We start from the raw sequence: 461,373 nt of genomic DNA on the forward strand, positions 1-461,373 counted from the left end.
AGAGCAATCAAAACCGCTTTTACTAGTTCCGCCCGCTTTGTATTTAACACCGATATTATCTGTTGCAGTTTCAATTAAATTTTTTACAATAGATCTGTTTTCTTTTTTCGATTCACTTTTGCTCACAGCAGTCGAAGTCGATTTACAAGAAACCAATACGATTGATAAAAGAAAGAAAATGAGTATTTTTTTCAAAACAGAAAAGTTTAAGATTTTAAATCGGCAGCAATAAGTTTGGCTGTTTTTTTGCTTGCGCCAACGCCGCCTAGCTTTTGCTCTAAAATATCATAATTTTTCAGCAGTTTTTCGCGGTGAGAAGGTTCAAGTAATTTATTCAATTCTTCTTTGATTCTTTTGGTATTACATTCATTTTGAATCAATTCAGTTACAACTTCCTGATCCATAATTAAATTGACAAGCGAAATATATTTTAAAGTAATAATTCGTTTGGCAATTTGATAAGAGATTGCACTTCCTTTATAACAAACCACTTCGGGAACTTTAAAAAGAGCCGTTTCTAAAGTTGCTGTTCCGGATGTAACCAATGCCGCAGTCGAAGAACGCAATAAATCATAGGTTTTATTCGAAACAAATGCGATGTTTTTGTTTTTAATAAACTGCTGGTAAAACTCATAATCCTGACTTGGCGCACCCGCAATAACAAATTCATAATCCTGAAAATCATCAACAACGCTCAGCATAACACTCAGCATTTTGGTAATTTCCTGTTTACGGCTTCCCGGTAAAACAGCAATAATTGGTTTTTCTCCTAACTTGTTTTCTTCTCTAAAAGCGGTTTCATTAAAAACAGGCTGATTTTGAATAGCATCAATCAAAGGATGCCCAACAAAATCCACAGGAAAATGATGTTTGTCTTCATAAAAGCTTTTTTCAAAAGGCAAAATCACAAACATTCTGTCAACGTCTTGTTTAATAGCATTGATACGATTTTCCTTCCAGGCCCAAATTTGCGGAGAAATATAATAATGTGTTTTGTAGTTCAGTTCTTTAGCCCATTTTGCAATACGCATATTAAAACCCGGATAATCAATAAAAATTAAAACATCTGGTTTAAATTCAGAGATATCTTTTTTACAGAATTTGATATTGTTTAAAATAGTTTTTAAGTTAAAAACCACTTCAACAAATCCCATAAAAGCCAATTCGCGATAATGTTTTACCAATGTTCCGCCGGCTTTTTGCATTAAATCACCGCCCCAAAATCTAATATCGGCCTGAGGGTCTTCCTCGTATAAGGCTTTCATTAAATTAGAACCGTGTAAATCTCCGGAAGCTTCGCCAGCTATTATGTAATATTTCATATCAACGAATTTTTATTGCAGCACAAAGATAGGATTTAAATAATTATGGTCGAAATTGCTAAAACAATCACGGCAAAAATCACGCCTCTGGCTGTCATTTCTTTGTTTCTCTTTAAAAGAATTAAAAAAACAGGAAGATCTAAAACAGCCCCAATTGTAATAACTTTTCCTAAATATCCCATTTCTCTAATGGTTTGAATTCCGGCTGGAAGATCAAATTTTGTAAAAAATTTGATAAACAAATAACTTCCAAGAAGCGAAGTAAAAATTCCAACAATAAATCCGATTACGAGTTCTTTTTTATCCATTTAATTTCCAAGTGTTAAGTTGCTGCATTGTATGATGTGCCGTTAAGTCGAACTGAACAGGAACTACCGAAATATATCCGTTTTCAAGCGCCCATTCATCAGTATCTTCGCCATTGTCTTCATTGGTAAATTTGCCCGTTAACCAGTAATAATCTTTCCCAAAAGGAGTTTGTCTTTTGTCAAATTTCTGGGCATAATAAGCTTTCGCCTGACGACAGATTTTTATTCCTTTGATTTCTTTTTCGCTCAATTTTGGAAAATTAACATTTAAAACCACTCCGGCCGGAAGTTTATTTTTTAATGTTTCTAAAGCTATCTTTTTAACGAAAGATTTAATCGGTTCAAAATCGGCATTCCAGTCAAAATCCAAAAGAGAAAAGCCAATCGCCTGAATACCTTCAATTCCGGCCTCGACAGCGGCACTCATTGTTCCCGAATAAATCACATTTATAGAAGAGTTTGATCCGTGATTAATTCCCGAAACACACAAATCTGGTTTTCGTTTTAAAATTTCATTTACAGCTAGTTTTACGCAGTCTACAGGCGTTCCGGAACAGCTGTATTCCGTAATTATGTCGTCATCTTTAGAAATTTTATCAAGAAATAAAGTATTGTTTATTGTAATTGCGTGTCCCATTGCACTCTGAGGCTTGTCCGGAGCGACCACAACTACATCGCCAATAGTTTCCATAACGCTTATTAAAGCTCTGATTCCGGGAGCCAGAATTCCATCGTCATTCGTTACTAATATTAGAGGTTTTTCTTCTTTCATACTGCGTTTTTGATTTTTGATTTGTCAAAATAAAAGCTTGTTAGGGCAAATGTAGTAACAGATTTTGGTAGAATACTAACAAATAAATAAAAATTGTAAACTAAATTCCAGAAGACTTTTAAGCATCAAACATTTTTATATCTTTAACAAAAAATTATACTGATCTTGGCATGTTGGCATAGTTTTTACCGTAACTTAGATTAAAAAATTTGATGAATGCTATTATTAAGTTTATGAAAAGAAATTATAAAATACTTATAGCCGTATTATGCTTGTCTTTAACCCTGTTTGCTTTTAAAATAAATGCTGATAAGAATGATGATCCGGATCCAAATAAAGACAAGACACTTTTAGAATTACTGGCTTTTGTTATTGAAAAAGGACACTACAGCCCGGCTGAAATTAATGACGAATTTTCAAAAGGTATTTTTAAAGATTATATCGAGGCATTAGACCCTTCGAAGAGATTTTTCCTGCAGTCTGATATTGATGAATTTAAACAATATGAGTTAATGCTGGACGATCAGTTTTTGAATAAAGATTTAACATTCTTTAATTTGACTTATACGAGGTTAATGAAGAGAATGGAAGAAAGCAAAAAACGTTACAAAACGATTTTAGCACAGCCTTTTAACTATACTACAGATGAGACTTTTAATGCAGATTATGAGAAGCTTCCGTATGCAAAAAACTTAACTGAGATCAATGAAAGATGGAGAAAACAAATTAAATTGTCTACACTTTCATCGCTTGTAACAAAGCAAAAAATTGAAGAAGAGAAAAAGAAAAAAGATCCTGCTTATAAGGAAAAATCTTTTGATGCTTTAGAAAAAGAAACACGCGAAAGTTCATTAAAATCTTTAGATGATAATTTTAGTGTAATTAAAGATTTGAATAAAGATTACTGGTTTTCAGTGTATTTGAATTCAATTATGGCTCGTTTTGATCCGCATACAAGTTATTTTGCTCCAGAAGAAAAAGATCGTTTTGATGTAAATATCAGCGGAAAATTAGAAGGAATTGGTGCAAGATTAACGAAGAAAAATGATTTCACTCAAATTGATGAGTTAATTTCCGGCGGGCCGGCGTGGAAAGGAAAACAACTTGAAGCCGGAGATTTAATCTTGAAAGTGGCTCAGGGAAATGAAGAACCAGTTGATGTGGTTGGAATGCGTCTTGATGATGTTGTAAAAAAGATCAAAGGTCATAAAGGAACAGAAGTTAAGCTTACCGTTAAAAAAGTTGACGGAAGTATTAAAGTAATTTCAATTATCAGAGATGTTGTTGAAATTGAAGAAACGTATGCAAAATCTAGTATTGTTGAGAAAAACGGATTGAAATACGGCGTTATTTACCTGCCTAAATTTTACATTGACTTTGAAAACAAAGACGGTCGTGATGCCGGAAAAGATATTGCTCTTGAGGTAGAAAGACTGAAAAAAGAAAACATAAACGGTATCGTTCTTGACGTTCGTGATGATGGTGGAGGATCTCTTTCTACAGTTGTTGATATTGCAGGTTTATTTATTGAAGAAGGACCAATTGTTCAGGTAAAATCTGCAGGTAAAAAGAAAGAAGTTTTATACGATAAAGATAAAAAAATAGAGTGGGACGGACCATTAGTAATTATGGTTAACAGTTTCTCTGCTTCGGCTTCTGAGATTTTAGCTGCTGCAATTCAGGATTACAAACGTGGAGTTATTATCGGAAGTAAACAAACTTACGGTAAAGGAACAGTACAAAACGTACTTGATTTGAACCAATTTGTTCGTAATGCAAATTATGGAGATTTGGGAGCTTTGAAAATTACGGGTCAAAAATTCTATAGAATTAACGGTGGCTCAACCCAATTAGAAGGTGTTCATAGTGATGTGGTTATGCCAGATCGTTATGCTTATCTAAAAATGGGAGAACGTGATATTGACAATGCAATGCCATGGGATAAAATCGACCCGGCAGATTACAACATCTGGACTTCTAATGAAAACTTTACAAAAGCAATCGAAAAAAGTAAAAACAGAATTTTACAAAATCCTCAATTTAAATTAATTGAAGATAATGCAAAATGGATTGATATTAAGAATAAAGAAAACATATACAGCCTGAATATTAATAGTTTTAAACAAACTCAGGAACAAGTTGAAAATGAAGGAAAAAAATATAAACCAATCTCTGAATATAAAAACAGTTTAGTTTTTAGATCATTGCCTTATGAAGAGGTTGAAATGAATAACGATGTAACATTAAAAGAGAAAAGAGAAGCTTGGCACCAGGCATTATCTAAAGATGTTTATGTTGAAGAGGCTTTAAATGTTTTAGATGATTTACAATCTAAATCTTTAGTAAAAGCTGGCGTTTCTCCTAAAATGAAAAAAGATAAATTGGTAAAATCTTAAAGATTTTAAGCATTTAATTTGTTATTAAAAACGCTTCTTAAAGTAATATTTATGAAGCGTTTTTTTTAAGTTTAAAAATAAAAGTAATTTATGAAGAATATTTTAGTTTGCGGGCTGATTGGTTTAGTACTGCTTTCTTGTAAAAAGGAAAATAAAGCTGTTGCTGAAGCAGTAAAAGCAGAAAATTCATTTGTTTCAGACCAAAGCAGTACCGGTTCACTGTACCCGACTGCCTATCGGCCAACTTCGACCACAAATCAAATTGTAGAACATAAATATTATACACTTTCTTATAATGAAAAGTTTGAGCAGGCTGAATGGGTCGCTTATGAATTGAAGAAAGAATACTTAAAAAATGGAAATTACAAACGTCCGTATTTTATTGAAGATCCCAAAGTTTCTACTGGTTCTGCAGATTGGAGAAATTATAAAAAATCAGGTTATGATAAAGGGCATCTTTGTCCTGCCGGCGATATGGAATTTAGTGAAGATGCTTATAATGATACTTTCTATACCTCTAATATTTCGCCTCAAAGGCATGATTTTAACAGCGGAATCTGGAATAGAATTGAACAAAAAACACGTTATTGGGCTGGAAAATATAATGATATTTATGTAGTTACTGGCGGAATCATGAAAGAGTCAGATAAAAAAATAGGAACAGAAAAAGTTTCTGTTCCTAAATATTTTTATAAAATTGTTTTGGCTAAATCAGGAAAGGAACATAAAGCAATTGCTTTTTTGGTTCCGAATGAAGACAGCGACAAACCAATTTATGATTTCGTAGTTCCTATTGAAACTTTAGAAAAAATGACAGGAATCGACTTTTTTCCAAATCTGAAAAATCTAAAAAGCAGTAAAGACTTTTAAATCTGCAATTGTTTCAATTGGATTTTCGGCTTTAAAAACAAAGCTTCCGGCAACTAAAACATCGGCTCCGGCTTCTACTAATTGTTTTGCGTTTTTATTGGTTACACCGCCGTCAATTTCGATAAGAGTTGATGCGTTTTTGCGTGTAATTAAAGCTTTTAGTTTTTTTACTTTATCGTAAGTGTTTTCAATAAACGACTGCCCGCCAAAACCTGGATTGACACTCATAATACAAACCAGGTCAATATCGTTTATTACATCTTCTAATAAATCAATATTTGTGTGAGGATTAATCGCAACTCCGGCTTTCATTCCTTCGGCTTTAATAGCCTGAAGTGTTCTGTGTAAATGTGTACAGGCTTCGTAATGTACAGTTAAACCATTAACGCCTAAATCAGCGAAGGTTTTAATATAACGATCCGGGTCAATAATCATTAAATGTACATCGATATATTTTTTTGCATGCTTTGAAATAGCTTCTAAAACCGGCATTCCGAAAGAAATATTCGGAACAAAAACTCCATCCATAATATCGATATGAAACCAATCGGCCTGGCTGTTATTAATCATTTCGATATCGCGCTGTAAATTGGCAAAATCTGCCGCAAGAACTGAAGGAGCAATAAGTGTATTTTTCATTATGTAGTTGTGTGTTTTTATTTGCAAAGATAAATTTTTTATGCTGTACATTGTAATTTAACCGCAAAGGAGTGCGCTAAGATTTACGCAAAGTTCACAAAGTTTTATTTAGAAAATTAATTATAAGAATACGAAGTTCGCAAAGCTTTGAGTACTTAGTGATTTTATTATAAGATCAATATAAAAAATCTTTGTGAACTTTGCGGTAAAAAAACGTCCAATAAAATAAAAAACTCCGGTAATCAGCCGGAGTTTCAATCATCAATCAAAAAACGAACAGTCAATCAAACTGTTGTTTACTGTTTAGCCGAAAGTCAAATGTCTTAAAGTCAAAAGAGACTTTTGGACTTTATAACTTTCAGACTTTAAGACTAAATATTAGCCTAAATAAGTTTTAAGGATTTTACTTCTTGAAGTGTGTTTTAATCTACGGATTGCTTTTTCTTTAATCTGACGAACACGCTCACGGGTTAAGTCGAAAGTTTCTCCAATTTCTTCCAGAGTCATTGGGTGCTGATCGCCAAGGCCAAAATACAAACGAACAACATCTGCCTCTCTTGGAGTTAATGTTTCTAACGAACGTTCGATTTCAGTACGTAATGATTCGTGAATTAACTCTCTGTCCGGGTTTGGAGATTCTCCAGAACGTAAAACGTCGTAAAGGTTAGAATCTTCTCCTTCAACAAGAGGTGCATCCATTGATAAGTGACGACCAGAGTTTTTCATAGACTCTTTTACGTCATTTACTGTCATGTCAAGTTCTTTTGCAATTTCTTCAGCAGAAGGCGGACGCTCGTTAGACTGCTCTAATAACGCATACATTTTGTTGATTTTATTGATAGAACCAATTTTGTTTAATGGTAAACGTACAATACGTGATTGTTCTGCAAGGGCCTGAAGGATCGATTGACGAATCCACCATACAGCATAAGAAATGAATTTGAAACCACGAGTTTCATCAAAACGCTGCGCAGCTTTTATAAGACCTAAGTTTCCTTCATTAATTAAATCAGGAAGAGTTAATCCTTGATTTTGATATTGTTTAGCAACCGATACAACGAAACGTAGGTTGGCTTTTGTTAATTTTTCTAAAGCTCTTTGATCACCAGCCTTTATTCTTTGTGCTAATTCTACCTCTTCATCAGCGGTAATTAGGTCAACTTTTCCGATTTCTTGTAGATATTTATCTAACGATGCAGTTTCACGATTGGTTACCTGCTTGGTGATTTTAAGTTGTCTCATGTTATTTGTCTCCTCAATTTTTAAGTGTACAAGTGGTTATACGTATGAAGTTCCAAAAAAGTTACAAATTGTATCAAAAATAATTTGTTTTTTAAAAAAAATAAAAAACCTGTTAGCAAACAGACAGGTTTTGAGTGAGTTATGAATATTTCTAAGAAATATTTTTATTTCAATTAATTTGAAACTGTATTTTGAACTTCAATATTTTCTTTGATAGAAACCGGAATTCCGCTTTTAGTAAAACCTTCAAGTCTTATTTCAAAAGTACCGGAAAGATCAGAAGTATAGAATGAAGTTTCAGAATCTTGGTTTAACTGAACATCAGGATTCCAGAATAATTGATTTCTAAAATCAGGAATTCTTTGATTGTCAGCAGTATTTTCGTATTTTACTTTGTTGTATATTTTTTTTGGCTGCGGTCTTAAAATAATTGGTTTTGAGATTGAAGATCCTGTTTGAGTGCTTTTAAAATCTCTATCAAAAGTTGTAAAACTAATTAAACCATTAAATGACTTTGCCCCAACATAATATCTTCCAACGATAACTTCAATCTTATATACATTTTTCATGTTGTAGGTAATAAGATCGTTTTGGTTCTCTAAATATAATCCGTCAACAAGAACAAGTGCAGATTCTGGAAGCTGTGGAAATATACTTGGATCATTTACGTGTAGATAAAATTTTTCCTCTTTTTGTTTTGAATAAACTTCTACGACAACCTCAGTTATTGTTTCTTTTAGAGTTTTAAAGCGTGTATAATCATCTAAAACATATTCTTTTGCAATTGGATAATAAAAAGATTCAGATGTTGGAGCTTTTTCAATATTATCAACTTTTTTATGATAATAAGCATTTTCAACCTGACTTGAAATTGATCTTTCTAAAAGGCTCTCTTTAAAAGTGTAGGATAATTTAGAGTCTTTCTCGAATGATATTTGACTGTAATCTATCTCTGGCGCATTGTTTATTACAAGATCATAATTTTTTGCTTTTTCATCTATAATCTGAATAACGATATTAGACGTGTAAAATGTTTTGTTTATATTAAAAATAAAGTTTCCGTTACTATCAGTTTTTACAACTTCAAAAGCAAATGATTTTCCGGGAATAGATAATCCTACTGAAATATTTTCAATTTGATCACTACTATTTTTTGCAGATATTTTTCCCGAAATAATTTCGCCTCTAAGTTCTGGCAGGATTATTTTTTGATCTTGCTTTTGCAAGTCTAATACAATAGGATAAGAAGTATTTGAAGCAAATTTTACAGCAGAAATTTGATTTTGGGTTGGAATGTTGTCTAATTTTCGAACAGAAAGTGAATAAATTCCGTCTACGAAATTATTGTTTAAGGACTGAATTTTTAAGTCAACAAATTCGCGGTTTGTAAATGTTTTTTTATTCAGTTTAATTGAAACATTTTCGGTTGTTAAATTTTCATCAGACGTATTTGATCCGTTTGCTAAAATGTTTGCAGTAACAGTTTTTTCATCAACTTTATAAGGATTCACAATATTAATGTTTAACTGAAATAACTCAGAAAGCGGTTTGTTCAGCATCCAGTTTGTGTAGCCAATTAGTTTGTAGCTTCCTGTTTTTAAAGTTGTAGGAATGAAATAATCGCCCTGACCGCTTGCATTTTCTAAAGAAATTTTTGTTTTAAAAACTGATTTTTTACTATCATCAACCAATTCTACATAAGCAGTTTTGCTAATATTACTTGGCGTTTTATCAGAAGATTTTAAACAATAGATTTTGTACAGCAAAGTTTCACCAGAAACAAGTGTTGCTGCATTTGTATGAATGAAAACAGTTTCATCTACTGCGATTGTTTGTTGTGCGCTGCTTAATTGTGTATTAATTAATACAAACAATAAAAATATGTGTTTTAGTCTATCCAAAATGAAGGTTTTACGTTAGATGAAAATGATGTACAGTCTCCGCATACGACATCTACTAAAATGTAATTTATGCCGGCATTTGAGGAATATGTCATTAAATTTTGTTCAACATTATAAATCATAGATTCTCCGCTGCAATCTTCTCCGGCGAAACAAAACAGGAAAGGAATGTCTTCGCAGGTATTAAAATACGGAGCCGGTTTGCCCGGAAATAAATCATTATAATTAAAAAAGATTCTTTGTTCTGAAACTGATGTTACATCAAAAAAGCCAATAACTTTTGTGTCAGAATCGCTGATGCATTTTATATTTCCAGAAAGAACTCCAGGTTGTTTTGGAGATAAAATACTACCTGAACCAGCTATATCCCTCATTGTTTTATGAAAAGTATAAGCAGCTAAGTTTTCAACATATTGTTTGACTAAAATACTATATCGATGACCGATGATGTAATTATCTTCTTCAATAAATCGTATTGGTAAGTTTACACGATCCTCGCTCAGATCATTTGTATTTAATAAAATAATATCTGTTGAATTTTTTTCGGCGTAACAAGTTCTGGTATTTGATGAGTTAGGCACAAGCTGTACAGATTGAGGTCCGGTTACTTCTAATTTAGATAAGGACCATCTTGGTGCTATAATTTTATAGCTTTCCTCATATTCAAAACGATAATATTTTGAAGTTCTGGCAGGATCATAACTGTTAACATTGATTTGAACTCCGGTTTGATTGTCTTTGTTTGTTACAACCGTTGGAACTATGCTTTGAATTGGATTTACCGCAGGAAGTGTTTCCGGACTTGATTCGTATACTTTTCCGTCTTTGGTTTTAATTTCTAAAGTATATTGTCTGTTTGGTAAAATCTGAAATGCTGTTTGTGAAACATATACTCCCGAGTTTTCTTCAAATAGATATTGATTATTTTGATTGTCTTTAACCGTTACCTGAGCACCGCTTTCTGCCGGAATCGATTTATCTTCAAATCTGGCAGTTTTTGTTATCTTAATTTGTTGAATTTTAAGTTCATTTGTCAAATTGGCTTCAACAACTATTGCTTCTTCATAAGTATTTGTAAGCAAAGGATATGTTTCTGTACAACCATTTACAAAAAAACAGATCATTAGAATTAATACTATTTTATTGAGGGACATATTCATGATTTTATTCGTAACAATTTTTTCGTGCCCTAAAGCTGGAAAGTTTGTTTTTTTATTTTTGAAATTTATATTTTTTAATCTACCCAAAACGTTGGTTTTACATTTGATGCAATTGTGGTACAATCTCCGCATGGTGTATTTACCCAATAATAGAATCTCCCATTTAAATAATAGCTGATTTTATCCATCATTAAGTCGTCATAAAAACCGCCGGAATGTGTACATGGATCAGGACTGAAAGGATAGTCAGCATAGCAAAATTCCTGACAATCCGTATAAAAAGGAGGGGGAGCTTCACCAAGAAATAAATCTGCATAATTAAAATAAATTCTTTCAATTGATACAGATGCTACATCAAAATATCCAATAATTTTATCGTTTGTATTTTTTATAGATTTTAAATTACCCAACACAATTCCGGGTTGTGTTGGAGATAAAATACTTGTACTTCCAGATGTTTTTTTTAGGGTGCTGTAATAATTAAATGCTGCTAAACTTTCGACATATTGTTTTACCAATATACTGTATCTGGTTGTGATTATATAATCCTGATCGCTTATAAACCGAACCAGATAATCAACACGATCTTCTTTTAAATCAGTGGTACTTAATAAAAGCAGGTTTGTGTTTTTTTTATTTCCATAACAAATTCTTGTATTAGGATCATTTTCAATAAAAGTCAGCGCTCCATTTGCATTGATAACTGCTTTAGTACGAACCCACTTTGGGGCTATAACTTTGTATGTCTCTTCATATTCATATCTGTAATAATGCGATTTATTGCCGGAATCAAAGCTGTTTACTCTAATGCCGACTCCTCTTTTATCGTCTTTATCTTTTTCTATAGCTGCTTTAACGCTTTGCATTGGGGTCACGGTCGAAAGTATTTCCGGAGATGACTCAAAAGATCTGCCGTCTTTCGTGTTAATATGTAATTGATACTGCGTTCCGGGTACGGCCTGAAACGCTGCGGTCGATACATATTTATCAGACTGATCTTCAAAATCATATCTGTTTCCTGAATTGTCGGTTATGTAAACTTCAGCTCCGCTTTCGGGAAGATACTTTTCATCTTCAAATCTTGCAGATTTAGTAAGTTTTATTTCCTGAATTTTAAGCTCATTTGTTATTGTAGTTTCTACAACTAATGCTTCCTCATAGGTATTCGTTAATAACGGATAAGCTTCTGTACAGCTATTCAAAATAAAAGCTGAAAAGAGAAAAAGAATACTATATAGTTTATAATTTTTCATTTATTAAAATTTAAAATTATAAGTAATACTTGGAACAGGAATTGAGAAAATAGATGTTTTATATCCTTTTACTTTTCCATTTTGATCAGTTACAAAATAAATTGAATATGGATTATTTCTTCCTAAAACATTATAGATTGAAATGTTCCAGAAACTATGTGCTAACTTTTTAATTTTATGATTTCCTTCGATGTTAAGACCAATGTCTAAACGAATATAATCCGGAATTCTATAAGCATTTCTGTCGCTGTATAATGTATATTCTGAATTTCCATATTGAAACGTTCCAATTGGATACGTAATTGGTCTTCCTGTTTGGTATAAGAAGTTTGAAGATAAACTATAACGTTTTGTAAATTTATAATTTAAAATTGCACTTAAATCGTGAGGTTTGTCAAAATTTGCCGGGAAAAAGTTACCATTGTTTACAATTTCAGAACTAAACTGACTATCAAGTTTTATTAAAGTACGAGAATAAGTATAACCAATCCATCCGTTTAACCTTCCTGTTGTTTTCTTTAATAATAACTCAACTCCATACGCTTTTCCTTCACCTTGCAGTAATTCTGTTTCGACATTTTGATTTAACAGAAGCTGTGCCCCAACTTTATAATCAAGAATATTTTTAGATTTTTTGTAATATCCTTCTAAGCTAACTTCATATTCTTCATCTTTTAATGTTTTAAAAAGACCTAAAGAAACTTGCTGTGCAGTTTGTGGTTTTACGTTAGAATCAGATAATTTCCAGGTGTCTGTTGGAGATTGTGTTACATTGCTTGATAAAAGATGAATATATTGACGTGTTACATCATAACCCGCTTTTATAGAAAAATCTTCTGTAATAAAATAACGAGCAGCCAAACGAGGTTCAAGTCCGCCATATGTTTTTATTACTTCGTTTTTTCCGTAATGTGTTGTTCCGGTTACGGTTTCGTCGCTTAAAGGCAGACCGGCCTGATAAGAATTTACATCTGCTTCTCCTAAAGAGGCATAATAGGAATATCTTAATCCTAAATCAATTAATAGTTTATCACTAAATTTATAACTATCGGCTAAATAAATGGCTGATTCGAGTGCTCTTTCTTTTTCAATATCCGTTGAAATTAAAGTTGCTTCAGGTTTTTTTGGATGCTGATAACCTGGCGAAATGTTATATAATTTACTTGCAATACCATAAGACAAAGTATGTTTTGGATTAAGCTGATAATTCAGTTTTAACTGCAATTGAGATTCGTTTACTTTATATCCAAAGTCAAATGAATTGATGTCGTTTGAATCATAATCGATGTTAAACTTGTATTCACTGTTTGTAAAAATTAAAGCTGCTTTGCTTTTTTTGCTAAAAGTATGATCCCATTTTAAAGAAGCAAGTCTGTTGCTGTATTTATAAATTGAATCTGAACTTAAACTAAAGCGATCGTGGCTGTAATAAGCAGTTGCTTCAAGATTATTGCTGGCATTGATTTGATTGTTATATTTAAGAATTCCGTCATAAAATCCTGCCTGACTGTTTTTAAGATTTTCATCGTCAAGAGATTTTAAAATCCAGTCCGAATACGTTGCACGACCTCCAAAAATAATACTTGATTTATTTTTCTGGATTGGTGTACTAAGCGTTAAATTTGATGTTATAGGTCCAATTGCTCCTTCTCCTGAGAATTTTTCCGGATTTCCGTTTTTGGTTGTAATGTCAAATACAGAGGATAACCTTCCTCCAAAATCTGCCGGAATACTTCCTTTATAAATATCTGCTTTTTTTGCTGTATAAGGGTTTATAGCCGAGAAAAACCCTAAAAAGTGCTGCGGATTGTATAAAACAGCATTGTCTAAAAGAATAAGGTTTTGATCGTCTTTTCCGCCTCTTACGTTAAATCCTGCAGATCCTTCTCCGGTAGTTTTAATACCAGGAAATGTTGTAGCAACTTTTAAAATATCTCTTTCTCCAAGAATTAAAGGAACATTTTTAATTCCTTCAATATCAATAGAAACTAACCCTGAAACTGTAGTTTCAGTTGTTTTTTGTCCTTTCTTTTTAATTACAACTTCATCTAATTGATTTGATCTCTCATTGATACCAATATCAAATTTACCATCATCATAAACCATTAAAGTTCTCACAACTTCTTTATGGCTTAATGATTTTACTTCAATAACATTTATTCCTCGCGGAAGCTGTAAAGTATAATTTCCATCAAGATCACTAGATGTATTGATGCTTTTTCCTCGTACTTTAATATAAATGTTTTGTTCTGCTTTTCCTGTTTCTTCATTTCTTACAGTACCAGAAACAGTATAATTTTTCTTAACAGAATCTTTGTTTTCTTTTCCGATAAATATGATCGAAGCTTTTTTTGTTACGCTATAGCTGTTTAAAGAATCATACTGCTGATAAAAAACCGGATTGTCTGAGTGATCATTTCCATTATTTTGATTCGTCGTTTCGACAGGAGCATCGGTAAAATAATTCGATGGTAAAGTATCATGAATTGTACTGTTAAGCGTTAAAATCACTTTGTTCTTCAGTACAATATAATTCAAATCAGTTTTGCTTAAAATTGAATTTAGGACATCATCAATTTTTGCATCAGTATAAACTCCGGAAATCAATTCTTTGTTTGAATTAACCCAGGTTGGATCAAAGTAAAATTTGTACGATGTCGCTGTCTCAATACGTTTTATTGCATTTTCTAAAGTTTCATCTTTAAATGTAATTGATAATTTCTCACTCGAGTTCTGCGCTATAGACAATTGAAATGAGAATAAAATAACAAAGGCGAGTAAAATTTTTTTCATTTGTCTTATTTAGTTTGAATTGAAAGAGAATTAGAAATGTATTTCATCAAATTTTTCATAAATTGATTTAAGTCAGATTTTTGCAGTTCTCTATTCATTAAATAAAACCCATTGATTTGTTTTTTTTGTTCAGGGAATAGTTTGATAATATCATTTTTGCCCTTGATTACAGAAATATTGTTTTTTAGATCAATAAAAAATGAATTACTTTCTTTGAAAGTATAGAATACGCCGTTTTCTAATACTGTTTTTTGAAGGTCTTTATGATGCTTGATGTAAAATGTAAAACCCGGTGCAATTTTACTTTCTTCATAATAACCAGAGGTAAGTTCTGGAACTGTTTCAATTTTTTTGTCGATTTTGACAAAATTTTTATCCTGGACAGTAAAAGATTCAACTTTGTTTTGAATAAGATTTATTCCAATATTTTCAGATTCTCCGTATGGATTTAAAACTAAAATATCTCTGTAGATGTCATATTTAAGTTTTACTTCATAATATTTTTGCCCCTCGTAATTGATTTTTCCAATTTCATATTTGTTTATTAAATACAAATGGCTGTCTCCAATTGTTCTGTACGGATTAATGTGTGGTGTTCCGTTATTAAGATCAAGATTATCTTTTCCAACAGTTTTGTCAAACCAATTGTAAATATTTACATCATTATTTGTTTGACTATGAATAATATGAATGTTTAATAATAACCCAAATAAAATAAGGAAAACGGATTTTTTTTGATAATTTTTCAAAGGATTTGATGGTTTTAGTGATTTGCTTTGGGGGGTTTTCAAATTTATTAAAAAAAGGTTATAAACAAAACACATATCTGTTAAAATGTGATAATTTCTTATTTTATTAATAACAAAAACCCTAAATCATCATTGTGATTTAGGGTTTTTAACGAATAATTTGATTGGAGTTAGAATTGTATATTTAAGTTTCAATCGTAGAAATCATCAGTCTTATCAAGGATTTCGTCGAATATTTTTTTTAGCGATCTTATATAAATTGGAAATGCAACGGCCAGTAAGATATATTCTAATCTTAAAACTGTAACATCGTCTAAAATTTTATATAAACAAGGAATAATAATAGCCAAAGAAACAACAACTCCAACCCACGGATTGTTTTTAATTTTCTTTATAGTTGGTAAAAGTTTCATTTCAGGGTTTCTCGTTAACGCTATCTTCATCTATTTTTATTTTGATTTAGGAGAGATAAAAGTAATTTTGATCTCATTCTATAAGTGTGAAAATGTCACGAAACCCTTTTTCTGTGTCATGAATCCCATAAATTGCTTGCTGCCTTAAAGTTTTTTCTTTCAAATAAGCATAAAAAAATCCTCCTGAAAAGAGGATATAATTTTGAGGTGAAATATAATTAAGATAAAATATTCATCTTTTTTATAAAATCTTTGTAGGTATCACTCAAATTTATTTTATGATTTCCTTTGAGGATAATAAGGTTATCTGCAAGAATAATTTCTTCTATCTTATCCGTATTTACGATCGTATTGCGATGCGTTTTTATAAATTTATTTTTGTCTAATAAATCGCTGATTTTAGTCAATGAAATTAGGATTACAAATTTTTCTTTTTCGGTTATAATATTGCAGTAACGTTCTTCAACTTCAATATACAGAATGTCTTCAAGTGCAACTTTTTTCAATGAGTTTTTCTTTTTAATAAATAAAGAATCATTACTGATAACTGTATTTTGTTCTTCACTCAAAAAGACATTGGTCTGCTCATAAAACTTTTCGACGGCCATTTCTAAGGCATACAAAATTTCAAGTTCATTAAAAGGTTTCATTAAAAAGCTGAAAGGTCTGGTAAGTTTTGCCCTTTCAAAAATCTGGCGATCCTGAGAACTTGTTAAAAAAACAAATGGTTTAGATGCATGAGGAATTATATTAATAGACTCTGCAAAAGTTATTCCGTCAGGTTTTCCATCCAGGAAAACATCAATTATAATTATATCAACAGGCTTTTCATAAAAAAGTTTTAATGCATCTGTATAGTTTGCGGCAACTCCGGCAACATTATAATTGTTGTCCAGCAATACTTTTACAAGTTCATCACTCTGCTCTAAAGTATCTTCTATAATTAAAACATTAATATTATCCATTTCATTTAGTTTTTGGGAACGTTAATATCATTTTAGTCCCTTTATTGAGTTCGCTTTCGATATTAAACGTTCCAGAGTTTTTCTTTATCATTTGTTTACATAATTGTAAACCCAAACCAGTACCTATAATTTCTGAATTGCCTTTTTTGGCCAGTAATTCGCCTTCATAAAGCAATTCCTTAATAGTGTTTTCATTCATTCCAATTCCGGTATCCTGAATTATAACCTGACAAAAATCAGAGTCTGTTTCATTTGCCGAAAAGGTAATTTGTCCATTTTCATTAGAAAATTTAATGGCATTGTCCAGTAAATTTCTAAATACAATTTTTAAAGAATCAAGATCAACAAACAGAAAGATATTTTTTGAAACTGAATTTTCGAATGTAATAGATTTATCCAGCAATAAAGGCTTATAATTATATTCAATTTGTTGTACAACAGAATATAAGTGAACAGATTCCTTGTGAAAATATAATTGTTTTGTCTGCAGTAATGCCCAGTGTAATAAATTATCTAATAAACTATAAGTGCCGTTTGCAATACTGCTATTCTGAATAATTAAATGATTTAACTCGTCGTAGTTTTTATTTTCAAGTGTAGCAGATAATTTAGAATTACTGTTTTTTAATGCATTTACAGACGAACGTAAATCATGACTTACAATAGAAAACAGCTGGTCTTTTGTTGCATTGAGTTCGTCGAGTTTGTTTTTTTGGCGTAAGATGGTTTTTCCATTTTTTACTTTTTGTGCATATAAATAAACTCCGCCGGTTAAAATTAATAAAAGACCAATAGCCGAGAAAAATAATGTATTACGCTGTGCATTTTTTAGCTCATTTTCTACTTCGAGTACTTTAATTTGTTTTTGTTTTTGTGCTACAGCGAATTTTTTTTCGTAATCTGCCAGAGCCCAAATTTTGCTTTGATTGTTTAAGGAATCTTTCCATTGAGCAGATTCTTTTCTGTAAAACAATGCCTTCTTAAAATTGCCTTTATTTTCTTCAACAACAGACATGTTTAATGAAGCTTTTCTCTTTATGTCAAAATCAACTGTTTTTTTTGATAAATCATATGCTTTTTCAAAATAAGGAATTGCTTGTTGGTCTTTATATTGAATATAGTATAAGTTCGCAATATCATTATAAATGCAAAATAAATTTATAATGTCTTTTTCTATTTCCAGAATTTCTAAACTTTTAAAAAGATACTCTTCCGCTTTAATAAAATCATTTAGGTGTAAATGACAAATTCCTAAATTTTGATAAATAAGACTAATTTTTAAGCCTTGTTGATTTAAGGATTTAAGTTTTTCTATTTTTTTGAAATATATAATTGCTTTTTCAAATTCTTTTAACTCTATTGAAGCATCACCTAAGTTTTTGTTGACTAAAGAATAGAACGTGAATTTTTTAGAAATTAAGTTTAATTCAAATTTTGCTTCTTTAAATAATTTTTTTTCAATAAAGCTATATCCCCTAAAAAAGTGACAATAATCTGCGAGTTCTTTATTTTTATTAATATTTAATTGTTTCATAGAACTGACCAAAGTCGAGTCCCAATTTTTTTTAATAAAAAAGTTAGAAGCTTTGCTAAAATTCAATTCATTTTTGAATTCAATCTCTTTTTTCTTTAGCACTTCGTTTAACTGTTTGTTTGACGATTGAGAAAACAACAAGAAAGGAGAGCAAACAATCAATAAATTTAAAAAAAATCTAATAATAAGCATTACTCATTTTTTGTTTAGAATTTAACAAGAAAATATTATATAATGAGGAAACATCGTTTAATGGATAATTTATAATCTCAATAAACGATGTTAGTAAAATATCTATTGTGAGGGTTTAACGACCTACAGATGTCTCTGTTCCTCTAGATGTTTCAGGATCAATATTTCTTAAATATGACATTACAGTAGTAATATTTTCAACACTTTCAGAAGCATAATCTATTTCAATATACCATACATCGTAAGTATCCGGTGTTTCTTCATCCCAGTCATAGTCAAAATAAATTTCGACAGTGTTAAGATGTTCTGTTAGTGTTCCAACTACCGGATTTTGCGAATCTTTAGAGTTAATGTATACAGTAGCACAAATTTTTAATGTTTTTGATCCTTCATTTTCGTAAATTTTAGCTGAAGCCAAAGGCGGAACCGGAAAAGTAATATTCACTTTGTCTGTAAAAGAAAAAGGTTCTGAGTTAATTCTTGTGATTTGAATGACATTAAAGTCCATAATAAGGTTTTTAGGGTTAATAATTTTATTTTTGGTGGGTTAAAGATATTTTATTTCTTTAAGAAAATATAAGGATTGTCGTGTTTTTTTTGTTAAATCATTCATTTATTGCTGTTCATAGATATAAAATTATAATTTGCTTTAAAAAAAATGAAAAAACCAGGAAATAAATTGTTGTAGATACGGCTTAAAACATTAAAATAATAAATCGACTTGCGAATTAATCTTTTCGAGATAATAATCTATTTTTCGAATGGCACGATTAAAGAAAAGATTTTGTTCTTTAATTCCTGATTGCCCTAAGGCTATTGAGTTGATAATTTGCTGTTTAAAAAACTGGTGTACATTTTTACAGCTGTCTTCATTGTCTGTAATAAAATAACCCAAGAGAGTATAAGGAACAAACATAGTTAGTTTTTCTTCCGTTTCTATGAGCATGTTATTGTTCAATAATATTAGTTCGTTATAATAAAGAGCAAAGTTATTATTAGGATCATTGCATTTTGCTTGTATTAAAATTATAATTCTCTTTAAGTCTTTACAAAGTGCATTGGCATTTTTTAAATTTAATAAGCCGGCTTCATAAAAATAGAGAATCTGCTGTAAGCTGCTATTTATGGTTGTGTCGTTCCAGATTTCATTTACAGCAGCGTTTTCGTATGTTTTTTTTAAGGTTTGCATATACTCGGTAAAAGATTCTTCAATTACAAAATTCTCGAATGATACTTTTTTCTGGTTAGTATTTAAAAGATTCAGCCACACAAAAGCTTTAAATTTTGACAAAATTGTTCCATCCATAAAATAAAACAACGGAATATCCTTGGCCGAATAATAAAGTTTTGTTTTGGGGTTCTTTGTCAATATTTCAACTTGCTGTGCTGATGCTTTAAAATATTGAAGCATATCTTTTAATGATTCAATCTCAATTGTTTTTTCTACAATGACTTTTTCTTTTTGAGAAAATAAATTATCCAGTGAAATATTAAAATGATTAGCCAGTTTGATGGTTTCATCAATAGAAAATTTACTCTTTTGTGATATCCTTCGATGCGATGCATCATAACTGATTTCCAGAATAGAAGCAATCTCATCTATCAAAGAATTTGATTTAGAAATTTTACTTCTAATAGCTTTTAAAAATGATTCCTGATGTTTCATAATTTGCGATAATCACAAATATAATAAAATGTTTTATTGTTTTGCGCAAATTGATATGTGATAAATGCAATAGGTTTGTCTTGTAATTTTAAAAAGAAACAGTATGAAAATGATAAATCAAGTTAGGATTGCCAATTCTTTTGGCAGTTTTCACAGAGTACAATTTATAAGTCTTCTCTTGTTTGCCACCTTTTGCTTTGGACAGGATGGTTCATCAAAAAGCATAGATACTTTGGCTAGTAATATTTCGGCAGGCCCTTCTGTAGAATTTGATGGAAAAGATATTGATCTGCACTATTTCAGATGGAAATCTAATAATAGCTTAAGGAATGACAGCATAAAGATTTTTAGCCTGTCTCCAATATCCAGAAGAGTAAATAAAGTAAATGGTTTTGCTTTGGGAGTAGGGCATTATGAGAATGAAAAAATTAAACTTCAAACAATTAATGGATTAAATGTTGAGGCGAGTCCTTTGTCAGTAGCTTTATTTACAATTTCGATTAATGTTCCATTTGAATCTTTTTTAGTTGGAATTAATGATAATGTTATTAGTAGCGTAGCTTTTTTTGATGACCGAACCGATACTTATATTAAGATAAATGGTTTAAACATCAGTTCAGGAGGATTTATGGGTGGTGCAGAATTAAGAGGGATAAATATTTCGATAATTTCAGGAATGAATAAAATGAATGGATTTTCTGTTGGAGGGATATTGAATACGAAGAGCTTTTCTGGGGTGAGTATTTCGGGTTTAGCAAATATATCTGATTCGGGAAATGGAATTCAAATTGGGTCATCAAACGTTTCCAGACGACATAACGGAATTCAGATCGGATTGTTTAATAATTCTAAAGAATTACGAGGAATGCAATTTGGTCTTTGGAATACAAACGGAAAACGTAAGCTTCCTTTTTTTAACTGGCAGTTTAAGAAATAAAAATAAAACAAATGAAAAATATACCAATCCTGCTTATCGCTTTCAGGCTTTTATTAGGGCCAATTTTAATAATGCTGACTTATAATTTTGGAGCCGAAATTAGAAAAGAACTTGTTGTTTTAATCTTTTTGGGATTATTGGTCATATAGATGTTTTACTTATCATCTTAATTCTTCCAAAATGGACATTTGATGTTCCCAGTTGTTATCATGCCTATTTGATTCGTAATAAAATTCCTTTCAAGAAGAATAAGCTGTTTAATTAAATTTAAAAACCCCAACTCAAATAAATGAGCTGGGGTTTTCTATGAATAAACCTTTAGTAAACTAAGATCTGATTACTCTTTTTTGTCCTCGCGCGGAGGTCTTGGAACAAGTGCTTTTTTAGACACTTTTTCTTTTTTGGTTTTAGGGTCAACTCCTAAGTATTTCACTTGGAAAACATCTCCCATTTTAACTACATCGGCAACATTTTCAGTACGTTCCCAAGCAAGTTCAGATACGTGAAGCAATACTTCATTTCCTGGTGCAGCAGTATATTCTACAACAGCTCCAAAATCAAGCATTTTGATTACTTTAACTTCGTAAGTTTCTCCTAATTGTGGTTTGAAAGTAATAGAAGCAATTTTTGCTAATACTGCTTCAATTCCAGCGGGATCTGTACCTAAGATTTCGATAACTCCTTGCTCATCAACTTCATTAATTACAATAGTTGTTCCAGTAGCTTTTTGTAATTCCTGAATTACTTTTCCGCCAGGGCCAATTAATGCTCCAATAAAGTTTCCAGGAATAGTTCTGGTGATGATTTTTGGTGCGTGTGCCTTTACATCTGCTCTTGGAGCTGCAATAGTTTCAGTTAATTTACCTAAAATATGCATACGTCCGTCACGAGCCTGATTAAGCGCCTGCTCCATAATATCATAACGTAACCCGTCAATTTTGATATCCATTTGACAAGCTGTGATACCGTCAGCAGTTCCGGTTACTTTAAAGTCCATATCTCCTAAGTGATCTTCATCACCTAAAATGTCTGACAATACAGCAAATTTCTCTCCGTCAGTAATCAATCCCATAGCAATTCCAGAAACTGGTTTTACCATTTGAACACCAGCATCCATTAAAGCCATTGTTCCAGCACAAACTGTTGCCATAGAAGAAGAACCGTTAGATTCTAAAACCTCAGAGACAACACGAATTGTATAAGGACAATCAGCAGGAATCATATTTTTTAATGCTCTTTGAGCTAAGTTACCGTGACCAACCTCTCTTCTTGAAGTTCCTCTTAATGGTTTTGCTTCACCAGTAGAGAAAGGAGGGAAGTTATAGTGTAAGTAGAATTTTTCTTCACCTTGTTCAGATGGAGAATCGATTTGGTTTGCTTCTCTGGAAGTTCCTAAAGTTACAGTTGCCAAAGCCTGAGTTTCTCCACGTGTAAATAAAGAAGAACCGTGTACAGATGGTAAATAATCAGTTTCACACCAAATTGGTCTGATTTCTGTAGTTTTTCTTCCATCTAAACGAATTCCTTTTTCAAGAATTACGTTACGAACAGCTTCTTTGTTTGTTTTGTAGAAATATTTTCCAACTAAACCAGCTAAATCTGCGTTTTCAGCATATTCTTCTTCAGTAAATAAAGCTTTAGCTTCTTCTTTTACAGCTGCAAATTTTTCGCCTCTTTCACTTTTTCCAGAAGCTTCTTGTGCAATTGCATAACATTTATCGTAAGCGGCAGCTTTTACTTTAGCGTAAACAGCTTCGTCTTCAACTTCGCCTTCGTAAGTTCTGTATTCCTGAGAGCTAAGTTTTGCTCTTAAACGCTGCTGCGCTTCAATTTGAACTTTAATTGCTTCGTGAGCAAATTTAATTGCTTCAACCATTTCAGCTTCAGAGATTTCTTTCATCTCACCTTCAACCATTGCAACAGAATCTAAAGAAGCACCGATCATCATATCGATATCAGATTTTTCTAATTCAGCTCTGCTTGGGTTGATTACTAATTTTCCGTCGATACGTGCAACACGAACCTCTGAAATTAAGTTGTAAAATGGAATATCTGAAACTGCTAATGCTGCAGATGCTGCTAAACCAGCTAATGCATCTGGCATAACATCGTCGTCATGAGACATTAATTGAATCATAACCTGAGTTTCAGCATGGTAATCGTCTGGGAAAAGCGGACGCAATACACGGTCTACTAATCTCATTGTTAATACTTCGCTGTCACTTGGTCTGGCTTCTCTTTTGAAAAAACCACCTGGGAAACGTCCCGCAGCAGCAAATTTTTCACGGTAATCTACCGTTAATGGTAAAAAATCAACACCTGGGTTAGATGTTCTTGCAGATACTGCAGTTGCTAAAAGCATACAGTTTCCTAAACGTACAACAACTGAACCATCGGCTTGTTTTGCTAATTTACCAGTTTCGATTGAGATGCTTCTTCCATCTCCTAAATCGATAATTTCTTTTGAAACTTGTGGAATCATAAATTTTTCCTTTTTGATTATACAATGGGTTTTAGTTGTGTTGTAGTTGTTGTTGTGTGTAGTTGTTGTTATCTAAAACCCAATGAAAAACCAAACTTTTTTTCTTGTAAATGCTTGTAATGTAAAAACAAAAAGAGGCACTCTCGCACCTCTTTTCTATATTGATTATTTTCTGATATTCAATACTTTGATAATCTCACGATATCTGTTGATCTCTTTCTTTTTCAAGTAATCCAACAAAGCTCTTCTTTTACCTACTAATAGTACAAGAGAACGCTCAGTGTTGTAATCGTGACGATTTTTTTTCAAGTGTTCAGTTAAGTGAGTAATTCTGTAAGTGAACAATGCAATTTGACCTTCTGCGCTTCCAGTGTTTGTTGCACCACCGTGTTGTGCGAAAATCTCTTCTTTCTTTTCTTTAGTTAAATACATTCCAATATTATTTAATGATTTTTATGTATGTCATACATCCTTTGTAAGACGGGTGCAAAATTACATCTTTTTTCCGAAAAAATAAATTTAAACTTTGAAAATTTTAATAATTAGTCAATTTCAGGTAAAAATAATCCTTTTTTGCTGATTTTAAGGTAGTTTGATTTTAAATACAGCTATTTGTGATTGGTTTGAAGATTGATTTTAAACAAAAATCTATTTTGATTTCTGAATTTTTTTGCCTGTTTCCTTTTCATTTAAGGAAGAGTAAGAAAGTTTTATATTGTTTTCGTCTATACTCATTCCTGAAATTAGAATTCCCTGGTCATAATTATCTGTAAATGAAACTTTACGTAAAGCATCATTTCCTGTCCAGACACCTTGTTTTAAACCATTTTTGATCATTCCTTTTTGGGCAACAAACTTATCATTTTCTTCATATTCCCCATTTCCATCAACTACGGTTTGATTTTTATTTTCATCCCAAAAATTAAGGATTAAAGTTTGAGCTGTTTTGGTTTTAGGATTCCACGAATTCTGTTTCTCAGACTTTTTACTTTGGTTTTCATACCAATTAATCTCTTTACCCACTTTATGATCGTCAGAATAATTTACTACTGATTCTTTCGATCCATTTTTGAAATAATAAATAAACTCTCCATCCTTTTTTAAAATGTCTTTATCTAAAGTGCAGCCCGTCATTTTTTTTCTTCCGTTTTTGTAAAAATCAGTTACAACGTAGCGCGCGCTTTTTTGAGAATAATTAGTAATTACTCTGGTATAGACATAGTTTTCGGGAGTAGCTTCACGATTTAATGAGTCAAGGAAAATTTTCTTTGAAACAACATTAATCTGTCCAAATAGATTGACTGAACTTATAAGAAGAAATATGATGAATACATTTTTTTTCATTCAGATCTATTTTTGATACATTAAAAATAGGTCTTCTAGAATAACTTCGCAACTTCTTGGTTAACAAACTCCAAAAATCTTTCATCAGCTTCTGTAAACGGATCAATTACGTGGCTGTCAATATCGATTTGGCCAATATTTACTCCATTTACAAAAAGCGGAACAACGATTTCAGATTTTACTGTTAAACTGCAGGCAATATAATTGTCTTGTGCTTTTACATCTGGCACAACAAAATTAGCATTGCTTTCAGCAACTTGTCCGCAGATTCCTTTCCCAAAAGGAATAACAGTATGATCTGTTTCAGCCCCTACATAAGGGCCTAAATGAAGTGTTTTATTTTCGTGATTTGCAAAATAAAAACCAACCCAATTGTAATATTCTACATTTTCGTTTAATAATTGGCAGACAGCTAGTATTTTTTCGTCTCTAACTTTTTTATTATCAGATACTATAGCACTTATTTTTGGTTGTAATTCTTGAAATGTCATGATTTGAAAATTTTATACAAAAGTATTTAAAGCTGAACTCAAAAAATACATAAATTTGAAAAAAAAATCTGTTGAAAAAATATCTAGCCCAATTCAAGCCGTTTTTAATTTTTATAGGTACTTTTTTTGCAGCTTACATTGCATTAACGCTATTATATAAATTTTATTTGAACAGCTTTAAAGCTGATGAAGTCGACGGAATTACAAATTTGGTTGGCCGTAATGTCGAGCAGCTGCTTCATGCTTTTAATTTTGATATAAAAGTTCAAAAAAGCTTTTCCAGTTCCTGGTTAGAAGTTCTATATAGCAATCATTACATTGTTAGAATTATAGAAGGCTGCAATGCTGTAAGCGTTATTATCTTATTTATTTCTTTTGTGCTTGCATTTTCGGGTAAGTTTAAAGTTACCTTATATTATATCCTGTTTGGAATCGTGTTTATTTATATTTTAAATATTGCCCGAATCGCTTTATTGACAATTTTGTTATTTCATTTTCCTGAAAAAAGTCATTTTTTGCACGGCGTCCTTTTTCCGTTAATTATTTACGGAACTGTTTTTATTTTATGGATTATCTGGGTTAATAAATTTTCGAAATATGCTAAATAAAATAAGAGAAGAAAAAAATAAAGTTTTCATTTCGATACTTGTTATTTGCTGTTTCGGGTTGATAAGAGCCTTTGAACGTTCTATCTTTTATGACCCGTTTTTAGATTATTTTGAATCGGATTTTAATAATATCAAATTACCAGAAGTTGATTCGTTAAAACTTTTCCTGAATCTTTTACTTCGGTTTGTTTTAAATACTGCTTTATCTCTTATTCTGATTTATACGCTTTTTAAGGATAAAGGAATTTTAATTTTTAGTTCCTTTTTATACACTTTTTTTTCAGTAGTTCTTTTCGCAATGTTTTTTATAATTGTTGAATATTTTCCAGAGAAAAGCTGGCTGTTGTTTTATGTTCGAAGATTTATTATTCAGCCCATATTTGTACTTTTGTTTATTCCGGCATTTTACTACCAGCTTCAGAATTTAAAAAAATAACATTTTATTATATTTTTATCCAAGTCTTTTTGAATACTTTTGCAGTATGAGTTTAAAAAAGTGCACAATATTATTTTTAGCGTTCCTATTGTTGGTTTCCAACACGGGGTTTGCTTTTGATGTGCATTATTGCGGAGGAAAAATAGCTTCTGTGTCTTTAAATACTTCAGCTTCTGTATCACCTGAAAAAAAATGCTGTGGGGCAAAAGAAGAGAAATCATCTTGCTGTAAAGACAAAGTTGTAAAATTTGAAAAAAAATCAAGCGATGCAACTTTTAAGGTTTTCTTTTTTCAGCTTGCATTTCCAGCTGTAATTCAGGAATACAAACCTATTGCGTTTTTGTCAATTCCAAACTTCAAAAACAATCAGGTTATTTCGTATTATTCTGATGCAAATTCGCCCCCCTTATTTAAGCTATATAATCAATACATTTTTTATTCCTGATTTTAATGTTTAGAATCAAGCCTTCTTTATAAGGTTTGTAATAGACTGTTGAACGTTTCTTCTTCGTGAGAAACTTAAAAACAGAATTTCTAAATAACATTAAAATCTTTTTTATGTCAAATAATATCGTGCTTTTTGTGATGTTTTTGCTTTCGGTTTCTGTGTTTTCACAAGAAAATCTAGAGGAAGTAAAAATTACAAAAAAGCAAAAAGGAATTACAAAATCCTATACCGTTACCGCAAATACGTCTTTAATTACTAGTAAAGAACTCTTAAAAGCAGCATGTTGTAATCTTGCCGAAAGCTTTGAGACAAATCCATCAATTGATGTCAATTTTTCTGATGCTTTAACAGGAACGAAACAAATCAAAATGCTGGGCTTAACAAGTCCGTATTTAATGATAACAGAAGAAAATATTCCTTCAGTTCGCGGAGCGTCACAAGCTTATGGCTTGTCTTTTACACCTGGAACCTGGATCGAAAGTGTTCAGATTACCAAAGGTGCCGGAAGTGTTATTAATGGTTACGAAAGTATTTCGGGACAAATAAATACCGAACTTTTAAAACCATTAAGTGATATTCCATTTTTTCTGAACGCTTATGGGTCTACCGATTCCAGATTTGAATTGAATACGCATTTCAATAAAAAATTATCTGATAAATGGGCAACAAGTTTATTTGTTCATGGAAATGCGCGTGTTGCTAAGAACGACATGAACGATGACGGTTTTTTAGACAATCCGTTAGGAAAACAAATAAATGTTTTAAACCGTTATCAATATTATGATCCCGAAAGTGGTTTGGTAAGTTTTATCAATTTCAGATACATGAATGATAAAAAACAGACCGGAGAAGTTGATTTTGATAAAGACCGTGATCGAGGAACTACCAATCATTGGGGTTCAGAAATCAATACAGAACGTTTTGATGTGTCTACGAAAATAGGATATGTTTTTAAAGATATGCCCTATCAAAGCATCGGATTTCAAAATGCTTTCAATAGTCATAAACAAGATTCATATTTTGGTTTAAATCAATATGATATTAAGCAGAATAGTTTTTATTCGAATTTAATTTTTAATTCGATTATCAATAATTCGATGCATAAATTTACGACTGGTTTAAATTTTTCATACGATCAATATCAGGAGTTTGTAAATGTTACGGATTACAGTAGAATCGATAATTCGGTTGGAGCATTTTTTGAATATACTTATGACAATACAGATAACTTCAGCATAATTTTAGGAGGAAGAGTAGACAATCATAACCGTTTAGGTTTTTTTGCTACACCGAGACTTCATGTGAGATACAATCCCTGGAAAAATGGAGTAATTCGTTTCTCTGCCGGAAGAGGAAAACGTTCGGCTAATATTTTTGCCGAGAATCAGCAGCTTTTTGCAAGTTCGAGAACATTTTCAATTTTAGATAATAGTGGAAAAATCTATGGTTTAAATCCGGAAATTGCATGGAATTATGGGGTGAGTTTTTCGCAGAAATTTAAACTTTTTGGTAAAAATGCCGATGCCGGATTTGATATCTACAGAACCGATTTTCAAAACCAGGCCGTTGTAGATTTAATGCAGAGTCCGCAGGAAGTTTTGTTTTATAATCTAAAAGGAAGTTCTTTTGCTAATAGTATTCAGGTTGAATTTAATTATGAGCTAATTCACAACTTAAATTTAAGAACGGCTTATAAATATTATGACATACAAACAGATTATTTAAGAGGAACTTTTCAGCGCCCGCTTCAGGCAAAACATCGTTTTCTGGGGAATTTAGAATACGAAACAAATTTAAGTAATGGCAGGCAATGGAAGTTCGATTATACCTTTAACTGGTCTGGAAAACAACAGCTTCCGTACACAGCTTCAAATCCTGCTGAAGATCAATTTCCTGATTTCTCACCCTCGTATGTCGTTATGAATGCTCAGGTTACAAGGATTTTCTCGCCAGTTTTTGAGGTATATATTGGAGGAGAGAATATTGGAAATTACAAACAGCAAAAAGCAATTTTAGGAGCAAATGATCCTTTTGGACCAAACTTTGATGCTTCTGTTGCTTATGCACCAATTTTTGGACAGATGTATTATGCAGGATTACGTTTTAAAATAAAATAGGTATTTAATATCAATATCAATATCAATATCAATATCAATAATAAATTTATAACACTAAATAACAGACAATGAAAAATTTGATTTTAATAGCAATGATAACTTTTTTAGGGTTTTCGGCTCAGGCTCAAACTAAAAAAAATAAGAATTTAAAATATACTGTAGAAGTTAACGGAAACTGTGAACAGTGTAAAAAGCGAATTGAAAAAGCTGCATTTGGAGTTCCGGGTGTAAAAACTGCTTCTTGGGATATTAGCACACATCAGCTTACTGTGATTTTAAATGAAGAGAAATCTTCTCCACAAGATTTGAATGCTGCAATTGCAAAAGTTGGACATGATACAAAAGAAGCAAAGGCCGCAGATGCTGATTATGAAAATCTTCATTCTTGCTGTAAGTATGAGAGAGAAAAATAATTTTAAAAGCCCGAGTATAATCTTCGGGCTTTTTTAATAGTTAATTTATCTTTAAAATATGGCTTTTAATTGTGGTTAAGGTAAATTATTGTTAATTTCACAAACTTATAAGTATAATCAAATTCGTTTATGAATAATTTTGAGTGGACCCAGTTACTAAACCCTGAATTCTATATAACTTTAAGTATCGGAGGTTTTGAGATTGGGTTATTTATTGTTCTGTTTATAGTTTTTGCCGAAACAGGACTTTTTGCAGGTTTTTTTCTACCAGGAGATAGTCTGCTTTTTTTGGCAGGTATTTACAGCCGTGACTTAATTCAAAATGTTGTTTATATTCCGGGAGATTTTATCAATGTATTTTTGCTTTCTACTGCTGTTGCATTTATGGGAGTTTTAGGAAACATGACAGGTTATTGGTTTGGAGCAAAAAGCGGTTATTATTTGTTTAAAAAAGAAGATACATTTTGGTTCAAGAAAAAATACCTTTTGCAATCAAAAGATTTCTTTGAAAAATATGGCGGAAAAGCAATTATTTATGCACGTTTCCTGCCAATCTTTAGAACTTTTGCACCAATCATTGCGGGAATAGTTTCTATGGATAAAAAGAAATTTATGTTTTATAATATCTTGAGTTCTTTCTTATGGTCATTTATTTTAATCTTTGCCGGACATTACTTATACGGTGTATTTTTGAAAAAAGGAATTGATTTAAAAGAACATATTGAATACATCATTATAATAATCATTATCATTTCGACATTTCCGGTTCTTTTAAAACTCTTAAAAAAGAGACCAAGCGAAGAAATATAATATCAAAGAATAAAATAAAAAAGTCCAAAGTTTTTAAACTTTGGACTTTTTTTGTTTTCTGTTATTTAGATGAATCTATTCAAATAGTAAATTGAATTATACCGCATTTTAAATATAGCCCATAGTTGAAACCGTGGGACTCAATATATGTAATCGTATGTTATGTTGTATTCCATTCTCTATTTCATTCGTTTCCCACGGTTGAAACCGTGGGCTATGTTTTATAGAAAGAACTTATAAGAATGATTTTTTATTTTGTTATCCAATGGAAAGAGAAGTTTCTATAATTAAAATTTAAAATATTGAGTTTTTAAATTTAAATCCTACCATTCATTCACTTTATTAGCATCCATTTTTAAGAAGATGAACAATAAAATAGTGAAGCCCCAAAGTCCGGAACCTCCATAAGAAAAGAAGGGCAGCGGAACTCCAATTGTTGGAAAAACACCAATAACCATTGCAATGTTTACAAAGAAATGTATAAATAAAATTCCTGCGACACAATAGCCATAAACCCGGCTGAATTTAGTTTTTTGCCTTTCGGCTAAATAAATTACTCTTAGGAATAAACCGGTAAAAAGTAAAATAACAATCAAAGAACCAATAAATCCCCATTCTTCGCCAACTGTTGTGAAAATGTAATCGGTATGCTGTTCAGGAACAAATCCTCCTTTAGTTTGTGTACCTTCTAAGAAACCTTTTCCAAGCCATCCTCCGGACCCAATAGCAATTTCAGATTGGTTAGTATTATAACCGATACCTTTCATATCTACTGTTTTTCCTAAAAGAATATTGAAACGATCTCTATGATGCTGTTTAAATACATTGTCGAATACATAATCAACAGAAAAGACAAATCCAGAGATAAGGGCCAGTAAAATTGCGCTTAAAAGGATATTCCTGTCAACTGCCCTTCCTTTAAAATGTATAATAATTAGAACACCCAGTGAAATTAAAATAACGACATACGGTTCTAAGATAAGCGTTAAAACAAATAATAGGATGGTAATAAAACCTGTCCAAACGTACCAGGCCGGCAGTCCTTCTCTAAATAAAACAAGAATAAAAACGCTATAGATTAACGCACTTCCCGGATCGGGCTGTGGCAGAATAAGCAATACAGGCAGAAATACAATCGCTAAAGCCTGTAACTGCCTGTTAGTTTCTTTTAGGTTAATTTGCGTATCACTTAAATATTTGGCTAATGCCAATGATGTAGCGGCTTTTGCAAACTCTGACGGCTGAAGCGTGAAACTTCCTATGGCATACCAGCATCGCTGACCGGCAATAGTTTTTCCAAAGAGAAACAATCCCGCCAAAGACAATAATGCAACACCAAATATGATACTAGCGTATTTTTCGTAAAATTTTCCATCAACAAAAAGCACAACAAAAATTAGTGGAATTGTACATCCAATAAAAATTAATTGTTTTTGGTACGTTCCATCGGTTGATAATAATGAGGAGGAATAAATATTCAGCCACCCCAATGTTACCAGCGCAATGTAGATAAAGACACTTATCCAGTCAATGTTATTTTTTACACTTTGATTTTTCATCTGAAATAATCTTAATTATTTTTAGTAGTGTCTATTATTGTTTTTTTAACTTCTGTTTTTGGAGCAGTTACTGCTTTAGGAACTACAATCTTAGCTTTTAAAACAGAATCTTTTGGTGTCGACTCAATTGCGCTTGCCTCGTTCATTCCGCCTAATTTGGCATATTCGCTTGCCAAACTTTTATTTAAAACGCGAATCTCCAAATCAGTTCTTGTGATTTTCTTTCTTAAATATTTTTCGATCATTAAACTGGCAATTGGCCCCGCAACAGTTGCTCCAAAACCTCCATTTTCAATCATAACTGCAATTGCAATTTTCGGATTGTCTTTTGGTGCAAAAGCAACAAAAATAGAGTGGTCTTTAAGCTTTTCTCTTTTACCGTTTATTTTGGCATAATTCTCAGCTGTTCCCGTTTTTCCGCAAATATCAATTCCGTTTACTCTAAGGGCATAAGCAGTACCTTTGTTGTAAACATCAAATAATCCGCTGATAACCGGCGGGAAATATTTTTGATCAATAGTTGTGGTATGCTTTTCTGTAAACTTAGGATCAATTTTTTTGCCTTCAATTTTTTTAATGATATGAGGCGTATAATAATATCCTTGGTTCGCTACTGTTGCCATCATATTTGCTAATTGAATAGGGGTCATTAAAACCTCTCCCTGCCCAATAGCATTTGATACAATAGTTGAGCTTCGCCATCCTCCGTTAGGATAGATTTTTTTGTATGTTTTTGATGTTGGAATATTACCTTTTTTACCCGTTGGTAAATCATATCCCATAAACTGACCTAAACCAAAACTTTTTACGTGACCGCTCCAAACATCTACAGCTTTACCCGGATCTGAATATTTGTTAATCGTTAACATATAAGCCTGACCAAAGTAAGTGTTACAGGAATTATAAATTCCATTATGTAATTGATGAGGTCCAAAGCCGTGGCATTTCATAAAACGACCACCGCCGTAACTAAATCCATGATGACACATAAAAGTAGTCTGCTCGTTGACAACACCTTCCTGCAGCGCGACTAAACCAGTTAGGATTTTAAATGGAGAACCTGGAGGATACTCAGCCAAAAGCCCACGGTCATACAAAGGTTTTGCAATAGAATCATGATATAACAGTGTGTAGTTTTTAGATCTTTGTCTTCCAACCAGAATCCCCGGATCGTAAGAAGGAGCAGTAACCAATGCCAATATTTCACCAGATTTTGGTTCAATAGCAACAATTCCACCGCGTTTGTTAATCATTAATTCTTCACCATACTTTTGAAGCTCGGCATCAATAGTTAAATTGATATCTTCTCCGGCAACGGCGATTGTATCATATTTTCCTTCTTTGTAGGCGCCAATTTCCCGGTTATATTTATCCTTTTGAATATATTTTACACCTTTTATACCGCGTAAAATTTCTTCATAGCTTTGTTCTACACCTTGTTTTCCAATTAAATCACCGCTGTTGTAGTACGGATTCTCTTCGATTTGTTTTTCGTTTACCTGAGTAATGAAACCAAAAATATTAGCACCGTAGTCTACTTCGTAATCACGAAGAGAACGTTTTTGAAAATAGAAACCTTCATACTTTCTGATTTTTTCCTGAAAAGCAGCAAATTCGGTTTTATTTAACTGAGATAAAAATACAGATGGGAGCCTAGGGCTGTAAACTCTTGCCTTTGCAATTCTTTTCTCATAATCTTCCCGTGTAATATTTAAAAGGGCACAAAATTCAGGGATATTAAGATTTTCTTTAATATCTCTTGGGATTACCATGATATCATAAGAAGCCTGATTGGCAACTAATAACTTACCATTTCTGTCATAAATATAGCCGCGTTCAGGATAGTCATAGACTTTTTTAATTGCATTGTTTTCTGATTTCAATTTGAATGAATCGTCAATAATCTGCAGATAAAAGATCCTAATCACTAGCAAAGATGCTGCAATAATAATTAAAGAGGGCAGCAGAACTTTTCTCATCGTTTATTGGGCTTAATAATATAAATTATTATAATTGAAGTGATTATTGTAAAAATGCTGCTAAATAATGTTCGCAGTAAGATGTCTAATATGAATTTAAACTGAAAAGCTTCTAAAGTAAATAATACAATATGATGTAATAAAACAGAGACTAATATAAATGAAAAGCGTTCAGGCGTTAAAGATTCGTTTAGTTTAATGGTTTGATATTCGTAACTTAAACCAAATGAAAACTTAAAAATATACGGCCGGTAATAAGAAAGAAGCACACATGCTGTAGCATGGATTCCGCCAGAATTACAAAACATATCCATTACTAATCCCAGTGAAAAACTTGAAATAATTAATCCTGCTCTGTTACTGTTTACCGGATATAAAATAATGTACAAGATATATGGAAAAGGACTTATGTATCCTAAAAAATTCATGTTGTTAAAAATAACAATCTGAATTGCCAGCAACATAATAAATCGAAAAATATTTACCAACAAAGCGCTACTCATCTTTTTCTTTGCTTTTGTTTTCTAAATTAATAAGTTCTTCCCTGTCCTTACTCTTGATAATATAAACATGTCCTAAGTTTGTCATATCGTTAAACAACTTAACTTTTATAACATAAAAACTTGTATTTTCTTTTTTGTATACAACATCTACGGTTCCAATATTAATTCCCTCTGGGAAAATTACTGATTGTCCTCCGGTAACAATCGTGTCACCTTTTCTGATGGATGCTAATCTGGGAACATCTTCTAACTGAACAAATCCAGTACTTTTTCCGTCCCATGTTAATGAACCAAAATGATTTGACTTTTTAATTTTTGCATTAATGTGCGATTTCATATTCAAAATGCTGACCACAGTTGAGTAATTTGGCGAAGTATTGTCGATAACACCAATAATTCCTAAGCTGTTAATAACACCCATATCTTGTTTAACCCCTTCTTTGCTTCCTGAGTTAAGAGTGATATAGTTTTCGTGTGTATTATAAGAATTATGAATTACTTTTGAAACAATAATATCGGCAGGTTTAATACCTTTTATGCTGTCTGCCAGTGGTGCTTTGGTAGTGTCTTTTTTATTAAATAAAAGACTTTTTAACCTTGCATTTTCAAGTACAAGTTCGTCATTTTCGGCTCTTAAATTCAAATATTCGTTTACACGATTGATTCTTTCATAAACACCTCCGCTCAAAAAATTTGCGGAACTGATTACTCTGCTTCTGTGATAGGAATGCGATTGAATTGTGAGAGTCAACGAAATACCTAAAAGCAGCAAAAACAGCAATCGATTACTGTTTCTTATAATGAAATTAAAAATTTGCTGCATTTCGTGTCTGGTTATTTTGTTTCAGGATATGCTTTAAGGTTTCAAATTTTATTAGGGTCAAATATTAGAAATTTGACCCTAATAAAAGTATATTGATTGTTATTTCTGAATCTTATTTGATTAAGATACTTTTAAATTTTGCGATGTTTTTAAGCGCCATTCCTGTACCGCGAACAACTGCTCTTAACGGATCTTCAGCAATGTAAACAGGTAAATCTGTTTTTTGAGAAATACGTTTGTCAAGACCTCTTAACATAGATCCCCCGCCAGCTAAATAAATACCAGTGTTGTAAATATCGGCAGCTAACTCAGGAGGAGTTTGAGATAATGTTTCCATTACTGCATCCTCAATACGCTGAATCGATTTGTCTAATGCTTTTGCAATTTCACGGTAAGAAACATCAACTTGTTTTGGTTTTCCTGTAAGTAAGTCTCTACCTTGAACAGACATATCTTCTGGCGGTCCGTCTAAATCTTCGATAGCCGCTCCAATTTGAATTTTAATTTTCTCAGCAGTACTTTCCCCTACGAAAAGGTTATGCTGTGTACGCATGTAATAAACAATATCGTTTGTAAAAACGTCACCCGCAATTTTTACAGATTTGTCGCATACAATTCCGCCTAATGCGATAACGGCAATTTCAGTTGTACCACCTCCAATATCGACAATCATGTTTCCTTTTGGCTGCATGATATCGATACCAATACCTATTGCGGCTGCCATAGGCTCATGAATTAAGTAAACTTCTTTTCCGTTTACTCTTTCACAAGATTCCTTTACCGCTCTCATCTCCACCTCAGTAATACCAGAAGGAATACAAACTACCATGCGTAATGCAGGAGTAAACATTCTTTTTTTCAATGCTGGAATGCTTTTAATGAACATGTTGATCATTTTTTCCGAAGCATCAAAATCGGCAATTACACCATCTTTTAAAGGCCTTATGGTCTTGATGTTTTCATGCGTTTTACCTTGCATCATGTTGGCTTCCTTACCAACAGCAATGATTTTGCCTGACACTCTATCACGTGCAACGATTGACGGACTATCAATAACGACTTTATCATTATGTATGATTAAAGTGTTTGCGGTACCAAGGTCTATCGCAATATCCTCGGTCATGAAATCAAAAAATCCCATAAGTTTTTTAGGGGTTTAAAATGTTATAAAATTATTTATCGAACAAAGTTAAACAAATTAATGTTTAAAATGACGTGTTCCTGTAAATACCATTGCAAGATTATTTTCATTGCAATAATTTATGCTTAATTCATCTTTTATCGAACCTCCCGGCTGAATTACTGCGGTTATTCCTGCTTTTTTGGCTAATTCTACACAATCCGGAAAAGGGAAAAATGCATCACTTGCCATCGAAGCTCCATTTAAATCAAATCCAAAAGCTCTTGCTTTGTCAACAGCCTGTACTAAAGCGTCGACTCTTGAAGTCTGACCTGTACCGGATGAAATCAGTGTTCCGTTTTTTGCAAATACGATTGTGTTTGATTTTGTATTCTTGCAAATTTTTGAAGCAAAGATCAAATCTTCGATCTCCTGAGTGGTAGGTTCAGTAATAGTAACGGTTTTTAAATGCTCTTTATTATCTGTAATATTATTTCTGTCCTGAATTAACAAACCATTAAGACATGTTCTAACTTGTTTTAAAGGTAATTCGACTTCATTTTGAACTAATATAATTCTGTTTTTCTTTTCTTGTAAAACTGTAATCGCCTCATCATCATAAGCTGGAGCAATAACAACTTCACAGAATAGTTTGTTGATTTCCTGCGCTGCAGCCAAATCAATTTTAGTATTTGCAATTAAAACGCCGCCAAATGCAGATGTAGGATCACAAGCCAAAGCTGCTAAATAAGCCTCGCTTATGGTTTTTCTTGAAGCCAAACCGCAGGCATTGTTATGTTTTAAAATAGCAAATGTAGGTCCGTCAGTTTTAAATTCAGCAATTAAATTAACTGCAGCATCAACATCTAATAAGTTATTGTAAGATAATTCTTTTCCGTGAACTTTTTTGAACATAGCATCAAAATCTCCAAAGAAAAATCCTTTTTGATGCGGGTTTTCTCCATATCTTAAAACTTGTCCGTTATCAATACTTTCTTTGTAAATTGTTTCGTCAGTATTGAAGTAGTTAAAAATTGCACCATCATAATGAGATGAAACGTGGAAAGCTTTAGTAGCAAACAATCTTCTGTTTTCTAGAGTTGTAGCTCCATTTTGTTCCGTTATCAAATCTAAAAGAAGGCTGTATTCGTTAACAGAAGCAACAATTACAGTGTCTTTGAAGTTTTTTGCACCGGCACGGATTAATGAAATTCCGCCAATGTCAATTTTTTCAATAATATCTTGTTCACTTGCACCAGAAGCAACAGTTTTTTCAAAAGGATACAAATCAACAATTACTAAATCAATTTGAGGAATGTCAAATTCTTTCATTTGCTGAACATCACTTTCATTATCCTGACGATTTAAAATTCCGCCAAAAATTTTCGGATGTAAAGTTTTTACCCTTCCTCCAAGAATTTCAGGAAAAGAAGTTATATCTTCAACAGGAACTACCGGAATTCCAAGGTTTTTAATGAAATCTTCTGTTCCTCCAGTTGAGTAAAGTGTTACGTTTTGTTCGTGTAATTTTCTAACAATTGGTTCTAATCCATCTTTCGAAAAAACAGATATTAATGCTGATTGTATTTTTTTAGTTGTGCTCATTGTGTAGTTATGATTTTCAGACTGCAAAAGTAGTTTTTTTATATATTATTTTAAAAGATTTAGTGTAACAATCTCTTAAAAAAATCTACTGATGAGTAAGTTAACTTTTATTAGGTTTTTGTTTTTAAATTATTGAATTTTACTTTATTGAAAAATACTACTATATGTTTCTTTATCTAAGATTATTAAAAGAAAGTCTCAGCTTTGCGATAAACGCTTTACGAAATAATAAACTGCGTACTTTATTATCATTGCTGGGTGTTACAATTGGTATATTTTCGATAATTGCCGTCCTGGCTGCCGTTGATTCATTAGACAAAAAAATCACTAAAGATTTGAGCAGTTTAGATAAAAATACGATTTATTTAATGAAATTTAACTTTGGGCCGTCTGAAATTCCGCAATGGAAGAGGGAACAGTTTCCAAATGTAAAATATGATGAATATGTTGGTTTAAAAAATTCGATGAATAATACCGATCAGGTAGGTTATCAGCTTTTTGTAAATAGAGAAACCTTGAAGTATGATTCGAAAACGGCTGCTGATGTAAACATCGTTCCATCTTCATTTGAAATGGTAGATATCGATGGATTAAGTTTTGATAAAGGAAGATTTTACAACGAATCTGAATCGAATTCAGGAACGGCAGTTATTGTTTTAGGATATGAAATTGCAGAAGGACTTTTTGGTTCAAGTGATCCGATTGGAAAAAATATTCGTCTTTACGGACAGCGTTTTACCGTTATTGGTGTAATTGCCAAACAAGGTGCCGGGTTTTTTGGAGACAGTAATGATACATCGGTTTATCTGCCGGCCAATTTTTTACGTCGAATGTATGGTGACAGCGATGCGATGACTCCAGTTATTGTTTTAAAACCCACGAAAGGAGTCGATATGGATGCTTACAAAGCTGAAGTTGCTCAAAAACTTAGAATAATCCGTGGAATGAAAGCTGGGGAAATGGATAATTTCTTTATCAATGTACTTTCCGGGTTTACTGATTTTATCGATGGAATTTTAGGACAGATGAATGTAGTGGGGTGGATTATAAGCGGATTTTCTCTTTTAGTCGGCGGATTCGGGATTGCAAATATTATGTTTGTTTCGGTTAAAGAAAGAACCCATTTAATTGGAATTCAAAAGTCATTAGGAGCAAAAAATCGTTTTATATTATTTCAGTTTTTATTTGAAGCCATAATTCTTTCCGTAATTGGTGGAATTATAGGTTTATTGATGGTTTGGGGAATTGCCATTATTCTAACAAAAGCACTGGACTTTGAGTTTGTTTTAAGTTTAGGAAATATACTTCTGGGAACTGGTCTGGCGGCATTTATCGGATTGATTTCGGGAATTCTACCAGCAATTTCTGCTGCAAATTTAGATCCAGTTGAGGCTATACGGACTGGGATGTAGTATTTTTTTGTAATATTTTACTTAAAATTTTGAAGGCGGGGATTATTTAAATATTTTTGGCAACATAGAATTTAAATGATAAAAAAATGAGCTTTATACTAAAACCCGTTGATGCTGTTGAGTCTATTTCGAGAGAAGATTTTAAAAAGAATTATTTAGATAAAAGGAAACCTCTTATTATAAAAGGATTGACAAAAGATTGGCCTGCAAAAGAAAAATGGTCTACAGATTATTTTAAGGAAATTGCAGGAGATATTGAAGTAAAACTAGTAGATAATTCTAAAGCAGATCCAACCAAAGTAATTAATGCCTCAATTGCCAGTATGAAATTTGGGGAGTATCTTGATTTAATAAAAAGAGAACCAACAGATTTGCGTATTTTTTTCTTCAATCTCTTTAAACATAAACCTGAATTAGTTGATGATGTAAAAGTTCCAAAAGAATTAATGGGCGGTTTTATAGAAAGTATGCCTGCCATGTTTTTTGGAGGTTCAGATGCCGTTACTTTTTTGCATTATGATATTGATCTGCCACATCTTTTTCACACTCATTTTGGAGGCAGAAAACATATTAGGTTGTTTGACTATAAATGGAAAAAGAGGCTTTATTGTGTGCCTAATACAACTTATGCTCTGGAAGATTATGATGTTGCAAATCCTGATTTTGAAAAATTTCCCGCTTTAAAAGGTGTTGAAGGTTATGAAGTTTTTCTGGAACACGGAGATACGTTATTTATGCCAACCGGAATGTGGCACTGGATGCGTTATTTAGATGGCTCTTTTTCTCTAACACTTCGTGCCTGGGATTCATCTATAACCCGAAAAATGGCCAGCGTTTGGAGTTTATTCATGCATGGAGCAGTAGACAGCGGTATAAAAGTAGTTTTTAGACAACGTTATGCTAAATGGCGTGAGAAATTAGCTTTTAAAATTGCTGAAAAGGAATTAAGAAATGACAGACCAAAAAAATAACAGAGTTTAGAATTGTCGTTTTTAAGCAAAAAGTTTCATAGGAACGAAACATCGGCAGCAACGGAATTTATTCCGTTGGAAGATTAAATCCCGCGTTCAGAAGTTCCGTAGGAACGACATATATTCGTTATTTAAGATATAAAAAATCCCAAGAAATACTTCTTGGGATTTTATATGTTTTAGAAGTTTAAAAAACTATCTAATATCATTATTTTGGATCAAATCGATATATAAGTTGATTTTATCTTTTAATTCTTTTCTAGGCGTGATAAAGTCTAAGAAACCGTGTTCTAAAAGAAACTCAGCTGTTTGAAAACCTTCTGGTAAATCTTTTCCTGTAGTATCGCGTACAACACGCGGACCAGCAAAACCAATCAAAGCGCCCGGCTCAGAGATGTTGATGTCTCCTAACATTGCGTAAGATGCAGTTGTTCCACCCGTTGTAGGGTCTGTACAAAGAGAGATATAAGGTAATTTAGCTTCTGCTAATTGAGCTAGTTTTACAGAAGTTTTTGCTAATTGCATTAAAGAATAAGCCGCTTCCATCATACGAGCCCCGCCGGATTTAGAAATCATTACAAAAGGCAGTTTGTTTTTGATGGCGTGATCAATACCTCTTGCAATTTTTTCACCTACAACTGCTCCCATAGACCCGCCAATAAAAGCAAAATCCATACAGCAGATTACAAGTTCTCTTCCTTTAGATTTTCCTACTCCCGTACGTACAGCGTCTTTAAGATGAGTTTTTTCCATTACATCTTTCAATCTTTCTGCATATTTTTTTGTATCTACAAAATGCAGAGGATCTTTTGATGTCATGTTTTTATCTAACTCAACAAATTCGTTGTTGTCGAATAAAATTTCAAAATAGGTTGCGCTTCCAATTCGAACGTGAAAATCATCTTCAGGACTAACGAATAAGTTTCTTGCTAATTCGTCAGCATCAATAATTTTTCCAGTAGGAGATTTGTACCACAATCCTTTCGGAACGTCCATCTTATCTTCTGTCGCGGTCGTAATCCCTTTTTCCTGTCTTTTAAACCAAGCCATTTTTTAAAATTTAAGATTTAAGATTTAAGACTTTAGATTTTAGATTCCAAAAAAGAAATCTAAAATCTAAAATCAGATATCTAAAATTATAGTGTATTCACATTGTTTAAATCTGCAAAAGCTTGTTCAAGTCTTGCGTTGAATGTTACTTCGCTTTCACGAACCCATCTTCTTGGATCGTAATATTTTTTGTTTGGAGCATCAGCACCTTCTGGGTTACCAATTTGTGATTTTAAATAGTCAAGGTTTTTAACCATATAATCACGGATTCCTTCAGTGTATGCAAACTGTAAATCAGTATCGATGTTCATTTTGATAACTCCGTAGCTAATTCCTTCTCTGATTTCTTCAAGTGTAGAACCTGAACCTCCGTGGAAAACAAAATCTACCGGGTTATGACCAGTGTTGAATTTGTTTTGAACGAAATCCTGAGAATTTTTTAAGATTTTTGGAGTTAATTTTACGTTTCCTGGTTTGTAAACACCGTGAACGTTTCCAAAAGCAGCAGCAATTGTAAACTTAGGACTTACTTTAGATAACTCTTCGTAAGCATAAGCAACTTCTTCTGGCTGAGTGTATAATTTTGAGCTGTCTACATCTGAGTTGTCAACACCATCTTCTTCACCACCTGTAATACCAAGCTCGATTTCTAATGTCATTCCCATTTTACTCATTCTAGCCAAATATTCTTTACAGATTTCAATGTTCTCTTCGATTGGCTCCTCAGACAAATCGATCATATGTGAACTAAATAATGGTTTTCCTGTTTCTGCAAAATGTTTTTCAGAAGCATCTAATAAGCCATCAATCCAAGGCAATAATTTTTTTGCACAGTGGTCAGTATGTAAAATTACAGTTGCTCCGTAAGCTTCTGCCAAAGTGTGAATATGTTTTGCTCCGGCGATACCACCAGCGATAGCTGCTTTTTCACCTGCGTTAGATAAACCTTTTCCAGCGTTAAATTGTGCTCCTCCGTTTGAAAATTGAATAATAACTGGCGCATTTAGTTTTGCTGCAGTTTCAAGAACTCCATTGATTGTGCTTGATCCAGTAACGTTAACTGCTGGTAAAGCAAAACCTTTTTCTTTTGCATAATTAAAAATCTCCTGAACCTGATCTCCTGTAGCTACTCCTGGTTTAATGTTGTGTGCCATTGTAAATTTTTTTATAGTTGTTTTTAGTTTTTAGGTTGCAAAAATAAGAATTAATTAGCATTAGAATGGATAATTTATTCCAAAATTTAAAACCGAGTGCCCAAAATTGTATTCTTTAAACCATCTGTTGCCTTCGTCATGCGCCGGATTATAGGTCTTGAAGCCTAAATCTAAACGAATAACAAAAAAGCTTAAATCGTATCGTAAACCAAATCCAGAACCCAAAGCAATTTCATCTAAATCGTTTAAGCTGTTAAATCTTGCCTTGTCATCAATCACATTATCGAACACATTCCAGATATTTCCGGCGTCTGCAAAGAGCGCTCCTTTAACATCGCCAAAGATTTTAAAACGAAATTCGGCACTTAAGGCAATTTTCATATTCGCCTCGTTAAAATCGTTTAGGGCATTTGTGCTTCCGGGACCAAGAGAGTAGGGCTGCCATGCGCGATTATCATTTGATCCTCCAGAATAATAACTTCGTGAGAACGGAATATAATCTGAGTTTCCAAACGGAACTGCAATTCCAAAAAAGCTTCTAACCGCCAGTACTTTTTCTTTTCCAAAATCCCAGTGTTTAATATAATCGAATTCGGTTTTTAAATATTCAGAATATTCTAAATTAAAAATCGAATAATTTCCATTTGCATTTTTTTCCAATTTTGCAATGCTTGAAATCGCTGATAATAAAGTTCCAGCAGATTCTATTTTTGTTTTAAACTGATAAAAAGTATTATCGGCAAGATCTTTTTTTGTTGTTTTCGTAAATGTATAACTTGTGGCAAGAATAAAGTCATTCTCGGTCAAACGAATTCTTCTTTCTTCAATACTTTCTACATCTTTATATTCAGCATCTCCAGGTTTTAATGCGGTTTGGCCTGTTAATACCTCATTCGTAAAATTTGTAGTTCCGGTTGGGATCGTTAGGTTTTTTTGGGCTTGTTGTTCTGCGTCCTCTCCCCAGTTAGAAGCAACAGTGTTGTAATCCTTACCAATACCATTCAATTCATCATAAGATGAAGTATAAACATTAAAGTAATTGTTTGGATTTAAATTTCGAACATACTGAGCGTTCAACAATTCCAGTTTAGCAGTATTGTATCTTTTAGGCGACCAGTTGTACGAGATTCCTCCGGTAAAATTTTCTTTATCTAAACCAATATTTTGCTGTTTCGAAAAACCTGATGTAATTGAAGTATAAGGAATCATCCTCTTCGGAATAATTTTTTCTGTTCCAAAAGGCAGTAAAATCCTTGGAAAATTAAGCTTTAAGTCAAGTCCATATTCCGAAACATTAAAAAAGTTATTGTTTGGATTCGCCATGTCTTTTGATGAACCAATATTAGCACGTGCCGAAATTTCTAATGTTTCGGCTCTGTTGAATACGTTTCGAATAGTTTGAGAAATACTGGCCCCAATACCAAAATCCTGAATATTAGAGTGTGTTACGTCTAAAGTTGCACCAAAACTGTATTTTTTTCTCGGTGTTAAATACACATTTGCTATTAAAGATTGTGCAGTCGAATCACGTTTGTCTACTTCATATTGTATCGAAGGATAATTGAAAATTTTAAGATTGTTCAAATATCTGGAAGAAAGCGTTGTTCTTGTGTCAGAATAAGTGCTTCCTTTATTAATAAAAATTGCATCTGTAATTGCACGAGGTTTATACTTTAATTTTTTATAACTATACAAATTAAAGTTGTTGTACGTTGTACTGTCGTTAATTTTACTTTTTGCGTTAGCAGGCGAGTAATCCGTATAAATATTTACATCGCTTATTTTGTATAATTTAAACGGTTCCGTTCTGCTTGAATCCCTTTCCTGAATATTGTTGTTATTGATTATTAAAGTTACATCAGCCTTATGTTTTTTGCCAATAGTATCAATGTCAAAAGTTACGTAAGTTGGTTGAAAAAAGTAAGCACCATGATTTCTATAATAAGTGGTAATACGGTTTTTTTCTTCCTCAAAATCAGTAGTTTTATATTGATTCCCTGATTTTAAAAACGAAGGATCAGTATTTATTTTGTATAATGAATCGAGTGCAGGAGTCAATATTTTAGTTTTAATCGTATCAAGAGTATAACCTGGTCCTGTTGTAATATTATAATTTATCTGTGCTTTTTTTCGGGCAATACTATCGATTGTATAATCTGTTGACACATTAAAATAACCATTGTTGAAATAGTAAAATTTTAGACGCTGCAAAGATTTTTTAGTTCTTACAGTGTCAATAATTACCGGCGGTTCTCCAGTATTTTTTAAAAATTCGTGAATTCCTTTGTATAAAAAAGACTGACCAAGCCTGTCTACTTGTTTGGCAGATAATAGTTTCGCCTGGCGTTCGTATAAACCCGGGTGGTTTTTAAATTTCGCCTGATAGGTCGAATCCGGATTTAAATTGGCCAGATTGTATAAGTTTAAACGCAGTTTGTATCCTAATAAAGTACCGTTTGGTTTTTGGTACAATTGATTGGATGCGTTTTCATCGTTTGTAGATTTTCCATTTACAACAATATTATTTTTTACAAGAAGGTTTTTTCCATCCGGAACTCTTTTTACAGCATTACAAGCGCAAATAAGTATTGCTATTAGAATAAATGCTGTTATTTTTGTGGAATTATTTTTCAAGTGTTTTTTAATATTTAATTCAAAAGTACATTTATTTTATGGTTAGTAAAAACCAAATAAAGCTTATATCAGGCCTGCATCAAAAAAAACAGCGTTTTGCAAATCAATTGTTTTTTGCCGAAGGAGTAAAGGTAATTCAGGAATTGTTGCAATCCAATTTTGAATTAGAGCATTTATACACCACGTTAAATGATTTTGAAGAAGTTCAAACTGCAAAACGAACTCTTATTAATGAACAAGAACTGAAAAAAATAAGTGCTTTAACAACTCCAAATTCTTGTTTGGCAGTTTTTAAAATGCCTGTAGAAAATCAAATCATGAATTCTGGTTTAATTCTGGCCTTAGACGATATTCGTGATCCGGGAAATTTAGGAACGATAATGCGTCTTTGCGACTGGTTTGGAATCAAACAAATTGTCTGCTCAAAAGAAACAGTCGATATTTATAATCCAAAAGTGGTTCAGGCCACAATGGGATCAATTGCCAGAGTAAACGTAAATTATGTTGATCTAAAAACTTTTATAAGTCAAACAAAACTTCCTGTTTTTGGAACTTTTATGGATGGCAATAACATTTATCAATCTGATTTACCACAAAACGGAATCATTATTATGGGTAATGAAGCCAATGGTATTTCGGCAGAAATTGAAAAAATAGTCACGAGCCGACTTACAATTCCAAGATTTGGAGAGCTGCAAAAAACCGAAAGTTTAAATGTAGCTACAGCAACAGCAATTATTCTTAGTGAATTTAAACGAAATAGTTAAGATTTTGTTTTAATGAAATGTGAAATTTATTAAAATAGCTCTCGATTTCATTGAATCTATATTATCAGTATACGGACTTACCGGATGTTCTGGAGTTACATTATCACGAATTAACTCATCAGTAATACCAAACATGCCTCTAATAGAAGGAGAGAAGATAAAATATTCTGTAAAGAAATCGATTCCAAAACCTAATTCGTAAGCAGCTGTCCATTGTTTAGCCCTGAATTTACCTTCAAAGTTATCATCTATAGAGCTTGAGTTGCTTGATAGGTTTAAAGTGGTTGACATTCCGCCCACTAAATAAGGACGAATATTTCCGGTTCTTAAAGATGAAAACTTTAATAATAAAGGAAAGTGAATGTAAGTACTGTTTACTTCTCGCAAATAATCTTTTTCTAAGTTTCCAACTCCCGGGAAATATAAATCTCTTTTTGTGTAGTATAAACCTGGTTCAAAACGTAAATTAATATACTCCTGCAGTCTTAAATCAGCAACAACCCCCACATTAAAACCGGTTGTTTTTTTTACCTGAATATCTTTCTGAACAACATCTTTGTAATCAAATTTAAAGTCAAAACTATTGAAGCCTAAATAATAACCAAAATAGACACGTTGTTTCTGCCAGTTTTCAAGGTTAATAATAGGATCTTTACTAAACATATTTTTAGCAAATTGAGAATATCCTTTTGTCGTTAAGACTAATAAAAATACAATTACAATTTTTTTCATACTATTTTTTAGATGCTGAATAAATGGTTGCTACACCAAAAGTTTGCGGCATTGCTACAACATCTATAAACCCAGTTTTTCTCAAAATATTGTTTAGTGCTTCTCCATAAGGAAAAGCTGCGGCAGATTCAGATAAATAACCATAAGCTGAATTGTCTTTTGAAAACAATTTTCCAATAAGTGGAAGTATATTTTTGCTGTAAAATTTATATCCTTGTTTGTATGGTGTTTTATCTGGAACAGAAGTTTCCAGAATTACAAAAATGCCGTTTGGTTTTAAAACTCGTAAAATTTCGGCAAAACCTTTTTCTAAATGTTCAAAATTACGTACGCCAAAACCTACCGTAATCGCATCAAAATAATTATCCTCAAAAGGAATATTTTCTGAGTCGCCTAAAACTAAATCTATAACATTAGAAAGCTTTTTTTCTTCGACTTTCTTTTTTCCAACTTCAAGCATTCCGGCCGAAATATCAAGGCCAATGATTTTTTCTGCATTAGTTCTGGCCATCAAAATAGCCAGGTCACCAGTTCCGGTAGCGATATCAAGGATAACTTTTGGTTTAGAATCAGAAACTATTTTCAATACTTTTTTTCTCCATTTAGTGTCAATGCCAAATGAAATTACACGGTTCAAATTATCGTAGTTGCCTGAGATGTTATCAAACATTTGGGCAACCTGCTCTTTCTTACCTAAAGAAGAGTCTTTATATGGAGTTATTTTTTCAGACATTACTATAATTTACGCAAATATAAACAATCTAGTTTAACTGTAATTGAGTTTTTTAAATTGTCAATTAAATGTTCTGGAAGACAGACTAAACCAATTTTTTGGTACTTACTTAAACATCACCAAAAGTGGGTATTTTTAAAAAATCACCAAAAGTGGGTATTGTGTCCGGCTGATTTTATACCCAACTTTGTCAAAGTAAAAATGATGAAATTTTAATGATTGATAGTTTCACATTGACTTAATCAAATGGTTGCATTTTTTTGCACTGGCAGTCATTTGTTCAAGTGGTAGTTTTTAAAGTGTTGTTCTTGGGGGAATACTATTTTAAAAAGTGCGAAGTACGTTCTTAGGATTAAATTTGTTTTTGGAAATTTTAATTTTCTTGCCTTTAATATCTTAGTGGTATTTGTTATTAAAGGCGCTTTTGAGACTCGTTCTCAATTAACATTAAATGTTATTCATTTATTTCAAGTGTTTTTTTTTCATTTGAGATTTTTACAAAAACTATTTCTTGAGCGAGTCAAGACTAAAAGTCAATCGTTTTTAAAAAACATCCTCCAAAAGAGGGTGTTTTTTTATTTATTTTCGAATGTAAGTTTCATAAGTATAATCATAAAGATGTTTTTCATCTTTAAAATTTTCTTCAGATTCTACTAACTGCCATTCACTCTTACTGATTTTAGGAAAAAAAGTATCAGCATCAAAAGTATGATGTACTTTGGTAATTTCAATTATATCAGTAAAAGGCAAACCCAGATTATAGATTTCTCCACCGCCAATAATATACGAATCTTCATTTTCGGGACATAATGCAATAGCTTTTTCAATACTGTCTACAACAATGCATCCTTCCGGATTATAATCTGTTTGACGGGTTATAACAATATGGGTGCGGTCTGGCAAAGGTTTAGGGAAGCTTTCAAAAGTTTTTCTCCCCATAATAATATGATGATTTGTCGTAAGGGATTTAAATCTTTTAAAGTCATTTGGCAAATGCCAGACTAAATCATTGTTTTTTCCCAGAGCATTATTTTCGGCAACAGCCGCTATCATTATAATCATGTTGTGTTTAACTAAATTTTATTCTCTGTGTCTTCGTTTATTTTCGATTCTAATTGACTGATTCTCTTTTGCTGTAAGGCAACAAGCCGGTCAATTTGTTCTCTTTCCCATTTTTTATTCATAAAACGATCTGTAATATAGACTTTTATGAAATGTAAAATAAAGATAAAGAGCCAGATAGTAATGCCCCAAATACACCAGTTTTGAGTAGTTCCTTCTCCAAAACCAAAAAATTTATTGGCAATAAATAAAAATAAACTCCCCAGCAGGAAAAGAACAAAATGAAAATATAAGACCTTTTTTTGTCTTAATCGTTTTCTGGCATATTCATATTGTTCGTGCACTTCTTTTTCCATAAGATAAAAATGAGATTATAAAGTTAAAATTTATTTTCAAAACTTCATATTTTGACTGTATAATATTTGTTTCAAAATGTTCTTAGAATTTGAAAAGCATAAAAAAAACCTCATTAAATTATAAATCTAATTAAAATAATATACAGTTTTTACTATAATCATAAATCGTTATGGCGCTGTCGAATGTTCATCTGAATTTGTGTAATTTTATTGTAGAAATCTAAAAACTAAATAGTTATGTCTTTGAAAAAACAATTTATCAAAACGAAACCAGTAGTTAAAGTTACATTTTCAATAGATGCAAAAGATGCTGATTCGGCAGCAGTTGTTGGAGATTTTAATAACTGGAATGTTGAAGAAGGAACTTTAAGCAAGTTGAAAAACGGAACTTTTAAAGCTACTTATGATTTGGTTAAAGACGCGATTTACGAATTTAAATACGTAATCGACGGTACTTATGTTAATGATCCTGAAGCAGATTTTTACAAATGGAATGATTATGCCGGAAGTGAAAATAGTGTTTTAGTTGTATAAAAAAATCCGCTTGAAAATTTTCAGCGGATTTTTTTATAATTATACTGCAACACTTCCTTTTATTGCAGGATGCGGATCATAATCTAAAAGTGTAAAATCACTGAAATCAAAATCAAAAATGTTTTTAATCTCCGGATTTAAAATCATTTTTGGTAATGGTTTTGGTTCACGGGATAATTGCAATTCTAATTGCTCAAAATGATTACTGTAAATATGTGCGTCACCAAATGTATGAATAAATTCACCTGGCTCTAAATCGCAAACCTGCGCAATCATCATCGTGAACAATGCATAAGAAGCAATATTAAAAGGAACTCCTAAAAAGATATCGGCACTTCGCTGGTATAATTGACAAGACAGTTTTCCTTTAGTTTCTCCTTTTTCTAAATCTGGAGCTGCAACGTAAAATTGAAAAAAAGCATGACAAGGAGGCAAAGCCGCTTTGTTGTTGGCTACATTTTCCTCAAAAGATTTTTTTGTATCTGGCAGAACCGAAGGATTCCATGCTGAAACCAACATTCTTCGGCTGTTTGGATTTGTTTTTAATTCGGTAATTAATTCAGAAATCTGATCAATTTCTTCGCTATTCCAGTTTCTCCATTGATGTCCGTAAACAGGTCCTAAATCACCATTAGAATCTGCCCATTCATCCCATATTTTTACTCCGTTTTCCTGAAGATATTTTATGTTTGTATCGCCTTTTAAAAACCAAAGCAATTCGTAAATAATCGATTTTAAATGTAATTTTTTGGTCGTAACCATTGGGAAACCTTCACTTAAATCAAAACGCATTTGGTAACCAAAAACACTTTTTGTTCCGGTTCCGGTACGATCTCCTTTTTGATTGCCGTTTTCTAAAACGTGCTTTACTAAATCTAAGTATTGTTTCATTGTTGCTTTAGGCTTTAAGCTTTAGGCTTTAGGCTTTTTCCTAATGCTTCAGCTTGTTTTTTTATGTTTTGCGCTTTAAGCTTATTGCCTAAAGCTTAAGGCTTATAGCCTTAAAATTATCTTTTCGAAATTTCGTCCCTGATTTTGGCTGCTTTTTCGTAATCTTCCTGAGAAACGGCCTGATCTAACAATTCGTTCAGCTCTTGCAAAGTATGTTTTGCGTAAACATCTCCAGATTGATTCGTTTCTTCTTCATGCCCAAAAGTTTCAGGGTTAGAAAGTACATCATCAATTTCCTGAGAGCCTTGGTCTGATTCTGAAGTGTTTGATTTCAAATAAATTCCGGCTTTGTCCAAAATGTTTTTATAAGTAAAAATCGGAGCGTTGAAACGCAAAGCCAAAGCGATTGCGTCAGAAGTTCTGGCATCGATAATTTCTTCGATTTTATCTCTTTCGCAGATTAAACTCGAGTAAAAAACGCCGTCTACTAATTTGTGAATGATAACTTGTTTTACAACTATGTCAAATCTTTCAGCAAAATTTTTAAATAAATCGTGAGTTAACGGGCGTGGTGGTTTTATTTCTTTTTCTAAGGCAATAGCGATCGATTGGGCTTCAAAAGCACCAATAACGATAGGTAATTTTCTTTCACCGTCAACTTCATTCAAAATTAAGGCATAAGCGCCATTTTGAGTTTGACTGTATGAAATTCCTTTTATGGATAATTTAACTAGACTCATATATGTTTGTAAAAAAGGCACTTAGCGCCTCATTTTAATGATTTTTTGATTGGAAAATAAAAGTGCAATTTTAATCAAAAAATATGGAACAAAAAAGCTGCCTATAAACAAAGATACGATATCTTGTTTTTAGGCAGCTATATTTTTGAAGAGAATTTTGAATTAAGAATGCTGAGCTTTGAAAGCTTTTAATTTCTCTGTTAATTTAGGAACAATTTCAAAAGCATCGCCAACAACACCATAATCAGCAACTTTAAAGAAAGGAGCTTCAGGATCATTATTGATTACTACTTTTACTTTTGAAGAGTTAATACCCGCAATATGCTGAATAGCTCCAGAAATTCCTATTGCAATATATAAATTAGTTGCAACTGGTTTTCCTGTTTGTCCAACGTGCTCGCTGTGAGGTCTCCATCCTAAATCTGAAACGGGTTTAGAACAAGCAGTTGCAGCACCAAGAACAGCAGCAAGATCTTCGATTAATCCCCAGTTTTCAGGACCTTTTAATCCGCGTCCGCCAGAAACTACGATATCAGCATCAGCGATAGAAACCTTTCCGGTAACTTTTTCTACAGATTCTACTTTTACTCCAAAGTCATTGTCGCCAATTGTTGGATTAAAATCTTCTTCAGATGCAGATCCTGCACTTTCGAAAATTCCGTAAGAGTTTTTAGCTAAACCAAGAACTTTTACATCTGTAGAAATTTCTGTGATATTGAAAGCTTTGTTTGAAAAAGCATTTCTTTTTACCTGAAAAGGTGAAGTGCTAACTGGTAATCCAACAACATTTGATGCAAAACCGGCATTTAAAGCTACAGCAACTAATGATGAAAGATAAATACTGTCTGTTGTAGAAGAAAGTAAAACTACTTTTGTCCCTTCTTTTTCAGCAGCCTGTTTGATTACATCGGCATAAGCTTTAGCTGTAAAACCGGCTAATTTATCATTGTTTACTTTTAAAACTTTATCAACTCCGTATTTACCTAATTCACTTGCGTCGCTGATGTTTACAGTTAAAGCTGTAACAGTTGTTCCTAAAGATTCAGCTACTTTTTTTGCGTAAGAAGCTAATTCGAAAGCTACTTTTTTAAATTTTCCTTCTGCAGATTCTGCATATATTAATATTGACATAACAATTTTAGATTTTAGATTTTAGATTTCAGATTTTTGAAAATGAAATCTAAAAAGATTATTGATTTTAGATTTTGAAGTGAATCAAAATGTAGATTTAGTATTGCAATCTGCAATCTAAAATCTACAATCTTAAATAACCTTCGCTTCGTTGTGTAATAAATTGATTAACTCATCTAAATTATCTGCAGAAACTAATTTCACTGCTGATTTTGGGGCTGGTTTTTCAAATTTTACCGCTTTTGTATTTATAGGAGCGTCAACTGGCTCAAGAATAGTTAAAGCTTTAGTTCTTGCTGTCATGATTCCTCTCATGTTCGGGATACGTAAATCTTTTTCTTCAACAAGACCTTTTTGACCGCCAATAATTAAAGGCAGCGTAGTGCTTACAGTTTCTTTTCCACCGTCGATTTCACGAACAGCTTTTACATTGTTTCCATCAACAGTTAAAGAAGTGCAAGAATTTAAAAAATTAGAACCTAAAATTCCGGCAATCATTCCAGGAACCATTCCACCATTATAATCAAGAGATTCTTTTCCTGCAATTACAAGATCGTATCCGCCATTTTTAATTACTTCAGCTAATTGTTTTGCAACAAAAAATCCGTCAGTTGGGTTTGCGTTTACACGAATTGCTTCGTTTGCACCAATTGCCAATGCTTTACGCAATGTTGGTTCAGTATCAGGACCTCCAACATTTACAACTGTTACATTTGCACCTTGCTGTTCTTGGAACCAGATAGCACGTGTAAGTCCAAACTCATCATTAGGATTAATTACATATTGTACACCATTGGTATCGAATTCTGAATCACCATTGGAGAAGTTAATTTTTGAAGTAGTATCAGGCACATGGCTGATGCAAACTAATATTTTCATAAAGTATATATTTTGAATTTGTAATATGCTTTTACAAATTTAGAATTTAATTTGGAATAATTATACTATGCGTGCATAATATTTTTTAAAACTATTACGATTTCGAAGATTATGTGTTTTGAGGTGGTTTTCATCGGAATCTTAAAATAAAGAAGCATTCATTTTGTCTGATTGTTAGGAATTTTGCAATTTTTGAAGATTAAACAATGGTTAAAGTTTAGGCTGATAAATACTAATTTTTGGTTTTAGCCGTTCTTAATCAAAGAATTTATGAGGAAGAGGAATTAAACAAATAGAGTAAAGTTTGTCAAAAAAAAAGATTTGGCAAATTAAGTGTGAGTTATACGTCTATTATATCGATTTCGTAAATATCACAATAATATTTTAAAAGTTAAAAGCTAAAGAGAGAAAGAACTTCATGCGATTTTAAATTCAATTTATGCTTTTAAGTTATTTAAAATATTTATTTTTGCTCTTCAGAAAATTCAACATACAAATAAAATATGAGAACAATACAATTTAGAGAGGCCATTTGTGAAGCGATGAGCGAAGAAATGCGTCACGATGAATCCATATATTTAATGGGCGAAGAAGTTGCAGAATACAACGGAGCATACAAAGCTTCAAAAGGAATGCTTGCTGAGTTTGGTGAAAAAAGAGTAATCGATACTCCAATTGCTGAGCTTGGTTTTACAGGAATTGCAGTAGGTTCTGCAATGAACGGTAACCGACCAATTGTAGAATATATGACATTCAACTTCTGTTTAGTTGGTATTGATCAAATTATAAATAATGCTGCTAAAATGCGTCAAATGACAGGTGGACAATTTAATGTGCCAATCGTTTTCCGCGGACCAACTGCTTCTGCAGGTCAATTAGGAGCAACTCACTCACAAGCTTTAGAAAACTGGTTTGCAAACACTCCGGGTCTTAAAGTTGTTGTGCCTTCAACTCCTTATGATGCAAAAGGACTTTTAAAATCTGCAATTCGCGATAATGACCCAGTTATTTTCATGGAATCTGAGCAAATGTATGGTGACAAAGGTGAAGTGCCAGACGGAGAATACACAATTCCACTAGGAGTTGCTGATATTAAACGTGAAGGAAAAGATGTGACTATTGTTTCTTTTGGAAAAATCATCAAAGAAGCTTTTATTGCTGCTGATGAATTAGCTAAAGAAGGGATTTCTTGTGAGATTATCGACTTAAGAACAGTTCGTCCTATGGATAAAGATGCGATTCTTAAATCTGTTAAAAAAACAAACCGTTTAGTAATTCTTGAAGAAGCCTGGCCATTTGCCAGTATTTCATCAGAGATCACTTATATCGTTCAGGAACAAGCATTTGATTTCCTTGATGCGCCAATTCAACGTATAACAACTGCAGATACTCCTGCACCTTACTCTCCAGTATTATTAAAAGACTGGTTACCAAATGCAGGTGATGTAGTAAAAGCAGTTAAAAAAGTGTTATACAAATAATACACATTTAAAATACTCATAAAACTTCATCATTCATTTATTAATTGATGAAGTTTTTTTTTGCCCAGACAATGAAAAGAATAATTTTACTCAGCCTATTTTTTGTATTCGCATTTGCGGCTATTGCTACTGCACAAACGAAAGTGAGCGGAATTGTTTTGGACAAGTCTAATCAGCCGATACCTTTTGCAAATGTTGTTTTTAAAGGTTCGAACACCGGAATCGTTTCTAACGAAGATGGTCGTTTTTATCTCGAATCCCCAAATACGTATACCGCTTTATTAGTTAGTTCTGCTGGATTTTCAGACAAAGAAGTTCCTTTAGAAAAAACAGTAAATTATGATTTTAAAATCATTTTAAGTGAGCCGGAAGCTCTTAATGAAGTTGTAATTTATACCGGAAAAACATCAAAAAAGAACAATCCGGCGCTTGATATTTTGAGGAAAATATGGGAAAGAAAGCGTAAAAACGGACTTTACCAATTCAATCAGTATCAAATGCAGAAGTATGAGAAAGTCGAGTTTGACATGAACACGATTGACAGTGCTTTTATGAAAAATAAACTCTTTAAAGGAATGGAGTTTGTTTTTAATCACGTAGATACATCTGATGTTACCGGAAAAACGTATCTTCCAATATTCATTAACGAATCTGTTTATGATGTTTACGGCGATAATAAATTAAAGAAAGTAAAAGAAAATATTACAGGAAATAAAATGTCTGGTTTCAACGGAAATCAGCAGATTTTAGCTTTTGTAAAAGACCTTTATTCAGATTATAATATTTACGACAACCACCTTAAATTTTTTGATAAAAGTTTTACAAGTCCGCTTTCAAGAACCGGAATCGATGTTTATAATTACGTATTGAAAGACAGCGCTTTTATAGACAAAAAATGGTGTTTTAATATTGTTTTTTATCCGAGACGTAAAAACGAATTAACCTTTAAAGGAGATTTTTGGGTAAATGATTCTACTTTTGCGATTAAGAAAATTAATATGGGCGTTACTAAAAGTGCCAATATTAACTGGGTAAAAGACATTTATATCGAACAGGAATTTGAGGTGCAGAATGACTCTGTTTTTCTATTGACTAGAGATTATATGATGTCTGATTTTGCTTTGAATAAAAAAGAAAAATCAAAAGGGGTTTATGGAAAACGAACGACATTATATCGTAACCATAAATTCAACATTCAAAAACCCGAGAAATTCTACAAAGAAGAAGTCAATTTCATAGACAACGCGGTCTATGAGCGACCGCCGGAATTTTGGGAAGAAAATCGTTTTGAGCAATTAAATAAAGACGAAGCGGGGATTTATAAAATGCTCGATACGCTGCAGACCGTCAAGCGATTTAAGCAGTTGTATAATCTCGTCTCCATCCTGGGAAGTGGTTATATCGAATTTAAAAACTTCGATTACGGACCAATTTTCTCCACATTTGGTTATAACGAAGTTGAAGGTTTAAGAATAAGAGTAGGAGGGCGAACTTATTTTGGGTCAAATGACCCTTGGCGTATACAAGCTTATACAGCTTACGGATTTGACGACAGTAAATTCAAATACGGGGTTTCTGGAAAATGGATGGTCGATAAGAAAAAACGAGTTATTATTTCCGGAGGAAACAGACGCGACATCGAACAAATTGGTGCAAGTTTAACCACAACAAATGATATTTTAGGACGAAGTTTTGCATCTTCTGCCTTGTTTACAACCGGAAGTAACGGAAAATTGACCAATATAAATTTAAGTAACATTTCTGTAGAAATGGAGCCTAAAAAGAATTTTATAGTTCAGGCTGGGTTTTCGTATCGAACATTAGAATCGGCATCTAAAACATTTAGTTTAGATTACTATACAACTTTGCCAAGTGCAGCAAATCCTGCCGGTGTGATAAAAAGCGATGTAAAACAATCAGAAGCCAATATTCAGTTTGAATATATGCCAAACCGTAAAACTATTGGTTACGGAGTTGAAAGAGATTTGGTTGACAGCCCTTTCAGTCATTTCTTTGTTAACTTTAGTTACGGTTTAAAAGGAGTTATGGACAGTGATTTTGCTTACGAAAAAATTCAGATTTTTTATAAGCAGCCAATTATGATTGGGCCTTTAGGAAGATCTAATATTATTTTAGAAACTGGGAAAACATTTGGTACAATTCCGTTAGGATTAATGAGTGTAATTCCAGGTAACCAAACTTATTTTACGATTGAAAATACGTTTAGTAACCTGAATTTCTACGAATTCGTAACCGATCAATATACAACTTTGCAATGGAATCATGATTTTGGAGGAAGATTGTTTGCCAGAATTCCATTTATGCGAAAGTTGAACTGGAGAGAATTTGTTGGAGTTAAAGCTGTTCACGGAACAATTTCTGATGCGAATCGTGCTATTAATGCTTCGGGATTACCATACAATGCACCAGAAAATGTGTATTGGGAATACAACGCCGGAATTGGAAATATCTTCAAAGTTTTCCGCCTTGATTTTTCCTGGAGAGGAAGTTATTTAAACATGCCTGATGCTGCCAAATTTGCTATAAAAGGATCTTTCGGATTCTATTTCTAATTTATATAAGGTACAAAGGATCAAAGTTACAAAGTCGCAAAGGTTTAAAATCTTTGCGGCTTTTTTATGTTTAAATATTTTTGGTTCACGCAGATTTTGCAGATTTGAGCTGATAAGCGCAGAGTAAATAGTTTCAGGTTGAAAAAATTGCTTAAATCTGCAGAATCTGTGTGCAAAAAACCTTCGCGTCTTTACGAGATTTTTTATTTAATTTTGAAATAAACTTAAAAATATCTTATGCAGGAAGCCATCGATTTTCTGACCAATAAAAATCCAGTATTTCGTGAAATAATCGAAAAATACGGACTTCCGCCAATTCCAAAGCGTCCGCAGGGTTTTGAAACTTTAGTTTTATTAATTCTCGAACAGCAGGTTTCTATTGATTCGGCGAAAGCCACATTCTTAAAAATAAAATCCTATACAACCTGCAATCCTGAAACAATGGTCATTTTGCCGGATGAAGAATATAGAAGTCTTGGAGTTAGCCGCCAAAAAACAAAATACATCAAGATTTTAGCCGAAGCAATTTTAAATAAAGAACTGGATGTCGAAAGTCTGGCTTCAAAATCGGCAAAACAAGTTCGCGAAGAATTAATTAAATTAAAAGGAATTGGAAACTGGACAATTGATATCTATTTAATGTTCTGTCTTCAGGAGCCGGATTTGATTCCGTTAGGCGATATTGCAGTCATAAATACGATCAAAGAATTGCTTGATATTCACGACAAACAAGAAATGGAAATCCATGCAGAACAATGGAGTCCGTACCGATCTTATGCGACATATTTACTATGGCATTATTACTTAAATAAGCGAAATAGGAAAGTTACATATTAACTGTCTGTTATATAAAAAGAAAAGTATATTAATTAATGTATAAATACACAGATTAATATACTTTTTTCATTGTAAAAAAGGATTGTTTAGTTACTTTTGCAGTCGAAATTATAGATATAATAAAAAACGAAAATGACCGCAGACAAACTAACAACTTTCGATGTATTAATCGAAATACCAAGAGGAAGCAGAAATAAATATGAGTACGATTTTGAAATCAAAAGAATGCGTTTCGACAGAATGTTATTCTCTTCAATGATGTACCCTGCAGATTATGGATTTATTCCTGAAACTTTAGCGCTTGACGGCGACCCTCTTGATGTATTGGTTTTAGTAAACGAACCAACTTTTCCTGGATGTGTTATGGAAGTAAAACCAATTGGTGTTTTCCACATGGCAGATGATAAAGGACCAGACGAGAAAATTATTTGTGTACCAGTTTCAGATCCAATCTGGAATTCATTAAACGATCTTTCTGATATTAACCCTCACTTAGTAAAAGAAATCGAGCATTTCTTCCAGGTGTATAAAGATCTTGAGCACAAAAAAGTTGATGTAGAAGGATGGGGAGACGTAAAAGAAGCTTACGCAATTATTGCTGAGTGTACAAAGCGTTTTGATGATATTGAAAATAAACCGGCTGGATTATTTAGTATTAAATAATTTTAACCTTATTCTATTATAAAAAAAGCAATACTGCCGTCAGGAGTATTGCTTTTTTGTTTAAATTCGTTTTTGTTAGATTGTTGACTATTAACCAAAACCATTAATATATTATGAATGCATTTATGATTTACCTGCCAATTGTCATGGCAGTTTTAGGATTACTTTTCATGGGAATAAAAAGGACTTGGGTTTTAAAACAAGACGCCGGAGACGGTAAAATGAAAGAGATTTCAGATTACATCTACGAAGGAGCCTTAGCCTTCTTAAAAGCCGAATATAAACTATTAACGATTTTCGTTATTATTGCAAGTTTAGCTTTGGCAGGAATTACCTTTATTCCGGGTGTAAAAACACATTTATTAATCGTAATTGCATTTATTTTTGGCGCATTATTTTCGGCTTACGCAGGTAATATAGGTATGAAAATCGCAACCAAAACAAACGTTAGAACAACACAGGCGGCGCGTACAAGTTTACCGCAGGCATTAAAAGTATCTTTTGGCGGCGGAACCGTAATGGGGCTGGGCGTTGCAGGTCTTGCAGTTCTGGGTTTAACTACTTTTTTTATAATTTTCTTTAATTTATTTTCTGGCGGGGTTTGGAAAGATACAGAAACAATGACCGTTGTTTTAGAAACCTTAGCAGGATTTTCTCTTGGGGCAGAATCAATTGCACTTTTTGCCAGAGTTGGAGGTGGAATCTATACAAAAGCAGCAGACGTTGGTGCCGATTTAGTGGGTAAAGTAGAAGCTGGAATTCCGGAAGATGATCCGCGTAACCCTGCTACAATTGCCGATAACGTAGGTGATAATGTGGGAGACGTTGCAGGTATGGGAGCTGATTTATTTGGGTCTTACGTTGCAACAGTCCTTGCAGCAATGGTTCTAGGGAACTATGTTATAAAAGATATGGGAGGAAACATCAATGACGCTTTTGGCGGAATTGGTCCTATTTTGCTTCCAATGGCGATTGCCGGTTTCGGAATTTTATTTTCTATTATAGGAACAACTTTAGTAAAAATTTCTGATGATAATGCAAAAGAAGCACAAGTGCAGAAAGCATTAAATATAGGAAACTGGGTTTCGATTGTTTTAACTGCCGTGGCTTGCTTCTTCCTAGTAAAACACATGCTTCCTGAAACCATGCAGATGACTTTCTTTGGAGAAGGATCAAAAGCCATTTCATCATTGCGTGTTTTCTATGCAACATTAGTCGGATTAGTTGTGGGGGGCGCTATTTCATCCGTAACAGAATATTATACAGGATTAGGGACAAAACCAGTTTTGGCGATTGTTCAAAAATCATCTACAGGAGCAGGAACAAACGTAATCGCAGGTCTGGCAACGGGAATGATTTCTACTTTTCCAACCGTATTATTGTTTGCAGTGGCAATTTGGATCTCGTATGCTTTAGCAGGATTTTATGGAGTAGCTTTAGCAGCTTCGGCAATGATGGCAACAACAGCAATGCAGTTAGCAATTGATGCTTTTGGGCCAATTTCTGATAACGCCGGAGGAATCGCCGAAATGAGCGAATTACCAAAAGAAGTTCGCACAAGAACCGATATTTTAGATTCTGTTGGAAACACAACTGCAGCTACCGGAAAAGGATTTGCGATTGCATCTGCAGCCTTGACTTCATTAGCATTATTTGCAGCATACGTAACGTTTACAGGAATTGATGGAATCAATATCTTCAAAGCGCCAGTTTTAGCGATGTTATTTGTCGGTGGAATGATTCCGGTGGTTTTCTCTGCTTTAGCAATGAATTCTGTTGGAAAAGCAGCGATGGACATGGTTTATGAAGTGCGTCGCCAGTTTAAGGAAATTCCGGGAATTATGGAAGGAACCGGAAAACCGGAATATGGAAAATGTGTTGAAATTTCTACAAAAGCAGCTTTACGCGAAATGATGCTTCCTGGAATTTTAACGATTGGTTTTCCAATTGCAATTGTACTTTTAGGAAAATTAGTGTACTTAGACAACAATCAGTTAATTGCCGAAATGTTAGGAGGATATATGGCCGGAGTTACCGTTTCCGGAGTTCTTTGGGCAGTTTTCCAAAATAATGCTGGAGGTGCCTGGGACAATGCTAAAAAATCTTTCGAAGCCGGAGTTATGATCAACGGCGAAATGACTTATAAAGGTTCTGATGCGCACAAAGCTGCCGTAACCGGAGATACAGTTGGAGATCCGTTTAAAGATACATCTGGACCATCAATGAACATCTTAATTAAATTAACTTGTTTGATTGGATTAGTTGTTGCACCAATTTTAGGAGAAGGACATTCTTCATCTGATATTGCAGGAAAAGCTTCTTGTTGTGCAAAAACCGAAATGCATGCCGGAGGAGTTTCTAAATGTGGAGATTTATCAAGAATGACAAAAGAAGAATGTATTAAAATGTGTAAAGAAAAAGGCTGTACTGAAGAAGAAACAGCAAAATGTTTAGCACATTTTGATGCAAGCGGAAAATATCAAAAAACAGATTGTTTTGACACAAATAAATATGAGAAAAAATCTGTTCGTGTTGATTTAAGAAATGACAACGGTAAAACTACCGGAACTGTAACTAAAACTGAAAATGGTAAAACAACCAGAGAAGTTTACGAAGGAACAGAAGAAGAAGTTGAAGCAAAAATCAGCGCAGCTACTGCAAAATAAAATGACTTAGTCAAAGTTTTATAAAACATAAAAAATGCCTCTAAAATTATTTAGTGGCATTTTTTTATTTCGTGCAAATCTGTGAAATTCGTGTTTTAAAATAACCCGTTAAGTTCAGCATCAATTCTATTAATGATGTTTCCTAAATCCTCAGGATTATCAACAAAATTAATATTATCAACATCAATAATCAATAACTTTCCTTTAGTGTACGTTTGAATCCATGCTTCATATCTTTCGTTCAAACGGCTTAAATAATCAATAGAAATTGAGTTTTCGTATTCGCGTCCGCGTTTATGGATTTGTCCGACAAGATTAGGAATAGAACTTCTTAAATAAATCAATAAATCCGGTGCTTTTACCAAAGATTCCATTAATTCAAACAAAGACGTGTAATTTTCAAAATCACGGCTTGTCATCAATCCCATGGCATATAAATTGGGAGCAAAAATATAAGCATCTTCATAAATTGTTCTGTCCTGAATGATTTTTTTTCCGCTTTCACGAATTTGCTGCACCTGACGAAAACGGCTGTTTAGGAAATAAATTTGTAAATTAAATGACCAGCGTTCCATTTGATGGTAAAAATCATCTAAGTACGGATTATCAACAACATCTTCATAATGAGGCTCCCATTTAAAATGTTTGGCTAATAATTTAGTTAATGTAGTTTTTCCTGCGCCTATATTTCCTGCTATTGCTATGTGCATTACGGTATTACGATTTTATAATTTACAATTTCTTTAGTTGTAAAAATAGATAAAATTTGGTCTTTGTAATAGAATTTGTCAAACGATTTTTCTAAAACTTCAATTTCAGAAAATGTGTTGGTATTTTCTCTCAAATACAAAGAGTTAGCTTTGCTGAAAATGAATTTTTGAGGAGAAATTATTTCTATTTTATCAAAATCAGCAACATTGCCCAAACTTGAAATTTTTCCAAAAATATCACATGAAAACCAATTGTTTTTTTTATCAATCCAATAAAAAGTATTAAAGTCGGTTTGGTAATATTTTATACCTTCAGTTAACGGAATTGAAACCGTTTTATATTCATTTTTCAAATAATCAAAAAGCCCGATCTGTTGATTTAAAGTATTAAAAATCCAAAGCTGGTTTTGGGTCGACATTCCAATGGCGCTGACAACGATTGGAATTGTATTTTGCGAAAAATTAATTTCTGTCATTTTATTCAATTGATTATCCAATAAAACAACGCTGTTAAAATCTTCGTAGAATAAAACGATTTTAAGCGGATTCTGAATATCTACTTTTGTAATATTTCCTAAAGAAACATTCTTGTATTCAAAAATTTCACTCCCTTTTATTTTGCTAAAAACATTGTTTTTTATCTGATAAGAATATCCAAAAGAATCATAACCAATAAATTCATCAGTATCAATCTTGAATTTCGAAATTACAGAAGCATTTATTTTTTGGTTTTGTCCAAAAAAAGGTGAAAACGAACACACAATAAACAGCAGTAATAAAATTTGGCGTATCGTTTTACTCATAATAGTATAATTTCATAAGCCAAAGTACAAAAACTACGCTAAAGAATATCTTAAAATTAGAGTTTTGGCAGTTTTTTGAGTTTAAACCTTTATAAAATAGAATAGTCTTACAAATAAGCAATTTTGTCGATACCATTTTGGCATTGATATATTTAATTTTCAGTATCTTAAAATTAGTAATAAATTTGAATGTAAGTTTTACTTGACTTCACAACCTTTTAAATATAACTATATGAAAAAACTATCATATTTACTTTTAGTATTTGCTTTTACACAAGTACACGCACAAAAAGATTTTCAGGGAATGGCCGTTTATGAATCTAAAACCCAGGCGCCTAAATTTGAAGGAATGCGGGCTGGAAACCGGGATATAACGCCAGAAATGCAGAAAAACATGGAAGAGCGCATGAAACAAATGCTTGAGAAAACTTTCATATTGAATTTTGACAAAACTGCTTCAATTTATAAAGAAGAAGAAAAACTCGAAGCTCCGGGACAGCAAGGCGGTTTTCGAGTTATGATGAGTTCGATGATGGGCGGCGGCGGAACTTTTTATAAAGATGTCAAAACAAAATCGTATACCGTTGATAAAGAATTTATGGGGAAAGAATTTCTGGTTGTTGATTCTCTGCCAAAATTAAACTGGAAACTGGAACAGGAAACCAAACAAATTGGAGGTTACAATTGTTTTAAAGCAACAGCAGTTAAAGAAGCCAGTAAAACCGATTTTAGAAACTTCAGACCTAAAAATAATGATAAAAAAGATGAGGTCAAAAAGACATCGGGAGAAACAAAAACAAATTTTGAAGACAATTTTGAGATACCAAAAGAAATTACAGTTACCGCTTGGTATACGCCGGAAATTCCGATTAATCAGGGACCAGAAAATTATTGGGGATTACCAGGGTTAATTTTAGAAGTAAATGATGGAAAAACAGTCATTTTATGTTCTAAAATTGTTTTGAATGCTAAAGATAAAGTCGAGATAAAACCATCAAAAAAAGGAAAAGTAATTTCTCAAAAAGATTACGACGAAACGGTGATTAAAAAAATGGAAGAATTTAGAGAAATGAACCGCGGACGTGCCGGCGGGCCTCCGCCAATGGGAAGATAAAATCTATAAAATTCCAAAAAAATCCCGAAGCTTCGGATTTAAATTCCAATATTCTGATAATGAATAAGATAGTTTTTTTATTTGCCTTACTTTTTACTTCTATATCCTTTTCGCAAAGTGTTCGTTTCGATGGATTTATTCAGGACGAACAAAAAAATCCGTTAGAGATGGCCAATATTATGGCTGTTAACAATGCTACAAAAGCAATGGATTCGTACGGAATTACAAATGATAAAGGAAAATTTCAACTGACTTTAAAACCAAATGCTTCTTATACGGTTAAAGTAAGTTATCTGGGAATGAAATCGAAAGAAATTGCGGTTTCAACCAAAGCCGAAAACATGGTTCAGAATATTGTTTTGGACGGCACAGGAATAGAACTCGAAAGTGTCGAAATCGTTCGTGAAATGCCTGTTTCTATAAAAGGGGATACCATAGTTTATAATGCGGATTCTTTTAAATCCGGAACCGAAAAAAAGCTTGAAGATGTCCTGAAAAAACTGCCCGGCGTTGAGGTAAATGCCGACGGGGAAATTGAGGTTGAAGGAAAAAAAGTAAGCAAATTAATGGTGGAAGGAAAAGATTTTTTTGACGGAGATACCAAACTAGGCGTTAAAAATATTCCTGCAGATGCTATTGACAAAGTTCAGGTTTTAAGAAATTACAACGAAGTAAGTGCTTTAAAAGGTCTTGAAAACGATCAGGAAAATGTGGCGATGAACATTAAACTGAAAGAAGGTAAAAAGAACTTTTGGTTTGGAGATGTTACGGCCGGAATTGGTGTTGCAGAACTCGACAGCCGTTATATTATTAATCCAAAATTATTTTATTACAGTCCCAAATACAGTATCAATTTAATTACCAATTTTAATAATATTGGAGAACTGCCCCTTACGGCGCAGGATTATTTTAAATTTACGGGCGGATTTAAAAATATGATGAAAAAAGGCGGGAGCTCTTTTAATGTTTCATCAAATGATTTAGGGATTTCGGTTTTAAGAAACAATCGCGCAAAAGAAATTGAAACCAAATTTGGTGCGACAAATTTCTCTTATTCGCCATCAAAAACATGGAATTTAAGCGGTTTTGGAATTCTTTCTTCTTCAAAAACAGATTTAGAAACCAAATCGCAGACAACAATTTTAGATTCTGGAGATCAGCAGAAGAGAGATGAATTAACGCATCAAAAAAACAATTTGGGATTGTTTAACCTGAGTTCAAGCTATAAACCAAATACGAAATTTCAGTTTGATTATGACATTTTAACCAAGATATCAAAACAGGATGAAGATACAAATTTACTTCGTGAATCTGTTGTAAATAATGTTTCAGCAGTCGAAACTATTTTAACGGGCAAAAAGCAAGATCCAACATCAGTAAATCAAAACCTGAGTTTGTATTACACACAAAGTGAAAAGAATGTTTTTGCTTTTGAAATGCAGCATTTATATCAGGACGAAAATCCGTTTTATAATGCGAACCTGCAATCGCAGCCGTTCGACTTTTCGGGATATATTCCGGGTCAGAATAGAAATGATTTAAATCAAAATCGTTTTGTAAAAACCAATAAACTTGATGCAAAATTAGATTACTATTATATGGTTACGCCAAAAAGTAACTTCAATATTACTTTAGGAAATACATATTCGTACCAAAATTTCAATTCTCATATTTTTCAAATGTTAGATAATGGAGACAGAAATGATTTGAATACACCGGAAAATAATAATGATGTAGACTACAGGTTTGATGACGCTTTTGTGGGATTCCACTATAAAATTCTAACGGGAAAATTTACGTTGACGCCTGGCGTGAGTTTACATTCTTACCAAATGACAAACAGACAAGAGGGAACAGATTACTCTCAAAGCTTTACTAAAATACTACCGGATTTCTTTGCTTTATATCAAATCAAAAAATCAGAAACACTGACGTATAATTTCTCTTTAACAAACGATTTTACAGATATTAATCAGCTGGCGGCGGGTTACGTTTTATCAGATTACAGTAGTTTATTTCGTGGAAATCGTCTCTTAGAAAATGCAACATCGCAAGTGCATTCGCTTCGCTATTTTAAATATAATATGTTTAATTTCGAGAACATTTTTGCCAATGCAACGTACACTAAAAAAGTGGATGCTATTAAAACAAAGGCTGAGTTTACAGGAATTAACCAGTCGTCATCGCCATATAATTCAAATTTAGCCGATGAAACTTTTAGTGGAATGGGAAATTACGGACGTTCATTTTTAAAGAATTACAAGGCGTCTGTAAATGCAAGTTTGAACTGGTCAAAATTCAATAATATTCAAAATAATGAATTAGCGACTACAGAAAGTTTTGTGCAGAGTTATACCGTTAGAGCCTCGACAAATTACAAAAACCTGCCGAATATCGAGTTTGGTTATAATCTTTTAGTTAATAAATACAGTGGCTCAACTTATTATACAGACAAACCTTTTGCAAGATTAGATTATTACTTTTTGGATAGTTTTTCTTTTGTATCAGAATATGAATTCTACCATTATTATAATGGAAATAAAACGGTTGATAACGAATATGATTTTTTAAGTGCCAGTTTAATTTATCAAAAGAAAAACAGCAAATGGGAGTATAAAGTTTCGGCCACTAATTTATTGAATACAACTTATCTAAACGACGACAGTTTTTCGCAATTCTCAACAAGAGTCTCACAATATACTGTACAGCCGCGATACATCATATTTTCGATGAAATATAATTTATAGTATTTTAATTACAATCATTTATCATTTTCCTGTATAGTTTTAGTAAGAATCAAATATCTTTGTGTTCAATATTAACAACCAAAATTTAAATTATGCGAAATTTTATTTGGAGTTTATTACTATTTACTTCTGGAATTTTGATGTCTTTTTCTCAAACTAAGAATATAGAAAAAGGCACTTATTTATCTACAAACAAAGGTCAGAAAATCAAACTAAATTTATTAGACGATAATAAATATGAACTGGTTTTCTATACTGGAGGTTACGAAATTAAAGGTGATTCGTTAGTTTTTATTAAAAATGCAAATTCAGAAAACAGATTTGATCTGTCATTTGTTAATGATAAAAGAGCAAAAAATATTAAGATTAAATTTTTAGATCCGTCCTATTATTCTTTTTATATAGGAACTCAGAAAGGTACAGAGGATATTCAATATCAAAAACTTTCGGATATTAAAACTAAATTGGATCCTGAATGGACAAAAACTGATTTGGAATTTGAAATCGACAAAGCAGATTTTTTATACTTAGTTTATGAAGAATATGACGGAAAAAGCAATGTGGTTAAATATGCTTTGCCAAAAGATGCTGCCGAAATAACGATTAATTATGAGCTTGAGGTTTTAGGTGATTTAAAAATTGCCGGTTTTTATGACAGGAAAACTAATGAGTTGAAAATCTCTGAAAAAGGAGGAAAAAATCCGTTGGTATTTCAAAATGAAAAAGACGTTCAGCCTGTAAAAACTTCAAAAGTTACGCCTCTTGAAAATAAAATCGTTTCAAACTGGACTTATCCCGGCAAAGCTGATTATTTAAACGAAGATTATGGAACCGGAGCTGCTGCTGTTGATTCAGTTGCTTCTGCGGCTGTGGTTGATTATGCAGTTGATCCAAATTATACAAAATTTGATTTCAAACTGAAAATTGAAAATAACCTTAAAAAAGCAATTGAATCGACCAAAGAAGCGAATAACAATAAATTTCTGGTTGTTTTAGCCAATAACAAAAATAAGTCGGCAAAAGAAAGTTTTGATGCTTTTGTAAAAGAGCAGGAAACGCAGGCTGGATATAATATGTACGATGCATATAATCCTCAATATGATGTTTTTAATTATTATTTGGCCGGAGACGATGATAAAAAATGGCTGAAAAGCAATAAAATTACAAACGATCCGAGTGTGTTTGTTTTAAACGGAAATGGAGATGTATTAGCTCTTGCAAAATCTGATTTGTCTGACAAATCATATCAGCTTAATTATTATGGCGATTTTTACAGAAAACTTTTGCGTGCAGATGCTTTTGTTTCGATTGATAAAATCTTCAAAAACAAAAAAGCTGCTGATGCCGAGTTAATAAAAGCTTTTAATAAAGCAGCTGTATTAGAAACATCATACGATTATGATTCAGATTATACTTTAGATGATCCTAATTCTACCGAATTTGTAATTACAAAAGCTGCAGTAGATAAAAAAGAGATCGCTCAAACCTGGAAAAAACTGATCGAGGCGCATCAAAAAGATGCAAAACCAAACCTGTATTTGGCAGAAACAATTGTAAAAGAAATCAAAAACCAAGGGTTTACAAAACAGCTTTTTAACGAAGACAGAATCTTAAACGATACTGATTACCTGGCTATTGATTATCTTTTAAAGCATTCTGATGCAATTGAAGAAAACCGCGAGGCCTTCAATAATAAAGAAGGAGAAACACATACTTTAGGAAATGTAGTCTCTGAAATTTCTTCTGCATTACAGCAAAACATTTATATTTCTCAAGAAGGAGCTTCTGGCGAAGTAAATAAAGAGAAGAATATTTCGATTTATAAAAAGATCATCGCTTTAGGAAAAGGAAATTTTGAATCGTATAGAAACTATTTTGATTATTTAAGCCAGATAGAAGATAAAGACGGATCGAACACAAATTTCCTAAAAGAATTCAGTACTTATTTTGATTCAAACTTAGCTTCAGAAAAAGGAAGTCCGGTTGAAAAATTAGACGCCATTTATTCTTCATTAGATCCAACTTCAAGTTATTCTTATGACGGATGGAATGCTTTTAAGGATTATCATTCAAACCTTTGTAATTCTACGGCATGGACTGTGGTTTTAAAACCTCAAAATGCAGCTTTTCTAAAAAGTGCTATTGTTTGGTCAGAATACAGTTTGGTAGTAACAAAAAACAATCCGTATTATTTAGATACATTGGCACAGTTGTATTATAAAGACGGTCAAAAAGAAAAAGCAATTACAACTCAGGCTCTAGCAGTAAAATATTTAAATAAAGATGTTGAAGAAGTTACGGCTAGTGAAATAAGAGAAACATTATCAAAAATGCAAAACGGAACGTATTGATAAATAATCTTTAGTATGAAATAAAAAATCCGATTTCTAAATTCTAGAAATCGGATTTTTTTATGTTCAGCTAACTAAGATGTTTAACAATCTAAGTTAGTCTAAATAATCTAATTTTATAATCCAAAAGCAGTTTTTACCTGATCAACAAAATCAAGTTTCTCCCATGTAAACAATTCAACAGTAACTGTTTTTTCGTTTCCTCCAGGAGCAGAAAAAGTTTTAGTCACAGTTTCTGGTTTACGTCCCATATGTCCGTAAGCAGCAGTTTCACTGTAAATAGGATTTCTTAATTTTAAACGCTGCTCGATAAAGTAAGGACGCATATCAAAGATAGCTTCTACTTTTTTAGCAATTTCACCGTTAGTTAAGTTTACTTTAGAAGTTCCGTAAGTTTCAATGAAAATTCCCATTGGTTCAGCAACACCAATAGCATAAGAAACCTGAACTAAGATTTCGTCAGCAACACCAGCAGCAACTAAGTTTTTAGCGATATGACGAGTTGCATAAGCAGCACTTCTATCCACTTTACTTGGGTCTTTTCCAGAGAATGCACCACCACCGTGAGCACCTTTTCCACCGTAAGTATCAACGATGATTTTTCTTCCTGTTAAACCAGTATCTCCGTGAGGTCCTCCAATAACGAATTTTCCTGTTGGGTTAATATGGTAGTTGATTTTATCGTTGAATAAATGCGCGTGAGTTGGGTTTTTAGCGATAATTCTTGGAATAAGAATTTCGATAATATCTTTTTTGATTTTAGCAAGCATTGCAGCTTCTTCATCAAAATCATCATGCTGTGTTGAAATAACAATCGCGTCAATACGAGTTGGTTTGTTATCGTCGCTGTATTCTAAAGTTACCTGAGATTTAGCATCTGGACGTAAATACGTGATTTCTTTGTTTTCACGTCTTAAAATAGCTAACTCTTGTAATAATTTATGAGATAAATCAAGAGCCAGAGGCATATAGTTTTCAGTTTCGTTTGTAGCGTAACCAAACATCATTCCCTGATCTCCTGCACCTTGCTCTTCTGGCTTAGCTCTGTCAACACCTTGGTTAATGTCTGCAGACTGCTCGTGAATTGCTGAAAGAATTCCACAAGAATTTGCTTCAAACATATATTCACTTTTAGTATATCCAATTTTACGGATTACCTCACGTGCAATTTGCTGTACATCAAGATAAGTATTCGATTTTACTTCACCTGCTAAAATAACCTGACCAGTAGTAACTAAAGTTTCACAAGCTACTTTTGAGTCAGCATCAAATGCCAGAAAGTTATCAATTAAAGCATCCGAAATTTGATCTGCAACTTTGTCTGGATGCCCTTCACTAACAGATTCTGACGTAAATAAATAAGCCATAATAATTTATTAAATTAACATTAAGCGAGGAAAAGTAATTGCTGAAAGTGCTAAAGGAGAATTCCTGCTTTAGCATTTTTTACTACCGAAATCTTGGTTTCGGCATTCATAATGAACCATTTCATTATGAAGAGGTTGCAATCAGTTCAAATTTTTCCTCTGTATTCGCGTGCAAAGGTATAAAACCATTTTGATTTGCAAATTAAAGTTCAACTTTTTTTATTTTTTATAGCAGAAATTTAACAGTAATATACTAATTCGATAGGGTAATAGAAAATATTTTTGTTTTTGTTTGGTCAGTTAAAAAATAGTTCGCACATTTGCCTTGTTAAAATAACAGAACAAAATGAAATTTACAATTTGCAATATGATGTCTTGTAAGATGCCGGAACTTTCCGCAGAGACTCTATTGTAGTTTATTTTCAACAACATATATAGAACCTCTGCCATTCGCAGAGGTTTTTTTTGTTTAAAACCGAAAATAAATTGTAAATCCTTTTAAGCCAAAAACAAATTAATCAGCAAAAGAAATGAAAAAAAATGTACTAATCGTTTTAGGTCTTTTGACATTTTCAGGCCTGTATGCTCAGGATAATAAGACTGAGCAGGATACTTTAAAGAATAATGAACTATCAGAAGTTACCGTAATTGGAACCCGAAATAAAAATAGAGTAAAAACAGATGTACCAGTTCCGGTTGATGTTTTTAATATTTCTGAAATAACAAAAGGAGCGCCGCAAACCAGCGTAACGCAGATTTTAAATTATGTTGCGCCATCCTTTACCAGTAACGCAACATCAACTGCCGATGCAACGGACCACGTTGATCCGGCACAATTAAGAGGTTTAGGCCCAGATCAGGTTTTAATTTTAGTAAACGGAAAACGAAGACACACCAGCGCTTTAGTAAACATAAACGGATCGCCGGGAAGAGGATCTGTAGGAACAGATTTAAATGCAATTCCGTCTTTTGCTATTGAAAGAATCGAAGTTTTAAGAGATGGTGCCGCTGCACAATACGGTTCTGATGCCATTGCCGGAGTAATTAACATTGTATTGAAAAAGAATGCTAAATATCTTTCGGGAGGAATTCAATACGGAACCAATTTATCATCTGGATCTAATAACTTTAAAGGCGGAGCCGATGGACAAACGGTACAAGTCGATTTAAATTACGGAACTTCATTAGGTAAACCGGGAAGTTTTTTAAATGTTACCGGAACAGCCGTAACAAGACAAGCAACAAGCCGTGCAGGAATTAGAAATAACGGAATTTTTAATGCCTACAATGCCGTAGAAAACAGAGCAGCACAAAATGGTGTTCAGATCAATTCGCTATTCAGTAATATTAATAACACACCAAATTCGGCACAAATTATAAGTACCATACAGCAATATGCGCCGCAAGTGAGTTATTTTACTACAGCACAGCAAAATGCTATTTCATCTGCAACTACAATTACACAATTACAGACAGCACTTAATTTTGATGTAACTAATAATGAGTTAGCCTACAGAGGACAAGAAAGAGCCGATTATAATATGAGTGTTGGTCAGTCAGAACTGGCTTCGGGACAGGCGTATTATAATGCAAAATATCCGTTAACCGAAACGACTTCATTATATTCATTTGGTGGAGTTTCTTATAGAGACGGTAAATCGTATGCTTTTAACAGACTTCCAAATGGTTCAGGAACTTTCACGCAAGTGTATGAAAACGGATTTTTACCGGAAATTGAATCAGGAATTTTAGATGCTTCTGCAGCTCTTGGAGTAAATACACAATTATTTGGATTTGATACAGATTTGAGTTCAAACCTGGGAACAAACTCTTTTAAATATGATGTAAACAATACTATCAATGCAACTTTGGGCGTAAATTCTCCTTCTAGTTTTGATGCCGGAAAAGTTTCATTTTTACAAAGCACAACCAATTTAGATTTCAGCAGAAAATTTGATTTTCTTGCAGGTTTAAACGTTGCATTTGGCGGCGAATTCAGATATGAAAACTACCAGATAAAACAAGGAGAAGAAGCTTCATACGGATTATATGATGTAAACGGAGCTTTAGTTTCGGGAGTTTTACCCACTACTTCACCTTTAATTGTAACTGATTTCTTTGGAAACAAACGTGGAGCAGGAGCGCAGGGATTTTCAGGGTTTCAACCTTCAGATGCTAAAGAAAGAGACAGACGAAGCGGCGCAGCTTATATAGATTTAGAATTAAATGCAACCGAAAACTGGCTTTTAAACGGAGCTGCACGTTATGAAAACTATTCAGATTTTGGAAGTACCGTTACTTTTAAATTAGCTTCTCTTTTAAAACTAAACGATAATATCAACTGGAGAATTTCTGGACAAACAGGTTTTAGGGCGCCTTCATTGCAGCAAAAATACTTTGAAGCAAGTTCAACTCAGTTCATTAACGGTTCACCATATCAGGTTGGTTATTTTACAAATGATTCTCAGGCGGCAAAAAGTATTGGTGTAGAAAATTTAAAACCAGAGAAATCAAAAAGTATCAGTACAGGATTTACATTTAAAATCCCGGAAGCAAATATCACAATCGCAACCGATGCTTATTTTACAAGAATCAACGACAGAATTGTTTTATCTGGACAATACGCAAGACCTACAGATGCGCAGATAAATGCCGCTGCATCGCAAACACAAAAAGATGCCTTGACATTGTTTCAACAAGCATTTGATTTGAAAGGTGTAGAAAGAGCTTCGTTCTGGACAAACGGAATCGACTCTGAAACGAAAGGAATTGATGTGGTAATTTCTCAAAAATATGATGTTATTCAGGATTTTGTAATCAGAAATGATTTTGCTTTAAGTTATAATGAAACAAAAAGAGTAGGAGATTTACATATTCCGCAATCTATTGTGAATGCAGGAGGAGATTCTTATATATATTCATTTTTTCCTGAGTCAAGCCGAGTTTATTTAGAAGAAGCAATTCCGAAATTGAAGGCGAACTTAACAACAACTTTCAGTATTAAAAAGCTGGATATTTATTTAAGAAACAGTTATTTCGGAAAAGTAACAGATCCGGGAGCGACAGATGTTAATTTAGACGGATTTGCTTCTGTTTACGAACATCCAGAATACAGCGCAAAATTAGTTACCGATTTATCTTTCGGATATCAAATCAACGAACATTTTAGAGCAACTGTTGGTTTCAATAATATAGGAGATGTTTATCCGGACAGAAATAATCCGTCAACTCCAGCTTTTACAAATACAACTCCAACTTTATCTCCGGCACCAAGTACAGACTTGACAAATGCAAATCAGTTTGCATATTCAAGAGCCGTATCGCAATTTGGATTAAACGGAAGATTTGGATTTGCTCGTTTGAGTTTTAAATTTTAAAGTAAAGAGAAATAGGCCACAGATTATGCGGATTAAACGGATTGGCACTGATTTTTTAAATTAATATTTCTAAAAAGAATAGGCCACAGATTTTACGGATTAAACGAATTAGCACTGATTTTTAAAATCAATGTAATCTTTTTAATCTGTGGCTAACCTTTTTCAATCCATGTAAATGGTTTTTATATTACATTAAATAAAAAAGAAACCCGTGTCAATCCGTTTAATCCGTAAAATCTGTGGTCAATTTTCCAGTATTTACGTGACCTATAAAAATTTTAACGTTAAATATCAAAATTTTATTTGGCAGTTAAATAAATAAATATTACATTTACTCTATCGAATTAGTCGAATTTAAAAAAGAATTAAATTTTAAATTAAAATGAAAACAATAGCAAGAAGAAATATGATGTGTTGTAGTATGATGCAAATGTGCATCCAACGTTGCTGTTGCCAAAAGTGAAAAGATAAAATCTTTGTTATAGTTCAACTATAAGCCCTTTTGGTCGCCATCCGAAAGGGCTTTTTTCATTTCCACACTTTTAAATTACAAATTATGAAAACATTAAATTCAATTGCAATAGAATACTTATTGAGAAACGATTCTCAAAAAAACAATAATAGATCAGAAGAGATAACTAGAGAAGTTGTCAGAATAAAAACGGAGCAAGATAGAAAAAGTCAAAAATCATTACTGTTTCAAATGTATGCTCTTGAAGAGGAAGCTGAAGAATATTTTGTTTAAATCAATTCACAATTTCAATATATATCGTATTAACAATATTTAAAAAACTAAGAAATCATGAGTACACAAAAATTTGCAACAAACGCATTACACGCAGGACATGATGTTACTAAAAATTTAGGAACAAGAGCAGTGCCAATTTACCAGACATCATCATATGTATTTAATAATGCCGACCATGCCGCCAATTTATTTGGCCTTGCCGAAGCCGGATTTATTTATACCCGATTAAATAACCCAACAAATGATGTTTTAGAGCAGCGATTAGCAGCTCTCGAAGGCGGAATTGGAGCTGTAGTTACTGCATCTGGAGCATCGGCAATTTCAACAACATTTTTGACTTTGCTTAGAACCGGCGATCATATCGTAGCATCAAACAGTTTATACGGCGGAACGTACAACTTATTAAGTGTAACATTACCGCGATTAGGAATTACAACCACTTTTGTAGATCCTTCAAAGCCTGAAAACTTTACAAAAGCAGCAAAAGAAAATACAAGGGCATTCTTTGTAGAATCACTGGGTAATCCAAAATTAGATGTATTAGACTTAAAAGGAATTTCGGCAGAAGCCAAAGCATTCAAAGTGCCATTTATAGTAGATAATACAGTTGCGACACCTTATTTATTAAACCCAATTAAATATGGTGCCGATATTGTAATTCACTCCTTAACAAAATATATTGCCGGAAACGGAACATCATTAGGAGGTGCAATTATCGACGCCGGAACTTTTGACTGGTCTAACGGAAAATTCCCTGAATTTACAGAACCATCTGCAGGATATCACGGATTAGTATATCACGAAGCTTTAGGAAATGCGGCCTTTATTGCAAAAGCAAGAATCGAAGGATTACGTGATTTTGGAGCAGCTTTAAGTCCATTTAATGCTTTTCAGATTATTCAGGGATTAGAAACACTTCCTATCCGAATTAAAAAACACAGCGAAAATGCTTTGGTTCTGGCCGAATGGTTAGAGAAACAAGATGAGGTGGTTTGGGTAAATTATCCAGGTTTGAAGTCAAATAAATATTATGATTTAGCACAACAATATCTTCCGGAAGGACAAAGCGGCATTATCACTTTTGGATTAAAAGGAGGTTTTGATGCCGCTAAAAAAGTGGTAGACGAAACAAAATTGTTTTCTCTGCTGGCCAATATTGGCGATACAAAATCGCTGATTATTCACCCGGCAAGTACCACGCACCAACAATTGTCTGAAGAAGAGCAATTGGCTGCAGGAGTTACAAAAGATTTAGTCCGACTTTCTGTTGGAATAGAAGATGTCGAAGATTTAATTGCTGACTTGCAAACGGTTTTTGAAAGTGTAACCCTGTCACAGTACAGTATTAATAAAAATTAGGTTTTTTTGTTTTTTGTTTGAAAAATTGCCTTTAGCAGCGTGAGTTCTGCTAGAGGTGATTTTTTATGAAAAAAGAAATCAAGATAAAAGTTTCACCATATAAGTTATATAAGTTCATTGTAGAGACGCACTGTTGTGCGTCTAAAATTATAAACGTTGATAAATTAAATGAACTTATATAACTTATATGGTTTACTAAATATAGATATGTTTTAAAAAATTAAAATTATGTCAAAGCTTAAAATAAATATTATCCTTTTTGGGATTGGAAATATAGGAAGTACATTAATCAATCAGATTATCGAAAGTCAGGATTTTTTTGTGCAAAGTAAAAATGTCGATTTTCACTTTCCGATAATTACCAATTCTACAGTAGCCTTTTTCGAGAAAGAAGGCGTGGGATATGCGTGGGAAACCAATTTTAGAGAATTGGCCGTTCCTTTTAGAGTGCAGGATATTATCGAATTTGCAAAAGAAAACGAATTCGAAAATCTAATCGCTGTTGATGCAACCGCAAGTGATGAACTTATTGGTCATTATAATACGTTGATCGAAAACGGATTTAATATTGTTGCCGTCAATAAAAAGGCAAATACACTGCCCATTGACCTTTATAAACAATTAAGAGAAAACCTTAAAAAATACGATAAAGAGTTTTTGTATGAAACCTCAATTGATACCGGTTTTCCTGTTTTGCAGACTTTGAGAGATTTATATTTCTCCGGAGAAAAAATTACAAAAATAAGAGGTGTATTTTCAGATAATCTGAGTTATGTTTTTAATCGTTTTTCTGCCGAAGAAAATTCTTTTTCATCCATTTTAAAAGATGCCAGCCTTCTCGGATTAATGCGTTCTACTTTTAAAGAAGACTTATCAGGAAACGACACCGCAAGAAAACTGTTGATATTAACCCGCGAAATAGGCAAAGAATTCGAACTTTCTGATATTAAAATCAATCCTCTTATTGGAGAAGAACATTTAGAGAAAAACGGAATCCTTAATAAAGAAGCGATAGATCGATCGTTTAAAATTGCCAAAATAACCCAGAAAGACAATCATGTTTTAAGATATATTGGAGAATTTGATGTTGAGAACAATACATTAGAAGTCAAATTAGTATCAGAACCTGTTACATCAGCCATTGGACAATTAAAAGGTTCCGATTCTATTTTTGAAATTTATACCCAATCTTATGCCAGTACGCCAATTGTACTTCAAAGTGCGTCGCCATGTAAACAGGCCATTTCAAGAGGTTTAATAACAGACATTTTAAAAGTAGCTGAAAAAATTAAAAATAAGGAAGCTGTCTGGTTATAAGCGGCTGTAAATATTAGTAGTTCTTTGACAGATTGAAACTAAAAGCAAGGTTATTTTTATGTAGGATTATACTTCTTTTTGTTCAAATTGTAATTTTGTAGGATGTTTTTTAACGATAAAAAGCTGTTTTTTAACGTTTTTTAAGAAAAAATGGGCTTTTATAACTTGGAATATTGAAAAAATATTCGCACATTTGTAAGGCAAGTAAGATTTGTTAAAAACAGGTCATTAATTGTTAAAATAAATGTATGCTTTTGAGATACTAATCACATCTAAAAAAAGCTTTTAAAGAAAAGTAAATGCAAAATTTTTTTAAAATAACAGTCAAATCGCAGATGAATAAGTCCCTACAGATGAACAAGATGTTTAATGTCGCACGTATTTGTGTACGCGTCTGTTGATACTAAAAGTATATATAAGTTCTATAAAAACTTAAACCCTTTTGGTATTAAAATCCAAAAGGGTTTTTTTATTCCATTTGGTTACATAACAAAAAATTAAAGAAGAGATAAAGATTATAAAATAACTAACATAAACTTAATAATATGAGCGCAATAACTTACTTAAGAAAAAAACTTTCAGGATTCAGAAGTGCAAAAGCTGAAAGAAACAATCCACCGCCTGTAAACGAATTAATCCACCCAAGTTTCGGTGTAACTGAAACAGATAAAAAAGCGGAGAAAAAAGCACCAAATTCATTATTGTTTTTGATGTACTCAAAAGAAAATGAAACCCTTTTCATCTAACTTGAAAAGCAGCCATAAAATAGGTTAAAACCTGCATGACTTTACTGAGCATAACGTTCGGTAATTTTGTGCGTACAAAAGTTTCTGATTGAATTATGTTTAAAAAATTGAGCAATCAGTTTCATTAAAATTTGTTAGTTTAAGAAATTAGTAGTTAATTTGCACCGTTAAGTTCAAAAATGTATTGAAATGTTATAAAGAAAGGAGGAGGGATTAGACCCGATGAATCCTTAGCAACCCTTCGTTAATTCGAAGAAGGTGCTGCATTCTACCACGCCTAAACGTGGAAAGATAACAACAAGAATTTTTCTAGTTTCAACTCTAGACTTTCTTTCTAATATTTCCACATACAAATCAATAATAAATAGATTTGAAATTGGAAAATATACCAAGTCCCATTATAATTCAAGATTTCATCACCGAAAGTGGTGCGCTGTATTCGTCGTTACCGTTAAGTTTTACACTTTCCGGTAAACCGCTGCATACTGCTCCAATTGTTTTGGTAAATCATGCTTTAACCGGAAATGCTCAGGTTACAGGTGAAAATGGCTGGTGGAATGATTTAATAGGCGAAGCAAAAACAATCGATACCAATCAATATACCATTCTGGCATTTAATGTTCCCGGAAACGGAAACGATTCGTTTATAATCGAAAACTATCAGGATTTTACAACCAGAGATATTGCCAGAATCTTTATCAAAGGATTAAAAGCTTTAAGTATTGAGCAGGTATTTGCCATTATCGGCGGTTCTGTTGGCGGTGGAATTGCCTGGGAAATACTTGCTTTGGAACCAAATATTACAAAACATTTAATTCCTATTGCAACCGACTGGAAATCGACCGACTGGATGATTGCAAACTGTTTTCTGCAAGAACAAATTTTGAACAATTCATCAAAACCAATTGAAGATGCCAGAATTCACGCCATGTTGTGTTACCGATCTCCGGAATCATTCAAAGAAAAATTTCAGCGCACCATCAATCAGGATCTTTTGATTTTTAATATCGAAAGCTGGCTGGTACATCACGGAAAAAAATTGCAGCAGCGCTATCAATTAGCATCATACAAATTGATGAACCAGCTGCTTAAAACCATAGATATTACCAGAAACAGTGAAGGTTTCGAAACGTTAATATCCAAATCAAACGCAGCGATACATATCGTGGCCATTAATTCAGATTTGTTTTTTACACCAAAAGAAAATCTGGAAACCTACAATGAATTAAAGAAATTTAAAAACAATGTTTTTTACAGCGAGATTGATTCCGTTCACGGACATGATGCTTTTTTAATCGAGTACAAACAATTAGATCATTTACTTGCCGATATTTTTAAGGCAGAAACAATAGCAAAATAAAATGAAAATATTAAAATTTGGAGGTAAATCATTATCAAACGGAGAAGGACTTAACAAAGTAGTTTCAATCATTTCTGATAAAGTAAATCAAGGCGAACAAATTGCCGTAGTTGTTTCTGCCCGAGGAAATGCGACAGATGAATTAGAAGATATTTTAAGAATTGCTGCTAAAAACGGAAATTACAAACCGCTTTTAGAAAGCTTTAAAGCTTATCAGATTTCAGATTATCCTAAAGTTGATTTATCTGAAGAGTTTAATATTTTGGATAAATTATTCGAAGGAGTAAGCCTTATTGGTGATTACAGCAACAAGATCAAAGATCAGATTTTGTCTAAAGGCGAATTGCTTTCAGCTAAATTATTGACTTCGATTTTAATTGAAAAAGGAATTCCTGCCAATTTTGTGGATACAAGAGAATTATTAAAAACCGATTCTAAATTTGGTGACGCTCAGCCTTTGGAGCAACTGTCAAAGAAAAACGTTATCAACTATTTCAAATTACATAACGGTGAAACTGTAAACATTGTTACAGGTTTCATAGGTTCAAACAACAATAACGATACTACAACTTTAGGAAGAAACGGAAGTAATTATACCGCTTCGTTAATTGCTAATTATCTGGATGCCGAAGAACTTCAAAACTTTACGCACGTTGACGGAATCTACACTGCAAATCCTGATTTAGTTGCCGATGCTAAAAAAATAGAATTTTTATCGTTTAATGAAGCAAACGAATTGGCCAATTTTGGAGCAACAATTCTGCATGCCAAAACGATAATTCCATTATTGGAAAAAAACATTCCGCTTCGTATTTTAAACACATTCAATCACGAAAATCACGGAACTTTAATTACTTCAAATTCTCAAAAAGAGGGAATCAAAACACTTTCTGTTTTAGAAAATGTATCGCTTGTAAATCTTGAAGGACGCGGATTACTTGGGAAATCTGGCGTTGATGCCCGAATTTTTAAAGTAATGGGCGATCACAACATCAGCGTAAGCATCATTTCGCAAGGTTCTTCAGAACGAGGAATTGGATTGGTTGTGGCAAAAGAAAAAGCAACGCTTGCAATGGTTGAATTAGAAAAAGAGTTCGAAAACGACTTTTATTCTAAAGATGTAAACCAGATTACAGTAACAGATAATGTATCGGTAATTTCGATTATCGGGCAGGATTTAAGTACGTTCCATAAACCATACACAGCTTTAATCAAAAATAAAATAGTTCCCATTTTATTCAACAACACCGTTACAGGTAAAAACGTGAGTTTAGTTGTAAAGAAAGAAGAATTAAACAAAGCCTTAAACGTAATTCACGGAGAGATTTTTGGAGTTTCTAAAAAAATCAACATCGCTATTTTTGGTCACGGATTAGTGGGAGGAACTTTGATTAATCAAATATTAGAATCGGCGTCTTCAATTGAAAAACGTAAAGATGTTAAGCTGAATGTTTTTGCAATTGCCAATTCTAAAAAGCTTCTTTTAAATAAAAATGGCGTAACTTCAAACTGGAAAAACGATATTGAAACAAAAGGGGAACCGTATACAATCAAAGATATTATTGCTTATGCAAACGAATATCATTTAGAAAACTTAATTGCAATTGATAATACGGCAAGTGCATCATTTGTAGAAAATTATGTTCCGCTTGTAGAAAACAGTTTCGATTTGATTTCTTCAAATAAAGTAGCCAATACTTTGACATATGGTTTTTATAAAGAATTGAGAAAAGCTTTGGCAGAAAACCAAAAGAATTATTTGTACGAAACCAATGTTGGTGCAGGTTTACCTTTAATTGATACGATTAAATTACTGCATCTTTCTGGTGAAAACATCACAAAAATTAAAGGTGTTTTCTCTGGAACATTGAGTTATTTATTCAATAATTTCTCTGCAAAAGATGTTCCGTTTAGTGAAATTCTGAAAGAAGCAATTGATAACGGATATACAGAACCGGACCCGCGTGAAGATTTATGCGGAAATGATGTGGGAAGAAAATTATTGATTTTGGCAAGAGAATTAGATTTACAAAATGAGTTTGAAGAAATCTCCATTCAAAACCTAATTCCGGAACATTTAAGAGAAGGAAACGTTGCTGATTTCTTAACAAAATTAAAAGAATTCGACCCAATTTACGAGAAAATAAAAGCTGACCAAAAACCAAATCATGTATTAAGATACATTGGTGAATTGTCTGGAGATTTACAAAATGATAAAGGAAATCTAGAAGTAAAATTAGTTTCTGTTCCTTCAGATACTGCTCTTGGCGGTTTAAAAGGTTCTGATTCATTCTTCGAAATTTACACAGAATCTTACGGAGATCGTCCAATCGTTATTCAGGGAGCAGGTGCAGGCTCTGCGGTAACAGCAAGAGGAGTTTTTGGGGATATTTTGAGATTATCTGATAAAGGATAATTGATTTTAGAATTTAGATTGCAGATTTTAGAGTTTAGATTGCTGAACTCTGACAAATAAAAAAAAGAAAAATAACATGAAAGTAACTTTGAACAGAGTAAATGACGCATTTCATTTTAAAGTAAAAAATGAACGCGGACATGTAGTTGATGTTGACAGCAGAGCTGAATTTGGAGGAAGCGATTTAGGCGCCAGTCCGATGGAGCTGGTATTAATGGGCGTTGCCGGATGCAGTGCAATTGATATGATTTCGATTTTGAAAAAGCAGCGTCAGGAAATCACTTCTTTTAACGCTGAGGTTGAAGGAACGCGTGTACAGATTGAAGAAGCAAAACCTTTTAAAGAAATTGATGTGGTTTTTTATTTAGAAGGCGATATCAATCCAGAAAAAGCAAAAAAAGCGGCACAGCTTTCTTTCGAGAAATACTGTTCAGTTGCCAAAACGGTAGAGCCAACTGCAACCATCAAATATAAAGTTGTCCTGAACAACGAAGCTTTGTAAAATTAGAAAATGAGTTAATTAGAGAATTAGATAATTTCTCTAAACAGTTTGAATTTTGAGTTCAGTAATAACCTGAGACTTTAAACTTGAATCAAAAAAACAAAAAACAACACAATGAATATAGAAGAATTTGGTTTTGAAACACAAGCCATTAGAACACAATTAGAAAGATCTCAGTATCTGGAACATTCGGTGCCTTTGTACCTGTCGTCAAGCTTTGTTTTTGAAGATGCCGAGGATATGAGAGCTTCTTTTACAGAAGAAAAAGAAAGAAATATTTATAGCCGTTTCAGCAATCCAAACACAACTGAATTTGTGGAGAAGATCTGTAAAATGGAAGGAGCTGAAGCAGGTTACGCATTCGCAACCGGAATGGCAGCGGTTTATTCGACTTTTGCAGCATTATTAAATGCCGGAGATCATATCGTTTCTGCAAGCAGTGTTTTTGGTTCTACTCATGCTTTGTTTATGACTTATTTTCCAAAATGGAACATCGAAACTTCTTATTTTGAAATTAATAAGCCGGAAACGATTGAAGCTTTAATCAAACCAAATACAAAAATATTATACGCAGAATCACCAACAAATCCTGGAGTAGATGTAATTGATTTGCAATTGTTGGGAGATATCGCGAAAAAACACAACCTGATTTTAATAATCGATAACTGTTTTGCAACACCGTATTTACAGCAGCCAATTAAATTTGGAGCACATTTAGTAGTGCATTCGGCAACAAAATTAATAGACGGACAAGGACGTGTTTTAGGAGGAGTTACGGTTGGAAGCGAAGATTTAATCAGACAGATTTATTTATTTTCAAGAAATACAGGTCCGGCTTTATCGCCGTTTAATGCCTGGGTTTTATCTAAGAGTTTAGAAACTTTGGCAATTCGCGTTGAAAGACACTGCGAAAATGCATTAAAAGTCGCTGAGTTTTTAGAAAGTCATCCAAATGTAAACAGCGTAAAATATCCGTTTTTGAAATCACATCCGCAATATGAAATTGCTAAAAAACAAATGAAATTAGGCGGAAATATTATTGCATTTGAAATAAAAGGCGGAATTGAAGCCGGAAGAAAATTCCTGAATGCGATTAAACTTTGTTCTTTATCAGCCAATATTGGAGATACAAGATCAATTGTAACGCATCCGGCATCTACAACGCACAGTAAATTATCTGAAGCAGATCAGTTAGCGGTTGGAATCACACAAGGATTGGTTCGTGTTTCTGTTGGTTTAGAAACCGTAGAAGATGTAATTGCTGATTTAAAACAAGCGCTGGATTAAATAATTTTAGATTTTAGACTTCAGATTTTAGATTATATAATGACGATTTTTGACTGTAAATTTATTACTGTTAAAAATCGTCATTCTTTTTTGATGGTTATTTGAACAAAAAATATATTTTTGTTTTCATTATACGTTTAAATCTATTATAATCAATTTAATAAACCGATTAAACCATGAGTAACTCTACTTATATTCTTGATGAAAAATTATTGGCATCCAACGGAAGCCGATTCATAAACTATGTTATAGACATTGTTGCCATACTTTTTTCAATTTTTGTTTTCGGTATTGTTATGGCCCTTCTGGCTAATCTTTTTGGTCTAAACGGATTGATGTACTGGCTGGGAAATATCAGTGATTTTGAAGGACAGATTCTGTTTTTTGCTATTTCAATTTTTTATTACACTTTTACTGAAGCATTGTTTGGAAGAACGCTGGGTAAATTTATCACAGGAACTATTGTCGTAGATGAAAATGGAGAAAGACCTTCTTTCGGCACTATTTTTAAAAGAACACTATGCCGATTAATTCCGTTTGATGCACTTTCTTTTCTTGGAAACAGAGGCTGGCATGATTCTATTTCGGATACTTATGTAGCAAATAAAAAAGATCTCGATAAAGAAGTAAAACTATTCCACGAATTCAATTTAATTGGAAATAGCGAACTAAATTGATAGAATAAGTAGAATATAATTTCGTTCTGTTATTTTTCTCATTTAAAAAGCCTATTTTTGTTGCAGAATAATATGAAGCTTGTTTATTTTAGAAAAAATCTAAAATCTACAGTCTGAAATCTAAAATTTAAAGATGCTTTCAAAGAAAACAAAATACGGAATTAAAGCTTTAACCTATTTAGCCAGACGAGAGAATAACGAGCCTGTACAAATAGCTGAAATCGCGAAAAGCGAACATATTTCGATAAAATTTCTGGAAAGTATTTTGTTATTATTGAGAAACTCCGGATTTCTTGGAGCTAAAAAGGGAAAAGGCGGCGGATATTACTTGATAAAAGATCCAAAAGATATCAGTATGGCCAAAGTATACAGGATTCTTGAAGGGCCAATTGCATTGCTTCCGTGCGCAAGTCATAATTTTTATGAAAAATGCGATGACTGCGATGACGAATCTACCTGCGCTGCACGACGTTTAATGACAGAAGTTAGAGATAATACACTTAAAATATTAGAAAGTAATTCACTTGCAGATATTGCTTTTTAAATTTAAACGATGATAAATTAAATGAACTTATATAACTTATTATATGGTGAAAAAAAATCTTTTAAAAAATCAATTTATATCCTGCCAGAAAAAGCATTACGGCGATAGCATTTCTCAAAAATAAATCCGGTACTTTTCCACTTAAACTGCTTCCTATATAAATCCCGGGAAGAGATCCCAGTAATAATTGTCCCAATAACGCTAAATCTAAATTTCCCATAGAAGCGTGTCCAATTCCTGCAACTAAAGTCAAAGGAACAGCATGGGCAATTTCAGTTCCTACCAAACGAGGCGTTGGTAAAAGCGGATAAAGGAAAAATAAAGTTACAGTTCCTAACGCTCCTGCTCCAATAGAAGTTAAAGTTACGGTTGCCCCCAATAATATTCCAATTCCTATAGTCAGCATATTTTGAGTAGTACTTTCGCTATGAAATTTATCTCCTGCATGTTTTTGAGAAAAAACAAGAAGTTGCTTTTTGAATATAATAGCAACAGATGTAAACAACAATGCCCAGCCTAAACTGTACTTAATTACACGATTTATAGTTTCAATATCGGTTTTGATACTATTTAAGATCCATAAAGTTAATAAAGAGGCAGGAACGCTGCCAAGTGTTAGCCAGGCTGTAATTTTCCAGTTGATGTTACCTTTTTTATGATGTACAAAAACGCCTCCCATTTTGGTAAAAGCAGCATAAAGTAGATCAGTACCTACTGCTGTTGTTGGAGAAATACGGAAATATAATAAAATTGGCGTCATTAAAGAACCGCCTCCAACACCAGTTAACCCTACAATAAAGCCTACAGCTAATCCTGCAATTACAAGACCGATTTGAAAATCCATATAAAAAAATTTGCCGCTAAAATAATGACATTTTTATAATTATCCTATGGAAATTGTAGAGATTAAGATTTATTTAGATAACCAAACATTTTGGAGAATTTTATTGTTTAAATATGATGTTATGTGATATTATTTGTGAAATTAATTTAATTATTTGTTTCAATATGATCCAGAGGAAGTTAAAGGTTTAAAAAAACGATACTATTTGTTTTGATTTTTAGAAATAAATAGTATTTTTGCAAAGTAATCTATTAACCCGATAGGGTAATAGGTTTTGAAAACGAATTCAATCATTTTTAATATGGAGAAAGAACTGAAAATAAATACTGTAGATTCTTTTAAAGAAAAACTCTGGATTGGAATTCCTGTTGTTTTACTAGTAAGTTTATTAACTGTATTAATATATAATCATCACGCTGAGTTTTCGTGGAATGGATTTATAGATGGATTTAATGAAGAATTTTTAGTGTTTTTTGCTATTGGTGTTTTTGCCCAATTGGTTGACGGAACATTAGGAATGGGGTACGGAGCTACTTCAACTTCATTTTTATTGGCTTATGGAGTTCCGCCGGTTGTGAGCAGTACTGCGGTTCACGTATCTGAAATGTTTACAACGGGAGCGTCGGCGCTTTCACATCACCGATTTGGGAACATTAATAAAAAGCTGGTAAAACATTTATTGATACCAGGCGTTTTAGGATCAATCGTGGGAGCTTACTTATTGTCTGATGTTATTAATGGAGATATTATCAAGCCATTTATTGCGGTTTATATGATTGTTTTGGCAGTTATCATTATCAAAAAAGCACTGAAAAAAAGCATAATAAAAAAGAAAACCAAAAAATTAGGTGTCTTGGCAGTTTTTGGAGGTTTTATGGATTCTGTTGGCGGAGGAGGCTGGGGGCCAATTGTAACTTCTACATTATTAGGAAGAGGAAGAAATCCGAGATATACGATTGGGTCTGTAAACGCAGCCGAGTTTGCAATTTCATTTGCAAGTGGTATTACTTTTATGCTTTTTGGCGGGATTCACGGCTGGCAGGTAATTATTGGATTAATTTTAGGAGGAGTTATTTCAGCGCCATTAGCAGCGTATTTGGTAAATAAAATCAAAAGAAAACCAATGATGGTTGCGGTTGGAGTTTTAATTATATTATTGAGTTTAAAAACATTATCTAAATTATTATAATTCTTTAGATAGAGAGAAAGATATTATGAGTGCGATTATTGTACAAGAATTATTAGAGAAAACAAAAGATCTTTCGCTGGATGAAACCTTAGTTTATTTAGCAGAAAAATTTCCGGGAAAAGTAATTTTTTCTACTTCTTTTGGTCAGGAAGATCAGGTAATTACTGATTTCATTTCAAAAAGCAACACAGATATTACGGTGTTTACTTTAGATACAGGGAGATTGTTTCAGGAAACTTACGATGTTTTTCATAAAACATTAAAAAAATATAAAAGACCTATAGAAGTTTATTTTCCAGAAGCTGCGGCGGTCGAAAATCTTCTGAAGACAAAAGGACCAAACAGTTTTTATGATTCGGTAGAAAACAGAAAAGAGTGTTGTTTTATTCGAAAAGTAGTTCCGTTGAGAAAAGCTTTGGCAGGAAACTCAGTTTGGATTACGGGTTTGAGAGCAGAGCAATCAGAAAACAGACAAGATTTAAGTTTGTTTGAATACGACGGAAACTTCGAAATCATCAAATTCAATCCGTTACTAAAATGGACTTTAGAAGAAGTTGAAACGTATTTGTCAGAAAATAATGTTCCACAAAATGCATTGCACAAACAAGGTTTCGTAAGTATTGGCTGTGCGCCTTGTACGAGAGCAATTTTCCCAGGTGAAGATATCAGAGCCGGAAGATGGTGGTGGGAATCAAGCCATAAAGAGTGTGGTTTGCATAGCGCTAAAAAAGAGTAAAGAAGCAAGAGACAAGACTTTAGAGAATAGAATAAAGAATATAGATCAAGTTCCGAAGGAACGATTCATATTGTAGCGCCGGATTTTAATCCGGGGGAGAGATGGAAAAAAACAATAGATTTTTATCCGTTGAAGAGAGAATAAAGAGAATAGAATAAAGAGTGGAGATTTTAGATCAGGCGAAAAACATGAAACTTTAAACCTGAAACAAAATTTTTCACAAACAAAATATCAAACAAAAAAACAATGAGTTCAGTATTAAAAACAAACGCTTTAGAGAGTGAAGCGATATACATTTTCAGAGAAGTAATTTCACAGTTTGACAAACCGGTTTTACTTTTCTCAGGCGGAAAAGATTCTATTACATTAGTGCGTTTGGCGCAAAAAGCATTTTTCCCTGCTAAGATTCCCTTTCCTCTTTTGCACGTTGATACGGGACACAATTTCCCTGAAACTATTGCTTTCAGAGATAAATTAGTAGAAGAATTAGGTTTAGAGTTAATCGTTCGTAATGTTCAGGATGCTATTGATGAAGGAAAAGTAGTTGAAGAAACTGGAAAATATTCTAGTAGAAACAGCTTACAGACAACAACACTTTTGGATGCAATTGAAGAATTCAAATTTGATGCTTGTATTGGAGGTGCTCGTCGTGATGAAGAAAAAGCAAGAGCGAAAGAACGTATTTTTTCTGTTCGTGATGATTTCGGACAATGGGACGAAAAAAATCAGAGACCTGAATTGTTTGATATCTTAAATGGAAAAATTGAAAATGGACAAAATGTTCGTGTTTTCCCAATTTCAAACTGGACAGAATTAGATGTTTGGAGTTATATCGAGAAAGAAAAAATCGAGATTCCGTCAATCTATTTCTCACATAAAAGAAAAGTTTTTTTGAGAGACGGTTTAATCTGGTCGCATTCTCCTTTTGTGTACCAAGAAGAAGACGAACAAATCGAAGAAAGAATTGTTCGCTTCAGAACCGTTGGAGATATGAGCTGTACAGCAGCTGTTGAATCTTACGCAGCAACAATCGAAGAAGTAGTGGGAGAAATCAGATCATCAACTATTTCTGAAAGAGGAGCCAGAATTGATGACAAACGTTCTGAGGCTGCAATGGAAAAGAGAAAACAACAAGGTTATTTTTAAGTTGTTGGTTGATAGTTTTTAGTTGATAGCTGAAAACTTCAATAATTACAACAATAAGATAAAAAAGCAGATTAAATATTTTGATGGTTTTAGTTGATGTTTTAGAAAAACCAACAACCATAAACCAACAACCAACAACAAAAAAAGAATGGACGTTTTAAAAATAGCAACAGCAGGAAGTGTAGATGACGGAAAAAGTACTTTGATCGGAAGATTATTGTACGATACAAAATCGTTGACAACTGATAAAATAGAAGCAATCGAAAAAAGCAGTAAACAAAAAGGTTATGATTATCTTGATTTTTCTTTGGCAACTGACGGATTGGTAGCAGAAAGAGAGCAAGGAATCACAATTGATGTTGCGCATATTTATTTTTCGACTGCAAAGAAAAGTTACATTATTGCCGATACTCCGGGTCACGTAGAATATACAAGAAACATGGTTACAGGAGCTTCGACTTCTCAGGTTTCTATCATTTTGATTGATGCAAGAAAAGGCGTTATTGAGCAGACTTACCGTCACTTTTTCATCAATAATTTATTGAGAGTAAAAGAAGTAATTGTTGCGATTAACAAAATGGATTTAGTTGATTATTCTGAAGAAGTTTTCAATAAAATCAAAGCCGATTTTCAGGCATTAAATGCAAAAAGTACTTTCAAAGAGCAAAACGTAAGTTACATTCCGTTAAGCGCGATCAACGGCGGAAACGTGGTTGATAAATCAGAGAATATGCCTTGGTACGATGGACAAACTGTATTGGAACATTTAGAAGGATTACATGCTTCGGATGTTTTTGAAGCCGGAAAAGCACGTTTCCCAGTTCAGACTGTGATTCGTCCAAAAACAGAAGAATACCACGATTTTAGAGGTTACGCAGGAAAATTATACGGAAACTCAATTAAAGTTGGAGATGCCGTAACGGTTCTTCCTTCTTTAACAGAATCAAAAGTTTCAAAAATTCACTTTTTCGATAAAACATTTGACGAAGCCGTTGCAGGTTCTTCAATTACAATCGAATTAGAAAATGATATCAATGTTACGAGAGGCGATATGATTGTAAAATCAAGCGAGCTTCCAAAAATTGAAAAAGACATTACCACAACAGTTTGCTGGATGGACAGTAAAAAACTGGTTCCAGGAACTAAATATTTGGTACAGCACAATACAAACAGAGTTTTAGCAAAAGTAGAAAGCATCAAAAATACAATTGCTACAGATTACTCAGGTACGACAGAAGCTTCACAATTAGCAATCAACGAAATTGGAGAAGTAACGATCAAATTAAGCAAGCCGTTATATTTTGATTCATACAATGAAAACAAATCAAACGGAGCTTTTATCTTAATTGATACAGCAACAAACACAACAGCAGGAGTAGGATTTATTAGGTAAACCTGCTGTAAGCTTTAAGCTTTAGGCTTTAAGCTTTTTGCAAAAACGTATAAAAAGGCACGCAAGAAAGCTTAAAGCTTATTGTCTAAAGCCAAAAGCAAGAAAAACATAAAGTTTAAAAAGCTTATAGCCTAAAGCTTAAAGCCTAAAGCGAAAAAGAAAAATGGAAAGTTTTAGAACAGAAATAGAAAATCCGGTAGTTCAGAAGGAGATTATCGAATTAGAAAAAAAGATTCACTTATTCCGTGGAGGAAAAATTGATGATGAGCGTTTTCGTAGTCTTCGTTTAGCGCGTGGAATCTACGGTCAGCGTCAGGAAGGCGTTCAAATGATTCGTATCAAATTGCCTTATGGTAAAGTGACCAGCGAGCAATTAGTGCGTATCACACAAGTTTCTGATGAATATTCTACAGGGCGTTTGCATATTACAACGCGTCAGGATATCCAGATTCACTACGTGAGTTTAGACAGAACACCAGAACTTTGGGCAGATTTGGCTAAAGACGATATTACGCTTCGTGAAGCTTGTGGAAACACCGTTAGAAATATTACAGGAAGCGAATTGGCTGGAGTTGACGTAAACGAACCATTTGATGTTTCGCCTTATGCACACGGACTTTTTCAATATCTGTTAAGAAACCCAATTTGTCAGGAAATGGGACGTAAATTCAAAATTTCGTTCTCATCTTCAGACGAAGATACGGCTTTGAGTTATTTGCACGATTTAGGATTTATTCCGAAAATTAAAGACGGGCAAAAAGGTTTCAAAATCATGTTTGGAGGAGGTTTAGGATCTCAGCCAGCACATGCGGAATTGCTTTCAGAATTCGTTCCAGTTAACGAAATCATCCCAACAGCAGAAGGAATCATTCGTATTTTTGATAGATACGGAGAACGTGCTAAAAGAATGAAAGCACGTATGAAGTTCTTAATCAAAGAAATGGGGAAAGACGCTTTCCTTGATTTGGTTGAAAAAGAGAAAAAAGCCATCGCTTTTGAAACCTACGAAATTGATACAACCGCTTTTGACGGCCCAATTGCAGAACCGTTATTAGAAGTTCCACAAGTTACAATCGAAGATACAAAAGCGTATGAAGCGTGGAAAAATTCGAATGTAATCAAGCAGAAACAAGACGGTTATTATGCTATCGGGATCAAAGTTTTATTAGGAGATTTTTATACTGATAAAGCACGATTATTAGCCGCTTTAATTAAGAATTACGCAGCAAATGAATTACGTTTTTCATTGCGTCAAAATATTGTAATACGTCACGTAAAAGAAGAAAATTTACCATTCTTTTACCAAGAATTAGCCAAATTGGATTTTGTTCAGTTAGGATATAATTCGGTTGGAGATATTACGGCATGTCCGGGTACTGATACTTGCAACTTGGGGATTGCAAGTAGTACCGGTATTGCAGAAGAATTAGAAAGAGTTTTAAGTGCAGAATATCCTCAGTATTTAAACAACCGCGAAATCGAAATTAAAATTTCAGGCTGTATGAATGCATGCGGACAGCACAATATGTCTGCAATTGGATTCCAGGGAATGTCTATCAACTCAGGAAAACTAGTAGCTCCAGCTTTACAGGTTTTATTGGGTGGAGGAAGATTAGGAAACGGAGCAGGACGTTTTGCTGATAAAGTAATTAAAGTGCCTAGTCGTAGAGGTCCAGATGCGTTGCGTACCATTTTAAATGATTTTGATGCCAACGGAAGCGGACAAAAATTCCTTGATTATTATGATACAAAAGGTGAAAAATATTTCTACGAAATCTTAAAACCTTACGCAGATGTAACCAATTTAACAGAAGCTGATTTTGTAGATTGGGGTAATGCAGACAATTACGTAAAAGCAGTTGGAGTTGGAGAATGTGCTGGAGTAGTGATCGATTTAGTAGCGACATTGTTGTTTGAAGCTAAAGAGAAATTGATTTTGGCTCAGGAATCTTTCGACGAGAAAAAATGGTCAGATGCAATTTACCATGCATATGCAGGATTTGTAAACGGTGCAAAAGCATTGTTATTGGCAGAAAACCAAAAAACAAATCACCACGCTGGAATTGTAGACTTGTTTGATACTGTTTTCATTGACACAAATAAAATTGAATTAAACTCAACTTTTAAAGACTTGGTTTACCAAATCAATAAAAATGAACCATCAGAAGCTTTCGCTAAAGATTACATTGCACAAGCTACTGTTTTCTTTGATAAAATCGAAACTTTCAGAGCACAGGAATTAGCAAATGCATAATATAAAACCCAAAATAACTTTAGTCGGTGCAGGCCCGGGCGATCCCGATTTACTGACGCTAAAAGCTGTAAAAGCATTGGCTGAAGCAAATGTGGTTTTATACGACGCTTTGGCCAACGAAGAAATTCTGGATTATGCACCTAAAACTGCCATTCGGATTTTTGTTGGAAAAAGAATCGGAAATCATGCTTACACGCAGGATCAAATCAATCAGCTGATTGTAGATAATGCACTGACATACGGAAAAGTAGTTCGATTAAAAGGCGGAGATTCTTTTATTTTTGGAAGAGGCGGAGAAGAAATTGATTTTGCAGAAAGCTTCGGAATTGAAACAATCGTAGTTCCGGGAATTTCATCAGTAGTTGCAGTTCCGGCAAGTCAGGGAATTTCGATCACAAAAAGAGGAGTTTCAGAAAGCTTTTGGGCAATTACGGGAACAACATCAGATAGAAAATTATCTTCAGATGTAGCTTTGGCAGCACAATCATCAGCAACAGTTGTAATTTTGATGGGGATGCATAAATTGGCTCAAATCATCGATTTGTTTCAAAAAGAAGATAAAGGAAATTTACCCGTTGCAATCATTCAAAACGGAACAACAGCAGAAGAAAAAGTAGGCGTAGGAACCGTAGATTCGATTTTAGAAGTTGTAAAACAAAAAGAATTAGGTTCACCAGCAATTATTGTTTTAGGCGAAGTTGTCCGCGAAAGCAGCAAATTAAAAGGATTTTACGAAGAATTTCTATCAAAAGAAATCGCAAGATAAAATAAAAATCATCGAATTCTATTCGTTATAATTTTACCATTAAGGGCATGAAGTTAATAAAGCGATGCTTAATCTTCCTTAATAACTTAATGGTAAGAAGAAAATTAAGAAAAGCTCTTAATTTTTAAAAGGTAGATTTAAGAGCAAAAAGGTATAATTTTGTTTAGATGAAATTAAATTAAAATGGAACAAAACGAATTATATCCAATATTTCTAAAGCTTCACAATTTAAATGTTTTGATTGTAGGCGGAGGAAATGTAGGTCTGGAAAAGCTTTCTTTCTTGCTCAAGTCAAGTCCGAATGCAAATGTTGAGGTAGTGGCAAAAGAATTTCATTTAGAAATAAAAGTTCTGGCCGAAAAACATCCTTCGATTAAATTGACAGAATCGAAGTTTAAAAAGAAAATGCTCAAAAAGCGTCACATGGTAATTGCCTGTACAGACGATTTGAAAGTAAATAAAAAGGTTTACGATTTAGCGAGAAAACGTTATTTGATTTGCAATATAGCCGACACACCAGATTTATGCGATTATTATTTAGGTGGAATTGTAACAAAAGGGAATGTCAAAATAGCCATTTCGACTAACGGGAAATCGCCTACAACAGCTAAAAGGCTTCGGGAATTTTTTGAAGAAATAATTCCGGATGATATAAATCAAATGGTCGAAAACCTCAATGAATATCGCAAAACCTTAAAAGGTAATTTTGAAGAAAAAGTGAAGAGAATGAACGAAATCACTTCTTCGCTTAAAAATAAAGAGTAACAATATCAGAGGATGAATAATGATAAAAATCATTGTCAGGAGAATAAATTATTCGTTCCTTTGTTCTATTAAGAATGATTATAAACAACAAAATAATGATTAAAACAGATATACTTATAATTGGAGCAGGCCCAACAGGTTTATTTGCCGTTTTCGAGGCAGGATTGTTAAAATTAAAATGCCACATTTTAGATGCTTTGCCTCAGCCAGGAGGACAACTTTCAGAATTATATCCTAAGAAACCTATTTATGATATTCCAGGTTTTCCAGAAGTTTTAGCCGGAGATTTAGTTGACGGCTTAATGGAACAAATCAAACAGTTTGAGCCAGGTTTTACTTTAGGGGAACGTGCTGAAACAGTTGAAAAGCAAGAAGACGGAACCTTCATTGTAACATCAAACAAAGGAACTAAATTTCACGCGCCAGTTATTGCAATCGCTGGAGGTTTAGGAAGTTTCGAGCCTCGTAAACCACTTATCGAAGATATCGAGTTTTATGAAGATAAAGGAGTAAAATACTTCATCAAAAATCCTGAAAAATTCAGAGATAAAAGAGTTGTAATTGCAGGAGGAGGAGATTCAGCGTTAGACTGGTCAATTTTCTTAGCAAACGTAGCTTCAGAAGTAACTTTAATTCACAGAAGAAACGAATTCAGAGGAGCTTTAGATTCAGTAGAAAAAGTACAGGAATTAAAATCAGCTGGAAAAATCAAATTAATCACTCCAGCAGAAGTTATCGGAATCAATGGTGCTGAACACGTTGAATCATTAGATATCGAAGAAAACGGAGCGCACCGTAAAATCGAATGTGATTATTTTATTCCGCTTTTTGGATTAACACCAAAATTAGGTCCAATTGGAGACTGGGGATTAGAAATCGAGAAAAATGCCATTAAAGTAAACAATGCATTAGATTACCAAACTAACATTCCGGGAATCTTTGCTATTGGAGACGTTAATACATACCCAGGAAAATTAAAGTTAATTCTTTGTGGTTTCCACGAAGCAACTTTAATGTGCCAAGCTGCTTATTCAATCATCAACCCAGGTAAAAAATATGTATTGAAATATACAACAGTTTCTGGCGTAGACGGTTTCGACGGAACTCGTAAAGAAGCTCCAAAAGCAGTTGTCAAAGCGATAGTTTAATCTGAGGTGCTGAGGTTCTAAGGGACTAAGGTGCTAAGGTTTTTATATAGAAAGCTCAAACTTTTGGTTTGGGCTTTTTTAATTTGTAATTTTCAGACATATTAATTTCAATACTTATGAATTCAAAGAAAGAGAGTAATAGTTCTATTTTAAATCAGAAAGATTGGTCCGATAATTTGTCAGAAGAAGAATTAAAGGAAATAGAAATAGGAATTGAGCAAGCAGAAAATAATCAGGTTATTGATCATGAAGAGGTAATGAAAGTATTCTTAAAATATAAGATCAATAGTCAAAGGATATTCTAAACTTAGTACCTTCAAAAAAACCTTAGAACCTTAGCACCTTAGTCCCTCAGAACCTTAGAAAAAAAACATTTGCAAATCGAAAGCCTATTTCATACCTTTGCACTGTTCTTAAAATTATTGTCAGTTATCACGAAAGGCGGAGGGATAGACCCGATGAAACCTTAGCAACCCTTTATCATAAAGAAGGTGCTAAATTCTACTTTATACGACATTTTCCAGTATTAAAGATAGATAACACAAATACATACTCGTATTTCTCAAAACTTTTCTCGATAACATATAATATTTACTGAAACAGATTCTGTATCAGGAGCGAATCATTGGCGCATTTTTGCAGTCAACAGTTCCCGCTGTACACAAATATCTTTTATTCTGAACCCCAGAATAAAAGGATATTTGCTTCCATCGGGGCTAATGAGCAAGCAATAGTGCACTTTTGGAATTAATGTGAAAAAAAATATAGAAGGTTAAACCCGACAGGTTTGAAAAACCTGTCGGGTTTAAATAGAGCCTTCAAAAATTATAATTAAAAAAGCTTTGTGCCTTAGTGCCTTAGCGGCAAAAGAATATGGCAATTACGATAAAAGAAGCAATAAAAAAAAATATCCTAATCCTTGACGGAGCAATGGGAACAATGTTGCAACGCTATAATTTCTCAGAAGAAGATTTCAGAGGAGAGCGTTTCAAAGATTTTCCGCATCCGTTAAAAGGAAACAACGATTTACTATCCCTAACACAACCACAAGCGATCCGCGATGTACATGCCGCTTATTACGAAGCAGGTGCTGACATCGTAGAAACCAATACCTTCTCAGGAACGACAATCGGTATGGCTGATTATCACATGGAAGATTTGGTTTACGAGTTAAACTACGAATCGGCAAAAATCGCAAGACAAGTAGCCGATGAGTTTACCGCAAAAAATCCGGAAAAACCACGTTTCGTAGCCGGTTCAATTGGGCCGACAAACCGTACAGCAAGTATGTCACCAGACGTAAACGATCCAGGTTACAGAGCCGTAACGTTCGATGATTTACGAATTGCGTACAAACAACAAGCAGAAGCTTTAATGGACGGTGGCTGTGATTTACTTTTAGTAGAAACAATCTTTGATACACTAAACGCAAAAGCAGCACTTTTTGCAATCGAAGAAGTAAAAGAAGAACGCAATATTGATATTCCAATCATGGTGTCAGGAACAATTACAGATGCTTCAGGAAGAACGCTTTCAGGACAGACAGTCGAAGCATTTTTGATTTCCGTTTCGCATATTCCGTTATTAAGTGTAGGATTCAATTGCGCTCTTGGGGCCGATTTGTTGAAACCGTATTTAAAAACATTAGCGCATAACACAAGCTTTAATGTTTCAGCACATCCAAACGCAGGATTACCAAATGCTTTCGGACAATACGATGAAACACCAGAACAAACTCAAGCTTTCATCAAAGAATATTTAGAGGATAATTTAATCAATATCATTGGAGGTTGTTGCGGAACAACTCCAGATCATATTCGATTAATGGCTGAGGTTGCGAAAGATTATAAGCCGAGAGTTGCACCGGCTGTTTAGTGAAAAGATCATTGTGTAATTAATAATAAAAAACTATGATAAGTATTTTTATAGATGCTGTAACAGAACAAAAAATAAATATTTCTTGGGAAACGGTAATAGCAGTAATTGGTGCTTTAGCTTGGCTTCCTTGGATATTTGACAAATGTAGTTCTTCAAGAATTTATGGAAATGTTATTAGCTATGTTTTAAATGGAGGGACATTCAATAACAAAGAAGGACTTCTTTATTTTTTTAAGTTATCAATATCATGCATTAACAAAAATGTGAATATTAAATCAATTGATATTTATGTAAAATATCCTAATACATCTGAATGGAAGAGAGGTTCAATTTTTTGGGCAAGGACATCGACTTGGACTATTAACAATGATGAACCTCAAAAAAAACTTACATTACCAAATGATAATTTTTTAGGTTTTATTAATGTTTTGGAAAAAGACAAATCAAATTTTTATTATTTGACTTTTTTAGTTGAAAATACTGAATTACAGGAATTTGAAAAAATTAAATTTGAATTTGTCAATCATAAAAACAGTAAAAAATCAGTTGAAATATCGAGAGAAGAAATTGATGAAGATAGAATGTTGTTTGATGATAGTATTTGGAGTTCTTAGAGCAAACAGAATAAGAATATAGATAAAATCGGAAAACATAAAAATATCTTATGAAACCGATTTTGCGTGGAAAAGCCCACAGCCTGACGAAGGAAGAGCGAGGACTTGTAACGGATAGCCGGTTCGCCGCGGCGAAACACGCCCAAAATATTAAACATAAATACCTACAAGGTTTTAAAAACCTTGCAGGAAAGAAATAGAATAAAAAAACTCAGAATCTAAGCATCTTAGAATCTCAGTAACTTAAAAAGAAATGACAGAAAAAAGAAGAGACCTTGTATTATCAGGATTAGAACCGTTGATTATTACGCCGGAAAGTGTTTTCGTGAATGTTGGTGAGCGTACGAATGTAACGGGTTCAAGAAAATTCTTGAGATTAATCAAGGAAGAGAAATATGACGAGGCGCTTGATATTGCAAGACAACAAGTTGATGGTGGAGCACAAATCATCGATATTAATATGGATGAAGGAATGCTTGACGGCGTTACTGCAATGACTAAATTTTTGAATTTAATTGCTGCAGAACCAGACATTTCGAGAGTGCCGATTATGATCGACAGTTCGAAATGGGAAATCATCGAAGCAGGTCTAAAAGTAGTACAAGGAAAAAGCGTTGTCAACTCGATTTCGTTAAAAGAAGGAGAAGAAGCCTTTATTCATCACGCCAAATTAATCAAACGTTACGGAGCAGCTGCTATTGTAATGGCTTTTGACGAAGTAGGTCAGGCCGATAATTACGATCGTAGAGTTGAAATCTGTCAGCGTTCGTATGATATTTTGGTGAACAAAGTAGGATTCCCTCCACAGGATATTATTTTCGATTTAAATATTTTCCCAGTTGCAACGGGAATGGAAGAGCATCGCTTAAATGCTTTGGACTTCTTTAGAGGAACAAAATGGGTTCGCGAGAATCTTCCGCACGCACATATTAGCGGTGGAGTGAGTAACGTTTCGTTCTCTTTTAGAGGAAATGATACGGTTCGTGAAGCAATGCACTCGGTGTTTTTATACCACGCCATTAAAAATGGAATGACGATGGGAATCGTTAATCCGGAAATGCTTACGATTTACGATGATATTCCGAAAGACTTATTAGAACACGTTGAAGACGTAATTCTTGACAGACGCGACGATGCGACAGAACGACTTTTAGATTTTGCAGAAAATGTAAAAGGCGAAGCAAAGAGCGATGAAAAAGTAGTTCAGGAATGGCGTTTAGGAACGGTTCAAGAACGTATTACGCATTCGTTGGTAAAAGGAATTGACGCTTTTATTGAAGAAGATGTAGAAGAAGCACGTTTGGCAGCGACAAAGCCAATCGAAGTTATCGAAATCAACTTAATGGCCGGAATGAATGTTGTTGGAGATTTATTCGGAAGCGGAAAAATGTTCCTTCCTCAGGTGGTAAAATCTGCTCGTGTAATGAAAAAAGCCGTGGCTTATTTATTGCCTTTTATCGAAGCAAGCAAACAAGCTGGAGACAAACAAGGAAACGGAAAAATCCTGATGGCAACTGTAAAAGGTGACGTTCACGATATTGGTAAAAACATCGTTTCAGTGGTTTTGGCTTGTAACAATTATGAGATTGTAGATCTTGGTGTTATGGTTCCTCCAGAGAAAATCATTGCAGCGGCGATTGAACATGAAGTAGACATTATAGGATTAAGCGGACTAATCACACCTTCGCTTGACGAAATGGTGTATTTGGCCAAAGAATTAGACAAACAAAATATTAAAATCCCGATTATGATTGGCGGGGCAACAACTTCGCGCGCGCATACAGCCGTGAAAATTGCACCTCAATACAGAGAAACTGTAATTCACGTAAACGATGCTTCAAGAGCCGTTACGGTTGCAGGAAATCTGTTGGATCATAATAGAAAAATATATGCGGCAGATATTCGTGCAGAATACGATTCGTTTAGAGAAACATTTTTAAATCGTTCAAGAGACAAGAATTTCTTAACGATTGAAGATGCCCGCAAAAACAAATTGCCATTGGATTGGTCGGAATATACTCCGACTAAACCAAAAGTAATTGGTGCACAAACCATTGAGATAGAATTGGATATTTTGGTTCCGTATATTGACTGGACGCCATTTTTCCAGACTTGGGAATTGTACGGAAAGTATCCTGCGATTTTAACGGATGAGGTTGTGGGTGAACAAGCGACATCTGTTTTTAACGATGCTCAGGCAATGCTAAAAGTAATTTTGGCTGAGAAAAAACTAAAAGCAAAAGGTATTTACGGAATTTTCCCTGCGAATCAGGTAAATGACGACGATATCGAATTGCGTGATGAAAACGGAAAAGTATTAGAGAAATTCTTAACGCTTCGTCAGCAATCACAAAAAACAAAAGGCGCGCCGAATATCGCTTTAGCCGATTTTATTCTGCCAAAAGAAAGTGGAATAGAAGATTATATGGGAGCTTTCTGTGTAACCACAGGTTTTGGTGTAGATGAATGGGCAGCGGAATATGAAAAGAATTTAGACGATTATAATTCGATTATGGTTAAAGCATTAGCAGATCGTTTTGCTGAGGCTTTCGCCGAATATCTTCACGAAAGAGTTCGTAAAGATTTCTGGGGTTACGATAGCGAAGAATCTTTAACCAATGAAGAATTGATTAAGGAAAGTTATAAAGGAATCCGTCCTGCGCCAGGTTATCCAGCTTGTCCAGATCACTTAGAGAAACCTACAATCTGGAAACTTTTGGATGTTGAAAAACAAATAGGAGTGAAGCTAACAGAAAGTATGGCGATGTGGCCGGCTTCATCGGTTTCGGGATATTATTTCGGAAATCCAAAAAGCCGCTATTTCGGACTCGGAAAAATAAAAGAAGATCAGGTTACAGATTATGCCAAACGCCGAAATGTACCGCTGGATTACGCAATGAAATGGTTAAACCCTAATATAGCAGACTAGAATAGTTGATGGTTGATGGTTTTTGGTTGATAGATTACTATAGAAGAACCAACAACTGTCAACCATCAACAAACAACTAATAAAAATGGAATACAGTAAATTGGAAGTTTGGATGGAAGCGCGGAAGTTGGTGAATTTGTTGTATGATTCTTCCAAATTATTTCCAAAAGAAGAATTGTTTGGATTAACAAATCAAATGAGGAGAGCTGCTGTTTCAATACCTTCAAATATTGCTGAAGGTTGTGGACGACAAACATCAAAAGAAACAATACATTTTCTGCATATTTCAAGAGGATCATTGTATGAATTAGAAACTCAGTATTATTTGGCATTGGATCAAAAATATATTGATGAGAATACATTTGATATTGTGTTGGCACAGATTCAAACTTGTAAAAAGTTATTAAACGGTTTTATTAACTATTATAAAAAATTAATATAGTTGATGGTCGTCAGTTGTTGGTTGATGGTTTTGGCATCAACAATGCTCGAATTTAAAACTAACAACAATCAACCATAAACTATCAACTAAAAAAGAATGAAAGTAACAGAACATATAGAAAACGCCAAAGGAAAAACATTATTCTCATTTGAAATTATTCCGCCTCAAAAGGGGAAAAGCATTCAGGAATTATACGATAATATCGATCCGTTGATGGAGTTTAAACCGCCGTTTATTGACGTAACAACGTCTCGCGAAGAATATATTTATATTGATCGCGGTAACGGGCTTTTGGACAAAAAACTAACTCGTATGCGTCCGGGAACACTTGGAATATGTGCTTCTATTAAACATAAATACAATGTAGATACTGTTCCGCATTTGCTTTGCGGCGGATTTACACAAGAAGAAACAGAATATATGCTGGTTGATTGTCAATATTTGGGAATCAACAACGTAATGGCGCTTCGAGGCGATGCAATGAAAGACGAACAGTCTTTTGTGCCTAAAGCGGGCGGGAATCATTATGCTATTGATTTAGTGCGACAAATCAACGATCTAAACTGCGGAAAATATCTGCATGAAGTTATGGATATCGACAACAAAGCTGATTTTTGTATTGGTGTTGCGGGTTATCCTGAAAAACATTTAGAATCACCATCTTTACAATCAGATTTAAAAAGATTAAAAGAAAAGGTTGATGCCGGAGCCGATTATGTGGTAACGCAGATGTTTTTTGACAATGCTAAATATTTTAACTTTGTAGCTAAAGCCAGAGAAATGGGGATCACAATTCCTATTATTCCAGGAATTAAGCCAATTGCCGTTCAAAGACATTTACAAGTTCTGCCGCAGATTTTTAGAATTGATCTGCCTGAAGATTTAATCGATGCGGTTGACAAATGCAAAAACAACGCTGAGATAAAACAAGTAGGAATTGAATGGGCGATACAGCAGTCATTAGAATTAAAAGCAGCCGGAGTTCCATTTTTGCACTATTATTCGATGGGAAAATCTGAGAATATCCGCCAGATTGCAAGTCAGGTTTTTTAATCTGCATGTGGTTTGTCATTCTGAGGAACTAAGAATCACACTAGAAATTCCGCAAAGAATGTCGTCCAATCTTTGTAGACATGCGAGTGTGATTCTTCGTTCCTCAGAATGACAAAAAAATACTCTTCGAATTTGGATTTTGTTTAATTTAGAAGTTTAAATTTTCGTATCATGAAACAAGAAGAATTACAAGCCATAGCCTCTCAATTAAAACATCCAACGGGAGAAAAAGGAATTGAAATGGGAAATATGATGAACGAAACGAACATTAATATGACGCGTCATTCGATTCAAAATCTTAATATATCCAAAGAAAATAAAATTCTGGAACTGGGTCATGGAAATGCGGGACATGTAGAATTTCTATTCGAACAAGCAGAAAATCTGAAATATTACGGACTTGAAATGTCGGAATTGATGTTTCAGGAAGCGCGCCAGATCAACCGAAATTTTGTTTCTCAAAAACAGACTTTCTTTTCACTTTATGACGGAAATAAAATTCCGTTTGAAGATGAAACTTTTGATAAAATATTCACAGTAAATACGATTTATTTCTGGCAGAAGCCTGAAGAATTACTTTCAGAAATATATAGGGTTTTAAAGCCAAATGGAAATTTCTGCTTAACATTTGCCGAAGAGGATTTCATGAAAAAACTGCCTTTTACACAATTTGAATTTGAGCTTTACAGTACCGAAAAAGCACAAAAGTTAATTGGTAAAACAGCTTTTAAAATTGTTTATATCGAAAGTCAGACAGAACAAGTAAAAAGCAAAACAGGCGAACTTGCTGACAGGGTTTTTACTACGATTGTTCTGGAAAAATAGTTTTTTTGCCACAGATTATTAGGATTAACACAGATTAAAAATCCTTTCTAATCCTTTAATCTGTGGCAAAAAAAATATCAGTTTTTTGAGTACTTTCATTCTTTATTATTAACCCTTCTGAATTATAATTCTTTACATTATGGAAGTTAAGAAAATCAATTTTTTGCAGAGTTACAGCAGTATTTTATGGCTTCTTGGCGGTATTATAATCGGAAGCATTTTCGGGTTAGTATTTGGGGAAAATGTTTTGATTATAAAACCACTTGGCGATATATTTCTGAATTTACTTTTTACAGCCATTATTCCGCTTATCTTTTTTACGATTGGTTCTTCGGTAGCGAATCTGGAAAGAACAGAAAAGCTAGGAAAACTGTTTGTTGTAATGTTATTGGTTTTTCTCGCGACAATTCTGATTTCTGCGATTGTAATGATTTGTGCTGTTTACCTTTTTCCGATTCATGAAGATATCGCAATTGCCAAAGTTCCGTTTGAAGATGTAGCATCAGGATCAGCAGGAGATCAAATTGCAAAACTGCTTACAGCCAATGATTTCTTCGAATTATTGTCTCGAAAAAGTATGCTTGCGTTGATTATTTTTTCTTTTTTAGTTGGTTTCGCCACATTACAATCAAGGGAAAAGGGAAATGCTTTCAAGAGTTTTCTAGATTCAGGAAACGAGGTAATGAAACAGCTTTTGAACATCATTATGAAATTTGCGCCAATTGGTTTAGGGGCTTATTTTGCTTATCAAGTTGGAGTTTTCGGACCACAATTGCTAGGAGTTTATGCAAAACCAATGGCAGTTTATTACGCAGCTTGCGTTTTTTATTTCTTTGTGTTCTTTAGTTTATACGCTTTTGTTGCTGGCGGGAAAAGAGCTTTTAAAGTTTTTTGGAGCAATAATATAATGCCTTCTTTAACAGCAGTTGGAACCTGCAGCAGTATTGCAACCATTCCTGCAAATTTGGATGCTGCACAAAAAATGGGAATTCCGGCACATGTACGAAACTTGGTTATCCCTCTTGGAGCACCTTTGCATAAAGATGGTTCGAGTATGTCGTCTATCTTAAAAATAACCTTTTTGTTTGCTATGTTTGGTAAAGATTTTACAGATCCTATGACTATTCTTTTAGCTTTAGGGATTACTGTTATTGTCTCCGTTGTAGAAGGCGGAATCCCCAACGGAGGTTATATTGGCGAAATCCTGGCTATTACGGTTTATGGTTTCCCGATGGAACAAGCGCTGCCAGTTGCAATGATTTTAGGAACTTTGGTTGATCCAATTGCAACTTTATTAAATGCAAACGGTGACATAATATGCTCAATGATGGTTTCGCGGTTTTCTGAAAAAACAAAATGGTAATCAAATTTTGGTTAGTAATAAATCATTGGTAGATAGTACTTTTCGATACATCGAGACTTTACGCTCATTAGTCTAAAAGTTTAACAATTCATTTTATTATAAAGTAGTTTTACTAAAATAAAACTCTTTGTTTTGAATCGTAAAGCACTCATATTATTTAGTTTATTTCTTTTTGTTGCAAAACTGAACGCACAATTATGTACAGGAAGTTTGGGCGATGCAGTTGTTAAAATTGACTTTGGGTCAGGGACAGCTTCACACGGAACAGCTCTTGGAACTGGTATTACAAGTTACACTTGGACAACAGCAGATTTCCCCGGCGATGGTTCCTATACTATTGAAAAGACAACAAATACTCCCCGTACTTGGTGGACAACAACCGATCATACCGGCGGAGGATATATGATGGTGGTAAACGCCAGTCTATCTACAACGGATTATTTTTATAAAAATACCGTTACTGGTCTTTGCCCGGATACTACTTATGAGTTTGCAGCTTGGATTATGAATCTCTTACGATCAAATGATACTAGTCCGCCTAATATAACTTTTACAATTGAATCTACTGCAGGAACAATATTAGGAACTTATAATACTGGAGATATTGCGCTGAATTCGAGCGCAGTTTGGAAACAATACGGTTTGTTTTTTACGACACCTGCCGGAGTTTCGACAGTTGTTATCAGAATGCGAAATAATAAAGCCGGTGCAGCTCCGGGAAATGACATTGCATTAGACGATATTACTTTTAGAGCATGCGGGCCGACGGTTTCTTCCGCTGTTCAAAACAACACAAATACTAGTTTAGAAATCTGCCAAAGTGATGTTAAAAGTTACACGCTAACTGGAACTGTTTCTTCTGGATATTCTAATCCTGCCTATCAATGGCAGTCAAGTTCAGATAATGGAGTGACATGGGTAGATATTGCAGGAGCAAATACTATAAATTATACTTTTACTTCGAGCTCAACGGCAGGAACTTTTTTATACCGAATGGCGGTGGCTCAAAATGCTAATATTTCGTCATCTTTCTGTAGGGTAGTTTCTAATGTTATTACTTTTAAGGTCAATCAAAGTACCGTTTCTCCAACTTTCACAACTGTGCAGCCAACATGTGATGTGCCAACAGGAACAATAAATATTTCTGCAGAGGCAAATACTTCGTATAGTATTGATGGAACAAATTATCAGGCATCTGGAACTTTTTCTGACTTAGCAGGAGGAGATTATAATGTTACAGCAAAATTAAATACCGGTTGTGCGTCAAGTCCAATTGTTGTGCATATAAATTCTGTTGCATCTTCAGGCGCTGTTCCTTCTTATTCTGTCGTTCAGCCTGTTATTTGCTCCAATCCATTCGGAACAATTACAATTACAAGTTCAGACTATGAATATAGTTTTGACAATGGTGTAACGTGGTCAGCTAATAATTCTAAATCAGGATTAAGCGCAGGAGATTATTTAATAAAAACCCGAAATAGCTCCAATTGCGAAACAACAGCTGTGTTAGTGTCCATTTTAGTGCCGCCGGGTTATCCGCCAACTCCAACCGTTTTGGTTGTTCAGCCAGATTGTATGTCAGCAGCCGGAACAATAACCATTTCTGATGCTGCATCGTCTTATAGTTTTGATAATGGATTGACATGGGAGACTTCAAATTCAAAAAATAATTTGACTCCAGGAACATATCAAATTCTTATAAAAAACAATTTAGGATGTGTTTCTTTAGTGCCAAACGAAGTTGAAATAAAAACTTATGTAAATCAAGAACCTCTTGCTGTAGCTGTAAGTCCGCAGATTTTTTGTGTACAACAAAATGCGGTATTAAATGATATTAGTATAACTGGACAAAATATTAAATGGTACGACGCTCCAACAAATGGAAATTTACTTGCAAGTACAACAATTCTTGAAAGCAAAACCTATTATGCGGCCCAAACAATTTCTATTTGTGAAAGCGAAAGAATTCCCGTTGTTATAAACATTCAAAATACAACTGCGCCTACAGGAGATCAGCTGCAAGATTTTTGTACAACTCAAAAACCTGCAATTGCAAATTTAGCGGCAACGGGAACAAATGTTGTTTGGTACGATAATGCATCAAATGGCACAATTTTATCATCTGAGACAAGTTTGATAAATGGGGCTTCTTATTTTGCTTCTCAGACTATAAATGGTTGTGAAAGTGCAAATCGTCTGGCAGTTTTGGTTACTATAGCCGCCCCAGCTTTATCATTTAATAATGTTTCGGCTAATGTTTGTGATGATTTAAATGATGGATCTGAAATAATAAATCTTGCCAGTTATAATGCACAAATAGCAGCTTGTAATTCTTGTGCTTTTAGTTACTACACCACATTATCCGGCGCAGAAAATTTATTTGCTGTAAATAACATCAGTAACTTATCCAATTACAATTTGTCGGCTGGGACAACTTTAATTTATGTAAGAATTGATTCTAATGATAAATGCTATCAAATTGCCGAGTTGAGTTTGACATTAGTAAATGCCCCTGTCATTTCAATTTCTGATATTGTTTCATTGTGCCAAAATCAAAATGTTGAAGTTCATGCGGGTTCAGGTTTTGATAGTTATTTATGGTCAACAGGAGCTTCGACCGAATCAGTTATTTTTACAGAAGCCGGATCATATTCCGTTACCGTTACTCAAAATCATGGTGATATTATTTGTTCATCAACAAAAGATTTTCAGGTGAAACTTTCAAACAGTGCTGCTATTCAAAACCTTACCGTTCAGGATTGGACAGATTCTGAAAACATAATTGTAGTAGAATTGGCAGATACTAGTCTCGGAGATTATGAATATTCTATTGATGGATTTGTATATCAGGATAGTAATACTTTTTATGGATTAGCAACAGGAGATTATGTAGTGTATGTTCGTGACAAAAATGGCTGCGGTATCAAAAAACAGGAAGTATTTCTGTTGAATTATCCAAAGTTTTTTACTCCAAATGGTGATAGTTACAATGATACATGGTCGATAAAGTTCTCAGAGACAGAACCGGATTTAAACATTAAAATATTTGATCGTTATGGAAAATTTATCAAAGATTTAGATGCTTTTTCTGCATGGGATGGAACTTATAACAGCAGAGAATTACCAGCAACTGATTATTGGTTTGTTGTAAAAAGAGCAAATGGCAAAATCTATAAAGGCCATTTTACACTAAAAAGATAAAGAGAAATCTTCTCAGATTGTTTTCTAGTAGAATCGTTTTTATTCTTTAAATTCGATGAAAAAAATATTTTAAATAAAGAAAAATGAATTCAGTACTACAAAATGATTTAAACGATATTGCTCTTATTCTCGATCATGCAAAACAACAAGGTATTGATTTTCTTAATAATTTGGAAAATATTCCAACTTCAAGTAAAAATACAATTAACCCAAAACGCGATTTAAACGAATTAGGGTTAGGTTCTGAAAAAGCTTTACAAGAATTTAATGAGAGATTAGCGCCTTTATTGGTTTCGTCCCCGGGACCGCGTTATTGGGGATTTGTAACAGGTGGTTCAACCCCAGCTTCTATTGTTGGAGATTGGCTGGCATCGGTTTACGATCAAAACACACAATCTGTAACATCGCAGGGTGGAAATTCGGCTTTAATAGAATTTGAAACCATTAATTTGTTGTTACAATTATTAGAACTGCCAGATTCCTTTTTGGGCGGATTTGTTACGGGCGCAACGATGTCAAATTTTACCTGTTTAGGAGTTGCCAGACAATGGTTTGGAAAACAGTTTGGAAAAGATTTTGCTAAAAACGGAATTTCAGAAACCATCAATATTTTGACGGCGACACCGCATTCTTCTTCGATAAAATCATTATCAATGTTAGGGATTGGAAGTCAGAATTATAGCGTTGTAAAAACAATAGAAGGAAATCGTGAGGCATTGGATATTGTAGATTTAGAAGAAAAAATTAAAGCATTAAACGGAATACCATTTGTTTTAATTTCAAGCGCAGGAACAGTTAATACAGCTGATTTTGATGATTTTGAAGCTATCTCAAAACTTAAAGAAAAACACAATTTCTGGTGGCACATTGATGGTGCTTTTGGTGGATTTGCTGCGGTTTCGGAGAAATACAAACACTTTGTAAAAGGCTGGGAAGGCGCAGACAGTATTACAATTGATTGTCATAAATGGCTGAATGTGCCTTATGAAAGTGCCTTTTATTTAATTAAAAAAGAACATGTAAACCTGCAGATTGAAACGTTTCAGAATTCGAACGCGCCATATTTAGGAAATCCGCTGGAGAATTTTAATTATTTAAATGTCCTTCCTGAAAATTCACGTCGTTTAAGAGCTCTGCCGGCTTGGTTTTCTTTAGTGGCTTACGGGAAAGAAGGTTTTTGTGACATTATCGAAAAGAGTACTTTGCTGGCACTTCATTTTGGAAATGCTCTTATTGAAGATGGCTGTTTTGAACTTCTGGCTCCAATTCGATTAAATAATGTTTGCTTTACTTTAAAAGGAGAGGAGAATCAAGATAAAGTTGGAGAGTTTTTGACAAAACTAAATGATACGGGAAAAGTATTTATGACACCGACTGTTTATCAAAACAGAAAAGGAATTCGGGCTTCATTTGTAAATTGGAGAACAACAGAGGAAGATATTAAAATTGCTTTAGAGGAAATGAAAGCAGTGTTTGAAGATTTAGATTTGTAAACAAAAATAAAAAGAGCCTGTCTAAAAAAATAGCAGGCTCTTTTCTTTCAAAAAAAATAAAAAACAAAAAAACAAGTTCAAGGGGATTTAAATTCTATATGTAAAGACATAATACATTCATTGTGGTTAAAATGTTCTTCATTTCGTTTTTTGGGCTTTTAATGTTTAAATAGGCTTAATTTTTTATTGTAAAACGATTTGTTCAATTTTATCAGAAAGTTTTATCAAAAAGCTTTCAGTCTGACTTAAAATCGAATTGAAGAACATTTTTATATAATTGAATAAAGGCGACATTTTAGTATTATTGAATTTGTATTGGCAAATATAATATTATTTATAACAAGTCTAAATAAAAATAATAAAAATTTGAATAATAAAATATCAATTCTTTGATAATGAGAAGATAAAATGTAAAAGAAGAAAATGATTTACTTTGAAGCGTAAGAAATTTTCTAAAAAAAGAAAACCTGTCTGTTCTTAACAAAAGAACAAACAGGTTTAATCTGTAAACCGAGACTGCAGGTTGAAAACCTTACTTAGTAATTTCTCTAAATACGGCCTCCAGGTTTTTATTTTTTTGATTCAGTTGTAAAGTTTTCAAACCGTTTTCGGTGGCAAAATCAAAAATTGCCGGACGCATATCTTTATCAGTAACAAAAGTCAGCTCCCAAGTCATGTCATGTGTATTTTTGTATGAAGAAATATTTTCTAATTTGGCTAAAAGCTGTTCTTCTACCTTATAATCAAACTCTACCTCAATGACTTGCTCTTTGTTTGCAGCAACTAAATGATCTAATTTATTGTCGGCTACAATTTGTCCTTTGTCAATAATTATGACACGATCGCAAATTGCTTCGACTTCCTGCATAATATGTGTCGATAAAAAAATTGTTTTATCCTTGCCGATATTTTTAATGACATTTCTAATTTCCATTAACTGATTAGGGTCCAGACCTGTAGTTGGCTCATCTAAAATTAAAACATCAGGATTGTGTAATAAGGCATTTGCAAGTCCAACACGCTGACGGTATCCTTTAGAAAGCTGACTTATCTTTTTATGGCTTTCCGGTGTCAGCCCTGTCAGTTGAATTACCTCTTCAATTCTTGACTTTGGCACTTTGTAAACATCAGCATTAAAAGCCAAATACTCACGAACATACAAGTCTAAATATAGTGGATTATGCTCTGGTAAATATCCTATCGATTGCTGTACTGCCTTTGCGTTTGACATGACATCGTGGCTGTTTACAAGGGCTGAGCCGCTGTCGGCAAGTAAATATGTGGTCAAAATTTTCATTAAAGTAGATTTTCCAGCTCCGTTTGGACCAAGAAATCCCACGATTTCTCCTTTCTCAATTTTAAAAGAAATTTCGTTTAAAGCTTTTTGCTCTCCGTAACTTTTTGATATACTGTTTACTTCTATTGACATGACTTTTTATTTGCTACAAAAGTAAACAGAAATAGTCTCGATTGCTAAAATTTATTTTTTAAAGTAATTATAAAAAAAATAAAAAAGTCCAGGATTCACGGCATTGTTATTGTTAAAGGAATGCTAAATTTAATAAAATCCAAATTATGAAAAAAATTCTAGTGATGGCTGCATTAGCTGTCTGCAGTTTTGCAAACGCTCAAAAAGGAACAATCTTAGTAGGTGGAAACATCGGATATTCTTCTGAAACGGTTGATTATACAAATTCTGAAACAAAAAGCAATCAATTCAGTTTTTCTCCTAAAGTTGGTTACCAATTTCACGATAACTGGACTGTTGGAGGTGAATTTACTGTAGCTTCTTCAAAAAATGATCAGGGAGTAAACGAATACAAAACAAATGATTTCAAACTTGGAGCATTTGTACGTTATTCAGTGCCATTAAACCAAACTTTTTCTGTATTTGCTGATTTAGGAGCTGGTATCCAAAACAGAACAGAAAAAGATTATGTTGGACCAAACTACACAAAATATAAAGCAGACGGAATGTATGTTGGTGTTACTCCGGCTCTTTTCATTAATATGCAAAAAGGATTTGGTTTAAACTTCAGCATTGGTGGTTTAGGATATGATACATTAAGTTATGATAACAATGGTCCAGATGTTAATAATTTCTATTTCAACTTTGGACAAACATTTAACATTGGAATTTCTAAAAACTTCTAATCTTAAATTATATATTCAATTTCAGAAAGCACTCCGATTGGGGTGCTTTTTTTATAAAAAAACAATGCCGGCAAAAGTGAAGTCGAAACTAAATCATAACTAATTCTTGCCCCAGCTCTTCGAAGAGTTCAATAAGCTGTTTTGAGCGCTGTGCGAAGTCTCCCGACTTCGTACCCGCAAGGACTCGACAAAGAATAGAAAGATTAAACCGCTCAGAGATGAGCGGTTTTTTTATGTTTTGAGCGCTGTGCGAAGTCTCCCGACTTCGTACCTGCAAAGAGACTCGACAAAGAATAAAAAAGAAAACCGCACATTACTGAACGTTTTTTTTATGATTTAGAAACTCCGAAAGCATCCATTACAGGTTTTATTTTCTCAAAAACGGTGTCAGGATCATAAACCGCAGACCCGTTAAAAAACTTTAAAATCTCGGTGACCAAACCGTGGGGAACAGTATCCTTTTCAAATGGGAGCATCAGGGTCATGGGTTTGTTTTCAAAGCGATTGGTAAAATCTTTATTTTGGGTAAGAGCAATAATATTGTCTATAATAGAACGCTCGGTGAGATCAGTTTCAGTGCCCAAAAGGAAAATAAAATCTGAAAAATCATCAAGAGCAATAAAAGTATAAACAATTCCGTCCTCAGCAGTTTGGGTAGAAAACGTGAAAAAATAAACAAGTTCTAAAGGTCTGTTGGTTTTCATAAACAAGTAAGATTTATAATATCTGATCAAATGTAATACATAAAAACAATAAAAGAAAAAACTTACAATAATCTGCATTTTTTCTGAAAGAATGCCCGCTCTTCGAAGAGTTCGATAAACCGTTTTAAGCGCTGTACGAAGTCTCCCGACTTCGCACCCGCAAAGAGGCTCAATAAAGAATAGAAAAAACCTCGCAGCAATGCGAGGTTTTTGTCTGATATAACATACTTGAGATTTTCTGAAAGAGAATAACAATAAATGCCGGCAAAAGTGAAGTCGAAACTAAATCATAACTAATTCTCGACTCCACTAAGCTGACACTAAAAAACAAAAATATATCTAAAAGAACTATTAATTTACAGGACTTTCAACAGCTGCGCGCATTTCCTGAGCTGCTGCAACCATTTCGATTAGTGCTTTTTTAGTTTCATCCCAGTGACGGGTTTTTAAACCACAATCAGGATTTACCCAAAGCTGGTCAACAGGAATTACAGATGAAGCTTTTTCTAATAAACGAACCATTTCAGCACTCGACGGTACACGCGGCGAGTGAATATCATAAACTCCAGGCCCAATTTCATTTGGATATTTAAAATTAGCAAAAGCATCTAAAAGCTCCATTTGCGAACGAGAACACTCAATTGTAATAACATCCGCATCCATGTCGGCAATGTTTTGAATAATATCGTTGAATTCGCTATAACACATGTGAGTGTGAATTTGCGTATCATCGTTTACACCGCTGGCAGAAATTCTAAAAGCTTTTACCGCCCAGTCTAGATAATTTGCCCATTCTTCTTTTCGTAATGGCAAACCTTCTCGAATTGCAGGCTCATCAATTTGAATAATTTTGATTCCCGCTTTTTCAAGATCAACAACTTCATCACGAATAGCCAGAGCGATTTGCGTACAAGTTTCAGAACGAGGCTGATCGTTACGTACAAATGACCATTGCAAAATAGTTACCGGACCAGTAAGCATTCCTTTTACCCATTTTGGAGTTAAAGATTGTGCATATTTCGACCATTTTACCGTCATTGGATTTGGTCTGGAAACGTCACCATAAATAACCGGAGGTTTCACACATCGGCTTCCATAACTTTGAACCCAGCCATTTTTTGTAAAAGTAAATCCGGCCAATTGTTCTCCAAAATATTCCACCATATCGTTACGTTCAAATTCTCCGTGAACCAGAACATCAATTCCAGTTTCTTCCTGAAAACGAATCGTAGCTTCGGTTTCTTTTTCGATTAAATCATTGTATTGCTCCGTAGTTAATTCCCCTTTTTTAAATTTCGCTCTCCAGCTTCTCACTTCGGCCGTTTGAGGGAAAGATCCAATTGTTGTTGTTGGGAATAACGGAAGATTCAACGCTTCAATCTGACTTTTTCTTCTTGTTGCAAAGGCGCTTTTACGTTTGTCATAAGAAGCGGTTATTCCGGCAACACGCGCCTTAACTTCATTATTATGAATTAATTTTGAAGTTTTACGATTGTCATTTGCGATTACGTTTCTTTCATAATCAACCGAATTTTTAACATCAACTTCGCCAGAAGCAAATTGTTTTAAAAGTACAATTTCGTTGATTTTCTGTTTCGCAAAAGCAAGCCATTGTTTAATTTCAGGTGTAAGAGTCTGATCGTTTGTTTCTAAATCTAAATCGCACGGACTGTGGATTAATGAGCAAGAAGGTCCAACTAAAATTCTGTCTTTACCTAAAGCATCAGTTGCTTTTTTGATTAATTCTAAAGATTTTTTGAAATCATTTTTCCAGATATTTCTACCGTCAACAACTCCTAAAGAAAGGTTCACGTTTGAAGCTAATTTTCCGGATTCTAAAATATCATTTAATTGAAGCGGACAGCGAACTAAATCTAAATGCAGCGTATCAACAGGCAAAGCCAAAGCTGTAGCCAGATTTTCGCCAAAACAGTCAAAATAATTGGCTAAAATAATTTTAAGTTTAGGGAAACGAATATTGATTTCATTATAAACCTGCGTAAATGTATTTCTTTCTTTATCAGTTAAATTTAAAGCTAAGAAAGGTTCATCAAGCTGAATATATTCTGCGTTTTCGGCTTGTAATTTTTCGAAAATTTCGAAGTAAACAGGCAATAAAGCGTCAATAAGATCAATTCGGTTAAAACCTTCTTCCTTTTCTTTTCCTAAAAGTAAATACGAAATTGGTCCAATTAAAACCGGTTTTGTCGCAATTCCTAAAGCATTTGCTTCTTTAAACTCATCGATTACTTTTTCTGAAAACAATTCAAATTTTTGGTTCTTTGTAAATTCAGGAACAATGTAATGATAGTTGGTGTCAAACCATTTTGTCATTTCCATCGCTACAACATCCTGACCATCTTTTTGTGCGCCTCTTGCCATCGCAAAATACAAATCAAGAGATGAATTTGTTTTTGCCAGTTCATGATAACGCTGCGGAATTGCACCAACAGTCAAAGTCAAATCCAAGACCTGATCATAAAAAGAAAAATCATTTGACGGAATCAAATCTACTCCGGCTTGTGATTGTAAATGCCAGTTTTTGATACGAATTTCTTTTCCGGTATCGATAAGTTCATCTGCCGAAATTTTTCCTGACCAATACAATTCACTGGATTTTTTTAATTCTCTGTTGCTTCCAATTCTGGGATAACCTAAATTATTTGTTTTCATTTTTATTTCAGTATTTTTTACTGAACAAATTTATTGTATTAGATTTTATAACTTATATTTGGGGTTTATTTCAGTAAAATGTGTTTTAAAATTAAAATTTAAAAGATTTAATTACTGTAAATATCTTTTAAACGAACCTTTAGCCGTAAAAAAAACTATGGAAAACCTCGATAAAACCGATTTACTGATCCTGAAACACCTTCAGGAAAACTCAAATATTAACACAAAAGACCTTGCCAGTAAATTATTTCTTACTGTAACTCCAGTTTATGAGCGTATAAAAAGGTTAGAAAGGGACGGATTTATAACAAAGTATGTAGCATTGCTTGACAGAAAAAAAATGAACCGCGGCATGACGGTTTTTTGCAACGTTCGTTTAAAAGAACACGCCAAAAATGTGGGAAGTAATTTTGTAAAAGATATTGTAGCGCTTCCCGAAATTATAGAATGCTATAATATTGCCGGCGATTATGATTTTATGCTAAAAATCTTGGTACAGGATATGGCTAGTTATCAGGATTTTGTAATGAATAAATTATCAACCATTGAAAACATCGGAAATACGAACAGTATTTTTGTGATGGGAGAAATAAAACACAGCACCGCATTAGAATTCTAATATTATTCTGCCACAGATTAAAAAGATTATAATGATTTTTTTAGGATTGACGGTTAGGTTTTTTGCCACGAATTTCACGAATTTTCATAAATCATTGTGTATAAATTAATTCGTGAAAATTCGTGAAATTCGCGGCAAACAAAACATTTAATTATCCTAAAATAAAATGTATTTTTGAAATCTTAAATCACCAAATTTAGATCAAAAATCTAAAATCGTTAATCTGCAATCTAAAATCAAATGAACTGGGAACAACTTTTATCATTAAAACGTCAGGGCGATACAAGCAAAAGATTACGTGTAGAACAAGATGATACACGATTAGGTTTTGAAGTCGATTATGACCGAATTATTTTTTCGGCGGCGTTTCGTTCCCTGCAGGATAAAACCCAGGTAATTCCGCTTTCTAAAACAGATTTCGTGCATACAAGATTAACACACAGTTTAGAAGTTTCTGTTGTGGGAAGATCTTTGGGGCGTTTGGTAGGTAAAAAAATCATCGAAAAATATCCTTATTTAAAAGAAATTCACGGTTATCATATGAATGATTTTGGAGCAATTGTAGCCGCAGCTTCATTAGCGCATGATATTGGGAATCCACCTTTTGGACATTCGGGAGAAAAAGCAATTGGGGAATACTTTTCTACCGGAAAGGGATTAAAATTCAAAGATAAATTAACCGCTAAACAATGGCAGGATTTAATTGATTTTGAAGGAAATGCCAATGGATTTTCGGTATTAACCGCAAGCCGTCCGGGAATTGAAGGCGGACTTAGAATTTCATACGCAACATTAGGTGCTTTTATGAAATATCCGAAAGAAAGTCTTCCGAAAAAACCAACGAGTAATATTGCTGATAAAAAATACGGTTTCTTCCAGTCAGATAAAGCTTTTTTTGAGGAAGTGGCTGACGATATGGGATTAATTGCCAATAAAGAGGATGGAGATATTGGTTTTGAAAGACATCCTTTGGCGTATTTAGTTGAAGCTGCAGATGATATTTGCTACACGATTATCGATTTTGAAGACGGGATAAATCTTGGTTTAGTTTCTGAGGATTATGCTTTAGAATACTTAATCAAATTAGTAAAAGACAATATTGGAGTTGCCAAATATAAATTGTTAGAAACAAAAGAAGACAGAATAAGTTATTTACGTGCCTTAGCAATTAACGCTTTAATTAATGATGCCGTAGATGTTTTTGTAGAAAATGAAGAAGCAATTCTGGCCGGAAATTTCCCTTTTGCCTTAACAGACAAAAGTAAATACAAAGCGCAGATGAATGATATCATCAAGTTAAGTGTTGAAAAAATCTATCAAAGCCGCGAAGTTATTGAAAAAGAGATTGTGGGTTATCAAATCATTCAGACTCTGCTGGATAAATTTATTACAGCATTCAATAACAAGTATGAAGGAACGGCATCAAACTACGATAAACTGATCCTTAAAATGCTGCCGGAAAAGCACCATTTGGAGAAAGGCAATTTATATGAGCGTCTGCTTCATATCTGCCATTATGTTTCTCTTTTAACAGATGGAAACGCGCTGGAATTATATGAAATGATTCAGGGACGAAAAAAGAATTAACGTTTGCTGCTATATTATAAAAAAAGTGCCTGTAAAATTGCAGACACTTTTTTTATAGAATGACAAGTGTTTTATTTTATTGAAAAGCATAAACTAAACCAACGCCAAGAACTTGGCGCAGCTGGGCTCTTGGGCCATCGTTAACCTGTGTAGTGCTTCCGGTTGTAGGATCGACAACATCTTTTTTAGTTTTAATATCATCGTCGTATACTAAATGAACACCAATATTTGCTTTTACATAAGCATTTACTACAAGATCCAGGCGGGTATCATAATCGACATCGACATTTCCAAATCTGTTTAAATAATCAGTATACAAGCTTAATCTGTTTTCATAAAAAACATTTTTAAAGATTTCGCTTTTCATATATGCCGTAAAAAGAATACCAAACTCCGCCTTTACTTTTTGCCCTTCCTCAACTAAAATTTGGTTATTAGGATCTAAAGGATCAGTCATGTAAACTGCTTTTTTAACACCAAAAGAACCTTGATTTGCCAAGTATTGATCTAATACCAAAGTAGTTTTTAACGTAATAGGAGAGAAGTAAAAAGTTCTGTTTTTCTTTTTGTTTGAATTCTCAGCCCCCGCTCCCAGGAATATATAAGCTGGAGCAAAAGGTTTAGAGATTGCAATGTCCCGGTTTGGATAATTGTAACCGTTTGTAAATTGCGTATTAAAGTTAAATTTAGCAGAATAATACCAGTTTGAAACCGTATCTTTTCTAAATCCGTATGTTGAGTTTAATAAAACAGCATCATCTGTTTTTCTCAGTTCAGTCCCATCTTGTTTATTTAAACCATATTTTACAATAAGTTCGTTAACCCATTTATGATTTCCTTTTACAAAAGTTCTTCCAAATTCTCCCTTAAATAAACCTGAAATAGAACTTGTTCCCCCCGGACTCCAGTTCACAAATGCGATCTCTGAAATATCAAAACCTAACTGATTTTTTTTAGTCCAATTTGAAGGAGGTTTAGGTATCTGATTTGGATCTAAAGTTGTTTGTATAAGCTGAGCAAAATTCTTAGAAGTACATAAAAACAACAAAAGTAAAAGAGTAGAACGCAATAATTTCATTAGGTTGAATTTTATTTTTTGGAGTTGCAAAATAATTATTTTACGCCGTTTGAAAAAAGATTTACCAAACTTTTAACGTCAATTTTACACAATTGTTGCTGCTGAAGTACGCTTCCATGCTCAATAAACTGGTCGGGAATACCTAAAACTTCGACATTATTTTTGAAATTATTTAATGCGGCAAACTCCAAAACTGCACTTCCAAAACCGCCTTTTTTTACTCCGTCTTCAATGGTAATTATACTTTCGAAAGTTGAAAATATATTGTTTAACATATTGATATCTAATGGTTTGATGAATGGAAAGTCGTAATGTGCCAGATCATCTGAATTAGCACATTCATTTAAAGCCTCAATTACATTATTTCCAATTGCTCCCGTAGATAAAACGGCTGTTTTTGTGCCGTTTTTTAAGCAGTTTCCTTCGCCGATATTAATTTTTTCGTAATGTCCGAAATTTTCTACTTCCCAGTTTTGTAAGACTCCGCGTCCTCTTGGATATCGAATGGCAATAGGGTGATTTAAGCCTAATTGAGCCGTATATAAAATGTTTTGAAGCGCAATTTCATTAATTGGCGCATATATAATCATGTTAGGGATAGAACGCAGATAAGCAATGTCAAAAACACCATGATGCGTTGCACCATCTTCACCAACCAAACCGGCTCTGTCCAAACAAAAAATAACAGGTAAATTTTGCAGCGCAACGTCATGAATAACCTGATCGTAAGCGCGCTGTAAAAAAGTTGAATAAATATTGCAGTATACGATCATTCCCTGAGTTGCCATTCCGGCAGCAAGAGTTACGGCATGCTGTTCTGCAATTCCCACATCAAAAGCACGTTCCGGCAATTCATCCATCATAAATTTTAAAGAACTTCCCGAAGGCATTGCAGGTGTGATTCCTATTATTTTTTCGTTCTTTTTAGCTAGATCTAAAATTGTTAAGCCAAAAACATCCTGATATTTTGGCGGAAGATTTTCTTCTGATTTTAAATGAATTTCTCCAGTCGAAGCATCAAATTTTCCGGGCGCATGATATCTTACCTGATTTTCCTCTGCTTGCTGTAAACCTTTTCCTTTAGTGGTTACAATATGAAGAAACTTTGGTCCTTTTATCTTTTTTAATCGGTTTAATTCTTTGATTAAAGTTGGAAAATCATGTCCATCGATTGGACCGGAATAATCAAAATTCAACGATTTTATAATGTTATTCTGTTTCGGATTTTTTCCGTTTTTAACAGCAGTCAGATATTTTTTTAAAGCACCAACACTCGGATCAATTCCAATGGCGTTATCGTTTAAAATTACAAGAATATTAGCATCGGTAACTCCGGCATGGTTTAAACCTTCAAAAGCCATTCCGCTAGCGATAGAAGCGTCGCCGATAACTGCAATATGCTGTTTATCTAAATCGCCTTTTAGTTTAGAAGCAATTGCCATTCCGAGCGCTGCAGAAATAGAAGTAGAAGAATGCCCAACGCCAAAAGTATCATAAATGCTTTCTGTTCTTTTTGGAAAACCTGAAACGCCTCCAATTTGCCTGTTAGTGTGGAAAATTTCTCTTCTTTCGGTTAAAATTTTATGTCCGTAAGCCTGATGTCCAACATCCCAAACCAATAAATCTTCGGGCGTATTAAAAACATAATGTAAAGCAATTGTAAGTTCTACAACGCCTAAACTGGCACCCAAATGGCCTTCTTTTACAGAAACAACATCAATAATAAACTGACGTAATTCCTGAGCAACCTCAGTAAGCTGCTCTTCTTTTAAAAGACGTAAATCGGCAGGATTGTATATGTTCGAAAGTAAATTGCTTTTCATTGTAAGGTAAAAAGCAAATTTACGGTTTTAAATTTAATTTTTTCGCTGAGTGCTATTTCAATAAAATTGGTACAGAATATTGCATCCTGATTTTTTTTCCGTTCGATTCACCGGGCTGCCATTTCGGACATAAACTTAAAACTCTTATAATTTCTTTTTGCAAAGGTTCTTCAACTGCTGGTGAGCATTCAAGAAATGAAATTGTACCATTTTTTTCTACTGCAAATGCAAGTGTGAAATTTAGTTTCCAATAACTTACGTTTTCAGGTTTTTTATATTCTTTCATAAAAAAGCTGTGAAATTGTTCTATTCCACCTGGAAATTCTGCGTTAGAATTCAAAGGAGCTTTTGTAGCTAATGAAGAATCATCTTTTTTTACTTTATCAGATTTTGAAGGTTTGTTTTCATCAATTTCTCCAGATACAATTGCTGTATTTTTTTTAAATTTAATTTGCTCGACATTTGGTAAATCTGGCAAGGTTTGATCTAATTTTTTCTTACTTATCGTAGTGGTATCTAAAGCAGTAGATTTTGTTACCGAAGAAGTATCTTTGTTAACTTCAATATTCTCAATTTTTTGTTTTTGATCTTCTTTGTTTTGACAACCGAATAAAGTTGTTGCTATAGCTGCATACAATGCTAAAAGCAATTTGTATTGCTTTGTCTGAGCAGTTATTTTATGGTTTATTTTCATCCTTTATTACTTATACAAAAAGTGTAAGTTGAGCGAACAACTCGGTTTTTTAGTTTGCCAGGAATCCAATTTGGAGCTTTCTCTAAAACTTTAGCGATATCTTTTTCACTTGCTGAAGTTGTATTTTTAAGGATATTAAAATTACTCAGACTTCCGTCGCCTTCTATTACAAATAAAACAGATATTTCTCCTTTATCTAAACCAGTGCAATTTTTATTAAAATAAGAATGAAATTTCTTCATTCCAGTTTTCGGAACAGGCAGAATATCCAAATCATTTGAATTATAAATAACTCCATAATGTCCAGTTTGAGAATATTCTTCCGTGTTTAGTTTTTCTACAGGCATCACCACAATTCCTGTAAGAGCTTGTGGTTCTGGTTTAGAATCTTCTACAATTTCAACTTTATCAATTTTGTGCTTATTTCCCTCCTTATCCTGACAGCTAAATAATGTAGTTCCCATAGCTACAAAAAGCGCTAATAAAAATATTTTACGATAATGGGTTTGGTTATATAATATTTGATAAGGAATCTGAATATTTATCTCACTTAATTGTTCGCTTTTAAATCTTCCACAAATATTTTTATTTGAAATAAAATACTGCTGAATTTCATCAGGAAGCATAGATGTAAAATCAACAACAGTTTTAGTACAGCTTAAACAAAATCTTCCATTGTCTTTTGGCGTCATTTTGTCCCAGTTTTCATGGCAAGGCTCAGGAATCGTTATTTTAAGATTTTTTTCCATATTCAAATTTCAAAATTTAAATGTAATAAAAATAATGACTAAAGTTTTACTTTTGCATCTATGGAAAATCCTTTCACTGACGAATATTTTATGAAAAAAGCCTTGCAGGAAGCGGAAGAAGCTTTTGCTAAAGGCGAAATTCCTGTTGGAGCCATTATTGTTGTGGCTGACAAAGTAATTGCAAGAAGCCATAATTTGACTGAATTACTGAATGACGTTACTGCTCATGCCGAAATGCAGTCGATAACCGCCGCGGCGAATTTTCTCGGCGGAAAATATTTGAAAGACTGCACACTTTACGTCACTCTTGAACCATGCCAAATGTGTGCAGGTGCTTTGTACTGGAGCCAGATTTCAAAAATTGTTTTTGGCGCACGCGACGAACAGCGAGGATTTCTTAATATGGGAACAAAACTGCACCCAAAAACAACTGTGGTTTCTGGTGTAATGGCTAATGAAGCTGCGGATTTAATGAAACGTTTTTTTCTGGAAAGAAGAAAATGATCTTTTAAAAAAGATGTAGCAGATAGCTGGAAATAGTCTCTAACCAATGCTGCAATAACTAGCAAACTTCAACAAAAGTTAAATAATTATTGCTAAAGAATTTTCTTCATAAAGAAACAAAAAATACGCTACTTTTATTGTAATTTAATTTGCGTTTTGCTGTTACGACTTTAAACAGCAGATCATCTTAAATTACTAACTTGTTAACCATTAACTCTAAATAAAAGTGAAAGCAAAAGGTTTAGTTCTCGTATTTTTTGTGTTTTTTATTTTTCAATCCTGCGGCAGAAAATCGGCTGCGGATTTCAATTCAGATTTTTCATTATTTAAAGAGTACATAACCAGCTTTACCAGCGGAATCGTTTCCTCCGATTCTGATATTCGGGTTGTTTTGGCTTTCGATAAAAACGATTGGAAACCCAATCAGGAATTAGACGACGACTTATTTGATATTTCACCAAACGTTCACGGAAAAGTGGTAGCACTTTCTACCAATACAATTGCTTTTATTTCAGAGAAAAAATTAAATCCGGGAACAGAATATCAGGTTACTTTAAACTTAGACAAGCTGACAGCAATTCCGAAAGAGAAAGAAAAGGACCTTTCTAAATTCAACTTTACAGTTAAAACAGTTAAGCAGGATTTTACCATAAATACCGGCGATATACAATCGTACAGTAAAGAATATCAATATTTAAACTGCGTTTTAAAAACAGCAGATAATATTGATCTTGAAACGGCTCAAAAACTGGTCGAAGCCAAACAAAAAGGAAATAATCTTAAAATTAAGTTTGAGAAAACGACAGGTTCTGCAAAAGAATTTCGTTTTATAATTGACAGTATTCAGCGTTTTTCTGAAGCTTCAAACTTGGAGATTATATACGACGGAAATGATTTTGATATCGATCAAAAAGGACAAATCGATTTTCCGATTACAAGCATTAATGAATTTAAAATTATAAAAGTTGAAGTTCCGGATGGAAGTAACCAATCGGTTTCAATTAATTTTTCTGAACCTTTAGAAAAAGGACAAGATTTTAAAGGATTAGTTTCGATTCAAAACACTAATAACTTAAAATTTTCTACACAAGGGAATTTATTAAAAGTATATTTTACAAACGAAAATGCTTCTAAAAAAGAAGAACCAGCCCCGGTTGTTGTTCAGGAAGAAACGGCTGAAGTTACCGTTGATTCTGCTGCAGTTGTTGTCGATTCCGCCGCCGCTGTTGTTGACGCTTCGGCAGAAGATATTGTTGAAGTTGTTCCCGATGAAGAGCCTGAACAAGTGATTACGGGAGAATTACTTTTGGAAGTTTTTCAGGGAATTGAAAGCCAGTACGGCAAAAAAATGGAGGCGAACTATTCTGAAAAAATTTCTTTTGATCAGATAAAACCAAATGTTCGTTTTATTAAAAACGGTACAATTCTGCCAAGTTCAAACAATTTAAAACTGAATTTTGAAGCAGTAAATTTAAGTGCCGTTGATGTAAAAGTTTATAAAATTTACAAAAATAATATTCTGCAGTTTCTTCAATACAACGAATTAAACGGAGCGCAAAACCTCAAAAAAGTGGCGCAGCCTATTGCAAAAACAACGCTTAATTTAAGAGAAAGCACGCTCGTAAATCTAACGAAATGGAATACATATGCTTTAGATTTATCTAAAATTATAAAACCTGAACCAGGTGCGATCTATAGAGTTGAGTTTGAATATAAAAAGAAATATTCGCTGTATAAATGTGAAACCTCAGAGGATGATTCAAATAATGAAGAGGAAGAAGAAGTCGATGAAAATGATGTAAACTACAGTGGAAACTCATACGACGATTATTATTACGATGATTACGAATGGAGAGAAAGCCAAGATCCTTGCTCTGGATCGTATTATTATAATGCGAAAATTGCAACCAATATTCTGGCTTCAGATTTAGGGGTTATTGCCAAAAGAGGTGAAAACAAATCGTATCTATTTGCCGTAAATAATATTGTGACGACTGAACCTGTTTCGAACGCAAGAGTTGATTTGTACAATTTTCAACAGCAAAAAATTGCAACACAAGCAACAAGCAGCGAAGGAATTGCTTCTTTCCAACTGGATAAATTCGCCTATTTTGCAATTGTAACATTAGGCGATCAATCGACATATGTGAAGTTAGACGACGGACTTTCGTTATCGGTAAGTAATTTTGATGTTGCCGGAGAGACTTTACAAAAAGGTTTAAAAGGATTTATTTACGGAGAAAGAGGCGTGTGGCGTCCGGGAGATAATTTGTATTTGTCTTTTATTTTGAATGATGCTACAAATAAACTTCCGAAATCACATCCGATAAAATTCAGACTAAACGATCCGAATGGGAAAACCGTTTATCAAACCGTTCAAAAAACGAATGATTTAAATCATTATGCCTTTATAGTTCCAACAAATCAGGATGTACCAACAGGAAATTGGGAAGCAATGGTAAGCGTTGGCGGCGCTAAATTCTATAAGAGTATTAAAATAGAAACGATTAAACCAAATCGTTTAAAAATTAAAAATACTTTTAGCAGAAAAACACTTTCATCGTCTTATCCAAATACAGATAATCTGGAAGTAACATGGCTTCATGGTGCAATTGCGAAAAATTTAAATGTAGAAATGCAGGCAAAATTCTCGCAGCAAACCACCACTTTTAAAGGTTTTGAAAAATATAGTTTTGATGATTTAGTCCGTCAGTTTAGTACAGAAGAAATCAATGTTTTCTCAGGAAAATTAAACGAAAGTGGAAAAGCTTCTGTAAATATTCAGCCTAGATTGCAAGGTCAGGCGCCGGGAATGCTTCGCGCTTCGTTCATTACAAAAGTGTATGAAGAAGGCGGGGATTTTAGTACAGACGTTATTTCGACAACCTATTCTCCATACAAGACTTACGTTGGAATAAAATCGCCTGAACTTAACAAATACAATATGCTTGAAACCAGAACGAATAATCGTTTTGAAGTAGTTACGGTTGATGAAAACGGAAGGCCAAAAGCAGTTCGAAATCTTGAAGTAAGAATTTACAAAGTAGACTGGAGATGGTGGTGGGATTCTTCAAACGATAACTTATCGAATTATAATTCATCAAATTCCACGACATCTTATAAATCTACGGTAATTAATACCGATTCAAGCGGAAGAGGAAGTTTTCAATTTGCTTTAACCGATGAAGAATGGGGACGTTATTTAATTCGTGTTGAAGATCCAAACGATGGACATGCCACAGCTTTAACCGTAAATATCGACTGGCCAATCTGGTCTGGAAAAACTAGAAACAGAGATGCTTCTACAGCTAATATGTTAGTTTTTTCTACCGATAAAAAGAATTATGCTGTTGGAGAAAAAGCACAAATATCTTTCCCTTCAAGTGAAGGCGGACGTGCATTAATTTCTATAGAAAATGGTTCACGAGTGGTACAAACACTTTGGGCAGAAACCAAAAATGGAGAAACAAAAGTTGAAGTTCCAATTACGGGAGCAATGGCGCCAAATGTGTATTTCAATATCACGTTATTACAGCCGCACGCATCAACTAAAAACGATTCGCCAATTCGTATGTACGGAATCGTTCCGATTGAGGTTGTAGATAAAAACACGATTTTAGCACCAACAATTAATATGCCTGATGTCCTGAAACCAGAGCAGCCATTTACAGTAAAAGTGGGTGAAAAATCAGGAAAAGAAATGACGTATACAATTGCTGTTGTTGATGAAGGATTGTTGGATTTAACTCGTTTTAAAACGCCAAATGCATGGGATAGTTTCTATGTTCGTGAAGCTTTAGGAGTGAAAACATGGGACGTTTACGATGATGTAATTGGTGCTTACGGCGGAAAAATAAACCAAATTTTCAGTATTGGAGGGGATCAGGATTTAGGAGGCGGAAAAGCTAAAAAAGCAAACCGTTTTAAACCAGTTGTATTGTATTATGGCCCGTTTAAATTAGAAAAAGGAGAAACAAAATCACATCAATTAAAACTTCCAAAATACATTGGTTCAGTTAGAACAATGGTTGTTGCGGGAGACGCTGCGACAAGTGCTTACGGAAGTGTAGAAAAAGCAACTCCGGTTAGAAGTCCGTTGATGGTTTTAGCTTCATTGCCGAGAAAAATTTCACCTTCAGAAAAAGTGACGATTCCGGTTACCGTTTTTGCAACTGAAAATAAAATCAAAAATGTTTCTGTTCAGATCAAAACAAGCAACGGATTAAAAGTTGTGGGAAGCACTGTTCAAAAGCTAAGTTTTGCACAGCCAGACGAAAAAATGGCGTATTTCAATTTGGTTGTAGGTTCTGCAACCGGAATTGCAAAAGTTCAGGTTATTGCAACATCAGGAAATGAGAAATCATCTTACGATGTTGAAATTGATATGACGAACCCGAATCCGGTAACAAGTACTTTTACAGATGTTATTTTGACTCCAAACAGTACAAAAACACTTTCGTGGAAAACATTTGGTGTTGCCGGAAGTAATAAAGCAAGATTAGAAGTTTCGTCTATGCCTTCGATGAATTTAAATGGCAGAATGCAATATTTAATCCAATATCCGCATGGCTGCGTAGAACAGACAACATCGTCGGTTTTTCCGCAATTATTCTTAAGTGATGTTGCCGATATTGATGCGAAACGTAAAGAAATTATTCAAAAAAATATCGCAGCCGGAATTCAGAGATTAGGAAACTTCCAGTTATCAAACGGTGGATTGCCTTACTGGCAAGGAGGTACAATTGCAGACGATTGGGGAACTTCATACGCTGGACATTTCTTGATTGAAGCAGAGAAAAAAGGATATGTACTGCCAATTAATTTCAAATCAAAGTGGCTTTCGTATCAGCAGAAAGAAGCAAAACAATGGCGTTTTGAACCGAAATACGGAAACGATCTGGCTCAGTCTTATAGACTATATACTTTGGCTTTAGCCGGAAATGCCGATTTATCGTCAATGAACAGATTGCGCGAAACAAAATCAATTTCGAATGAAAGTAAACTTCGTTTGGCTGCTGCGTATGTTTTAGCCGGACAAAAATCGGCAGGACAGAATTTACTGCTTCAAACGAGTATTGATGGATCGGATGGTTATAATTATTACTATTATGGTTCTGACGAAAGAAATAGAGCAATGGCTTTAGAAACGCTGCTTCTTTTAGATCAAAAACAAAAAGCATTTGCAACGGCAACAAAATTAGCCAAAGAAATGTCAGCAAATCAATGGATGAGTACGCAGACAACGGCTTACTGTTTGTATTCAATGTCGAAATTTGCGATAAGTAATGGTCCAAAAGGAATCAATATCCAGTTTAGCAAAAATGGTAAAGGAGAAACTATAAATACGCAAAAAACAATCGCAGATCGAAGTTTATCTGCTGCCAGCGGAACAAATAGTATCACCTTAAAAAACCTTAAAAATAATACGGTTTATGTTCGCGTATTGAATACCGGAATTTTACCAATTGGACATGAAAATGCTGTTCAAAGTGATGTTTCGGCAAGTATTGTTTTCAAAAACAGAAAAGGAAGTACGATAGATGTTTCAAGAATTAGTCAGGGAACAGAATTTATTGCGGAGGTTACGATTAAAAACCAAAGAAATGAAAGTATCCAAAATGTGGCATTATCACAAATTCTGCCTTCTGGATTCGAAATTGTAAACACGCGTTTCACCGATTACGGAGACGCAGTAAATAATATTGCCGATTATATTGATATCCGTGACGACAGAACTAATTTCTACTTCGGAATGAAATCGAGAGAAACGAAAGTTTTCAGAATTCTGCTAAACGCATCGTATCTAGGAAATTATTATTTACCTGGTTTACAATGCGAAGCCATGTACGACAATACATTCCTGGCAAGAACAAAAGGATTCTGGGTTGAGGTTGTGAAGTAGAATGAAAAAATAGCCCACGGATTTTACGGATGAAACGGATTCGAACAGATGTTATTAAATTACTCTGCGAAAACTCGTGTCATCCGTAAAATCAGTGGGCAAAAAACTTTGCAGTAAAATAAAGTTTCACGCAGATTTAGCAGATCTAAGCAGATCAAAAAAGAAAATCTGCCAAATCTGCTAAATCTGCGTGCAAAAAAACTTTGCGGTTAAATAAAATCAGTCTTGAAAAATAAACTTATAGCGTTTTTCCAACGCATTATAAACTGGATTAAAAGAAACAAAATAAAATCAGCAATTGCATTTGTGTTTTTGTTGATTTACTATTTTTCCCTTCCCCGAACTTTATTCAAAGAACCGTATTCAACCGTTATTGAAAGTAAAGAAGGAGAATTGCTCGGTGCCAAAATTGCCCGCGACGGACAATGGCGTTTTCCGGCGCAGGACAGCGTGCCAGATAAATTCAAAAAATGTATTGTTTATTTTGAAGACGAGTATTTCTATAAACATCCGGGATTTAATCCGGGAGCGATGGTAAATGCCTTTAAACAAAACCGAAAAGCGGGTAAAGTAGTAAGAGGAGGAAGTACTTTAACACAGCAGGTTATCCGATTATCCCGAAAAGGGAAAAACAGAACCTATTTTGAAAAACTTGTCGAAATTATTCTCGCAACAAGATTAGAATTAGGTTATTCTAAAAATGAAATTCTCGAAATGTACGCTGCTCATGCGCCATTTGGAGGAAATGTCGTTGGACTCGAAATGGCTTCGTGGCGTTATTTTGGCGTACAGTCCAATCAATTATCGTGGGCAGAAAATGCTGTTTTGGCGGTTTTACCAAATGCGCCTAGTTTAATTTATCCCGGAAAAAATCAGATAAAATTACTAAACAAACGAAACCGACTTTTACTGAAACTGCATCAGGAAGGAATAATTGACAAACAGACGTACGAACTTTCGATAGAAGAACCATTACCTCAAAAACCTTATGATCTGCCTCAAATTGCACCGCATTTATTACAGAGAGTGGCAAAAAGTGAAGAAGGAACACGGGTAAAAACTACAATCGATCATGCCTTGCAAAATCGTGTAAATCAAATCGCAAGATATTATTACAATCAATACAAGCAGAATGAAGTTCATAATCTGGCAATTTTAGTAATTGATGTTCAGAACAGAAATGTAATGAGTTATGTTGGAAATTCCCCAACAGATAAAGATCATCAAAAAGATGTTGATATTATTGATGCTCCGCGAAGTACAGGAAGTATTTTGAAACCGCTTTTATACGGCGCAATGCTTGACGACGGCGAATTATTACCGAATACTTTGGTGGCTGATATTCCAACGCAGATTTCAGGTTATACACCGCAGAATTTTAACCTTACTTTTGATGGAGCAGTTCCGGCGCATCGAGCTTTGTCGCGTTCATTAAATATTCCGGCAGTATTAATGCTTCAGGAATTTACAGTCAATAAATTTTATGAAGAACTTCAAAAATTCAAATTAAAAGACATAAATAAAACCCCTGATCATTATGGTTTATCGCTTATTTTAGGCGGTGCCGAAAGTAATTTGTGGGATTTATGCCGAACGTATGCAAATCTTTCTTCCACGGTTAATTATTACACTAAAAACAACGGAAAATACCGAACAAACGAATTCACAGAGCTAAATTATAAAAACGATTTTAAGCCTGATTTTGGATCTGAAACGAATCAGAAGAATATTTTGGGTGCGGGATCAATTTGGTTAACGTATAATGCAATGGAAGAAGTAAATAGACCAGAAGGAGATGAAGCCTGGAAATTTTATGACAGCTCATTAAAAATTGCCTGGAAAACAGGAACAAGTTTCGGAAATCGTGATGCGTGGGCCATTGGAACAAATTCAAGATATGTAGTGGGAATTTGGGTTGGAAATGCAACCGGAGAAGGAAGGCCGACTTTAACCGGAGTTACGAGTGCCGCGCCAATTTTATTTGACGTTTTTAATTTACTTCCAAGACAAAGATGGTTTGATATTCCGTATAAAGATTTAGAAGAAGTTGAGGTTTGTCGCTTAAGCGGTTATTTGGCAAAAGAAAATTGCCCAAAAATTAAACAATGGGTTTCTAAAAAAGGAAAATCTACAGCAGTTTGTCCGTATCATAAAACCATTCATTTAGATAAAACAGAACAATTTCAGGTAAACAGCAGCTGCGAAAGCATTGAAAATATTGTAACTAAAAACTGGTTTGTACTGCCTCCTGTAATGGCTTGGTATTACAAAAGCCAGCATATAGAATATTTACCTCTGCCGCCATTTAAAGAAGGATGCGAAGGAACACAAACTAAAACAATGGATTTTATTTATCCGAAAGCCAACAGCAAAATTTATTTGACTAAAGATTTCAATAGTAAAGTACAGCCCGTAATTTTAAAAGTAGCTTATTCTGAAAGGGATAAAGAGCTTTTTTGGTATGTTGATGATGTTTATAAAGCCACCACAAAAACTTTTCATGAACTGCCAATTATGCCAGCAACAGGAATACATTATATTACGGTTGTAGATGCTTCTGGAAATGAAATTAGACGAAAAATAGAAATTGTGAGGGAATAAATTCCAAATTTAAAAAAGAAGTTACTGTATGTCAGGCTGAGCGAAGTCGAAGCCCGCGTGCCAATTGGAGCGCCCTTCGACTTCGCTCAGGGTGACACTTTTGTATTCAAAATGACTTTTTAAATATAGTTTTAAGCCTAAATTTCCGCCACGAATTACACCAATTGACACAAATTAATTCGTGCAAATTCGTGTAATTCGTGGCAAAAAAAAGAGCATAAAAAAACCGCCCCGATGCATCGGGGCGGTTTTGATTTTTATTCTGAAATAACATTTCCTTTTTTATCATAGAAATGGTATTCTAAGTACGTGTAAGCGTCACGAGGTATGATTTTCACCCATTTCTTATGTTCAAAAAACCATTTTGAACGTAATGATGGAAAACCTTTGCTGAGGTATGCAGCCACAAACGGATGTGTGTTAAGCACAACTTTATTGTGGGTTTTTAAAAGTCTTTCTAAATCAGAGGTGATCTTGTCTATTATTAATATTGGTGCTTCAATTTCACCATTGACTTTATTAGGATCTTCTTCTCTGGTTTTAATGTTAACTTCTGGTCTTACGCGCTGTCTTGTAATCTGGACTAAACCAAATTTACTCGGCGGTAATATTTTATGCTTTGCTTTATCGTCGCTCATTTCTTCTCGCAAGAAGTCGAACAAAACTTTCCTGTTTTCTGGATTAGACATATCGATAAAATCAACTACGATAATTCCGCCCATATCTCTCAGACGAAGTTGTCTGGCGATTTCTGCTGCGGCAATCATATTCACTTCCATGGCGGTGTCTTCCTGGTTGGTAGCTTTATTCGAACGGTTTCCGCTGTTTACGTCTATAACGTGAAGAGCTTCAGTATGTTCGATGATAAGGTAAGCCCCTTTACTCATAGAAACGGTTCTGCCAAAAGAAGTTTTGATTTGTCTCTCTATATTGTATTTCTCAAAAATTGGAGTGTCATTTGATTGATAAAACTTAACAATCGATTGTTTTGAAGGTGCAATTTCTTGCAGATATTCCTTCGTTTGATGGTACAACTCTTCATCATCTATTTGGATACCACTAAAGGTATCATTGAATACATCTCTTAATATCGAAGAAGCCCTGTTAAGCTCTCCTAATACTTTTGATGGATGATGAGCAGTTGGTAATTTTTTACACATTGCAGACCATCTGCCAAGCAGGTTCTGCAAATCTTTTTCTAATTCGGCTACGTTTTTGCCTTCGGCTACTGTACGAACAATAACACCAAATCCTTTAGGTTTGATCGATAGAACAAGTTTTTTTAGACGATCCTTTTCTTTTTTGTCTTCTATTTTTTGAGAAATAGAAACACGATCAGAAAAAGGAACTAGAACGATAAATCTTCCGGCAAGAGAAAGCTCAGCACTTATTCTTGGGCCTTTGGTCGATATAGGTTCTTTAACTACTTGAACTAAAACAGATTGATTGGCACTTAAAATATCAGTAATGATGCCATCTTTGTCAATCTCTTTTTCAAACTGAAAGGTTTTTAGGGAGAAATCTTTTATTTTACCTGCGCTTACAAGTTTTATGAATTTCAGCTGAGAAGCTAAGTTTGGGCCTAAATCGTGATAATGTAAAAAGGCATCTTTTTCGAAGCCTACATTTACAAAAGCAGCATTAAGTCCGGCAACTGGTTTTCTGATTTTGGCAATAAAAATATCACCAACCTGAAAGTTGCTTTTCTCTTCTTCTTTGTGTAATTCAATTAGTTTTCCATCTTTTAATAAGGCAAAATCTACGGCTTCAGAACTAGATCTAATGATTAATTCTTTATTCACACTGTAAATTTTTATCCGTGAATTGGTTGTCGGTTGTTTGTTGATAGTTGTTGGTAAAAATAACCAAAAACCAAAAACCAAGAACCATCAACTTCTACAAGGATGGATTAAACAATATTTTAACAGGTATTGAACCCGGGGAAAACTAGCTGGCAGTTTCCAGTTCCAAGTAATCAGTAAACTGAATACTAAAATCTGATGACTGAACACTAATTCTCAATTTCAATGAACGTTTAAAAAGAAAAAAGTAGTTTAAAACTACTTTTTCTTTTTGTGACGGTTAGCTCTCGCTCTTTTCTTACGTTTGTGAGTAGCTACCTTATGTCTCTTTCTTTTTTTACCACTTGGCATATCGTGTCAGATTTATGTTAATTAATATTATTTTGCTTCGTTGTTAGTTTTAACTCCTTCTACAAATACTTTTGCAGGTTTAAACGCAGGGATGTTGTGTGCCGGGATTTTGATTGTAGTGTTTTTTGAGATGTTTCTACCAGTTTTTTCAGCTCTGGTTTTTACAATAAAACTACCAAAACCTCTTAGGTAAACATTGTCTCCTGTTTCTAAAGAAGTTTTTACTTCTTCCATAAAAGTTTCTACTGTTGCTTGAACATCTCCTTTTTCAAGACCTAATTTCTCTGAAATTTTCGCTACGATATCTGCTTTCGTCATTTTCTTTCCTATTTTATTTATAAATGGTGTACTATTTTTTTGAGTTTGCAAATATAGGAATTAAAAAAATAATTAATCAAGCTAATTCGTTAAATTTTAATTACATAAACATTTACTTTTGTATTCTAAGTATTTTGCAATGAATTTTTCTAACATATTGATAAAATGGTATTTACAAAACAAACGTGATTTACCGTGGCGAAAAACGGCCGATCCGTACCAAATTTGGCTCTCAGAAATTATGCTGCAGCAAACAAGAGTTGCGCAAGGAATGCCTTACTTTTTTGCTTTTACGGAGGAATTTCCTACTGTTTTTGATCTTGCAAATGCATCTGAAGAACAAGTTTTAAAACTTTGGCAGGGACTTGGCTATTATTCACGAGCTCGAAATCTTCACAAAACGGCAAAATATGTCGCCGATGATTTAAACGGAAGTTTTCCTCCTTCTTATAAAGAACTTTTAAATTTAAAGGGTGTAGGCGAATATACAGCCGCTGCAATTGCTTCTTTCTCTTATAATGAAGCCGTTCCTGTTGTAGACGGAAATGTATTTCGTGTACTTTCCCGCTATTTTGATATAGAATCAGATATTGCACAGCCCACAGCAAAAAAAGAATTTACAAAACTGGCTTATGAATTAATGCCAAAAGATAACCCGGCGATATTCAATCAGGCGATAATGGAGTTTGGCGCACTGCAATGTGTTCCTAAAAGTCCCAATTGTTCTGTCTGTGTTTTTAATGACAGCTGTTTAGCGCTGCAGAAAAATAAAGTTGATTCTTTACCGGTAAAATCAAAAAAAGTAAAAATTACAAATAGGTTTTTTAATTATCTGGTTTTAGAAGATATTTTAGGAAACACTATTGTTCAAAAAAGAACTGCAAAAGGAATCTGGCATAATTTGTATGAGTTTCCTCTTTTTGAAAGCAGTGAAATTGTAGATTTTAATACTGTTGCCGGTATAGTAAAAAATGATATGTTTTCTTTCCATACTATAGTAGGTATCGAAGAATGCAGTGAAGCGGCCATAATTCATAAGCTTTCGCATCAGCATCTTCACATTCAGTTTTGGAAAATAAAAATTAATGAAGCACTTGAAAAAGGAATTGATTTGAAAACTTTAAAAAGCTTTCCTTTTCCAATTGTAATATATAATTTTATTGAGAAATTATAATAATAAAAAACGACTTTTATGAGAAGTCGTTTTTTATTCATTTCTATACTCCGGCGGCGGCGTACTGAATTATTCTAACCACAATTCCAACTGCAAAACCAATTAAGGCCATATTACATGCTGATTTTGCTGCTACGGGCTCATCATTCTTTTTTACAAAGTAAATAATTGCTCCGGCTAACGGAATACAAAAAGATAAAACTTTTAGCGGCGTGCTTAAATCTTGTTCCGATTTATCATTTTTTTCGAATTCATTAAAATTAGAATTTTCTTCAGACATAATTGTTTGTTTTACGTGGTTAATTAATAAAAATGTATTTAAAAAAATATACTGTCCAGTATGCGATAAAATCAGATAATCCGGCAAGTCCGTATCCAGCAATAATTCCTGAGAAAAAGCGCAAAAAATTATTACTTTCTCTATTAAAATAGGCTTGCGTGAGACCGTCAATCATTGTTGGAAGAATTGCTAGTAATGCCAGATAAATGTCTATTTTAATAAACCATAAAAGAGGTATAAAAATAAAATAGCCAACATAAATGCCGGTACAACGGGCACAAAAAGGAAATTGTTTCCCTTTATAAAAAAAAGACCTTTCAGGTAGTTTGTGGCAGCTGACAAATTCGATTTTTCTCATGAATCAAAAATACAATAATTTTTTATTTAACATAATTTTTCTTAGTGTCAATATTTTATATTCCTTCGTTTAATTAGAATTGGAAATATTTAGTACAGAATGAAATGCTGTTTTAAGTAAAAATACTTTTCTAAATACAATCTACAATTTTTATAAAAGCAGGAATTAATTTGCTAAAAAAATGTATCTTTGGTAGAAATACCACTATTAATTATGAATGGAACATTAAATAAGGTTATGCTTATTGGTCATTTAGGCGATGATGTAAAAATGCATTATTTTGATGGAGGAAACTGTATTGGTCGCTTTCAACTGGCTACAAATGAAGTTTACATAAATAAAACGACCAATGAAAAAATAACGTCTACAGAATGGCATAATTTGGTTGTGCGTAATAAAGCTGCCGAAATTTGTGAAAAATACCTTTCTAAAGGTGATAAAATATATGTTGAAGGACGTATTAAGTCAAGACAGTGGCAGGCTGAAGACGGCACAACAAAATATACAACCGAAATTCAGGTTACAGAATTTACTTTTCTGACTACCAAAAAAGAAACTGCAAATCAGCGGTCAGGCCACGATCAGGAACCAGCAAAAAATGCTAACTTTGATGCGCCAAACGAAGGTTTGCCAATTAATGATCTGCCTTTTTGATTGTTTAACTAATCCTATGTAATTTGGACCCGGAGCCCAGTTTATTATTTACTACAACTTTAGACACCAATTTAATAATTGGTTTTGTCGGAATATTTATTTTGCTGTTTTTATCAGCAATTGTTTCAGGTGCCGAAGTTGCACTTTTTTCTTTGTCCCAAAAAGATATTGATGACACTCTTCAGGAAAACCTTTCAAAAGGAAAAATTATTTCTGATCTTTTAGACAAACCCAAAAAACTTTTAGCAACCTTATTAGTCGCCAATAATTTTTTAAATATTGGAGTCGTTATTTTGTTCTCTTTTATTGGCAGAAACATTTTTTCAGGTGTTGATTCTCCTGTTTTAAAATTTATTTTAGAAGTAATTCTGGTTACTTTCCTGATTTTATTATTTGCAGAAGTTTTGCCAAAAGTTTACGCAAGCCGTAACAATGTAAAATTTGCCAAACGTTTCGCCTATTCCATTTCTATTTTAGATAAATTACTGTCGCCAATAAGCTTGCCTATGCGCAGTGTTACTTTATATTTGCATAATAAATTAGGGAAACAAAAAAACAGCTTTTCTATAAATCAGCTTTCTCAGGCTTTAGAATTAACAGATTCTGAAGGAACATCAACAGAAGAGCAAAAAATATTAGAAGGAATTGTTTCTTTTGGAAATACAGATACAAAGCAGGTTATGAGTCCGAGGATTGATATATTTGCATTGGAAATTACAGAATCATTTTCGGCAATTTATCCTAAAATAATCGAAAAAGGATTTTCAAGAATTCCGGTTTATCGAGATAATATTGACCAGATTGAAGGTGTTTTGTTTGTTAAGGATTTATTGCCGCATATTGATAAAGACAATTTTGACTGGACATCTTTAATAAGAGAAGCATTTTTCGTTCCTGAGAATAAAAAATTGGATAATCTATTAAAAGATTTTCAAAGCCTTAAAAGTCATTTGGCAATTGTTGTTGACGAATATGGCGGAACTTCCGGATTAGTTTCTTTAGAAGACATAATTGAAGAAATAGTAGGGGATATCAGCGATGAATTTGATGATGAAAATTTAAATTTCTCTCAAATAGACGAAAAGAATTTTCTTTTTGAAGGAAAAATAAACCTTAAAGATTTCTATAGAATTGTCGATGTCGACGAAGATATATTTGAATCTCATAAAGGTGAAGCCGAAACGCTTGCCGGATTTATTTTAGAAATCCTGGGGAATTTCCCTAAAAAAGATCAAAAAATAGCTTTTGAAAATTGTCTTTTTACAATAGAAACAGTTGATAAGAAGCGTGTAAAACAAATAAAAGTAACAATAGAATAAATGTTTAAAAGAATAATTTCGGTCGCGGTAATTTTGCTCACATTAACAGTTGTAAGCTGTAAAGACGACGTTTTGCCCAAACCTGCAAGTTTCCTTAGATTAGATTATCCAGAAGCCAAATATGTCAATTTTGAAAACAATTGCCCGTTTGCTTTTGAAATGAATGAAGATGCGGTTATTAAAGGTGAAAAAGACTGCGGATTTGCGATTACATATCCAAAAATGAAAGCGACGATTTACTTAACCTATAAGCCTGTTCACGGCGATATCGAAAAGCTTTTAAAAGATGCTCAAAAACTGACTTACGAACACGTTATTAAAGCCGATGATATTTTAGAACAACCGTATTTAAACGCAGAAAAGAAAGTTTACGGTATGTTTTATCAAGTGGATGGAAATGCGGCTACAAACTCTCAATTTTACGTTACAGACAGTACAAAACATTTTATAACAGGATCAGTTTATTTTTATGCAAAACCAAATTTTGATTCTGTAATGCCGGCTGCAAGTTATATCAAAAATGATATGCAGCGATTGATGGAAACGTTAAAATGGAAATAAAAGAATACAAAAAAGAGGCTGTCTCAAAAGGACAGCTTCTTTTTTTTGGTAAAAACAAGATTGTCCACTAAAAACATTAATTCAGGTTTTTCGGATTCCACTTTCAAGATAATTTTTTATTTCTTGCTGATTTTAGGTAAAAACGAGCTGTTTTTATCCTGTAAAGGCCATTTTTTGTAAATTATGGGCAATAGAAATCAATCCGATTTCTACCTCGGCCTTGTTTTGTCCTCGAAGCATAAATCGTTTAAATCCTTTATTGTGCTTGATCTGGGCAAATACGGGTTCTACATCATGACACCTTTGCTTTCTGAGCTGTTCTCCCCGTTTTGTTTTAAGTAAATCAAATGCCTTTTACCTTATTTGAGCAATTCAGGATTGTTTTGCGAGGCGGTCACCTGTTTGGTTTTGCAGTCTCTGTCAAAATAATTGTACTTAACAAAGGCTTTTATTTTTCTGGCTTTTAATAAGTTGTAGTTTTCCTGCGAACCATAGCCAGCATCGGCAACTAACTCTTTGGGAACTTTTTTGTATGATTTTTCAAAACTATCAATATGCGGGCTAAGCGTTTTTGTGTCAGTAGGATTCGGATGCAGGCTGTAGTGCAGAATGAACTGCTTATTGGTACTGATCTGCAGATTGTAAGCCGGTTTTAACTGGCCGTTTAGCATATGGTCCTCTTTCATGCGCATAAAAGTGGCATCGGTATCGGTCTTGGAGAACGAGTTTCTGTTTTGAAGAATTTCTTCTTGCTGTTTGTACTTTTCAAGGTTCTTTGGCCAGTTCTTTTTGGCATAATTGAGCTTCTGGCGTACTTTCGAAGGAACTTTTTTCTCTTTCAAAACTGCATTGATCGTGTTGATTGCAGCTTCTACTTTTTCTTTATCAATAGCCCTAAAATCAACAGATTCTGTATTTTTGAGTTCTTCTTTGGCTACACTCTGTGCATAATTCCAAAGTTCTTCCAGCTGTTGTTCAATACGTTCTTTACTCTTTTTAATAGCCTTCCCCCATACAAAAGTGTAGCGGTTGGCATTGGCTTCAATCTTTGTGCCGTCAACAAAGGCAGTCTTAAGGCTTACGATGCCCTCCCTTTCTAGCAAAAGAACAATTTGGGTAAAAATTTCTTTAATCTGCCCATTTAGACGTTGACTTCTAAAACGATTGATCGTATTGTGATCCGGCTGGCTCATACCGCTGAGCCACATAAAATGGATATTTTCTTTAAGGGCCTGTTCAAGTTTTCGGCTTGAATAAATATTGCACAAATAACCATAGACCAACACTTTCAAAAGCATTTTAGGATGGTAGCTTGAAGTGCCTCCTGGTTTGTAATTGCGCATTAAACTTGTTAAATCTAAACCATCAACGATGCCAGAGACTACTCTTACAGGGTGCTTACTATCAATCAGCTCCGATAAATTCGGAGGAAAAAGCACATTTTGGTTGGGAATGTAATCTTTAAAGACTACTTTTGAAGCTATACACACACCGCAATTTAATCAAATTGCAAGAATTAGGAAAGCGAAAGCTTTCCTTTTTTTATGCCACAAAAAAAGCTGCCTCACTTTTGAGACAGCCTCTTTTTGTTTTTTAAATATAAGAACAGAAAAAACAGATAAGGGTTACTTTTCTTTGATTTGATTGTGTCGTGTTATGGTTGTATGCCACACGAAATGATTCGTGCGGGAGCGGAGTTTATTTTTCATCCCATAATGAGAATAATTTTGTCCTATTGGTCAGGAAACCGATATCATCGCGTTGATATATCCGAGCCATCTGGCTCATTGTAATCAGGTAATCGGGAAAAAATGTCAACACCGCCATCCCCCATAATTAGAAAATAATTTTCTGACTTTGAGAACCCTAAATATTTATTTCCCTCATAACTATTTTGTTGCAACTCTAAAAAATATTTTTTTTCAGTCTTATAATTTAAGAGTCTGGGTGCCTTGATATTCCAAGCAATATCAACAACTTCTATCTTCCATGTATTATCCTTTGTTAATAAATTTCCACCTCCACCTCTTAATCCAAAAATAAATACAGTTTCAGACTTACTTTCAACAAAAAAAGTCAAATTATCATCAGATATGCTTTTTATAAATGAATTCTCATAATCACTAAATATGGTATTCTTTTTAAGAATATCATAAATAAAAATTCCATCGACATTAATTAGTAAAATATTTTCATCTGAAAACCATCCAATTGCTATTATTCCGTTTAGGCCAATAGCCGAATAGTACTCCCATTCGCCTGCTTTCGCGACTAAATTTTCGTCTGATAACTCATCAAACATGTTGACATCATATTTGTTTTTTAACTCTTTTAATCTCATAATTACGGCTTTATAATTTTATCACTACCAAATTTAAAGGCTTTTAACTTCCATAACTAAAAAAGAGGCTGTCTCAAAAGTAAAATCAAGCTGTTGAGAATCGCGTAAATGGAAAATTTCTCCGATAGGTATCCGAATAAAAAAGAGGTTGTCTCTAAAAGTCGAGACAACCTCTTTTTTATGGAGAAACTTTAAACTTTAGATTTAAAGTTCGAAACTTTATATGTTTTTCCGTCTCCGGTTTCCTGAACAACTTTAGTCAGTGATTCAGGAGTTTGAACAGTTTTGTCGAAAGTAACAGTTGCTAATTTTTTATCAAAATCAACAGTTGCTTTTTCTACACCTTCTAAATTAGATAATTCCGTTTCGATAGTTTTGGCACATCCAACTGCACAAGTCATACCTTCAATGTTGAAACTTGCCGTTTGTACATTTTCTGCAGCAATTGGTTTGTGTTCTTTTGGAGCAGCTTTTTCAGCATTAATTACTGCCAAACTTTTATCTTCTTCTTTTTTACAACTTACGAATACTAAACCAGCAATTGCTAATGAAGCTATGATCTTTGTGAATTTCATATTATAAGAATTTAATTTACTAATAATTTTCTTTGCAAAATTAGTAAAAAGGAAGAGGCTAATTCGTAAAAATAGTACAAATTTGCAGTAAAATACTTTTTATGGATGCAAAACAGTTAAAGTGGGCTTACTTGTTAGTATTGTCACTAATTTGGGGAAGTTCTTTTATTTTAATCAAAAGAGGATTAGTAGGTTTAACCGCAGTTCAGGTTGGATCTTTCCGAATTATTTTTGCTGCCCTTTTTTTATTGATTGTTGGTTTTAAAAGTTTAAAAAAGATTTCTCGCCGCCAATGGAAATTTGTTGCGATAACTTCTTTTTTTGGGACTTTTACGCCAGCTTTTCTTTTTGCGATTGCAGAAACAGAAGTTGACAGCTCAATTGTAGCCATTTTAAATTCGCTTACGCCTTTAAATACGTTGGTTTTAGGAATATTGATTTTTGGGATTCAATTTCAAAAACGACAGGTTTTAGGTGTTTTTGTTGGTTTAATTGGATGTTTGTTACTGGTTTTAAGCGGCGCAGCATCGCATCCGGGGCAGAATTACTATTATGTTATTTTGGTAGTTATTGCAACACTTAGTTATGCAATAAATGTCAATTTAATCAAGAAATATTTATCTGATTTAAACTCGCTTAGCATCACAACAGGGAATTTTGCCATATTGCTTATTCCGGCGTTGCTGATTTTAAGTACAACCGATATTCCTCAAAGAATAAGTATGGAAGTTACACATCATTCTATTTTCTTCGTAATGATTTTAGGAATTTTAGGAACCGGAATTGCAAATGTTTTGTTCTTTAAATTAATTCAGATTTCGTCTCCGGTTTTTGCAACTTCTGTAACTTATTTAATACCAATTGTTGCTTTTTTCTGGGGATTATTAGATAACGAAATGCTTACGCCAATTCAGTTTTTTGGTGCTTTTATTATTTTGATTGGAGTTTATTTATCGGCTAAGAAATAAGATAGTGATCAAGGTTTTGTTTGTCATCCTGCGTAAAATTAAAGGGCGTGCCAATTGGAACGGGGGCTTCGACTTCGCTAAGCCTGACAAAAAAGAGGATAAAAAGTTTTCTGGCAGAAGTTTGTCATTTCGACTGAAGGGAGAAATCGCACTAGAAACTCCGCATAGAATGTCGTCAATCTTTGTCGAATCCCGAGTGCGATTTCTCCCTTCAGTCGAAATGACAAACTAAATAAAAAAGCTTTGTCAAAATTTTGAACTTTGACAAAGCCTATGAGAAAAAAAACTTAGAATCTTAGCATCTCAGAACTTTAGCCTCTCTAAAGAAAATCTGCCTCAGAAACCCCTTCATTAATCTTGATATCTGTCATTTTGATATCTAATTCAAAACCTACATTTTGAACTAAGTTAAAAGGAACTTTAACACCTTTTACTTCTCTGTAATCGTTGAAGTTTGTGATTTGCGTAACCGATTTTCCGTCTTGTTCACGAAGTTTCGATTTTGCTACTTTCAACCCAGATTTTACATCATAATAATGAGTTGTATTGCCATCTTTTATGGCATAAGCATCGCTTCCGTTAATTGGTTCAATGCTGTTTACTTTTAAGTCTGTTCTTTTTACTAATTGTAACTCTTCAAAAGGAGCAGCATTTGCTTTCATTTCTTTAAGGTCATCGCCTTCAAGGTTTTTACGTTTTCCTTGCTGTTCAATATAAGCGCCTTTATCATTTACAACCTGTTTCATTAAATTCATAGTTCCCATAGAAAGTGAAACCATCATTTTTCCTTTAGAATCAAGTTTTGAAGTAAAAGTCAGCAGGGCGGGAGCTTGCGGAACTTTTGTTGTTCCATCCATATAAAGTGTTTTTACGGCAGTTACTGCTTTTTCTCCGCCAATAGCTTTGATGTAATTTTCGAAAACAGTTTTTGCAGTAATATCTGCGGGAGCTTCTTTTTTAACAGCCGGTTTTTCAATTGGGTTTCCGTATTTATCAAAATAATAAATCGGAATTTGAAGTTTTTCTAAGCCAGAAATTACATCAGAACCTTTTCCAACAACAACAATTCGCATATTGTCAAGTAAAAAATATTTGTTTGCCACACGATAAATATCGTCGGCAGTTACATTGGTAATTGTTTGAATGTATTTTTCGTAGAAATCAGCCGGAAGTTTTTCTGTTTCAATGTTTAAAGCATAACGTGCCACAGCCTGAGGTTTTTCTACCTGCATAACAAAACGCCCAATATATCCTGCTTTTACATTTCTTAAAACTTCTGGATCAACTCTTTCGGTACGAACTCTTTTAATTTCTTTTATAAACTGAACAACGGCGCTGTCTGTTACCGCATTACGAACCGCAGACGAAGCCTTGAATTTGGTTACATATTTTCCGCTTCCAATACTTGAATTTGCGCCATAAGTCCACGCGTGCTGTTCGCGTAAATTCATGTTTAAATAACTGTTGAAATCACCCCCTAAAATTTGATTTGCAATTACAGCAGGGAAAAAATCAGGATCGCTCATTTTTAAATTTATAGTATTTACCAACGAAATCTCTGATTGAACCGCATTTGGAACATCTACAAAATCAATTTGAAGTTTAGATGCATTTTCAGGATTTGGATAGGTATTTTTTGGAGCGGCTTGTTTTTTCCATCCGCCGAAAAGTTTCTCTACAGCTGTTTTGGTTTCTTTGAACTTAACATCTCCAATAATAACTAAATAAGCATTTTCGGGTACAAAATAAGTGGCGTAATTTTTTTGAACATCTTCAAGCGTTACATTCTTCACAGTTTCTTCAGAAAGGTATTCACCGTTAGGATGATTTTTTCCAAAAGCTAAAACATCAACAACGCGATTGGCAATTGCCGGAACGCTTTTTTCATCGGCTTTAAGTCCTTCTAATAATTTTGCTTTTTCTTTATCAAATTCAGTTTGCGTGAAATTTGGCTGTAAAGCACCTTCGGCTAAAAGCTCTAAAACACGTCCTGAATATTTGGATAAAGAACTTGCAAAAGCGCCTTGCGATGTAAAATTGATGTTTGCACCATAAAAATCAATTTCTTCATTAAAAGCTTCTTTCGCAGTTTTTTTGGTTCCGTTACCAATTAAACTGCTTGTTAATTCGTCAACACCTTTTTTGTTTCCTTCTGTAAATGGGGCATTGTCCAGTGTAAGGTTAAAACTTACTCTTGGTAATTTATGGTTTTCGACAACCAGAACTTTCATACCATTTGCCAAAACAAAGGTTTGAGGTTTTTTAATGTTAACTACAGGCGGGTTTCCTGGTTTTGGTTGTGGACGATCTTGTGCTTGCATAATTCCAGTTAGGAATAAAATGATTAAAAATGTATATAGATTTTTCATGATTCGATATTCTTAGTTTTGCGATTTTGGGGTAGGAATATAATCTAAAATTAAGCGCTGATTTGGATTTAAATACTTCTTGGCAACTTCTCTAATTTCTTCTCTCGTAATAGAATGGTAAATATCAATTTCGGTGTTAATTAAATTTACATCTCCATAAAGTAAATAATACGAAGCCAGGTTTTCTGCAATTCCTTCTACGCTAGAATTAGCGTTCACAAAATTGTTATCGAATTTGTTTTGTAATTTTTCGTAATCTTTCTCAGAAATTAAATCGGTTTGAAGCTTTACGATTTCTTCATCCATTTCTTTTAAAATATCGGCTGTAGTATTTGGCGCCATTGGCAATCCATATAATATATAAGTTCCGTAATCTTCCTGACTAAAACCAACAGCACCTATTTGAAGCGCCATTTTTTTATCATCGACAATTTTTTTATACAATTTTGAACTTTTACCATCGCTTAAGTAAGATGAAATTAAATCTAATACTCTTGCGTCCCTTGTTTTCATAGACGGTGTTCTATATGAAGCAACAATCATCGGAATCTGAATATTCGGATCTTCGTATGTTGCTTTTATAGTCTGTGTAATTGGCTCTTCGGTAAAAGTTTGTTTTTTAACCTCTTCACCTTTCGGAATTGGTCCAAAATATTTCTGAACCCATTCTTTGGCTTTTGTTTTATCAAAATCTCCAGCAACGACTAAAACTGCATTATTTGGAGTGTAGAATTTTTTATTAAAAGCCTGAAATTCTTCAAGCGTTGCTGCATCTAAATCTTTCATAGAGCCAATTGTGGTCCAGCGATACGGATGGTTTTTAAACATGTTCTTTTTAACCTCCGGAAGAATATTTCCGTAAGGCTGATTGTCGTAACGCATTCTTTTTTCTTCTTTAACCACTTCATTTTGCGTGTCAACACCAATTTTATTAATAATTGGGTGCATTAATCTTTCAGATTCCATCCATAAACCCAGTTCTAAATTGTTTGATGGAAAAACTTCATAGTAATACGTTCTGTCGTCAGAAGTATTAGCGTTGTTCACGCCGCCATTTGCGGTAACGATTTTCATCCATTCGCCGCGTTTTATATTTTGAGTTCCTTCAAATAATAAATGTTCGAAGAAATGTGCAAAACCAGTACGATCCGGTCTTTCGTCTTTTGAACCTACGTGATACATTACAGAGGTAATAACTACCGGTGCCGAAGGATCATTATGCAGAATAATATGCATGCCGTTATCTAAATTGTATTCTTCAAAAGCCACCTTTTGAGCATGAGCTACTCCGCCAAGCATTAGTGCTGCACTTAACATCATTATTGAATTTTTCATAAAGATTAATAAATTTAAAATACCTAATAAAATAGTAGGTAGCCAAGAGTTGATTATAGTTACATCAAAAATAACTTTTTTTAATTATCATTTAGAGGTTTATCTTTGTTTTGATTGCAATTTAACAATCTTTTACCTCTAATTTAAGATAAAAATCCTTTGAAATGCCTTGAAAAACAACAGTTAAACTACTTAAAATATTTTTGGTATAAGAGATTGCACAGTAAATTATTAGTTGTATATTTGCAACCTTAAAAATCAATAAATCAATTTGGTATGTATGCAATCGTAGAGATAGCAGGGCAACAATTTAAAGTAAGCAAAGACTTAAAGGTTTATGTTCACCGTTTAGCTAATGAAGAAGGTTCAAAAGTTTCTTTTGACAAAGTTCTTTTATTAGATGATAATGGAAATGTAACTTTAGGCGCCCCAGCTATAGAAGGTGCTTCAGTAGAAGCTAAAGTGTTACAACACTTAAAAGGTGATAAAGTTATCGTTTTCAAAAAGAAAAGAAGAAAAGGATACAAAAAAAGAAATGGTCACAGACAATATCTTACACAAATTGTAATTGAAGGTATTACTGCAGCAGGAGGAACTAAAAAAGCAGCAGCTAAAAAAGCGGTTGTAGCAGAAGAAGCAGCTACTGAAGAAGTAGAAGCTCCAAAGGCTAAAAAAGCGGCTCCAAAAGCAAAGAAAGAAGCTACTAAAGAATAATAACAATATTTAAACTCATACGTCATGGCTCACAAGAAAGGTGTCGGTAGTTCGAAGAATGGTAGAGAATCAGAATCAAAACGTTTAGGCGTTAAGATTTATGGTGGTCAAGCTGCTATTGCTGGAAACATCATCGTTAGACAAAGAGGTTCAAAACACAATCCAGGTGAAAACGTTTACATTAGTAAAGATCACACTTTGCATGCAAAAGTTGATGGAGTTGTTAAGTTCCAAAAGAAAAGAGATAACAAATCTTATGTTTCTATTATTCCTTTTGAGGCATAATTAACAAGATTTACTTTTTATAAAAAACCCGTTCTGAAAAGATCGGGTTTTTTGTTTTTTATTACTTTAAGATTTTAAGATAAAGGAACCACAATCTTGTCATCCCGAGGAACGAGGGATCTTCGCGAGTAGCTCCGCAAAGATTGGTCTTTGCGAGAAACGAAGCAATCTCACGTGCTAAATCAATTGTGGGTCATTGTTAGTGCGGTTGCTTCGTTCCTCGCAATGGCAAATCGCAAAAAAAAACCTTTGTAAAAGTTTTAAACTTTGACAAAGTTTAAGATGAGATAAATGATGTTTATTGAAAAGATTGAGATTTTGAAGTGTACTTTCTTAATTCTTTTTAAGATGTTTGTAGATGTATTTTTCTAATTCTTTTCCTTCGAAAGTATGATTTTCAAATTCAAAATATACTCCGTTTTCATTGTTTTGTTTTAAGGTAAGTGTTATATCGGCACCATTTTTTTCAATGATATAAATTTCAACCCATTTACTTGGTCGATTGTTTTCGATATATTTTGCATTTGCTGTATTTACAATTTTACAAAATTCAGGAGTTTCATTTTTGTTTAATGAAAATGAATATTCTTTATAGAAATCAAATTGGTTTTCATTCCATATCCATCCTCCATTTCCATTATGAATTTTGGATATATTACTACTAATAATAGTTGCTTTTTTAGAAGTATCAAAAGAAGCTTTTTTGTAATAAAATATATTAAAAATAGACCAAACAAATCCTAGGTTCGCAATTACAATAATGAAAATTAAGAGTTTTCTTTTGTTCATTTCAATTTATGAAAATATAGAATTACATTTTGGAATTTGGAATTTCTAAATTTGTAATTTAAACTTACCTATTCAGTATCCTTAGTTTCTTCCAAATCCTCAGTTTTACGTCCTACTTTTACTTTAGGATTGTCCTGAGTTCCTGTCACGGTTAGCGGGATTCCAAATATTCCCAATGGCGGCAGACCTAAACGCATTTTTAAATTCAGTTTTCCGTCTAAACTTGTTGTTCCTTCAATTCTTGGTCTAAAGCCTGCAAATTTAAATTTGAAGCGCTCTACCGTCATAATGTTATTCTTGATCGTACTTTTGATGTCTACTTTTGAAACATCCGGATTTTTCATCGATTCGGAACTTGTTTGTTTGCTTACCGCATTGAACATCTTTAATCCACGTACTTTTACATCTTTTACAGAGAGTGTTCCGCCACCAACAAGTGAAGGGTAAACAGGTTCCATATTCCCATTTAATCGCCCTTTTAATTGATAATCTAACGAAACAATTCCTTGTGCTTTTTCGGCAGCGCTTGCCATTTTTCTAAAAACTTCAATTTCGTTGTATGCTCTTTTAATATCAAAATCCGATGCTTTTATAGCATAATCAAAGTTTGCTTTTTGCGGTGTTACAGCCTGATAGTTGGCATTCATTGCAACCTTACAGCCTATTAAATCAAATCCTGTGTTCTGCATGGTCAATTTACCTTTATTCATGGTTAAATGTCCGGTTGCATTTTGAAGGTTTAACTTGTCGAAATTTACTTTTTGGGCATTGGCTAATAATTGTAAATTCAGGTTTGTTGGAATAATGATAACGCCGGTTTGTGCAGTAGTTTGAGTTTTTGTTTCTGGTTTTGGTGCTGAATTTTTTGTTACCGAAGCATCTGCAGACGTATTCGACATAAATTCATCTACATTAATATATCGTGCCGAAATTTTAAACGAACCTTTTAAAACTCCTGTATTTGTTGTTACGTAGTTGAAAACATTTTGCAGATAGCCATTCATTTTAAAATCAGATTGTCCATAGGCGGCCAGGAAATTATTAAATGACATTTTATCCTGATTGATTTTGAAAATTCCTTCTTTAATAATGAATTTTTTAGGAAGATATTCTGATGAAATCCCTATGTTTCTTAATTCCAGCGTTCCTTTATTATGCAGTTTGCTGTAGTTTCCTTTTTCGGCATCGCTTTGTTTTCCTTTTAACACTAAATCAGCTTTTACAAAACCGTCTAAATCTAATCCTTTTTGAGAGAAAACTTTATAGATTTTATTTACATCCAATTCGCCTTTTGCTTTAATGTCGTATGTTAAATCATTAAAGTCGCTTAAATCAGCTTCTACAAAAACAGGTTTTCCTTCAAAAGTAAACTGAGCAGGTTTTAGCTTTATTGTTAAATCTTCAAAAGTTCCTTTTTGATTGTCGATTTTTGATTTTATAATAATATTGGTAATTGGGTTAGGATAATATTTTGTTTTCACATATCCATTTTCTAAGTCAAAAACACCTTTTGTAACAGGGAAAAGTTTATTTTTTTGATCGAATTTTCCGTTCGCCTGGATATCTCCGGCTAAAGATCCTTTTAGTTCTATATCAGGAATTCCGAGTGCTTTTGTTAATTTGCCAAGGTCAATCTTAGCTTTAAGATCCGCATTAATTTCTGGTGTGTTTGCACCTTTTACAAAGAATTTAGATTTTATATAATCCTTATTAATGTTTAAGGATAGGTTTTTTGCATCAACAGTTAAAAGATCCGGGTTTAAAGACGGAACTTTTGTTTGAACTTCTAAATTTAAATTAGAAACAGGAAAAGCACTTTTGTTATAATTCACAAATCCGTTGTCAATTTTTACGTCAAGATTTAAGTCGGGAGCAATATTTTGCGAAGTAATATAATCTCCTTTTAGAGTAAAAAGTAAAGTGGTATTTCCTTTTAATTCTGTTTTAGAAAGCCATGTAATATATTTTGGCGGAAAAGCTGTAAATACATCATATAAATCACTGTTGTCAGATTTAATTACAAAATCCATATTGTAACCATCTTTTAAAATATCGAATTTTCCTTTAAAATCGACCATAAGCTGATTGATTTTTAAGTTATTCTGCTGGAAGAAAAAAGATAAGGAGTTGATGTTTACTTTAGTAATTAAATCAGCATCAACTTTTTTATTCATTAAATAAGGTTCATCTTCATAAATAATATTTAATTTTTCAATTTTTGCTTTTGAGTATAAATCGAAAACAGCCTTGTTTAAATCGCCTTTTCCTAAATAATTAAAACCTAAAGCATCAAAATGGACTTTTGTTGATTTGTCATCATAGATAATTTTACTGTTTAAAATCTCAATTCGTTCCAGTTTTAAAGCAGTATCAGTACTGTCTTTTTTTTCTGCGGTTTTGGCTTGTGATTTGTAAATATTGTAATTCGCTTCTCCGTTTGGATTGACTTTTACATTGATAAAGGAGTCTGATAGATAAATCTGGTCAATTTTTACCGATTTGCTAAAAATCAAACTGGCTACATTTATCCCAAAAGAAACCTCTTTTGCAGTAATGAATTTTTCATTTTTGTACGGTGCAGAACCGTTAAGACTTAAATTATCTAAGGTTAAGGTTAGAGATGGAAAATGACGAAAAAAAGAAACCGAAACATCAGAATAATTAAGTTCTGCGCTTAGTCTTTCGTTTGCTGTTTTTTTGATCTGTTCTTTAATTTGATCTTCAAAAACGATAGGCGTTAAAAATAATAGTGCTAAAATAACGGCGAAAGTTATCCCTAAATACTTCGCAATTTTGAATACGATTGATCTGGATTTACTTTTTTGCATAGCAATTTGTGGTGTTTAAATAAAAAAATAGAGTAAAAAAAGAGCGTAATTTATCCGTGAACAGTTTCTTTTTTACCATAATTGGTAATAATAGAACCTTCATATTCAATCCATTCTTTCCATCGTTTATCGATGTCGATATTGTCCTGATATTTTCTGGCAAATCCTAAAAAAGTGGTATAATGTCCGGCTTCAGAAATCATTAAATCGCGATAGAATTTAGCTAATTCTTCGTCTTTTATGTTTTCTGAAAGCACTTTAAAACGCTCACAGCTTCGGGCTTCGATCATGGCCGAAAATAATAAACGGTCGCAAAGCGCATCACGTCGGCTGCCGTCTTTTTTCATGAATTTAAAAAGCTCATTTACGTAATGGTCTTTTCGTTCGCGTCCTAAAGTAAGGCCGCGTTTTTTTATAACATCATGAACCATTTGTAAATGCTCCAGCTCTTCGCGTGCAATTACAAGCATTTCGGTCACTAGTTCTTCTAATTCAGAGTTATAAGTCACAATACTGATTGCATTTGAGGCTGCTTTTTGTTCGCACCATGCATGATCAGTTAAAATTTCTTCAATATTCGACTCGACGATATTGACCCAGCGAGGGTCTGTAGCTAATTTTAATCCCAACATAATTTCCCGACATTTTAGTTCTTGCAAAATTAGTGTTTTTTATTACTAAAATCAGGAAATATCGTGCAATTACGCTCAAAAAAGCATTATTTTGTAAGTTGAAATATATTACAATGAATCAGCTAAAAAAACTTCTTATAATTGGGTTTGTCTGGCCTGAGCCAAATTCTTCTGCGGCAGGCGGAAGGATGATGCAGTTAATTTCTATTTTCGCAGCAAATGGATTTGAAATCACTTTTGCCAGTGCGGCTTTAGACAGCGATTTTATGGTTAATTTGTCTGAATTTGGAGTTGCCAAAAAAAGTATCGAACTCAATTCTGCCAGCTTTGATGATTTTATAATCGAATTAAATCCCAATGTTGTTTTGTTTGATCGTTTTATGATCGAGGAACAATTCGGCTGGCGGGTAGCTGAAAACTGCCCAAATGCAATCAGAATTTTAGATACTGAAGATTTGCATTGTCTGCGAACGGCACGACAAAAAGCTTTTAAAGAAAATCGAGATTTTGAAATAGTAGATTTGTTTTCTGAAGAAGTGGCAAAACGAGAAATTGCCAGTATTTTAAGATGTGATTTATCTTTGATTATTTCTGAATTTGAAATGAATATCCTTCAAGATGCTTTCAGAATAAATAAAGTTTTACTTTTCTATCTTCCTTTTTTAGTAGATAAAATGTCTGAGAATGATCTTTTGAAATTGCCTTCATTTGAAGACCGTAAGAATTTTGTTTTTATTGGAAATTTTCTTCATGAGCCCAATTGGAATACAGTTCAATACTTAAAAGAAGCGATTTGGCCTTCGATAAAAGAGGAATTTCCCGAAGCTGTTTTAGAAGTTTATGGCGCTTATCCGTCACAAAAAGTATTGCAGCTGCATCAGCCTAAAAATGGTTTTTTTATTATGGGAAGAGCAGAGGATGCAAACGAAGTGGTGAAGAAAGCACGAGTTGTTTTGGCACCAATTCGTTTTGGGGCTGGTTTAAAAGGGAAATTATTAGAAGCCATGCAATGCGGAACGCCAAGTATAACTACTTCAATTGGTTCAGAAGCGATGCATGCAAATTTGTCTTGGAGCGGATTTATAGAAGATGATGTGCTTGAATTTGCTAAAAAAGCAATTGTACTTTATCAGGATGAAAATCTTTGGAAACAAACTCAAAAAAACGGTGTTGCCATTATTAATGAATGTTATCAGAAAGATAAATATTCAAATGAGTTAGCGGCTTTGGTAAATTCATTATTAATGGATTCGAAAAGCCATCGTCTTCATAATTTTATGGGTAATTTATTGCAGTTTCATGCTTATAAAAGCACAATGTATATGTCAAAATGGATTGAAGCGAAGAATAAAATTTAGTTTTCAGTCTCAGTTTTCAGTCACGGTCTCGGCTTTTGGTCTTAGTATACAGTTTTGTTTTGTAAATTCCCTAAAAATATAATCAGGATTTAAATAATTATAATTTATCCCAGAGGGATTTCATATCGGTAGAAAGAAAAATTACGATCGTTTTTATTGTCCCGTCAGGAACTAGACCAATTCGACATAACGTATAGTCCCTGACGGGCAATGTCATTAAGTTAAGAGGAAATCTATAAAATTACTTAACTGTTTAATTAAGAAAGTCATTAGAAAAATCAGTTTTTATCAGCGTTTTCGCTTTAGCGAATCAGTAAAATCAGCGTCTAATTGTGACGCGGATAAAACAGATTTACTTCGTAAAAACGCTGATAAACACGGATTTGATTTGCAATAATTTTATTTTCTAAAAGTTTAACTTAATGACATTGTCCGTAGGGACAAATAATTTTAATGCGTTATATTTTTTTCTACCGATATGAAATCCCTCTGGGATATGAAATACAAATTGAAATGCTGCTATAAAACGAAGTTATTCGTAATTATCTTTTATTTCAAAATACCTTCAACAGCCTGAATAGTTGTTGCATGATAACCAGATTTTGCTTTTTCGAAAATTTGATTTGCCCAAACTTTTCCTTCTGGTGTTTTAACCATTTCTTTATAAAGCATCATCACAGATCCTGTTCTGCTGATTCCAATTAAAAATTGTTCAATTGCAGGATAAGCAGGTTTATATTGGTGAATTAGTGCCTGAACAAACCATTGGCGCTTGATGATGAAATTTCCGCCTTTTGTAAAGTTGAATTCATTGTCAATTGCTTCCATTTCTTTTGCTGTGATATCAGCAGGAAGATGATCTATAAAGTGCTGTTTTTCTGCTGTAGTTGTAATTTTTTTGCTTAAACCTGCAACACCAGTCTCTCTCCAGCTTTTTTGAATTTTGTCGATAGCATCAAAATCCACTGAACTTACCGGAAGAATATTTGATGGAATTCCCGGTTTGTAAATCCAGTCTTCTAATTTGATTTTATCAGCTAATGTTTTGTCGCCTTTGATAAGATTTTCGTTTAAATATTTTACGAAATCTTCTGTAGTAATTGATTTGAAAGCATGTGAATCAAAATAATTCTTAATGAACGGATCGAATTTGTCACGTCCAACAGCGTTTTCGATAACTCTTAAAAATGCATATCCTTTTACGTAAGGAATTTGGCTGATTCCATCGTCAGGGTTTCTTCCTGTCAGCGAAACTTTAAGTCTTGTATCAGGACTTGTTTCTCCATATTCTGCTACGTTATCAACTAATTCTTTGTTTGTGATAACATTTTGCATTTCAAATTCTTTCTTTCCGAAAATAGCTTCTCCAATGCGATGTTCTACATAAGTTGTAAAACCTTCGTTTAACCAAATATCATCCCACGTTGCATTTGTAACTAAATTTCCGCTCCAGCTGTGGCCTAATTCGTGCGCTAATAAGCTAGTTAAGGAGCGATCGCCTGCAATAACGCCCGGAGTTAAGAATGTTAAGTTTGGATTTTCCATTCCTCCGTAAGGGAAACTTGGAGGTAAAACCAAAACATCGTAACGTCCCCAACGGTATGGACCGTAAAGTTTTTCGGCAGCGACAACCATTTTTCCAAGTTCTGCAAATTCCCAAGCCGATTTTTTCAGCATTGATGGTTCAGCATAAACTCCGGTTCTGTTGTCGATAGATTGAAATTCAATATCTCCAACTGCAATCGCCATTAAATAAGACGGAATTGCTTTGTCTTGTTTAAAAGTATAAACTCCGGTATCATTTTTCTTCTGCGGATTTACAGCGCTCATTACGGCTAATAAATCTTTAGGAACGGTAACTTTTGCATTATAGGTAAAACGAATTCCCGGTGAATCCTGACATGGAATCCATGTTCTTGACCAAACGCTTTCTCCTTGAGAGAAAAGGAAAGGTTTCTTTTTGTCTGCAGTTTGTGCCGGTAAAAGCCATTGTAATGCAACAGCATCTTTAGTTGTGCTGTAATAGATGTTTACTTTGGTTGTATTTGGTTCAATGGTAATGTGAAGAGGTTTTCCGTGAAATTCGACGTCTTTCCCAAGTTCAAATTTGGTTTCTTTTTCATCGTCGCCTAAAGTTACTTTTGTAATGTTTAAAGTGTTTTCGTCAAAAATAATTTCATTTCCTTTGCTGATGTTGTCAATTGTCCACGAAGCTTTTCCTGAAATTGTCTGTGTGTCAAAATCAACTTTGATGTCAAGATCAAGGTGTTTAACTACAGCAAGTTCTGGTTTAGAATAACTGTGCTCATCAACAACGCTGGTTGGTTTTTCTGTTTGTTCTTTTTTCTGGCAGGCTATTGCTGTAAGAAACAAGATTAGAAAGGCTAGTTTTTTCATATTATGAAGTATTGAATTTTGAGGATGAAAATTAAACAAAAAATCCCGTTTTGAATAAACAAAACGGGATTTAATTAAATATTACCTTCGACTTCGCTCAGGCTGACATAGGAAATTACGCCAACATTGTAACTGGGCTTTCGATGTATTGTTTTAATGTTTGTAAGAACTGAGCTCCAGTTGCACCGTCAATTGTTCTGTGGTCACAAGCTAATGATAACATCATTGTGTTTCCAACTACGATTTGACCGTTTTTAACTACTGGTTTCTCAACAATTGCACCTACAGAAAGGATTGCAGAGTTTGGCTGGTTGATAATTGAATTGAATTCAGTAATACCAAACATTCCAAGGTTAGATACTGTAAAAGTACTTCCTTCCATTTCTTGTGGCCCAAGTTTTTTGTTTTTAGCTCTTCCCGCAAGATCTCTTACAGCGGAACCAATTTGAGATAAACTCATGGCGTCTGTAAATTTCAATACAGGAACTACTAATCCGTCTTCAACTGCTACAGCTACACCAATATTTACGTGGTGGTTGATGATGATTGCATCTTCTTTCCACTGAGAATTGATTTTTGGGTGTTTTTTCAATGCTAAAGCACAAGCTTTAATTACCATATCGTTGAAAGATACTTTTGTATCCGGAACAGTATTGATTGTTGCTCTTGCGCCCATCGCTTCGTCCATGCTTACTTCGATCACTAAGTTGTAGTGAGGAGCAGTAAATAATGATTCAGCAAGACGTTTTGCGATGATTTTACGCATTTGAGAGTTTTTGATCTCTTCTGTGTAAACTTCTCCGGCAGGAACAAATATTTTTGCAGCAGCAGGAGCAGAAGCTTCTTCTTTAGCAGCTGGGGCTGAAGCAGTAGCTTGTGCTTGTGCAGATGGAGTAAAGTTCTCGATATCGCTTTTTACGATACGTCCGTTTTCTCCAGAACCTTTAACTTGGTTCAATTGGATTCCTTTGTCAGAAGCGATTTTCTTAGCTAAAGGAGAAGCTAAAATTCTTCCTCCGTTAGAGTTGTCAGCTACAGCAGTTTCTGGTGCTTTTTCGGCAGCAGGAGCAGCTTTTGTTTCTTCTGCGGCAGGAGCACTTGCAGCGCCTCCGGCAGTATAGTTGTCAGCAATTCCAGAAATATCAGTTCCAGCTGGTCCAATAATAGCTAATAAGCTGTCAACAGGGGCAGTGTTTCCTTCTTGAATTCCGATGTATAATAATGTTCCAGCATTGAAAGACTCAAACTCCATAGTAGCTTTGTCTGTTTCAATTTCTGCTAAAATATCACCTTCAGCTACAGCATCACCCACTTTTTTCAACCAAGTTGCTACTGTACCTTCAGTCATAGTGTCGCTCAAACGCGGCATAGTTACTACTACAACACCTTTTGGCAATTCAGCTGCAGCTTTTGCAGGAGCAGCAGTTTCTGTTTTTGCTTCTGCAGCAGGAGCGTCCGTTTTTGGAGCTTCAGCAGCAGCAGGAGCATCACCACCAGCTAAAAGAGCAGAAATATCTTCTCCTTCTTTACCAATGATTGCTAATAATGAATCAACCGGAGCAGTTTCTCCAGCCTGAATTCCAATATGTAAAAGAGTTCCTTCGTTAAAAGATTCGAACTCCATTGTTGCTTTGTCTGTTTCAATTTCAGCTAAGATATCTCCTTCGCTAATTTTGTCGCCTACTTTTTTTAACCAAGTCGCTACCGTTCCTTCCGTCATAGTATCGCTCAAACGAGGCATTGTTACTTTAATCGCCATGATGTTATAGTTTATGAGGTGTAAATGGATAGTCTTCTTGTGCGTATACTACATCGTATAATTGTTGTAAGTCTGGATATGGAGATTCTTCAGCGAATTTCGCACATTCTTCAACTAAGTCTTTAACTCTTTGGTCAATTACTTCAATTTCTTCTTCTGTAGCATATTTTTGATCCAAAATTACATCAAGAACCTGAGTGATTGGGTCAATTTTTTTGTACTCTTCAACCTCTTCTTTAGAACGGTATAATTGAGCATCAGACATTGAGTGTCCTCTGTAACGGTAGGTTTTCATTTCAAGGAAAGTTGGCCCGTCTCCACGACGCGCTCTTTCGATAGCTTCGTGCATTGCTTCTGCAACTTTTACTGGGTTCATTCCGTCAACAGGTCCGCAAGGCATTTCATAACCTAAACCTAATTTCCAGATATCAGTGTGGTTTGCAGTTCTTTCTACAGAAGTTCCCATTGCATAACCGTTGTTTTCAACGATAAATACGACTGGTAATTTCCATAACATAGCCATGTTAAAAGCTTCGTGTAAAGAACCTTGTCTCGCAGCTCCGTCACCAAAATATGTCATTGTAACTCCGCCGGTGTTGAAATATTTATCAGCAAAAGCCAATCCTGCACCAACAGGAATTTGACCACCTACGATTCCGTGGCCTCCGTAAAAACGGTGTTCTTTAGAAAAGATGTGCATTGAACCTCCCATGCCTTTAGAAGTTCCTGTTACTTTTCCTAAAAGTTCTGCCATTACGTTTCTAGGATCAACTCCCATACCAATTGGCTGAACGTGATTTCTGTATGCAGTAATCATTTTGTCTTTAGTCAGGTCCATAGCGTGCAGAGCGCCTGCTAATACAGCTTCCTGACCATTATATAGGTGTAAAAAACCTCTAACTTTTTGTTGAATGTATAATGCTGCAAGTTTGTCTTCAAACTTTCTCCAAAGCAGCATGTCTTCGTACCACTTTAAATATACCTCTTTTGTAACTTCTTTCATCTGAATTCTTTCTTTTGCTAAAGTTGTTTGTGTTATCAATTGTTGCCTGTAACGCAAAATAGTTTCCTCCCACAAATTTGCGCCCGAAAGGTCGGGATGCAAAAATAAGACATTCCATTTAAGAACTAAAATTTAAAAGGTCTTTTTTGGCTTTTTTTTACAAGAACTTTTTATCAAACATAAAAGGGAGCAGATTTTTTAGGGATGCAGATTTGTAAACTTCACCAATTTCGCCCATAAAATAAATTTCTATAGGGGTGTCCTGCCTGATTTCATATTCTGCAATCGACTGACGGCAAGAACCGCATGGTGGAATTGGAGCCTGGGTTTGATTTGTATCTGAAGCGGCTGTAATTGCCATTTTTAAAATTTTGGCTTCGGGATAAGCGCTTCCTGCATAAAAAATAGCCGTTCTTTCTGCGCATAATCCTGACGGATATGCGGCGTTTTCCTGATTAGATCCTAAAATTATTTTTCCATTATCGAGAAGCAGGGCAGCTCCAACTCTAAATTGTGAATAAGGGGCATAAGCTTTTTTACGAATTTCGATAGCCTGATTCATTAAATCTTGTATGTCCTGCGAAAGCTCATTGATGTTATCGTAAATAGTAAATGACGATGTAATGCTAATTTCTTTCATTGTTTTTTATGGGAAAAAAAATCCAAATTCCTAAAAATTTAGAAATTTGGATTGTAATTGTTTTTTATATTATTTGTTTAATAAACTTCGTATTTGTCGCCAAAGTTAAAAGTTAAAGAGAAACGAAGTGTATTTTCTAAAGGATTTTTAACTTTTGATGCAGAGAATAAGTATGAAACATCAACTTTTATCATACTGTATTTAAATCCTGCTCCGAGAGAGAAAAATTGTCTGGCACCTTTTTCAGGGCTTTCATGAAAATATCCTACTCTCATTGCAAAGGAATCCTGATACATATATTCTGCTGCTGCGCTATACGTTATTTCTTTAATTTCTTCACTAAAACCTCCCGGAGCATCTCCAAATGATTTGAAAATTCCTTCTACCCAGCCGGTGTCTTTGTATTTGTTATAGCTGATTGCGTTTGCTTCAGCCTGCGAAATGTCACCCGGATCTGTAAAATCACCGTCTCCGTCTGCATCGTAAGGGGTTCCTGGTCCCGGTGGAGTTGGAACTAATAGTTTAGTAAATTCAGCACTAACACTAACTTTATTATAATCATCTAAAATAAAATCAAAACCTCCTCCTAATCTTAAATTGGCTGGTAAAAAGTTTGAGCTTAAATCATCATTATCGTAGCTGATTTTTGGACCTAAATTTTGAATATTGAAACCTGCTCTCCATCTTCCGTTGAAATCGCTGTATGCAATTTCTTCTGATTGATAAAAACCGGCAACATCTACAGCAAATGAACTTGCAGCCGAAGCATCAACTTCGCCAGAAGGAATTTTTAAATTTGAACTGATAAATCTACCGGCAACTGCCATCGAGAAGGTTTCACTTAATTTAAGAGAGTAGGAACCGTCTAATGCAAATTCATTAGGACTTACTTCTCTTGTTGCTTCGTTTGGGTCTCCGGTTTCTCTTAGTTCAATTCCTCCAAAACCAAAATAACGAAAACTTGCTCCAAAGGCACTTTTTTCATTGATTTTGTTGTAATACGTCAATTGTCCAAGCGAAATATCGTTGGCAAGATCAGTTAAATACGGAGTATAACTTATTGAAAGCCCCTGTGCATCTTCTGCGAAAGCATATTTTGCAGGATTCCATTGTTGGGAAAAAGCATCTGAAGAAGTGGCAACTCCCTGATCTGCTAAACCGGCTGCTCTTGCATCGGCTGCGACTAATAAAAAGGGAACACCGGTTGTAATGGGTTCAATGTTTTGGGCTTTGGCGAAAGAAATTACTAATAAACAAATTAATAAAAGTGATATTTTTCTCATTTTTGGGACTAATGGTATTTATGTTACAAATATATATAATATTATAGAATGACAAGTTTTTCGTATTTTTCTGCTTTTTTGTTTGTTAAGTTCGATTTTACAGTCAGTTTGTAAATGTAAACTCCTTTTCCAATTCGGTCGCCAAAATCGTCTTTTCCATCCCATGTTATTTCCCTTGATAAAAAGCCTTCGGTTGTAATGATCTGGTTTTTTGTCCAAACCACTTTGCCTGTAATTGTCATAACCTGAACCTGAACATCTAAAGGTTCATATGGTCTATTGTGTGAAAACCAAAATTGTGTGTATGTTGAAAAAGGATTAGGATAATTGAGCACGTGTGTCAATTTTAATTCTTCATCACCAACCACGACAAATTGTATTTCGCTTGTTACGGGATTGTTATAAACATCCCATGCCGTAAAACTAATTGTATGCAATCCGGCAGATAAATTTCGTAACGGAAAACGTAAATTTCCATTCGTATAATCATCTAATTTTGTTTGATAATAATCGTTCAAAATATACGGGTTACTTACGTCTCCATCCAGAACTGCTATGATGTCATGACCAATTCCGCTGGCTGTATTTATACCATTTTCATCTTCTAAAAACGCTAACAGAAAAGGCGATGCATTTGTAATTCCGCCAGATACAAAAGTTTCATCGTTCATATATAACTTAACTTTTGGACTTATATTGTCCTGGGGTGCATTTTCATTTATTCCCCCAATTTTTATCACATTATTGTAGCCTGATTGATTCTCAAGTATTTGATTTCTTTTGGAATAAAAACTAATTCGGCCGTTATCAACAGGAATACGGATATCCCTAGGTACAACAAAGCTAAACTCAAACTGGCCGTTGGTTACAGAGGCATTTCCTCTAAATATAGTTTCTCCAAGGGTTTTAAATGACATTGCAGGACTATATCCATCATTATTTAAAGTCGTAGAGGTAATCATTTTGTCGAAAATAGCCGTAGCAAGTTCCCCATTATAATTGCTTAAAAGAACATTGTTTTCGTCTGTAATTTCACCCGAAATTTTAATTTTTGATAAGGATTTGAAGTCAGGAATAGGCTGCGAAATCACAATATCGTTTACTTTCGTTAAATTAATTCGCGGTTTCGGAATGGCTAACATCAAAGCCGGATCTCCTATATATACAACAACATTACTCGAAGAACTTGGGTTTTCATTTTTTGAAATTCGAAGTGATTCTGCAATACTGTTATATTGATTTGAGCCGTATGAAAGCAGGTTTTTGCTTAAGCTGTCATTGAAATTTTCGGCATTAAATTGCCCAATAGTTCTAATTGTTGTCAGCATTGAAATTGCACCGCCCTTTGGGTTCCAAAAAGTATATTCGCCGGCAGTTGGCCGGGTAGGGTCATCAAATCTTGAAAATTCGCAGGTAATTGTTATAAATAATGGATACTTATATTGGTTGTTCAGGTTTTGCCCGTCTGATTTTTCCCAGATTCTTTCACCTGCTAATCCATCTTCACCTCCGTGGCCTAAATAATTAAAAACCAAAGCGCCTTTTTCAAAAGCATTAAAAATATCAGTTCTCGCCTTTGGATATCTTGATCCGCCGGCAGAAGCTTCTTGTGTATAAGAATCTAGAAGTACCTTGTCGATGTTTAAAAATGGTTTTTCAACAGCTATTACATCGGCTAAACTATTTTGACGGGATTGTAATGAAGCATCAGAGCTTTGGTCAGAATCATCACTGATTAAAACAAAATTATTTCTCCAGTTTCCGTATGATTTTGTGTCGTGATATTCCAGAACTTTATTAACCATTTCCTGAGCCTGCGCATTGTCTGACACTAACATTCGGCCAACAGCAATGTCAATTCCGCCAAAAGGATATGCAACAATTCCTTCATTAGAATCCATAAGTCCGTAAAAATCGTCAGAAGCAAATGCGGCTTCACCTGTAGAATTACTTACCACAGATTGATATATAGGTACAACGTTAGTGTTGTTCGAAATACGATCTTTATAATCATAAGATGCATCACCAAATAAGTTTACATATTTTATTCTTTTATCTGAAGAAGAAGCATTGTTGTAAATATATCGTACACAATTTCTAATTGCAGCAATATCTTGTTTGCCTGATGAAAACTCCTGATAGATATCTTCTAATGAAATTACTTTTACAATTAAATTTGAATTGTTTCGATGAAAATTAGCCAGTCTCTCGGCTTGTGAGGCTAAAGATTTTGGAGTTATAATGGCGTAATCAATATCCTGAAAACTGTTTTGATTGTTTTTTAAGAGTGTTCCTTTTAAATTTTGATTTGCGATTTTTGACTGGCCTTCTTTTAATGGAGTATAATAATCGGCAGGATCAATAGCGATGTAGTTTCTAATTTCACCCAGATTAGCTTTAAAGCTAAAAGAGGCTTGATTTGCATTTTCAACTTTTGATACATTATATAGGTCTGTAATATCCCAAATTTGAGAAATTCCCGATGCATTCCCAATAGTATAATTTACAATTCCTGCTGTTGAACCGGCTAAATTGTATTGAAATTTAAATTGTTTGCCTATTCCTAAAAGTCTTCTTTTTGCAATTAGATTAATATAATCTAAATATCCTTTTGAGCCGGGCACACCATTATTATTATAGGTAAGTCTTATTTTTACACTTTCGGCACCTGTAAATGTAGTGTTTGCGGGAAGTTTGTTGGTCAGATATTTAATTTCTGAACTTGCTGTTAAACTTGCAAAATTTAATGTTGCGATATTTTGTCCGTTTGCAGTAACAATAAATGAAGTTGGTGTAAAAGCGGCCGAAGCTGCGTTTAATTCAATTTTTACAGGTATGGTGGTGTCAAGATTTGGAAAATTAAAACTAAATTCCTGTTCCTGATTAATGTCAAATGATTCTCCCAGCCATTGACGCCCCAGATGAACAATATTGGTCTGATCGATTTCATGATATTGATAGTCATCAAACGTGTTTAGTTCTAAAGTGCTGTTGGGTGTTGGCTGAGTCAGGTTCGCAATTCTTTTTCCATCATTTCCCGATGCAGTAACATAATAATAAGACCTATTACTATATAGGTTTAAATTAGTCTGGCTTTCATCGTTCCAGTTTTCTACACCTTCTGCATAAAATAGAATATAATCTTCGTTATTAAAAGTACCGTCGTCTTCACCAATAATTTGAATGGCATTTTCGGTTAAATCCTCCGGATAATAAGAGCTGTTAGTCAAAGGGACCATTCTTCCTCCATTTCCATAAATTTTAATTCTTCTGGGGTCAGTTGTACTTGGATCAAAACCCAGGCTTTGCAGAAATGTTCGTGTGATTTTATAAACTCCGGATTTTTCTACATAAAATCGATACCAGTCTCCAGAAGCTAAAACAGAATTTGAAATAATCGCAGCTTTTTGAAATGCTGAAGAATTGCTGCTTTTTGCTGAAACATTACTAATTTTGTAAGAAAAAGACCTTATTCTTTTAAAGCTGTTTCCGTCTTTTATAATAGGATAAAGAGACAGAAAAGCTTGTTTTGTATCTCTTGAATTAGTGATTTTTATCGTTTCAGTTGTCTTATTTGGAATATTTTCTATGGCTAAATCTCCTAAATCAGTTCTCGAAACCAATTCGAAATTTATATTTGTAATTTCTACAGAACTATTGTCTGCGACGGTTGACTGATGCAGATTAAGCAGCAGTGTTATGCTTTTTTTTGTAAAGTCGAAGCGAAAAGCGCTTCCGGAAAAGTAGGGAATAATGATTTTGCTGTCGCCGTAATTCATCTCTTTTTTACTCTGCCAATCGAGTGTTAAGCTCCCATTTATCTGGGAAAATGATAAGATTGGAAGTAGAAAAATGTATAAGATTATGGCTTGTTTCATTAGCTTAAAAACCGAAATTTAATTAAAATAAAATTAGTAAGTAAAAATATAGTATTTAATGTTATAGTAATAATAAAAAGTATATTTTTGCGTTCGTAACTATAGGTTATTTTCTGGTAAAAAACAGCTAAATAAAATTATTAGAACAGATGTTGCTAATTAAATGTTAATTATTATATTGCAGCACCTAAATTTATCACCTAAGAATGAGTATGAAAGTAAACAAAATTGTAGTCTTGCAATTAATGATGTCAATGGTATTGATGTTGGGCACGGCTAGTTGTAGCAAAAAATCGAGTTCGAGTCACGCTTCTAGAGCAACTGGCTGGGATGTAGATAGTCAGAATGGAACAGCTGCTAGAAATGCTGGGAAAAAACAACAGGCTGGTCCTGGTTTAGTTTTTGTTGAAGGAGGTACGTTTACTATGGGTAAAGTACAGGATGATGTTATGCACGATTGGAATAACACACCAACTCAACAACACGTTCAATCATTCTACATGGATGAAACTGAAGTTACGAATGGTATGTACTTAGAATACCTTGAGTGGTTGAAGAAAGTTTTTCCTCCAACAGAAGAAAATTACAAAAATATTTACGAAGGGGCATCGCCAGATACTTTAGTTTGGAGAAATCGTTTAGGATACAACGAAACGATGACTAATAACTATTTAAGACATCCTTCTTATGCTAACTATCCTGTAGTTGGTGTTAACTGGATTCAGGCTGTTGAATTTAGTAAATGGAGAACAGACCGTGTAAACGAAGCTGTTTTAGAAAAAAACGGGTATCTTAAAAAAGGAGCTAAAACACAAGATGTTAGTGCTGAAAGCTTATTTAATACAGAAACTTACTTAGCTTCTCCAACTACTACTTATGGTGGAAACGAAGAGTTGGTTTTAAAGAAAAACCCAGCTGGAAAAAGACCAAAAGCAGGAAAAGATGGTACTGTTCCTGAAGAGCATAATGTTTATGCACAACGTTCTTCTGGTGTAATTTTACCAGAATACAGACTTCCTACTGAGGCAGAATGGGAATATGCTGCTGCTGCTGATGTTGGACAAAGAGAATATAATATTTATAAAGGACAAAAGAAATATCCTTGGTCTGGAGATTATACACGTTCAGCAAAACGTAAAAACAAAGGGGATCAATTGGCTAACTTTAAACAAGGAAACGGTGATTACGGTGGAATTGCTGGTTGGTCTGATGATGGTGCAGATATTACAAATGCTGTAAAAAGCTATAGTGCAAATGACTTTGGATTATACGATATGGCAGGAAACGTAGCAGAATGGGTTGCCGATGTTTACAGACCTATTATTGATAATGAAGCAAATGATTTTAACTACTACAGAGGAAATCAATACGCTAAAAACAAAATTGGTAAAGATGGTAAAATTGAAATCGTTTCGACTACTTCAATTAAATACGATACTTTAAGTAATGGTAAAGTAATTGCAAGAAACCTTCCTGGAGAAATTGCTCAGGTTCCGGTTGATGAGCAGGAAACTTACTTAAGACAAAATTTCAGTACAAGCGATAACATCAACTATAGAGACGGAGATAAACAATCTTCAAGATTCTTTGACTTTGGAGATTCTGAGTCTGGACCTAAAGCTGATCAGGCAATGTACAACTCTCCTAAACATAACGTTACAGTTGACAGTTTAGGTAAAATGATTAGAAAATATGATAACTCTAGTAAACGTACTACTTTAATCGATGATAAGGTAAGAGTTTACAAAGGAGGATCTTGGAGAGATAGAGCTTATTGGTTAGATCCGGCTCAAAGAAGATATTTCCCTCAGGATATGGCAACTGATTATATTGGATTTAGATGTGCAATGTCTAGAGTTGGTGCTAAAACTGAAAGAAGAAAATCACCAAGAAACTAAAAGTTAAAAAAACTCAATAAAAAAATTCCAAATTCCATACTGAATATTCAGATTTTGGAATTTGGAATTTTTTTATTTTTATAATTTTAAAGTGTTATAAATGAATATTCAGGAAATTCATAACTTATTTTTAAAATGCAGATCACTTTCAATTGATACTAGAAAAATTGAAAAAGAGTCTATGTTTTTTGCTATAAAAGGCGAAAATTTTGATGCAAATACTTTTGCTAAAGAAGCGCTTGATTTAGGTGCTTTATATGTTGTTATTGATAACGAATCTTATTTTATTGATGAGAGAACGATCTTGGTAAACAACAGCTTAGAAACGCTTCAGGAACTTGCAAAGTTTCATCGTGCCTATTTAAAACTGCCTATTATTGCGCTTACAGGAAGTAATGGAAAAACTACGACAAAAGAATTGATAAATGCTGTTTTATCTCAAAAATTTAAAACTAAAGCTACTATTGGGAATTTAAATAATCATATTGGAGTTCCTTTAACATTGCTTTCTTTTACAAAAGAAACAGAGATAGGAATTGTAGAAATGGGGGCAAATCACAAAAAAGAAATCGAATTTTTGTGTGAAATCGCCCAGCCTGATTTTGGTTATATTACCAATTTTGGAAAAGCGCATTTAGAAGGTTTTGGCGGCGTTCAGGGGGTTATTGAAGGAAAAAGCGAAATGTATCAGTACTTATCAAAAAACAATAAATTTGCTTTTGTTAATCTTGAAGATGCTATTCAAATTGAAAAATCAAATAGCATAAAATCCTTCACTTTTGGAATAAATAAAGAAAACGCTGATCTAAAAATTAAAGATATAAAGGCAAATCCTTTTGTGGTTATTGACTATAATGACTTTACGGTTGAATCGCATTTAATTGGACTTTACAATGCTAATAACATTAATGCCGCTGCCGCAATTGGAAAATACTTTAAAGTAGATGATGCTGCGATAAAACATGCCATTGAAAATTATATTCCGGAAAATAACAGATCTCAATTGCTGAATAAAGGCTCTAATCAAATTATTTTGGATGCCTACAATGCAAACCCAAGCAGTATGGCAGTTGCAATTGCGAATTTTCTTCAGTTAGATAATAATAATAAAATTATGATTCTGGGTGATATGTTTGAGTTAGGCGATGAGAGCCCGCAGGAACATAAACTGATTGTAGATTCTGTATTAAATCAAAAAGAATCATTTTGTTATTTGATTGGAAAAGCATTCTATGAAGATAAAATTTTGAATGATACTATTAAGTTTTTCGAAACTTTTGATGCTTTTGCAGATTATCTAAAAACTATTCAATTTAAGGACAATACTATTCTGATAAAAGGATCGAGAGGAATGGCTCTCGAGAGAACTTTACAATATATTTCTTAAACAGAAAGGCCTTCTTGTAACAGAAGGCCTTTTATTTAAATACTCATTAAAAAACCAATCAGGTTTTCCTTTTTATTTAATCCGAGTTTTTTTCTCAAACGATAACGGGCTAATTCTACTCCGCCGGTTGAAATATTCATAATTTCGGCAATTTCTTTGGTAGACATATTCATTAATAAATAAGTCGATAAATCGAGCTCACGGGGAGAAATTGTTGGGTATTTTTCTTTTAAGCGCTTTAAAAACTCAAAATGAACATTCTTGATATGTTTTTCTAAATCTTTCCAGCTTTTATCTGTATTTACCTCTTTTACAATACTCTTGTTTAATTTGCTGACCTGGAACTTAGTTGAATCGTCCAGCGCCTCGACATCAATCTCTTTCAGTTTATGAATAATTCCGTTTAGGATTTTATTCTTTTTTACTACTTGCAAAGAATTGTTAACCAGTTCTTTGTCTTTTGCTAAAATCTTTATTTGCAGTTTATCGTTTTTCAGTTTTTCGATTTCTTTTTCAAGATCATATTGTTCCTGTCTAATTCTTGATTCTTTTTCAAGATAAAGCCTTCGCTGTTCGATAGTTTCATAATATTTATTCTTTCTAATTTTCATTTTAATTCGATTAGAAATTACATAAATGGCAATTATTAATAGAACAAAATATAGCATAAAAGCCAGAAAGTGCCTGTACCAAGGCGGAGAAACAGTAAAAGAAATTGTTGATGGTTCAGACTGGACCCCATAACTATTTCGCACTTTTACTTTCATCACATAATCGCCTTCGCGAAGGTTTGTATACTCTTTAATTGAAATGGTTGACCAATTACTCCATTTTTCATCAAAAGGTTCCAATTGGTAAGAAAACTGAACATTTTCAAGGTTCTCATAAGTTGGCGATGAAAAAGTAAAACGAACATGATTTGATGAATAAGGAATTCGTATGTTTTCATTCTTGTTTTGATTATTTCCTAGGATTATAGTATCGCCCGGAAATGAAAAACTGCGAATAAAAGCTTTTGGTTTTGTTACAAAATTGTTTAAAAGTTCAGAGTCATAATGAGCTAAACCGTCTGTTAATCCTATGAAGATATTTTTAGAATCAATCGTATTTACTGAAAGATAACTATTGACCAGGTTACCGGTTAAATTAGAAAATGGTGCAACGATATTTCTATAACTATTATTCTGTTTCATTAATACACCCAAAGATTCATCATAAGCGTACCATAAATTTGACTGTGAATCTTCGCTTAGTGCTTTTATGACCGGGATATTTTTAAAAAGACCGGTTAGTTTTTTGTCTTCGTAGAATATTTCCTGTTCTGAGGAATATTTATAAAAATGATTATTTGTTTGAAAGTATACTTTGCCGTCAATTTTTTGAAGACTTCCTATATTCTTAAACTGGGTTGTTAAGCGGTCAATTTTTTTTATGCTTGAAAACCTTGTCAGATCATCGCTTAAAGACATTTTATATATAGATTCGTCTTTTTTAAGCCATAAATAAGATTGATCCAGTTCAAAACTATTTGATGATTTGTCAAATCCCGCGACTTGATTTTTAAATACAAACCCATTTGGAGTTTTCTGAAAAACAGCAAATCCGTCATAATTTGAGCCAATAAAAAAACCAGGATGATTTGGAATTTTCTTAAATCCGAAATACCCTTTCGAATCTATAACATTAGTTACTTTTCCTCCTTTAATTATTAGTGCCCCTCTGTTATTGGCACAAATTAATTCATTGTCTATAACCTGTACATTCCATGATTGAGCAGTTGTTCCTTCAACAAGCTTAAAAACATCTTCCTTAAAGCTATTATTCCAGGCATGATAAAAAACACCCTGATTGGTTGCAACATACAAATTTCCCTGATGAATAACAGAAGCATAAACGGTGCTGATGTCATAACTAAATCCAAAATAAGTAAAGGGGGAGCTTTCGTTAACGTAAGTGATACCATTATCCAGCCCAAGCCAAAGATTGTTTTTATTATCAATAAATGAAGTTAAAACCGTGTTGTTTTGCAGTCCTTTTTTTCGATTTATATGTTGAATGATTTTACCCTCAAAATCGCAGATAGCAATTCCATCCAAAACCGAATTTAAAACAATAAATCTATTGTTTATGATAACACCTCCGAGCGAATTGTTTCTTTTTACAAAATTATTGGCTTCCGTATTCCATTGGGTTAAGGCGTTATTCTCGTAGATAAACAATCCCTTTTCTAATGTAATAATTAAGATTTTGTTTTTGCCAAGAGAATACATTGCCCAGATTTCAGTATTATTTAGGTTTGTTGTATTTGGAAGAGCATATAGTTTACCGTTTTTATATTCTAAAATTCCTTTTTCAACATCTTGAAAATAAAGTTTATTGTTTACTACAAATGAGAACTGAAAACGTTTTGGGGCTTTTAATATGGTTAGTTTTCCTTTTTTAAAGATATAAGCCCTGGCAAAAGACTGAAAAACGGTTTGATTATCTATGGAATGAATTTTCCATATAAAGTCAATGATTTTGATTTTATTCTTATCAACTTTTTTAGAAAGTGATGTGTATTGAAGTTTTCCTTTATTATTGGGCTGAAAATATCCAAATTCATTATAACCTCCCACAAATATCTTTCCTGAGTTATCAATCTTTAAACATCGTACAGAAGTTAAATTTGGCAGTGGATATTTTCTCCAGGAAGAACCGTCAAACTGCAAAAGACCATTATTGTTGGCAAAATATAAATTTCCATTCTTATCCTGATCGATATTCCAGTTTTGGGTTCCACCTTTATATTCATTACGCTTGTAATTTCTTACATCCGGCAATCCGATGTTTTTAACCTGTCCAAAAACGGTAATTGTGAATAATGTAAAAAAAGTAATATAAAAATAGGATATCGTTAATTTCATTAATTATTCGGTTTAATTTGTTTTTTAGTGACTAAGTTGTTTGTTTATAGATATTTACAAGGGATTTTTCTTTACTATCACGTTGTAGAAAAGTATTTCGTTCATAAAAATAAGCAATCTTATATAATTGTAGTGTTTATTTTTTCAATTAACATTTCCATAACATCTTATTTTTTGTTTTTAAATATTTGTGAATCAGTTTTTTATAAAAAAAATGATGTGTTTTTGTAATGTGTAAAATTTTAGTTTGATGTGTTTTTGTAATGAATTTTAAATGTTGATAGTAAAAAAATAACATTATTATTGCATCAAATTACTAATTAATTAACCAAAATTTTTAGAAAAATGAAATTAACAAAATTACTTATTTTTTGTGTTTCGTCTTTATTATTCTCGGTTATAGCTGCGGCTCAGGATGTCACGGTAAATGGAATGATAAACGATGAAAGTGGAATGCCGATTCCGGGCGCAACTGTTGTCTTAAAAGGTACAACAAAGTCGACCGCATCAGATTTTGATGGGAAATTCCAGCTGCAGGTGCCTTCAAACGGAGTTTTGACAGTTACTTTTATAGGATATGCTACAGTTACTGAGGCTGTAAACGGAAGAACAAAAATTACAATTCAATTAAAACCAGAATCACAATCATTAAATGAGGTTGTTGTAGTTGGTTACGGTACTCAAAAGAAAGCAGTAGTTACAGGTGCAATTTCAAGTGTAAAAGCTGCTGATTTAGAGAAAGTACCAAACGGCAGAGTTGAGCAGGCGTTACAAGGTCGTGTTGCCGGTGTAACAATTGCCTCAAGTTCAGGTCAGCCTGGTGCGGGATCCACAATCCGTGTACGTGGTATTACAACTTTTGGCGACGGTGGAAATAACCCACTTTGGGTTGTTGACGGTAACGTTGTTGATGCTGGAGGAATTGGTTTCTTAAATCAGTCAGATATCGAATCTATTGAGGTGCTTAAAGATGCAGCTTCTGCGGCAATTTATGGTACTCGTGCTGCAACTGGGGTAATCTTGGTTACTACAAAAAAAGGTAAAGCAGGTAAAATTACAGTAAACTACAGTGGTTTTGCAGGGGTATCTTCTCCAGCAAAAAAATTAGATTTATTGAATGCTGCCGAATATGCAACTATTATGAATGAAAAATCAGTTGCTGATGGAGGTTCAATCTTATACTCTAATCCTTCTGCTTTAGGAAAAGGAACAAACTGGCAGGATGCTATTTTTAATGACAGTGCTTTCAGATACACTCATGAATTAAGTATTAGCGGCGGTGGGGAATTCTCTACTTTTTATGCATCATTTGGTATTCAGGACCAGGAAGGTATTGTTGCTACAGAAATTTCTAATTATACTAAAAAGAATTTCCGTTTAAACTCTACTCATAAAATATCTAAGTATTTTACATTCGGACAAACTTTTGGTTATACAAGACAAAAAACGGTTGGAATTGGAAATACAAACAGTGAGTTTGGCGGACCTTTAAGTTCAGCCATAAACCTTGATCCATTAACTCCATTAGTAGTTACAGATCCTGCTGTTGCAAATGCGGCACCTTATTCTACAAATCCTGTAGTTCGTGATGCAAACGGAAATCCTTATGGAATTTCAAGCGTTGTGGGTCAGGAGATGACAAACCCATTAGGGTATATCCAGACAAGATTAGGAAGATATGGATGGTCTGATGATTTCGTTGGGAATGCTTATTTAGAAGCTAATATTACTCCACATTTAAAAGTAAGATCTACACTGGGAGGCAAACTTTCTTACTGGGGAGATCAAGGTTTTACACCGGTATATTTCTTAAGCGCAAATGTGAATGTTCTTAAAAATAGTTATTATCAAAATAACAATAAATCATTCAATTGGAATATTGAAAACGTTCTTACTTATTCTAACAAATTTGGAGATCATAATGTAAATGTTTTAGCTGGTCAAGGATCTTATGTTGATAACATCGGAGGTTATGTTGGAGCTACAATGTTTGGTTTGCCTATTACTGACTATCGTGACGCATCTTTCAAGTTTGATATTCCACAAGCAGACAGAAATAGCGCTACAGATGATTTCGTTCAACATAAAGTAACATCTTTATTCGGTCGTTTAAACTACGATTATATGGAGAAATATCTTGTAACCGGAGTTATTCGTCGTGATGGATCTACTCGTTTTGGAGAGAATCATAAATTTGGAGTTTTCCCGTCATTCTCTTTAGGATGGGTAGTTTCAAAAGAAGGTTTCTGGAAAGAGAATAACGTAGTAAACCTTTTAAAAATTAGAGGAGGTTATGGAGTTGTAGGTAATGACCAGGTTGCTGATTTCAGATATATATCATTAGTATCAGGAGGTTATAACTATTCTTTTGGAAATACAGGTGCTATCACAACAGGTTATGCTAACGTAACTCTTGATAATCCAGATTTGAAATGGGAAGAAACTTCTCAGGCAAGTATTGGTATCGATGCAAGATTATTTAACGATTTTAATATAACATTAGATTACTACAAAAAGAAAACAACAGGAATCTTGAGACCGGTTGTAATTCCTGGATATGTTGGAGTTGCTGAACAGCCATGGGCTAACGTTGCGGATATGAACAACAGCGGTGTGGAGTTTGAGTTAGGTTACAAGAAAAGACTTGGTGATTTTAATTTAGGAGTTAACGGAAACATTGCTTACCTGAAAAACGAAATTACTTACGTTGGTGCATCTAATAACTTTATCATTGGAGATGCTTCTTTCCAATCTATGGGACCTGTTACAAGAACTCAGGTTGGTCATTCATACAATGAATTCTACGGATACAAAACAGCTGGAATTTTCCAGAATCAAGCTGAAATCAATGCTTACACAAATGCTGCAGGAGGTTTAATCCAGCCAAATGCAAAACCAGGAGATTTCCGCTGGGTTGATAACAACGGAGATGGATCTATCTCTGATGACGACAAACAATACTTAGGAAACAGTATCCCTAAATATACTTTCGGTTTAACAGTAAACTTAGATTACAAAGGATTTGATTTTATGGCATTTGCTCAAGGTGCTGCCGGAAGCAAAATTTTCCAGGGATTACGCAGATTAGATATCCTAAATGCAAATTACCAAACAGAAGCTTTAGGTCGCTGGACAGGAGAAGGAACTTCAAATGATTACCCAAGACTTGCTAATAATGACGGAAATGGTAACTTCAGCAAAATGTCTGATTTCTACCTGGAGAGCGGTGATTATGTTCGTTTGAAAATTGTTCAGTTAGGTTATACTCTTCCAGTTGATCTTTCTTCTAAAATTGGAGCAGACAGAATCCGCTTCTATCTAACAGGTGAAAATTTATTCACTATCACAAAATACACAGGATATGATCCGGAAATTGGAGGTCAGGTATTTGGTGTAGACAGAGGTGTTTATCCACAAGCAAGAACTTTCATGCTTGGAGCGAACGTACAATTTTAATAATTAAAGAATCATGAAAAATAAATTTAAATACATATACGCTGTCATTGCTTTGGCTGCTTTAGGAGGATCTTGTTCTGAAGATTTCGTGAGCATTGACCCAAAAGGATCTTTCTTATCAACTAGTTACTATAAAGATGAACAACAGGCTACAGCTGCTCTTGTTGGTGTTTATGATCCATTAAGAAAAAATACAGGTGGTTTTGAAAATCTTGTAGCAATGCTAAATGCTGGTTCAGATGATTTCTACGCTGGTGGTGGTGGAGCTTCAGATGGTCAGGGAATTCAAAATTTCTCTACTCACTCATTAACTTCATTAATTATTCCCGGAAGTTTCTGGAATGATCATTACCAAGGTATTTACAGAGCAAACGTTTTGTTATCAAAAATGTCTGGAGTTAATATGTCAGATGCATTAAAAGTTAGATTCACTGGAGAGTCTAAAGCATTAAGAGCATTGTACTATTTCAACTTAGTAAGAATGTTTAAGAACATTCCATTGATTTTGGAACCTCTTACAACATCAACAATGTTAAATGTTGAGCAATCAGCTCCGGAAGCAGTTTATGCTCAAATCGAAAAAGACTTATTAGAGGCTATTCCGGCTTTACCAACTACTGTTGATGCAGCTACAGGATCTGGTCGTTTAACAAGAGGAGCTGCTCAGGCATTACTTGGAAAAGTTTATTTATATGACGGAAAAAATGCAGAGGCTGCAGCTATTCTTGCTCAGGTAAACGGTACGCCTGGTCAGCCAAATCAATATGGAAACAAATTACTGGCTAATTTCAGTGATCTATGGGTGGTAGCTAATAAATTCAATTCAGAATCACTTCTTGAAGTGTCTCACACTAGTGCAGGAAATTCTGATTGGGGATTCTGGGGTTCTGGAAGGGATGAAGGAAACTCATTAAATGTAATGGTAGGTCCTAGAGGTTATTCCAGACCTGCAAATTCTACAGCTGCTGATCTTCCTTCAGGATGGAGTTTTAGTATACCAACACAAAAATTGTATGATGCAATGAAGAATGATCCAAGATTTGGTGCAACTATTTTCGACCTAAAAGCTTTAAAAGCTGCGGGAAGTGCTGATTATATTCCTGGTTACCAAGACACAGGTTATTTCCTGAATAAATTTTTACCAAGAAAATCAGATGTTCGTACAGGTGGTGGAGCGGCTGAGCTGAACTACAAACAAAACTCTTATGTTATCAGATTAGCAGATACTTATTTATTAGAAGCAGAAGCATTAGGTTCAGGTACAAGAGCTCAGGCATTATTAGATGCTGTTAGAGCCAGAGTTGGACTTGCTTCAGTTCCTGTAACATTAGCGGCTATTAAAAATGAAAGAAGAATGGAACTTGCTGGTGAAGGACACAGGTTCTTTGACTTAGTAAGATGGGGCGATGCAGCAGCAGCTTTAGCAGATAGAGGTTTTAACGCTGGAACTGATGAAATTTTCCCAATTCCTTATGTAGAATTGACAGGGACTAAATTGAAACAAAACCCTAACTATCAATAATTAAAATAACTATCTAACCAAAAACCAATAAGAAAATGAGCCTAAATATAATTTTAAAAAGAGGTGCTTACCTAATGCTTGCAATAGTATTAGGTTCGCTTACCAGCTGTGAGGATGATCCTGCAAATAACGGTTTAACAGCTGCAAGTGTTGATGCTTCATTTACTGTAACACCAGTTGCAGGAGCTGTAAATACATATCTTTTAACTGCACAGCCAAAAGGTGTTATTTTATCAAAATGGAATACCGGCGACGGTGCTTATCAAGGTAAAATGACTGAAACAATTTCATTGCCTGATGCGGGAACTTATACAATTACACATACAGCAATTGGAGCAGGTGGAGCGTCAGGAACTGCAACAGCTCAAATTGTTGTGGCAACAACAGATCCAGCTAAAGGGAATTTAGTTCAGGGAGGATTTTTTGAAACTCCTGCAGATCAGGCAAAATGGACTGTTTTAAACTTAAGTGCAACTGGGGCAGCTTTTTGGTCTTATGCTAACAAAAGTGCAACTATTCACTCACCAGGAGGATGGGCACAAGAAGGAATTTATCAGGCAATTGATGTAGTAAAAGACAAAGAATACACAATTGATATGTTAGTTTCTTCTCCAAGTGGTTCTGATGAAACCTGGTTTGAAGTTTACGCCGGTAAATCAGTTCCTAAATCGGGAGTTGAGTATAAAGATAATAAAGTAATGGGATTAAGTACTTGGGACGGTTGTGCTAAAGCAGCATTTTCAGGTAAATTATCTACAGTAGGCTGTGTTAAAAATGATGCAACTGGTACAGTTTCTAATACTGTTAAATTCTCTGAAACCGGAAAAATATATCTTTTAATCAGATCAGGAGGCAACACATTTACAAAAGATGGTATTACCATTACTAAGGTCGAATTAAGAGGAAAATAAAAGTTTAAGTTAAGTTTAAGTTTGGTTGTAAATAGCCCATAATCATTATGAGTATGGGCTATTTTTAAATCCTAAGCAATCAGAGAACGAGTTTCTGAAAACTTCTTTTAGAATTAAAAAATCAAAGAAAAGAATGAAAAAAAATACTTTAAAATTTCTGTGCTTTTTGTTTACAGTCACCGCTCTTGCGCAGCAGACAAAAGCAAAGAAAGAATTTACAACCAACGGGAAAAAGATAACGGTTTATACAACTGCCGAAAATTCAAAACTGAGATTAACATCAACAGATAATTTGACTTTTTCAGCATCAAAACAGCCTCTTGAAACGGAGATTTCTGTTTTTGTAGAACCGTCTAAAAAGTTTCAAACCTTTATGGGAATTGGAGGTGCCATTACTGATGCGAGTGCAGAAATTTTTGCTAAACTTTCAAAAGAAAAACAAATAGAATTCTTAAATGCCTATTACGATAAACAAAAAGGAATTGGCTATTCTTTGCTAAGAACCACGATCCAAAGTTCTGATTTTAGCAGTGGAAGCTATTCTTATATCGCAGAAGGAGATAAAGATTTAAAAACGTTTTCTATTGATCACGACAGGCAATTTCGTATTCCGTTAATCAAACAGGCAATCCAGACTGCAGGAGGAAAATTATTGACATATGCGGCACCGTGGTCTCCAAATGCTTTCATGAAAAGTAACGGAAACGTATTAAAAGGAGGAACATTATTGCCAGAATATTATCAAACCTGGGCAAATTTCTATGTCAGGTTTATAAAAGAATATGAGAAAGAAGGGATTCCAATTTGGGGAACATCAACTCAAAATGAGCCAATGGCGGTTCAAACATGGGAATCTTGCATTTACACCGCCGAAGCTGAAAGAGATTTTATTAAAAATTTCTTAGGTCCAACTTTGAAAAGAGAAAAACTTGGAGATAAAAAAATTATCGCCTGGGATCACAATCGTGACTTAATGAATCACAGGGCAAGTGTAATTTATTCTGATCCCGAAGCTGCAAAATATGTTTGGGGAATGGGTTTTCATTGGTACGAAAACTGGTCTGGAGGAGATTCAATGTTTGACAACGTTGCAAAAGTAAATGAAGCATATCCGGACAAAAAGCTATTGTTTACAGAAGGATGTGTTGAAAAATTTGATACCGCAAAATATCAGCTTTGGGGTAACGGAGAACGTTACGGGATTTCTATGATTAACGATTTCAATAATGGAACCGCTGGATGGACAGACTGGAATATTCTTTTAGATCAAAATGGAGGACCTAATCACGTTGGAAATTTCTGTTTTGCACCAATCCATGCCGATACAACAACAGGAGAATTAATTTACACGCCATCTTATTATTACATAGGACATTTTTCAAAATTCATTCGATTAAATGCAAAAAGAGTCAGCTCTGCAGTAAGCAGAAGCGGTTTATTAAGTACATCATTTTTAAATACTGATGGTACAATGGCAACCATCGTAATGAACAAAACAGATAAAGAAATTACATATAATTTGATAATAGCAGCAGAAAAAACAGTAGTCAAAATTCCTGCACACGCTATACAAACGCTTGTTTATTAATATTTTTTGAGTTAACAGAAGAGGGCTGATTTGAATCATCTAACTCAGCCCTCAATTTTTAATTTGAAATAAAATGTTTTTTGAAGCAACAATGAAAACCATCAATAGAATCTTATTAGTTTTAATAATAATCTTGCAAGTAAGTTGTTCAACATCAAAAACTGCAAATGGCTCTGCTGTTTCTGCATCCAAAACAAATAAAAAAATCACGGTTTATACTACAGCCGAAAATACCAATTTGAGATTATCATTATCAGATAATTTAATTTCAAATTCTGCTGCACAACAAACAAAATCAACGGTTTCTATTACTTTAGATGCCGATAAAACAGATCAGGTTTTCTTAGGAATTGGCGGTGCCATTACAGACGCAAGCGCTGAAGTATTTGCAAAACTATCACCAAAAAAGCAACAAGAATTCCTAACCGCTTATTACGATAAAAATAAAGGAATAGGATATACTTTAGCCAGAACGAATATCCATAGCTGCGATTTTAGCAGTGACAGTTATACCTATGTTGCAGAAGGTGATAAAGATTTAAAAACCTTCAACATTGATCACGATCGAAAATATCGAATTCCATTAATAAAAAACGCAATTGAAACTGCCGGCGGGAAATTAACCTTATTTGTTAGTCCGTGGAGTCCCCCAGCTTTCATGAAAGACAATAATGATATTTTACACGGCGGCGTTTTGTTGCCAGAGTTTGCACAATCATGGGCAGATTATTATGTTAAATTTATAAGAGCTTATGAAAAAGAAGGAATCCCTGTTTGGGGATTAACCATTCAAAATGAGCCAATGGCAAAACAACGTTGGGAATCTTGTATTTATACCCCAGAAGCAGAAAGAGATTTTCTTAAAAACTTTCTTGAGCCAACTCTAGAAAAAGAAGGACTTAGCTCTAAAAATGTTATAATCTGGGATCACAATCGCGGAGATATGTTAACCAAAAGAGCCAATCTTGTTTTTTCAGATCCTGCAGTTTCAAAATATGCATGGGGAATTGGATTCCACTGGTATGAAACATGGAACGGCGGAACACCAAAATTCGAATCAGTAGGTGAAGTACACCAGGCTTTTCCAAATAAAAATTTACTTTTTACAGAAGGATGTATCGAAAAATTTGATGCTTCGAGATTTCAGTTTTGGGGAAATGCAGAACGATACGGACTTAACATGATCAACGATTTCAATAACGGAACCGTTGGCTGGACAGACTGGAATATTCTTCTGGATCAAAACGGAGGCCCAAATCATGTTGGAAATTTTTGTTTTTCACCAATTCACGCCGACACCACAAAAGATGAATTAATCTACACACCGATGTACTATTACATTGGACATTTCTCGAAATTTATTCAGCCAAAAGCTAAAAGAATAATGGAGACAATCAGCGACAAAAAATTAATAAGCACATCTTTTAAAAATTCTAATGACAAAATAATAACCATTGTCATGAACCAATCAGATAATGAGATTGTTTACACCTTAATAAACCACAATTCACAAAATACTATAACTATCCCGGCACACGCAATACAAACTATTGTATACTAAATTGGGAAACTAAAAACTATTAAAAATGAAACTAAATTTTAAAAACACTATAAAAATACTGTTCTTCTCAATAGCAGTATTTTCTCAGATAAAATGCTCATCATCAAACGATGCTGTCGATCCTGTGGTAAACCCGCCTGTAGTAAACCCTCCGGTTGTGGTAACAAACGATGTTGATTTCTGGTTAACAAAAGGAGACCAAAGCGTATTATTAGCAAAACAAACCGGAACACTGGGATTTGGAACAGTTGTCAATACTTATACAAATATTGAAGTTAATGCTTCTCAAAAATATCAGACTGTTGATGGTTTCGGGTATACATTAACCGGCGGAAGTGCAGATGTAATCAATCAATTAACTGCAGCTAAGAAAAGTGCACTTTTACAAGAATTATTTGGTTCCGGAGCTAATTCAATTGGAGTTAGTTATCTTAGAATCAGTATTGGTGCATCTGACTTAAACGCCGCGCCATTTACTTATGATGATCTTGCAGCAGGTGAAATTGATTTGACTTTAGCAAAATTTAGTTTAAACAAAGACAAAGCTGGGGTAATTGCACTTTTAAAAGAAATTCTGGCGATTAACCCAAAAATTTTAATTTTAGCAACACCTTGGTCAGCACCGCTTTGGATGAAAGACAAAGACAGTTTTATTGGAGGAAAACTGCAGACTCAATATTATGATGTTTATGCTAAATATTTTGTAAAGTACATTCAGCAGATGAAAGCCGAAGGAATTACAATTGATGCAATAACACCGCAAAATGAGCCTTTGCATGACGGAAATAACCCAAGTATGTATATGTCTGCAGCAGAGCAGGCTAACTTTATTAAAAACAATTTAGGGCCGGCTTTTAAAGCAGCAAACCTTAGTGTAAAAATTATTGCTTACGATCACAATTGCGATAACCCAAATTATCCAAAAGCTATTTTGGCTGATGCCGATGCATTTCCATTCGTAGACGGATCAGCATTCCATTTATATGCCGGAGATATCAGCGCACTTACAAATGTTTACAATTCTTATCCAACTAAAAATGTGTATTTTACAGAACAATGGACTTCTTCGGCGGGTGATTTTGCAGGAGATTTAAAATGGCACGTTCGAAATGTAATTGTTGGTTCGATGAGAAATTACAGCAAAAACGCATTAGAATGGAATTTAGCTAACGACGGATCTTTTCAGCCTCATACAAATGGCGGCTGTTCGATGTGTAAAGGAGCATTGACAGTAACTTCAACAGAAAATTTTCAGCGTAATGTTGCCTATTATATTATTGCACATGCATCAAAATTTGTTCCTGCAGGATCTATTAGAATTGCAAGTACTTCAAGCGGAAGTTTACAAAACGTCGCCTTTATAACGCCATCTGGATCAAAAGTTTTAGTAGTTGTAAATGACTCGTCAGGAAGTGAGATTTTCAATATCAAATTCAATGATAAATGGATCACAACTTCTCTTGAGGCCGGATCTGTTGGAACTTACACCTGGAAATAAATTAAAGACAACGTAAAATTGATTTTCAAATGAAAAAAAATAAAAATATAATGGACAAAGCAGGTATTCTAACATTTATTTTACTGCTGATATTTCAGTCTTGCAGCAGTAGTAACGATAGTTCAGATGGAGGTTTGGATAATCCTGCCCCTTCAAACCTTACTGTTCAGGTTGAAGTTGTGGGTAAAACCGCAGCAAATCCTGACGGGGACGGAAGCGGTAAAGTGAACTTAAAGATTAATGCTGCGAATGCAATTTCGTATAAAGTTTTAATAGACAATCAGCTTAAAGAAATTACAAGCGGGGATCTTACATATACATTTACGACTGCAGGAACAAAAACATATTCTATAATTGTTTCAGCTTATAATGCTTCAGGACAGTTTATCAGCTCAACTTCTTCAGTAAATATATACGTTGCCAGAAAATTACTTTGGTCAGATGAATTTGATGTTGACGGTGCTCCAAATACATCAAAATGGGGTTATAACACAGGAACTGGAGACGGCTGGGGAAATAATGAATTAGAATATTACACAAGCCGCCCTGAAAATGTAATTATTTCAAATGGTACCCTAAAAATTAAAGCAATTAAAGAAGAGTATATGGGAAGCCATTATACATCGACAAGAATGCTTACAAAAGGAAAATTTTCGTTTAAATATGGCAGGGCCGAAGTTCGGGCAAAATTACCTGTTGGCGGCGGAACCTGGCCGGCATTCTGGATGCTGGGTGACAATATTGATACGGCAGGATGGCCATTATGCGGTGAAGTAGATATTTTAGAATCAGTTGGAAATAATCCAAACGTGAACCACTCTTCATTACATTCGCCTGGACGCTCAGGAAATACACCTGATACAGCTACAATAACAGTAGCAAATTCAACAACAGAATTTCATGTTTATGCAGCAGATTGGTCTGCAGAAAGCATTAAGTTCTATGTAGATGATAAGTTGTTTTACACCTATGCTAATTCAGGTTCAACTCCATTTAACCAAAACTTTTTCCTGATTTTAAATTTAGCAATGGGAGGAAATTTTGGAGGAACAGTTGATCCAAATTTCACTAATGCAACTTTCGAAGTTGACTACGTGAGAGTGTATAATTAACATAAGTTTTAACTAAGTTTTTTCCTTTAAGGCTAGAGAAACGCTAGTTTTACGAATTAAAACTTTTAAAATTATGAAAAAGACAAATAAAATTATCTTAGTAGTATTCTTACTTTTTGTGAGTGTTTCATTTTATGGTCAAAATTTAAAAATTATGACCTACAATATTCGTTTAGATGTAGCATCAGACGGAGAAAATGCGTGGCCAAAACGAAAAGATTATTTTACATCTCAAATACAATTTTATGGTCCGGAAATTTTTGGGGTTCAGGAAGCAACCCCAAATCAGGTGATAGATATCGCATCGGCTTTTCCAAATTATAACAGATTTGGAATAGGAAGAGAAGAAAACGGAACGGGAGAAGCCTGTACTATTTATTACAAAAAAGACCGTTTTAAAGTGCAGAATTCCAATACATTTTGGCTTTCAGAAACCCCAAACGTAGTTTCAAGAGGCTGGGATGCAGCTTGCAACAGAGTTTGTACGTATGCACTTTTTACAGATTTAAAAACAAAAAAAACGTTCTGGGTTTTTAACCTGCACCTTGACCATATGGGCGAAGAAGCAAGAGTAAAAGGAGTACAGCTTGTTTTAAAAAAAATAAGCGAAGTAAACACAAAGAAATACCCGGCGTTTTTAATGGGAGATTTCAATTCAGAACCAAACACGCCGCAAATTGCAGAAATAAAAAAAGTAATGGATGATACTAGAGATGTTTCAATTGAAAAACCTTTTGGACCGTCAGGAACGTTTAATGATTTCAAACATAATGAGCCAGTTACATTATTGATAGACTATATTTTTATTTCAAAAAATAGCGGATTAAAAATTCAAAAACATGCAGTTTTAAGTGATTCTAAAGATTTAAAATATCCGTCAGATCATTTACCTGTTCTAATAGAAATAGATTAAAAATGAAAAATAGCAGCAAAAAACTTCAAATCTTACTTTTACTGCCGCTTATTGCGATGCAGATAAAATGCGGATCTTCAAAAAATGCAGCTGCCAATCCTGGAAAAGCAGAATCATGGATTACTACTGCAGATGAATCTTCAAAACTTAAAAAACAGGATGATTTAGTTTTTGGTACAGAAACTAATTCAAACCAAACCATTGAAGTAAATCCTTCTGAAAAATTTCAAACCATCGAAGGTTTCGGATTTTCGTTAACCGGAGGAAGCGCTCAAACAATTTTAAAACTGGATAAAGCAAAAAGAGAAGCCTTGCTTCAGGAATTATTTTCCAGAAAAAATGATGCCATTGGTTTAAGTTACCTGCGTATTAGTATTGGAGCTTCAGATTTGAATGAAAAAGTTTTTTCGTATGATGATATGCCCGAAGGACAAACAGATTTAAAACTGGAACACTTTAATCTTGGTCCGGATTTAAATGATGTAGTGCCTTTGTTAAAAGAGATTTTAGCAATAAACCCGCAAATAAAAATTATGGGTTCACCGTGGTCTCCGCCAGTTTGGATGAAAGACAACGGAAGCTCAAAAGGAGGAAGCCTGCAGCCCAAATATTATGAGGTTTATGCTCAGTATTTTGTAAAATACATTCAGGCAATGAAATCTCACGGAATTGTTATTGATGCCATTACACCGCAAAATGAGCCGCTGCATCCTGGAAATAATCCAAGTTTATTAATGCTGGCAGAACAACAGGCAGATTTTATTGGGAATCATTTAGGTCCCGCTTTCGCGAAAGCCAAAATCAAAACCAAAATTATAGTTTATGATCACAACTGTAATAAACCAGAATATCCTTTAACTATTTTAAAAGATGTAAAAGCTAACCCTTTTGTTGCAGGTTCAGCATTTCACTTATACGAAGGAGATATCAGCGCATTGTCAACAGTTCACGATGCATTTCCAAACAAAGATTTATACTTTACAGAACAATACACAGGATCAGGAAGCAGTTTTGAAAATGATTTAAAATGGAGTGTAAAAAATGTTGTCATTGGTTCAATGCGTAACTGGAGTAAAAATGCACTTTCATGGGGATTGGCAAACGATGAATATTACAAACCATTTACACCAGGCGGATGTTCAACTTGTAAAGGTGCTTTAATGATCGATCAAAATCAAAATATTAAGCGTGAAGTTGGTTATTATATTATTGGACATGCTTCTAAATTTGTTCCCGAAGGTTCAGTAAGAATTGGAAGTAATATTGCTGGAAACTTATACAACGCAGCTTTCAAAACGCCATCTGGACAAACCGTTTTAATTGTAGAAAACGACGGGACTTCGGCAGAAACATTCAATATCAAATACAATCAAAAACAAATTTCAACTACTTTAAACGCTGGTGCAGTTGCAACTTACGTTTGGTAACCAAAATTAAATTCATGAAAAAAATAACCACATTTGCCTTGTTGATGGTCTCGTTTTTTGCGGCGGCCCAGCAGCAAACAATAGATCAAAAAGTAAATGATCTGTTGAAGAAAATGACAATTGAAGAAAAAATTGGTCAGCTTAATCAATACACGGGAGACAATCAGGCAACGGGGCCAATTACAATAAACCCTAACAAACAAGCCGAAATCAAACAAGGTTTAATAGGTTCGATGCTAAACATCATCGGAACAAAATATACCAGACAATATCAGGAATTGGCCATGCAGTCAAGACTTAAAATTCCGTTGTTGTTTGGTCAGGACGTTATTCACGGATACAAAACAACATTCCCGCTTCCGTTAGCCGAAGCAGCAAGCTGGGATTTACAAGCCATTGAATTAGCAGCCAGAGTAGCTGCAGAAGAAGCTGCTGCAAGCGGAGTTCACTGGACATTTGCACCAATGGTAGACATTAGCCGTGACCCGCGCTGGGGACGTGTAATGGAAGGTGCTGGAGAAGATACTTACTTGGGATCTAAAATTGCTTATGCAAGAGTAAAAGGTTTTCAGGGAAATAAATTAGGAGATTTAAACTCTGTTATGGCCTGTGTAAAACACTTCGCTGCTTATGGAGCCGGAGTTGGAGGCAGGGATTATAACTCAGTTGATATGAGCGAAAGAATGCTTCTTGAAACCTATTTACCCCCTTTTAAAGCCGCTTTAGATGCCGGAGCAGCAACATTTATGAATTCATTTAATGACTTAAACGGAATTCCTGCAACTGGAAATGCACATTTACAAAGAGATATCTTAAAAGGAAAATGGAACTTTCAGGGATTCGTAGTTTCTGACTGGGGATCAATTGGAGAAATGGTCGCTCACGGTTATTCAAAAGATCTTAAAGAAGCTGCATATTCTGCAATTACTGCCGGAAGTGACATGGATATGGAAAGTAATGCATACCGATATAATTTAGCACAGTTAGTAAAAGAAGGCAGGGTTTCTATCGATTTGGTTGACGATGCAGTAAAACGTATTCTTCGCAAAAAATTCGAATTAGGTTTATTTGATAATCCTTACAGATATTCTGATGATAAAAGAGCAGAGAAAGTTTTAGCAAATCCGGCAAACAGAAAAGCGGCACTTGAAGTTGCTGAAAAAAGTATCGTTTTATTGAAAAATGAAAACCAGACTTTACCAATTTCTAAAAGTGTAAAAACAATTGCATTCATTGGCCCAATGGTAAAAGAATACAAAGCCAATATGGGATTCTGGTCTGTTGAACTTCCAGATGTAAATTACGATAAATGGGTAGTTTCGCAATGGGATGGTTTACAAAATAAAGTAGGTAAAAACACAAAATTACTTTACGCAAAAGGCTGTGAAGTTGATGGAGATAATAAAGATGGTTTTGCCGAAGCAGTTGAAACCGCTAAGCAGGCAGATGTAGTAATCTTGAGTATTGGTGAAAGACGCGATATGAGCGGTGAAGCAAAAAGCCGAAGCGATTTACATTTACCGGGTGTTCAGGAAGATTTAGTAAAAGCAATTCAGGCAATAGGAAAACCAGTTGTAGTTTTAATAAATGCAGGAAGACCACTAGTTTTCAATTGGACAGCAGATAATGTTCCTGCAATTATATATACTTGGTGGTTAGGAACTGAAGCTGGAAATGCAATCGCAAATGTTTTATTTGGAGATTACAACCCGTCAGGAAAACTGCCAATGACTTTCCCAAGAGAAGTAGGGCAGATTCCAATTTATTACAATCATTTTAGCACAGGAAGACCAGCTAAAAATGAAAATGCAACAAACTATGTTTCAGCTTATATCGATTTAAAAAACTCTCCTAAATTTCCTTTCGGATACGGTTTGAGTTATACAAAATTTGATTATTCTGGTTTGAAATTATCTTCGACAAAAATCAAAAGCAGCGAAACAATTAAAGTTTCATTTCAATTATCAAATGTTGGAAAAGCTGTCGGAGAAGAAGTGGTTCAGCTATATTTAAAAGACAAATTCGGATCAGTAGTTCGTCCAGTTTTAGAATTAAGAGATTTCCAAAAAGTGAAATTGAATGCGGGAGAAACTAAAACAATCGAATTTACAATCGATAAAGAAAAACTTTCTTTCTACAATGATAAACTGGAATGGACGGCAGAGCCAGGAGATTTTGAAGTACTGATTGGAGCTTCATCAGCAGATATTAAACTAAAATCAGATTTTGAATTAGTACAATAATATAGAATGTCAATTAAAATTGGCGTTATGGATTTTATAAAGGTTTTGAATTATTTTAAAACGGTATTTATAAAATCCATAGCGCCAATTCCTTTATAGGATTCAAGCAATGCTTTATCAAGAGCTTCGCGTTTTGTTTTTTTATTTTTTACTTCTCTTTCAATTACCTGATTAAAAATTCTTTCCTGCTCTTCACTATATTTTAATGAGGCTTCAAGAAGATAAGTTTTAGATACAAATCCGAAAGAAGACCAGATTTTTGTTCTAATTTTTTTGTTGATATTTTTTAGCGGGTTGATGCTCATAATCTCGTTCATTAAATTTCAATTCTATTTTATTGAAGGATTTCAAAATTAAAAACTTGTAATCTTTTTCTTTCTTAAAATTTAAATTTCAACAATTTGTCAGTCAAATGTGTTATTATGACGCAATGTACTTATTTTTTCAATTCATTTCGTAATTTTAACTAAAATTGTGATTTTTACACTTTTGACTTTTCAATGCATAATTGTTTAAAAAAGACTTACTTGCTATAAAAATGCTGCAGTCTTTGAAAAATAAAGTAAATTGCAAGTTTAAATAAAAAACGGAAAGAGGTATTAATTAAAAACTCAAATGCTGAAATTTATTATAGAAAATAACGAAAATTATCAGCCGGGACTTTCCATAGACTGCGTCATTTTTGGGTTTCATGATAATCAATTAAAAGTCTTGCTGATTAAAGTTCCGCATAGTGAAAAATGGTCTTTGCCGGGCGGGTTTATTCCGATAGATCAGGATATTGATACAGCAGCAGTCACCGTTTTAAATGAAAGAACCGGAGTCGAAGGTATTTTTTTAAGACAGTTTGCAGCATTTGGAAAAATTAAACGGAATGATGATCATTTTGGGAAAGAGGTTTTAAAATATTTAAATATCGATCCCGAAAAAGGCAAATGGCTGACACGTCGTTTCGTAACAATTGGCTATTATGCTTTGGTAGATTTTTTAAAAATTGTCCCAAACCGAATAAATTCTAATGAAATAATTGAATGGATCGATCATAAAGAGGTTCCCGAACTCATTTTAGACCACAAAGAAATTCTTAATAAAGCTCTGGATACGCTTAGAATTGAACTGAATTTAATGCCAATAGGTTACAATTTACTTCCGGAAAAATTTTCAATGCCGGAACTGCAAAAATTGTATGAAACAATTCTGGATAAAAAACTTGACAGAAGAAATTTTATGCGAAAAATAACCAATATCGGAATTCTGACAAAATTGGATGAAAAGAAAAATAATGTGGCACACAAAGCCCCAAACTTATATTCTTTTGATAAAGAAAAATACGATGAAGTTTTAAAAAATGGTTTGAATCAAGGTTGGTAAATCAAGGTCTAACTTTAAAATTTACAATTATGGTTTCTTTTGAAGATTTTAGAAAAGCGGCTTTATCCTTTGAAAATGCAGTTGAAGAACCGCATTTTGAAAAAACATCTTTTAGGGTAAACAAAAAGATATTCGCCACTTTTGATGAAAAAAATAATCGGGCAGTTTTAAAATTAAACGAAATCGATCAATCTGTTTTTTGCGCCTCAAGCGAAATGATTTTTTATCCAATTCCAAACAAATGGGGAAAACAAGGCTGGACAATTGTAGAACTTTCTAAAGTCAGACCAGAAATGTTTGAAGATGCTTTAAAGCTTTCTTACCAAAACGTTGCCCCAAAAAAGAAGAAATAAATCTACCTTACAATAGTTCTAAAAGTTAAATTTACTCTAGGCTTTGAAGTTGTTTTTGTTGGCGGCAGTCGATGCAGCCAATGCGTCTGTGTTTCATCTTTCATAACCAATAAACTTCCATGTTGTAAAATCAAAGAAACTGTTTCTTTAGATTCTTTATGTTTGAAAGCAAATTTCCTTTCGGCACCAAAACTTACAGAACCAATAGCACCATTCTTTTTCAAATCTTTTTCGGCATCGCTGTGCCAGGCCATTCCTTCATCGCCGGAATGATATAAATTTAATAGGCAGGAATTGAAAGTCCCGCCAGTTTCAGCCTCAATTATTTTCTTTAATTCCAATAATTCCTTTGTCCACGGAAGTGCCTTTTTTGTGGTATTCGAATAGGTATATTCAAACTCCTGATCGCCGTACCAAGCTACTTTTCTTTTAGTCAAAATTAATTTTCCAAAGATTATGGCTTCATCATTTCTCCATTCAATTGTGTTCAATAAAACATCTAAATAGCGATTAGAATCTTCTCTCGAAAACAATTTTCCGTAATAATTTACAGTTCCATCTTTGGGAAGTAAGTTCGTTGTTTTGTTTATTTCAGGATTAAATAAGTCCATTTTTCCAATTTAAATATTCAGGTTTCATACAATGTCCGCAAGGTCTGAAACCATTTTGTTTTGCTTCATTTTCAGTTGAAAAGAAAACCCTATTTTCTCGTTTCATTCTTTTTCCCGAAGAACATTTTAAAGTTCCGTAGATTTTTAGTTTTCGGTTGCCGCCGAAACAAATCTCCGCATTTTTAATTTTATTCCGAAGATCTGAATCTGAAATTTTATTGTGTTCAATCATAATTTTAGCACATTTTATTCTGTAGAGACGCACAGCAGTGCGTCTACGCAAAGGTTGTCGACATAGATTAATTACGTAACGTTAGATTTTTTGCCACAGATTTAAAGGATTATAATGATTAAAAAATCTGTTTAAATCTACATGAGAAATTGCCTTTCTTTTTTAATTCACGTTGCGTAGACGCACTGTTGTGCGTCTCTACGGATATTGCATGTCTATATATTTTAGGATAATGCGTCGTGAAAAATAATTCCCAGCGTATATCTTTCGCCTGAATGAACTTCACTAACCCCATGTTTCATATTCACCCGATAATAACCTTTTGTACCTTTTACAGGTCTGAAATTTGTTGTAAAAACCAGAATATCACCCTTTTTAGGTTTTAAAACAATTGCTTTTGACTGCGCTCTTGGCGTTTGCTGTGTCAATACAAATTCGCCTCCGGTAAAATCTTCATCAGGTTCAGAGAGGAAAAGCACAATTTGAATAGGAAAATAAATATCGCCGTATAAATCCTTATGTAAAGTATTGAATCCGCTTTCTCCATATTTTAAAATTAAAACCGTCGCTTTCAATTGATTATTATCGTGACATTGCTGTAATAATGCTGAATGTTTATCAGGGAAAATAGTATTGATGTTCAAAGCTTTCATCCAGGAATTTGCAATTGGTGCCAATTTAGGATAAATCGAAGTTCTAATATTTTGAATTAAATCGGGCAGGGGATAATTGAAATATTTGTATTCGCCCAAACCAAATCGATAACGTTCCATAACAACCGTTTTTCGATATAAATTTGGATTATCATAATCGAATTTTAAATCTTCACATTGTTCGTTGTTTAGAATATTTGGAAGAATAGCAAAGCCATTTTCGTGTATAGATTCGGTAATGCTTTCCCAATTTTGAGAAACAATTTTTGACTGTATATTTTGCATAAATAATTTAAATAGGATTAATTTTTACATGAAGAATAATTTACACAAAGCATATCCGTAGAGACGCACAGCAGTGCGTCTACGCAAAGATTGTCGACATAGATTAATTAGACGGACCGAGGTGCGTCTCTACGGATATACTTTGCGTTGAAAATATTATATCAATAGAATTGATAATAATTTTATAATTGAGGATTTACCTGCGCACCTTCCCAGCCAATTATGGCCGTTTTTCGCGTATTTCCCCACATATAACCGCCGAAAACTCCTGAAGATTGAATTACACGGTGACATGGAATTAAAAATGCGACAGGATTATTTCCAATTGCAGTCCCAACGGCGCGGGAAGCATTTGGTTTTTGAATTTTCTGCGCAATAGTTCCATAAGTAGAAAGCTGCCCCATCGGAATTTTTAATAAAGTTTCCCAAACCTTCAGTTGAAAATCGGTCCCTTTTAAATGCAGTTTTATTTCAGACAATTTACTCCAGTCATTTTGGAAAATGAAAAGTGCATTTTGCTGTGCTAAATCAAGTTTTCGAGAAAAAGCAGCATTCGGAAATTTGTGTTTTAAATCATTAAACCCGATAGTTTCATCTTCGGCGAAAGCCATAAAACAAACGCCTTTTTGAGTTGAAGCGACAATAATATTCCCAAACGGACTTTCAGCAAAACTATAATTTATTTCCAGATTTTTCCCTCCATTTTTATATTCGGCTGGTGTCATTCCTTCAATGTTTACAAATAAATCATGAAGTCGGCTGGTTCCTGAAAGCCCCGTTTCGTATGCCGTTTCAGAAATAGTTGCCTGATTTTCTTTGAGTAGTTTTTTGGCGTGTTCCAAACTGGTATACTGTAAAAATTTCTTCGGACTTGTTCCTGCCCAATCACTGAAAAGCCTCTGAAAGTGAAACGGACTTAGATGCACTTTCTCTGCAACCTCATCAAGATTGGGCTGCTCCTTAAAATTTGCTTTGATATAATCGATAGCATCTGCAATACGATTATAATTGATGGTTTCCTGTGTGTTCATTTTCATTCAATTTTATAAGGCAAAGATCGATTGGTTTTTGCAGGTATAAAATCCGAAACTTGCTGAGTTTTTTTGCTGCAAAGGCACAAAGGCGCGAAGTTTTTTTGAAGTATTGTTACTCTAAAAAGAATTACGAGATTAAAAACTTTGTGTCTTAGCGACTTCGTGGCATTATATGTCAATGCGCCGTAGTTTTTGAAAAAACATTAATGACAACCACGCCAATTATAATTAAACTCAACCCAATTATCGCAGGTAAATCTGGAATTTCCTTAAAGAAAATGGCACCAATGATTGTAATTAAAACAATTCCAACTCCAGACCAAATTGCATAAGCAAAACCAACCGGAATTGTTCTGATGGCAAAACTTAAAAAATAAAACGCAGCAAAATAACCAACAACGGTTATAATACTTGGTAAAAGTTGTGTAAACTGTTCAGACTTTTTTAATGCCGATGTTGCAATGATTTCGAAGATAATGGCAATAAATAAAAATAAAAAATTCTTCATGATTTCACGTTTTACACAAAGTTAAGCTTTGTATGAAACGAGAAAGAATTATTTAAGATTATCTTTTCTTGAAGAAACACTTATCAATTTATATCCGTTTTCAGTTCTTAAAAATTCAAAATGATCTTGTCCGTGTTCAAGTTTATTTTTTGGATTGATCACAATGTTTTTAACTGGATATATCCAATCTTTAGATTCATTACAATTGTTGAAATATATTTCGTATTCGCTTGATTCAAAAATAAACTGATTTAATCCGTCAGAAGAGACAAAGTAATCCGTTTTTGGATTTTTGAGTTCCTGCAGTTTTAATTTTAAATAGGTATAATTCTGATTGATAAATTTAGTTTTAGATTCACTTACCCAGCCCATTGGTTCTTTCCAATAGATAATTTTGTCAAAAGAATGTTTTTCTAAATTGGTTTTAGACATATCTTTAAGCAAAGTGTTTTTTAGCCAGGATTTAAATTCCTTATCATAACTTATAAAGGAATAATATTGTCCGTCGATACCAAGAAAATTTTCTCTTATTTCATCTTTATTTGGTTCTTTTGATTTCTCTAATGAATAAAAATTGAGATCATCATTATAAGGGAAATTTTCAACCAGGATTTTGTTATTAGTATCAATTAAGAATTCTTTTCCTCCTTTCCAGAAAAAATGTTCTCCATCTATTTCTTTTTTGGCATCTTTTAATCCTATGAACATTCCGTTTTTGACTTTAGTTAAATTGCTGTATTCTGCAGGAATTGCAATTTTTCCTTCTCCATTAAACATTCCCATTTTATCAGTCTTACGATCTGTAAATCTTATAAAGCCTTCGTTTTCACAATCAGGGCCATTGTCAAAAACGTATAAACTGTCTCGTCCAATTATTTTTCCTGATTTCGTTAAATAATAGCTTTTCCATTTTCCATTTTCTTCTTCTGTTACGGCAATAATATTTTCAAATTTGTGAGCGATTGTAAAGCCTGTGAATTTTGGTTCAATTTTAATAACGCCATTTTTATCTTTAAATCCGATCTGAGTTGTGTCTTTGTTGGGAAATGAAACCCAGATGTCATTATTTTGTGCAAATACAGAACAATTCAAAAAGGCTAATAAATAGAGTAAAAGATAATTTTTCATAATAAAATATTTACAATAAATATAATACAACGTTTTTGAAAACGAAATATTCTAATAGATTTATTACTTTCTTGAAATAGTTTAAAAAACAAAACCCAATAGTTTTTTACTGTTGGGTTTTGAAATGGTATTGAGTTGCCATTCTCCTAAATTGATTTTGGATATTAAAAAAGCATGTTTGATTTATTTCCCTTTCTTTTCCTGCTTTTCCTTTTCTTTTTTAGCTTTTTCTTCTTCTTTTAATTTTTTCTCTTCTTTTTGTTTTTTCTGTAATTCTTCTTTTTCGGTTTTGTATTTTTCTACTTCTTTTTTTAAGCTCTCAACCTTTTTTGAACTAGATTCTATTTTTGTTTTGCTTTTATTTAATTTTTCCTCAGATTTGTTTACTTTTTCTTCAGATTTTTCAATCTCTTTTTGAAGGTCAGCATTGTTTTCTGAATTATTTTTAAGATTAGCTAATTGATCTTGATTTGTTTTTAAATCCGCTTCTAGTTTTTCTTTCTTCTTTTCTAATTTTTGTTTGTTTTTTTCTTCCTTAGCTAGTTTATGTTCAGCGGCTTCAATTTTAGAAACTTTCTGCGACATCATATTTCTCATTTGCCATTGTTGATTTGCTGCTGCCCGTTCGCTTGCCCATTTTTGATTTTGCATATTCATTTGTGTATGCATACTTCTTGCTTGCGACTGCATATTGCTAAATTGTGCAGAAACAAAAAATGGAAGTAGTAATAATAGTAATAGAATAAAACGTGTTTTCATTATTTAGATTAGGATTTGTTTTTGGTAGATCAAATGTATATTTATATTTAAAAGAAACACGAGAAATCGTCTAATTAATTTAAATTAAAAAGAAAACCCGACAGCTTTTAAAACCTGTCGGGTTTGAAATATTTTTAAGAACCGTATTTCGTAAGTCTAGCGTCTTTTAAAGCTACTTCATAATCATTCAGTGTTTTAGCGCTTAATTCTACTTCAATTTTGGCCTTATTTAATTTTTCCTGTGATTTGGCTATCCGTATTTTTGCTTTTTCAATATTTTTTTGATGATCAGGGTCATTGCTCTTTTCTGAAGAATTTTCAAGCTGCTTTAAATTTTCAAGCTGCGCTTTTAAATCCAATTCTATTTTCCATTCTTCTTGCCCAAGCTTTATTAGTTTTTGTTCTTCTCGCGCAATTCTGTTTTTTGCTCTTTGTACTTTACCTTTAGAAAGGTTTTTTGTACTTTCCATTTTGGAAAGCTTTGGCTCCATCCATGGGTACATTGTATGCTGCAATTCAGGTTTTGAGGGATCAGAATTTTGTGCAGATATAAAAAGGGGTAATATTATGATTATTAATACAATCAGGCGTGTTTTCATAATTTGGTTTTGGTTTTCAAAAATATACTTATATTTTGAAACCGCAGTATACTAAAATATAAATTTTAGATTGTAGATTTCTGATCATAGATTAAAAAACAAAACCCGACAGATTTTTAAAATCTGCCGGGTTTGAATATGTATTTAGATAATCTAAAATCTAAGATCAGAAATCTAAAATTTCTTAGTATCTGTAGTATTCTGGTTTGAAAGGACCTTCAACAGGAACACCAATATAAGCAGCCTGATCGTCACGTAAAACTTCAAGTTCAACGCCTAATTTAGCTAAGTGTAAAGCAGCAACTTTTTCATCTAAATGTTTTGGTAACATATAAACTTCATTTTTGTAAGCTGCGCTGTTGTTCCATAATTCGATTTGAGCCAAAGTCTGGTTTGTAAATGAATTACTCATTACAAAACTTGGGTGACCTGTCGCACAACCAAGGTTTACTAAACGACCTTCAGCAAGAATGATGATATCTTTTCCAGCGATGTTGTATTTATCAACCTGAGGTTTGATTTCGATTTTTGATGCACCGTGGTTTTTGTTTAACCAAGCCATATCAATTTCGTTATCGAAGTGACCAATGTTACAAACAACAGTTTTATCTTTCATTTGCTCGAAGTGCTCTCCAAGAACGATATCTTTATTTCCTGTAGTTGTAATGATGATATCAGCATTAGCAATTACAGTATTTAATTTTTTAACTTCATAACCGTCCATTGCAGCTTGTAAAGCACAAATTGGATCGATTTCAGTAACTGTTACAATAGATCCGGCACCTCTAAAAGAAGCAGCAGTTCCTTTTCCAACGTCACCGTATCCGCAAACGATTACTCTTTTTCCAGCTAACATTAAGTCAGTTGCACGACGTACAGCATCTACAGCAGATTCTTTACAACCGTATTTGTTATCAAATTTAGATTTAGTAACAGAGTCGTTAATGTTGATTGCAGGCATTGGCAACGTTCCGGCTTTTACTCTTTCGTAAAGTCTGTGAACACCAGTTGTAGTTTCTTCAGAAAGACCTTTAATTCCAGGAACTAATTCTGGGAAACGATCAATAACCATATTAGTTAAATCTCCACCGTCATCAAGAATCATGTTCAATGGTTTTCTGTCTTCGCCAAAGAATAAAGTCTGCTCAATACACCAGTCAAATGATTGTTCATCAAGACCTTTCCAGGCATAAACCTGAATTCCGGCAGCAGCAATAGCAGCAGCAGCCTGATCCTGAGTAGAGAAAATGTTACAAGAAGACCAGGTAACTTCAGCACCAAGAGCGATTAAAGTTTCGATTAAAACAGCAGTTTGAATCGTCATGTGCAAACATCCGGCAATACGAGCACCTTTAAGAGGTTGTTCGTCTTTATACTCAGCACGAAGAGCCATTAAACCTGGCATTTCAGCTTCAGCTAGTTCAATTTCTTTTCTTCCCCAAGCAGCCAGAGAAATGTCTTTTACTTTGTAAGCCACAAAAGGCGTAGTTGTAGTACTCATTTATAGTATATTTGTATAATTGTAAAATTTTTGCAAATTTACATAATACCTTTTGAATTTTACTACTTTCTGTAAGATTTGTGAAATCTTTAATTTCTTAATCTTTAGAAAGTTACTTTGAGAATTATTTTTCACCATATAAGTGATATAAGTTCATTTAACAACAATCTTAAATACACATTGTCTCGAAGAGCTAAATTTGAAAGAATATAATTTACAATTAACCATTCATAATTTATAATTAAAAAGAAATGCCTTTATTTCAGACCATACAGTTTAATGAAACGACTAAAATCTTAATTTGGGAAATAACAGAATCCTTAGAGGAGTTATTGAGCAAAGTTGTGTTGAAAGAAAAAACGCAAAAGAGACTGGACGGAATGAAATCACAAATGCATCAACGTGCTTTTTTAAGTGTTCGCATGCTGATTCAGGAAATGGGCTTTACAGATAAAGATTTGCATTATGACGAATTTGGAAAACCTTATTTTGATTGTCATAATTATATTTCAATAACACATTCGTATCATTTTGCGGCCATAATTATAAGCCATGAAACCGTAGGAATCGATATGGAATTGCAGCGCGAAAAAATCCTTCGCATTGCTGATAAATTTGTTGATACTGAATTCGAATATTTAAACTCAAATGTTTTAGGAGAATATGTTAAAAAACTCACTGTAATCTGGGGTGCAAAAGAAGCGATCTTTAAAATTAGAAATGAAAAAGGAATCAGTTTTAAAGATCATATCAAAGTTGATGACTTCTCTTTAAATGAATCTCAAGTGCAGGCAAGCCTTCATTTTGATGATTTAATAAAAGATTTTAATGTGCATTATGAAGAAATCAAATCAGATAATTTTGAAGGGAATTTTACTTTGGTTTATGCTTTTGAGAAATAATCACAAAGTTTGGTCATTGCTAGGAACGAAGCAATCGCACTAACAAGAACGTTAATTAATTTAGCAAATGAGATTGCTTCGTTCTTCGCAATGACATTAAACTTCACTTTCTTTTTTTCGATGTTCAAACATACTCACGTACAAAAAAGTACTCATTTTACGGGCGCGTCTTTTTAATGTTTCCACATTTTCGCCTTCAAAATGCTCGTCTAATGTCTGAGCCCAATGATTAAGCCAGATTCCGAATTCATTAGCCGTAATTTTTCCATCAAAATGCGTATCAACTTCATTGTGAACAGTATGCGGATTTCCTTTGTATTTTTTTACGGCAAACAAATTAGTTTCCCAAAAATCAGTCAGTTTTTCCAAATGTGCGTCCCAATCTTTTATAATCCTATTAAAATAAAATCCAATTTCCTTATCGGCCCTTATTTTTGCATAGAACTGATGTACTAAGAAAGAAACATCAGCTCTATTCTCTATTTGTTTTTTCACAGAACAGTAGTGTTTAATAGGATAAATAAAACACTTAAAATTGAACTCAGAATTAAAAGGTTAAAAACTACTTTATGTTTCATTTGTGCCAAAATTGAAGTGTTTACAAAGATACAAGCCAATACAATAATTGTAAGCTGAATCATTTGAGGAATTGAGGTTCCGTTTGCTAAAACATACATTGCAGCAGCACCGCCTAAACAGCTTTGGCCAATTACTGCCATCGCAGCAGAACCCATATAATTTCTATTAAAAATGTCGAATGTTGTTTGATATAGTGTCATGATATTGAGATTTTTACACTACAAAGGTACACGCACTTTACTGCTGCGTTTTATGATTTTAATCATAAAACAGAAACTATTTTATCTATATACTTTTCGGTTAATAATCTTCAATTCGCCCTTTTTCTCCAGAGCTTTAATAGCTCTAATAATGGTTTCTACACGTAAACCTGTTAAGTCTCCAATTTGCTGTCGGGTAAAATTGATTAAATATCCATTTTTATCTTTTTTAAAATTAAAATATGCAATTCCGTGATCGATTAGTTTTAATACTCTGTGCTCAGGCTCGTGTGTAGAAATTTCGGCAGCCATAATAGATTTATAATACAAACGCTGCGCAAGATTTTCGATTATTTTAATGCTTACTGCAGGGTTTTCTTCCAGCAGTTTCAAGAAACTTGATTTTGGGAGCAGCAAAATTTCGCTGCCTTCAACCGCAATAGAATTAGCGGGATATTTTTGGTTTAAAAATAAAGGAGGCTCGCCAAAAGACTGATCTTTATAAAAGATACCCTGAATAAATTCGCGTCCGTCATCATTGTAATTGCTCATTTTAATTTCACCCGAAATTATCTGATAATAATGCGTTGGCAGGTTTCCTTCTTCAAAAATGATTTCATTTTTTTCGAAAGACTTTTTTAAGGCGCCATATTCTTCTAATAATCCGGTTGCGATCATATTTGTTTTCTTTGGATATTAACAGAGACTTTACAAATATAATTCATTCAAAATAGTTCTTCTACGTTAAAAACTTTTTACTTTTACTGCCGTTATGGAGCAAAAAACACTCACGATTCACCAACAAATTTTAGGAGCTAAGAAAAACGGGCAAAAACTATTGGCTATTCTTCTGGATCCTGACAAAATTGTTTGGGAAAATTTAGACTATTTATTACTTAAAATAAACCAATCTCCTGCAACACATATTTTTGTAGGCGGAAGCATTGTTCAAAGTACCATTTTAGAAGATTTAATTACGCAGTTAAAACAAAAAACAAATCTGCCGGTTATAATTTTCCCGGGTGATCCATCGCAGATTTCTCCGCAGGCCGATGCTATTTTGTTTCTTTCTCTATTATCTGGCCGAAATCCGGATTATTTAATAGAATATCAGGTTCAGGCAGCGCCAATTCTTAAAAAAACAAAGCTTGAAGTTATTTCAACAGGATATATTTTAATCGAAAGCGGCAATGAAACTGCAGTTGCACGCGTTAGTAAAACAGAACCGCTTAACCGCGAAAATTTTGATTTGGCTTTAGCAACAGCTCAGGCAGGCGAAATGCTCGGAAACAAATTAATTTATTTAGAAGCAGGAAGCGGAGCAAAAAAAGCGGTGCCGCTGGAAATGATCTCATTAATTGCTCAAAACATAGAAATTCCTGTAATTGTTGGAGGAGGAATTGTAGATTTGCACGGAATTAAAAAGGCATATAAAGCCGGTGCAGATTTAGTAGTTATTGGAACTGCTTTTGAAAACGACAGTCATTTTTTTGATTCATAAATAAAATTTAACAGCCAGAAATACCGCAAAAATGATTGACTTTTTTCTTGATAGTTATAAAAATACTCCGTTATGGCATATTGCTTTGGAGTTTTTAGTCTTTGTTTTTGGGATTTTAAGTGTTTGGTTTGCTAAAAAAGAAAACATCTGGGTTTATCCAACAGGTTTAATTGCCACCGTAATTTCAGTATATCTTTTATATGTTGCCGGTTATATTGGTGACATGATTATCAATGCCTATTTCTCGATTATGAGTATTTATGGCTGGTATGTTTGGGCAAAAGGAGGAACGGTTGAAGATAACCTTCCTATTACAAGAACAAATTTTAATGAAAAAATAATCGGGGTTTTATTGTTTTTCGTGACCATTTTCGTAGTTTTCGGGATTTATAAATATTTCGATTACGAAATACACAATGACAATTATGTCGATATGATATCGTCTGGGATATTTTTTGCAGGAATGTGGTATATGGCAAGGAAAAAAATAGAAAACTGGACATTGTGGATTATCGGTGATATTATTGTAGTGCCTCTTTATGCTTATCGCGGCTTAGGGATGCTGTCACTTCAGTATTTAATTTTTACAATTTTGGCTATTTCAGCTTATTTAGAATGGAAAAAGATCTTAGACAGCAAAAAACAACAATAATAAAAATTGCTTTATTTGGACCTGAAAGTACAGGTAAAACAACTTTAGCAAAACAGCTTGCAGATTATTATGAAACTGAATGGGTTCCAGAATTTGCACGCGATTACCTGCAGGAAAAATGGGAAGAAAATCAGCATATTTGTACTGCTGATGATATGATGCCTATTGCTTATGGGCAAGCAACATTAGAAAACCAAAAACTTTTATTAGCTAAAAAATACTTGTTTTGTGATACTAATTTAATGGTTACCAAAGTTTTTTCTGAGGTATATTATGGTTTTTGCGACCCTATTTTAAATAAAGCCGCATTAGAACATGATTATGATTTGTTTTTCCTGACAGATATAGACGTTCCTTGGGAAAAAGACGATATTAGAGATACTCCAGAAGGAAGAGAAACGGTATTTTCTGTTTTCAAACAAACTTTAATAGATACAAACAAACCATTTATAACGCTTTCGGGCGATAAAAAAAGCCGTTTAGCAAAAGCTACAATGATTATTAACGCTTTAAGTGCTTTTAAAGAAAAAGGACTTTCATCTGAAGATTTTGTTGAAATTTACAACCACGGAATCCCTTTCGAGAATATTTTAAAGCAATTAAAAATATTTAAAAAAGGAATAGCAAAAAGTAACTTAATTAGTCCGGCAACAGTAAACAATGGAATCTTAAGTTTGTCTGAAACTGATTTTGCAGAAAAAGCTTCTTTTTTTGATCAACAGAAAGAAAAATTAAAAATTAAAAAATTTGTTCCTGCATCTGGTGCCGCAACAAGAATGTTCAAGTTTTTAAGTGCTTTTTTGAACGATTTTGATATCGAAAAAGAAACTATAAACGCTTATATTAACAGAAAAAAAGATAAAGAACTTGCTATTTTTATTATCGGGATGGATAAGTTCCCTTTTTTTGAAGCAGTTCATGAAAAGCTAAAAGAAATTTATCCTGATTTTGAAAATTTAGAAAGAGACTATAAAAATTACTATTTTATTAAATTATTATTGTCTCAGGACTACTTTAACTTCGCAAACAAGCCAAAAGCAGTTTTGCCTTTCCATTTATATAAAACGCATATTGCAAATCCTATTGAAGAACATTTAAATGAATGTGTGCATTATGCTACATCAAAAAGTGTTTCAAATTTACATTTTACAGTTTCAGAAATTCATCAGGATTTGTTTGAAAAAGCGGTGGATGAGGTTAGAGAGAAAATAGAAAAACCTTCTGGAACAAAAATTAATATTGGATATTCTTACCAAAATAAAAGCACAGATTCTATTAATGTTGATGCTAAAAACAAAATTGTCAGAAATGCAGATGGCAATCTAATTTTTAGACCAGGCGGACACGGTGCTCTGATTGAAAATCTAAATAATCTTGATTCAGATATCATTTTCATTAAAAACATTGATAATGTAATTCAAAATCATATTGAGCAAATTACACTGTACAAAAAAGCTTTAGGAGGTATTTTAATTGCCGTACAGCAAAAAGTATTTGGTTATTTGGATGCAATAGAAAAGAATCAAATAAATGAAAATAATATCCCGGTAATTGTAGATTTTTTAGTGCAAAAGCTAAACATTAAAATGACTAAAGATTTTAATAAATTTACTTTTGAGAATAAAATTGCTAAAATTAAAGATTTATTAGACAGGCCAATTCGAGTTTGTGGAATGGTTAAAAATGAAGGAGAACCAGGCGGCGGGCCGTTTTGGGTGATGAATGAAAAAGGCGAAACTTCTCTGCAAATTGTAGAAACTTCTCAAGTTGATCTAGCGAATAAAAAACAACTTGAAATTTTAGAAGACGCAACACATTTTAACCCTGTTGATTTAGTTTGCGGAATTAAGAACTATAAAGGTGAAAAATTTGACCTGAAACAATTTGTAGATCAAAAATCTGGCTTTATTGTAGAAAAAAGTGTTGAAGGAAAACCAGTAAAAAGTTACGAACTTCCGGGATTATGGAATGGTTCAATGGCAAATTGGTTAACCGTTTTTGTGGCAGTTCCGTTAATTACTTTTAATCCGGTGAAAACTGTAAACGATTTATTAAAACCGGCACATCAGCCACAATAATGGATAGCGATAAAATTATATCAGAATTAAATTTCAAAGCCGTTAGAAGCAGTGGAGCGGGCGGACAAAATGTAAATAAAGTTTCATCAAAAGTGGTTTTGTCTTTTGATTTAAATGCATCACAAGCTTTATCGGAAGAAGAAAAACTGCTTTTGCAAACTAATATTGCAGCTCGTTTAACAATAGAAAATATCTTAATTTTAAATTGCGACGAAGACAGAAGTCAGCTTAAAAATAAAGAAATAGTTATAAAACGTTTTTTAGAAATTGTCAAAAAAGGGTTGTTTGTGCCCAAAGTTAGAAAAGCTACAAAGATTCCAAAATCGGTAATCAAGAAAAGAATCAAAGACAAAAAGAATATTTCTGACCTTAAACAATCGAGGAGAAAACCTGATTTTTAGTATTAAGACTATAGAATGAAGTATTAAGAAGCCAAAAACTAAAAATCTTAATACTTAATACATTTTTCTCAATACTTTTCTATATTTGCATTGTCTCAAAGGGGTGCTCTAAATAACGAGCTGAGATCATACCCAAAGAACCTGAGCGAGTAATGTTGCTAAGGGAAAAAACGACAATTTCGAGTGTAAATAATTTGTCTTGTCGGGAAACACATTTATTAATTTAACAAAAGAATAATTCCCCCTTTTATTCGTAATTCTTTACGAATGAAAACTTTTTTTTTAGGTGCTAAGGCACAGAAGTACAAAGGTTCTAAGGTTCAAAATGAAATCAGAACCAAATCTATTTTCTTTATTCTATTCTCTATTTTCTTTACTCTATTCTCTTACGGACAGGAACAAGATTCAACTCAAGTAAATCAGCTTGATAATGTTTTGGTTTCAGCAGTTCGTGTTACGACTAAAACTCCGGTTACGTTTAGTAATATGGATAAAAAGGAAATTAAATTTAGAAATCTTGGGCAGGATATTCCAGTCTTAATGAATTATCTGCCGTCTGTAGTTACAACTTCTGATGCAGGAGGAGGAATTGGTTATACCGGAATCAGAGTCCGCGGAAGCGATGCTACAAGAGTAAACGTTACCATAAACGGAATTCCGTATAATGATGCCGAAAGTCAGGGAACTTTCTGGGTAAATATGCCCGATTTTGCTTCTTCTGTAGAAAGTTTACAGTTGCAACGCGGAGTAGGAACTTCTACAAACGGATCTTCTGCTTTTGGAGCAAGTTTAAATATGCTGACCGATAGTTATGCATCTAAACCAACTGGAGAAGTCTCAGGCTCGTTTGGAAGTTTTAATTCTCAAAAAGAAACAGTAAAATTCAGCACTGGTCTGCTAAATGATCATTTTGAATTGGCAGGACGTTTGTCCAGAATTAAATCTGATGGTTATGTTGACAGAGCGAGTTCTGACTTGAAATCCTATTTCCTGCAGGGAACTTATGTTGGAAAAACAACTTTAATTAAAGCTTTGGTTTTTGGCGGAACGGAGAAAACATATCAATCCTGGAACGGAATTGATGCTGCGACATTAAATTCAGATCGTACTTTTAATTCTGCCGGAATGTACACTGATGAAGCCGGAAATGTTCGTTTTTATGACAATGAAACAGATAATTACAAACAAAATCATTATCAGCTGCACTGGAGTGAATCTTTTTCGGATAAATGGAGTACTAATTTAGCTTTACATTATACAAAAGGGCAGGGTTATTATGAAAATTATAAAGAAGATGCCCCTATGGCTGATTATAATTTAAATCCTGTTGGAGCAATTATAACAACAGATTTAGTACGTCAGAAATGGTTAGATAATGATTTTTACGGAACTACATTTTCAGCAAAATACAAAGATGAAAAACTAGATGTTATTCTTGGCGGCGGCTGGAATAAATATGAAGGAGATCATTATGGAAAAGTAATTTGGGCAAGATACGCTTCGCAGTCAGAATTGGGAGATCATTATTATGATGATTTTTCTACAAAAACTGATGGAAATATCTTCGCAAAAGCTAATTATCAGTTTACAGAAAAATTAAGCTTTTATGGTGATTTACAATATAGAAGAGTAGAATATAAAGCAGATAGTCCTGAAACTGGTTTAGTGGATGATACCTTCAATTTCTTTAATCCGAAAGCGGGTTTGAATTACGAAATCAATCAAAAAAATACCCTGTATTTTTCATACGCTCGTGCGAATCGTGAACCAAACAGAACCGATTATGAAGGCGGTAATGTAAAACCGGAAAAACTAAACGATTTTGAATTAGGCTGGAGATTTAATTCAGAAAAATTCCAGTTGAATTCTAATTTCTATTATATGGGTTATAAAGATCAGTTGATTTTAACCGGAAGATTAGATGATGTTGGATCGCCAATTCGTGCAAATACTGAAAAAAGTTATAGATTAGGTTTTGAATTTGATGCAACGATTTCGCTTTCAGACAAATTTATCCTTAGACCAAATTTTACGCTTAGCAGTAATAAAAATGTTGATTTGGCTGTTGAAGGACAATATTACGGAACCACTAAAATTGCTTATTCTCCAGAAGTTATCGCCGGAAATATAATTGTATACAGTCCAATCGAGAATTTGCACATTTCGCTATTGCAAAAATATGTTGGCGAACAATACATGAATAATATCGAATTGCCAGAAGCAAAACTTGCTGATTATTTTGTAAATGATTTGAATGTTTCTTATGAAATAAAACCGAAAGCAATCTTTAAATCAATTACAATAACAGGTTTGGTAAATAATATTTTAGACAAAAAATATGTTTCAAATGGAGCAATGTGGGATATTTATCCATACTACTACCCGCAGGCAGGAATTAATTTCTTAGCTGGATTAACATTGAAATTCTAAAAAATAAAAGCCTGAAAATTTAAACTTTCAGGCTTTTTTATTTTTAGTTGTAAACGTGAATCACAGTTCCGGTTACCTGAACTTTATATTGTTTTAGCGGATATTCTTTTCCTCCAAGTCCGGTAAACAAACTATAAGAAGTTTTATCACACGAACATACGGCATTTATACCATCAATGGTCATTGCAACACAAGAAGTTAATTCTTGATTAGGGCATGCTGCATCAAATGCATTATAACCACTTCCTGCATTAAAAATAATAATTCCTTTTGCTCCGTAATTAGGAACAATAACACCGTTACTTACAAATTTAAGATTTGAATAAGCAGGCAGGTTCATGTCTACAGACAAATTAACGGTGTAATTAGGTATATAAGGGTTTTTATTACTGCGTTCGCTGTCGCTGCATGCAACAAGAGCAGAAACGAAAAGAATTAAGAGCCAGATTTTTTTCATTATTTTAATAAGAATTAGTTAAACAAAAATAATTTATTTAGATTTGATTTTTATATGATTAACATATAATTATGTACTATTAAAAATAATAGTATATTTGTAATACAAAATCCCGTCCCGATGGGATTTTTTCTATTTATGTAAACGATGAAGTTATGAGTAAAGTATCTTATTATACCGCAGAGGGATTAAAAAAATTGAAAGATGAGTTGGAGCATTTAAAAAGCGTAATGCGCCCTAAGGCATCTCAAGATATAGCAGAGGCAAGAGACAAAGGCGATTTATCTGAAAATGCCGAATATGATGCTGCAAAAGAAGCGCAGGGTTTATTAGAAATGAGAATTGCTAAGTTAGAAGAAGTATATTCTAACGCAAGATTAATTGACGAATCACAATTAGATGTTTCGAAAGTTTTGGTGCTTTCTAATGTAAAAATTAAAAACCAAGGCAACGGAATGGAAATGAAATATACACTTGTTGCAGAAAGTGAAGCAGATTTAAAAACAGGAAAAATTTCTGTAACTTCTCCTATTGGAAAAGGTTTATTAGGGAAATCTGTTGGTGAAGTAGCAGAAATTACAGTACCAAACGGTGTTTTGAAATTTGAAATTCTGGAAATCTCAAGAGACTAAGTCATTGCGAGGAACGAAGCAATCACACTATTAAGATTTTAAAAAGTTTAACCGTTTATTTGTTTAATCGGTTAAACGGATAAACAGTTAAACGATTAACCGATTAAACAATGAGCAGCATATTCACTAAAATAGTAAACGGAGAGATTCCTGCATATAAAATTGCTGAAGATGATAATTTTTTAGCTTTTTTAGATGTTAACCCAAATGCTAAAGGACACACACTTTGTATTCCGAAACAAGAAATAGACAAAATTTTTGATATGGATGACGAATTGTATTTAGGTTTGATGAAATTTTCTAAAAAAGTTGCGGCTGCACTTGAAAAAACGGTTCCCTGCAAAAGAATCGGAATTGCAGTTGTAGGTTTAGAAGTTCCTCATGCACACGTACATTTGATTCCGTTAAACCATATGGATGAAATGCGTTTTCAAAATAAAGTTTCTCTTTCAAAAGAAGAATTTGAAGATTTAGCAAAAGACATTCAGGCAAATCTTTAAAAATAACTGTCAGACTGAACGAAGTCGGAGTCTTGTCAATGCAAAAAAAACACCAATTCAGAATTATGAGCTGGTGTTTTTTATTTCTGTTTTTAAAGAGGATCAACTATTTTATAACTGATTTGAAAAGTAGTTCCTTTTCCAATTTCAGAATGTAAAACCTTAATATTTCCATTATGATATTCTTCGACAATTCTTTTAGTCAAAGAAAGCCCTAATCCCCAGCCGCGTTTTTTTGTCGTGAAGCCAGGTTCAAAAATAGTTTTGAATTGTTTTTTTGAAATCCCGCTTCCGGAATCTTTCACGTTTATTTTTACATGGTGAGAATCCTGTTCGATCGCAAGCTCCAGACTTCCTTTTCCTTTCATTGCATCAATCGCATTTTTGACTAAGTTTTCAATCGTCCAGCTGTGAAGCGTTGGGTTAATTAAAGTAAAAATAAGTTTTTCGGGAACTTGATAGGAGAATGAAACCTGCTTAGAAAAACGAGATTGTAAATATTCATATGTGTTTAAAGTTTCGCTGACAATATCGTGCGGCTCCAAAACAGGAACAGAGCCAATTTTAGAAAAACGATCTGTTATAGTTTGCAAACGTTCAACATCTTTTTGAATCTCTATGGTTATCGATTGGTCAATTTCTTCGGTTTTTAAAATCTCAACCCATCCAATTAAAGAAGATAAAGGTGTACCAATTTGATGTGCCGTTTCCTTTGCCATTCCCGCCCATAATTTATTCTGCGTTGCCATTTTAGTGCTTTTATAAAAATTGTAAATTAGAGCACCGCACAAAAAAATGATTAATAACAGAGCGACAGGATAATATTTAAGTTTGTTGAGCAAAGCAGAGTTTCCATAATACATTTGTTGAAACTTTCCCGGTGCATACTCAATTATAATGGGGTCATTTTCACTTTTCAGCGTATTTAAAAATGATATCGATTCTTTTTTGTCGTTTATAATATGTTCAGGAACATTTACAGAATTGATAATTTTATCATACATCACCAGCATTACAGGAACCGAAGTGTTGTTATTTATGATTTCAAGCGGCAAATCAAGATCAGTATCTTCATCTGAGTTGATAATTTTTTTTTGCGCATTAGCCCAAAGATTCATTTTTAATCGCTGCTCATTTTTAAAAATTTGGAAAAATGTATAGGTATTCCAAAGAATCAAAGTAATGATTGAAAAGGAAATAAGAATTATGACCCAGCGAGTTGTATTTCTACTTTCAGAAAAACGCATAAATTAATTTTTGAGGTATAAATATAACGAAATTAACACATTTTATATTTTGCAGGGCTTTAAAAGATTTTTTGTTTTTATCTTCTAAAACTATTTCTTTGAATTGAACGATTTCTCTACTTTTGTATGACCGAAATGAGGTTCGGTTAAACTAGAAAATTATGATTAGCATCAATCCAAAAGAAATATCAACGCCCCAGCTGCACGCTTATTTGCAAAGTTCGGTAGGGCCGCGGCCAATTGCTTTTGCAAGTACAATAAGCAAGAAGGGAATCCCAAATTTGTCGCCATTTAGTTTCTTTAACGTCTTTAGTGCTAATCCGCCAATTCTGGTTTTTTCACCTTCAAGACGTGTGCGTGACAATACCGTAAAACATACTTTAATTAATGCAGAGGCAACTCGTGAAGTTGTAATAAATGTAGTAAATTATGATTTGGTACAGCAGACTTCGTTAGCAAGTACAGAGTATGGAGAAGGTGTAAATGAATTTATAAAAGCAGGTTTAACGCAGGTTCCGTCAGATTTAGTAAAACCCTATCGCGTAAAAGAATCTCCAGTTCAGTTTGAATGCAAGATAACGCAGATTATTCCGTTAGGAACAGAAGGAGGAGCAGGAAATTTGATTTTGTGTGAAGTAGTAAAAATTCATATTCATGAATCAATTTTAGATGAAAACGGAGCAATCGATCAGCATAAAATAGATTTGGTTTCAAGACTCGGGGCAAATTGGTATTCAAGATCGAATGAGGGGCTTTTTGAAGTGCCAAAACCGCTGACAACTTTAGGTGTTGGGGTTGATATAATTCCTGATTTTATTAAACAAAGCCCTGTGTTTAATGGGAATGACCTTGGAAAATTAGGAAATATAGAAGCCTTGCCTACAAAAGAAGAAGTTAGTATATTTGTGAAAGAAAATTTTTCTGTAAAAGGAGTTTTAAGCTCAGATGATCAGGAAAAAATACACTTAGAAGCCAAAAAATATCTGAATAATGATGATATAGAATCGGCATGGAAAGTGCTTTTAGCTAAAAAATAAGAATAGAAACAATTTAATTATAGACGAAGATGGAAGTTATAGGAAAAGTAAAAGTGGTTAATCCTGAGCAGCAAGTTAGTGCTTCATTCAAAAAAAGAGAATTAGTAGTTACTACAGATGAGCAATATCCACAGCACATTTTAATCGAATTTACACAAGATAAATGCGATTTATTAAGCAGCTATAAACTAGGAGAGGCAGTAAAAGTTTCTATCAATTTAAGAGGAAGAGAATGGGTTAATCCGCAAGGAGAAACCAGATATTTCAATAGTATTCAAGGCTGGAGAATCGAAAGAATGGCACCAGAAGGTCCTGCACAAACTCCGTCAGTTCCTGCTGCAGAAGCTTTTGCCCCAGCTGCAAATTTAAACGAAGAAGAACCAGACGATTTACCGTTCTAAGAAAGTTTAAATTTCAAAACATAAATTCCAAATTCCAATTCATTCGCGTGAATTTGGGATTTGGAATTTTTTATATAAAGTTTAAGCACAAAGTCTGTCATTTCGACCTTAGGGAGAAATCGCACACGAAACTCGTCAAAGATTGCCGATTCACGTTGTAGAATTGCTTGTGCGATTTCTCCTTACGGTCGAAATGACAAGACTGCAGAATTTTGGAATTTGGAATTTCAGTATTGAAATTTCAATTTATATTGGAATTTAAAAATTGATTATTTAAAAAAAATGTATTTTCTATTTGATAATTTATATTTTCCACCCGTTTCAGAAGCCGATGAAGAAGGTATTCTGGCCGTTGGCGGTGATTTGAGCCCGGAACGATTAAAATTGGCGTATAACAACGGAATTTTTCCGTGGTTTAACGAGGGTGAATCGATTCTTTGGTGGGCTCCGGATCCGCGTATGGTTTTGTTTTTAGATGAATTAATTGTTTCTAAAAGCATGCGTAACATTTTGAACAGGAATATTTTTACTGTTACTTTTAATACCTCTTTTAAAGATGTAATTTTAAACTGCCAAAAGATATTGCGCGACGGTCAGGACGGAACCTGGATTTCTGATGAAATGATCGAAGCTTATTGCGAACTCCATAAAGAGGGAATTGCAAAATCTGTTGAGGTTTGGCAGGATGAAGTTTTAGTAGGCGGCTTGTACGGAATAGATTTAGGCCATGTTTTTTGTGGTGAAAGTATGTTTTCTAAAGTATCAAATGCTTCAAAAGTAGGATTTATATATTTGGTAAATCATTTAAAAAAAGAGAATTATAAATTATTAGACTGCCAGGTTTATAACCCGCATTTAGATAGTTTAGGATGTCGCGAAATTGATCGTGACGAATTTATGTCCATTTTAAAAAAGTAAATAAAAATGAGTGCAGTTCATGTTGTAAAAGAAATTTATATTTATCCGATAAAAAGCCTGGCGGGAATTAGTGTTCAATCTGCTCTGGCCGAAGAAATGGGATTCGAAAACGATCGTAGATGGATGTTAATTGATGCTGATAATCAAATGATAACGCAAAGAGAACATCGGATTATGAGCCAGTTTTATCCGCAGATTTCAGATGGAAAAATCAGTATTACTTTTCAGGATCAAAAGCATGAATTTTCTATAAACGAACATTTGGGAAACGTCATAAAAGTTAATGTTTGGGATGATAAAAGTGAAGTTGTTGAGGTAAATCATGCTGCATCAAAATGGTTTAGCCAGCATCTGGGTTTTGAATGTAAACTAGTCAAAATCATAAAAATTGGAAGCCGCAAACATGAAAGTTCGAGATTAAAAGAAACTTTTAATGTGAGTTTGGCTGACGGTTATCCTTATTTATTAATTGGATCAAAAAGCCTGGATTTTTTGAATGATAAACTCGATGAAAAAATCACCATAAAAAGATTTCGTCCAAATATTGTAATCAGCAGTCAAAATGAACATGAGGAAGATGACTTTAATACTTTCAAGATTGGAGAAGTTCAATTTAAAAACATAAAACCTTGCGGAAGATGCATTATGGTTAATAATGATCCAGAAAATGGACGTTTAAAAAAAGAACCTTTAAAAACCTTAAGTAAGTATAGAAATGTAGATAATTCCGTTTTATTTGGGACTAATCTCGTGAGTTTGAATGCAGGAAATATTAAGGTTGGAGACGCACTTGTTTTCTAGAAATTCAGTTTCGTAAAATTCCAGTTTAGGGTATTAAAAATTATAATTTCATTTTTTAAAGAAGGTAATTCTAAAATTAATTTGAGCGTTTCGTGCGCCATCATATTTCCAATAATTCCGGGTAAAGTTCCCAAAACACCATTCAAATTACAATTCGGAACATCTTTTGGGTCGGGCATTTCTGGAAATAAATCCCGCAGGTTTTTACTTCCGTTATGATTAAAAACAGCAATTTGCCCTTCAAATTTTAAAATACTTCCATAAACTAAAGGTTTGTTTAGCTCAACACAAGTATCATTCACCAAATACCTTGTTGCAAAATTATCTGAGCCATCAACAATAACATCATATTGCTGCATAATTTTTGATGCATTTTGAGAAGTTAATTTTTCCTGAATTGCTTCGACTTCAATTAACGGGTTCAGCTTTGAAACAACATCTTTAGCCACAATTGCTTTAAATTGTCCAATTTCATTTTCAGTATATAAAATCTGCCTGTGGAGATTATGAATTTCGATCGTATCAAAATCCATGATTCCTATAAAGCCAACTCCGGCAGTTGCAATATATTGTAAAATTGGGCATCCCAAACCACCCGCACCAATTACTAAAACTCGTGCTTTTTTTAATTTTTCCTGACCTTCATCGCCAATTTCAGGAAGAATAGTTTGTCTGTTGTAACGGAGGAATTCTTTAATAATGCTCACTTTTGATTTTAGATTTTAGATTGTTGATTTTAGATTGGAATTTAAACCAAAACTTTTATCCCAGTCCTTCCAAACGGGTTCATAACCTGCATTTTTTATAATTTTTGAAATCTCTTCTGCAGAACGTTCATCACTGATTTCGAATTGTTCCAAAGATTGCGGATCAACGACATAACCGCCCGGATTTGTTCTTGATCCTGCACTCATACTCGTAACACCAATTGGAATTATATTGTTTCTGAATTTTTCGTTTTCACGTGTCGAAATCGAAATTTCAAGATCTTCATTCCACAAACGATAAGCGCAGATTAATTGTGTCAAATCTTTATCATCCATAATAAAATTTGGTTCGATAATTCCTTCAGCGGGGCGGAGGCGCGGAAAAGAAACGGAATATTTAGTCTGCCAATATTTTTTTTGAAGATAATCTAAATGCAGCGCATTGAAAAAACTATCGGTTCGCCAGTCTTCTAAACCTAATAAAACGCCTAAACCAATTTTATGAATTCCTGCCGTTCCAATTCTATCAGGAGTTTCAAGCCTATAATCGAAATTTGATTTCTTGCCTTTTGTATGATACTTTTTGTAAACTTCCTGATGATATGTTTCCTGATAAACTAAAACCGAATATACTCCGGCATTATGTAAACGTTCATAATCTTCGGTAGAAAGCGGTTGTACTTCAACAGAAATAATCGAAAACTCTTCGCGAATTAAAGCAATTGCGTTGAGGAAATAATTAATATTAACTGTATAATTCGCTTCACCTGTTACCAATAAAACGTGGTCAAAGCCTGTTTTTTTTAAAGCTTCGACTTCGAGTTTTATTTCTGCATCAGAGAGTGTTTTTCGTTTGATTTTATTGTCTAAACTAAAACCGCAATAAGTACAAATGTTTTGACATTCGTTGCTCAAATATAACGGCGCATACATTTGGATCGTTTTACCGAAACGTTTTTTGGTGATTTCATGGCATTTCTGCGCCATTTCTTCTAAATAATTTTGAGCAATAGGGGAGATTAAAATCAAAAAATCATCGAGATTGAGTTTGGTTTTTGCCAAAGTTCGCTCGACATCTTTTGATGTGGTTTGGTATATTTTAGATTGAATAATATCCCAATTATATTGCTCAAAAATTGATTTGAATGTGTTCATTTGGATTGTTTTTATTTCACGCAGATTTTGCAGATTTAAGCAGATTAAAATTGATTTTTATTCTTTTTTTATATTTTATTGGCAACTCTTTTTATATCATTTAAGATGTTAAGAGTATTAAAGTTTACAAGTAATCCTAATTTTATATTAGTTAGTCGGAGATAGGTTGCAATTTGTTTGTAATGTATTGGTGCTAATTCTTCGACAGATTTTAATTCAATTATTACTTTATTTTCAACTAGCAAATCGAGTCTAAAAGCAGCGTCTAATATTATTTCTTCATAATTAATAATAATTTCTACTTGCTTTTTAACCTTTAGTTCTAATTTTTCTAGCTCATAAAACAAGGCACTTTCATAAACAGATTCAAATAATCCAGGTCCTAAATTATTATATACTTTAAAAATTGCTCCTCGTATGAGATATGATATTTCATTTTCAGCCATTAATTCTTAATTTTAATTAGAATTCAAAATTAAAGAATTTTCTTTCTTTTTATATGAATCGTTTTCATGAAAATTTTTCAGATAAGCAATAAATAAAAATCAATTTTAATCTGCTTAAATCTGCAAAATCTGCGTGAAATAAAACTTTATTCATAAAGAAATGAAGTCAAAGGACTTGAAGCCACAGCATAATTTTGTTGATTGGCTACTTTTGCTTCAAAGGCTTTTCTTCCTGCTATTACCGCTTCTTTAAAAGCTTCGGCCATTAATTTTGGATTTCCGGCAACGGCAATTGCAGTATTAACCAAAACAGCATCGGCGCCAATTTCCATTGCTTTCGCAGCGTCAGATGGAGCGCCAATTCCGGCATCTACAATAACAGGAACGTTGCTTTGTTCAATTATAATTTCTAGAAAATCAATAGTTTTTAAACCTTTATTGCTTCCAATTGGTGATCCCAAAGGCATCACGGCAGTTGTTCCCGCACTTTCTAAGTGTTTGCATAAAACAGGATCAGCGTGAATATAAGGCAGAACAAAAAAACCAAGTTTAGCTAGTTCTTCAGTAGCCTTTAAAGTTTCAATTGGGTCAGGCATTAAATACTTTGGATCTGGATGAATTTCCAGCTTTACCCAATTTGTTTCAAGTGCTTCACGAGCTAATTGAGCAGCAAAAACAGCTTCTTTTGCATTTCTTGCTCCGGAAGTATTCGGCAGTAAATTAATATTCGGATGTTGCAAATGCGAAAGAATAGCATCTGTTTCAGTTTCTAAATCGATGCGTTTTAAGGCAACGGTAACCAATTCACTTTCTGAAGCTAAAATCGCTTCTTCCATTTCTTTGTTTGATCCAAATTTTCCAGTTCCTAAAAACAAACGGGATTTAAAGTTTTTATCTCCTATATTAAACAATGATGTCTGCATATAATTTTTCGTTTAGTTGTTGAATTAATTTTTCCTTTTCATCACTTTCTGTAATGATTCCAGAAACGGCAATACCATGGATTCCGATATCTATTAATGGATTTACATCTTTTAATGTAATACCGCCAATGGCATAAACAGGGACTTCAATTTTATTTTTTTTCATTTTTTGAAGAATCTCGGAATACCCTGATAATCCTAAAATAGGACTTAGTTTTTCTTTTGTAACAGTAAACCGAAAAGGGCCTAAACCAATATAATCACAGCCATTTTTGACATGATTTTGAATGTCTTCAAAAGTATTGGCCGTCCCTCCAATAATTTTGGCTGAACCCAGAATTGCGCGTGCTTCATCGATTTTCATGTCGGTTAATCCTAAATGAACTCCATCTGCAGCAATCTGTTCAGCGAGATGCAGATCATCATTTATAATAAAATTAGCAAGATACTCTTCGCATAAAGGCTTTACCTTTTCTGCTAAAGCAAATGTTTTTTTAGTCGTTTGATTTTTAAAACGCATTTGAACCCATTTACAACCGGCATCCAGAGCCTGATGAATATTGTACAATTGTTCTTTGCTGGTTTCGCCTTGTGAAATGTATTGTAGCTTGTTATACATAATGATATCCAATTAATGTTGAACTTGAACTCAGGTATTTTTCGATATATATTTTAGCATTTTTGCAGGCTTCTGTTATATTTTGGTTTAAGGCTAAGTTGGAAGCAATCGCAGAAGAAAGTACACAGCCGGAACCATGTTTTTCAAAGCATTTTTTTTCTGATGGAAATAAATTGTAAACTTCATTTTTCAGAAATAATGTATCGGTTCCAATTGAGTTTTCGTTATGTCCGCCTTTTAATAAAATATGTGTTGGAATCTCATTTTGCGGTCGAAGATTCTTTGAAATAAACCCCGGAAATAAAATCTCAATTTCATTGTAATTCGGTGTAATCAAATCAATCTTAGACAATATTTTATGCAAATCTGAATAATCTTTAATTGTCATAAATTCAAATTTTGTTGTCGATCTAAGAACAGGGTCCCAAACAATTTTAGTTGAAGGAGACAGCATTTTTATTGTCGAAACAATTCGGTTTAAATCATATAAAGTAGAGACAATCCCAATTTTAACTGCACTGATTTTATAATTTAAAAAGAACGTTTCGATAGAACGGATAAGAAAACTCAAATCAGTCCATTGAATTTCAAAAAATGTATTTTCGGTCTGGATCGTATTTGCTGTTGAAATTGCAAAACCAGTTACTTTATGCTGTTCGAAGGTTTTGATATCTGCCAAAAGACCAGCGCCCGCAGACGGATCTAAACCTGCGATTGTAAGTAAGAAAGGGCGATTTGCTGACATAATTTAAATTGTTTTACCGGGTTTTCGTTATTCCAGATACTTCCTAAAAGTGCGGTATCATCAAATCCATTTTCCATTGTTTTTTGAATGTTTTCAGAATCGATTCCGCCTAAAGCGATCACTTTTGTTTTATAATTTGTTCTTGATTTTAATGCTTCAAAAAGATCTGTTTTCGGCTTATAATTTTCCTTTGAAATACTTTGAAATACCGGACTTAGAAATGCGTAATTAAAATCATTTTCCAGAGAATTAAAATCTTTTATCGAATGTGTTGATGTTGAAATTGATTTGCATTTATACCTACAAGGTTTTGAAAACCTTGCAGGAAAATCATGAATGCGGTTTCTTTCTTTTTCAGAAAAATGAATTCTGTTAATTCCAAAATCTTCTGCCAATAAATGATGACTGTGCAAAGCAATTCGATCTCTAAATTCAAACTCAATTTGATGAATAAACTGCGCCATTTCCAACTCAGAAAAATCAGGTTTCCGAATATGAAGTAAAGACAATCCTTCTTCAAATAAAGAATGAATTATTTTGATTTCATCTGCAGCAGCAAATGGATTAGAAATCACAACCATATCTTTTTCTCTTTCTTCTATTTTCTTTTCTCTATTTTAAAACTCTAAATGTAAATCTCTTTCCCCTGCTCAATAAATTCTTCTGATTTCTCCTGCATTCCTTTTTCTGCGGCAGCGACATCCCTAATTTCCTGAGATATTTTCATAGAGCAGAATTTAGGGCCGCACATAGAACAGAAATGAGCCACTTTTGCGCCATCTGCGGGAAGTGTTTCATCATGGAATTCTCTTGCTGTATCTGGATCTAAAGCTAGATTAAACTGATCTTCCCAACGGAATTCAAAACGAGCCTTGCTCAAAGCGTTATCTCGATATTGCGCTCCCGGATGACCTTTTGCCAAATCTGCTGCATGAGCCGAAATTTTATAAGTGATCACACCATCTTTTACGTCTTTTTTGTTTGGTAAACCAAGATGTTCTTTTGGTGTTACATAACACAACATCGCACAGCCGTACCATCCAATCATTGCAGCTCCAATTGCCGATGTAATATGATCGTAACCCGGTGCGATATCAGTCGTTAAAGGACCTAAAGTATAAAATGGAGCTTCATGGCAATGTTCTAATTGTTTGTCCATGTTTTCTTTAATCATGTGCATTGGTACATGTCCCGGGCCTTCAATAAAAACCTGAACATCATGTTTCCAGGCAATTTTTGTCAATTCGCCTAAAGTTTCTAATTCTGCAAATTGAGCTGCATCGTTAGCATCGGCAATTGAGCCCGGACGTAAACCATCTCCCAAAGAAAAAGCAACATCATATTGTTTCATGATTTCGCAGATTTCTTCAAAATGTGTGTACAAAAAGTTTTCTTTATGATGAAATAAACACCATTTTGCCATAATTGAACCACCGCGCGAAACGATTCCCGTTACACGATTTGCAGTTAAATGAATGTATCGAAGCAAAACCCCGGCATGAATTGTGAAATAAGAAACACCTTGTTCTGCCTGTTCGATTAAAGTATCACGGAAAATTTCCCAAGTCAAATCCTCGGCAATTCCTTTTACTTTTTCTAGTGCCTGATAAATTGGAACGGTACCAATTGGAACTGGAGAATTTCGAATAATCCATTCTCTGGTTTCATGAATATTTTTTCCGGTAGATAAATCCATAATGGTGTCAGCGCCCCAGCGGCAGGCCCAAACAGCTTTTTCAACTTCTTCTTCGATGCTGGAAGTCACAGCGCTGTTCCCGATATTTGCGTTGATTTTTACAAGGAAATTACGCCCCACAATCATAGGCTCGCTTTCAGGATGATTGATATTGTTTGGGATTATGGCTCTTCCGCAGGCAACTTCTGCACGAACAAATTCTGGAGTGATTTTGCTTTTTGGTGTATTAGCTCCAAAACTATGACCGCCGTGCTGGCATTGCATGGCTTTGGTCTGCTCGTTTAAAAGCTCAATGCGTTGGTTTTCTCGGATTGCGATATATTCCATTTCTGGAGTAATAATTCCTTGTTTGGCGTAATACAACTGCGTTACGTTTGCGCCTTTTTTAGCACGTTTTGGCTGATGTAAATATTCAAATCGCAAATGATTCAGGCTTTCATCACGTAAACGGCTTTGTCCATAATCTGATGTGATTTCGCTTAAAATTTCAACATCATTTCGATCCAGAATCCAGCTTTCGCGTAAGCGTGGTAATCCTTTTCTAATATCAATTTCAATATTTGGATCTGTGTAAGCACCTGATGTGTCATAAACTGTTACGGGTGGATTTTTTTCAATTCCGCCATTTGAAAGTTTAGTATCACTCAAAGTAATTTCGCGCATGGCTACTTTTATTGGATGAATTTCTCCGTCGATATAAACCTTTTTAGAATTGGGAAATGGAGTTCTGGATATTTGTTCTTCGTTTGTCATAGTGTTTTTGTTTCAGGTTTGAAGTTTTCGTAGAGGCGCACTGCAGTGTGTCTACGTCCAGTATTTAATTGGAATTTGGAATTTCTTTTTTGGAATTTATTAACCTCCCTGCGTGGCAGAAATGATTAAAATTTCGTCAGTTTCTTGTACGAGGACTTCGTTCCATTTGGTTTTTGGAACAACAGTATTGTTGACAGCAACGGCGATTCCGTTTTGTTTATGCGGAATTTCGAGATCGAGCAATGATTGAACGCTTAGCGATTCAGCATTGAAATGTTTGGTTTGTTGATTGATTTTTAGTTCCATTCCTTTGTTTTTTGGTTTATCTAAGATTCACTTTGGTGAACCTTAACCTTAGGAATGGCTACAAGAACGCATAAAAATGCGTGCAGAAGTCATCTTACTTTTCCCTACGCTAGTATGAACTAGATCAGGTTCAGAGGGTAAAATCTCAGCCTACAAGTTGTAGACACCCCTAAAGTGTGAAGCAAATATATGTAATTTTTGTTTGGCAGTTAAAAAAAGTTTCAAGTTTCAGGTTTCAAGTTGCGTTTGAGTAGAATTTTTTGTTTCTATCTACGATAACACGGCAGCCTGAAACTTGAAACCTGAAACAAAAACTTTTACTTTGTTCTCGTCCAGCAGTCTTCGATATGATCATTGACCATTCCGGTGGCCTGCATGTGAGCATAAATAACGGTTGAACCTACGAATTTGAATCCGCGTTTTTTTAAATCTTTGCTGATTGCATCTGAAAGTGGAGTCGTAGCGGGAACATCTTTTAACGTTTTTGGGTTATTGTTGATAGGTTTTCCGTCAGTGAATTTCCAAATATAATCTGAAAAGCTTCCAAATTCTTCCTGGACTTTCATAAAAGCCTGTGCGTTTGAAACGGCAGAGTTAATTTTAAGTTTATTGCGAATGATTCCTGTATTCTGCATTAATTCTTCGATTTTATCTTTAGAATAATTGGCAATTTTTTTATAATCAAAATTGTCAAAAGCAGTTTTGAAGTTTTCTCTTTTATTTAAAATAGTAATCCAGCTTAGACCTGCTTGAAAAGTTTCTAGAATTAAAAACTCAAAAATAGTAGGGTCGTCATAAACAGGAGTTCCCCATTCTTCGTCGTGATATTTTTTATATAAATCGCTGGCGGAGCACCAGCCGCATCTTATTGGTTCCATTTTTATTTTAAATGTATAAAAAAACCTCAAACGAAAGAAGTTTGAGGTTTTAAAAAAGTTTTGAAGAAATTATATACGTTTGAATTCAACTACATATATTTCAGTTGTTTCGCTTTGATTAGTGTAAGTATATTTAAGCTTTAAAGTTGTTTCATTTAATACTAAGATTTCTGCATCATTTACAGAACTCTCACCGTCATATTTAATAGTTATTGTATTGTCTTTTCTAGTCCAAGTTCCATTTTCAGAATAATCATTACATTTTGAATTGCTATATTGAGAATAATGGTCGATGAATGTTCCTCCTGCTTGAATTTCAAAAACATCTTTGTTGCAACCTCCTTCAGAAACTACTGGAGTTAATTTTTCTTTTCCGTCAACAATGGTTCCGTTTTGGTATACTTCCCATTTACCTTCTAAAGACGCTTTATCATCGTCATTACTGCTACAAGATACTGATAATCCTAGTGCCAATACAGACACAAAAAAAATACTTAGTTTTTTCATTTTTGGTAGATTTGTTTTTGTTAAATTTTTAGCAAAAATAAAATCTTTCTACAGAAAACCTAGGTTTTATAATCAGTTTTCCCTCATTATTTTAACATTTTATTTGTAATGCGCTGGCTTTCAGGTTAATCTAATGTTCTTTGGATGTGGTAAAATTTCTCTTTCTTTATCTTCCAATCTGCCAGCTATATCCTTTTACACTCGGAATATAGGCAGAACGTCCAACGATGATTAAATTAGTATAGATTTTTCTATTGTATTTAATGCCAATAGCATTGCCGGAAGTGTACATTTTATTAGCTTTAAAGACTACTTTCATTTTGCCGTCTTCAAGTTCTGCATCAGAAACTTTTTCAACAAACTACGTAGACTGCTATTTTACAGACAATTCATTTTCTGCGGTTTTGGTTACGCTTTTTACTAGTTTAACGGCTTCTTCCTGAATTTCAAAATGTTCTGTTAGCTGCTTTTGAGTCATAGTCTGACCCATTTTGCATTTTTCTAATATTGACAAAATTCAATAATTCTTCGTTGGCTTGCTTTTTTATTGAGGTGGTTGAAGGCGCTTGAGGGTTTAGAGTATTTATTTCTATTGGGGTTTTAACCGAAAATGGTTTTTTTGGAGCAACAGTTTTTTCGAGTCAAACTCTTTTTGGGGCAGTTATACTTTTTGATGAAACTTTGTGGGGTATTTTCATAGCAGCTGGTGTCAGCTTATTGACAGGTTGAATGACTTTTCTAGGCTTTTTTTTTGTCATTGCCACAACTGAAAAAGAAATAGGTTATAGAGAATAAAATAAGCAAGCAATTTTTTTCATGACCTAAATGTGTTTTTTTTATCCTTTGTTTGCAGGATCTTCGTCTAAATATTTTCTGATCAAATAATGACCTAAATAAATTGCTGGAGTTAATAATATAGCTATTGCTAGTTTAAAAGTATATCCAATTAATCCAGACGAAATAAAAGTGTCAAAATCGATTTTACCCGGAAGCCAAAAAGCGATTCCAAGAACAATGAAAGAATCAAACAATTGTGAAATAACCGTAGAGCCAGTTGCTCTTAACCATATTTTCTTTTCACCGGTTCTATTTTTAAAAAACCAAAAAATCCACACATCAATTAATTGTGATGCCATAAAAGCAATTATACTTCCAAAAATAATCCACATACTCTGTCCAAAAACGGCTTCAAATTGTTCATCATTTACGGGGCTGATTCCTTTTGCTGCCGGAATTACAATTGCCATAAATAAAATGAGAAAAGCATAAGCAATTAAACAAGCTGTTATAAAAGAGAGCTTTTTTACTCCTTTTTCGCCAAAGTATTCATTAATTAAATCGGTTGTTAGAAAAACAATCGGCCAGGGTAAAATCCCTATACTCATTACAAAAGGGCCAATCTGAATTAATTTTCCTCCAATAAGTTCGGCCACAACGGCATTAGTTATAAATATTCCTGCTAGAATTACAAAAACAATTTCTTTTCGGTTTTTAAACATGTTATTTTGGTTATGATGTTCCAAAATTAAACTATTTCTTCAAATGTTCGAAATGGGTTAATTAGTTCGTTTGAAGTTTGCTTTTGATTGGTTAATTTTGGGATTCTGTCGGTATTTCTTTTTTGGAAAATAAACCTGATAGAAATTTATTAATGCATTTTATTATGAAAAAACAAATTGATTTAGATAATCCGTTACTTCAGGAATGGGAAGGACCTTATGGAGGTGTTCCTGATTTTACAAAATATAAAATTTCAGATTTTAAACCTGCCATTGAGTTTGCTATTCAGGAGAAATTAGATGAAATTGATGCAATTGCAAATAATTCAGAAGAACCTGGTTTCGATAATACGATTGCAGCTTTAGAACTTTCAGGTGAGAAACTGGATAGAATTCATGCTGTTTACGGAATTTACAGGTCTAATTTAAGTAGTCCTGAATTTAATTCGGTTGATACTGAAATGTCTCCAAAACTGGCAGAGATTAACGATAAACTATATCAAAACGAGAAGTTGTTTTCAAGAATTGAAAAACTGTATAAATCTGAAAACAGTAAAAAATTAAACGATGAACAACAGCGTTTGCTATGGCTTTATTATACCGATTTTGTTCGAGAAGGAGCTGAATTAAATGTAGAAGATAAAGAGGAAGTAGCCAGAATTAATCAGGAACTAGCTGGGCTTTTTACGCTTTTTAGTCAAAAATTATTGGCAGAAGAGAATGATCAGTTTTTAGAATTGAAATCTGCAGCTGATTTAGACGGGTTGCCAGAAGAGTTTAAAAATGCAGCAATTGCAGAAGCTAAAGAAAGAAATTTAGATGTTTTAGGATGTATTGGTAATACAAGATCTTCTATTGAACCGTTTTTAACTTTCTCAGACCGAAGAGATTTAAGAGAAAAAGCATTTGAAATTTTTGTAAAACGAGGTGATAACGAGAATGCAAATAACACAAATGCAGTACTTGTTTCGATTTTGCAATTACGGGCAAAGAAGGCTCTAATATTAGGGTTTAAGAATTTTGCCGAATGGAGTTTGTCTAATAAAATGGCCAAAGATCCGCAGAAAACTTTAGATTTAATGGAGTCTGTCTGGACGCCGGCTGTTGAAAAGGTAAAAAATGATGTTTCGGCTATGCAGAAAATGGTTGATGAAGAAGGCGGAAATTTTAAAATTCAGCCTTGGGATTACCGTTATTATGCTGAAAAGGTTCGAAAAGCAAAATACGATTTAGATCAAAATGAAATAAAACAATATCTGCAGTTAGAGAATTTACGTGAAGGAATGTTTTGGACTGCTGGTGAGTTGTTTGATTTAGGCTTTAAACAATTATTTGATGTTCCTGTTTATCATTCTGATGTTCGTGTTTGGGAAGTGAACAATAAAAATACCGGAGAACCAATCGGGCTTTGGTATTTTGATCCATACGCGCGCGCAGGAAAGCGTTCAGGTGCATGGATGAATTCGCATAGAGATCAACAAAAAATAGAAGGTAAAACACTTCCGATTGTGTCTAACAACTGTAATTTTATAAAAGGAAATGCTGATGAACCGGTTTTAATTTCGTGGGATGATGCAACAACTTTATTTCACGAATTTGGACATGCTCTGCATGGTTTGTGTTCAAATGTTACTTATCCGAGTTTATCAGGAACTTCGGTTGCGAGAGATTATGTAGAGTTTCCTTCTCAACTACTTGAGCATTGGCTGGCGACTCCAGAAGTGTTGAATAAGTTTGCGCTTCATTATAAGACCAATGAGCCTTTGTCGCAATCATTGGTAGAAAGAATAGGAAAAGCGGCCAATTTTAATGAAGGTTTTGCAACGGTTGAAACGATTTCAAGTTCATTTGTTGATATGAAGTTGCATTTAACAACCGATACGATTGATCCGCATGCATTTGAAGAGAAAGTTTTAAGTGAAATTAATATGCCTGATGAAATTGTAATGAGACACAGAATTCCGCAGTTTGCACATATTTTTTCAAGCGACGGATATGCGGCTGGTTATTACAGTTATTTGTGGGCAGATGTTATTAATGCTGATGCTTATGAAGCATTTCTAGAAGCAGATGGACCGTTTGATAAGAAAGTTTCTGAACGTTTTTATAAAACAGTTTTAAGTGTTGGAAATACGATTGATAACGAGGAAATGTATGAGAATTTCAGAGGACACGCTCCAAAATCTGATGCATTGATGCGAGCAAGAAATTTTTCAGTTGAAAGTTAGTTTTATATGAAAATAAAAAAGCCCGAATAACTAAATATTCGGGCTTTTTAATATTGAAAAAATAATATATTAACCTAAAGTAACTCTTTTGAAACCTGTAATTTCAACATTGAATCCTTTTACGTAATCACCAACTTTTTTACTGTCATCTTTGATGAAGTTTTGATCTAGTAAAGCTTTTTCTTGATCTAAAGTAGTGTTGTCAGAAATGAAACGTTGTACTTTTCCTGGAAGAATTTTGTCCCAGATTTGTTCTGGTTTACCTTCAGCTTTTAATTCAGCTTTAGCATCTTCTTCAGCTTGTTTGATAACTTCAGGAGTTAATTGAGAGAAAGAGATGTATTTAGGAACATTTTTTAAAGTTTTTCCTAAACGTTTTGCTTCTTCATTGTCTTTTTCGATTACAGCAATACGAGCAGCAAGTTCAGATTCAACGAAAGCAGGATCAAAATCTTTGTAAGATAATGTATCAGCCCCCATAGAAGCAACTTGCATAGAGATGTCTTTTGTTATAGTTTCAGCGTTTGCAACTGGAGCAGAAATTGCAGTTAAAGCAGCAATTTTATTAACGTGAACATAAGATCCAACGTAAGCACCTTCTAAAATTTCGAAACCACCGATTTCGATTTTCTCGCCGATAACTCCAGTTTGCTCGATTAATTTCTCAGCAACTGTAATTCCGTTGAAATCAGAAGCTAATAATTCTTCTTTAGAAGAGAAGTTGATAGCTCTTTCTACTAAATCTTTAGCTAAAGCAACGAAAGCTTCATTTTTACCTACGAAGTCAGTTTCGCAGTTTAAAGTGATGATAGCTCCTTTAGTGTTGTCAGCATTGATAAAAGAAACAGCAGCTCCTTCAGCAGACTCACGGTCAGAACGGTTAGCAGCCACTTTTTGTCCTTTTTCTCTAAGGATTTGTATAGCTTTATCGAAATCTCCTTCAGCTTCAACCAAAGCTTTTTTACAGTCCATCATTCCGGCACCTGTAGATTGTCTTAATTTATTTACGTCTGCAGCAGTAATTGTTGACATAATATTTTGAATTTTTAATGTTAAAAGTAAAAAATTCCAGCTTTTAAATCCCAAACTCCAATTTTAATAAATTATCAACATAACGTTTTTAATTTTGTATTTGGATTTTGGAATTTAAAATTTGGAATTTAAAATTTGATTTATTCTTCAGTTTCAGTTGCAGGAGCAGCTTCAGCCTCAATAGCAGGAGCTTCTTCAGCAGCTTCAACTTCTTTTTCAGAACCTCTGTCAGAAAGACCTTCGATTACTGCAGTAGTCACTAAAGATAAAATTTTGTCAATTGATTTAGAAGCATCATCATTTGCAGGAATAACGTAATCAACCTCTCTTGGGTCAGAATTCGTATCAACCATTGCGAAAACTGGAATGTTTAATTTTTGAGCTTCTTTTATTGCGATGTGTTCAGCTTTGATATCTACTACGAACAATGCTGCAGGCAGTCTAGACATATCAGCGATTGAACCTAAGTTTTTCTCTAATTTAGCACGTAGACGATCAACTTGCAAACGCTCTTTTTTAGATAGAGTGTTGAAAGTACCATCTTTCTTCATTTTATCGATTGAAGACATTTTTTTAACAGCCTTTCTGATAGTTACGAAGTTAGTTAGCATTCCGCCTGGCCATCTTTCAGTGATGTAAGGCATGTTTGCAGCCTTTGCTTTATCAGCAACGATGTCTTTTGCTTGTTTTTTGGTAGCTACGAATAAGATTTTTCTACCTGATGCAGCGATTTTTTTCAAAGCTTCGTTAGCTTCTTCAATTTTAGCTGCAGTTTTATATAGATTGATAATGTGAATACCATTACGCTCCATATAAATGTAAGGAGCCATGTTTGGATCCCATTTTCTAGTCATGTGTCCGAAGTGAACACCTGCTTCTAGTAATTCTTTTACTTCTATTTTGTTTGCCATTTTTGTACTAGTTTACGTTCTGTTGATTAGCAATGTGTTTTGAACTTTGGCTTTAGGCAATATGCTTTAGGCTTTAAGCTTTATGACTTTAAGACTTTCGACTTTAAGACTCAACCCATTTAGATGCTAAACTATATCCTACCTCGATAGGAGAGCAACAATAACTGTGTTTTTTAATTTCAATAAATAATTGATAATGTCTTGTCCCATCTGAACAAGACAGGTAATATTAACGTTTAGAGAACTGGAATCTCTTACGAGCTTTCTTCTGACCGAATTTCTTACGTTCAACCATTCTTGGGTCTCTTGTTAATAAACCTTCTGGTTTAAGGATTCCTCTGTTTTCAGCGTTAACTTCACACATTACGCGTGCTAATGCCATTCTTACAGCTTCTGCCTGACCAGTTGTACCACCTCCGTAAACGTTTACTTTTACGTCAAAGTTGTTTACGTTTTCTGTCATAGACAATGGTTGTAAAACTTTGTATTGTAAAGTTGCAGTTGGAAAGTAAGTTGCGAATTCTTTTTTGTTTACAGTGATATTTCCTGTTCCTTCAGAAACGTATACACGTGCAACAGCGGTTTTTCTTCTACCGATTTTGTGAATAACTCCCATTACTTAAGATCATTTAGGTTAACAGTTCTAGGTTTTTGAGCTCCGTGAGTATGCTCGGCACCTACAACAACATTTAGATTTCTAAAAAGTTCAGCCCCTAATTTGTTTTTAGGTAACATTCCTTTTACAGCTTTTTCTACTAATAATGCAGGGTTTTTAGCTTGCAATACTTTAGCAGTTAAAGTTCTTTGTCCTCCTGGGTAACCTGTATGACGCATGTAAATTTTGTCATTCAATTTTGTACCTGTAAGGTTAATTTTTTCTGAGTTGATAACAATTACGTTATCTCCACAGTCAACGTGCGGTGTGTAACTTGGCTTGTACTTACCTCTTAAGATCATAGCAACCTTTGAAGCAAGACGTCCTAAGTTATGACCTTCAGCGTCAACAACAATCCACTCTTTAGTTACAGTGGCTTTGCTAGCTGAAATTGTCTTGTAGCTTAATGCGTCCATAATATTATTTTAATTAAACATTCCATCCCCAATAAAGGGGATGCAAAAGTACAATTAATTATTTTAAAACCAAATACCTGAAAAGAATATTTTATATCCTGAAAATCAGGCTCTCAGTTTTTATTTTTAAAACTATAAAAAAACCTTACTTCACAATAACACGAGGGCGGTTCAAAATTAAGCTTATTTTTTACTAAATAATAAATATATTGGCTATATCGACCACTTACAGTGTTTTAATGGTTTATTGCAAGCTTCAGATTGCTGTGATACTAAATGCGGCAGTTGTATTAAATCCTGCAGCAACTGGTAGGATTTTTGACGGATTTTTTGCGATATTCAATCCAGTTGGAGTACTCACTATAGTAACTCCTGCAAAATCTTTTGAATTTGGGTTGACTTTCTGAATTTTAACTTCGTTTTTCATAATAGGTTTTTTATTAAGGTTGTTAATGAAATTTTGAGAGATGCAGTTTCAGAAAAATCTTCTTTCCCTGATTTATTTTGAATAGATCTTATAATTTCAAATAGTGGTAGGTGTTTTTTGTTTTATTTTCGGTAATTCTACTATATTTGTATTAATTACATAAACTTTTATTAGATGAAAGCTAAAGCAACTCTAAAACAAATTGCGAAGGAACTGGGTGTTTCTGTGTCTACTGTGTCTAAAGCATTGAATGACAGCCCGGAAATTAGTGAGCAGACGAAGGTGAAGATTAAGGAGTATGCCAAACTCAAAAATTATAAACCGAATGTTATTGGTCTGAATTTAAAGAACCGTAAAACGAAAACAATTGGTGTAATTATACCTAATATATTAAACTCTTTTTTTGCTAAAGTTTTTAGCGGAATTGAAAAAGTAGCTGATAAAAAAGGATATAATGTAATTACGTGTATTTCTAACGAATCTTTAGAGAAAGAAGTTCATACGCTTGAAATGTTAAGCAACGGAACTATTGACGGATTTATTCTTTCTGTTTCTGAGGAAGCACAAAAACTGCAAGATTACAATCATTTTTCGGCTATTATTAATGACGGAACGCCGATTGTAATGTTTGATAGGATTGCTGATGAAGTAGAATGTGATAAAGTTGTAGTAGATGATTTTGATTCTGCTTTAAACTCAACTCAGCATTTAATTAATTTAGGCTGTAAAAACATTGCTTTAATTTCTTCTGTAGATAATTTAAGTGTTGGAAAATTAAGAGCCGATGGATATTTAAAAGCTTTAAAAGACAATAATATTCTGGTTAACGAAAAAATTATTCTTCGTACCGATTCTGAAGATGATATGAAAGCTAAAATTGATTCGGTTTTTGATCATAAAATTGATGCGATTTTTGCTTTAGATGAAAATGACTCAGTTGCAGCTTTAAGAGTAAGTTTGAAAAAAGGATATAAAGTACCGGAAGATATTTCGATAATTGGTTTTGCAGATGGGATTTTAGCTTCAAGACGTTTGTCGCCAAGTTTAACAACAGTAAGCCAGCACGGAATTGAAATTGGCGAAGTTGCTGCCAAAAAATTAATCGAAAGACTGGAAGAGCCAGAAGGCGAAACTTCTGATTACGAAACAATCGTTATCAAAACAAAGTTGAAAGAACGAGAATCAACAAGAAAAGCTTAAATAAAAAATATAATCAACAAAAAGGACTGTTCGAAAGAACAGTCCTTTTTTTATCTATTATTTGTGTGTCATTGCGAGGAATGAAGCAGCCTTACTACAATAAGACACAAAACTTGATCTAGCCAATGAGATTGCTTCGTTCCTCGCAAAGACAAGATTGTGCAGGTTTTTGATTCATAAATCTAAAATCTAAGATTATAATTAATGCGCTTCCAGCCAATCTTTACCCAATCCAAGTTCAACTTCTAACGGAACTGTCATTTTAAAAGCATTTTCCATTTCGTGTTTAATCATAGGCTGGATTTTTTCTAATTCATCGTTGTGTACATCAAACACAAGCTCATCATGAACCTGGAGTAGCATTTTGGATTTCCAGTTTTCGTCTTGTAATTTTTTGTGAATGTTGATCATTGCAATCTTAATTACATCGGCAGCGCTTCCCTGAATTGGTGCATTTACAGCATTTCGTTCTGCAGCGCTTCTAACAACAGCATTGGCAGAATTGATGTCTTTTAAATAACGACGGCGACCAGAAATGGTTTGTACGTATCCTTTTTCTCGGGCAAATTCAACTTGCTCCTGAATAAAAGACTTTAATCTTGGATATGTTTTATAATAAGCATCAATTAATGCAGCGCTTTCGCTTCTTGATAGAGAAGTCTGGTTACTTAATCCAAAAGCAGAAACACCATATATGATTCCGAAGTTTACCGTTTTGGCATTACTTCTTTGTTCGCGGGAAACTTCTTCTAGCGCCACATCAAAAACTTTTGCTGCGGTAGCTCTGTGAATATCTTCTCCATTTTGAAACGCCTTAATCATGTTTTCTTCACCGCTTAAAGCTGCAATAATCCGCAATTCTATTTGAGAATAATCGGCAGAAACTAAAGTGTAATTTTCATCACGCGCCACAAAAGCTTTACGAATTTGTCGGCCTCTTTCAGTACGAATTGGAATGTTTTGCAAGTTCGGATTATTAGAACTCAAACGTCCTGTTGCGGCAACAGTCTGCATATAATCGGTATGAACACGCAATGTTGTTTTATCAACTTGTTCTGGCAAAGCCAAAATATAGGTACTTTGTAACTTTACCATTTGGCGCCAGTCCAAAATTTGTTTTACAATAGGATTATCGTTTGCTAAATAAGTCAAAACTTCTTCTCCGGTTGCATATTGGCCCGTTTTGGTTTTCTTTTGCTTTGCTCCGCCAATTTTAAGTTTGTCAAATAAAATATCTCCTAATTGTTTTGGGGAGGCAAGATTAAATTTCTCGCCTGCTGTTTCGTAAATTTGTTCTTCTAAAGATTTGATTTCAACTTCCATTTCTTTAGACATTTCTTTTAAGAAATCAACATCCAGACGAATTCCTTCTGTTTCCATTGCGGCCAAAACGCTTACTAACGGAATTTCGATTTCATCAAATAACTTTTTAGTTTCGGTTTTGTCTAATTCTGTTGTAAAGATTTCTTTTAATTGTAAAGTAACATCAGCATCTTCAGCAGCATATTCTTTAATATCTTCTAAAGGAACATCGCGCATCGAAAGCTGATTTTTTCCTTTTTTACCAATTAAAGTTTCAATTGATTTTGGAGAATATTTTAAATATGTTTCGGCTAAAATATCCATATTATGACGCATATCCGGATTAATCAGATAATGCGCAATCATCGTGTCAAAAAGTTTTCCTTTTACTGTAACACCATAATTAGAAAGAATTTTTAAATCGTATTTTAAATTCTGTCCAATTTTTTCGATGTTTTCATTTTCAAAAAACGGAACAAACTTGTCTACTAAAACTTTTGCTTCTTCCTGATTTTCCGGAAACGGAACATAAAAAGCTTTTCCTTTTTCGTAAGAGAAAGACATACCCACAAGTTCTGCATGCAGGGCATCGATTCCAGTTGTTTCAGTATCAAAACAAACCGAAGTCTGCTTTTGTAAATTTTGTAAAAGCAATTTAATTCCTAAATCGCCCTGTACGGTTTGATAAGAATGTTCAGTATTTTCTAAAGTATTATAAAACGAATTTCTTGCAGCTTCGGCACTTTCATCAAGAGTAGTTCCACCTCCGCCAAAAAGATCAAATTGGTCTTCGTTCTTTGGCTGTGGCTTTTTGTATAATTTAGCTTCGGCAGCCGGATTATTGTTTGCTAATTCATTTCCGCCGCCAACTTTAAACAAGTTGTCAAACTGCTCAGCCATTCTTCTAAATTCCAATTCCTGAAAAATAGCATCTGTTTTTTCAATATCAGGGCGAGAAAGCTCATAGTCATCTTCATTAAAAATAACATCACAGTCGCAGATAATCGTTGCCAGTTTTTTAGACAAAAGACCTTTGTCTTTATTGGCTTCGATATTCTCCTTCATTTTTCCTTTTAGTAAATGAGTGTTTTCTAAAAGATTCTCCATTGTACCAAATTCTTTCAGGAACTTCTTAGCGGTCACTTCACCAACTCCCGGTAATCCTGGAATATTATCTACAGCGTCGCCCATCATTCCAAGAAAATCAATTACTTGGACTGGTCTTTCGATTTCGAATTTTGCCAAAACTTCAGGAATTCCCCAAATTTCGATTCCATTACCCATACGGGCAGGTTTGTACATGAAAATATTTTCAGAAACCAATTGCGCAAAATCCTTATCCGGTGTTACCATAAAAACCTTATAATTTTGTTTTTCGGCTTGTTTGGCAATGGTTCCAATTAAATCATCGGCTTCACAGCCTTCGACTTCAATTATCGGAATATGCATTGCTCTTAACAATTCCTGAATATACGGAACAGCAATTTTAATTGCCTCAGGCGTTGCGTCACGATTAGCTTTATATTCTACGAACATTTCTGTTCTTACATGACTTCCGCCTTTGTCAAAAGCAACGGCCAAATGATCTGGTTTTTCTCTTTTAATAACATCCAAAAGTGAGTTCATGAAACCCATAATTGCAGATGTGTCCATTCCTTTTGAGTTGATTCTCGGGTTTTTTATAAAAGCATAATAACCGCGAAAAATTAATGCATAAGCATCTAGAAGAAAAAGGCGTTTTTGAGTTGACATATAAAAAATATTAGTCTGTAAAAATAAACAATTGAGTCCTCAAAAATTAGACTAAGAAGATTTTTTTTCCACCATAGATTTTTTCCACCATATAAGTTATATAAGTTCATTTTAGTAGAGGCGCACTGCAGTGCGTCTCCGCATTTTAATACATAACGATTAGTTGTGTCCTATGTATTAAATGAACTTATATAACTTATATGGTTCAAAAACTAGCAAAGCGTTAATGTCAAGTTAATTTTTTTTATACAGGGATTTCTTCATTTTGTCTTCATGTTATGGGGGTAATTTTGATCTGTAAAATAAAAGGTAATTAATTTAAATTTTAGAAATCATGAGAAATTTATTGATGTTATTAGTAGCAGTTTTAGGAACAGGTGCAATGGTTCATGCGTTTCCTGCAAAAGATGGCAAAACAGTTTCTGCAAAAGAAGTTAAAGCAACAAAACACCCAAAAAGCAAAACGGATAAAAAAACAAAATCAGTAAAAAGTGAAGCTCCAAAAGCAGAAGCAGTAAAAGTGACAAAATAAGAAAAAAAATAATTTAGAATAAAAGGTTGGTTAATTTAAAAATTTAAAATCATGAAAAAAATAATTTTATTAGCAGTGGCAGTTTTAGGAACAACTGTAATGGTAAATGCTCAAACAACTCCAGCTCAGGCAGCGCCTGCAAAAGAGGTTAAAGCAACAAAACACCATCATAAAGGAAACAAAAAGGCAAAAGCTGAAGCTCCAAAAGACGAAGCTGCAACCGTGAAAAAATAAGAATTACTCTCGTTTTGTTTTCGAAGTATTGTAACGGAGGCAAAACAGGAATAATGATTATGATGAATGCGATTGAAGAAAGCTGATGAAGAAATTTGTCGGCTTTTTTTATTCGTTAATTTTTTAATAACACGTAACTGGATTTTTGATAATTGATTTAATTTTAGTTGCGTTTAAACGCCCTATTTATGAATGTTTTGATTGTTGAAGATAATAAAGAACTTGCTGTAGAGGTTTACGACTTTCTGTGCAGCACAGGTTATATTTGTAAAATTGCAAATAACTGCGCCGATGCTCTTGAAGAGTTTGCCAGTAATGATTATGATGCTATGCTGCTTGATTTGGGATTGCCTGATGGAGATGGTTTTGAAGTTTTACAGACTATTCGAAAAACAAAATCAAAAATTGCGGTAATTGTGCTAACGGCCCGCGGAGAATTAGATGACAGGATTAACGGGCTTCATCTAGGTGCGGATGATTATTTGACGAAGCCTTTTGCATTGACAGAATTGGCTGCGAGATTATTTGCTGTAATTCGCAGGATTCATGGTTTTACTTTAAACAATTTAAGTATTCACGGATTTTTACTGCAGCTTCAGGATTATAAAGTGAGTTTTGATGAAGTGCCTTTAAGTTTAACTAAAAAAGAATTTGATATTTTTCAATATTTAGTCTTGAATAAAAACAGGGTAATTACGAGATTACAATTAACAGAACATATTTGGGGCGATATTCTGGAGGTAAACTCCGATTCTAATTTTATAGACGTACACGTTCGTAACCTTCGAAAAAAATTAGACAAACATACTTCGATTGATTGGTTTGAAACCGTTCGAAATGTGGGTTACCGTATTAATGAATAAATAGATTTTTTGTGAAGATAAAACATCAATTGGCCATATTTAATGCACTAACAAGATTGTTGGTGATTTTGGTTTTATGGCTCATGCTTCCTATTTTGGTTGAAAATGTGGTTTACAGACACATTAATAACGGATTAATCGAAAAGAAAAAGAAATTTATCGATCATTTAAATCAGCAGGAAATTAATGATTTTATCGAAAATGCAGATGATTCGACTGAAACCTATTCGCAGTTTTCTACACTTCACAGCGAATTTTTGGTTCTTTCCAGAGTTCCCATAAAGACACATCAAAAGCGAACAACTTTTAGTAATGAATATCGAATTATTGAAGGTGAAGAAAATGAATACCGAATTCTGCAGCATCACTTTAGTTATCAAAATGAAGATTACCAACTCGAAATAGGGAGCAGTTTAAGCGAAGTAAAAGACTTAACGTTTATTATCAAATTGTTTATCATAATCGTTTTAGTTATTATTCTTTTGGTCACTTTTTTGGCAGATACTTTTTATATCGAATATTTATTGAAACCGTTTTATAAAATTATTGATACTAAAATAAGGCGGGTCAACGAACCAGAGGTTTTTGATCATACTCCGATAAAAGCAAAATCAAGAGATTTTAGAGAATTAGATTTGGTTTTAAACCAAATGATGAATCGTATTGCAGAGCTTTTTAAAAAAGAAAAACAGTTTATTTCTAATGTTTCTCACGAACTTTTGACCCCGATTGCTTTATTGAAAAACAAACTGGAGAATTTACTGCAAAATGATTCTTTAGATGATAATGCGGTGGATAAAATCGCGGGTTCATTGAAAACGCTTGATATGCTGAAAAAAATCATCAATAATTTACTGCTGATTTCACGGATTGAAAACAATCAATATGAAGCCAGCGAAAATATCAGTTTTCAGGAAATTATAAAGGATCTTCAGGAAGATCTTCAGGATCGTATTGACGATAAAGGCATTGAGTTCGTTAATAAAATGGAATATGATTTTGCTTTTAAGGGAAACAAAACCTTAATTCATATTTTGATCTATAATTTAGTTACAAATGCCATAAAGTATAATAAGCAGGACGGAAGTATTATTGTTTCTGATGGCTTTTTGCAAAATCAATATATTATTTCAATTACAGATTTTGGCATTGGTTTAAACGAATCGCAAATTGAAAATATCTTCAACCGATTTGCCAGAGTAAGTTCTGATCAGGAAGGGCAGGGGTTAGGTCTTGCAATTGCTAAGAGTATAGCTGTTTTTCATCATATTGAGATTAAAGTTACCTCTATTATAAACGAAGGAACAACTTTTACTTTATTGTTTCCGGAAATGCAAAAACACAATTAAAAGTTAATTTTTTCTGATTGGTTCAATCTTCATTTTGTCTTCATTTACTGATTCTATCTTTGAGGTATAAATAAAGAAATAGTAATCACAAAATCTATAATCATGAAAAAAATAGTTTTATTAGCAGCAGCAGTTTTAGGAACAACTGTAATGGTAAATGCTCAGACAACTCCAGTAAAAGAGACTCCGGCTAAAGAAGCAAAAACGGCTAAAAAAGATAAAAAAGCCGATAAAAAAACTAAAAAAGCAGAAGCTAAGCCAGAGGCAGCAAAAGCACAAAAATAACACAATATAAGTTTATTAAATGAACTTTGTTGTAGACTAAAGGTTTTAAATAATTTGGCTGTAAAAGCTGATAGAGAAATCTATCGGCTTTTGCTATTATTTGAGTTAAATTTTTGATAATAAAAAGCGATTAAATTTTCATTCTTTGTTACTTTGCTTAAAACTGTAAATAAATGATCCTTCGTTTTGTAATTCTATGTGCTCTCTTTCTGTTTATTGAGTTCTATTCGTATCAAGCCTTTCGTACTTTAATCAAATTAAGATGGGTTTTGATCAGCTATCAAATTATAAGTGTACTGCTTTTAGTTTTCATTATATATTCCTTTACGCAATTTGACCGTTCTGTTGGGCAGACCAGACAAACCATGTTTACTATGGGATTAATGTTATTGGTTTATGTTCCCAAAATTTTGCTTACGCTGATAATGTTTGGAGAAGATATTTTTAGGATTGGGACCAGTATATTAAATTACTGCATGTACAATACGCCTCGAAAAGAAATGATGCCGGACAGACGAAAATTTGTCAGCCAGTTAGCTTTAGGTTTAGCAGCGGTTCCATTTTTGTCTTTGATTTATGGGATTTTTGAGGGAAAATATAATTTTAAAGTATTTAAGCAGACTATATTCTTTCCGGATCTTCCAGATGAATTTGATGGTTTTAAAATAACCCAGATTTCAGATGTACACAGCGGAAGTTTTGATAATCCTGATAAAATTAAATATGCAGTTGATTTGATTAATGAACAGGAATCAGACATAATTTTGTTTACCGGAGATATTGTAAATACGCATGCCAAAGAAATGCACCCGTGGCTGGAAACTTTTAGCAGAATTAAAGATTACAAGTACGGAAAATATGCTGTTTTAGGAAATCATGATTACGGAGAGTATGTGACCTGGCCATCTGAAAAAGAAAAAGATGAAAACTTCGCAGAAATCAAGAATCTTTATGGTAAAATAGGATTTAATCTTTTATTAAACGAAAATAAATATATTCAAAAAGGAGCTGATAAAATTGCTTTGGTTGGGGTTGAAAACTGGGGAAAGAATTTTAAAAAGGCAGGAGATCTTAATAAGGCTTCAGAAAATCTTCACCATGATGATTTTAAGGTGTTGATGAGCCATGATCCAAGTCATTGGGAATATGAAATTAAAAAACACCCTAAAAACTTTCATTTAACGTTATCAGGACATACACACGGAATGCAGTTTGGAATTGAAATTCCGGGATATTTTAAATGGAGTCTGGCGCAATACATTTATAAACAATGGGCCGGGCTTTATGAAGAAGCAGGAAGATATGTTTATGTAAACCGCGGATTTGGTTTTCATGCTTATCCGGGACGAGTTGGAATTATGCCTGAAATCACGGTGATTGAACTAAAAAAAGGTAAGAATGTGGCTTAATTCGTTAAAAATGCTACATTTGTATTAATTATATCTTTTTAATAGATTAAAAGAATTAAATTTTTGGTTTTATGTCAAAATTTGGAGAACTAATAAATGCTCAGGTTCCAGTGCTAATTGACTTCTACACAGATTGGAACGAATCATCAGTATTGATGCATCCGGTAATAAAGGATGTTGCGGCTGCGCTTGGAGATAAAGCGAAGGTAATTAAAATTGATGTCGATAAAAATCAGGAACTGGCCGAAGCATTACGAATTAAAGGACTTCCGACTTTAATGATTTATAAAGAAGGGCAAATGATCTGGAGACAATCCGGAGAACTTGACGCTAACACACTTATCGGGATTGTTCAGGATCAATTCGACGTATAAAAAACTTCAGAAATAAGATATTGTTCTGATTTTCTAATGAATAATATCAAACTTATATCCATTCTCTTTTAAAAAATGCAGCGTTTTTGGTAAGGCAAATTTTAAATTTGGCGACGCTTTTATGCTGTCATGAAATACAATTACACTTCCTGATTTTACATTTTTAGTAACATTTTCAAGGCATTTTTCAGGAGTTATACTTTGGTCGAAATCGGCGCTTAAAACATCCCACATAATTATTTTATAGCCTAGTTTTCGTAAAATCTTAGATTGTGCTTTTTTAATTTTCCCATAAGGAGGGCGAAATATTAAATTGTTTGGTTTTATTTCTTCTTCTAAAATCTTGGCGCAGTTATTTACATTTTCGATATAATCGTTTGTGTGAATTTTCCAGCCATTTACATGATTCATAGTGTGATTTCCAATAGAATGCCCATCTCGGATTAGTCTTTCAAATAAAGATAAATTTGCTTTAATGTTTTTTCCAATACAAAAGAAAGTCGCTTTTGCATCAAACTTTTTTAGTTCAGATAAAACCCAGTCTGTAATCTCTGGGGTTGGGCCGTCATCAAACGTTAAGTATATTTTCTTTTCGTTGTTTGGAATATCCCAACAATATTTAGAAAACACCTTTTTAATAAATGAATTAGTTTTTACCCAATAAAAGCTCATTTTGATTTTATTTACATACGTAAAAATAAAAAATGCAGCGCTTTTTATCAAGAAGCACTGCATTTTTTTAATCAATATATTTTTCGTATATTATTATTCTTTTTCACGTCCAAAACGTTCAAAAACATTTACATAAGTATTAAATACTGTTTTATGTTTTTCGTAGAAAGCTTTGTCTTTGTTTTCTCTCATAACATGAAGTAAACTTCTGTAACGTTCAATGTCAGTAATAATATCCATTGCCAAATCTGTCTGGTCAGAAGGAGGCAGCGTACCATAATAATTTAGGTTTTCTTTGTATTTATTAACCAGTTTATCTAATAAATCATGTGCTTTAGCTGTTTCTCCCACTTTATAATATCCGCCGGCAAATGGTTCAACTAAAGAATAATAACCAAATTTATCCAATGGCAGTTTTGTCATTGCTAAATTGATCACGTTTTTAGCTTTGTCGATTTTACCTTCGGCAATAAGTTCGTCCATTAAACGAGATAAATTGGTACGGTACGTAATACTGTTTCTTCTGGTTTCAGGATCGTGATAGATTTTTTCGCTTTCGCTGTTACCCCAATCCCATTTCATCACGATATCATACATTTTATCGGCATCAATCTGTCCCATATCCATTGGTCCGCCATCCTTAGAAGGTACGTTTCTAACAGGGACTAATTTATAAACCATTCCGTCTAATTGCAGATAATCTTTTAACCATAAATAATCTTCATCGTCAAAAGCTCCTCCGCTAAAATAAATTGGACGTTTCCAGTTGTTATTAGCCAGGATATCGAGCATCATTAACCTGTTTTTATAAAGTGCACTTCCTTTAATGTCAATATCCATGTAAGGAACAATTGAATCATTATATTTAGGGTTTACAACCTTATTTTTAAGAATGATGTTTTTGTCAACGCTGACTCTGATTTTGTTTGTTGGATAAAAATGAATCGTTTGTCCGTTTTGTAAACCTACAGTTGACTTTGGATTTTTAATAAAATCAAGGAAATCTTTGATGTTCCAGCGTGTTTCTATCTTCGGTATATGAGCTACATAATCTAAGTTATCCCCAACATATTGATCGTGTGTAAATGATATCGGTAAGGGATTAGATTCATATGATTTTGCCTTCATTTGGTCAATATACCAATCCGTCATAAAAAGACTTGTATTTACGATCTTAACATCGGTTCTAAAATGCTCGATTTCCTGCGCATACCAAAGCGGGAATGTATCGTTGTCTCCAATGGTAAACAAAATAGCATCTTTGTCACACGAACTCAAATAAGCTTTTGCCATTGCAACTGCAGTGTATCTGTTTGATCTGTCATGATCATCCCAGTTTTGAGAAGCCATTAAAACTGGCGCTGCCAATAAACTTCCTGCAATAATAATTGGCCCGGCAATTTTTGGGGCAATATATTTCTGAATACTTTCGTATAAAGAATAAACCCCGAAGCCAATCCAGATTGCAAAGACATAGAAAGATCCAACTAGTGCATAATCTCTTTCACGAGGTTCAAAAGGTCTTTCGTTCAAATAGATTTTTAATGCGATTCCGGTAAATAAAAATAGTGCCAGAAGAACATAAAAGCTTTTAAGATCTTTATTAGCATGATACATTATTCCGATTAAGCCTAAAATGAAAGGAATGAAATAATAAACATTACGCCCTTTGTTGTTTAAAACATCAGCGGGTAATTTGTCCTGAGAACCTAAATGAACAGAGTCAAGAGCTTTGATTCCGCTAATCCAGTTTCCATCTAAATTGTCGTATTTTCCCTGAACATCACTTTGACGTCCAACAAAATTCCACATTAAATATCTCCAATACATATATCCAAATTGATATTCGAACATAAAACTGAAATTATCTACAGTAGAAGGTTTTTCTATAATTAAATAATCTTTATAGCTATTTAGGAACTTAACATAGCCTTCATTGTCAATTTGTTTTTGGGCATAGGCGTTTCTAAATTCACCAATTGTTTTTTCAACCTCATTACGAAGCTGCCCTATTGCCTTATTATATTCTTCTTCTGTTAATTGGCTTGGATCAATTCCGTATTTACCTAAATCATCCTCATAATTATAGTTTGGATTGATTCGAAATTTAGGAGGATTTGTAAAATTGATATAGTTTTGAATGTGTCCGGTTTCTGTACTCCACATTCTTGGCAGAACCGTTTTTTGATTATCGTCGCTGTTTTGTTCTGCGTTTTTATAATTGTTGGTAATAATATATTTACCCGTTTTATAATCTCTTTCGTAGTTAGGTTTTTTGTCTAAATATGGAACATTAGCGTCAAGACCGGAAAAAACTTCAGTATACTGCGGGCCATAAAATAATGGGTTTACACCGTATTGCTCACGATTATAATAGGCTAAAACCTCGGCAGCATCAGATGGTTTGTTTTCGTTGATTACTGTATTGGCATTTGCACGAACAGGTAACATGATCCAGGTAGAAAAACCAATTAATATAAATAAGATACAAAGGATAATGGTGTTATAAAAAATCAATCCTTTTTGTCTGGTAAATTTTAATCCAAAATAGAAGAAAGCAATTAAAAGTAAAACCACGAAAATAGTTCCGGAATTAAAAGGAAGTCCTAAACTGTTTACCATAAAAATTTCGGTTTTACCAAAGAATGCCATCGTTAAAGGCAGAAGTAATTTGAATATAAACAACAAAATTCCTATTACAGCCACATTGGCAATAAGAAAGTTTTTAATTGTAACTTTTTCGTAATGTTTAAAGTAGTAAAGAAATCCAATTGACGGAATCGTTAATAACGCCATAAAGTGAACTCCAAATGAAAGACCAATAACCAAAGAGATGATTAATAACCATTTGTTTCCTTTTGGTTTGTCCATATCTTGTTCCCAGCGTAATCCAAGCCAAAAAAGTAATGCTATTAGCAAGGAAGCCATTGCATAAACTTCTGCTTCGACAGCATTAAACCAAAAACTGTCAGAGAAAGTATAGGCTAGTGCTCCTACAAAAGAACTTCCTAAAATTACAATAGAATTATTTTGATTAATTTCGGTAAAACGTGCTATGATTTTCTTTAAAATCATAGACGAAGACCAAAACATGAATAAAATTGTAAATGCGCTAGAAAAAACAGACATCATATTTACCATTAAGGCCACATGCTGAGCATCTGTTGCAAACATGGCAAAGAATGCGCCCATCATTTGGAATAAAGGTGCTCCCGGGGGGTGGCCAACTTCTAGTTTAGCTGCTGTGGCAATATATTCGCCGCAATCCCAAAAGCTCATTGTAGGTTCGACAGTTAATGTGTAGGTAATTAAAGCGATTGCAAATGCAAACCAACCAATAATAGTATTCCATTTATTGAAATTGAATTGTGCCATATTTAGGAGTTAAAATTTTGTGTGTTTTTCTAGTCTACAAAGAAAATGTTTTTTTGCGTAAAGAAACGAGCATTAACAAAAAATTCTATAAAACTATCTGTAAAGATTAATGTGTTGTGTATAAGGTGCTTTGAAGAAAGTACGCGGCTTTAAAATGAAAAAAAATGAAAAAAAGCATTTTTTTTGACTAAAAAGTTTGTGCAAACTAAATAAAACCTTAAATTTGCACTCGCTTAACAGCATTGCTGGTCTATGGTGTAATGGTAACACAACTGTTTTTGGTGCAGTCTTTCTAGGTTCGAGTCCTAGTAGACCAACATTAAAAGAGGCTGTCTCAAAAGGACAGCTTCTTTTTTTTGGTAAAAACAAGATTGTCCACTAAAAACATTAATTCAGGTTTTTCGGATTCCACTTTCAAGATAATTTTTTATTTCTTGCTGATTTTAGGTAAAAACGAGCTGTTTTTATCCTGTAAAGGCCATTTTTTGTAAATTATGGGCAATAGAAATCAATCCGATTTCTACCTCGGCCTTGTTTTGTCCTCGAAGCATAAATCGTTTAAATCCTTTATTGTGCTTGATCTGGGCAAATACGGGTTCTACATCATGACACCTTTGCTTTCTGAGCTGTTCTCCCCGTTTTGTTTTAAGTAAATCAAATGCCTTTTGCCTTATTTGAGCCAATTCAGGATTGTTTTGCGAGGCGGTCACCTGTTTGGTTTTGCAGTCTCTGTCAAAATAATTGTACTTAACAAAGGCTTTTATTTTTCTGGCTTTTAACAAGTTGTAGTTTTCCTGCGAACCATAGCCAGCATCGGCAACTAACTCTTTGGGAACTTTTTTGTATGATTTTTCAAAACTATCAATATGCGGGCTAAGCGTTTTTGTGTCAGTAGGATTCGGATGCAGGCTGTAGTGCAGAATGAACTGCTTATTGGTACTGATCTGCAGATTGTAAGCCGGTTTTAACTGGCCGTTTAGCATATGGTCCTCTTTCATGCGCATAAAAGTGGCATCGGTATCGGTCTTGGAGAACGAGTTTCTGTTTTGAAGAATTTCTTCTTGCTGTTTGTACTTTTCAAGGTTCTTTGGCCAGTTCTTTTTGGCATAATTGAGCTTCTGGCGTACTTTCGAAGGAACTTTTTTCTCTTTCAAAACTGCATTGATCGTGTTGATTGCAGCTTCTACTTTTTCTTTATCAATAGCCCTAAAATCAACAGATTCTGTATTTTTGAGTTCTTCTTTGGCTACACTCTGTGCATAATTCCAAAGTTCTTCCAGCTGTTGTTCAATACGTTCTTTACTCTTTTTAATAGCCTTCCCCCATACAAAAGTGTAGCGGTTGGCATTGGCTTCAATCTTTGTGCCGTCAACAAAGGCAGTCTTAAGATTTACGATGCCTTCCCTTTCTAGCAAAAGAACAATTTGGGTAAAAATTTCTTTGATTTGCCCATTTAACCGTTGGCTTCTAAAGCGATTAATAGTATTGTGGTCGGGTTGGCTCATCCCACTAAGCCACATAAAATTGATGTTTTCTTTAAGGGCTTGTTCAAACTTGCGGCTAGAATAAATATTGCATAAATAGCCGTAAACCAAAACTTTTAGAAGCATTTTTGGATGGTAACTTGATGTGCCACCAGGCTTGTATCTATGGATTAGACTTTTTAGATCAAGACCATCAACGATATTGGAAACTATTCTTACAGGGTGCTTAATGTCAATCAGCTCCGATAAATTCGGAGGAAAAAGCACATTTTGGTTGGGAATGTAATCTTTAAAGACTACTTTTGAAGCTACACACACACCGCAATTTAATCAAATTGCAAGAATTAGGAAAGCGAAAGCTTTCCTTTTTTTATGCCACAAAAAAAGCTGCCTCACTTTTGAGACAGCCTCTTTTTTTTATGCAAAAAAGTTGACTTAAAAATTTGCATAAGTTAAATAAAGGTTTAATTTTGCACCCGCTTAACAGCATTGCTGGTCTATGGTGTAATGGTAACACAACTGTTTTTGGTGCAGTCTTTCTAGGTTCGAGTCCTAGTAGACCAACATAAAAGCCTCTCAATCGAGAGGCTTTTTTTTATGGAATAAATTAAAAAAAACAAGTATTATTTCTTCATTAGGATTTTGGTTTAAATTTTAAGGGTAATAACGGGTTTTACCGCGTGATTTACTAATCCTTCACTTATGCTTCCATTAAAGAAGTGTGCAAAACCAGTTCTTCCGTGAGTACACATTCCAATAACATCGGCATTTATACTGTTAGAGAAATTGATAATTCCTTTTTCAATATTGGTGTCATTGTAAATATGTGTATCGTAATTTGTAAGATTGAAATGATTGGTAAAATTATTAATTGCTTTTTCGATTACATGTGTAGGTTTAAAGCTGTTTGGTGTGCAGATTGTAACCAGATGAATTTTTGCATCAAATGATTTTGAAAAGTTTAAAAGTTTTTCAAATGGTTTTTTAGTTTCTTCTGTAAAATCAGAGGCGAAAACAATATTCTGGACGTTAAAATCTGAAATGTCTTTTTTGATAACTAAAACAGGAATTTCAGAATTTCTTACGACTTTTTCAGTATTTGAACCAATTAGTAATTCTTCAACTCCGGCAGAGCCGTGTGAACCCATAATGATTAAATCAATGTTATAATCTTTGCCTACTTGTGTGATGCCGTGAATTGGCCTGTCCATTTTTACAATTTCTGTAACCTGAATCCCATCCAGGAAAGAACTTTGTGAGATTGTGTCAAGAGTTTCGTTTGCTTTTTGCATAAAAAGCATGGTTTCGGGAATGCCTACACCTCCAAATATTGCATCATTGGTTTGATGCGGGAATTCGAGCATATGTAAAATAATGATTTCAGAATCGTTTTTTTTGGCGATTTGAGCTGCAATTTTTAAGGCGTGTTCTGCATGTTCTGAAAAATCAGTAGGTACTAAAATTCGTTTCATAATTTTCGGGTTAAATTATTTGAATAATATGTTTTGAATGCTTCTATAAAGATAAGAAATATTTTTAGAGCAATCTATTTATTTGATTTATAAAAAAATCACTATATTTGCACCGTTATTTATTAAAATCTAAATAATGAGGGGACTAAATGTCCCCTCTTTTTATAAAATTATGACATTTAAGGAAAAAGTAAACGAATTAATTACAGAAGCTCTTCTGGAAAAGCCATCAATCTTTTTGATTGATCTTGCGGTTTCAGATTCTTTTAAAATTAGTGTTGGTTTAGACGGAGATAATGGAGTTGCACTTCAGGATTGTATCGATATTAGTCGTGCAATCGAGAATAATCTGGATCGTGAAGAACAGGATTTTTCGCTTGAAGTAGCATCAGTTGGAGTTGGTTCTCCTTTGAAATTGATAAGACAATACAAAAAAAATATTGGTAGAACGTTGATTGTTACTACAAATAATGAAAAAATTGAAGCAGAATTGATAGAAGCTAACGATGTTTTTATAATTTTGTCTTGGGAGGCAAGAGAACCGAAAAAAGTAGGAAAAGGAAAGGAAACAGTTCAAAAAGAACAACAGATACCTTATACAGAAATTAAAGAGGCAGTTGTTACAGTAACATTTTAATTAAAGAATTCGCATGGAAAATTTAGCATTAATCGATTCATTCTCAGAGTTTAAAGATAATAAACTTATTGATCGTGTAACGCTTATGGCAATTTTAGAGGACGTGTTTAGAAATGCATTGAAGAAAAAATACGGTTCTGATGATAATTTCGATATCATTATAAATCCTGATAAAGGAGATATGGAGATTTGGAGAAGAAGAGTTATCGTTGCTGACGAAGATTTGGATTTTGAAAACGAAGAAATTACTTTGACTGAGGCTAGAATGATCGAGGCGGATTTTGAAATTGGTGAAGAGGTTTCTGAAGAGGTTAAATTGATTGATTTAGGAAGAAGAGCTATTTTGGCTTTGCGTCAAAACTTAATATCTAAAATTCACGAACACGATAATACAAATCTTTACAAGCAGTTTAAAGATATTATTGGAGATATTTATACTGCCGAAGTACACCACGTGCGTCCAAGAGTTGTTATTTTAGTTGACGATGAAGGAAACGAAATTGTACTTCCAAAAGAAAAACAAATTCCATCTGACTTTTTCCGTAAAGGAGATAATGTTCGTGGAATCATTGAAAGCGTTGAGTTAAAAGGAAATAAACCACAAATTATTATGTCCAGAACTTCTGAGAAGTTTTTGGAAAAATTATTTGAACAAGAAATTCCTGAAGTATTTGACGGTTTAATTACAGTTAAAAATGTAGTTCGTATTCCGGGAGAAAAAGCAAAAGTTGCTGTAGATTCTTATGATGACAGAATTGATCCTGTTGGAGCGTGTGTTGGTATGAAAGGATCCCGTATTCATGGTATCGTTCGCGAATTAGGAAACGAAAATATCGATGTAATCAACTATACAAACAATATTCAATTGTTTATTACAAGAGCATTGAGCCCTGCAAAAGTTTCTTCAATCAAAATTGATGAAGAAAACAAAAGAGCAGAAGTTTTCTTGAAATTAGAAGAAGTTTCTAAAGCAATTGGTAGAGGAGGTCATAATATTAAATTAGCAGGTCAGCTAACGGGTTATGAGTTAGATGTAATCAGAGAAGGTGATACTGCAAATGGCGAAGACGATGACGATGTTGAATTAACAGAGTTTTCAGATGAAATCGAAGACTGGGTTATCGAAGAATTCGCAAAAATTGGTTTAGATACAGCTAGAAGTATCTTAAAACAAGAAGTAGAAGATTTAGTAAGAAGAACAGACTTAGAAGAGGAAACAATTCTTGATGTTATGAAAATACTAAAAGAAGAGTTTGATAGCTAGTTATCCTAAACTCTAACAACACAACGAAAAAGGTAATAATAAAAAGGTTATATGTCTGAAGAGAGAGTAATAAGAATAAACAAGGTTTTAAGGGAATTAAATATCTCGTTAGAAAGAGCTGTTGATTATCTAAAAGATAAGGGAATTGCTATTGATGCAAATCCAAATGCTAAAATTTCTGACAGTGAATTTAATATCCTGCAAAGCCAATTTGCGGGCGATAAGGGGAATAAGGAAGCTTCTAAAGAAGTAGGAGAAGAGAAAAGAAAAGAAAAAGAAGCATTGCGTGTTGAACGTGAGAAAGAAATCGAGGACAAACGCAGACAAGACGAAGAACGTCAGAAACAACAAGAAATCATTAAAGCGAGAGCTGTTGTAACCGGACCTGTTCAAGTTGGTAAAATTGATTTAAATCCAAAAAAACCTGCAGTTTCTCCAGAAGAACCAGTTAAAGCTGAAGAGCCTAAAGCTGTTGCTCCATCTCAAACAGAAAAGCCTGTTCAAAAAGAAGCTACACCATCTGAGCCTGCAGCTCCTGTAGTATCTGAAGAGAAAAAGGTGGAAAAACCAATTATTATAGAGAAAAAAGAAGTAAAAGCTGAGAATTCTAAAACAGCTCAGGAGCCAATTGTTTCAACTGATCCTGCAACTGCTGAAGAAACGATCACTACCCAATATCAAAAATTATCAGGAACTACTCTTACTGGGCAGACAATTGACTTATCTCAATTTAACAAGCCTAAGAAAAAGAAGGAAGAACCGAAAATTACTCCAAATAAACCTGGAGTTCCGGGAGCAGGAAACAATAATAACGCTAATAAAAATAAGCGTAAAAGAATCGCTCCTAAACCTGGTACGCCGGGTGCGCCAAAACCTGCGACAGGAAATGCGCCGGGAACACCAAATCCTAATAAAATTACTCCAAATACAGGAGGCGGAGGCTTTAATGCTAACAGAAGTGCAAGACCAGGTTTTGTAAAAGGAAACCGTCCGGCAATTGTTGCAAAAGTTGAACCTACTGAGGAAGAGGTAAAAAACCAAATTAGAGAAACTCTTGAAAAACTTCAGGGTAAAGGAGGTAAATCTAAAGCTGCTAAATACAGAAGAGATAAGAGAGAAACACACCGTCAGAAATCTGATGACGAGCAAAGAGCTCTTGACGAAGGAAGTAAAACAATTAAAGTTACAGAATTCGTTACAGTTGGTGAAATTGCAATCATGATGGATGTGCCGATTACTAAAGTAATTGGAACTTGTATGTCTCTTGGAATCATGGTAACGATGAATCAGCGTTTAGATGCTGAAACATTAACTATTGTTGCTGATGAATTTGGTTACGAAGTTGAGTTTATTACTGTTGATATCGAAGAAGCAATCGAGGTTGTTGAAGATAAAGAAGAAGATTTAGTAACCAGAGCGCCTATCGTTACTGTAATGGGTCACGTCGATCACGGTAAAACATCTTTACTGGATTATATCCGTAAAGAAAATGTTATTGCTGGTGAGTCTGGAGGTATTACGCAACACATTGGGGCTTACGGAGTAACTCTTGATAATGGTCAAAAAATTGCATTCTTAGATACACCAGGTCACGAGGCGTTTACCGCGATGCGTGCACGTGGAGCTCAGGTTACCGATATTGCTATTATTGTAGTAGCGGCGGATGATGATATCATGCCGCAAACAAAAGAAGCTATTTCTCATGCACAAGCTGCGGGAGTGCCAATTATATTTGCAATCAATAAAATTGATAAACCAAATGCTAATGTTGAGAAAATCAAAGAGCGTCTGGCTAGTATGAATTTACTTGTTGAAGATTGGGGTGGAAAAATTCAGTCACATGATATTTCTGCAAAAGTTGGAACAGGAGTAAAAGAATTATTAGAAAAAGTTTTATTAGAAGCTGAAATTTTAGATTTAAAATCTAATCCAAATAAAGCGGCTCAAGGAACAGTTGTTGAAGCTTTCTTAGATAAAGGAAAAGGATATGTATCAACAATTTTAGTTCAGCACGGAACTCTTAAAGTTGGAGACTACATGCTGGCAGGAAAACATCATGGAAAAGTTAAGGCGATGCATGATGAAAGAGGACATATTGTTTTAGAAGCTGGTCCTTCGACTCCGGTATCTGTTTTAGGTTTAGATGGAGCTGCAACAGCGGGTGATAAGTTTAATGTATTTGAAGACGAAAAAGAAGCAAAACAAATTGCATCTAAACGTTCTCAATTAATGCGTGAACAATCTGTACGTACGCAGCGTCATATTACACTTGACGAAATTGGACGTCGTATCGCTCTTGGTCAGTTTAAGGAATTGAACGTAATACTTAAAGGAGACGTTGATGGATCTGTTGAAGCATTGTCAGATTCGTTCTCTAAACTTTCTACTGAAGAAATTCAAATTAATATTATACATAAAGGAGTTGGTGCAATTACAGAAACAGACGTTATGCTGGCTTCTGCATCAGACGCGATTATTATTGGATTTAATGTTCGTCCTGCCGGAAATGCAAGACAGCTTGCCGATAAAGAGGAAATCGATATCCGTTACTATTCTATCATCTACGCAGCAATCGATGACTTGAAAGATGCGATGGAAGGAATGTTAGCTCCTGAAATGAAAGAAGAAGTTTTAGGAACTGCTGAAATCCGTGAGATTTTCAAAATTTCTAAAGTAGGTTCAATCGCTGGTTGTATGGTGACAGATGGTAAAATCTTAAGAACTTCTAAAATTAGAGTTATTAGAGATGGAGTTGTAGTTCATACAGGTGACTTGGTTGCTTTAAAACGATTCAAAGATGATGTTAAGGAAGTAAGTAAAGGTTACGATTGTGGTATCCAAATTAAAGGATTTAATGATATCGAAATGAATGATGTTATTGAAGCTTACCATGAAGTAGCCATTAAAAAGAAATTGAAATAATTTAGTATATTTTAATCTGTAAAAAATCCCGAGCAATCGGGATTTTTTTGTTTAGTATATTTTGGAATTTGATAATAAAATATGTTGCATCTTATAATATGAAACATAATATTGAAAAACAGGAGTGTTGTGATTCCTGAATTATTTATTTCTTTGTTTTAAGGTTTTAGATATTAATAGGTTTGTTGATGTTTAGGTTTGATTGTAATTAAAATTAAGAGAAAACAGGTATATGTAGAAGTTTAGATGAATGTTGGATATGGGATTAAAAATAATTCATATTATTAGTAAGCTTGTTCGTAAAAGTTTTAAGCGTAATAATGTTATTTCTAAATTTACGACCGTTGAACAGCTAAGGGCAATTATGCCTGGTTTGTTGTATGGATATTTATCTGAAGAAGAAATGCCGAATAGTTTGGAGCTGCTGTCGCCGCCGCCGGAGATTGCCTCTCGAGCTTATGAAATTGATTTAGAATATGCAAAAAAGGCAGTTGAATCTAATGATAAGGTTCGTTTTTTGAAAGCTGCCAGCGATGCAGATCTGTCATTCCCTATTGCGGCTAAATGTTTTGGGGCTGTTTTGGAAATTGAGATTGATGAGCAAAATACGCCTAAACTTTATACACTTATGCGCAGGGTAATGACAGATGCCGGGTTGTCAACGTATGCAGCAAAGAATTATTATAATCGTGTACGTCCATTTGTTGTTAATAGTTCAAAAACCTGTACACCGGATCAGGAAGAAATATTGAGAAAAGTTGGTTCATTCCCATCTGGTCATGCAGCTGTTGGCTGTGCCTGGTCGTTGATTTTAATTGAAATTTTTCCACATAATAAAGAGGCAATACTAAAACGAGGATATGATTTTGGAGAAAGCCGTGTTGTTTGTAATGCACATTGGCATAGTGATGTAGAGATGGGGAGAATTATGGGAAAAGCAACTGTTGAATGTCTTTTTGCCAACCAGAGTTTTCGGGAAGATTTAGTGGGGGTGAAAGAAGAAATGTTTGAAGTGCTGGCTGCAGTTAGAAATAAGAAGGACGTTAATTAAAATTGATAAAAATTAAGTTAAAAATATTTCCAGAAATAATTTGGTAGTGTAATAGTGCTGCCTTATATAGAGTTGTATTAAAACAATAAAGGTAACTCAGTTAGAGTTACCTTTATTTGTTATTTAAGTGTTTGTAATTTTTACTTTCCTGGTTTAAGTAAAAATACACTTTTGTACTTTTTTCTGATGTCAGCTAAATTTCGTTCTGCTTCTATTCTTGATTTAAAATTCCCTACAATAACCTTGTAATTTGGAGTGTTAAAAATTATGGTGCCATCAATATTTGTGTATTCTCTTTTAAAGTCAGACAAGGTCTTTTTTGCGTCTTCACTTTTACCGCTAAAAATTTGAATTCGATAAGAATCGTTTGTACTTATTGATGTGTTAAATTTACGTTTGTCGTTCAGTAATTGTTCAAACTTTGGGTCTTGATTTAGTGTTAAATTTTGGCTTTGAGCATGAATATTATATGCCAATGTCAGCATTGTGAATGTTAAGAAAACGTTTTTTGAAGAGGTTAAAATTCTCATAATGTGATGGTTTTTATGCAAAAATACTATTTAAAGTTTGTATGCGAAATTTTAATATTATTTAGAATTGATATAAATTGATATTTAAGACTATTTTAAGGTTTTGAGAATAGTTCATAAGTCGTATTTTTGTGCAAGTTTTAAAAGAAGGTATTAGTTTTTGTCTGATTTATTACAGAAAAAATCATACCAAAAATTAGTAGATAATTATTATACTATATGAAAAAGGTGGGTAACCATAATTCGATCTCAAGAAAATTATTACTTAGTTTGTCGCTAACGTTGATTTTCTCCCTAACTTCATTTGCTCAAGATCCTGCTGCTGCTCCTGCGGCGACTGAAGCTGCTGCGGCTCCTGCTGCGGCATCTGCTGGTGGTGATCCGGTAAAAGGGAAAGAACTTTTTAATGCAAATTGCGCTGCATGTCACAAATTAGATGCTAAATCAACTGGTCCTGCTTTAAGAGGTGTTGCTTCTAAGCACGATATGGCATGGATTTACAAGTGGGTACACAACAGTTCTGATATGATTAAATCAGGAGATCCTGTTGCTGTTAAGCTTTTTGAGGAAAACAACAAGTCAGTAATGACTTCTTTTCCACAGTTATCTGAAGGTGATATTGATAATATTATCGCTTATACTTCTGAAGTAAAAGCTGAGCCGGCTGCAGCTGCAGGCGGTGCAGCTACTCCTCCGGGAACTAATGTTGAGGGAGGTGGAATTTCTAATAATATTATTTTAGGAGCTCTTGCTTTAGTGATGGCTATTTTGGTTGTTATGTTGTTTATGGTGAACAAAGTATTAACTAAAGTTGCTAGTAATAATGGAATTGAAGTGGCTCCAAAAGAGGGCAGAATTCCAATTTGGAAAGCGTTTGCTAAAAACCAATTTTTAGTATTAGTTACTTCTATATTTTTGCTTTTAGCTAGTGGTTATTTTGTATATGGATACTTGATGCAGGTTGGTGTTGATCAAAATTATGAACCAATTCAGCCAATTCACTATTCGCATAAAATTCACGCAGGAGATAACGAGATCAATTGTAAATATTGTCACTCAGCTGCACGTGTAAGTAAAACTGCTGGTATTCCTTCTTTAAATGTTTGTATGAACTGTCATAAAAATATTTCTGAAGTTGCAGAAACAACTGCTACTGCTGAGTACAGCAAAGCATTTTATGATGCTCAGATTCAAAAATTATACGATGCTGTTGGATGGGATAAAACTAAACAAGTTTATACCGGAAAAACACAGCCTGTAAAATGGGTTCGTATTCACAATCTTCCTGATTTTGTTTATTTCAACCACTCACAACACGTTTCTGTTGCTGGAGTTGAATGTCAAACTTGTCACGGTCCAGTGCAGGAATTTGAAATCATGAAGCAATACTCTAAATTAACAATGGGATGGTGTATTGACTGCCATAGAAAAACTGATGTTAAGATGGAAGGAAATGCATATTATGATAAAATTCATGCTGAACTTTCTAAAAAATACGGTGTAGAGAAATTAACTGCAGCGCAAATGGGAGGTTTAGAATGCGGTAAATGCCACTATTAATCGAATTATTAAGATTTTAATATTTATATACAATGTCATCAAACAAAAAATACTGGAAAAGTGTTGAAGAACTAGAAAATAGTTCTATTGTTGAGGCGCTTAGAAATAACGAATTTGTTGAAGAAATTCCTACAGATGAATTCTTAGGAAATGCAGATGCTTTAGCTTCATCTGGGACTTCACGTCGTGACTTTTTAAAGTACGTAGGATTTAGTACTGCGGCAGTTACACTTGCTGCTTGTGAAGGTCCTGTGCACAAGTCTATCCCTTATGTATTACAACCAGAGCAAATCATTCCTGGGGTTGCAGATTATTATGCAACTACTGTTTTTGATGGTTTTGATTTTGCTAACCTTTTGGTAAAAACTCGTGAGGGTCGTCCAATTAAAATTGAAAACAATACTATCTCCGGAGCTAAGTTTTCAGCCAATGCAAGAATTCATGCGTCTATCTTAGGATTATATGACAGCATGCGTTTGAAAGCACCTAAATTGGATGGAAAAGCTAGCAGCTGGTCAGCTGTTGATTTAAAAATTAAATCAAGTTTGGCTGATGCAAAAGCAAAAGGAGGTCAAGTAGTATTATTAACTAATACTTTAGCAAGTCCATCTACTGAGAAATTAATAGGTGAGTTTATTGCTAAAAACCCAAATGCAAAACATGTTGTTTATGATGCGGTTTCTTCTTCTGATGCATTAGATGCATTCGAAACTGTATATGGAGAGAGAGCTTTGGTTGATTATGACTTTTCAAAAGCTTCATTAATTGTATCTGTTGGTGCTGATTTCTTAGGAGACTGGCAAGGTGGCGGATATGATGCTGGATATGCAAAAGGACGTATTCCTCAAAACGGAAAAATGTCTCGTCACTTTCAGTTCGAATCAAATATGACATTATCTGGAGCTGCTGCTGATAAGCGTGTACCTATGAGTACAGCTGATCAAAAACAAGCTTTAGTTCAAATTTATAATATCGTTGTTGGTGCTTCTGTTCCGGTTGCTTTAGATGCTAAATTTAAAGCAGAAGTTGTAAAAGCAGCACAGCAATTAAAAGCTTCTGGTACAAAAGGAATTTTGGTATCAGGAATCGAAGATAAAAATGCACAATTATTAGTTTTAGCTATCAATCAGGCATTGGCTAGTGAAGCTTTTAGTACTGCAGGAACCAGACAAATTAGAAAAGGTTCTAATGCTGTTGTGTCACAATTATTAAAAGATATGAATGCAGGAAGTGTTCATACTTTAATTATGAGTGGCGTTAATCCTGCTTATACTTTAGCTGATTCTGCTTCTTTTGTTTCTGGATTGAAAAAAGTTAAAACATCAGTTGCTTTTTCTTTAAAAGAAGATGAAACTGCTGCTATAACTACAATTGCTGCTCCAGCGCCTCATTATTTAGAGTCTTGGGGTGATGTGGTAATAACAAAAGGAACTTACAGTTTAACTCAGCCTACAATTCGTCCAATCTTTGATACAAAACAATTTCAAGATGTTTTATTGTCATTGAACGGAACACCGGGTAATTTCTATGATTATTTAAAGGTTAATTCTGGAGCAATCATTGCTGGTTCTTCTTGGAATAAAGTTTTACATGATGGTGTTTTTGTAATTGGTTCTACTGCTTTAGCTGGTGGTTCGTTTGATTTCGCTGGTGCTGCAAGTGCACTTACAAAATCAAAATCTACGGGAGACTTTGAATTGGTATTGTATACTAAAACAGGAATGGGTGATGGACAACATGCAAACAACCCTTGGCTGCAAGAGTTTCCGGATCCTATTACAAGAGTTTCTTGGGATAACTATGTTACAGTTTCAAATGCAGATGCTAAAAAATTAGGGTTATCAAATGAAATTGTTGCTAACGGAGGTTTAAATGGTAGTTATGCTACTATTACCACAGCTGATGGTTCTAAATTAGAAAACGTTCCGGTAATTGTTCAGCCAGGTCAAGCTGTTGGAACAGTTGGTTTAGCTGTAGGTTACGGTCGTAAAGCGGCTTTAAAAGAAGAAATGCAAGTAGGTTTAAATGCTTACGCTTTATATAAAAATTTCAATAGTGTTCAATCTGTTTCTATTGCTAAAGCAAATGGAGAGCATGAGTTTGCTTGTGTTCAAGGGCAGAAAACATTAATGGGTAGAGGAGATATCATTAAAGAGACTACTCTGGACGTATTTAATAAAGAAAATGCTGAACATTGGAACCCACAACCAATGGTATCTTTAGATCACCAGGAAGTTAAAGCAACTACTGTTGATTTATGGGAATCATTTGATCGTACTACTGGTCATCATTTTAATCTTTCGATTGACTTAAATGCTTGTACAGGATGTGGAGCATGTGTTATTGCTTGTCACGCTGAAAACAACGTACCAGTTGTTGGTAAAGCAGAGGTAAGAAGAAGCCGAGATATGCACTGGCTGCGTATTGACAGATACTATTCTTCTGAAAGTACTTTTGAAGGTGATAACGAAAGAAAAGAAAAAATTGCTGGTTTATCTAGTTCATTATCTACATTTAATGAAATGGAAAAAGCTGGAGAAAATCCACAAGTAGCATTCCAGCCAGTAATGTGTCAACATTGTAACCACGCACCTTGTGAAACAGTTTGTCCGGTTGCAGCTACTTCTCACGGTCGTCAAGGCCAAAACCACATGGCATACAACAGATGTGTTGGTACTCGTTACTGTGCTAACAACTGTCCATATAAAGTTCGTCGTTTCAACTGGTTCTTGTATAACAAAAACAGTGAATTCGATTATCACATGAATGATGATTTAGGTCGTATGGTATTAAACCCAGACGTAAACGTACGTTCTCGCGGAGTTATGGAAAAATGTTCTATGTGTATTCAAATGACACAAGCTACTATATTAAATGCGAAAAAAGAAGGGCGTCCAATTGTTGATGGAGAATTCCAAACAGCTTGTTCAAGTGCTTGTTCTTCTGGAGCAATGATATTTGGTGATGTTAATGATGCTGAAAGTAAAGTGGCTAAATTAGCTGCTGATGATAGATCATATCACTTGTTAGAGCATGTAGGAACAAAACCTAATGTGGTTTACCATGTTAAAGTTAGAAACACTTAGAAAAATTATTAATTAAGAAACAATATAAAGGATTATGTCGTCTCATTACGAAGCACCCATTAGAAAACCTTTAGTTATAGGTGATAAATCATATCACGATGTAACCGTAGATGTGGCAGCCCCTGTTGAAGGGCCTGCAAATAAACAATGGTGGATTGTATTTTCAATCGCATTAATAGCCTTCCTTTGGGGGTTAGGCTGTATAATTTACACCATATCTACCGGAATTGGAACATGGGGATTAAATAAAACAGTTGGTTGGGCTTGGGATATTACTAACTTCGTTTGGTGGGTTGGTATTGGTCACGCTGGAACTTTGATTTCTGCAGTACTATTACTTTTCCGTCAGCGTTGGAGAATGGCTATTAACCGTTCTGCAGAAGCAATGACTATTTTCTCAGTAGTTCAGGCAGGATTATTTCCAATTATTCACATGGGACGCCCATGGTTAGCATACTGGGTTTTACCTATTCCAAATCAATTTGGATCTTTATGGGTAAACTTTAACTCACCATTGCTTTGGGACGTATTCGCAATCTCAACGTATCTTTCGGTATCATTAGTTTTCTGGTGGACTGGTTTATTACCTGACTTTGCAATGCTTCGTGATAGAGCTATAACTCCATTTAATAAAAGAGTTTATTCTATCCTAAGTTTCGGATGGAGCGGAAGAGCTAAAGACTGGCAGCGTTTTGAAGAAGTATCTTTAGTATTAGCCGGTTTAGCTACACCTCTTGTACTTTCTGTACACACGATCGTATCTATGGACTTTGCTACTTCTGTAATTCCAGGATGGCATACAACAATTTTCCCTCCTTACTTTGTTGCTGGAGCGGTATTCTCTGGATTTGCGATGGTAAACACATTGTTGATCGTTATGAGAAAAGTTTCTAACCTTGAAGCATATATCACATTACAGCATATCGAATTAATGAACATCATTATCATGATTACAGGTTCGATTGTAGGTGTGGCTTACATTACTGAGCTATTCGTAGCTTGGTACTCAGGTGTAGAGTATGAACAATATGCATTCTTAAACAGAGCTACCGGACCTTACTGGTGGGCATATTGGTCAATGATGACTTGTAACGTTTTCTCTCCGCAATTTATGTGGTTTAAAAAATTAAGAACAAGTATCATGTTTTCATTTATTATTTCGATCGTTGTAAACATCGGAATGTGGTTTGAAAGATTCGTAATTATTGTTACTTCTTTACATAGAGATTACCTTCCATCTTCTTGGACAATGTTCTCACCAACATTTGTTGATATTGGAATTTTTATTGGAACAATTGGTTTCTTCTTTGTATTGTTTTTATTATACTCTAGAACATTCCCTGTAATTGCTCAGGCAGAGGTAAAAACAATTTTGAAAGGAACAGGAGATAATTACATTAGAGAAAGAGCAAATAAAGATTCACATCATGAGTAATAAAGTAATATACGCCATTTATAATGACGATGATATTTTGATGAATGCAGTAAAGAAAACCAGAGCTGCTCATCATCATATTGAAGAGGTTTTTACTCCATTCCCAGTTCACGGATTGGATAAAGCCATGGGTTTAGCACCAACAAGATTAGCAATTTGTGCTTTCCTATATGGATGTGTTGGTATTTCTGTTGCAACATTTATGATGAGTTATATTATGATTCATGACTGGCCGCAGGATATTGGTGGTAAACCAAGTTTTAGTTTCATTCAGAATATGCCTTCTTTTGTGCCAATTATGTTTGAGATGACTGTGTTCTTCGCTGCGCACTTAATGGTAATTACTTTTTATATGAGAAGTAGATTATGGCCATTTAAGCAAGCTGAGAATCCTGATGTAAGAACAACAGATGACCATTTCTTAATGGAAGTTGCTGTAAACGATAATGAAGCAGAACTTGTTTCTTTTTTCGAAGGTACAGGAGCTGTTGAAGTTAAAGTAATTGAAAAGAATTAATTGTAGCTATGAAAAGGATATATAAAATAACACTTTTAGTTGGTATAACTATTTTAGTTTCATCTTGCCACAATAATTCGGCACCAAACTATCAGTATTTCCCGAATATGTATGAGTCTGTAGCCTATGAGCCGTATTCAGAAGCAAAAATATTTAAAGGAGACAAAGAAGGACAGCTTCCTGTAGAAGGAACTATTAATAGAGGTTTTGAACCTTATGAGTATGAAAATTCGACTGCAGGTTATGAATTAGCAAAAGCTAATTTAAAATCTCCTTTGACTGAAGAAGAAAAAAATTCTGGAAAAGGTAAAGAGCTTTTCGAAATTTATTGTATCAGCTGCCATGGTGCGACTGGTAATGGTAAAGGTAAATTGGTTGAAAGAGAAAAATTTCTTGGAGTACCTAGCTATAAAGACAGAAATATTACTGAAGGAAGTATATTTCATGTTGAAACTTATGGTTTAAATGCAATGGGTTCACACGCAAATCAATTAAGTGCCCACGAACGTTGGTTAGTTGCTGACTATGTTCTAAAACTAAAAAGCCAATTATAATTGTTGAACAAACTGATCGTAATAGATATGTATACATTTTCAAGTAAATTAAAAACTTTTTCTATCATCTTAATGGTTCTTGGACTATTAGGAATTGGGTATGGTTTTTTAAGTGCACCTAAAGATATTCAAGAAGTTGAAAAAATACTAGCTGCTGAGGCTCATGGAGAACATGGTGCTGCGCATGCGGAATCTGCAGAGGTTTCTCATAAAGAAGCAGGACATCATGAAGCTGCAGCCGAAGGTTCACATGAAGAACACAAAGGAGGAGAGCATGCAAAAGTTGGTGCTGCTGATGAACACACAGAACATTTGACTCACGTATTGCACCAATTGCAAAATAAGCCTTGGTCTGCATTATATGTAGCTTGTATTTTCTTTTTACTGCTTTCTATGGGGGTTTTAGCTTTTTATGCTATTCAACAAGTTGCTCAGGCAGGTTGGTCTCCGGTTTTATTTAGAGTTATGCAGGGTATTACAGCTTATTTACCTGCTGGTTCTATCATCTTTTTCATAATCTTAGTTTTATGCGGATTACACTTCAATCATATTTTTGTATGGTTAGGTGAGCATGTTACAGATCCTACTCATGCTGATTATGATGAAATAATTGCAGGAAAATCAGGATATTTAAATTTTCCATTTTGGATTGGTAGAGCTTTTATCTTTTTATTAGGATGGAACTTATACCGTCATTTTTCAAGAAAAAACTGTTTAGCTCAAGACGAAGCTAATGATGATCTTAACTACAAAAAGAACTTTAAGTTATCCGCTGGATTCTTAGTTTTCTTTATTGTTTCTGAGTCAATTATGTCTTGGGACTGGATTATGTCATTTGATCCTCATTGGTTCAGTACTTTATTTGGATGGTATGTTTTTGCTTCTTTCTTTGTAAGTGGAATTACTACGATTGCTTTAGTTACAATATATTTAAAATCTAAAGGGTATTTAGAGTATGTAAATACAAGCCATATTCACGATTTAGCAAAATTCATGTTTGGTATTAGTGTTTTCTGGACTTACTTATGGTTCTCACAATTCATGTTGATATGGTATGCTAATATTCCAGAAGAGGTAACTTATTTTGTAACAAGAATTCAATTATATAACCTGCCTTTCTTTGGTGCAGTTGTTATGAACTTTGTTTTCCCATTATTAATATTAATCAATACTGACTTTAAACGTCTTAGCTGGGTTATTGTTATGGCGGGTGTTGTAATATTATTAGGTCATTATGTTGATTTCTTTAATATGATTATGCCTGGTACAGTTGGAGACAAATGGTTTATCGGAGTTCCTGAAATTGCGTCAATTCTTTTCTTCTTAGGATTATTTATATTTGTTGTATTTACTGCATTAACTAAATCACCTTTGCTTGCAAAAAGAAATCCTTTCATCGAAGAAAGTAAACATTTTCATTATTAATATTTAAAGAAGTAAACAGATGACAAGTTTGTTGATAATTATAGTTTTAGTTTTATTAGCAGTTGCATTATGGCAATTGACCAAGATATTTGATCTTACTCAAGTAGGATCTTCTTCGGACGATTCTCAAGTTGCATCAGATAATGACAATAACATTCAGGGATATATTATGTTTGGCTTTTTGGCATTCATTTATATATTTACTATTTATGGCTTACTAAAATGGGGTAATTTGGCGCTTCATACTCCTGCTTCTGAGCATGGACTTTTAGTAGATAATTTAATGAATATTACTTGGGTTTTAATCTTTACTGTACAGGTTATTACACAAGGGTTGTTATATTGGTTCTCTTTTAAAAATAGAGGACATAAAGATAAAAAAGCATTATTCTTTGCAGATAGCAATAAATTAGAAGCAATCTGGAGTATTATTCCATCTGTAGTTTTAGCTTGTTTAATCCTTTATGGATTATATGCTTGGAATAACATTATGTTTGTTGACAAAGATGAAGATGTAGTCGAGATTGAATTATATGCGCAGCAATTTAAATGGACAGCTAGATACGCAGGAAATGATAATGTTTTAGGAAAAGCTAACGTACGTTTAATTGAAGGTGTAAATACATTAGGTGTTGATATGTCTGATAAAAACTCTCAAGATGATATTGTAGTTACTGAGTTACATATTCCTAAAGGTAAAAAAGTACATTTCAAAATGCGTTCTCAAGACGTTTTACACTCAGCTTACATGCCTCACTTTAGAGCGCAGATGAACTGTGTGCCTGGAATGGTTACAGAATTTGCTTTTGTTCCAACTTATACTACTGCAGAGTACAGAGAGCTGCCATTTATGATTGAAAAGGTGGCAAATATCAATAAACTTAGAGCTGAAAAAAGTGTAGAGTTAGTTGCAAAAGGCGGAACAGCTTTAGATCCTTATACATTTGATTATTTATTATTATGTAATAAAATCTGTGGAGCTTCACATTATAACATGCAAATGAAAGTTGTTGTAGATACTCCGGAAGATTATAAAAAATGGTTAAGCGAAAAAACAACTTTAGCTCAGGATATTAAAGCAGCTGCGGCTGCTGAAAAACCGGCTGAAGGAGTTGAAGGTGCCGCTGCAGATACTGCTGCTAAAGTAAAAGATACTGTAAAAGCAGTTATCGATACTGTTAAGGCTGCGGTAGCTAAAGTAGCTATGAAATAATATTATTAAGAAAATTTAAAGTACACATATATGTCAGCAGAAGCGCACGGTCACGATCACGGACACGATCACGAGCACGAACATCATCATAAAGACACGTTCATTACTAAATATATTTTTAGTATTGATCACAAAATGATTGCTAAACAATACTTGATTACTGGTATTGTTATGGGAGTAATTGGTATTGCAATGTCCTTGCTTTTCAGAATGCAATTAGCGTGGCCTGAAGAGTCTTTTAAAATATTTAATGTTTTATTAGGAGATAAATTTGCACCTGATGGTGTTATGGCAAATGATATTTATCTGGCTTTAGTTACAATTCATGGTACCATCATGGTATTCTTTGTACTAACAGCTGGTTTAAGTGGAACTTTTAGTAACTTACTTATTCCACTTCAAATTGGAGCGCGAGATATGGCTTCTGGATTTATGAATATGATTTCATACTGGTTGTTTTTTATATCTGCTGTAGTAATGTTATGTTCTTTATTTGTTGAAGCTGGACCAGCTTCTGCAGGTTGGACAATTTATCCTCCATTAAGTGCTTTACCTCAAGCGATCCCAGGATCAGGAGCAGGTATGACTTTATGGTTAGTTTCAATGGCTATCTTTATTGCATCTTCATTAATGGGGTCATTAAACTACATTGTAACAGTTATTAACTTGAGAACTAAAGGAATGTCTATGACTAGGCTTCCACTTACAATCTGGACTTTTTTCGTAACAGCTATTATTGGTGTTATTTCATTCCCGGTATTATTGTCAGCTGCTTTATTATTGATTTTTGATAGAAGTTTTGGTACTTCATTCTTCTTATCTGATATCTACATTGCAGGAGAGGTTTTACATTACCAAGGAGGTTCTCCAGTATTATTCGAACACTTATTCTGGTTCTTAGGTCACCCTGAGGTTTATATCGTAATCTTACCAGCGATGGGTCTTGTTTCTGAAATTATGGCTACGAACTCTCGTAAACCAATCTTCGGATACAGAGCGATGATTATGTCAGTTCTTGCAATTGCATTCTTATCAACTATTGTATGGGGCCACCACATGTTTATCTCTGGTATGAATCCTTTCTTAGGATCTGTATTTACTTTTACTACTTTATTGATTGCAATTCCATCTGCTGTAAAAGCTTTCAACTGGATTACAACTTTATGGAAAGGTAACTTACAATTTAACCCTGCAATGCTATTCTCTATCGGAATGGTTTCTACTTTCATCACTGGAGGTTTAACTGGAATTATTTTAGGAGATAGTACTTTAGATATTAACGTACACGATACTTACTTCGTAATTGCTCACTTTCACTTAGTAATGGGTATCTCTGCACTTTACGGAATGTTTGCTGGTATTTACCACTGGTTCCCTAAAATGTATGGAAGAATGTTAAACAAAAACTTAGGTTATATTCACTTCTGGGTTACAGCGGTTTGTGCTTATGGAGTTTTCTTCCCAATGCACTTTATCGGATTAGCTGGTTTACCAAGACGTTACTATACAAATACTAACTTCCCATTATTTGATGATTTACAAAATGTGAATGTTTTAATTACAACATTTGCTCTTGTAGGTGGGGCGTTCCAATTAGTATTCTTATACAACTTTTTTAGTAGTATTTTCTACGGCAAGAAAGCAGTTCAAAATCCATGGAAATCTACAACTTTAGAGTGGACAACTCCAGTTGAGCATATTCACGGAAACTGGCCAGGAAAAATTCCTCATGTATACCGTTGGCCATATGACTATAGTAACCCAAATCATGATGTAGATTTTGTTCCTCAAAATGTACCAATGAAAGAAGGTGAAGAAGTTTTACACCACTAGAAATATCAAAAGACCGTCAGAAATGACGGTCTTTTTTGTTTAGTTAAAGTTTTAATCGTTCAGATTTACTGTTTTACAAACTGATTAGTTTCTATATCTTTGTAGAATGAATGAGAACCTAGATCCTACTACAAAAGGATATAACCCAGAAGAATTAGATCTTGAAAAAAGATTGCGTCCACTGTCATTTGATGATTTTGCCGGGCAGGACCAAGTTTTAGAGAACTTAAAAGTTTTTGTCGCAGCTGCAAATCAGCGTGGTGAGGCACTTGATCATGCTTTGTTTCATGGACCTCCTGGGCTTGGTAAAACGACTTTGGCTAATATTCTTGCAAATGAGCTGGAAGTAGGTATCAAAATTACTTCGGGACCTGTTCTGGATAAACCGGGAGACTTAGCCGGTTTATTAACTAATCTTGATGAAAGAGATGTTTTATTTATAGACGAGATCCATCGTTTGAGTCCTATTGTGGAAGAATACTTATATTCTGCAATGGAAGATTTCAAAATTGATATCATGATTGAATCTGGTCCAAATGCAAGAACAGTTCAGATCAATTTAAATCCGTTTACATTAATTGGAGCAACTACTCGTTCTGGATTATTAACAGCTCCTATGAGAGCTCGTTTTGGGATTTCATCTCGTTTACAATATTATTCTACAGAGCTTTTAACCACTATTGTGGAGAGAAGTGCCGGTATATTAAAAATGCCAATTGATCTCGAAGCAGCAATTGAAATAGCAGGAAGAAGCCGTGGAACTCCTCGTATTGCAAATGCATTATTACGAAGAGTTCGTGATTTTGCACAGATAAAAGGTAATGGTACTATTGATCTTGAAATTGCCAGATATGCACTAAAAGCATTGAATGTGGATGCTCATGGACTTGACGAAATGGACAATAAGATATTATTAACCATTATCAATAAGTTCAAGGGAGGTCCGGTTGGACTTTCGACTTTGGCTACAGCCGTATCTGAAAGCAGTGAAACTATAGAAGAAGTTTACGAACCTTTTTTAATTCAGGAAGGGTTTATTATGCGTACACCTCGTGGACGTGAAGTTACAGAGAAAGCTTATAAACATTTAGGAAAGATAAACACAAATATTCAAGGAGGTTTATTCTAATTGTTATGTCTAATAATATAAAATATACTTACCCTAATAAATTATCAATAGTAAGATTTTTTAAAGATGCCGAAGGTGTTCGTAAAAACCCGATTCCTTTCCACAAAAGGTATTTTGAGAAATTCGGGGACTCTTTTTCTATTAGAATTGGCTCTTCAAAGTATATAATCTTGTCAAGAGATAATGAAATTGCACAGTATATTTTAGTTAAAAACCAAAAGAACTATCATAAGTCTAAATTTCAATCCGTATACCTTTCTAAATATTTAGGAAAAGGGCTTTTAACCAGCGATGGTGATTTTTGGTTGAAGCAAAGACGTCTTATTCAACCGGCTTTTCACAAGCAAAAGATGAATCAGCTGGTGGTTAATATGAATAAAACGATTAGCTCAGAATTAGATAATTTAACGGATAATAAACCTATTGATCTTTTCCCTGTAATGAGCCAGCTGGCATTTAATGTAGTGGCTAAATCTTTATTTCAGCTTTCAACTGCCGAAAATAAATTTCATCGAATCAAATTTATCATTGAGGAAGTTCAGAATTTTTTAATTAAAGAAATTAGGCTTCCGCATAAAGCATGGTGGTTTTCATTAAGTGGTCAGGTAAAGAAACATCTCATGCTGGCTGAAGAGAATAATAGAATTATTCAGGAAATCATTGAAGAAAGAAAAGCTTCAAAAGAAGAAGTTAATGATTTATTGAACATGCTTTTAGAAACCAGATATGAAGATACTGGTGAAAGTATGTCTACTGAACAATTGATCGATGAAATTAAAGTTTTGTTTATCGCAGGGCATGAAACAAGCGCAAATGCATTAACGTTTACACTTTATCTTTTAGGCAGAAATCTGGAAGTGCAGCAAAAAGTATTTGATGAAATCATAGAGATTGAGTCGCAAACTGAGAACATTATAGAACAACTTCAAAAAATGACATATACTAATGCCGTTTTGAATGAATCTATGCGTTTATATCCGCCAGCCTGGATTACCGACAGACAAAATCTTGAAGATGACTCTTTGGCTCAATTCAAAATTAAAAAAGGTACATTAATTGGAGTTTCTTTTTATGAATTGCACCGAAATCCTAAATATTGGAATAATCCGGATGAATTTATTCCGGAAAGATTTCTTGGTGAGCAAAAAAAGGAGTCGATGCAATATTTTTATCCATTTGGTGCCGGACCAAGAATGTGTATTGGAACCGGATTTGCCATTTATGAAATGTGTTTAACGATATCTCAAATTGTAAAAAAATACGTCATTCGATCTAATAATGATGTCATTCAATTTAATCCGCTGATTACTCTAAAACCTGTTGACGTTCAAGTTTCATTTTTTAAACGATGAGTATCAATTCAAAAGAAACATATTCAAAATTTATAAAAGCAGAAGCCAAAAGATTGGGTTTTATTTCTTGCGGCATATCTAAAGCAGGCTTTTTGGAACAAGAAGCGCCCCGGCTTGAGAAATGGTTAAATAATAATCATAATGGCCAAATGGCTTATATGGAAAACCATTTTGATAAACGTTTAGATCCAACTTTATTGGTTGATGATGCTAAAAGTGTGGTTTCTCTTTTGCTGAATTATTATCCTTCTGAATCTCAAAATGACGAAGCTTATAAGATTTCGAAATATGCCTACGGACAGGATTATCATTTTGTTATAAAAGAAAAATTAAAAGAATTTCTTTATTCAATCCAAGAGAATATCGGTGAAGTTTCAGGTCGTGCTTTTGTTGATTCTGCTCCGGTTTTAGACAAAGCCTGGGCTGCAAAAAGCGGTTTGGGATGGATAGGAAAAAACAGCAATCTAATAACCCAAAAAGTGGGTTCTTTTTATTTTATTGCAGAACTTATTCTCGATTTAGATCTGGAATACGATCATGCGGTAACAGATCATTGCGGTTCATGTACTGCGTGTATCGACGCTTGTCCCACTCAGGCAATTCTTGCGCCCTATATTGTAGATGGAAGCAAATGTATTTCTTATTATACAATTGAACTAAAAGAAAATATCCCAAATGAAATGCAGGGAAAATTCGATAACTGGATGTTTGGCTGCGATACCTGCCAGGATGTATGCCCATGGAATCGATTTTCTAAACCGCATTCTGAGCCCCTTTTTAACCCAAATCCGGATTTAATTTCTTTTTCTAAAAAAGACTGGACAGAGATTACTGAAGAAACTTTCCAAAAAGTTTTTAAAAATTCACCGATTAAAAGAACAAAATTTGATGGGCTCAAGAGAAATATTAAATTTCTTGATAGAGTCTAAATAGGAATATTTTATTACAATTTTTTTACATTCCCTATTTTTTGACACAAATATTAATTACTTGATAATAAGCATTTTATGTGTTTTGTGATTAATTAGATTTTTCTGTATTTGTAAGATAATGTTGCGTATTTGTTGCTTAAATTACTGAATATTAATTTTTTATTAAAAAATTAAGAATTTTCTGTTGTTTCATTGTTAAATTATCATGTTTATTTACCTGTCAAGGTTAACTTACTTCGATAAAATGTGTATTTCAACGTTTTTCTGGGTAGTTTGTCGAGTAATGTAGCTAGTATTGAGGTGTTTATATATTTTCGCGGCACCAAAACTACTAATTTAATCCAAAGACGACTATGTGTCTTGAACCTAAAATAATTATGGTCCAAACGCTTTCCAAATATTTTTATGATGTTGAAAAAAATCCTTTCAATAATCTAAGAATCAATCCTTTCAATTTTTCGTATCTGCTAAATAATCTGAGAATCAATTTTTGGTATTCAGGTTTTAGAATATCTATTACACAAATTAACACCAAGTTTGTCTATGCGTAACTTTACTCTTAATTGGTTTAAGTTCTTCAAACCAAATTTTCTTGTTTTACTTTTTTTACTGCTCAGCTATAGTGCTTCAGCTCAGTTTTACACGAAACATTATATCGCGCCGGCTCCCTGGCAATATTTTAGTAAAGCAAATGAAATTGTTATTGCAACAAATTCTACAAGTATTGTAAATATTACGTTAACAAAGAGCGATGGTACTTTAGTAACAACTTTAACCGCTATAAAAGGAACTCCGGCGGTCTACAGATTTAATCTACTTGCGAAAGATCTTCCTATGAATGCTTTAAATACGGTAATCTCGGGGGCAGGGTTAATAGTGACAAGTGATGGGCCAACATCTGTAAACATGCGAAATGTTGCTTCTGATGACTATACTAACGGAGAGAATGTTGATGCGAATCTGAAGGGAAATGCAGCATTGACCAGTTTTGGTGATGCAGGAATAGGCGTACGTTTTAGAATAGGATATTATAGAGACGGCAGCTTAGGAAATTTTAGCAGCTTAGGAGATCAACGTCCAATTTATAGTATTATGGCTACTGCTAATAATACAACAGTAAAAATTAACAATGCCATTGCAGCTACATTAAATGCAGGACAAAGTTATTTGTTTAAAGCTGCAATAGGAACATTGGTAGAGTCCTCAAATCCTTCTGTAATGAACACTTCTGCGGCGATAGATATGCCGGGCGGCTGTGGGGATGGGGCTTTTAATCAGGTTCCGCCTGAATCAGTTTTGGGTACGGAGTACTTTATTGAAAGAGGAAAAGGAAATGATACTGCAGAGCAAACAACTGTAGTTGCAACAAAAGACAATACAGTTTTAACAATAGATACTTATTCAACAACAGGTGCATTAGTAGCTACGAACAGTGTTACTTTGGCAACAGCGGGGAGTTTTCATACTTTTCAAAATGGTGTGTCGAATACAAGCTTTTCGGCATCACGTGTTTCTGCAGATAAGAAAGTTGTTGTATATTCAGGTACGGCACAATCTTGTGAGGTTGATATTTCGACAATTGCCCCGGTATCTGAATGTGGAGGATCTAATTTTATAGAAACAGCAAAGTTTAGAAATTATGGTACGGGAACGTTACCGTATTTTGGATATATACTTTTGAGAAGTGCTGCAGATGTTGTAACAGTAAATGGAACTAATATTGAGACTATAAGCGGTATTACAGCCCGTCATCAATTAGGAACAACAGGCTGGTATTTGATAAACTTTGAAGATACTCAAATAGGCAGTCCAAATGTTCTTTCTATTTCAAGCGCAGCAAAATTAACGGTTTCAATTGTACAGCAGGGAGGGGGATTCTCAATGGCAGGCTTTTTCTCTAATTTTGCAGCTCAGCCGGAAGACCCAACTTTGACTTATATTTCAGGTGGCGGATGTACTAATAATAAAGCAGAATTAACAACACCAGCTGGTTTTGCGCCCTATCAATGGTATTTTAACGGGACTGCTATAGCTGGTGCTAATTCGTCAATTTATACGGCTGTAAAAACAGGGTCATATTCCGTAGCTTCAACTTTAACTTGTGGAGCTCAAACTCAGTCAAAACCTGTCAGCGTTACTCTGTGTACAGATTTAGGAATTACAAAAACAGTTGATAATGCAGCACCATGTATAGGGTCTGCAGTTGAATTTACTGTTACGGTGAGTAATTTAGGAGGTAATAATGTTTCTGGAGTTTCAGTAAATGATTTACTTCCTTCGGGTTATACTTATGTTAGTTCAACACCATCAGTAGGTGTTTATGATTCGGCGACAGGTATTTGGAGTATTGGCGATGTAGAGGCGCAAACATCTGTGACATTAAAAATTACTGCAACAGTAAATGCATCAGGTAACTATACAAATACTGCCTCATTACCAGCTTCAATAGACACTAATACTGCTAACAATTCAGCTAGTGCAGCGGTAACACCAAAGACATCAACTCTTGTTGTTACGAATCCTGCTGCAATTTGTGCACCTGCTGCAGTAGATTTAACTGCACCGGCTGTTACAGCTGGAAGTACTTCAAATATGACACTTTCGTATTGGACAGATGCAAATGCATCGATTGCTTATGCAGCACCAAGTGCTGTTACTGCTTCAGGAACATATTATATAAAGGCAGTTTCTACTGACGGATGTCAGTTTATAAAACCGGTAGTGGTAACAATTAACCCACAGCCAGCTGCACCTACAATTAGCGTTAATTCAGGTTCAGCTACCTGTACAACTGCCGGAAATACAGTTTTAAGATCAAGTAGTGCAAGCGGTGGCAGTTATTTATGGTCAACAGGAGAAACTACAAGAAATATTACAATTAACAGCGAAGGAAGTTATAGCGTTAAAATAATAAATAGTTCTGGCTGTGCAAGTAATAGTTCTGCAGTAACAGTAGTAACTTTTACACCAGCTGCACCTACGGCTTCTGCTCAGACATTTTGTTCTTCTGAAAATAAAAAAGTTAGTGATTTAGTTGCCTCAGGGACTAATTTAAAATGGTATAGCGGAGCAAATGGAGGAACAGCTCTTTCATCAACTTTAGCTTTGGCAACAGGGAATTATTATGGAAGCCAAACTGTAAATGGATGTGAAAGTTCAAGAACTCAGGTATCAGTAACTATTAATACGACTTCCTCAGCCCCGGTTGCTTCCTCTCAGACTTTTTGTGCTTCTGATAATAAAAAGGTAAGTGATTTAGTGGCTGTTGGGACTAATTTAAAGTGGTATAGTGCTGCTTCAGGTGGTACAGCCCTTCTGTCAACCCAGACTTTATCTACAGGAAATTATTATGTAAGCCAAACTGCGAATAGTTGTGGAGAAAGTGCCAGAACGTTAGTAGCGGTAACAATAGGTACTGTGCCATCTGCGCCATCGGCATCTTCACAGACATTTTGTGCTTCTGATGCTAAAAAAGTTAGTGATTTAGTGGCAGTAGGAACAAACTTAAAATGGTACAGCGCAAGCAGCGGAGGAACACTTTATACAGGAACAGAAACACTAACGTCAGGAAATTACTATGTAAGCCAAACTACTAATAGTTGTGGAGAGAGTACCAGGACGTTAGTAGCAGTTACAGTAAATAATACAACTGCGCCAACAGCATCTTCACAAACATTTTGTGCAATTGATGCTAAAAAAGTTAGTGATTTAACTGCTTCCGGAACTAACTTGAAATGGTATAGTACAAGCAGCGGAGGAACACTTTACACAGGCACAGAAACATTAACATCAGGAAATTATTATGTAAGCCAGACTCTAAACAGCTGTGAAAGTACAAGAACTTTAGTGGCAGTTACAGTAAATAATACAGCTGTACCAACGGCTTCTTCACAAACATTTTGTACCTCTGAGAATAAAAAAGTTAGTGATTTAGTGGCAGCAGGTACCAATTTGAAATGGTATAATGCAAATACTGGCGGGACACTTTATTCGGGAACAGAAGTATTGGCATCAGGCAACTATTATGTAAGCCAGACCGTAAGCGGATGCGAAAGTGTGAGAATCTTAGTATCAATAACAGTAAACCCAACACCAGCAGCACCAACTATTACAGCAGATGGTTCAACGACATTCTGTTCTGGTGGAACGGTAACTTTGACTTCTACCGGAGGGAACAGTTATTTATGGTCAACTGGAGCTGTTACTCAGTCAATTACTGTATCTGTTTCAGGGACTTATAGTGTAAGAATAGCAAATGCTTCAGGATGTCAAAGTGCCTCTTCAACTGCTGCGATAGTAACAGTAAATCCTATACCTTCAGCCCCAACAGCTACAGCACAGAATTTCTGTTCAGTTGATGCTAAAAACGTAAGTGATCTTACTGCGACAGGAACAAACTTAAAATGGTACAGCGCTTCAACAGGAGGAACATTATATACAGGAACAGAAACTTTAGTAACAGGAACTTACTATGTAAGTCAGACTGTAACTGGGTGTGAAAGTGCAAGAACTTCGGTAAGTGTCACAGTGAATGCTACCCCGGCAGTTCCGTTATTAAGCGCTGTGATCCAGCCTACATGCTTAACGGCATCTGGAAGTTTTACAATTACAAACTATGATGCTTCAAATACTTATGCGATAAACCCTTCGGCAGGTGTTTCCCAGTCAGGGGATACTGTAACGGCACCGGCAGGAAGCTACACGGTAACGGCTTCAGCGAACGGCTGCACTTCGGGAGCATCCTCTGCTGCGGTTATAAACGCGCAGCCGGCTACCCCGGCCGTTCCGTTATTAAGCGCTGTGATCCAGCCTACATGCTTAACGGCATCTGGAAGTTTTACAATTACAAACTATGATGCTTCGAATACCTATACGATAAGCCCTTCGGCAGGTGTTTCCCAGTCAGGGGATACTGTAACGGCACCGGCAGGAAGCTACACGGTAACGGCTTCAGCGAACGGCTGCACTTCGGGAGCATCCTCTGCTGCGGTTATAAACGCGCAGCCGGCTACCCCGGCAGTTCCGTCATTAAGCGCTGTGACCCAGCCTACATGCTTAACGGCATCTGGAAGTTTTACAATTACAAACTATGATGCTTCGAATACCTATACGGTAAGCCCGTCGGCAGGTGTTTCCCAGTCAGGGGATACTGTAACGGCACCGGCAGGAAGCTATACGGTAACGGCTTCAGCGAACGGCTGTACTTCGGGAGCATCCTCTGCTGCGGTTATAAACGCGCAGCCGGCTACCCCGGCAGTTCCGTTATTAAGCGCTGTGATCCAGCCTGCATGCTTAACGGCATCTGGAAGTTTTACAATCACAAACTATGATGCTTCGAATACCTATACGGTAAGCCCGTCGGCAGGTGTTTCCCAGTCGGGGGATACTGTAACGGCACCGGCAGGAAGCTATACGGTAACGGCTTCAGCGAACGGCTGTACTTCGGGAGCATCCTCTGCTGCGGTTATAAACGCGCAGCCGGCTACCCCGGCAGTTCCGTTATTAAGCGCTGTGATCCAGCCTGCATGCTTAACGGCATCTGGAAGTTTTACAATCACAAACTATGATGCTTCGAATACCTATACGGTAAGCCCGTCGGCAGGTGTTTCCCAGTCGGGGGATACTGTAACGGCACCGGCAGGAAGCTATACGGTAACGGCTTCAGCGAACGGCTGTACTTCGGGAGCATCCTCTGCTGCGGTTATAAACGCGCAGCCGGCTACCCCGGCAGTTCCGTCATTAAGCGCTGTGATCCAGCCTGCATGCTTAACGGCATCTGGAAGTTTTACAATCACAAACTATGATGCTTCGAATACCTATACGATAAGCCCTTCGGCAGGTGTTTCCCAGTCGGGGGATACTGTAACGGCACCGGCAGGAAGCTATACGGTAACGGCTTCAGCAAACGGCTGTACTTCGGGAGCATCCTCTGCTGCGGTTATAAACGCGCAGCCGGCTACCCCGGCAGTTCCGTCATTAAGCGCTGTGATCCAGCCTGCATGCTTAACGGCATCTGGAAGTTTTACAATCACAAACTATGATGCTTCGAATACCTATACGATAAGCCCGTCGGCAGGTGTTTCCCAGTCGGGGGATACTGTAACGGCACCGGCAGGAAGCTATACGGTAACGGCTTCAGCAAACGGCTGTACTTCGGGTGCATCCTCTGCTGCGGTTATCAATGCGCAGCCGGCTACCCCGGCAGTTCCGTTATTAAGCACTGTGATCCAGCCTACATGCTTAACGGCATCTGGAAGTTTTACAATTACAAACTATGATGCTTCGAATACCTATACGATAAGCCCTTCGGCAGGTGTTTCCCAGTCAGGGGATACTGTAACGGCACCGGCAGGAAGCTATACGGTAACGGCTTCAGCAAACGGCTGTACTTCGGATGCATCCTCTGCTGCGGTTATCAATGCGCAGCCGGCTACCCCGGCAGTTCCGTCATTAAGCGCTGTGACCCAGCCTGCATGCTTAACGGCATCTGGAAGTTTTACAATTACAAACTATGATGCTTCAAATACCTATACGGTAAGCCCGTCGGCAGGTGTTTCTCAGTCAGGGGACACCGTGACGGCACCGGCAGGAAGCTATACGGTAACGGCTTCAGCAAACGGCTGTACTTCGGATGCATCCTCTGCTGCGGTTATCAATGCGCAGCCGGCTACCCCGGCAGTTCCGTTATTAAGCGCTGTGATCCAGCCTACATGCTTAACGGCATCTGGAAGTTTTACAATTACAAACTATGATGCTTCGAATACCTATACGGTAAGCCCGTCGGCAGGTGTTTCCCAGTCGGGGGATACTGTAACGGCACCGGCAGGAAGCTATACGGTAACGGCTTCAGCAAACGGCTGTACTTCGGGTGCATCCTCTGCTGCGGTTATCAATGCGCAGCCGGCTACCCCGGCAGTTCCGTCATTAAGCGCTGTGATCCAGCCTGCATGCTTAACGGCATCTGGAAGTTTTACAATCACAAACTATGATGCTTCGAATACCTATACGATAAGCCCGTCGGCAGGTGTTTCCCAGTCGGGGGATACTGTAACGGCACCGGCAGGAAGCTATACGGTAACGGCTTCAGCAAACGGCTGTACTTCGGGTGCATCCTCTGCTGCGGTTATCAATGCGCAGCCGGCTACCCCGGCAGTTCCGTTATTAAGCACTGTGATCCAGCCTACATGCTTAACGGCATCTGGAAGTTTTACAATTACAAACTATGATGCTTCGAATACCTATACGATAAGCCCTTCGGCAGGTGTTTCCCAGTCAGGGGATACTGTAACGGCACCGGCAGGAAGCTACACGGTAACGGCTTCAGCGAACGGCTGCACTTCGGGAGCATCCTCTGCTGCGGTTATAAACGCGCAGCCGGCTACCCCGGCCGTTCCGTTATTAAGCGCTGTGATCCAGCCTACATGCTTAACGGCATCTGGAAGTTTTACAATTACAAACTATGATGCTTCGAATACCTATACGATAAGCCCTTCGGCAGGTGTTTCCCAGTCAGGGGATACTGTAACGGCACCGGCAGGAAGCTACACGGTAACGGCTTCAGCGAACGGCTGCACTTCGGGAGCATCCTCTGCTGCGGTTATAAACGCGCAGCCGGCTACCCCGGCAGTTCCGTCATTAAGCGCTGTGACCCAGCCTACATGCTTAACGGCATCTGGAAGTTTTACAATTACAAACTATGATGCTTCGAATACCTATACGGTAAGCCCGTCGGCAGGTGTTTCCCAGTCAGGGGATACTGTAACGGCACCGGCAGGAAGCTATACGGTAACGGCTTCAGCGAACGGCTGTACTTCGGGAGCATCCTCTGCTGCGGTTATAAACGCGCAGCCGGCTACCCCGGCAGTTCCGTTATTAAGCGCTGTGATCCAGCCTGCATGCTTAACGGCATCTGGAAGTTTTACAATCACAAACTATGATGCTTCGAATACCTATACGGTAAGCCCGTCGGCAGGTGTTTCCCAGTCGGGGGATACTGTAACGGCACCGGCAGGAAGCTATACGGTAACGGCTTCAGCGAACGGCTGTACTTCGGGAGCATCCTCTGCTGCGGTTATAAACGCGCAGCCGGCTACCCCGGCAGTTCCGTCATTAAGCGCTGTGATCCAGCCTGCATGCTTAACGGCATCTGGAAGTTTTACAATTACAAACTATGATGCTTCAAATACCTATACGGTAAGCCCTTCGGCAGGTGTTTCCCAGTCGGGGGATACTGTAACGGCACCGGCAGGAAGCTATACGGTAACGGCTTCAGCGAACGGCTGTACTTCGGGAGCATCCTCTGCTGCGGTTATAAACGCGCAGCCGGCTACCCCGGCAGTTCCGTTATTAAGCGCTGTGATCCAGCCTGCATGCTTAACGGCATCTGGAAGTTTTACAATCACAAACTATGATGCTTCGAATACCTATACGGTAAGCCCGTCGGCAGGTGTTTCCCAGTCGGGGGATACTGTAACGGCACCGGCAGGAAGCTATACGGTAACGGCTTCAGCGAACGGCTGTACTTCGGGAGCATCCTCTGCTGCGGTTATAAACGCGCAGCCGGCTACCCCGGCAGTTCCGTTATTAAGCGCTGTGATCCAGCCTGCATGCTTAACGGCATCTGGAAGTTTTACAATCACAAACTATGATGCTTCGAATACCTATACGGTAAGCCCGTCGGCAGGTGTTTCCCAGTCGGGGGATACTGTAACGGCACCGGCAGGAAGCTATACGGTAACGGCTTCAGCGAACGGCTGTACTTCGGGAGCATCCTCTGCTGCGGTTATAAACGCGCAGCCGGCTACCCCGGCAGTTCCGTCATTAAGCGCTGTGATCCAGCCTGCATGCTTAACGGCATCTGGAAGTTTTACAATCACAAACTATGATGCTTCGAATACCTATACGATAAGCCCTTCGGCAGGTGTTTCCCAGTCGGGGGATACTGTAACGGCACCGGCAGGAAGCTATACGGTAACGGCTTCAGCAAACGGCTGTACTTCGGGTGCATCCTCTGCTGCGGTTATCAATGCGCAGCCGGCTACCCCGGCAGTTCCGTCATTAAGCGCTGTGATCCAGCCTGCATGCTTAACGGCATCTGGAAGTTTTACAATCACAAACTATGATGCTTCGAATACCTATACGATAAGCCCGTCGGCAGGTGTTTCCCAGTCGGGGGATACTGTAACGGCACCGGCAGGAAGCTATACGGTAACGGCTTCAGCAAACGGCTGTACTTCGGGTGCATCCTCTGCTGCGGTTATCAATGCGCAGCCGGCTACCCCGGCAGTTCCGTCATTAAGCGCTGTGATCCAGCCTGCATGCTTAACGGCATCTGGAAGTTTTACAATCACAAACTATGATGCTTCGAATACCTATACGATAAGCCCGTCGGCAGGTGTTTCCCAGTCGGGGGATACTGTAACGGCACCGGCAGGAAGCTATACGGTAACGGCTTCAGCAAACGGCTGTACTTCGGGTGCATCCTCTGCTGCGGTTATCAATGCGCAGCCGGCTACCCCGACAGTTCCGTCATTAAGCGCTGTGACCCAGCCTGCATGCTTAACGGCATCTGGAAGTTTTACAATTACAAACTATGATGCTTCAAATACCTATACGGTAAGCCCTTCGGCAGGTGTTTCCCAGTCGGGGGATACTGTAACGGCACCGGCAGGAAGCTATACGGTAACGGCTTCAGCAAACGGCTGCACTTCGGGTGCATCTCCGGCAGCGGTAATTTCAGAATATATTTGTGCTGAAGATGATACACCTTTATCAGTTAATGGTTTAGTTGGAGGATCAATTTCAACTATTTTTGCCAATGATAAAATTAATGGAGTATCTTTTCTTCCAGCAGATGTTGTTTTGACAATAGGTACTCTTCCAACAGGAATTACTTTTAATTCTAATGGAACGATAGATGTAGCTCCAAATACAGCTGTAGGAACACATGTAATTATTTATACGATTTGTAAGTCAACGAATACTAGCATTTGTGATTCAGCTACAGTAACGGTTATAATAACAGTCCCGGTTATCAATGCAGTAACAGAAACTGCAGCTGCAATCAACGGAAACACAGGAGGTACGACAGCAGCTTTAACGGCTAATGATACTTTAAACGGAAACCCGGTTGTCATTGGTACGGCACAAGGAAACGTAACATTAACAGCAGTAAATGTTCCATCAGGGTTAACCTTAAATGCAGATGGAACAGTAACAGTTGCACCAAGCACAGCAGCAGGAACTTATGATGTTGAATACCGCATTTGTGAGGTTACGAACCCATCAAATTGCGATGCAGTAATCTCTAAAGTTGTGGTAAGTGCAGGAACACTTGCTGCTAACCCAGATACTATAGGATCAGTTACAGCAGGAAATACAGCTCAGACATTACCGATAAATGTATTTGATAACGATACTAAAAACGGAACAGCATTAGTTCCGTCAGATGTAAATCTGACTACGGCTACTGCAGACCCGACAGGATATTTAGTTTTAAACCCAGACGGAAGCTTAACCCTAGGCGCTAATGTTCCGGCAGGCACTTATCAATTGACTTATACAATCTGTGAGAAACTAAACCCATCAAACTGCAGTTCAAATACAGTAAGTGTAACAGTAGGGACACCGGTTATCGATGCAGTTACAGAAACAACAACATCTATCAACGGAAACACAGGAGGAACAACAGTTTCATTAACAGCCAATGATACTTTAAACGGAAACCCGGTTGTCATTGGTACAGCGCAAGGAAACGTAAGATTAACAGCAGTAAATGTTCCATCAGGCTTAACCTTAAATGCAGACGGAACAGTAACAGTTGCACCAAACACAGCAGCAGGAACCTACGATGTAGAATACAGCATCTGTGAGGTTACAAACCCATCAAATTGCGATGCAGTAATCTCTAAAGTTGTGGTAAGTGCAGGAACACTTGCTGCAAACCCTGATACTATTGGATCAGTTACAGCAGGAAACACACCTCAGACATTACCATTAAATGTATTTGATAACGATACTAAAAATGGAACAGCACTTATTTCATCAGATGTAAATCTGACTACAACTATTGCAGATCCAACAGGATATTTAATTTTAAACCCAGACGGAAGCTTAACCCTAGGCGCTAATGCTCCGGCAGGCACTTATCAATTGACTTATACAATCTGTGAGAAACTAAACCCATCAAACTGCAGTTCAAATACAGTAAGTGTAACAGTAGGGACACCGGTTATCGATGCAGTTACAGAAACAACAACATCTATCAACGGAAACACAGGAGGAACAACAGTTTCATTAACAGCCAATGATACTTTAAACGGAAACCCGGTTGTCATTGGTACAGCGCAAGGAAACGTAAGATTAACAGCAGTAAATGTTCCATTAGGCTTAACATTAAACGCAGACGGAACAGTAACAGTTGCAGCAAACACAGCAGCAGGAACTTATGATGTTGAATACCGCATTTGTGAGGTTACAAACCCATCAAATTGCGATGCAGTAATCTCTAAAGTTGTGGTAAGTGCAGGAACACTTGCTGCAAACCCTGATATTATTGGATCGGTTACAGCAGGAAACACACCTCAGACATTACCATTAAATGTATTTGATAACGATACTAAAAATGGAACAGCACTAGTTCCATCAGATGTAAATCTGACTACAACTATTGCAGATCCAACAGGATATTTAGTTTTAAATCCAGACGGAAGCTTAACACTAGGGGCTAATGCTCCGGCAGGCACTTATCAATTGACTTATACAATCTGTGAGAAACTAAACCCATCAAACTGCAGTTCAAATACAGTAAGTGTAACAGTAGGGACACCGGTTATCGATGCAGTTACCGAAACTACGGCATCTATAAACGGAAACACAGGAGGTACGACAGCAGCTTTAACGGCTAATGATACTTTAAACGGAAACCCGGTTGTCATTGGTACGGCACAAGGAAACGTAACATTAACAGCAGTAAATGTTCCATCAGGGTTAACCTTAAATGCAGACGGAACTGTTACTGTTGCAGCAAACACACCGGCAGGAACTTATGATGTTGAATACAGCATTTGTGAGGTTACAAACCCATCAAATTGCGATGCAGTAATCTCTAAAGTTGGGGTAATTAGCGGGGTGCAATTACAAGCGATTGATGATATAGTTGGATCAGTAGTTGGAATAAATCAGCCTCAAACCATTATAAATGTTTTTGATAATGATACTAACAACGGATTACCAGTTGTAGTAAATGATATAAATCTTTCTATAGTAACTCCAGATCCAACAGGATTCTTAACATTAAATCCTGACGGGACAGTTACATTGGGAGCAAATGCACCAAGAGGAACTTATGAATTGACTTATCAGATTTGTGAAAAGTTGAACCCAACAAACTGTAGTTCAGCTTCGATTAAAGTAACTGTTGATGAACCAACAATGACTGTAACAGCAAGCAGCTACTGTTCTAATAACGTTCCTTATGTGTCATACAATATTGTTGCAGATAATTTTACACCTACTAATTTATTAACAATTCAATGGGTTGATAGTGCAAATAATGTAGTTGCGACTCAAACTAATTTACCATTAAACGGAAATATTTTATGGCCGGGTGCAGTTATAGATGGCAGTGGAAACGGGATAGACTGGCCGGGATGGTTAAATACAAATGGTCAATGGATAGAAGGGGCTGATGGATTTGAGAAAACGAGACCAGACGTTACAATGGTATTCTCATTAAACCCAACAGCCAGCATTCATGTAAATTATCCGGCAGCTACAGCAGATTGTAATGCAAGACCAACTTTTACTATCAAAGCAAATAATGATACTGCAGGCTCAATAGATATTAGCAAAGGAACCAGCACAGGAATAAATGTTTTTGATAATGACACACAAAACGGATCAGCTGTTATTCCAGCAAATGTAACTTTAAGTACAGTTGTTCCAAATACTCATTTAGTTTTAAATGCAGATGGTACTGTTGATATTAAACCCGGAACACAAACAGGAATTTATCAATTGACATATCAAATATGTGATGTTTCAAGTTCGTCTAATTGCAGCCAGGCAGTTGTAAGCGTTGAAGTTCTGAATACAACTATTCCAGTTACGCCATCAACACCAATTACAGCTAACAATGATGGAGAAATTGCGGTTGACGGAATTAATGGTTCACTAGAATTTATAAATGTTTTAGATAATGATTTATTAAACGGAACTGCAATTAATTCTGCAGATGTTACTATCTCAAACACATCTGGTAATACAAATTTTGAATTTAATGCTGACGGAACCGTAAATGTAAAACCAAATACACCAGCAGGAACTTATCAAATTGCGTATGAAATTTGTGAAAAAGCAGCAGCGACCAGAAATTGCAGTTCAGCAGTATTATCAGTTTTTGTAGAAGTTCCAGGAATCGCAATTGTTAAAACAGCGGTATTTAATGACGATAACAATAACAAAATTGCAAATGCAGGTGAAACAATTACGTACAAATTTGTAGTAACAAACACAGGAAATGTACCATTAACAGGAATCACAATTACAGATCCGCTGCCAGGAGTAATCGTTTCAGGACAGGCTATTGATTTAGCTGTCGGTGAATCAAACGATACTAATTTCAGTGCTCTTTATAAAATATCGCAAACCGATATTAATAACGGAACAGTAACGAATCAGGCAAGTGTTAAAGGAAGCAGTGCAAAAGGAGTAGTGGTAGAAGATATTTCAGATAATTCAGGTATCGATGGAGATAAACCTACAGTGATAACATTAAATGGCTGTGAGATCAATGTTATAAATGCTTTATCTCCAAATGGAGATCAGAAAAACGAACGATTCTATATTCAGGGATTAGAATGTTATCCGGATAATACAGTAGAAATTTACAATCGCTGGGGTGTTTTGGTTTTCGAAAAGGACGCATATAATAATGAAGACAGAGTATTTAAAGGATATTCAGAAGGGCGTACAACTATGAAACAATCAGAAGGATTGCCAGTAGGAACCTATTTCTATATTCTAAAATATAAAGACAGCGGTTCAAACCCTCACGAAAAATCAGGTTATTTATATATCAATAAATAAAATTACAAACGGCTTAGTAAGCTAAGCCGTTTTAAAACTCTTATAAATGAAAAAATTAGGTTTAATTTTCATGTTTTTTACAATTGTGTGCTCAGCTCAGCAAGATTCTCAATTCACACAATATATGTATAATACAATCGAAATCAATCCGGCATACGCAGGTTCACGCGGCGTATTAAGTGCTTTCGGTTTATATCGTACACAATGGATTGGTCTTGACGGAGCACCGGAAACAAGTACTTTTTCAGTAAATACACCTTTAAATAATAGTAATTTAGGATTAGGAGTTTCGCTGGTAAATGATAAAATCGGACCAACGAATGAAAATACTTTGTCGGCAGATTTGTCTTATAGTGTTCCAACTTCTGAATCATTTCAGCTTTCATTTGGTATTAAAGCCACAGCAAATCTTTTCAATCTTGATAAAAGTAAATTAAGTTATGAAGATCAAAATGATGAGATGTTTCAGGATTTAAGAAACAAGTTTACACCAAATATTGGAGCCGGAATTTACTGGCATTCAGATCGTGCCTACTTAGGATTATCAGTTCCAAATTTTATCGAAACAAATAGATACGATGATAACGATGTTGCTGTTTTCAAAGAAAAAATAAACTACTATTTCATGGCAGGTTATGTGTTCAATTTAGATCGTTTAGAGTACATAAAATTTAAACCGGCATTATTGACAAAAATGGTAGAAGGAGCTCCTTTACAGGTCGATGTTTCAGGAAATTTTATGTTTAATGACAAGTTTGTTGTTGGTCTTGCGTACCGTTGGAGCGCTTCTGTAAGTGCTATGGCTGGTTTTCAGGTTACAAAAGGAATGTATATAGGATACGGTTATGATCATGAGACAACAAATTTAAGAAGATACAATTCGGGATCACATGAGATTTTCCTTCGTTTTGATTTCTTTAATAACTACAGCAAACTTACTTCACCAAGATTCTTTTAATATTTAAATACGAAGATGAAAAAACTAATTTATTTCTTTTTGTTCTTTTGCTATTTCTTCAATGCAAATGCTCAAACCGCCAGTATAAATAATGCAGATAAAAAATATGATAATTATGCTTACGCGGATGCTATAAAGGCTTATGAAAACTTAGTAAAAAAAGGAGTTAAAGAAGAAAGAATATTTCAAAGACTTGGCAATTCCTATTATTTCATAGGAGAATTAGAAGAAGCCCTAAATTACTATCAGGAATTATTTAATTTAAATGAAAATCAAGAAGCCGAGTATATGTACAAGTATGCCCAATGCTTAAAATCAATTGGGAGTTATCGTAAAGCAGATGAAGTTTTAGAAAAATTCAGCCAAAAAGTACCTTTAGATAAAAGAGCAGTTTTGTTTTTAAAGAACAAAAATTATTTAGAAGATATTAAAGCAAATTCTGGACGATTTGATATTGCCGATGCCGGAGTTAACTCAAAAGATTCAGATTACGGAAGCACGATTTTAGACAATAAATTAGTATTTACATCTGCAAGAGATACAGGAGTCATAATCAAAAAGAATTTTAAATGGACAAATAAAGCCATCTCGACATTATATACAGTTGAATTAAATCCTGATGGAAGTATCGAAAAACCAGTACTATTTCATAAAAAGAATTTAAAAGTAAACTTAAATCAATCTACTCCGGTTTTTACAAAAGACGGACAAACAATGTATTTTACCAGAAACAATTCTGTAGACGGTAAAAGAAGACAAAATGAAAATAACATTACGTTTTTAAAACTTTATAAAGCAGTTTTAATTGATAACGAATGGAAAGAAGTTAAGGAACTTCCGTTCAATAGTGACGAATACAGCGTGGCACATCCAGCCTTAAGCACTGATGGAAAAACATTGTATTTTGCGTCAGATATGCCAGGAACACTAGGGCTTTCTGATATATTTAAAGTAAGTATAGCTGCCGACGGAACTTTTGGAACACCAGAAAATTTAGGACCTGAAATTAATACAGAAGGAAGAGAAACGTTTCCTTTTATTTCTGATGAAAACGAACTTTATTTTGCCAGTGATGGAAGACCTGGTTTAGGCGGACTTGATATTTATGTTTCAAAAATAAACAAAGAAGGTTTATTTGATGAAGTACAAAATGTTGGAGAACCAATAAACAGCATGCAGGACGATTTTGCTTTTATAATTAATAGTAAAAACAGAAATGGTTTTTTCTCTTCAAATAGGGTAAATGGCCAAGGACTTGATGATATTTACAGATTTACAGAAAACCGCAGATTAATTTGCGAACAGCAGTTATCAGGAACAATTACAGATCAGGAAACAAACGAAATACTTTCAAATGTTTCATTGGTTTTGTTTGATGAAGCTGGTAAATCTGCAGTTGAGACAAAATCAGATGCAAACGGAAATTATGTTTTTTCGAATGTAAGATGCGGAAAAAAATATTTTATTAAAACTTCAAAAGAAGATTATTTGTTTAAAGAAGTTTCTGTAACGCTAAAAAAAGCTACAGGCTCAACTTCTCTACAAATCGCTTTAGAAAAGAAACCAAAACCAATAGTAAGAGCAATGCCGGTTGTAATAAAAGGAAACTCTATCAAACCAGTTAAAGTTAATATTACAATAGGAACCGATTTGGTAAAACTTTTAAATATCCCAATGAACTTTTTCGATTTAGGTAAAGCAACAATTAAAAAAGAATCTGAGCCTAAACTGCAAAAAATTGTTGATATGTTAAAACAATATCCAACTATAAAAATAGATATTCGTTCGCATACAGACAGTCGTTCATCATCAGAAAGCAATCAGATTTTATCAGATAAAAGAGCACAGTCTTCTAAAAGCTGGCTGGAACAAAGAGGAATTGATGGAAGCCGCTTAACTGCAAAAGGATACGGAGAAACTCAACTGGTAAATAATTGTGCCGATGGTGTAAAATGTACCGAGAAAGAACATCAGCAAAACAGACGAAGCGAATTTATAATTACAAGTATGTAATTTTATAATATAACAAAAGCCCTTTTCAAATCCAGAAAAGGGCTTTTTATTTATGAATTGATATTGTTATTTTTCGGAATAAACATATCGCTTATTTCACTTAAAAACTCAAATTCATCTAGAGGAAACATTTCTAAAACCATTTCTAAAATCAGAGACACATTCACGGGATTTTTGTTTGTTTCCGAAATTTTATCTGCTTGTTGGTCTAATGTCAAAATGCACATTTTTAGTATATCGGTTATAACGCAGCCAAGTTCATAATAATTTACAAATTTAATCTGAGAAACATTATTTTCTGTTTTGTCCTCAGGGGATTTTAAGGCTCGGAAATATCTGGCGGTTAATTTTTCTAATTGCTCTAATTTTTTAATTTCATTTGTTTCCATATAATATGTTTTCAGCAAATGTAATATTATATTTAGAACACGACATATATGTCGTAGTTATTTTTTTCACAGTTTAATAGATTTGATTTGTGGAAAAAAATAAATACGAGTTAGAGATTATTAAATTAGGTTTATTAATCAAGGAACTCAGAGGAAAAGAAAAGATTACACAAGAACAATTGTCAACATTATGTAATGTTGATGTAAGAACTATTCAAAGAATTGAAAAAGGAAAACAAAACATTACCATTAGTTTACTTTTTTCATTAGCTGATTCATTGAAAATAGAATCAAGTGTATTAATAGGTAAAATATTTTCTGAAAATCCATAATAAATCAATTAGACTTCCAAATTAAAACTCTTAATATAATCCCTACGGGATATTTTTGGGTTGGGATTTCTTTATTTTCTACCGATATTTAACTCCTAACGGAGTTTTTATAGGAACTAAATATTGGTAAAAAATATTTCGTAGAAATTATATATCGGTAGCCATTCCAAAATGTCGACATGCATTTTGTCTCGTAGAGACTATACATTTCATATTGTTTTTTATATAATCCCTACGGGATATTTTTGGGTTGGGATTTCTTTTTTTCTACCGATATGTAACTCCTAACGGAGTTTTTATAGGAATTAAATATTGATAAAAATATTTCGTAGAAATTATATATCGGTAGCTCTTGCAAAATATCGCCATGCATTTTGTCCCGTAGGGACTATACATTTCATATTGTTTTTTATATAATCCCTACGGGATGTTTTTGGGTTGGGATTTCTTTTTTTCTACCGATATGTAACTCCTAACGGAGTTTTTATAGGAATTAAATATTGATAAAAATATTTCGCAGAAATTATATATCGGTAGCTCTTGCAAAATATCGCCATGTATTTTGTCCCGTAGGGACTATACGTTTCATATTATTTTTTATATAATCCCTACAGGATATTTTTGGGTTTGGATTTCTTTTTTTTCTACCGATATGTAAGTCCTAGCGGAGTATTTTTATAAGAATTAAACATTGAAAAATATTTCGTAGAAATTATATATCGGTAACTTTTGCAAAATATCGCCATGCATTTTGTCCCATAGGGACTATACATTTAATATTGTTTCATATCTCCCTACAGGAAATTATTGGACGAATGATTTCATTTTTTCTACCAACCAATTACTCCTAACGGACTATTCCATACAAATTATAACATTTGATTTTACCGATATTTAACTCGTAATGAAATTTCTTTTAATATTTAATTTCTACGAAACACTCCGTTAGGAGTGACTGGTTGGTAACAAAAAAAATATTAACATGCATTTTGTCCCGTAGGGACATATGATCGTCGATAAAAACATGAATATATAATGAAATTCATGTTTTACACGAACATTTCAAAACGTTAAAAAATCTAATTTTCTACAAAAAACCTTTGTAAATCTTTTCTTTCGTTAGTGTATAATTTCTAAAACTTTAAATTTGATGTATTTTGTTTAAAATGAATGAGTTGTGTTTTTAAAAAATCGATTTCGTTGCAAATCGTATTTGTTTTTATTTTAACTTTATAAATCTAAAATTTTTCAGATATGACTGTACATCAAATACTTAATGCAAAAGGAAGGAATGTTTATTCCGTACGTTCAACAACAACCGTTTTTGAAGCCTTAAAAGTAATGGGCGATAAAAATATAGGCGCCATTCTTGTTATTGACGGAAACGACTTAAAAGGGATTTTGTCTGAGAGGGATTATGCTCGAAAAATTGTTTTAAAAGATAAATCTTCAAAAGAAACTTTCGTACATGAAATTATGGAAAGCACTGTTTTCTCAGTACAGCTTTCAAATAATATTGAAGACTGCATGGAACTTATGAGTTCAAAAAGAATCAGACATCTTCCTGTTTTAGAAGATGGAATAGTAGTGGGGATTATTTCAATCAGCGATGTTGTTAAGGCGATTATCGAAATTCAAAAAGACACTATTAATCACTTAAACTCTTATATCTCACAGTAAATACACTTATTAAAATACTTTTTTAGATAGTCCGGAACAAGCCGGGCTATTTTTTTTGACTTTTCAATTTTGATATTTTAACAAAAGAAAGAACCAAAACGCCCCATTTTAAAACTAAGACTTATATCTTTGTAAGCTAGAATAAAAGCTAAAATAATGAACAAAGAGAGTAAAAAAAGAGAGGCGTTAGTGTACCACGCAGAGCCAACTCCAGGAAAAATTCAGGTAGTTCCAACAAAAAAATATGCAACCCAAAGAGATTTATCGCTGGCTTATTCGCCAGGTGTTGCAGAGCCTTGTTTAGCAATTGCAGAAAACATTGATGATGTTTACAAATACACAGCTAAAGGAAATTTAGTTGCCGTAATCTCAAACGGTACAGCTGTTTTGGGTCTGGGAGATATAGGCCCTGAGGCAGGAAAACCTGTAATGGAAGGAAAAGGTTTGTTGTTTAAAATATTCTCTGACATTGACGTTTTTGATATCGAAGTTGATACAAAAAACGTAGAAGAATTTATTCAGACTGTAAAAAATATTGCTCCAACTTTTGGAGGTATTAATCTTGAAGATATCAAAGCACCGGAATCTTTTGAAATTGAAAGAAGATTAATAGAAGAATTAGATATTCCGGTAATGCACGATGACCAGCACGGAACCGCAATTATTTCTTCTGCAGCATTAATCAATGCGCTTGAATTAGCAGGTAAAAAAGCCGAAGATGTAAAAGTAGTAGTTTCCGGAGCGGGATCTGCGGCGATTGCCTGTACAGATTTATATGTTTTATTGGGCGTAAAAGTTGAGAACATTTTAATGTTTAATAGTAAGGGACTTTTAACAAAAGACAATCCTTCATTATCAGAATTACAATTAAAATATGCAATTGACGGCCCAAAAATTGAATTAGCAGAAGCTGTAAATGGAGCTGATGTTTTCATCGGATTATCATCTGGAGATATTCTTTCGCCAGAAATGTTATTGACCATGAAAGACAACCCGATTGTTTTTGCAATGGCAAATCCAAATCCGGAAATCGATTATAATTTAGCTGTAGAAACTCGTAAAGACGTTATTATGGCTACAGGCCGTTCTGATTTTCCTAATCAGGTAAATAACGTTTTAGGATTCCCTTATATTTTTAGAGGAGCGTTAGACGTACGTGCTACAAAAATTAACGAAGCTATGAAAATGGCGGCTGTAAAAGCATTGGCTATTTTAGCAAAAGAACCGGTTCCAGAACAGGTTAACGTAGCTTACGGAGCAACAAAATTAGGTTTCGGGCAGGAATATATTATCCCTAAACCATTTGATCCTAGATTAATTACTATTGTAGCACCTGCAGTTGCAAAAGCGGCAATGGAATCTGGAGTAGCAAAAAATCCTATTACAGACTGGGCTGCTTATGAGGATAAGCTTCGCGAACGTATGGGTAATGATAATAAAATGGTACGTTTAATTACAAACCGTGCTAAATTAGAACCTAAACGAATTGTTTTTGCTGAGGCAGATCAATTAAATGTATTAAAAGCAGCGCAGATTGTACACGAAGAAGGAATTGGTATTCCGGTTTTATTAGGAAGCAGAGAAACTATTTTAGAATTAAAAGAGGAACTAGGTTTTGATGCTGAATTAGAAATCATTGATCCTAAAACAAACGAGGAAGAAGCAAGACGTAACAGATTTGCAGCTTCATACTGGGAAACAAGAGAACGAAGAGGAGTTTCATTGCTTGATGCTCAAAAATTCATGCGCGAAAGAAACTATTTTGCAGCCATGATGGTAAACGAAGGCGAGGCAGATGCTCTTGTTACAGGTTACTCAAGAAGTTATCCAAGTGTAGTAAAACCAATGCTTCAATTAATTGAAAAAGCACACGGAGCTTCGCTTGTCGCAACAGCAAATATGATGCTTACATCTCGCGGCCCAATGTTTTTATCAGATACTGCTATAAACATTAATCCATCTTCTGAAGATTTAGTGAACATAGCCTTGATGACTGCTAAAACAGCAAAAATGTTCGGAATTGAGCCTGTTATTGCAATGGTTTCATATTCAAACTTTGGTTCATCAACACATCAAAATGCTTCAAAAGTAAGAGATGCTGTAGCGTATTTGCATAAAAATCACCCGGAGATGGTCGTAGATGGTGAAATTCAGGCAGACTTTGCTTTAAATTCAGAAATGCTGCAGGAAAAATTCCCTTTCTCTAAATTAGCAGGAAAGAAAGTAAATACACTGGTATTCCCTAACTTAGAGTCGGCAAACATCACTTATAAGTTGATGAAGGAATTGAATAAATCAGCTTCTATTGGACCAATTATGATGGGAATGAATAAACCGGTTCACATTTTTCAATTAGGAGCAAGCGTTGAAGAAATGGTAAACATGGCAGCAATTGCTGTTATCGACGCTCAGGAAAAACAAAATAAAAAAAATAAATTAGCTCAATAGCAGCCATTATATAAGGATCAAATAAAATTGTCTTATTTTTATTGCATTTTTATTATATTTGATACTTATTAATAATACTTATGATAGCACATTTGCAGGGGAAATTAGTTGAAAAAAATCCCACGGAAGTTGTAATTGATTGCGGTGGAGTAGGATACCACGTAAATATTTCTTTACATACTTTTTCATTAATCCCTAATGCTGATTTTATAAAATTGTATACGCATCTTCAAATCAAAGAAGATGCGCATACTTTATTCGGATTTGTAGAAAAATCTGAACGTGAAATATTTAGAATGCTTTTGTCTGTTTCTGGAATTGGGGCAAACATTGCACGAACAATGCTTTCTTCGATAGAACCAAGACAAATTATTAATGCAATTGCCTCGGGAGATGTTGGCTTAATTCAATCTATAAAAGGAATTGGAAACAAAACTGCGCAGCGAGTAATACTTGATTTGAAGGAAAAAGTGTTAAAATTGTACGATTTGGACGAAGTTTCAGTAGTCCAAAACAATACAAATCGAGATGAAGCGTTATCTGCTTTGGAAGTTTTAGGATTCGTTCGAAAAACTTCTGAAAAAGTAGTAGAAAAGATCGTTAAAGAAGATCCTCAAGCTACAGTAGAAACGATCATTAAAAAGGCTTTAAAAAGCTTATAAAATCAATTTTTTATAACCAATTGTATGCGTAAAATTTGTATTTTTTTACTGGTTTTATTTTGTGGTAACGTTATGCGATCACAAGTAAATCCGGCGGTTCAAGATACAACAAAAACTCAATTTTCTGTAGGGAAACTTGAGTTAGAAAATCCTCCAAGCATACTTTCGGCATATAAATATGATCCTATTACAGATCGATATATTTACACCAATTCGGTTGATGGTTTTTCAATCGATTATCCTATTGTTTTAACTCCCAAAGAATATGAAGATTTAGTTCTAAAAGAATCACGAAGAGATTATTTTAGAAAAAAAGCAGATGCAATCGACGGCAAAAAAAACGGAGCCGAAGCGGCTAAAAAAGATTTACTGCCAAGATACTATATCAATTCAAGTCTTTTTGAAAGCGTTTTTGGAAGCAACACCATTGATGTAAAACCTACAGGTTCTGTCGAAATGGATTTAGGTGTTCGTTACACTAAACAAGACAACCCTTCATTCTCACCTCGAAACAGATCAAGTCTTACATTCGACTTTGACCAGCGTATTAGTATGAGTTTAATGGGGAAAGTAGGGACAAGATTAGAAGTAAATGCTAATTACGATACCCAATCGACATTTGCATTTCAAAACTTATTTAAATTAGCTTATACTCCTTCCGAAGATGATATTATTCAAAAAGTAGAAGTTGGTAACGTCAGCATGCCGCTTAATAGTACTTTAATTCGCGGGGCACAAAGTTTATTTGGGGTAAAAGCACAATTGCAATTTGGAAAAACTACCATTACAGGAGTTTTCTCTGAACAAAAATCACAGACAAAAAGTGTAGTTGCAGAAAACGGAGGTACAGTTCAAAACTTCGATTTATATGCTTTAGATTATGATAATGATCGTCACTTTTTCTTATCTCAGTATTTTAGAAATAAGTACGATGCATCATTAAAAAAATACCCGTTTATTGACAGCCGTGTTCAAATTACAAGATTAGAAGTCTGGGTAACCAACAAACAAAATCGTGTAAGCACAAACAATAATAACCTTAGAAATATCATTGCGCTTCAGGATTTAGGTGAAGCTCAAATAACAGGAGTTCCGGATAACGAAGTTGTAGTTATTAGTTCAACAGCAGGATTTTTCAACAATCCGATAGATTCGCCAACTAATAACAATAACAATAAGTACGATCCGGCAACAATAGGTCAGGCAAGTTCTTTCTTAAATTCTAAAATTAGAGAAATTGTAACAGCAAAATCTGGATTCAACAACACAAATGTCAGCGAAGCAACTGATTATTCTGTTTTAGAAAATGCCAGAAAATTAACTACTGCAGAATATACATTTAATCCACAGTTAGGATACCTTTCTTTGCAGCAGCGTTTGGCAAATGATGAAATTTTGGCCGTTGCCTTCGAATATACAATTGGAGGCAAAGTGTATCAGGTTGGGGAATTTGGCAGTGATGGTGTTGATGGAACAGTTGTAACAGGAAATAACAATGCAAATCAGGCAATTATTACGCAGAGTTTAGTTTTGAAAATGCTGAAAAGTAATTTGACAAACGTTCAAAATCCGGTTTGGAACCTGATGATGAAAAACGTTTATCAAATTCCGCAGGCCTATCAAATTAAACAAGACGATTTCAGGTTAAATATTCTTTACACAGATCCTTCGCCAATAAATTATATCACGCCGGTTCAAGGGTCAAGTTTTCCGCCAAACCCAACATCGGATATGAAGGTAGATCAAACCCCATTATTGAATGTTTTCAACCTGGACCGTTTAAATTATAATAATGATCCACAGGCTGGCGGAGATGGTTTCTTCGATTATATTCCGGGCATTACGGTTGACGTTCAAAATGGGCGAATAATATTTACAACAAAAGAGCCTTTTGGGGAACTTATATTCAATAAATTACAAACAGGCGGAGGAGAGAGTTATAACGATCCGGCAACCTATAATGCAAACCAGCAGAAGTACGTATTTAGAAATATGTACCGAAATACACAAGCGGGTGCATTGCAGGACAGTGATAAAAACAAATTCTTATTAAGAGGAAAATACAAATCATCCGGAAGTAACGGAATCCCTATTGGGGCATTCAATGTGCCGCAGGGTTCTGTTGTAGTTACAGCAGCCGGAAGAGTTTTAGTTGAAGGAATAGATTACAGCGTCGATTATCAATTAGGAAGAGTACAAATTCTTGATCCTTCACTGCAGGCATCAAATACTCCAATTGAAGTTTCGTTAGAAAATAATTCAATCTTCGGACAGCAGACTCGAAGATTTATGGGATTGAATGTTGAGCATAAAATTTCGGATAAATTTGTAGTAGGTGGAACTTTCTTAAAAATGACAGAAAGACCATTTACTCAAAAATCAAGTTATGGGCAGGAATCTGTAAACAATACTATTTTTGGATTTAATGGAAACTATTCTACAGAAGTTCCATTTTTAACCAGATTAGCAAACAAGCTTCCAAATGTTGATACAGATGTTCCTTCGAATTTATCTATTCGAGGTGAAGTTGCATTTTTAAAACCGGATGCGCCAAAAGCCAGTGATTTTGAAGGTGAAGCAACAATATACATTGATGATTTTGAAGGTTCGCAGTCAACCATTGATATGCGTTCTGCATATGCGTGGAGTTTAGCTTCGACACCATATATAAATTCTATTACAGATAATACTTTTAATGCAAATTCAAACACTCTGGATTACGGTTTTAAAAGAGCAAAATTATCATGGTATACAATTGACCCGGTATTTTATACCTCAAAACCATCAGGAATCTCAAATGACGATTTATCATTAAATACAACAAGAAGGATTTACAGCAGAGAGTTGTATCCAAATACAGATATTGCTCAGGGACAGATTCAGGTTGTCAATACATTGGATTTAACTTATTATCCATCTGAAAGAGGTCCATATAATAATAATCCTGATTTTGCGACAACCAGTCCGACAACAAATTTTGGTGGAATTATGCGTGCTTTAAATTCAACCAATTTTGAACAGGGAAATGTCGAGTATATCCAGTTTTGGGTTTTGGATCCTTATGTAGGAAACTCAGAAGCTCCGGTAAATAATACAGGTAAAATTTACTTCAACTTAGGGGAAATCTCTGAGGATGTTTTAAAAGATGGAAGAAAACAATACGAAAATGGATTAGGGCCGGACCAGATTAAGGTTAATCCGAGGCCGCTTTGGGGAGATGTTCCGGCTTCGCAATCTTTAATTTATGCTTTTGATACCAATCCTGACAATAGAAAAAATCAGGACATTGGTTTAGATGGTTTACCAAGTTCTCAAGAAGGACAAATTTATACAAGTTACGCTGGTGAGGCAGATCCGGCTGCAGATGATTATACTTACTATTTAAATACAGATGGAGGCGTTTTAGAACGCTATAAAAATTATAACGGTACAGAAGGTAACTCTGCAGTAAGCATTGACGATCCAAATCGCGGCTCTACAACGCTGCCGGATGTTGAAGATATTAACCGTGACAATACGATGAGTACTATAAATGCATATTATGAATATAGCATCGATATTAAGCCGGGAATGCAGGTTGGTCAAAATTACATTACAGACATTCGTGAGCCAGGTGATTTAGGGCCTATAGAATTGCCAAATGGCGGAACCACAACTGCCAGATGGATTCAGTTTAAAATCCCTGTTTCGCAGCCTCAAAACACAATTGGAAATATTACAGACTTTAGATCTATTCGTTTTATGCGTATGTTCATGACTGGATTTAGCGGTCAGACAACTGTTCGTTTTGGAGCTTTAGATTTAGTAAGAGGAGAATGGAGAAGATATACAGGAACACTAGATGTTAATCACCCAAAACCAGACGATTCTACTGTAGAATTTGATGTTGCGGCAGTAAATATTCAGGAAAACAGTAATAAATGTCCGGTTAACTATGTAATTCCGCCGGGAGTTCAAAGAGAGCAGCTGTACAATAACAATACAGTTATCAATCAAAATGAGCAGGCATTAGCAGTAAGAGTTGCAGGTTCAGGTTTACAGTATCAGGATTCAAGAGCAGTTTTCAAAAATGTAAGTGTAGATATGCGTCAGTATAAAAAACTAAAAATGTTTTTACACGCCGAATCTCTGCCAAATGAAAATACACTTCAAAATGATGAAATGGTAGGTTTTATCCGTTTTGGAAATGACTTTACACAAAACTTTTATCAGGTCGAAATTCCATTAAAAGTAACTCCTACAGGAGGGTCTTGTGCAATAAGCGCGGATCAGGTTTGGATGGAAGAAAATGATATTGATTTAGCTCTTGAGCTGTTGACCAAAATGAAAATCAAGGGGATGAGCATTGATATCAATTCTACGAAAAGAGATGAGAATGGTATTTATTACCCGGATAATGACCCGGATGTTGAAGGCGGAGATGGTGATGACAAATTAGTTTTAGGTATAAAAGGAAATCCTAATTTTGGTTTAGTTCGAAACTTAATGGTCGGAGTAAAGAGCAGGGCCGATCATAAAGATATTAAAGGGGAGGTTTGGTTTAATGAACTTCGTATGTCTGATTTAGAAAACAAAGGCGGTATGGCAGCGATATTAAATGTCGATACCAATATGGCCGATCTTGCTACTCTTTCTGCAACGGGTAGAAAAAGTACAATTGGTTTCGGGTCTTTAGAACAGGGGGCAAATGAACGCAGCCGTGAAGATATTCAGCAGTATAACATCGTAACTAATTTAAACTTAGGAAAATTACTGCCTAAAAAATGGGGTATTAACCTGCCATTTAATTACGCAATTGGCGAAGAAGTAATTACACCGGAATACGATCCGTTTAATCAGGATATTAAGCTGGATCAGTTAATTAGAGAAACTACAGATGAGGCGGAAAAAGAGAATATCAGAACCCGTGCCGTAGATTATACAAAACGAAAAAGCATCAACTTTATCGGGGTTAGAAAAGATAGGGCAGCCGAGCAAAAGCCTCATGTTTATGATGTCGAAAACTTTACATTTTCACAATCCTACAATCAGGTAGAACGTCATGATTATGAAGTAGAAAATTATGAAGACGAACAATCAAATACGGCGGTAAACTATGCCTATACATTCCAGCCAAAAGAAGTTGTTCCGTTTAAGAGCACTAAGTTCATGAAGAAAAGTGATTACTGGAAATTATTAAGTGATTTCAATTTTAATTATCTTCCTTCAAATATATCTTTCAATTCTAATATTTTAAGACAAAGCAATCGTCAGCAGTTTAGGGAAGTTGAAGTGGAGGGCATTGGGCTTGATCCGCTTTACAGACGAAATTTTGCCTTTAATTATCAGTATGGTTTTGGTTTTAATTTAACCAAATCTTTAAAGCTGAATTATAGTGCAACATCAAATAATATCGTTCGAAATTTCTTAAATGATGACAACACACCAAAAGAAGATTTCAATATATGGGATGACTACTGGGATATTGGAACTCCAAACCAGCATGCACAGCAATTGGTGTTAAACTATGAAATTCCAATTAACAAAATTCCAATTTTTGGTTTTGTAAAAGCAAGTTATTCTTATACAGCAGACTATAGCTGGCAGCGTTCTTCGACAGCATTTTCTCAGTATGTCGATGATAATGGTAATGAGTTTGATTTAGGAAATACAATTCAAAATGCGAACTCAAATACACTTACAACGACTTTAAATATGCCTACGCTGTATAAGTATTTAGGGTTAACTCCCGGTGCAAAAAAGCAAGCTAAACTTAAACCAACAGCTCCGCCAAAACCGGGTGAAAAAATTGTAAATACGGCTAAACCAGTCGTGAGTAATAGTCCATTTTATGATGGTTTAATTGGAGTATTGACAAGTATTAAAAATGTTCAGATTAATTATACCAAAAACAGCGGAACGGTTTTACCGGGTTATACGCCAAGTATTGGTTTCTTAGGAACGTCTAAGCCATCTTTAGGGTTTATTTTTGGAAGTCAGGATGATGTGCGTTACGAAGCTGCTAAAAATGGATGGCTTACAACTTATCAGGATTTTAATCAAAGCTATTCACAGGTTACTAATAAATTGTTGAAGATTACGGCTAATATTGATTTACTGCCAGATTTAAAAGTTGATCTGTCAATGGACCGCTCTTATTCTGAAAATACTTCAGAACAATATAGTGTTGATCCGGCGACGCATGAATATATGCCATTGTCTCCTTACACATACGGAATGTTCTCTATTTCTACAGTATTGATAAAAACAGCTTTTTCGACCAGCAACGAAAACGAGTCGGCTGCATTTGATGATTTTAGAAATAATCGTTTAATAATTGCAAACCGTTTGGCAGAGCAGCATTATGGTTCAGGTGTTGTAATTCCAAGATATGGTGATGCAAACAATCCAATTCCGGCAGATACAGATCCAAATTATGCAATTTATACCGCCAATCAAGGATATCCAATAGGATATACTAAGAGTAATCAGGCCGTATTATTGCCGTCATTTTTGGCTGCCTATACAGGAAGCGATGCTTCTAGTTCATCGACAGATATATTTAGAAGTTTCCCAATTCCAAACTGGAGTATTAAATATAATGGATTAATGCGTTATAAATATTTCAAAGACAAATTTAAGCGTTTTTCATTACAGCATAATTATAGGGCATCTTATACGATCAATCAGTTCAGATCAAATTTTGATTATAATGATTCGCCGAAAGTGCAGGATGTTAATACCAATTTCTTCAATGAAATTATTATGTCGAATATCAATTTGGTAGAACAGTTCAGCCCATTAATTAGAATGGATTTTGAGTTGAAAAGCTCGCTGAGAGTTCTTTCTGAAATTAAAAAAGACAGAGCATTATCAATGAGTTTTGACAATAATTTATTGACAGAAGTTAAAGGTATTGAATATGTAGTTGGTTTAGGGTATCGATTTAAAGATGTTATATTTTCATCAAGACTTGCTGATAACCCAACAGGAATTATTAAAAGCGACATTAACATAAAAGCTGATTTTTCATATAGAAATAATCAAACTTTGGTTCGTTACTTAGATTATGATAATAATCAATTAGCAGCAGGACAAAATATATGGTCATTAAAATTAACAGCAGATTATTCATTCAGTAAAAACCTTACTGCAATATTCTATTATGATCATTCGTTTTCAAAGGCAGTAATTTCAACATCATTCCCGTTAACGAACATTCGATCAGGTTTTACGCTTCGTTATAATTTCGGAAATTAAATTTAGGTTTCTAATCGAGATTTTATTAGAAGATTATTACATTTGTTGCTGAATTATTAAAATATCAATTTTCAAACATACTATTATGAGCATACCAGCAAATTTAAAGTACACAAAAGATCACGAATGGGTTAGCATCGAAGGCGATGTTGCAACTGTAGGAATTACTCATTTTGCACAAAAAGAGTTAGGGGATATTGTGTATGTTGAAGTAGAAACTTTAGATCAGACACTTGATAAAGATGAGGTTTTTGGAACAGTTGAAGCTGTTAAAACAGTTTCTGATTTGTTTTTACCTTTAACTGGAGAAATTATTGCTTTTAATGAAGATTTAGAAAGCGCTCCGGAAACTGTAAATTCTGATCCTTACGGAGCTGGATGGATGATTAAAGTCAAAATTGCTGATGCATCAGAAATAGATACTTTATTATCTGACGAAGCTTATAAACAACTTATCGGTGCCTAAACAATTATTGTTAATCTGGGCAATTATCTGCTCTGGAATCATTGCGTATTTTTGTTTAATAGATTCAAGTAATATTCCGGCGGTAAATATACCGAGTATTGACAAGATTGTGCATTTTTGTTTTCACTTTGGATTTACCCTTTCCTGGATTTTGTTTTTCAAGAAAGAGCTCAAAGGAAAAGATGCTAATGACTATAAAGCTTATTTAATTTCGTTTATTTTTTCTGTTTTCTTTGGAATTACAATCGAAATTTTACAAAGTGTTTTAACAGTAACAAGAGCATCCGATGTATCAGATGTTTTGGCAAATGCATTAGGTGCAGTTGCAGGGGTATTTTCTGCGATAGCTTTTAAAAAACAGATCGATAAAATATAAGAATATAATTACCCACTTCGGTGGGTTTTTTATTGTCATAAAATCAAGCTTTATAAAAGAGCATTTTTTCTGAATTTAAATGTATTTTTGCCTCATTCGATCTAACTTCAATATTATGAATGTTAAGCAATACTTAGATTCTACTTATTTAAAAACTGCTTCTCAAGCCGGAATTTCGGAAGAGGATAATATTATTGTAGTCAAAAAAGCAATTGCAGAAGCAATTCAGGAAAAATTTAAACTCATAATGATTCGACCTGAATATGTGAGTCTGGCCAAAGAAATGATTTTAAAAGAAAATTCGAATTTACTTGTTGGTACAGTAATAGATTTTCCAAAGGGAAACTCAAGTTTAGAATCTAAAATTAAGGAAGCAAATGAAGCAATTGAAAATGGCGCCGATGATTTAGATTTTGTCTGTAATTATGAAGCTTTTAAAGATGGAAATGTTTCATTAATAAAAGAAGAAATTCTAATTGGAACCCAAATAGGTTTAGCCAGTAATAAAACAGTAAAATGGATTATTGAAGTTGCAGCTTTGACTGATAAAGAAATTATTCAGCTTTCGGCTTTGATAAAAAATGTTGTTATATCAAATTTCAAAGAAGAAGATTACGCTTCCGTTTATGTAAAATCATCTACAGGGTTTTATAAAACCGAAAATCATCTGCCAAACGGAGCAACAATCCCTGCTGTTATAATGATGCTGGAAAATGCATCGCCTTTGCCGGTAAAAGCTGCCGGTGGTGTTCGCTCTTATGAAGACGCAGCAGAAATGATTCGTTTAGGAGTTAAACGCATCGGGACTTCGGCAGCAAAAGCGATCGCAGACGGAAAAAATACCACAAATCAATATTAAATCATAAGCCCCCAATCTACGTGAATAAGTTTTTTTTATCTTTTGTTATTACTCTCCTTTCCTTACTTGGTTTTGCACAGCAGACTAATGTAAAATCTGGTTTTACTTCAGAGCAGTTTCCTATTTTTCCAAACTGTGAAAATCTGGAGGCTAAAAAACTGGAAAATTGCTTTTATAAAGAAGTACAGGATTTTGTCTATAATAATTTTGAAGTTCCTGAAAGTTTAAAACAAAACAATTACAAAGGCGAAGTAAAAGTGTTGTTTGAAGTTGATGCAAACGGAGAGTTCATAGTAATTTATGTAAATGCAGCAAATGATTTATTATCTGAAGAAGCAAAACGAGTTTTTGGAAAATTTCCGAAAATAAAACCTTCGACTTATAACGGAAAACCAACTTACTCAAAATATACAATTTCAATTGATATTCCTTTAAAAAATGCAGACCAACTTGCGGCAGAAGCTTTAGCAGCATCCGAAATTGAAAAACCATTTGAAAAACCAATGACAGAATTAGACAGTATTGTATACAAAAAGTACAATATGCCAGAGTTTGAAAGTCATTTAAATATACCATTCTCTCATAGTTATTATGCACAGTTTGATGGCGCAATGAATCAGGTGGGAAGTAATAATCATACAGCATCAAAACCTTATACTTATGCTGAGGTTTCAAAATATTATAATTTAAAAGCAGTAAACGAGTCGCTACAGAAAAAAGTTTCGGGCTGGTGGGGAAGAAAACTCTGGAATGAAAACCTTGTGCAGATTCAAGGAGAAGATTACTGGCTGGCATTAAACCCAATTCTTGATTTACAAATGGGAAAAGCTTCAGATCTTGATGCTTCTTATTCGTATGTAAATACCCGTGCACTTAATTTTAGAGGAGGTTTAGGAAAGCAGATCAATTTTACAACAACCATTTTTGAAAGCCAGGGAAGGTTTGCAGGTTATTATAACGATTATGCAGAAACACTAAAACCTTCTGGAGGAAATCCGGCAATTATTCCGGGAATGGGAATTGCTAAGAGATTTAAAACTGATGCATACGATTTTCCTTTGGCAGAAGCCAATATTACTTTTGCACCAAGTAAAATATTTGATCTGCAATTGGGTTATGGAAGAAATTTTATTGGAGACGGATATCGTTCGCTGCTTGAAAGTGATGGAGCAAGCCCTTATCCATACTTTAAAATAAATACCAATTTTTGGAAAATCAAGTATACCAATACTTATATGTGGCTTAAAGATGTTCGTCCAGATGTAACAGTCGACAGAACCTATGCAACAAAATTTATGGCAAACCATTATTTAAGCTGGAATGTTTCGAACAAATTAAACTTTGGTTTTTTTGAATCTGTTGTTTGGACAGATACTAATAACAGAGGATTTGATATCAATTTTGTGAACCCAATTATTTTTTACCGTTCTGTTGAGTTTGCCTCATCATCCCGAAGCGGAAATGCGCTTTTAGGAATCACGTCTAAATACAAATGGAACAACAATGTTAATTTATATGCTCAGTTTTTATTAGACGAATTCTCGATTGGTGATATGAAAGAAGGAGATCAAAGCTGGAAAAATAAATTTGGATATCAATTAGGGGCTAAATACTATAATGCTTTTAAGGTTAAAGACCTGCTTTTGCAATTAGAATATAATCATGTACGTCCTTATGTGTATTCTCATAGTGATCCAATTACGAATTATGGTCATAACAATCAAAGTATTGGGCATCAATGGGGAGGAAATTTTGAAGAATTAATTGCGATTGGCCGTTACCATAAAGGACGTCTTTTTGCCGATGCTAAGTTTACTGTTGGTAAAAGAGGTTTAGATTTTGATACCGCAGAAAACAGTTATAATTATGGAGGAAATATCTATAAAGATTATGATCTAAACCGTCCTTATGATACAGGTGTAAAAGTAGGGCAGGGAAATAAAACCAGCATTTTTATTGCCGATATTCAAGGTGGATATTTAATAAACCCGATAACAAATTTAAAACTATTCGGAAGCTTTATTTATAGAAATTTTGACCCAACCCAGGAAACTGCAACAACATTTAAGCAAAGTACAACCTGGTTTACTATTGGTTTACGTTCTGATATCTTTAACTGGTATTTTGATTACTAGAATTTTTAATAAGATTTTTCGAAATAATAGTGTTAAAGATTGGAAAGTTCCTATTTTGTGCTGGTTTTATTGGAAAAAATCTAATTTTAAAGTCCTAAATTCTATAATCTAATTTGTACATTTGCAGCACTCAAAAAAAATATACAAAGACTACGGTATTGAACGCTGCTAAAAATACAATTTCAATAAAATCAATATTTCTGGATTTCAAAGAGATAACTAAGGCCGGCTTGGCTATTAGTGTTTTGTTTTCTTCAATTGCGGGATATTTATTAGGAGTTAATGACGAACATCCTTTTAAATGGAGTGTTCTAATTATTTTGTCAATAGGCGGCTATTGTATGGTTGGAGCTTCAAATGCTTTCAACCAGGTAATTGAAAAAGATATCGATTCTTTAATGGACCGAACAAAAAACCGTCCGGTTCCTTCCGGACGAATGTCTCCCATAACAGCATTAATTGTTGCAAGCCTGCTTACTATAATAGGCATAGCATTGTTGTATACCATAAATGCAAAGTCGGCAATGTTTGCTGCAATATCAATATTTTTATATACAAGTATATATACTCCTTTAAAAACTGTGACTTCATTGTCGGTTTTTGTTGGAGCTTTTCCGGGGGCAATTCCGTTTATGTTAGGCTGGGTTGCAGCAACGGGAGAATTTGGCATCGAAGCCGGAACATTATTTTTGATTCAGTTTTTCTGGCAGTTTCCTCATTTTTGGGCCATTGGATGGTTTTTGTATGATGATTATGCAAAAGCAGGTATTTTCATGCTTCCAACCGGAAACAAAGATAGAAAAACAGCTCTGCAGGTTATTTTGTATACGATTTGGTTAATTATAGCTTCTTTGTTGCCGGTTTTAGGATATACAGGACAGTTATTTATTTCGCCAATAGCAGCAGTTTTAGTGTTTTTACTGGGTTTATGGATGTTGTTTTATGCGGTGCGTTTGTATCAATTGAGAACAGCAAAAGCAGCAAGAACATTAATGCTGGTAAGCGTATCGTATATTTCGTTACTGCAGATTGTATTTATAGTAGATAAATTTTTAAGATAGTTATGGAAATGACAATTAAAGCAAGTGAAGAACAGGTGCAAAAATCAAAATCGGCAAAACTGATTTTGTTATTTGCAATGGTAAGTATGACCATGATGTTTGCAGGATTAGCGAGTGCGTTTGTAGTAAGTAAATCGAGAGCAGACTGGTTGACTAATTTTCAAATACCAACTGCATTTTATTTTAGTACAGCAGTTATTATTGGCTGCAGTGTTACTTTTTATTTAGCAAAAAAAGCAATTGAAAAAGGGAATAGAAGTGCCACTTCTGCGTTTCTTTTAGGAACATTTGCTTTAGGGATTCTATTTGTAATTTTACAATTTAGAGGCTTCGGGCAAATTATAGAAAGCGGTTATTATATGACGGGACAAGGTAGTTCAATTACTACAACTTTCCTTTATGTTATTGCGCTTATGCACTTATTGCACTTAGCAGGCGGATTAATTTCGCTTTTAATTATAATTTATAATCATTTTAAACAAAAATACAATCCGACTCAAACTCTTGGTATAGAACTAGGTGCGATGTATTGGCACTTTTTGGATTTATTATGGGTATTATTATTTTTATTTTTATATTTCTTTAAATAAGAAAAAAACGTAAATTTGGGAACTTTTTAACGAATATCTTTTATGGAAGCGACAGTTACTACTGCAAATAACGACGAAAAAACTTGGGGAGGCGGTGAGCATAGCCAGCCATTAGGAGCAAGTTATGGTAAAATGATGATGTGGTTTTTTATCGTATCTGATGCCTTAACATTCTCTGGATTTTTAGGTGCTTACGGTTTTTCTAGATTTAAATTTATTGAAACATGGCCATTGGCTGACGAAGTGTTTACACACTTTCCTTTTATGCATGGTGTTTCGGCTCCTATGTATTATGTAGCCTTAATGACTTTTATCTTGATTTTCTCATCTGTAACAATGGTTTTAGCTGTTGATGCAGGTCACCAATTAAAGAAAACAAAAGTTGCTATTTACATGTTCTTAACTATTATTGGAGGTTTAATTTTCGTTGGTTCTCAAGCCTGGGAGTGGAAAAACTTCATTAAAGGAGAATATGGTGCAGTTGAAACTAAAGGCGGAAGTTTATTGCAGTTTGTTAAAGCAGATGGAACAAGAGTTGCTCTTGCAGATTTTGCAGTAAAATTGCCAGAACAAAGAGAAGCATTAACAAGAAGCCATGGAACTTGGTTCGTTCAGGATGCAGAGACACAGCCAACTTATACTGTTGCTGAAATTCAGGCAGGTTTTAAAGCACACCCTGATGTATTAATCAGAACTGAAACCCTTACTGCTGAAAAGAAAAAAACTGTTTTAACAAGAGCTGAATCTGAGGCTCGTTTAGTTGACGCAAAATATGTAGTAGAAGGAGCAAACTTAACCAGAAATGAATACGGTAGTAAACTATTCGCTGATTTCTTCTTCTTCATCACAGGATTCCACGGATTCCACGTATTTTCTGGAGTTATTATTAATATCATTATTTTCTTTAATGTGTTATTGGGAACTTACGAGAAAAGAAGAAGCTACGAAATGGTAGAGAAAGTTGGTTTATACTGGCACTTTGTAGATTTAGTCTGGGTATTTGTATTTACAGTTTTCTACTTAGTTTAATTTTAGATTTTAATTATTATGTCACACGAGCACGTATCAAATACAAAAAGAATCTGGTTTGTTTTTGCATTACTATCAGTAGTAACTACAGTAGAAGTTATCCTTGGTATTTACAAACCGGGAGTATTAGAGTTTAATCATTTTGTTGGTTTGAATTTGTTAAACTGGATATTTTATATCTTAACAATATTCAAAGCTTATTATATTGTATGGGCATTCATGCACATGGAAGGTGAAAAAAGCAGTCTTAGATGGGCTGTTGTATCGCCAGTTATTTTCCTAGTATTATATTTATTGTTCATCTTGTTGACAGAAGGACACTATATTTATGGGGTTTTTAAAGATTCTACTATTAAATGGAATTTTTAACATGATATTAATTCGAAAAGAAGCTCCGTTTAACGGAGCTTTTTTTATTTTTGTACCTCAATAACTTCCGTTAAAACAATGAAAAAAAATATAGTTCTTTTTGTGCTTTTTGTTTTACCAATTGTAGCCTATTTGTTTTTTGCTTCAGGTGTAAATAGTTTTACAAAACTTCCCATAATTACCCCAAAAATTGCTGACTTTGGAAACTGGAAATCTCTCGACGGAAAAAAAGTTTCTTTAGATAAAAAAATTACTGTTTTAGGTTTTTCCGGTTCTGATATTTTAGGTAACAGAGGAAACTACTTTAACCTTAACGAAAAAATCTACAAACGTTATCACGGTTTCGAAGATCTTCAATTCGTAGTAATCTGTCCGCTCGGAACAGAAAAGGAAGCTCAAAAGCTGGTTGATGCACTAAAACCTTTTACAGATGTTTCTGGCTGGAATTTTGTTTTTGCTTCACCAGATGATATTCAGGCATTTTATAACCAATTACATTTAAAAGGGAAACTCGATGATAAATTGGGTACATCAAATGTTTTTATTGTTGATAAAGAAAGAAACTTAAGAGGCCGCAAAGGCGGGAATAAAGATAAAAAGGACGAGTATAAAGAAGGATACGATACTTTTCATCCATCAGAATTGAGTAATGAGATGCTCGATGACTTTAAAATCATTTTGTATGAATATCGTGCCGCTCTTAAAAAGAACCATAACGCCACAAAACAACTTTAAATACACATATAATGTTCAAAAATAAATCTTACATAGGGATTTCGTTTATTATTTTGATTTTCGGAATCTATGCAGTGCCAAAAATTGTTGACAGAATTAAAAATGGTGATGTTGTAAAAGGAAATCGTTTAGACAATGTTGGTTCTAAAAGTTCTAAAGACACAAAATTAATAACGATAGGAGCGGCTCCAAAATTTGAATTGACAAATCAGGATAACGTTAAAATATCTAATGCGGCTTATAAAGGGAAAGTATATGTTTTAGAATTTTTCTTCACGACTTGTCCGTCAATCTGCCCGAAGATGAATATGAGCATGCTGGAAATTGAAAAGACATTTTTTGGCAACCCTAATTTTGGAATCGTTTCCATTACCATTGATCCTACTCATGATACGCCGCAGGTTTTAAAAGATCACGCAAAATTATTAGGTGTAAAATCTTCTACCTGGAATTTCTTAACCGGAGACAGAGCTGCAATTATGGATTTGTCTAATAAAGGATTTAATCTTTATGCCGGAGAAAATTCAAAAGTAAGCGGAGGATTTGAACATTCTGGATTGTTTGCTTTGATTGATAAAGATGGAAACATTCGCTGCCGAAAAGATGAATTTGGAAACCCAAATATCTATTATGATGGCTTAGATAAAAAAGGCGTTAGAGAGATTCAGGAAGATATTAAAATACTATTAGAAGAATAAAAATGGAAGATCATTCATTAGAAAAAAAATACAATAAATACATAATTGCGGTTTCAATTGTTATACCTGTACTCGTAGGGATTCTTTTTGCCATCAAATTAAAAGATTTTGGAATCAATGTAGAACCGCTTTCCTTTTTACCTCCAATTTATGCTTCTACAAATGGCCTTACAGCTATTGTTTTAGTTGCAGCAGTAATTGCAGTTAAAAACGGAAAACTTAAACTGCACGAACGTTTAATGACTTTTGCAATTGCTTTGTCTTTGGCTTTTTTGGCGATGTATGTTGCGTACCATATGACTGCTGACTCCACTAAATTTGGTGATGTAAATCATGACGGAATTTTAGATGCGGTAGAAAAAGCTAAAATTGGTGCTGTTAGATATTTATATGCATTCATTTTAATAACGCATATTCTTTTATCCATTATAATTATTCCGTTTGTGTTAGTAACGTATGTACGAGCACTTGCGAAGCGTTTTGATAAACACAAAAAAATAGCTAAAATAACATTCCCGCTTTGGTTATATGTTGCAGTAACAGGTGTTGTAGTTTATTTAATGATTTCTCCTTATTATGCATAAATTAGAAAATAGAACAAAGAATAAAGAAAATAGAATTCAAGAAAATGGCAATAATATGAGAAACTTTTTTTCGTCAAAGTATATCTATATTCTATTCTCTATATTCTGTTCTCTGAGTGCGAATGCCCAATGTGCTATGTGCCGCGCCGCACTTGCAGGAGATTCTAACATAAAAAAAGCAGAAGCTGTAAATGACGGAATCGTTTTTTTAATGATAATCCCATATTTACTTGTAGCCATAATTGGTTTTCTTATTTATAAGATGTACCGGTCTAAAAAGAAAAATGCAGTATAATTATACTGCATTTTTTTTATTTTAATTCGTTTATTTTAATTCGTTAACGGAGACATTTACTTTGCTCTTGCATGAATTCTTTTTCGTGTAGCTATATACTAGTTAAAATCTAGTTTTCAGAACGTATCACACCAAGGGACTACAATTGATGAAAGTTTTTTTCCTTATATTCTTTGTCCATTATCTTTGTGACACACGAAAGGATTCGTGCGGGAACAGTGGAATTGTCAAATAAAAAATCCTGCTATTGTAAACGAATAGCAGGACTAAATTATGAACGTAAATCTATTTTAGGATTAAGTGTAAATATGTAAACTTTTTTTAAGACGAGACATCAGTGCGTTCACGAGCAAGATGCTCGCGCCAGCAGGGGATACAGGGGGGAAGGATGTTCAGAGTCCTATTTTTCAAACCCATTGGGATACTGTCGCTGTTACAGGCTAACATGAATTCTATTTTAACAGTTTGGTACGCTATAAAAGCAAAAGCCACTCCGTTATGGAATGGCTTTACTATACTCAATTCATTTTAGATATATTCAAAAATTACTTATCCGTATTAGTTTTTAATAATTTTCCTTTTCTGTCAAGAATCCAATAAAGACTGTTGTCAATCATGACAGATTTCTTTTTGAAGCCATACAATTCAGGATTTTTTTCTCTTTCTTGTATACTAGGAATAGGAATTTCTTCATAAGAATTCTTTTTTACTTCTAAAGAAACGATGGGCTTACCATCTTTCATTTCTGAATAAAAAAGATAATCAGTATCAAAAATTATCGGATAAAATTTGTCATTCACAAATAACTTTCTATCAGTTCTTAAAAAATCTTTTCCATTAGAATTAATTAGATGAAACTTCAAGGTTGAATCTGAAAGATGCTCTATATAAAAAACAACATCCTTATGTTTAACTTTAGAAATTTCGTTATAAATTGATTTCTCAGCACCAATATCAATTACATAAGGAATTAAAGTATCATTGGTTTTAATAGATGTACAACTAAACAATAACAAAAAGAAACCTAAACTAAATATATTTTTCATATTAATAAATTTTAAAAACCACTCCATCTTTGTAATGCGTCCATTCCTATGTTGAATGTACCTGTTCCTGTTGCTCCTTTAGTAGTCCCCACACCATTGGTTTGAACACCTGCTGGAGTAACTCGATTGATTTGTGCCTGACCACCAACTGGCGTATTGTACGCATCTATCGAATAGATAGTAACTCCTGAACTTGCCGCAGTATTCTTATCTACTTCTGAAGTCCCAGGAATATTTACTTTATTTGAGTCTTTAATTAAATTATGACCATGTGCTTGACCTAATAATAAATTTCCTCCCTGAGTATTATAGCTTACACCATCCTTATTTGTACGAGTCTCATAATTCATTGATGTTAAACCATCCACTCCAGGTTCTCCTCGTACTGCTTTAACTTCTCCACTAGTTCTATCTAAAACAATATTAGTCTGATGTTCAATATTTCTTGATTGGTCATTTACTTGTTGCAACTCATTTTGAATCTGGGTATCATTAACAGTAACGAGCGTACTCATGTCACTACTTTGTAATTGAGCTGTAGCTTCTGCTGAAGTTGTTGCCCCTCCATTTGCTTCTTTAACATCATTAAAATTATTGGAGTCTATCAATCTAACATTATTTGTTGATGCTCCATCTTGACCAAGTACTTTACCAGTTCTATCATCAATATACCAATCAGGTGGCGAAGCCATCATTCCATCTGGGTCAATAAAGAATATCGGATTATTAAGAGCGTATGTATATGGAGAAAAACGTCGTGATTTCTCCGCTAATGGGTCAATATTCATCCAGCGACCAAGAGCAGGGTCATAATTCCTTGCTCCATAATCATACATGTTAAGCCCTAACTCGTCTTGAAGTTCCTTTCCATTGTATTTATATTTATTCTCTACACCTGTTTTAACATTGTTATATCCTTCTTGTTTTAAACCAAAAGGATAAAAATTACTTTCTTCTTTAATGGCAAGTGTTTTATCATAACTAAGACGAATGTTACCTAAATGATCTTTGTACTGATATACATATTTATAAAAACTTGCAGAAGGTTCTATATAACCTTCTGCTGTTGGGAAAAATTTCAAGGTTCCATTTTCATACTGATAACTTCCCAGATAATCGGTTGTTGTAATATTTGCCGGAGAAACATTCGTTACAATTTTCTGCACTTTCTGTCCTGCAGCATTGTAAATATAAGCAATATTCCCTGTCGCGGCAAAGGTAATTTTTGTAGGCAGGTTTAAATGGTTATAGGTTATGGCTGTTATATTTTTGTTATTGTCTTTGGTCATATTGCCATTGGCATCATAACTGTAATCATCAACAGTGTTGGCCACGCTGTCCACAAAACCATACCCTTTAGTTAAAGCGGGTGCGCTGTCAACAACTTTCATCAGCGTGTTAGTGTTGTTACTATTGGCATAGGTGTAGGTTAAATTATCGATCTGCTGTGCAGTTTCACTGTTCCCGTTACGGGTAAGACCTGTAATATTTCCGTTTTTATCATACCATAAAGCTTCATTGTAAGCACTCAATACAGCCCCTTTTTTATAAACACCTTCTTTTAATCGGTTAAGATTGTCGTATTTGTAACCGTAAGTTCTGATCACCCCATTATCTGAATTGGATGCCCAGGATGTTTCTGCAATATTTCCGTTATACAATGCTTTTACATCTGTAATTCCCGATGGGATTGTATTGTAATTGATCCTAAAAGCAAATAAATCTTTTGGGTCGTTTGGTTTGCTGAGCGCTGTTATATCATTAATAGCTGTAAGCCATCCGCGTATGTTGTAGGTATAATCAACTTTTTGTGTTGGTGCTGCTTCTGTATTTCCAACCCTTTTAGAAATTAACTGTCCCAGTTCATCATAGGTATTACTTAGGATAAGCTCAACTGTCCCTGAGTTTATCTGATGGGTCTGGGTCATTAATCGGTCCTGGTCTGAATAGGTAAAAACATCTTTTGAGATAAGGTCAGCTCCCGCTGTGCCTAATCTATTATGTTTTGTAACAGTCCAGAGTGTCTTGCCGGAAAAATCAATTTTACTCTCCACAGAAGTATAACCTCCCAGATGATTTAAGAGATAACTTCCAACGGGTCTTGCTTTAAGGTCATAAAAAGTAACAGCGGTTTCTCCCAACGTAGCGGTGCTTGTGGTAAGCACCCTTGTCCATGAGGCAGATGCCAGTCCTTTTACCTGTGATGTACTCAGAACATCATCTCCTTGTATCTTGGCAGGATTTGTAATAGGCTTATCACTTGGAAAGGTGTAATTATCATAATAATTAACCGTAAGAAGTTTGAAGGTTTTCGGCTCTACTGTATTGCTGTAATAGGCAGCAATATTGTCCAGAGTTCCTGTAGTCTGTTTAACCTCGTTAAGCTGGGTCAGTGAAGGGCTGTTCTGCGCATTCTGCAGTGTTATCCTTCCTGCAGGCGTAGCTGCTGCTGCAGCAGCTGCCCACCCGGTATATACCGGACGGCTGAAAGCATCATATTTGGTTATGATCCATCCCACAGTGCTTAAATCTGAAAAAGGCGAGTTAGCAGGGCCCGTGGCGACAACCCTGTCGAGTTTGTCATAAACGATAAACTCCCATTGTTTTCCGGGAAGTTTTTTCTCTACCAGTCTGTTACGGTGATCGTATTTATATTGATAGCATAAATTATCTAAAACAGTCTGGCTGCCGTTTACAATAACAGCCGAGAATGTACTTCCACTCTGCGCATGAAATCCCGGCAGAAGACGGATAGAATTGGATGCCGTTAAATTAAGGGCAGCACTTGAGGATGTAACCACTGCAGTAGAAGTGATATCGGCCTGAGTACTTACGGTGCTTCCTATTAAATCCACGGCTTTTGGAGGGATCACATAAGTCAGGTTTCCATAAATATCATAGATATAATAGGTGTCGTGTTTCTCGCTGGCTGTTCCTGTTCCAACTGCGGCATAGGTTCTTTTTAAAACAACCTGTCCTTCTTTGTTTTTAAACTCAACTGTTGAACCGTTTACTTCAAGTGGTGAAGCAGCTGTGTTTTCATCATAAGTAACAGTTTTATAGAGTTCATTTGCAGTATAAGAACCGCTGTTTACAAAAGAAATTTTATACAATCCAGATGCAGCATCCCATGCTGTAAGGGCTGTAAATAATTTTACCTCATCTGCAATATTGGTCTGATAGCTCATTTTTATTTCATGCCCTGATCCTGATCTCCAGTCATTGCCTGGTGCGGCTTGTTTCAGCACACGGTTCAGAGGAGAAGCTTCCAGTTCTTTTCGGCTGAAAGGGTAATCGGTAGCCTCGAGTGACGGATTGGCGTTAAGGGCAGCATTTGGAGTGCCGTAATAAGATATTACTTTTGCCTTTGCGGAAGCATCAAAAGCCATGTTAGCGGTTTCAGCCTTAAAAGGCAGGTATTCCTCGACCTGTCTACCAAAACCATCGTATTCGATATGGATAATGATATCTTTTCCTGATTTGGACTGCTGTGATGCAGTCTGCTGAATGGGTCTTCCCAGTCCGTCAAAATAAGTGACGTTTTGAGAAGCCTCTGAAATTGTGGGTGCGACTATTTTTACAAGAGAAGGTTTCTTATAGGTTACAGTTTTGATGTAATTCTCGGTTTGTGTCTGGCTTATTGCCATAAAAGGAAACAAAACCAAAAGGAATTGGATTAGATTTTTCATGATGCTTTTGGTTTTATTTATGGCTTATAATTATACTGGTTTTCAGAAAGGATATTGCCATTATTGTCTTTTACAAATTGTAGCCTTCCGGCACTGTCATAAGTATAAATGATTTTCTCTCCTTTAGGATCTGTGATGGTGCTGACCCCGACAAGCGGCAGATAGGTATAAGTAGTAACCATGGCATTTGGAAGTGCAGCTCTTAAAGCATTAAGAGCAGTGATCAAATCCGCTTCAGTTCCTGTATTGGAGAGGTTCTGCAGGTTTGCTGCATAGGACGAAACCTGGCTGTAATTAGCATTTTCGATTTTGGCAATAGGCTGTGATTTATTATATCCCCAGACAATTGAAACAGGTGTACCATTTTCAAGGGAATATTCCAGGACATTTCCGTTTCCAATTGTCACTCCGCCTACTACATCAGTATCATATAAGGTAAAGTTTATTTTACGGTTTGCATTATTGAAAGGGAAGGTTTCAACCAATCCTTTTGAAGAATGGATTTCTTTTGGTAAAAGGAGGTTTCCTGTAGCGGTACTCTGTTCGTATTTAGTAATAGACTCAGATGTCTGTACATTATTGACAAAAGTTTCGGTTTTTATCGGCTTGTCAATTTTGTTTTGATTTATTAATCCCTGCATCTCTGTTGTCTGTCCTGTAGAAACTAAATCCTGAGGGTAGCTTAACTGTGTTTTTAATGTCTCATTTTTACTGTTTGTAGTTTCAGTTTTTGTTAACTGATAATGTGCTGGATTTTCGTAACCATTGGTAGTTGTTTTTTGAGTGGTAGGGGTTTCATTGATGTCGTAATCTGTTTCAATAGTATTTGTTAGTACTTTTTTGCCAAACGAAGTACTTCCTGTGAAAAAGAAAAATTGATAACTATAAAAATCTCTACTTTGATCATAAGGTGTTGTTGGAAAAACATAACCAAAATCAAAAGGTGCATCAAAAATATTAAAGACTACATTGTTTGGTATCTTTTTTTCAACTAGTTTTTGATAAGTATTTGTAACATTTTTAACTATCTTAAAAGTGGTTGGTGTATCGTTTTTGTAGTATTTGGTATTTAAAAGAGACCCATAATTCCATAGATCATTTTTATAATAAGCAAAATCAGAGATCTGTGTTGTAAAAGGAACTAAGCCGTTAGAAAAAGGTATTGTAGTATCATTATATTGTGGATGTTTAAATATTGTTGGGAAAAAATCGATTTCCCTAAATGCTGGGATGTTTTCATAATAATATTCAATTTTTCCATTTTTTAAAGTTGTATCTTTATTTATATCTAGTTCAGTCACTTTACCATAAGTCATACTAGGACCACTACCAATATTATTGTTGTAAATAGTAGAAGAAGAACAGATTGGTCTCACTATGCTTTGATTTTGTACTGAAATAATTTTTCTTTTGTATGTTCCCATTCCTTCCTGATTAATCAGATTTTCCTGCTCATAAACATATTGCTTTTGAGTTTCCGGTAAAGAGGCTCCAGGTAAATAATTTTTAATTGATTTTATTCTTAACCCACCTACAAATATTGTAGTTGGTGTAACTATGGTTCCTGTTAATTCTTTCCAAGATGCCGTAATATTTAAAAAAGGACAACCTGTAGGGCCAGTAACACCGCTTCTGAAATCAGCAGCTTTCAAAATAATTCCCGAAACATCTATATTACTAATTGTTCCTGATGAAGTAGGGTATTGTTGTAAACTGGGATCATAATTAAGCCTGTATATAGTTGAATTACCATACTTAACATAAGAATTAGAACCACTTACTTCATTTTTAGCAGGAGAAAAGTAATAAGATATTTTACCACTGTCTCTTAAATAATTAGGTCCTACTGCAACAGTACCTTCCCCATAATGAGTAGAGCAGGTTCCCCCTGTTCCATCAGCTCTTACGGTAAATGATTTATCAACTGTCGTGGTAGATGTTATGTTTTTGATATACCTATGTGGTTCATATTCGAAAACACTATATCCTCCTTCTGGATAGGTTATCTTTTCGAGAATTCCTGATTTCATAATATTTTCATCAGCAGCTCTATTTCCGTTGCCAAAAGTTACATCTATAGTTGGCATAATAGAATGCTCTATTGACATTGAGGTTTGAGGTATTAGTGATCCTGTGTTACCATTCATATATCCCCAATAATCCTGACTTGTGGTTCCTCTTCTTAAGATAGGGGAAGAATTATACTGAAAACTGTATTTTGTATTGGTGTTATTATTGATAATTTCTTTTAGTCGTAATGCATAAGATTTACTGTTTTGTACTTTTGTATTGTTAGCTAAAGGATCTGTATAGGATCCTGAAAATGTTTGACCGCCAGTTCTGGAATAATAGTCATATGTAAAACTATGCTTTTGAATTAAACTAACTTGATTATTTATAACCGAATTTATTTCAATAGAGTTTAATTTATAATCATCAACCAAATCCTGTCGATCAAGAGTTGATATAAAATCTATTTTTCCGTTAGGAAAAGTAATAGTTTGTAAAAATTGCTTCCTGATTGGAGCAAGATAACCATTCCCTAAAGGATAATTTGGTCTAATTGTTGGGTTGCTTGGGCTATCAAAATCGACGCTTTCACTTGTTATTACCGGGTAATCGACGCTGTCAATAGATTTATATTTAAATGAAATTATTTCTTTTCCGTTTGGTGAAATTATTTCTGTTAAAGCCCATGCAGAAATAAAAGTAAGTCCCCAAGATTGAACTAATTCTGATGGGTTTGATGTTATTTCCAGATTTTCAACACCTTGTAGGTTTTTTCCAAATTTATATATGGTTCCATCATCTTTTATGAGTTCAATTTCAGTACTAGAAATGATTTGCACTTTAGTATTTTGAAAATCCCTAAAATACGCTTTATAAGAGTCATTTTGATCAAAATAGAATGAGCCTGATAATCCGGGAGCATTTACAACATATTCATCAGGGGCAGTATCTTTATCTCCTTTTTGCATGTCAAATAATGCCTTATAATTTTCTTGAGTAAAGGCAAAACTAGCTGATAATGTTGGAATTGGGGGGCATAGTTTGGAGAGCTTAATAAATAATCTGGTCTTCCTTTGGTATTTCGTACAATTGCGCCACCAGCATTTAAATTCCACCCAAGGCCAACCCATGAAGCAGTTTCATTTAGTTGAATTCCAGAAGTATTGTAACTAAGAGAGATTGGTACCGTTAGTTCTTTGGTTTTGATAGTGTATATTGGAATACTAATATTTAATTTTCCTGTAGAATAGTCAACAGGATATAAACCTTGTTTTGCAAAGGAAGCGGCATTTGGACTTACCGGAAAATAATTAGGAAGATCTTTAGTAATTTGAGAAAAAATTACATTGGACAAAAACAATACAATTAGTAGTAGCTTAAAAAAAGTGAGCTTAAACATGTTAGGTAATGGCGTGTTAAAATGTTAAATAAATATATTTCTTTGTAAGAAAATACAAGTTTAGACTTAATTTTTGTTAAAATAACTATTGTGCTTTAATAGATATTAACAAAAAATATCTATGGTTAATATCTCTTTTTTCTTATTTTTAATAGTTTTATGAATCTCATAGTTGAAAAAAGGAAAATGTCTTTCTTATCTAACATTTTTTACTGATTTAAATATTTAGGGGAAGATATTATATATAAAAAAATCGGAAGATTTTTTCTTCCGACTGAGACTAAATAATAATTATTCTGTTATCTTCTTTTTACTTCAATCCATTTACGGAAACATTCACAGTTCCGTTTATTTTGATAAAAGCGATAATTGCCTGATTCGTTAATTGAATTTTGTCAAACTGAATATCATCCATTTTTCCATTTACAAAAACGCCCGGCATTGGCGAATAATTTTTAAGATAGGCGGCCATATTTTTCTTGCCTTCTTCTAAATTAGGCTGTATCGAATATCTGCAGCTTTCTTCCATTTTTCTTAATACAAAACCTTGCGCAAGCCAGTTTGCAGTTCGCATTAATCTGCTTTTGGTGTCTAAAACATAATCGAGTTTGTCAAAATAAATTTCCTTTGTCTGTGCATTATATTGCGGAATTCCGTTTAAATAAAGTGTTCCGTCTACAGAACCTAAAACATCAAGCGCAATAATCATTTTTCCGTTTTTATGCCAGATCGAAACATTTTTAACCGTTACTTTTTTACTTCCTGAGCCAAATTCCTGTCCTGCAAAATTCTTCGTCATAATTTTTGAAGCATCAATATAGCTTGAAATCGCTGCAATATTTGCCGAAATCTGATTTGGGATTTTGGTAACCGGTTTCAAAACAATTTTACTCGCATTAAATTTAGATTCCGGCTGCTTGCCTACAATAGTTTCCATGTTGCATTTCATTCCCATTTCGAGTAAAAAAGAATCATTTTTCAGTTTTGCGTTTGTAGAATAAACTTCAACGGGAACAATTCTTAACCAGCTTTCATAAGTATCGCTCATTTGAAAAGGAGTACAGATTTTTTCTAAAGCCGATAAAACATTCGGTTTAAAATCCATAGATTTTTCAATCGCTTCATCAATCTTATATTCCAGTTTAGATTTAAAAATAGAGATTGCCGGATTAATCAAATAAGTAATCGGCATATTTTTTCCAAAAACAGTCATCGTTGGACTTTCGTTCCAGTCTAAAGATCTGAATTCAGTTTTAGTATTTAATTTCCAATTCGTTAAAGCAACATCGCTGGATAATGTAATAACGCCATTTAAATTAAATTCTCTCGTATCGTAAAGCTCAATACCCATTTTTTTTGTTCCAATTCGGTATTTGATATTCGCTTTAAGCGGAAGAATAGTTTTTATCTTTTTATCAGGATTTGCAGGATCGTTTTGAATTTTTATCGGGGCTTGTTTCCAAATTTTCATTTCAATATCGTCATCTTCGATATTATTGTCTTCATAAATTAATCCGTTTAAGAGAGCATTTGTTTGATTTTCAATATCATTCAGTTTAACTGTAATGGGCAGGTTTATAAATGAAGGATTGGCATCGTAAATTAACGGACTTGCGTCATCTGGTTCTGGTTTTAAAGTTTCTAATTTTTGAGAAGTTGAGCAGCTGAAAAACACCGCAGTTACCGCAAACATTGAGATTATTGAAAAAAATTTCATAATTGATGATTTTTTTAAGTGAAGCAAAATTAAGAAAACAATTAAATTATCTTGATAAAGTGTAACATTTGATAATAACGACCGTCTTATTTAGATAGTGAAACAGAATTATTAACGTTTTATTATCATAATTTACTTATAAAATATATTATTATTGTTTTAAAAATTTAACAATACCATGATCGAAATTAAAGACTTACATAAATCCTATAAAATGGGAAGTTCGGAGCTGCATGTGTTGAAAGGGATAAATTTTAATATTGCAGAAGGAGAATTAGTGGCGATTATGGGATCATCGGGATCTGGAAAATCGACTCTTCTTAATATTTTAGGAATTCTTGATGAAGCCGATTCTGGCAGTTATATTTTAGATAAAACGCCAATTAAGAAATTAAACGAAACATTGGCTTCAAAATACAGGAACAAATTTTTGGGTTTTGTTTTTCAGTCTTTTAATTTGATCAATTATAAAACAGCATTAGACAACGTTGCTATGCCTTTGTATTACCAAGGTGTAAAAAGAAAAGAGCGTTACGATATTGCGATGAAATATCTTGAAAAAGTAGGTTTGGGCTCGCATTCTCATCACTTGCCAAATGAACTTTCAGGAGGGCAGAAACAGCGTGTTGCAATAGCTAGAGCACTGGCTTCGAATCCGAAAGTTTTGCTTGCCGATGAGCCAACGGGAGCTTTAGATACCAAAACTTCCTATGAAGTTATGGAACTTATTCAAGGAATTAACGATGAAGGAAAAACAATTTTGATCGTTACACACGAACCTGATATTGCCGCTATGTGCAAAAGAAATGTGGTCCTGAAAGATGGATTAATTATCGATGATAAATTAGTAGAACAAGTTAGAGCTTCATCTTATGTTTAATATTGAGCGTTGGCAGGAAATATTTGATGCAATTTCCAAAAACCGACTCAGAACATTCCTAACAGGAGTTTCGGTGGCATCGGGTATTTTTATTTTGGTGATTTTGCTTGGAGCAGGAAAAGGGCTTCAAAACGGTATTGAAAAACAATTCGAGCGTGATGCTGCAGGAATTATTGAGGTTTGGTCTGGTACGACGACTAAAGAGTATAAAGGACTGAATCCGGGAAGACAGATTCAGTTTAGAAATAGTGATTACAATCAATCTATTCAAAAATTTGAGGATAAATTAGATTTAAGAGCTTCAACACAAAATTATTGGGGAGCACAATTTGCTTACGGCAAAGAAAATGGGAATTATCAATATAGAGGTGTTAATCCGGATTATGGCGGAATTGAAAACCTTACGATAGTTCAGGGACGATATGTAAATAGTAAAGATTTAGCCAATAACGAAAAAGTCGCTGCGATCGGGATGAAGATAAAAACCGATTTGTTTAAAGACAAAGACGCCCTTGGAAAAGAAATTCAAATTAACAATATCAATTTTAAAGTAATTGGGGTTTTTACAGATCCGGGAGGGGAAAGAGAAGAAGCAAGAGCTTATCTGCCATTGACAACTGTACAAAGAACTTTTGGTGCCGGCGACAAAATCAGTAACATATTTTTTACTTTAAAAAAGACAAAAGATTATGATGAAGCTTTAGCACAATCTGAAAAATTTACTAAAGAATTAAAGGAATTATTGAAAAGTAAAAACGTTGTGGCTCCAGATGATGACGGCGGAATAAATGCCTATAACTCCGTTAAAGATGCCAAACAGTTTTACGATTTAAATTTATATATCAGGTTGTTTTTCTGGTGGGTTGGTATTTGCACCATTATTGCCGGAGTTGTTGGGGTGAGCAACATTATGCTGATTATTGTAAAAGAAAGAACCAAAGAAATCGGAATTAGAAAAGCACTTGGCGCATCGCCATTTTCTATTATTTCGATGATACTTCACGAATCCATTTTTATTACAACAATAGCAGGTTTTACCGGGCTTTTAGCCAGTTTACTGTTGTTAGAATTTGTTGGGCCGATGGTTCAGAGTGAATATTTCAGAAATCCCGAAGTAGATTTTAATGTGGCATTAACGACACTATTTTTACTTGTATTTGCCGGTGCCGTTGCAGGATTTTTTCCAGCATACAGAGCCGCCAAAATTAGACCTATTGTAGCACTTAGAGACGAATAATCATGTTTAAAAAAGATAATTGGGATGAGATTTTACAGGCCTTAACGGCGAATCCCTTCAGAACTATTCTGACGGCTTTTGGTGTATTTTGGGGGATTTTTATTTTGGTGATTCTCCTTGCTGCCGGTAACGGTTTGGAAAACGGAATTAAAAAAGGATTTGACGGAATTGCCACAAATACCATGTTTATGTGGAGCCAGACTACCTCTAAAGCTTATAAAGGACTGCCTAAAACGCGTCGTTATGATTTTAGAAACAGCGATGTTGCAGCTTTAAAAGCGGCTTTACCGGATTTGTTATATGTTTCTCCACGTAATCAGCTGGGAGATTTTAACGGAACAAATAATGTGGTTCGAGGGACAAAAACTTCGGCTTTTACTATTTATGGAGATTATCCAGAGCTGATTAAACAACAGCCGATGGATATTATAAAAGGCAGATTTATAAACCAGCAGGATATTCAGGATAGAAGAAAAGTGGCAATAATTGGTAAAGGGGTTATCAGTGAACTTTACGGAAAAGAGGAAGAATCTGTTGGGTCTTATATCAAAATTAATGGTATCAACTTTATGGTTGTTGGCGTTTATAAGTCTAAACAGCAAGGAGGAAATGCAGAACAGGAACAAAAGAATATTTTTATTCCGTTTACGACTTTTCAGCAGGCTTTTAATTATGGAGATAAAGTAGGATGGATGGCACTTACGGCAAAAGACGAAACATCCATTACCGACTTGAAGCCTAAAATTTTAGAAATAATCAAAGGGCTTCATTCCATAAATCCTGCCGATGACAGAGCAGTAGGAAATTTTGATTTGTATGAACAATTTAACAAGGTGCAGAGTTTGTTTAATATTCTAAAAATCATTGCCTATTTTGTAGGAACATTAGTTTTGATTTCGGGTGTTATTGGAATCTCAAACATTATGCTGATCGTAGTTAAGGAACGCACAAAAGAAATAGGGATTAGAAGAGCTTTAGGTGCAACGCCTGGGGCAATTCGCGGGCAGATTTTATCTGAATCTATATTTCTAACCATCATTTCTGGAATGTTTGGTATTGCGGTAGCGACAGGAATTATTGCACTCTTAAACATGGCATTAGATTCGATGCCGCCCGGAAATGACACCATGTTTGCCAATCCGAGTGTCGATTTAGGAGTTGTATTTGTTGCCTTAATAATATTAGTAGGATCAGGTTTGCTGGCAGGATTTATCCCGGCGCAGACTGCAATTAATGTGAAGCCTGTAGATGCTTTACGAACAGAATAAAATTATCAATCAAAAAATAATCGATTAAACTAAAAAACAAAATGAAAAAAGGAGTAACCGTAACCATTTTAATTTTAATTGCTATAGTCTTTTTTGGCGCGCTTTACTATTTGTACGCAAAGAATCAGGAATCGCCAATTGTTTTTAAGACAGAGAAAGCAGAGATTAAAACGATCGTAAAAAATACAATTGCGACTGGTAATATTCAGCCTGATGAGGAGGTATTAATCAAACCAAACATTTCAGGTATTATTGAACAGGTTTATATCAAAGCAGGAGAAAAAATTAAAGCAGGAGATATGATTGCCAAAATTAGAGTTGTTGCTAACGTTTCTAATGTAAGCAGTACTCAAAATCAGGTTCAGACGGCTAAAATTGCTTTAGATAATCAGGAGAAAATTTATCAAAGACAAAAAACACTTTTTGATAAAGATGTAATTTCTGCCAATGATTTTGATGCAGCTCAAGTGGCTTACAAACAGGCAAAACAAACATATCTGGCTGCTAAACAAAACTTAGATATTGTAAAAACGGGTACTACTACTTCGTTAGGGAATTATGCTAATACCTTAATTCGTTCAACAGTAAACGGAATGGTTTTACAGGTTCCGGTAAAAGTAGGCAACCAGGTTATTGAAAGTAATAATTTCAATGAAGGAACTACAATTGCAAGTGTTGCCGATGTTGGAAGAATGATTTTTATTGGAAAAATTGACGAATCTGAGGTTGGAAAAATCAAAGAAAAAATGCCAATTGAAATCACTGTTGGAGCAATTGAAAATAAAAAATTCGAAGCAGTTTTAACGGATATTGCACCAAAAGGAGTTGTAGAAAACGGAGCAATTCAGTTTGAAATAAAAGCAAGGTTAGAAAATAGAGATGACACATTTATTAGAGCCGGTTTAAGTGCAAATGCATCTATTATTCTTGAAAAAGCAGAGAAAGTTCTGGCTATAAAAGAATCATTAGTTCAATTTGACAAAAAAACTCAAAAACCATATGTAGAAGTTGAAACAGCGCCTCAGAAATTTGAAAGAAGAGATTTAGTTTTGGGTGTAAGCGACGGAATCTATGTTCAGGTTAAAAGCGGAATCAAAAACACGAATAAAATTAAAATCTGGAATCAGGGTTTAATTGACGAGAAAGAAGAGAAAAAGTAATTTGAAACTGTAAAGAGTTTTTTGGGTTTTAAAAATGTTAAATTTGCGTAGTTTGGTATACTGCGCTTTCATTCAAAATATATGAAAATAAATAAATATAATAGTCTTGTTTTTGCCATGTTGTTTGGGTTTGGATTAGCCGGACATGCGCAGTCAAAACAATGGACACTGGAAGAATGTGTGAAATACGCATTAGATAATAACATTACAATTAAATTATCTGAACTGGATGTCAAAACTGCAAATATTGACAAAAAAGGTGCATTAGGAAGTTATCTTCCAACAGTAAACGGAACTGCTTCCCATTCATGGAATATCGGTTTGAACGTTAACCCTGTTACCAATATTGCGACTACACAAACAACGCAGTATTCTTCATTAGGGGTAAACGCAAATGTTGATATTTACAAAGGTTTGCAAAATCAAAATGCATATAGAAAAGCCACTCTTTCTATTATAGCATCAAAATATCAACTGTTGAAAATGCAGGAAGATATTTCGTTGAATGTTGCAAATGCTTTTCTTCAGATTTTATCTAACAAAGAAGATTTAAAAGTAAAGAAAGAACAATTAGCGATTGATGAAAAACGTTATTCGCGTTCCGAAGAAATGGTAAATGCAGGAACAATTCCTCGAGGAGATTTGTTTGACTTAAAAGCTACGGTTGCTACAGATAAACAAAATATTACAGTTTCTGAAAACAATTTATTGATTTCGAAATTAAGTCTGGCCCAGCTTTTACAATTAAAAGAATTTGCTGATTTTGATGTAATTGATGATACAAATGCCAAAGATGAAAATAATATCATGGCGCAGAATCCAATTGATATTTACAATAAAGCAAAAGAAACAAGAACAGAACTAAAATTAGCTCAGACAAATCTTGAAATTGCCGAAAAGAATGTTTCTATTGCAAAAGGAGCTTATCAGCCAACTTTGAGAGGTTTTTATCAATTTAGTACCAGTGCGAGTTATAGTGATAGAATCATAGGAACTGACGGTGCAGGAAATCCAATTTACGCAGGTCCAAATCCAGTTTTTGATCAGTTTAGTGATAACAAAGGACATAATTTTGGTTTTCAATTAAGTGTTCCAATATTTAATGGATTCTCTGCCAAAAACAATGTTGAAAGAAACAAAGTAAGTTTAGAGAAATCTAAAATAGATTTAGAACAAAAAAGTTTAGATTTGCAACGTAACGTTTATACAGCATTTACAGATGCAAAAGGGGCTTTAAATACTTATGAATCTTCAACGATTACTTTAGAAGCAAGACAGCAGGCATACAACTATGCCAAAGAAAAGTATGATGTAGGTTTAATGAATTCATTTGATTTTACACAGGCACAAACTTTGCTTACAAATGCACAATCTGATGTTATCAGAACGAAATACGATTACATGTTTAAAATAAAAATACTTGAGTTCTATTTCGGAATTCCAATTGTTCCAATTATTACAAAATAATTATTATGTCAAAAAAAACAGTTTACTTCTTAGTTGGTATAGCCGTAGTTGTTATTGCAGCATTAATAGCATTTAAAGGAGTAATAGGAAATAAAGAAGAAGGAAAAGAAATTGAAACTTCAAAAGTAACCGCTTCGACAATTGTTGAAACGGTATCGGCAACAGGAAAAATCCAGCCCGAAATTGAAGTGAAAATTTCTCCTGAAGTTTCCGGAGAGATTATTTTGTTAAATGTAAAAGAAGGGCAGGTTGTAAAAAAAGGAGATTTATTGGTCAAAATAAACCCTGATTTATATACCTCAAGCTACAATCGTTCTGTTTCTAATTTATCTGGTACAAAGGCAGGTTTAACACAATCTGAAGCTAGTTTTAAAGAAGCAAAAGCCAATTACGAGCGAAATAAAACCTTGTATGATAAAGGCGTTATTTCAAAATCTGACTGGGATAAATCAATCGCTTCTTTTGAAGTAGCAAAAGCAACAAGACAATCTTCTTACTATAACGTTCAGAGCGCTTCTGCTTCTGTAAATGAAGCAAAAGATAATTTAGGACGTACCACAATTTATGCTCCTGCAGATGGTACAATTTCGGTGCTGAATGTCGAATTGGGAGAACGTGTTTTAGGAACACAGCAAATGGCCGGAACGGAACTTTTAAGAGTTGCGAATCTTAATAACATGGAAGTTGAAGTTGACGTAAACGAAAATGACATCGTAAAAATTAAAATTGGCGACGAAGCAAATGTTGAAGTCGATGCCTATTTAAAAAAGAAATTTAAAGGAGTTGTAACCAGTATTTCAAATTCTGCAAGTACAACATTAACTTCAGATCAGGTTACCAATTTCAAAGTAAAAGTTCGTATTTTAAAAGAATCATATCAGGATTTATTAGAAGGAAAACCAGCGGCGTATTCCCCTTTTAGACCTGGAATGACGGCTACTGTTGATATTATTACAACGACTAAAAACAATGTTTTGGCCGTGCCGATAAGTTCTGTTGTGGTAAAATCTGATACAACTGCTGTAAAAGATTTTACGGTTGAAGATCCAAACGAGAAAAAACCGGCTCCAAAAAGCGACAAGAAATTCGAATGTGTTTTTGTAAAAGTAGGAGACAAAGCTAAAATCAGAATTATTAAAACAGGAATTCAGGATGATACTAATATCGAGGTAATGTCTGGATTAAAACCGGGTGATGTGGTAATTACAGGGCCGTACACAACAGTTTCTAAAGAACTAAATTCCGGGGATAAAGTAAAGCTTAAAAAAGCTGAAGCTCCAAAAAAATAAAAAATAAATATATTTAAGATATTCGTCACTCTGAGCGAAGTTGAAGGCTTATTAAGTAAAGAGGGTTTCGACTTCGCTCAGCCAGACATAATAATAAATTTTAAAATTGCACCACACATTGTCTTTCATTCTCAATATCGAAACCGCTACCAAAAACTGCTCAGTCTCAATTGCAAAAAATGGAGAAACTATTTTTTGTAAAGAAATTGCCGAAGAAGGATATTCGCATGCTGAAAAACTTCATGTTTTTATTGAAGAAGTAATCGCAGAATCCGGTATTACAGTTCAGGATTTAGGTGCCATTGCAGTAAGTCAGGGACCAGGTTCCTATACAGGTTTACGAATTGGGGTTTCGGCAGCAAAAGGATTGTGTTTCGCATTAAATATTCCGTTAATTGCTGTAGATACTTTACAGACTTTAGCATCAAAAGCAAATGTTTCTGACGGAAAAATTATCCCGATGCTGGACGCCAGAAGAATGGAAGTATACAGCGAAATTTTTAATGCTGATTTAGAAGTTGAAAGAGGAATTCAGGCGGAGATTATTACAGAAGATTCTTTTGCAGCCTATACAGAAAAACTTTATTTTGTTGGAGATTGTGCAGAGAAATGTAAACAGGTTTTAACTAAAGAAAACTTTGTGTTTTTAGAAGAAATCAAATATCCTTCGGCAAGAGAAATGAGTAAAATCAGTTTTGATAAATATCAAAAAAGCGACACTGTTGATGTCGCTTATTTTGAACCTTATTATTTAAAAGATTTTATGATGACACAGCCATCAAAAAAACAATAAACTAATTTTTATTTTTGAACTGTAAACGGCTGAACAGAAATTCCTGCCTGATCTAAAGCTGTTTTACAATTTTCTAAAGTGTCAGAAAAAACAGCTCCATAATTAACATTCTTTGCCCACGGGCGAACTGCAAAATCAACAGAACTAGCTGATAAATTCTTTACGAAAACTTCTGGTGCGGGGTTTTTAAGCACTTTTGGGTTTTTGTTTAAAACATCCAATAAAACTTCTTTAGCCTTTTTAATATCAGAATCATAAGAAACTGAGAATGTCAAATCGGCTCTTCTTTCACCTTGCATCGAATAATTAATAATAGTTCCGTTTGACAATGCACCATTCGGAACAAAAACCGTTTGATTATTTCCGGTAAGCATTTTGGTAACAAAAATCTGAATCTCTAAAACCGTTGCAATAACACCCTGAGCCTCGATTGTATCGCCAACTTTAAAAGGCTTGAAAACGATAATCAGCATTCCGCCCGCAAAATTCGAAAGTGAACCCTGCAGCGATAAACCAACTGCAAGTCCCATCGCACCCAGAATAGCTACAAATGAAGAAGTTTCAATACCAAGTTTTGAAATAAAGGTTACAAACAATAAAACTCTAAGCGCCCACAATAAAATATCAGCAAGGAATTTTGTTAATGTTGGGTCAAGATTTCTCTTCACCATTACTTTTCGAATTACTCTGTTGATTAATCGAATAGCATATAAACCAACAAATAAAATTAGCAGTGCCGAGATTAATTTTGGAGAATAATCGATTAAAATATCAATGAATTTTGCAGCATAACTGCTAAGCTGTTCAGGATTGATGTACATAATATTTGAATAAAAAAACCTTCTCAAAGAGAAGGTAAATTAATTTTGCAAATATAGATATATTTTATTTTTATATGAAAATAGTTTCCATTACTTCTCGTCTTCAGAGTCCAATTCTGTAATCCCGTCTTCGCTCACATCAACTACTGTTTCTGTAACCAGTTTATAATCTTCATTTGCAGTTTCAGTAATTACTTCTTTGATAGAATCAATCACATCGTGTATAGAATCAGATGCCTTTTCGACATAGTCATTCACGGTATCTTTGGTTTGTTCCAGATATTCTGCTGCAGAATCGATTATAGGTTCTGAGGCTTCTTTTGCTTCTTCAAAAGTATTTTCGGCCTTATCTGCAAAATCTACTGCTGTTTCTTTTGCCGAGCCAAACAAATTACTGAAAAATGATGATAATCCCATGGTTTTAAAATGATTAGTTAAGGTTGCAATATTAATTATTTTTGGAGAAAAACAATTTAATTTTTGTTTAATTAATTATGAAAAATAAAAAAGCGCCTCATTTGAGACGCTTAAAATTATATACAATTAAAATTTTTATGCATTTAAAGCTTCAACCTTAATAGATTCATCATTCAGCATACTTTTCAGCATATTTTCGATACCGCTTTTTAAAGTAAAAGTAGAGGATGGGCAACCACTGCAGGCACCTTGTAAAATCACTTTTACAGTCTTATTATCTTCATTGTAAGAATCAAAAGCAATATTACCGCCATCGGCCGCAACTGCCGGTTTTACGTATTCTTCTAAAATATTGATGATCTGCTGCGACGTAACATCTAATTTATCAAATGCTTCATCTTTTGTAATATCATTTTTAGTGGTTGTCTGAATTAAACTTTCATCTAAAACAGTTCCTCCGTTTTCGATAAACTGTTTGATGAACGTTCTTAACTCTAAAGTGATTTCAGACCACTCGTTGATTTCGTATTTGGTTACAGAAATATAATTCTCATCAATAAAAACCTCTTTTACATAAGGAAATTTGAATAATTCCTGTGCCAGCGGAGAAGAAGCTGTCTGGTCTATATTTTTGTATTCAACAGCATTTCTTGTCAGCATCCTGCTCACAACAAATTTAAGTGCAGAAGGATTTGGAGTTGATTCTCCATAAACCGTAATAGGCTGTTTTTTTGCTTTGTTTTCGTCCGCTTTAATAATAACGCCGCCTTTGTCTACAAATGCTGCAATCTGCTCTGCAACATCGTCCTGAACATCGCTCCATTCTACAATGCTGTATCTTTCGATAGCAATAAAATTTCCCGAAATATAAACGGTTTTTACAAACGGCAGATAGAACAATTGCTGCGCTAAAGGCGAAGCTTGGGCTTCATCAATATTTTTGAATTCAAAGTTTTGATTTTGTGTAATAAAATCTTCAAATTCAAATTTCAATATCGTTGGATTTTGAGTCTCTTTTATCGTGATTTTTGTCATGGGAGTAATTTTTTGCAAATTTACTAAAGTTATTTTCTACTATTACCTATATTTGGTTTTTTAATAAAATAATTAAGACTCTCTTCAAATAATTCGTACTGAATTATTAAGAGTGTAAAAATTAGACTAACCAGCCAGCCATTATGAAATTAAAAATCAAGTTATTAATTGTTTTTTTAATAACGACTTTTTATACTTATTCTCAAGAAGGAATTCCTGTTTACTCCGATTATTTATCAGATAATTACTACTTGATTCACCCTTCGATGGCGGGAGCTGCAAATTGTGCAAAAATTAGATTGACAGCCAGAAAACAATGGTTTGGTCAGGAAGACGCGCCTTCACTTCAAACTTTAAGTTTTAACGGAAGAGTAGGAGAGCGTTCCGGTGCCGGGATTATTGTTTTTAATGATAAAAACGGATATCATTCAGAAAAAGGAGTAAAGCTGACCTATGCGCATCATATTATGTTTTCTAGAGATGAAGTCGATTTAAATCAGCTTTCATTTGGTATTAGCGGAGGATTGATCCAGAATCAATTAGATGAAACAAAATTTGGCGGTACTTTTGATCCAATTGTTTTTGGTTCGATTCAAAAAGACTCTTATTTTAATGTAGATTTTGGAGCTTCTTATAACTACTTAAATTTTTATGCGCACGCAACGGTTCAGGGAGTGCTTGAAACCAGAAGAGAATTGTATACAGATTATGAAAGTGATAATTTAAGAAAGTTTCTTTTTAGTGCAGGTTATGTATTTGGAAAAAGAGATAAAATTACCTGGGAGCCTTCTATTTTATTTCAATTATTTGATCAGACAAAAGAAAAATCTATTGACCTGAACTTAAAAGCTTATAAGAATTTAGATTTTGGAAGTTTATGGGCAGCTTTTTCTTACAGAAGAAGTTTTGACGGCGCTCAATTTAACTCAGGAAGCGGGGTTTCATCTCAAAAACTACAATATTTTACCCCAATTGTGGGCGTAAATTTTAAAAACTTTATGTTTGCTTATACCTATTCTCAGGTTATGGGCGATGTAAAATTTGATACTGGCGGATACCACCAGATTACTTTAGGAATTAATATATTTTGCAGAAAGGAACGTTACGACTGTAACTGTCCGGCAATTAATTAAAAATTTTATTATGCTTATTAAATCTGTAAACGGAAAATCACCTTCAATTCCAGAAGATTGTTATATTGCCGAAAATGCAGCTATAGTTGGTGATGTTTCTTTTGGCGTATCTTGCAGTGTTTGGTTTAATGCTGTTGTTCGCGGCGATGTTCACTTTATTAAAATTGGAAATAAAGTAAATATTCAGGATGGGGCAATAATTCACTGCACGTATCAAAAACACCCAACAATTATAGGAAACAATGTTTCTATAGGACATAATGCCATCGTGCACGGTTGTACAATTCACGACAATGTTTTAATAGGAATGGGCGCTATCGTAATGGATAACTGCGTTGTCGAAAGTAATTCGATCGTGGCGGCCGGAGCAGTTTTAACCCAAAATACAGTTGTTCCTTCAGGAACTATTTTTGCCGGTGTTCCTGCCAAAAAGGTAAAAGATATTGACCAGTCTGATTTTGCCGGAGAAATCGAACGCATTTCAAACAATTACGTAATGTATTCCGGCTGGTTTAAAGAATAAATTCAATAAATTCCAAAATGAAAATTCCAAATTCCAATAGTTATCGACACTTCATTGGAATTTGGAATTTTTATTATTTGGAATTTAATAAATTATAAGTTGATTTTTTCGAAGAAGGCGTTTTTATAACTTTCACTTATTGGAATTCGTTTATCACTAATCAAAACTTTATTTTTTTGTATTGATTTTACGTGTTTTATATTGATAATATAAGATCTGTGAATTCTCGAAAATCCTTTGCTTGAAAGCAGATTTTCTAATTTTATTAAACTGATTAAAGTCAGTGTGAATTTATTGTCGGTTGTGTAAATTTTTACATAATCTTTTAATCCTTCAATAAAAAGAATATCCGAAAAATTCATTTTTACATTTTCATATTCAGCCCTTACAAACATAAAATCCTGTTCAGTTTCCGGTGCGGCACTGGTTTCGGAAATTGGCTGAACAGCTGCAGCAGGATTATTGATTTGCTGTGCCCGAACTACAGATTTTAGAAAACGATGAAACGGAATTGGTTTTACTAAATAATCAACAGCGCCAAGATTAAAACCTTCAACAGCATAATCAGAATAAGCGGTTGTAAAAATTACTAAAGGTTTTTTTTCGATTGTATTTAAAAAGTCAATTCCTGAAAAATGCGGCATTTGAATATCAAGGAAAATCAAATCAATGTTATTTTGATTAATAAACGAAACGGCATCGATTGCATTATTAAAAGTGCTGACCAATTCAAGCGAATCTACTTTCTTGACAAAATCTTCTAATAATTCAACTGCTAAAGGTTCATCATCTATAATTACACATTTCATCTGTTGAAAATTAAGTTTTTAAATTTGTTTTGGCGGTCAAAAGTAATTTTAAACCAATGAATTAAGTTTTAAAATTATCATAAAAATACTGAATTAATTCAAATATCAATTTAACATTTATGTTGTTTTAATTTCGTCTAATTTTAGATTTAGATGAACCCGATAAAAATTATTATCTTGATTAATAGTTAGTTCGTGTGCATTTGGATAAAGTAAATCCAATCGGCTTTGAATATTTACAAGTCCGATACCTGAATTGTCAGGATCTTTTTCATAATTTTCAATAGTATTCTCAATCCAAAAATCCAGATTATTTTCAGAAATGAATATCTTAATTTTTACATGTGTGGCACCTTTGTAATCTGTTCCGTACTTAAAAGCATTTTCTACAAAAGAAATTAAAAGTAAAGGTTCAATAAACTTGTTTTTTGTATTACCGTGAACATTTATTACAATGTCTTCAATATTATTAAGCCTGAGTTTTTGCAGTTCAATATAATTCTGGATGTAATTGATCTCTTTCTCTAAAGCCACCGTTTTATTATCTGTTTCGTAGAGCATATACCGCATTAATTCAGATAAGGTTACGATGGCATCAGGAACCAAATCAGATTTCTTATGTGCCAGAGAATAAATACTGTTTAATGAATTAAATAAAAAATGCGGATTGGTCTGCTTACGCAGATATATCAATTCAGTATTCGTTCTGTGTGTTTCGGCAATTAATTTATTTTGCTGATTATTGTAGAATTCTGTCAGGGTTCTAATAATTGCGCTTATTGTCAATATCAAAATATAAAAGAATGACGGACCGACTCTAAAGAAAAGCGGCTGTCTCATTTCGACTCTTAAATGTTTTCCTTTGGGGAAAAAATTAGGATCTCGAGGAATCATTCTGGCCGGAACGATATTATCGGGCCTCAAATGTCTGAATTCAGGAATAAAATAATTAATCCTTATAACCATGAATACAGCAATAATTGCAAAAGCAAAAAGAAAATACTGCCAGTATTTTTTTTGTAAAAGAAGGGCAGGAACCAAATAAAAATAATTCAGATAAAACAAAATAATTCCGCTTGCCCATTGTACATAGAAGTCATTATTGATTCTGAAAGGGCTTTCGTAAAACTGAATTAAAGAAGTCAGAATAAAGAACAGCCAAATCATAAAATGGAACAATATTTTATTTGAATTTGAATTTTTAATGGTATCTAGTGTCATTTATAATTTTATTTTTAATAAAATTAATTCATTTTTGGTTACCGTTGGAGATAAGTTTTGTTTGAGTTTTTTAACCACTAAATCGGCTGTTTTTAATGCATCTTCTTCTGTTGAAAAACTTTTATTATCATTTATTACAGGAATAATCGATTGTTTGATTATGATTTTGTCTTTATACGAAATCGAATATCCCCAGCCTGAATTTGTTTTGAATGATTCTGATTTAAAAGCTTCCTTTTTTGCACAGGAAACAATTTGCAAGACCAGAATTAAAAGCAATAAATTCTTCTGGATTTTACTCCAGAAGAATTGTTTAGTATTAATTGTCATCGTCGCTTTGTTCGTCTTGAGGTCTAAATTCCCATGCATCATCAAAGTAAGTAGAACCTACTCTTCCTAACATATAAAAACCGCGATTGTTAATTGTGAAACCTACGGCATCGGTTCTTGTAGCACCTTCCATAGCTGTTCTTTCTTCCCAAAGATCTGTCGAAGGATTGTATTCCCAAACTGTTTTGATGTTTTCACCACCCACAACATACCCTAATCCGTTCATTGAAAAAGCAGAAGCATTAGATCTCGTAATGGCATATTCATCATTCCAGGAGTAATCATCATCAGTATCTTTATCAATATCTCTTTTTCTTGTCCAGACATCAGTTGATGGATCGAATTCCCAAAAATCTTCCTGATAAACACCATTGTTAACCCCAGTTACCAAATAAGCTTTATCTGAAATTATAAATACAGTCGCATTACGTCTCTTATTACCGCTAAATCCGTTTACAAGTGTCCATGTATTTGCCTGGTCGTCATATTGGTAAAAATCTTTCAAATAGTTTCCATCATAACCAGTGCCAAAATAAGCTTTTCCACCGGCCTGAAACCCAACAGCACCATAACGGCCGGTTCCTGCAAAATCAGCTTTTTGAGTCCAGCTGTTGGCAGATGGATCATATTGATAGAAATCCTTTAGTTTATTAGTTCCATCATAACCAAGTCCAACATAACCTTTGTCATTTAATGTAAAGCCAGATGCCGAACTTCTTGCAACACCCGTGAAATTAGCTTTTTGTTCCCAGTAATCTCCAGTAGAGTTGTAAGCCCATAAATCTTTTAAATATTCATCTCCGGTATAACCCGTAGCTACATAAGCATAATCCCCAATTACAAAACTTGTTGCACTAGATCTTGCAGGACCGTCAAACGCTGATTTTTTAATCCAGTTACCTACTAAATCATCATCATCGTCATCATTGCTGCAGCTTATAAAAAAGAGGCTCGAAAGCAGGGTTGCGAATAATATTCCTTTTTTTAGATTATTCATAGTGTTTAAAATTTATTTATTGTTTGTATTTGATGCCAATTCCTAAAACATATCCGTTACTTATGCTGAAATCATAAACAGTATGATTTTCACCGTCAGTTAATTTGTATTTCTTGTCAAAATCATATCCGGCTTTAAAATTTAAAAACCAGTTTTTGTCAACATTTCTTTCATATTCAAATGATGTTGTCATTTGCGATAAAGCTGCTTTTGCAGCATTTTTATCTATTTCATTCTGAATATTTAAATTGTAAAAACTTCCGTTGAAGCTGTTACTTAAACTAAATTTGTTCCTTATGTTATTCGAATAAGAAATCCTTGAATCCGGAAAACCAATCAGCAAATTAGCATTCTCATTAACTTTATAATTTAAGGATGCTGACGGCAGGAATTTTGGGTTTCCAAAAACATTAGTTCTGGCCGCTCCAATACTTAAAGTTGCTTTTGAATTTAATTGCTGTTTTATTTCAAAACTTCCTAAAAGTGTAAAATCAGAAAAACCTAAATTTTCTTGAAAACTAAACGTTGGCGTAACCGAAAAATTCAGTTTTGTCGAATTTGATATTTCCTGTGAAAATTCAAGTTTGTCCTTAATCTGCTGCAGCCTGTCTAAATTCTCAAACAACTCATAACTGTTTAAATCATAGTTTATATTCAAATTTGAGTATTCGAGCGTATTTGTTATCAGGCTTTTTGAACTTATTTTTTTGCTGAATGAGATACCAATACTTGTTTCGGTAAAATCAATTTTATCAGTAGGCTCTGTTTTTAAATTCATATTTACTGAAAAATTTTCCTGTGCTTTCATATTCAGAAATGACACTAAAAAAACCGAACAAATTATTAACCTTATTTTCATTACTTATTTATTGGTTCAAAAGTAGGTTGGAGAAGGTTTTAAAAAAAAGAAGATATATGTATGGCTCATTTTGATAGACAAAACAGCACTTTTTAAGGTCGAATGAAATATTTATCTGCGAGATTCTATTGTAGATGTTTTTTAGCCGTTTATAGTCTAAAAACACGAGACTGTATATGTTATAGTGTGGTGCAGAAGACTGCATTTTATATTTGTTCAAAAAATTGATTATGAGCAGGTTTTTATTAATGTTAGTTTTTGCTTTTACTATATTTTCATGCGGTACAGATACAGATGCAGGAGAATTTGTTGTTGGTTCTGATTATTTGGCTTTGAGTAATAAAGTTGTTATGATCGATACGTTAACAGTCGAAATGTCAACAATAAATTTTGATTCGCTTATTACCTCGGGGCAAAGCCGTATTTTAATAGGTAATTATGATGATCCGGTTTTTGGGAAAGTAAAATCAAACAGTTATTTCCAGCTTTCAGGAAGCTCCTATGCCTTGAATAATTCGGGTTCAGATACCGAGGCAGTAAATTTTGTTTTTGATTCTATCTCAATGATTTTAAAATATGATAATTATTACTATGGAGATACTACCCAGGTTCAAAAATTTGATATTCATCGATTAACACAAAAAGTAAAACCAAATACTGACGATGACAGTTTTTATAATAACTCTACTTTAAGTTACAGTGACGAAAGTCTGGGCAGTATTTCCTATAAACCCCGTCCAACAGAAAAAGATTCTATTAATATTAGAATGAGTGATGCTTTTGGAGATGCCCTTTTCCAAAAAATAAAAAAGAGGGAAGTTACAGATTTGGATACTTTTACAGAATACTTAAAAGGATTAGTGCTTGTTCCTTCAGCTTCTAATTCATCAAGTGTAATAGGCTTTCATACTTCGACCAGCAGAGTTCGGTTATATTATTCTAAATATCAGGGTGATGCCGATGCAGATTCTTTTTTTATTGATTTCCTGATGTCAAATACTGCTACACAGTTTAACTCCATATCGCTGGATAAAACAGGAACTATAATTCAAAATTTACCCATTTCAAGCAGTAAACTTTCAAGTTCCTTAACAAACAAAGAGGGTTTTATTCAGTCTGGCACCGGAGTTGCCTGCCGAATCGATTTTCCAAACATAAAACAGCTTAAATATATTTCAGATAACGGAGCCATTGTCGACGCTCAAATGTTTGTAAAGCCTGTAAACAATTCGTATTCTGATAAATATCCTTTGGCAGATTCTTTAAAAGTGTATGTGGGCGATAATCTAAACAGAATTAGCGGCAGTTTGCTTAATGCCGCAGGAACGGCAGTTTATGGTACTTTGAGCCAGAAAAGCGATGAGTTTAATGAAAATATAGGCTATACAATTCCGCTTGGCAGTTTTTTGCAAAAAGAAATGCTGAAAGCATCTGATTCAAGATCGTCCCTGATATTAACACTGCCTGGAATCTCTAAATCAGTTAACAGACTTGTTTTAGGAGATCAAAAACACCCTGAAAATAAAATTCTAATAAAAATTTATTACCTCTCATATTAAATGAAAAAGAAAATAATTTTTGTAAGCTGCTTCATTTTAATGGCGCTGACTTCATTTTCTCAAAGTATTTCGAGTTCGCCATATTCATTGTATGGTTTAGGAAGTGTGTATGATGCAGATTTTGGGGCGATTTCATCAATTGGATCTTCCGGAATTGCTTTGCCATCGGATAGTTTCATCAATAATCTAAATCCGGCGTCTTTAGGCTTTATGCCTTTAAACCATTTCATGCTTGATGTTGGAGGAAAAGCCATTGGGACAACTTATCAAAGCAGCTCCAAAACAGAAAACAGAAATAATTTTCAGTTTTCGCATGTTGCTTTTGCTTTTCCGGTAACAAAAAATTCCGGGTTTAGTGTTGCGCTTAAACCGTATTCGAGTTCTACTTATAAAATTTCAAATCTTTTACTGCCTATAGCAGATAGTCAGGAATCTTATAGTTTGACTGCCGTGGGTTCCGGAGGACTTAATAACTTCGATTTTTCATACGGATATCGTTTTGGTAAAAAGCTGACTGTTGGGGCTTCTGCAGCTTTATTATTTGGAAATATTGTAGACGACCGCACATTCACGATTTTGAATTCCATTACTACAGTACATAAAAAAACAGATTATAACGGACTTCGTGCTACTTTAGGAACGCAGTATAAAATCGATTCGACATTAACAATTGGAACAACTTTTAAACTCCCGGCACAAATTAAAGGATCGAAAGTACAATCTGTTGAAACAATTACTGACGGGGTTTCTAATGTTATTGAGTCTGAAGCAGCGTCTAACGTCGATGATTATTATATGCCTTTAGAAATAGGAATAGGTATCAGCAAACGTTTTAAGAATGTTTTAAACATGACTTTAGATTATGAAAAAAGTTTGTGGAATGATACGAAACAGTCTGAACTTTATGGGGATTTTGTAAATCAGGACAGATTTGCCCTTGGATTTACTTATTTTAATGCCAATAGAAATATTCGTAAATATTGGGACAGGATAAAATATTCTGCGGGAGCAAATTTTGATACCGGCTATCTTGAAGTTGACGGAAAAAGAGTTAACAATGCATCAATTTCTATTGGGATTAATCTGCCAATTGAAAACACTTATTCGGCCTTAAACATTTCATATTCCTATGGTCAAAAGGGCAGGATATCAGATAATCTAATTAAAGAAAATTATCATAAGATATCCATTAATTTATCTTTAGATGGAATTTGGTTTGTGAAACGAAAGTTTGATTAATTCCTTAAAAATCTTTTTCGATTACCGGATATTTATCCTCTAATATAGATCTTAAAACTGCCGGATTTGAGTTAACATAAAATACAGGTTCACTTTTTGGAGTGTCAGTAAAGCCGACTTTTTCACGCAGAATATTTTGTGTCTGCCTTGCGACTGCCTCTCCAGAATCTATGATCTGAATATGCTCAGGAAGTATTTTTTTAATCTGCGGAATTAAATAGGGATAATGACTGCAGCCTAAAACAAGATAATCGATATTTGCATCGATCATAGGCTGCAAATATTCCTTTAATAATTGTGTCATTTCCGGGGAATATAAATTTCCGTCTTCGATTAATTTAACCAGTCCGTGACCAACCTGCTCAATAATTGTAGTATGCTGAAACATCTCTGCAGTTTTATTAAACAGTTCGCTGTTTAAAGTTCCTTTTGTGGCCAGGATTCCAATAACCTGCGTTTTAGAATTATTGGCAGCGGGTTTTATTGCAGGTTCAATTCCTATAAACGGAACATCATAATCATTACGAAGTTCCCAAATTGCATTTGTTGTTGCAGTATTACACGCAACTACAATTAATTTGCAATTATTTTTAAGTAAAAATTCTACATTTTTTTTGCTTAAGGCAACAATCTCTTCCTTTGATTTTTGACCATAGGGAGCATTTTTACTATCGGCTAAATAAATTGTTTTTTCGTTTGGAAGTAAATCGTGAATTTCTTTCCAGATTGAAGTTCCTCCAATACCAGAGTCGAAAATGCCTATAGGATTATTGTTTGTCATAATACAAAATTAGTATTTTTTGAAATAAAAATATATTCCAATTTAGTAGAAATCTGGAAATATTAATGTATTTTAATTTTAAATAAATGTAAAAAAAAACTGCTTAAATTTTTAAAATTTAAGCAGTTTAATTAAAAGAATTCGTTTATTAGAATCCTAAGTCTTTTTTTACGTCAGCAGTAATGTTTGGACCATCAGCTAACAAAAGAGTAGAACCGTCTAAAACGTATTGGAAACCTTTAGCTTTACCAACTTTTTGGATAGAAGCTCTTACTTTTTCCATTAAAGGTTTTACAATGTCAGTTTCTTTTTGTTGAAGTTCTTTTTGAGCATTGTCTCTGTAATCAACAATTCTTTTTTGCATATCCTGAACTTCTTTAGAACGATCCCCGTTTACAGCTTCAGTAACAGTTGCAGCTTCAGCTTCATACTTTTTGATTTTAGTTTGGTATTCGTCAACCATTTTTTTGTATTCAGCATCATATGTCCCACTTAATTTTTGCAGTTGATTTTGAGCATCTAGCATAGCAGGCATTTTCGACATAATCTCGCTAACATCAACATGGGCAACCTTCGCCTGTGCATTCATTGTGTTACTTGCTCCTAAAATAAGTATTGCAGCAATTAGTAAAGTTTTGATTTGTTTCATCATTTTTAAAAATTAATTAATTATTGGTCGTATTTGTTTTTTGTGTTTCGGCCTCTTTCGCTTTTTTAGCCGCTTCTCGTTCCTCGAGTATTTTTTTTCTTCTTTCTTCTAATTCTTTTTTACGCTGTTCGTAAAGCTTTTGTCTTTCTGCCGCTTTATCTACTGCCGGCTCTGTTGTCGTTGGTTCAGTAGTTGCCGCCGCTGCAGGTTTTGCTGTTTCTCCGGTTTTGCCTGTTTCAGTTGTTTTTGCAGCTTCGGTTGTTTTTGCTGGTTCAGAAACCGTGCCATTTTTTTTGGCTTCTCTCTCTGCCTGAATTGCCTTCCTTCTGTCGTCGTATTCTTTTTTCTTAGCTTCCTGCTCCAGTCTTCTGTCTTCAATTAGTTTTTCTCTCGCAGCTTTCCTTTCATCTAAAACTTTTTGACGATCTGACATTGCCGGATTTTCATCAATTGCATTTTCCTTACTTTCTTTAGCTTCCTGATCTTTCAATTGTTTTTTAGTCAACTGTTCTCTTTTCTCGGTTCTGTTTAAAACACGCAGCACCTGATCACTAATATCGAACCTTTTATTGCTGAAAAGCATTGTCAAATCTGACGATTTATCAAAAATGAAATCATAATTTTTAGCCTCGGCAATATCTTGAACAGCTGTAAAAACCTGATCTTGAATTGGTTTTGCCAAAGCTGATTTCTGTCTCATTAAATTTCCGTCAGCTCCAAATTGTTTTTGCTGGTAATCCAGCATTTCGTTTTCAAGAAATTTAATTTCAGTTTCTCTTTCATCAATTAATTCTTTAGTCAATAAAGCTTTTTCGGTCTTAAGATTTTCTTTAAGAGAATTAATGTTTAATTTTTTGGCTTCTATTTCTTGTTTCCACTTTTGAGCTTTTAACTCTAATTGTGCTTTTGCTTCTTTGTAATCAGAAACATTTTCCAAAATATATTCCATATCAATGTAACCGATCCTTGTCGTTTTACCTTGAGCCTGACTTGTATTTACTGCAATCAAGACTAAAAATATAAATAAAAACCGTTGTTTCATAACATTACTTTATTTTGAATTTTTAGCCAAAGGTATTAAAATTTGTACTAAAACCCGCACTAAAACTGTTGTCCAATAATAAAATGTGTTTCCCAGCCATTAGCTTTGTTTGTAACAGACCCAGGAAGGGCATCAAAACCGTAACCGAAATCAATTCCTAATAATCCAAATGCAGGCATGAATACACGTAAACCAGCACCGGCAGAACGACTCAAATCAAACGGATTGTAATCTCTAAACGTTGGATATGACGAACCTGCTTCTAAAAACGTCAAGGCATAAATCGATGCAGACGATTTTAATGTAATAGGATAACGTAATTCCATCGAGAATTTGTTATACACAGTAGCTCCAATCTGTTGTCCTAATGAATTAACAGGTGTCAGCGAGTTGTTCGGATAACCTCTTAATTGTATTGTTTCCCTGCCATCCATAGAATAGTTTGCCATTCCATCTCCTCCTAAATAGAAACGCTCAAACGGAACAACACCTCTTGATTGATCATAAGCTCCTAAGAAACCAAATTCTGTTAATGTTCTTAAAACTAATTTTCCATACACTTTAGTATACCAGTCTGCTTTAAATTTTACTTTATAGTATTCTAACCAGTTATATTTTTTCTGATCGACTTTCGCAACATCGGTGTCAGCGCTTTTATAATCAGATCCCACACTCACATATTGAGAAGATCCGTTTATAACTTCAGACTTCATATAATCACCTGGATTTATAGGCTGACCGTCTGGACCAGTTTTGGCCTCTCCGGTATATTGTACTTTATATTCTTTTTGGTTTCCTAAATCTTTATAATCCACGCCATTAAATAATGAGTAAGGAGGGGTAACTTTTGCAGAGATACTAAATTCAGAACCATAAGTTGGAAATATTGGGTTAACCCCTTTATTACTTCTTGAAAGCCCTATTGTATAGGCAAGGTTTCTTGATGCCCCGTTACCAAAAGTAAACAATCCAGTATAATAGTTGTTTAGGTCATAATGCTGATAACTAACAGATTGTGAAAGAACGAAATAATCATCAGGTACAGTTAAACGTTTTGCTAAACCAACTTGTACTGTAAAAATATTAAAACTTTGGCTTTTATCTACAGTTCTGGTTACATAATTGTTATTGAACTGTTTACTATAAGAAATAGAAGAACTGAATTGTACCGGTTTTTTACCTCCAAACCATGGTTCAGAGAATGATAAACTGTACGTTTGGAAATAAGTACTTCCTTGTAAACGAAGTGCTACTTTTTGTCCGTCTCCCATAGGAAGCGGTTTGTAAGCATCTTTGTCAAATAGTTTTCTGGCTGAGAAGTTGTTGAAAGATAAACCTAAAGTTCCAATGAAACCGCCGCCGCCGTAACCTCCCTGAAGCTCAACCTGGCTGGATCCTTTTTCTACTAATTGGTATTCGATATCTACTGTTCCCGCAGCAGGGTCAACGTTTCTAAATTCTGGTTTAATAGCCTCCGGATCAAAGAATCCTAATTGACCAATTTCACGAATAGTTCTAACCAATTCTTCTTTGCTGTATTTGTTTCCCGGTTTAGTTCTTAGCTCACGGTAAATAACGTGGTCATTTGTTTTGTCGTTTCCGGTAACATAGATTTTATTGAAATAAGCGATAGGACCCTCAGTAATTCTAATCTCGAAATCAATTGTATCATTTACCGTTTTTACCTCTACAGCATTAATTTTAGAGAATAAATAACCGTTGTTTTGGTATAAGTTTGTGATATCTTCTCCGTCTGGTTTTGAGTTATCAGCGATTCTTTTTTCTAGCAAAACACCATTATAAGTTTCTCCTTTTTTGATACCTAAATAACGGTTTAACTGTTGATCTGAATAAACTGTATTCCCTAAAAACTTAATATTTCCGAAGTAATATTTGTTTCCTTCTTCTACATTAATTTTTATTGCAAGCATATTTTTGTCTTTGTTATAAGTAACAGAGTCATAAATAATACGTGCATCACGATATCCTTTTTCTTTGTAGGCAGCGACAACTTTTTCTAAGTCGGTTTTGTATTTTTCAGGAATAAATTTTGAAGCTTTAAAAACACGAAGCAGATTTTTTTGCTTGGTATCCTTCATTGCGGCTCTTAATTTTGTGTCAGTAAGCTGCTTGTTTCCTATGAAATCAATACTGCTGATTTTAACTTTATCTCCTTTGTCTACCCTGACAAGCATATTTACCTGATTTCCGGCTGTACTGTCTGGAGTAGTGGTAATGGTAACTTTTGTATTATAAAAGCCATCTTTTTTATACTTGTTTTCAATGTAATTTTTAGTAGTCGTAATTAAGTTTTCGTTTACAATTTTATTTTTAGTTAAATTGTTATCTTTAATTAGTCCTTCGACTTTACTTTTCTTAACACCAGTGATTTTAACTTCATTTAATTTTGGAAGTTCAACGATATTTAAATCTAAATAAATACTATCGTTTTGAACCTTATTAATATAAAAAGAGATCTCGTCAAAAAGACCTAGTTTACCTAATTTTTTAATAGCGCCAGTAATTTCTTCCCCCGGAACTGTTATTTCGTGACCTACCTGAAGACCTGAGAAAGTAACAACAGTCTGCTCATTGAAGCTTATTTTACCAACAACAGAAACTTTAGCCAGAATATATTTTTTTCCTTGGTCAAAAGGAACTCTATCTTGAGCTTTTATTTGTGAAAAACTACCCAATAGTAAAAGGGTACAGATTATTTGTGGTATTCTTTTTTGTAACACTAAAAAATTATTTAATTTGTTCACTGGTTTTTCCAAATCTACGTTCTCTTTTTTGATAACTAATAATAGCCTCATATAAATCTTGATCTTTAAAGTCTGGCCACAAGACATTAGTAAAATATAATTCTGCATAGGCAATCTGCCAAAGCAAAAAATTACTTATTCTATGTTCTCCACTTGTTCGTATTAATAAATCTACGTCAGGTAAATTTTGCGTGTAAAGATGCTCATTTATAATTGAATCGTCAATAGTGTCTATTGAAATTATATTATTTTTAACTTTATCACTAATCACTCTGACAGCATTTACCAATTCCTCTCTGGAACCATAACTTAAAGCAAGGGTTAATGTAAGTCTGGTGTTATTTTTAGTCTTCTCAATAACGTCTAAAAGTTCTTTTTGTGCAGTTTTTGGTAATTTGTCAAGATTTCCAATTGCATTAAGTCTGATATTGTTTTCTTGAAGCGTAACCAGCTCTTTTTTTAAGGAATTGATCAATATTTTCATTAATGCTTCAACCTCCAGTTTAGGACGATTCCAGTTTTCTGTAGAAAAAGCATACAAGGTTAGGTACTCAATACCTAACTTGGCACAAGTTGTAATTGTTTTTTTTACAGATTTGGTGCCGTTTTCGTGTCCAAAAGCTCTTAAAAAGCCTTGTTGTTTAGCCCAGCGCCCGTTTCCGTCCATAATAATGGCCAGATGTTTTGGTAAGTTTGATTGATCTATAGAGTCTAGTAAATTCATTTTTATTATTCTGCGCAGTAGCAAGGTTTTTGTCCAAAGGTATACGTTAAAGTTATACCTGAAAAGACATACCAGTCATTATTATTTAAATTTCCGAATTTTAGAATGTTTGCATTGCTGGTACTTGGGTTACTTCCATCAATATTATCTGTAAAAGTATACCGTGCCCCAACCTCTGCTCCCAGAACAAAATGCGGCGTTACATTTGATTTAATTCCTAGCGTTATTGGTATTGCAAATGAGTTTGAGTTGATTTTTTGCGTAACATTTGGGCTGGTTTCATAACGATATAAACCATCATAAAGAAAAAAGCTTAAACCTGAATATATATAAGGAGTAACTTTTGTGTGGTAATCATGAAGATTGAAATCAAAAAAATTAAATTCTAAACCAGCAGAAAACTCTTTTACATCATTATCAAAACGATATCCCCTTCTGCTGCGTCCTGTTTCGTCAGAATCTAAATCGTTCCCAGTGATAGTAGATTGTGTATAAGAGAAACGGTAAGAATGTCTTGGGCTTTTGTTCCATTTGTACAAAATACCTAAAGCCAGTTTATTTGGGTTAATGTAAGTTGTGCTTCCAACATCACCAACAAAGTTGCTTCCGCCAATAAAAACACCAAGCTCATTTATTTGAGCATTTAGTGTAATAAAAGGGAAAAAACATAACAATAAATTAAAAATTTTCTTCATTTAATTCAAAATTGCGTGCAAATATAATAATTATCAATACGAATCAAAGTTCCTTTAGATAAATGTGCTTTTTTTTCAATTTACATTATGATTTTGAGCAATTTAATGATGATTCGCTATATGCAGAACGAGAAAATGTGGTATTATCGTATAGTGATGAAGGAGAAAAGAGTTTAATTTCTCTTGTCTTCTCCCCAGAGCAGTTTATTTCTTAAGGTCTTTAAGAAAGTTTCGCCTGGAATTTCAACCATTTTTATTTTGTAATCTGTTTTTTTAATCTTAAGAATAGATTCATTTTTTACCGAAGAAATTCTGGAATCTAATGAAACCAAGTATTGATCTTCTCTTCCGGTTACGCGTAAAGTAATTTCAGTATCGTCTGGTATAACAAGTGGTCTGGCGGTTAAATTATGGGGTGCAATAGGTGTAATTACTAAACTTTTTACATCTGGTGTTAAAATAGGGCCTCCGCAGCTTAATGAATATCCTGTAGAACCCGTAGGGGTAGAAATAATTAAACCGTCTGCCCAATAAGAGTTTAAATATTCATTGTTTAAATAAGTCTCAACAGTAATCATTGAAGTAGTATCTTTTCTGCTTACTGTAACTTCATTCATGGCAAAATTAAGTTCTTCGAAAGCATCATTATGAGGTTCACAGGTTAATCCTAATAAAGTTCTTTCAGAAGTTGTGTAGTTTTGATCGATGACATATTGCAGCAGACTGTCAATATTTTCCTTTTGAACTTTTGCAAGAAATCCTAATCTTCCTGCGTTTATACCTAATAATGGAATACCTGAATTACGAACAAAAGCTGCAGCTCTCAAAATCGTTCCATCACCGCCAATACTAATCAGCATTTCAAAACTATTATCTAATGTTGTACTTGGAGAAAAAGTTTTATACTCCTTTTTTACAAGCTGCTTATCATAAAGCATGTCAAGAAAATTTTCTTCAATTACCATTTCTACATTATTAGAATTGAAAAACAAGAAAATGTCTTTTATAATAGGTTCGGTACTGTTTTGATAATATTGTCCGTAAATGGCTATTTTCATTCTTCTTAATTAGATAATGAGGAAATGTGTTAATTTGATAATTTATTAGTTGAGAACATTTTCTAATTTTCTCATTGACCAATTTTCTAATTTAAATATTAAGATACTTGTCTAAATAATCAGAACGTTCTTTTAAATTATTAATATAGGTATCTTCCTGATGTTCTGAAATAATTTCATAACCATATCTTCTATACGTCTGAATGATTTCATTCATGGCTCCCAAACCTATTTTTATAGTAATCTGAACATTTTCTACATCAGCTTCAGAAACAAAACAGCCTAAAATTTTACCATTATTGCTTTCTACAATCTGGGTAACTTCGCTCATCGAATAATCCAGCAGCCCTTTTTGAACAATAATAATTCCTCCCTGTTCCTTTAAAAATGGAGTTTCCTGAAAAAACTTCATAATATCTTCCATTTCATAATAGCCTATATAGCTGTTATTTTCATCAAGAATTGGAATAATATTAGTGTGATTTTTTGCGAAGACTTCCAGGACATCCAGCCAGATCATTGATTTTCTGGCAAAAAAACGTTCCAAAGTATATTTGTAATCAATAGCTTTTTTATCGGTATCAAACGTTTCAACATCATCAGAAGAAATGCTTCCAATGAAAATCCCATCTTCTAAAATCGGGAAATGAGAAAAATTTACATCAATAAAAAAATCCTGAATCGATGCTATCGTTTCCTGACTATCAATCGCTCTGAAATCATTTGTGATATAGTTTGTAATTTCTGTCATAAATCAATCGAAGATATTTGATGCAAAATAATCAAAAAATACCAAAAACCGCTGCGTTTTACTTTGTATTTTTGTCGTAACAAATATAGTGTTACTTGAATTAATTATCTATTTATATGACAAAGTTAAGTGTTAATATCAATAAAATTGCAACGCTTCGAAATGCACGAGGCGGAAATGTGCCTGATTTATTAAAAGTTGCTGTCGATATTCAGCGTTTTGGAGGGCAGGGAATTACCATTCACCCGCGTCCGGACGAGCGCCATATCCGCTATCAGGATGCACGCGATTTAAAGGCAATTGTTACTACAGAATATAATATTGAAGGAAATCCGCAGCATAATTTTATTGATTTGGTTTTAGAGTGTAAACCAGATCAGGTTACATTGGTTCCAGATGCAATTGGCGCCATTACATCTTCTGCAGGCTGGGATACAATAAATAATCAGGCTTATTTAACCGAAGTTATTCAGGAATTTCAAAGAAACGGAATCAGAACATCGATTTTTGTTGATCCGGTTTTAGAAATTATCGAAGGGGCTAAAAAAACAGGAACTGACAGAATCGAATTATATACCGAAGCTTTTGCACATCAATATGATTTGGGAAACAAAAATGGAATTGATCCGTATGTAAAAGCTGCAGAATTGGCAAATGAATTAGGTTTAGGAATTAATGCAGGACACGATTTGAGTTTAGATAATATTCAGTTTTTTAAACAAAATATTCCAGGTTTGCTAGAGGTTTCTATTGGGCATGCCTTAATTTCAGAAGCGCTTTATCTTGGTTTGGATAATGTAGTAAATATGTATTTGAATAAATTGAAATAATAATTTTATGAGCCTTTTGTGAAATCTTTGCGAAAAAGTTATTACACAGAGCTGTACAAAGATTTCATGAAGAATATCAAAGAAAAAAAATATTTAAAGTAAAATTAAATGTTATACTCAAAAATAGAAGGTGAAGGAAAACCATTTATTATCATGCACGGATTTCTTGGAATGTCTGATAATTGGAAAACCTTAGCAGGACAATATGTCGAAGCCGGATTTCAGGTTCATATTTTAGATTTAAGAAATCACGGACGCAGTTTTCATTCAAACGAATGGAGTTATGAAGCAATGGTACAGGATGTATATGAATATTGCCAGGCAAATCAATTAACAAAAATCGATATTCTTGGACATTCGATGGGAGGAAAAGTGGCTATGCTTTTTGCAGCGACACATTCTGATCTTGTAGATAAATTAATTGTGGCAGATATTGCCCCTAAATTTTACAAACAGCATCATCAGGATATTTTGGCAGGTTTAAACGCAGTTGACTTTTCTGTAAAACCAAGCCGAAATGATGTTGAAGCAATCGTTGCACAATATGTTTCAGATTTTGGAACGCGCCAGTTTTTATTGAAAAATTTATATTGGAAAGAACCGGGACAACTTGCTTTCCGTTTTAATCTTGAGGTTTTCAACAACAATCTTGATGCTATCGGGAAACCTTTGGCAGAAAATTTAGTTTTTAATAAACCAACATTATTTATTAGAGGAGGAGAATCTGGATATATTTTAGATACAGATTTAGATGAAATAAGAAAACAGTTTCCGAATTTTAAACTAGAAACTATTCCTGGCGCAGGACACTGGCTTCATGCCGAAAATCCAAAAATGTTTTTTGAACTGACAACAGAGTTTTTGAAAGGGTAAATTATTATTTTTTTTTATTTTCAGCAATATAGTATTAGTTGGAAATTAGAGAAACCAAAAAATAAGAATTAACTTACATGTAAACATTAAAATTCATAAATTTGCTTTTTGAATTTTAATGTTTATAATTTAATGGATTTCAATTTTTATAATTTATTTGAGGAAAGTGGTTTAGGATTGATTTATTTGTATTCCTCTCCATTTTTTGCCCTTTTGATTTTTGCCGAAATGCTCTTTAGTCATTTTGGTAAAAAAAACCTGTATACTAAAAATGACATTTTTGTAAATGTCACATTTGCGGTGTTTAATTTTGCATTAGATTTTATAATGAAATCATTTGCTTTTGGGGTTATGTTTTTCTTTTTCCAACACCGCATTTTTTCTTGGAATACTCACATTTGGTATTACTGGGCAGCTGTTTTTTTACTGCAGGATTTCGCTTATTATTTACTGCATGTTGTAGATCATAAATCACGTTTTTTTTGGTCAGTACATATTACGCATCACAGCTCAGAATACTATAATATTTCTACCGGATTTAGATCGCCTGTTTTCCAGCCGCTTTACCGCTATTTGTATTTTTCCCCTTTGGCTTTTTTAGGTTTTAATCCCTGGCATATTATGGGAGCTTACGCATTGTTTCAGGTTTATGGAACTTTAGTACATACACAAAGTATAAAAAGTATGGGTATTTTAGAATGGGTTTTAGTGACACCATCGCATCATAGGGTACATCATGCCAGAAATATCAAATATTTAGACAAAAACATGGGAATGGCATTAATAATTTGGGATAGGATGTTTGGAACTTTTCAGAAAGAAGAACCAGAAATACCCGTAAAATTCGGAATTTATCCAAAGCCAAAAAGCGATGGTGCCTTTGAGCTTTTATTTTACGAATGGAAAAAAATGTGGCAAGATATAAAACAGCCTAATATTGGCTGGCAAAACCGATTGAAATATATGTTTTATGCTCCTGGCTGGAAACCAAACGGACAAGGAAAAACAGTAAAAGATTATCAGAGAGAATATGAATTGAAGCAAATTAATATGCCAAAACAGCCTTAAATTTTAATTCAACAAGCCATTTCTGAACAAAGGATACGATTAGAAAAAAATCATTACTTTTATTAAAATTTTAAAAGAAAAAGTTATGAAATTAATACTAAGACTTCTTGTCACAGCAGCTTTAGTCTTGTTGATCGCAAATTTTTTACCAGGAGTTCATGTTGCCAGTTTTGCCACGGCTGTTATAGTTGCAGTGGTTCTAGGATTGTTAAATGTTTTTATAAAACCAATTTTGGTAATATTGACTTTTCCGGTTACAGTTATCACGCTGGGACTGTTTTTATTGGTTATTAACGCAATTATTATTCTGTTATGTACTTATATTGTGGGAGGTTTTGCAGTCGAATCATTCTGGACAGCTTTGTTTTTCAGTATTATTTTGTCTATTCTTCAGTCAATTACTTACAAAATATTAGGAGACGATAAATAAAACAAAATTAAAAGCACATAAAACTGCTTCAAATACAATAGATTAAAAACTTGGTTGGGTTGCAAAAATTTTATAATTTTGCGACCCAATTTTATTATGTAAATTAAAGAAGAAGATGGATATTAAAAGAGTAGCAATAGACGCTGTAAACGAGACAATTGTAATGAACGTTGTTCATATGGATTATAAAGGTCAAGTGGCAAAAAGAATCAACGAAAAATTGCCTTTGGCACAAGTAAAAGGATTTAGAAAAGGACAAGTTCCTAAAGATCTTGTTGAAAAACAATACGGAAAAGGTATTAAACAAGAAGAAATTAAAAAAGTAGTTGATTTGGCTTTAGAGCGTTTTGTACAATCTGAAAGATTAAATCTTTTAGGAACTCCTCTTCCAAAAGTAAACGAAAACCTTGATTGGGATGCAGAAGAATTAACTTTTGAATTCGAAATTGGTTTAGTGCCAAATTTCGAAATTGATTTAGAAGCTAAAAACAATATCGTAAAATATATCGTTACTGCTGATGATAAATTAATAGACGGACAAGTAGAGCGTATCCAAAAGCAATTTGGAAAAGCAATTCCTCAGGATAAAGCAGATGTTGATTCTGATTTAACTGGAACTTTTACAAACGAAGAAAAAGGAATCAGCAATACAACTACAATTTCTGTTTCTACATTCAACAAAAAAGCCGGAGATAAATTCATTGGTAAAAAAGTTGGAGATGTTGTTAAAGTAAGCACAAAAGGTTTATTTGAAGACGATCACCAATTAATGGATTACTTAAAAGTATCTCATGATGATGTTCACGGTTTAGATATCGAAGTTAACTTTACAATCGAAGCAATCAACGGTGCTGAATTGGCAGAATTAAACCAGGAATTATTTGATAAACTTTTTGGTGAAGGAAAAGTAGCTTCTTTAGAAGACTTAAAAGCTAAAATTAAAGAAGATGCTGAAGCTCAATTTGCACAGCAAGCAGACCAAAAATTATTATTAGACGTTCAGGATTTCCTGATCGAAAATACAAAATTTGATTTACCGGCTGAATTCCTTAAAAAATGGTTACAGACTGTTGGAGAGAAAAAACTTTCTGCAGAAGAAGCTGAAGTTGAATACGCAAGATCTGAAAAAGGTTTACGTTTTCAATTAATTGAAGGAAAAGCAATGGCTCAAAGTAATATCCAAATTACATTTGAAGATTTGAAAGAGTTTACATCAAACGCAATCAGACAGCAAATGGCTCAATTTGGACAAACAAATCCAACTGACGAAGAAGTTCAGGGAATCGTGGCTAGAGTTTTATCTAACCAGGAAGAAGTGAAAAGACTTTCTGAGCAGGTTGTAGCAGCTAAGTTGTTAGATTTATTTAAAGAGAAAGCAAATCCAACTACTAAAGAAGTTACTTACGAAGAATTTATTGCAGCTTCTTACGGAGAATAAATTTTAGTCTAAAGGCGAAAGTTATAAAGTCAAAAGTTGACGGGAATACTGTAAAAGCTCTATTTCAAAATTTAAGATTTTATTACAGAAACTGAAAGATAAAAAAAGTTATATTTGAGCGTCAAAAGATATTTTTGACGCTCTTTTTATTATATAATCTTGTAATTTTGAATTATTATTTCTTAAATTTCCAAGTATAAAACTTTAAAAATAAAAAAGAAGACAAATTGGCATCCTTTATAAAAAGGTATGAACTTTGTTTTAATTCGTTTAAGTCACTTTCAGACTTTAGACTTTCAAACTTTAAACTAAAAATATGAACTACGGTAAAGAATTCAAAAAATTTGCTACAAAGCACCAAGGAGTAAACGCTATGTACTATGACAAAATCATAGCAGCGATGAACCCAACGAATATGACACCATATATCATCGAAGAACGTCAGTTGAATATTTCTCAATTAGACGTTTTTTCAAGATTAATGATGGACAGAATTATCTTTTTAGGAACAGGTATCGACGACCAAATCGCTAATATCGTTCAGGCTCAGTTATTATTTTTAGAAAGTGCTGATGCATCAAAAGATATTCAGATTTATTTAAATTCTCCTGGAGGAAGCGTTTACGCAGGACTAGGAATTTATGACACAATGCAATTTATTAAACCAGATGTAGCTACAATTTGTACAGGTATGGCAGCTTCTATGGGAGCAGTTTTATTATGTGCAGGAGCAGCAGGAAAACGTTCGGCCCTGCCACATTCACGTGTAATGATTCACCAGCCGTCTGGAGGAGCACAAGGTGTTGCAACAGACATGGAAATCAACTTACGTGAAATGTTGAAATTAAAAGACGAATTATACAACATCATTTCTCAGCATTCAGGACAAACTTTTGATAAAGTTCATAAAGATAGTGAGCGTGATTACTGGATGATCGCTGAAGAAGCAAAAGAATACGGAATGATTGATGAAGTGTTGAGAAGGAGTTAAATTAGTTTAAAGTTTTAGGTTTCAGGTTGATGTAGTTAACCTGAAATTTCAAACATTTTTAAACTTGGAACAAAAATAAATAAGTTAATAAGTTACTAAGTTTTTGAGGTTTTAGTGATAAATCTCAGAAACTTAGTAACTTTGCAGCTTAGTAACTAAAAAAGAATGGCTAAAGTAGTATTAGAATGTTCGTTTTGTGGAAGAAAAAAGCCAGAAACTAATTTATTAATTGCCGGTATTAATGCACATATTTGTGATAAGTGTATTGAGCAGGCACACGGAATTGTTTTAGAAGAACTAAAATCAAGCGGAAGCGCGAAACTTGTTGGCGACTTAATTTTAAAGAAACCAAAAGAAATCAGAGCTTTTCTGGACCAATACGTTATTGGTCAGGACCAGACAAAAAAAGTAATGTCGGTTGCGGTTTACAATCACTACAAACGTTTAATGCAGCAACAATTAGACGATGAAGTAGAGATCGAAAAAAGTAACATCATTATGGTAGGTCAAACCGGAACAGGAAAAACATTAGTTGCAAAAACAATCGCAAAAATGTTAGACGTTCCTTTAGCAATTGTTGATGCAACAGTATTAACAGAAGCTGGTTATGTAGGAGAAGATGTTGAAAGTATTTTAACGCGTCTTTTACAAGCTGCAGATTATGATGTAACCAAAGCAGAAAGAGGAATCGTATTTATTGATGAAATCGATAAAATTGCCCGTAAGAGCGATAATCCATCCATAACACGTGACGTTTCTGGTGAAGGTGTACAACAAGCTTTATTGAAACTATTAGAAGGAACAGTTGTAAACGTACCGCCAAAAGGAGGACGTAAACACCCGGACCAAAAATTTGTTGAGGTAAATACACAAAACATCCTGTTTATTGCAGGAGGAGCTTTTGATGGAGTAGAACGTATTATTTCTAAACGTTTAAACCGTCAGGCAGTAGGATATTCTACTTCTAAAAATGTAGACAATATCGATAAAAATAACCTGCTTCAATATATCATACCAAAAGATATTAAAGATTTTGGTTTGATTCCGGAGATAATTGGTCGTTTACCGGTATTGACACACATGGATCCTTTAGACAAAGAAACACTTCGTGCTATTTTGACACAGCCTAAAAATGCATTGGTAAAACAATATCAGAAATTATTCTTAATGGATGAAGTTGAGTTTACGATTACAGATGAAGCTTTAGACTTTATTGTAGACAAAGCATTAGAATACAAATTAGGAGCACGTGGATTACGTTCGCTTTGTGAAGCAATCCTAACAGATGCAATGTACGAACTGCCAAGTTCTGACGATAAAGTTTTGTTAATCGATAAAGATTATGCAGAACATACCTTAAGTAAAAACTTATTGAAGCGAATGGAAATTGCTTCTTAAACCTCTAAATAACTTTGACAAAGTTTCACTTTTAAACCTGCTCATTTATTTGAGCAGGTTTTTTTTATGCAATTTGTTAAGACTTCAACCTATTTTCGAATATTTTCTAAAATCACTAATATTTTATTTTTTTGTAAGAATTTATTTCATATGTTTGTTTTGTAATAATAATCATTCAAAAATAAAGTTATGAAGCAAAACATTAAAAAAATTGTGATTTTAAGTGTTATTTCGGTAATTGCTGTAATCTTTTCCAGATGTCAAAATGATGAGTATTTCTTAAAAAATGATGACACAAATTTAGCATCGGCCAAAACATGGTTTAGTAAGTATGAAGGAAATGGCGATAATATTGAATTGTTTCAAAATTTAAATTATGAGTGGCAAAAAGCCGAAATTAAAGAAGGTAAAGATGGTACTCAATTAATTGTAGTTCCAATTGTTGAAGTAAAAAAGGAGCAAAATGAAGATTGGGAGCAAAGGCTTTACATTTATAAAATAGATCAAAATAATTATAAGGCTTTATTATATGAATTTTATCCTGAAAACTTAGCATATGCTAATTCAAATGACTTTAACGGTTATATTAGTGTTTGGGATTTAAAAACAGGTTTTATAAAAGCTGCAAAATTTGTAAATGACAAGATTGTAGAGAATGGCGATGTAGAAATTTTATCTAAAGATAAGCTCGCTGTAAAAAATACTACTGCTAAAGTACCTCAAGAATCTAATTTTGATGATGATACATCAGTGACAGTTGGAGGAATACAATTAAGAGCAGTAGTTGTTCAAAATAATTATATTGACTCAATGTATTATGTCTCAAGAAGAGGTACGGATTATATGGGTGGGAGTTCTGAAGATTATACTTCAGGTTATGGTGGAGGAGGTGGAGGAAGCGGTAGTAACACGACTGCCTTGACAAATGCTCAAATAACAAAAAAGAATATTAATTCTGACAAATTAGATCTTTGTACAAAATCTGTTTTAGATAAATTAAAGAACTTGAAGCAAAGTGATATTGCTGATATGATTTCAAAATTTGATTCAAATTCTTCGATATTAACAATAAATTTTAAAACTGGAGTTGTTACAAATTCTAATAATGATGCAGAGACAGTAGCGATATCGAATTTTAATTATAATATTACTCTTAACGAAAGATACACTAATGGGGTTCTAGAGGGAGAGATAAATTCTCCACCAACAACTTTATCATTGGCAACTACATTAACTCACGAAATAATTCATGCATATTTGTTGAGTGTTGTTGATGAATATAAAGTGTTAGGAACATCTAAAATTTGTGATTTTCCTACAATTTATGACGCATATATTACACAAAAAATCCCTGCAGGAAGTTCTCAAGCGAAAGTTGATGCCCAACATGAGTTGATTGCTACAAAATACGTAAATTCTATTGCATCAAGTATACAAGAATTTGAGACAGGATTTCCTGTTGTTTCTGGATTTCCTAATCAGGTTTATCTTGATATTGCTTGGGCAGGTCTTGAAGGGACTTACATATTTAATAAAAATTATCCAAACGACCCTAATCATAAAAACTATAAGGATAGAAATAGAATACTTTCGAGAGGGTCAATAGAAAAATATAATAAATCTCGTGGGAATCAAATTCCTGTAGGTAAACCATGTAAATAAATATTAGATGAAAACTAAATTAATACTAGTTTTAATTGTTGTTAATAGCTTTGTTTCTTGTGCACAGACTAATTTGAAAAATTATCAATGTATTGAAGATTATTTGGAAAGCAGAGGTATTGATAATAAAAGACAAGCGATGGTAATTAAAGAAAAGGAGAAAAATAAAAGCGCTCTACGAATTTTTTACGGAGGAGATGAAATTTCAAATTATTCTATTAATTATAGAACCCCATTATTTGAAGAGCAAGCATGGAAAATAATGTATAAAACTTACTCTGCAGATACTATTGTGAAACATTGGAAATCTGCAGATTTTCCTAATTATAATTTTATTTTTCAAAATAGAAAAGGATTGTGGACTTTTAATTTTTTTGATAAATATGAAAATAATCAAATGGATGTATATTTTATCTCTGAACCTATGTATTATAAAAATGATAAATATATAATATTTGAGTTTTCTGAAGGTATTACGGGAACAAGTGGAATTCAAAGAAATCAAATCATAATTATGACAAAAGAAAAAGATAAATGGAAAGTTGTTGAAACTGTTTATGATTATATTTTACACTAACACGTTAGTGCAATTTTTATAATAATAAGTAGTGTATAAAGAGAATATGGATTATTCTAAAACGAATGGAGAGAATATCAAAATGAAAATAAAAAAATCTATATTAATAGTTATAATATTGTTATTGAAAGCAATAACTATTACAAGCCAAAACAAGTTAGATGAAAAATTATTAATAAACAATTTTGTAAAATCAGTATTTTTTGAAAATGCTGATGCAAAATCTATTGCTGGCCAATATATTTATTTTGAACCAATTAGTAATGTAAAGTATTCTTTAGCTGATCGAATAAAAATCCTAAACAAGCATTTGAAAAAAATAAAAAAAGAAAACTCGTTATTGAACCCTGCCGATTTTTATATTGTAAGATATGAAGACTACAAAAACGATAAGATTATTTTTTCAAAAAAAACGAATAGTATTTTTATTTTGGTAAGTAAAAGTAATCCTGTGATGTATTTTTCTTTGTTAAAAGAGAAAATATTTGCTTTTGACTATATTATTAAAGGAGGTGAAGTTCTGTTTATAACATATTAGTTTTCAGTATTTAGACTTTGGATGTTTTTACAATGTTTAATGCTTTTTTTTTAATAATTTAATAATAACAGAAAATGAAAAATAATTTTTTAATATTCTTAATAATTGGCATTTTACTATTTGCTTATTTTTACTTCTCTGATATCTATTTTACTTTAAATATTGGCGATACTTACTATGTTATAAATTATTTTTATCCCATTCTATTTGTTTTAGGAGTTGGAAGCGTGTTTTATTTTTTAAAGCAACTAAAAGATAGAAAGAGTTAGTAATTAGATTGCTTCAATTAAGAAAAAGAAGAAGTCGAGAATAGAAAAATAACGATGCTCATTTTATCAAACCTGTTCATTTATTTGAACAGGTTTTTTTATTTTAAAATTATGAAAATGAAACGTCTCAAATAGCCCTGATCGAAACGGCATCCTTTTGCTGTGTGGTTCACAGCAAAAGATATAGTGCAGAGCAGGACTAAAGGTTATTTTGAAAAGGGAATTTTCTGCTTCTAAAAAAACTACTGAACCCTAAACTTCTCCCGATATTCAATAGGTTTCATACCCACCATTTTATAAAATACCTTTCTAAAAGCCTTTGGGTCGTTATATCCGGTTTTTTCAATAATTTCTGAAATCGAAAGCTGGGTTTGTTCCAGGTATTTCTTTGAGCTTTCAACTCTGATATTCTGCAAATATTCAATTGGCGGAATTCCTGTAACTTGTTTAAAACGACGCGTCATGTTTCTGGCACTAGTTGGAATATCTTTAGTGATTTCTTCCAGTTTCTCGATGCTGTGATACTGACTTTCAATTTTTTGCTGTAACATTGCAACCAGAGTGTCATTATGCAAATGATTCGGTCTAAAAGTACTGAAATAACTTTGTTTGTATCGGTTTAAATCAATTGAGAAAATCTTCGCTATTTGCACTGCAATTTCATTTCCGCAATATTTCTGAACCAAAAGAATCAATAAATGAAACGTTGAGGTCGATCCGCCGCTGGTATACAAACTACCGTCGGCCGTTAAAGTTTCTTCAGGTTTTAATTTCACCATCGGGAAAGCTTTTGTAAAAGCACTGCAGGCATCAACATGGGTAGTGGCCAGTTTTTCATTTAATAATCCCGAAGCAGCAAACAAAAATGCACCCGTACAAAAACTTGCCAATTCAGCTCCAGCCCGATGTTGTTTTTGTAACCACGGAATAAATTTTTTATTCTTCGTAATCATTTCACTCATATTATCAGTAGTAAAAGCCGGAATCAAAATGAGCTCTAAAAGTTTATCAGAATCCTCGATAGAATTAATTTCATATCCAAACAAATGTTTCTGATTGATTTGTTCTGCCAATTGAAAAACCATAATTTCAAATGGCTTGTCAGTAGACGGACTTAATTTATTAGCCGTTTCAAAAACTTCTAAAATTGCGGCTATACTTAATAATTTATAGTCGTGAGGAACGATTAAACCTACTTTCTTGCTCATAATCTTGTGGTTTTTTGGAGGATTGACTTTACAACAAAAGTAATAAAAATGTCTTAAATGCCCCTAAAGTTGACTTTTAATGTATCATAAAGCTAATACTAAAGCTCTAAATTTGTTTTAAATAAATTGTAACTTTATATATTATGGAAACGAAAATGTATTTAAATCTAGCTGTAAAAGAGCTAGATAAAGCGATAAAATTTTTTAATGAATTGGGTTTTCCTACGAATCCGAAATTTACAAATGAAAAAGGTGCCTGCATCATTATTGGTGAAAATATCTATCTCATGCTTTTGGTAGAAGAGTTTTATCAAACTTTTACAGATAAGCAGATTTGCAATTCTCATACAACCAGTGAAGCCCTTATTTCTATTTCTCTAGGATCAAGAAAGGAAGTTGATGAAATGATTGAGAAAGCAGTTAAGGCTGGCGGGACTGATTATAGAAAAGCACAGGATTATGGATGGATGTACCAAAGAACTTTTCTTGACTTAGACGGACATCATTGGGAAGTTTTCTACATGGATGAAAGTCAGATACCAGATCATATGTAATTAAAACGGAGTATTGAATAAAGTATAATTTTTAAATATATAAATAATGATAACAGTACAGAATACAATTAATGCATCAATAAACAAAATTTGGGATTTCTGGACACTGCCGGAACATATTACAAAATGGAGTTTTGCTTCTCCGGACTGGCATACACCTTATGCTGAAAACGATATAAAACAAGGTGGAAAATTCAAATCAACAATGGCAGCAAAAGACGGAAGCATGAGTTTTGACTTTGAAGGTGAATATACTTTCGTAGAACCAAATAAAGCAATAAAATATGTAATGGCCGACGGAAGAAAGGTTGAAATTACTTTCAAAGAAACTTTAGACGGAATAGAAGTAACTGAAAGTTTTGACCCAGAAACCCAAAACCCTGAAGAAATGCAGCGTGGAGGCTGGCAGGCAATTTTGGATAACTTTAAAAGTTATGTCGAAGCAAATTAGTTCTTTTAGAGGTTAAAAGCAGCAAAGGCTCAAAGGTTTTTCCCAAATCTTAAATGAGCATAAATCATTTATATGGTTTTAAAAAAAGTTTAACGAAAAACATCAAAATATGACAAAGCAAATATGGTTAAATCTGCCTGTGAAAAATGTGGAAAAAGCAAAAGATTTTTTCTTAAAAATAGGCTTCTTTTTTAATGAGCAGCACGATACACCAAGTTCAACCTGTATGGTTGTTGGTGAAGGACATTTTGTAGTAATGCTATTTGAAGAATCACTTTTTGAAGGTTTTTCGCAAAACAAAATTACCGACACAAAAGCAAGTTCTGAAATTCTGATTTCGATCGATGCCGAAAGTAAAGAGGAAGTTGATGAACTAGCTAAAAAAGTTCAAGATGCCGGAGGAACTGTTTTTTCTGCTCCGGCTGAGAGTCAAGGATGGATGTACGGCTTTGGTTTTGCCGATTTAGACGGACATCGCTGGAATGTTTTATTTATGGATTTTAGTAAATTATCTTAATTATGGAAACTTTAGAATTTAAAATAAGAATTAAAGCCCCGGCTCAAAAAGTTTGGGATGTTTTATGGAATGATGAAACCTATAGAAAATGGACAAGTGTTTTTTGCGAAGGATCTCATACCATAAGTACTTGGAACGAAGGCGATAAAATACATTTTATGACACCAAGTGGAGAAGGAATGTATAGTATAATTGAAACAAAAACGCCAAACGAGTATATGGCTTTTAAGCATATAGGCGAGATAAAAGATTTTAAAGAACAACCTCTCAATGAAGAAACAAAAAAATGGAGCGGCGCAATGGAAACTTACAGATTAATTCAAGATGATGAATTTACAGATTTGATTGCTCGTAACGATTCTGTCGAAAAATATGCCGATTATTTTAAAGATGTTTTTCCTAGAGGTTTAGAAGTCGTAAAAGAACTTTCAGAAAAGGGTAAATAGAACAAAGAGAATAGAACAAAGAGCAAAGAACATTAACAATTTATAATTAACAACTCACAATTAAAAAAAAATATCATGACAACAGTAAATCCTTATTTAGTTTTTAATGGAAATTGCGAAGAGGCATTCCTACATTACAAATCCGTATTTGGCGGTGAATTTTCATATATCGGAAGATTTAAAGAAATGCCTGCTGCTGAAGACGGCGGTTGTACCGAAGTTTCAGAAAAAGATGCCAACCGTATCATGCACGTTTCATTGCCAATTGGAAATACCATTTTAATGGGAAGTGACAGCAGCGAACAATCAGGCGATGTGAAATTTGGAGGAAATTTTTCTGTTTCGGTTAATGTAAAAAGCACAGAAGAAGCAGACCTAATCTTCAATGGACTTTCAGAAGGCGGAAACGTTTTTATGCCGATGGATAAAACATTTTGGGGTGCTTATTTTGGAATGTTTACCGATAAATTTGGCATCAACTGGATGGTAAACTTTGACGAAAACCAAAAATAATTTTTTTAGCCACGAATTCACTAATTTTTTAAACAGTATATTTTTATATAATTTGTGAATTCGTGGCTAAAAAAACAAACTCACTTGTTACGTTATTTTAATAGTAACGTATTATTGTTAAATTACTCGAAAAAGCACATGAATATGTGCTTTTTCTTTTCAAAAAAACAAAGATTATTCTTTTTTATCACCTAGAGATTGCCGATTTTTGTCGCTTCAAAATCAATAAAGATAAAATGGTAGTAGAGGATAAAGAAATTATTTTATTAAAAGTTTCAGGACACGATAAAATAGGGGTTACAGCAGGTTTAACAGCTGTATTAGCGACTTATGATGCTAATATTTTAGATATCGGACAAGCCGATATTCATGACACGCTTTCTTTAGGGATTTTGTTCGAAATTGCCGCAGGCTCTTCTTCTGCACCAGTTTTAAAAGACTTATTATTCAAAGCCTACGAGTTAGAAATCAAAGTTAAGTTTATTCCAATCTCGATCGAAGATTATGAGAAATGGGTAAAATCACAATCTAAGCAGCGATACATCATCAATATTTTAGGCGAAAAACTAGCTGCGTCACAATTAGCAGCCGTTACTAAAATAATGTCTGATCAAAATTTAAATATCGATTCTATTATACGTTTAACAGGAAGAACTTCAATTGTAGAAAAAGAAGAATATCCGCGTTCTTGTATTCAGTTATCTGTAACAGGCGAAATTGTAAATAAAATTGTCATGACGGCAAGTTTTATGGAAATTTCAAGAACCTTAAACGTTGATATTTCTTTTCAGGAAGATAATATTTACAGAAGAAACCGTCGTTTGGTTTGCTTCGATATGGACTCTACTTTAATCCAAACAGAAGTTATCGACGAATTGGCAGAATTAAACGGAGTAGGAGCGCAGGTAAGAGCCATTACAGAATCGGCGATGAATGGTGAAATTGATTTCAACGAAAGCTTCAAACAACGTATGGCTTTGCTGGAAGGTTTGAGCGAAGACGTTTTGCAAAATGTTGCCAAGAATTTGCCAATTACGCAAGGTGCGCATCGTTTAATGAAAGCCTTAAAATATTACGGATATAAAACCGCAATTCTTTCTGGAGGATTTACTTATTTTGGTGATTATCTTCAAAAAGAACTCGGAATCGATTATGTTCACGCTAATCAATTAGAGATTAAAGACGGTAAATTAACCGGAAAATATCTAGGCGATATCGTAGACGGACAAAAGAAAGCCGAATACCTAAAAGCAATTGCCGAAAAAGAAGGAATCCACATCAACCAAACTATTGCAGTTGGTGACGGTGCAAACGATTTACCAATGCTAAACTTAGCAGGTCTAGGAATCGCTTTCCATGCAAAACCAAAAGTAAAAGAAAGTGCTTCAACCTCTATTTCAAGTTTAGGACTTGATGGTGTTTTATACCTTTTAGGTTACCACGACAGATATATTGATATGATGTAATACTATTTGTCATCCTGAGCGATCCCGAGGCTTCAGGAGAAGGGATTTCTTGTTGAGAAGGGCTTCGACTTCGCTCAGCCTGACAACGTATTTTTGTCATTTCTGACGAAAGGAGAAATCGCACACGATAATCGACAAAGATTGACGATTCACTTTGCAGAATTTCTAGTGCGATTTCTCCTTTCGTCGAAATGACAATATTGAGAAAACCTTAGCCGCCTAGAATCTCAGAACCTTAATAATGGCATGCCCCTCCGGGTCGGGCTATCCGTTACAATCTTTTTGTTTTTAAAGAAAAAACAAAAAGGATTTCCACCTCTATCCCTCATGCAACTCAGCGGAAGAAACATTTTTAAAGAGAAAATAAATTAAAAGATACAAGATCAATTGCCTCCAGCTTTAGCTCGAGTAATAATAATTGACAAAGATTAAGGCTTAGCCAAATTATTTACAATCTAGAATTCGGCTAAAGCCTAGCGTTATTATATTATGACTCCCTAGCTAAAGCTAGGGGCTATAAAAAAAACTTAACAAAATTCTTAGGAATTTTTAAAATTAATTGCCTCCTGCTTTAGCTGGAGGAATAATAAATGACAAAGAGTTAAGGCTTTAGCCAAATTATTTGCAACGTAGAATTCGGCTAAAGCCTGGCTTTGATATAAATTATAACCCCCTAGCTAAAGCTAGGGGCTATTGAAAATTTGTATAGAATCTATATTGAAATTCATGTCAATCCGTGTTTTCACAAAGTGAATCCGCGTCATCTGTGTGCCAATTTTTAAAATTTACATCTCCTTCAACTGCTCCAAATAATCTCTCTGATTAGAAAGTCTAGGAATTTTATGCTGACCACCCAATTTATCTCTTTCTTTCAGCCAATCATAAAATAAATTTTCACGTGCTACATTAATCACCAAAGGATTCAAAGTCATATTGTTGTAGCGTTTCGCTTCGTAATCAGAATTTAAAGTCTGCAGCGTTTCGTCCAGAACTTTCTGGAAAAGACCAACGTCAGCAGGTTTTTGCTTGAACTCAATCATCCATTCGTGAGCACCTTTTTCTTTATCCTGCATAAAAATAGGAGCAACCGTATAATCAATCACTTCCGTTTGAGTAATCTGGCAGGCTTTCGCAATCGCCTGATCCGTATTTTCTACCATTAATTCTTCCCCAAAAACATTAATATGATGTTTGGTTCTTCCCGTAACTCTAATTCTGTACGGATTTAATGAAGTAAAACGAACCGTGTCGCCAATTAAATAACGCCATAAACCAGAATTTGTAGTAATTACGATTGCATAATTTTTATTCAATTCAACATCGGCCAAACGAATCACTTTTTGATCTGGAGTTCCAAAAGTTTCCATCGGAATAAATTCATAGAAAATTCCGTAATCCAGCATCAGTAATAAATCGCTGGAATTATTTAAATCCTGAATCGCAAAAAAGCCTTCAGATGCATTATAGATTTCGTAATATTTAAAATCTTTGCTTGGCAAAATTTTCTTGTATTGTTCTTTATAAGGAGAAAAACTCACACCGCCGTGAAAATAAACTTCAAGGTTTGGCCAGAGTTCCAGTAAACTTTGTTTACCTGTATTTTCTAATACCTTATTCATTAAAACCAGCATCCAGGAAGGAACTCCGGCAAAACTGGTTACATTTTCGCTTTTGGTTTCATTAATAATCGCCGCGATTTTAGTTTCCCACTCGCTCATTAACGAAGTTTTACTGCTTGGCGTACTGCTAAACTCGGCCCAAATAGGCATGTTTTCAATCAAAATTGCCGATAAATCACCAAAAAAAGTATTGTTGTTTTCGTAAATCTGAGAACTTCCGCCCAAGCGTAAACTCTTTCCCAAAAACAATTCAGAATCTTCATTATTATTTAAGTACAAACAAAGTAAATCTTTACTTCCTTTATAATGGCAATCTTCAAGAGCTTCATTACTTACGGGAATAAATTTACTTTTTGCGTTTGTTGTACCGCTGGATTTTGCAAACCATTTAATAGGTGATTCCCAAAAAACGCCCTGTTCACCCTGGCGTGTACGTTCGATTAAAGGCTGTAATTCTTCATAACTTGCAATGGGAACTCTTTCTGCAAAAGTCTGATAAGAATTTATCGATTCAAAATCGTATTTTCTTCCAATAACTGTATTCTCAGATGCCAATAATAAATTATGCAAAAGCTCTTCCTGAACTTCATTTGGGTATTTTAAAAAAAGTTCGATTTGATGTATCCTTTGTTTAAGGACCCAGGAAGCGAAAGAATTTATTATTGATAAAGGCATGTGTAAATTTTAGATTTTAGATTGCTGATTTTAGATTTAGGTTTTATGATTCATATAAAACGAATCTTAAAATTTGAATATCAAGCAACAAATATTAACTTTGTCATTGTATCAAAAATAGTGTTTTTTTGTAATAAAAACCACTACTTATAAACTAAAAGATTAACTCAAAAAATATGAGCAGTCTAAAATCTAATATCTAAAATCTACAATTAAATCCTAATGACATATCAAGGCGTACTTACAAAAATGCAGACTGAATTTGGAAACCCAATTCAATATTATTTAGTTTTCGAAGATAGTTTCTTGAATGTTAATCAATTATTAGACAAAGAAGTTGAGATTAGTTTTGCCGGTTTTCAATGTTTAAATTGCCAAAAGAAGAAAAAAATATTTAGACAAGGTTTTTGCTATGACTGCTTTTACTCAAGCCCAGCTGTAGGCGACTGGATTATGAGACCTGAATTGAGTACCGCACATTTAGGAATTGCTGACCGAGATTTAGAGTACGAACAAAAAGCACAATTACAGCCGCATGTCGTTTATTTAGCTTTATCAAGCGAAATAAAAGTGGGGGTAACACGCAAAAGCCAGGTTCCAACACGATGGATAGATCAGGGTGCAGCACAGGCTATTGCAATTGTTGAGGTCCCAAACCGTTATTTAGCCGGAATTACTGAGGTCGCGCTTAAGGATCATTATGCAGATAAAACAAATTGGCGAAAAATGCTCCAATATACTACAGGTTCATGTGACTTAATTCTGGAAAAATCAAAAGTTGAAAGTTTAATTCCTGCTGAGGTCAAAGAGTATTTTTACAGTCAAAAAAATGATGTTTACGAGTTAAATTATCCGGTTTTAAATTATCCTGCAAAAGTATCCAGTTTGAATTTAGACAAAACTCCAAATTTTCAGGGAAAGCTAGTAGGAATTAAAGGGCAGTATTTAATTTTTGAAAACGGAACAGTGTTTAATATCCGTGGTTCAGAAGGTTACGTAGTAAATATAAACGTCTAGTATTTTCTATTCTCTGTCGATTCTTAATAACAAATGGTCTATTCTTTGTCGTTTGTTTTGTTAATTGTTGTATTTTTATTTCATTGGAAGGCATAAAAAACATGAATAATGATAAATTTTATTACAATTTTGTAATAATTGCTTATTATTGGAATTTATTTTTGTGCAAAAAAAGAGGCTAAATTTGTTTTTGCTGTTTCCAAAAATAATCTTGAAATAAATACTGCAATGAGTAGCTTAAAAAAAGTTAGCGTTAATAAAGTCAGGCGTGGCCTAATGCGTGTTTTAACCAAGAATATTGGTAACGCGAACGTTAGTAAAAGTGGAACGATTGATAAAAGCAAAATTAAAAATATACTAATCTGCAGACCCAACGGCAGACTTGGAAATATGCTTTTAGTTACACCGCTTATTCAGGAAGTCACTGCTGTATTTCCGGGGTGCAAAATCGATTTGTTTGTAAAAGGAACACTTGCTCCAATTGTTTTTGGAAAGTATGATAATGTCGATAAAATAATCGATCTGCCTAAAAAACCTTTCAAAGAATTAGTCAAGTATTTTAAAGTATGGACTTTAATAAAAAAACAGAATTACGATCTTGTAATTAATGTTGATCAAAATTCTTCTTCGGGCCGGTTAGCCGTTCAATTCTCAAATGCTAAATATAAATTTTTTGGAGACCTTCCTGAAAATGTACAGTTAAACTATAATGATCATGAGCATATTGCAAAATATCCTGTTTATAATTTAAGATATTTTCTAAGCCAATTTGGTATAGAAGATAAGAAAGAACCAGTTGCACTTCTTGATTTAAAATTGACTCAGGAAGAAATTTCTAAAGGAAGAGAAATTCTCAACAATATTGTTGATGAACAAAAGAAAACAATCGCAATTTTTACATTTGCAACAGGAGAAAAATGTTATTGTGTTTCGTGGTGGGAAGAGTTTTATACTGCTTTAAAAAAGGAATATCCGGATTATAATATTTTTGAAGTTTTACCGGTTGAAAATGTATCACAAATTGATTTTCAGGCACCTTCATTTTACAGTAAGGATATTCGCGAAATTGGTTCTGTTTTGGCAAATGTTAATGTCTTTATAGGCGCAGATAGTGGAATTATGCATTTATCAAGTGCTTCAAAAGCGCCAACTGTTGGGCTATTTTCAATTTCTGTTCTTAAAAAATATGAGCCATACGGAAATAGCAGCGTGGGAATTGACACAAATAAATTATCGGTTCCTGATTATATAAATGCTATAAATAAAATTTTGAATAAATAATCAAATCGATTATCTATAAAAAGAAACTGCTCCGGAAAGTAATTTCCAGAGCAGTTTTTTATTTCTGTACTAAACTAAAAACTTAATTTTTCTTTTTGAAAAGTCCGTTGATTAAGTCACTTGCTTTTTTAGTTGCTTCCTGAGTTTTTTGTTCTTTCTCAGTTTTTGCAGCTTGTGTAGTATCTTTCGCTTTTGTGTTTTTGTTGAGTAGATCAGTCAAAGCTGCTGTACCTTTTTTAGTCAGTTTTTCTTTTTGCTGATTTGCCACTTGAGATGCTAAACTAGAAACAGCACTTTTCATATCTGTCGTAACTTTTGGATTTGAAAAATTACCTCCAATAACAGCATTAATAGGAATGTTTTCCAATTTAGCCGCATCAGCAGGAGACATTTTTGCAATAAAAGCATTTGCTTCACTTCCTAAATATTTAGCAGGAACATCAAATTTTAAGTTGTAATTCATCGTTTGGTCAAAACCGTGAGTTCCGCCAACCGTTACTTTAATGTCTTGATATTTAATATCGAAAGGTTTTACATTTACTTTTCCGTTTTCAAAAGTTAAGGCTGCTTTAATATCATTCAAATTCACTTTATTCATATCAATGAATTTAATGTTTGAAGTTAAAGAGTTTAGTACCGTAGAATTTTTAGCATTTATCGTTGTAGAAAGTAATTGCCCAATTAAATCTCCTGAAATAGATTTTAGGTCAGGAGTTAATTCCTTATCATCTAAATTTCCATTTAATTTAATAGTCGAATTTAATTTACCATTAATGATTCCGGCAATTGGTGCAATTTTTTTCATCATATCTAACTGCGTAAAAGTCTGCGCAATATCAACCTGATTGAAACCTAAATTCATATCAAATGTCGGCACTTTTGTTTTAGTCGAAACCGCTCCGGTCAAACCAATTGTCCCGCCGAAAATTGACGTTTTAAAGTTTTCTAAAAGTGCTTTTTCATCTTTAATAATCAATTTTCCGGAAACATCTTTTAGTTTTAAATTATCATATAAAACAGTTGCGGCTTTTGCATTTAAAGTACAGTTCAGGAAAGCTGGAATTTTCATTGCTTCAGCTGGTTTAGCCGGTGTTTTTTCTTCTGTTTTAGCCGGTTCTCCAGAAGTCATAAAATCATCAACAGCCAGTTGGTTAGAACTCATATTGAAGTTTCCTTTAAGTTCTTGTTTCTTAAACATAAAACCGTAGAAATTTTCCAAAACTCCGTTTATAGCAATATCACTTTTTCCGGTTGTAGCATTAAACTGTTTCAGATTAATTGTACTTGGGTTGAATTCAACCAAAGCCGTGCTGATATTCATTGATTTATTGTTTTCATCAGTATATTTAAATCCTGATAAACTCATAGTTCCGGCATTCTTGATGTTTTGATATTGGCTTTTCTCTACAGATGCCATATCAAAATTTGTAGTAACATCAGCTTTTAAGATACCTGCCAAAGGCTTGTCCATTTTAATTGGATACGCTTTAGAAAGATTAGCAAGATTGATAGTTCCTTTTAAAGCTGCATTTACAAGCGGATTAACAGTAATGTTTCTAACATTTGCTTTAGCACTAAAAACATCCTGATCGATTCTAAAGGATAACTTATCTAAATTTACATACGTGTCGTTTAAAATCCCGGTTTCGTTGATGATTTTAGTATCAATTACAATATTCTGAACTGATTTTGGTAAGTTCGGATATTGAAAAGAGGCATTGTTTGATGCAATGGCTATGTTAAATGCAGGAACTGTTGTGTCTGTTAATTTTCCTTTTGCAAAACCAACAACAGTAAAGTCTCCGGTTGTTTTTACACCATCAAGACTAGAAGCATAAGCAGAAGGAATTAACCCTAAGAAATTGGTAAACGACGAAGTAGGCGTTTTAAATTTCAGGTCATAAATCTGACCTTCTTTAACCATTTGAATAAAACCGTCAAATTCTAACGGCAGTTGGTTAATTAAAGCTTTATTTTCTTTAAAAGTATATTTACTTTGTTCTAAATCAATTCCTAAAATAGCGTCTAAAGTCAATTTTATATTTTTCATATAATTAACTTTATCCATATCTAAAGATACGTTTGCTGTAGTTTTTGTATTTAAATCCAGTTTAGAATTAGTAAAATCTCCAGTTCCTTCGTGATTTAAACTATCGATAACCATTTTAATTTTTGAACCCTGATCGATATATCTAAAGGTAAAGTTCTCAATTTTATAGTTTTGAATTTTTAAAGAAAGCGGACTGCTTTTTTCATCCGTTTTCTCTTCTTTTTTGTCTTTTAAGGCAATATCAAAATTCCCAACACCATCTTTATTGAAGATAATGTTGATTAAACCATTTTCAGATGTAATTCCCTGAATGTTTAAAGGCTCGTCTTTACCTTTAAAAAGCTCTTTAATGCTCATTTTAAGATTTAATTCTCCTAATGACACCAAAGTATCTCCTTCAAAAGGGGCTTTGTTTATAATCACCAGTTTTTCGATTCCGACAGCTGCATTCGGAAAGTTCTTAAACAAGCTTAAATCAGCATCGGCAAAACTAACTTTGGCATCAACACTTTCGTTGATTGCTTCGGCAATTTTTGCTTTGATTTGGTCTTTAAAGAAATACGGAATGGCAAATAATGCGGCCACAAAAACCACTAGAACAATGGCAGTTACTTTTAAAATTTTCTTTAACATATTTATAGATTTGAGGTTTATTTTTTGAAAATTTACTCTTGCAAAAATAGTTTTTTTATTCAAGTACGGTGATAAAATTTTCTTAATAATGTAAGAAAATTATGTTGGTATTAAATAAAAAAATCCGCTTGATACTTTTCAAACGGATTTAACAGTGTTATTGTTGTAATTATTTTTTAATAAAGGAAACAATCTTATGGACCATGGTTTCAGAAATGGGAAGAGTTTCATTAGCATAACTCTCCATATTGGCCTTTTGATCGCCATCGATTATTTTCATGATATGGTTCATTTTATCAACAATTACCAATTCAGAATTCAGTTTAGCCTTCGATAAGTTTTCAGCATCTTTAACCGAAACTTGTAAATCGTTGTTACCCTGAATGATTAAAACAGGAATCGTCAATTTTTTAATTTCTGTCTGCGGATTGTATTTAAACCACGAAATCAAATACGGCTGAATACTTGCCCTGAATAGTGAATTTAAAAGCGGATCGACTTTGTTTACTTTATTGCCGTTTTTTAAACTGTCAATAATAGGGAACGTCATATCTTCTAACTGCTTGTTTGATTTAGAAGCGATTTGCGTCTTGATCAGTTTATCTGCAGATTCTCCGGCTCCGGCAATCGAGACAAATTTATTCGCTTTTGCACTCGCAATCATTCCTATTAAAGATCCTTCGCTGTGACCAATAACCGTTAATTGTGTAAAACGCTTGTCTTGCTTTAAATAGTTAATCCAGCTTTTTACATCTTCGGTATAATTTTCAAAAACCAGGCTAGACTCTGCTACTGCAGATTTTTTGCTTTCGCCAATGCCGCGTTTGTCAAATCGTAAAGATGCAATTCCGTTTTTTGCCAGTTCTTCTGCCAGCATTTTCAGGGAATTGTTTTTCATCATCGGATTATTTCCGTTTCGGTCTGTTGGGCCAGAACCAGCAATAATCAATGCCGCCGGACATTTTTTTACTCCGCCTGGAACAGTAAGCGTACCAAAAATCTGATCATTATTGATTTTTAAAATGGCAGGTGTTTCTTTAAAAGTATCTTGTTTCGGACTTTGAGCATTTACGTATGTCAGAAACAAAACGGTTAAAAACAGAATTATGTTTTTCATCTTTAAGTGGAATTATTTAATGTTTAGTCCAAAAGGCATCATCGCCTGAACTCCTTTTTGTCTCTGGAATCTTTTTACCTGCTCAATAAGCATATAGTTTTCTTCGCCAATTTCTTCTTTTATAAAAGCTTCTTTAGATTGCGCAAAAGGTAAATTAGCCATTAAATCTCCAAACGTTTTTTCGTATTCAGGATAGTTTTGTGTACTGTAGTCTTTGATTTTAGCAATTTTAGCTGCCTCGGCAATAGCATCGTTCAAACCTCCAATTTTATCTACTAATCCAATTTTTACGGCTTCAGATCCAGACCAGACCCTTCCTTGTGCAATAGAATCTACTTGTGCAAAAGTCATTTTTCTTCCTTCGGCAACGTGTGTTACAAAAGTTTTGTAAATCTGTTCAACGCCTTCAAGTGTAAAGGCTTTGAATTTTTCATCAACAGGTACAAACGGACTGTAATTTGCTGAGTTTTCGTGTGTTTTTACCTGCTCTGTATTAATTCCTAATTTGTTGGCAAGCGGAGTAAAGTTTGGTAATACTCCAAAAACCCCGATAGAACCTGTAATGGTATTGCTTTCTGCAAAAATTTTATTGGCATTACAAGCGATATAATAACCTCCGGATGCGGCATAATTTCCCATTGAAACAATTACCGGTTTTACTTTTTTAGTTACTTCAATTTCTCTCCAGATTAAATCAGAAGTCAGTGCGCTTCCGCCTGGGCTGTCAATTCTTAAAACGATTGCTTTTACATCTTCATTTTTTCTGGCTTCCTGCAGTGAACGGCGCATTGAACCTTCGCCAATAACATTTACGTCGCCTTCGCCGCTGGCAATTTCGCCCTGAGCATAAATAATGGCAATTTGATTATCGGCAGTATTAGCTAAAGCAGTTGTTAAGTTATTTTGAGTATAATCTAAAATCGAGATTTTATTATAATCCTCGTCCTCATTAACTTTCAAAGCTTTTTTAATCGCATTGTGGTAAACATCTTCATAAGCCACAATATCAACCAAATGCTGTGTTTTTGCCATTTGTGGAGTTCTGGCTAATAAGCCGTTTGCAATTTCGTTTAATTTGTCAACCGGAATATTTCGGCTTTTTGAGATATCGCTGCAAACCGTTGACCAAATCGAATTTAAAAGTGCTGTAACTTGCTCTCTGTTAGCATCGCTCATTTTGTTTTCTAAAAATGGCTCAACGGCACTTTTATATTTTCCGTGACGAATCACTTCCATATGTATGCCTGATTTTTCCTGAAAATCTTTAAAAAACATAACTTCAGACGAAAGTCCTTTAAAATCTAAATCTCCCGCCGGATTCAAATAAATTGTATTGGCGACAGAGTTTAAATAATATTCTTTCTGCGAATAAGTATTGGCATAAGCCCAAACAAATTTTCCTGATTTTTTAAAATTTTCCAGCGCGTTTCTCAAATCTTTATATTGTGCCAGCCCTAAAGATGACTGATCGTTTAGGATAGAAATTCCTTTAATGTTATCATCAGTTTCTGCCGCTTCAATGGCATTAATAACATCAGTTAAGCCAACTCCTTTTTTATCTGAAAAAACGGTTACCCAAGGATCTTTATATTTTCCTGCGTAATCATTATCAATTTGTTTTAAATCTAATTCTATAACCGAATCGTTTTTAACCGAAACTTTGTCGTCTCCGCCAAAAATGGCTCCAATTAGGATTGCTCCAAAAAAGAAGAGCATGATAAATACAAAAATACCAATAACTGTGGCAATTACATTTCCTAAAAACTTCATAAGTATATTTTTTTAATAAGTAGCGTTAATGGGCTATTTGTTACAAATTTGGCACATAAATTTTAATCGATTCAATGTGCCGTTTCACAAATATATTAGTTAATTCTAAAATAGTTTTAGTTAATTTGCATTAATTATGAAATCACAGCACCAAGTCGTTTTATCTATAGGCAGCAACCAGGGAAACAGGTTAGAAAACATTGAAAGTTGTATCGCTTTGATACATCAGGAAGTGGGAACTGTAATTAGGGTTTCTAAGCTTTATGAAACGCCTGCCTGGGGTTTTGAGAGCGATGCATTTTATAATTGCGCGTTACTTTTGCACACTGCTTCATCGGCACAAAAAATATTAAATCAGGTTTTAAAAGTCGAAAAACAGCTAGGAAGAATCAGATTGAATCAGGAAGGGTATCAATCCCGGATTATTGATGTTGATGTAATTGTTTTTGATGATGAAATTATGGAGACCGAAAAACTTCATATTCCGCATCCATTAATGCAGAACCGCAATTTTGTTTTACTGCCCATGCAGGATTTAAAGTTAGACTGGAAACATCCTGTTTTGCAAAAATCTATTTCGGAATTAATTGTCGTTTCTCCAGACGACAGCGTTTGTACTGTTGTTCAGGATTTAAAATGCCCGCTGAGTGAAATTCCGTTAGAAAAATATAATTATATTGCTTTTGAAGGAAATATTGGAGCCGGAAAAACTACTTTGGTTCACAAATTTGCAGATGATTTTAATGCGAAAACGGTTTTAGAGCGTTTTGCAGATAATCCGTTTCTGCCTAAGTTTTACAAAGATCAAAACCGATATGCTTTTCCGCTTGAAATGTCTTTTTTGGCCGATCGTTATCAGCAATTATCTGATGATTTGGCACAATTTGATTTGTTTAAAGATTTTATTGTAGCCGATTATCATATTTTTAAATCACTGATTTTTGCTAAAATTACGCTGCAGGAAGACGAATATCGTTTATACCGAAATTTATTCGATATCATTTACAAAGAAATGCCAAAGCCGGATTTGTACATCTACTTGTATCAAAATACAGAACGTCTTCTTCAAAATATTAAAAAACGCGGACGAACTTACGAGCAAAACATTCAGGCTGATTATTTGGATAAAATCAACAATGGATATTTGGAATATATTAAATCCCAAACGGATTTGAATGTTTTAATTATCGATGTTTCAGATCGTGATTTTGTAAAAAAACAGGAAGACTATTTTTTTGTATTAAACGAAATTCAGAAGAAATTGAATTAGAAAATTAGAGAATGTATCAATTAGAGAATTTACTCAACTTTATAAATTATCTAATTATCCTAATTGATACATTCTCTAATTAAGAAATTATCTCTTTAAGGTAAAGTGTCCTCGTAAAATAGGTTTTGTATTGTCTATTTTTAATGCATACCAATAATCAGAGGTAGGAAGCAGAGTTTTTTCAAATGTGCCGTCCCAACTCATTTTTGAAGCATTTAACTGCGCGATAAGCTTACCATAACGGTCAAAAATAGTTACTTCTGCTTGCGGATAATTTTCCATTCCGGTTACTTCCCACAAATCATTATAAGTGTCATTATTTGGAGTAAAAAAAGATGGAAAAACAAGAACAACAAAATTTTGAGTGTCTCCGCCGCAGCCGCTTTTCTCGCGAACATAAGCCGTTCTTAGTCCGCCTGGTACATCATAAAAAATATTTGAATCCTGAAAGTTAACACCGTCTACAGAAAACTCAAAATAAGGAGCTTGTTTTTTAATGTAAATTATGGCTCTCGTTCCGTTTACATCAATTCGGTCAATTTCTGGAACCTGATGTTCTTCAACTATAATTGTTTTTGTGCTTGTACAATTTTCCGGAGATGGGCTTTTTACTGCTACAGTATAAGTGCCGCCTTGAGAAACAGTTATTGTTTGTGCCGCTGCTCCATTTGACCATAAATAATTCATTCCAGAAACTCCTGCGTCTAATGTTACGGTTTGAAATTGACATAATGTTACAGTCTCGTCCTGAACAACAGGCGGAGTATAAATTTGAATATTTACAGGTGTACGAGTTGAGTTGATACAACCGGCATTTGAAGCCTCGGCATAATACGTTGTATTTGCTGAAATTGTTGGCGTTGTAAAACTATTTCCGGTAAAAATACTTGCTCCTGCTGCTGCTGTTGTAAACCAATTAATAGTTCCAATATTTGAACTGGCAGTAATAGTTACAGACCCAGGTCCGCAGTTCGAATAAGAAGCTTGACCCGCTGCCGGGGCGCTTGGAGTTATATTTACCGTGGCCATAACCGATTTTCTGTTTGATGCGCAGCCGGCATCTACATAATAAGTTGTTGTAGTATTTATTATTGGAGTTGTGTATGTGTTTCCTGTTCCTAATATATTTCCTCCCACAGCGGCATCATACCAGCTAATTACTGCGCCGGCTGTTGCTGTTGCATTAAAAGTAAAAGTTCCTGAATCGCAAACCGGACCTGGATTTGCTGATGGCACTGCCACTGGAATTGTAACTTTAGTACTTGCGGCGATTTCTAACACCGATTCTCCGGGCATTCCACCATATTCAACAACATAACCTTTTGGCTGATAAGGATCGCCGGGCGTTAACGATCCGGTATTAGAAAGGTCGTTCCATGAACCTCCAATTCCTATTCCGGGCTGTGTAATATGTGCATAATCTTCTTCGCCTAAATTATTTGGTTCTCCAGAATTCCAGAAAGTATAACCCATTACAGTTCCGGCTTCGGGTCCTGTAACCCATTTCCAGACACCTTCGGTTTCTGTATCGTTTCCGCCAATCCATCCGGTTCCAGATGCTTGTTCGCCAATTAATTTGGCTTCATCTGCAGATAAAATTGTGGCTAAATATCCTTTAAGTCCATAATAAGTACTTGCCTCTGCCGCAGTTTTGGCAGTTGTCCAGGTAATACCAATACTCGGAACAAATAAATAAAAATGCTGTGTCGAAGGCAGGTAGTTTGCCTGACCAATTGTTATAGAAAAAGTTCTGGTTCCAGAAGCTGCTGCTGAAGAATTAGAATATACAACATCTTTAATTGCATCAACAAATTCAGTATATAAAACATCAACTCCGGTTGGGCTTGATAATTTTAATTTTCCTGCCGTAACATCCCAGCTTGTAATAATTGTGGGGTGTGCTGCAGGATTTGAAAGTTCAAGAAGGTCAAATCCGCTGGAATATCCAGATGAAATCTGAATATAAACCGCCTGAGTTGCAGGTTCAGTCGGATCGTGCGTAATAGTTACGTCGGTTACAATTTTTATGCTGCTTTGCGGGCAGTATAATTGATCTCCAACTGCTTTGATAACTGGAGGGGTAACAGCAAAATTTAATTTTGTATTTCGTTTTTTGTTTGACTTAAGGGTATCATGAAAAGTTCCAATTATATTTCTGTTTTTAATTGTAACTTTTTCGACTGCATAAGAGTTTGTAAAACTTAAAACAAGTACTAAGGTGGTTATTTTTAAGAAATTGATAGTTTTCATTTTATAAAAGTATCAATTTTATAATAATAAAAAAATATATTTAAATATCTAACATTTAAAATCTAAAACTAATTTAAAAATCACATCTTTTTAGCGAAAAAAATCTTTATTTGTTAGTTTGGCCAGTTTAGTTTTTGAAACAAATCCCAAACCACAATTCCGGCGCTTACAGAAATATTTAAAGAATGTTTTGTTCCTAATTGCGGAATCTCGATACAGCCGTCGCAAATTGCAACTGCTTCCTGAGCTACACCATAAACTTCATTTCCAAAAACTAAAGCATATTTTTGGTTTTTCTCAACCTTAAAATCCTGAAGAAAAATGGCGCTTTCAACCTGCTCAATCGCAAGGGTTAGTACATTTTCTTTTTTCAGGTTTTCTATAACTTCCAACACATTTTCATGATGTTCCCACGAAACAGTTTCAGTAGCACCAAGAGCAGTTTTATGAATTTCTTTATTTGGAGGCGTTGCTGTAATACCGCAAAGAATTATTTTTTCGATCAAAAAAGCATCGGCAGTTCTAAAAACTGATCCAATATTGTGTAAACTGCGAATATCGTCCAAAACCAGTATTAAAGGGGTTTTGTCTGATTTTTTAAAATCTTCAATTGATTTTCTGTCTAATTCGCTATTTTCAAGTTTTCTCATTGGTTTAAATTCAGGTCATAAAAAAAGCTTCCAAAGATAAGGAAGCTTTTTCGATTATTTTATTGTTTTTCAGATTAGCTTTTTACAGGATCTGGTAAAACAGTACCTTTAATTGTAAGTACTTTTGTTGGCTGTCCTTCAGCATTTGAAGTAACGGTTACAGTTTTTGTAAAAGCACCAACTCTGTCAGTAGCATATTTTACACCAATAATACCTTTAGCACCCGGAGCAATTGGCTCTTTTGGTGTTGTAGGCACTGTACAACCGCAAGAACCTTGAGTGTTTGTAATGATTAATGGTTTTGTCCCGTTGTTAACAAAAACAAATTCACGTTTACCATCAGCATTGTGAGCGATAGTTCCGTAATCAATAGTTTCTGTTTCGAAAAGCATTCCGGCTCCTTCAACTTTTGCAACCTTGGCAGCTTTAGCTTTTTTAGTTGTTTGTGCATTAGCAGCCGTAATACCAGCTACAGCTAACATAGCGAATAAAATTATTTTTTTCATTTTAAGAGTCTTTTTTAATGAAGAACAAAGCTATATAAAATTCTTATATATGAACATAAAAAAATCTTAAAATATTTTAATTTTTGAAGTGCTCGATATGCCGCCAAAAAATTATAAATTCGCTGTCTTAATTTTCATTTAAAAACATATCAATTTTGGCAGCTAAAGAGAAAGTGGTGAAGGAAACACCTTTAATGAAACAGTACAACGAAATCAAGAGAAAATATCCTGATGCATGTCTGCTTTTCAGAGTAGGAGATTTTTATGAAACTTTTGGAGAAGATGCTATTAGAGCTTCTAAGATTCTTGGGATTACTTTAACAAAAAGAGGCGCTGGGTCTGATACAGAAACGGCTCTGGCAGGCTTTCCACACCATTCCATCAATACATATTTGCCAAAATTGGTTAAAGCCGGACTTCGTGTTGCAATCTGCGATCAGCTGGAAGATCCTAAAATGACTAAAACGATTGTAAAACGTGGTGTTACAGAATTGGTAACTCCAGGAGTTTCTTTAAATGATGAAGTTTTACAATCTAAAACAAACAACTTTTTAGCATCTGTTTATTTTGCTAATAAAAATATCGGAATTTCATTTTTAGATGTTTCGACAGGAGAATTTCTTACCGCTCAGGGAAATGCCGAATATATAGATAAATTATTGCAGAATTTTAATCCAAGTGAAGTTCTTGTTCCAAAGAATTGTAAAGGTGATTTTAAAAACGCTTTTGGAGAAGATTTTCATAGTTTTTATCTGGAAGACTGGATTTATAAAGAAGATTATGCTTTAGAAACACTGACCAAACATTTTCAAACCAATTCATTAAAAGGTTTTGGTGTAGAAGAGTTAAAAGAAGGAATTATTTCTGCGGGGGCAATCCTTTATTATTTGTCAGAAACGCAGCATAACAGAGTGCAGCATATTACAGCGATTCAGCGAATTGCCGAAGATGCTTATGTCTGGATGGATCGTTTTACGATTAGAAACTTAGAATTGTATCATAGTTATAATCCTAATGCAGTAACACTTTTAGATGTAATCGACAAAACGCTTTCGCCAATGGGCGGACGTTTGTTAAAACGCTGGCTGGCGCTTCCGCTAAAAGACAGTAATAAAATAAAAGGACGCCATGACGTGGTTTCATATTTGAAATCAAATCAGGATGTTTTACAGAATATTCAATATCAAATTAAACAAATTTCAGATTTAGAGCGTTTGATTTCTAAAATTGCTGCAGGAAAAGTTTCGCCGCGCGAAATTGTGTATTTGAAAGAATCTCTGGATGCGATTATTCCAATAAAAACATTAGCGCTCGAAAGTCCGCAGGAAGCTGTAAAGGTTATAGGGGATAGTTTACATTCGTGTGATTTGTTACGCGAAAAAATTAAAAATACCTTAAACCAGGATGCGCCGGTTGCTATTTCAAAAGGAAATGCAATTGCAGCAGGGATTAATGAAGAACTAGATGAACTGAGAGCAATTTCTACATCTGGAAAAGAATTCCTGGAAGGAATAGAAAGAAGAGAATCTGAACGTACAGGGATTTCATCTTTAAAGATATCATTCAATAATGTTTTTGGCTATTATATTGAAGTTAGAAATACACACAAAGATAAAGTTCCGGAAGAATGGATTCGTAAACAAACTTTAGTAAATGCAGAACGTTATATTACCGAAGAATTAAAGGAATACGAAACCAAAATTTTAGGCGCCGAAGAAAAAATCCATAAAATTGAATCGGAGCTTTTTGAACAATTAGTTGCCTGGATTGCAACTTATATCAAGCCAGTTCAAATGAATGCTTATCTGGTGGCGCAATTAGACTGTTTATGTTCGTTTACACAAATGGCGGTTGAAAACCAATATGTGTGCCCTGAAATTGATGAAACTTTTGAATTGGATATTAAAAACGGAAGACACCCTGTAATCGAAAAACAATTACCAGTTGGAACTCCATATATAGCAAATGATGTTTTTCTGGATAGAGAAACACAGCAGATTATAATGATTACCGGGCCTAACATGTCGGGTAAGTCGGCAATTTTAAGACAAACGGCTTTGATTGTGCTTTTGGCTCAAATGGGAAGTTTTGTTCCTGCAGACAGCGTAAGAATGGGCGTTGTAGATAAAATTTTTACAAGGGTAGGAGCTTCTGATAATATCTCGATGGGAGAATCGACTTTTATGGTTGAAATGAACGAAACGGCTTCAATTTTGAATAACATTTCAGATCGCAGTTTGGTGCTTTTGGATGAAATTGGAAGAGGAACGAGTACATATGACGGAATTTCGATTGCCTGGGCTATTGCCGAGTTTTTGCACGAACATCCGTCAAAGCCAAAAACGTTGTTTGCAACGCATTACCATGAATTGAATGAAATGACAGAATCGCTTTCGAGAATTCAAAATTATAATGTTGCGGTAAAAGAATTAAAAGATACCGTTCTTTTTGTTAGAAAGCTTGTAAAAGGAGGAAGTGAGCATAGTTTTGGAATTCACGTGGCAAAAATGGCCGGAATGCCGCAGATTGTAATTTTGAAGGCACAGAAGCTTTTAAAGAAATTAGAAAAAAATCATTCAAGCGATGCATTAAACGGAGTAAAAGCTGCTAATGATGAAATGCAGATGAGTTTCTTTAATCTGGATGATCCTTTGCTGGAAGAAATAAAAGAAGAGATTTTAGGTCTCGATATTAATGCGATTACACCCGTTGAAGCATTGATGAAGCTGAATGAAATAAAAAGAATGCTGGTCAAGAAATAAATCGAAAAAAAATTCAAGTTTAAAGTTTAGGTTATCAGAAAGTTATAAAATAAGTAAATATTTTTTTGAAAAAAGGCTTGTGTAATTGAATAAATGTCCTAAATTTGCACTCGCAATACGAAGCAAGCCAAGTATTGTAGTTCTTAATTAGAATTTGAAACGCGAAAATAGCTCAGTTGGTAGAGCGCGACCTTGCCAAGGTCGAGGTCGCGGGTTCGAGCCCCGTTTTTCGCTCAAAACCATATAATGCTCGGATGGTGAAATTGGTAGACACGCTGGACTTAAAATCCAGTGAACAGCAATGTTCGTGCGGGTTCAAGTCCCGCTCTGAGTACTAAAGCCTCTTCTTTTGAAGAGGCTTTTTTTATTGGGTAAATTCTTTAAAGATGCTAAGGCGCTGAGATTCTAAGTTTTTGAGATTCTAGGAAAATTAACAATTAGCAATCTGAAATCAACAATCTAAAATCTAAAATTCAAATATGGGTGCTTTTGTAATTAGCAGGCGATTTAATGATGAATATAAGTTTGTGTTTACTTCCAGAAAAGGAAAAGTGATTTTTACAAGTTTGAGCTATGAATTGAGGTTTGAATGTGAAGAGGATATTGAAAGATTTAAGAGGACTGTTGATCTTTCTAAATTTTTGAAATTTAAGGGCTCTGGAGGAAAGTATTTTTTTAAATTGATGTTAGATGGTGTTCACTTTGCGACAAGTCGAAAATACACCACAGAATTGCTTTTGCAAAAAGGAATAAAAGAAATTGTGACTTATGCTTCAAAAGCGGAGATTTTGGATTTCTCGTCGAATGAATCGATTTTTGAAGATGAGGAGGTCTCTGTTGAGGAAGAAGTAGAAGATTAGATGGAAGAAATTCCAATATTTTAAAATTCCAAATTCTAATAATGCTTTATGTATATTGGAATTTGGAATTTTATTTTGTTAATTTTTGAGCATAAAAAAAACCATCACAAGGATGGTTTTAAAATCTTTAGAATTTAGATTCTAATTATTTTTTTACTTCTTTAGCAGCTTCTTCTACTTTAGTAGCAGCAGAGTCAACTTTTGCAGCAGCAGAGTCAACAGTTGTAGCAGCAGAATCAACTACAGCAGCAGCAGAATCAACAGCAACAGCAGTAGAATCTACAGTTTCAGTAGCTGCAGCGTCAGCTTTTTTACAAGATACAACAGTTAAAACAGCAACAACAGCTAAACTTAAAAATACTTTTTTCATCTTACTTTATTATAAAAGGTTAATTATTAATTCGTGGCAAAGATATAAATTTTTTAATATGTAAAATATTTTTTCACTTTTTTTTTAAAATATTTTCCCAGCTCACGTTTATCTTATTTATCAAAGAATATGCCAAAAATATAAAATTATCTTAAATTATTTAATGTTTTGTATAAATAATTTTTTGTTGAAAATTCTATGGTTGATTTGGCTATTTTATTTCTCTTAATTGCGGTTTATTTTGCTTTTTAAGGATTATTGTGTATGCTCCAGCAATAAAAAAATACCTGCTTTTAATTTGTTTTTTAAAAATACCTGCTCAAAAAATTAATTTGAACCCAGAGGTTTATTGTGAAACAATATTCATAATCGTATTTGAAGCCCCTTTGTTATCCTGAATAAAAGATTCGCAGATTTGGCTTTTTTCTTTAAGAAATGTTTTATCAGTCAGCAGGCGGTTTAAGATTTCTTTTAGTTCAGAAACGTTAGTTATCGTCATACAGCCTCCAAGACCAACCAGGGAAACAGCTTCTGCAAAATTAGAATAATTAGGTCCAATTACAATCGGAATTCCAAAAGCTGCCGGTTCAAGAATGTTATGAATTCCCGGGTTTCCAAAACCTCCGCCTACATAAGCAATCGTTCCGTAACTATAAATCTTGGTTAAAAGCCCAATGGTGTCAATTATAAAAACATTATAATCTGATAAATTTTTGTTCTCTTTTTCAGAAAATAAAACTGTCGATTTTGTAATTTGGGATTTAAGATTTGTTATTTGATCCGTTTTTATATTATGTGGTGCAATGATAAATTTTACATTTTCTGGAGCCTGATTTATGTATTCAGCAATTAAAACTTCGTCTTTTGGCCATGAACTGCCAATAACTATGGTTTGCTGATTATTCTTGAAATTTTTGATATAATCAAGGCTGTTGTCTCTTTCTAAAATTGCTGCAACTCTGTCGAAACGAGTATCACCGGAAACAACTACATTTTTAAATCCGATTGCTTCAATTTTCTGTTTAGAACTTTCGTTCTGTACAAAGAAATAAGTGAATGCTTTTAGTGCTTTTCTGTAAAAACCTCCGTACCATTTAAAAAACATCTGGCTGTCTCTAAAAATTCCCGAAATTAAATAAGCTGGGGTTTTGTTTTTTTCTAATTCCTTTAAATAGTTCAGCCAAAATTCATACTTAATGAAAAAAGCAAATTCAGGATGAACCAATTTTAAAAATCTTTTGGCGTTTCTTTTTGTGTCCAAAGGCAGATAAACTGTAACATCGGCAGCTGTGTTATTTTTACGCACTTCGTATCCAGATGGTGAAAAAAAGGTTACAATAATTTTATGCGAAGGATATTTTTCTTTGATTTTTTCAATTACAGGAAGACCTTGTTCGTATTCGCCAAGTGAGGCAGAGTGAAACCAAATGGTTTTGTCATTGGGGTTTATTTTTTCTTCTAAAATGGAAAATACATTTTTCCGACCTTCAACAAAAAGCTTAATTTTCGGACTAAAAAGTGCGACTATTTTAAGAAAAAACGCTGCTAAAGAAACAGCTAAATTGTATAAAAAAAGCATGTAGTAATTTTTGCAGCTAAATTACATTTCTTTCGTTTATTTTCATTGGTTTGAAGGTATTAATAACTATTTTTGTTCCTTCTTTCTGACATTCTGGTTTAATAGAAAGGCTTTTTTTAATAAAATATCGAAAATGAAAAAAATACAAATGGTTGACTTAAAAAGTCAATATGAAAAAATAAAAACGACTGTAGATGCTTCAATTCAAGAGGTTTTAGATACAAATACTTATATTAACGGGCCTTTAGTTCATCAGTTTCAAAAAAATCTTGAAGATTATTTAGGAGCAAAACACGTAATTCCGTGTGCAAATGGAACCGATGCTTTGCAAATTGCAATGATGGGTCTGGATTTAAAGCCAGGAGACGAAGTTATTACTGCTGATTTTACTTTTGCAGCAACTGTTGAGGTTATTGCATTGTTACAATTAACCCCGGTTTTAGTTGATGTTGATATGGTAAATATGAACATTGATATTGATGCGGTAAAAAAAGCAATTACGCCAAAAACAAAAGCAATTGTTCCGGTACATTTATTCGGTCGCGCTGCAAATATGGATGCGATTATGGAAATTGCCAAAGAGCATAATTTGTATGTAATTGAAGATAACGCTCAGGCTATCGGTGCCGATTATATTTCAAAATCGGGTACAAAAAGTAAAGTTGGAACAATTGGTCACATTGCAGCAACTTCATTCTTCCCTTCTAAAAATTTAGGATGTTACGGAGACGGTGGAGCAATTTTTACAAATGATGATAAATTAGCCCACATCATCCGCGGAATTGTAAATCATGGAATGTACGAACGTTACCACCACGATGTTGTGGGGGTAAATTCACGTTTAGACAGCATTCAGGCTGGAGTTTTAAATGCAAAACTGCCTTTGTTGGATGAATATAATAAAGCACGTCGTTTGGCAGCGACAAAATACAATGCGACATTTGCTGGAAATAAACATATTGTTACACCGGAATTTAATGCAAATGAAAACGATCACGTTTTTCATCAATATGTTTTAAGAATCTTAGATGCCGACAGAAATGCTTTAATGCAGTATTTATTAGATAAAGGAATTCCGTGTGCAATTTATTACCCAATTCCATTGCATTCACAAAAAGCATATTTAGATCCTCGTTATAAAGAAGAGCAATTTCCGGTTACAAACCAGTTAGTGCAGGAAGTAATTGCTTTACCGATGCATACAGAACTTGATGACGAGCAGATTAAATTTATAACAGATTCTGTTTTAGAATTTTTGAATAAATAATTAACAGCCAAAATAACCACAAAAAACAACCAAATAAAATGAAAGTATTAGTAACAGGAGGATTAGGATTTATAGGTTCTCACACCGTAGTCGAATTGCAAAACGAAGGCTTTGAAGTTGTGATAATTGATAACCTTTCAAATTCTTCAGAAGATGTTTTAAAAGGAATTACAGCGATAACAGGAAAAACACCTTTATTCGAAAAAATTGATTTAAGAGAAAAAAGTGCCGTTCGGGATTTCTTTAAAAAACATAATGATGTTACTGGGGTGATTCATTTTGCGGCTTCAAAAGCAGTTGGTGAAAGTGTTGAGCAGCCTTTGTTGTATTATGAAAACAACATCAGCAGTTTAGTGTATCTTTTACAGGAATTACAGCAAAAACCTGAAGCAAGTTTTATTTTTAGCTCTTCTTGTACGGTTTACGGTCAAGCCGAAAAAATGCCAATTACAGAAGATGCTCCGGTTCAAACTGCAATGTCTCCTTATGGAAATACCAAGCAGATTGGAGAAGAAATTATTACAGATACAGCTAAAGTAACTAATATCAGCGCTATTTTATTACGCTATTTTAATCCGATTGGAGCGCATTCTTCAACCGAAATTGGAGAATTACCTTTAGGAGTTCCTCAAAATTTAGTTCCGTTTATTACCCAGACTGGAGTAGGGTTACGTCAGGAATTATCAGTTTTCGGAAATGATTATCCAACACCAGACGGAACTGCTGTTCGTGATTATATTCATGTTGTCGATTTGGCTAAAGCACACGTAATTGCTTTACAGCGTTTGTTGGATAAAAAGAACTTGCAAAAAGTTGAAACTTTTAATTTAGGAACTGGAAAAGGAAGTTCGGTTTTGGAAGTGATTCATAGTTTCGAAAAAGTAAGTGATAAAAAACTGCCATACGTAATTAAACCGCGACGCGAAGGTGATATTACTGAAGCCTACGCAAACACAGATAAAGCAAACAACGTTTTAGGCTGGAAAGCAGAATTAAGTTTAGACGAAGCAATGGCAAGTGCCTGGAAATGGGAACAGAAGGTTCGTTCTTGATTTAGTGTTCAGTGATCAGTTTTTTAGTGATCAGTTGAAAACTATACACATAAAAAATCCCAAATGATTATCATTTGGGATTTTTTATTTTGTAATTTTGTAGGATAAAAATGTAGGAATTATGGGCTCAAAAAAAGAAAATAAAAAGAATGATAAGGTTGAGGAGTCTAGAGTAGAATACGAAATTCAAAAACCTAAATTTAAAGGAATAGATCCTGAAACTTTTGATTTTGATGCTGAGTTTGCAAGAGGGTTAACGCCGGAGGAGTTTAAAGCTGAAATGTCTAAAAGAATAAAAGCTTATCCTTGGGAAAAATAATTTTTGAAAAAGCAGTTCTTGAATATTTTGATAATTTAGTTTTTGCACTTTTTGAAGAGGAATATTTTGGTTTCTTTGAAACGGCTCAGAATTATACCGATAAAATAGTTGGTTTTGTTATTTCCTGTATTTCAAGTTTTTCTCACAAGAAAACCCCAAAACCTCACCAGTATTTAGGTTCAAATTATATTTTTTATAAAATTAATCTCAGAACAACTTGGTATATCTTCTTTGAAAAAAGAAACCAAAACTATTTGATCACCGGAATTATAAATAATTATTGCGAAGAAGTTAAACAGCTATAAAAAACAAATCCTCATAAACATTTCGTTCATGAGGATTTTTTTATGCGTATAGTTTTAAACTGATCACTAAAAACTGATTACTGAATACTAAAAATTAAGCATTCGCAGTAACCGCTTCTTTATCAATTTTACTAATCAAACCAGTCAATACTTTTCCTGGGCCAACTTCTGTGAATAAAGTAGCACCGTCAGCGATCATTTGCTGTACTGATTGCGTCCATTTTACCGGAGCAGTCAATTGAATGATTAAGTTTTTTTTAATTTCTGCAGCATCAGAAACTGCATTGGCAGTTACGTTTTGATATACTGGGCATATAGGAGTAGAGAATGTAGTTGCTTCAATCGCTGCCGCTAATTCTTCTCTTGCGGGTTCCATCATTGGTGAGTGAAATGCACCACCAACAGGCAAAATTAAAGCACGTTTTGCTCCTGCAGCTTTCATTGCTTCACAAGCTTTTTCAACAGCAGAAGTTTCTCCGGAAATAACTAATTGTCCCGGGCAGTTGTAATTTGCTGCAACCACAATTCCGTCTATCGAAGCACAAACTTCTTCCACAATATTATCGGCTAAACCTAAAACAGCAGCCATTGTAGATGGGGTAATTTCGCAGGCCTTTTGCATAGCAAGAGCGCGTTGAGAAACCAATTTCAAACCATCTTCAAAAGATAAAGTTCCGTTGGCAACCAAAGCAGAAAATTCTCCTAAAGAATGTCCTGCAACCATTTCTGGTTTAAAATCTTCGCCTAAAGTTTTAGCTAAAATAACAGAATGTAAAAATACTGCCGGCTGTGTTACTTTAGTTTCTTTTAGTTCTTCGGCAGTGCCTTCGAACATTATATCTGTAATTCTAAAACCTAAAATTTCATTGGCTTTTTCGAATAGTTCTTTGGCTAAAGCCGAATTTTCATATAAGTCTTTGCCCATTCCTGTAAACTGTGCGCCCTGACCCGGAAATACGTATGCTTTCATTTGTCTAATTTAATTTTTACTTTTTTTTTAAAATTGAAAATTAGTTTCAATTGGAAGGCAAAAGTACTATTTTTTTATTTCGTATAATCCTTAAACATATAAATCCATGCTAATCTCGAAAAGCGAAGATTAAAAGAAGTGAGTAAAGTAATGACAACAGCGATGATTGGAATAATTCTTAAATCGAAATTTTTTTCAAAGAAAAACTGAGCAATACAATAGGTGGCAATTCCCTGAGCAACTGTTAATCCGTAGTTTACATACATAGCGCCAAAGAAATAACCGGGCTCTTTTTGAAATTTATAATTGCAGTGACTGCAGTATTCATTCATTTTTGGAAGACCAAAAGATAAAAAAATATTTCTGTCTGTAAATACTTTTCCTTTATGACAAACAGGACATTCGTTGCTTAAAATATGAGTTAATGAATTTGACATGACTTTGATGTTTTTATTTGCACAAAGGTAATTTAGAGCGAGATAAAAGTCTTTTTTATATCTTCGCTTATTATAGCACAATAGAGACATTTCTTATGAAGAAATACCCAATTTACAGCGTTCAGAATTTTAGCTGCAATGATATTCATCGCGATTTTTACGTCAATACTTTTACAGAGCATTTAAAAAGCCACAGTTTTGTAGAAGAGCCGCATCGTCATGATTCGTATTTAATGGTGTTTTTTACAAAAGGTTCCGGACAGCACGAAGTCGATTTTGATCAATTCGAAATAAAAAAAGGCAGTTTATTTGTGCTGCAGCCTGGGCAAATGCATCATTGGAGTTTATCTGAAGATGTTGAAGGTTTTGTAATTATCTTTTCGCAGGAATTGTATAATCTGTATTTCGGACAAAAAAATATTAATGAATATAATTTTTATCACTCTATTCATAACCGACCGGAAATGGTTTTTGAAGAAAAAGAAATCCCAAAAATCCTCCCTTATTTTGATTTACTGATTCAGGAAAATAATCAGAATAATAAATATCAGCTGGACAAAATGCTGAATTTGTTAGATTCAATTCATATCGAAATTGCCCGTAAATATGGCGAAACCTATTCGCATCAAACCCATTCGTACAATATTAAAATCAATAAGTTTGAAACGCTTTTAGAGGAATATTTTAGAACCGAAAAATTGCCGTCTTTTTATGCAGAAAAACTAAATATTACTTTGAAACATTTAAACAGAATCTGCAATGAAATTCTGCAAAAAACCGCCACAGAAGTTATCGCAAATCGCGTAATCCTCGAAATAAAAAGAATGTTGATCGATAAACAATTAGCGGTTAATGAAGTGGGATTTAAAGTCGGTTACGAAGATTACTCGTATTTCTCCAGATTCTTTAAAAAACAAACAGGATTGTCACCAACAGAATTTCGAAATACTGTGCGATAAGTTTTAAGTTTGCCACGAATTACACGAATTTCCACGAATTATTTTTTTTGCCACAGATTAAAAGGATTAAAAAGATTTTTTTTCTGCATTTCTACGAATAAATAATCCGTGAAAATCCTTTTAATCTGTGGCAGAAAAAACATTTACAGTTTTGAAGGAAAAAAAATAGTGGAAATTCGTGTAATTCGTGGCAAACCAAAAAAAGCCTGCACTCCCGAGAAAAGGAGCAGGCTTCTTAACCAACCAAATTAAAACCTATTATAAAGTATTAAGCTTGTTTTACAAATTGTAATTCAATGTTTAAACGAACTTCTTCGCCTACTAAAACACCTCCGGTTTCAAGAGCTGAGTTCCAGTTTAACCCCCAATCTTTACGATTAATTTTTCCTTCTATGCTTAAACCTACCTTTGTGTTTCCCCAGGGATCAGTCATGGTTCCACTAAACTCTACAGGAAATTTTACTGTTTTAGAAGCACCTTTAATGTTTAAATCACCAGTTAATTCATATTCTCCATCATTGATTTTTTTGAAAGATGAAGCTTTGAAAGCTAATTTTGGATGATTTTCAGCATCAAAGAAATCTCCGCTTCTTAAATGTCCATCTCTGTCAGCATTTGCAGTGTCGATAGAAGCTACATCACCAGAAAATTCGATTGCAGCATTTTCGAAGCTGTCTCCGTCTGTAGTAATTGTTGCGTCGTATGCTCCAAATTTTCCTGAAACATTTGTAAACATCATGTGTTTAACTTTAAAACCAATTTCTGAATGTGTTGGGTCAATTGACCATTTTGTAGTTGCCATAATTTTATTTTTTTAAATAATTAATTTATTTCATTTTGATAGGACAAAGTTACGTTGACAGTTGTTCTGGAGCACTTAATCTAGATTAAGAAATAAAAATGAGATGTTTTTTTGCCACAGATTAAAAGGATTAAAGTGATTTTTTTTCGCCACGATTGCACGAATTTCCACGAAATAAATTGATTTAAAATTTGTGAAAATTAGTGCAAATTAGTGCAATTCGTGGCAGCGTTTTTTTAAAAATCCTTTTAATCTGTGTAATCTGTGGCAAAAATACTATTGCGTAATCTTAGCTTTTACTATTAATATAATACGTCAAAGCTCCAGAAGGACATTTATTAACAGTCGAAATTATTTTCTCAGTTGTAGATTTCTCAGGAGTAATCCAAGGTTTTTCTTTAGGACGAAAAACATCTGGATTGTTTTTTACGCAATTTGCAGAATGAATGCATTTTCCAGATTGCCATACAATCGTGACTTCTCCGTTTGTATATTCTTTAGTGAGGTTATTTGGATTCATGGTTTAAAATTTTAAGGATTAGTTTAATTTTAAAGTCAGACCAATTTTCTTATTTATAAAGTTAGTCTTTCTTTTTTGAAATGGAATAAAAAAAGAAACGATAATGATCTGATTTTCAGATTTATTATCGTTTCAAAATACAGGTATTAATTATTTTTTTACGAATTAATAATTCATCGGAATGTCCATTAATAAGAATTCAGCATCTGTGTTTGCTTTAATATTTAAAGAATCAGTTTCTGAAATTCCAACAGCATCACGAGTGTTTAATTCCTGACCGTTGATTGTAACATTTCCTTTTAAAACGAAAGCATAAACTCCGTTTCCTTCTTTTTTAATTTTATATTCAGTTGTAATTCCGGCATCAAAATTTCCCATTTGAAACCAAGCGTCTTGGTGAATCCAAACTCCCTCGTCATCTGCATTAGGAGATAAAACCTGCGCTAATTTATTGTGTCTGTCAGCAGCACTTAAAGTAATTTGCTGGTAACGCGGCGTAACATTTCTTTTGTTAGGAAATAACCAAATTTGTAACAACTTAGTCTGCTGATCTGTATTTGGGTTAAATTCACTATGCTGAATTCCGGTTCCGGCACTCATCACCTGAATATCACCGTTTTTGATAACTTCAGTATTTCCCATGCTGTCTTTGTGAGCCAAATCACCTTCTAACGGAATTGTAATAATTTCCATATTATCGTGAGGGTGAGTTCCAAATCCCATTCCGGCTGCAATCGTGTCATCGTTTAAAACGCGAAGTGCTCCAAACTGAATTCTTTCTGGATTGTACCAGCTCGCAAAACTAAAGCTGTGATAAGCGTTAAGCCATCCGTGATTTGCGTTTCCTCTTGTTTCTGCTTTGTGCAATATTATATTTTCCATGATTTTGTATGTTTTGTAATTTTATAGTACAAAGATACCACGATGGTCAAGGAAAAGCACTTAACCTAGATTAAGAAAAGATTCTGAGATTCTAAGATGCTGAGGTTCTAAGGTTTTTTTGAAGCAGAAAATTAGTTTTTAAGAGACGTGACGTCCCGCTATTCGCTGCAATCTTTTGTGTTGAACCTCACCACAAAAGGATTTCCACTTCTATCGGGGCTAAACGAGAAGTTTTGTTTTCAAAAGTTGTGTAGATGTAAAAAGCAGAAGTATACAAGGTTTCAGTTTGTCATCCTGAGGAACGAAGGATCACACGAGAAATTCCGCCTGCATAATCGCCAATCTTTGTCGACTTCCGAGTGTGATCCTTCGTTCCTCAGGATGACAAGATTGTGCTGAATTACTTAATCTTAATCAATTTTCCTTTTCCAACCACTATATCAAGATAATTCATGGCAGGATGTTTCTTATCATGCATGTAAAACAGAATAGTATCTTTTTTAATTTGATCTTTACGAATGCTTATAATTAAATCAGTATTGATGAAATTCTCTAACAATATTACATTCCCATAAGAAACCTTTCCTTTCGGCAGATATTTGTTGTCAAAAGCAAAAATGCTATCCTTAAAAGTAATTTTATCTTTTTGAATATAGGAATTGTCATCTTCAATTAAATAATTGTAACGACCGTTAAGTTTATCTGTTTTCTGATTGAAGTTAATAGAAAGGAGTATTATTATTAAAGCGAAATATTTCATAAGATTCTAACTAAATTGATTTATAAACTGCTGTACTACAATATCAGTATTCTCATGGCGTTTCTTTCTTTCTAAAACAATTGGAGGCGCAGCTCTTTCCAGGCAATCTTTTACGGCACAAGTTTCGCACGTAACACCAACAATTCTTTTCACTAAAGGTTTTCCTTCAATAAATTTAAATTTCTTTTTCATTGTCGGATTAATTAAAATACCAACAGAAATACTTCTGATGTAATTTTCTGCGAAAGGATCTTTTGTGGCCGATGAAAAAACTAAATATTCATTGCCGCTATTGGCGTAGCTTGAAATTTGTGCATCAAAAAAATGAGATTTATTTTGTTTGATGGCTTCGTCTATCGTTTTAACCGAAACCCATCTTCTGCAATAATGCTCATTGGTTTCGTTGGCATGAGGTTCCTGCTGATGTGTAATATGTAATTCTTTATTGATTTGGTAAACATCCGAACCAACTCGATGAGATAATCTTAAAAAGAATAAGTTTTTCAGTTGAAAATCTTTCGGTAATAAATTGGTTAATCGCTGATAAAACGATTCCGGTGAAACTTCAAAACTTTCTATTAACGCCACAAATTCTTCAGGTTTTGGATTTTCATTTTCTAAAAAAGAATTGATTTTGTCTACCAATGATTTTCTCGGCAATAATAAAGCGCCGGCAAAATATGAGGCATAAAAGTTATGTAGGACCTGATCGAAATTTTCAAACTTTATCCAGCTGAAAGTCAATAATCGATCTGAAATCTTTAAGTAATTATAGGCAATTTCTTTTGCCAGGATAAAAGCTTTCTGCGGAGCATCAAGTTCTGTAGAAAGCAGTAATGTTTTGCTTTTTGGAACATATATGGAGCGTAAATCGCCCAAAGCTTCCTGATCTGTAAAAGCGATTTCTTTTATGTTGTATTCGTATTCTTCTTCCAGAATTGCTTCTAATTCTTCAATACTGATTTTAGAATCCAGATTAATCTGAAAAGATTTCGAAAATGCAATAACTTTATCTTCTAAATCTTCAAAATAATTACTGTGTGCTTCCTGATAAGATCGTAATGCAGCCAAAAAGAAACTTTCACGGCTTAAATTATAATGTTGTGCGATTTCAATAATCGTACTAATGAACGCATTGACCTTTGCAGGAGCATTTGCAATAATATCAATTAAATCAGCTTCCTGAATTCCGAAAAGCTCAAGTGGAATCTCTTTTAAAATTCCTGATTTCAAGATTTCGCCGATTGGGGCTAGATTATTATCAAGTTTTAAAGACACCATTTGGTCGTAAGTCACGTCCAAATGTTCGCAGAGTAATAAAATTTTATCTGTTTTTGGATATTTTTTCCCCTTTTCAATCTCGTTTAAATACGATTTTGAAAGATTTGTCAATTTGGCCAAGCCAAAAAGTGACAGATTTTTTTGCGTCCGAACTTGCTTCAATTTTAGTCCGAAGATCAGCTTTATATAGTCTTTTTCGATATCCATGAATCAAATATAGTTATTCTAAAAATAATCGCCAAAAAATTATTTTTAATATTTAGCGAACGTTCGCTTGTTTTGTAAAAAACTTTTTTCTAATATTGTGGTGTAGAAATTATTAGTTATCAGTTTGTTATGGTTTTGTGTTTTGAAAAAAATATAAGCGTTTCAATTGTTACTGATGAAAATTAAAAACCACTGCTATGAAAAACCAAATTGAAATTACCGAAACGGCGATGGAATTTTTAGCCGAAAAGAAGCTTCGTTACCCAAAAATCTGGACAGAAGAAGCAATTGTTTTTATAACTGAATTGCATAGAAAATTCGAATCACAGCGAAAACTATTGCTTTTACAGCGCGAGCAAAAACAAGTCACTTTTGATCAGGGAATCATGCCGGTTTTTATTCCGGAAACTAAAAATGTCAGAGAAGGCAATTGGACAGCTGGTGAAATTCCAAAAGATTTATTAGATCGAAGAGTGGAGATTACCGGTCCTGTTGACCGTAAAATGATTATCAACGCTTTGAATTCTGGTGCCAAAACATTTATGGCCGATTTTGAAGACAGCACTTCGCCAACCTGGCAAAATTTAATGGATGGTCAGCTGAATTTAATCGATGCAGTTAACAAAACAATTACACACACCGATTTGGTGAAACAAAAGTCATATCATTTAAATGAAAAGATTGCAACGCTAATTGTACGCCCAAGAGGTTTGCATTTGCCAGAAAAGCATGTTTTAATTGAAGGAAAAGAAGTTTCAGGTTCTTTGGTAGATTTTGGTTTGTATGTTTTTCATAATCATAAAAGACTTTTAGAAAACAATTCAGGGCCGTATTTCTACATTCCGAAATTAGAACATTATTTGGAAGCACGTTGGTGGAACACTGTAATTGATTTTACAGAGGATTATTTGAAGCTGAAAAGAGGAACTATAAAAGTGACGGTTTTAATCGAAACGATTACAGCAAGTTTTCAGCTGGATGAAATTATTTATGAATTGAAAGAACATATCGTTGGTTTGAACTGCGGACGCTGGGACTATATTTTTTCTTATATCAAGAAATTTCGCAAGAACCCAAAATTCATCGTTCCGGATCGCGATCAGGTAAATATGACTTCGCCTTTTATGAATGCCTATTCAAATTTGGTAATTCAGAGATGTCATAAACGTGGTATTCATGCCATTGGCGGTATGGCGGCTCAAATTCCGATTAAAAATAATGAAGAAGCCAATGCAGTTGCTTTTGCAAAAGTAAAAACGGATAAAGAACGAGAAGTTCGAAACGGTCACGACGGAACTTGGGTAGCGCATCCGGATTTGGTTTCTTTGGCAAAAGAAGTTTTTGATAAAGGAATGCCAACTCCAAATCAGATTCATGTTAAAAGAGAACATCGCAAAATAACTGAAGAAGATTTGATTGAGCCGCCAATAGGAATCATTACAGAAAACGGAGTTCGAAAAAACATTAATGTGGGAGTTTTGTACCTGGCTTCATGGCTGAACGGACAAGGCGCCGCTGCACTGCATAATTTGATGGAAGATGCCGCAACTGCCGAAATTTCGAGATCGCAATTATGGCAATGGCTTCAGAATAAAGTGGTTTTGGATAATGGACGAAAATTAGATTTGGCTTATTATCATGAATTGGCTTTAGACGAATTTAGAAAAATCAAAGAGGAATTAGGAGAAGAAAATCACGAAAAACAACAATTTCCACTGGCTGAAAAAGTACTGGAAAGATTAGTTGTAAATGCTGATTTTGTTGATTTCTTAACGATTCCATGTTATAAATATCTATAAGAAAAAAAACGCTAAATCTGTAAGATCTGCGAGAGAATAAATTTTTCACGCAGATCAGGCAGATAAAATGAGAATAGAAAATTTCTGCGAATGATTTTAAGCACATAGATACATAGTTTTAAAATGTGAATAAAAGAATTTTGAAAAATCTAGATTTTCACACATAGCTATGTTTGTTTAAACAAATGAAATGCCTTTAACCACAAAGGAAAACTATGTTTCTATGTGTTAAAAAAAATGAGTCCAGTTAAAACTGAACACTTTTAACTGTGAACTGAATACTATCACTTACTAACCACTTAACTTAAACATTTATGAAAACAACAGAAGACAGAATTCAGGAATTGATTAACGATTGGATAACGAACCCAAGATGGAAAGGTGTTGAACGCCCTTACACTGCGAGTGAAGTAGTTACACTTCAGGGTTCATATCATATTGAGCATTCTATTGCCAAAATGGGAGCTCAAAAATTATGGAGAAAGTTAAAAAGTCAGGATTATGTAGCTGGTTTAGGGGCTTTGACCGGGAATCAGGCGATTCAGGAAGTCGATGCAGGTTTAGAAGCGATTTATTTAAGCGGATGGCAGGTTGCTGCCGATGCAAACCTGGCAGGAGAAATGTATCCTGACCAATCGCTTTATCCTGTAAACAGCGTTCCGATGGTGGTAAAAAAGATCAACAACGCTTTATTGCGCGCTGATCAGATTCAGACTGTAAATAATATTGAAGATAAAAAAGATTATCTGGTTCCAATTGTAGCTGATGCCGAAGCGGGTTTTGGCGGTAACTTAAATGCTTTCGAATTAATGAAATCTATGATCGAAGCCGGGGCTTCTGGAGTTCATTTTGAAGATCAGCTGAGTTCTGCTAAAAAGTGCGGCCATTTGGGCGGAAAGGTTTTGGTTCCTACTCAGGAAGCAATCAATAAATTAATTGCTGCGCGTTTGGCAGCAGATGTTATGGGTGTTTCAACTTTAATTGTTGCCAGAACAGATGCTGATGCAGCTAATTTATTAACAAGCGATGCCGACCCAAGAGACAGGAAGTTTTTAACTGGAGAGAAAACTGCCGAGGGTTTCTTTTATGTAAATAACGGAATCGAGCAGGGAATTGCAAGAGGTTTGAGTTACGCACCTTACGCTGATTTAATTTGGATGGAAACCAGTAATCCGGATTTAGAATTTGCAAGAAAATTTGCGACAGCTATGAAAAAAGAATTTCCGGATAAAATGCTGGCATACAATTGTTCTCCGTCTTTTAATTGGGCTGCAAAATTAACAGTTGCCGAAATGGAAACGTTTAGAGAAGATTTGGCTGCAATGGGCTATAAATTCCAATTCATTACTTTGGCAGGATTCCATGCTTTAAATACGAGTATGTTTGAATTGTCTAAAGCGTATAAAGAACGCGGAATGGCGGGTTACTCTGAATTGCAGGAACGTGAATTTGATTTACAGAAAAACGGATTCAGAGCGGTAAAACATCAGGCTTTTGTTGGTACTTCTTATTTTGATGCCGTTCAAAATACGGTTATGATAGGAAGGTCTTCAATAACAGCAATGAAACATTCTACTGAGGTTGAGCAATTTTAATTCAAAAGAAAAGCCAGTTCAATGAACTGGCTTTATTTTTTTTGCCACAGATTTCACAGATTAAAAAGGATTTTTTTTAGCCACGAATTACACGAATTACCACAAATTTTAGTTCAATTTTTAACACAATTTAATTCGTGAAAATTTGTGCAATTCGTGGCAATATTTTTAATCCTTTTAATCCGTTAAATCTGTGGCAAAAAAACTTATTTCTTCAAAAGCCTAGCCTTCATTTTGCTAAAGAATTCTGGCGTTACACCAATGAAAGAAGCGATTTGTTTTTGAGGAACTTTATGAACTAATGTTCCGTATTTTTTAGTGAATTTTTCAAAACGTTCTTCGGCAGGTAAACTTAAATTGTCCATTAATCGCTGTTGATTGGCTACTAACGAATTTTCAATTAAAATTCTAAAAAAGCGTTCCAGTTTTGGAATCTCAAGATACAATTGTTCCTGGTTTTCTTTCGATAAAGAAACAACTTCAGCTTCTTCCAAAACTTCAATAAAAAGCTGTCCCGGTTTTTGCGAAAAATAACTGTACATATCGCTCATCCACCAGCCTTCACAGGCAAAAGAAAGTACGTGTTCAACAATGTTATCGTTGATATTGAAACTCCTTAAAATTCCTGAATTTACAAAATAAGAATGTTTACAGACTTCGCCAGCGTTCAATAAAATTGTTTTGGCTTTGTAAGTATTCGTTTCTAGTTTAGATAAAAAAAGTACCTTTTCCTCTGGTGTCAAAGAAACATGTTTGGCAATATTTTCAAGAATTAATGCCATTATTTTTCGTTTACTAAAGTGAAGGATGTTGCTTTAAAACGATTTTTTTCTATTGTTCCGGTTACAGAAGCTTTTCTGATCGCATTGCAAAACCCATCTTCTGCATGTGCATCTCCGTGATCGTGAATCGTTGTTCCGTCAACGAAATACGTTTTTCCGTCAATACGAACTGCTAGATCGCAACTTTTGCCTTTCATTCCAAATTGGCATTCTCCGCAAGAAGCTTCAACAATTGTTGGTTTATTGATTATTTTTTTATCTTGAGCCTGAGCTGCAATTCCAATAAATAGGAAAAGCATGAATATAAGTTTTTTCATTTTTTAAGAATTTACAGTTATTAATTTTGCCGTTTCTTTGGCACGTTCGGTTATTTTTTCGATTGGAGTTGATAAAGAATCTTGGGCTAAAACAACTCCCATTCGGCGATAGGGTCTTGAAGTTGGTTTTCCAAAAATCCTGAAATCAGTTTTTGGTAAGGCAGCGACTTTTTCAATTCCGGTAAAAGTTGGATTTGTTGAATCTTCTGAAGCTAAAATTACAGCGCTTGCTCCTGCTTTTTCTAAAGTGATTTCGAAAATTGGAAGGCTTAAAATTGTTCTTAAATGCAATTCGAATTCGTTAAAATTCTGAGTTCCGGCCAAAGTTACCATTCCGGTATCATGCGGACGTGGAGAAAGTTCAGAGAAATAAACACCTTCTTTCGTTAAGAAGAACTCAACACCAAAAAGTCCTGCACCGCCAAGCGCTTCGGTAATTTTTTCAGCCATATCCTGGGCTTCATATAAATCAGCTTCAGAAACTTGCGCCGGCTGCCAGCTTTCCTGATAATCGCCGCGTTCTTGTCTGTGGCCAATTGGAGGACAGAATAAAGTTGGATTGCCGTTTTGAGTAATCGTTAAAAGTGTAATTTCTGAATGAAAATCGACAAAAGCCTCTACAATAACTTCAATAACATCACCACGCGATCCTGCAACGGCATATTGCCAAGCTTTTTCGATATCACTTTCTGTTTTTATAGTCGATTGTCCTTTTCCTGATGAAGACATTAAAGGTTTTACTACGCACGGAATTCCAACTTCCTGAACGGCTTTTTGCAGTTCTTCTGCTGAAGTGGCGTATTGATATTTGGCTGTTTTTAAACCTAATTCTTTCGCTGCTAAATCACGAATCGCTTTACGGTTCATGGTAAAGTTTGCTGCTTTAGCTGAAGGAACAACGGTGATGCCTTGTTTTTCGTAATCGTAAAAACGTTCGGTGCGAATGGCTTCTATTTCAGGAACTATAAAATCTGGTTTGTGTTTGGCTACGATTTTATCAAGTGCTTCGCCGTCAAGCATATTGATGACTTCAAAATCGTGTGCAACTTGCATTGCCGGTGCATTTTCGTAACTGTCAACAGCAATTATGGTTTGTCCGATTCGTTGCGCGGCAATGACAAATTCTTTGCCTAATTCGCCTGAACCCAGGAGTAGTATTTTCATAGGAGGATATTTGAAATTTTGGAATATAAATGGAGTAGTAAAAGTAGCGAAAAATGTTTTTAACCGCAAAGCCTATTCGCATGGATTGGTGTAGAAACGCACTGCAGTGCGTCTACGTAATGTGGGTTTAACCGCAAAGTTCGCAAAGGATTTACGCAAAGAACGCAAGGTTTTTGTTTTTAAGTTAAAAAGGATCACTCAGATTTGCTTCGCCTATTCGCTGTCGCTTGGCTTGCAGATTCGGCAGATTTATTTTTTAGGATGAGTTGCCTCCGGCTTTAGCTGGAGGGGGTAAATTGATTAAGTAAGAGGCTTTAGCCAAAATTCTTGCTTTTTTGGCTAAAGCCTAATTGCGAGATTTCTTTTTTGACCTCTAGCTAAAGCTAGAGGCAATTTAATTCAAGATTGGATATTCTGGTTTAGCTTTACCATTATTAAACTGCTTATAAATGTTAAAATCATTAATACAAATGATAGAAATAAAATCATTAGCATTGAAAATAGAATTATGTATGGAATTTGTGATCTTAATACAACAGATAATCCATTAACAAATAGTCCGATTATGTAAATTGTAAAAAATGATAGTGTAAGTTTAGAACTTACTCCAAAAGAAAACTGAGAACAAGCTTGAAAGTAAGTTATTTGATTTAATGAATGACTTATTTTTTTAGCGGTATTCCAAAAGAGAAAAACAATGAATATTGGAAATAAGATTCCCCAGAAAATTGAATTCCAAAAAATACCGAAATCACATATTTGAATACATAAATCGATGAAATAACTATCCGAAAATATTAATAATGGAAAAAGAGAGGTAACAAAAATTCCAGTAATAATTGCATGTTTTTGAATGTTATTTTTGGATTCCATTTAAATTTAGTTTGAAGAGTAAAGATAAAAAATGGAATTTATTCTCACGCAGATTTTGGAGATTCGGAAGATTTTAATTTAACCGCAAAGATCGCAAAGATTTTATAAACCTTTGCGAACCTTGAGTATTCCTTTGCGAACTTTGCGGTTAAAAAAACGTTGCGGTTAAACTTTTTTAATGAAAATGATCTTCTTCAATTTCAAATTCGGCATCTTTTTCCCAGATTTCCATTTCGCAGGGTTTACAGTTGAATTTTAGTTTGTATTCAAGTTCTCCCTGTTTTAATACTAATGGTTCTTTTAATTTGCCTTCCATTGTATTTCTATGGTATTTTGGACATTTTGCCAGCTCGTATTTTATACAATATTTGGTTGTCATTACACGAGATTTTCCTGGATCCCATTGTAACTCGAATGCTTTTTCGATTTCGGTTACACCGTGACGTTCGTAGAATTTACGAGCTGTTTTGTTAGAAACATTGTACATGAAATCCAGTTTGGTTTCTGGATACGGATGTGACGTTTTTACCATTTGGTGTTCCTCACGTTTGTAATTTGCCAAACGAATTTCGGTTAACTGATCGTAAACCGTTCTTCGCATTTCGTTTATTTTTGAAATAGGAAGGAACCAGTTTTGAGAAAACATAATATTGATTTCATCGGCAGTATAAGGAGTGAAACCTGTTTTTGCCAATTGTGTTTTAATATTTTCTTCGATTGATTCGCCTGTTTTAGTCTGTTCTTTTGAGTGTTCTAAATTAACGATACTTACGTTTCCGTCTTCATCGGTTGCGATTAATTCAAAACCGGTTTCATTTTCGGTAAGCAATAAAGTAGTACCGATTTTACGAACAGCACTGTCTTCTCTTTCAACAATTTTGATGAAAGCGGCGTCGTTATTTCTGTAGATGAAAGTTCCGTCTTTTACTTCTTTTAAAACGTTCGGGTAAATTTTACCGTTTTCGGCTTTGTTTACGTAGATTCCGTCGGCTTCATTGTTTTCGTTAATGAAACAAAGTCCGTCACCGTTGTTTAATAATTCGCCGTTTTCAATTTCGTAAGCGTTCCCAACAGTTCGGATCAATTTACCAATATACTGCCCTTTTGATTTTGGGCTTTCCCAAGAACCAATTGTGTTATGTCTTTCGTTTACAAAATAATCGGTATAACCACGATTGAAAGTTCTGCTTAAGGTAGAATCAAAAGTATAAGTACATTTTCCAGAAGAAGCTTTTGTGTATTTATCGCTTCCTGGACCTTCTAAAAAGTTGTCTAATTTCTGACGTAAATATGAAACGTTGTTTTTTACGTAAACTACATCTTTTAATCGGCCTTCGATTTTAAAAGAAACGATTCCGGCTTCGATCAAATTCGGAATTTGATCTGAAACATCTAAATCTTTTATCGAAAGTAAGTGACTGTTTTTAATTAAAGTATCTCCGTTTCCGTCGATTAAGTTATATGGTAAGCGGCAGTTTTGCGCGCAAGAACCACGATTGGCGCTGCGTTCTCCGTTTGCCACACTCATATAGCAGTTTCCACTGAAGGATACACATAATGCACCGGTTACGAAAAACTCTAATTCAACATCAGCATGGTCGTATATTTCTTTAATTTGATGCAGGTTTAATTCACGTGCCAAAACCACGCGTTTGATTCCAGCATCTTTTAGGAATTTAATTTTATCTGCATCACGATTATTGGCTTGTGTGCTGGCGTGAAGTACGATAGGAGGAAGCTCCATTTCCATAATAGCCATATCCTGAATAATCAGGGCATCGACACCAATCTCATACAATTCCCAGATCATTTGACGGCAAGTTTCTAATTCGTTGTCGTACAAAATGGTATTCATAACCACAAAAACCTGTGCATTAAATAAGTGCGCATATTTTACCAACTCAGCAACATCTTCAATAGAGTTGTTGGCATTAGATCGTGCACCAAATTGCGGAGCTCCAATATATACTGCATCAGCACCACTGTTTATGGCTGCGATTCCTCCAATTAAATCTTTAGCAGGAGCTAATATTTCGATTTTCTTCTTCATTTCTAAAACTTTAGACTTTTGTGGTATTCCCGAAAAAAAGTGTGCAAAGGTCTTATAAATTATTTGAGTTTGCTAACGATGAAGGGATTTTTTTGAAATTGTTAACTTAATATGGAATGAGTTAATGTTATTTTCTTTAAAATCCGTTGCTGCAAAATGAATCGTTCCTTCGGAACTTTATTAAGAAGAGCTGTAAGTTCGGAACATATTTTAGGAACGGATTTTAATCCGCTCATGTATGTCGATATATAAAAATAAAAAAACTATCTGATTATTTAAACCAGATAGTTTCCCTAAAATAAAAGTGTCAATAATAATTAGTTCGCTTTCATTTTAATTTGCGATAAAGTATTTTGAATACTGTTTAGTTGTTTTGAAACAATGAAAACCTGGCTGTGTTCCAAATCGTTTTCTTCAAGTGCTTTTTTGTATTTTTCAATAGCGGCTTCTTCTCCGGTAATACAGGCATTTATAATGGCTTTAGTATCTCCGCCGGTAAAAGATGATTTGATATCAATCCATGTTCTATGTAATGCGCCTAATGGCCCACCGCCGGAAGTATCTGTTGATTTTCCGAGTTTGTTGATTTCGTCTTGTAATTCTACAATAAATAAAGCTCTTTCGCGGGCATATTCCAGAAAATCAGCTTTGAGGGCTAAATTCTCAACATGTTCTGCGGCGTTTGTATATCCTAGTTTTCCGTCTTCAAGAATTGAAATTAATCCTTCTAAAGTTTTAACTGTTTCTTTCGTGGTTTCATCTGTATGTATCATGACTAATAGTTTTTAAATTAATACATTACAAAGTTGGTGATTTCTAAAGTGTTATGTTTTACAGGATTATGTGCAGGGTTTTACAATATTGTGGAATGGGAATTTTGAAAATATTGATTTGTTTTATTCAGATTTAATTGCCTCCAGCTTTAGCTGGAGGAAGTTAAATGGATTAGGAATGGGCTTTAGCCAAAGGTATAGTAGTTTGGCTAAAGCCAGTATGGAAGCTTATTTTAACCTCCAGCTAAAGCTGGAGGCAATTAAACTAAATGTTATTTATTTCTTTTTAAAATGAATTTTTCTCGTTTTGCGTGAGGGATTGAGGCGGTATCCTTTTATGAAGCGGAGCGAAATAAAAGATATAGCCGAAAGCCCGACCCGGAGGGGTACGTCCAAATTAATCCCATAAAAAAACAACTTAAAGTATAAAAGTGATGAAACTTTTGAACCTTAAGCCGTTTTTATAAACTTAGAATATTGTTATGCAGTCAAAGCTTCTTTGATTCTGCGTAATGCTTCTTTTAAAATGTCGTTGCTTGTTGCGTAAGAGAAACGAATACAATTTGGATTTCCGAAAGCGTCTCCTGTTACTGTTGCAACATTCGCTTCGGCCAAAAGATACATCGAAACATCGTTTGCATCTTTGATTTTAGTTCCTTTTAATGTTTTTCCGAAGAAAGAAGAAACGTCTGGGAATACATAAAATGCACCTTCTGGAACGTTGATTTTTACTCCCGGGATTTCTTTTAACAATCCAACAACTAAATCTCTGCGACCGTGGAAAGCCTGAACCATTTCGTTTAATACTTTTGGATCTGCATCTACAGCTGTAATTGTAGCTCTTTGTGCCACAGAGTTTGCTCCAGATGTTACTTGCCCCTGAATCTTTGTACACGCTTTTGCGATAAATTCTGGCGCTCCAATATATCCAATTCTGTATCCAGTCATTGCAAATGCTTTAGCAACTCCGTTTACTGTGATTGTTTTTTCCAACATTCCCGGAATTGAACCGATACTGCAGAAAGTTCCTGAGAAATTAATGTGTTCATAAATCTCATCGGCAACTACGTAAATATTTGGATGTTTTTCTAAAACTTTTGCAAGCGCTGTTAATTCTTCTCTGCTGTAAACAGATCCTGAAGGATTACATGGAGAAGAGAACCACATCATTTTTGTTTTTGGCGTGATTGAAGCTTCTAATTGTTCTGGAGTAATTTTGAAATCTGTTTCTACAGATGTTGGAACTTCAACAGGGACTCCGCCAGAAAGTTTTACGATTTCAAAATAAGAAACCCAGTATGGCGCTGGTAAAATAACTTCGTCACCATCGTTTAACATTACTTGTGCAATGTTGTATAAAGATTGTTTTGCTCCCGTAGAAACTACGATTTGAGATGGTTTGTACTCTAAATCATTGTCTCTTTTAAATTTTCTGCAGATAGCTTCTTTTAAGTCCTGATATCCATCAACAGGAGAATATGTGCTGTAATTATCGTCGATTGCTTTTTTTGCAGCTTCTTTAATAAAGTCTGGCGTATTAAAATCTGGTTCACCTAAACTTAAACTGATAATGTCTTTTCCTTGTGCTTTTAGCTCGCGTGCTAAAGCCGCCATTGCTAAAGTTTGTGAAGTCGCTAAGTTGTTGATTCTGTCCGAAAGAATATGGTTCATTATAAAAATTTTGAATGTCCTTAATTTGCTGCGCTAATTTAAGGAAGGTTAATTATTAATAGATTTTTTTTAGTTTAAACAGATAATTCAGGTTTCATTCCTAAGTCACGCAAATGTTTAAAGTGAGCTGCAATAGCACTTCGCATTGTTTTGTATTCGTAATAGGGTAAATTACATTCTTTTGCAGTTTCCTTTACAATTTTTGCAATTTTACCATAGTGAATGTGACTGATATTTGGAAAAATATGATGTTCGATTTGGTGATTCAATCCGCCAGTGTACCAATTTACAATTGCATTTTTTGGTGCAAAATTAGTTGTGGTGTACAATTGGTGAACTGCCCATGTGTTGTCCATTTCTCCTAATTCATTTGGAGATGGATTTGTAGTGTGGTCTACAACGTGTGCCAATTGAAATACAACACTTAAGATCAATCCGGCTGTGTAGTGCATTACGAAAAAGCCAATAAGTACTTTCCACCAAGAAATTCCAATAAGCATTGGTAAAACAATCCAGATTGAGATATAAATGATTTTAGTGATGATTAAAGTTGTCCAAAGAATTTTTGGGCTTTTTGGCTCTCCGTAAGATAATTTTCTTTTAAGATAATTTCTCATTTGCTTAAAATCGGTAGTAATAGCCCAATTGAAAGTCAATAAACCATATAAGAAAACAGAGTAATAATGTTGAAAACGGTGAAAACTATGCCACTCTGCATGCTTTGTAAAACGGATAATTCTTCCGGCATCTAAGTCTTCGTCGTGCCCCGGAATATTAGTATAAGTATGGTGAAGCACATTGTGCTGAACCTGCCAGTTGTAAACGTTTCCGGCCAGAACATAAATGGTTCCGCCCATGAATTTATTAATCCAGCTTTTATTAGAGTACGAACCGTGATTACCATCGTGCATTACGTTCATTCCAACACCTGCCATTCCAACGCCAATGACGATCGATAAAAGCAGCATTACCCAAAAAGGCATATTTAAGGTAAGTATTAAAAAATATGGAGTTAAAAAAACTGCGAATAGAATAACGGCTTTTAAATGTAACTTCCAGTTCCCGGTTTTCTGAATGTTATTCTCCTTAAAGTAATTGTTTACCCGAGAATTAAGTGTTCTGAAAAACTTCAGATTGTCTTGCCTTGCAAAAGTTGGAGCAGTGTTATTCATAATTAATTTAAATAGTTTTCAAAGGTAATTATTATAAATTTTCAATTTGCAAAATTGAGTTAAATATTTCAATCGTAAAGTAGTACTTTTGTTAAAAATTTACAGCAATGGATGAGATATTGAAATATTTTCCCAATTTGACCGATCTTCAAATTGAACAATTTCAAAAATTAGACTTTTTATACCACGATTGGAATGAAAAAATCAATGTGATTTCACGCAAAGACATTGATTCTTTATATACAAAACATATTTTACATTCATTAGGAATTGCCAAAATAATGAAATTTGAGCCCGGAGCAACAGTTTTAGATGTTGGAACGGGCGGCGGTTTTCCCGGCATTCCGTTAGCGATTCTTTTTCCGGAAACTCGTTTTTATTTAATTGATGTTATAGCAAAAAAAATAAAAGTGGTTCAGGGTGTTGTTGATGCATTAGAATTAAAGAACGTAAAAGCTGAACAAAAACGTGCTGAATTGGTAAAAGGTGATTTCGATTTTATCGTAAGCCGTGCCGTAACCAATATGCCGGATTTTGTTTCGTGGATAAAAGATAAAATTAAAAAGCAGCATAAGCATACTTTAAAAAATGGTATTCTATATTTGAAAGGCGGTGATTTGACTGAAGAATTAAAAGATTTTCCAAATGCGGCTTTGTATGATTTAGCAGCAATATTTGATGATGAATTTTTTGAAACCAAAAAAGTGGTTCATCTTCCTTTAAAGTTTAAGTCCTAAATATAAATAAAAGTAAATAACCCGGAAAGAATTTCTTTGCGGGTTATTTTTGAATTAATAGTTTCTACTACTAAGATGCTTTCCTAGAGAAGTCTAGAAAAGGGTTTGCTTTTATGTCTAAATTATCAATAAAGTTATGAATTGCATTTTCTGATGCTTCGACAGAATATTTAAACGCAGCATCAAAAAAGAATTCTCTGCATAAAACAGGTTCGTTTGATGAGTCGTAAATTGCTTCATCTGATTCATCAAGATTATCATAACTGTATTGGCAAGGATATAAACGAATTAATTCTATAATTGTATTATCGAACCATTTATCAAATATTTTCTTTTTTGGGGTTACGTGTCGGGCTAGTAATGCCAGGCCTACAAGTTCGCTTTGAAGCAGGTAAGATCCTTTTCTGTATTTTACATCGACCATTCTCACATTCATTAGAGCGATCCATAAAGCACCATTAACAGATCCGTTAGCAGGTATGTCAAGATCACAATCAAATAACAAAGGATTTGTTTGTTCACGATCGTTAATCGAGCACCAAAGTGCTTCAATACGTTTTTGTGTATCTTCTGTAAATTTTGTGTAACCTGTAAAACGCCAGTAAATCCATTCTAATAAAGCTGCAGTTAGACCTACAGAAGCTTTGTGGTTAATTTGCATTAATACACTTTCTAATGCATCATTACCTTCAATAGGATCTAAAAGCTGATCTATTTTCTTTTTAGTCCATTTAAAGTTAATTGGATGCCCAATGCTTTTTGCTTCTGAAATTACCTCTGGTACGTTGTTTAAATTTCTCATGTTTTGTAGTTCTTTATCTTATATAAATAGTAGTTTTTTACGAGGACAAATTTAGAGTCATGCATCTTTTTAGTAAGGAACAAGAAGTTTTTAAAATATCAAAATATGTTTTTTTTAATGTGTATATAGCTGATAATTAGTGTTATAAGAAAAATACTACATTTTTTAAAAATTGTCGTACATGTAAGACTTCATGCCAATTTGAAACCTGACTTTATTATTGCCAGAAGTATCTAAAAAAGCATTTTCATGTAAGTCTAACGGAAAAAACAAAAGCCGAATCTTGAAAAGATTCGGCTTTTTTATATGGACAGGTCTCAAAACCTGAAACTTGAAACAAAAATTAACCTAAGAAAGGATATCTGTAATCTTCCGGAGTTACAAAAGTTTCTTTGATCGTTCTTGGAGAAGCCCAGCGTAATAAGTTTAATGCAGAACCTGCTTTATCGTTAGTTCCAGAAGCTCTTGCACCACCAAAAGGCTGCATTCCTACAACTGCTCCGGTTGGTTTGTCATTAATATAGAAGTTACCAGCAGAGTTTTGTAATTTTGTAGTTGCTGTTTCAATAGCATAACGATCCTGGCTGAAAACAGCTCCTGTTAAAGCATACTCAGAAGTAGTATCAACTAATTCTAAAGCTTCTTCCCATTTAGCATCCTCGTAAACATAAATTGTAATTACTGGTCCGAATAATTCGGTTTCCATTGTAGTATATTTTGGGTTTGTAGTTACAATAACCGTTGGCTCAATAAAGTATCCAACTGATTTATCGTAATTTCCACCAATAATGATTTCAGCATCAGCATCTTTTTTAGCCTGATCAATATAACTAGCTAATTTATCAAAAGAACCTTCGTGAATAACTGCTGTAATAAAGTTTCCGAAATCTTCCGGAGAACCCATTTTCATAGATTTTACATCAGTAATTAATTGTTCTTTTACAGCTGGCCATAAACTTTGTGGAATATAAGCTCTTGAAGCTGCAGAACATTTTTGACCTTGGAATTCGAAAGCTCCACGAGTAATACCCGTAACAACTTGTTTTACGTTTGCGCTTGGGTGTGCAATGATAAAATCTTTACCACCAGTTTCACCAACGATTCTTGGGTACGTTTTATAATGGTGGATGTTAGCTCCAATTTTTGCCCAGATATCTTTAAATACGTGAGTTGAACCTGTAAAATGAACACCGGCAAAATCACGGCTTGCCAAAACAGTATCAGTAATCATTAAAGCATCTCCAAAAACTACGTTGATTACACCGTCTGGAACTCCAGCTTCTTTGAAAACATCGATGATGATTTTTGCAGAGAAGACCTGGCTGTCACTTGGTTTCCAAACCACAACGTTACCCATCATAGCAGCACTTGCAGGAAGATTTGCAGCAATAGCAGTAAAGTTAAAAGGTGTAATAGCGTAAACAAAACCTTCAAGGGGTCTGTATTCTAAACGGTTCCAAACAGTAGAATCTGATTTTGGCTGATCGTTGTAGATTTGAGTCATAAACTCAACATTGTAACGTAAAAAGTCAATTAATTCACAAGAAGCATCAATTTCTGCCTGGTGAATATTTTTAGACTGACCAATCATAGTTGCAGCATTAATACGCGCCCTGTAAGGACCAGCGATTAATTCAGCAGCTTTTAAGAAAATAGCAGCACGTTGTTCCCATGCCATGTTTGCCCATGCTTTTCTTGATTCAAGAGCATTTGCAATTGCTTTTTCGATATGTTGTTTTTCAGCTAAATGATACTTTCCAACGATGTGTTTGTGATCATGAGGAGCTGTAATATTTCTTGTGTTTCCAGTTTTGATTTCTTCGCTTCCAATATATAAAGGAACATCAATTTGAGCGTTCCACATTGTAGTATAAGCTGCCTGAACAGCTGCTTTTTCTGGTGAGTTCGGTGCGTAGCTTTTTACAGGCTCGTTTACCGCTTTTGGTACATGAAAGAATCCTTTTAACATGGGATAAATTATTTTAAAATTTACGAATTGTTTAATTTTTTACAAAAGTACAAATGATAATTTGATTATATCACAATACAAGATTAAAAAGTTGTAATTTAATAAACTAATAGGGGTAAATTGTAAAAACATCTATCCATGTAAATGTTTAAGTTTGAGTTTTTTTCTGAAAAAAACTTGAATTAATTCAATGCAAAAGGAGCGCACATTCTAAAAGTAGGTACAATTACTTTGAATGTTTTGGTTGTAGTGAAATTGATCATATTAAAATGACCTTTCATGGCACCATAAGGAGATGATAATAAACAACCAGAGCTGTAAGTGTGGTTTTCTCCCGGTTTTAAAACTGGTTTTTTACCTATAACGCCTTCACCATCAACGATATCTAAGTCGTTTAATGAATCGTGGATTTCCCAGTGGCGAGAAGTTAACTGAACAGAATCTTTACTATGATTTTCGATTGTAACCACGTAACTAAAAGCAAAGTGAATCTTATAGTTCTTGAAGTAAGTGCCTTCAAAACTAGTTAGAACCGATATTTTTATGCCTCGTGTAATTTGAGAAACCATATTAACCTAGTAAATCTGTGTGAGTTATAGGTACAAAGCTACGAAAAAAAAACAGGAAACCTAAAACCTTAACAATGTTTTAATTAACGATATTTATGGAGTTTGCATTACCTTTTCCTATAACTCTTTGATAACGATCAGTACTTTCTTTGTAATAAACTAATATAGTATACTCATTTTCTGTTTGATAAAAATTACCGTCAATGGCATTTTCATTATCTATATTCCCTTTTTTATCGGCAACGGTGTATTGAAAATTAGTAAAACCTTGTTTGATCATTATTGCTTTTTCAAAAACAGCTTTATCGGTATTATAATCCAGTTTATATTCTGGTGACAGGCTGTAATTATTGAACATTCCCGTAACATAAATGTCTTTGTTAAGCCTGAAAGCCGGAGCCGAAAGTGAAAAGTAAACCCAGGCATAATCAGCTTCAATGCTGTTATCTGAGCCATTTATATTTTTTACAACAAAATTACCGTTTACGTCCTGATAATTGGTATAAATCTGATTTCCTCTTGCGGCATTGGTATACAAATAAGCGTTGTAAATATCGTTGTTAGCACCAACTTTACCAACATTATTATTTGCTGCACGAATATCTTTATTTTCAAAATATAAAAATTCATTTCCGCCCCAAAACTGCGTTTCAGCATCGTATTTATAAACCAGTTGATTTCCAATTGTGTATTGTGGCGGGATATTTTTAATAGCCGTATTAAAATTTCCGTTTTGTAATAAAAGAACTTTTACATTTTGAATTGGAGTCTGAAAAGTAATATCATTAGAAACAATCGAAAAATCTAAATTCTGTTTGTAATCAATATTGCTCAGGTTTCGGGTTCTTTTTACCTGTGCCGCAACTGTACAATGTTCTTCATAAATAATGAATTTTCTGGAGAAAATAACTTCTTTATCTTCATTTAAAATTTTCAAAATATAATTTCCAGACAATCGTATCTGTGTTGTAAACAGGTTTGGAAATGCCAATCTATAATGCGAATAAACCTGAAGCGTGTTAAACGAGTTCGAATAATCGGTAATTCTCTGTCCATCAAAACCTCGGATATAATCTGTTTTCGGAATATCAGTTGGTTTCCAGTTATAATCGCAATGTGTTACTTCGAAATAATAATTGGCTTCATTTCCAAACAAATCATCAAACTGAAATTCAAAAGTAGAATTCATTTCAAATATCGGAACAACATTATTGCCATTCTGAACAAAAGTAACGGTTTTGATATTGTATGGAGGAACTACTTCAGTTTGTATTTCCTGAGCTTTCGCGAAAGTAAAAACAAAAAACAAAAGCAGACTTTGATATAAAAATTTTGACATCTTATTACGTTGTAAGATTGTAAATATAAGAATTTTATTAAACGTAATAAGATGTCATTTATTGGACGGAGCGATTTATTAAGAATTTAAAATGTATTCTAAATTAGCTTCGATCTCATCATTTATGTAGCTTTCCTCTAAAAGGGAATCAGATAAAAGCTTTTTATTTTCCTGCAGTTTGATGATTTTTTCTTCTACCGTATTTTTCGAAATAAAACGAATCACGTTTACTTTATTCAATTGCCCAATTCGGTGCGCCCTTCCAACTCCTTGTTTTTCTGCGAAAGGATTCCACCACGGATCTAAAAATAAAACATAAGAAGCTTTAGTAATATTTAAACCGACGCCTCCTGCTTTTAACGAAATAAAAAACAATAAAGGTTCTTCTTTTTCCTGAAACAGTTTTACCTGCTGTTCTCTTTTGCTGGCTGGCGTTTCTCCTGTAATCTCACAATAGGCTATTTTGTTTTCTTTACACCAATCTGTATAGAAATTCAAATTAGTAACAAACGAACTGAAAATGATTACTTTCTGTTTTGCTTTCACCAAATTTTCCAGATAATTGGTAACAGCGATATATTTTCCCGAATCAATTTCAGATTCCTGATCCACCATTTTTGGGTGATTACTCAATTGTCTTAACTTCATCAGCGTATTAATAATGCTGATTTTGTCTGGACTTGAGCCATCCATTTTTAGTAAAAAGTTACGCGCTTTTGATTTTTCCTGCTCATACAGTTTTTCCTGTTCTGGATCCATTTCGCAATAATAAATCTGCTCGGATAATTCAGGTAAATCTTTTAAAACCTGTTCTTTGGTTCGTCGCAAAATATAAGGCTGAACCAGATTTTTTAATTCAGATAAAACCTCTTCATTCTGCTTTTTCTCAATTGGGATTTTAAAATTCTCAGCAAAGAAATTATAAGTGCCCAAAATATCAGGATTAATAAACTGCATTTGCGACCATAAATCGTCCAGCGAATTTTCGATAGGCGTACCACTTAAAGCGATTTTATGACCTGTACTTATTTTATTAATGGCTTTAAAAATCTTAGAATTTTTATTTTTAATGTATTGACTTTCGTCCAAAATCAAATAACGGAAATCATATTTTTCTAAAATTGAAATATCACGATGAATAATGCTGTAGCTCGTAAAAATTAAATCAGTTGTGGCTAATCTTGCGGCTAGTTGTTTTCTGTCATTACCCACATATTGCATTTTTGAAAAATGCGGAGTAAATTTTGCAGATTCGTTATACCAGTTAAAAACCAATGAAGAAGGTAAAACAATCAAAGTTTTTAATGGTTCTCTTTCTACAGTAGTTTCGTTTGCAAACAAATCAAAATTGGTAGTTTTCGTAGTAAATCCTAATTGTTCCTGAACGGCAACCAAAACAGCTAAAGTCTGCAATGTCTTTCCGAGTCCCATGTCATCTGCCAAACAAGCACCTAAATTGGAATTAAAATGACCTAAAAGCCATTTTACACCGTCAATTTGGTACGGTCTCAAAGTTGCTTTTAATAAATCAGAAGCTACATATTCGGCTTTATACGTTACATCATCTTTGATTTCGGCAATAGCATCAAGGGCAGTAAAATTACTTTTGCGTAAAAGTAAAGTGCCGCTTTCTATTTTTCCGAGTTTTGCCAGCGAACTGTATTTACTGAACCATTCTAACGGAATCAGGAAATAATTTCCGTCAGGCAGAGGGAAAAGCCTTTCTTTGCTTTTTATGTTTGGAATAATTTCGCTGAAATTAATCGTATATGACCCAATTGTAATGATGATTTTAATGTCAAACCAATCTCCGTTTGTGTCTTTTGATGCAGAAACCGTATGATTTGAGGTAACGATTTCTTTGCTTTCGAGCTTTAAATTTTGAATGTTAAAACCTAAACTTTCCAGTTTTTCTTTATTATCAATTATCAATTGAATGTTGATATAAGGATCAGAAGTTTCAGCCTCAGAATTTAATCCAAATAATTCATTTTTGATTTTTATTAAACCAATTTCAAGTAATTTATCGACATACAAATTTTCATCAGCATTTCGTTTAAACTGAATGATTTTCGGTTCATTGGCAACGCTGAAATCTACAAACGAATGCGTTTTCTTTGTTTTACTTCCATCAAATGAATAACCGTTATAATCAAAATAAAGGTTGAGGTAATAACTGTTTTTAAAGAAATCATAAACCGGCTGAATCGTGCAGGAAGTAATTTCATCGCGCTGCTCAATTTCAAAACCTGTTGCTTCGATATCAATTTTTTTGGCTATTTCGGGAATGAAATTCTTAAAATAATCATCAACTAATTTGGATGGTATTTCAATTGATTTTTTCTTTAAAAAAGGCATCAGTTTTTTAGAATTAAGGGCTGTTAACTGACCTAATTTTTTATTGATAATTAACCAGCCAGGTTCATCTAAAAGGATATCAATATTGCTTTCCATGGGTAAAAAAGCCTTTTCATTTTCCTTTAAAGAAAGGGTATAGGTAATTCCTTCGGCGTGTTTGTCAAATTGAATTTGCGGCTCAAAATAAAGCGGACTAATATCGACTCTCGAACGATAAAAATCTTTTTCGGGCCCAATGTTTATTGACAACGGAAATTGTCCCTCAACAATTAGGCTGTAAAAAGAACTAAGATTTAATTTTAAATGCTGACGGATTGCAAACTCAATTTTAGAATCTTTTTGCAAATCAGCAATAGTTTTTGCCGATTTGATTTTGGCACTGAATTTTTTGAATATGAATTCAGGTTTTAAAGATTCGCAGGCCGTCAGTATTTTTTTTGTATTAGAATCTAAATCGTCATAAACAATTCCGAAACTTTGAATTATTCCGGCGGTTGCTTTTTTGTCCAGATATTTGATTTCATTGGCATTCTCAACTATGTAGGATGTTGGAATATAAACATTCAGGTTTTTTTCAAAACTGATGTCAAAACAGAACTGAAATGATTTTGTAGGTTCCAAGGTGAAGGGATTTGGTTGGCTTGTAAATTATGAATTGGGCTAAAAAATAAAGAGTTTTCAAAATATCAATAATTTGAAAACTCCTTTAAAATGAACTTATATCACTTATATGGTGAAAAAAATTAGTTTTCCTGTTTAAAGCAAAGCGGTATAATCTCGCCTTTTGCCAAACAGTATTTTTCTACCAATTCTGGTGCAATTTTATTGGTGTAATCTTCTTCAATTACAATAAAACCGATGCTTCTTAATTTGTCAAAATAATCGCGTCCGTAAATACGAACGTGATCGTATTGACCGAATATTTTAGCACGCTCTTTTTGATCTGTAATAGAATCATCTGCAAATGTAACTGCACGGTTTAAATCCTGTGGAATCTGCAAAATAGCCATTCCGCCCGGTTTTAAAACACGGAACAATTCCTGCATTGCTTTTGTATCATCTGGAATATGTTCTAAAACGTGATTGCATAAAATCACATCATATTCGTTGTCTTTAAAAGGTAAATTACAGATATCTGCTTTTACATCTGCCAAAGGCGAAAATAAATCTGTTGTCGTGTAATCCAGGTTTTTCTGCTTGCGGAATCTTTTGTAAAAAGCTTGCTCCGGAGCAAAATGCAAAACTTTTTTTGGCGCTGTAAAAAAATCAGTCTGATCGTTTAAATACAGCCAAAGCAAACGGTGTCTTTCTAACGAAAGTGTACTTGGCGAAAGTACATTGTTACGCTGCTTTCCGTATCCGTAAGGTAAAAAAGATTTAAAGCTTCTGCCATCGATAGGATCAGTAAATTTATCTCCCTTTAATGAGAAAGCTAAAATGGGACGCGCCACATAACTCAAACGAATTAATAAAGGACGCGGGATTGTATTAAGTACTAATTTAAAAAGTTTTTTCATGGGGCTGTTTCGCAGAGTTACACAAAGGAGACACAGAGTTTCACAAAGTGTTTATAAATCTTTTTATGTTGTTTTTTAATATTTTTGAATCAAAATTGATAAGTAATCCTAATGGATAATTTCCAAGTTTCAGATAGGTTAGTATTTGCGCAAAATGTACATCGTTAAAAGCTTCGACAGTTTTTAATTCAATGACAATCGTGTTTTCTATTAATAAATCAATTCGATATCCATGATCTAGTTTTATGTCTTTATAAATTATGGGTAAAACTTTTTGGCGTTCAACAGTCAAGCCGGCATTTACTATTTCATAATATAAACATTCTTGATAAGCTGATTCTAATAAACCAGGACCAAGCTGTTTGTGAACTTCAATCGCTAAACCAATAATTTTATATGTAATTGCATCTAATCTATTACGAGATTCATTGTTTTCTTCAAACATTTAAAAGGCTTGTAAAATAAATAATTTTGTGAATCTTGGCGTATATCTTTGTGAATCTCTGTGGAATAACTATAAAACTAACGGCACTTTTCTGAATTCGTCTTCTTCATTACTTTCAATTCCTAAAGCTTTGTAGATATATTGAAAAGTCGATAATAATTCTGGTTTGCCATCGATTAACGCCACATCGTGTTCGAAATGTGCGCTTGCTTTTCCGTCAGCTGTAGTAATTGTCCAGCCGTCTTTATGTTGTTTGATGTTTCTTGTTCCCATATTAATCATAGGTTCAATGGCAACGACCATTCCTTCAACAAAAAGTTTTCCGCGGCCGCGTTTTCCGTAATTTGGCATTTCTGGTTCTTCGTGCATTTTTTGCCCTAAACCGTGACCAACCAATTCACGAACCACACCATAACCGTGAGATTCCGTATATTTTTGAATCGCATTTCCAACATCTTCTACGCGATTTCCGGCTTTAAATTCTCTAATTCCAACGTAAAGAGATTCTTTAGTTATCTGCAAAAGTTTTTTAACTTCTGGAGCAACTTCTCCAATTTCGAAACTATAAGCATGATCTCCATGATATCCGTTTTTGAATGCACCGCAGTCTACCGAAATAACGTCACCACTTTGTAAAGGTGTGTTATTTGGAATTCCGTGTACGACCTGAGAATTCGGACTCATACAAAGTGAATTCGGGAAACCATACAATCCTAAAAAGCTAGGAACTGCACCGTGATCACGAATGAATTCTTCGGCTAATTTGTCCAGATATAATGTAGTAACTCCTTCTTTAATTTCAGAAGCAATCATTCCTAATGTTTTTGATACGATCAAAGCACTTTCGCGCATTAATTCGATTTCCTCTCTCGTTTTTTGGATAATCATATTTTTCAGATTTTCAGTTCGCAAAAGTACAATTTTTAATATTATTTTTTGAGTAATTTTTTTGCCGCGAATTAGGTTTTTTCGCCACGAATTTCACGAATTAGCACGAATTCTAAAATTTGGAATAATTTTTAAAGACAAAGTAATTCGCGAAAATTTGTGTAATTCGTGGCAAACCCTTTCATTGCGATGAGCTGTGCTTTTAGTTTAATATCTCAGAAAAAAGCCATAAATTAGTAGTAAAATGAGATAATCATGGAAACTGATACGGATCAAGATATAGTTAAAATAAAAGCTTTAAGAAAAATGCAGGCAAGTGCTTTGGCGCTTTTAGGTTTTGCCGTGCTTCTTTTTATAATTGCTATTTATTTTAAAATTCCAATTTTACAGGCTTTTAGTGAAGCGGCAATGGTTGGGGGAATTGCCGATTGGTTTGCGGTTGTGGCTTTGTTTCGTCATCCGCTTGGGATTCCGATTTGGCATACGGCTATTATCCCGACGAAGAAAAATGAAATTGGAGAAAATCTCGGAAATTTTGTTTCAGAAGAATTTCTAAACAGGGAAAAGCTAGAAATTAAATTGGATGAATTCAACTTTGCTTCAAAAGCTTCGGAGTGGCTTTCGCAGGAAGAAAATGCAGATAAAATTGCCAATGTTGTTGCAGTAAATATTGTTCCCGGAATTTTAAAAACGATAAAAGACGAAGATGTCAGAAGATTTATTCAGGCTCAATTCAAAGAAAAACTGGAAGGAATAAACTTTGGGGACTGGGTTGCTGTTGCTTTGGAGCCTTTACAAAAAGGGGATTTAAAAAATCAAATGCTGACGAATCTTCTGGAAGTGATGAGCAGCGAATTGACTAATAATAAAGATTTAATCAGACAGAAAGTAAAAGCTTCGACTCCGTTTTTAAGTTTTGGACTGGCTGATAAAAGTATTACCGAAGGCGTTTTTAATGGTTTACATGATTTTTTAAATGAAGCTAAAAAACCAGACAGCGCAGTGCGCCAAAAAATTGATGAGTATATTTTCAATTTTTTAGAGAAAGTAAAAAACTCCGAAGAAATGCGAATTAAAATCAACGATATGATTTTGAATTTTGCCGGAAAAAAAGAAGTTCAGGATTACATCAATGGAATTTGGGATGAAATAAAACTCTCGATAACCAATGATTTAAACAAAGGCGATGAATCTTCAATTAAAAACAGTGTTTCGGGTTTAATTCAAACTTTCGGGAATGGTATTAAAGAAGACACAATTATGATTGACAAAATCAATAATTTTATTAAAAACGATTTATTATCGGTTCTTCTAAACAATAAAAAAGTAATAGGGGATTTAATTTCGTCAACAGTAAAAAGCTGGGATGGAAAAGAGGTTTCTGAAAAACTGGAACTAGAAATTGGGAAAGACCTTCAATACATCAGAATCAACGGAACTTTGGTTGGCGGTATAATCGGACTTGTGATTTATGGTGTTGAACAGCTTTATCATTATTTTATTATTTGTTAAAAAACACGAATGTCAGGCTGAGCGAATTCGAAGCCCTTTTTGGTTCCATAAGCCTTCGACTTCGCTCAGGGTGACAAAACGGGTATATAAAAATAAAAACCATATAAGAAATATAAGTTTAATAAAGCTTTAGCGCTTCAATTAAATGAACTTATATCACTTATATGGTTTAAAAATAATTTAAGTGTTTTTTACAAAAGCGAATGACAAGTCATTGCATTTGGCTGCTGCACTCCCATTAATTCTAAGATAGTAGGAGCGATGTCACCTAGAACACCATCTTGAATATTTTTCAATTGTTTGTCAACTAAAATAATCGGCACTGGATTTGTTGTGTGCGCGGTATTTGGACTTCCGTCAGGATTGATCATTGTTTCGCAGTTTCCGTGATCAGCAATAACGATTGTTGTGTAGTCGTTTGCAAGAGCAACATCGATTACTTTTTTCGCGCAAGCGTCAACTGCTTCACAAGCCTGAATAGCTGCACTCATAATTCCTGTGTGACCCACCATGTCTCCATTTGCAAAGTTTAAACAAACGAAATCTACTTCACCTTTGTTCAATTCAGGAACAAGAGCATCAGCAAGTTCATAAGCGCTCATTTCCGGCTGTAAATCGTAAGTGGCTACTTTAGGAGAATTTCTCAAGATTCTAGATTCACCTTCAAAAGGAGTTTCTCTACCGCCTGAAAAGAAAAATGTCACGTGCGGATATTTCTCCGTTTCAGCAATACGTATTTGTTTTTTACCCGCTTTTTCTAAAACTTCACCAAGGGTTTCAGTAATATTATCTTTATTGTAAACAACTTTTACGTTTTGGTACGTTTCGTCGTAGTTTGTAAGCGTTACATAATACAAGTTTAATTTGTGCATGTTTTGCTCGTGGAAATCTTGCTGAGAAAGCGCTTCAGTAAGTTCACGTCCTCTGTCAGTCCTAAAGTTAAAGAAGATTACAACATCGTCTTCAACAATTGTCGCAAGAGGTTTTTCGTTTTCATCAACCATTACAACCGGCTCGATAAACTCGTCAGTAATATCTTTAGCATAACTGTCAAGAACACTTGCCACTGCATTTTTTGATGGAGTTCCAACTCCGTTAACTACTAAATCGTAAGCTAGTTTTACACGTTCCCAGCGTTTATCACGGTCCATTGCATAATAACGCCCCACGACAGAAGCAATTTTTACCGGAGTATCTTTGATATACTCATCTAAATCGTGAATGTATTTTGCTCCGGATTTTGGGTCAACATCACGTCCATCTGTAAAAGCGTGAATATAAACCTGATCTAAACCATATTCTTGAGAAGCATCGATTAATCCGCGTAAGTGAGAAGTATGAGAGTGAACACCTCCATCTGAAACTAATCCTAAAAAGTGTACTTTTTTATTGTTGTCTTTAGCATAAGTAAAAGCGTCAACTAAAACCTGTTCTTTAGCAAGCGTTTTGTGAGCTACGGCTAAATTAATTTTTGCCAAATCCTGATATACAATTCTTCCGGCACCAAGGTTCATGTGCCCAACTTCACTATTTCCCATTTGGCCTTCTGGCAGACCAACATTTAAACCGTCAGTACGCAATTGAGCGCTTGGGTAATTTTTGTAAAGACTATTTATAAATGGAACATTTGCATTGTCTATTGCAGATACTTTAGGGTCAGGAGATTTTCCCCAACCGTCTAAAATCATAAGGATAACTTTTTTGTTCATTACATTTTTGTTTTTTACAAAGATAAGCCATTTATAAACTTTGCAAGAATGCAATGGTACATTTATATTTAATAAAATGAAGCCTGATAAAAAATATTAATTTAATTACAGAAGTCTTTATTTTTTAAAATTTATTCACGCTAAGCTCTTTTTCTAACCTTATTTTTGACAGCGTTATAATCTATAAAATATTTTACGCTAACAGAAAAAATGTGTTTTAAGGCGTCATTAGTCAATAAGCCTGTTACGTTGTGTTTAAAATCTTTATCGATAATACGTTCAAAATTAGAGGCATTGTTTCTGTATAAAGCTGAAAGCTGACTTCCGGGCGCAAACCACCATGAATAGGATAAATCTGCATTCCAGGAATAAAAACTTGAGTTTTTGTTTTCGGTATATTGCGGATATGGGTCTAAAGTCCCGTCTGGTTCAAGCTGTAAAATATCTTTGTTTTCTGCCGAAGACCAATATTGGCGAACGGCTAAATTAAGTGTCATAGTGCTGTTAATAGCATATTTTCCTGATATAGTATTGGCGTATGTAATTACGTCACGATTAGCAAAAACAATAGTTTCGGGAGTGGTTTCATTATCGTCATCATCATAACTGTCAATGTATCCTTTGTTATTGTTTCTTTTAAGAAAGCTAAAACTGTAAATTAATAGAAGCTTATCATTAAAGCGATATCGCGGACTGATGTCGGCACCATAAGCTGCTCTTCCGGGCTCATCGGCGATGGATATTGACGGATTAAAATCTATAGCAAATTTATGATTGTAATTTGTAGAAACGCTTGCCCAAGCATCTAATTTTCTAGGAATTATAACATACCTGTTCTCTGCCCTTGGTTCGTAATAATCATGCGATTCCAATGGAGAAATTTCAATACCCCCTCCATAATAATTGTTTTTTACGGTGCTTAAATTTACTTCTGCTTCAATTCGGTTTGCCTGTACTTTTCCAGATTCTTTATTGAATTCAGAATACATTTCATAGTCAATCTTGAAGCTATTAAAAAGTTTAGTTGGGTTAAGAATTCTGTAGTTGGCATTTCCGTAAAAATTGTAATAATTAGTATAGAAATTGATTCCCATATCATTTGGATCAAAATCTTTTGAGACAAAATCAGTTCCTAAACTATAACGATAATTACCGCTTGTTTCTGCAAAACTAACAGTTGAGAAAACACCGTTTGTGTCTTCGGTATCATTTATTGTGCTGTATTTTACATTTCCAAACAAGCTGTAAGTATTGGCTTTAGTATTTAAATCCCATGCTAAACCAGTTACATTGGCATCTTTATAATGACCATTTCTGGTAACATTTGTGTTTATAAAAGTAACCGATGAATTTTTTCTAAAACGCTGATCCAGTACCAAAACATTATAATTTGTGAGCGGTTCTACAACTTCACGTCTGGTTTCGCCTGAAATAGTATCTTTTATGGTTGCAAAAGTTTTTTCGGTAACGGCATTTAGAATTCCAACTCCTAAACCATTTTTAGTTCTTCCTGAAAATTTTAAAGCGTTAATAAGATTAACGTTTTGTACTGTTTCAATAATTTCTTCATTGTCTTTTAAATCTGGTTCGACAGAAGGTTTACCGCCAATTCTTCTCGAATAAAACATATTTCCTTTATTAAACAAATCTGTTCCTTCGGTAAAAAATGCCCTGTTTTCATTGAACTGCTGTTCAAACGGACCTAAATTTAAAATTTGATCGTCGTATTTTGTCTGTCCAAAATCAGGAACTAAAATAGCATCAACAGTAAAAGCATCGGTGATCCCGTATTTTATGTCCATTCCGCCTTTTACGGTTCCGTATGTTTTTTGTCCTTCTCCTGCATTTAAATAATAGGAAGCATAAGGCATAAAAAACAATCGGGTAGGAGGTTTTATATTTTCAATTCCTTCTAAAACCCCGGCCTGCTGCGTAAAAGTTCCAATTTTTCTATCAACAAAGTTCCAGGTATATTTATAACGTGTACGTTTTATTTCTCTGAAAAAATTAATTCCCCAGGTCTGTTTGTTTTCCTGTGAAAAACGCAATGCCGAATATGGAATTTTTATTTCTACAACCCATCCGTTTTCAATAATCGAAGCTTTACTTATCCAAACGGCGTCCCAGGAATAATCTTCGCCATTTGCATCGGTCATAATACAATCTCCCTGAACATCAGCAGCAGAAACATAAAACATAAAGTCCTGCTGGCCGTCATTAAAACCGTTTATAAAGACCCCAAAGATATCTGCAGTTCCAAAATTATCACGCTGCGAAATCTCTTTTAAAATTTTATCAGGTTCATCATCATACATCATGGCGCCAATGTAAATCGCATCATTATCATATAAAACCTTGATATTAGTTTTTTTATTCTCCGGAACGGCTTTTCCGTTATCTGGTTCGAAGGTGATAAAGTCTGAGGCTGTTGCAGCATTTTCCCACTCGTTTTCATTTAATTTTCCATCAATAGAAATGTTTTGCGAAATAGATTTCGCCTGCAATGCTTTTTTTTGACTGAAACACCAAAAAGTAGATAAAAGAAGAGTTAGAAAAACAAGTTTTTTCATGAAAATTCGAACAAAAATGATTGTAAAAGTACTTTAATTTAGAAATAATAGACAGCATTTTGTTCTACTTGTTACAGTTTAAGTTTCAAAATTTCCATTTTATTCTGCTTTTTTTAAGAAAAGTGACTAAAATGTTATGATTTTTAGCGTGAGATAAAATCTTACAGAAAGATCTTTTTTATGTTAATAATGTTAAATTTTAAGCAAAAAAAGCCTGATTTACAGGCTTTTATTTTGATGATTTTCAAAAATTTATACTTTTGCTCTACCCAAATTTATTATTAACCTAAAGAAATTCAATGATTTACAAAATTTACCCGCTGCTGGTGTTTTTTCTATTGTCTTTTGGAAAAGATTCAAAAAACACTCCCGAATTAAAACCTGCAACAACAAAAAGTATTGCGAAAGTTGAAACAAACCTTTCTGTTGATGCAAAAATTGAAAATGTTTATAATACATTAAATTCAAACAATTGTAAACTTCCTGAGCTTAGGACTTTTACTGAAGCAATGAAAGGATTTTATCTTTTGAAAGAAAGAGGGATTGTTCAGAAAAACATTCTGACATTGATTGATTTTAGTCTTTCATCAAATACCAAACGTCTTTGGGTAATTGATATGACTACAAATACGGTATTATTTAATTCTTTGGTAGCTCACGGAAGAAATACCGGAGAAGAATTTGCATCAGCATTTTCTAACTTAAACTCTTCATTTAAAAGTAGTTTAGGTTTTTATGCAACTGGCGAAATCTACCAAGGAAAACATGGTGCTTCATTACGTTTAGACGGTCTTGAAAGAGGTTTAAACGACAACGCCCGCGAAAGAGGAGTTGTGATGCATGGGGCTGATTATGTATCTGAATCATTTATCAGAGATCACAAAAGATTAGGCAGAAGCCAAGGCTGCCCTGCTGTTCCTGTTGAATTGACAGATGAAATAATCCAAACTATTAAAGACAAATCATGTTTGTATATCTACCATCCGTCAAGAAGCTTTACGATGGAAGAGAAACTAATCTCTTAGTTTAGCATACAAATCTGAATCAAGATTATAAATATCAGCTCTAAAAATGAGCTGATTTTTTTTGCTCCAAGCCGTCCAATACCATTGATATAAAGCATATTTTTTGGTAATTTTAAAGCTCATGGTTTTTTTAGAGGCAATTATAGTATCGATTTTTTCTTTAGAAAACCTTTCAGGATCATCCAGAATATGTTCAGCCAATTCAAGCGGATTTTCAACACGAACACAACCAGAGCTCAATGAACGATTGTTGCGTTCAAAATAATTTCTGTGGTTGGTATCATGCAGGTAAACACTGTGGTGATTAGGAAACAAAATTTTCATTAATCCTAATGAGTTATTATAACCCGGACTTTGAACATATCTGTAATTGTTAGGTTTGTTTTCGTTCCAGGCATGCGGCTCGACCACATTTCCAGATGTGTCGTAAATCGTTATATTTTTCTTTGCTAAATAATTTCGGTTGCGTTTCATTGCAGGAACAACATCTTCCTTTAAAATTGTTGGCGGAACAGTCCAAGTTGGGTTAAAAACAACCGTTTTTAAAACAGATGTAATAATAGGTGTTTTTCTTTTACTTGTTCCTACCACTATATTTCGAACTAAAGTTGTGTCCTGATTTTCGACAACATTTAAGCTGTAATCCGGAATATTGATAATAAAATAATTTTCGGCAAATTCTGCAGGATACCATCTCCAGCGTTCTAAATTGGCAATAACCTGCTGTTTTCTTCTTTCTTTGGAATAGTTTAAAGCGCTGATAGTTCCAGGTCCAATAACACCATCATCGGCTAAACCATGTCTTTCCTGAAATTTTTTAATCGATTCAAAAGTTTTTTGGTCGTATTTATTAGTTAAACTGTCTTTACCAGACATATCTTTCCAAAACAAAAGTTTCTTCTTAATATTGATTACCGCATTGTTTGTGTCGTTTAAAGTAATTTTCTTTAAAGATTCAATAGTTGTAATATCTTCGTCAGGATAAGAATTGATGATTTCAAGAGATTTTAGTAACTGCTTATATATGATAGATTTAGGTTGAATGTTTTCAACAATACTGTCTAATTTGTTTTTATTAAAAGCATTAATAAGAACACTGTTTACATCAAATGGTTTTTCATCTAAATCCCAATCTGTATACAATTTTTTAGGATCTAGTTTTCCTTTATATAAATGATTTAAATATTTTTCGAAATTATAAGTCAGTAAAATATCGTATGTTGCTAAATCAGCATCGTTTAGACTGCTGATTCGTTTTTCGAATTTTTCCAGCTGCGATGCTTTATAATCTTCGGGATTAAGTCCTAATTCTTCAGATTTTTCCAGCTGAGATAATACATAGGTTCTCTTTTTTAGATTTCCCCAAACAGTTTTATTTTCAGATGAAGTATAAAATTGTTTAAGGGTTTCACTTTTAAAGGTACTTAAAAGTGCTGTATCAACTTCTACTTTTCGTTCATCAGTAAGTATAATTGGCGGTGCTTTTTTTACTGCAGCTGGAGCCGGTTTAGGAGCATCTTTTTTACAGCTAATTAAACTTAATACCAATAAAAAAAAGTAAAATTTCCTCATTTTATAATTTTTTAAACATTAAATAATGTTCGCCAACATCTTTAATATCAAATGGTTCACCTAGGGGCTGGTATCCCATTTTTCTGTAAAAACCAACGGCGGCGGTTCTAGCATTAAACCAAATCAAATCGACTTTGTTTTCATTGCAGCAGGTTTCACAATGCTTAACTAAAGCTTCTCCAAATCCTTTTTTCTGATGCGTTTCTAAAACTGCCATCCCTCGAATTTGTGCTTGACTTTTTTCGGCAAATATAGGATTGATTTTATTGAATAACGAAATAATTCCTATTAAATCTTCATTATTAAATAAACCAAAATGATGTGTCGTGTCTAAATCGTCTCCCTCAAAGATGCAGCTTTCGATAGGTCTGCCTTTTCTTAAAACAGGCTGGCGAACAATATAGGTTTCTTTTGATGGGATTTCTTTAATAATATTCATGATTTTTTTAAAATAATTGATTTTATAACTTTTTAATTTTAAATAGGTTATAAGAAATTGTTGATTTTAATTGATTTTTTTTGCCAAAAAGCTTGTTTTGAACTTAACTTATTTTTTATATTTGCACCAGCAATGCGAAAGTAGCTCAGTTGGTAGAGCTCCAGCCTTCCAAGCTGGTTGTCGCGAGTTCGAGCCTCGTCTTTCGCTCTAAAAAACCGGAACTTAATTGTTTCGGTTTTTTTATCAAACTTAAATAATTTTTGATTTTTGTTTTTTAAAAAGAATTAATTATTTATATTTGCACCCTGTTAATGCGAAAGTAGCTCAGTTGGTAGAGCTCCAGCCTTCCAAGCTGGTTGTCGCGAGTTCGAGCCTCGTCTTTCGCTCTTCAAAAGCCTCAAACATTTTTTGAGGCTTTTTTTATGATTTTTTTTAACCATATAAGTGATATAAGTTATTATAAGTTTTTTGTCAATCTTTTTTAAATGAACTTACATTACTTATATGGTGGAAAAATTATTTTAAGTTGCTCAAATCGCTTTCTGGTTCTAGTTCTTCTGGATTTTGGTTTTGCTTAAAAAGTCTTGCTTTTAGAGAGCCTTTCAGGGTTATTTTGTTTCCTTTTACTTCAAGCCAGCTTCCTTCCCTTAAACCTAAAACCGGAATTGCATTAAAAGCATGGAATTCTTTAATTCTGGTTTCGCGTGTTTCGCCCATATGCTGTGAATTTACATCAGGATCTAAATAATGCGGGTTTAAATTAAACGGAATTAATCCTAAAGTTTGAAAACTCGGCGGATAAATAATTGGCATATCATTCGTAGTCTGCATTGATAAACCGCAAATGTTGCTTCCGGCACTTGTTCCTAAATAGGGAGTTCCGTTTTTAACTTTTTCTGCAAGCAATTGCATTATATTGTTTTTGTATAGCTGTGTAACAAGTAAAAATGTGTTTCCGCCGCCCGTAAATATTCCTTCGGCATTTTGTATGGCTTTTTCAGGACTTTCAAATTCATGAATTCCCTGAAGCTTAATATTTATAGATGCAAATGCTTCGGCAGCTTTTTGTGTGTATTCTTCGTGTGATATTCCGCTGGGGCGTGCATACGGAATAAATAAAATAGTGGTACAGTTTTTAAAATGTAATTGTAATGCAGGTAATATATAGTTTAAATAACTGCCGCCGTGCAGGGTAGATGTGCTGGCGATGATAATGCTTTTCATAATTCTAAACTCAAATTCAATTCGTTAAAGATATTAAAAAAAGTCTGTCCAAAATAATTGATGAATTGGAGTTTAATTAACATATTTTTACCAACTCATTAATACTAAATTTGGAAGACATTAGGATATTTTTACCTTTTTAATAATTTCCTAAATTTTTCGTTTTGACAAAGAATATTGTATTTTTTTTAGTTGCACTTATAAGTCAGAATTCCTGGTCTCAAAATCAGGAACGTACGCTTATAAACGGAAAAATTACTGCAAATACAAATGATTTAGAAGGCGTATATGTTGTCAATTCTCAAACTGAAGTTATGACAACTACAGATGCATCCGGAGCCTTTTCTATTTTGGCAAAACCAGATGATATGCTTATTTTTTCTTCCATTCAATTTAAAGAAAATAGAGTTTCTCTTACCTGTGAAAATTTTACCGATTTGAATTTTACTGTAAAAATGAATTTGGTAGTGCATCAATTGCAGGAAGTTATCGTAAAAAGATATGACAATATAAATGCTGTTTCTCTGGGGATTATTCCGGCGGGACAAAAATCATATACAGAAGCCGAAAGAAAATTACATACCGCAACAGCATTAAATGCAACGGCAAATGCCGGAAGTATGGCTGGCGGATCAATTTCTGCAGATCCCTTGCTGAACTTTTTCTCGGGCCGGACAGCGATGCTGAAAAAAGAAGTTGAAGTAGAGAAGAAGGAATTTTTCATGAGACTTTTAGAAAAAATGTTTACGCTTGAACATTTTGTGGAACGCTTAAAAATTCCGGCCGAATATGTAAAAGGTTTTGAATATTATGCTGTCGAAAATAAACAGTTTACGAATATTTTAAACTCTAAAAATAAAACTTCAACCGAATTTTTGCTAGGCGAATTAGCAGTAAAGTATAAAGAAATAATTGCGAGTGAAGTTAAATAATACCCTACATATAATTTTAATTCTATTTTTTGTTCAAATTGGTCTTGGGCAAAATGCACCTTCTAAAGAAATTTTAGGGCAAATCTTCGAAAAAACTACTTCGGTTGACGGAGTAAATATTGTTAATAATACCACACAAGTTTCAACTATTTCTGATGCAGATGGGAGATTTTCTATTATGGCTAAAGAAGGCGATGTCTTGGTTTTTTCGGCAGTAAATTTAGAACCGTATAAACTCCGAATTTCTGCTGAAGATTTAACCTTAAGTCTGCTTGTGATTAAAATGACGGCAAAAGAAATCGAATTGAAAGAAGTTAAAGTAAATGATAATTATGGAATTACTGCTGAAAATTTAGGAATTGTTCCGCATGGTCAAAAAACATATACGCCTGCAGAAAGAAAAGTTTATACCGCAACTTCGACTTCTATAGATAAAATCCTCAATAAAATTTCCGGACGTACCGCAATGTTAAAAAAAGAGGTAAATGTGGAAAAAAAGGAGATGCTTTTTAGAAAAATTGAGTATCTTTTTGAAGAAAATTATTACACGGAAAGATTAAAAATTCCGGCAGATGATATCAAAGGATTTCAATTATATTGTGTGGATGATGCCGAATTTGCCGTATCTTTGAATACAAAGAATAAAACAATGAGTATGTTTTTAATAACAGAGTTAGCTCGAAAATATCTAATAATTCTTGAAAATGAAAAATAAACTAGGAGTATTCGTTGTTTGCTTATTTTGTCAAATAATGCTTGGGCAAAATAGCTCAAGAAAGTCGCTGCACGGTCAGGTTACAAACAAATCACTTTCTATAGAAAGTGGCTATGTTATGAATATCAATGCAAAATCCAGAACTTTTATTGGTCCCGGCGGATTGTTTGATATTTTGGCACAGCCAAAAGATACTTTGCTTTTTACCGGTTTGGCTTTTCAGTCTAAAAAAATTGTTTTAACAGAGAAAGACTGCTCGCAGATACTTTTTTCTGTAGCTTTAGATTTGGTTAGCAATGAATTAAAAGAAGTTGTGGTTCGTAAAGATTTAAAAGTAAAATCATTAGACAGCAATACGCAGCAATATGTTGATATGCAGTTTGAAGATGATAAACAATCAACGGCAAAAAATACGGTGATGTATTCTGATCAAACTATTAAATACGGAATGGACTTTGTTCGAATTTTTAAAGATGTCAAAAAACTTCTTTCAAAAAATGATGAAATAAAAGAAGAAGAAATCTCGGACATTGCTTTTGTTGAATATTCTAAAGCTAATTTTAAACCTGATTTTTATACTAAAACCTTAGGCTTGAAAAAAGACGAAGTTGACTTGTTTTTGATGTTTTGTTCTAACGATCCCGAATCTAAAAGACATCTAAAAGAAGATCAAAAATTTGAGCTGATTAATTTTTTAATCAACAAAAATGCTGAATTTAAAAAAGTGAATGCCTCTCAATAATGAAAAAAATATTGATTTATCCTTTTATTGGGATATTGTTTTTATCACTTTCTTCCTTTGCATTTCATAAATTCTATGTAGGTGTTTTTCAGGTAGATTATGCTGCCGAGAAAAAAATGATTCAAATTACATCCCGCATTTTTGTAGATGACTTGAATAATGGGATAGAGAAAAAATACCATAAAAAAACATTCGTAGGAACAGAAAAAGAAACTCAGGCAGACCTTGACTTACTTAAAAAATACCTTGCTGAAAATTTCACTATTAAAATAAACGGACAGGCAAAACCTATTACTTTTTTGTCAAAAGAAGTTGAAGGTGATGTGTTAATCTGTTATTCGCGAATAAAAGATATCGATAAATTTAAAACGATCGAAATTTCAAATACTATACTTGTAGACTGGAGTTCTGAACAGCAGAATATTACACATATTTCAGCATTTGGTACTAAAAGAAGTGTTCTCTTTACAGAATCTTCAAGGAAAGAATTGTTAAAGTATTAATTAATAAGTTAAAATAATATTTTAATTGTTATTTTCACACCCTGACAAAATTACCATTAGACTTTTATGAAAAAGCTTTCATTATTATTAATTTTTCCTGCAATGTTAGTTGCTCAGGAAAAAGCTGCGACACCAAAGCAGCAAGGCAGGTACGACACAAATAAATTCAGCCAGATGTACGATTTGCTGGCAACACCAAATATGTTTCGTACAGCTTCCGGAGCACCGGGACCGGCCTATTACCAGCAGCAGGCAGATTATAAAATTGATATTGAATTAGATGATAAAAATTCAAAATTAACGGGTGCAGAAACTATCACATATTCTAATAATTCGCCAGATACTTTAGAATATTTATGGGTTCAGTTAGATCAAAACCAAGCCAGAGCTAACGGACAGACTTCTTTGGCAGAAGGAGAAAAAATCAATCAGGTGTTGCCTCTTGAAGGTTTTTCAGCAAAATATTTGAAAAAAGATTTAGAGCGTGGTTTTAATATTGAACAGGTAAAAGATGCAAAAGGAAATCCAATGTCTTATAGCATTAATGAAACTATGATGCGTATTAATCTGGCTTCGCCTTTAAAACCTGGAGAGAAAATTTCATTTTCGGTAAAATGGTGGTATAATATCAACAATTACAGAAAAGAAGGCGGACGTTCTGGATATGAATTATTCGAAAAAGATGGTAATAAATTATATGTAATTGCACAATTCTACCCAAGAATGGCAGTTTACAATGACGTTGAGGGATGGCAGAATATGCAGTTCTGGGGAAGCGGGGAGTTTGCCCTTCCTTTTGGAAACTTCGATGTAAGTATTACGGTTCCTGCTGATCACGTAATTGATGCAACGGGAGAATTAACAAACAGAAGTGAAGTTTTTACTGCTGAACAAGTTAAACGTTATGAACAAGCTCAAAAATCATTTGACAAACCTGTTGTTATTGTAACTCAGGCAGAAGCTGAAGCAGCTGAAAAAGGTTTTTCTGAAAAGAAAAAAACGTGGAAATTCAACGCAAAAAATGTTCGTGATTTTGGTATCGCTTCATCAAGAAAATTCATTTATGATGCAATGGCTGTAAAAATTGGAAACAGAACTGTTATGGCAGAATCTGTTTATCCAAAAGAAGCTAACCCGCTTTGGGGAGAAACTTCTACAATGGTTGTAGCACATACTTTAAAAAGTTATTCTTCTCATACTTTCGATTACCCTTATCCAAAAGCAGTTTCGGTTTCTGCAGAAGACCAGGGAATGGAATACCCAATGATTTGCTGGAATTTTGGTCGTCCTGATGAAAATGGCGTAACGACTAAAGAGGTTAAAAACGGAATGATTGGGGTTATTATTCACGAAGTTGGGCACACGTTCTTTCCAATGATTGTAAACTCTGACGAGCGTCAATGGACTTGGATGGATGAAGGTTTAAATTCATTTTTAGAATATTTAGCAGAACAGGAATTAGATCCAACTTTCCCTTCAAGACGCGGACCTGCAAAAAATATTGTTCCTTATATGAGCGGTGATCAAAAGTTTTTAGAGCCAATTATGTCTAACTCTGAAACGATTCATCAATTTGGAAATAACGCATACGGAAAACCGGCTACGGGTCTTAATATTTTAAGAGAGGTAGTTATGGGCAGAGAATTGTTTGATTATGCATTTAAAACGTATGCAAACAGATGGAAATTTAAGCACCCGACTCCAGAGGATTTCTTTAGAACGATGGAAGATGCTTCTGCGGTAGATTTAGACTGGTTTTTTAGAGGATGGTTTTATTCAACTGATTTTGTAGATATTGGAATTAAAGATGTAAAACAATATTATGTTTCTGAAACTCCAACTGCTGATATTAAAGATGTAAAAGTACGAAAAGGCCGTTTTGGATTCGAAAAAGGCCCTTTTGTTTACTTAGTTTCAGGAGACAATCCAGAAGTTAATGCTGCAAACAAAAAAGCATTAAAATTAGAAGATGTAAAACCATTGGCTGATTATGTTGACCAGACTTTTACTGCTGAAGAAAAAGCTGGTATTAAATCGCCTAAATATTTTTATGAAGTTGAATTCGACAAACCGGGCGGAATGATTATGCCAATTCTTGTTGAAATCACTTATGAAGATGGAACAAAAGATAATTACCAATATCCTGCACAAATCTGGAGAAAAAATAATGATACAGCTAAAAAAGTTTATGCAACTACAAAAGCTGTAAAAAGTATTCAGATAGATCCAAAATTACTTACGGCCGATATTGATGTAACTAATAATTCATGGCCAAAGGTTGAGCAAAAATCAAAATTTGACTAAGAACAAACTAAAAAGACTCTTTTTCAGAGTCTTTTTTTTAAGTAAATTTTAAAACTGTGCGCTTCAAAATTTAATATCTTTGTGGCACAACAAAAATAAAAGATATGTTTGGTATAGGAGGAGGAGAATTAGTTTTCATACTGTTTATAGTACTGATGCTTTTTGGTTCTGATAAAGTGCCGGAAATTGCCCGTACAATGGGTAAGGCGATGGCACAGTTAAAAAATGCAACCAACGATATTAAAAGTGAAATTCAAAAAGGAGCAGAGGCAAATGGTCTTGATACTAAATCTTTGAATAGTTTAACAGGTAATATCAATGCAGAAATTGAAAGTGCAAAATCTAATTTATTAGGTGATACAACTAATTTATTGGGAGATACTGCAACAGAAATTGATAAAGTAAAAGAAGATATTGACTCTCTTTCAGGACCTATAAAACGCCAAAGATAATATGCTGGAAAAAATAGAAGAATTAGATATTAATTTATTAGTATATTTAAATGGTTTAGGTTCTGAAACATACGATAAATTTTGGCTTTTTATTACCAATCAGATGTATTGGACTCCATTTTTTTTATTACTGTTTTATCTTATCTATAAAAAAGTAGGAGGAAAACAAACTTTGTATTTACTGCTTTTTATAGCTGTTTTAATTGCTTTTACAGATCAAACTACCAATCTTTTTAAACATACATTTCAGCGTTTACGTCCTTGTAATAATCCTGATATCAATACTATTATCAGAGTTGTTCAGGTTAGAAAATCTTTTAGCTTTTTTTCAGGACATGCTGCAAACACAATGGCTGTTGCAACCTTCTTATATTTGGTTTTAAAACGCCATTTCAAATATTTTGGCTTGTTATTTTTATGGCCTTTAATTTTTGCTTACAGCCGAATTTATTTAGGATTACATTATCCGGGAGACATTCTAACAGGATATTTCTTTGGGGCTCTTTTCGGATTTTTAATCTTTTTAGCTTACAGAAGACTTAAACCACAATATTTTCCGGGATAAATTTTTTAAAGGTTCTGAGTATCTAAGATACTTAAGGTTCTAAGTCTTCATATATAAAATTTGGATAAATTGCCTCCAGCTTTAGCTGGAGATTCTATAGAAAAATTAAGAAGGCTTTAGCCAGAATACACTAGGTATTTGGCTAAAGCCTTTTTTTAGGTTTTATTACCTCCAACTAAAGCTGGAGGCTATTGAATTTTTTATTTAACAATACTCTTGAAATCGTCTTAATTATTTCCAAGAATTTTTCTTTCACTCCATTCCAATCCGGAAGGAAGCTCCTGTTTGCTGAATTCTATATGAATAACTCTTCTTCTTTCGTTGTTTGTAGTTTTTTTTGAAGCATGAAATAATAAAGGTTTCATAATCATGATTCCGCCTTTCTCAACTTCGCATATTGTTTCTTTTTCGTTTTCAAAATTCAGTTTTTCAATTCTTAAAATTCCTTTTGAATGTGAATTATTGATAACTTTTAAAGCACCATTTTCTTTTGTGGTTGTATCAATATGAATTCGAACGGTAAAATTATCTTCTAAAATTTCTTTTGGCGGCTGAACCGCAAACTGATTTTGTTTTATAGTCCAGTTTTCAAAATTTTCGACTTCAATTTTCGTATCTACAGAAATAGTTAAATCCTGATGATAAGCCACAAACCAATTTGATTTTTCAGGTTTGTCAAAGTAAATCGATTTGGTAATGAAGTATCCTTTTCCAAAATTAGATTGAATAATATCTTTTAAATTTTGGTTGAAAATAAAATCTAAGGTTTCAGGTATTTTTTTATGAAATTGTCTAATCGCAAATAAATCCTAAGATTTTCTAAAAGCAGCATTGTCAGAATCATTTTCGGTTATATTTTCTATTAATGAAATCAGCTTTTCAATTTCATTTTCAGTATAAACATTGTTTATAATTGCAAAACCTTCGGAGTTTATTTCGGTGCTGTAATTCATAATTAAATGCTTGTTGAATTGCCTCCAGCTTTAGCTGGAGGTAGTAAAATAGAATTAAAGAAAAGGCTTTAGCCAAATTATCTACTAGTGTTTAATTTGGCTAAAGCCCTTGACTTTTCTTAAATTAGATTTCTCCAGCTAAAGCTGGATGTAATTGATTTATTTTATAAAACTCTGCTCACTGTCAATCCATCACGAATTGGCAATAAAACCGTTTCCACTCTTGGGTCATTTTTTAAATGTAGATTATATTCTAAAAGTACTTTTGTGCTTACATCATTTGGATGAACCGGTTCAAGGATTTTCCCACTCCACAAAACATTATCTGATAAAATAATGCCTCCTTTATTCATTTTCGGAACAACCATTTCCCAATAATTGAGGTAATTTTCCTTATCTGCATCAATAAATACCAAATCAAATTTTACATCTATAGACGGAATAATATCAATTGCTTCGCCTAAATGCTGAAAAATTTGATTTCCCCAAGGCGATGCGTCAAAATATTTTCTTTGAAAATCTACTAATTCTTCTTTAATATCAATGGTATGCAATTGCCCGTTTTCCTGCATTCCTTCGCATAAACAAAGTGCAGCATAACCCGTATAGGTCCCGATTTCCAGAATATTTACAGGACGAATCAATTTAGACAGCATACTTAAAACACGGCCTTGAAAATGCCCGCTTAACATACGTGGTAAAAGTATTTTCTGGTAAGTTTCTTTATTTAGTTTTGCTAGTAATTCTGGTTCGTTTTCAGAATGCTGCTCAATATAATCTTCTAATTCTTGTGATATAAAATGCATTTTGTAGTTGTTCTAATTGAATGCAAAAATACAAAAAAATATCCGCTGGCTATTTTGCATAAAAAAACCATTCGTTTAGGCGAATGGTTTTCCGTTTTTAGTTTTAATTTGAAAATTATTTTTTCAAAGCTTCGTTTACTTCTTTAGCTGTTTTCACAGTTCCGTCTTTTGCAGCTTTTGCAGCATTTTCAACTTTTTCAGCGCCTTTTTTGGCAGCATCTTTTACGTCAGCGGCAGCTTTTTTAGTTCCGTCTTTCACTTCTTGAACTGCATTTTCAGTAGCGTCTTTCGCTTTTGCAGCAGCATCTTCTGTTTTGCTTACAGCGCTGTCTTTCACTTCTTCAATATCTGTTGTCAAGGAGTCAACTTTGTTTCCAAGAGTTAATTCTTCATCTGCAGGTTTAGGTTCTTTCTTCTCACAAGATTGTAATCCCAAAGCTAATAATGCAACAACAGCGAAACTTAAAATTTGTTTTTTCATGATAAATTGTCTTTTTAGGTTATAAAATTTAAAAGGTTATAAAGTGGAATAATAAAAATACAAATTTTAAAATTATGGCGCGCTTTGTAAGATTATTTTTCTTTTGAGAGCAAGACAATTCTTGTGCCAAATTTTTCCTTTTTGGAACTGAAGACTTATTTTTTTGAAAATTTATTTTTACGAAAGAAGAGTTATATTATTGTTCTTAAATTATTGTTAGTTGATAACTAAAACATTTTCACTTTTTGCAAAATCAGTAAAAGTAATATTGAAAAACACTGTTAATTCTTTACCGGCTTTTACGACTCCAAGTGCAGCTGACGGAGGTGTCATTTCAAAATCAGTAAAAGTCATTCGGTTAGAACCCTGTAATACAAAATTACCGTTATCATAGGTTGTTACCTTTACCTGTGTTTTGTAATCTTTACTAACACCTGCAATGGTGTAAGTTCCAGTTAAAACCCACATTGTTTCGTTTACTTTATCGGCAGATTTTAAAACATATTTGATATTTTTATGTGTTTTAGTATCTAAACATTCATAAGCCACATCATCCATACTGGTTTTACTGCTTTTAATACTTTCGGCTAATAATGTAATCGTCAGGTTTTTAATATCAGTTATTTTTGAATCTGTAATCGTTAAGTAAGCACCGCCGGTTCCTTCTGTTGATTTCATAACCCAATCGTGTATATTAGAAGTTCCTGCAACTTCAAAAACTGATTTTGTGAGGGTATATTTTCGCTGCGCTTTTACTTGCAATGAAAATGCGATTATTACTGCTAATAAAATTGATTTGATCGTTCTCATTTGTTTGTGGTATTTAGTTAAATCTAAGATCAGTTTACAATTCGGTTTGGGATTGATTATAAATTCCTGTCTTTTTCTTAGATCAAATTTATTGCAAACGAATAGGAAAAGAACTGATAAAAATCATGGATAGGATTTTATTAAATCATTATAATAAAGGTTTAATTTAAGAATCATTAAAAAAATGACAAAAGTGATTAACTTTGCAGCATGCAAATTGAGAAAAAAGACATAAGAGCCTTATCAAAAGATCAGTTACGAGATTTTTTTGTCGCAAATAATGACAAAGCTTTCCGAGGAAATCAAGTTTATGAATGGCTTTGGAGCAAAGGAGCACACAGTTTTGAGGATATGACGAATGTTGCCAAAACAACACGTTCTATGCTTGAAGAAAATTTTGTTATCAATCATATTAAGGTTGATACCATGCAGAGAAGCAGCGACGGAACAGTGAAAAATGCGGTCCGCCTGCATGATGGATTAGTAGTGGAATCTGTTTTAATCCCTACAGAAACCCGAACAACAGCTTGCGTTTCAAGTCAGGTTGGGTGCAGTTTAGATTGTAATTTCTGTGCAACTGCACGTTTAAAAAGAATGCGAAACCTGGAGCCGGGAGAAATTTACGATCAGGTTTTGGCAATCGATAAAGAAAGCCGTTTATATCACAATCATCCGCTTTCGAATATAGTTTTTATGGGAATGGGAGAACCTTTAATGAACTATAATAATGTAATTAAAGCCATAGACATGATTACCTCGCCAGAAGGTTTAGGAATGTCTCCAAAACGCATTATGCTTTCAACATCAGGGATTCCGAAGATGATTAAGAAAATGGCCGATGATGATGTGAAATTCAAATTAGCAGTTTCCCTTCATTCAGCAATTGATGAAACCCGCGCGAAGATTATGCCTTTCAGTAAAAACTTTCCTTTAAAAGATTTACGAGAAGCATTAGAATATTGGTACAGAAAAACCAAAAGCAAAATTTCATACGAATATGTGGTTTGGAAGGGAATCAACGACGATAAAGCTTCCGTTGATGCATTGGTAAAGTTCTGTAAATATGTACCGTGTAAAGTCAATCTAATTGAATATAATCCAATTGACGATGGAGAATTTCAACAAGCTTCAGAAGAATCTATTTTAGCTTACATTAAAGCTTTAGAAAATATCGGAGTTGTAGTAAAAGTGCGTCGCAGCCGAGGAAAAGATATTGATGCTGCCTGCGGACAATTGGCAAACAAAGAAGCTGATGCGGTATAGTCCCTGTGGGCAATGTCATTAAGTTAAGCTTTTAGAAAATAAAATTATTGCAAATCAAATCCGTGTTTATCAGCGTTTTTATGAAGTAAATCTGTTTTATCCGCGTTACAATTAGACGCTGATTTTACTGATTCGCTAAAGCGAAAACGCTGATAAAAACTGATTTTTCTAATTACTTTCTTAATTAAACTGTTAAGTAATTTTATAGATTTCTTCTTAACTTAATGACATTGCCCTACGGGACAAAGGTGCGGATTATGCTATTTTTTGCTGCCGATATTTAATCTCCCCGAGATACCCAGCAGGACTCTTCAATATAAACTCCGTTAGGAGTTAAATATCGGTAGAGAAATTATGATTAAAATGTAGAAAATGTCCCGTAGGGACTATACATAAAGGGTTCAATATTATAAAGACATAAAAAAGCATTAAAAACGAGGGTGAATCTTGTTTTTAATGCTTTTTTATCGGGCAAAAAGGGATCTTATTTTTTCAAATCGACTTCTTCTGTTACACCGTCTTTTGTTACAGATGCAAGTGTATCACAATCTCCATCGCCAAAATCAATAGTAGCCAAAGCACTATTTTTAGTTATTTCAACAACACCTTTTACTGGAAAAGATTTTCTGCATGAAGCTATAAATTCTAAAGGTGTTGTAATTTCTGCAGAGAAAGTATCTCCGTTTGGTAAAGTTGTGGTACCACTTCCGGTAACTACAAAAACATTGTCTTCCCAATTAAACCAAGTGTTATAACCAGCAGTCATTTCTTTTACTAAAGAACCTTTTCTAATATAAACACTTCCGTCATCAAAAGTAATAGTCAGATCAATTGCGGCTGTCAAAACCGGATGTGCTTCTGCCAGCAAATCGGTTGATTTTACAGTTCTAACAATACTTTTACTTCCCTGAAGTAGTTTGCCATTGTGATAAAATCCTTCAAATGTATAACTGATAGTCTGTGTAGAAGCAGAAAAGTCATTAGAAAACGAAATCACCATTTTTCCTTTTACTATATTTCCGTTATCAAGCGTACAGCCATCAACGCCAAAATCTACTGTTTTTGTAAAAGTATTATTAGTTAAAACGGTTGTAATAACAGCACATTCAGGTAAAAAGTGTTTTACGTTTCCAGAAGGTTTGCTGTTAATGTTTACTTGCGAGTTAAACTGATCTTCAGCAATATTCGTAACATCTTCAATGGAGGCATCTATTTTAGAATTTGCAATTATTTCGTCGTTAGTAATGATTTTACTAGTTCCGTCATTTGTGTTTTCATCAGAATTACAACTTGTGAATAGTGATAAAGCGATACATGTTCCAATTAATAAAAATTTTGTTTTCATAATAAATAGTTTTTTTTGGTTTTACTTTTTAATAGATGAATTCAAATTAGTATTAGGCTGAGGTGTTTTTGGATTGTTTTTTTTAAATTAGTGCATATTTATAGATATACTAACATAAAATAGACAACGTTTTTTTATTTAAAATAGTATATTTGAAATCGAAATGAATATTACTTCACAAATAAAACAGCCTATTATTACCGAGATGGAACTTTTTGAAAAAAAGTTTCACGAATCGATGACTTCAAAGGTTGCGTTACTAAACAGAATCACCTATTATATTGTAAATAGAAAAGGAAAACAAATGCGTCCGATGTTTGTTTTTTTGACGGCAAAAATGGTTTCTGGCGGTATTGTAAACGAAAGAACCTATCGTGGTGCTTCGGTAATTGAATTAATTCATACCGCAACTTTAGTTCATGATGATGTGGTGGATGACAGTAATCGCCGCCGCGGATTTTTCTCTATAAATGCACTTTGGAAAAACAAAATTGCAGTTTTAGTTGGAGATTATTTACTTTCAAAAGGATTATTGCTTTCCATCGATAATGGTGATTTTGATTTACTCCGAATCATTTCTGTAGCCGTTCGTGAAATGAGCGAAGGAGAATTACTTCAAATCGAAAAAGCCCGCAGACTCGATATCACCGAAGATGTTTATTACGAAATCATCCGAAAAAAAACCGCAACACTTATTGCGGCTTGCTGTGCACTTGGTGCAAAATCGGTAATTGAAGATGATATTCAGGTGGAGAATATGCGAAAGTTTGGTGAGCTTATCGGAATGGCATTTCAAATTAAAGATGATTTATTCGATTACAGCGAAGAAGCCATCGGAAAACCAACGGGAATTGATATTAAAGAACAAAAAATGACTTTGCCTTTAATTCATGTTTTAAATACCTGTACTCCACAGGAAAAAAAGTGGTTGATAAACTCCATCAAAAACCACAACAAAGACAAAAAACGCGTAAAAGAAGTTATTGCTTTTGTAAAAGATAATAATGGTTTGGCTTACGCCGAAAACAAAATGGTGCAGTTCCAGCAGGAAGCACTTTCCCTTTTAGACAATTACTCGGATTCTGAATTCAAAGCGGCGCTTACCTTAATGGTGAATTACGTTATTGAGAGAAAGAAATAATTTTTTAATTAGATAATTAGAAAATTTATCAATTAGATAATTGGTTTACTTTGTTGTAAATCAGTTGTGTATTTCTATTGATTGAAATTTGAAATTTAAAAATTGATTTTTTTTCACCTCTCATGCAACCATTTCAAATCGACATGCGTCTATGCTAATAGAAGTCTGTTTCTAAAACCAAAACCGAAAAGCTTATTAATGAAAATTATTCATTTACATCAAGAAGAAACTAAAACCATAAAGCTTGCTGTCGAAAATAATCGACAAGCACAGCAGCAGATTTACAGTAAGTTTTCTTCTAAAATGTTAAGTGTCTGCCGACAATATATAAAGGATATTCAGCTGGCAGAAGATGTAATGATCACGGCTTTCATGAAAGTATTTACGAATCTAAAAAACTTTGAACATAAAGGGAGTTTTGAAGGCTGGATTCGTCGAATTATGGTTAATGAATGTATTTCGTATTTAAGAGTTCAGAAAAAAGTAAAATTTGCCGAAGATGAATTTTTTACAGAAGAAAGTTTCAACGAAATCGACAGTCAGTTTACCGTTGATCAGATTCAATTTTTAATTGATGCTCTGCCGGACGGTTATAAAATGATTTTCAATTTATACGCCATTGAAGGGTATAAACACAATGAAATTGCCAAGATGTTAGGAATTAATGAAGGAACATCGAAATCGCAATTATCGCACGCCAGAAAAATGCTGCAAACACAAATTACAATTCTAAAAAAACAAGATAATGGAACCGAATAATTTTGAAAAGGATTTCCGAGAAAAACTAAACCAACGCAAAATTGAACCAAGCGAAAAAGCCTGGGACCGATTAGATGCGATGTTGAGTGTTGCAGAAGAAACTAAAAAGCCAGCTAAAAATAGAAAATGGCTGTACATTGCGGCAAGTATTATTGGTTTTTTATTGGTTGGAACTTTCTTTTTCAATCAAAAGAAAGATGCGATCGAAATGCCTAAAAGTGTTGTAATCGAAGAAAACATTAAAAAAGATTCTACTGCTAAACCAACTATAAATAAAGTTGAATCCGTTCAAACAGAAACTGTGATTGCAGAAAAAACTTCAACAGAAACTCTAACACAAAAATCAAATAAACAAGAAAATAACTTTAATCAAACACCAAATAAAATCATTAAAAATGAATCAAATCAAATAGCGGAGTCTTCAGTCATCATCAAAAACAATCAGGAAAAACAATCGAATACAAACCCGGTCGCAGTTACCGAAAACCCTAAAAAAGAGAATACAGATCAATTACTCGAAGCGGCCGAAAAAACCGTTTTGGCTCAAAGTTCAGTAAAAAAATCAAAAGTAAAAATCAATGCTTCTGATTTACTAAACCAAGTCGATGGCGAATTAGAACTTTCATTTAGAGAAAAAGTGATTACCAAAGTCAATAAAAACTATCAAACGGTAAAAGTGGCCTTGGCAAATAGAAACCAGCAGGAGAAAGAATAAAGAGCATAGAATAAAGAAACAAGAAACAAAAGTACAGATTTTCAGTTCCGAAGGAACGATTCATATTGTAGCGTCGGGTTTCAACCCGATGGAGATGCAATAAAGAGACAAGAAAATAGAATATAGATTTTCAGTTCCGAATGAACGATCCATATTGTAGCGTCAGGTTTCAACCCGATGGGAATGCAATAAAGAGACAAGAAAATAGAATATAGATTTTCGATTCCGAATGAACTATCCATAATTGTAGCGTCGTCCCGAGGCTTCGGGATTAACCCGATGGAGAATTAACCATTTACAATTCACAATTAATAATTAAATACATCATCAATCACAATCACAATTAAAAAATCAATCATGAAAAATTTTACTATTTATCTCGTAATCCTGGTTTTCTTATTCGTAAGCAAAGTATTGGGACAGGAAACCTTTGAGTCAAGAGCAAAGCAAATTGCCAATAAAATCGAAAAGATTACTAAAGAAGAAAAAGAAACTTTAAAACAAGAAATTGAAGCCGTAAATGTTCAATTGTCTGAAGGAAAAATTACGCAGGAACAAGCTGATAAACGCAAAAAAGAATTAGCTGAAGCCCGAGCAGTAATTATTGAAGAAAAAGTGACTTTGGCTCAAAATGAACTAAACGATCTAGTCCAGCAAAAAGTAGATGGAAAAATCAAAGAAGATTCTTCCAGGGTCTATATGATTCGCTGGAAGTCTCCAAAACGAGACAAAGATTCTATTCATGGTGAAAAAAGAACCACTTCGCAATTTGTATTTGCTATGGGTTTAAATAATACAATGGTCGACGGAAAACTTCAGGACTCAAATTACCGTTTTATGGGTTCACACTTTTACGAATGGGGTATTACCTATAACTCAAGATTAATGAAAAATGATAACCTGCTTCATGCAAAATATGGACTTTCCTTAATGTACAATAATATTCGTCCAACAGAAAATAGAAGCTTCGTGGTAAACGGCGATCAGACTGATCTTGTAGAAAATCCGGTTCATTTAACAGAATCTCGTTTTAGAAACGTGTATTTAGCAGCTCCGGTTCACTTAGAATTTGATTTTACAAAAGCGAGAGAAAGCAACGGAAAAAAATACTTCAAAACACACAAAAGTTTCCGTTTTGGAGTTGGGGGTTACGCTGGAATCAACGTAAAATCAAAACAAATTTTAAAATTTGAAGAAGACGATTTAAAATATAAAACCACAATTAAAGGTGATTATAATGTAAATAATTTTATTTACGGTTTGAGTTCTTACATTGGTTACAGAGAATTGAGTTTGTATTTTAAATATGATTTAAATCCCATATTTCAGGATAATTTAACCAAAGAAAATAATGTTTCTTTAGGTTTACGCCTTGATTTGAATTGAGAATAAAGTTTGAGTTTAGTTAGTAGAAAAAGTGCTTCAATAGAGGCACTTTTTTTATTTTAATAACAAAAATTCAAAATGGATTTATGTACTTTTACAAGCTATAATTTTTAAAAAATAATTTACGTTTTGATTTCACAAAGTACAATAGATTCTGTTTTTGAAACTGCTCGCGTTGAGGAGGTTATTGGTGATTTTGTTAATTTAAAGCGTGCAGGAAGTAACTACAAAGGTTTGAGCCCGTTTTCAGATGAGCGTTCACCTTCGTTTATGGTTTCGCCGGCAAAAGGAATCTGGAAAGATTTTAGTTCCGGAAAAGGCGGGAATTCTGTTGCCTTTTTGATGGAACATTCCCATTTTACCTATCCCGAAGCCATTCGGTATTTAGCCAAAAAATACAATATTGAAATTGAAGAAACCGAGCAGACAGATGCTGAAAAAGCAATGACAGATGTTCGTGAAAGTATGTATCTGGTTTCAGAGTTTGCGGCAAAGTATTTTCAGGATGTTATGGTTAATACCGAAGAAGGAAAAGCTATTGGGTTGTCTTATTTTAAAGAAAGAGGGTTTACTCCCGAAAGTATCAAAAAATTTAATTTAGGATATTCTCCCGAAACCTGGGATGCATTAACCAAAGAAGCACTCGGAAAAGGATATAAATTAGAATTTCTTGAAAGTACAGGTCTAACAATCGCCAGAGAAGACCGTCCTTTTGACCGTTTTAAAGGACGTGTAATGTTCCCAATTCATAGTATGTCGGGACGTGTTTTAGGTTTTGGAGGACGTATTTTAACCAACGATAAAAAAGCAGCAAAATACCTGAATTCGCCCGAAAGTGATATTTACCATAAAAGTAAAGTCCTGTATGGAATCTTTCAGGCAAAGCAGTCAATAGCCAAACAAAATAATTGTTATTTGGTTGAAGGTTATACAGATGTAATTCAGTTTAATCAAGCCGGAATTGAGAATGTTGTAGCTTCTTCAGGAACCGCTTTAACGCCGGATCAAATACGGTTGATTAATCGTTTGACCAAAAATATTACTGTACTTTTTGACGGAGATGCTGCCGGATTGCGAGCTTCTATTCGAGGAATCGATTTAATTCTGGAAGAAGGCATGAATGTTAGGGTTTGTTCTTTTCCTGATGGAGAAGATCCTGATAGCTTTGCCCGCAAAAATTCGCATGATGCATTGGTTGCTTATTTAGAAGAAAACAGTAAAGACTTTATACAGTTTAAAGCTTCCATCCTGATGAATGAGGCTAAAAACGACCCAATCAAAAAAGCAGATTTGATTCGTGATATGGTAACTAGTATTTCTAAAATACCAGACCGTATTCAGCGTGAAGTATATATTCAGGAATGTGCCCGAATTATGGATATCTCGGAGCAGGTTTTGGTAAGTACGCTGGCACAGTTAATTCAAAAAGATATTGCAGAAGCTAATAAAAAGCAAAAGCAGGAACAAAAACCTTTTGAAGTTGTTAGAAACCAAAACCCAAAATATACCGGATATTCAGGAGGAGATCCCGAAGATCCAAGAACAGGGCCGCCGGATGATTATCCAGGAGAGCCGGGATATATGGAAGGACAGGCAGAAAAAGTAGATATTCTGTATGGTTTTGAAAGGAAAATCATTGAGATTCTTCTTTTATATGGAAGTGTTGTTGAAAGTTTTGAAGATGTTTACCTAAAAGCCGATGAAGAAGGAAATGTAAAAGAGGTTTCAGAAAAAAGACAATACAAAGTATTTGAAAAAGTCTATTTGAGTCTTCAGGAAGATGAAGTAGAATTGTCAAATACATTATTTCAAAATATTTACACCAATATTATTGATTTTTATAATCACAATGAAGCTTTTAGCCTTGATAAATATTTGATGCACCTGCAGCCTGAATTTGCACAGGAAGTAACAAATATTTTAATGGAAGATGAAAAAGTAACTATTCACAACTGGGAAGGGCAGAATATTTTTCCGAAACATAAAAACGTAACAATTGAACAAAACGTTTCAGATACTATATTTTCTATGCGGTGGTTTTTGGTATCAAAAATTATTCATGAATTAAAAAATTCACTTATTTCTGATCCGAAAGAAGATAATTCAGAATTATTGTCGATGGTAGTAGATTATTCTAAACTGCTCAATAATTTTTCTAAAAAGCTAGGAAGGGTGGTAGTTCCTTACCATGGCGGATAAAAATCAAAAAGCTCTATAGTGATAAACAATATAGAGCTTTTTTTATGGTTGATGATCTTGCCGAAGCAAATCAAATTACCATCAAATTAAATAATTTCTAAAGTCTTAGCCTTATTTACTAAGTCAACTAAATTAGTAACGTTCAATTTAGTCAATAATCTTAGTTTGTAAGTACTGATCGTTTTCTCGTTCAGGTTTAAGATTTTAGAAATCTCATTGTTTTTCTTACCATCACTTAAATAGCGCAAAACTTCGATTTCACGGTTAGAAAGTTTTCTGTACAAACGTTCGCTCTTGCTTTGTTTAGCAATAAGGGCCATGTTTTTGCGAACTGTTTCGTTGATGATAATTTTACCTTCGTGTACTTTAATAATAGAAAGACCTAAAGTTTCAAGTTTTTCTGTTTTGTGTACATACCCGGATACTCCGGCTTTAATTGCGTTTGGAGCATACATTTGCTCAGCTAGGTCACTGAAGATTACAATTTTTGTCTTCGGGAAATTTTTCAAGATTGATTTTACTTCGAAGATACTTGAAAGACCTTCTAATTCTAGATCTAAGATCAGAATATCGATCTCCTTCGTCTGAAGAATATCTCTAACCATTGAAAAATTGCCTACGTTGGCAACAATTGAAATTTGATCGTGGTCTTTAAAATAAGACTTAACGCCAAAGTGAGTCACAGGATGATTGTCTGCAAGACATACTTTAATCATAATTTTACCTTTTTAGAATTGTTATCATGTTTTTGGAATTGTAAAATTAATAAATAAATTCTGTAATTAATTGTTGACAAATGTTAAAAATTTTATTTTAACGTTTTTGGGATTAAACAAACTGGTATTGCTTCCATTTTATGCTTGTTGCTGGTGTTTAATCTTTTATAAATTTCAAAGACAGATTTTTCTCTCCCATTAAAGTCATCCGCCGTTTTTCCTGACTCCGCGGCAAGCATCGCCCATTCCAGTTCGTCGTAACTTGCGCCTAACTGATCTTCGTCGGTTCTGTTATCTCCAAAAAGTCCATCTGTTGGAGCAGCTGTTAAAATTGAATTTGGAATAGTTAAAAATTCACCCAAAGCATAAACATCAGATTTCATTAAGTCAGCAATTGGGCTCAGGTCAACACCGCCGTCACCATACTTTGTATAGAAACCAACACCAAAATCTTCCACTTTATTCCCCGTTCCTGCTACTAAAAACCCGTGAATACCAGCTAGATAGTACAAAGAAGTCATTCTTAAACGTGCTCTGGTATTGGCTAGTGATAAATTAACTTTTGTTGAATCTTTTGTAGTTGGCACAGCTGCCTTAAAAGCCTCAAAAGTGTCAGTTAGATCAGTTTGTACACTTGAAACATTTGAAAAACGTTTTTTTAATTGCTCAATGTGTTCTCTTCCTCTTGTTACCTGACTTTCAGCCTGATGGATCGGCATTTCGACGCATAAAACCTGTAAACCTGTCTGTGCACATAGGGTAGAAGTCACTGCAGAATCAACTCCGCCTGAGATTCCGATTACAAAACCGCTTACTTTTGCATTAGCAGCATAATTTTTTAACCATTCAACAATATATGTATTTACTTTTTCTGTCTGAATTGTGCTTTTTTTAGCCATAATAGTTCAAGTTTTAAAATGCAGGGATGTATATTTGCAGAATTATTTTTTTAAGTAGAAAAGTACTTAAATTCCAGCAACACAAATCTAAATAAAATAAAATGAAAATTTATCGCTTTGTAGTGGTTCTGTGCTTGTTTTTTTTGTCTTGTGACCAAAAAACAAAGGTTGAAAAAGAGGTTGAAGAAATCCCGGTAGATATTAAAGTAGAACGTTTTGATAAAGCATTTTTTGAAACTAAACCTGAAGATCTTGCTAAAATAAAAAAACAATATCCATACTTTTTTCCTGGTAACGATGATAACGTCTGGCTTCAAAAAATGAAAGAGCCAATCTGGAGAGAAGTTTACGAAGAGGTACAAAAAAAATACAGCAACTTTGAACCTGTTCGTGAGGAATTCAATGAACTTTTTAAGCATGTAAAATATTATTTCCCAAAAACTAAAATACCAAAGGTTGTTACCGTAATTGGAGAAATGGATTATAATGCAAAAGCAATTTATGCAGATAGTCTTGTTGTTGTTGCTTTAGAACTGTATTTAGGTAAGGATCATAAATTTTATGAATTTCCGGCATATATAAAATACAATTTTGAAGAAAAACAAATTATGCCAGATGTAGTTTCGAGTTTTACATACCGAAATATTCCAGCTTATCCTGATAAAAACCTGGTTTCTCAAATGATTTTTGAAGGAAAGCAATTATATGCTAAAGATTTGCTTTTGCCCAATTATACAGATGCAGAAAAAATAGGTTACAAACCTGAACAAATAAAATGGTGCGAAGAAAATGAAAGTTATATGTGGCGTTATTTTCTTGAAAACGAAATGTTGTACAGTTTAGACCCTAAATTAACAACACGATTTATAGCACCGGCCCCATTTTCTAAATTCTATTTAGAAATTGATAATGATTCTCCAGGAAGGGTCGGCGCCTGGATTGGATGGCAGATTGTTCGTTCGTATATGAAAAACAACAATGTGCCGCTGTCAGAATTATTAAAAGTGAATGCAAAAGAGATTTTCGAAAAGTCAAAATATAAACCTAAGAAATAATGTCAAATACAATACAATCAGAAATTAAATTTAATGTCGAGTTAGACGAAAACCGTGTTCCGGAAAAATTAACATGGAGCGCACAAGATGGAGGAGTTCATGCCGAAGAAGCAAAAGCTATAATGTTATCAATTTGGGACAGTAAAGCACAGGAAACAATGCGTATTGATTTGTGGACAAAAGATATGCCGGTAGACGAAATGAAAATTTTTTTCCACCAGACTTTAGTTGCAATGGCTGATACTTTTAAGCGTGCAACAGACGACGAAAAAATGTCGGATACAATGAAGGATTTCTGTGATTACTTTGCAGAGAAACTGGAATTAACGAAGTAGTAGTTTTAAATTCCAATAAAAAAATCCCAAATTCCAATTTTAAAGTTGGAGTTTGGGATTTTTTATATTTTAAAATTTAATCTTTTTATTGGAATTTACCTCCTTAAATCGAATCTAAAAACCCGCTGTTACTTTTAAAAACCTCCTGATTTACTTCATCTATGTAAGTCAAAAGCTCTTCTTTTCCAATAGATTCTGTAGATGAGGTTACAAAATACTGCGGCATTTCGGCCCAGTTATTGGCATACATCTGTTTGCGGTAAGCGGCAATATGCGAATCAACTTTTACTTTACTGATTTTATCAGCTTTGGTGAAAATAATGCAAAACGGAATTTCGCTTTCTCCCATATAAGACATAAATTCAATATCAATTTTTTGAGCTTCATGGCGAATATCAATCAAAACAAAAGCGCAGACTAGCTGCTCTCTGTTTTCAAAATAATCCGTAATAAACTGCTGGAAAATTGATTTTGTTTTTTTTGAAACTTTAGCATAACCATAACCCGGTAAATCGACTAGAAACCAATTATTGTTGATTTTAAAGTGATTTATCAGTTGTGTTTTTCCTGGTCTTCCAGATGTTTTTGCTAAATTTTTATGATTGGTAATCATGTTAATCAATGATGATTTACCAACGTTTGATCTGCCTATAAATGCGTATTCCGGCAGAAAATCTTTCGGGCATTTTGATGCATCAGAATTACTGACAATAAATTCGGCGGTATTAATTTTCATATTCTTGGTTTTTAAAACCTCCTTAAAATCGAAAGTTAGATGCTATAATTTCTGCTCGGTAAGCCATTTTTCAAGAATTTCATTAAATTCCTGAGGATGTTCCATCATAGCGGCGTGTCCACATTTGTCAATCCAATACAAAGTTGAATTTGGCAATAATTTATCAAATTCTTCGGCAACATTTGGCGGCGTTACTGAGTCATTTTTACCCCATATAATGCAGGTTTCAACTGTCATTTTTGGTAAATCTTTAGCCATATTATGGCGAATAGCGCTCTTTGCAATTGTTAACGTTTTAATCAATTTGATACGATCGTTAGCCGTTGCGTATACTTCATCAATAAGTTCAGGAGTAGCAATTTTTGAGTCGTAAAATACATCTTCAGCTTTCTTTTTGATGTACTCATAATCACCTCTTCTTGGATAACTGTCTCCCATTGCACTTTCGTAAAGACCAGAACTTCCGGTGATTACAAGTCCGGCTACTTTTTCAGGATATAATTTTGTGTGGTACAATGCAATATGTCCTCCCAATGAATTTCCTAATAAAATAACCTTGTCAAAACCTTTAAAAGTGATAAAATCCTTAACGTATTTAGCGAAGCTTTTTACATTCGTTTTTAAAATGCTTTGTGTGTATATTGGCAAATCCGGGATAACGACTTTATATCCTTTCGTTGGGAAATATTCTGCTACACCATCAAAGTTACTAAGGCCTCCCATTAACCCGTGTAAAATTACAATAGGGGTTCCTTCGCCAGCTTCAAAATAGCTGTATTTGCCTTCTTTTTTGTAGTTTTTGTCCATCTAGTTTAATGCCAATTTCAATTTCGACAAATATAGGGTTTAATAAATAAAAATGAATTTTTGCTGCCATTTTTTAACTACATAATTTTAGTCGAATATATAAGTGTTTAAAAATCAGCTTTTAGAGTGTTTTTTGTGATAATGTATAAATGTTAAAATCATTGCATAATAATTACTTTTTTAAGAGAAATACTATATAATTTTTGTAATTGTTAAAAGAATTGATCTGTGAACTGATTAATGTCTAAAGTGTTGATTTGGCAATAATTAAATAAGGTGGTAGAAATGTGGTTAAACTTATTAACAAAGTGGTATTTAGTGGTAATATGTGGTAATTTTTTTTATATTTTTGCTGTATAACATGTTAAGTGGTTTTTCTTGAACACAATTGTAGGAACATATGAGTGTAAAGTCGATGCTAAAGGGAGGTTAATGATACCTGCACCGCTTAAAAAGCAATTGGCTTCTTCTCTTCAGGACGGTTTTGTCTTGAAGCGCTCTGTTTTTCAGCAGTGTCTGGAGTTGTACCCAATGGAGGAGTGGAATTTGATGATGGCGAAAATTAACAAGTTGAATCGTTTTGTGAAAAAGAACAATGACTTCATTCGCAGATTTACTGCTGGCGTAAAAGTGGTAGAAATTGATGCATTAGGAAGATTGTTAGTGCCAAAAGATTTGGTGGCTTTTTCTGGTATTGCTAAAGATGTAGTATTCTCATCTGCGGTTAATATTGTAGAGATTTGGGATAAAGATTTATACGAAAAATCAATAAGCGGCGAAGATATGGATTTTGCAGATTTAGCCGAAGAAGTAATGGGAAATATTAATGACGACGACAATGGAATATCATAATCCGGTTTTACTTCATCCAACAGTTGATGGTTTAAATATTAAGCCAGACGGCATTTATGTAGATGTAACGTTTGGCGGCGGCGGTCACTCAAAAGAAATTTTGAGACGTTTAGGGCCAAACGGAAAGCTATTCGCCTTTGATCAGGATGAAGATGCTTTAGCAAATGCCCTGCCGGACGAAAGGTTTACTTTGATTAATGAGAATTTCAGATTTATAAAAAGATTTCTTCGTTTTTATGGTGTTAAAGGTGTAGATGGAATTTTAGCAGATTTAGGAGTTTCATCACATCAGTTTGATGTTCCGGAAAGAGGTTTTTCAACCCGATTTGATGCAGGGCTGGATATGCGGATGAGTCAGAAAAATGATTTAAATGCTTATCGTGTGGTTAACGAATATGAAGAACAGGATTTACGTCGTGTTTTTTTTGATTATGGGGAGTTGAAAAATGCACCGGTTTTAGCAAGAACTATTGTAGAAGCAAGAAGAGATTATCCAATTAAAACGACAGATGAATTAAAAGACGTTTTGAAGAAATTTTTACCTGAAAAAGTTCGAAATAAAATATTGGCCCAGATTTATCAAGCTATTCGAATTGAAGTAAATCAGGAAATGGACGTTCTAAAAGAATTTATTGAGCAATCGTTAGAGATTCTTAATCCGGGCGGAAGACTTTCAGTAATCTCATACCATTCTTTAGAAGACAGGCTGGTAAAAAGATTTATTAAAAACGGAATGTTTGAAGGAGAGCCTGAGAGAGATTTTTACGGGAATTATTCGGTACCGTTTAAAACAATAGGAAAACTGATTGTTCCTGATGATGCTGAAATCAAAATCAACAACAGAGCAAGAAGCGCAAAATTGAGAATTGCCGAAAAGATATAATATATATAGGTAGAAAAAATGAAAGGTGGAGTATTCAGCATATTAAAAGCAAGATTTCTAATAAACGATGACGCAGTAAAAAACTGGAGGTTCATTGTTTTTATAATTCTGCTGGCTATTTTGATGATTGCAAATACCCAGCGATACGAACAAAAGGTTTTTGAAATCGCAAAATTGAATAATGAAGTAAAAGAACTGCGATCTGAATTTGTAGATCGACGTTCAGAACTAATGAAATTAAAAATGGAATCGACGATATCAGATAAAATGCAGGAAAAGCAAATTTATCCATCGACAGTTCCTCCAACAAAAATAGAAGTTAAAAAAGAAGAAGAAAAAAGTTTCTTTAAAAGAATATGGCAGTAGACGATAAACATATATCCTACAGAATTTACCTTGTAGCAGTTTTCATCTTTTTGATGGCAATTGCTATTGTTGTTAAATTAACCAATATTCAATGGGTTGAAGGAGATTATTACAGAAAACTGGCAAAACAGCGTACTGTTAGAAATTTTGTAATTCCGGCAAACAAAGGAAATATTTATTCTGCAGATGGAAGTTTACTGGCAACATCAATCCCGAATTACGAGATTCGTTTTGATGCTAAAGCACCAAAAACAGAAACTTTTGAAAAACATGTAAAAGCATTATCAGATTCTCTGGCTACTATATTAGATAAACCGGGAAGTTATTTTCAAAAAGAATTAAGAAAAGCCAGACAAAACAAAAACCGATATTATTTAATTGCCCGCAATTTAAGTTATACCGAATATGTAAAAATTAAAGGTTTTCCATTATTCAATTTAGGGGCTTTTAAAGGCGGAATTATTGTAGAACAGGAAACGGTTAGAAAACATCCGATAGGGAAAATTGCCGAAAGAACAATTGGTTACGACCGTATTGATCCGGCAACCGGAATTGAAGTTGGAAAAGGAATTGAATGGGCTTTTAAAAGTTATTTAAACGGAAAAGACGGAAAAATCCTAAAACAAAAAATTGCAAAAGGACAATGGAAACCAATTCGAGATTTAAACGAAGTGGACCCAATTGATGGTTATGATGTTATTTCGACAATAGATGTTTTTATTCAGGATATTGCGCATCATGCTTTATTAAAACAACTGGAAGATTACGAAGCAGATCACGGCTGTGTGGTAGTTATGGAAACAGAAACAGGCCATGTAAAAGCAATTTCAAATTTAGGAAGAGCAGAAGATGGGTCGTATTATGAAACCACAAACTATGCGATTGCAGAATCTCATGAACCGGGATCGACTTTTAAACTAGTTGATTTAATGGCAATTTTAGAAGATAAAGTAGCCGATACAAGTACAGTTTTCGATAGTCACGGAGGTCAGGTTAAATATTACGGGCGAGCTGTTAATGATTCGCATAAAGGTGGTTATGGGAAAGTTTCATTAGCCCGCGGATTTGAACTTTCGTCAAATACAGTTATGGTTCAGGCGGTTTATGAAAATTACAAAAGTAATCCGTCTAAGTTTGTGAATCATATTAATAGTTACGGATTAAATAAGACATTAGGATTGCATTTTAAAGGAGAAGGAAGACCGTATATTCCACAGCCTGGAGACAAACATTGGTCAGGAACAACGCTTCCGTGGATGGCTTTTGGATATAATGTTTCAGTTACACCAATGCAGACTTTGGCATATTATAATTCAGTTGCCAATAATGGTGTAATGGTAAAACCGCAATTTGTTTCTGAAATTAAAGAGTGGAACAAAACCATCAAAAAGTTTGATGTTGAAGTTATAAATCCAAGAGTTTGTTCGCCGGAGACCATTAAAAAACTAAAAGCAGTATTGCTGAATGTGGTTAAAAAAGGAACAGGTTCTAAATTGTATTCGAAAGATTTTTCGATGGCAGGAAAAACAGGAACGGCTCAGATGAATTATGGAGGAAAAGAAGGAAAATCAGCATTATATTATGCGTCTTCTTTCGTTGGATATTTTCCGGCAGAGCATCCAAAATATTCTTGTATTGTAGTAGTTCATAAACCAAATACATCAAAAAACAATTATTACGGAGCAGACGTTGCAGGGCCGGTTTTTAAAAGAATTGCCCAAAAAATATTTACAGACGCGCCGTCAACAAATAAAATTAAACAACTGGATTCTAAAATTGCAAAACAGGAAAGCAGTTATGATAAGTATGATGTAGAATCAAGAAAAAAATCAAATGCAATTCCTAATTTAAAAGGAATGCCGGGAATGGATGCTGTTGCTTTGCTTGAAAATCTTAATGTAAAAATTAAGGTAAAAGTAATAGGAGTAGGAAAGGTGAAAAAGCAATCTATTCAGGCAGGAGAAAAAATTATAAATAAAAACACAACAATAGTATTAGAATTATCGTGAAAATACTAAAAGACATATTATATAAAGTGGCTATCGAATCTGTAATAGGTTCGACAGAAATTGGTATCCATAAAATTGAATTTGATTCCCGAAAAGTAGAGTTAAATGATATTTTTGTTGCCATTCGCGGTTCATTATCTAACGGGCACGATTATATCGAAAAAGCGATTCAGTTAGGTGCAAAAGCTATTATTTGTGACACACTTCCTCAAAATATTGAGAAAGAAGTAACCTATATTCAGGTAAAAGATACCAATACAGCATTGGCTTTTATTGCGTCTAATTATTTTGAAGACCCATCTTCAAAACTAAAATTAGTAGGCGTAACCGGAACAAACGGAAAAACAACAATTGCATCATTATTATTTCAATTGTTTCAAAAAGCAGGATTTAAAGTTGGTTTATTATCAACCGTAAAAATCATGGTTGATAATACAGAATATCCTGCAACGCATACAACGCCAGATTCAATTACAATCAATCATTATTTAAATGAAATGATCGAAGCTGGAGTTACGCATTGTTTTATGGAAGTAAGCTCACACGGAATCCATCAAAAACGTACAGAAGCTTTGCATTTTGTGGGTGGGATTTTCACGAACCTTTCGCACGATCATTTAGATTATCATCCAACTTTTGCAGAATACAGAGACGTAAAAAAATCATTTTTTGATTCGCTGCCAAAAACAGCTTTCGCATTATCAAACATCGATGATAAAAACGGAGCTGTAATGCTGCAAAATACTGTTGCAAGAAAGTTTACATACGCTCTAAAATCATATGCTGATTTTAAAGCAACAATTTTAGAAAGCCAATTGTCTGGTTTATTGTTAAAAGTAAACGACAATGAAGTTTGGGTAAAACTAATTGGAACTTTTAATGCATATAATGTTTTGGCTATTTACGGAACTGCAGTTGAGTTAGGTTTAGATAGTTTGGAAGCATTGCGTTTACTGTCTGATTTAGAAAGTGTTTCAGGACGTTTTCAATACATCGTTACCGATTCAAAAATAACAGCAATTGTAGATTACGCGCACACGCCGGATGCTTTAGAAAATGTTCTAAAAACGGTTGATGATATCCGTACAAAAAACGAGCAGTTGATTACAGTTGTAGGCTGCGGTGGAAACAGAGATAAAACAAAAAGACCAATTATGGCAAAAATTGCAACAGATCTTAGCGATAAAGCAATTTTAACATCAGACAATCCAAGAAACGAAGATCCTGAAGTGATTCTGGATGAGATGGAACAAGGTGTAGAAGCTCATAATTATAAAAAAATATTGAGAATTACAGATAGAAAACAAGCTATTAAAACCGCTTGTCAATTGGCGCAGCCAAATGATATTATTCTGATTGCCGGAAAAGGGCATGAAACCTATCAGGAAATAAATGGTGTCCGCCATCATTTTGATGATATGGAGACTGTAAAAGAAATTTTAGAACAACTAAGAAAATAACAAAATAAAAATTCCAAATTCAAAATCCAATATAACGTTGGAATTTGGGGTTTACCCCGAGGCTTCGGGATTGGAATTTAATTCAAAATTGGAATTTAAAAAATAGAAAAATATGCTATACTATTTATTTGAATATTTTGACAAAACATTAGATTTACCTGGAACAGGAGTATTCCAGTATATCACATTTAGATCGGCATTGGCATTTATGCTTTCATTGCTTTTGTCAACTATTTATGGTAAAAGGGTGATTAACTTTTTGCGTCGCCAGCAAGTTGGGGAAACAGTTCGTGAACTTGGTCTTGCAGGTCAAAACGAAAAAGCTGGTACACCAACAATGGGAGGATTAATAATCATTTTTGCCACATTAATTCCGGTTTTCTTATTTGCAAGACTGCACAATATTTATATCGTGCTGCTTATTGTAACTACGTTATGGATGGGAACTATTGGTTTTGTGGATGATTATATCAAAATATTCAAAAAAGACAAACAAGGACTAAAAGGAATTTTTAAAGTAATTGGTCAGGTTGGTCTTGGGATAATTGTTGGAGCAGTTCTTTATTTTAATCCAGCTGTTACAGTAAGAACAGATACGGTAAGAACAGATGCATTTAAAACAAATTTAAGTACAACGGTAGTTTTGCCTGCTCCAATTGAAGAAAAATCGACAGCAACTACAATTCCTTTCGTAAAAAATAACGAATTTGATTATGCCGAAGTGTTGTCATTTATGGGAGAAGGATATGAAAAATGGGCTTGGTTAGTATTTATTCCAGTCGTAATTTTTATTATCACTGCAGTTTCAAACGGAGCTAATTTAACAGATGGAATCGATGGTCTCGCGGCCGGAACCTCCGCAGTCTCGGTACTCGCACTTGGAATATTTACATTCGTTTCAGGAAATATTATTTTCTCAAACTATCTCAATATAATGTATATCCCCAATTCGGGAGAAATGACCGTTTTTATATCTGCTTTTGTTGGAGCTTTAATTGGATTTCTTTGGTATAATTCATTTCCGGCATCCGTATTTATGGGAGATACAGGAAGTTTGACCATTGGAGGAATCATTGCTGTTTTAGCCATTGCAGTTCGTAAAGAAATATTGATTGTTTTATTCTGCGGAATTTTCCTTGCCGAAAGTGCTTCGGTAATTATTCAGGTAACTTATTTTAAATATACGAAGAAACGTTTTGGCGAAGGCCGAAGAGTTTTCCTGATGTCACCGCTGCATCATCATTACCAGAAAAAAGGATATCACGAAAGTAAAATTGTGACCCGTTTTTGGATTGTTGCCGTAATGTTAGCCATTTTATCAATTGTTACATTAAAATTAAGATAGATGAGATTAGTGGTATTGGGCGGAGGAGAAAGCGGTGTTGGAACCGCGATCCTAGGTAAAAAGCAGGGATACGATGTTTTTGTATCCGATTTTGGAAAGATAAAAGAAAGCTATAAAGAAGTTCTTATCATTAATAAAATTGCCTGGGAAGAAGAACAGCATACTGAAGAGTTAATTCTGAATGCTGATTTGGTAATGAAAAGTCCGGGAATTCCAGAGAAATCTCCAATAGTTAAAAAGTTGATTGAAAAAGGAGTTAAAGTGATTTCGGAAATCGAATTTGCCGCTCCTTATACGGAAGCAATGACAATTGGAATTACCGGAAGTAATGGTAAAACAACTACCACAATGCTGACGTATCATTTGCTTAAATCGGCCGGACTCAATGTAGGCTTGGGAGGAAATATAGGAAAGAGTTTTGCCTGGCAGGTAGCCGAAAATAAATTCGACGCATACGTTCTTGAATTAAGCAGTTTTCAGTTAGACGGGATTATAGATTACAGACCGGATATTGCCATAATAACGAACATCAGCCCGGACCATTTAGATCGATACGAATATAAATATCAAAATTATATCAATTCAAAGTTCCGAATAACGATGAACCAAACCGAAAGTGATTATCTCATTTATGATGGAGATGATGAGGCAAGCACAGAATGGTTAAAGAATAATAAAACAAAAGCAAAATTAATTCCTTTTTCATTGACGAAATCATTTGATGAAGGAGCTTCTATAAATAACAACAAAATGGAAATAAAGATCAACCAAGAAGAGTTTACAATGGAAACAGAATACATTGCGTTAGAAGGAAAACATAATATGAAAAACGCAATGGCAGCAAGCTCTGTAGCAAAATTGATGCAAATTAGAAATGCAACGATTCGTGAAAGTTTATCTAATTTTCAAGGTGTTGAACACCGTTTGGAAAAAGTATTAAAAATCCAGAATGTACAATACATCAACGATTCAAAAGCAACAAACGTAAACGCTACTTTCTTTGCATTAGACAGTATGAATGTTCCAACCGTTTGGATTGTGGGCGGGGTTGATAAAGGAAACGATTACAACGAATTAATGCCATTGGTTCGTGAAAAGGTAAAAGCTATTATATGTCTAGGAGTTGATAACCATAAAATTATTAATGCTTTTGGTGATGTTGTTGATATTATGGTTGAAGTGAACAACATGAACGACGCTGTAAAAACAGCCCAAAAATTAACAGAAAAAGGCGACGCCGTTTTATTGTCTCCAGCCTGCGCAAGTTTTGATTTATTCGAAAACTACGAAGATCGTGGAAAACAATTCAAGCAAGCGGTTCACAATTTATAATTTTAGATTTTAGATTTTAGATTGGTCTGAACTTTTGAAATATAGATTGCAAATATTTAAGTTCTTTTTGATGATGACGACGGATGAAATGAAGTTGAGAACAAAAAAGTTCTCTTTGAGTGTAATTGATTTAGCAGAAAAATTACCTGGTACATATATTGTAAAAGTAATTGCAAATCAAATTGTGAGAAGTGGTACATCTGTTGGAGCAAATTATCGAGCAGTTTGCAGAGCGAGAAGTGATAAAGAGTTTATTTCGAAAATGAATATAGTTTTGGAAGAATCTGATGAAACTCTATTTGGTTAGAAATTATAAAAGAAAAAAAATGGAGCGATAAATCAATTAGAAATGATTTTGAAAGAAGGAAATGAACTAACTGCAATTTTTGTCAGTAGTTTAAAAACGGTAAACAGAAGAATAAATAAATAAAAACCGAAGGTTTTAGAAATAATCTAAAATCTAAAATCAGAAATCTAAAATTAAGATGAAGGAGCTAGTTAACAAACTAAAAGGAGATAGGGTAATATGGTCATTCGTGGCTCTATTGGCGTTGTTTTCTTTTATGCCTGTTTTTAGTGCGAGTAGTAATCTGGCGTATATCGGTCATGGAACCGGAAATACATTAGGTTATCTGGTAAAACATTTGGCACACGTTTGCATCGGTTTCTTGATTATTTATTGGGTTCACAAAGTACCATATCATTATTTTAGAGCAATTTCTAAAATTGCACTTCCGGTAGTTTGGTTATTATTATTATACACCTTGTTGAAGGGAACTGTAATTGCAGGAGCAAATGCAAGTCGTTGGATTCAGGTGCCGTTCATTGGAATTACGTTTCAAACATCAACATTAGCGGCAAGCGTATTGTTTATTTACGTAGCCCGTTATTTGTCGAAAACCAAAGAAGAAAACGAGCCGTTTCAAACCTCATTTGTTCAGCTTTGGGTTCCGGTGTTTATCACTTTGGCATTGATATTACCAGCCAACTTTTCGACCACAGCGTTGATTTTTGCAATGGTAATGATGCTCACATTTATTGGTAAATATCCATTAAAATATATTGCTTTTATCATTGGGTCAGGAATTGCGATGTTAGCCTTTTTCCTTTTGGTAGCAAAAGCATTTCCGGAATCAAGATTCTTCAGCAGGGTATCAACTTGGGAAAGTCGTATAATGAACTTCACCACAGATAAACCGGATGAAGATGATTATCAAATTGAAAAAGCAAAAATTGCAATTGCATCCGGAAGGTTAGGCGGATTAGGACCTGGAAAAAGTGTTCAGAAGAACTTTTTGCCACAATCATCTTCCGATTTTATTTATGCTATTGTAGTAGAAGAATATGGATTAGTAGGCGGAGTTTCAATATTAGTTCTCTATTTATTGTTATTGTTCAGATTTGTAATCGCATCGCATAAAGCCAATACCTTATTCGGAAAATTAGTCGTCGTCGGACTCGGATTCCCGATGATATTTCAGGCGATGATTAATATGGCTGTGGCAGTTGAATTACTGCCGGTAACAGGGCAGACACTTCCGCTGATAAGTTCAGGAGGAAGTTCTATCTGGATGACTTGTTTCTCACTTGGAATCATCATTAGCGTAACCAAGAAGGATGAAGAAATCGCCGAAGAACAGGAAGAAAAAGAAAGAAGAAAAGAAGCGCTTCAAAGATTAATAGATAAAGAATTGGCCGAAGAAGATCTGCCGGTTGATGAAAAGGAAGAGATTTATGAAGATGAAGCTATGTATTCAATTCAGGATAATTCAAGAAATCCGATGAATGCAGTTTTAAACAAATAATAAAGGATAAATAGTTTAACGATAACTATTACGAGATATGACAAAGTATAAATTCATACTAAGCGGAGGCGGAACAGGAGGGCATATTTATCCTGCAATTGCGATTGCAAATGAATTAAAATTACAATTTCCCGATGCTGAATTTCTTTTTGTAGGAGCCAAAGATAAAATGGAAATGCAGAAAGTGCCTCAGGCAGGATATGAAATAAAAGGTCTTTGGATTGCTGGTTTACAGCGAAAATTAACCTTGCAGAATATGTTGTTTCCTTTAAAATTGGCAGCAAGTTTATTAGAATCACGAAAAATTATTAGAAAATTTAAACCAAATGTAGTGATTGGAACCGGAGGTTTTGCCAGTGGTCCATTATTACAGGCGGCAGGATCGGCGGGAATTCCAACTGTAATTCAGGAACAGAATTCTTTTCCGGGAATTACAAACAAACTGCTAAGCAAAAAAGCAAACGCAATTTGTGTGGCCTATGAAAATTTAGAGCGATTTTTTCCAAAAGATAAAATTGTTTTAACAGGAAATCCGGTTCGCCAGGATTTAATTGATATTGATGATAAACGCGATGAAGCAATTGCTTTTTATGGCTTAGACCCAAATAAAAAAACATTGCTGGTTCTGGGCGGAAGTTTAGGGGCAAGAAGAATCAATCAGTTAATTGAGAAAGAATTGTCAAATTTTCTTTCGCAGGATGTTCAGATAATCTGGCAGTGCGGAAAATTATATTTTGAAGATTATAAAAAATACAATCAGCAAAATGTAAGAGTGGTTGATTTTATTGAAAGAATGGATTTTGTTTACGCTGCTGCAGATGTAATTATTTCAAGAGCAGGAGCATCATCAGTTTCAGAATTATGTATAGTGGGGAAACCGGTAATTTTTATTCCGTCTCCAAATGTAGCCGAAGATCATCAAACAAAAAATGCACAGGCCATTGTAGAGGCTAAAGGCGCAATTTTGTTGAAAGAAACTGAATTAGACAGCGAGTTTAGCATTGTTTTTGAAGCGCTGCTGAAAGATGATGGGAAACAAAAACAACTGAGCGCAAACATCAAAAGATTAGCAAAACCAAAAGCAACACAAGATATTGTGGCTGAAATTGTTAAGTTAATTCGTTAAGCAGTAAGCTATAGGCTGTAAGCTTTATACTTGCTGCTTAAAGCAAAAAGAATCAAATAATAAAGGCAAAGTTAGAAAGGCCTAAAGCTTAAAGCGTATTGCTTAAAGCAAAAAAAAGCAAATAAAAAATGAATTTAAATCAAATACAAAACGTTTATTTTATTGGCATCGGAGGAATCGGAATGAGTGCATTGGCCCGTTATTTTAAATATATCGGGAAACAAGTTTCAGGTTACGATAAAACACCGTCAATGCTGACAAGTGAATTAATTGAAAGTGGTATTAATATTCATTTTGAAGACAATATTAATTTGATTCCGACTGATTATTTTGTTGAGAATACACTGGTAATTTTTACGCCGGCAGTTCCAAAAACACATTCAGAATGGAATTATTTTATCGAAAGAAATTACGAAATTAAAAAGCGTGCCGAGGTTTTAGGGATTATCACCAAAGACACTTTTAGTTTTGCAGTTGCCGGAACACACGGTAAAACAACAACGTCAAGTATTTTAGGACATATTCTATATGAAAGCGGTGCAGATGTTACAGCATTTGTGGGCGGAATAGTAGAGAATTATAATTCTAATTTAATTGGAACAGGAAAAACCGTAACTGTTGTAGAGGCTGACGAATTTGATCGTTCGTTCCTGCACTTACATCCAAATATTGCCTGCGTAACCTCAATGGATGCAGACCATTTGGATATTTACGGAACAAGCGATGCTATTGAAGCTTCGTTTGTTGAGTTTGCTTCTAAAGTTGATGATAAAAGCAAATTATTTATAACCAAAGAATTGCCTCTTGAAGGTGTTCAATGTGCTATAAATGAAGATGCTGTATACAAAGCATACAATGTTCGAATTGAAGATGGAAGTTATGTTTTTGATGTGCAGACGCCATCAGAAATTATGAAAGACCTTCGTTTTGGACTGCCTGGAAAACACAATCTTATGAATGGGCTAATGGCTATTGCGATGGCGAAAACGTATGGCACCCCGACCGATGCCATCGCAAAAGCTATTGCCTCATTTAACGGAATAAGAAGACGTTTTTCGTATCAGATTAAATCTGAGAAATTAGTTTACATAGATGATTATGCACATCATCCAACAGAAATAAATGCTGTTCATCAAGCAGTTAGGGAGTTATATCCGGGACGTAAAGTTTTGGCGGTTTTCCAGCCGCATTTGTTCAGCAGAACAAGGGATTTTGCCGACGGATTTGCCGAAAGTTTATCTCAGTTTGATGAAGTGTTTTTAATGGATATTTATCCGGCACGCGAATTACCGATGGAAGGGATTACATCGCCATGGCTGTTGGAGAAAATGACCAATTCGAACAAAAAAATTGTTGCAAAAGAAGATTTATTAGCGCAGATTAAAGCCAGTGATGCGCCGATAATTGTAACAATAGGAGCTGGTGATATTGGTGAAATGGTACCGTCAATCAAAAAAATGCTAAATGAAAATATTTAATTGGACAAATATTCGATTAGTACTCATTTTAGGGCTTGTTCTTTTTTTATATTCTTTCGCGCAGCATCGAAACGGAGATAGAAAACTGAAGAAATCTATGGTCGTTTTTGTAGGAGAAAATACGCTTTTTGTAAAACCGGAAACGGTTAATAAATTGTTGATAGAAAATAAAAGGGACGCTTCCAGTATTAGAAAAGATGAAGTAGATTTGAATAAGATAGAAAAAAACCTTGATACGCAAGACATGATTGAGAAGTCAGATGTTTTTGTAAGTATCGACGGCGTTCTAAAAGCGGTAGTAAAACAGAAGACACCAATAGCGCGAGTTTATGATGGTGATCGCTCTTTTTATATTGACTATGAGGGAAATAAAATGCCCTTGTCAGATAATTTTACGGCGCGAGTTCCTCTTGTTTCAGGGGCAATAAATGAAAAAAATAACGAAGATTTAGCTGCTTTATTTCGCACAATTTACGACGATGCGTTTTTGAAAAAAAACATCATTGCGATACAAATTATGCCTAATGGCAGCCTAAAAATGTTTAACCGAAACTATGATTACTTCATAGATTTTGGTCGTACAATGAATGTTGATAAAAAATTTAGAAACTATAAAGCGTTTTTTCAAAAAGCAGTTTTAGATAGTTCGTTATATAAATATAGTAAGATTGACCTTAGGTTTACGGAACAAGTAGTTTGCACAAAATAATAGAAAATGGAAAAAGATAACATTGCAGTAGGTCTAGATATTGGAACGACAAAGATAGTTGCCATGATAGGCAAGAAGAACGAGTATGGCAAACTTGAAATTTTGGGTATTGGGAAATCCAAAAGTTTAGGTGTTGCCCGTGGTGTTGTAAACAACATTACACAGACTATTCAATCGATTCAGCAAGCAATACTTGAAGCAGAAAATAATTCAGGGTATAAAATAAAAGATGTTGTTGTAGGTATCGCCGGGCAGCACATTAGAAGTATTCAGCATACAGATTACATCAGCCGTAACAATCCGGAAGAAGTAATTGGCGAAAAAGATATTCAGCTTTTAATCGATCAGGTAAATAAACTGGCGATGTTACCGGGAGAAGAAATTATTCATGTTCTGCCGCAGGAATTTAAAATCGACGGACAGTCTGAAATAAAAGAACCAATCGGAATGTACGGCGGAAGATTAGAATCTAGTTTTCATGTTGTAGTAGGCCAGGCTTCTTCAATCAGAAACGTTGGAAGATGTATTCAGAGTTCAGGAATCGAATTATCAGGATTGACATTAGAACCATTAGCTTCGGCAGATGCCGTTTTAAGTCAGGAAGAAAAAGAAGCTGGGGTTGCGCTTATCGATATTGGGGGCGGAACAACAGATTTAGCCATTTTTAAAGACGGAATTATTCGTCACACAGCTGTAATTCCTTTTGGAGGAAATGTAATTACAGATGATATTAAAGAAGGCTGTTCGATTATCGAAAAACAAGCAGAGCTTTTAAAAATAAAATTCGGATCAGCATGGCCGGGAGAAAATAAAGATAACGAAATTGTTTCTATTCCTGGTTTAAGAGGAAGAGAGCCAAAAGAAATTTCGCTTAAAAACCTATCTAAAATTATTCATGCCCGCGTTGTGGAAATCGTAGAGCAGGTTTTTGCAGAAATCAAAGCTTACGGACACGAAGATCCCCGCAAAAAATTAATTGCTGGAATCGTTCTTACAGGTGGTGGTGCTCAATTAAAACATATTAAACAATTAGTTGAATATATTACCGGAATGGATACCAGAATTGGATATCCAAATGAGCATTTAGCTGGAAACTCAAGCGAAGAAATTTCAAGTCCGTTATTTGCGACAGCAGTTGGATTAGTAATGAACAGCATCGAAAACAGCACACAAAGCGCGATTAGAATGGAAGTAGTAAATGAACAGCCAAAAGTTGTTTATAGAAATGTTCCTCCGCCGGTGCAGCGATACGAAGTCGAAGAAAACTACGTTGAGAAAGTAGAAACTATTGAAGAACCAAGGGAAATGAAAACAAACAAGGTTGCAGCAGAATCTACAGAAACAAAAATTAGAAGATCATTTTTTGATAGATATGTCGATAAAATCAAAGATTTTTTAGACAACGCTGAGTAAATATAAGCCGAATAAAAAGAGAAAAGGATTACTTTTTGCCCCAAGTCAAGAAGTAAAAAATGTACTAAATAAGAATTTCAAAAAACCAAAAAGATGATGAGCAACTCAGAATTTGGAAGTATTTCATTTGATTTACCGAAAAATCAATCAAATGTAATCAAAGTAATAGGTGTAGGTGGAGGTGGTAGTAACGCTATCAACCACATGTTTAAACAAGGTATTAAAGGTGTGGATTTTATAGTTTGTAATACCGATTCACAAGCACTACAGAACAGTTCAGTACCTAACAAAATTCAGTTAGGAGTAAATTTAACAGAAGGTCTTGGAGCAGGAGCAAATCCTGACGTAGGGCAGCAGTCTGCTATTGAGAGTATCGCCGACATTGAAAAAATGTTAGACCGCGGTACTAAAATGGTATTTATTACTGCAGGTATGGGTGGAGGAACCGGAACAGGTGCTGCACCAGTTATCGCACAATTAGCAAAAGAAAGAGAAATCCTTACGGTTGGTATCGTGACAATTCCGTTTCAGTTTGAAGGGAAAGTACGTCAGGAGCAGGCACTTTTAGGAATCGAAAAATTACGTAAACAAGTTGACTCTTTAATTGTAATAAACAACAATAAATTAAGAGAAGTTTACGGAAATCTTGGTTTCAAAGCAGGATTCTCAAAAGCAGATGAAGTTTTGGCAACAGCCTCCAGAGGTATTGCCGAAGTAATTACGCACCACTATACTCAAAATATCGATTTACGCGATGCTAAAACAGTTTTGGCAAACAGCGGAACGGCTATTATGGGATCTGCTGTGGCAGAAGGAGAAAACAGAGCAAAAGATGCGATTGTATCAGCATTAGATTCTCCATTATTAAATGACAATAAAATTACAGGAGCCAAAAACGTATTGTTGCTTATCGTTTCTGGATCTAACGAAATAACGCTTGACGAAATCGGAGAAATCAACGATCACATTCAGGCAGAAGCGGGTTACAACGCTAATATTATCATGGGAGTTGGTGAAGACGAAACTCTTGGTGAGGCTATTGCTGTAACTATTATTGCGACTGGTTTTGATGTTGAACAACAAAACGAGATTGTTAATACGGAACCTAAAAAAATCATTCACACGTTAGAAGATGAGCAGAGAAGTGTTCATAATTTAACGAACAAACCTCTTACTTCTTTTGATTTAAATGCAGAGACGCCTAGTGCTAAATCAGAAGAAAAAGTAGTTTTTGATTTAATGGAAGATACGGTTGCTCCCGTAATTCAAACTCCGGCTGCGCCGATAACGACGCCAACAATTAATCAGGAAGAATTGGTAGTAATGTCTGAGTTTATTAAAAACCTTGACGTAACTTTTGAAATTGTTTCGCCAATTACTGATATTGATTTTAAAATTTCTACTCCGGCAGCAGTTGTTCAGGAAGTAAAACCTGTACAGCAAAGATCGTTTGAAAGAGAAGAACAAACAACTTTTTCATTTGATTTACCGCTTTTCAAGTCTGAGCCAGAAGTTAAAAGAGAACCGGCTGCAGAGCAGGAAAATAAAATCATGTTTGAGCTAACAAACGAAACTCGTAACATTAAAGTAAATGATCCAGTTTCATTTGTACCGGTAACGGAACTTTCTGATAACGGAATTATCAAATATTCTTTAGAAGAATATATGGAAGTTGAAAACGAATTGACTGCTTCTAAACCAGTTGAAAAAGTGATCGAAGATACAGTTCCAGAGGAATTGAACATTACTTTAAAACCAAGAGTTGATTTTGCAAGTCAGCCTGATTTTGCAACAACTTCAGAAGTTTCTCCGATGGAATTGACAATTGAGGAAACTTTACGTTTAAGAGCTGAAGAAAGAAGAAAGAAACTAAAAGAATTTAATTATAAATTTCACAATAACGTTTCAAGAATCGATGAGTTGGAAAAAGAGCCTGCTTACAAAAGATTAGGAATCGATTTATCGAATTCTCAATCTAACAATACAAATTCAAGAATTTCGGTTGGAACAGATAGTAACAACGATTTGCAATTGCGTTCAAACAATTCATTTTTGCACGACAACGTAGATTAATTTTTACAATCATAATATTAGGATAACCCGAAAATTGGATTTAATTTTCGGGTTATTTTTTTTATCTTCGCACAGAATTTAGAAATTTGACTTCTTAACTTAACTTTTAAAGTTAATTCTGTTGTCAGTTCGAGCGAAGTCGAGAACAAACTTTCATATAAATATCAATTTTATAAGCTTTTGCTTATTCAAATAAAAAATAAAAGATGAGTTTACAAACAAAAATAATGGACGAGATAAAAACGGCCATGAAAGCAAAAGATACAGTAGCATTAGAAGCATTAAGAGCGGTTAAATCTGAATTATTATTGGCTTCAACAGCTTCTGGATCTAAAGAAGATTTAAACGAAGACGAAGAAATTAAATTACTTCAGAGATTAGTTAAAACACGTAAAGAAAGCGCAAGAATCTTTACAGAACAAAACCGTCCTGACTTAGCTGAACCAGAATTGGCTCAGGTTGCAGTAATCGAGAAGTTTTTACCAGCGCAGTTAAGTGAAGAAGAAGTAGAAGCAGTAATCGCAAAAATTATTGCTGAAACTGGAGCTTCAGGAATTGCTTCAATGGGAAAAGTTATGGGATTAGCTTCTGCTCAATTAGGCGGAACTGCTGAAGGAAAAACAATCTCAGCAATTGTAAAGAAACTTTTAGTTTAAAACATAATTTTAGAGTGTAGATTTCAATTAGCAATCTAAAATCTACACTCTGAAATCATAAATCACTGACCGCGTAGTTCAACTGGATAGAATATCAGATTTCGGCTCTGAGGGTTGGGGGTTCGAACCCCTCCGCGGTCACTAACTCAAGATTCACATGGCGTGAACATTACACAAATAGTGTGTAATGTTCACGCCATTATGCATTTTTGGGGTAACAGTATTTTTTTATTTGTTGTTTTCAATAGCATTTTATTGCTTAACTACTCTTCGAAGGAACAAAGCTGACCTGATTGCCGCCGAACGTTTTGATCCGTAAACGCATCTATCTTAGAATTTTGGACTATGTAAAAGTATTTTTTTTAAATTTAGGTAGGGTAAAAGCAAAGTAGATTGTTTTATTGAGTTATATACTTTCGTTATCTAAACCTTTTTGGTTTATTTTAAATAAAAAATTAATCGTTGGCTTATGACTTTAAAGAATCAAGTTGAGGCGCAGCTGCCTACTGATTGGGGAATTTTTAAGATTATGGCGTATTCTGAGGATGCAGATGATTGGATGCCGCATATTGTTTTAGTGCATGAAAAGACTGATTTTAATAAACCGGTTGCAGTTCGTTTACACTCAGAATGTTTGACCGGAGATATTTTCCATTCTTTAAAATGTGAATGTGGTAAACAGCTGCATGTTGCTATGGATTATTTTAGCAGCAATGGTGGTATTTTGATTTATTTGCGTCAGGAAGGACGCAATATTGGAATTATTAATAAGCTTAAAGCATATAAACTTCAGGAGGAAGGTAAGGATACTGTAGAGGCTAATCTGGCACTTGGATTGTCAGCAGATGGACGCTCTTTTGATGAGGCTATAGCTATTTTGGAAGATTTGGGTGTGAAATCTATCGTGCTTTTGACAAATAATCCTGAAAAAATGAAGGCCTTTGAAGATTCCAATGTGGTATTGGTAGATTGTATTCCCATTGAGATAAAATCAACAAAAGAAAGTGAAAGTTACCTGCGTACAAAAAAAGATTTTTTCAAGCATTTTCTGAATTTGGATACTGTTTAATAATGGTATTTTGAACGTATATGTATTTGATTTTATGAAAAGAAAAGGATTTACGGTCGACTGGTTGTTTTATCACTCGGTTTTTATTTTGATTGGGTTGTTTATTGACGTGGTCAATGGGATCGTATGTTTTTCTCCTATCGCTGGTGCTTTGGTTTTTTCGATCTTTCTGACTAAAAACTGGTCTGGATTTACAGAAAAGAAATACTGGGGCGGTGTGCCTAATGTTGTGACATTATTTAGGCTGATGCTGCTTTTTACGGCACCATTTATTATGAATGATCGTTTCAATATAGCTGTTTTGGGTACTGCTTTTGTAATGCTGGATGGTCTTGATGGTTTTTTGGCGAGACGGCTTGATCAGATTACGCATTTTGGAGGGATGCTTGATATGGAAGCTGATGCTTTTTTCTGTTTGATGTTCTCGTTGTTGATTGGATTAGAGCATCCAGAAATGCGATGGGTTTTAGTTGCGGGAGGTATGCGGTATTTTTATAAAATTATTACGACAGTATGGGATAGAAAAGTTTTTGCAGAGGAAAAACAGAAGTATGCCCGTTTTTTTGCAGGTTGTTATTTTGTTAGTCTGGTGTTGTTTTTTTATGTGGATTTTTCATTTGGGAAATATATTGCAGCGATTGGTAACGGGTTCGTTCTGTTTTCGTTTTTAATTTCGTTTTTACATTTTTTTAAAAAAGGAAGCGCGTGATTATTATTTTAACATCTGACATTTGTAAAAAGATTAGCGGCGGAACAGTTTACAATACGAAACTTTTCGAATTTTTAATAACAAAAGGCCGTACGGCAGCAGTTGATGTTGTATCAGATATTAATGGATATGATTTTAGAGATGATGTATCCTATATAATTGATGGTATTTTGATTGATAAAAAACTGAATGTGACTAGATTAAAGGGCTTTAAGATTTGTTTTTTGATCCATCTTTGGCCTTCTGTAAATGGTTTGCAGGTTAATAATAGTTTAATTAAGGTTGAGAAGTCGATTTGTGAGACATTTATGATTTTAGTTACGGGAATGGGCTCATTAGATTATATAAATAATATCATACAGCCTGCAGCCAAAACATGCTGCTTAATTGAACCCGGTATTGATAGTGGTTGGAAGACGAAAGATAGCTTTAAAGAAAAACCACAGAAAATAGTTTATCTGGCTAATTTTATTGAAGGTAAGGGGCATACTAAACTTTTAGAGCTTGTTAAAAAGTTGAGATATTTAGATTTCAAGGTAGACTGTTTCGGCGAAATACTTTCAAAACCTTATTTTTTGGAGCTTGTAAGTGAAGTTGAACGTTGTGAATTAGTGAATATTACTTTTAATAATGCTGTACCGCACGAGCATATAAATGAATTGCTTTTAGAATATGATCTGATGCTGCATTTTTCGGATTATGAAAGTTATGGCATGGGGATTATGGAAGCACTTTGTGCACATTTACCTTGTATAATTACACCTACAGGTAATTTTAAAAAATATCAATCTATTGGTATTCAGGGAATTTTGAACTCTTTTAATGTGAGTGAAATGACAGATACTGTAAAAGATGTTCTAAATTCTCCGGCCATGTATTTACAATTGATACAATCTGTAAAAGGGTTAAATATGCAAAGCTGGGAGACTAATTTTGAATTGTTTTTAAGTAAAATAGAAGAGCTATGATAATTTTTGCATTTGTGTTTGGGTATCTTAGTTTACTTGTTGAGCTGATATTTTTTCATGTGCCAAGTGTAGCAAATACACAGAATTTTTTCAAAAAAAATAATAATTACGAGGTTGATGAAAGTGAATATATTACTAAAATCTATAAATGGGCGATGTGGAAAAAAATTATGATTTTGGCGGTGCCGTTCTTTTTTATAAATATTTACTTTTTACTGCCTTTTTTATATTTTTTTCCGAATCTCCATGAAAGTAAATGGCTGGTTTTTGAAACGAATAATTGGCTGATTATTATCGGTACATTTTGTGTAATTGCAGGCAGATTGATAACATTTGGGTCTATGTTATATATGCGAAAAGAAAATAAACAAATACAAAATAGTTTTAAACTGCATGTAAGCGGCATTTTTAATTATTCCCGAAATCCGGGATTAGATGGTATGTTTTTGTTTTTTACCGGATTTGGCATTTTGTTTCCAAGCTTTTTAATTTGGGGAGGATTGATATTATATTTCTTTTATATGCAATTTAGAGTAAAAATTGAAGAGGAATTTTTGAAGAAATTATTTAAGGAAGAATATTTGGATTATATTACTAGAACGAAACGTTTTTTATTATTTTAAATGGAAAAAATGATTGATAATCAGCAGCAAACTATTAAAACATGGTTTGATAAAACGTATTTAACAAGAGGTGAAATGTATCTTCGACCAAAAGAGGCGTATTATATTTTTGCTGAACTGCTTCAGATTAAACCTGATGCAAAGTTTCTCGATGTTGCTTGTGGATTGGGCAGAATGTTAGAAATAGGATTAGACTATAAAGCAGAATGCAGCGGTGTTGATATTTCTAGCGTGGCAGTAGAAAAAGCAAAATTGAAACTGCCGGATGCCGTAATTGTAGAAGCTAATGCCGAAGCCCTGCCTTTTGCTGATAACATGTTTGATTTTGTTACCTGTCTGGGATCTTTAGAACGAATGCTTGATAAAGATAAAGTGTTACAAGATATTAAAAGAGTTACAACTGCTGATTCCAGAATTTGTTTTATGGTAAGGAATTCTAATTCCTGGCGCTGGCTGTTTACTAAGAAACTTTTTTTTGCAGTTAATAAAAAAGGACATCAAGACGCAAAAAATTATCAGCAATGGAAAGCTTTATTTGAGCAGCAACAGCTTGAAATTGTAAGTTGTATTCCAGATCAATGGCCAATAATGCGTATATTACAGATTTTAACTTTTGGCAAATTTAATGGTTACAAAAACAAACAAAACAGTTTTACACCATTACAATATGCTAATGAATTTATTTTCATATTGAAAAAGAATTAACTTGAATACACCAACCGACATAACGCAATTATATAATGCTCTTTTTCAAATTGAAGCTAAACTAAAATCCGCAGGTGAATATCCAATTCATAAGCGGTTAGACTTTGGGGGAGCGTTTACTGATATTTATGAATTTTTGGTTTCGAAAATAGATATAAAAAATAAACATATCTTAGATGCTGGCTGCGGCGTGGGCTTTGGCAGCTTACTTTTTGCAAAAAACAATGCTGCTAAAATCACCGGAATCAGTGTTAGTGATTTAGAAATAGAAAGTGCTGATCGCAATAAAAATAAATATCATTTTGACAATGTTGATTTTAAAGTCAGCAATTTTGAAAATACTGAATCTTGTAATTACGATTTAATTTTTTGTGTTGAATCACTTAAACATTCCTTAGACTTTGATAAAGATTTTAATGCATTATTAAATGGATTAAAGCCGAATGGTAAGTTAGTCATTGTTGATGATTTTTTTGAAGGTAAAATTACAACAGCAGCATGTGAGGCTTTTATGGACGATTGGAATTTAAACTTTTTATTTGCATTGTCTCATTTCTCTGGCATGCCGCATAAATTTACGCTAGAAATAGAAGATTTAACACATTTCATGCCTAAAAAATCTTTATTTAAAATCAACATGCAGCTTCTGTTTTTTAAATTATTAAAGCGTAAGTCAATGCTTAAAAAGCTTTTTAAAGGGGGATTGTTACTTGATAAATTGTATGCTAAAAAAGCAATGAAATATCAATTAATCATAATAGCAAAGCAAGAATGAAGCATACATTAATATATACGTTTTTAGGTATTCTGCCGCCAATTATTAGTTTTGTTTTATTGCCTGTGTTTTTAAAATACCTGACTACAAATGAGTATGCAATATTGTCAATATCCAATGCTTTTTTTGCAGTATTTTCTATAATTTTAAACTTAAAAGTAGATCAGGCGTTTAGACATATTTATTTTTTCGAACCGGATAATATGTCTAAACAGCTGGTATTGTTTAGGAGTTTGTTTAATTTTCAGATTATTATTTTTTGTTTCTGGACACTCGTTATGT

The 461,373-nt window shown here is 34.0% G+C and carries 388 protein-coding genes, 7 tRNA genes, 1 pseudogene and 3 riboswitches (2 of these 399 running past the window's edge); of the genes and pseudogenes, 221 read left to right on the top strand and 175 right to left on the bottom strand.

From position 1 onward, the window contains the following. The 4 genes in view from AABD74_RS06905 to surE are tightly spaced (at most 35 nt apart) and all read right to left on the bottom strand, a layout consistent with a single transcriptional unit that may run on beyond the window. Positions 1–195 carry the 5' end (the start) of a C40 family peptidase gene (locus AABD74_RS06905; RefSeq protein ID WP_406845068.1) on the bottom strand. Its footprint begins 291 nt before the window's first position, so 195 of the gene's 486 nt are visible here — the first part of the coding sequence; it begins with the start codon at positions 193–195; its stop codon lies off the left edge, out of view. Positions 196–206: 11 nt separating this feature from the next. Further along, a complete protein-coding gene (lpxB, locus tag AABD74_RS06910) occupies positions 207–1,322 on the bottom strand; it encodes a lipid-A-disaccharide synthase (protein WP_232676899.1) in 1,116 nt (371 codons plus the stop codon). 35 nt (positions 1,323–1,357) lie between these two features. Continuing rightward, positions 1,358–1,630: a hypothetical protein gene (locus tag AABD74_RS06915; RefSeq protein WP_406845069.1), complete on the bottom strand. Its 273-nt coding sequence runs from the start codon at positions 1,628–1,630 to the stop codon at positions 1,358–1,360. Next, positions 1,623–2,402, bottom strand: coding sequence for a 5'/3'-nucleotidase SurE (gene surE, locus AABD74_RS06920; RefSeq protein ID WP_232676887.1), 780 nt, complete (start codon positions 2,400–2,402; stop codon positions 1,623–1,625). The genes AABD74_RS06915 and surE overlap by 8 nt, the downstream gene beginning before the upstream one ends. Positions 2,403–2,614: 212 nt before the next feature. On the opposite strand from surE, the gene AABD74_RS06925 reads away from it, so the two are divergent. Then, entirely contained in the window at positions 2,615–4,798 is a 2,184-nt protein-coding gene (locus AABD74_RS06925; RefSeq protein ID WP_406845070.1) for a carboxy terminal-processing peptidase, read from the top strand. Positions 4,799–4,888: 90 nt separating this feature from the next. Next, entirely contained in the window at positions 4,889–5,668 is a 780-nt protein-coding gene (locus AABD74_RS06930; protein ID WP_406845071.1) for a DNA/RNA non-specific endonuclease, read from the top strand. Here the strand turns inward: AABD74_RS06930 and rpe are convergent. From rpe to AABD74_RS06990, 12 genes are all read right to left on the bottom strand, one after another. Next, on the bottom strand, positions 5,645–6,307 hold the full coding sequence (rpe, locus tag AABD74_RS06935) for a ribulose-phosphate 3-epimerase (RefSeq protein WP_406845072.1): 663 nt from the start codon (positions 6,305–6,307) through the stop codon (positions 5,645–5,647). The genes AABD74_RS06930 and rpe overlap by 24 nt on opposite strands. A 378-nt stretch (positions 6,308–6,685) precedes the next feature. Further along, a complete protein-coding gene (locus AABD74_RS06940; protein WP_007804760.1) occupies positions 6,686–7,549 on the bottom strand; it encodes an RNA polymerase sigma factor RpoD/SigA in 864 nt (287 codons plus the stop codon). A gap of 173 nt (positions 7,550–7,722) precedes the next feature. After that, positions 7,723–9,423, bottom strand: coding sequence for a hypothetical protein (locus tag AABD74_RS06945; RefSeq protein ID WP_406845073.1), 1,701 nt, complete (start codon positions 9,421–9,423; stop codon positions 7,723–7,725). Positions 9,424–9,437: 14 nt separating this feature from the next. Continuing rightward, a complete protein-coding gene (locus AABD74_RS06950) occupies positions 9,438–10,574 on the bottom strand; it encodes a DUF4249 domain-containing protein (RefSeq protein WP_406845074.1) in 1,137 nt (378 codons plus the stop codon). A 110-nt stretch (positions 10,575–10,684) separates the two neighbouring features. Further along, positions 10,685–11,863, bottom strand: coding sequence for a DUF4249 domain-containing protein (locus AABD74_RS06955; RefSeq protein WP_406845075.1), 1,179 nt, complete (start codon positions 11,861–11,863; stop codon positions 10,685–10,687). A gap of 3 nt (positions 11,864–11,866) precedes the next feature. Then, positions 11,867–14,656: a TonB-dependent receptor domain-containing protein gene (locus AABD74_RS06960; RefSeq protein ID WP_406845076.1), complete on the bottom strand. Its 2,790-nt coding sequence runs from the start codon at positions 14,654–14,656 to the stop codon at positions 11,867–11,869. Between the two features lie 5 nt (positions 14,657–14,661). Next, positions 14,662–15,405: a hypothetical protein gene (locus AABD74_RS06965; RefSeq protein ID WP_406845077.1), complete on the bottom strand. Its 744-nt coding sequence runs from the start codon at positions 15,403–15,405 to the stop codon at positions 14,662–14,664. 191 nt (positions 15,406–15,596) lie between these two features. Beyond that, positions 15,597–15,848 (bottom strand): hypothetical protein, encoded by a 252-nt coding sequence (locus AABD74_RS06970; RefSeq protein ID WP_232676809.1) that lies wholly within the window; start codon positions 15,846–15,848, stop codon positions 15,597–15,599. Between the two features lie 188 nt (positions 15,849–16,036). Next, positions 16,037–16,783 (bottom strand): LytTR family DNA-binding domain-containing protein, encoded by a 747-nt coding sequence (locus AABD74_RS06975; RefSeq protein ID WP_232676806.1) that lies wholly within the window; start codon positions 16,781–16,783, stop codon positions 16,037–16,039. Between the two features lies 1 nt (position 16,784). After that, entirely contained in the window at positions 16,785–18,419 is a 1,635-nt protein-coding gene (locus AABD74_RS06980) for a tetratricopeptide repeat-containing sensor histidine kinase (protein WP_232676802.1), read from the bottom strand. A 205-nt stretch (positions 18,420–18,624) separates the two neighbouring features. Continuing rightward, positions 18,625–19,017, bottom strand: a complete 393-nt coding sequence (locus AABD74_RS06985; protein WP_232676799.1) for a hypothetical protein — start codon at positions 19,015–19,017, stop codon at positions 18,625–18,627. A 195-nt stretch (positions 19,018–19,212) separates the two neighbouring features. Continuing rightward, positions 19,213–20,175: a hypothetical protein gene (locus AABD74_RS06990; protein ID WP_406845078.1), complete on the bottom strand. Its 963-nt coding sequence runs from the start codon at positions 20,173–20,175 to the stop codon at positions 19,213–19,215. A 103-nt stretch (positions 20,176–20,278) separates the two neighbouring features. Between AABD74_RS06990 and AABD74_RS06995 the strand changes: the two genes are divergently transcribed. Together AABD74_RS06995 and AABD74_RS07000 are read left to right on the top strand one after the other, a co-directional pair. Beyond that, positions 20,279–21,112 (top strand): LA_2272 family surface repeat-containing protein, encoded by an 834-nt coding sequence (locus AABD74_RS06995; protein ID WP_406845079.1) that lies wholly within the window; start codon positions 20,279–20,281, stop codon positions 21,110–21,112. 11 nt (positions 21,113–21,123) lie between these two features. Next, positions 21,124–21,261 (top strand): hypothetical protein, encoded by a 138-nt coding sequence (locus AABD74_RS07000; RefSeq protein ID WP_232676793.1) that lies wholly within the window; start codon positions 21,124–21,126, stop codon positions 21,259–21,261. Positions 21,262–21,449: 188 nt separating this feature from the next. Here AABD74_RS07000 and AABD74_RS07005 read toward each other — a convergent pair whose 3' ends face one another. The 4 genes from AABD74_RS07005 to AABD74_RS07020 form a co-directional block, all read right to left on the bottom strand. Beyond that, positions 21,450–23,594, bottom strand: coding sequence for a polyribonucleotide nucleotidyltransferase (locus AABD74_RS07005; protein ID WP_232676791.1), 2,145 nt, complete (start codon positions 23,592–23,594; stop codon positions 21,450–21,452). A gap of 165 nt (positions 23,595–23,759) precedes the next feature. Continuing rightward, positions 23,760–24,026, bottom strand: a complete 267-nt coding sequence (gene rpsO / locus AABD74_RS07010; protein WP_125723301.1) for a 30S ribosomal protein S15 — start codon at positions 24,024–24,026, stop codon at positions 23,760–23,762. Positions 24,027–24,242: 216 nt separating this feature from the next. Next, on the bottom strand, positions 24,243–24,938 hold the full coding sequence (locus tag AABD74_RS07015) for a hypothetical protein (RefSeq protein ID WP_232676781.1): 696 nt from the start codon (positions 24,936–24,938) through the stop codon (positions 24,243–24,245). Positions 24,939–24,973: 35 nt separating this feature from the next. Next, positions 24,974–25,429, bottom strand: coding sequence for a GAF domain-containing protein (locus AABD74_RS07020; RefSeq protein WP_406845080.1), 456 nt, complete (start codon positions 25,427–25,429; stop codon positions 24,974–24,976). Positions 25,430–25,500: 71 nt separating this feature from the next. On the opposite strand from AABD74_RS07020, the gene xrtF reads away from it, so the two are divergent. The 6 genes from xrtF (at position 25,501) to AABD74_RS07050 (ending at position 30,261) form a co-directional block, all read left to right on the top strand. Next, on the top strand, positions 25,501–26,037 hold the full coding sequence (gene xrtF / locus AABD74_RS07025) for an exosortase family protein XrtF (protein WP_232676777.1): 537 nt from the start codon (positions 25,501–25,503) through the stop codon (positions 26,035–26,037). Beyond that, on the top strand, positions 26,027–26,473 hold the full coding sequence (locus AABD74_RS07030) for an exosortase F system-associated membrane protein (protein ID WP_232676767.1): 447 nt from the start codon (positions 26,027–26,029) through the stop codon (positions 26,471–26,473). The genes xrtF and AABD74_RS07030 overlap by 11 nt, the downstream gene beginning before the upstream one ends. Positions 26,474–26,519: 46 nt before the next feature. Further along, on the top strand, positions 26,520–26,918 hold the full coding sequence (locus AABD74_RS07035) for an HYC_CC_PP family protein (protein WP_232676759.1): 399 nt from the start codon (positions 26,520–26,522) through the stop codon (positions 26,916–26,918). Between the two features lie 113 nt (positions 26,919–27,031). Beyond that, the gene (locus tag AABD74_RS07040) at positions 27,032–29,038 is read left to right on the top strand and encodes a TonB-dependent receptor plug domain-containing protein (RefSeq protein WP_406845081.1); all 2,007 of its coding nucleotides are present in this window, start codon (positions 27,032–27,034) and stop codon (positions 29,036–29,038) included. Between the two features lie 68 nt (positions 29,039–29,106). Then, positions 29,107–29,451, top strand: coding sequence for a heavy-metal-associated domain-containing protein (locus tag AABD74_RS07045; protein WP_406845082.1), 345 nt, complete (start codon positions 29,107–29,109; stop codon positions 29,449–29,451). A 129-nt stretch (positions 29,452–29,580) separates the two neighbouring features. After that, a complete protein-coding gene (locus AABD74_RS07050) occupies positions 29,581–30,261 on the top strand; it encodes a DedA family protein (RefSeq protein WP_232676744.1) in 681 nt (226 codons plus the stop codon). A gap of 323 nt (positions 30,262–30,584) precedes the next feature. Here AABD74_RS07050 and rodA read toward each other — a convergent pair whose 3' ends face one another. The 6 genes from rodA to purH form a co-directional block, all read right to left on the bottom strand. Beyond that, on the bottom strand, positions 30,585–31,820 hold the full coding sequence (rodA, locus tag AABD74_RS07055; protein ID WP_232676737.1) for a rod shape-determining protein RodA: 1,236 nt from the start codon (positions 31,818–31,820) through the stop codon (positions 30,585–30,587). An 11-nt stretch (positions 31,821–31,831) separates the two neighbouring features. Beyond that, a complete protein-coding gene (gene mrdA / locus AABD74_RS07060) occupies positions 31,832–33,799 on the bottom strand; it encodes a penicillin-binding protein 2 (protein ID WP_406845083.1) in 1,968 nt (655 codons plus the stop codon). Then, positions 33,796–34,302: a rod shape-determining protein MreD gene (locus tag AABD74_RS07065; protein ID WP_406845084.1), complete on the bottom strand. Its 507-nt coding sequence runs from the start codon at positions 34,300–34,302 to the stop codon at positions 33,796–33,798. The genes mrdA and AABD74_RS07065 overlap by 4 nt, the downstream gene beginning before the upstream one ends. After that, entirely contained in the window at positions 34,295–35,125 is an 831-nt protein-coding gene (gene mreC / locus AABD74_RS07070) for a rod shape-determining protein MreC (RefSeq protein WP_232676715.1), read from the bottom strand. The genes AABD74_RS07065 and mreC overlap by 8 nt, the downstream gene beginning before the upstream one ends. 112 nt (positions 35,126–35,237) lie before the next feature. Beyond that, positions 35,238–36,266: a rod shape-determining protein gene (locus AABD74_RS07075; protein WP_008466528.1), complete on the bottom strand. Its 1,029-nt coding sequence runs from the start codon at positions 36,264–36,266 to the stop codon at positions 35,238–35,240. Between the two features lie 57 nt (positions 36,267–36,323). After that, positions 36,324–37,850 (bottom strand): bifunctional phosphoribosylaminoimidazolecarboxamide formyltransferase/IMP cyclohydrolase, encoded by a 1,527-nt coding sequence (gene purH / locus AABD74_RS07080; protein ID WP_232676713.1) that lies wholly within the window; start codon positions 37,848–37,850, stop codon positions 36,324–36,326. Positions 37,851–38,014: 164 nt separating this feature from the next. Here purH and AABD74_RS07085 point away from each other — a divergent pair, with 164 nt between their 5' ends. Together AABD74_RS07085 and AABD74_RS07090 are read left to right on the top strand one after the other, a co-directional pair. Beyond that, positions 38,015–39,262 (top strand): ABC transporter permease, encoded by a 1,248-nt coding sequence (locus AABD74_RS07085; protein ID WP_406845085.1) that lies wholly within the window; start codon positions 38,015–38,017, stop codon positions 39,260–39,262. An 86-nt stretch (positions 39,263–39,348) separates the two neighbouring features. Continuing rightward, positions 39,349–40,233, top strand: coding sequence for a cupin-like domain-containing protein (locus AABD74_RS07090; RefSeq protein ID WP_406845086.1), 885 nt, complete (start codon positions 39,349–39,351; stop codon positions 40,231–40,233). 195 nt (positions 40,234–40,428) lie between these two features. Here the strand turns inward: AABD74_RS07090 and accD are convergent, their stop codons facing one another. The 3 genes from accD to AABD74_RS07105 all read right to left on the bottom strand — a co-directional run bounded on the left by accD (position 40,429) and on the right by AABD74_RS07105 (position 45,071). Beyond that, entirely contained in the window at positions 40,429–41,283 is an 855-nt protein-coding gene (gene accD / locus AABD74_RS07095) for an acetyl-CoA carboxylase, carboxyltransferase subunit beta (RefSeq protein WP_026728501.1), read from the bottom strand. Positions 41,284–41,369: 86 nt separating this feature from the next. Continuing rightward, positions 41,370–42,437 (bottom strand): class II fructose-bisphosphate aldolase, encoded by a 1,068-nt coding sequence (gene fbaA / locus AABD74_RS07100; protein ID WP_035645669.1) that lies wholly within the window; start codon positions 42,435–42,437, stop codon positions 41,370–41,372. 60 nt (positions 42,438–42,497) lie between these two features. Next, positions 42,498–45,071: a BamA/TamA family outer membrane protein gene (locus AABD74_RS07105; protein ID WP_232676693.1), complete on the bottom strand. Its 2,574-nt coding sequence runs from the start codon at positions 45,069–45,071 to the stop codon at positions 42,498–42,500. Positions 45,072–45,109: 38 nt separating this feature from the next. On the opposite strand from AABD74_RS07105, the gene AABD74_RS07110 reads away from it, so the two are divergent. Continuing rightward, a complete protein-coding gene (locus AABD74_RS07110) occupies positions 45,110–45,838 on the top strand; it encodes a TrmH family RNA methyltransferase (RefSeq protein WP_406845087.1) in 729 nt (242 codons plus the stop codon). 9 nt (positions 45,839–45,847) lie between these two features. On the opposite strand, the gene AABD74_RS07115 is transcribed toward AABD74_RS07110, so the two are convergent. The 4 genes from AABD74_RS07115 to AABD74_RS07130 all read right to left on the bottom strand — a co-directional run bounded on the left by AABD74_RS07115 (position 45,848) and on the right by AABD74_RS07130 (position 48,721). Beyond that, positions 45,848–46,570, bottom strand: coding sequence for a porin family protein (locus tag AABD74_RS07115; RefSeq protein WP_232676689.1), 723 nt, complete (start codon positions 46,568–46,570; stop codon positions 45,848–45,850). Between the two features lies 1 nt (position 46,571). Further along, a complete protein-coding gene (gene ubiE, locus AABD74_RS07120; protein WP_232676687.1) occupies positions 46,572–47,303 on the bottom strand; it encodes a bifunctional demethylmenaquinone methyltransferase/2-methoxy-6-polyprenyl-1,4-benzoquinol methylase UbiE in 732 nt (243 codons plus the stop codon). Positions 47,304–47,882: 579 nt separating this feature from the next. Then, the gene (locus tag AABD74_RS07125; RefSeq protein WP_232676685.1) at positions 47,883–48,365 is read right to left on the bottom strand and encodes a dihydrofolate reductase; all 483 of its coding nucleotides are present in this window, start codon (positions 48,363–48,365) and stop codon (positions 47,883–47,885) included. Between the two features lie 11 nt (positions 48,366–48,376). Then, positions 48,377–48,721, bottom strand: a complete 345-nt coding sequence (locus AABD74_RS07130; protein ID WP_232676683.1) for a 2TM domain-containing protein — start codon at positions 48,719–48,721, stop codon at positions 48,377–48,379. A gap of 237 nt (positions 48,722–48,958) precedes the next feature. Here AABD74_RS07130 and AABD74_RS07135 point away from each other — a divergent pair, with 237 nt between their 5' ends. Further along, entirely contained in the window at positions 48,959–49,255 is a 297-nt protein-coding gene (locus AABD74_RS07135; protein ID WP_232676681.1) for an isoamylase early set domain-containing protein, read from the top strand. 39 nt (positions 49,256–49,294) lie between these two features. Here AABD74_RS07135 and AABD74_RS07140 read toward each other — a convergent pair whose 3' ends face one another. The 4 genes from AABD74_RS07140 to AABD74_RS07155 all read right to left on the bottom strand — a co-directional run bounded on the left by AABD74_RS07140 (position 49,295) and on the right by AABD74_RS07155 (position 52,896). Continuing rightward, positions 49,295–50,146, bottom strand: a complete 852-nt coding sequence (locus AABD74_RS07140; RefSeq protein WP_406845088.1) for a thymidylate synthase — start codon at positions 50,144–50,146, stop codon at positions 49,295–49,297. A 116-nt stretch (positions 50,147–50,262) separates the two neighbouring features. Then, positions 50,263–50,886, bottom strand: coding sequence for a bifunctional nuclease family protein (locus AABD74_RS07145; protein WP_232676677.1), 624 nt, complete (start codon positions 50,884–50,886; stop codon positions 50,263–50,265). A gap of 162 nt (positions 50,887–51,048) precedes the next feature. Beyond that, complete coding sequence (locus AABD74_RS07150) at positions 51,049–52,017, bottom strand: electron transfer flavoprotein subunit alpha/FixB family protein (RefSeq protein WP_232676668.1); 969 nt, start codon at positions 52,015–52,017, stop codon at positions 51,049–51,051. Between the two features lie 132 nt (positions 52,018–52,149). Then, positions 52,150–52,896 carry an electron transfer flavoprotein subunit beta/FixA family protein gene (locus AABD74_RS07155; protein WP_232676659.1) on the bottom strand — a complete coding sequence of 249 codons (747 nt, stop codon included), beginning with the start codon at positions 52,894–52,896 and terminating at the stop codon, positions 52,150–52,152. A gap of 503 nt (positions 52,897–53,399) precedes the next feature. Here AABD74_RS07155 and AABD74_RS07160 point away from each other — a divergent pair. The 5 genes from AABD74_RS07160 to AABD74_RS07180 all read left to right on the top strand — a co-directional run bounded on the left by AABD74_RS07160 (position 53,400) and on the right by AABD74_RS07180 (position 61,116). Then, complete coding sequence (locus AABD74_RS07160; RefSeq protein WP_056207778.1) at positions 53,400–54,377, top strand: pyruvate dehydrogenase complex E1 component subunit beta; 978 nt, start codon at positions 53,400–53,402, stop codon at positions 54,375–54,377. Between the two features lie 71 nt (positions 54,378–54,448). Further along, entirely contained in the window at positions 54,449–56,950 is a 2,502-nt protein-coding gene (locus AABD74_RS07165) for a DUF5686 family protein (RefSeq protein ID WP_406845089.1), read from the top strand. A gap of 237 nt (positions 56,951–57,187) precedes the next feature. Beyond that, positions 57,188–57,787, top strand: coding sequence for a DNA-3-methyladenine glycosylase (locus AABD74_RS07170; RefSeq protein WP_232676651.1), 600 nt, complete (start codon positions 57,188–57,190; stop codon positions 57,785–57,787). A gap of 132 nt (positions 57,788–57,919) precedes the next feature. Beyond that, positions 57,920–58,450, top strand: a complete 531-nt coding sequence (locus AABD74_RS07175; RefSeq protein ID WP_232676649.1) for an inorganic diphosphatase — start codon at positions 57,920–57,922, stop codon at positions 58,448–58,450. A gap of 113 nt (positions 58,451–58,563) precedes the next feature. After that, positions 58,564–61,116 carry a sodium-translocating pyrophosphatase gene (locus AABD74_RS07180; protein ID WP_406845090.1) on the top strand — a complete coding sequence of 851 codons (2,553 nt, stop codon included), beginning with the start codon at positions 58,564–58,566 and terminating at the stop codon, positions 61,114–61,116. A 95-nt stretch (positions 61,117–61,211) separates the two neighbouring features. Here AABD74_RS07180 and AABD74_RS07185 read toward each other — a convergent pair whose 3' ends face one another. Both AABD74_RS07185 and AABD74_RS07190 read right to left on the bottom strand, forming a co-directional pair. Further along, a complete protein-coding gene (locus AABD74_RS07185; RefSeq protein ID WP_144337575.1) occupies positions 61,212–61,826 on the bottom strand; it encodes a deoxynucleoside kinase in 615 nt (204 codons plus the stop codon). Beyond that, complete coding sequence (locus AABD74_RS07190; RefSeq protein ID WP_406845091.1) at positions 61,826–62,629, bottom strand: hypothetical protein; 804 nt, start codon at positions 62,627–62,629, stop codon at positions 61,826–61,828. Before AABD74_RS07190 ends, AABD74_RS07185 begins: the two co-directional genes overlap by 1 nt. Before the next feature lie 232 nt (positions 62,630–62,861). Between AABD74_RS07190 and AABD74_RS07195 the strand changes: the two genes are divergently transcribed. The 3 genes from AABD74_RS07195 (at position 62,862) to AABD74_RS07205 (ending at position 68,841) form a co-directional block, all read left to right on the top strand. Then, entirely contained in the window at positions 62,862–63,743 is an 882-nt protein-coding gene (locus AABD74_RS07195) for a GLPGLI family protein (RefSeq protein WP_232676642.1), read from the top strand. Between the two features lie 59 nt (positions 63,744–63,802). Further along, positions 63,803–66,490, top strand: coding sequence for a carboxypeptidase-like regulatory domain-containing protein (locus tag AABD74_RS07200; RefSeq protein ID WP_406845092.1), 2,688 nt, complete (start codon positions 63,803–63,805; stop codon positions 66,488–66,490). Positions 66,491–66,582: 92 nt separating this feature from the next. Then, a complete protein-coding gene (locus tag AABD74_RS07205; protein ID WP_406845093.1) occupies positions 66,583–68,841 on the top strand; it encodes a hypothetical protein in 2,259 nt (752 codons plus the stop codon). A 116-nt stretch (positions 68,842–68,957) separates the two neighbouring features. On the opposite strand, the gene metK is transcribed toward AABD74_RS07205, so the two are convergent. Then, positions 68,958–70,208 (bottom strand): methionine adenosyltransferase, encoded by a 1,251-nt coding sequence (gene metK / locus AABD74_RS07210; protein WP_232676624.1) that lies wholly within the window; start codon positions 70,206–70,208, stop codon positions 68,958–68,960. A gap of 530 nt (positions 70,209–70,738) precedes the next feature. Here metK and AABD74_RS07215 point away from each other — a divergent pair. From AABD74_RS07215 to AABD74_RS07265, 11 genes are all read left to right on the top strand, one after another. Beyond that, the gene (locus AABD74_RS07215) at positions 70,739–73,585 is read left to right on the top strand and encodes a TonB-dependent receptor plug domain-containing protein (RefSeq protein WP_406845094.1); all 2,847 of its coding nucleotides are present in this window, start codon (positions 70,739–70,741) and stop codon (positions 73,583–73,585) included. Between the two features lie 556 nt (positions 73,586–74,141). Beyond that, entirely contained in the window at positions 74,142–74,330 is a 189-nt protein-coding gene (locus tag AABD74_RS07220) for a hypothetical protein (RefSeq protein WP_406845095.1), read from the top strand. 57 nt (positions 74,331–74,387) lie between these two features. Continuing rightward, positions 74,388–75,692 (top strand): O-acetylhomoserine aminocarboxypropyltransferase/cysteine synthase family protein, encoded by a 1,305-nt coding sequence (locus tag AABD74_RS07225; RefSeq protein WP_406845096.1) that lies wholly within the window; start codon positions 74,388–74,390, stop codon positions 75,690–75,692. Positions 75,693–75,920: 228 nt separating this feature from the next. Next, positions 75,921–77,009: an aspartate kinase gene (locus tag AABD74_RS07230; protein WP_406845097.1), complete on the top strand. Its 1,089-nt coding sequence runs from the start codon at positions 75,921–75,923 to the stop codon at positions 77,007–77,009. 545 nt (positions 77,010–77,554) lie between these two features. Then, a complete protein-coding gene (locus AABD74_RS07235; RefSeq protein WP_073483338.1) occupies positions 77,555–77,755 on the top strand; it encodes a hypothetical protein in 201 nt (66 codons plus the stop codon). 189 nt (positions 77,756–77,944) lie between these two features. Next, positions 77,945–78,053: riboswitch (SAM riboswitch) on the top strand. A 78-nt stretch (positions 78,054–78,131) separates the two neighbouring features. Then, a complete protein-coding gene (locus AABD74_RS07240; RefSeq protein WP_406845098.1) occupies positions 78,132–79,115 on the top strand; it encodes an alpha/beta fold hydrolase in 984 nt (327 codons plus the stop codon). Position 79,116: 1 nt separating this feature from the next. Further along, entirely contained in the window at positions 79,117–81,531 is a 2,415-nt protein-coding gene (gene thrA / locus AABD74_RS07245) for a bifunctional aspartate kinase/homoserine dehydrogenase I (RefSeq protein WP_232676591.1), read from the top strand. A gap of 76 nt (positions 81,532–81,607) precedes the next feature. Continuing rightward, positions 81,608–82,033 carry an OsmC family protein gene (locus AABD74_RS07250; RefSeq protein ID WP_232676581.1) on the top strand — a complete coding sequence of 142 codons (426 nt, stop codon included), beginning with the start codon at positions 81,608–81,610 and terminating at the stop codon, positions 82,031–82,033. 114 nt (positions 82,034–82,147) lie between these two features. Then, positions 82,148–83,320: a PLP-dependent aspartate aminotransferase family protein gene (locus AABD74_RS07255; protein ID WP_232676564.1), complete on the top strand. Its 1,173-nt coding sequence runs from the start codon at positions 82,148–82,150 to the stop codon at positions 83,318–83,320. A 176-nt stretch (positions 83,321–83,496) separates the two neighbouring features. Then, a complete protein-coding gene (locus tag AABD74_RS07260) occupies positions 83,497–83,997 on the top strand; it encodes an RDD family protein (RefSeq protein ID WP_406845099.1) in 501 nt (166 codons plus the stop codon). A gap of 133 nt (positions 83,998–84,130) precedes the next feature. Further along, positions 84,131–84,541 carry an Rrf2 family transcriptional regulator gene (locus AABD74_RS07265; protein WP_012023576.1) on the top strand — a complete coding sequence of 137 codons (411 nt, stop codon included), beginning with the start codon at positions 84,131–84,133 and terminating at the stop codon, positions 84,539–84,541. A gap of 61 nt (positions 84,542–84,602) precedes the next feature. On the opposite strand, the gene AABD74_RS07270 is transcribed toward AABD74_RS07265, so the two are convergent. Beyond that, on the bottom strand, positions 84,603–85,385 hold the full coding sequence (locus AABD74_RS07270; protein ID WP_232676549.1) for a sulfite exporter TauE/SafE family protein: 783 nt from the start codon (positions 85,383–85,385) through the stop codon (positions 84,603–84,605). A gap of 301 nt (positions 85,386–85,686) precedes the next feature. Between AABD74_RS07270 and AABD74_RS07275 the strand changes: the two genes are divergently transcribed. From AABD74_RS07275 to AABD74_RS07360, 18 genes are all read left to right on the top strand, one after another. Then, a complete protein-coding gene (locus tag AABD74_RS07275) occupies positions 85,687–86,574 on the top strand; it encodes a sulfite exporter TauE/SafE family protein (protein WP_232676547.1) in 888 nt (295 codons plus the stop codon). Positions 86,575–86,599: 25 nt separating this feature from the next. Then, entirely contained in the window at positions 86,600–87,310 is a 711-nt protein-coding gene (locus AABD74_RS07280) for a phosphoadenylyl-sulfate reductase (protein ID WP_406845100.1), read from the top strand. A 246-nt stretch (positions 87,311–87,556) separates the two neighbouring features. Continuing rightward, the gene (gene cysD / locus AABD74_RS07285) at positions 87,557–88,456 is read left to right on the top strand and encodes a sulfate adenylyltransferase subunit CysD (RefSeq protein ID WP_008466601.1); all 900 of its coding nucleotides are present in this window, start codon (positions 87,557–87,559) and stop codon (positions 88,454–88,456) included. Between the two features lie 148 nt (positions 88,457–88,604). Then, a complete protein-coding gene (locus AABD74_RS07290) occupies positions 88,605–89,849 on the top strand; it encodes a sulfate adenylyltransferase subunit 1 (RefSeq protein WP_095928065.1) in 1,245 nt (414 codons plus the stop codon). A 163-nt stretch (positions 89,850–90,012) separates the two neighbouring features. Continuing rightward, positions 90,013–92,103 carry a HEPN domain-containing protein gene (locus AABD74_RS07295; protein WP_406845101.1) on the top strand — a complete coding sequence of 697 codons (2,091 nt, stop codon included), beginning with the start codon at positions 90,013–90,015 and terminating at the stop codon, positions 92,101–92,103. Continuing rightward, positions 92,096–92,869, top strand: coding sequence for a uroporphyrinogen-III C-methyltransferase (cobA, locus tag AABD74_RS07300; RefSeq protein ID WP_406845102.1), 774 nt, complete (start codon positions 92,096–92,098; stop codon positions 92,867–92,869). The genes AABD74_RS07295 and cobA overlap by 8 nt, the downstream gene beginning before the upstream one ends. Before the next feature lie 183 nt (positions 92,870–93,052). Continuing rightward, positions 93,053–93,634, top strand: coding sequence for a bifunctional precorrin-2 dehydrogenase/sirohydrochlorin ferrochelatase (locus tag AABD74_RS07305; RefSeq protein ID WP_406845103.1), 582 nt, complete (start codon positions 93,053–93,055; stop codon positions 93,632–93,634). A 95-nt stretch (positions 93,635–93,729) separates the two neighbouring features. Next, positions 93,730–94,782: an NAD(P)/FAD-dependent oxidoreductase gene (locus tag AABD74_RS07310; protein ID WP_073412897.1), complete on the top strand. Its 1,053-nt coding sequence runs from the start codon at positions 93,730–93,732 to the stop codon at positions 94,780–94,782. A gap of 116 nt (positions 94,783–94,898) precedes the next feature. Beyond that, entirely contained in the window at positions 94,899–95,087 is a 189-nt protein-coding gene (locus AABD74_RS07315; RefSeq protein WP_232676484.1) for a hypothetical protein, read from the top strand. Between the two features lie 121 nt (positions 95,088–95,208). Then, positions 95,209–95,325, top strand: a riboswitch (SAM riboswitch). A 330-nt stretch (positions 95,326–95,655) separates the two neighbouring features. Then, a complete protein-coding gene (locus AABD74_RS07320; protein WP_406845104.1) occupies positions 95,656–96,657 on the top strand; it encodes a homocysteine S-methyltransferase family protein in 1,002 nt (333 codons plus the stop codon). Positions 96,658–96,692: 35 nt separating this feature from the next. Then, a complete protein-coding gene (locus AABD74_RS07325) occupies positions 96,693–97,274 on the top strand; it encodes a hypothetical protein (RefSeq protein ID WP_406845105.1) in 582 nt (193 codons plus the stop codon). A gap of 253 nt (positions 97,275–97,527) precedes the next feature. Then, positions 97,528–100,203, top strand: a complete 2,676-nt coding sequence (metH, locus tag AABD74_RS07330; RefSeq protein ID WP_406845106.1) for a methionine synthase — start codon at positions 97,528–97,530, stop codon at positions 100,201–100,203. Between the two features lie 85 nt (positions 100,204–100,288). Further along, entirely contained in the window at positions 100,289–100,645 is a 357-nt protein-coding gene (locus tag AABD74_RS07335) for a four helix bundle protein (protein ID WP_406845107.1), read from the top strand. Positions 100,646–100,741: 96 nt separating this feature from the next. Then, positions 100,742–101,698 carry a methylenetetrahydrofolate reductase [NAD(P)H] gene (gene metF, locus AABD74_RS07340; RefSeq protein WP_232676457.1) on the top strand — a complete coding sequence of 319 codons (957 nt, stop codon included), beginning with the start codon at positions 100,742–100,744 and terminating at the stop codon, positions 101,696–101,698. Between the two features lie 171 nt (positions 101,699–101,869). Further along, positions 101,870–102,523: a class I SAM-dependent methyltransferase gene (locus tag AABD74_RS07345; protein WP_406845108.1), complete on the top strand. Its 654-nt coding sequence runs from the start codon at positions 101,870–101,872 to the stop codon at positions 102,521–102,523. A gap of 139 nt (positions 102,524–102,662) precedes the next feature. Further along, the gene (locus AABD74_RS07350) at positions 102,663–103,886 is read left to right on the top strand and encodes a dicarboxylate/amino acid:cation symporter (protein ID WP_406845109.1); all 1,224 of its coding nucleotides are present in this window, start codon (positions 102,663–102,665) and stop codon (positions 103,884–103,886) included. Between the two features lie 132 nt (positions 103,887–104,018). Next, positions 104,019–107,087, top strand: a complete 3,069-nt coding sequence (locus AABD74_RS07355; RefSeq protein ID WP_406845110.1) for a T9SS type B sorting domain-containing protein — start codon at positions 104,019–104,021, stop codon at positions 107,085–107,087. A gap of 83 nt (positions 107,088–107,170) precedes the next feature. Next, positions 107,171–108,580, top strand: a complete 1,410-nt coding sequence (locus tag AABD74_RS07360) for a pyridoxal phosphate-dependent decarboxylase family protein (RefSeq protein ID WP_406845111.1) — start codon at positions 107,171–107,173, stop codon at positions 108,578–108,580. A 532-nt stretch (positions 108,581–109,112) separates the two neighbouring features. Here AABD74_RS07360 and gldA read toward each other — a convergent pair. Then, a complete protein-coding gene (gldA, locus tag AABD74_RS07365; RefSeq protein WP_232676417.1) occupies positions 109,113–110,009 on the bottom strand; it encodes a gliding motility-associated ABC transporter ATP-binding subunit GldA in 897 nt (298 codons plus the stop codon). 146 nt (positions 110,010–110,155) lie between these two features. On the opposite strand from gldA, the gene AABD74_RS07370 reads away from it, so the two are divergent. Next, positions 110,156–110,734: an outer membrane beta-barrel protein gene (locus AABD74_RS07370; protein WP_232676409.1), complete on the top strand. Its 579-nt coding sequence runs from the start codon at positions 110,156–110,158 to the stop codon at positions 110,732–110,734. A gap of 329 nt (positions 110,735–111,063) precedes the next feature. Here AABD74_RS07370 and AABD74_RS07375 read toward each other — a convergent pair whose 3' ends face one another. Both AABD74_RS07375 and metE read right to left on the bottom strand, forming a co-directional pair. Continuing rightward, complete coding sequence (locus AABD74_RS07375) at positions 111,064–111,438, bottom strand: hypothetical protein (RefSeq protein ID WP_406845112.1); 375 nt, start codon at positions 111,436–111,438, stop codon at positions 111,064–111,066. 351 nt (positions 111,439–111,789) lie between these two features. Continuing rightward, the gene (gene metE, locus AABD74_RS07380) at positions 111,790–114,111 is read right to left on the bottom strand and encodes a 5-methyltetrahydropteroyltriglutamate--homocysteine S-methyltransferase (RefSeq protein ID WP_406845113.1); all 2,322 of its coding nucleotides are present in this window, start codon (positions 114,109–114,111) and stop codon (positions 111,790–111,792) included. Between the two features lie 157 nt (positions 114,112–114,268). Between metE and AABD74_RS07385 the strand changes: the two genes are divergently transcribed. Together AABD74_RS07385 and AABD74_RS07390 are read left to right on the top strand one after the other, a co-directional pair. Continuing rightward, positions 114,269–114,730 carry an Lrp/AsnC family transcriptional regulator gene (locus AABD74_RS07385; RefSeq protein ID WP_029271860.1) on the top strand — a complete coding sequence of 154 codons (462 nt, stop codon included), beginning with the start codon at positions 114,269–114,271 and terminating at the stop codon, positions 114,728–114,730. A 240-nt stretch (positions 114,731–114,970) separates the two neighbouring features. Further along, a complete protein-coding gene (locus AABD74_RS07390) occupies positions 114,971–116,317 on the top strand; it encodes a deoxyguanosinetriphosphate triphosphohydrolase (RefSeq protein WP_406845114.1) in 1,347 nt (448 codons plus the stop codon). Positions 116,318–116,393: 76 nt separating this feature from the next. Here the strand turns inward: AABD74_RS07390 and AABD74_RS07395 are convergent, their stop codons facing one another. Genes AABD74_RS07395 through AABD74_RS07410 form a run of 4 tightly spaced genes read right to left on the bottom strand, consistent with a single transcriptional unit; the run spans position 116,394 to position 120,661 of the window. Beyond that, positions 116,394–117,395: a DUF3078 domain-containing protein gene (locus tag AABD74_RS07395; RefSeq protein ID WP_406845115.1), complete on the bottom strand. Its 1,002-nt coding sequence runs from the start codon at positions 117,393–117,395 to the stop codon at positions 116,394–116,396. Positions 117,396–117,430: 35 nt separating this feature from the next. After that, complete coding sequence (locus AABD74_RS07400) at positions 117,431–119,218, bottom strand: 1-deoxy-D-xylulose-5-phosphate synthase (RefSeq protein ID WP_232676373.1); 1,788 nt, start codon at positions 119,216–119,218, stop codon at positions 117,431–117,433. Between the two features lie 52 nt (positions 119,219–119,270). Next, complete coding sequence (locus AABD74_RS07405) at positions 119,271–119,912, bottom strand: hypothetical protein (protein ID WP_406845116.1); 642 nt, start codon at positions 119,910–119,912, stop codon at positions 119,271–119,273. After that, entirely contained in the window at positions 119,909–120,661 is a 753-nt protein-coding gene (locus tag AABD74_RS07410) for a hypothetical protein (RefSeq protein ID WP_232676356.1), read from the bottom strand. The genes AABD74_RS07405 and AABD74_RS07410 overlap by 4 nt, the downstream gene beginning before the upstream one ends. Before the next feature lie 60 nt (positions 120,662–120,721). On the opposite strand from AABD74_RS07410, the gene AABD74_RS07415 reads away from it, so the two are divergent. From AABD74_RS07415 to pbpC, 3 genes are all read left to right on the top strand, one after another. Next, complete coding sequence (locus AABD74_RS07415) at positions 120,722–121,165, top strand: nucleoside deaminase (RefSeq protein ID WP_057121345.1); 444 nt, start codon at positions 120,722–120,724, stop codon at positions 121,163–121,165. Between the two features lie 226 nt (positions 121,166–121,391). Continuing rightward, positions 121,392–127,067 (top strand): alpha-2-macroglobulin family protein, encoded by a 5,676-nt coding sequence (locus tag AABD74_RS07420; protein WP_406845117.1) that lies wholly within the window; start codon positions 121,392–121,394, stop codon positions 127,065–127,067. 225 nt (positions 127,068–127,292) lie between these two features. Then, positions 127,293–129,668, top strand: coding sequence for a penicillin-binding protein 1C (gene pbpC, locus AABD74_RS07425; protein WP_406845118.1), 2,376 nt, complete (start codon positions 127,293–127,295; stop codon positions 129,666–129,668). Positions 129,669–129,925: 257 nt separating this feature from the next. On the opposite strand, the gene AABD74_RS07430 is transcribed toward pbpC, so the two are convergent. Together AABD74_RS07430 and AABD74_RS07435 are read right to left on the bottom strand one after the other, a co-directional pair. Continuing rightward, positions 129,926–131,470: a ribonuclease E/G gene (locus AABD74_RS07430; protein WP_035645529.1), complete on the bottom strand. Its 1,545-nt coding sequence runs from the start codon at positions 131,468–131,470 to the stop codon at positions 129,926–129,928. A 378-nt stretch (positions 131,471–131,848) separates the two neighbouring features. Then, complete coding sequence (locus tag AABD74_RS07435; protein WP_007805026.1) at positions 131,849–132,139, bottom strand: HU family DNA-binding protein; 291 nt, start codon at positions 132,137–132,139, stop codon at positions 131,849–131,851. Between the two features lie 139 nt (positions 132,140–132,278). On the opposite strand from AABD74_RS07435, the gene mutY reads away from it, so the two are divergent. After that, the gene (mutY, locus tag AABD74_RS07440; protein WP_406845119.1) at positions 132,279–133,313 is read left to right on the top strand and encodes an A/G-specific adenine glycosylase; all 1,035 of its coding nucleotides are present in this window, start codon (positions 132,279–132,281) and stop codon (positions 133,311–133,313) included. A 43-nt stretch (positions 133,314–133,356) separates the two neighbouring features. Here mutY and AABD74_RS07445 read toward each other — a convergent pair whose 3' ends face one another. Together AABD74_RS07445 and AABD74_RS07450 are read right to left on the bottom strand one after the other, a co-directional pair. After that, a complete protein-coding gene (locus AABD74_RS07445) occupies positions 133,357–133,593 on the bottom strand; it encodes a hypothetical protein (RefSeq protein WP_232676329.1) in 237 nt (78 codons plus the stop codon). Positions 133,594–133,612: 19 nt separating this feature from the next. Then, entirely contained in the window at positions 133,613–133,951 is a 339-nt protein-coding gene (locus AABD74_RS07450; protein ID WP_232676327.1) for a DUF2085 domain-containing protein, read from the bottom strand. 213 nt (positions 133,952–134,164) lie between these two features. Here AABD74_RS07450 and AABD74_RS07455 point away from each other — a divergent pair, with 213 nt between their 5' ends. Genes AABD74_RS07455 through gldD form a run of 3 tightly spaced genes read left to right on the top strand, consistent with a single transcriptional unit; the run spans position 134,165 to position 136,485 of the window. Next, positions 134,165–134,605, top strand: coding sequence for a single-stranded DNA-binding protein (locus tag AABD74_RS07455; RefSeq protein WP_232676325.1), 441 nt, complete (start codon positions 134,165–134,167; stop codon positions 134,603–134,605). A 23-nt stretch (positions 134,606–134,628) separates the two neighbouring features. Beyond that, entirely contained in the window at positions 134,629–135,924 is a 1,296-nt protein-coding gene (locus tag AABD74_RS07460) for a gliding motility-associated protein GldE (protein ID WP_232676316.1), read from the top strand. Beyond that, positions 135,925–136,485, top strand: coding sequence for a gliding motility lipoprotein GldD (gene gldD / locus AABD74_RS07465; RefSeq protein WP_309840794.1), 561 nt, complete (start codon positions 135,925–135,927; stop codon positions 136,483–136,485). It abuts the gene before it with no gap. Positions 136,486–136,638: 153 nt separating this feature from the next. Here gldD and AABD74_RS07470 read toward each other — a convergent pair. From AABD74_RS07470 to AABD74_RS07480, 3 genes and pseudogenes are all read right to left on the bottom strand, one after another. After that, positions 136,639–137,969, bottom strand: a pseudogene (locus tag AABD74_RS07470) (IS1182 family transposase). Between the two features lie 269 nt (positions 137,970–138,238). Continuing rightward, complete coding sequence (locus tag AABD74_RS07475) at positions 138,239–138,826, bottom strand: hypothetical protein (RefSeq protein WP_406845120.1); 588 nt, start codon at positions 138,824–138,826, stop codon at positions 138,239–138,241. Between the two features lie 191 nt (positions 138,827–139,017). Then, positions 139,018–139,401, bottom strand: a complete 384-nt coding sequence (locus AABD74_RS07480; RefSeq protein ID WP_406845121.1) for a heavy-metal-associated domain-containing protein — start codon at positions 139,399–139,401, stop codon at positions 139,018–139,020. A 101-nt stretch (positions 139,402–139,502) separates the two neighbouring features. Between AABD74_RS07480 and AABD74_RS07485 the strand changes: the two genes are divergently transcribed. After that, entirely contained in the window at positions 139,503–140,369 is an 867-nt protein-coding gene (locus AABD74_RS07485) for a DMT family transporter (RefSeq protein ID WP_406845122.1), read from the top strand. A gap of 320 nt (positions 140,370–140,689) precedes the next feature. Here the strand turns inward: AABD74_RS07485 and AABD74_RS07490 are convergent, their stop codons facing one another. Continuing rightward, complete coding sequence (locus AABD74_RS07490; RefSeq protein WP_406845123.1) at positions 140,690–142,738, bottom strand: M16 family metallopeptidase; 2,049 nt, start codon at positions 142,736–142,738, stop codon at positions 140,690–140,692. Positions 142,739–142,750: 12 nt separating this feature from the next. Then, complete coding sequence (locus tag AABD74_RS07495) at positions 142,751–144,073, bottom strand: M16 family metallopeptidase (protein WP_406845124.1); 1,323 nt, start codon at positions 144,071–144,073, stop codon at positions 142,751–142,753. A 276-nt stretch (positions 144,074–144,349) separates the two neighbouring features. Here AABD74_RS07495 and rplU point away from each other — a divergent pair, with 276 nt between their 5' ends. Together rplU and rpmA are read left to right on the top strand one after the other, a co-directional pair. Further along, complete coding sequence (rplU, locus tag AABD74_RS07500) at positions 144,350–144,787, top strand: 50S ribosomal protein L21 (protein ID WP_073412831.1); 438 nt, start codon at positions 144,350–144,352, stop codon at positions 144,785–144,787. Between the two features lie 24 nt (positions 144,788–144,811). Further along, on the top strand, positions 144,812–145,072 hold the full coding sequence (gene rpmA, locus AABD74_RS07505; RefSeq protein WP_008466657.1) for a 50S ribosomal protein L27: 261 nt from the start codon (positions 144,812–144,814) through the stop codon (positions 145,070–145,072). Between the two features lie 333 nt (positions 145,073–145,405). On the opposite strand, the gene AABD74_RS07510 is transcribed toward rpmA, so the two are convergent. The 3 genes from AABD74_RS07510 to AABD74_RS07520 form a co-directional block, all read right to left on the bottom strand. Beyond that, a complete protein-coding gene (locus AABD74_RS07510) occupies positions 145,406–145,861 on the bottom strand; it encodes a hypothetical protein (protein WP_406845125.1) in 456 nt (151 codons plus the stop codon). A gap of 68 nt (positions 145,862–145,929) precedes the next feature. Beyond that, on the bottom strand, positions 145,930–148,689 hold the full coding sequence (locus AABD74_RS07515) for an AsmA-like C-terminal region-containing protein (protein WP_406845126.1): 2,760 nt from the start codon (positions 148,687–148,689) through the stop codon (positions 145,930–145,932). A 50-nt stretch (positions 148,690–148,739) separates the two neighbouring features. Beyond that, the gene (locus AABD74_RS07520; RefSeq protein WP_057117541.1) at positions 148,740–149,321 is read right to left on the bottom strand and encodes a tRNA-(ms[2]io[6]A)-hydroxylase; all 582 of its coding nucleotides are present in this window, start codon (positions 149,319–149,321) and stop codon (positions 148,740–148,742) included. A 113-nt stretch (positions 149,322–149,434) separates the two neighbouring features. Here AABD74_RS07520 and AABD74_RS07525 point away from each other — a divergent pair, with 113 nt between their 5' ends. Next, complete coding sequence (locus tag AABD74_RS07525; protein ID WP_406845127.1) at positions 149,435–150,679, top strand: glycosyltransferase; 1,245 nt, start codon at positions 149,435–149,437, stop codon at positions 150,677–150,679. Positions 150,680–151,228: 549 nt separating this feature from the next. Here the strand turns inward: AABD74_RS07525 and AABD74_RS07530 are convergent. From AABD74_RS07530 to porU, 6 genes are all read right to left on the bottom strand, one after another. Beyond that, entirely contained in the window at positions 151,229–153,076 is a 1,848-nt protein-coding gene (locus tag AABD74_RS07530) for a leukotriene A4 hydrolase C-terminal domain-containing protein (RefSeq protein WP_406845128.1), read from the bottom strand. A gap of 115 nt (positions 153,077–153,191) precedes the next feature. After that, a complete protein-coding gene (locus tag AABD74_RS07535; RefSeq protein ID WP_406845129.1) occupies positions 153,192–154,835 on the bottom strand; it encodes a 2-oxo acid dehydrogenase subunit E2 in 1,644 nt (547 codons plus the stop codon). Between the two features lie 4 nt (positions 154,836–154,839). Beyond that, entirely contained in the window at positions 154,840–155,838 is a 999-nt protein-coding gene (gene pdhA, locus AABD74_RS07540; RefSeq protein WP_232677811.1) for a pyruvate dehydrogenase (acetyl-transferring) E1 component subunit alpha, read from the bottom strand. 157 nt (positions 155,839–155,995) lie between these two features. Further along, positions 155,996–156,478, bottom strand: a complete 483-nt coding sequence (gene cdd / locus AABD74_RS07545) for a cytidine deaminase (RefSeq protein ID WP_406845130.1) — start codon at positions 156,476–156,478, stop codon at positions 155,996–155,998. 77 nt (positions 156,479–156,555) lie between these two features. Beyond that, positions 156,556–157,761: a type IX secretion system outer membrane channel protein PorV gene (porV, locus tag AABD74_RS07550; protein WP_232676206.1), complete on the bottom strand. Its 1,206-nt coding sequence runs from the start codon at positions 157,759–157,761 to the stop codon at positions 156,556–156,558. 41 nt (positions 157,762–157,802) lie between these two features. Further along, positions 157,803–161,639, bottom strand: coding sequence for a type IX secretion system sortase PorU (gene porU, locus AABD74_RS07555; protein ID WP_406845131.1), 3,837 nt, complete (start codon positions 161,637–161,639; stop codon positions 157,803–157,805). A 212-nt stretch (positions 161,640–161,851) separates the two neighbouring features. Here porU and gldJ point away from each other — a divergent pair, with 212 nt between their 5' ends. Both gldJ and murF read left to right on the top strand, forming a co-directional pair. Further along, a complete protein-coding gene (gene gldJ, locus AABD74_RS07560) occupies positions 161,852–163,537 on the top strand; it encodes a gliding motility lipoprotein GldJ (protein WP_232677810.1) in 1,686 nt (561 codons plus the stop codon). A 100-nt stretch (positions 163,538–163,637) separates the two neighbouring features. After that, on the top strand, positions 163,638–164,924 hold the full coding sequence (gene murF, locus AABD74_RS07565) for a UDP-N-acetylmuramoyl-tripeptide--D-alanyl-D-alanine ligase (RefSeq protein ID WP_406845132.1): 1,287 nt from the start codon (positions 163,638–163,640) through the stop codon (positions 164,922–164,924). A gap of 35 nt (positions 164,925–164,959) precedes the next feature. Here the strand turns inward: murF and AABD74_RS07570 are convergent, their stop codons facing one another. After that, positions 164,960–167,830 (bottom strand): triple tyrosine motif-containing protein, encoded by a 2,871-nt coding sequence (locus tag AABD74_RS07570; RefSeq protein ID WP_406845133.1) that lies wholly within the window; start codon positions 167,828–167,830, stop codon positions 164,960–164,962. A gap of 345 nt (positions 167,831–168,175) precedes the next feature. Here AABD74_RS07570 and AABD74_RS07575 point away from each other — a divergent pair, with 345 nt between their 5' ends. The 10 genes from AABD74_RS07575 to AABD74_RS07620 all read left to right on the top strand — a co-directional run bounded on the left by AABD74_RS07575 (position 168,176) and on the right by AABD74_RS07620 (position 184,061). Next, entirely contained in the window at positions 168,176–171,286 is a 3,111-nt protein-coding gene (locus AABD74_RS07575) for a SusC/RagA family TonB-linked outer membrane protein (protein WP_406845134.1), read from the top strand. Between the two features lie 13 nt (positions 171,287–171,299). Next, a complete protein-coding gene (locus AABD74_RS07580; RefSeq protein WP_406845135.1) occupies positions 171,300–172,808 on the top strand; it encodes a RagB/SusD family nutrient uptake outer membrane protein in 1,509 nt (502 codons plus the stop codon). Positions 172,809–172,843: 35 nt separating this feature from the next. After that, positions 172,844–173,719, top strand: a complete 876-nt coding sequence (locus AABD74_RS07585) for a PKD domain-containing protein (protein WP_232676179.1) — start codon at positions 172,844–172,846, stop codon at positions 173,717–173,719. A 133-nt stretch (positions 173,720–173,852) separates the two neighbouring features. Further along, positions 173,853–175,307 carry a glycoside hydrolase family 30 protein gene (locus AABD74_RS07590; RefSeq protein ID WP_406845136.1) on the top strand — a complete coding sequence of 485 codons (1,455 nt, stop codon included), beginning with the start codon at positions 173,853–173,855 and terminating at the stop codon, positions 175,305–175,307. A 91-nt stretch (positions 175,308–175,398) separates the two neighbouring features. Continuing rightward, complete coding sequence (locus AABD74_RS07595) at positions 175,399–176,868, top strand: glycoside hydrolase family 30 protein (protein ID WP_406845631.1); 1,470 nt, start codon at positions 175,399–175,401, stop codon at positions 176,866–176,868. A 25-nt stretch (positions 176,869–176,893) separates the two neighbouring features. Continuing rightward, positions 176,894–178,366 carry a glycoside hydrolase family 30 protein gene (locus tag AABD74_RS07600; RefSeq protein ID WP_406845137.1) on the top strand — a complete coding sequence of 491 codons (1,473 nt, stop codon included), beginning with the start codon at positions 176,894–176,896 and terminating at the stop codon, positions 178,364–178,366. A gap of 29 nt (positions 178,367–178,395) precedes the next feature. After that, complete coding sequence (locus AABD74_RS07605) at positions 178,396–179,478, top strand: glycoside hydrolase family 16 protein (protein WP_406845138.1); 1,083 nt, start codon at positions 178,396–178,398, stop codon at positions 179,476–179,478. Between the two features lie 73 nt (positions 179,479–179,551). Next, complete coding sequence (locus tag AABD74_RS07610; RefSeq protein WP_406845139.1) at positions 179,552–180,391, top strand: endonuclease/exonuclease/phosphatase family protein; 840 nt, start codon at positions 179,552–179,554, stop codon at positions 180,389–180,391. 2 nt (positions 180,392–180,393) lie between these two features. Continuing rightward, positions 180,394–181,818, top strand: coding sequence for a glycoside hydrolase family 30 protein (locus AABD74_RS07615; protein ID WP_406845140.1), 1,425 nt, complete (start codon positions 180,394–180,396; stop codon positions 181,816–181,818). A gap of 14 nt (positions 181,819–181,832) precedes the next feature. Continuing rightward, positions 181,833–184,061: a glycoside hydrolase family 3 N-terminal domain-containing protein gene (locus tag AABD74_RS07620; RefSeq protein ID WP_406845141.1), complete on the top strand. Its 2,229-nt coding sequence runs from the start codon at positions 181,833–181,835 to the stop codon at positions 184,059–184,061. A gap of 50 nt (positions 184,062–184,111) precedes the next feature. On the opposite strand, the gene AABD74_RS07625 is transcribed toward AABD74_RS07620, so the two are convergent. Further along, a complete protein-coding gene (locus AABD74_RS07625; protein ID WP_232676152.1) occupies positions 184,112–184,378 on the bottom strand; it encodes a hypothetical protein in 267 nt (88 codons plus the stop codon). A gap of 298 nt (positions 184,379–184,676) precedes the next feature. On the opposite strand from AABD74_RS07625, the gene AABD74_RS07630 reads away from it, so the two are divergent. Then, positions 184,677–185,432, top strand: a complete 756-nt coding sequence (locus AABD74_RS07630) for an NrtR DNA-binding winged helix domain-containing protein (protein ID WP_232676150.1) — start codon at positions 184,677–184,679, stop codon at positions 185,430–185,432. A gap of 29 nt (positions 185,433–185,461) precedes the next feature. Beyond that, on the top strand, positions 185,462–185,785 hold the full coding sequence (locus AABD74_RS07635; RefSeq protein WP_406845142.1) for an MmcQ/YjbR family DNA-binding protein: 324 nt from the start codon (positions 185,462–185,464) through the stop codon (positions 185,783–185,785). A gap of 2 nt (positions 185,786–185,787) precedes the next feature. On the opposite strand, the gene AABD74_RS07640 is transcribed toward AABD74_RS07635, so the two are convergent. The 9 genes from AABD74_RS07640 to ahcY all read right to left on the bottom strand — a co-directional run bounded on the left by AABD74_RS07640 (position 185,788) and on the right by ahcY (position 193,095). Further along, the gene (locus AABD74_RS07640; protein ID WP_406845143.1) at positions 185,788–186,396 is read right to left on the bottom strand and encodes an alpha-ketoglutarate-dependent dioxygenase AlkB family protein; all 609 of its coding nucleotides are present in this window, start codon (positions 186,394–186,396) and stop codon (positions 185,788–185,790) included. Next, positions 186,383–186,628 carry an Ada metal-binding domain-containing protein gene (locus AABD74_RS07645; RefSeq protein ID WP_232676144.1) on the bottom strand — a complete coding sequence of 82 codons (246 nt, stop codon included), beginning with the start codon at positions 186,626–186,628 and terminating at the stop codon, positions 186,383–186,385. Before AABD74_RS07645 ends, AABD74_RS07640 begins: the two co-directional genes overlap by 14 nt. 224 nt (positions 186,629–186,852) lie before the next feature. After that, the gene (locus tag AABD74_RS07650; protein WP_406845144.1) at positions 186,853–187,566 is read right to left on the bottom strand and encodes a 2OG-Fe(II) oxygenase; all 714 of its coding nucleotides are present in this window, start codon (positions 187,564–187,566) and stop codon (positions 186,853–186,855) included. A 182-nt stretch (positions 187,567–187,748) separates the two neighbouring features. Next, the gene (locus tag AABD74_RS07655) at positions 187,749–188,597 is read right to left on the bottom strand and encodes a bifunctional helix-turn-helix domain-containing protein/methylated-DNA--[protein]-cysteine S-methyltransferase (protein WP_406845145.1); all 849 of its coding nucleotides are present in this window, start codon (positions 188,595–188,597) and stop codon (positions 187,749–187,751) included. 178 nt (positions 188,598–188,775) lie between these two features. Beyond that, entirely contained in the window at positions 188,776–189,108 is a 333-nt protein-coding gene (locus AABD74_RS07660; RefSeq protein WP_180856338.1) for a multidrug efflux SMR transporter, read from the bottom strand. Between the two features lie 48 nt (positions 189,109–189,156). Further along, positions 189,157–190,236 (bottom strand): hypothetical protein, encoded by a 1,080-nt coding sequence (locus AABD74_RS07665; RefSeq protein WP_232676138.1) that lies wholly within the window; start codon positions 190,234–190,236, stop codon positions 189,157–189,159. A 183-nt stretch (positions 190,237–190,419) separates the two neighbouring features. After that, on the bottom strand, positions 190,420–190,995 hold the full coding sequence (locus AABD74_RS07670; protein WP_406845146.1) for a hypothetical protein: 576 nt from the start codon (positions 190,993–190,995) through the stop codon (positions 190,420–190,422). A 134-nt stretch (positions 190,996–191,129) separates the two neighbouring features. Beyond that, positions 191,130–191,594 carry a hypothetical protein gene (locus AABD74_RS07675; RefSeq protein ID WP_232676134.1) on the bottom strand — a complete coding sequence of 155 codons (465 nt, stop codon included), beginning with the start codon at positions 191,592–191,594 and terminating at the stop codon, positions 191,130–191,132. 184 nt (positions 191,595–191,778) lie between these two features. After that, a complete protein-coding gene (ahcY, locus tag AABD74_RS07680; protein WP_406845147.1) occupies positions 191,779–193,095 on the bottom strand; it encodes an adenosylhomocysteinase in 1,317 nt (438 codons plus the stop codon). 251 nt (positions 193,096–193,346) lie between these two features. Here ahcY and AABD74_RS07685 point away from each other — a divergent pair, with 251 nt between their 5' ends. Beyond that, the gene (locus AABD74_RS07685; RefSeq protein WP_406845148.1) at positions 193,347–193,997 is read left to right on the top strand and encodes a 4'-phosphopantetheinyl transferase family protein; all 651 of its coding nucleotides are present in this window, start codon (positions 193,347–193,349) and stop codon (positions 193,995–193,997) included. A gap of 96 nt (positions 193,998–194,093) precedes the next feature. Here the strand turns inward: AABD74_RS07685 and AABD74_RS07690 are convergent, their stop codons facing one another. From AABD74_RS07690 to AABD74_RS07700, 3 genes are all read right to left on the bottom strand, one after another. Continuing rightward, a complete protein-coding gene (locus AABD74_RS07690; protein WP_406845149.1) occupies positions 194,094–194,492 on the bottom strand; it encodes a group III truncated hemoglobin in 399 nt (132 codons plus the stop codon). Beyond that, positions 194,489–194,776, bottom strand: a complete 288-nt coding sequence (locus AABD74_RS07695; RefSeq protein WP_232676119.1) for a hypothetical protein — start codon at positions 194,774–194,776, stop codon at positions 194,489–194,491. The genes AABD74_RS07690 and AABD74_RS07695 overlap by 4 nt, the downstream gene beginning before the upstream one ends. An 81-nt stretch (positions 194,777–194,857) precedes the next feature. Beyond that, positions 194,858–195,454, bottom strand: a complete 597-nt coding sequence (locus tag AABD74_RS07700) for a Crp/Fnr family transcriptional regulator (RefSeq protein ID WP_406845150.1) — start codon at positions 195,452–195,454, stop codon at positions 194,858–194,860. A 94-nt stretch (positions 195,455–195,548) separates the two neighbouring features. Here AABD74_RS07700 and AABD74_RS07705 point away from each other — a divergent pair, with 94 nt between their 5' ends. The 5 genes from AABD74_RS07705 (at position 195,549) to AABD74_RS07725 (ending at position 201,838) form a co-directional block, all read left to right on the top strand. Then, on the top strand, positions 195,549–196,277 hold the full coding sequence (locus AABD74_RS07705; RefSeq protein WP_232676115.1) for a geranylgeranylglyceryl/heptaprenylglyceryl phosphate synthase: 729 nt from the start codon (positions 195,549–195,551) through the stop codon (positions 196,275–196,277). A gap of 31 nt (positions 196,278–196,308) precedes the next feature. Beyond that, on the top strand, positions 196,309–196,929 hold the full coding sequence (gene pnuC, locus AABD74_RS07710) for a nicotinamide riboside transporter PnuC (RefSeq protein ID WP_291149120.1): 621 nt from the start codon (positions 196,309–196,311) through the stop codon (positions 196,927–196,929). Then, positions 196,893–199,007: a DUF4301 family protein gene (locus AABD74_RS07715; RefSeq protein ID WP_406845151.1), complete on the top strand. Its 2,115-nt coding sequence runs from the start codon at positions 196,893–196,895 to the stop codon at positions 199,005–199,007. Before pnuC ends, AABD74_RS07715 begins: the two co-directional genes overlap by 37 nt. Further along, positions 199,007–199,408, top strand: coding sequence for an alternative ribosome rescue aminoacyl-tRNA hydrolase ArfB (gene arfB / locus AABD74_RS07720; protein ID WP_406845152.1), 402 nt, complete (start codon positions 199,007–199,009; stop codon positions 199,406–199,408). The genes AABD74_RS07715 and arfB overlap by 1 nt, the downstream gene beginning before the upstream one ends. Positions 199,409–199,675: 267 nt before the next feature. Then, a complete protein-coding gene (locus AABD74_RS07725; RefSeq protein WP_406845153.1) occupies positions 199,676–201,838 on the top strand; it encodes a TonB-dependent receptor in 2,163 nt (720 codons plus the stop codon). Between the two features lie 43 nt (positions 201,839–201,881). Here the strand turns inward: AABD74_RS07725 and AABD74_RS07730 are convergent, their stop codons facing one another. Then, complete coding sequence (locus AABD74_RS07730) at positions 201,882–202,295, bottom strand: hypothetical protein (protein ID WP_232676089.1); 414 nt, start codon at positions 202,293–202,295, stop codon at positions 201,882–201,884. 155 nt (positions 202,296–202,450) lie between these two features. On the opposite strand from AABD74_RS07730, the gene greA reads away from it, so the two are divergent. Next, the gene (gene greA, locus AABD74_RS07735) at positions 202,451–202,927 is read left to right on the top strand and encodes a transcription elongation factor GreA (protein WP_056208083.1); all 477 of its coding nucleotides are present in this window, start codon (positions 202,451–202,453) and stop codon (positions 202,925–202,927) included. Between the two features lie 110 nt (positions 202,928–203,037). Further along, on the top strand, positions 203,038–203,427 hold the full coding sequence (locus AABD74_RS07740; protein WP_232676087.1) for an HIT family protein: 390 nt from the start codon (positions 203,038–203,040) through the stop codon (positions 203,425–203,427). A gap of 92 nt (positions 203,428–203,519) precedes the next feature. On the opposite strand, the gene AABD74_RS07745 is transcribed toward AABD74_RS07740, so the two are convergent. Further along, on the bottom strand, positions 203,520–204,674 hold the full coding sequence (locus AABD74_RS07745; protein WP_406845154.1) for a sensor histidine kinase: 1,155 nt from the start codon (positions 204,672–204,674) through the stop codon (positions 203,520–203,522). A 161-nt stretch (positions 204,675–204,835) separates the two neighbouring features. Here AABD74_RS07745 and AABD74_RS07750 point away from each other — a divergent pair, with 161 nt between their 5' ends. From AABD74_RS07750 to AABD74_RS07765, 4 genes are all read left to right on the top strand, one after another. Next, entirely contained in the window at positions 204,836–205,711 is an 876-nt protein-coding gene (locus AABD74_RS07750) for a flavin reductase family protein (protein ID WP_406845155.1), read from the top strand. Positions 205,712–205,740: 29 nt separating this feature from the next. Continuing rightward, positions 205,741–206,112: a DUF3127 domain-containing protein gene (locus tag AABD74_RS07755; RefSeq protein ID WP_232676073.1), complete on the top strand. Its 372-nt coding sequence runs from the start codon at positions 205,741–205,743 to the stop codon at positions 206,110–206,112. 282 nt (positions 206,113–206,394) lie between these two features. Continuing rightward, entirely contained in the window at positions 206,395–207,030 is a 636-nt protein-coding gene (aat, locus tag AABD74_RS07760) for a leucyl/phenylalanyl-tRNA--protein transferase (RefSeq protein WP_406845156.1), read from the top strand. A 6-nt stretch (positions 207,031–207,036) separates the two neighbouring features. After that, positions 207,037–207,831 carry an MOSC domain-containing protein gene (locus AABD74_RS07765; protein ID WP_406845157.1) on the top strand — a complete coding sequence of 265 codons (795 nt, stop codon included), beginning with the start codon at positions 207,037–207,039 and terminating at the stop codon, positions 207,829–207,831. On the opposite strand, the gene AABD74_RS07770 is transcribed toward AABD74_RS07765, so the two are convergent. From AABD74_RS07770 to AABD74_RS07830, 13 genes are all read right to left on the bottom strand, one after another. Continuing rightward, on the bottom strand, positions 207,828–208,538 hold the full coding sequence (locus AABD74_RS07770; RefSeq protein ID WP_406845158.1) for a HesA/MoeB/ThiF family protein: 711 nt from the start codon (positions 208,536–208,538) through the stop codon (positions 207,828–207,830). The genes AABD74_RS07765 and AABD74_RS07770 overlap by 4 nt on opposite strands. Before the next feature lie 15 nt (positions 208,539–208,553). Continuing rightward, the gene (gene thiH / locus AABD74_RS07775) at positions 208,554–209,693 is read right to left on the bottom strand and encodes a 2-iminoacetate synthase ThiH (RefSeq protein ID WP_406845159.1); all 1,140 of its coding nucleotides are present in this window, start codon (positions 209,691–209,693) and stop codon (positions 208,554–208,556) included. Between the two features lie 68 nt (positions 209,694–209,761). Then, on the bottom strand, positions 209,762–210,139 hold the full coding sequence (locus AABD74_RS07780) for a GxxExxY protein (protein WP_406845160.1): 378 nt from the start codon (positions 210,137–210,139) through the stop codon (positions 209,762–209,764). 146 nt (positions 210,140–210,285) lie between these two features. Further along, complete coding sequence (locus AABD74_RS07785) at positions 210,286–211,062, bottom strand: thiazole synthase (RefSeq protein WP_311202617.1); 777 nt, start codon at positions 211,060–211,062, stop codon at positions 210,286–210,288. Continuing rightward, positions 211,043–211,681: a thiamine phosphate synthase gene (locus AABD74_RS07790; protein WP_406845161.1), complete on the bottom strand. Its 639-nt coding sequence runs from the start codon at positions 211,679–211,681 to the stop codon at positions 211,043–211,045. The genes AABD74_RS07785 and AABD74_RS07790 overlap by 20 nt, the downstream gene beginning before the upstream one ends. Next, entirely contained in the window at positions 211,674–212,426 is a 753-nt protein-coding gene (locus AABD74_RS07795; protein ID WP_406845162.1) for a hydroxymethylpyrimidine/phosphomethylpyrimidine kinase, read from the bottom strand. The genes AABD74_RS07790 and AABD74_RS07795 overlap by 8 nt, the downstream gene beginning before the upstream one ends. Then, entirely contained in the window at positions 212,384–213,007 is a 624-nt protein-coding gene (locus AABD74_RS07800; RefSeq protein ID WP_406845163.1) for a thiamine phosphate synthase, read from the bottom strand. Before AABD74_RS07800 ends, AABD74_RS07795 begins: the two co-directional genes overlap by 43 nt. A gap of 44 nt (positions 213,008–213,051) precedes the next feature. After that, the gene (gene thiC / locus AABD74_RS07805) at positions 213,052–214,875 is read right to left on the bottom strand and encodes a phosphomethylpyrimidine synthase ThiC (RefSeq protein WP_406845164.1); all 1,824 of its coding nucleotides are present in this window, start codon (positions 214,873–214,875) and stop codon (positions 213,052–213,054) included. Positions 214,876–214,974: 99 nt separating this feature from the next. Continuing rightward, entirely contained in the window at positions 214,975–215,181 is a 207-nt protein-coding gene (thiS, locus tag AABD74_RS07810; RefSeq protein WP_406845165.1) for a sulfur carrier protein ThiS, read from the bottom strand. 84 nt (positions 215,182–215,265) lie between these two features. Next, a riboswitch (TPP riboswitch) is annotated at positions 215,266–215,362 on the bottom strand. Between the two features lie 136 nt (positions 215,363–215,498). Then, entirely contained in the window at positions 215,499–216,059 is a 561-nt protein-coding gene (locus AABD74_RS07815) for a DNA-3-methyladenine glycosylase I (RefSeq protein WP_232676007.1), read from the bottom strand. A gap of 69 nt (positions 216,060–216,128) precedes the next feature. Continuing rightward, positions 216,129–216,542, bottom strand: a complete 414-nt coding sequence (locus AABD74_RS07820) for a lipocalin family protein (protein WP_406845166.1) — start codon at positions 216,540–216,542, stop codon at positions 216,129–216,131. A 190-nt stretch (positions 216,543–216,732) separates the two neighbouring features. Beyond that, on the bottom strand, positions 216,733–216,885 hold the full coding sequence (locus AABD74_RS07825) for a hypothetical protein (RefSeq protein WP_232676003.1): 153 nt from the start codon (positions 216,883–216,885) through the stop codon (positions 216,733–216,735). A 517-nt stretch (positions 216,886–217,402) separates the two neighbouring features. Further along, positions 217,403–218,065: a queuosine precursor transporter gene (locus AABD74_RS07830; RefSeq protein WP_406845167.1), complete on the bottom strand. Its 663-nt coding sequence runs from the start codon at positions 218,063–218,065 to the stop codon at positions 217,403–217,405. Positions 218,066–218,229: 164 nt separating this feature from the next. Between AABD74_RS07830 and AABD74_RS07835 the strand changes: the two genes are divergently transcribed. After that, entirely contained in the window at positions 218,230–220,293 is a 2,064-nt protein-coding gene (locus tag AABD74_RS07835; RefSeq protein ID WP_406845168.1) for a M3 family metallopeptidase, read from the top strand. Between the two features lie 69 nt (positions 220,294–220,362). Here AABD74_RS07835 and tsf read toward each other — a convergent pair whose 3' ends face one another. The 5 genes from tsf to AABD74_RS07860 all read right to left on the bottom strand — a co-directional run bounded on the left by tsf (position 220,363) and on the right by AABD74_RS07860 (position 223,734). Next, positions 220,363–221,325, bottom strand: a complete 963-nt coding sequence (gene tsf, locus AABD74_RS07840) for a translation elongation factor Ts (protein WP_406845169.1) — start codon at positions 221,323–221,325, stop codon at positions 220,363–220,365. A 140-nt stretch (positions 221,326–221,465) separates the two neighbouring features. Further along, the gene (gene rpsB / locus AABD74_RS07845) at positions 221,466–222,236 is read right to left on the bottom strand and encodes a 30S ribosomal protein S2 (RefSeq protein ID WP_406845170.1); all 771 of its coding nucleotides are present in this window, start codon (positions 222,234–222,236) and stop codon (positions 221,466–221,468) included. Between the two features lie 229 nt (positions 222,237–222,465). Beyond that, a complete protein-coding gene (gene rpsI / locus AABD74_RS07850) occupies positions 222,466–222,852 on the bottom strand; it encodes a 30S ribosomal protein S9 (RefSeq protein WP_012023687.1) in 387 nt (128 codons plus the stop codon). Further along, entirely contained in the window at positions 222,852–223,307 is a 456-nt protein-coding gene (gene rplM / locus AABD74_RS07855; RefSeq protein ID WP_232675962.1) for a 50S ribosomal protein L13, read from the bottom strand. The genes rpsI and rplM overlap by 1 nt, the downstream gene beginning before the upstream one ends. A gap of 256 nt (positions 223,308–223,563) precedes the next feature. Beyond that, positions 223,564–223,734 carry a hypothetical protein gene (locus AABD74_RS07860; protein WP_232675952.1) on the bottom strand — a complete coding sequence of 57 codons (171 nt, stop codon included), beginning with the start codon at positions 223,732–223,734 and terminating at the stop codon, positions 223,564–223,566. Between the two features lie 174 nt (positions 223,735–223,908). Between AABD74_RS07860 and AABD74_RS07865 the strand changes: the two genes are divergently transcribed. Next, entirely contained in the window at positions 223,909–224,934 is a 1,026-nt protein-coding gene (locus AABD74_RS07865) for a LacI family DNA-binding transcriptional regulator (RefSeq protein ID WP_406845171.1), read from the top strand. 201 nt (positions 224,935–225,135) lie between these two features. On the opposite strand, the gene polA is transcribed toward AABD74_RS07865, so the two are convergent. After that, on the bottom strand, positions 225,136–227,988 hold the full coding sequence (gene polA / locus AABD74_RS07870; protein ID WP_406845172.1) for a DNA polymerase I: 2,853 nt from the start codon (positions 227,986–227,988) through the stop codon (positions 225,136–225,138). Positions 227,989–228,322: 334 nt separating this feature from the next. On the opposite strand from polA, the gene AABD74_RS07875 reads away from it, so the two are divergent. From AABD74_RS07875 to AABD74_RS07905, 7 genes are all read left to right on the top strand, one after another. Continuing rightward, a complete protein-coding gene (locus tag AABD74_RS07875) occupies positions 228,323–228,520 on the top strand; it encodes a hypothetical protein (RefSeq protein ID WP_232675941.1) in 198 nt (65 codons plus the stop codon). A 51-nt stretch (positions 228,521–228,571) separates the two neighbouring features. Continuing rightward, complete coding sequence (locus tag AABD74_RS07880; protein WP_406845173.1) at positions 228,572–228,754, top strand: hypothetical protein; 183 nt, start codon at positions 228,572–228,574, stop codon at positions 228,752–228,754. Positions 228,755–228,942: 188 nt separating this feature from the next. Beyond that, positions 228,943–229,617 (top strand): response regulator transcription factor, encoded by a 675-nt coding sequence (locus AABD74_RS07885; RefSeq protein WP_232675937.1) that lies wholly within the window; start codon positions 228,943–228,945, stop codon positions 229,615–229,617. 11 nt (positions 229,618–229,628) lie between these two features. Continuing rightward, entirely contained in the window at positions 229,629–230,966 is a 1,338-nt protein-coding gene (locus AABD74_RS07890) for a sensor histidine kinase (RefSeq protein ID WP_406845174.1), read from the top strand. Between the two features lie 102 nt (positions 230,967–231,068). Continuing rightward, positions 231,069–231,251, top strand: coding sequence for a hypothetical protein (locus tag AABD74_RS07895; protein WP_406845175.1), 183 nt, complete (start codon positions 231,069–231,071; stop codon positions 231,249–231,251). Between the two features lie 173 nt (positions 231,252–231,424). Continuing rightward, entirely contained in the window at positions 231,425–232,660 is a 1,236-nt protein-coding gene (locus AABD74_RS07900; RefSeq protein WP_406845176.1) for a metallophosphoesterase, read from the top strand. Between the two features lie 71 nt (positions 232,661–232,731). Continuing rightward, complete coding sequence (locus AABD74_RS07905; protein ID WP_053474396.1) at positions 232,732–233,034, top strand: co-chaperone YbbN; 303 nt, start codon at positions 232,732–232,734, stop codon at positions 233,032–233,034. 33 nt (positions 233,035–233,067) lie between these two features. Here AABD74_RS07905 and AABD74_RS07910 read toward each other — a convergent pair whose 3' ends face one another. After that, a complete protein-coding gene (locus AABD74_RS07910) occupies positions 233,068–233,706 on the bottom strand; it encodes a polysaccharide deacetylase family protein (protein WP_406845177.1) in 639 nt (212 codons plus the stop codon). A gap of 93 nt (positions 233,707–233,799) precedes the next feature. Then, complete coding sequence (locus tag AABD74_RS07915) at positions 233,800–237,081, bottom strand: DUF2723 domain-containing protein (RefSeq protein ID WP_406845178.1); 3,282 nt, start codon at positions 237,079–237,081, stop codon at positions 233,800–233,802. A gap of 246 nt (positions 237,082–237,327) precedes the next feature. Here AABD74_RS07915 and AABD74_RS07920 point away from each other — a divergent pair. After that, positions 237,328–237,398: transfer RNA gene (locus AABD74_RS07920), tRNA-Gln, on the top strand. 147 nt (positions 237,399–237,545) lie between these two features. Here the strand turns inward: AABD74_RS07920 and AABD74_RS07925 are convergent. After that, entirely contained in the window at positions 237,546–238,883 is a 1,338-nt protein-coding gene (locus AABD74_RS07925; RefSeq protein ID WP_406844377.1) for an IS1182 family transposase, read from the bottom strand. A gap of 175 nt (positions 238,884–239,058) precedes the next feature. On the opposite strand from AABD74_RS07925, the gene AABD74_RS07930 reads away from it, so the two are divergent. Further along, positions 239,059–239,129 (top strand) — tRNA-Gln (locus AABD74_RS07930). Positions 239,130–239,212: 83 nt separating this feature from the next. Here AABD74_RS07930 and AABD74_RS07935 read toward each other — a convergent pair. Continuing rightward, positions 239,213–240,037 (bottom strand): universal stress protein, encoded by an 825-nt coding sequence (locus AABD74_RS07935; RefSeq protein ID WP_406845179.1) that lies wholly within the window; start codon positions 240,035–240,037, stop codon positions 239,213–239,215. Positions 240,038–240,209: 172 nt separating this feature from the next. Here AABD74_RS07935 and rimP point away from each other — a divergent pair, with 172 nt between their 5' ends. The 4 genes from rimP to AABD74_RS07955 all read left to right on the top strand — a co-directional run bounded on the left by rimP (position 240,210) and on the right by AABD74_RS07955 (position 245,911). Continuing rightward, positions 240,210–240,674, top strand: coding sequence for a ribosome assembly cofactor RimP (gene rimP, locus AABD74_RS07940; RefSeq protein WP_232675915.1), 465 nt, complete (start codon positions 240,210–240,212; stop codon positions 240,672–240,674). A 13-nt stretch (positions 240,675–240,687) separates the two neighbouring features. Next, entirely contained in the window at positions 240,688–241,938 is a 1,251-nt protein-coding gene (gene nusA / locus AABD74_RS07945) for a transcription termination factor NusA (RefSeq protein ID WP_232675907.1), read from the top strand. Positions 241,939–241,989: 51 nt separating this feature from the next. Beyond that, a complete protein-coding gene (gene infB, locus AABD74_RS07950; RefSeq protein WP_406845180.1) occupies positions 241,990–244,860 on the top strand; it encodes a translation initiation factor IF-2 in 2,871 nt (956 codons plus the stop codon). A 259-nt stretch (positions 244,861–245,119) separates the two neighbouring features. Then, on the top strand, positions 245,120–245,911 hold the full coding sequence (locus AABD74_RS07955; RefSeq protein ID WP_406845181.1) for an acid phosphatase: 792 nt from the start codon (positions 245,120–245,122) through the stop codon (positions 245,909–245,911). Between the two features lie 140 nt (positions 245,912–246,051). On the opposite strand, the gene AABD74_RS07960 is transcribed toward AABD74_RS07955, so the two are convergent. Next, entirely contained in the window at positions 246,052–246,441 is a 390-nt protein-coding gene (locus AABD74_RS07960; RefSeq protein WP_232675879.1) for an SPOR domain-containing protein, read from the bottom strand. 219 nt (positions 246,442–246,660) lie between these two features. On the opposite strand from AABD74_RS07960, the gene AABD74_RS07965 reads away from it, so the two are divergent. From AABD74_RS07965 to AABD74_RS08030, 14 genes are all read left to right on the top strand, one after another. Next, positions 246,661–248,001, top strand: coding sequence for a c-type cytochrome (locus tag AABD74_RS07965; RefSeq protein WP_406845182.1), 1,341 nt, complete (start codon positions 246,661–246,663; stop codon positions 247,999–248,001). 32 nt (positions 248,002–248,033) lie between these two features. Next, the gene (locus AABD74_RS07970; protein WP_406845183.1) at positions 248,034–251,087 is read left to right on the top strand and encodes a TAT-variant-translocated molybdopterin oxidoreductase; all 3,054 of its coding nucleotides are present in this window, start codon (positions 248,034–248,036) and stop codon (positions 251,085–251,087) included. Between the two features lie 34 nt (positions 251,088–251,121). After that, complete coding sequence (gene nrfD / locus AABD74_RS07975; protein ID WP_232675863.1) at positions 251,122–252,522, top strand: NrfD/PsrC family molybdoenzyme membrane anchor subunit; 1,401 nt, start codon at positions 251,122–251,124, stop codon at positions 252,520–252,522. After that, positions 252,515–253,039, top strand: coding sequence for a DUF3341 domain-containing protein (locus AABD74_RS07980; protein ID WP_232675856.1), 525 nt, complete (start codon positions 252,515–252,517; stop codon positions 253,037–253,039). Before nrfD ends, AABD74_RS07980 begins: the two co-directional genes overlap by 8 nt. An 8-nt stretch (positions 253,040–253,047) precedes the next feature. After that, positions 253,048–253,593 (top strand): cytochrome c, encoded by a 546-nt coding sequence (locus AABD74_RS07985; protein ID WP_232675848.1) that lies wholly within the window; start codon positions 253,048–253,050, stop codon positions 253,591–253,593. A gap of 27 nt (positions 253,594–253,620) precedes the next feature. Then, positions 253,621–255,018, top strand: coding sequence for a quinol:cytochrome C oxidoreductase (locus AABD74_RS07990; RefSeq protein ID WP_232675839.1), 1,398 nt, complete (start codon positions 253,621–253,623; stop codon positions 255,016–255,018). Between the two features lie 19 nt (positions 255,019–255,037). Beyond that, positions 255,038–256,231: a cytochrome c oxidase subunit II gene (locus AABD74_RS07995; RefSeq protein WP_406845184.1), complete on the top strand. Its 1,194-nt coding sequence runs from the start codon at positions 255,038–255,040 to the stop codon at positions 256,229–256,231. A 30-nt stretch (positions 256,232–256,261) separates the two neighbouring features. Further along, complete coding sequence (locus tag AABD74_RS08000; RefSeq protein WP_406845185.1) at positions 256,262–258,064, top strand: cbb3-type cytochrome c oxidase subunit I; 1,803 nt, start codon at positions 256,262–256,264, stop codon at positions 258,062–258,064. 106 nt (positions 258,065–258,170) lie between these two features. Continuing rightward, positions 258,171–259,193 (top strand): Holliday junction branch migration DNA helicase RuvB, encoded by a 1,023-nt coding sequence (gene ruvB / locus AABD74_RS08005; RefSeq protein ID WP_232675830.1) that lies wholly within the window; start codon positions 258,171–258,173, stop codon positions 259,191–259,193. 5 nt (positions 259,194–259,198) lie between these two features. Then, entirely contained in the window at positions 259,199–260,545 is a 1,347-nt protein-coding gene (locus tag AABD74_RS08010) for a cytochrome P450 (RefSeq protein WP_406845186.1), read from the top strand. Beyond that, the gene (queG, locus tag AABD74_RS08015) at positions 260,542–261,474 is read left to right on the top strand and encodes a tRNA epoxyqueuosine(34) reductase QueG (protein WP_406845187.1); all 933 of its coding nucleotides are present in this window, start codon (positions 260,542–260,544) and stop codon (positions 261,472–261,474) included. Before AABD74_RS08010 ends, queG begins: the two co-directional genes overlap by 4 nt. Before the next feature lie 546 nt (positions 261,475–262,020). Next, entirely contained in the window at positions 262,021–275,565 is a 13,545-nt protein-coding gene (locus AABD74_RS08020; protein ID WP_406845188.1) for a gliding motility-associated C-terminal domain-containing protein, read from the top strand. Positions 275,566–275,611: 46 nt separating this feature from the next. Next, positions 275,612–276,523, top strand: coding sequence for a type IX secretion system membrane protein PorP/SprF (locus AABD74_RS08025; RefSeq protein WP_232681475.1), 912 nt, complete (start codon positions 275,612–275,614; stop codon positions 276,521–276,523). A gap of 15 nt (positions 276,524–276,538) precedes the next feature. Further along, positions 276,539–278,536: an OmpA family protein gene (locus AABD74_RS08030; RefSeq protein ID WP_406845189.1), complete on the top strand. Its 1,998-nt coding sequence runs from the start codon at positions 276,539–276,541 to the stop codon at positions 278,534–278,536. Between the two features lie 50 nt (positions 278,537–278,586). On the opposite strand, the gene AABD74_RS08035 is transcribed toward AABD74_RS08030, so the two are convergent. Further along, entirely contained in the window at positions 278,587–278,925 is a 339-nt protein-coding gene (locus AABD74_RS08035) for a hypothetical protein (RefSeq protein WP_232681477.1), read from the bottom strand. An 89-nt stretch (positions 278,926–279,014) separates the two neighbouring features. Here AABD74_RS08035 and AABD74_RS08040 point away from each other — a divergent pair, with 89 nt between their 5' ends. The 17 genes from AABD74_RS08040 (at position 279,015) to AABD74_RS08120 (ending at position 300,483) form a co-directional block, all read left to right on the top strand. After that, a complete protein-coding gene (locus AABD74_RS08040; protein ID WP_053471670.1) occupies positions 279,015–279,257 on the top strand; it encodes a helix-turn-helix domain-containing protein in 243 nt (80 codons plus the stop codon). A 1,254-nt stretch (positions 279,258–280,511) separates the two neighbouring features. Next, a complete protein-coding gene (locus AABD74_RS08045; RefSeq protein WP_232681478.1) occupies positions 280,512–280,937 on the top strand; it encodes a CBS domain-containing protein in 426 nt (141 codons plus the stop codon). Positions 280,938–281,093: 156 nt separating this feature from the next. Further along, positions 281,094–283,385 carry an NADP-dependent malic enzyme gene (locus AABD74_RS08050; RefSeq protein WP_406845190.1) on the top strand — a complete coding sequence of 764 codons (2,292 nt, stop codon included), beginning with the start codon at positions 281,094–281,096 and terminating at the stop codon, positions 283,383–283,385. An 80-nt stretch (positions 283,386–283,465) separates the two neighbouring features. Next, positions 283,466–284,047, top strand: a complete 582-nt coding sequence (gene ruvA, locus AABD74_RS08055) for a Holliday junction branch migration protein RuvA (protein ID WP_406845191.1) — start codon at positions 283,466–283,468, stop codon at positions 284,045–284,047. A 24-nt stretch (positions 284,048–284,071) separates the two neighbouring features. Further along, entirely contained in the window at positions 284,072–291,286 is a 7,215-nt protein-coding gene (sprA, locus tag AABD74_RS08060) for a cell surface protein SprA (RefSeq protein ID WP_406845192.1), read from the top strand. Positions 291,287–291,371: 85 nt separating this feature from the next. Further along, entirely contained in the window at positions 291,372–291,752 is a 381-nt protein-coding gene (gene gcvH, locus AABD74_RS08065) for a glycine cleavage system protein GcvH (RefSeq protein WP_406845193.1), read from the top strand. Beyond that, entirely contained in the window at positions 291,745–292,128 is a 384-nt protein-coding gene (locus AABD74_RS08070; RefSeq protein WP_406845194.1) for a VanZ family protein, read from the top strand. Before gcvH ends, AABD74_RS08070 begins: the two co-directional genes overlap by 8 nt. Before the next feature lie 115 nt (positions 292,129–292,243). Next, on the top strand, positions 292,244–292,987 hold the full coding sequence (gene deoC, locus AABD74_RS08075) for a deoxyribose-phosphate aldolase (protein WP_232681485.1): 744 nt from the start codon (positions 292,244–292,246) through the stop codon (positions 292,985–292,987). A gap of 20 nt (positions 292,988–293,007) precedes the next feature. Continuing rightward, positions 293,008–295,122 carry an energy transducer TonB gene (locus tag AABD74_RS08080; RefSeq protein ID WP_406845195.1) on the top strand — a complete coding sequence of 705 codons (2,115 nt, stop codon included), beginning with the start codon at positions 293,008–293,010 and terminating at the stop codon, positions 295,120–295,122. A gap of 158 nt (positions 295,123–295,280) precedes the next feature. Further along, positions 295,281–296,183, top strand: coding sequence for a heme o synthase (gene cyoE / locus AABD74_RS08085; RefSeq protein ID WP_232681487.1), 903 nt, complete (start codon positions 295,281–295,283; stop codon positions 296,181–296,183). Positions 296,184–296,185: 2 nt separating this feature from the next. Next, positions 296,186–296,773, top strand: a complete 588-nt coding sequence (locus AABD74_RS08090; RefSeq protein ID WP_232681489.1) for a cytochrome c oxidase subunit 3 — start codon at positions 296,186–296,188, stop codon at positions 296,771–296,773. A gap of 42 nt (positions 296,774–296,815) precedes the next feature. Beyond that, entirely contained in the window at positions 296,816–297,802 is a 987-nt protein-coding gene (locus AABD74_RS08095) for a cytochrome c oxidase subunit 3 (RefSeq protein ID WP_232681490.1), read from the top strand. A gap of 18 nt (positions 297,803–297,820) precedes the next feature. Continuing rightward, positions 297,821–298,171 (top strand): cytochrome C oxidase subunit IV family protein, encoded by a 351-nt coding sequence (locus tag AABD74_RS08100; protein WP_406845196.1) that lies wholly within the window; start codon positions 297,821–297,823, stop codon positions 298,169–298,171. 78 nt (positions 298,172–298,249) lie between these two features. After that, a complete protein-coding gene (locus AABD74_RS08105; RefSeq protein WP_232681492.1) occupies positions 298,250–298,906 on the top strand; it encodes a hypothetical protein in 657 nt (218 codons plus the stop codon). A gap of 11 nt (positions 298,907–298,917) precedes the next feature. Beyond that, entirely contained in the window at positions 298,918–299,604 is a 687-nt protein-coding gene (locus tag AABD74_RS08110; protein ID WP_232681493.1) for an SCO family protein, read from the top strand. A gap of 2 nt (positions 299,605–299,606) precedes the next feature. After that, positions 299,607–300,188: a DUF420 domain-containing protein gene (locus AABD74_RS08115; protein ID WP_056204465.1), complete on the top strand. Its 582-nt coding sequence runs from the start codon at positions 299,607–299,609 to the stop codon at positions 300,186–300,188. Positions 300,189–300,243: 55 nt separating this feature from the next. Next, on the top strand, positions 300,244–300,483 hold the full coding sequence (locus tag AABD74_RS08120) for a hypothetical protein (protein ID WP_406845197.1): 240 nt from the start codon (positions 300,244–300,246) through the stop codon (positions 300,481–300,483). A gap of 545 nt (positions 300,484–301,028) precedes the next feature. On the opposite strand, the gene AABD74_RS08125 is transcribed toward AABD74_RS08120, so the two are convergent. From AABD74_RS08125 to AABD74_RS08145, 5 genes are all read right to left on the bottom strand, one after another. Beyond that, complete coding sequence (locus tag AABD74_RS08125; protein WP_406845198.1) at positions 301,029–301,529, bottom strand: hypothetical protein; 501 nt, start codon at positions 301,527–301,529, stop codon at positions 301,029–301,031. A gap of 11 nt (positions 301,530–301,540) precedes the next feature. Then, positions 301,541–305,218: a DUF6443 domain-containing protein gene (locus tag AABD74_RS08130; protein WP_406845199.1), complete on the bottom strand. Its 3,678-nt coding sequence runs from the start codon at positions 305,216–305,218 to the stop codon at positions 301,541–301,543. A gap of 17 nt (positions 305,219–305,235) precedes the next feature. Further along, on the bottom strand, positions 305,236–308,196 hold the full coding sequence (locus AABD74_RS08135) for a hypothetical protein (RefSeq protein ID WP_406845200.1): 2,961 nt from the start codon (positions 308,194–308,196) through the stop codon (positions 305,236–305,238). Then, entirely contained in the window at positions 308,151–308,627 is a 477-nt protein-coding gene (locus tag AABD74_RS08140; RefSeq protein ID WP_406845201.1) for a hypothetical protein, read from the bottom strand. Before AABD74_RS08140 ends, AABD74_RS08135 begins: the two co-directional genes overlap by 46 nt. 310 nt (positions 308,628–308,937) lie before the next feature. Beyond that, entirely contained in the window at positions 308,938–310,344 is a 1,407-nt protein-coding gene (locus AABD74_RS08145; protein WP_232681495.1) for a DUF4403 family protein, read from the bottom strand. A 178-nt stretch (positions 310,345–310,522) separates the two neighbouring features. Between AABD74_RS08145 and AABD74_RS08150 the strand changes: the two genes are divergently transcribed. The 7 genes from AABD74_RS08150 to tsaB all read left to right on the top strand — a co-directional run bounded on the left by AABD74_RS08150 (position 310,523) and on the right by tsaB (position 318,438). Further along, a complete protein-coding gene (locus AABD74_RS08150) occupies positions 310,523–311,224 on the top strand; it encodes an ABC transporter ATP-binding protein (RefSeq protein ID WP_232681496.1) in 702 nt (233 codons plus the stop codon). Then, positions 311,217–312,461 carry an ABC transporter permease gene (locus AABD74_RS08155; protein WP_232681497.1) on the top strand — a complete coding sequence of 415 codons (1,245 nt, stop codon included), beginning with the start codon at positions 311,217–311,219 and terminating at the stop codon, positions 312,459–312,461. Before AABD74_RS08150 ends, AABD74_RS08155 begins: the two co-directional genes overlap by 8 nt. Positions 312,462–312,463: 2 nt before the next feature. Further along, positions 312,464–313,729: an ABC transporter permease gene (locus tag AABD74_RS08160; RefSeq protein WP_232681498.1), complete on the top strand. Its 1,266-nt coding sequence runs from the start codon at positions 312,464–312,466 to the stop codon at positions 313,727–313,729. 41 nt (positions 313,730–313,770) lie between these two features. Then, on the top strand, positions 313,771–314,889 hold the full coding sequence (locus AABD74_RS08165; protein WP_232681499.1) for an efflux RND transporter periplasmic adaptor subunit: 1,119 nt from the start codon (positions 313,771–313,773) through the stop codon (positions 314,887–314,889). 81 nt (positions 314,890–314,970) lie between these two features. Further along, positions 314,971–316,356 carry a TolC family protein gene (locus tag AABD74_RS08170; protein ID WP_232681500.1) on the top strand — a complete coding sequence of 462 codons (1,386 nt, stop codon included), beginning with the start codon at positions 314,971–314,973 and terminating at the stop codon, positions 316,354–316,356. A gap of 5 nt (positions 316,357–316,361) precedes the next feature. Further along, entirely contained in the window at positions 316,362–317,645 is a 1,284-nt protein-coding gene (locus tag AABD74_RS08175; protein ID WP_406845202.1) for an efflux RND transporter periplasmic adaptor subunit, read from the top strand. Between the two features lie 118 nt (positions 317,646–317,763). After that, entirely contained in the window at positions 317,764–318,438 is a 675-nt protein-coding gene (tsaB, locus tag AABD74_RS08180) for a tRNA (adenosine(37)-N6)-threonylcarbamoyltransferase complex dimerization subunit type 1 TsaB (RefSeq protein ID WP_406845203.1), read from the top strand. Positions 318,439–318,446: 8 nt separating this feature from the next. Here the strand turns inward: tsaB and AABD74_RS08185 are convergent, their stop codons facing one another. The 3 genes from AABD74_RS08185 to AABD74_RS08195 form a co-directional block, all read right to left on the bottom strand. Next, a complete protein-coding gene (locus tag AABD74_RS08185) occupies positions 318,447–319,259 on the bottom strand; it encodes a mechanosensitive ion channel family protein (RefSeq protein ID WP_232681503.1) in 813 nt (270 codons plus the stop codon). Positions 319,260–319,349: 90 nt separating this feature from the next. After that, positions 319,350–319,676, bottom strand: a complete 327-nt coding sequence (locus AABD74_RS08190) for a YtxH domain-containing protein (protein WP_406845204.1) — start codon at positions 319,674–319,676, stop codon at positions 319,350–319,352. 135 nt (positions 319,677–319,811) lie between these two features. Continuing rightward, on the bottom strand, positions 319,812–320,711 hold the full coding sequence (locus tag AABD74_RS08195) for a NifU family protein (RefSeq protein ID WP_406845205.1): 900 nt from the start codon (positions 320,709–320,711) through the stop codon (positions 319,812–319,814). Positions 320,712–320,854: 143 nt separating this feature from the next. Here AABD74_RS08195 and AABD74_RS08200 point away from each other — a divergent pair, with 143 nt between their 5' ends. Together AABD74_RS08200 and AABD74_RS08205 are read left to right on the top strand one after the other, a co-directional pair. Then, entirely contained in the window at positions 320,855–321,844 is a 990-nt protein-coding gene (locus AABD74_RS08200; RefSeq protein ID WP_406845206.1) for a type IX secretion system membrane protein PorP/SprF, read from the top strand. 10 nt (positions 321,845–321,854) lie between these two features. Further along, positions 321,855–322,367, top strand: coding sequence for a gamma carbonic anhydrase family protein (locus tag AABD74_RS08205; RefSeq protein ID WP_232681508.1), 513 nt, complete (start codon positions 321,855–321,857; stop codon positions 322,365–322,367). Between the two features lie 92 nt (positions 322,368–322,459). Here AABD74_RS08205 and AABD74_RS08210 read toward each other — a convergent pair whose 3' ends face one another. The 5 genes from AABD74_RS08210 to AABD74_RS08230 all read right to left on the bottom strand — a co-directional run bounded on the left by AABD74_RS08210 (position 322,460) and on the right by AABD74_RS08230 (position 326,532). Further along, complete coding sequence (locus AABD74_RS08210) at positions 322,460–323,176, bottom strand: LytR/AlgR family response regulator transcription factor (protein WP_406845207.1); 717 nt, start codon at positions 323,174–323,176, stop codon at positions 322,460–322,462. A gap of 117 nt (positions 323,177–323,293) precedes the next feature. Then, positions 323,294–324,397, bottom strand: a complete 1,104-nt coding sequence (locus AABD74_RS08215; RefSeq protein WP_232681510.1) for a sensor histidine kinase — start codon at positions 324,395–324,397, stop codon at positions 323,294–323,296. Further along, positions 324,398–324,727: a DUF4907 domain-containing protein gene (locus AABD74_RS08220; protein WP_232681511.1), complete on the bottom strand. Its 330-nt coding sequence runs from the start codon at positions 324,725–324,727 to the stop codon at positions 324,398–324,400. After that, positions 324,717–325,724 (bottom strand): kelch repeat-containing protein, encoded by a 1,008-nt coding sequence (locus tag AABD74_RS08225; RefSeq protein WP_232681512.1) that lies wholly within the window; start codon positions 325,722–325,724, stop codon positions 324,717–324,719. The genes AABD74_RS08220 and AABD74_RS08225 overlap by 11 nt, the downstream gene beginning before the upstream one ends. A 16-nt stretch (positions 325,725–325,740) precedes the next feature. Further along, positions 325,741–326,532, bottom strand: coding sequence for a DUF6268 family outer membrane beta-barrel protein (locus tag AABD74_RS08230; protein WP_232681513.1), 792 nt, complete (start codon positions 326,530–326,532; stop codon positions 325,741–325,743). A 281-nt stretch (positions 326,533–326,813) separates the two neighbouring features. Here AABD74_RS08230 and AABD74_RS08235 point away from each other — a divergent pair, with 281 nt between their 5' ends. Both AABD74_RS08235 and AABD74_RS08240 read left to right on the top strand, forming a co-directional pair. Next, the gene (locus AABD74_RS08235) at positions 326,814–328,142 is read left to right on the top strand and encodes a DUF4270 family protein (protein ID WP_232681515.1); all 1,329 of its coding nucleotides are present in this window, start codon (positions 326,814–326,816) and stop codon (positions 328,140–328,142) included. Beyond that, positions 328,143–329,381 (top strand): aromatic hydrocarbon degradation protein, encoded by a 1,239-nt coding sequence (locus AABD74_RS08240; RefSeq protein ID WP_406845208.1) that lies wholly within the window; start codon positions 328,143–328,145, stop codon positions 329,379–329,381. It begins immediately after the preceding gene. A 4-nt stretch (positions 329,382–329,385) separates the two neighbouring features. On the opposite strand, the gene murI is transcribed toward AABD74_RS08240, so the two are convergent. From murI to AABD74_RS08280, 8 genes are all read right to left on the bottom strand, one after another. Further along, positions 329,386–330,162, bottom strand: coding sequence for a glutamate racemase (gene murI, locus AABD74_RS08245; protein ID WP_232681517.1), 777 nt, complete (start codon positions 330,160–330,162; stop codon positions 329,386–329,388). A gap of 148 nt (positions 330,163–330,310) precedes the next feature. After that, entirely contained in the window at positions 330,311–330,814 is a 504-nt protein-coding gene (locus AABD74_RS08250; RefSeq protein ID WP_177178064.1) for an OmpH family outer membrane protein, read from the bottom strand. A gap of 13 nt (positions 330,815–330,827) precedes the next feature. Next, positions 330,828–331,853, bottom strand: a complete 1,026-nt coding sequence (locus AABD74_RS08255; RefSeq protein WP_406845209.1) for an OmpH family outer membrane protein — start codon at positions 331,851–331,853, stop codon at positions 330,828–330,830. Positions 331,854–331,912: 59 nt separating this feature from the next. After that, the gene (locus AABD74_RS08260; protein ID WP_232681519.1) at positions 331,913–334,669 is read right to left on the bottom strand and encodes an outer membrane protein assembly factor; all 2,757 of its coding nucleotides are present in this window, start codon (positions 334,667–334,669) and stop codon (positions 331,913–331,915) included. Next, entirely contained in the window at positions 334,602–335,342 is a 741-nt protein-coding gene (locus AABD74_RS08265) for an isoprenyl transferase (protein ID WP_232681520.1), read from the bottom strand. Before AABD74_RS08265 ends, AABD74_RS08260 begins: the two co-directional genes overlap by 68 nt. A gap of 5 nt (positions 335,343–335,347) precedes the next feature. Next, the gene (locus AABD74_RS08270; protein ID WP_406845210.1) at positions 335,348–336,037 is read right to left on the bottom strand and encodes a DUF6089 family protein; all 690 of its coding nucleotides are present in this window, start codon (positions 336,035–336,037) and stop codon (positions 335,348–335,350) included. Positions 336,038–336,210: 173 nt separating this feature from the next. Continuing rightward, entirely contained in the window at positions 336,211–337,095 is an 885-nt protein-coding gene (locus AABD74_RS08275; RefSeq protein ID WP_232681522.1) for an NAD kinase, read from the bottom strand. A gap of 91 nt (positions 337,096–337,186) precedes the next feature. Next, positions 337,187–337,846: a CBS domain-containing protein gene (locus tag AABD74_RS08280; protein WP_232681523.1), complete on the bottom strand. Its 660-nt coding sequence runs from the start codon at positions 337,844–337,846 to the stop codon at positions 337,187–337,189. A 116-nt stretch (positions 337,847–337,962) separates the two neighbouring features. Here AABD74_RS08280 and AABD74_RS08285 point away from each other — a divergent pair, with 116 nt between their 5' ends. From AABD74_RS08285 to AABD74_RS08330, 10 genes are all read left to right on the top strand, one after another. Then, positions 337,963–338,676 carry a pyridoxine 5'-phosphate synthase gene (locus tag AABD74_RS08285; protein ID WP_232681524.1) on the top strand — a complete coding sequence of 238 codons (714 nt, stop codon included), beginning with the start codon at positions 337,963–337,965 and terminating at the stop codon, positions 338,674–338,676. 108 nt (positions 338,677–338,784) lie between these two features. Next, a complete protein-coding gene (locus AABD74_RS08290; protein ID WP_406845211.1) occupies positions 338,785–339,549 on the top strand; it encodes an alpha/beta fold hydrolase in 765 nt (254 codons plus the stop codon). A gap of 132 nt (positions 339,550–339,681) precedes the next feature. After that, positions 339,682–340,617 (top strand): sterol desaturase family protein, encoded by a 936-nt coding sequence (locus tag AABD74_RS08295; RefSeq protein WP_406845212.1) that lies wholly within the window; start codon positions 339,682–339,684, stop codon positions 340,615–340,617. 85 nt (positions 340,618–340,702) lie between these two features. Beyond that, positions 340,703–341,047, top strand: a complete 345-nt coding sequence (locus AABD74_RS08300; RefSeq protein ID WP_232681527.1) for a phage holin family protein — start codon at positions 340,703–340,705, stop codon at positions 341,045–341,047. A 115-nt stretch (positions 341,048–341,162) separates the two neighbouring features. After that, entirely contained in the window at positions 341,163–342,485 is a 1,323-nt protein-coding gene (locus AABD74_RS08305) for a trigger factor (RefSeq protein ID WP_406845213.1), read from the top strand. Between the two features lie 316 nt (positions 342,486–342,801). After that, the gene (gene clpP, locus AABD74_RS08310) at positions 342,802–343,476 is read left to right on the top strand and encodes an ATP-dependent Clp endopeptidase proteolytic subunit ClpP (RefSeq protein WP_073489064.1); all 675 of its coding nucleotides are present in this window, start codon (positions 342,802–342,804) and stop codon (positions 343,474–343,476) included. 165 nt (positions 343,477–343,641) lie between these two features. Further along, positions 343,642–344,874, top strand: a complete 1,233-nt coding sequence (clpX, locus tag AABD74_RS08315) for an ATP-dependent Clp protease ATP-binding subunit ClpX (RefSeq protein ID WP_073489066.1) — start codon at positions 343,642–343,644, stop codon at positions 344,872–344,874. Between the two features lie 189 nt (positions 344,875–345,063). Continuing rightward, positions 345,064–346,536, top strand: coding sequence for a hypothetical protein (locus tag AABD74_RS08320; protein WP_406845214.1), 1,473 nt, complete (start codon positions 345,064–345,066; stop codon positions 346,534–346,536). Positions 346,537–346,543: 7 nt separating this feature from the next. Next, the gene (locus AABD74_RS08325) at positions 346,544–347,113 is read left to right on the top strand and encodes a hypothetical protein (RefSeq protein WP_406845215.1); all 570 of its coding nucleotides are present in this window, start codon (positions 346,544–346,546) and stop codon (positions 347,111–347,113) included. A 46-nt stretch (positions 347,114–347,159) separates the two neighbouring features. Continuing rightward, positions 347,160–347,651: a hypothetical protein gene (locus AABD74_RS08330; RefSeq protein ID WP_406845216.1), complete on the top strand. Its 492-nt coding sequence runs from the start codon at positions 347,160–347,162 to the stop codon at positions 347,649–347,651. A gap of 511 nt (positions 347,652–348,162) precedes the next feature. Here AABD74_RS08330 and AABD74_RS08335 read toward each other — a convergent pair. Then, the gene (locus AABD74_RS08335) at positions 348,163–349,128 is read right to left on the bottom strand and encodes a GlxA family transcriptional regulator (RefSeq protein WP_406845217.1); all 966 of its coding nucleotides are present in this window, start codon (positions 349,126–349,128) and stop codon (positions 348,163–348,165) included. A gap of 143 nt (positions 349,129–349,271) precedes the next feature. Here AABD74_RS08335 and AABD74_RS08340 point away from each other — a divergent pair, with 143 nt between their 5' ends. The 6 genes from AABD74_RS08340 (at position 349,272) to serB (ending at position 353,075) form a co-directional block, all read left to right on the top strand. Next, positions 349,272–349,682, top strand: coding sequence for a VOC family protein (locus AABD74_RS08340; RefSeq protein ID WP_232681534.1), 411 nt, complete (start codon positions 349,272–349,274; stop codon positions 349,680–349,682). A 46-nt stretch (positions 349,683–349,728) separates the two neighbouring features. After that, positions 349,729–350,133: an SRPBCC family protein gene (locus AABD74_RS08345; RefSeq protein ID WP_406845218.1), complete on the top strand. Its 405-nt coding sequence runs from the start codon at positions 349,729–349,731 to the stop codon at positions 350,131–350,133. Positions 350,134–350,242: 109 nt separating this feature from the next. Beyond that, the gene (locus AABD74_RS08350; protein WP_406845219.1) at positions 350,243–350,650 is read left to right on the top strand and encodes a VOC family protein; all 408 of its coding nucleotides are present in this window, start codon (positions 350,243–350,245) and stop codon (positions 350,648–350,650) included. Between the two features lie 2 nt (positions 350,651–350,652). Then, the gene (locus AABD74_RS08355; protein WP_232681537.1) at positions 350,653–351,096 is read left to right on the top strand and encodes an SRPBCC domain-containing protein; all 444 of its coding nucleotides are present in this window, start codon (positions 350,653–350,655) and stop codon (positions 351,094–351,096) included. A 75-nt stretch (positions 351,097–351,171) separates the two neighbouring features. Continuing rightward, complete coding sequence (locus AABD74_RS08360) at positions 351,172–351,609, top strand: VOC family protein (protein ID WP_406845220.1); 438 nt, start codon at positions 351,172–351,174, stop codon at positions 351,607–351,609. Positions 351,610–351,845: 236 nt separating this feature from the next. Continuing rightward, positions 351,846–353,075 carry a phosphoserine phosphatase SerB gene (gene serB, locus AABD74_RS08365; protein WP_406845221.1) on the top strand — a complete coding sequence of 410 codons (1,230 nt, stop codon included), beginning with the start codon at positions 351,846–351,848 and terminating at the stop codon, positions 353,073–353,075. Between the two features lie 785 nt (positions 353,076–353,860). On the opposite strand, the gene AABD74_RS08370 is transcribed toward serB, so the two are convergent. Then, complete coding sequence (locus AABD74_RS08370; protein WP_232681541.1) at positions 353,861–355,369, bottom strand: GH3 auxin-responsive promoter family protein; 1,509 nt, start codon at positions 355,367–355,369, stop codon at positions 353,861–353,863. A 222-nt stretch (positions 355,370–355,591) separates the two neighbouring features. Between AABD74_RS08370 and AABD74_RS08375 the strand changes: the two genes are divergently transcribed. Both AABD74_RS08375 and AABD74_RS08380 read left to right on the top strand, forming a co-directional pair. Next, positions 355,592–356,386: a DUF2797 domain-containing protein gene (locus AABD74_RS08375; protein ID WP_232681542.1), complete on the top strand. Its 795-nt coding sequence runs from the start codon at positions 355,592–355,594 to the stop codon at positions 356,384–356,386. Positions 356,387–356,614: 228 nt separating this feature from the next. Next, positions 356,615–357,667: a glycosyltransferase family 9 protein gene (locus AABD74_RS08380; RefSeq protein WP_406845222.1), complete on the top strand. Its 1,053-nt coding sequence runs from the start codon at positions 356,615–356,617 to the stop codon at positions 357,665–357,667. Positions 357,668–357,749: 82 nt separating this feature from the next. Here AABD74_RS08380 and AABD74_RS08385 read toward each other — a convergent pair whose 3' ends face one another. The 3 genes from AABD74_RS08385 to sppA all read right to left on the bottom strand — a co-directional run bounded on the left by AABD74_RS08385 (position 357,750) and on the right by sppA (position 363,237). Further along, the gene (locus AABD74_RS08385; RefSeq protein ID WP_232681544.1) at positions 357,750–360,350 is read right to left on the bottom strand and encodes an AsmA-like C-terminal region-containing protein; all 2,601 of its coding nucleotides are present in this window, start codon (positions 360,348–360,350) and stop codon (positions 357,750–357,752) included. A gap of 169 nt (positions 360,351–360,519) precedes the next feature. Continuing rightward, entirely contained in the window at positions 360,520–361,467 is a 948-nt protein-coding gene (locus tag AABD74_RS08390) for an alpha/beta hydrolase (protein ID WP_406845223.1), read from the bottom strand. Positions 361,468–361,479: 12 nt separating this feature from the next. Then, a complete protein-coding gene (sppA, locus tag AABD74_RS08395; RefSeq protein WP_406845224.1) occupies positions 361,480–363,237 on the bottom strand; it encodes a signal peptide peptidase SppA in 1,758 nt (585 codons plus the stop codon). Between the two features lie 136 nt (positions 363,238–363,373). On the opposite strand from sppA, the gene folK reads away from it, so the two are divergent. After that, positions 363,374–364,507 (top strand): 2-amino-4-hydroxy-6-hydroxymethyldihydropteridine diphosphokinase, encoded by a 1,134-nt coding sequence (folK, locus tag AABD74_RS08400; protein ID WP_406845225.1) that lies wholly within the window; start codon positions 363,374–363,376, stop codon positions 364,505–364,507. A gap of 87 nt (positions 364,508–364,594) precedes the next feature. Here the strand turns inward: folK and AABD74_RS08405 are convergent, their stop codons facing one another. The 3 genes from AABD74_RS08405 to AABD74_RS08415 form a co-directional block, all read right to left on the bottom strand. Then, positions 364,595–366,757 (bottom strand): T9SS type B sorting domain-containing protein, encoded by a 2,163-nt coding sequence (locus AABD74_RS08405; protein ID WP_406845226.1) that lies wholly within the window; start codon positions 366,755–366,757, stop codon positions 364,595–364,597. Between the two features lie 113 nt (positions 366,758–366,870). Then, positions 366,871–367,407: an RNA methyltransferase gene (locus AABD74_RS08410; RefSeq protein ID WP_406845227.1), complete on the bottom strand. Its 537-nt coding sequence runs from the start codon at positions 367,405–367,407 to the stop codon at positions 366,871–366,873. Between the two features lie 74 nt (positions 367,408–367,481). Further along, a complete protein-coding gene (locus AABD74_RS08415; protein ID WP_073489093.1) occupies positions 367,482–367,913 on the bottom strand; it encodes a DUF1573 domain-containing protein in 432 nt (143 codons plus the stop codon). 155 nt (positions 367,914–368,068) lie between these two features. On the opposite strand from AABD74_RS08415, the gene mutS reads away from it, so the two are divergent. The 4 genes from mutS (at position 368,069) to AABD74_RS08435 (ending at position 371,535) form a co-directional block, all read left to right on the top strand. Further along, positions 368,069–370,675: a DNA mismatch repair protein MutS gene (gene mutS / locus AABD74_RS08420; protein ID WP_406845228.1), complete on the top strand. Its 2,607-nt coding sequence runs from the start codon at positions 368,069–368,071 to the stop codon at positions 370,673–370,675. A gap of 161 nt (positions 370,676–370,836) precedes the next feature. Next, a tRNA-Gly gene (locus AABD74_RS08425) sits at positions 370,837–370,909 on the top strand. A gap of 14 nt (positions 370,910–370,923) precedes the next feature. Continuing rightward, positions 370,924–371,009: transfer RNA gene (locus AABD74_RS08430), tRNA-Leu, on the top strand. 145 nt (positions 371,010–371,154) lie between these two features. Further along, positions 371,155–371,535 carry a DUF1508 domain-containing protein gene (locus AABD74_RS08435; RefSeq protein WP_232681551.1) on the top strand — a complete coding sequence of 127 codons (381 nt, stop codon included), beginning with the start codon at positions 371,155–371,157 and terminating at the stop codon, positions 371,533–371,535. Positions 371,536–371,680: 145 nt separating this feature from the next. Here AABD74_RS08435 and AABD74_RS08440 read toward each other — a convergent pair whose 3' ends face one another. Next, complete coding sequence (locus AABD74_RS08440) at positions 371,681–371,905, bottom strand: hypothetical protein (RefSeq protein WP_232681552.1); 225 nt, start codon at positions 371,903–371,905, stop codon at positions 371,681–371,683. A gap of 346 nt (positions 371,906–372,251) precedes the next feature. Next, positions 372,252–373,484, bottom strand: a complete 1,233-nt coding sequence (locus tag AABD74_RS08445) for a 3-deoxy-D-manno-octulosonic acid transferase (protein ID WP_406845229.1) — start codon at positions 373,482–373,484, stop codon at positions 372,252–372,254. Between the two features lie 133 nt (positions 373,485–373,617). Here AABD74_RS08445 and AABD74_RS08450 point away from each other — a divergent pair, with 133 nt between their 5' ends. The 4 genes from AABD74_RS08450 to AABD74_RS08465 all read left to right on the top strand — a co-directional run bounded on the left by AABD74_RS08450 (position 373,618) and on the right by AABD74_RS08465 (position 376,427). Next, complete coding sequence (locus tag AABD74_RS08450; protein ID WP_406845230.1) at positions 373,618–374,751, top strand: DegT/DnrJ/EryC1/StrS family aminotransferase; 1,134 nt, start codon at positions 373,618–373,620, stop codon at positions 374,749–374,751. Between the two features lie 38 nt (positions 374,752–374,789). Further along, positions 374,790–375,803: a UDP-glucose 4-epimerase GalE gene (gene galE, locus AABD74_RS08455; protein WP_232681556.1), complete on the top strand. Its 1,014-nt coding sequence runs from the start codon at positions 374,790–374,792 to the stop codon at positions 375,801–375,803. Positions 375,804–375,924: 121 nt separating this feature from the next. Then, the gene (locus tag AABD74_RS08460) at positions 375,925–376,122 is read left to right on the top strand and encodes a hypothetical protein (RefSeq protein WP_406845231.1); all 198 of its coding nucleotides are present in this window, start codon (positions 375,925–375,927) and stop codon (positions 376,120–376,122) included. Continuing rightward, the gene (locus AABD74_RS08465) at positions 376,110–376,427 is read left to right on the top strand and encodes a hypothetical protein (protein WP_406845232.1); all 318 of its coding nucleotides are present in this window, start codon (positions 376,110–376,112) and stop codon (positions 376,425–376,427) included. The genes AABD74_RS08460 and AABD74_RS08465 overlap by 13 nt, the downstream gene beginning before the upstream one ends. Before the next feature lie 94 nt (positions 376,428–376,521). On the opposite strand, the gene fabD is transcribed toward AABD74_RS08465, so the two are convergent. Both fabD and AABD74_RS08475 read right to left on the bottom strand, forming a co-directional pair. After that, positions 376,522–377,397 carry an ACP S-malonyltransferase gene (fabD, locus tag AABD74_RS08470; RefSeq protein ID WP_232681559.1) on the bottom strand — a complete coding sequence of 292 codons (876 nt, stop codon included), beginning with the start codon at positions 377,395–377,397 and terminating at the stop codon, positions 376,522–376,524. Between the two features lie 74 nt (positions 377,398–377,471). Further along, positions 377,472–377,834, bottom strand: coding sequence for a DUF983 domain-containing protein (locus tag AABD74_RS08475; protein ID WP_406845233.1), 363 nt, complete (start codon positions 377,832–377,834; stop codon positions 377,472–377,474). A gap of 95 nt (positions 377,835–377,929) precedes the next feature. On the opposite strand from AABD74_RS08475, the gene AABD74_RS08480 reads away from it, so the two are divergent. Continuing rightward, complete coding sequence (locus AABD74_RS08480; protein ID WP_406845234.1) at positions 377,930–378,793, top strand: helix-turn-helix domain-containing protein; 864 nt, start codon at positions 377,930–377,932, stop codon at positions 378,791–378,793. A gap of 268 nt (positions 378,794–379,061) precedes the next feature. Here AABD74_RS08480 and AABD74_RS08485 read toward each other — a convergent pair whose 3' ends face one another. The 5 genes from AABD74_RS08485 to AABD74_RS08505 form a co-directional block, all read right to left on the bottom strand. Next, positions 379,062–379,595, bottom strand: a complete 534-nt coding sequence (locus AABD74_RS08485; RefSeq protein ID WP_232681562.1) for a YceI family protein — start codon at positions 379,593–379,595, stop codon at positions 379,062–379,064. Between the two features lie 289 nt (positions 379,596–379,884). Beyond that, positions 379,885–380,115, bottom strand: a complete 231-nt coding sequence (locus AABD74_RS08490) for a (4Fe-4S)-binding protein (protein WP_232681564.1) — start codon at positions 380,113–380,115, stop codon at positions 379,885–379,887. A 165-nt stretch (positions 380,116–380,280) separates the two neighbouring features. Beyond that, positions 380,281–380,997, bottom strand: coding sequence for a pirin family protein (locus tag AABD74_RS08495; protein WP_406845235.1), 717 nt, complete (start codon positions 380,995–380,997; stop codon positions 380,281–380,283). Positions 380,998–381,397: 400 nt separating this feature from the next. Continuing rightward, positions 381,398–381,757 carry a hypothetical protein gene (locus AABD74_RS08500; RefSeq protein WP_406845236.1) on the bottom strand — a complete coding sequence of 120 codons (360 nt, stop codon included), beginning with the start codon at positions 381,755–381,757 and terminating at the stop codon, positions 381,398–381,400. A gap of 6 nt (positions 381,758–381,763) precedes the next feature. After that, entirely contained in the window at positions 381,764–383,245 is a 1,482-nt protein-coding gene (locus tag AABD74_RS08505; protein WP_406845237.1) for a helix-turn-helix domain-containing protein, read from the bottom strand. Positions 383,246–383,442: 197 nt separating this feature from the next. Between AABD74_RS08505 and aceB the strand changes: the two genes are divergently transcribed. Continuing rightward, on the top strand, positions 383,443–385,044 hold the full coding sequence (gene aceB / locus AABD74_RS08510) for a malate synthase A (protein WP_406845238.1): 1,602 nt from the start codon (positions 383,443–383,445) through the stop codon (positions 385,042–385,044). A 314-nt stretch (positions 385,045–385,358) separates the two neighbouring features. Continuing rightward, complete coding sequence (gene aceA / locus AABD74_RS08515) at positions 385,359–386,639, top strand: isocitrate lyase (protein ID WP_232681569.1); 1,281 nt, start codon at positions 385,359–385,361, stop codon at positions 386,637–386,639. A gap of 206 nt (positions 386,640–386,845) precedes the next feature. On the opposite strand, the gene AABD74_RS08520 is transcribed toward aceA, so the two are convergent. From AABD74_RS08520 to AABD74_RS08550, 7 genes are all read right to left on the bottom strand, one after another. Continuing rightward, positions 386,846–387,421 carry a Crp/Fnr family transcriptional regulator gene (locus AABD74_RS08520; protein ID WP_232681570.1) on the bottom strand — a complete coding sequence of 192 codons (576 nt, stop codon included), beginning with the start codon at positions 387,419–387,421 and terminating at the stop codon, positions 386,846–386,848. After that, positions 387,421–387,738, bottom strand: coding sequence for a DUF6370 family protein (locus AABD74_RS08525; RefSeq protein ID WP_406845239.1), 318 nt, complete (start codon positions 387,736–387,738; stop codon positions 387,421–387,423). Before AABD74_RS08525 ends, AABD74_RS08520 begins: the two co-directional genes overlap by 1 nt. A 3-nt stretch (positions 387,739–387,741) precedes the next feature. After that, positions 387,742–388,902 (bottom strand): formate-dependent phosphoribosylglycinamide formyltransferase, encoded by a 1,161-nt coding sequence (purT, locus tag AABD74_RS08530; RefSeq protein WP_406845240.1) that lies wholly within the window; start codon positions 388,900–388,902, stop codon positions 387,742–387,744. 1,048 nt (positions 388,903–389,950) lie between these two features. Next, on the bottom strand, positions 389,951–391,825 hold the full coding sequence (locus tag AABD74_RS08535) for a U32 family peptidase (RefSeq protein WP_406845241.1): 1,875 nt from the start codon (positions 391,823–391,825) through the stop codon (positions 389,951–389,953). Between the two features lie 317 nt (positions 391,826–392,142). Next, positions 392,143–392,598: a PA2169 family four-helix-bundle protein gene (locus AABD74_RS08540; protein ID WP_406845242.1), complete on the bottom strand. Its 456-nt coding sequence runs from the start codon at positions 392,596–392,598 to the stop codon at positions 392,143–392,145. 480 nt (positions 392,599–393,078) lie between these two features. Continuing rightward, positions 393,079–394,269, bottom strand: coding sequence for a pyridoxal phosphate-dependent aminotransferase (locus tag AABD74_RS08545; protein WP_406845243.1), 1,191 nt, complete (start codon positions 394,267–394,269; stop codon positions 393,079–393,081). Positions 394,270–394,343: 74 nt separating this feature from the next. Further along, a complete protein-coding gene (locus tag AABD74_RS08550) occupies positions 394,344–395,441 on the bottom strand; it encodes an acyl-CoA desaturase (RefSeq protein WP_232681577.1) in 1,098 nt (365 codons plus the stop codon). Between the two features lie 107 nt (positions 395,442–395,548). Here AABD74_RS08550 and rsmG point away from each other — a divergent pair, with 107 nt between their 5' ends. Then, positions 395,549–396,178, top strand: a complete 630-nt coding sequence (rsmG, locus tag AABD74_RS08555) for a 16S rRNA (guanine(527)-N(7))-methyltransferase RsmG (RefSeq protein ID WP_232681578.1) — start codon at positions 395,549–395,551, stop codon at positions 396,176–396,178. A gap of 70 nt (positions 396,179–396,248) precedes the next feature. On the opposite strand, the gene AABD74_RS08560 is transcribed toward rsmG, so the two are convergent. From AABD74_RS08560 to map, 8 genes are all read right to left on the bottom strand, one after another. Further along, positions 396,249–396,980, bottom strand: coding sequence for a hypothetical protein (locus AABD74_RS08560; RefSeq protein ID WP_232681579.1), 732 nt, complete (start codon positions 396,978–396,980; stop codon positions 396,249–396,251). Positions 396,981–397,323: 343 nt separating this feature from the next. After that, entirely contained in the window at positions 397,324–398,949 is a 1,626-nt protein-coding gene (pruA, locus tag AABD74_RS08565) for an L-glutamate gamma-semialdehyde dehydrogenase (protein WP_406845244.1), read from the bottom strand. Between the two features lie 182 nt (positions 398,950–399,131). Continuing rightward, positions 399,132–399,518 carry a Co2+/Mg2+ efflux protein ApaG gene (gene apaG / locus AABD74_RS08570; RefSeq protein WP_073489142.1) on the bottom strand — a complete coding sequence of 129 codons (387 nt, stop codon included), beginning with the start codon at positions 399,516–399,518 and terminating at the stop codon, positions 399,132–399,134. A gap of 79 nt (positions 399,519–399,597) precedes the next feature. Beyond that, entirely contained in the window at positions 399,598–400,857 is a 1,260-nt protein-coding gene (locus tag AABD74_RS08575; RefSeq protein WP_406845245.1) for a DUF5103 domain-containing protein, read from the bottom strand. Positions 400,858–400,935: 78 nt separating this feature from the next. Beyond that, positions 400,936–403,836, bottom strand: a complete 2,901-nt coding sequence (locus AABD74_RS08580; protein WP_406845246.1) for a DEAD/DEAH box helicase — start codon at positions 403,834–403,836, stop codon at positions 400,936–400,938. A gap of 122 nt (positions 403,837–403,958) precedes the next feature. After that, positions 403,959–404,732, bottom strand: coding sequence for a class I SAM-dependent methyltransferase (locus tag AABD74_RS08585; RefSeq protein ID WP_406845247.1), 774 nt, complete (start codon positions 404,730–404,732; stop codon positions 403,959–403,961). Positions 404,733–404,772: 40 nt separating this feature from the next. Beyond that, on the bottom strand, positions 404,773–405,177 hold the full coding sequence (locus tag AABD74_RS08590; protein ID WP_232681585.1) for a GxxExxY protein: 405 nt from the start codon (positions 405,175–405,177) through the stop codon (positions 404,773–404,775). Positions 405,178–405,246: 69 nt separating this feature from the next. Then, entirely contained in the window at positions 405,247–406,065 is an 819-nt protein-coding gene (gene map, locus AABD74_RS08595; RefSeq protein WP_053472055.1) for a type I methionyl aminopeptidase, read from the bottom strand. Positions 406,066–406,320: 255 nt separating this feature from the next. On the opposite strand from map, the gene AABD74_RS08600 reads away from it, so the two are divergent. Continuing rightward, positions 406,321–407,577, top strand: coding sequence for a DUF445 domain-containing protein (locus tag AABD74_RS08600; RefSeq protein WP_406845248.1), 1,257 nt, complete (start codon positions 406,321–406,323; stop codon positions 407,575–407,577). A gap of 191 nt (positions 407,578–407,768) precedes the next feature. On the opposite strand, the gene gpmI is transcribed toward AABD74_RS08600, so the two are convergent. Beyond that, positions 407,769–409,286 (bottom strand): 2,3-bisphosphoglycerate-independent phosphoglycerate mutase, encoded by a 1,518-nt coding sequence (gene gpmI, locus AABD74_RS08605; RefSeq protein WP_406845249.1) that lies wholly within the window; start codon positions 409,284–409,286, stop codon positions 407,769–407,771. A gap of 140 nt (positions 409,287–409,426) precedes the next feature. Next, positions 409,427–411,856: a DUF5916 domain-containing protein gene (locus tag AABD74_RS08610; protein ID WP_406845250.1), complete on the bottom strand. Its 2,430-nt coding sequence runs from the start codon at positions 411,854–411,856 to the stop codon at positions 409,427–409,429. Between the two features lie 299 nt (positions 411,857–412,155). Here AABD74_RS08610 and AABD74_RS08615 point away from each other — a divergent pair, with 299 nt between their 5' ends. Then, the gene (locus AABD74_RS08615; protein WP_406845251.1) at positions 412,156–412,881 is read left to right on the top strand and encodes a murein L,D-transpeptidase catalytic domain family protein; all 726 of its coding nucleotides are present in this window, start codon (positions 412,156–412,158) and stop codon (positions 412,879–412,881) included. On the opposite strand, the gene AABD74_RS08620 is transcribed toward AABD74_RS08615, so the two are convergent. Together AABD74_RS08620 and AABD74_RS08625 are read right to left on the bottom strand one after the other, a co-directional pair. After that, entirely contained in the window at positions 412,870–414,453 is a 1,584-nt protein-coding gene (locus tag AABD74_RS08620; RefSeq protein ID WP_406845252.1) for a murein L,D-transpeptidase, read from the bottom strand. The two genes, AABD74_RS08615 and AABD74_RS08620, sit on opposite strands and share 12 nt — an antisense overlap. 1 nt (position 414,454) lies before the next feature. Further along, on the bottom strand, positions 414,455–414,892 hold the full coding sequence (locus AABD74_RS08625) for a GNAT family N-acetyltransferase (RefSeq protein WP_406845253.1): 438 nt from the start codon (positions 414,890–414,892) through the stop codon (positions 414,455–414,457). 134 nt (positions 414,893–415,026) lie between these two features. Between AABD74_RS08625 and AABD74_RS08630 the strand changes: the two genes are divergently transcribed. Both AABD74_RS08630 and AABD74_RS08635 read left to right on the top strand, forming a co-directional pair. After that, a tRNA-Gly gene (locus AABD74_RS08630) sits at positions 415,027–415,099 on the top strand. A gap of 106 nt (positions 415,100–415,205) precedes the next feature. Next, positions 415,206–415,278 (top strand) — tRNA-Gly (locus tag AABD74_RS08635). A gap of 130 nt (positions 415,279–415,408) precedes the next feature. Here AABD74_RS08635 and pepE read toward each other — a convergent pair. After that, positions 415,409–416,116: a dipeptidase PepE gene (gene pepE, locus AABD74_RS08640; RefSeq protein ID WP_406845254.1), complete on the bottom strand. Its 708-nt coding sequence runs from the start codon at positions 416,114–416,116 to the stop codon at positions 415,409–415,411. 164 nt (positions 416,117–416,280) lie between these two features. Here pepE and AABD74_RS08645 point away from each other — a divergent pair, with 164 nt between their 5' ends. The 7 genes from AABD74_RS08645 to AABD74_RS08675 all read left to right on the top strand — a co-directional run bounded on the left by AABD74_RS08645 (position 416,281) and on the right by AABD74_RS08675 (position 422,329). Next, complete coding sequence (locus AABD74_RS08645) at positions 416,281–417,048, top strand: carboxypeptidase-like regulatory domain-containing protein (protein ID WP_406845255.1); 768 nt, start codon at positions 416,281–416,283, stop codon at positions 417,046–417,048. Continuing rightward, a complete protein-coding gene (locus AABD74_RS08650; protein ID WP_232681595.1) occupies positions 417,035–417,763 on the top strand; it encodes a carboxypeptidase-like regulatory domain-containing protein in 729 nt (242 codons plus the stop codon). Before AABD74_RS08645 ends, AABD74_RS08650 begins: the two co-directional genes overlap by 14 nt. Further along, positions 417,753–418,505: a hypothetical protein gene (locus AABD74_RS08655; protein ID WP_406845256.1), complete on the top strand. Its 753-nt coding sequence runs from the start codon at positions 417,753–417,755 to the stop codon at positions 418,503–418,505. Before AABD74_RS08650 ends, AABD74_RS08655 begins: the two co-directional genes overlap by 11 nt. Beyond that, complete coding sequence (locus tag AABD74_RS08660; RefSeq protein ID WP_406845257.1) at positions 418,505–419,008, top strand: DUF6702 family protein; 504 nt, start codon at positions 418,505–418,507, stop codon at positions 419,006–419,008. Before AABD74_RS08655 ends, AABD74_RS08660 begins: the two co-directional genes overlap by 1 nt. A gap of 66 nt (positions 419,009–419,074) precedes the next feature. Beyond that, the gene (locus AABD74_RS08665) at positions 419,075–421,312 is read left to right on the top strand and encodes a M1 family metallopeptidase (protein ID WP_406845258.1); all 2,238 of its coding nucleotides are present in this window, start codon (positions 419,075–419,077) and stop codon (positions 421,310–421,312) included. A gap of 104 nt (positions 421,313–421,416) precedes the next feature. After that, a complete protein-coding gene (locus AABD74_RS08670) occupies positions 421,417–421,764 on the top strand; it encodes a twin-arginine translocase TatA/TatE family subunit (RefSeq protein WP_232681599.1) in 348 nt (115 codons plus the stop codon). Position 421,765: 1 nt separating this feature from the next. Next, positions 421,766–422,329, top strand: a complete 564-nt coding sequence (locus AABD74_RS08675; protein WP_406845259.1) for a phosphatase PAP2 family protein — start codon at positions 421,766–421,768, stop codon at positions 422,327–422,329. 227 nt (positions 422,330–422,556) lie between these two features. On the opposite strand, the gene AABD74_RS08680 is transcribed toward AABD74_RS08675, so the two are convergent. From AABD74_RS08680 to AABD74_RS08700, 5 genes are all read right to left on the bottom strand, one after another. Next, positions 422,557–423,126, bottom strand: coding sequence for a phytanoyl-CoA dioxygenase family protein (locus AABD74_RS08680; RefSeq protein ID WP_406845632.1), 570 nt, complete (start codon positions 423,124–423,126; stop codon positions 422,557–422,559). Positions 423,127–423,138: 12 nt separating this feature from the next. Then, entirely contained in the window at positions 423,139–423,282 is a 144-nt protein-coding gene (locus AABD74_RS08685) for a hypothetical protein (protein ID WP_406845260.1), read from the bottom strand. Between the two features lie 164 nt (positions 423,283–423,446). After that, positions 423,447–424,088, bottom strand: coding sequence for an O-methyltransferase (locus AABD74_RS08690; RefSeq protein ID WP_406845261.1), 642 nt, complete (start codon positions 424,086–424,088; stop codon positions 423,447–423,449). 115 nt (positions 424,089–424,203) lie between these two features. Continuing rightward, positions 424,204–424,569, bottom strand: a complete 366-nt coding sequence (locus tag AABD74_RS08695; protein WP_406845262.1) for a hypothetical protein — start codon at positions 424,567–424,569, stop codon at positions 424,204–424,206. 216 nt (positions 424,570–424,785) lie between these two features. Beyond that, complete coding sequence (locus AABD74_RS08700; protein WP_406845263.1) at positions 424,786–425,379, bottom strand: YceI family protein; 594 nt, start codon at positions 425,377–425,379, stop codon at positions 424,786–424,788. A 210-nt stretch (positions 425,380–425,589) separates the two neighbouring features. Here AABD74_RS08700 and rlmN point away from each other — a divergent pair, with 210 nt between their 5' ends. Beyond that, positions 425,590–426,642 (top strand): 23S rRNA (adenine(2503)-C(2))-methyltransferase RlmN, encoded by a 1,053-nt coding sequence (gene rlmN / locus AABD74_RS08705; RefSeq protein WP_406845264.1) that lies wholly within the window; start codon positions 425,590–425,592, stop codon positions 426,640–426,642. Between the two features lie 484 nt (positions 426,643–427,126). Here the strand turns inward: rlmN and AABD74_RS08710 are convergent, their stop codons facing one another. Next, on the bottom strand, positions 427,127–427,987 hold the full coding sequence (locus AABD74_RS08710) for a hypothetical protein (protein ID WP_406845265.1): 861 nt from the start codon (positions 427,985–427,987) through the stop codon (positions 427,127–427,129). A 163-nt stretch (positions 427,988–428,150) separates the two neighbouring features. Between AABD74_RS08710 and AABD74_RS08715 the strand changes: the two genes are divergently transcribed. From AABD74_RS08715 to dnaG, 5 genes are all read left to right on the top strand, one after another. Beyond that, positions 428,151–429,128 carry a polyprenyl synthetase family protein gene (locus AABD74_RS08715; RefSeq protein ID WP_232681607.1) on the top strand — a complete coding sequence of 326 codons (978 nt, stop codon included), beginning with the start codon at positions 428,151–428,153 and terminating at the stop codon, positions 429,126–429,128. A 198-nt stretch (positions 429,129–429,326) separates the two neighbouring features. Continuing rightward, positions 429,327–429,887: an RNA polymerase sigma factor gene (locus AABD74_RS08720; RefSeq protein WP_406845266.1), complete on the top strand. Its 561-nt coding sequence runs from the start codon at positions 429,327–429,329 to the stop codon at positions 429,885–429,887. Then, positions 429,874–430,602, top strand: a complete 729-nt coding sequence (locus AABD74_RS08725) for a hypothetical protein (RefSeq protein ID WP_406845267.1) — start codon at positions 429,874–429,876, stop codon at positions 430,600–430,602. The genes AABD74_RS08720 and AABD74_RS08725 overlap by 14 nt, the downstream gene beginning before the upstream one ends. Positions 430,603–430,959: 357 nt before the next feature. Then, a complete protein-coding gene (locus AABD74_RS08730; protein WP_406845268.1) occupies positions 430,960–431,988 on the top strand; it encodes a hypothetical protein in 1,029 nt (342 codons plus the stop codon). Positions 431,989–432,117: 129 nt separating this feature from the next. Continuing rightward, positions 432,118–434,187, top strand: coding sequence for a DNA primase (dnaG, locus tag AABD74_RS08735; protein ID WP_406845269.1), 2,070 nt, complete (start codon positions 432,118–432,120; stop codon positions 434,185–434,187). An 86-nt stretch (positions 434,188–434,273) separates the two neighbouring features. On the opposite strand, the gene AABD74_RS08740 is transcribed toward dnaG, so the two are convergent. Continuing rightward, positions 434,274–434,903 carry a response regulator transcription factor gene (locus AABD74_RS08740; RefSeq protein WP_026730588.1) on the bottom strand — a complete coding sequence of 210 codons (630 nt, stop codon included), beginning with the start codon at positions 434,901–434,903 and terminating at the stop codon, positions 434,274–434,276. Positions 434,904–434,995: 92 nt separating this feature from the next. Then, a complete protein-coding gene (gene nadE, locus AABD74_RS08745) occupies positions 434,996–435,802 on the bottom strand; it encodes an NAD(+) synthase (protein ID WP_406845270.1) in 807 nt (268 codons plus the stop codon). A 101-nt stretch (positions 435,803–435,903) separates the two neighbouring features. Between nadE and gldB the strand changes: the two genes are divergently transcribed. Continuing rightward, positions 435,904–436,857 carry a gliding motility lipoprotein GldB gene (gldB, locus tag AABD74_RS08750; RefSeq protein ID WP_406845271.1) on the top strand — a complete coding sequence of 318 codons (954 nt, stop codon included), beginning with the start codon at positions 435,904–435,906 and terminating at the stop codon, positions 436,855–436,857. Next, positions 436,857–437,192, top strand: coding sequence for a gliding motility protein GldC (gldC, locus tag AABD74_RS08755; RefSeq protein WP_232681615.1), 336 nt, complete (start codon positions 436,857–436,859; stop codon positions 437,190–437,192). Before gldB ends, gldC begins: the two co-directional genes overlap by 1 nt. A gap of 103 nt (positions 437,193–437,295) precedes the next feature. On the opposite strand, the gene yihA is transcribed toward gldC, so the two are convergent. Beyond that, positions 437,296–437,928: a ribosome biogenesis GTP-binding protein YihA/YsxC gene (gene yihA / locus AABD74_RS08760; protein WP_232681616.1), complete on the bottom strand. Its 633-nt coding sequence runs from the start codon at positions 437,926–437,928 to the stop codon at positions 437,296–437,298. Between the two features lie 42 nt (positions 437,929–437,970). Further along, positions 437,971–438,735: an alpha/beta fold hydrolase gene (locus AABD74_RS08765; RefSeq protein WP_232681617.1), complete on the bottom strand. Its 765-nt coding sequence runs from the start codon at positions 438,733–438,735 to the stop codon at positions 437,971–437,973. Between the two features lie 378 nt (positions 438,736–439,113). Here AABD74_RS08765 and AABD74_RS08770 point away from each other — a divergent pair, with 378 nt between their 5' ends. The 23 genes from AABD74_RS08770 to AABD74_RS08880 all read left to right on the top strand — a co-directional run. Further along, entirely contained in the window at positions 439,114–439,587 is a 474-nt protein-coding gene (locus tag AABD74_RS08770; protein ID WP_406845272.1) for a division/cell wall cluster transcriptional repressor MraZ, read from the top strand. Then, a complete protein-coding gene (rsmH, locus tag AABD74_RS08775; protein WP_406845273.1) occupies positions 439,562–440,470 on the top strand; it encodes a 16S rRNA (cytosine(1402)-N(4))-methyltransferase RsmH in 909 nt (302 codons plus the stop codon). The genes AABD74_RS08770 and rsmH overlap by 26 nt, the downstream gene beginning before the upstream one ends. Before the next feature lie 18 nt (positions 440,471–440,488). After that, on the top strand, positions 440,489–440,836 hold the full coding sequence (locus tag AABD74_RS08780) for an FtsL-like putative cell division protein (protein WP_232681621.1): 348 nt from the start codon (positions 440,489–440,491) through the stop codon (positions 440,834–440,836). After that, positions 440,827–442,845 carry a penicillin-binding protein gene (locus AABD74_RS08785; RefSeq protein WP_232681622.1) on the top strand — a complete coding sequence of 673 codons (2,019 nt, stop codon included), beginning with the start codon at positions 440,827–440,829 and terminating at the stop codon, positions 442,843–442,845. The genes AABD74_RS08780 and AABD74_RS08785 overlap by 10 nt, the downstream gene beginning before the upstream one ends. Then, positions 442,842–444,305, top strand: coding sequence for a UDP-N-acetylmuramoyl-L-alanyl-D-glutamate--2,6-diaminopimelate ligase (locus tag AABD74_RS08790; RefSeq protein ID WP_406845274.1), 1,464 nt, complete (start codon positions 442,842–442,844; stop codon positions 444,303–444,305). The genes AABD74_RS08785 and AABD74_RS08790 overlap by 4 nt, the downstream gene beginning before the upstream one ends. A gap of 112 nt (positions 444,306–444,417) precedes the next feature. Next, complete coding sequence (mraY, locus tag AABD74_RS08795) at positions 444,418–445,650, top strand: phospho-N-acetylmuramoyl-pentapeptide-transferase (RefSeq protein ID WP_232681624.1); 1,233 nt, start codon at positions 444,418–444,420, stop codon at positions 445,648–445,650. Then, a complete protein-coding gene (gene murD / locus AABD74_RS08800) occupies positions 445,651–446,982 on the top strand; it encodes a UDP-N-acetylmuramoyl-L-alanine--D-glutamate ligase (protein WP_406845275.1) in 1,332 nt (443 codons plus the stop codon). It abuts the gene before it with no gap. 70 nt (positions 446,983–447,052) lie between these two features. Next, positions 447,053–447,289 (top strand): four helix bundle protein, encoded by a 237-nt coding sequence (locus AABD74_RS08805; protein ID WP_232681626.1) that lies wholly within the window; start codon positions 447,053–447,055, stop codon positions 447,287–447,289. 178 nt (positions 447,290–447,467) lie between these two features. Beyond that, positions 447,468–448,787 carry an FtsW/RodA/SpoVE family cell cycle protein gene (locus tag AABD74_RS08810; RefSeq protein WP_406845276.1) on the top strand — a complete coding sequence of 440 codons (1,320 nt, stop codon included), beginning with the start codon at positions 447,468–447,470 and terminating at the stop codon, positions 448,785–448,787. Positions 448,788–448,824: 37 nt separating this feature from the next. Next, complete coding sequence (gene murG, locus AABD74_RS08815) at positions 448,825–449,913, top strand: undecaprenyldiphospho-muramoylpentapeptide beta-N-acetylglucosaminyltransferase (RefSeq protein ID WP_406845277.1); 1,089 nt, start codon at positions 448,825–448,827, stop codon at positions 449,911–449,913. A 128-nt stretch (positions 449,914–450,041) separates the two neighbouring features. Further along, positions 450,042–451,391 (top strand): UDP-N-acetylmuramate--L-alanine ligase, encoded by a 1,350-nt coding sequence (gene murC, locus AABD74_RS08820; protein ID WP_406845278.1) that lies wholly within the window; start codon positions 450,042–450,044, stop codon positions 451,389–451,391. Further along, positions 451,378–452,100 (top strand): cell division protein FtsQ/DivIB, encoded by a 723-nt coding sequence (locus AABD74_RS08825; RefSeq protein WP_056204843.1) that lies wholly within the window; start codon positions 451,378–451,380, stop codon positions 452,098–452,100. The genes murC and AABD74_RS08825 overlap by 14 nt, the downstream gene beginning before the upstream one ends. A 6-nt stretch (positions 452,101–452,106) precedes the next feature. Continuing rightward, the gene (ftsA, locus tag AABD74_RS08830; protein WP_232681632.1) at positions 452,107–453,513 is read left to right on the top strand and encodes a cell division protein FtsA; all 1,407 of its coding nucleotides are present in this window, start codon (positions 452,107–452,109) and stop codon (positions 453,511–453,513) included. Between the two features lie 93 nt (positions 453,514–453,606). Further along, positions 453,607–455,586 carry a cell division protein FtsZ gene (gene ftsZ, locus AABD74_RS08835; RefSeq protein ID WP_232681633.1) on the top strand — a complete coding sequence of 660 codons (1,980 nt, stop codon included), beginning with the start codon at positions 453,607–453,609 and terminating at the stop codon, positions 455,584–455,586. A gap of 206 nt (positions 455,587–455,792) precedes the next feature. Then, on the top strand, positions 455,793–456,242 hold the full coding sequence (locus tag AABD74_RS08840; protein ID WP_232681634.1) for a GatB/YqeY domain-containing protein: 450 nt from the start codon (positions 455,793–455,795) through the stop codon (positions 456,240–456,242). 67 nt (positions 456,243–456,309) lie between these two features. After that, positions 456,310–456,383 (top strand) — tRNA-Arg (locus tag AABD74_RS08845). A gap of 328 nt (positions 456,384–456,711) precedes the next feature. After that, a complete protein-coding gene (gene ribA, locus AABD74_RS08850) occupies positions 456,712–457,311 on the top strand; it encodes a GTP cyclohydrolase II (protein WP_232681635.1) in 600 nt (199 codons plus the stop codon). Positions 457,312–457,321: 10 nt separating this feature from the next. Further along, complete coding sequence (locus AABD74_RS08855) at positions 457,322–458,020, top strand: CDP-alcohol phosphatidyltransferase family protein (RefSeq protein WP_406845279.1); 699 nt, start codon at positions 457,322–457,324, stop codon at positions 458,018–458,020. Then, on the top strand, positions 458,017–458,988 hold the full coding sequence (locus AABD74_RS08860; RefSeq protein WP_406845280.1) for a glycosyltransferase: 972 nt from the start codon (positions 458,017–458,019) through the stop codon (positions 458,986–458,988). The genes AABD74_RS08855 and AABD74_RS08860 overlap by 4 nt, the downstream gene beginning before the upstream one ends. After that, positions 458,985–459,611, top strand: coding sequence for a methyltransferase family protein (locus tag AABD74_RS08865; RefSeq protein WP_406845281.1), 627 nt, complete (start codon positions 458,985–458,987; stop codon positions 459,609–459,611). Before AABD74_RS08860 ends, AABD74_RS08865 begins: the two co-directional genes overlap by 4 nt. 9 nt (positions 459,612–459,620) lie before the next feature. Further along, complete coding sequence (locus AABD74_RS08870) at positions 459,621–460,316, top strand: class I SAM-dependent methyltransferase (RefSeq protein ID WP_232681641.1); 696 nt, start codon at positions 459,621–459,623, stop codon at positions 460,314–460,316. Between the two features lies 1 nt (position 460,317). Continuing rightward, on the top strand, positions 460,318–461,091 hold the full coding sequence (locus AABD74_RS08875) for a class I SAM-dependent methyltransferase (protein ID WP_232681643.1): 774 nt from the start codon (positions 460,318–460,320) through the stop codon (positions 461,089–461,091). Beyond that, positions 461,088–461,373 carry the 5' portion of a lipopolysaccharide biosynthesis protein gene (locus tag AABD74_RS08880; protein ID WP_406845282.1) on the top strand. Its footprint extends 1,130 nt past the window's final position, so 286 of the gene's 1,416 nt are visible here — the first part of the coding sequence; the start codon lies at positions 461,088–461,090; the stop codon falls past the right edge of the window. The genes AABD74_RS08875 and AABD74_RS08880 overlap by 4 nt, the downstream gene beginning before the upstream one ends.

The sequence above is a fragment of the Flavobacterium soyae genome (assembly GCF_045348165.1).
GTDB lineage: Bacteria > Bacteroidota > Bacteroidia > Flavobacteriales > Flavobacteriaceae > Flavobacterium > Flavobacterium soyae.

Excerpts from the sequence above, each read along its gene's own strand:
- AABD74_RS08535 (WP_406845241.1), bottom strand. The coding sequence starts at position 391,825 with ATGAAGAAGAAAATCGAAATATTAGCTCCTGCTAAAGATTTAATTGGA.
- AABD74_RS08030 (WP_406845189.1), top strand. The coding sequence starts at position 276,539 with ATGAAAAAACTAATTTATTTCTTTTTGTTCTTTTGCTATTTCTTCAAT.
- AABD74_RS07895 (WP_406845175.1), top strand. The coding sequence starts at position 231,069 with ATGAAAAAAATAGTTTTATTAGCAGCAGCAGTTTTAGGAACAACTGTA.
- gldA (WP_232676417.1), bottom strand. The coding sequence starts at position 110,009 with ATGTCAATAGAAGTAAACAGTATATCAAAAAGTTACGGAGAGCAAAAA.
- AABD74_RS07475 (WP_406845120.1), bottom strand. The coding sequence starts at position 138,826 with ATGAGATTAAAAGAGTTAAAAAACAAATATGATGTCAACATGTTTGAT.
- AABD74_RS07795 (WP_406845162.1), bottom strand. The coding sequence starts at position 212,426 with ATGTCAGCAAATCGCCCTTTCTTACTTACAATCGCAGGTTTAGATCCG.
- AABD74_RS08545 (WP_406845243.1), bottom strand. The coding sequence starts at position 394,269 with ATGAACCATATTCTTTCGGACAGAATCAACAACTTAGCGACTTCACAA.
- porU (WP_406845131.1), bottom strand. The coding sequence starts at position 161,639 with ATGAAACAAGCCATAATCTTATACATTTTTCTACTTCCAATCTTATCA.
- AABD74_RS07595 (WP_406845631.1), top strand. The coding sequence starts at position 175,399 with ATGAAAACCATCAATAGAATCTTATTAGTTTTAATAATAATCTTGCAA.
- rpsO (WP_125723301.1), bottom strand. The coding sequence starts at position 24,026 with ATGTATTTAACTAAAGAAAAGAAAGAAGAGATTTTCGCACAACACGGT.
- AABD74_RS07645 (WP_232676144.1), bottom strand. The coding sequence starts at position 186,628 with ATGATTGAACACAATAAAATTTCAGATTCAGATCTTCGGAATAAAATT.
- AABD74_RS08125 (WP_406845198.1), bottom strand. The coding sequence starts at position 301,529 with ATGAAAAATATATTTAGTTTAGGTTTCTTTTTGTTATTGTTTAGTTGT.
- AABD74_RS08215 (WP_232681510.1), bottom strand. The coding sequence starts at position 324,397 with ATGACACTAGATACCATTAAAAATTCAAATTCAAATAAAATATTGTTC.
- AABD74_RS08585 (WP_406845247.1), bottom strand. The coding sequence starts at position 404,732 with ATGAAAAAACTTTTTAAATTAGTACTTAATACAATCCCGCGTCCTTTA.
- AABD74_RS06995 (WP_406845079.1), top strand. The coding sequence starts at position 20,279 with ATGAAAATGATAAATCAAGTTAGGATTGCCAATTCTTTTGGCAGTTTT.
- AABD74_RS07065 (WP_406845084.1), bottom strand. The coding sequence starts at position 34,302 with ATGAGTAGCGCTTTGTTGGTAAATATTTTTCGATTTATTATGTTGCTG.
- AABD74_RS08260 (WP_232681519.1), bottom strand. The coding sequence starts at position 334,669 with ATGAGGCTATTATTAGTTATCAAAAAAGAGAACGTAGATTTGGAAAAA.
- AABD74_RS07045 (WP_406845082.1), top strand. The coding sequence starts at position 29,107 with ATGAAAAATTTGATTTTAATAGCAATGATAACTTTTTTAGGGTTTTCG.
- AABD74_RS08390 (WP_406845223.1), bottom strand. The coding sequence starts at position 361,467 with ATGAAAAACATAATTCTGTTTTTAACCGTTTTGTTTCTGACATACGTA.
- AABD74_RS07635 (WP_406845142.1), top strand. The coding sequence starts at position 185,462 with ATGGTTTCTTTTGAAGATTTTAGAAAAGCGGCTTTATCCTTTGAAAAT.
- metH (WP_406845106.1), top strand. The coding sequence starts at position 97,528 with ATGACAGAAAAAAGAAGAGACCTTGTATTATCAGGATTAGAACCGTTG.
- AABD74_RS08190 (WP_406845204.1), bottom strand. The coding sequence starts at position 319,676 with ATGGGATTATCATCATTTTTCAGTAATTTGTTTGGCTCGGCAAAAGAA.
- AABD74_RS08765 (WP_232681617.1), bottom strand. The coding sequence starts at position 438,735 with ATGGACAAAAACTACAAAAAAGAAGGCAAATACAGCTATTTTGAAGCT.
- thiH (WP_406845159.1), bottom strand. The coding sequence starts at position 209,693 with ATGAACACATTCAAATCAATTTTTGAGCAATATAATTGGGATATTATT.
- mraY (WP_232681624.1), top strand. The coding sequence starts at position 444,418 with ATGCTATACTATTTATTTGAATATTTTGACAAAACATTAGATTTACCT.
- AABD74_RS07385 (WP_029271860.1), top strand. The coding sequence starts at position 114,269 with ATGGAAAACCTCGATAAAACCGATTTACTGATCCTGAAACACCTTCAG.
- AABD74_RS07685 (WP_406845148.1), top strand. The coding sequence starts at position 193,347 with ATGCCTTTATTTCAGACCATACAGTTTAATGAAACGACTAAAATCTTA.
- AABD74_RS08115 (WP_056204465.1), top strand. The coding sequence starts at position 299,607 with ATGGAAGATCATTCATTAGAAAAAAAATACAATAAATACATAATTGCG.
- AABD74_RS08415 (WP_073489093.1), bottom strand. The coding sequence starts at position 367,913 with ATGAAAAAAATAATTTTATTCGCTATGTTAGCTGTAGCTGGTATTACG.
- AABD74_RS07260 (WP_406845099.1), top strand. The coding sequence starts at position 83,497 with ATGAGTAACTCTACTTATATTCTTGATGAAAAATTATTGGCATCCAAC.
- map (WP_053472055.1), bottom strand. The coding sequence starts at position 406,065 with ATGATTATCCAAAAAACGAGAGAGGAAATCGAATTAATGCGCGAAAGT.
- AABD74_RS07350 (WP_406845109.1), top strand. The coding sequence starts at position 102,663 with ATGGAAGTTAAGAAAATCAATTTTTTGCAGAGTTACAGCAGTATTTTA.
- AABD74_RS07035 (WP_232676759.1), top strand. The coding sequence starts at position 26,520 with ATGAGTTTAAAAAAGTGCACAATATTATTTTTAGCGTTCCTATTGTTG.
- AABD74_RS08460 (WP_406845231.1), top strand. The coding sequence starts at position 375,925 with ATGGGCTCAAAAAAAGAAAATAAAAAGAATGATAAGGTTGAGGAGTCT.
- AABD74_RS08290 (WP_406845211.1), top strand. The coding sequence starts at position 338,785 with ATGTTATACTCAAAAATAGAAGGTGAAGGAAAACCATTTATTATCATG.
- thrA (WP_232676591.1), top strand. The coding sequence starts at position 79,117 with ATGAAAATATTAAAATTTGGAGGTAAATCATTATCAAACGGAGAAGGA.
- AABD74_RS08620 (WP_406845252.1), bottom strand. The coding sequence starts at position 414,453 with ATGAGGAAATTTTACTTTTTTTTATTGGTATTAAGTTTAATTAGCTGT.
- AABD74_RS07695 (WP_232676119.1), bottom strand. The coding sequence starts at position 194,776 with ATGACACTATATCAAACAACATTCGACATTTTTAATAGAAATTATATG.
- AABD74_RS07705 (WP_232676115.1), top strand. The coding sequence starts at position 195,549 with ATGGAGCAAAAAACACTCACGATTCACCAACAAATTTTAGGAGCTAAG.
- AABD74_RS07275 (WP_232676547.1), top strand. The coding sequence starts at position 85,687 with ATGGAGAAAGAACTGAAAATAAATACTGTAGATTCTTTTAAAGAAAAA.
- nusA (WP_232675907.1), top strand. The coding sequence starts at position 240,688 with ATGGAAAATTTAGCATTAATCGATTCATTCTCAGAGTTTAAAGATAAT.
- AABD74_RS07175 (WP_232676649.1), top strand. The coding sequence starts at position 57,920 with ATGACCGCAGACAAACTAACAACTTTCGATGTATTAATCGAAATACCA.
- AABD74_RS07110 (WP_406845087.1), top strand. The coding sequence starts at position 45,110 with ATGGTTAGTAAAAACCAAATAAAGCTTATATCAGGCCTGCATCAAAAA.
- AABD74_RS07320 (WP_406845104.1), top strand. The coding sequence starts at position 95,656 with ATGGCAATTACGATAAAAGAAGCAATAAAAAAAAATATCCTAATCCTT.
- AABD74_RS08725 (WP_406845267.1), top strand. The coding sequence starts at position 429,874 with ATGGAACCGAATAATTTTGAAAAGGATTTCCGAGAAAAACTAAACCAA.
- AABD74_RS08110 (WP_232681493.1), top strand. The coding sequence starts at position 298,918 with ATGTTCAAAAATAAATCTTACATAGGGATTTCGTTTATTATTTTGATT.
- AABD74_RS08440 (WP_232681552.1), bottom strand. The coding sequence starts at position 371,905 with ATGAAAAAAGTATTTTTAAGTTTAGCTGTTGTTGCTGTTTTAACTGTT.
- AABD74_RS07265 (WP_012023576.1), top strand. The coding sequence starts at position 84,131 with ATGCTTTCAAAGAAAACAAAATACGGAATTAAAGCTTTAACCTATTTA.
- AABD74_RS08035 (WP_232681477.1), bottom strand. The coding sequence starts at position 278,925 with ATGGAAACAAATGAAATTAAAAAATTAGAGCAATTAGAAAAATTAACC.
- AABD74_RS08195 (WP_406845205.1), bottom strand. The coding sequence starts at position 320,711 with ATGACAAAAATCACGATAAAAGAGACTCAAAATCCAACGATATTGAAA.
- AABD74_RS06960 (WP_406845076.1), bottom strand. The coding sequence starts at position 14,656 with ATGAAAAAAATTTTACTCGCCTTTGTTATTTTATTCTCATTTCAATTG.
- cysD (WP_008466601.1), top strand. The coding sequence starts at position 87,557 with ATGAGTTCAGTATTAAAAACAAACGCTTTAGAGAGTGAAGCGATATAC.
- AABD74_RS07205 (WP_406845093.1), top strand. The coding sequence starts at position 66,583 with ATGCGAAATTTTATTTGGAGTTTATTACTATTTACTTCTGGAATTTTG.
- AABD74_RS07140 (WP_406845088.1), bottom strand. The coding sequence starts at position 50,146 with ATGAAACAATACTTAGATTTAGTAAAGCACGTTTTAGAAAACGGCAAT.
- AABD74_RS08840 (WP_232681634.1), top strand. The coding sequence starts at position 455,793 with ATGAGTTTACAAACAAAAATAATGGACGAGATAAAAACGGCCATGAAA.
- AABD74_RS07480 (WP_406845121.1), bottom strand. The coding sequence starts at position 139,401 with ATGAAATTCACAAAGATCATAGCTTCATTAGCAATTGCTGGTTTAGTA.
- queG (WP_406845187.1), top strand. The coding sequence starts at position 260,542 with ATGAGTATCAATTCAAAAGAAACATATTCAAAATTTATAAAAGCAGAA.
- AABD74_RS08380 (WP_406845222.1), top strand. The coding sequence starts at position 356,615 with ATGAGTAGCTTAAAAAAAGTTAGCGTTAATAAAGTCAGGCGTGGCCTA.
- rodA (WP_232676737.1), bottom strand. The coding sequence starts at position 31,820 with ATGAAAAATCAAAGTGTAAAAAATAACATTGACTGGATAAGTGTCTTT.
- AABD74_RS08785 (WP_232681622.1), top strand. The coding sequence starts at position 440,827 with ATGGCAGTAGACGATAAACATATATCCTACAGAATTTACCTTGTAGCA.
- AABD74_RS07960 (WP_232675879.1), bottom strand. The coding sequence starts at position 246,441 with ATGAGAATTTTAACCTCTTCAAAAAACGTTTTCTTAACATTCACAATG.
- AABD74_RS07020 (WP_406845080.1), bottom strand. The coding sequence starts at position 25,429 with ATGACATTTCAAGAATTACAACCAAAAATAAGTGCTATAGTATCTGAT.
- AABD74_RS07390 (WP_406845114.1), top strand. The coding sequence starts at position 114,971 with ATGAACTGGGAACAACTTTTATCATTAAAACGTCAGGGCGATACAAGC.
- AABD74_RS06990 (WP_406845078.1), bottom strand. The coding sequence starts at position 20,175 with ATGAAACATCAGGAATCATTTTTAAAAGCTATTAGAAGTAAAATTTCT.
- AABD74_RS07050 (WP_232676744.1), top strand. The coding sequence starts at position 29,581 with ATGAATAATTTTGAGTGGACCCAGTTACTAAACCCTGAATTCTATATA.
- AABD74_RS08865 (WP_406845281.1), top strand. The coding sequence starts at position 458,985 with ATGATAATTTTTGCATTTGTGTTTGGGTATCTTAGTTTACTTGTTGAG.
- AABD74_RS07370 (WP_232676409.1), top strand. The coding sequence starts at position 110,156 with ATGAAAAAAATTCTAGTGATGGCTGCATTAGCTGTCTGCAGTTTTGCA.
- AABD74_RS07900 (WP_406845176.1), top strand. The coding sequence starts at position 231,425 with ATGATCCTTCGTTTTGTAATTCTATGTGCTCTCTTTCTGTTTATTGAG.
- AABD74_RS08335 (WP_406845217.1), bottom strand. The coding sequence starts at position 349,128 with ATGAGCAAGAAAGTAGGTTTAATCGTTCCTCACGACTATAAATTATTA.
- rimP (WP_232675915.1), top strand. The coding sequence starts at position 240,210 with ATGACATTTAAGGAAAAAGTAAACGAATTAATTACAGAAGCTCTTCTG.
- murD (WP_406845275.1), top strand. The coding sequence starts at position 445,651 with ATGAGATTAGTGGTATTGGGCGGAGGAGAAAGCGGTGTTGGAACCGCG.
- AABD74_RS08020 (WP_406845188.1), top strand. The coding sequence starts at position 262,021 with ATGCGTAACTTTACTCTTAATTGGTTTAAGTTCTTCAAACCAAATTTT.
- AABD74_RS07885 (WP_232675937.1), top strand. The coding sequence starts at position 228,943 with ATGAATGTTTTGATTGTTGAAGATAATAAAGAACTTGCTGTAGAGGTT.
- AABD74_RS07215 (WP_406845094.1), top strand. The coding sequence starts at position 70,739 with ATGAAAAAAAATGTACTAATCGTTTTAGGTCTTTTGACATTTTCAGGC.
- arfB (WP_406845152.1), top strand. The coding sequence starts at position 199,007 with ATGGATAGCGATAAAATTATATCAGAATTAAATTTCAAAGCCGTTAGA.
- metF (WP_232676457.1), top strand. The coding sequence starts at position 100,742 with ATGAAAGTAACAGAACATATAGAAAACGCCAAAGGAAAAACATTATTC.
- AABD74_RS07575 (WP_406845134.1), top strand. The coding sequence starts at position 168,176 with ATGAAATTAACAAAATTACTTATTTTTTGTGTTTCGTCTTTATTATTC.
- AABD74_RS08445 (WP_406845229.1), bottom strand. The coding sequence starts at position 373,484 with ATGCTTTTTTTATACAATTTAGCTGTTTCTTTAGCAGCGTTTTTTCTT.
- purH (WP_232676713.1), bottom strand. The coding sequence starts at position 37,850 with ATGAGCACAACTAAAAAAATACAATCAGCATTAATATCTGTTTTTTCG.
- AABD74_RS08135 (WP_406845200.1), bottom strand. The coding sequence starts at position 308,196 with ATGCAAAAAGGAGATAAAGATACTGCCCCTGATGAATATGTTGTAAAT.
- AABD74_RS07290 (WP_095928065.1), top strand. The coding sequence starts at position 88,605 with ATGGACGTTTTAAAAATAGCAACAGCAGGAAGTGTAGATGACGGAAAA.
- AABD74_RS08095 (WP_232681490.1), top strand. The coding sequence starts at position 296,816 with ATGGAAGCGACAGTTACTACTGCAAATAACGACGAAAAAACTTGGGGA.
- AABD74_RS08120 (WP_406845197.1), top strand. The coding sequence starts at position 300,244 with ATGAGAAACTTTTTTTCGTCAAAGTATATCTATATTCTATTCTCTATA.
- metK (WP_232676624.1), bottom strand. The coding sequence starts at position 70,208 with ATGGCTTATTTATTTACGTCAGAATCTGTTAGTGAAGGGCATCCAGAC.
- AABD74_RS07600 (WP_406845137.1), top strand. The coding sequence starts at position 176,894 with ATGAAACTAAATTTTAAAAACACTATAAAAATACTGTTCTTCTCAATA.
- AABD74_RS08230 (WP_232681513.1), bottom strand. The coding sequence starts at position 326,532 with ATGAAAGCACAGGAAAATTTTTCAGTAAATATGAATTTAAAAACAGAG.
- AABD74_RS07675 (WP_232676134.1), bottom strand. The coding sequence starts at position 191,594 with ATGAAAACACGCCTGATTGTATTAATAATCATAATATTACCCCTTTTT.
- AABD74_RS07345 (WP_406845108.1), top strand. The coding sequence starts at position 101,870 with ATGAAACAAGAAGAATTACAAGCCATAGCCTCTCAATTAAAACATCCA.
- AABD74_RS07170 (WP_232676651.1), top strand. The coding sequence starts at position 57,188 with ATGCAGGAAGCCATCGATTTTCTGACCAATAAAAATCCAGTATTTCGT.
- AABD74_RS07800 (WP_406845163.1), bottom strand. The coding sequence starts at position 213,007 with ATGGTTGTGATTTCTAATCCATTTGCTGCTGCAGATGAAATCAAAATA.
- AABD74_RS08155 (WP_232681497.1), top strand. The coding sequence starts at position 311,217 with ATGTTTAATATTGAGCGTTGGCAGGAAATATTTGATGCAATTTCCAAA.
- AABD74_RS08050 (WP_406845190.1), top strand. The coding sequence starts at position 281,094 with ATGAACAAAGAGAGTAAAAAAAGAGAGGCGTTAGTGTACCACGCAGAG.
- AABD74_RS08825 (WP_056204843.1), top strand. The coding sequence starts at position 451,378 with ATGAAAATATTTAATTGGACAAATATTCGATTAGTACTCATTTTAGGG.
- AABD74_RS08780 (WP_232681621.1), top strand. The coding sequence starts at position 440,489 with ATGAAAGGTGGAGTATTCAGCATATTAAAAGCAAGATTTCTAATAAAC.
- AABD74_RS08175 (WP_406845202.1), top strand. The coding sequence starts at position 316,362 with ATGTCAAAAAAAACAGTTTACTTCTTAGTTGGTATAGCCGTAGTTGTT.
- AABD74_RS07395 (WP_406845115.1), bottom strand. The coding sequence starts at position 117,395 with ATGAAATTATTGCGTTCTACTCTTTTACTTTTGTTGTTTTTATGTACT.
- AABD74_RS08805 (WP_232681626.1), top strand. The coding sequence starts at position 447,053 with ATGATGACGACGGATGAAATGAAGTTGAGAACAAAAAAGTTCTCTTTG.
- AABD74_RS08495 (WP_406845235.1), bottom strand. The coding sequence starts at position 380,997 with ATGGAAAATATAATATTGCACAAAGCAGAAACAAGAGGAAACGCAAAT.
- apaG (WP_073489142.1), bottom strand. The coding sequence starts at position 399,518 with ATGGTTTCTCAAATTACACGAGGCATAAAAATATCGGTTCTAACTAGT.
- AABD74_RS07965 (WP_406845182.1), top strand. The coding sequence starts at position 246,661 with ATGAAAAAGGTGGGTAACCATAATTCGATCTCAAGAAAATTATTACTT.
- AABD74_RS08185 (WP_232681503.1), bottom strand. The coding sequence starts at position 319,259 with ATGTACATCAATCCTGAACAGCTTAGCAGTTATGCTGCAAAATTCATT.
- AABD74_RS07200 (WP_406845092.1), top strand. The coding sequence starts at position 63,803 with ATGAATAAGATAGTTTTTTTATTTGCCTTACTTTTTACTTCTATATCC.
- AABD74_RS07750 (WP_406845155.1), top strand. The coding sequence starts at position 204,836 with ATGATTAGCATCAATCCAAAAGAAATATCAACGCCCCAGCTGCACGCT.
- AABD74_RS08740 (WP_026730588.1), bottom strand. The coding sequence starts at position 434,903 with ATGATTAAAGTATGTCTTGCAGACAATCATCCTGTGACTCACTTTGGC.
- metE (WP_406845113.1), bottom strand. The coding sequence starts at position 114,111 with ATGAAAACAAATAATTTAGGTTATCCCAGAATTGGAAGCAACAGAGAA.
- AABD74_RS08670 (WP_232681599.1), top strand. The coding sequence starts at position 421,417 with ATGTTTGGTATAGGAGGAGGAGAATTAGTTTTCATACTGTTTATAGTA.
- AABD74_RS08170 (WP_232681500.1), top strand. The coding sequence starts at position 314,971 with ATGAAAATAAATAAATATAATAGTCTTGTTTTTGCCATGTTGTTTGGG.
- AABD74_RS08715 (WP_232681607.1), top strand. The coding sequence starts at position 428,151 with ATGAATATTACTTCACAAATAAAACAGCCTATTATTACCGAGATGGAA.
- gldD (WP_309840794.1), top strand. The coding sequence starts at position 135,925 with ATGTTTAAAAGAATAATTTCGGTCGCGGTAATTTTGCTCACATTAACA.
- AABD74_RS07515 (WP_406845126.1), bottom strand. The coding sequence starts at position 148,689 with ATGCAAAAAAGTAAATCCAGATCAATCGTATTCAAAATTGCGAAGTAT.
- AABD74_RS07450 (WP_232676327.1), bottom strand. The coding sequence starts at position 133,951 with ATGAGAAAAATCGAATTTGTCAGCTGCCACAAACTACCTGAAAGGTCT.
- AABD74_RS07180 (WP_406845090.1), top strand. The coding sequence starts at position 58,564 with ATGAATGCATTTATGATTTACCTGCCAATTGTCATGGCAGTTTTAGGA.
- sprA (WP_406845192.1), top strand. The coding sequence starts at position 284,072 with ATGCGTAAAATTTGTATTTTTTTACTGGTTTTATTTTGTGGTAACGTT.
- AABD74_RS08590 (WP_232681585.1), bottom strand. The coding sequence starts at position 405,177 with ATGTTTGAAGAAAACAATGAATCTCGTAATAGATTAGATGCAATTACA.
- AABD74_RS08655 (WP_406845256.1), top strand. The coding sequence starts at position 417,753 with ATGAAAAATAAACTAGGAGTATTCGTTGTTTGCTTATTTTGTCAAATA.
- AABD74_RS07090 (WP_406845086.1), top strand. The coding sequence starts at position 39,349 with ATGAGCTTTATACTAAAACCCGTTGATGCTGTTGAGTCTATTTCGAGA.
- AABD74_RS08105 (WP_232681492.1), top strand. The coding sequence starts at position 298,250 with ATGAAAAAAAATATAGTTCTTTTTGTGCTTTTTGTTTTACCAATTGTA.
- pnuC (WP_291149120.1), top strand. The coding sequence starts at position 196,309 with ATGATTGACTTTTTTCTTGATAGTTATAAAAATACTCCGTTATGGCAT.
- AABD74_RS07270 (WP_232676549.1), bottom strand. The coding sequence starts at position 85,385 with ATGGATTTTCAAATCGGTCTTGTAATTGCAGGATTAGCTGTAGGCTTT.
- AABD74_RS07225 (WP_406845096.1), top strand. The coding sequence starts at position 74,388 with ATGAGTACACAAAAATTTGCAACAAACGCATTACACGCAGGACATGAT.
- ribA (WP_232681635.1), top strand. The coding sequence starts at position 456,712 with ATGACTTTAAAGAATCAAGTTGAGGCGCAGCTGCCTACTGATTGGGGA.
- mutY (WP_406845119.1), top strand. The coding sequence starts at position 132,279 with ATGAATTTTTCTAACATATTGATAAAATGGTATTTACAAAACAAACGT.
- AABD74_RS08685 (WP_406845260.1), bottom strand. The coding sequence starts at position 423,282 with ATGAATTACAGCACCGAAATAAACTCCGAAGGTTTTGCAATTATAAAC.
- AABD74_RS08010 (WP_406845186.1), top strand. The coding sequence starts at position 259,199 with ATGTCTAATAATATAAAATATACTTACCCTAATAAATTATCAATAGTA.
- cdd (WP_406845130.1), bottom strand. The coding sequence starts at position 156,478 with ATGAAAGAAATTAGCATTACATCGTCATTTACTATTTACGATAACATC.
- AABD74_RS07490 (WP_406845123.1), bottom strand. The coding sequence starts at position 142,738 with ATGAAAAATCTATATACATTTTTAATCATTTTATTCCTAACTGGAATT.
- AABD74_RS07335 (WP_406845107.1), top strand. The coding sequence starts at position 100,289 with ATGGAATACAGTAAATTGGAAGTTTGGATGGAAGCGCGGAAGTTGGTG.
- AABD74_RS08720 (WP_406845266.1), top strand. The coding sequence starts at position 429,327 with ATGAAAATTATTCATTTACATCAAGAAGAAACTAAAACCATAAAGCTT.
- AABD74_RS06925 (WP_406845070.1), top strand. The coding sequence starts at position 2,615 with ATGAATGCTATTATTAAGTTTATGAAAAGAAATTATAAAATACTTATA.
- porV (WP_232676206.1), bottom strand. The coding sequence starts at position 157,761 with ATGAGAAAAATATCACTTTTATTAATTTGTTTATTAGTAATTTCTTTC.
- AABD74_RS07030 (WP_232676767.1), top strand. The coding sequence starts at position 26,027 with ATGCTAAATAAAATAAGAGAAGAAAAAAATAAAGTTTTCATTTCGATA.
- AABD74_RS08490 (WP_232681564.1), bottom strand. The coding sequence starts at position 380,115 with ATGAATCCAAATAACCTCACTAAAGAATATACAAACGGAGAAGTCACG.
- AABD74_RS07765 (WP_406845157.1), top strand. The coding sequence starts at position 207,037 with ATGAGTGCAGTTCATGTTGTAAAAGAAATTTATATTTATCCGATAAAA.
- AABD74_RS08505 (WP_406845237.1), bottom strand. The coding sequence starts at position 383,245 with ATGGATATCGAAAAAGACTATATAAAGCTGATCTTCGGACTAAAATTG.
- AABD74_RS07590 (WP_406845136.1), top strand. The coding sequence starts at position 173,853 with ATGAAAAAAAATACTTTAAAATTTCTGTGCTTTTTGTTTACAGTCACC.
- AABD74_RS07955 (WP_406845181.1), top strand. The coding sequence starts at position 245,120 with ATGGGATTAAAAATAATTCATATTATTAGTAAGCTTGTTCGTAAAAGT.
- aat (WP_406845156.1), top strand. The coding sequence starts at position 206,395 with ATGTATTTTCTATTTGATAATTTATATTTTCCACCCGTTTCAGAAGCC.
- clpP (WP_073489064.1), top strand. The coding sequence starts at position 342,802 with ATGAACTACGGTAAAGAATTCAAAAAATTTGCTACAAAGCACCAAGGA.
- AABD74_RS08140 (WP_406845201.1), bottom strand. The coding sequence starts at position 308,627 with ATGTTTAAGCTCACTTTTTTTAAGCTACTACTAATTGTATTGTTTTTG.
- AABD74_RS07995 (WP_406845184.1), top strand. The coding sequence starts at position 255,038 with ATGACAAGTTTGTTGATAATTATAGTTTTAGTTTTATTAGCAGTTGCA.
- AABD74_RS08300 (WP_232681527.1), top strand. The coding sequence starts at position 340,703 with ATGAAATTAATACTAAGACTTCTTGTCACAGCAGCTTTAGTCTTGTTG.
- AABD74_RS07530 (WP_406845128.1), bottom strand. The coding sequence starts at position 153,076 with ATGAAAAAACTAGCCTTTCTAATCTTGTTTCTTACAGCAATAGCCTGC.
- AABD74_RS07485 (WP_406845122.1), top strand. The coding sequence starts at position 139,503 with ATGGATGCAAAACAGTTAAAGTGGGCTTACTTGTTAGTATTGTCACTA.
- AABD74_RS08435 (WP_232681551.1), top strand. The coding sequence starts at position 371,155 with ATGGGTGCTTTTGTAATTAGCAGGCGATTTAATGATGAATATAAGTTT.
- AABD74_RS06950 (WP_406845074.1), bottom strand. The coding sequence starts at position 10,574 with ATGATCTGTTTTTTTGTAAATGGTTGTACAGAAACATATCCTTTGCTT.
- AABD74_RS08730 (WP_406845268.1), top strand. The coding sequence starts at position 430,960 with ATGAAAAATTTTACTATTTATCTCGTAATCCTGGTTTTCTTATTCGTA.
- rplU (WP_073412831.1), top strand. The coding sequence starts at position 144,350 with ATGTATGCAATCGTAGAGATAGCAGGGCAACAATTTAAAGTAAGCAAA.
- AABD74_RS07785 (WP_311202617.1), bottom strand. The coding sequence starts at position 211,062 with ATGCAGACATCATTGTTTAATATAGGAGATAAAAACTTTAAATCCCGT.
- AABD74_RS08350 (WP_406845219.1), top strand. The coding sequence starts at position 350,243 with ATGACAAAGCAAATATGGTTAAATCTGCCTGTGAAAAATGTGGAAAAA.
- AABD74_RS08410 (WP_406845227.1), bottom strand. The coding sequence starts at position 367,407 with ATGAGAAAACTTGAAAATAGCGAATTAGACAGAAAATCAATTGAAGAT.
- ftsA (WP_232681632.1), top strand. The coding sequence starts at position 452,107 with ATGGAAAAAGATAACATTGCAGTAGGTCTAGATATTGGAACGACAAAG.
- murF (WP_406845132.1), top strand. The coding sequence starts at position 163,638 with ATGAATATTCAGGAAATTCATAACTTATTTTTAAAATGCAGATCACTT.
- AABD74_RS07230 (WP_406845097.1), top strand. The coding sequence starts at position 75,921 with ATGTCAAAGCTTAAAATAAATATTATCCTTTTTGGGATTGGAAATATA.
- pepE (WP_406845254.1), bottom strand. The coding sequence starts at position 416,116 with ATGAAAAGCATTATCATCGCCAGCACATCTACCCTGCACGGCGGCAGT.
- AABD74_RS08000 (WP_406845185.1), top strand. The coding sequence starts at position 256,262 with ATGTCAGCAGAAGCGCACGGTCACGATCACGGACACGATCACGAGCAC.
- AABD74_RS08405 (WP_406845226.1), bottom strand. The coding sequence starts at position 366,757 with ATGAAAACTATCAATTTCTTAAAAATAACCACCTTAGTACTTGTTTTA.
- cobA (WP_406845102.1), top strand. The coding sequence starts at position 92,096 with ATGCATAATATAAAACCCAAAATAACTTTAGTCGGTGCAGGCCCGGGC.
- AABD74_RS08810 (WP_406845276.1), top strand. The coding sequence starts at position 447,468 with ATGAAGGAGCTAGTTAACAAACTAAAAGGAGATAGGGTAATATGGTCA.
- polA (WP_406845172.1), bottom strand. The coding sequence starts at position 227,988 with ATGTCAACTCAAAAACGCCTTTTTCTTCTAGATGCTTATGCATTAATT.
- AABD74_RS07310 (WP_073412897.1), top strand. The coding sequence starts at position 93,730 with ATGATTAAAACAGATATACTTATAATTGGAGCAGGCCCAACAGGTTTA.
- rsmG (WP_232681578.1), top strand. The coding sequence starts at position 395,549 with ATGGATGAGATATTGAAATATTTTCCCAATTTGACCGATCTTCAAATT.
- thiC (WP_406845164.1), bottom strand. The coding sequence starts at position 214,875 with ATGACAAACGAAGAACAAATATCCAGAACTCCATTTCCCAATTCTAAA.
- AABD74_RS07000 (WP_232676793.1), top strand. The coding sequence starts at position 21,124 with ATGAAAAATATACCAATCCTGCTTATCGCTTTCAGGCTTTTATTAGGG.
- AABD74_RS08370 (WP_232681541.1), bottom strand. The coding sequence starts at position 355,369 with ATGCCTTTATCAATAATAAATTCTTTCGCTTCCTGGGTCCTTAAACAA.
- infB (WP_406845180.1), top strand. The coding sequence starts at position 241,990 with ATGTCTGAAGAGAGAGTAATAAGAATAAACAAGGTTTTAAGGGAATTA.
- AABD74_RS07615 (WP_406845140.1), top strand. The coding sequence starts at position 180,394 with ATGAAAAATAGCAGCAAAAAACTTCAAATCTTACTTTTACTGCCGCTT.
- yihA (WP_232681616.1), bottom strand. The coding sequence starts at position 437,928 with ATGAAAATTAATACCGCCGAATTTATTGTCAGTAATTCTGATGCATCA.
- AABD74_RS07160 (WP_056207778.1), top strand. The coding sequence starts at position 53,400 with ATGAGAACAATACAATTTAGAGAGGCCATTTGTGAAGCGATGAGCGAA.
- mrdA (WP_406845083.1), bottom strand. The coding sequence starts at position 33,799 with ATGAGAAAAGTTCTGCTGCCCTCTTTAATTATTATTGCAGCATCTTTG.
- gpmI (WP_406845249.1), bottom strand. The coding sequence starts at position 409,286 with ATGAACAAAAAAGTTATCCTTATGATTTTAGACGGTTGGGGAAAATCT.
- fbaA (WP_035645669.1), bottom strand. The coding sequence starts at position 42,437 with ATGGCACACAACATTAAACCAGGAGTAGCTACAGGAGATCAGGTTCAG.
- AABD74_RS07400 (WP_232676373.1), bottom strand. The coding sequence starts at position 119,218 with ATGAAAAGCAATTTACTTTCGAACATATACAATCCTGCCGATTTACGT.
- AABD74_RS07915 (WP_406845178.1), bottom strand. The coding sequence starts at position 237,081 with ATGGCACAATTCAATTTCAATAAATGGAATACTATTATTGGTTGGTTT.
- purT (WP_406845240.1), bottom strand. The coding sequence starts at position 388,902 with ATGAAAATACTACTCCTGGGTTCAGGCGAATTAGGCAAAGAATTTGTC.
- rpmA (WP_008466657.1), top strand. The coding sequence starts at position 144,812 with ATGGCTCACAAGAAAGGTGTCGGTAGTTCGAAGAATGGTAGAGAATCA.
- AABD74_RS07125 (WP_232676685.1), bottom strand. The coding sequence starts at position 48,365 with ATGATTATAATGATAGCGGCTGTTGCCGAAAATAATGCTCTGGGAAAA.
- AABD74_RS08330 (WP_406845216.1), top strand. The coding sequence starts at position 347,160 with ATGGATTATTCTAAAACGAATGGAGAGAATATCAAAATGAAAATAAAA.
- AABD74_RS08385 (WP_232681544.1), bottom strand. The coding sequence starts at position 360,350 with ATGTTAAAGAAAATTTTAAAAGTAACTGCCATTGTTCTAGTGGTTTTT.
- AABD74_RS07150 (WP_232676668.1), bottom strand. The coding sequence starts at position 52,017 with ATGTCAATATTAATATATGCAGAATCTGCAGAAGGAAAATTTAAAAAA.
- AABD74_RS07970 (WP_406845183.1), top strand. The coding sequence starts at position 248,034 with ATGTCATCAAACAAAAAATACTGGAAAAGTGTTGAAGAACTAGAAAAT.
- AABD74_RS07910 (WP_406845177.1), bottom strand. The coding sequence starts at position 233,706 with ATGAGCTTTTATTGGGTAAAAACTAATTCATTTATTAAAAAGGTGTTT.
- AABD74_RS07700 (WP_406845150.1), bottom strand. The coding sequence starts at position 195,454 with ATGATCGCAACCGGATTATTAGAAGAATATGGCGCCTTAAAAAAGTCT.
- surE (WP_232676887.1), bottom strand. The coding sequence starts at position 2,402 with ATGAAAGAAGAAAAACCTCTAATATTAGTAACGAATGACGATGGAATT.
- AABD74_RS07650 (WP_406845144.1), bottom strand. The coding sequence starts at position 187,566 with ATGCAAAATATACAGTCAAAAATTGTTTCTCAAAATTGGGAAAGCATT.
- AABD74_RS08610 (WP_406845250.1), bottom strand. The coding sequence starts at position 411,856 with ATGAAAAAACTTGTTTTTCTAACTCTTCTTTTATCTACTTTTTGGTGT.
- AABD74_RS08355 (WP_232681537.1), top strand. The coding sequence starts at position 350,653 with ATGGAAACTTTAGAATTTAAAATAAGAATTAAAGCCCCGGCTCAAAAA.
- AABD74_RS08325 (WP_406845215.1), top strand. The coding sequence starts at position 346,544 with ATGAAAACTAAATTAATACTAGTTTTAATTGTTGTTAATAGCTTTGTT.
- AABD74_RS07660 (WP_180856338.1), bottom strand. The coding sequence starts at position 189,108 with ATGAAGAATTTTTTATTTTTATTTATTGCCATTATCTTCGAAATCATT.
- AABD74_RS07250 (WP_232676581.1), top strand. The coding sequence starts at position 81,608 with ATGAAAGTAACTTTGAACAGAGTAAATGACGCATTTCATTTTAAAGTA.
- rpsI (WP_012023687.1), bottom strand. The coding sequence starts at position 222,852 with ATGGGAGTTATTCACAAAATCGGTAGAAGAAAAACCGCTGTTGCACGT.
- AABD74_RS07875 (WP_232675941.1), top strand. The coding sequence starts at position 228,323 with ATGAGAAATTTATTGATGTTATTAGTAGCAGTTTTAGGAACAGGTGCA.
- AABD74_RS07085 (WP_406845085.1), top strand. The coding sequence starts at position 38,015 with ATGTTTCTTTATCTAAGATTATTAAAAGAAAGTCTCAGCTTTGCGATA.
- nadE (WP_406845270.1), bottom strand. The coding sequence starts at position 435,802 with ATGGCTAAAAAAAGCACAATTCAGACAGAAAAAGTAAATACATATATT.
- AABD74_RS08270 (WP_406845210.1), bottom strand. The coding sequence starts at position 336,037 with ATGAAGAAAATTTTTAATTTATTGTTATGTTTTTTCCCTTTTATTACA.
- AABD74_RS07405 (WP_406845116.1), bottom strand. The coding sequence starts at position 119,912 with ATGAAAATAAACCATAAAATAACTGCTCAGACAAAGCAATACAAATTG.
- AABD74_RS06940 (WP_007804760.1), bottom strand. The coding sequence starts at position 7,549 with ATGAGACAACTTAAAATCACCAAGCAGGTAACCAATCGTGAAACTGCA.
- AABD74_RS07435 (WP_007805026.1), bottom strand. The coding sequence starts at position 132,139 with ATGACGAAAGCAGATATCGTAGCGAAAATTTCAGAGAAATTAGGTCTT.
- pdhA (WP_232677811.1), bottom strand. The coding sequence starts at position 155,838 with ATGAAAGAAGTTACAAAAGAGGTATATTTAAAGTGGTACGAAGACATG.
- AABD74_RS08295 (WP_406845212.1), top strand. The coding sequence starts at position 339,682 with ATGGATTTCAATTTTTATAATTTATTTGAGGAAAGTGGTTTAGGATTG.
- AABD74_RS08150 (WP_232681496.1), top strand. The coding sequence starts at position 310,523 with ATGATCGAAATTAAAGACTTACATAAATCCTATAAAATGGGAAGTTCG.
- clpX (WP_073489066.1), top strand. The coding sequence starts at position 343,642 with ATGGCTAAAGTAGTATTAGAATGTTCGTTTTGTGGAAGAAAAAAGCCA.
- gldJ (WP_232677810.1), top strand. The coding sequence starts at position 161,852 with ATGAAAGTAAACAAAATTGTAGTCTTGCAATTAATGATGTCAATGGTA.
- AABD74_RS08165 (WP_232681499.1), top strand. The coding sequence starts at position 313,771 with ATGAAAAAAGGAGTAACCGTAACCATTTTAATTTTAATTGCTATAGTC.
- AABD74_RS08450 (WP_406845230.1), top strand. The coding sequence starts at position 373,618 with ATGAAAAAAATACAAATGGTTGACTTAAAAAGTCAATATGAAAAAATA.
- tsf (WP_406845169.1), bottom strand. The coding sequence starts at position 221,325 with ATGTCAACAATTACTGCTGCAGACGTAAATAAATTAAGACAATCTACA.
- gldC (WP_232681615.1), top strand. The coding sequence starts at position 436,857 with ATGTCAAATACAATACAATCAGAAATTAAATTTAATGTCGAGTTAGAC.
- AABD74_RS07905 (WP_053474396.1), top strand. The coding sequence starts at position 232,732 with ATGTCAAAATTTGGAGAACTAATAAATGCTCAGGTTCCAGTGCTAATT.
- thiS (WP_406845165.1), bottom strand. The coding sequence starts at position 215,181 with ATGGAACTAAAAATCAATCAACAAACCAAACATTTCAATGCTGAATCG.
- AABD74_RS08485 (WP_232681562.1), bottom strand. The coding sequence starts at position 379,595 with ATGGCAACTACAAAATGGTCAATTGACCCAACACATTCAGAAATTGGT.
- AABD74_RS08265 (WP_232681520.1), bottom strand. The coding sequence starts at position 335,342 with ATGAATTTACTAGACTCTATAGATCAATCAAACTTACCAAAACATCTG.
- rpsB (WP_406845170.1), bottom strand. The coding sequence starts at position 222,236 with ATGGCAAACAAAATAGAAGTAAAAGAATTACTAGAAGCAGGTGTTCAC.
- ruvB (WP_232675830.1), top strand. The coding sequence starts at position 258,171 with ATGAATGAGAACCTAGATCCTACTACAAAAGGATATAACCCAGAAGAA.
- AABD74_RS07605 (WP_406845138.1), top strand. The coding sequence starts at position 178,396 with ATGAAAAAAAATAAAAATATAATGGACAAAGCAGGTATTCTAACATTT.
- AABD74_RS07835 (WP_406845168.1), top strand. The coding sequence starts at position 218,230 with ATGAAAAAACAAATTGATTTAGATAATCCGTTACTTCAGGAATGGGAA.
- AABD74_RS06975 (WP_232676806.1), bottom strand. The coding sequence starts at position 16,783 with ATGGATAATATTAATGTTTTAATTATAGAAGATACTTTAGAGCAGAGT.
- AABD74_RS07740 (WP_232676087.1), top strand. The coding sequence starts at position 203,038 with ATGAGCAGCATATTCACTAAAATAGTAAACGGAGAGATTCCTGCATAT.
- AABD74_RS08710 (WP_406845265.1), bottom strand. The coding sequence starts at position 427,987 with ATGAAAACAAAATTTTTATTAATTGGAACATGTATCGCTTTATCACTA.
- AABD74_RS08200 (WP_406845206.1), top strand. The coding sequence starts at position 320,855 with ATGAAATTAAAAATCAAGTTATTAATTGTTTTTTTAATAACGACTTTT.
- AABD74_RS06955 (WP_406845075.1), bottom strand. The coding sequence starts at position 11,863 with ATGAAAAATTATAAACTATATAGTATTCTTTTTCTCTTTTCAGCTTTT.
- AABD74_RS08250 (WP_177178064.1), bottom strand. The coding sequence starts at position 330,814 with ATGATGAAACAAATCAAAACTTTACTAATTGCTGCAATACTTATTTTA.
- ubiE (WP_232676687.1), bottom strand. The coding sequence starts at position 47,303 with ATGTCTGAAAAAATAACTCCATATAAAGACTCTTCTTTAGGTAAGAAA.
- AABD74_RS08225 (WP_232681512.1), bottom strand. The coding sequence starts at position 325,724 with ATGAATAATCTAAAAAAAGGAATATTATTCGCAACCCTGCTTTCGAGC.
- AABD74_RS07640 (WP_406845143.1), bottom strand. The coding sequence starts at position 186,396 with ATGGACTTATTTAATCCTGAAATAAACAAAACAACGAACTTACTTCCC.
- aceA (WP_232681569.1), top strand. The coding sequence starts at position 385,359 with ATGAAAACAACAGAAGACAGAATTCAGGAATTGATTAACGATTGGATA.
- AABD74_RS08130 (WP_406845199.1), bottom strand. The coding sequence starts at position 305,218 with ATGAAAAATCTAATCCAATTCCTTTTGGTTTTGTTTCCTTTTATGGCA.
- AABD74_RS07790 (WP_406845161.1), bottom strand. The coding sequence starts at position 211,681 with ATGTATAACAAGCTACAATACATTTCACAAGGCGAAACCAGCAAAGAA.
- AABD74_RS06930 (WP_406845071.1), top strand. The coding sequence starts at position 4,889 with ATGAAGAATATTTTAGTTTGCGGGCTGATTGGTTTAGTACTGCTTTCT.
- AABD74_RS08160 (WP_232681498.1), top strand. The coding sequence starts at position 312,464 with ATGTTTAAAAAAGATAATTGGGATGAGATTTTACAGGCCTTAACGGCG.
- AABD74_RS08280 (WP_232681523.1), bottom strand. The coding sequence starts at position 337,846 with ATGACAGAAATTACAAACTATATCACAAATGATTTCAGAGCGATTGAT.
- AABD74_RS07860 (WP_232675952.1), bottom strand. The coding sequence starts at position 223,734 with ATGAAAAACGAAGTTAAAATTCAGAAAGTCAACCCAAATTCAAAAGAT.
- AABD74_RS07415 (WP_057121345.1), top strand. The coding sequence starts at position 120,722 with ATGGAAAATCCTTTCACTGACGAATATTTTATGAAAAAAGCCTTGCAG.
- AABD74_RS07585 (WP_232676179.1), top strand. The coding sequence starts at position 172,844 with ATGAGCCTAAATATAATTTTAAAAAGAGGTGCTTACCTAATGCTTGCA.
- AABD74_RS08090 (WP_232681489.1), top strand. The coding sequence starts at position 296,186 with ATGGAAATGACAATTAAAGCAAGTGAAGAACAGGTGCAAAAATCAAAA.
- AABD74_RS08575 (WP_406845245.1), bottom strand. The coding sequence starts at position 400,857 with ATGTCAAAATTTTTATATCAAAGTCTGCTTTTGTTTTTTGTTTTTACT.
- rpe (WP_406845072.1), bottom strand. The coding sequence starts at position 6,307 with ATGAAAAATACACTTATTGCTCCTTCAGTTCTTGCGGCAGATTTTGCC.
- deoC (WP_232681485.1), top strand. The coding sequence starts at position 292,244 with ATGAATGTTAAGCAATACTTAGATTCTACTTATTTAAAAACTGCTTCT.
- AABD74_RS08360 (WP_406845220.1), top strand. The coding sequence starts at position 351,172 with ATGACAACAGTAAATCCTTATTTAGTTTTTAATGGAAATTGCGAAGAG.
- AABD74_RS07990 (WP_232675839.1), top strand. The coding sequence starts at position 253,621 with ATGTATACATTTTCAAGTAAATTAAAAACTTTTTCTATCATCTTAATG.
- AABD74_RS07185 (WP_144337575.1), bottom strand. The coding sequence starts at position 61,826 with ATGCACATAGCAATAGCAGGAAATATAGGCGCAGGAAAAACTACATTA.
- greA (WP_056208083.1), top strand. The coding sequence starts at position 202,451 with ATGAGTAAAGTATCTTATTATACCGCAGAGGGATTAAAAAAATTGAAA.
- lpxB (WP_232676899.1), bottom strand. The coding sequence starts at position 1,322 with ATGAAATATTACATAATAGCTGGCGAAGCTTCCGGAGATTTACACGGT.
- AABD74_RS08500 (WP_406845236.1), bottom strand. The coding sequence starts at position 381,757 with ATGAAATATTTCGCTTTAATAATAATACTCCTTTCTATTAACTTCAAT.
- AABD74_RS07455 (WP_232676325.1), top strand. The coding sequence starts at position 134,165 with ATGAATGGAACATTAAATAAGGTTATGCTTATTGGTCATTTAGGCGAT.
- AABD74_RS08525 (WP_406845239.1), bottom strand. The coding sequence starts at position 387,738 with ATGAAAAAACTTATATTCATGCTTTTCCTATTTATTGGAATTGCAGCT.
- mreC (WP_232676715.1), bottom strand. The coding sequence starts at position 35,125 with ATGCAGCAAATTTTTAATTTCATTATAAGAAACAGTAATCGATTGCTG.
- AABD74_RS07445 (WP_232676329.1), bottom strand. The coding sequence starts at position 133,593 with ATGTCTGAAGAAAATTCTAATTTTAATGAATTCGAAAAAAATGATAAA.
- AABD74_RS07190 (WP_406845091.1), bottom strand. The coding sequence starts at position 62,629 with ATGAGTAAAACGATACGCCAAATTTTATTACTGCTGTTTATTGTGTGT.
- AABD74_RS08210 (WP_406845207.1), bottom strand. The coding sequence starts at position 323,176 with ATGAAATGTGTAATTATAGATGATGAACCTTTAGCAGTTGAATTATTA.
- AABD74_RS07495 (WP_406845124.1), bottom strand. The coding sequence starts at position 144,073 with ATGAAAAATTCAATAATGATGTTAAGTGCAGCACTAATGCTTGGCGGA.
- AABD74_RS08695 (WP_406845262.1), bottom strand. The coding sequence starts at position 424,569 with ATGAAAAAACAAATTTTAAGTTTCGCTGTTGTTGCATTATTAGCTTTG.
- AABD74_RS07830 (WP_406845167.1), bottom strand. The coding sequence starts at position 218,065 with ATGTTTAAAAACCGAAAAGAAATTGTTTTTGTAATTCTAGCAGGAATA.
- AABD74_RS08480 (WP_406845234.1), top strand. The coding sequence starts at position 377,930 with ATGAAGAAATACCCAATTTACAGCGTTCAGAATTTTAGCTGCAATGAT.
- AABD74_RS07630 (WP_232676150.1), top strand. The coding sequence starts at position 184,677 with ATGCTGAAATTTATTATAGAAAATAACGAAAATTATCAGCCGGGACTT.
- AABD74_RS07670 (WP_406845146.1), bottom strand. The coding sequence starts at position 190,995 with ATGAAAACACGTTTTATTCTATTACTATTATTACTACTTCCATTTTTT.
- folK (WP_406845225.1), top strand. The coding sequence starts at position 363,374 with ATGAAATCACAGCACCAAGTCGTTTTATCTATAGGCAGCAACCAGGGA.
- AABD74_RS07155 (WP_232676659.1), bottom strand. The coding sequence starts at position 52,896 with ATGAAAATATTAGTTTGCATCAGCCATGTGCCTGATACTACTTCAAAA.
- AABD74_RS07375 (WP_406845112.1), bottom strand. The coding sequence starts at position 111,438 with ATGAAAACCAACAGACCTTTAGAACTTGTTTATTTTTTCACGTTTTCT.
- AABD74_RS07815 (WP_232676007.1), bottom strand. The coding sequence starts at position 216,059 with ATGGAACCAATAAGATGCGGCTGGTGCTCCGCCAGCGATTTATATAAA.
- AABD74_RS08320 (WP_406845214.1), top strand. The coding sequence starts at position 345,064 with ATGAAGCAAAACATTAAAAAAATTGTGATTTTAAGTGTTATTTCGGTA.
- ahcY (WP_406845147.1), bottom strand. The coding sequence starts at position 193,095 with ATGAGTACTACAACTACGCCTTTTGTGGCTTACAAAGTAAAAGACATT.
- AABD74_RS07015 (WP_232676781.1), bottom strand. The coding sequence starts at position 24,938 with ATGAAAAAAAATGTATTCATCATATTTCTTCTTATAAGTTCAGTCAAT.
- AABD74_RS07280 (WP_406845100.1), top strand. The coding sequence starts at position 86,600 with ATGAGTGCGATTATTGTACAAGAATTATTAGAGAAAACAAAAGATCTT.
- AABD74_RS07745 (WP_406845154.1), bottom strand. The coding sequence starts at position 204,674 with ATGCGTTTTTCTGAAAGTAGAAATACAACTCGCTGGGTCATAATTCTT.
- rplM (WP_232675962.1), bottom strand. The coding sequence starts at position 223,307 with ATGGACGCATTAAGCTACAAGACAATTTCAGCTAGCAAAGCCACTGTA.
- AABD74_RS07755 (WP_232676073.1), top strand. The coding sequence starts at position 205,741 with ATGGAAGTTATAGGAAAAGTAAAAGTGGTTAATCCTGAGCAGCAAGTT.
- AABD74_RS07625 (WP_232676152.1), bottom strand. The coding sequence starts at position 184,378 with ATGAACGAGATTATGAGCATCAACCCGCTAAAAAATATCAACAAAAAA.
- AABD74_RS07825 (WP_232676003.1), bottom strand. The coding sequence starts at position 216,885 with ATGAAAGTAGTCTTTAAAGCTAATAAAATGTACACTTCCGGCAATGCT.
- serB (WP_406845221.1), top strand. The coding sequence starts at position 351,846 with ATGGTAGTAGAGGATAAAGAAATTATTTTATTAAAAGTTTCAGGACAC.
- AABD74_RS07520 (WP_057117541.1), bottom strand. The coding sequence starts at position 149,321 with ATGTTGGGATTAAAATTAGCTACAGACCCTCGCTGGGTCAATATCGTC.
- AABD74_RS07715 (WP_406845151.1), top strand. The coding sequence starts at position 196,893 with ATGGAAAAAGATCTTAGACAGCAAAAAACAACAATAATAAAAATTGCT.
- AABD74_RS08600 (WP_406845248.1), top strand. The coding sequence starts at position 406,321 with ATGGAAACTGATACGGATCAAGATATAGTTAAAATAAAAGCTTTAAGA.
- AABD74_RS06985 (WP_232676799.1), bottom strand. The coding sequence starts at position 19,017 with ATGGACTTTAATGTCATTCAAATCACAAGAATTAACTCAGAACCTTTT.
- AABD74_RS08045 (WP_232681478.1), top strand. The coding sequence starts at position 280,512 with ATGACTGTACATCAAATACTTAATGCAAAAGGAAGGAATGTTTATTCC.
- AABD74_RS07980 (WP_232675856.1), top strand. The coding sequence starts at position 252,515 with ATGAGTAATAAAGTAATATACGCCATTTATAATGACGATGATATTTTG.
- AABD74_RS08025 (WP_232681475.1), top strand. The coding sequence starts at position 275,612 with ATGAAAAAATTAGGTTTAATTTTCATGTTTTTTACAATTGTGTGCTCA.
- AABD74_RS08345 (WP_406845218.1), top strand. The coding sequence starts at position 349,729 with ATGATAACAGTACAGAATACAATTAATGCATCAATAAACAAAATTTGG.
- murG (WP_406845277.1), top strand. The coding sequence starts at position 448,825 with ATGACAAAGTATAAATTCATACTAAGCGGAGGCGGAACAGGAGGGCAT.
- AABD74_RS08550 (WP_232681577.1), bottom strand. The coding sequence starts at position 395,441 with ATGAATAACACTGCTCCAACTTTTGCAAGGCAAGACAATCTGAAGTTT.
- AABD74_RS07325 (WP_406845105.1), top strand. The coding sequence starts at position 96,693 with ATGATAAGTATTTTTATAGATGCTGTAACAGAACAAAAAATAAATATT.
- AABD74_RS07780 (WP_406845160.1), bottom strand. The coding sequence starts at position 210,139 with ATGGCTGAAAATGAAATATCATATCTCATACGAGGAGCAATTTTTAAA.
- AABD74_RS07510 (WP_406845125.1), bottom strand. The coding sequence starts at position 145,861 with ATGAACAAAAGAAAACTCTTAATTTTCATTATTGTAATTGCGAACCTA.
- AABD74_RS07610 (WP_406845139.1), top strand. The coding sequence starts at position 179,552 with ATGAAAAAGACAAATAAAATTATCTTAGTAGTATTCTTACTTTTTGTG.
- AABD74_RS08145 (WP_232681495.1), bottom strand. The coding sequence starts at position 310,344 with ATGAAATTTTTTTCAATAATCTCAATGTTTGCGGTAACTGCGGTGTTT.
- AABD74_RS08240 (WP_406845208.1), top strand. The coding sequence starts at position 328,143 with ATGAAAAAGAAAATAATTTTTGTAAGCTGCTTCATTTTAATGGCGCTG.
- AABD74_RS08870 (WP_232681641.1), top strand. The coding sequence starts at position 459,621 with ATGATTGATAATCAGCAGCAAACTATTAAAACATGGTTTGATAAAACG.
- AABD74_RS08615 (WP_406845251.1), top strand. The coding sequence starts at position 412,156 with ATGATTTACAAAATTTACCCGCTGCTGGTGTTTTTTCTATTGTCTTTT.
- AABD74_RS07985 (WP_232675848.1), top strand. The coding sequence starts at position 253,048 with ATGAAAAGGATATATAAAATAACACTTTTAGTTGGTATAACTATTTTA.
- AABD74_RS07865 (WP_406845171.1), top strand. The coding sequence starts at position 223,909 with ATGAAAGCTAAAGCAACTCTAAAACAAATTGCGAAGGAACTGGGTGTT.
- AABD74_RS07040 (WP_406845081.1), top strand. The coding sequence starts at position 27,032 with ATGTCAAATAATATCGTGCTTTTTGTGATGTTTTTGCTTTCGGTTTCT.
- AABD74_RS08275 (WP_232681522.1), bottom strand. The coding sequence starts at position 337,095 with ATGAAAATAGCCATTTACGGACAATATTATCAAAACAGTACCGAACCT.
- pruA (WP_406845244.1), bottom strand. The coding sequence starts at position 398,949 with ATGTTAAAAGGATTCTTTCATGTACCAAAAGCGGTAAACGAGCCTGTA.
- ftsZ (WP_232681633.1), top strand. The coding sequence starts at position 453,607 with ATGATGAGCAACTCAGAATTTGGAAGTATTTCATTTGATTTACCGAAA.
- AABD74_RS07075 (WP_008466528.1), bottom strand. The coding sequence starts at position 36,266 with ATGGGATTTTTTGATTTCATGACCGAGGATATTGCGATAGACCTTGGT.
- AABD74_RS07725 (WP_406845153.1), top strand. The coding sequence starts at position 199,676 with ATGAAAACTTTTTTTTTAGGTGCTAAGGCACAGAAGTACAAAGGTTCT.
- AABD74_RS08285 (WP_232681524.1), top strand. The coding sequence starts at position 337,963 with ATGACAAAGTTAAGTGTTAATATCAATAAAATTGCAACGCTTCGAAAT.
- AABD74_RS08340 (WP_232681534.1), top strand. The coding sequence starts at position 349,272 with ATGGAAACGAAAATGTATTTAAATCTAGCTGTAAAAGAGCTAGATAAA.
- AABD74_RS07880 (WP_406845173.1), top strand. The coding sequence starts at position 228,572 with ATGAAAAAAATAATTTTATTAGCAGTGGCAGTTTTAGGAACAACTGTA.
- AABD74_RS07665 (WP_232676138.1), bottom strand. The coding sequence starts at position 190,236 with ATGAAAAATTATCTTTTACTCTATTTATTAGCCTTTTTGAATTGTTCT.
- AABD74_RS08665 (WP_406845258.1), top strand. The coding sequence starts at position 419,075 with ATGAAAAAGCTTTCATTATTATTAATTTTTCCTGCAATGTTAGTTGCT.
- AABD74_RS07165 (WP_406845089.1), top strand. The coding sequence starts at position 54,449 with ATGAAAAGAATAATTTTACTCAGCCTATTTTTTGTATTCGCATTTGCG.
- AABD74_RS07360 (WP_406845111.1), top strand. The coding sequence starts at position 107,171 with ATGAATTCAGTACTACAAAATGATTTAAACGATATTGCTCTTATTCTC.
- AABD74_RS08625 (WP_406845253.1), bottom strand. The coding sequence starts at position 414,892 with ATGAATATTATTAAAGAAATCCCATCAAAAGAAACCTATATTGTTCGC.
- AABD74_RS08560 (WP_232681579.1), bottom strand. The coding sequence starts at position 396,980 with ATGAGAAATTTAAACAACGTACCAGAGGTAATTTCAGAAGCAAAAAGC.
- AABD74_RS07130 (WP_232676683.1), bottom strand. The coding sequence starts at position 48,721 with ATGGAAAAAGAAGTGCACGAACAATATGAATATGCCAGAAAACGATTA.
- AABD74_RS07620 (WP_406845141.1), top strand. The coding sequence starts at position 181,833 with ATGAAAAAAATAACCACATTTGCCTTGTTGATGGTCTCGTTTTTTGCG.
- AABD74_RS08700 (WP_406845263.1), bottom strand. The coding sequence starts at position 425,379 with ATGAGAACGATCAAATCAATTTTATTAGCAGTAATAATCGCATTTTCA.
- AABD74_RS07580 (WP_406845135.1), top strand. The coding sequence starts at position 171,300 with ATGAAAAATAAATTTAAATACATATACGCTGTCATTGCTTTGGCTGCT.
- AABD74_RS06915 (WP_406845069.1), bottom strand. The coding sequence starts at position 1,630 with ATGGATAAAAAAGAACTCGTAATCGGATTTATTGTTGGAATTTTTACT.
- AABD74_RS07315 (WP_232676484.1), top strand. The coding sequence starts at position 94,899 with ATGAATTCAAAGAAAGAGAGTAATAGTTCTATTTTAAATCAGAAAGAT.
- gcvH (WP_406845193.1), top strand. The coding sequence starts at position 291,372 with ATGAGCATACCAGCAAATTTAAAGTACACAAAAGATCACGAATGGGTT.
- AABD74_RS07570 (WP_406845133.1), bottom strand. The coding sequence starts at position 167,830 with ATGAAATTAACGATATCCTATTTTTATATTACTTTTTTTACATTATTC.
- AABD74_RS08235 (WP_232681515.1), top strand. The coding sequence starts at position 326,814 with ATGAGCAGGTTTTTATTAATGTTAGTTTTTGCTTTTACTATATTTTCA.
- AABD74_RS08220 (WP_232681511.1), bottom strand. The coding sequence starts at position 324,727 with ATGACAATTAATACTAAACAATTCTTCTGGAGTAAAATCCAGAAGAAT.
- murC (WP_406845278.1), top strand. The coding sequence starts at position 450,042 with ATGAATTTAAATCAAATACAAAACGTTTATTTTATTGGCATCGGAGGA.
- AABD74_RS07305 (WP_406845103.1), top strand. The coding sequence starts at position 93,053 with ATGGAACAAAACGAATTATATCCAATATTTCTAAAGCTTCACAATTTA.
- AABD74_RS08475 (WP_406845233.1), bottom strand. The coding sequence starts at position 377,834 with ATGTCAAATTCATTAACTCATATTTTAAGCAACGAATGTCCTGTTTGT.
- AABD74_RS07135 (WP_232676681.1), top strand. The coding sequence starts at position 48,959 with ATGTCTTTGAAAAAACAATTTATCAAAACGAAACCAGTAGTTAAAGTT.
- AABD74_RS07410 (WP_232676356.1), bottom strand. The coding sequence starts at position 120,661 with ATGGAAAAAAATCTTAAAATAACGATTCCTGAGCCTTGCCATGAAAAC.
- rsmH (WP_406845273.1), top strand. The coding sequence starts at position 439,562 with ATGACGACGACAATGGAATATCATAATCCGGTTTTACTTCATCCAACA.
- AABD74_RS08255 (WP_406845209.1), bottom strand. The coding sequence starts at position 331,853 with ATGAAACAACGGTTTTTATTTATATTTTTAGTCTTGATTGCAGTAAAT.
- gldB (WP_406845271.1), top strand. The coding sequence starts at position 435,904 with ATGAAAATTTATCGCTTTGTAGTGGTTCTGTGCTTGTTTTTTTTGTCT.
- rlmN (WP_406845264.1), top strand. The coding sequence starts at position 425,590 with ATGCAAATTGAGAAAAAAGACATAAGAGCCTTATCAAAAGATCAGTTA.
- galE (WP_232681556.1), top strand. The coding sequence starts at position 374,790 with ATGAAAGTATTAGTAACAGGAGGATTAGGATTTATAGGTTCTCACACC.
- fabD (WP_232681559.1), bottom strand. The coding sequence starts at position 377,397 with ATGAAAGCATACGTATTTCCGGGTCAGGGCGCACAGTTTACAGGAATG.
- ruvA (WP_406845191.1), top strand. The coding sequence starts at position 283,466 with ATGATAGCACATTTGCAGGGGAAATTAGTTGAAAAAAATCCCACGGAA.
- AABD74_RS08520 (WP_232681570.1), bottom strand. The coding sequence starts at position 387,421 with ATGGCATTAATTCTTGAAAATATTGCCAAACATGTTTCTTTGACACCA.
- AABD74_RS06970 (WP_232676809.1), bottom strand. The coding sequence starts at position 15,848 with ATGAAGATAGCGTTAACGAGAAACCCTGAAATGAAACTTTTACCAACT.
- AABD74_RS08205 (WP_232681508.1), top strand. The coding sequence starts at position 321,855 with ATGCTTATTAAATCTGTAAACGGAAAATCACCTTCAATTCCAGAAGAT.
- murI (WP_232681517.1), bottom strand. The coding sequence starts at position 330,162 with ATGACAAACAATAATCCTATAGGCATTTTCGACTCTGGTATTGGAGGA.
- AABD74_RS08660 (WP_406845257.1), top strand. The coding sequence starts at position 418,505 with ATGAAAAAAATATTGATTTATCCTTTTATTGGGATATTGTTTTTATCA.
- AABD74_RS07235 (WP_073483338.1), top strand. The coding sequence starts at position 77,555 with ATGAGCGCAATAACTTACTTAAGAAAAAAACTTTCAGGATTCAGAAGT.
- nrfD (WP_232675863.1), top strand. The coding sequence starts at position 251,122 with ATGTCGTCTCATTACGAAGCACCCATTAGAAAACCTTTAGTTATAGGT.
- aceB (WP_406845238.1), top strand. The coding sequence starts at position 383,443 with ATGAAAAACCAAATTGAAATTACCGAAACGGCGATGGAATTTTTAGCC.
- AABD74_RS08100 (WP_406845196.1), top strand. The coding sequence starts at position 297,821 with ATGTCACACGAGCACGTATCAAATACAAAAAGAATCTGGTTTGTTTTT.
- accD (WP_026728501.1), bottom strand. The coding sequence starts at position 41,283 with ATGGCTTGGTTTAAAAGACAGGAAAAAGGGATTACGACCGCGACAGAA.
- AABD74_RS08690 (WP_406845261.1), bottom strand. The coding sequence starts at position 424,088 with ATGCATTTTATATCACAAGAATTAGAAGATTATATTGAGCAGCATTCT.
- AABD74_RS07195 (WP_232676642.1), top strand. The coding sequence starts at position 62,862 with ATGAAAAAACTATCATATTTACTTTTAGTATTTGCTTTTACACAAGTA.
- AABD74_RS07145 (WP_232676677.1), bottom strand. The coding sequence starts at position 50,886 with ATGAGTCTAGTTAAATTATCCATAAAAGGAATTTCATACAGTCAAACT.
- AABD74_RS07655 (WP_406845145.1), bottom strand. The coding sequence starts at position 188,597 with ATGAACACACAGGAAACCATCAATTATAATCGTATTGCAGATGCTATC.
- AABD74_RS07935 (WP_406845179.1), bottom strand. The coding sequence starts at position 240,037 with ATGAAACGAATTTTAGTACCTACTGATTTTTCAGAACATGCAGAACAC.
- AABD74_RS07255 (WP_232676564.1), top strand. The coding sequence starts at position 82,148 with ATGAATATAGAAGAATTTGGTTTTGAAACACAAGCCATTAGAACACAA.
- AABD74_RS07295 (WP_406845101.1), top strand. The coding sequence starts at position 90,013 with ATGGAAAGTTTTAGAACAGAAATAGAAAATCCGGTAGTTCAGAAGGAG.
- AABD74_RS08375 (WP_232681542.1), top strand. The coding sequence starts at position 355,592 with ATGACATATCAAGGCGTACTTACAAAAATGCAGACTGAATTTGGAAAC.
- AABD74_RS07220 (WP_406845095.1), top strand. The coding sequence starts at position 74,142 with ATGAAAACATTAAATTCAATTGCAATAGAATACTTATTGAGAAACGAT.
- AABD74_RS08540 (WP_406845242.1), bottom strand. The coding sequence starts at position 392,598 with ATGATACATACAGATGAAACCACGAAAGAAACAGTTAAAACTTTAGAA.
- AABD74_RS07115 (WP_232676689.1), bottom strand. The coding sequence starts at position 46,570 with ATGAAAAAAATTGTAATTGTATTTTTATTAGTCTTAACGACAAAAGGA.
- AABD74_RS07005 (WP_232676791.1), bottom strand. The coding sequence starts at position 23,594 with ATGATTCCACAAGTTTCAAAAGAAATTATCGATTTAGGAGATGGAAGA.
- AABD74_RS07535 (WP_406845129.1), bottom strand. The coding sequence starts at position 154,835 with ATGGCGATTAAAGTAACAATGCCTCGTTTGAGCGATACTATGACGGAA.
- AABD74_RS07525 (WP_406845127.1), top strand. The coding sequence starts at position 149,435 with ATGAATCAGCTAAAAAAACTTCTTATAATTGGGTTTGTCTGGCCTGAG.
- AABD74_RS08305 (WP_406845213.1), top strand. The coding sequence starts at position 341,163 with ATGGATATTAAAAGAGTAGCAATAGACGCTGTAAACGAGACAATTGTA.
- sppA (WP_406845224.1), bottom strand. The coding sequence starts at position 363,237 with ATGAAGTTTTTAGGAAATGTAATTGCCACAGTTATTGGTATTTTTGTA.
- AABD74_RS08675 (WP_406845259.1), top strand. The coding sequence starts at position 421,766 with ATGCTGGAAAAAATAGAAGAATTAGATATTAATTTATTAGTATATTTA.
- AABD74_RS07730 (WP_232676089.1), bottom strand. The coding sequence starts at position 202,295 with ATGAAAAAAATCTGGCTCTTAATTCTTTTCGTTTCTGCTCTTGTTGCA.